The organism is Lysinibacillus sp. OF-1 (assembly GCF_028356935.1).
Classification (GTDB): Bacteria; Bacillota; Bacilli; order Bacillales_A; family Planococcaceae; genus Lysinibacillus; species Lysinibacillus fusiformis_D.
Genome location: NZ_CP102798.1, coordinates 1,729,941 through 2,191,313, shown reverse-complemented (window position 1 = coordinate 2,191,313; position 461,373 = coordinate 1,729,941). Strand labels below are relative to the sequence as shown.

Below are 461,373 nucleotides of genomic sequence, written 5' to 3'. Positions count from 1 at the left end.
ATTAGACACTAACCCTGCATTAACGATGGCATCTCCTATTACTAGCCCCCCAACGATTCCAATTGTTTGCCCTACAGATTGCGGCAAACGTATACTCGATTCTCGAATAAGCTCCATAATGATTTCAAGAATGAGCGCTTCGATTAGTGGTCGATAAGGGATTTCATTCACATCGTTTTTCACTTGATTACTCAGTTCTAGTGGCAGTACCTCAAAATGAAAGCTAACTACTGCAATATAAAAAGCTGGTAAAAAAACCGCGGTTATAAACGACAGTAAGCGGACGATTTTATAAAAGGAGCCAACAACAACCCGACCATTATAATCATCGGGTGTTTGATAGAAAGAGAAAAAGGTCACGGGACCAATTAAGGCAGATGGTGAAATATTTGTCATGACCACGACCTTGCCCTCCACTAAATTGGCTACTACACGATCTGGATGCTCTGTATTTAACAATTGTGGAAAGGGCGATAACACCGAATCCTCTAACGCATCGCTTAATTGACCAATACTATAAAAATAGTCGATCTGAATCGCTGCAATCCGCTTTTCAACCTCCTGTAAGGTCTCAGGCTGTATGACCCCATCCATATACAGATAATAGGCCTTTGTTTTCGTTTGATGGCCAATCGAAAAAGATTTTACGACAAGTGCGGGATTATTCACTCGCTTTCGTATCAAAGCTAAATTGGTGTCTGCACGCTCAATCAAGCCCTCATGCGAACCTCGAAGAATATGTTCGTTGATCGGCTCTTCGAGATTTCGACGCACCTCATTTATGATGCTAAGTGTCAGCATCTCTCCCCTTTCAGGCAATATCACGATCGTTTCCCCTTGACAGACTCTTTCAATCGCTTGCGGTAAGGAAAAATCTTGCAATGTCGTAATTAACGTTTCACTCCAAAAAGGTTTATCTGTATCTAAACGGGCATAAATGGTATCCAGTACTTTTTGTACTTCCTTCGCATCAACTAGAGAAGCGTAAAATCATAAAATAGCCGTATCCCCTTCATGCCAATCTACTTGTCTGACTGTCAAATCCGAGGAATGGTAGAATGCTTTTTGTAGGCTTTTCATCATATACTCCACTTTATCCATAAAACGCCCCCCTCTATTGGAGAGTATAAACATTTTTCGCCATTTTCAAACGCTTGCATAGTGGGATTCATAGCCATAAAAAAGATGCCCGTTAAAACAGAGGGGCATCTTTAAATGGATTATTTTTTAAAATAAGCTTCAATATCTTCATAGATAAAGGGCGTCCCCTCTATTTTTTCATGCTGATTATGCAAAGCTGTCATACGATTGATGATAGGCGCTAATTTCCCCTCATTTTCCTGCGTTAGATTGAAGGCTACTCCGTATGAATAAATTTGATACTTTTCCTCTAATGTCCATCTAAATGTACCTTCTATAGTAAATGACTGGTTCATCAACACAAAGTTAAATTGAAACTTCATCGTTTGATTGATTGGTAGCTTCAGTGTAGAGCGAATCTTCATTCCCCCTAAGCTAATATTTTCAATCACGATTGGCGTATGACCGATAGCAAGCTTTTGCTGGTTCATTTCAATAATGGTCATAGAGCCCTTCACATAGGCTGGGAAATGAAAGCGAAAATACTTGCGACGCTCCACAGCTGGCTTGTGATGGACAATTGCTTTCGGCGGTTCTAAGAAGCCTTTAGCTAGCATTTTTTCAAAAGCCTTCGCAGGAACTGCTTTTGAATAGATGCTTCCTTGTAGATAATGACATTCATGCTGCTTTAAAAAAATATATTGATCATAGCTTTCGACCCCTTTTGCCACTACTTGAATACCTAGCATTTTTGCTAAATAGATCGTTGTTGAGATAAGCCCATTTTCAATAGGATGATCATGGCGAATTTGCCGAATAAACGCCTCATAGATATGAAGCGTTGTTGGCTGAAACGTGCGCAATGATTCTAACGATGAATAGCCTGTTCCAAAATCACCAATAGCAATTTTGACACCAAGTTCTTGCAATTCCTTTAATACCGTCATAACACTTGCGCTATTTTTTAAAATGGTCCTTTCTGTAATTTCTAATTGTAAATAGTGAGCAGGGATTTCATTGAGCTGCAATTGCTCTTGAAGAAATGGGACAAAGCCCCTTTTCATCAAACGAATAGGTGAAATTTTGATGTTAATCGTACGCAGTACATGCCCATCTTGCTTCCATTTCCGCAAGAAAGCACATGCTTTTTTAATGACCCAATCTGTAATAATATGGATCATATGATTTTCTTCCGCTAAAGGGATAAATTCACCAGGTGACACAAGCCCCCATTCTTTATGATGCCAACGAATTAACGCCTCTGCCCCATAAATATTGCCTTTTTGTGGCTCTACCAATGGCTGAAAATATAGCTCAAATTCTTCATTTAACATCGCTTGACGCATATCACGATCTAGCACATATTGCTTATAGGAAGTAATATCTTCTGTAAAGGCATAAATATGAAAGCGATTGCGCCCTTGTTGCTTCGCATAGCACAAAGCAGAGTAAGCATTTTCTAATAAGATATTTCTCTTTCTACCTTCCTCAGGATAAAAAACAATGCCAATGCTAGCAGAGAGATGCAATTGATAGTCTTTAATCGTCAGAGCGGTATCAAAGATTTTCAGTAAACGATTAGCCAATGCGTAAATATGCTGTTTACTCACATATTTTTTCATGACCAAAATAAAATGCTGATGGTCTAGGCGTGCCAAGTAACTAGTATCATCGAGAAGCTTGGCAAAATGCTGGGTCACCACTCGAAGAAGCTCATCACCGATTTGTGAACCTAATGCATTATTTAGCACATGAAAACGATTAATGGAAATATAGAGAAGGGCAAATGGCTCGCCTGCCGAACAGAGCGTGTCCACTTTATCATGCAAGCTCAATTGATTTGGTAAGCCTGTCAATTCATCATAGTACACTAAATAATTGAGCTTCTTTTCTCGTTCAACCTCCTTTGTAATATCCGTTACTAAGCCAAAAATTTGATTTACTTTTCCCTTCTCATCGAGTCTCGGTACAATTTGCTCAAGCAACCATTTTGTTTGGTTTTCACCTGTAAAAATACGATAAATCACTTGGTAGCTCTTGCCGATAGCAAGATAATCGGTGTACGCTAGTACCTCCTCGCGATGTGCAGGGTGAATCATGTTAATCCATACTTCGGCGTCTTCGTAAAGCTTCGCTAGTGGAATGCCTAAAATCCCCTCTAGCCCTTTTGAGGCAAAAAGCATTGTTCCCCGAATGGAATCTCGCATCCAAATCCCCGCATCTAAATGATTAAAAATATAATGATAGTTGGCGAGTGTATCATTTAATGCCTGCTCAAGCAGTTTAAAAGCTGTCTGATCCTTTACAACCCCAACCATCTTAAAGGGCTTATTATCCTTCCAAGTTACTTCTGCCGCTGCTTGTACATAACGTAAATCATGAGTTTCACCATGGTATATTCGAAATTCACTATTCAAGTTGATGCCTTTTCGGGCATTGTTAAATGCATCGTAGGTCTTTTCATGGTCATCTGGATGGATGAATTGGAAAGCTCGATCAATACCGTCGTTTTCTGAACGGCTAAAGCCAAAAATTTGATAAAAATTATCGGAGCAATACAGCTTGTCATGCTGAATAAAGTATTCCCAGCTCCCTACTGCGGCAATATGCTGAGCATAATTTAAATGCTTTTCATGAAGCAATAATTGATGCTTCATCGCAGAATAGGTAGACATATCTTCAATAATTAAATAAAGCCCCTCTGCCTGATCCTCACCATTTTTAATCGGTATAAATGTTAGTACAAGGCTTAGCTGTTGACCTTGATGCTGTAGCCTTTCTATATCAATTTTGACCGATTTCCCCCGCAATGTTTGGTTGAATGCTCTTTTTAGCCGCTTATAATCAGGGACCGTCAAAATTCGCTTAAAATCCTCTGCATGGCTTGGTCGATAGTGTAATAGTTGATAGAGTGCCTCTTGATTTACATAAATAATTTCTCCATCCGCTGCAAAGACAATCATCATATCAGGGTGATACTTCGCAAAGGACATGGCATATGAGAATAAACGATGATCTTGAACTGTAGCCAGCGCTATCGCCTGTGTACTTTCTTCTCTTGCAAAAAATTGCTTTAATAAATTCGGCTTTTTCATCAACCTCACCCTTCCCTACTTTTTACCTACTACTAATTTAGTAATTCCCCAAAAACATAGTTTAAAAACTATCATTTTGATGGTTAGACGATAAAATTTAAAAGTTGGACGATAAAGGTTGATGTATGAGTGATGAAGCCTGTGATTTGCTCAATAATTAAACAGTCCATTAGCATTTAACTTTTGCAAATAAAAAAAGATACCCGATAAGCCATTAGAGACTTATCGGGTATCTTTTGTGTAAGCAGTGATTATTTTTGAATAAATTGTTGTGTCCAGTAGTTACCTGATTTCACGTAACCTACACCGATGTGCGTAAATTTACCATTTAAAATGTTCGCACGGTGACCTGGTGAGTCCATCCACGCTTGTACTACTTCTTGTGGTGAACGTTGACCTTGAGCAATGTTTTCTCCAGCACCTTTATAAGTGATGCCTAAAGCTTTCATACGATCAAATGGTGAACCGAATGTTGGACTTGTATGTGAGAAATACTTGTTTGTTTGCATATCTTGTGATTTTTCACGAGCTGCAGCCATTAATTTCGCATCTGTTTGAAGTGGTGATAAACCAGCTTTTGTACGCTCAGCGTTTGTTAATTTTACTACTTCCTGTTCAAATGCGTTCACATCTGAAGTTGTTGTTGATGGTGTTGAAGTAGCTGGTGGTGTTGCTGGTTTTTCGTTTTGTGATGATTGATTATTATTTGGCGTTGGTTGTGTATTATTATTTGTTGTTGGCACCTCTTTAGATGGTGTAGATGCCTGTGGTAATTTGATATTCCACTTATGATTGTTTGACCATTTATAATAATAAACTTTACAGTTCGTTGATTGCTGTACAGAATCCCCTTCTGTTGTATTAGCAGCAGCTGAAGCTATTTGAATTGGAGCTGCTAAAAGAATTGTTGCACAAATTGCAGTGAGTGTTTTTTTCATGTTTGCAATTCCTCCTTCTCTGCAACTAATCGTAAAGGATGATTTTCATAAAAATCTTACCAACATTTGCTAACGTCTCCAACGAAGAAAGAAATGCGCGAAAAATCGCGTTTTTTTTGCACTATTTTTTACTAGTTTTCGCCAATCTATGAAATACTTACGTTTGAAAGAGGGTTGACACCCCTCTTAAACTCGTTACTATTTTCGAAAATACGCATCTAAAATGAATAAAAAATGATGGTTTTATGCACTAGATTCTCAGCCTATTTTCTTACCTTCAATTATGGAATAGACCTAGAGATAGCTAGTGTCGCGTGTTTATTGCTATTCAATATTACAGTTGTGTTACAAAGGCATTACAATTCATTTACATAAAAATAAAATAACCTGCGTAAAGCTACATATGACGTACATATGCAACATTTCGCAGATTATCAAATTTATTCATTGTCCCCCAATGATAGGTAAAGAACTGACATTTTCTCCAATAATGACAAGTTTTGCTGGCATTTTGATATACTCCGGGAGCCATTGGACCATTCCATAAGCATATTGAAACAGCATCGGATTTTTAATGCCCTCAATCGGCACATAGCCCTTCATACGATAAATCGTTTCTGGTAATGTACGAATCCAATCTTCAAATTGCTCCTGTGTAAATTCGCTATCTGTGAATTCCACTAAGCGTGAGCCAAGCTGCATGGAGGCTATTGGCGCTTTGACAATGTCAGCTTTATCAACCTGTGCCGTTGCCTTTAAGCCTTCAAGTAAGTGAAGTGGGACTCGCCCATTCGTTGTTTGCAAAATAAAGGCATGTGGATTTAAGCCTTGGAGTTCGTAGACCACTTGTCCTTGCTCTGCCTCTGTTAATAAATCTGTTTTATTTGCTAATAATAAGTGCGCATGTCGAATTTGCTCCATAAATAAAGAGCGTACTTGCGGTGTTAACGTATCACGGTGCAGCCAGAGCTTGGAATCAGCCACTGTGATAATGCCTTTGACATTTAACTGATCTGCAAAAAGTGGTGAATACACAGCATCTAATGCTTCCACAGGATGAGCAGCTCCCGTTGTTTCAATAATTAATACATCAAAATCACTATCTAATAGAAGAGATTGAATTTGTGCCTCCGTTTTTTCAGCACCTGAACAGCAAATACAGCCCTCTAGCATCTCCTTGAGCGGGATATCTTTCTCCACTGCCTGTGAGTCAAATGGCAGCTTTCCTAGCTCATTCATAATAACTGCAGGCTTTAGATTCTTTTCTTTTAATTGGCGAATGACATCCGTAAGCATGGATGTTTTGCCACTCCCTAAAAAGCCACTAAATAGGTATACATCTTTCATCATTTTTCCTCCTATAAAAAAAGCTGTCGCAAATGCCGTGAAAGACGACCGTTGCGACAGCTACATTGTTAGTTTGTTGTGTCCTCTGTTTTTTCGGCTGTTCCTGAAAGAAGCTCTTTCGCTTTTAATAACTGAGGATCATCGGCTTTCATTTTTGCACGTAAAGCATCCATTAACGCATACGTTGTATTGCCTGTTAAAATACCTGTTTCTTCAAGGTTATTCGCTGCTTGTAGTTTTTCTACAGCACGTGCAGTATTGTCATCGAAAATACCATCTATTTCACCAGGCTCATACCCTAGCACTTGAAGCATCTCCTCCGCTGCTTTTACAGAGTCCGACTGTAAGCCTGTCTTCATTTCTAAAGAGGCATTCAAGTAAGGTAAAGTAGCATACGATGGATAACCAACTTTGACATCAGGTTCAATGCCTTTTTCGTTAATCCAGTTCCCATTCGGTGTTAACCATTTACCTGTTGTAAATTTCAGATTAGAGCCGTCTTTTAATGGTGTTACATTTTGGACAGTCCCTTTACCGAAGGATGTTTCACCTACAACTTTGGCACCTACAGATTCTTTTAATGCACCTGCTAAAATCTCAGAGGCAGAGGCACTACCACTATCGACAAGTACTGTAATTGGTAGGTTATATTTTTTACCTGCAATGGCATTAGTAATCTGAGGCTCTGCATCTTTTTCTTGTACCTGAACAATCGCTTTTCCTTCTGGTACAAAGAAATTAGAAATATCGACAGCAGCCGTTAAATAGCCACCAGGATTTTGACGTAAATCTAAAACAATGCCTTTCATTCCTTTGCCTTCATACTCAGCAAGGATTTTTTCAAGCTCTTTCGTTGTTTGTTCACTAAATGATGTAATTTGAATATGGGCAATATTGCCATCAAGCATTTCCCCATAAACTGTTTCTACTGGGATTTCATCACGAACAATGGTCATGTGAATAGCCTCTGTGTTTTCGCCGCGTTTCACCGTTAATTTCACTGGTGTTCCTTTCTCACCGCGAATTAAAGCAACCGCTTCTGTTGCACTCAAGCCTTGAATGCTTTTCCCATCAACCGTTAAGATGATATCTTTTGGTAATAAGCCTGCCTTTTCTGCAGGAGAATTTTTGATAGGTGACACAACTGTAATATAACCATTACGCTCTTGGATTTCCGCTCCAATTCCTTGGAAGCTAGAAGATAAACCAGAATTAAATTGATCTGCTTCTTCCTTTACCATGAAGTCAGAATAAGGATCGCCTAATGCATCGAACATACCATTAATAGCACCATCGACTACTTTTTCATCATCAATATCTTGGTAATAGTTATTTTTCAGTAAATCAAATGCTTCATATAATTTTGTAAATTCCTCACGTTCAGTCGGAACTTTCACTTCTACTACTTTCTTATCACCAAACGTTAACGCAAAAATCGTTAACCCTGCCGTAATAAGGATTGTAAAGAACATTAGCATGATAAATTTAAACGGTTTCAGTTGTATAAATTGTCCTGCCGGCTTTACTTCTGCTGGAGTCGGCTCCTGCTGCTGTTCTGTACTTTCATTTTTCTGTTCATCCATCTTGATTGTCACCACTCTCATATACACTAACTTGTTGTCACACTACTACCATCTTAACAGGTTATCCAGAAGACGAAAAGAAAAAGACTGCCAAAACTTCATGACAAACCTTAACCTATCATGCTTCATCCTATCTAGCATCCTAGCACCTATTTACTCATCATACTGTTAAGTTTAGGTATATAATGGTACTGCCTTTTAATTTTACTCATTTCCTAGTTGCAGTCAACCAAAAACTCAAAGAATCATAGAAATGCTATAAGAATATAACGTACAAGTGACGAAAAAAGTTGCAGCTCCTTAGCAACTATTCATTCTTTTTCACCTTTTTTATAGACCATATGAACAGTTAATCGACGGAAGGAAAGCAGTTGCCCTTTATATACGACTGAAAAATTACCATACAGTGTAGGCGCTTTTTCCATTAGCTCATCTCTTGAAGCTCGATCAACTTAGGCTACAATCCTAACTTTCGTGCAGCCATTTGAATGTTTCCGTCGCAACGTCTACATAGGAAGATTGAAAGTTTGCTAATCGCTCCTGCCCATTCTCTCTAGCAACGCACTATCCATTTCAACAAGCTCTACATTTGCCATGCTATTTTCCTCCAATAATTTTGCTGAGCTAACATTACCATTTTAGCGAATCATTCAAATGCCTCGTGAATCGCCTTTTCCATTGTTGTCGCATATGATGCAAGTAATGACAATTGTAAGGAGGCAGGAAAATGGGAAGAAATAATAAACAGAACCAGAACAATGATTCAATGGATATTTATATTGCAAAGTTAGCCTATATCGGCACAGCCATTTCAACTTTAGGGGATGGCATTCAGACCATCGCAGCTGGTCTAGCCCTAGAGGCACTACAAAATGCGAAGAACGATTCTTCTCCAACAAATAATGGTGATCAAACAGCCAAAGTCGATAACATGCAGAAACAAATCGATTATTTAATTGCTGAACTAAAGCAAATCAAAAAAATGTTAAAATAACCTTTACATAAAGAGTAGTGTGGAAGCCAAATACCTACCACACTACTGTTTTTTTATCTTCTGATGAGTCCTTTGTAGTTCCATCAATTCAGAAACCGTCACAAACTGGTAGCCCTGCTTTTCAAGCTCTGGCAAGATTTGCTCCAATGCTTTGACGGTTTGGGCTCGGTTTCCGCCACCATCATGAAACAGCACGATATTGCCAGCCTTTACGCCTTTTAAAACCGTATTAACGATGCGATTGACCCCAGGATTCTTCCAATCGAGCGTATCCAAATGCCAAGACCACATAACGACTTTATAGCCTTTTTTGGCAATCGCCTCTATCATGGCATCGGTATATTGCCCTTCAACGGGGCGAAATAAGGTTGGCTGATAGCCCGTAATTCCTGCAATTACCTCATCTGTTTGTTGAATTTCCTTCATTAAATTAGGTACATTTGTTTTTAAAGGGTGTGTAAAGGTATGATTGGCCAATTCATGCCCTTCTTCATACATTCTTGCTATCAATTCAGGATTTTTTTCTGCATTTTGACCAACAATAAAAAAAGTAGCTTTCGCATTGTATTTCTCTAATACATCAAGAACATCCGCTGTATAGGTACGATGTGGACCATCATCAAACGTTAAGGCAATGATTTTTTCCTCTGTTTGGATTTCCCAAAGAATTTGTCCTGCTTCTTCATAATACTTTCTCCCTTTATTTTCAGAAGAACTTACTTTGACATAAAAAAACGACACCGTGATCAAACAAAGTGGTAGTAAAAACAGTAAAAATTTTTTCACATTTTCACGTCCCCAAATAATTTTCGTACTTTATTATTTGTGGATTTCATAAAAAAATGCTTATGTTTAGCTTTATTTCATTAAAATTTATCATGACGTATGTTTTCCAGGCTCCTATAATTTTTTTGTTGAAGCTTGTCCACAACATTCAATCACACCATGGTGTATTTGTCGCAGACGCTTCACTTTTGCCGATCGTTACATCCTGTGACATGCTTTCACCATTATTACCACGTGGCGCTCACCCGCCAAAAAGTATTCATTGCCCCTATAGAGAAGGGAGTCTTCAGTTGAATCATGAGGATAAGATGGGTATGTAGTACGTCATCAAGCAAAGTCAAGACAAAAACACTATGCATGAAACTATCATTTATAAAAGGACCTCCTTTTACTGGCCAAAAGCAAAAACAAGGTTTGTTTCACAAACGATTTCTCCATTCACTGTGGCAACCCCACTTCCTTTACCGACTGTCCCTTTCACACGGTTGATTACTACCTCAAGCCGTAGCTGATCACCAGGCTTTACTTGTTTTTTAAAGCGACAATGATCAATGCCCGCAAGCAAGCCTAACCGCCCCTCATTCCCTGCCTTTGTCAGCATAATGACTGCACTGACTTGCGCTAACGCTTCCACAATGAGCACACCTGGCATGACAGGATAATGTGGAAAATGTCCCTGAAAGAACTCCTCATGGATTGTCACATTTTTCAATCCGACTGCACGCTTCCCCTCCTCTAATTCCAAAATACGATCTACTAAAAGAAACGGATAGCGATGTGGTAATATTCCTTGCAATTGTTGACTTGTTAACATATTGATTCCTCCACAGCATTTTTATAACCTTATTCTAACACTAAATATTAGTACTTAGTAATAAAAATGAAGTTAGTCAAAAAATGACTGTCCGACAATGACAAATAGAAAAATGGCCGTACCAAAAGAAAGAATACTAATGGTAGATCGTTTGGCTCTTTGCCACTCTCTCATACCAATGAGTAAAAATGTACAACCTAATAACATGAAAGTAACTGGTAAGAACGAAAAATCTTTTGTAATAAGACCATACATACTCGTCACCACAATTGGGATAAATATGAATAGTTGTAGACAATAGGACCATTTCATGCCGATCATCTCCTCACTAAATTATTTTCTGAATTTTTTTTCATTCCTTTTTCAATATTTCTTTATCGACAGCCCTATAGTCGCTGGAATATAATATTCCATGCATTCACCTTAGATTGATTAGTTTATTAGAATAGGAAGGTTTCGCATGTTATCTTTTATCGCAATAGTACTTTTATTATTTTTAATCCCAGGTCCTGCTGTTATTATCACGATTACACAAACATTAAAAAGTGGCAAAAAGAATGGTATTTATACCGCTTTAGGCATCGGTCTTGGAGATTTAGTTCATACGTTAGCGGCTGTTTTAGGTCTTTCTGCTATTTTGATGAAATCAGCCACAGCCTTTGAGGTAGTGAAATATATTGGGGTGGCCTACCTTGTTTATTTAGGTATTCAGATGCTCCTCACAAAACCAAAAAAAATTGAACAACCAACTGTGGAACAAAGCCCTGCTAGTACATCATTCCGCCAAGGCTTTTTAGCAGAAATTTTAAATCCCAAGACAGCTTTATTTTTCCTTGCTTTCTTACCACAATTTGTACAGCACAACGAGCAATCTGTCACAAGCCAATTGCTAACACTAGGCATCACCTTTGTTGTGATGAGTGCTTTGTATACAATACTACTAGCAATTATTACAAGCTTCATTGGTGAAAAAATCTTTACGAAAACAAGTGGTAGCTCACGTTGGCTTGAAAAAACTGTCGGCTTTGTCTATATCGGTCTCGGTGTCCGTTTAGCACTACAGACACAAAGTAGATAATCTGGAGAGGAACACAAAAGAGTGTTCTTCTTTTTTTTGCAGGAAAATGGAGAATTTTAGCCAATACATACTAAAAAGGAGGGGTGAACTTGAATGAACGTCAAGAAAATTTATTTCAGCAGTTAGCACATTACCGTAGCGAGTTACTCCATTTGCTAGAGCATGTGTCAGAAGAAAAGGCAAATATCATTCCAGCTGGTTTTCATAATAATATTCGATGGAATATGGGCCATCTTTATCTCGATCAATATTTATGGCTAGAGGCGTTAACAAAAGAAAAGGATACAGCATTAGTAGCTCTCATGAAATGGTTTAGCTTTGGTACGTCGCCTAAGCATTTTGACGAAAAAACGCCCACATTCGAGGAGTTAAAAAAGTGCTTGGCTCAGCAGCCTTCACAGATAAAGGAACGATACGGTCATCGATTGGCTGAGGAATTCCCACCTATCGACACGGGTATGCAGACCATTGAACAAGTACTCCTACGTACCATCTTTCATGAAGGTATGCATTTACAAGCAATTGTCACCATTCATCGATGCCTAAACGAAGTAACAGACCGAGTTTAATACAGGGTCTGTTGCTTATTTGTTTATTGATAATTTTCGAGATACTTTCCTTTTTCAAAAATTTCTTTCGGACTTAAGGCAGTCCACTCCTCTATCGATACATTGGGATGCAAATCGAGATAAGATTTAACCATTTTATAGCCTTCGCTGTAGCCATAACTAAAGGGAAGACCATTTCCACCTCTAATTATTTCTAGGGCACGAATCAAGTTATGCTTTTCCAAATCCGCTGCAACATCAGACCAATAAACTTTGTTGTAATCCAAATCTATTCGCGTAAAATTTAAATCAGGATAAACTAATTTTTCAAACATCACTGCCCTTCCTTCAAATATGAGATGATCTAGCACTGTCCCTTCACTACGCGGGCGTTTTTCAGTTGCAACACTATGATGATATTCATGGGCAATTACAGCCCTAATAAATTCATTTGTATAATATTTATTATAGAGGGCTGTTATTTTACCTGCACCAATCGTTACCATATTCGCGTTTACATCTGTGGCTGGAAAAACACATACCGTCGTTTCATTTTTAGTGGGAAGGAGTTCAGAAGATTTGAACAGACCTTCCTTAATACTCTTTTCTGTTGCTTCCCTATCAATTTTTTCGCTTAATAATTGATTTTCTTTCAATTGTTTGGTCGTGCTATTCAACACCGTCTCAGCCATGTTTATATATTCACCATTCTCAAAACATGCACTATAAACGGGATCAATGACCTCTTCTCGATAGATGTCCAATGGTGAACGATCTGGATTACTTTCTACCTTTTCCGTATAGTTTTGAAAAAGCTCAAAAGCATGAACTATTTTAAATGGTTGCTTCGTTTCTGGATGTTCGAATGAAACCGTGATACTTTCAATATCTGGTTTTTTATGGGAAGGCTTTTCTGTTTGTGCACAGGCACTAAACACGAAGCATAGCATCATTAATACGACAAAACCCTTTACATAATGCATCTTTTTCATCCGTCCTTTTCATCAATAAATAATTTACCCATGCTAACATTCATGAACAATATGCCTTGACGCTCGACAGTTTGTCTTTGAATGATTTGGTCTCCTTTTCGTTCAAAGAAGGGTCTCGCTGTAAGACTAGCATCTGTGTAGATATGGGTAAGACCAAGCTTTTTTGCGTCCGCTTCTAGTAAATCTACTAAGGCTGCTGCAATCCCCTGTCTTTGAAAATCCTTATGGACATAAAAGTATGTACGGTTTCGTTAAATAATTGCAGAATTTCTTCTAAATCGTCATGATAGTTTGTAAAATCAAGCATCTATACACCCCTTTTCTCCCAATCTATTATACCAATGATATGATATTTATGTAAAATTATAGAAAGCCTATAGATCAAAGTAATCTATAAGCTTCTCTTCGTTTTACTGTTTCGGTGTATTGGCTGTCAGTGGATTCGCATTGGCGACTAATTGTACAGGCGTCGTCGTTTGTTGAGAGCTATCCTTCTGTCCTTGATTTGATTTCCCATAACCTTTCATGGCAGCAAACAGTGCTGCACCAACAATACCCCAGGTCAATAATTTCATTTAAAAACCTCCCTTCACCGTTAGTATTCGAGAACAATTACGGAATATAGCTGTAAAAAATTAGCGACCAATAGCCAATAACTATGGTAAAATATTGAAGATGCTAAAAACTCGAATATAGGAGGTTGACTACCATGAAAAAAGTCTTCACTGGACTATTGTTAACATCTATGTTTTTTGTGGCTTTTCCGGCTGATGCTGCCACTACACAAATTAAAATAGATGACGTAATAGTAAAATCTGATACAGCACCCGAGCAAAGAAGCAATCGAATCATGGTGCCATTGCGTGTGATCAGTGAAAATCTAGGTGCGCAAGTGCATTGGAAGGATTCACAAATTACCCTTGCCATGAATAAAACATTGATTGTATTAAATCTCAACAACAAGACTGTCATGAAAAATGACAAAACAGAGCAATTGGATGTACAGCCATACATGAAAAATAATCGTACCTATGTACCGATTCGCTTTATTGCGGAAACATTTGGCAGTCAGGTCCAATACAATCAAGGTACAGTCAGTATCACTTCTGAACCACTACTACTTGACAATAAAAAAATAAAAGCCCTCCGCTATGAATATCAAATGACAATGGGTGGTGTTATTCAAGACATTAAAGGCAATGCTTATCATAAAGCGCTTTATCAAGTTTTCCAGCAAAAAGGAAACAAAGTAGAGGCACCTAAAGAATATTCATGGCAAATTAATTTAGACATACCTGGTTCCTATTCTAAACGTGGGCAATATCGTTTTATGAGCGATGATACGAACACAGTCAAACAATTTGATATTTATTCATTAAATACTGCATTCCCTGATGAACTATTACAAGGTCATCCCCATCATCTACTGCATGATGTGTTTGAAGATAGCTGGTATATTTTCACAGATCAAGCAGTTCAATCTATAAAACAGCTTATAAACAATGCTGCCACTAATGGCTTTAGTACCATTATTAGTAATACAGTAGCATAATTTTTTGTAAGCGATGTTCAACATATTCTGCATGAAAATGGACAAAATATTCATATCAACATCGAATATATGGAGGTTTGCCTCATGCAGAAGCTACTGTTATTAAGTTGCGTGCTATTTTCCCTCTTAGCTGCCTGTTCTGCGGAAGAAGCTCCGCCTAGCGAAGAAGCGGAAGCTAAAGAACAAACCGTCAATGCGCAGCCACAAGAAAACCTGAATACTTTGGGATATGACCAACTCCCAGCAAAGGATGAATAACGAGAAAAGTAGAGAGCATCCAAACACGCTTCTATAAAATTCTATCGTTGTCTAACCTGAAAAAGTATGCCACAAGTATCGTAGAAAACCTTTAATAGGTCATCCTGAAAACTAAAAAAACAGCAAGTTTGAGCCTAAAACTCACACTTGCTGTTTTCTTCTATAGGTAACACAGTAGAATATTTAATTTCCCTCAAGGATAAGTTCGTTTGAATTCTAGAAACCCCTAGCTTATTTAATTTGCGGATGAATTGATCTAATTCTTTGCGATCTCGAATGACAACCTTTAACAAATAATCATATGCACCTGTTAAACAATGACATTCCATGATTTCGGTCATCGTTTTTAAGCTGTCCTCCAATTCCTCGATTTCCTTCGCTTGGTGAATATTAGTGCTCATAAAGACATAGCACAGTAAATCAAATCCTAGCTTTTCTTGATTTAAAATAGCCACTTGCTGATCGATATATCCTTCTGTTTCAAGGCGTTTGACCCTTGTATGAGTTGCTGGCGGAGACAAGTTTACTCGTCTAGCCAATTCTGCATTACTGAGTTGCACCTCTCTCTGCAAAATCGCTAAAATTTGAAGATCCACACTGTCTAATGCTTTATTTTTAATCTCCTCCATTGTTATCTCTCCTTTTGATTGTTATTCGGCAAGTACATATTAGACTCTATTTCAGAATATTCTTCTGAAATTTATTAAATTTATTTTAATTATTTCAAATTAGTACAATTATACAAAATATTATACAGACAAAATATCAATAATGCTATGATTCTTAATATACATAAAATCATAGGAGGGTTACATACCTTGGTCAAATTTTATATGGGCTTAATGCTCGTCACAAGCTTACTTTGGGGAGGCAATTTTGTTGTGGCCAAGACGCTTGTGGCACATGCCTCTCCGATGACTTTAACGATGGCAAGATGGTTCATTGCGGTGATTGTCCTTATACCATTAGTCTGGTGGAAAGAAAAGAAGCTAGTCCCTGCAAAAGCAGCTCTTGTGCCGTTATTGTTCATGGGTATTACAGGTGTCGCCTTGTTTAATATTTTTCAATTTTTAGCGTTGGAGCGAACAACATCCACGAATGCAGGGCTTATTTCAACGATGAATACGATGTCCATAGCCCTTTTTTCATTTGCTTTTCTCAAAGAAAAAATAAATGGCTTGCAGCTTTTGGCTATGACTCTTTCTTTCATGGGGGTGGTTCTCGTCCTTTCGAAAGGAGATTTGCAGCAGTTACTGGATTTTCAATTGAATACAGGGGATTTATGGATGGTAGCTGCGGTTTGTGTCTGGGGACTTTACTCGGTTTGTAGTAAGTGGGCTATGAAAACAACCTCTCCATTAATGGCCACATTGTATGCGGGAGTGTTCGGTGTTCTTACTCTTGTCCCGTTCACCAGTACGGAATTCACCTTCTCTAATATCAATCCATCTTTCATCCTTTCTCTTCTGTATACAGGGATTATCTCTACTGTCGTTTGTATGGTCTTTTGGAATATAGGCGTACAGCAATTAGGAGCCACAACCTCTGGCATTTTCCTAAACTTCAATCCAATTTTCACTGCCCTGCTCGCGTTCTTCTTTATCGGAGAAAAGCTGAGTTGGCTTCAAGGCATTGGAGGACTGATCGTTATTATGGGCTGTTATTTATTTACGCACTTTAAAACCAAAATGCCACAGAATCAAGTTTGTCATTAACATAAGATGCAAGATGCCTTCCCCCTCTCAGTATTCGCTGAGGGAGAAGGCATCTAATTGATTAGTTGTTTTCTTTGGTAATACAACAAATGAAACAGCAGTTCCTTCATGCAGCTTGCTTGTTATGTGTAAGCCTTGACCGTAATGCTGTTGCAGACGTCTATGGGTATTCGATAAGCCAATACTTCTGGATGGACGTTTGTTCGGCTGTAGTAGCTTCGCCAATTGCTCTTCGTCCATACCAACGCCATCATCTGAGACACTAATTTCGATATGAGTACCACAATTAATGATACGAATGTGAACGGTTCCCCCTTCAACACGCTTTAAAATACCATGCTTTAATGCATTTTCAACTAGCGGTTGAATGGTTAGCGATGGAATCAATACATTCGTCGCTGTATCTAAGTCCCATACGACGCGAATACGTTCACCAAAACGTTCCTGCTGAATATAGAGGTAGGCTTGAATTAACCGAAGTTCATTTTCTAATGGAACAAGCGCTTCTACGTTTTGAAAATTATAGGATTCTCTTAAAAAATCACTTAATGCCTCTACTAATTTAGCTGTCCGCTCACTGTCCAATTCACTTAACGTTAAGATAGCATTTAATGTATTAAAGAGAAAATGGGGCTCGATTTGTGCCTGAAGCCACGCTGCCTCCATACGATGTCGTTCTTGAATAGATCGCTTCACCTTTGTTAATGCCTCAACGCGAGATCGAAGCTCTAAGGCATCAACAGGCTTGACGACATAATCATTGGCCCCCGCTGAAAAGCCATTTTCAATATCATGTGGCTGACTACGTGCAGTTAGTAATAGTACGGGTAAATCCGTCATGAAGAATTGCTTACGGATGATTCGTACTAATTCATAGCCATTCATTTTCGGCATCATTACGTCTGAAATCACTAAATCCCATTCCTGGGACCGTATATATTCAAGTGCCTGCAAACCACTTGTCACCGTGACGACATCATACTGCTCATTCGCCAAGAGGGTTTCCACCACTCTTAAATTGATGGGCTCATCATCCACTACTAAAATTCGTGGTTGATTCCACGCATCTCCTACATCGTTCATTCCATCTTGCTGTACCTCAGGGCTTTCCTGTTTTTGATGAGTCTGCTGTGCAAGCGTTACCTCTTGAGCTTCCGCTTCGTCAGATAGTGGTAATGTGAAGGTAAAGGTGGTGCCTTGTCCCACCACTGATTGTACGTCCAATGTTCCCCTTTGTAGTTCAACCAGTCGCTTACAAATACTAAGCCCTAGCCCAAATCCGCCCTCTACTATCGTCTTACTGACAGTACCTTGCTCATATGGCTCAAATAATCGCTGCATGGTTTCCTCATCTATGCCAATGCCCGTATCTGCCACCACAATCTTCGCCATGCTAGCCTCGGTATAGCCCGAAATCGTAATAGTACCTTCATTAGTAAATTTCACGGCATTATGTACCAAATTAAAAATAATTTGGATTACCCGATTTTCATCTGCCAATACTTTTTGAAAGTCTGCTGGAATTTGCTGAACAAACTGAACTGGCTTTCCTTCAATCATAAAACGTAGCATATCGAAGACGCCAGCCACGATGGTATGAATGGAAACCGTGGTCAGATGCAATTTTTGAGTATTATCCTTTAGGCTCATCACATCAAGTAAATCGTTCAATAAATGCGACATTCGTTGCCCAACAGACAGCACCGTTTCTAAATCATGGACGCTTTTATGACTAAGTGCATGAGACTCACGCTCTAAAACAGCCTTGGACATATTGATAATACTATGAAGCGGATTGCGTAATTCATGGGAGGTGCTTGCCAGAAATTCATCCTTTAGTTTATCTGTCTCTTGCAATTTTTGGGCAAGGTCTTTTGTATCCGCATGCACTTTTGCGTAATCTTTAAACCACAATGTCGCTAAACAAGCAATGGTCATTATCAAATCAAAGGGATATGAAATCACCTTGATTCCTGAAATCAGTAGCAAAATATCCCAAAGAATACTATTAATAAATGCAAGGATTGCTAAAAGTAGAAAAACATGCTGACGGATATCTTTGAGCGCCTTTCCTAGCATCATCATCATGGTGATCACAATGGGAACGCCTAAAATGACAATATAAACACTTTGTATCGACACTACATATCGTGTTGGTAGTACAATAGCCAACACAGCTGCACAGGCACATACAAGGGCAAATCCCTGCTGATAACGGTGAAAATGGCGCGGTAGCCATGGATCGATACATTGTAGCAGGGAATAGCCAATGCCAATCATCGAAAGGTGAACCAATATAAACCCCCAATCATAATTGATTGGAAACCAAAATGAAAGAAGCTTATCGTCACTCCCTAATAGATAATAAAACATGATACTGACGGTTAAGAGTGAAAAGAACAGTAAAGGTCTTTCCTTATTTCCAACTAAATATAGGATGATCGAGTAAAGGGCATGTAAAAGTAAAACGACTGCCACTAATAGCTGCATGGTAATAGACAATTGTGTTTCGCGATAGATAACATCTTCATATCCAAATTTTATAGACCGCACAATTCCCCCATTACGAGGATCTTGAAAGTTAGCCACTTGCACAACAATGTCGATTTCACTTTGGCCCTTTGTGTCAAAAGAAGCTGTAAATGGAACATTTTTGGCCATCGTTTGCGCTCGATTTTCACCTAGCTCACCAGCCTTCGCAACTAAACGATCATTTACATATATTTCTGCTGCACTACGAATGCTAGGCACCCTTATGCTAAATGTTTTTGTTTCTTCTGGATTAACCTGTATTTTCAAATGATAGGAGCCATAGCCATATGGCGTCAGCTTACCTTCTTGAAAAATTTGATCCCAACCATCTGGAACCTGTATGTACGTGCGGGGGAAAGGTGGTTGATTACTATCCATCAACCAGTGAGAAGAATAAAATGCCCATTCACCATCCAGCGTCAAAGCATTCTGTTGAAAATCAAAATCCCGTACATCGATTTGTCCTTTTTCTGCGTAGGGTTGGTCTGGCTGAGTAAATAAATGCAACCACAATATGCGTGTGCTCGTTAACAAAATAAAAAATAAGAGAATAATGATCGCTATTTTTTTCTTTTTCATAAGTGAATCTCGTCAAAGGGCAACATAGTATTTCTCCTTTGCGAACGCCACCTCCTAGGTCTTGATCGAGTAATGATCTTACAACCTTCCAATTCTACCAAGCACATCTCTACAAATTCTGAACAAATTCTTAATATAGTCCTAATCGAACAACGGGCTCTGATTTGGTTGAGCCATTTCGCCAAAACATTTCATATACTTCCACAACCCTTTCTATCCAATGCCTGTAAGTAAAGTCGGGTTTTTGGAACTTTTTGCCATAAAAAAGCAGCTACTCCGATAAGGAATGAACTGCACCCCAATTGTTAGACACAGCATTTAACAATTGGAGGTGTAGTTTTTTTATGACTAAATTTACGAGCGAGATAAAGTTAAAGATTATTCAAGGCTTTAATTCAAAGATTTTTTCTCAACAAGAGTATGCAAAACAGATGGGAGTAACAAGAGCACAATTTCAATATTGGTTAAAGTTATATGAATTACATGGAGATGAAGGGTTTAGGAATACCTATACAAATTATTCTGTACCATTTAAACTAGACGTATTAAATTACATGGTTCAATCTGGTGCGTCATTAATGGATACCGCAGCTCTTTTTAAAATCTCAAGTTATACAATAGTGTATACTTGGCAAAAACAAATGGAGGTTGGCGGTTTAGATGCCCTTGAATCAAGACAAAAGGGGCGTCCATCGATGAAAAAACAATCGACGAAACAATCCTGGCTGAAGGATCTGTCGAGGCACTAGAAGCACGTATTAAACAACTTGAAATGGAAAACGAGTATTTAAAAAAGTTGAATGCCTTATTTCAAAACAAGGAAAAATCATGAAACAAGACAAAGCAAAAGTAGTCTTTGAGTTAAGGCATAAATATTCGATGAAGGCGCTTGTGAAACTCGCTGGTATTCCACGTAGCACGTATTATGATTTAGTAAAGAAAATGAACCGAATAGATCCAGATGCCGATTTAAAAGTAGAAATCAATTCAATTTACGATGAACATGAAGGACGTTATGGCTATCGTCGTATTCGTGATGAGCTAGCTAATCGTGGTAAGAACGTGAATCACAAGAAGATCCAACGCATCATGAAAGAACTTGGATTAAAGTGCCTTGTGCGTATGAAAAAATATAAATCCTATAAAGGAACAGTCGGTAAAATTGCGCCTAATCATTTAGACCGCCAATTTACAGCGGACCCACCGAATGAAAAATGGGTAACCGATATTACGGAGTTTAAATTATTCGGCGAAAAATTATATTTATCACCTGTTTTAGATTTATTTAATGGTGAAATTATTACGTACACAATTGGCTCTAGACCAACTTATTCACTTGTTTCAGAGATGTTAGATAAAGCTTTGGAGCGTCTACCAGAAGGCCATCAGCTTCTCATGTATTCAGATCAAGGCTGGCACTATCAAATGAAGCAATATTGTCATGCGTTTCAATCAAGGGGTATTCTCCAAAGTATGTCTCGTAAAGAAAACTGTTACGACAACTCTGTAATGGAGAATTTCTTCGGGATTATGAAGTCTGAGTTTTTATACTTCAAAAAATTTGAAAGTGTAGACCATTTTAAAACTGAATTAGAAAAGTATATAACGTATTACAATACAAAAAGGATTAAGGCAAAATTAAAAGGCATGAGTCCGATACAATATCGAACCCATGCCCTAACCGCTGCCTAATGAAATAACCGTGTCTAACTTTTAGGGGTCACTTCACTCATAGGCTGCTTATTTTTAAATGATATAAATACGCTACATTTTAGTAGACCACGAAATTTTATTATTTTTTATACTTAAGCTGTGCATCTCTCATAATGGCTAGATCAGAATTATCACTATCTACAGTATTTAAAGAGTTAAGAGAAGAGTTAGATCCAAACATTGGCACTTTACCAGTAGTTACACCTCTAGGGGCATACATACCATCATCTACTGGAACCAAAAATAGTAAATATTCTTTATCAAACTCCATGTTCTCATAATCATTCACAGTATACATAGCATTTGTTTCTTTATCATAAAAAGCCATTTCTGACACAGTAATTTGAGAATTTGTTTTTATATCTTCTTTATTATCGTTATTTTTATAAACTTCTGAAATTAAAAAACTTGATTTAGTATATCCACCAATTACATCGTTATTAATGTCTGATCTAAAAACTTCAGTATCATTTTCTTTTGTTTTTGTACCAAGAACAATTACAGGTGATGCTTCTTCCATCTCTTCTAAATTATCAAAACCTAGAGTTTTACCTTCAAAATTAATAGTCTCTATTTTTTTATTATCTTTAATGCTTATAAAGAATATTAAACAAAAACACACTAAAAAAAAGCTAAACACTTGAAACTTTCTATTTTTCATACTACCTGCCCCTTTGTCGACAATTTTTGTGTGAGTAATAGCCGTATGTAATTAATACAAAGCTTTTATACCATCAATGTCGTCTTGTAACGGCCAGTCTTTATCATTAAAACCCTTTGTCCTCATAACAGATATGGAATTATTCTTTGTTTGAGTGTGATCAAGACCTAAAGCATGCCCTACTTCATGAACTGCAGTTTCCCTTCTACGAGTTTGATCTAATCCCTTCCATGATTTATACATTGTTATGTTTGATAAAGTAGAGGAACCATTACGATGAGTAGCATATGCATCACCATAATTACTATTTACATAATCAACATTAACATTTCCACTAACCGAGACCTCTTTAGTAAACTTAACTTTATTAGTTGAATGCCACGCAGTAAATCCTCTTAGAATATCTTGCTTATAACCCATATCAATTAGCTCTTGACTAATATTGTAATACAAATCTAAATTATCCTTCTTTTTAAATCCTAGTAATTGATAAGCATCAGCTGTAATTGGTAGAGATACAACACAAAGTAATAGCATAATTAAAAAGCCTTTAAATTTCCACTTCATTTTACCAACTCCCCTTTATTTTTACATTCATGGAACTAACACACATAAATTATAAACATAATAAAATACAATATAAAGGGTAATTTGGTATCATTTTACTTTTATACTAAAGATATAAGAAGAACTCCCTTTGTCCCATCTTCCAGAGATAATATATATATACTTGCCTTTTTCGTTCGGTACAGAAATACTATTATCTTCCACTATTACTTTTTCGCTTTCATCGTTATTCATCCATTTCTCAACTTCTACTTTTTCAGGTTGTTTCTTAAAATTGATTTTTATTTTACTTTGAGGGGATACTGAAAAAGGGACAATTTTATTATTATCAAGAATTTCTGGTGGTGAAATTTTATCAACACATTCAGTGCCAGTTATTTTTTTCCAACAATAAGAACCTTGTACTATTGTTATCTTATTATTTCCTGACAATACAATTGGCTTAGGGGGACCAGCATTAAGTAACATGATAATCAACACAAATACGATAATAAATAAAGTAATTATACTTATCTTTATGCCTTTCATATAAACCCTCCAAACTAGTATTCTGAAATTAAGAAAAAGTCTTATATTCCGTTTATCAACTTATTTTACCATATAATTATTTTTTTGTAATTTAAATGCATATGAAGAAGCAAGGAGCCGACTGAACGAGATAAGGTTTGTGATTTGGTAATTTAGTTATTTCTGCTTCATGGATATTCATACTATGGAAAAATGTTGATATGAACGGGCTTATTGATTCTTTTAATGACCTAAAGGAAAATGATGAAAAGATTATTGGTAGATTAAGTACTGCTGCTACAGTTTTAGCTGTTGGGGTAGCAATTCTGAATAATGTTAGAACTAGAATTGTAAACGAAAATTAGAAAAAAAGATTTTAGACGCCACATTCTCGGTATAGAAGAAGATTAAGGGGAATTTTTCTAAGTGTCGTATATCGTGATCAGTACATACGGTCCAAAGCTGGATTACTTAAGAATGACAAGATTTTCAAGAATACGGATTTGGGATTAAATTTATCTTACAGGTGTATCACTTAGGTGATACTGAAAATGCATAATAAAGCTGTTTAATTTCGTTTAAATGCAATAACCACCTCCCTAAATTTCCTCGATAATTCCACAGAAATTTTATCGAACGAACATTCAAAACTAGTTACTATCCAAAAATCGCTTAGAAGCGGCTTTTAAATACTAACTTCAACACATCTGAAAATTTTCAAGCTGCTGAATCACAAATACGTGATACTGATATGGCTAAAGAAATGATGCTCTTCATTAAAAATAATATCATAACAAAAGCATCATAATTGTTATTAACTCAAGCAAATCAAGTTCCAAATAATATTTTATAATTGTTGAGGTAGAATGTAAGGATTTTTTTACATTCAATTGATAATTACACTAAATGTTGAACTACATATTCTAATCTAACCAAGTATTACCTCAGTCAGGAATTTGTAATTTTGAACTCCCCTTTTAACACCTCACATAAAACTATAGTAAAAATGGAATAGAATAAGTTTTTAAGAAAAATTGATGCATAATAAAAATCAGCTACTCCGATAAGGAATAGCCGACTTTTTATTTGAAGCTTTAAAGGTATAAGAGCAGTTAAATCAAACCTACACAAGATATTACATGCTTTGAGGTGGAATGATGCCTGTTACAAGTAAAATAAAGAACACCAAACCAATGAGGAAAAATATGAACGAGGCTTTAAACATGGGACCAAGTTTTACCTGGAATCGTTCTCGCTCATGAATGATTCCTGTTTGTGCACTGACCTGAGATGCATAAAGCCTAGACATGGCTCCACCACTGCTGGAAAAATAGAATGTGCCTAACGTAAAGGCAACACCAGTGAAAAACATCACTTCTATAAATCGAACAGAGAACATTGTGGCAATCCAATAGGTTAACGCTATCTCCACAATCCAGGCAATAACCATCATAATAAAGTGTTTCCAACGCATTTTTAAGAGCTCCCTTCCTTGTTCTTTTACTAGTTTTACGCATGTCTATTGGGAAAAGTTCCATTTTTCTAAATATATTGTCAATAAGAGATTAAGAAATCCCTTTTTTAAGAACATAAACTATAAAACGGTGTTATTTCCAGCACACAAAAAGACCAGAAACTCTCGAAAAACAGAGTCCTGGTCTTTTTGTGAAAAGTGAAACTTACTAGTTTGCTTTAGTTTTTGTATTCTACTATTACAGTAGTCGTGTCAGCTTTGCAAAGGTTACAGGTTTTTGAAGGAATTTTGAAAAAAATTAACCCTTCACGTTTATCATACTTCTGTTATTCTTTGAACCGTTTAAAGTTAAACTCCTTCAAAAATACGATACCGCAAAAAACAAGCAAAGTAGCAATAATCGTTTTCTTGTATAGAGAAGCAACATCCCTACATAAAGTACGAATTTGCTAGCTTAACGCTTCTTGCGTAAACTCGTGAACAATAGATAAATAACGATGAACAGGGCGAGGATTCCTAATGCTTTATAAAGATATAAGGCAATGTTTGCTTTACGTTGATACGTATATTCTCCATCATTCACCGCTTTAAGGTATGCTCCTTTGTCAACTTGTACCGCGATGGCGACCTTTGTATCGGTTCCCTTTATCGCAAAGTACTTGGTTCCTTTTGGATATGCATTTGAAAAATTGCCTCCATGTTGCTCCATATCTGAATACTTCGTTACCTTCCCTATTTCATTCTCAACTGCATGCACTTTCTCCTCCGTTACCTCATATATATAACCATCCCAAACTACGAAAGGATAGACCCAAGTTGTTGCGACAGTGTTCACAGGTATTATTACGAGACATACTATACAAAACAAAAACTTCCGCAGATAGCCCTTCATCACATCACCCTTTCCATCATCTTACATATTAGACTTAGCCTAGCAGAAAAAGTTACACTGCCATTTCGATTGACTTCTGTTTAGGTGAATGCTAAATTTACTAAAGTAGTAATTTACTAAATTACTAAATTCAAATAACAAGGAGTGCTTAACAATGAAAATTCCAACACATTTAAAACATAAACCTGTAATCGTTGCTGAAAACTATGCCAATATCGATGGGCGTACAGCTTATCAAACTGATACACAAGGACTTTCACTTGGGTTGGCACAATGGAATGATCGAGGAAAGGTTGATATTTCTGCGAAGGTTTGGCGACATACAGGTGGCAAATGGTCACGTCAGTCGGAAGAACTACCCCTCCATCGTGTGCTTGACCTCGCTATTCTAGTATGTGAGACACAACTTTATTTTAAGGATGCATACCGCTACGAGCACTTATATGATGAAGCAAACCCTGTTATTAATCGAGTAGGCTTACAAGGTGATGCTATGACTGTGGAAGTATGCACAGAAAATGAACAAATTAAAGAGGATATTCAGCTTTTTCAGCAAGCATTAAATAATGATGGTGAGCTAATCGGTGAACGCCTTCGCTCACTATCACGAATCTTAAAAGAAATGGGTTATTAAAACTCAAGAGGATTTTAACGATGAATGAACAAATGTTACAGGATGATAAAAAACTACGAAAGGCCTTTTTTAATTTCTTAATCCCGGTGATGCTAGCGAATGTACTGCAATCTGTCGGCCAAGTATTTGCGATGTTTATCGTCGGGCGCAATTTAGGTGTCGATGCACTCGCTGCCATTTCCGCATTTTTCCCGTTTTTCTTCTTTTTAATGGCCTTCGCAATTGGCATAGGTTCGGGAAGCTCTATTTTAGTTGGGCAAACGTTTGGGGCTGGTCATCATGAAAAGATGAAAGAGGTAGTTGGGGTAACCCTTGCCTTTACTACGATTTTATCGATTATCGTGGCGCTCTTTGGCGGCTTTTTCATTGAATGGATTTTACGCTTTATGCAAACACCAGCAAATATTTTAGACATGAGTATTAGCTATGCACAAATTTTATTTTTCACATTACCCATTATGTTTTGGTATTTAGTGTATACAACCTTTATGCGCGGCGTCGGTGATTCGAAAACACCCTTTCTCTTTTTAGTAATTAGTGTGGTGTTAAATATTGCCTTCCTCCCACCGCTGGTATTCGGCTGGTTCGGATTACCCGCGTTTGGTTTAAATGGTGCTGCCTATGCTTCTGTGTTATCAAACTTAGTGACCATGATTTTATTATTAGCTTATTTGCATAAAACAAAGCATTTACTACGTTTTGATAAATCCATCTTACAGCATTTTAAATTAAAGAAGGATATTTTAACATCATTATTAAAACTAGCGATTCCATCAAGTATTAGTATGGTTGCCATCTCAGTTGCAGAAATTGCCGTTATTGGTTTTGTCAATGCCTATGGATCTGATGCCACTGCTGCTTATGGCGTTGTCAATCAGGTAGCTAGCTATGCACAAGTGCCTGCGATGAGTATTGCTATTGCTACATCCGTTTTCGTAGCACAGGCTTTAGGAGCGAATTCTACAGAAATGATTAAAAAAATTCGTCAAATGGGTGTGCGTATTAACTATCTTTTAGGTGGCGCAATCATTCTCATCATGTATCTATTTGCAGAGCCAATTTTGGCTTTCTTTATCGATTCACATGATACTGTGCTCATTGCCAAAAATTATTTATATATCGCCTTTTGGAGCTATTTAATATTTGGACATACGCAAACCGTTTCCGCTACGATGCGTGCCACTGGTGTCGTACTATGGCCGACCATCTTCTTAGTCATAACGATTTGGGTCGTGCAAGTGCCATTAGCGTACTTCTTGTCCCACCATACGTCACTCGCATTAAACGGTGTTTGGTTAGCCTATCCAATTACCTTCTGCGTCCATTTCATTATGCAATATGCCTACTTCAAGCTAGGCTGGCAAAAGCGAACATTAAAAGCGATGCTTAGCGAATAAATGACACGGGACATGCAAAAAATGCATGTCCTTTTTGTATCCAACAAAATAACCAGGCACTCAGAAATTGAGCCCTGGTCATTTTGTGAAAAGTGAATGTTACTATTTTGCTTTAGTTTTTTGTATTCTACTAATAGAGTAGTCGTATAGCATTGCGAAAAGTTACAACCAATTTAAAATTTTTTTAGTTCTTTCCTGCAAATAGTGCAAACCATCGTCAGTTGATAAAAATTGACAAACACCAAAAAGGCGTTGGTATTTATGAATAGGATGCAAATAACAATCCTTTTGTAAACTTTCATTCATCTCTCTTATCTAAGCGGCTTTTAAATGCTTAATCTTCCATTCAACACGAGAACGGCTGAACCCGCTATCGCTACTGTTTCGCGTTGGGGTGTTACGTATAAAATACCGCCCCGTTTGGAAAGCTGCTTGCTTACTAGCTGGTTTTTCAATAATTTTTCACACCAGTATGGCCCAAGTGCACCATGACTAGACCCATTAACATGATCTTCGTCAATTCCTTGTGCTGGAGAAAAAAAGCGGGATACTATATCAATGCCCTCTTCCCTCGACTTACTGGTCACACATATCCCCCTAACAGGAAATTGTTCCATCGCAGAAAAATCTGGCTCGAAATGTGCAATAAGGTCTTCATTGCTTAGTTCCACGATATAATCCAATTCGGTACTCCCTACATAGATCGGTTTACTTCCTAACCAGTCTTCCAATGCTGGAGGACACACTATTTCATCAATTGGATACGTTTTGATGGCAATTTCCACTCGCTCCTGTTGCCATCTTGCCTGCAAAGGGCCATTTGTTGATTGAAATGTGATGGTCTGATGCTTAGGCACGATCCCCTGCTGCCAAAGCAAAAAAGCACTAGCAAGGGTGCCATGACCACAAATCGGGATTTCTGTCTCTGGGGTAAACCATCTTATCGAAAAATCAAGCTGTTTGTTTTCAATAAAGACTGTTGTCGGGACAGGTACCTCCTGTGCAATTTTTTGCATCGTCTCCTCAGAAACATCTGCATCTACAAGACATATTGCTGCTGGATTCCCTTTATATAGCTCTGTTGTAAAGGTATTTATTATAGAATAGGAAATAATCGTCATCTTATTCACCTCTTCTCTCATCATAACGCAAACAAGCAAGTGCTGAATATACACACTCAAACAAATAATCATTTTATAAAATAACCACCTTTTGTCTAAGCTAACATTATAAAATACAATGGTAGAGCTTTTGAGTGGAGAAACGATGAAACCATATTTCAAAATTTTAATGATTATTGGATTGACGACCTTACTCGCTGGATGCTGGGATATTACTGAACCACAGAGAATGTACTATATTAATGCAGTAGGTGTAGACTATGAAAACGATGAATATGTTGTCTATTTACAGGTGATTAATTTTGCCGATGTTGCGAAATCGATTCAGCCCAGTGCAGATGTGGCTCCTGCGGAGGTGGGTCGTGCCACTGGCAAAACAGTAGAAGAAGCGATTTACAAATTGTATCGCTCCTCCGATCAGGAAATATTTTGGGGTCATATGAGGTTTCTTCTCTTTTCAGAGCGGGCCATGGAAAATGAACATTTTATTCCAGTCATTGATACATTGATACGTTTTCGCGATACAAGGTACCAGATTTGGGTGTACTGTACAAAAAATCCGGTAGATGAAGTGCTGCTTGTCACACCCATCCTAAGAAATTCTTTGTCCTCATCAAAATTAAGTAACCCGATTAACCCAACTGAACAAGAAACCTTTGTTGAACCCAAAAATATAAGAGATATCGTCATTGGTTTAAATGAACCAAGCCATGAAGTGACCATCCCATATGTGTCCATTAAAGAAGATTGGCAAACAGATGAGGATCGAACAGAAGAAACTTATTTTTCAGGGGTTGGTGTCCTATCAAAAGATGGCTTTAAAGGATTTTTGCAAGACAATGCAGCAAGAGGCAATCAATGGATGCATAACTATACAAATCGCGGTGAGATTACCTTCCAATTAAAAACAAATGGTCAGGAAGAATTAACCGTGAGTATTGAAAAAATTCATGTCGATGTGAAACCACATGTCAAAAAGGAAGATGTTTCATTTGAAGTCGAATTAAAAATCAATGCGACCATTAATGGCTTTAAAGGAAAAACAACGGAAAAAGAGCTGGAAAAACATATAATCACACAGGTGAAAAAGGAAATCCATGAAACCTTCAATGAAGGCTTAAAATTAGATGTTGATATCTATCGATTATCAGAGTCTCTTTATCGGGACAACGTCAAAGCATGGAAAAGGTTAGAAAAGGATGGAAAAATTCCATTAACAGAGGATTCTATCAGTAAAATTCATGTGGAAGTAGCTAAAATCAATCCAGGTCGTAAAACATTCACAGAAACTATAAAAAAAGACCGGAAGCCCTAACTTAGGGAATCTGGTCTTAAAAAATTTTTTATTTTATGAGTGAATACATATATGTATCATGTGGCATATTGTTTTGATACATATATTTTTTTAATAATCCTTCTTGTTCGAAACCTATTTTTTGCAATAGTAGCTGAGAAGCTTCATTTTCTGTAAAAACAATAGCACCAATACGTACTAAATCCATCTCTTCAAAACCATAGGAAATGGCTCTTTTCACAGCTTCCTGAGCATAGCCCTTTCCCCAATAGTCAGGAAATAGTGCGTAGCTGATTTCTGCTCTTCGATGCTCCATTGACCACTCTTGAAAGCCAAGTGTACCAATAATTCCTTCTTGTTCTTTTAATGCAATACCCCATTTAATACCACGTTTTTCGGTAAAATTGTTTGCAAAATTTTTAATGATTTGTTGCACTTGTACTAAGCTCGTTAAGGGTTGTTGCCCATAATGGCGCAAAACTTCAGGATTCGAAAAGCAATCAAGAAGAGCTTGTGCATCAGGACTCCCTAATTCTCTTAACACTAATCGTTCAGTTTGTAATATAGGAAACATAGCATACCTCTTTTATCATAGATTTGTTAAACAATTTTTTTCGACGAACTATTTCAATCTCTATTTCCATTTGATGACACTTAAAAGGACAAAGCTAATTATCATGTTCTTTTGCTTGCCTATTCCTACAAGCGCTCCTCATCTCCTTTTGCATAAAATCTTACTTCATGTCCACAATAAGTTCTAAGTCAGTCTACTTGAGGTGAGAGGTATGGAGCATTTTCCGCTAATACATACAAATTTTTGGGATGCCGTCATTGCAGTCCCTGTCGTGATGATTGTTACGCAACTAATTAAAAAATTGGGTCATATCAAACCTTTTTGGGTTCCGACCATTGCATTAATCGTCGGCTTATTCATTTCCATTTTCATCAGCCATCGCCACAACCTTCTTGCTGGGCTTTTCATGGGCTGGTTTTATGGCTACGCAGCCATTGGTAGTTACGCTTCATTGAAAACATCTTATATTACCTACAAACAAAAGAAATTCCAAAAACAGAAACATAGCGATCCATAAGAATGTAGCGATTGCAGGAATAGAGACAAAATAATATACTAATATTAACAAATTTGGGGCTACTTATTAAAGTAGCTCCTTTTTAATCAGTTTGCACAATAATCCTGTAATTTTTAATAAAGATAAGAAAGGTTGTTCAGCTATGGAAATGTTCTTTTTCTTTAGTAATTTTTATTTAATGCCCCTCTACGCTTTTTTGTTTAGCTATTACCTTATTAAGCTACTCAAAAAATTCAGTAAGGGACAATACACGACAACGACTGAATCGAGGATTGTCATAATAACCTTTATATTAATTGTTTGGAGTATTAGTTATACACTCGCAAGCAGTCAATAGCTTCATAGGTAATGAGAAGAAAAGGCACATACACACAAGGGCGATATTCGACCAATGCTATTAAACATTAGAGCCGTTTCCACATAGGCTCTATTTATTTTATAAGGGTTGAGCTGATAATAATGCTGCTTCTATGCCCTTCATGATGTTCATAGCTCCACTCGATTTATTTGAACAGACAACTACTTTGGTTGAGCAGTCAGGATAATAAGCTGAATGGAAGCACACACCTGGATCATATCCCATCACATGATATTTTAAAATAGATTGGTCACTGTTTTTCTTAATCCATACACCATACCCGTAACTATCACTTTCATTCATCTCAACATGAGGTGTTAGCAGTTGTGTTGTGACAGCTTCACTTAAAAGGTCAAAGTTCATCAGCGCGTGCCACAGCCTTGACATATCCTTCGCCGTTACAAATGCTCCTCCATCCGAACCTCCTTTTACAGGTAGGGAGTAGATATTTGTTTTCCATGTACCATCCGGGTTATCTATGTATCCTATTGCGGTATTAGATGGTAGAGAATCTAACGAGAAATAGCCCGATTCCTTCATATTCGCTGGATCAAATACATTTTTTTGAATGTAGTCAGAAAAGTTCATACCAGAAATATGCTCAATAACTAAGCCTAATAAAATATACCCGGCATTGTTGTAATGAAATCTCTCCCCTACTCTATATTTCATCGGCCGATCCTGAAATAAAGGTAAGAAATCACGTAATGTTCGAAGTTGATACATTGGATTTTCAACCCATAATTCTTCAAAATTCTCCATTTCTTCCTCATCAAAATAATCTGCAATTCCTGAAGTATGCGTTAGCAGATGTTCAATAGTAATCTGCTCATCCAAATGCTTAAAATGATGGTTTAAACAGTCACTTAGTTTACTATCCAAAGAAAGCTTTCCTTTTTCGATAAGCTGACAAATAGCAATTGCAGTAAAAAGTTTACAGCCAGATGCAATACCAAAACGCGTTTTTGTGTTATTTTCAATTTGCTCCGAGCGATTTGCATAGCCAAAGCTTTGATTGACTAAGGCAGCCTTCTCTTGATTTTCCACTAGAATTGTTCCCGAAAAATCAAGATTCTGTTGTATGTCCACTATAATATTTTGCAATTTTGTATGCATAGTCATTCCCCTTATTTATCCAAAGTAACTAAATAATAACTTCTCTTACTAAAACAATACTCTACTACTGTTACCTTGTCGAGAATATTCGCATAATTACGAGGAGAAGGCTGTGCATACTGAGGAATGGTTAAAGGGTCAATTGCTGGTATCCTATCTTTACAAGCACAGAAATTATTACTAGTGATTATTGAATTCATTATGCTTTACATTCTCTTTAATCTATTGCAAATCAAGTCGTCTTTGTTACATGTCGATTGTCTATAAAGACATGAAGCTTGCGCTGAATATACCATTCCATCACGAATAAATTTGGCACCCAACATAACCACGCGATGACGGCATAACTATACTGGAAATTTTCAAAGCCAAATAATACAGTAAATAAGGGGAGGTAGATTCGCAATGTCACTGCCGCAAAGGTTAAAGCATAATTTCTTAGCATCCATTTTTGATGTCCTTGGATGTTTCTTTGTTTAATGTTAGCCAGTGCTTGAAACATCGTGATGAGCCAGCCTATAGATAATAAAGCGAAGCCTAGCTGTGCTACCCATCCCCCAGTTGCGTGAAATGCTAAATAAAGTCCTGCCACACCACCGAACAAAATACTAACCATGTAGATGCTACCTAATCGTTTATGACGTTTCACATTTTTCTCTCTTAAGGTGGAGGACAATGTAAAAGGGCCGATTACGAGGGCTAACACACCAAAAATGATATGAATGTAAAGCATACTATACCAAAAGGAATTCAATGTAGCGCTAAGCATGAGCTTTAATTGAACAAACCCAGCCTGTTGTGCATGGAATACGATATATTGAACGACCGAATAGCCCGCTATCATTATCGCCAAGCCACTTACAATAAACCACCATTTTTTTCTCATTCTGTAGCTCCTTTCTTTTGAAACCTAATATTGCAATTGACTACGCTCTGACATAAAAATAGCCGTTACAGACTATTAGTAGTGCAGTTGTAAAGGCAGGAAAAACGCTCCACACCTGGGTATTTTTCACCTAAGCTTGTAATGTGAAACCCAATATTTTTATAAAAATGAACAGCTTCTTCGTCCGTTTCTGCATAAATCGTAGAAAATGAATAGTGTTCTTTCAAATATCGAATCATCTCACGTCCAATCCCTTCTCCACGATTCGTTGGTGATACGGCAAGATGTTTAATTTCACAGTGATTTCCATCCCTCTTTGCGATTCCGATACACCCCACCATGTCTTGCTCGATGCTATAGCCATATAACTCTCTTTCTGGACTTTCCATATATAATTGGTACTCTCTAGCTACTTTCTTGTCTGAAGTGGCGTAGGATAATAGTACTTTCACTTCGGGTTGGATATTGCTTGATTGAATTTGTTTCATAAAACGCTACCTCTCTATTCCTATCAGTAGTCATTGAATAATGTGTCAATTACTATCATGTTCTACCATTTTAATAGTCATCTATTTTATCTATACGAAACCGTTGTTTATCTAATGAATTCAGCTCCTGACCAACCGTCTCTCTCCATTAAAGCACCTCCATCTAACTACTAAATTCCTGTTACAATGATCGTAAAAATAGAAAGAAGGTGCATGATGGACCTATTGTTTGTCATTCTTATTTTTGCTGGGATGTACCAAGTTACATTCTTATCATCGAAGAGCGCCACTAAATCAAAGGGAAATGTATTTAATTTTTGTATGGCTTCCTTTGATGTGAGGGAGTCGATTGGCAAAGGAGGATAAAATAATTTATTACAATAAATAAAGATTGCACTTACTGCCAAAAGAGTTGCTATTAGTAAGCCTCTTTTCATTGTACCGTAAAGCTTCATTTTTTTTACAAATAAATGTATATTTATTTTTTATCTAACAACAATAAAGACCACTCATCACGAGCGGCCTTTAATGATGTATGTCATTCTCATTGTTTATTAGTTAACATTTTTACTACTTCTTTGATTTGCAGCTCTAATGATATTGGATCATTGCCCCAGAATAAATCTGGGTCCAGCTTGAACACTCGGTCATTTTTCACGGCGTCTAGTGACTTCCAAAGTCCCTCACTCTCACCCCATACTTCTGAGATTAAATCTCCCTGATCGATGAAAATATAATCGCCAGCATATTCAGGAATGACTTCGTACGAAACTTGTCGATAGGACTCTTTCCCAATCATTTCCTTCTGTTGTTTCGCTGGTGACTTTAATTGAAGATGTTTGTAGATGGCTTCACCACCCCTATAGCCTCCGTCACCATAAATATAAAATCCTTTATCTACTACAAAAACGCCCATAAGTGCAAAAGTATCGTCGGGTTTAATAATGTTCGCAAGCTGTGCTCGTGCTTCCTCTGCGGCCTTATCTAAATGCTTAATCCATTGCTCGGCTTCATCTTTTTTGTCCAAAGCATCGCCCAAAAGACGCATTATTTCATAAATATCACCTGAAGAGCTATAAGGGAGCGCAAGCGTAGGTGCGATTTTCTCATACTGCTGAAGAATCTTTTCATCACCCACCCAAGTGATGATTAAATCCGGTTTCAGCTGAACGATTGTCTCCAATGATCTTTCCCCAGTGGTTTCAATGCCATCAATCTGATCTTGAATTACTTTGTTCTCCAAATCCCATTGGGTAGAGCCGATTGGCTTGATACCTAACACAAGTAACTCTGGTAAATAGCCGTCTGTTACAATCCGCTTTGCTTGACGTGGTATTTCAATATCACCACGTTGTGTTTTGATTATTTTTGTAGCTGATTCTGTTGTTTCAGCTGTTTTGGAAATGTCCTTATTAGTATTGGAATCGGCGCTGTCATTGGCATTGCCACAAGCCGTCAGTATAGCGAGTAAAGCAAGAAATACTATTGATTTTAACACCTTATGTAAGTACAAGATTGTACCTCCTTGTTTGATAATGATTATCATTCGCGATGATATATTCATTATAGAGGCAGTCTTATACAAGGACAACGCCTATAAATTGGATGTTGCATAGGGAAAATTGTTGGATTTAACTTTGATTAGTGAACAATTTTACTATTACATCAAGTTGAATCTCCAAAGACAGACCATCATCAAACCAAAATTCATTAAGCTTAAGTAAGTGTAATTGGCAGCCTTGTTCATACACTAACTGTTGCCACACGGAACGCTGCATCAGTTTGGTGCGGAAAGATTCTGTATCATCAGTAGGTACGATCAAAAACATATGATTGGCCGCATACAGGGGCAAATCCTGCTCTTTAACTTTCAGATGTTTACCAGGTTGAAGTACCTCCTGTTGAATGGTCTGAGGAGCTCGTAGTCCTAATAGCTGATATAAAGTGTAGGCGGAGCGCACCGATAGATAAGGGATCAGCCATAAGTTATCGTGACTTAATTCAAAGATACCTGCTGTTGAGCCTGACTGAAGAAATGGTGTGATGACTTTTCTTGCCTCTATGGCGGACTGCTGTAGCTGCGCAATCCAATCTTCAGCCTCTTGTGTTCGCCCAAGGAGTGTCCCAAGCAGTCGCACCTCTTCAAGCTTGTCTAACTGTCCCCATGGAATAGTCAGAACAGGAGCAATTTGTTCGAGTGCTTTCATTACTTCAGGGTAGTTATAAAAATAGGTTGGTGCCACGATTAACTCCGGGGCTAGTTGATGTATCACTTCTATTTGGTCAAAAGATTCTATCTCTACTATGTTCGGCAATCGTCTGTGCAATAGCTGGGATGATTGAAGCAGCTCTCGTGTTGTAGCGAGAGGCTGAATTCCCAATGCGAGTAATGCCCCAAGAAATTGTATACTAACGATACGGTTGCTCTGCTTCCTCTTGCGAAAGCTACTAGGTGAAAGATGAACATACTTGGTGAAAGTTTTTCCCAAATACGAGCCGTCTGCAAATCCTGTTTTCAACGCAATATCCTGCAATTTGTCATTTGTTCCAAGTAGCATAAGCTTCGCTTGGTCAACCCGAATTTGATTCACATACTCAGCAAAGCTCCACCCTGTTTCCTTCTTAAACAGCGAGGAGAAATAGCTTTCGTTAAAGCCTGTCATGTTGGCCATAAAAGAACGTGTTAGCGGTGCTTCAAAATGTTGTTTGATATATGTAACAGCCTGCTGAATAGCTTGATCGTTCGTCACAAAACTGTTATCAATACTCTTTCTTTCAAAAATCGTATCGAGGAACTCGTGCAGAAGCAAATGGAGCTTAGGGGCAGCATTTAGTTTCTGCGTTTGAGAAAACTGCCCTATCAAATTTTTCAGCAGCCCTACCGCATATCGAGGAAATTCCATGACCTGCCCATGCGCAGGCAAATGGGCTGTATCAATCACATATAATAACGCTTCTTTCTCACGTTTAGCCAATCGATAACTATTAAACGAGATGCTGTAAACAGGCATAAATCCTTCGCTAGTGCTCGGGACGATATGGCTGTCCTTCTCCGGGTACAAAAGCAAGACGAATTGCCCTTTTCCTATACGACAAGTACGTTGCCCTGTTCGAATAACTATCGGTTGTGTAGGAATGATAATCATTGGAAATAACCCTGTCAGCGTAGCGGGACTCAGTGTTCCCTCGTCCGCTAGAAGTCTTAAATCCAGAAGCTCATATGTTAGCATTTTCCTAGACCCTCCCCTGTCATATATAGTGTTGAATATTATTTTAAAACAACTAAACTATAATCTACCATAAAAAATCCAAAAGGCTTTTAAAATCAATCAGCTTTGCTTATATATGGTATATTCTCGATATTTGGAATTTTTCAACAAAACCCGTTATTAATAATAAGGTGAAAGCATTGATGGGCATACTGTTAGAAGGAAATACAAGCCCAATATACTGAAAGAAATTCCTTCACCTAATAGGCAAAATGCTGATTTTGGAAGTTTATCTTTATCACTTTCATCAAACCATCCTATACAACCACCATATTTTTCAGAAGTATTTGAATTAGGTGAACGTACAGTAAGCCCAATTCTGTACGTATATAGTATCACTATATGTTAGGAAGGGTGTTCGTGTGGAGAAAAAACATCAATCTTTAAAAAAATTCAAGCTAAAATCAAATCCAAATTGTCATTGTCGTTGTTGCTGTCCTTGTTGTCGTTGTAAATGTAAACCACCATTTTTACCGATACCACCAAGTTGTAACTATCTCGTATATGTGACAGACGCTGGTCAGCTAGTATCGCCTGATAATAGAGTATCTGTGATTGATACGGCGACAAATACGATAGTCGCAAACATACCCGTAGGATCTGCTCCTCTCGAAGTAGCGATTACACCAAACGGAGCATTTGGTTATGTTCCAGCGCTCTTCTCGGATAATGTTACGGTCTTTAGTACTGTCACAAACATACCAATCGCTACCATTCCAGTAGGGGTTAATCCTTTAGGTGTCGCCATTTCACCGAATGGAACACTTGCTTATGTATCCAATCATGGATCTAACACGGTATCTGTCATCAATACAGCCACTAATACTGTAACCGCAACTATCCCAGTAGGGCTCCAGCCTCAAGGCATTGCTTTTACTCCAAATGGCGCGTTTGCTTATATTGCAAACGAAAATTCAAATTCAGTATCTGTTATCAATACAGCTACGAATACGGTGGTCGCTACAATCCCTGTCGGCATTCGCCCAAGGTCCATTGTTTTCACATTGAGTGGACAATTTGCTTACGTGACAAATGAAAATAGCAACACTGTATCCGTCATTAATGCTGTAACCAATACAGTAGTTGCTACAATCCCTGTGGGCACAGGACCTGTAGGAACAGCCATTACACCAGATGGAACACTTATTTACGTTGTCAATAAAGGTAGCAATACGGTTTCGGTTATCAATATAGCTACTAATACGGTGATTGCTACAATTCCTGTAGGACCATCTCCTGACCAAGTGACGATTTTGCCTGATGGAACATTTGCCTATGTCACGAACCAAGTGGACAATACAGTATCTGTTATCGATATAGTGACCAATATGGTCATTGCTACAATCCCTGGATTTAACGGTCCTACTGGTATAAAAACGGGCACCATCTGCAACTAGCTTTTGACACCCTTGGCGAACAAGAAGTAGCAAGTCAAATTAAAGAAAAAGCAACCGACTCTAGACGACCATCTTAATCAAATGGTCGTCTAGAGTTGGTTGCCTATATCATGATGTAATGAGCGAATGCTAAAACGTTGAATGCTCATCTAGTTTTGGAATAGTAGTAAGTCTCATTCGTTTTTACCATTTATATACTATTTTACGTTCCTCTATGTTACCATCTATAATAGACAAAATGTTTATTTAGCAAATAAGCAGAATGACTAAAATCATTTATCAATAAAATTAGAGGGTGTGCAATTAATGGGGTTCTTTGATAGGTTTTTTAAAAAAATAGAGGCTGTTAATAAAGAAGAAGTTGCTGTTGCTGAACTTGAATCCGAGTTTTATTTAGAGTCTGCACTGGATGAAGCCAATCAATTTTGGGTGGAAATAGCACAAAATCTTATCGTGAACGCAGTTAAGGCAACTGTGAAGGGAATGTCTCTCGAGGAAGTAGAATCCATTTTAGGTATAGGTGAATTTGGAGGAGATATGACTACACCCAATGCTACAACAGAGACCTATTGGTATGAAGGAGTTAGTGGCGGTTCTGCTCAATTAATTTTTTATAACGGTACATTAGGCATGAAAGAAGAATTTGGTCTACAATAATGAGTTTTCTATTATTTAAACAGGACTTGCTAATGGCAAGTCCTTTTGTTATGCTCGCACAGGCTCTCTCACATATCAGTCCATAAACCGCTTGCTGTGTCAATCCAATAAAGCCATTAATGCAAGGTTTTAATGTAACAGCAGAGAGCAAATTACGTAACTAATTATCCATCTTAATGTATCTCGATTCGCTCAATGCTGTTCTGTGGCACTTGAAAAAGAAGAATCACACCAGATTATTGATACAACGGTTATTTATGGTAAAATTAGGTGGTATTTAGTTAATAATTTTATTCAAAAGGGGATTTAAAATGAAGAAACCGATTTTATCAATCGCTGTATTTTTACTAAGTTTTTTCTCATTACTTATTTCGCTTAAATTATTTTGGAATTTAGGTATTTATGTTGATGAGTATGGTACAAGTCCTTCTGTTGTTAGTGGTGGAGAATTTTGGCATTCCATGGATTGGTTAAGATTATTTTTACTGTTCCTGCTGTGCGTAGTATCGTTTATCAGTATTTTTAGTACGAATCAAAATAAGAGTAATTAAAGTAATAGCCATTATTAAAAATTAAAGAAGGATGAAGGAATTATATGAAATTGTTTAGAGGAATTTGGGGTATATTATTATGCTTATATGGTGTAGCTTTATCTATCAAATATTTCCAGAATGTCAGTGAAGGATGGAATATAATCCTTCATGCTTTATCTGGGAGTTTATGTATTTTAGGAATTTTACTAATTATTAAAGCGATAAAAATGAAAGTGTAATCAGAAGTGACTTTCAACCTATCCAAAAATTAAAATAGCAGTCGTTACAGACAAGTCCTTATGTAATGCTTCCTCAAATCACTTCGATTTAAAAAGCCCATTAGGCTCTGATTTACTCAGTCACCTAATAGGCCATTCATATAAGTCTTTAAAGGTTAGTCCTTTGAAATTTAGTCCAATTCAATAAACCCTTGGTAAGCTTAGTCTTGAATCGCTGCGTCTAACGCTACCACGATCATGTCATTGAACGTTGTTTGACGTTCTTCAGAAGTTGTTACTTCGCCTGTGATAATATGATCACTTACTGTTAGAACTGCAAGTGCTTTACGGCCGAATTTGGCAGCTAATGTGTAAAGGGCTGCTGATTCCATTTCTACAGCTAGCACACCATATTGTGCTAGTTTTTCGTTTTGGTGCTCGTCTGAGTAGAATAAATCTGCTGTGAAGATATTCCCTACTTGTAAGTTAAGACCAGCCTCTTTACCTGCGTTGTAAGCTTTTAATAATAAGTCAAAGTCAGCGATTGGTGCGAAGTCGATAGCACCACCCCAAATGATTTGGTTCATACGTGTGTCTGATGTTGCGCCTTGCGCTAAAATGACGTCACGCACTTTAACATCCTTTTGAATTGCACCACAAGTACCTACACGAATTAACTTTTGCACATCATATTCTTGCATTAATTCTGTTGCATAGATAGAAATAGATGGCACACCCATACCTGTTCCTTGTACAGAAATACGTTTACCTTTATACGTACCTGTATAACCAAACATATTACGTACTTCATTGTAGCAAATTACATCTTCTAAAAATGTTTCTGCAATGTATTTTGCACGCAATGGATCTCCTGGAAGTAAAATTGTGTCAGCGATTTCACCTTTTTTTGCATTAATATGAATACTCATACTACAATCCCTCTTTTCTGTCAGTTATCACTATAAATAATACTGTGTTTCTGTCATTTACGCAATGCTAGACGTCTAGCAACTAAAAATATTTATCTTGATTCAGCGACGCAGTTCAGAACATGAAGCGCTTAGGATAACTTCTACTCTTTTGCCCGAAAAATCTGGACGCCAATTCGCCGAGGCATCATCGATCTTTTCATACAAGCAAGCTTATTCCTCATAAAGCGCCCATAAAGTATCGAATGTTTCGATTGTTAAGTTTTCCGTAGCGTAGGATTCAATATAGTCGGACAGCTCATGAAAGTCTGTGCTCTGTTTTGGAAAATTATGCTCCTGAAACATTTCCTCTGCAAAGCGGACTTTAGGGTCTGACCAATCACCTCCTCGGAATGTTAATACATACAAATAAAAACTTTTTTTCATGAAACAATTTCCCCTTTTTAAAACATTGGCTTTTCGCTAGTGTATCAAAAAAAATAGCTTTCGTCATAATTCCCACCACTAAGATATTTTACCTATTCATGCTTTTAGAACTATTTTCTCGGACAATACTGACTTTAGTCACGGTGTATTTTATCTGAAAAATTTAAATTTTTAGAAATAATAATAGAAATATCTAGTAAAATAAGATAAAATTGAAATCGATTATTGAAAAAAATAGGAAGGTGATGGCGATGAAAAAAACTCAAAAAACTCGTAATACAGCGAAAAAACGCCCGTCTCTCTTTATGCTTAGCTTTTTGAGGAAAAGGCAAGCTGCTACAAAAGAGGAACCCGGGAACAATCCCCCTCCTATTAAAGTAAAACGACGACGTTTTTACCATTTAATTCGGGGCAAAGTGCTTATTATGTTTGCGCTGCTTATTGTGATTAACGGTATAATGGGTATATTGTCTTATGTCAATATACAAAATTTGCAGCAACAAATGGAAGACTTTACGAAGAAAAACGTCCAAGAGCAGTTAACTGTCAATCAGCTTGCGTATGAAATTGCTCGACTAACAAATTTAGAACAATCCTATTTAATTACAGGTAATGGTATTTATTCTACTTCTTATCATATGAAAATTGATACTATTAACAAAAAGCTGTCTGCCTTAAAAGAACAATTTCAAGAACGACAAGTAGAGCTAAGTCATATGCAGGCCATTGAGCAATATTATAAAAATTACCTAGATTATTCAGACAAAGTCATGACGATGCGCGACGAACTCGGACTTGAACAAGCCCGTAAGCTCATGATGGGTGCCACCGGAGAAACGATGAAAACGCATATCGATAACAATATTGAATCTATTAATGTGGTCATGGACGAGTCGAATAAAACCAAATTAGACAAGCTTAATCAACAGGTCAATCTTTCCATTACTACGTTCTTTATCGTGTCAATTGTTGGCTTTTTAGCAATCATCATTTTTGGTTATATGCTCTTTAAATCACTTAAACGAAATACACAGGCTATTAATGACTCCATCCTTGATATTGCACAGGCAGGAGGCGATTTGACAAGACGTGTAAAAGTACGTAATCGTGATGAATTTTCAATCATTGCGGCCTCGACGAATACATTAATCGAGTCAATTTCTAATTTAATTCGCCGTGTCAGTGAATTAGCGGATCATGTATCAAGCAGTAGCCAGGAGCTGATGTCGTTAGCTGATGAAAATGCACGAACGATTCAGGATATTGCTGATGCCACAGCTGATATTGCCAGTGATAGTGACAATACGATTTCAAGTATGAATAGTGCCCAGCAAAAGATGAGCGACTTAGAGCATGCCGTGCATCAATTAAATGAACAAGCAAGTGCCGTCCATCGTGCCTCTGTCGCTATGCAGCAAGCAGCCGATGAAGGCAGCCGCTCTGTGGAACAATCCTCGCTTGTTATGCAATCCATTGAAGAAACGATGGCTTCCACAACGTCCACGGTCGAAGCATTAGGTCGTAAATCTGCCGACATCACATCGATTATCGGCACCATCACAGCCATTTCTGAGCAAACAAATCTTCTCGCATTAAACGCGGCCATTGAAGCGGCACGCGCTGGCGAACATGGACGAGGCTTCGCAGTTGTAGCAGATGAAGTTCGCAAGCTTGCAGAGCAATCACAAAGCGCAGCGAAAGAAGTAACAACGATTGTGACGTCCATCCAGCAGGAAGTTACGTCAATCATTGCCCAAAATCATGAAGGAGTGACAACTGTTATCCGAGGCGTGGAAGTAACAAATGAAACGAACCAATCCTTAGCCAATATTTTAACGCATACAGAGGAAACAACGACGATTATCGCAGCTATGGTAGATAAAATTGCGACTACACTTGACTCTAGCAATGCAGTAGCAAGTGACTTCGTGCATGTCAATGCCTATGCCGAGCAATCAGCAGCCAACACGGTAACCTCAGCGGCAGCCGCAACCCAGGGCTCCGCATCCATGCAGGAAATCAACGCAGCAGCCACCGAGCTCGCCCAACAAGCAGATAGCTTACGTAACCTAGTGAGCGAATTTAAAGTATAAGTCACTCGAAAGAGGATCCAGCATTTTGCTGGTTCCTCCTTCATTTTGAGAGGCTGTCCTTTCAATTTGAAGATTCGATCATTCAAATAAAGGATTCTCTGTTGAAATGGTGGGCTATCCTTCGTTTTGCTTCTATCCATCAATCTGAGCGTTTTATCCTTCAATCTGCTGAGTCTCCTCTCATTTTGCTGAGCTATCCTCCACTTTATTGCTTCTATCCATCGATCTATGAGTTCTATCCTCCACTTTGCTGGTTCTATCCACCAATCTGAGCGTTTTCTCCTTCACTCTGCTGACTCTCCTCTCATTTTGCTGAGCTATCCTCCACTTTATTGCTTCTATCCATCGATCTATGAGTTTTATCCTCCACTTTGCTGCTTCTATCCACCAATCTGAGCGTTTTATCCTTCAATCTGCAAAGTCTATCCTTCCACTTTGCAAGTTCCTCCTCATCAGTAAATTCATCACCTTAAGGTTACAAAACAAAAAAATCCTAGCAAGAGCTACCTTGCTAGGATTGGATTATTTAAATAACGATTGATACTCGCCATAGCCTTCTTTTTCTAAATCTTCTTTGGGGACGAATCGGAGCGCTGCTGAGTTAATGCAGTAGCGCAAGCCTCCTTGCTCACTTGGACCGTCTGGGAAGACATGTCCTAGATGGGAATCGGCTTCTTTACTGCGCACCTCCACACGACGCATGCCGTGGGATGTATCGAAAAGCTCGGTTACTTGCTCTTTTTCAATCGGCTTGGTGAAAGCTGGCCACCCACAGCCTGAGTTGTATTTATCGAGTGAGCTGAATAATGGTTTCCCAGAAACAATATCTACATAGATGCCTTCTGCAAAATGATCATCGTATTCATTGCGGAATGGGGGCTCAGTGCCATTTTCCTGTGTGACGTAATATTGCATATCTGTTAATTCTTTTAAACGTTGTTCTTTACTCATGTTTATTCCCCCAGTGATGCTCCTGGAACGCTCTGCGACCAGATCCAATCGAATAGCGCTCATAGTGCATTGGATTTTTCTTATAATAATGCTGGTGATAATCCTCAGCCGGATAAAAGGTGCTGGCTGGCAGGATTTTTACCATGATTGGTTTATCAAATTTCCCAGACGCTGCTAAATCTGCCTTCGAGCGTTCTGCTAACTCACGTTGTTCCTCATCATGATAGAAAATGGCCGTTGTGTAAGACTCTCCACGGTCAAAAAATTGACCCCCTGCATCAGTTGGATCAATCAATGTCCAAAAAATCGCTAGTAATTGCTCGTAGCTATATAATTCATCATCAAAAACGATTTGTACAGCTTCTACATGACCTGTCGTTTCAGAGCATACCTGTTCATAGGTAGGATTGACAACATGTCCACCTGTATAGCCTGATAGCACTGAGACAATGCCAGGTGTTTCGTCAAAGGGCTTGACCATGCACCAAAAACAGCCCCCTGCAAAGGTTGCGTATTGCTTTGCCATTGTTTTCACTCCTTATTCACCAGGAACAATAATTTCCAATAGAATTTTATCATTTGGTAAGTCTAATTCTTTGGCACGGACACGTGATCCTGAAGCGATGTTGATGCGGGATAAATCGATATAAATTTCCGCTTCATTCGGATGCACCGTAATCCATGAAGGAAATTCCACCGAATCGCGCATAATTTTCATAGTCGTTTCTGGTGGAATTTTCAGTAGTCCAACATTCATTCTCGTCTGCTTTAAAATAATATTGCCTTTGTCATCTACAATCGGTTCAAAATTCATGGAAATCGGAACTTCCGTATAAAATGCCGTTAGGGTGCTTCTTAATTGAATATCATTGCCAATTGTAAAATCAAGCGGTAAAGGTGAGCCCTTCGCTGCATCCTTTAAATACTTTTTCGATATCGATTCTAATTCCTTTGTTGTTGTTTGCACAACGAGTACGTTCCCTTTGCTTTCACTTTCACCTGCTGAACTCTTCGCAACGTTGACGCCATCCACTGGTCTAGTTGCTAAAAAAACGACGAGGAGGATTGCAAAAAGCACTGTGCCTGCTAAGGCGAAAAACGCGACTTTCCATTTATTCATTTTGTCACTCCTCGAAGCCTATTGCCTTGTTAATCTTTTTTTCCATACCACACTGCTCCATTGCTGCTAATATACGCTCTGTCATTTTTTCATATCCCTTTGCATTCGGATGGAAAAAATCTGTATGATAGACGAGCTCTTCATTTGAATCAAATAAATCTTCTACTGATACATAGCAAGCATTGGAATCCTTGCTTGCTACTTCTTCAATCACATTATTCCATTCTGTGATAATTGTATCAAATTCATTCGCCTCATTGGTTACAATTGAAAATGGATTATAAAAACCAATGAGTAGTATGGGCACTGTCGGATTTTTTGCACGAATGCCTTCTACGATTTTGCTGTAACGTTCTTTATATGCTCGCAGCTCCTTATCAAAAGCGTCCCGCTTCAAGTTAAATAAATCCTGCTTGACGACCTTCATGACATCATTGCCACCCATTGTTAAGGAAATAAGCTGTGCTTCTTGCAACTCTTCATCATAATGCCCTTTTTTCACTAATTTTAGTAGTTGATCACTGCGTCTACCTCGTTTGCCTCGATTATCTACATCTACATCTGAAATCGAGGGCCATGCGAGCAATGAATCTGCTAATCTTCCAACATAACCGTCTTGACTATACTCATCACCGACACCATCTGTTAACGAATCTCCAAGTGCCAAGTAATGTAGTTGCTTTGCTTGTTCTTCATCAATTTGCGATAAATCCTCTGCTGATGGCTCAAAAAAATGTTCAAATATTTGTGTCAACATATTCTTAGAGGGTTTTTCCTCATCCTCTGTTTGTTGCTCATCCTGCGTCATATCTTGCTCCGTCCCTGCTTGCTCACCGTCAGGTTCTGCTTGCGGATTCGGTTCATCGATTGATATTGCACAACCACTTAGTACTAAGACGGTCAAACACGACAACATAAATCGCCAAATGTCCATTTGACCACCTTCCATCCCTTTCTATTACTTCTATTATAGAATAGTTCATGCCGCAATGAAAAGTGACTAACCCTTAGTTCTCCATAATTTTGTGCTCCTGCCAAGTTTCTTCACTGGGTAATGTGGCTTTATAATAGGAATAGCTAGTGTTTGTTCATGATTGGTGGTGAAGTGTTTTTATTTCGAGTAAAGTCGCTCACCTTTGATGGCAGTACTCTCATCTGATTCCAAGACGTTCAGCTTTGAGGCAAATGCGCTCATGCCTCATTCGAAGCCGCTCAGCCTTGAGGCAAATGCGAAGCTACTCTTCTTTAGCGGTAAAGCGCTCTTATTTAGAGTGCAGTCGTACAAAACGCTCATCTCTCGAATGTGTCCAATATGATCTAAGCATGAAAAAAAGCCACTACAATTACTTATGTAGTAGCTCCTCACTATTATTCTGCAAAATAAATAAAACCGATGGCTCCTGGGCCTGTGTGTGTCGAGATGATTGGGGATGTGAATGCAATTTCTACATCGTTAAAACCCGTCTCTTCGATTAAGGCTTTTAATGGATTGCCCATCGTTAATAGGCCATCTGCATGGGAAATGCCCACTGCCTTGACTGTTTTTCCAGCTGTGTCTTCTTGAAATTGTTTAAATAAGTAATTGACTACCTGCTTATGGCTACGTACTTTTGATACAGGGTTGTAAACGCCGCCTTCAAGGTTGGCAATGACTTTGATGTTTAGAAGTGAACCGATAAAGCCCTTTCCTTTACCAATTCGACCACCTTTAATTAGGTTTTCAAGCGTATCTACAATAACATATAGGTAGGTATTGTCACGTACTTTGTCCAGACGTGCCACAATTTCCTCTACGGTTGCGCCCTCATCACGCATGCGGATGGCTTCACGTAGTTGAATAGCGAGACCAATCGCTATAAAGCGTGAGTCGATGACTGTTACATCAGCGTCTGTCATTTGTGCCGCTTGGCGTGCCGATTCCACTGTTCCGCTCATACCACCTGTCATATGGATGGAGATAATTCGATCCCCATCTTTTCCAAGCTCATCATATAATTCTTTAAATTTCCCTGGAGCTGGCTGTGAACTTTTCGGTAAATTTTTCGCATTTTTCATTAAGCCTAAAAAAGACTGTGGCTCTAAATCCACACCATCTGTATATGTTTGACCATCAATTTGAATCGTTAAAGGCACGATATGTATGCCATGTTGTGCTACTTCTTCTTTTGTTAAATCACAAGTTGAGTCCGTTATTATATGAATTCGTCCCACTTCGACACATCCTTTTACTTCATTAAAATTTATTATATAGACTAATGAATCATTATGTAAACATGACATTTGTCATTAGGTAATGCCCTGTCCTAACTTGCATGTAAACGCTACCTTGGATACTATAGCGTTTTCGCCCACCTCTTGTCTATCAATGCCCCTCAAAGAATATGACAGCCTTATGACATTTTTGATATGAAATATATGACAAATGTAAATGTTCAAGAATAAATTATTGGGGTATAGTAAATACATGAACGAAAGGAGTGTTTCAAATGGTGGATTCATTTGACTATAAATCATGGAAAGAAGAGCTATGGAATGCCATTACACACGGTATTGGTTTCGTTGTTAGTATTCCGGCACTGGTTGTCTTATTGTTAGCAGCCGTCCAAACAGGAAATGCACTACATATTACAACCTTTAGCATTTTTGGTGCGTCTGTCATCATTTTGTTTTTAATGTCTACATTGCTACACAGTATGCCAGGAAAATATAAACACTTTTTTGCTATTTTGGACCACTCGTCCATTTATATTTTAATTGCCGGCACCTATACGCCGTTTTTATTAATTGCTGTTGGTGGCACACTAGGCTTGACATTATTATGTATTATTTGGTCACTCGCTGTACTCGGTGTGCTGTTTAAATGTTTCTTTATTAATCGTTTCGAAGTACTTTCCTTGATTTTTTATATTGGTATGGGCTGGTTAATTATTTTCGCCATTAAGCCCGTTTATCTCTACTTAGGTTTTTATGGCTTTGCTTTGCTGCTAGCAGGTGGGCTATTCTATACCATTGGAGCAATGTTTTATGCATGGCGCTCCCTACCCTACAACCATGCGATTTGGCACCTTTTTGTACTGGCGGGCTGTGCTTCTATGTATGCTTGTGTCTATTTCTATTTATAAATTATAAAAAAAGGCTCCCTTCATAAGGAGCGTTTTTTTATGGATTCTCGTAAAAGCGCAATGGCTTCCTTTACCTCTTTGTCATTCTCTTCATCATTCAATTTATGCCTAGCATGCAGTAAAATTGGCCTCAGGGATTCAACAGAACGCCCAAATCCATTCATCCACTCATAGCGAGGCACCATCCAAGTATGGAAGTGGTGTGTCGTATCTTCATTGTAAAAGTAATAAACATATTCTATACCTAATACTTCCCTTTGAGCCTTTCTAATTGTTGTTAAGAGGTTAATATAGTCCATTTTTTCATGTTCTTTTAATTCATCAAAGCCATGAATATGACGTTTTGAAGCTAAAATGACTAATCCCTTTATGGGGTACGCTACATCCTGGTGAGCGTGAAAATAATCCGTTTCAACGACAACACCTCCATTGGGTTCAATTTGTCCACTTGTGATTGCACAGCTCAAACAATCAACATGAGCCATTTCTCCACTCAATAATGTTATTTTTCCCATCGAATCTCCCCTAAACACAGAATAAGCACGGTCTACTAAAACCGCGCTTGTCTCACCACTATTTACGTTCAAAAATTTGATATTGGAATGTATAGCCTTCTGGTGCTGTTTCAGGCTTTTCTGATGATATTTCAATAAAATCCTGCTCATAGCTTGGGAAATAGGTATCTCCTTGGAAGGCATGATTAATTTTTGTAATATATAAACGATCTGCCTTCTCCATTACTAAACGGAAAATTTGCTCACCACCAATAATCATGATTTCAGGTACATCTCCAGCTTGTGCTAATGCTTCCTCTAAGCTTGTCACGATTTCAATACCATCCGCTTGGTAGTTCTCATCGCGCGTAATGACAATGTTGCGACGCCCTGGAAGTGGACGACCAATGGATTCGAATGTTTTACGTCCCATTATCATCGGCTTACCCATTGTTTTCTCTTTAAAATACTGCAAATCTCCTGGTAAATGCCAAGGCATCCCGTTGTTATAACCAATGACATGGTTGTCATCATGTGCCACAATTAAAGAAATCATACTGTCCCTCCAAATACTTTCATCTTTTTTATTATAAACATAATGAGCGTATTTCACCTCATTTATGAATGAATTTTCTTTTTATAAAATTAAATCCTAGTAAAATTATATGAATAGTTTATAATAGAGATATCCAACGTCACGATAAAGGAATGATGAAGATGACTACTTTAAGAAAAGAAGCTGTTCATTATATTGAAGCCCAGCATACGGGCACACCTTATTACCAAGTTACCCCACAGGAAGCAAGAACAATGCGCACAGCTACGCTTTGGCAATCACCACACAGACCAAAGCTAGCATCCATCAAGGATTACAATATTACGGTGCGAGATGGAGCTGCCATTACACTTCGTCTCTATACGCCTGTCCTTGACAAAACATTACCTGTCATTGTTTATTACCATGGTGGTGGCTGGGTTTACGGCAATTTAGAGTCTGTCGATGCAGGCTGTCAGCTATTAGCAGACCAAGCACAGGCGATTGTCGTATCAGTAGACTATCGTTTAGCACCAGAATACCCCTTCCCAACTCCCTTATATGATGCCTACGATAGCTTAGTATGGGTGTCTGAGCATATCAAAGCCTTTGGTGGAGATGTCAATCGCTTAACTGTTGCTGGGGACAGTGCAGGTGGAAATTTAGCTACCGTTGTTGCTTACTTAACTACTACATTGGGTGGTCCAGCGTTACAAGCTCAAGCACTAATCTATCCCGTGACAAATGTCGACTTTACAACGGAATCCTATCAGCTTTTTGGTGAAAACTACGGCTTAGATGCACAGGGCATGCAGTGGTTCTCTCAGCATTATACAGATGAAGCAAACTTTACAAACCCGCTCGTGTCCCCTCTTCAGCTAGAGAATGTTCGTAACATGCCTAAAACAATCATCATAGCTGCTGAGGCCGATGTTCTCTATGATGAAGGACTAAGCTATGCAGAAAAACTAAAAGCTGGTGGCGTTGCAGTAGAACATGTCACAATGCCAGGTTTAATTCATAGTTATTTCAGTAAAATGAATTATTTTGAAGATGCCACAAACGAAACGGTGGCAAAAATTGTGGAATTCTTGAAATAAGTTTGGCTATCCAGCTCAAACAGTGCGATAATAGAGCAAAACGTTTTTTAAAGGATGACATGATGACACAAACAATGACATTACAAATACAACTGCCCTATTCTGAGCAATTAAAAAAAGGCTATCCCCTTATTTCAAAGGATGCGGTCGATGCAAGACGCCTACCTGCTGAGCAAGGTACGCTTCTCAAGCTCATGGATCACCATAATCGTTTTATTGGTACAGGATACTACGGTATTCAAAATAAAGGGATTGGCTGGGTGCTAACAACTGACGTGAACGAAACCATCGATAAGACTTTTTTCATGAAAAAATTCAAAAAAGCCATCGACAATCGTGCAGCATTTTTCAACAATGAAAACACAACAGCCTTTCGTGTATTTAATGGTGAAGGAGATGGCATCGGCGGTCTCACGATTGACTTTTTTAATGGCTACTACATGGTGAGCTGGTATAGTGAGGGCATTTACTCCTTGAAAGATGTCGTGTATGAGGCGCTCGCTGAGACGGTGAACTACCAAGCTATTTATGAGAAAAAACGCTTTGATAGCAAAGGGCAGTATATTGAACAGGATGATTTTGTGATGGGCACGCCTGGTGAATTTCCAATCATGGTGAAGGAAAATGGTATGACATACGCAGTTCATTTAAACGACGGAGCGATGACGGGGATTTTCCTTGATCAACGCGAGGTACGTTTGGCTATTCGTGAGCGTTATGCAAACCATACAAACATGCTTAATACATTCTCCTATACAGGAGCATTTTCAGTGGCAGCTGCTCTAGGAGGCGCCATGAAAACAACAAGTGTGGATGTAGCTAAACGCAGTCTTGCCAAAACCATTGAGCAATTCAGTGTGAATCAAATTGATTATGAAGCACAGGATATTAAAGTAATGGACGTTTTCCATTATTTTAAATATGCGCAGCGTCACGCCTTACAATTTGACCTGGTTGTATTAGACCCACCTAGCTTTGCCCGTACGAAGCAAATGACATTTTCAACAGCAAAGGACTACCCTAAATTACTGAAGGATGCCATTGCTATTACCGCTAAAAATGGCATCATTGTCGCTTCCACAAATAATGCTAGCTTTGGGATGAAAAAGTTTAAAGGCTTTATTGACCAAGCATTTAAAGAAACTCGTACACGCTATAAAATTGTAGAGGAATACGGTTTACCAAAGGATTTCCGTGTTTCACGTGAATACCCTGAATTTAATTATTTGAAGGTCGTCTTTATTCAAAAAATGGACTAACAGGAATTCAAGACAGAATCATTTCTTTATGATTCTGTCTTTTTATATAAAAAAGTGACCTAAGAAATTCATTTCTTAAGTCACCTCTGAATACTGCTTATAGATAGTTCACAAACCAATCGCGAATATATTCAAGTCGATTGATTCTTAAAGTTGGTTTTCCGCTCCTTGACAGTTCATGATTGGACTCAGGGAAGCGCACGAATTTTGTTTCTTTTTTACGATGCTTTAAGGCGATAAATAATTGCTCCGCCTGCTCAATTGGACAGCGATAGTCTTTTTCAGCGTGTAAAATGAGCAATGGTGTTTCGATATTATTGACATATTTCAGCGGTGAATGATGCCAAAGCTTTTCGATATCGTCAAGTCCCGCAAGAATTTGCCAATCTGTAAAGTAATACCCAATATCACTGACACCGTAAAAGCTAATCCAGTTCGAAATAGAGCGCTGCGTCACAGCTGCTTTAAAGCGATTCGTCTGGCCAACAATCCAGTTGGTCATAAAGCCGCCATAGCTCCCACCTGTCACTCCAAGACGGTCTGCATCAATAAAATCATAGTGCTCCAGCACATAGTCCACAGCCGCCATTAGATCCTCATAATCATTGCCACCATAATCACCACGCACTGCATCAACAAACGTTTGACCATAGCCATGACTGCCACGTGGGTTCGTATATAGCACCGCAAATCCTTGTGCAGCTAGAATTTGGAACTCATTAAAATAAGTATTGGCATACATCGCATGTGGCCCGCCATGAATTTCAAGCACTAGAGGATATTTTTTCCCTTCCTCATAACCAACTGGCTTCATGATCCAACCATTTACCTTCCAGCCCTCTGCTCCCTCAAATTCAATGGCTTCTGGAACAGCTAATGCTCTCGTCTTTAAAAATTCTTCATTGATGGACGTCAGCTGTTCTTTTTCACCCGTTTTTAGGTTGACGAAAAATAAATCGCCAGGATTCGTCGTTGTACTAATGGCTACGACTGCTTGATCATGTTGTGCATCAAGTGAAAAACCATAGACATATTGATCATCGTGAATAGCTGGATAGATTTCACCATCTATATTTCCGAAATAAATCGCAGCATTACCGTGATCTGTTACTTGGAAGTAGAAGCTATGATTATCATTCAACCATTGAACACGTGGTGACACCACACCTTGAAGAAAATCGCCGATTGCAAAATCCCCAATAGGGGCGTCAAATTCACTTGTTACACATGTCAGCAGATTTTGTTGCAAATCATAGAGCCATAGCTTTGCTTGTGTAGCATTTTCAAATTCTCTTTCACTACCTATGAAAGAGATGAAGCGACTGTTTGGAGACCATGACGTTTGGTAATACATACCTGTTCCCTCTGTTAACGGACGCGCTTGCTTTGTTTCTACATCTAATAAATAGATATCGCTCTTAAATGAAAAATCTGTATCCTCTGCGACATCAGCTAAGTACGTCATATATTGACCATCAGGTGACCATGTACCAAGATGGACATGATTGTTTCCTTTCGTCACTTGCTCTAACTCGCCCGATTCTAAATGGACGATCGCAATTTGACTAAACTGCTCCATATCCAAAAAACCTGCAGCATCCGATTTATGTTTCATCTTGTCTATTTCTAGAGGCTTTAGTTCTTTTTCTTCTTTCTTTTCATCCGTTACCTTATCCAAAATCGTTTCATCTTTACCTAGCTTGATAGAAAAGGCCATTTTCTTGCCGCATGGTGACCACACAGGTGATGTCACACCATTTTTACAATATGTCACCTGCTTTGCCTCTCCGCCTGCTTTTGAAAGAACATAAATTTGCGACTTGCCTGTTCTAGTGGATAAAAACGCAACTTGACTACCATCAGGTGACCATATAGGAGAACTTATTCTATCCTCCCCAAATGTCCATTGCTGTGGTGTTTTGTTCTTCAGGTTTATGTAAAACAAATTCGAGACATAATCTTTTTTCTTCTCATCAATACGTGTCTCAACATAAACTACCTCAGTCCCGTCAGGTGAGAGCTGTGGATCGGCTACTGATTTCAAGTGGTAAAGATCTTCTGGTTGAATCCCTTGTTTCGATGTCATGTTCTTGCTCCTTTGTATTGTCATTTTCTGTACTCTACTACAATACTTCGACACCCTAAGTAATATTCCTGCTAGTTAATTGATTTTTTTACTAATTCCCAATATTCGGTTGATTTTGTTCTGCGATAAAATTTAAAAAAGGGTTCATTCGGACGAGCATGTTCCTTATAAAGGTTCATCATTTGTAGCAAAAAATCTTCAATGTGCTCGACACCTACCTTTTTCGCAAATAACATGCCCGCCTGCGCCTTTGCCCCCATCGGTACAGCGCCTAAATAAACATCAAAGCTCTCCTGCTGATAAACGAGTCCAATATCATCATAGACTGCATTGTAGCAGGCTGACGCACAGCCATTGATGTTAACACGTACTCTTGCAGGTACCTCGATCCCCTCTAAAGCATGATAAAGCTGTTCGGTTATCGGAGCAGCCTCCATCTTTTCACCATCACAAAAATCACAGGCCTTCATCGCGATGATGGGTCCTGATGGTGCAACATAAAGACCCACTTCTCGTAAGGCTTGCATAGCCTCTGTCACGGCACTCGTTGGAATGGACACTAAAATACTATAGGAGGCCGAATACTTAATCGCCCCCTTTTCGCCAGCAATCTCTGCTATTTTTTGAAATTGTGCAGGCGTATAATGCTTATTAATAATACCTGGGCTGACAGCTAAGCGTGTAAATTCGCCATGACGATTAAGTGTTTCAAATGTTTGATCTGGTACGTTTTTCTGAAATGCATTCATTGATATCGCTCCTTATGAAAAAGGAGCTAGCACAATGCTAGCTCGGAATTTTAAAAGTTATCAGGATAGAAACCCTTCGCTAAAATTTCAATAGCCTCTGCCGCACGAACGCCTTCAGACGCAGCTGACAGTGGCAGGATGACAAAGCGATCATTTTTAACAGCTTCCATCTCCTTTAATGCTGGATCATTTTTTAAGAATTGAATCTTTTGTTCGGCCGTTGTTTCACCGTAATCGATCACGACAACTACCTCGGGATTACGGTCTACCGCATCTTCCTTCGACACGGTTGTCCAGCCTGATTCCACATCACCAAAAATATTTTGACCACCAGCGATTGACACTAGTTCATTCATAAAGTTTTGACCAGCTGTAAAGACATCCTTTTCACCGCTATCAAATACGAGAACACGTAATTTCTCACTATCTTTTGGTAATTTAGCTTGAATTGCCTCCACATCTTGCGTCATTTGCTCAATTAAGGCTTCTCCACGATCCTCAATACGGAAAATTTTTGCGATATTACGAATATCAGTGAAAATATCCTCTAGTGTTGGCTTTGTCATATTGGAAGCCGTATGTAAATACGTATGAATGCCTAACTCCTCAAGCTCTTCCGGTGTTCCAACACCCTTTTCACCAAAGCCACTCTTCCAGCCTGCATATAAGAAATCAGCCTCGGCATCAATTACTTGCTCCTTCGTTGGGTATTGATCAGAAAGCACAGGCACTTTATCGTATGCTTCTTGTAGGGGCTCGTAGATTTTATCATCTAAGTAAGCTGTGCCTACCATGGAATCCTCTAAGCCTAGCGCTAGCATAATCTCTGTCACATGCTGATTTAAACTAATCGCTTTTGTAGGTGCTTCCTTATATGTTTGAGTTGTTTCATTATTGTCAATGGTTACTTCCGTTGCTGCCTCAGATGGCTCAACCTTCTCATCTTGCGCTGCTGATTCAGGTTTGTCCTTTGCATTACAAGCCCCTAAAACAGCGACCAAGGCAATGACCATCACCAGCCATAAACTTTTCCATTTCTTCATGTCCTTTTCTCCTTTGTTGTTCATCTATAGAAAGAAATCAAAGACTTCTTTGCTACCAGGATTCGTGGGAAGGGCATAAAAAAACCCTCTTGTCGCCAAGAGAGTAGCATAGTGAAAAAACGGTACATTACCTTTATCACTATCCCCATCCTCGTGGTTCTTAGTCAAAAAACACATACTGGCAGGTATCCTGGCTTAGGTTCATCATCTATACGCCTTCCCATAGTTAAACTACAGTGGCATGCTGTACAGACTCCCCATTTACAGTTGCGGGACAGCATCGGAATTGCACCGATTTCCCTTTTAAGCAAATGACAAATGCCATTTGCACCAATACGTTCTATAATGATTAATACTATTGATAGACTAGCAGAAGAAAATTTGTAGCTCAATCAGTAGTATGTTGCTAAATATATAATCATCATTATATTAGCACTATTTCGACAAAAATACGAACTATTTTACAAGAAATATATAAGCTAGTATTCTGTTACAATGAAAAGATAGCTATAGATAGAAACGAGGATATGTTATGTACAAAACAATTGGTGTACTTGCGCATGTGGATGCAGGTAAAACAACCTTCTCTGAGCAAGTACTTTTTCATACACAAAGCATTCAAGCTCGTGGTCGAGTGGATCATCAGGATACCTTTCTCGATCATCATGAGCTAGAGCGCAAGCGTGGTATTACCATTTTTGCCGAGCAAGGTCGCATGAACATAGGCGACGATACATACACGTTGATTGATACACCAGGGCATGTCGACTTCTCCCCTGAGATGGAGCGCGCCATTCGTGTGATGGATTATGCCATTGTTATCATTAGTGCGGTCGAGGGCGTACAGGGTCATACGGAAACCGTGTGGCAGCTTTTACGCAAATACCATGTCCCAACATTCTTCTTTATCAATAAAATTGATCGCGAAGGAGCCAATGTGGAGGCCGTTATGACACAGCTCCGCAAGGATTGTTCCCAGCAGGTGCTGTTCGTCGATGAACCGCTTCGTACTGATTATGTTTCAAGCAGCATCATGGAATGGTTGGCTGAGCGTAATGAAGAGCTGCTCGATGCCTTTTTGAATGAGTCATTGGAGCATGAGCAATGTCTTACTCAGCTACAGACCATGATTCAAAAGGAATGTGCCTTCCTCTGCTTTACAGGGTCTGCCCTAAAGGATGAGGGCATCAAGGAATTGCTTGCCCAGCTCCCTCTATTAACAGACACCCATTTTGAAGTGAATGCACCGTTTGAGGGGGAGGTTTTTAAAATTCGTCATGACGGCCACCAGCGTTTAACATTTATGAAGGCTGTCAAGGGAGTTTTACATGTTCGGGATGAATTTTCGTTTGAAGAAGTGACAGAAAAAGTGACTGAAATTCGCCTCTATAATGGCAGTCGCTTTGATACCGTCCAACAGGTTGAAGCGGGAGAGATTTTTGCTGTTAAAGGACTTAGTCAGGCCAATATTGGAGACCGCATCGGCACTACTGTGCTGTCACAGCCCTATGAGCTTGTCCCAACGCTACAGGCAAAGGTTCAATATGAGGGCCATCAGCATATCAAGGAAGTGTTACAAATTTTCCGTTTACTAGAAGCAGAAGAGCCTTCCTTACGTGTGGTTTGGCAGGAAAAGTTCCAGGAAATCCATGTGCACATTATGGGCGTTATTCAGTTGGAGGTACTGACAGAGGTGTTAATGAAGCGTTTTTCATTAACGGTCTCCTTTGGCGAGCCCCAAATTTTATATATGGAAACCATTGTGACGACGGTGACAGGCTATGGTCATTTTGAGCCCCTCAAGCATTATGCAGAAGTTCATTTACTAATGGAGCCCAATCCACGAGGAGTAGGTAATACATTTAGCAATGCCTGCCATGCGGATCATTTATCGGTAGGCAACCAACGCCTTGTTGAAAAGCACCTGTTTGAGCGTGATCACCATGGCTTACTCACAGGCTTCCCTCTGACAGATGTTCATTTTACACTGCTAACAGGTCGCGGACATAATGAACATACATCGGGCGGCGATTTCCGAGAAGCTAGTTTCCGTGCGCTACGTCAAGGACTTGAGCAAGCACAGAACATCCTGCTTGAACCTTATTATCGCTTTAAAATGAAGGCTTCGAACGACTTTATCGGCCGCATGATGAGCGACATACAGCAAGCTGCTGGCACATTCGATGACCCCATCTTATCCGAAACAGATGTTGTGCTAACGGGACGAGCGCCCGTCGCCACCCTAATGAGCTATAGCACAACCTTTGCGGCCTATACCAATGGTAAGGGCGCACTCACACTCCAATTTGATGGCTATGATGTGTGCCATAATGCAGAGGCAGTTATTGCACAGATTGGCTACGATAAAAATGCCGACCCAGAATACAGCTCCTCCAGCATCTTTTGTGCGAAGGGCAAAGGATATTCTGTTCCTTGGCACGAAGCACAAGCAGCCATGCATTGTCTGTAAGTAGGTGATCCTGCCCGCGCGAAGCCGTTTGCTTGCGCGGGTGTTTACTTGCTTTGAGCGAGAATATTTACCCTGTTTGCGCGAGTATTCCTTGCTGGAGCGAGAGTATTTCATCTCCTTCCGCGAGTATTCCTTGCTCGAACGAGAGTATTTCATCTGTTTCCGCGAGTATTCCCCGCTCGAACGAGAGTATTTCATCTCCTTCCGCGAGTATTCGCTGCTCGAACGAGAGTATTTCATCTCCTTCCGCGAGTATTCGCTGCTCGAACGAGAGTATTTCATCTCCTTCCGCGAGTATTCGTTGCTCGAACGAGAGTATTTCATCTGCTTCCGCGAGTATTCGCTGCTCGAACGAGAGTATTTACCCCCTACCCTTCAAATAAATAAAAACAAGCCCTCCGTTTGATGGAGGGCTTGAGTTTATAATGCGCCTACTGCTTTCTTTGTAGGACTGTGCACAAGGTATGCAGGCTCGACAATCACGTAGTCATGCGTGTTTGTGAAATCAACTAGCACTTTACCAGGATAACTTTTTAAAATTTGCAGTTGATCAATTAATTGCAGCAATAGCTCGTGACCGTTGCCGCGTGGATGCCAGTTGAAATGGTAATCATTTAATGCCTGAACCGCTTCAATAAATTGGGCATATTCCTGCTGCACAAAGGCTATTAACTTATCATGTTGAGGCGCTAAATCGTGTAGATATGTTTCATAAAAGCGCATCACAATCGAGCATAATACATCATTGACACGTGCTGCACTTAAAACAGGCTTTGGCTCCAGTGACAGACGGTCAAGGTTGGGCTTGGCACGTGTGGAATCAATGCGTGTAATTAAATGGTATGACTCCCCGTTAACCTCATAGACAATCGGGTTAGTGGGCATATACATCATAAAGCTATTGGTCTTCGTTTTCAGTTGATCGGTTACCGCTGCCTTCGCGAAAAGATGCCCGTCCACATCCCCATTTTGTATCCAAATAATTTCTTTATTATATAAAATTTGCTCAAAGAAGCGATCATTGCGGATCAGCTTCGTTGCTAATAATTGGTCAATCAATGATTCGACCGCCATTCTTGTTTTCGCTTTCTTGGCAACTTCTGTGCGTGGCTGCTTACAAATGTTCATATCTAAAGAAGTCATACATGCATCCCCTTTGCGTACATAATGTCAAAACAAAAAGGATTTCCTACCATTTTTGAGGAAATCCTTCGCTTATCTTCGTTCATCACCCAATGCCAAACAAACCCTAAGTATGTGTAAATGAGCCCGATTGCGAACCCCTTCATTTACTTTGGGCGTTTGACGTACCGTGACGAACAGAGCATTCTGTTTTGTCAACATGCCACCTCCTATTCCTCGTAGGTTACTGGTGTGTACTCGTAACAGGCAGGTATCCTGACTCATGGTCATTGCCACTTTTCTCCTTCCCATCATTTGACAGTGGTTGCTGAAAAGTCGCTCACATTTACAGTTGCGGGACAGTGTCGGATTCGCACCGACTTCCCTTTTAAGCAAATTGCACGCAATTTACACCTATTACTACACGCTATTCAGTTGGTAAGGAAATTTGCGAAAATTCTCTATTCCTTAGCTAATCATTGTAAAGTATTGTATGTCCAAAGTCAATTTATGCTAAAAAATACTAATTATTTCAAAATAATTCCATGTAAAATGGATGCATAGAATACTAGGTTTTCCTCATGTCACACTGAGCATCACTTTAATTGCTTTCTGTAAAATGATAATAAAGTTATTTCTAATCAAAAAATACAAAAATTATATTATAAGAAGGCTCTTTAAAGTTGTTTAAATCTTGTTCAACTAGCCCCGTTAGTTCAACAACTTCTTGAAATCAATTCTTGTGTAGGTTTTATTATAGGTAAGAGATAGGTTCGTAACCGTGTTTGCTAATTAACTTTATCATGTTGGGATTTTCTATCGGGCCAACACTCACAAATATTTCAGAATGTCCTAAACTCTTTGCAATATTTTCTCTATACCTCATTAAGTCTGAACCTATACCATTACCACGATAATCCTCTTTTACATATAGGTCACTTAATTTAGGAAGCAAAGTACCTTTTAATTTAAGAACTCCAAAACCTAATATAAGTGCGTCTTGATATTATTCCTTTTTTGCAAATTGCTTTAAATAATTCGTGAATAGATCTTTATTATTTCTACTATCACATAAACCCGATAAGTCGTTTTCATTCGCTAATCTGATTATGTAGTTCATGGTTACTGCCACTTCCCTATTCTTTAATAAATCACTATTATAAAATTTCTTCTTCAACAATCTGCACCGTTCGTTTAATAAACAAAAGGACGGTCAAGCACCTTTTATTTTAGAATTTTCTCTAGCTATTCTTAATCCCTCTCTACCATTTAGATATTGAAAGTTAAACTATTTAACAAAGTGGGTAAATTTAAGCCCCATTATTTATTCTTCACATATATATGTATTGAACTGACCTCGATGTTATTGAAAAGCGACTGCTCTATTGAACGATTGCCCCCCTGTCAGTCCAATAACAAGTTTTAGGTGTGACGTATAGTAACTTTCCCTTCTTTATTTTCTTCGTGGTTCCATTCAACTTGAATCTCAAATGTTCCATCTTGAAAAAATAAAGGAAATCTTCTCCGTATCGATGGCTGCATAGGAAGTTTATATGCGCTCTCTATATCTACCCAAACCGCTTTCCCCTCTGGAGCATCTTTCAAGAGTTCACCCTCGAAATCCTTTGTTATGTAATTAAATATCATATATCTATCTTTTGCGACTGGATTAACATATTCATAAAGCCCTTTATAAATAAGGTTTCTAACTTCTAACCCCGTTTCTTCTTTTACTTCTCTGATAGCACTTTCTACAATACTTTCAGGAAATTCAACTTTACCACCCGGTGGAATAAAACCTTTGAAATTGTCGTGCTGTCTATCCAGAAGTAAAACCTTCTCTTCACTTTGAATCATACACACCGTCCATATTTTATAATTAATAGAATTACTCATAATCCACTCCATCTTTTTAAATAAATATTACCATATATGTGTCCTTCTTAGTTAAACAACTTTATTATCTCTTAACACCTTCTCTACATTATGTGCCTGTTTCGTAATCGGAACTGGAATCCCTTACACCCTTCACAAGGTAATTTCCTCATCTTTATCATCCTTTCTTTGCACAACAAAAAAGCCTCGCATAAATGCGGGCTTTTAGTACCATACATTACGTCCCCAAAACATACTGCGCTAAAACACTTTGCACTTTGTAAATATTCGTCGCCTTGTTGAAGTTTTTTTGAATCGGTAACGAACTGCCTGACACCCATATTTTGAGCTCTGCATCTAAATCAAATGTCCCGGCTGTTTCTACTGAAAAATGAACGATATTTTTATAGGGGATGGAATGATATTCGGTTTTCTTGCCAGTCACCCCTTGCTTATCGATAAGGATTAATCGTTTATTCGTAAAAATAAACGTGTCTCTTATAATTTTATAGGCATTTTTGATTGTTTCGTTTGGAATCAATAAATCACGGACCTCCTCCTGTAATTTTTCTAAATTCACCTCGCTCGCATTGCCGATTAATCCATCAAATAAGCCCATCTCCTGGCCCCTTTCATTGTCATTTATTTAATGTATTACAAAGAAGATAGCGCTACGACAGGAAATAATGGTTTTATTGAGTCTATAGAGGCGAAGCATTGCACGTAATCATAGGCTCTCTACTAGCTATTGTTTAGGCTGTGATGAAGAGAGGGCAAGCTAGTTAAGGTTAGCATCTCTTTTGGTAAGGTAAATAGCGATTTTTTTAAAGAGGATGGGAATGAAGAATCACTCAAATTATTCCAAGAAGCGATGGCAACAGCTGTCAAAAATGAAGGTGTTGTCAATATGGTGTAAATAGAGGATACGGCTAGAAACAAATATGGCTATCACCTTTGGTAAGGTGAAAAAGGACAAATCAGTAGCTGAATGTAGGTTAAGGTTACGCATACAATCTACGTGATCTCTAGGGATTTCACTAAGAAATTAATTACGTTGGTCCGCCAATAAAAAACACTTCCCATTCTAATGACAGGAAGTGCATTTCAAATTACTTATCTATCGCCTGAAACCACCTTTGTGCATAGCTATCTGTGGAGGCAAAATCATCTTGTTCTTAGATAACTATTCAGGGCTAAAAAACCTTGAAAATATGTTTTTCTTGCTTAAACCTGAAATTGATTTGTTAGCTTTTGTAAATTATCAGCTTGTACGCTTAAATCCTGTGTCACATGATTGACAGCTTGCATTGAGGCTGTTTGCTCATCCATTGAATGTAAAACAGCCTCTGTATAATGCGATAGCTTACCCATACCATTAGCAATCGTTGTCACAGAGGAAGCTACTTCATTGGCACTGCTAGAAAGCTGTTCAGCTGTTGTTGAAATATCCTCAAGCTGGCTCGTCATTTGACTAACATGCTGTGAAATCGTGCCAAAGGATTTTGTTGCCTCATCAATGACATAGACACCCTGCTGAACATTTTTTAAATCCTCCTCCACTGAGGATGCTACCTGTTTCGTGTCAGTTTCAATGCCCACTACTAAGTCCACGATTTGTGCAGCAGAATGCTTGGATTGCTCTGCTAATTGACGCACTTCCTCTGCCACAACTGCGAAGCCTTTCCCATGTTCTCCAGCTCGAGCTGCTTCAATGGCGGCATTCAATGCCAATAAATTCGTTTGGTCCGTAATAGCTGTAATCATCTCAGTCATCGATTTAATATCTGTCATTTTATTGGATAATTGCTGCATGAGTCCGCTCGTTTTTTCGGTTGAAGAAGAAATAAATTTCATTTGTTCCTTCGCCACATGTAAAATATTCGCTCCATTTCCTGCAATCTCATTGGCATCTTTTGCATGATCAAACACATCCTGAGTGGCTTCCGTAATTCGTCCGATTCCATCGACAGTTTCTTGCATAGCATTAGCACTATCATTGGCAGATTGTGCCGCTTGCTTCAAGCCCTCTGACGTTTTCTCCATTTGTTGATCGACTTCTTCCACAGCTACCGTAATTTCATTCGTACTTGCGGATAATTCTTCGATGCTTGCTGATAAATCTGTAGAGCTGTGCGCAATTTTTTGTGTCATTGTGCGTAATTGTTCCTGCATCTCTAAAAAGGATTGCGCTAGCTGAGAAATCTCACTCTTGTCACGAACCTCGATGACAACTGTATCTAATTGGCCTGCCGTAATACCCTGTGCAGCCTCTGTTAATTGTTTGATAGGCTGTATCACTTTGTAATGAACATATACGGTGTAAGCTAATGTAATGGCTATTCCTACGATGGTTAATACAGTCGAAAGCCATTCTAATGTCGTTACATTGGCTAAATCAATAAAGAGAATAATAATCATTAAGACATTTAAAACTGCAAAGCCAAGTAAACTCTTTTTTCGTAAACTCATTCCAAATTCCCCCAACTAAAATATGTCTTCCATACCATTATTATAGTTGAAAAATCCTAAAAATCATAAGGATACGCTCTCTTTTATAAGAACAAAGACACAAGCCTATTGATGACTGCATAAAAAAAGACTATAGACAGCTCGTAAAGCATGTCTACAGTCTTGATGTTGGAATTATTTTAAATTCATGATACTAGAGCCAGCAATACCTGGGTGTGTCATTTCATATGGATCTAATATTAAGTCTAATTGTTCGTTTGTTAAGACACCTTCTTCAATGCAAAGCTCACGAATAGAACGACCTGTTAGAATTGCTTCACGCGCAAGACGTGCTGCTACTTCATAGCCAATATGTGGGTTGACAGCCGTTAGTACCCCTACACTTTTCTCTACATATTCTTTCATGCGTTCTTCATTTGCTTCGATGTCTTTTAAGCAATTTTCCGTAAACGCACGGAAAACATTATTCATAATGCTAATGGACTGAATTAAGTTAAACACTAAAACAGGCTCCATTACGTTTAATTCTAATTGTCCAGCTTCAGATGCTAGTGAAATCGTATGGTCATTACCAATCACTTGGAAGGCAACTTGGTTCAGTACCTCTGGCATAACTGGGTTGACTTTACCTGGCATAATCGAAGATCCTGGTTGACGAGCTGGTAAAAGGATTTCTCCTAAGCCTGCACGAGGACCTGAAGCCATTAAACGTAAGTCATTAGCGATTTTAGACATATTAATCATACAGATTTTTAAAGCGCCTGATACTTCTGTATAAGCATCTGTATTTTGTGTTGCATCCACTAAATGTGTCGCACCTTTTAATGGTAAACCAGAAATTTCAGCAAGATGCTCATCAACGGATTTAATGTAATCTGGGAAGGCATTTAAACCTGTTCCAACAGCCGTTGCACCCATGTTCACGTCATATAAATTTGGACGTGTTTGACGAATGCGTACGATATCACGGTTAATCACGCGGCAATAAGCTTCAAACTCTTGTCCTAAGCGAATTGGCACGGCATCCTGTAAATGCGTACGACCCATTTTAATGACATGTGCAAATTGCTCTGCTTTTTGATGGAAAACCGATTGCATATAATCCATCGTTACTAATAATTCATCTATTAAATTTAAAACAGCGATATGAATAGCTGTTGGGAACGCATCATTTGTTGATTGGGACATATTAACATGACTGTTTGGGCTTACTGTGTGATAGTCACCTTTTTCTTTCCCTAAAATTTCTAGGGCACGGTTGGCGATGACTTCATTAGCATTCATATTGATGGATGTACCTGCTCCACCTTGGATTGGGTCTACAAGAAATTCTGCATCCCATTTGCCATCAATTACTTCTTGTGCTGCTTCGACAATTGCCTCACCAATTTCTTTTGATAATAGGTGTACTTCCATATTACTTAAAGCCGCTGCTTTCTTCACAATCCCCATCGCCTTAATAAGTGAAGAGTGAATTGTGTAGCCTGTAATTGGGAAGTTTTCCGTTGCACGTAATGTTTGAATTCCGTAATAAGCCTCTGCTGGTAATACGCGCTCACCTAAAAAATCTTTTTCTATACGTTGTGTTGACATCATTGTCGTCTCCTTTTATGTAATACTCACACTTGATAGTAGCTAATAAAAGTCGTATTGTAAACAGTCATTTTTCTGTAAACGAAAAAAACCCTTCAAAAAAGCAAAGAAATCGCTAAAAACCGAGCGCATTTCCTACGCTCGGTTGCCTTTATTATTTATTCGATGTCACTGTAAAACGGCTATTTACATGCTGTGGATTTTCTAATTCATCTACGACAGCAACCGCATAATCAGCATAGCTGACATAGCTTTCACCCGCGTCATTGACTAATAAATGGTCAACACCTGCTGTGTAGTGACCTGTACGTGGTCCTTCTGGATCAAAAAATGCTGATGGACTGATAAATGTCCACGTAATAGAGGATTGTTGTAAATCCTCTAGATTTTGTCCTTGATTTTGCGCTGTCGCTAAGTACATTGCTGGGAAATCTGGTGTTTCCATCACACGTACTTTTTTCTCTGGGTCCACAAATAAACTACCTGCACCACCTACAACAACTAATTTTGTAGCAATCCCTTTGAAAATCGAAATCAAATGACGACCCACTTTTACATGTAACTGTTCTTGTCCTGCTGGCGCACCAAATGCATTCACAACGACATCAAAGCCTTTCACATCTTCTGCTGTTACATCCAAGACATCTTTTTCAAGCACTGGAATAGCGGCTGTCACTTTAGCTGCTGAACGAACGATAGCTGTTACGTCATGACCTCGTTGTAACGCTTCCTCTACTATTTTTTGTCCCGCTTTCCCTGTTGCACCAATTATGGCAATTTTCATTATTTATTCCTCCTCGATTTTAGTTGTAACTATTTTGGTTACAGGTTGGATACAAAAAGACCATCTCCGTCTAAGTACGAAGTTGATCCAGCACATCCTGTAGCGTCTGTGCTTGTAATTGCTCCTCCATTGCCTGCCAAACAGATGTATAGACACCTTCCAATGTATGTTGGATTTTCCGCCCTACTGCACACGCTGGGTTTGGCTCATCATGAATCGCAAAAAGCTGCTCTGGCCCATTCATCGCCTGATAAATAGCTAAAAGTGTTAAATCCTTTGGCTCGACTAATAGCTCATAGCCAGCCATGCCCGAATGTGATGACAGTAAGCCAGCCTTTTTTAGAACGCCAATCATACGTCTTACAACAACGGGATTAGTATTCACGCTCCCAGCCATATAGTCGGACGTGAGTAAGCTTTTATCAGATGTTGTAGCAATGAGAGAAAGAATATGGATCGCCACCGAAAATCGACTGTTCACCATATGTATCACCACCTGTTGTAACCATTATAGTTACAGGTGCAAAAAAAAGCAAGCCCTTTTTGTCACCTGTATTTATTTTCTCCGTTTTGTTACATCAAATACGCCGTCTATATTTTCTTCACATATATCACTAATTCCTGACGTATTTGTCCATTGTCATCATAAAAATCTAAGTTATGAAATTCATATTTGAAATGACCGACTGGAAATGTCACACTTTCTCCCTGAGTTGCAGCCAATATACCAGCCACATCATGTGACACCGTATGTAATAACTCTTCTCCAGAAAATGAATCGACAAAAATTACATTCATAAAAAAACACCTCCATAGCCATTATAGCTTAGAAGGCGCTTACATTTATAGTGTTTCTTTATAGCCTTTCAAACGAATTTCTTCGATGATTTGCATCATTTCGTGAATTTGCTGCTGTGATAATTTCTTCGTGTTACAAGAACACACCTGTTGTGTAGCACCCTGTTTTTGCCGTTGATGACTCGGCTGCCGCTCACATTCATCTGCTTGAAGTACTATTGTATTTTTCACAACTTTCACCTCTACACGATAATGGACTGACTCGCTCCAAATAATGCTAGTAATCCCATAATTACTATAATCAACTACTATTCGTCCAGTCATCCAACTGCTTACCTATTTAGTAAAACAAATCGTTAGACCTAGTGCTTCGTTTGAAAAAAACAGCAACCAAGACGGCTGCTGCTAGGATTATACGGCAATCGGTGCTTTAATAGCTGGATGCGGATCATATCCTTCAATGGATAAATCCTCAAGCTCTATATCAAAGATCGATGTTTTAGTTGGATTGATGTGCAATGTCGGTAGGTCCTTTGGCTCCCGTGATAGCTGTTCTTTCACTTGCTCCACATGGTTCGCATAAATATGAGCATCCCCAATGCTGTGAATAAATTCGCCAACCTCTAGTCCACACTCATGTGCAATTAAATGCGTTAATAAAGCGTAAGAAGCAATATTGAACGGACAGCCTAATAATGTATCTAAGCTTCGTTGCATTAATTGACAGCTTAATTTACCATTCGCCACATAGAACTGGAACATCACATGACATGGCGGTAATGCCGCTTTACTGCCCTTTGCCCCCGCATTGATAACATCCTCAGGATTCCACGCATTGACAATCATACGTCGTGAGTCAGGATTATGCTTAATTTGATCAATAACATCCTGTAGCTGGTCAAGGCTCTGGCCATCAGATGTAGTCCAATGACGCCATTGCTTGCCATAGACATTGCCGAGATCGCCGTATTGCTGCGCAAAGTCGTCATCCGTTAAGACACGCTCACAAAATGAAGCCAGCTCTTTTTGATACAAGGCATTAAACGACTCATCCACTAAACAGCGGCGGCCAAAATCGGTCATATCAGGTCCTGTATAGGCATCTGATTCCACCCATTTTTTAAATGCCCATTCATCCCATATATGATTATTATGTTGCAATAAATAACGGATATTCGTATCCCCTTTAATGAACCACAATAATTCACTCGCTACCAGCTTAAAAGGGACACGCTTTGTCGTTAAAAGTGGGAAACCTTTGCTTAAATCAAAGCGCATTTGATAACCAAAGACACTGTATGTACCTGTCCCTGTCCGATCTTCTTTTTTCGTGCCATTTTCTAATATATGTTGTAGTAAATTTAAGTACGCCATTTCTGGATGCATCATTTTTGTTCAACAACTCCTCACTTTTGCTGTTGACCATTATACCATTACATAGCGGATTTTCGTATGTCAAATGTTGAATAAAGCTGTCATCAGCCCGAATGGTAGGAATTGTTATTGAGCTCCCGTGAAATTTCACTCTCGGTTGTGACGAAAAAAGTAGGCAGTAAGATAATATTCAATAAAATCGGTCCAACGATGACTAATAAATCAATGCCAGGGCTAAAGTAAAGCCCGAATGCCGTAATCAAGCCCGATAACACGAGGAATACGATTTGGGCAACTATAATCAAAATCGGTAACAATTGATACAGATAATTAAGTTTACGGAACTGGTGCATATTGTCTGGATTTTCGATGATTTTTCTTTTTAAACGCCTAGACAAAATCATGCAAGCAAGCAGTTGGACTGCCATAAAGCAAAAATAAATGATGCTGTATAATAGCAATTGACTTTTTTGTATCGTGCCATCAAAATGACCAACCCTCTGGTTTAATAAATCATTAACTGCTCCCTCATAAACATATTCACGCTCACTTAAAACAGTAAAAGGCTCCATAAAGCCAAACGCTGTCCAGTCCTTTGTATTGACAGTCCAACTCGATAATTTACTCGCTAAAATACGCAATTGAATGGGATCTTGCTCCCCAAACATGCCTACTAAATTACGATATGGGATTGCTACTTTTAGCTGGCCATCTCGCTTTTCTTGAAATAAATCCTGAATATAAAAGGTATAGGCAACATCCGACTTATTGGCTTCGTAACGGGCCTCTTCAATGTTCCAATGACTAGCTAAGGAAGCTTGAATACCGTTTTTCATGTCTGTATAGGGCATATCCTTATGTAAATGCTTCGGAATCTTATAGACAAAATGATGATCACTACCAATGAGACCGATTTCTACCTCGACTTTATCTTGATTCACCATTTTGGCCTTCGTGGTCAATGGAATGGTAATCATAGCGATGAGGAAAAAAAGAATAAATGTACAAATGCCTTTTTTCACGCAATAGACCCCCTGTTCGTCACAATAATTAAATTCACCGTATCATAGCCATGTCCGAAAACACTATTTCGTTATTCCGAAAAGGCAATAGTGGTTTTCCGAAACACGTTATTTCGGTATTCCAAATTTATCAATAATTAGCGATAATATATAGGAGATTATTATCATACACAAATTTGAGGTTTCCCAATGAAAAAATGGACATATTTTATTTTTCTTACATATTTAATACTTGGCATTTATGTATTAGGCGTTACTATCAAAACACCCTTTATTAGCCTCACTCTCGATACGACAAACGGTCAACCAGTCATTATAGATAGCTACTATCCTCACTGGGCTGCGCAAAAAAATATTGAAAAAGGCGATATCGTTGTGGCCATTGATGGACAACCAGCCATGGAGAATCGCTTTGTTCAGTTATATGCCATCATTCGAAGTGCCAATACCTTAACGATTCAAAAGTCTGATGGGACCATTGAAAGCATTGCTGTGAAGCACAGTGATATGCCAGAAGAATTATATTTGCAAATTCTCTTTCCGATCTTTTATTTTCTTTTAGCTTTCAGCGTTGCACTTTATGTCTGGCGACGCAATCAAGATAACATCCCGACATTTTTATTGGTCTTATTTTTATTAACCTGCTCCATGGGCTATATAAGCACTGGCGCTTCGGCAAGAGGCAATCTGATTGGAATGATTACCATTGGCATTAGTATTGTGCTATGTTTAGTGCTCTTCATCCATTTTTTACAGCATTTTTTCCGTTACTTACAAATCAGATGGACCTATCCTCACAGCAAATGGCTTTATGTTCTACCGTTTATCATTCTTGGCTGTTCTCTTATTGAAAGCTACGTGCCAGCTTTACGTGAAATAATGCCTATCTTGAACTTAAGCTTATTTGCGGTTCTTGTGCTTTATGCTATTTATATTTTATTAACGAGTTATTTACGCACGAAATTGGCGAAAATTCGCTTGATTGCCATTGCTTTTATTGTACCATTTTTACCCTTTTTATTATTTTTCGTCACACCTGAAATTTTAGGGCATAGGCCATTACTACATGCCGAAATTGCTGCGTTATTTCTATTATTTATACCGTTCTCGTTTCTGTTCATTCAGGTAAACGAACGATTATTTGATATTGAATACCAATTATCACGTTTGCGCTATTATTCCACACTGGCCTTTTTCAGCGCTCTGTTATCGACTGCGGGGATTGCCCTGTTATTCTTAGGTCAATTATCCATCGTCCATGTCACAAGTATATTTTTACTAATTTTCATGGTGATCATTGCTAGCTTCTATATTAAAGAACGCATCGATTTTAAGTATAGAAAAATTATCTTTTCTTCTACTGGAAATTATGTACATAATCTATATGCAGCAGTGCAACGTATGGGCAAAGCCAAAAACCAACAAGAGTTATTGGATCGTTTTAAATATGAAATTACCGAGAAGCTAGGCACAACTGCCTTCCATATCTGTACGATAACAGAAGAAACCCCTTCTCCAAAGTTTGGTAGCAACTATACCCAATTGTTGTTGCACGATGCTGGGGATGAAAAAATTTTACTAGAAATACGACATGCCCTTCAAAAGGAAGAGCTTCTTTGGTTAGAATTGCTGGCACTGTATGTATCGATGTTTATTAATAATTTACAGCAAATTGAAGATTTAGTACGCGAAATTCAGCATATGAAAAACACCAGTGATACGCCGCTTCCTTGGCTCGATAAATTGCTATGGAATATTATTGAGAAGGAAAAGAGTATTTTAGCACAAGAATTACACGATACCATTTTGCAGGAGCAACTGCATTTAGCCAGAGAACTCGATGTTCTTGCTAGCTCTCCTACTATTCAAAAGGAGACCGTACTAGCTATTCGGGAACAGCTAATAAATGCAACAAAGGACTTACGGGAATATTGCGAGAACTTAAGTCCCCCACTCCTGGATACCTTTGGCTTACAAATGGCCTTAAAAAAACTGATTCAAAAGGTAAAAATACGTGCTGACTTTTTATTAGACGCTCAAATTGACCGGGTGCACTTCCAGGATGTCACGCTCCACCTTGTGGTTTATCGCCTCGTTCAGGAGCTTTTCAATAATGCAATCAAGCATGCCGAGGCAACCGAGGTTTCACTAAAATTACAGGCGATGCCTCAGGGCTTTATCCTTCAATATGATGATAATGGAATTGGCTGTGACATTGACGATTTAATTCAGTCCTCTGCTTCAATGGGCATTAATGGCATTCGTGAACGTGTCCGTGCTTTTAATGGTGACATCACCATCCAATCGAGCCACAAGGAAGGCATGCATATTTTTATACAAATACAAGAGGACGGTGATTCATATGATGAACATACTTATTATAGATGACCATCCTGTCGTTTTAGATGGTACGAAAACATTGCTACAGGATTTAGCCAATGTTCAAATCAAAACGGAGCAGGATAGTGCCGCCGTTTTACCAAGAATGGAGACGGAAAGTTTTCAATTATTTCTTATCGATATTAACATGAAGCCTATTAATGGCATTCAACTATCAGAAATGATTAGGAAAAAGCAACCTGAGGCACTTATTATTCTTTATACAGGCTACGAGCTTTCTGATTACTATGAGCTGTTAATTGAAAAAAAGATTGATGGTCTATTATCAAAATTGGCGACAAAAGAGCAGGTCATCCAAACGATTCAGGCAGCGCTAAGAGGCGAAATATTACTGGCAGCTGATTTCTTAGACTTTGTCCAGCAACGAGCCAACCTACCTAATGTTCAACAGGAGGTATTACTGAGCGACAAAGAACAGGAAATTTTACAGCTCGTTGCCCAAGGCTGTACAAATAAAGCCATCGCCTCTGCTATCGGTGTCACCCAGCGCACTGTAGAAAATTATTTATCAAAGCTATTTGTGAAACTAAGTGTAGAATCACGCGCAGAGGCTGTGATTGTTGCCAAAGAAAAAGCATGGATAGATTAGTGAGACGCTATCGTTATATTACTAATAGATGACAAATGTAAATTTTTTCTTACTAAAAACGGAATTTACTGGATATACAAACAATTCTGTACTATAATATAGTTAATAATTACATTACTTCATTGCGATGATTAAAAACGCAGATTCAACTGGTATAAGAGCTTTTGAAAACGTTTTTATATGTGATGGAAGCAATTGATTGTTGAATTTTTTTGGGAGGGTGTTTACATGACACAAGGTACAGTAAAATGGTTTAACGCAGAAAAAGGTTTTGGCTTCATCGCAGTTGAAGGTGGCAATGATGTATTCGTACATTTCTCAGCGATTCAAACAGATGGCTTCAAAACTTTAGAAGAGGGCCAAAAAGTTGAATTCGGAGTAGAAGAAGGCAGCCGCGGACCTCAAGCAACGAATGTAGTGAAACTATAATCTTCACTTAACATAGACGTGCGTATAAAAAGAGACATCCATTTTCGGATGTCTCTTTTTTGTTTGTCTTATGATTGCACAGGTACAGACATTTCTCCCTGATGGGCAATTGGAAACTGCCTAGCAAACAGCACCGTATCTACGGCAGTGCCCTAAACAAAACGACAATGCCCAACCATGAAACCACCAGTTTATAAAATAAGCACTGTTCCACCAAAAGTGCCATTCACTGAACAACAAGCAAGAAATTATCCACTATGCCTCTTGAGCAGCCGATCTAATGGAACTGTCAACTCCACGGCAATAAAAAACAGCGGACATGACATATATAACTAACCATATTCAATTTTAGAAAATAGGACACGGTTCCCTCATTAGTCTATACTTTTGGAGCAGTTCTTCTAAGCGCTTTTCATACACTTTGGAGTGGCTTTGAGTACTTGACACACTCTTTAGAGCGATTCCCTCATAACTAGGATCATTTCATTCCCACAACGAGAATCATGTCACCCAAAACCCCTCCATAAAATCACATGAAAGGCTCAGCTCACCCCTGCCTACGCATAAGAATGTAAGCCGGCAATCACTAAATTGACAAACACTTGGTTGAACACAATAATGCCGAAGCCGATAATGGCTAACCAAGCCGTTTTCTCCCCTTCCCAGCCTTTGGATAGGCGGAAATGAAGAAAGGCTGCGTAGAACAAAAATGTAATCAATGCCCAAACCTCTTTAGGGTCCCAGCCCCAATAGCGACTCCAGGCAATTTGGGCCCAGATCATGGCGAATAAAAGACCACCTAATGCAAATAATGGGAAGCCGATGACGACAGCGCGATAGGATATTTCGTCCATTAATTGTGGCTGGACACGGCTTGTCCATGGTTTTAATACGGCACTGATCGATTTTCTTGTAATCAATCGAATCACACCATATAAAATCGTGCCGACGATAAATGCCCAGACAATTGAATTTAATTTCTTGGCATCTATTTTATTCGTTATTTCTACTATGCCTATTCCTTCACCATTTTTTGTGACCGCACCCTTGTTAACAATCAAGGGCATCATGGAGTAGGTGGCTTTTTCTTGCTGTCCTTGTGAATTGTCAAATTGAACTTGCACCTCTTCTGCGGCAACGCTGAAAACCGTTGATACACCAATAAAGCCAATTACGACAACTAAACAATACAAGACAAATTCTAAACTATATGTACTGATGGATTTTTTAGAAACATCCAACGTTCTTAGTAAATAAATCAAACCTGTGGCAAAGGAGACCGATAAAATGGCACTGGAAAAAGCTACCGTCATCACATGAATCGTTAACCAGTGACTTTGTAGGGATGGCACAAGCGGTGATACCTCCTTTGCGAAAACGCTTCCATAACCAAGGATGATTAATGACACAGGAATGGTAAATAAGCCGACGACGAGCTGCTTATATAAAAAATGGATAATCAAATAACTTCCTGTGAGCATAATGCCAAAGAATGTCATAAATTCATACATATTACTCACGGGTGCGTGGTCCACCGCCACCCACCTCACAACAAAGTACACAAGCTGTAAGGCAAAGGCTACAGAAGTGAGAAGCAGACCTAGCCTGCCGAACATTTTCCTCTTGGATTTGACAGCAAGCCCTAATGGCACAATTGCTATAAGCAAGAGAATAAAGGCAATAAATAAAGCATTGCTACTAATGGATAATAAGCTTTCTTGATTCAATCGAATCCCTCCAACGTCTCTATTTCGGAATTTGCTTCCAACTATTAAGAACGTTATAGATTGCAAGAAGTGTCATCTTTTCCCTTTAAATCAATTTATTTTTTTGAATTGTTACATTTTTATGACATTAAGGGAAAACAAATCTATCCATAGAAGGTATGAAATCAGCCTGTCATATGCTGGACTTCACTCCCATTCGCAAATGGACATTGGTAGATACTATAAACAGAAGTAGTGACTCAGTTGCTGCAAAGAATAGTGATAGTGAAGAAAAAAACGATGTAGGAAACTTGGAGAAACTGCTCGACTTAGTTAGGCTGGACATCAATTAATTTTCATTAGTGCTCTCTAAAAAAAATAAACCATCTAATTTGTAAATAGGTGGGAATTAACTATTATCAAAAAATGACATGCCTCTATCTACATCTTACAAAAAATTGTAATAAAAGTCTATATCTTTTTATTGCCACATGAGACAATTGTAATGCGCACACTTGACATAACGTTATGTTTCACAAAATGGAGGTTATTAATGAAACAAAATATCTATGATAATCAGATTTTTTTCAACCAATACAAGGCTTTACGAGAAAAAACGTATAACTATAATGGTCTTTTGGAGCAACCCACAATGAAGTCCTTACTACCACCATTAACGAATTTACAAATACTTGATATTGGCTGTGGTATGGGTGAATTCGCACAATATTGTCTGGACCATCACGCTAAGCATGTGACCGCCTTAGACGTTTCGAGCAATATGTTAGCTATTGCCAAACAGAAGCATGCTCATCCACACATTGACTATCAGCTGCAAGCCATAGAGGATTATGAAGCGCCTTCAAATAGCTTTGATTGTATAACCAGCTCCCTTTCTCTTCATTATGTCCAAGATTTCGATAAGGTAATTAGTCAAATTGCGCAAATGCTTCGGCCAAATGGGGTATTTATTTTCTCTGTGGAGCATCCTATTGCTACGGCTCGTCACACATTGGTGGATAATTGGATTTATGACGAAAGCCATAACCGTTTGCATTACGCAGTGGATCATTACCATGAAGAGGGCTTACGTCAGCAAACATGGTTGGTGGATGGCGTTGTCAAATATCATCGCACGATAGCAACGATGATGAATACCTTAATTACGCACGGGTTATCCATTGACAAAATCGTTGAACCTATCCCAAGCAAAGAGGCCATTCAACAGCTTCCTTCTATTGAAAAGGAGCTACGTAGACCATCCTTTTTATTTATTAAAGTCAAAAAATAAACAAAAGCCTCACCCTATGCTTGTGGTGAGGCTTGTTTCATATAAATAATTTCTGGGTCTCCCTCATCCAAGTTGTCGATAACACCACTTTTGACAAAGCCTAAATTGTGAAAAAGTTGTTGCATCCGCTTATTGGACTGATTTGTAGAGGAGAAAACTTTTGACGTTTTAGCCATTTGCATATAAGCCTTCATTAAGGCAGACGCGACGCCTTTTCTACGCTCTGACGGCTTAACAATGACTAAGGAAATAAAGCTATAGCCAAAAAAGTCATTGGTGAATAGCAGAAACCCCGCAATATTATCGGTGGATTGGTATAGCAGACAGCGTTTCTCTTCGATTGCTTGCTGAATTTCTTCCGTTCTGGATGCATCTCCAATCACTTTTTGATCGATTGTGCAAAGTGCTTGTAAATGCTCCATTCTTGCCTCTTTTATATGGCTCAATTTTGAGTCTCCTTCATATAATAGCTCATTACTTTTAGCTCCTCTCGAATCCCCTTTGCCTGTCTGCCTTCATCCACAAAACCGCACCTCTTATAAAGTTTCTGAGCTGCTATATTTGGCACATTTACACCTAGTACTAGCTCATTGATATGTGGAAAATGCTTGCGAACAAAATCAGGTAATAATTGGAGTGCCCTCTTAGCATAGCCTTTGCCCTGCTCATAATAATCCGTAGAAAAGGAGCGAATTAACAACGCCTGTTCATTGGAGGAATAAGGCTTCACTCCTTCTTTTTCATGTAAGACAAAAAAAGTGACTAGCTTGTTACTGACCAGCGCTAAAATGGCATGTCGACTATTATCCTGCTTCGCAAGTTCAATGCTATCTTTTGGGGAATTTGTATAACGTAGCTGTTCTTCTGTTAGGGTGTATTGTTCTACTAAAGTTTGTGCTTTGTCCTCATGGAACATGAGTAGCATGGTCATTCGAATTCCTCCTCGTAAATAGCAGTGAATTCATAACCTCCCTCTACAAGTTGCTGTAAATAATCATCAAAGGAAGCGGCAATTACCTCAAAACTATCAGGGTCATGCACATAACGGACCACTTGCCCAACTTGTCCACCTTCCTTTGGCGAAAAATCAATATACAGGCTAGAGGTTCCACCATTATTCATGCAATCAGCAAAGCATAAACGTTCATTTATCGGCACATGCATATTAATCTTGTCATTCACTTCGACATAATCTAAAAAATCTTGATAACGTTCATAAATCGTTTCACGCTTGTCATGATAGTCTGCCACGATTTGCTCCACTGACTTTAAATAATACGGATAATCCCCTAAATCAGAGCCAAGCACAAGGGCACAGATTGTTTCTTGGCCATGCCGACAATAATAAGTACCATTGACATCCCGTAATAGCTCCAGCAATGATTGCGGGCAAAGTGGAAATATCTCTAGCAATGATTCAATATGTGCATCAGTTGCACCATTTGCCTGTTGCAATTGTTGTTGTTCTTCTTCAGGTAAGTGCTGTAATAAGTTTTTAAAATAAGTGGTACGCATGGTAATCCCTCTCTCTCGTAATCTATGACATATTTTAGCATAAACATCTACCATTCTCTAAACGCTACCTGCTACTATGTAAGTATTCATGAAGAAGGCATTGTGCCGATGAGTGCAAAACGTAGTAGTGGGGAAGTTACCAACACGAGGTTCTTCCACAAACTCGAACATTATTAGCAATATTTCCTCTGGTGAAAAGGTTTACTCTCCCATCATTTAGAAACGCATCATAGCGCTCCCTATTGTCCAAGGATACATCCGCTACACAGCTATATCTTCTGAATGCCATACACAATGATCGGTTCCTGTGAAGGCTCCTCTCTTTTACATACGGCTAGTAAACTTGAAAAAATACGATATAAACGTGTTTTTCACCATACTCCTCATCACCTCAAGCCTCTCATTTATTATTCCATTAATTTCAAAAATTCTCAACATTTCACCATACAAAATGAAATGTCCACATTTCTAAACAACATCAAAGGGAATTTGCTAAAATGTGACAAGATATGAATAACACGCTGAATTATCGGAAAATTCGATCTCTAACAGCAACTTTTTGCATAGTATAAAAGGTTTAAAGTTTCTCATTTTTTCTCTTAATACTTTCTAAATTACAGCAAGCTAAAAACCCCACCATTTTCCGCCGATAGGGTTTTAAGTCTCATATTCAATTCAATAAAGGGAGGAATTATTAGTATATTTTATCTATTATAGATAAATTTTTTCTTTAAAATCAAATAGGATGAAGGTTCTTATCTATGACTAAATTACGAATTTGAGAAATGATACACAATATGACATTTTTTTTAATATAAGTGATATACAATGAGAAAGTTGAATCGAGGTCATAAAAAATGTATTTCAAGAATATGGATAAAAAAATTAGGAGGAAAATATCTTGGTAAACTTATTACTTAAACAATTCTTGAAGGCGGAAATTGAGATCAAACGTAGAATTATGTATAAAAAAGCAAAGGATCTTGGTTTCACCCACCCTACCGTAGTAGATTACAGTCAAGAATTGGATGTCCTACTTAATAGATATTTAAAACAAGCACAAGCTTCCTAATCATAACGAGGCATATATATAGAAGAAAGAATAGATAGTGATAAAGCCAGACCAACTTTCTTTGGCTGGTTTTATCCAGGATGATACATGCATTCCCTCTAGCCAGCGTTTTTATGTATAGAGTAAGAAAAACTAGGCGATGTTTTTGATAAGAAAACATTTGGAGGTTGAACGATGCACGTATTTTTCTTAACTTTTATGGTTGTTTCCAAAATAATATTGCCACCTCAACATTCAGTAGACCATACAACACCCACACTTTGCACACCAACTGAAATAAACACACTATATCAATATCCAAACAACCAATTTCAATCGTTTCGTGATGAGGACGAATTTTATCAGCAGCTTAATCGTGCAATTTATGAGGAATATACCAATGCTTCATTGAATATTCGTCAAAAGATAGCTTTTAAAGATGTAGCAAATGCGACACAGAGCTTTTATTTACAAACAGATGGTAAACAGGAAACAATAGACCTCTCTCAACATACTTTTATTCATCCCAATCGACAAGTTTATTTTTTAGCATCCTTTCAGCACAATACCGATGAGACCTATCGCAAATTTCTTGTCATCGACGCTGAAACCCAGGAAATTTTACTGGGACATTCGCATTTTCAAGAAAGTACCAAGCACCTTTAATTCATTGTATGCACATCATGTAGATTCTAGTAGTCATTTCAAAAAATAGAAATAAATAATTTTAATAATTGAAAAGCTTGCTTCGAATGTTCTTCATTCAAAGCAAGCTTTCTTTTCTATAGCTGACTATTAAGATAAACTTTTTTGTTGGATGGCTGTCTTTATTTCATCTCGTAACTGCTGTAGTGTTTTGTCAGTGGAATCTTGCTGACCATGTCTACGTACAGCTACACTTTGATTGGCAACCTCTCGATCACCAATAACAATAATATACGGTATTTTTTGCAATTGGGCTTCGCGTATCTTTTTACCGAGCTTTTCTTGACGATCATCTAATTGCACACGAATTTGTTCCTGTTGTAAAGCTTCTACTACTTGCTTAGCATAAGCTTGATGCACGTCTGCTACACCAATCACTAGTACTTGCTGTGGTGCAAGCCAAGTCGGAAATGCTCCGCTGAAATGTTCAATTAAAATACCTAAGAAGCGGTCAATCGAGCCAAACACTGCCCGATGAATAACAACAGGTCTTACTTTTTCATTATTTTCATTAATATACGTTAAATCAAATTTCTCCGGTAGCTGGAAATCGAGCTGAACCGTTGCACACTGATGACTGCGCTGAATGGCATCCTTAATATGGATGTCAATCTTCGGTCCATAGAATGCCCCATCGCCCTCATTAATCGTATAGGCAATACCTAAATTCTTGAGGACATTTTCCAGTGCCCCCTCCGCTTGATCCCACAAAGCCAAATCACCCATATAATCATCTGGTCGTGTCGATAATTCAATCGTATACTCGAAGCCAAAGACGTTGTACACTTCATCAATAATGTTTAATGCCAAGGCAATTTCATCTTCAATTTGCTGTGGTGTTACGAAAATATGGGCATCATCCTGACAAAATGAACGTACACGTAATAGACCATTCAAGGCTCCACTAAATTCATGTCGGTGCACTTGCCCAAATTCCGCCATACGAATGGGTAAATCTCTATAAGAGTGTAAGGAATTTTTAAAAATCAGCATATGACCAGGGCAGTTCATAGGCTTTAAGGCAAAGCTCTGATCATCGACCTGTGTAAAATACATATTATCCTTATAGTGGTCCCAATGTCCCGACTGCTCCCATAGACGTTGGTTCATCATCAGTGGAGTCCGTACTTCTCTATAGTCATACTTCGCTTGTAGATTGCGCAAATACGATTCCAGCTCATTGCGTAAAATTTGACCGTTTGCTAAATAAAAAGGCATGCCAGGTGCTTCCTCTGAAAACATAAATAACGATAGTTCTTTGCCTAGCTTGCGATGATTCCGTTTTTCCGCTTCCTCCAAAAATACAAAATGATTGTGCAATTCTTCTTTTGTGGCAAAAGCTACTCCATAAATACGCTGGAGCATTTGATTGTTGCTATCGCCACGCCAATACGCACCTGACACTTGCATTAATTTAAAGTGCTGCAACTTACCTGTGGCTGGAACATGAGGGCCGCGACATAAATCGTAAAACTCTCCTTGCTCATAAATCGTTACTGTCTCATTCGCAGGTATTGCCTCCAACAGTTCTAGCTTTAACGCATCATGCACAAATAATTGTTTGGCTTCTTGTCGTGACACTTCGCGCCTGTGAATCGGGACATTTTCCTGCACAATTTGTTTCATCTTTTTCTCAATTCGCTGCAAATCACTCGGTGTTAGCGTATCTGCAATCTCTATATCATAATAAAAACCATTTTCAATCACTGGTCCTACCCCAAATTGGGCATGGGGGTAAAGTCGTTTAATCGCCTGAGCTAATAGATGAGCTGTTGAATGGCGAATAACCTCGATCCCTTCCTTCGAGCTTGCATCGTACAATGAAATTTGAGCATCTGCTGTAATCGGGTGCGTCAAATCAACGATGGTTCCATTAACACTTCCTGCTACTGCCTTTTTGCGAAGCTCAGGACGAATAGCTTGCGCAATATCGGTTAGTGTCACGCCTTTTGTAAAAGTTTGCTGTTGACCATCTGGAAATTGAATGTGAATATCTTGATTTGACATGTTCTCTACTCCTTTTTTGTTATAAAATCATTTACGCCTCGGGGTAATTGTGTCCTGATTTTTTTCAAGCAAGCTCGAAAAGCTACTCTTCAAAATCTAGGACATCCGCCAGAGGCTTTTATCTTGATTCCGTTCCCCTTCGGAAAGGGCCTTCTATATCTGCCGCTATGCTTTCGATACAAAAGATATTTGCTGAATCAAAATAAAAAAAACACATAACCGCCCCTAAGAAGGGACGAGTATGTGTTATTACCCGTGGTTCCACCCAAATTCCCACTAGTTTATGTGCTAGTGGCTCATTGACTTTGCTGTAACGTAGCAAAAGACGGTGCAAGTTTCCAAGCACAGCTCCAAGGTAGTAAGATGGGATCACAACATTAGGAAGCTTGCAGCCAGTACTTCCCTCTCTGAAAATGGTTAATCGAATCTCTTATCCTTATCATTGCTTATTTCATTTTTGTATGAAATTGTTAATTACTATAACGAATCATGGATTTTTTGTCAAACATGAAAATAAAAAAATTTAGCGATTGTCTGACAATGGGGAGTCTGGTCGTTGGACGCAGTAGGTGCAATGCGGATCTTCACATGCCTCCTCAAGCCACTCATTACAGCTTGCACAAAAATAACTATCGAACGTGTCATCATAAATAATCTGACTTTGGCATGTGGTGCATTTTTTGTTTTTTTGAATAGATCCACTAATCTCCAATCCATTTATGATGACTACATCCTCGCGTTGTTCAATTCGCATATTTTTATTATCTCCTAATGATTTTTCACTTCTAAAGTCTCGCTATCAGATTGCCATTGCACATGAACCATTGGCTTTGTCTCTCGTTTAAAAATTTTCTCACTTTCTTTCTTTGTGAAGGAATAATAGCCATCTTTATTTAACTGAACATCGCTTAAACTTTGGGATTCTTTTGTCCCCTCAATCGTGATTTCTAAGGGTCCTAGATCATCATGATTCCCTAGATAAAATAAGCGTAAACCCTCATCACCATTACTGTGATAGATCGCTTTCCAATGCTCACTTTTGGCAATATAGTGCACCTCTTGCTCAGGGCTTTGACAGGCCGCTACTAGAATGACTACGATGACCAATGGAAAAAGCCATTTTTTCATTGAACATTCCTCCTAACCATGTATGGTGACAGCCCATCCTGTAGGTTTTTCCTCAAAAACATCTTCGTATTGTGTAAAAACAAAATCAAATCCTTGGATATCTTCTGGCAAGGGTGGTGTCACAATAAATGTACTGCTTTCATGCCCATTCGAGCCTCTTGTACCTCTAATTTGGCATTCATAGGACTCATCAATGAGTTGAATCGTTTGCTCTGGTTCTTGCTGCTCATCCCAATCAACTAATAACTGCACAATACTGGCATTTTCATATTGACGAATAGAAGAAAGCGTATACAATCGCCCTCCCTTTTCTACCGTTTGTAACACAGGGATATAGTGACGGAAGCCTGCTGGTTCTACTTTTGGATTATAGTATTTTTCTCTTCTCATTAAGTGAAAGAACATAGCTAAAAAAGTGTGATCGAAACCATATTGCTGTGCCCATTCCGAAATGATTTCATCTGAGGGAAAATCTGGGGTATGACTGCATACCTCTTTACGTTGCTGTAAAAGTGCATATATTTGCTCATCGATTGCGACTAGCTTTAAGTCATAGCTATTGCTTGAACATTTGGACATCCATATCCTCCTTCACCCTACAAGTCCTTCCTCTTTCTATACGATATTCCCACCATTTGGTTCCATAAACGGCCTAAATTTACTTTTAAGCACCAAAAAAGCTATCCAATAAATTGGATAGCTAATGGACCACCACATCATTGTGCCAGCTGGTTGAGTCTGCTAATTGATAGGTAACCATATTGGCAGTGACAGCTAGTACAACACCTGCTCTGGACATATGAGAAGGATTCGGCTTTTCCAGTACAAGGACAACATAGCCCTCTCCTCGACCTTGTTCATCAATAGCATTCATCGCATTGATTTCAAAGGTAGAATAAGACTGCTCGTTCGTTGCATAGAGAAGTTTTTCCTCACGATAAACACCATGCTCTTTTAAGTTATAGCTGACAGGCATCCACCCTTCAGACCACTCAATACTACCTATGATATCTCGTTTCCTTGTGACAAGACGACCAATGGAATACGTAAAATATATTTTCATAATTGCTTGTTTGTCTTCATTTCTCCCTTCACAGGTGGCTGTCACGTCAAGCATAATATCATTTTTTGAAAACTTTTTCCTAAACACTAAAACCACAGTGATAACACAGATAAATAGTACTATACCACAAATGATAAATGCCATTAGGTCCCTCCTAGTATCACAATTGCTGTTACTATAAGATTACCATGATTTAGGAGGAATAGGTGCTTTTCATCAAACAATCTTAGAAATTGACACAGGCATAAAGGATAAGACAAAATTTGCTCTCCAATTGGTTATTTGTTTGCTTGTAGCTCAGCAGTTAGCGTAAAGGGTATTTTTAAATATTCATATTGAATCGTTATTTTCCTGATATCAGGAGCTTGGACTTGAACCGCATAATGCTGAGGCTCCTTGCCAATGGCTTGTGGATCTATGTATTGCCGAGGTAAAATCGTACGCTGTGATAACTTATGAAAGGATAGATGCTCATTTCCCTCTAGCTTAGTTTCCGCCTCAAATGGTTCTGACTTACTAATGACAAGCTCTGTACTCTCAGGAAGCCGGTCATTGACAAGTAGCTGTGTTAGCTTGATATCACGCAAGCCCTTATTCTCAAGTGCAATGATTTTGACTGCCTCATTCCCCTGTTTACTTGTATAGCTTTCGATGGCGAGCGGTGGATTACTTTTGAGATAAATCATAAAAACAGCTCCGACCACAAGCACACTCAGTACTAAAATAAATAGTATTTTTTTCATGCTTTCCCTCTCTTTCCTCATCCACAGTATAACAAAAAACAACCTGACTTATTGGAAGTCAAGTTGTTTTTGTAAACGTATTTCATCTCGTATCGGAATGCCGTCATCGCCGAGTAATGGGATAGAAGGCTTATAGACCCTCGCTTTTTCAACTGCATTACGCAGTATTTCTATTAAACAATACCCTCGTTTTTGATAGAACTTTAAGGCATGCAAATTATCATTTGTGGTAATTAAAGAAATGATTGCACAGTTTTGTTCCACCGCTGTCTGTTCGACGGCTTTCACAAGAGCTGTCCCAATGCCTTTGCCCTCGACTGTACTATCTAATGAAATGATTTCACAGTCCCTTTCTCGTATAATGTAGGTGATCAAACCAATCATTGCTTGTTGCTCATTTACAAAAACAAAGCCATCTAATTCACTACAGTTATAGATACCACTGGAAATGACCATCTCGGTCGAACCCCAATGCTCCTGAAAAAATTGGTTTACCTCTTGTTTTGGCACTTGATGAATCGCCATAATTGTCATATAAAATTCCCCCTTTTACATTGAAATATGAAAAACACCTGCAATGGCCTTTTGTATGCTTAGGAACACAGCCCATGACAGCACACCGAGACCAATCGCGAGTACAATATGCATCGAGGATTTCATCGCCATATAAATAACAAAAAGCATACACATCGTTGCTGGTAAACCAACGATGACACCCACTGTAAAGCGCTGAATATGCTCACTTGGCTCACTTTGCACCGTTAGCCAAATAATACTTAAAATACTGACCAATGGTAATGCGGCAATAATTCCGCCATAGGTAGGAAACCTTCGTGCCACCTCTGTCACAATACCAATGATGGCTGCTGAGCTCAGGATTTTAAAAAATGTATACATTATTTTGCCACCTCACTTAGACGTCGAAATGCCTGGAGGATGGCTTGCTGTTCTTGTTCAGTTAGCTGATGAAGGGCTTGCTGTAGCTTAGCATCATCTAACTCCGAGTTTTTCTTCAGCACCTGTAGACCTTCTGCTGTTAAATGAAGTATCACTTTACGCTGGTCGTCACGCCCTCGTTCTTTCGTCACCCAGCCATGACGCTCTAGCTTTTTCACATGCTCTGATGCTGTATTATGAGAAATATTTAATAATCCTGCAATATCACGCACCGTGACTTCCTCTTCCTTTTGAATCATCTGTAAAATACGTACGCTTTGATGGGAAATAACATCCTCATGTGTTGTATGTAGATGATAGAATATCGTTGTAAAATAGTCATTTATCTCTTTAATCATCGTGCTAACTCCTTTAATATATATCGATCAATGCGATTATATCGTATAAAGCGATATATTAAAAGATAGCTTATTAAAGTTTATATTTTCAGATATTTCTTTTGAATAGATTGAGTGAGACACGCCTTCTCAGAAATAGTCTCTCTATTTTTTGTCCCCACCTATCTTTCTGCATATTTTGCTAAATAGGATGAAGAGGTAATTGTACACAAGCATTTTCCACAGTATCATTACTTTCTTCTGAATTTAATTGAAAGCATCCTATGTTATACTTTCTCTATTTTTTAGTAGGTGGCACCATTATGGTGTTAGCGCTGCTGCTAAGCCAATCTAAGTATTGATTTTTGTACAGCCTGCCAATACTCACGCTTATAATTAATATAGGCATGCAAATGAAAAATAGGAAGGAAGATACCTTTCATACCGTCTTACAAAACACCGTTTTTGGAGCGGTTGGCATGCTGTTATTTACTATGCTAGCCTTTAGCTGGTTTAAACCAGGCATCTCTGTCATGAGTGCACTCGCTATCTATGCTATCTGGCAAATATATTTTGTCGATGTTTGCTTAACAGGGAAAAGGAGCTATCCATTCGATAGCTCCTTTTATGTGGAGAAGAACTGTCATTTTATCTCGTAATAGCTTTTATCACAAAAACCCCACCACAATGCGATAGCGGATAAAATCTAAGCTGACAAATATCCTGTAACGAGGCTTTTAGCTCCTCATGGACAAAATAAAATTCATCATCATCCCAGTAACCTTTGCTGTCTTGACGGCATTGTTCCAGCTGCGCTCTTGTTTCAAAGGCAACATCGCCAATTAATATTTTACCAGTTGGCGTTAGCTGCCGTAGTAATTGTGTAATATACGTAATCTTCTGCTCATCTGTAAAATGATGAAGCGCATACGTACTAACAATGGCATCGTATGATTGCTGTAATAGCGCTGGTGGCAAGCCTTTCGTTAAGTCCCACTCGATTAAGTTGGCCTGTGGCATTTTTTCCTTCGCAATGGCGATCATATTGGATGAGAAATCGAGGCCATTGATGGCGTGCCCATGTTCATAAAGCTTCGCTGTTAATACACCTGTCCCAAAGCCAATATCTAAAACAGTGGAAGCGGGAACCTCCATTACTTCATTAATAATTTTATTTAAAATCGCTTTATAGCCTGCAAATGGATATTGATTATTTTCTTCACTTAGTTGCACGGTTTGATCATACCCGTCCGCCCACAAATCAAAGCCTTGTTTATTGAGTATCATAATGCCTCCTACAATTGATAAATTCTCCAAGTAAGCGTTGTTTTCCATGCAGTCATCTGTTTCATAAAAAGTCCCCCTCTGTCAACCAATTTAGACCATTATACCAATTTTCTACCTATCAAACAATTCAGAAAATAAGTAGAGCTTTAGCATTTATCAAAATGTCAAAAGATGTTATAATAATCGTAGTTTTCTTTCAAGGAGGAATCGACATGAACGCATTCACTTGTAATGCTTGCTCTAGAACGTCTTCTTTAGGTCAAAGAGGTCTAGATTAAGTTATACAAATAACCTAAAATTGAATGATCTCTTTAGGCCAAAAGTTTATAAAATAGCCTACTAAACAGGAGAGATTTCAAATGGAACAACAAACAATTCAGCCGTTTTTAACGGTCGCTAATTATCATTTACTAGAACAGCAATTAAATAAAATTTTACATGCTCTTACGACAACGAACGATAAAAACGTCATCCTAGCCGTTCGGGGCCTTGTGGATACAGAGGTAACGACAAAATTAGAGTTATCAGCAACGGAAACAAAGCTGATTGAACAACTTTTTGCTATAACAGATCGGGCGCAAGGGGATGCCTTTTTAGAACAATTAAAGCCATATGTCATCCCGTTCAAGCCAGTGACAGCCAGTACGCTTAAAACCTTATTTAAAAAGGAGAAAAAGCTAAAGCTACCAAATCTAGAAGCACTCGATTTCCAGCGAATTTGTTATCTTGCATGGGATGACCCCGGCACACATCGAAAATACGTTGTCCTTGATCAAAATGGACAGCTAGCAGGTATTAAAGGCACATTTCCCAACAGCACTGTGCGCGGCATTTGCGCCATCTGTAATCGCCATGCAGATGTTGGCTTGTTTACTACCTCGATCAAAGGACAGGTCGTTGGCACATTTACCTCCCATAGCAATTACATTTGTGCGGATAGTAAGACGTGCAATGAACATGTTACAGATATGAATAAAACCGTCGAATTTTTTGAGCGCATTACGAAAAAATAGCGATTGATTAAGGGCAGAAGTGTTGTGCCAGCAACATTTCTGCCCTTCCTTATGCCACAAGATAGCTATGAGTCTACACTCACATTCACCTGAAAATCCACCTTCAAGTAAGGATAAAAGCCTTCTCTCCAGTTCCTTAGTTCTTGATAGGAGAGCTGATCACGAAAGAGTTGTCCAAATCCGAAAATCTCCACCCCATTTGCTTGCGCTTGTTCAAACATATCATAAAACCGTTTTTCCATAAGCTTTGTTAGCTCTTTCGTAATTTGGTCATTTGACACATCTTTTTTTCTCTCTAAAATATCGATTTTTAATTTTAAATGACTTGCCACAACGGGTTTATTGTTCTTCAAAGAGGCTTTATTTTTAAGGGAACTGTTGACCACCATAATACTCGCTAAATCAAGGCTTTCGATTTTCCCCTTTGCATTCGCGTTTTGAAATAGCTTACTTAGCTGGCTTTCATCTGAATTAATTCTTGCCATTAATTCACCATTTTTCAACACCATAGAGCCTTCATAGACTAACACTGTATCATTTCCAGCACGAACAACTGGAACTGTAATATCTTTTGTATAAGAAAATAGACTTCGGTATACTTCCCAAATATGAATGCTTGTTATCTCAGGTGCCCACCCTGCCCCTTTGTTAAAGTAATTGTAAATGGAAGTCGCATTCACCCCTAATTTATCGTTAATGTTGGAAAGGACTTTGTCGATTTTATCATCAGTTATGGTTAACAATGCTCTCGAAGGGATTTCTTCCGAATCCATTAAAAATTTTATGAGCTCCCTTAATTCCGCTTGATCGGCCGCCAAGTTGCTTTGAATGACAATTAATTCTATATGGGAGTAATCCACTGCTTCTTCAGAGTTTGTACGAACTTCCCCTAGCACCTTTAAAACCGTATCAGCTTTGCCTGTTACAATTCTTGATACTTCATTTTCCTTTTGTGTAATGGGGATTTGCAGCGTCACATGATAGTCCTCATTCTCCTTAGCAATACCTATAACCAAAGGTAATAATCTTTTATCGATATCTTTCACATCCCAGCATCCGCCAAGAAAAGGTAATAGCAAAAACATACATATAATGAGCATGCTACAAGGATGATTTTCTTTCATCGTTCGTCACCTTTCTCTTTATCACAATGCCATAGATATATACCGTTACAGGGATCATAAGCATAAAATAAACTTGAGCCCCTCTATTTAACAAAATCAATGTATTTGTCCAAACTTGATTCGGAATAAATAATCCTGCAGTATATCCAATAAGTGAAAAGATCATAATCCACCATGCTGATTTTACGTGAAGCCTGCTGAATAATTTCTGCATAATTTGACTAATCATCCAAAGCATCACAGCATTAAAAATTAACATAAAGCCAATTGAAGAAATACCAAAGAACATCGTTTGGCGGTTAAAAGCTAGCCAACGAATATCAACTGAGTCCATCGCTACTACAAAGGGTAAGGACATGGTAACAACTGTTTCTTGTCCAAAAATAAAAAGTGGTATATAAACAAAGGCTAAGTAAACCATGATGACAGAAAACCAGGCTATAAAAATATCTCGAAATACCAATGGTTTTTTAGAAACCATAAATCCTAAAAATAAAAATGCTGAAAATCCAATGAGATAGTAAAAATGGATATCTAGTAAGAACTCAAACGATGAATTTCGTATTGGGAATCCATTATGAAAATCAAAATTTACTATGGAAGAGACAATGATAAACAGTATGAAAGGAGTAATCATAAAAAAAAGGGTCTTCGGATTTTATGGTGGAAAAGGGTCTATAAGTTACCCTTCTCCAATTTCTTAATAAGTGTGGAAAAATCTACACCATAGTTGCCTGTTTTGTCACGGTCTGTTATTTGATACGAATTGAAACTATCGTATAACATAGCTTTGCTGAAAGCACTTGAATTAAATCGAGGCTTCCGTTTCTTATGGAGCTTCTCATTAAAAAGTATTTTGGCTCGTAAGGCTTCAAATGAGTAACCTCTACCCATTCGTTCTACTTGCCTAATGATGCTATTTATAGACTCTGTATAAGCGTTAGTGAGCCTTTTATCGAAGTAGTTGAAGATTTCATCTTGCCAGTTTTCTACGGCTCTTACGAGGTCTTTATAGGCGTTTTTAGAGTTACTGGATAAACAACGTTGTCTCCAATACCTGTAACGTTCTCTGCCTTGGTCAAGGTCATCTGTATCCCATATCCAGTAGAACTCTTCTTTAAGTTCATAGGCTTCTTTTAGTTCAGGTAAATTACTTAACCAAGTATCCAAAAGGAATGAGTCTCGTTCATTCAGGTCATGCTTTCGTTTAAGAAGGATATACCTCTCACGCATAAGGGTACGCCTTTCTTTGGCTGTCATATTGGCTTTAAGAGACTTCCTAACACTGTCTAAGGCTTGATTAGCCATACGGACTACATGAAACTTATCTACAACTACTTTTGCGTGTGGCATAACTGTATTAACTGCGTCTTTGTAGGGCTTCCACATATCCATTGTGACGTATTCGATATAAGTATTGTCTGTAATCTCAGAAAGGCGTTGAATGACCGTATCTTTGTTACGATTGGGTTTTATGTCATATATAGTTCTACGTTCCACATTGGTCAATACAAGACGAGGTTTCTTGATAATGTGTATTTCGTCAATACCGAGCCATTTAGGAGTTTCAAACTGGTATTCAAGTTCTTTTAATGCCACATAGTTTTTAAAGATGTTCCTAACGGTTTTCTCGTCTACACCAACGTTTTCTGCTACTTCCACAAAAGTTTTAGACATGGACTGTTCTTCAATGGACTCCAACAATCTTTTAGTCATACTACGCTTTTCGTCAATGGATATAAGGCGTTCCCAAAATGTGGAACCACACTCACGACATTTATAACGTCTACGGTTTACTTGTAAGCCTACTCGCTTTAAATGAATAGGCAAGTCCATGATTAATTGTTTTCGTGAACTATGCTTGTACAGTTTGTCAAAACCGCATTTAGGACAACGTTCAGGTGGTTTGATTGCTTCCACTTTAAACATCATGTCGGTTTCATTTTCTTGTGGTGGTTCTATTGTTTTAAGGTCTGGTAGGAATAATAGGTCTAACATATTGTTCATCCTTTACTACTCCGTGTTTTTCAAGTATAGATTTGATATCAAAATTAAAATTGTTAAATATTTTTTGTGACCACAAATGCACTTAGAAAATCCCTTAAAGCATATACAATAGGTGATAGGAAAATAGTTTGGAAAATTCCTTTTGTAGAGTTTGCATTAAATAATGCACCCTATCGTTGGATAGCCTATGTACAAAAAAGGTTATCCTATAGTTGCACAGGATAACCTTCATTATTATTCAATTATGCAGTTGCACAGCTACAATCTTTGCACTCGCAAACTTCATCAGTACAATGATCTGCACATTCTTGATTACAATAAACTTTTCCATCAACCTCTACTTTGTTCTCACCAATAAGACAATTACAGTTAGAGCGTGCACATTTTTCCACTTTGAATCTCCTCCTATTTTGGTAAATCTTCTGTTAGGCACCATCCTTCGTGTAAAAGGCTGGTTACACAAGGATCAACAACTCGATACCGAATAAAATTTCCCTCACGAGACGAACGAACAATGCCCTTATCATCTAATCGTTGAAGTTGGTTAGAGATGGCTTGAGGTTTCATTTCGAGTTGTTCAGCCAACTCAGTAACGGATATGTTTGGTGTTCGAATCACTGCGTGTAATATCCGAAGCCTCGTGCCGTTTGAAAGGATTTTAAACGTTTCGCTCAATCCCTCCGCATAATCTATATCCAACAAAGGACGATCCGTTAGCTGAGGTTTAGGTGTACAACAATTTTCTTCCATTATTTCCTCCTCCACTTCACTATTACATTATATAGTGTAATAGTTTGTGTGTCAAATTATATTTTTTTAGATTATTCCGCATCAGCCAATGGAATATTACTTTGATTGTTTTCAACCCTTATTCCTTCTTTTTTCCATTTATGCCTGCGTAGGAACATTCCGTTGATAATAATAAGTAATGCACTACCTTCATTTATAATTAAACCTAATGTAAGAGGCATGACTCCGATCAAGGCAGTCACAACAAGGAACGCAACTATCGCTAACGAAATAGCAATATTTTGGTATATTTTAGAAACTGTCTTTTTACTTAATTTTAGTGTATATACTAGTTGATCTAAATTATCCTGCATTAAAGCAATATCTGCTGTCTCTAGTGCAACGTCTGTTCCTTGAACTCCCATTGCAATACCTACATCAGCCTGAGCCAGTGCTGGTGCATCATTTACACCATCTCCTACCATCGCTACCTGCCCATACTGTTTTTGCAATTCTTTCACTGCGTTAATCTTATCTTCTGGAAGGAGTTCTGCTCTTACTTCATCAACGCCAAGTTCTTTACCAATTGCTTCACCTGTTAGTCTATTATCACCTGTTAGCATAACAACCTTTTTCACACCAGCTTCTTTCAAACTTTGAATAGCTTGTTTTGCATTTTCTTTGGGTCTATCAGCTACTGCAATCATCCCAAGTACTTCATTGGCAGTTCCTAAGAGCATGACAGTTTTCCCTTGTCCTTGCAGCTTTTCAATTTGCATGACGTGGTCTTTATTTATGTTTACTTTTAATTCGTTAAACAAGCGTGGATTTCCAATGTAGTAATTATTTCCGTTAATCTTACCTTTTGCCCCACGACCTGTAAGTGAATCGAATTCTTCTACATCTGGAATTGTAATCTTTTTGTTTAATGTTTCTTCCATAATCGCATCAGCTAAAGGATGTTCGGATTGTTTTTCAAGCGCACCAGCAATATCCAATAATTGCTTATTTGAAAGGTCTGATACCGTTACAAGATCCGTGACCGAAGGCTTTCCAACTGTCAAGGTTCCTGTTTTATCAAATGCCACAACTTGAGTACTACCAGCTGATTCTATATAAATACCGCCTTTAACCATTACTCCACTTCGAGCTGCCGTTCCAATGCCAGTAACGACTGCGACTGGCACAGACAGTACTAATCCACAAGAACAAGAAACGACTAGTACCACTAAAGCTCTATATAACCATTCATCAAAAGGTTGACCAAAGAAAAGGGGAGGTACAATAGCCACAATGATCGCTAATACAAACATGGCTGGCGTGTAAATGGCACCAAATTTCTCACTGAACCGCTGTCCTTTCCCTTTTTTCATTTGTGCGCCCTCTACTAATTTAATAATTTGGGCTAGGGTTGTATCTTGAGCAAGTTTAGTCACTTCTATTTCCAATGCACCACGTCCATTTAATGTTGAAGCAAATACCTCATCTCCTAATTGTTTTGATACAGGTATTGACTCTCCAGTAATGGAAGCTTGATCAACTGTAGTTGAACCTTTAGTGACTACACCATCAACTGGTATTTTTTCTCCGGGACGTACCAGAACGATATCTCTGATTTCCACTTGTTCTGTCAATATACGCATTTGACGACCATTTCGAATGACTGTTGCTTCACTAGGGGCTAATTCAACTAATGCTCTAATTGCATTTCTGGCTTTATCTGATGCGTATGATTCCATTAATTCACCTAAAGAGAAAATAACGACAAGCATCGCAGCTTCTTCCCATAATCCTAGATAAATAGCTCCAATTACTGCCGCAATAAGCAATGTATTAATGGAGAGACTTCCATTTCTTAATTCAACCCATGCACTTCTTGCTGGATAGATCCCTCCAACAACAATTGCAATACTATATAAAATAATCGCCCACATTTCAGGTAGACCGAATCCAATTTCTGCAATCAGTGTAAATGCTGTGACGGTTGCGGCAATAATCAACAGTATTGTCCTTGGGTGTTTATACCACCTTGTATTCATTTCTGTGTTCCCCCTTATTTATGTTCCATTTTTAAAATGTAATCAAAAAAATTGATATGTTTTTATTCATTTGATAGGAAAAGATAAATTAAATACTAAACCCCACTCAAAAGTTATCTAAAGGGATAACATTAAGTGGGAAAACTGGAGTTATTTAACTACAGGGTGACCTACTTTTTTTAATTTATCAGCAATGTCGTCAAGAGTTACTCTGGAATCATCATAAGTTACAGTTAATTTTTCCGCAAAAAAGTTAGCCTCTGTACTTTGAATTCCCTTTAATTTTTTCAAAGCTTTTTCAACTGTTGTTGCACATGAAGGGCAATCCAAACCTTCCACTTTTAGAACATCAGTTTTTGCTGAATTCATTTTAAATTCCTCCCTTTTATTTAAGTAAAACGATAATACTTTTTATTACCAATTTCACAATTACATTGTATAGTGTAATAGTATTGTTGTCAATTCCTATATCTTATATTAATGACTGTCCTTTAATTTATCTGCTACATAGGTACAAATACAATAATTCGAATACCTCGATACAGTATAAGTCATAACAATAAGGTCTGTTTTCCAGTATGTCACACACTTTTTCCATGTATTGTGCCATAAATTTTCTTAGCTCTTGTTCGTTAGACTATTTTAACTTTCTCACGTATCTCTCGTATTTAATTGATACATTTATGACACTTAGTATTCCACCAGATATTCCGATTTGAACACTAATTATTTTTAAACTTTAAAAAGATAATTCCACTATAAAATCCGAAGACCCAAAAAAAATAAATACGGAAGATCGCAATATTGTCCCTAAGCCTTTTGTTGCCGTATAAGCCGATATAAAATAAAGCAATAAGGCTATTGGCCAATGCGGTGTTCGTAATAAAAATAAAGAATTAATTACCTCTGTATAGGTACGGATATTAAGCGCAACAAGTACCGTTAAATTCAGGACAAATGGTAGCAGGATGATGCATGCAACCAACCGTCCCATTTTCAAATAAATATCAATAATATCTTGATTAGGAAAAAAATTCAAACCTTTAATGTAGAGTGAAATTAACATTAATTGCAATACACCCTGACACAAAATGACTAACCAATGCCCCGCATCTGTCAACGAATAGATGAGATCAGGGTAAAGCAGAAAACCAAAGCTTAAATGGATAATAAAAAAAACTATACCAATTTGAAACCTATGGGTCACTTAGTATCTCCTTCTCTTTTCAAGCGAAATGTCGTATACGGAATATTAAATGAAGTTAAACTCGCCAAATAAATGCCAGTAAGTGCTAAACCAGTAAATATACCAAGAATGCCGAAAATAGATGCTAAAATTAAAATAGGATATTTTAATAAACGAATGTATAACGAATTTTGAATACCTGCTACGACCGAGCTTGAAATAACAATGGCTGTAATGACAATTACTAATAAGGTACTGACTAATTTCGCTTCAACCATTGCTTGGCCTAATATAACGCCTCCTACCATTGAAATGGTCGGTCCAATACTTTTCGGCAGTCTTACAATCGCTTCCAATATTAAATCAATTAATACGACCATGATAATCGTTTCAAGCAAAGCAGGAACAGGAATCCCTTCTCTGCTTTTTGCCACAAATAATGCAAGATCAAATTTGAATATCTCAGGATTGACAGATACTAACGCGACATACAATGCAGGCAGAATTAGCGTCAGTATAGCGCCTACGACCCGAAGAACGCGAAGCATAACTGATAGCACATACGGGAAGTTTCGATCATTCACAATACTAAACATGTCTGGCAATAGATGTGGAAAAACTAGGGCGAAAGGGTAATTATCTAAAAAAAGGACAATTCTATTCTTTTTTAATGCATGAATGGCTTGTATCGGCACTTCTGTCGGGAAAAAATGACTAACAGGACTCCCTCTCCGAACACCAAAATGCTTGTTCAAATCATCAATGGATTCAATATCCGTGTCAATTTCTTTTAACTGCTGATTGACTTTTTCAATAAGATCACTTGATGCTCTTCCATTGATATATAACATGGACAAATTACGTTTTTCTAGCTCACCCACTTGAAAGGTACAATGAGAGAGCCTTGCCGTTTTTAGCCTTTTTCGAATAAGTCCAACATTTACATGAATATCTTCAACAAATGCATCCATAGAAGCTTGAATAGGGCTTTCATTTTTCGGTTCTTCAATACTTCTTGTTAAATTGATGGAAATAGGATCAACTATCGCATTTTGGCGTCCTCCTTGAGATAAGACGATCAATTTTCCCTCCAACACAGCATTGACAATTTGTTCAATATCCATATCAAGTTGATCACTAAGGTTTGTAAAAAGCTCCCCTACTGAGGCAGATGAAGCAGCCATTTGCCGAATGTATAGATTGGACTTGGCAAAATCAATCAATGTTTTAAATCCCATAAGATAGATGGTTGTTTGATCTATTAGCTCCTCCTCCACGAAAAAATCATCATGATCTGCAAACTTAGAGCTCAGTTCCATCATCATATTCTCCATTAGAGTACCCCACGATCAATCAAATTTTCTTTTATTTTGAGAGTTAAACGATATTTTTATACAAAAACTTATGTCTACATTCAATATACAGAAAGCGCCTATAACTATTATGTCGGAAACAACAAAAAACCACTCTTCAAGGAGTGGTTGTCATCGCGAGACTAACGGGTAGGATTTCGATCTATAAATATCATCCGCTAATCTGTATACAAAGTTTGTCTGTCAATACACCATTTTGCATTTCGTCATAATGAAATGGATAATAATATCCTTCTATATCTCTTCTGGCAATTCCCGTGTAAAGGCGATGTGGGCTTATTAGTTATGTAAAACAAAATGTAGCAGAATCACATTCACACATATTTTCAATTCTGCCTCTCTATCCATTACTTGTGCTTGTCTAAAATCGTTGAGTTCCTTTTCTTCTACATGAATTATTTTTGCGATACTTGCTGTTGAAAACATGTAATCCTTAACGAGATCATTCAAGAGCAATGTTGCTCTTTCTTTTGCATCAAAACCTTGAAAACCAAAACATAACTTGGCTAATTTATGCTCTATTATTTCCTGCTGGTCAGTCGTAATATTCCCCTTACCATTTAGCAAACTTTCCAGCTCATTTATCGGTAAATCAACTATTTTGGAAAGCTGAAGATGATTGAAATTAAATTTTTCAACTACTTCTTGTAGTTGTTCTTTCAGGTAATCAAATCGGGATATATTCGTGACAAAAGATACTTCTGCCCTCTTCTTAAATTCTGGCATCGTCCTAACTCCTTTACTTTTAGTCATATCCATTATATACCACGTAAAAGTGGGGCAACGCATAAAATCAAGACGCTATTTAATCGAGAGCAACAGCGGAAGTATTAATAGAAAAATAGAGCCAATAACTAAAATGTAAGTTATTTTTCTAGGTAGTTTTTGTTGCTTTGGGCCATCATAAAAACCTGAAAATTGTAGTTTATTACGATAGAGGACAAACAATAAAAAATATATGGCGATTCCTCCTAGCCAGCCTCCGTAAGTACCATCGACATTTATTCGTAAAGTAGTATAAATAAGCCTTACGCCTCCCCACAGCAAGCATCCAAAAATGAGAAAAATCAAAACAATTCTTATTAATTCTAACAATACTTTTATTGTGGTTAACCATAATCCCCTTACTTTCATCACGACCTTTCTACATAAAGCTGTAATGTAAAATGCAAATAATATTTCCTGAATTAGTAATTGCAACGCCCTATTAATTTGGCCATGGATAGACGAAAAAGACCAACTTTATGAGAAAAAGCTGGTCTGGTCATTATGCTTTGTTTGGACTTTTCATATAAAGCCAGCAAAGATTAGCGATTTCTTCCGCTTCATATTTATAAATTGTGTCAGAAAAAGAACTACGAAATGGTTGGATAATGAGTTCTAAAACGCTTATGCGCGGCTTTTCTCTACTCATTTCATCCAAAAGCAACGTCGTTAGTTCCGTTGATTTTTGCTGAAGCTCAACCGTCGATATTTTTTTATAAAACAGTTCTAGTTTCTTTTGAATTTGATCGTTTGTGATCGGCTTGTACGCTGAATCCATTTCAAGCAAATACATATCATTTGGCTCTAATAATATTTCTCCACTCTCAATCATTTCTGGAAGAAAACTTTCTACATACTTTATCGATCTGTAGACTACCTTTTTTATATCAATTGTTGTCTTGGTTGCTAAATTCCAATAAAAGGATATATACTGGAACGTACCAAAAAATATGATTGCACACTCATAATAATAGGGCTTTCCATCCTCCCCATAAATATCATAAAATCTATTTTTTAGCCATGTGATTTCATAAAAACGGTGTTCAGCAAGAATTTTTTGCAACTCTTCATCATGCAAAAAAGAGATTTCTCGAAATAAAGGCATTAAGTTATATTTTTCTTTAATCCTTAAGGAAGCGATTAATTGTTCAACTAAAACTTCTATATCATCTATTTTCTTGCCGACTAGAATTTCCTCTTTTAAAACATTTCTTTCTAGACGATTTTGTTCGAGCACAGCTGAAAGACATTCATTTTTGGATGAAAAATAGTTATAAAATGTCCCCTTTGAAATATTGGCTTTATCTAAAATATCTTGAACCGATGTGTGCTGATACCCTTTTTCAGTAAATAATTGCAATGTTGCTTCGATGACCACTTGCTTACGATCTTTCATACATTTCTCCCATCTCAAAACACAATAACGAATATATTCCAATTATACTAGTAAAACAAAATTTCTCAAAATCTAGCATAAGCTCTAACATGAATGCTACTAGGAGACAATCTGCGAAATCAAGGAACTGACTAACAGTATGAGTTGCATAAGTGGGATCATGGATGCATCTTTTGTACTCTGCAATCGCTTGCTCGTATGCCTTCATTTTATAATTTTGACTACTAAATAAGCTGCTGTAATTAACACTTGATTACTTGCATCCCTCTTGATTTCGTACATGGCTATCTTTCATGAATATAGCTACTATTATCACCCATAAATGATCTGTAGTAGCTACCTGTTATCCTTTTAACACCATTTTGCTCTCCAGTATGTTATAATGCTATATGACTAAACCAACAAAGAGCATTAACCGATTTGAGCTGTAGCGTGTAACAACGCTACAGCTTTTTAATTTTAGACAGATTTTTTACTCATCATTGGCTCACCACCTGTAATACTAAATATTTTTAAATGCACATTCTGTTCAAAGTAGTTCACTCAATCATTTCTTTCAACTTCCTCTCTAAACAAGAATCATCAAGGACAGTGAAGAAGTAATAAACGAATAAAAAATTCATAGTATAGTAATAATGCCAAAATATAACAAGGGGTAAGGCTATGAGTATTGAATTCATCACACTAGCACCAACATTATTGCATGTGTTTAAAGCGGGAGAGTCGAATCCCAAAAAAGAAAGGCGCATTGTTTATGGGCAAGCTACATCAGACGCAAATGGTATAGCTACGTTTTATTTTACAGACAATGCATTAGCTAATGGCAATCCACTATTATCAACGATTAACTATGCCGTGGCAAGTGTATATTCTACAAATTCATCGATCAATGCAAGACCAAGAGTTCAAATGAGAGAAAAGAATAGTACTGGAAAATATGTCTCTGCTAATATTACAAATATTAGTGGTGTCACAGTATTAGGAATTAGTGTATTAGGTTCAGAAAATCCAGTAAGTGGCGTTATTGTAGATTTTATGGTTTTAGGTAGTTTTGAAAGTTAGGAGAATGCGATGAGTTTGTAAGACTTCAAGCTGTAGCCTTTGCAAAAGCTATAGCTTTTTTCACGTTATTATTTACATCTACTACACAATGAGATGATATTATGGAAAATAATAAATTAGTCTGTAGAGCTTGTAGTAGTAACTCTTTTGCAACTGGTCAGCTTGGTCATGAAAATTATCTTGCGATAGAAATGTTAGACCTGTAAGATCTTTAATTGCTTCAGGCTCCCCACTTATTTTGTTGTTTTGCAAAAATTGTGGTGAAGTGTCTTGATTTAAAGTAGCCAAACCTGAAATTCAGCTAGCAAACCTTAAGCATTAGCAATTCCAACAGAGGCAGCTTCAACCGAATTTAAACATTAGGTATGATGCAGCATTTAAAGTAAACCTCCCTCCCCCTCCGTTTACACTAATTCTCAAACCAGATGAAGACTAAGTATACTGTTATTACAAATTAGACGCTCAAAATTCATATAGTAGTTTAATCCATTACTGAACATTTGGAGGACTATCAAGAATTAATTTTCAAAAGATAGAAAAATTAGGCCTTGATAAGATAAAAAGTGTCCAGTAAATTTCATAAGTAATACTTTTTTCTTTTGATCTATTATGCAATACTATCATCAGGTAAATCATGAAAGGAATTATGAAATGAATCAATTAAATCAGTATATCGGCTCAATACCGAGCTTGTAGGGAGTGCTTTAACATCCCTTGACGCTTCTTGCAAGCTCGGGTTTCTCAAGGGAGCTGATGTACATGAAAAACCGTTCCAAATCTTACACTCGCCATCAACGAACGAGAATCATCCAAAAAAAGTTAACGATTTTAAAAACTGTCTTTCAAATGGAAGATGAGTCTCTGCCTGTACGCGGAACATTAAGTAAAGGAAAGGTTCACTGTTCCTGTAGGATATGTCGTTATGAGCAGTATCATGGTATCCCTAAAGCGAAATATAAAATGAACTGGCGGGCCTTGCAGGAGGAAATAGACGATTAAGTCTATTTCCTTTTTCATCTACTATTTATATCACTGCACTCTTATTCTCCTAGTACTACACAATTTCTTTCACTTGTTCATACTCCGTTCATATTGTTGTCACTGTGAGTACATCTTCGTCGTTTAGGCTTTCCTTAGGGCTCTTAAAGGTAGCCAAAACGATAGAATGAAAATACGAGAGGTGAAAAAATGGACTTGAACACAACAACAGGCAAAAAAACAGCTAATAAGATGAAAATAATGCTGATCATTTTACTTAAAATTTTAGCAGCATTAGTTATAATAATTGTCGTTTTTATAGCCATTGTTTTTGTCATTGATAAGATCAGTAGTAAATTAGAAGCTGGAAAAATAAAACCTTATGGTCAGTATGTAACAGTAGATGGGAAAAATATGAATGTTTTGATTCAGGGACAAGGCACAGAAACAGTCGTGCTACTACCAGGTTTGGGGACAGGAACACCAGCACTTGATTTTAAACCGCTAGTAGAAGAGTTATCGCCATTTTACAAAGTTGTAGTGATTGAGCCTTTTGGTTATGGATTAAGTGATATAACCGAAAAAGAGCGGAGTACAGAAAATATTGTAAGTGAAATCCACGAAGCTTTACAGATTCTTAAAATTGACCGCTATATTCTAATGGGTCACTCCATTGCGGGCATTTACGGACTAGATTATGTGAATAAATATGAACAAGAAGTAAGTGCATTTGTCGGGATCGATAGCAGTGTTCCAAGGCAATATGGTGATAAGGTTGTTGAATCTCCAATACCTTCTTCAGTAATTACACTACTCAAAGAATCAGGTTTAGGCAGATTGATAATGAAACTAAGTGCTGACCCATATGCTACACTACCAGTTGATGATGAAACAAAAGAACAAATGAGAATTCTTTCTTACAAAAACTTTAGAAATCCTACCATTGTGAATGAAATAGAAAATAGGTTTCCTAATTTTAAAGCAGTTGAAAATTTAACATTCCCAAAAAACCTTCCTGTTATTTTCTTTTTACAACCGAATAGTACTGCAATTGAAGGATGGTCAACACTACATGAAGAACAAATAAAGGATTCTGTACATGGAAAAGTGATGACATTTCAAGGAACACATTATTTACATCATACCAAATCAAAAGAAATCGCTGAAAACTTCAGAGCATTTATCGAAGAAGTAAAGTAAGGCAGTAGATAATTTTAAAAATGAAAGTTTATTTGTAGCTAGCTGATCTCTCAATTACGTTATCTATACACGGTCTATTAGCCTCCTGTATATTCGAATCACCTACACTACCCGCTGCCTTAGGTAAGTTCCATACTGTGCCGTTTTTGGCCCTGTAACCATTTCTACAGGGTCTGTTTTTTTTGATTTGATGAAACCATTTCCTCAGAGTGTTCATTAGCATTAATCTTTGGAATCATTCATATTAGGAGAGTTGTTGGTTTTCCACTATTGAGATAGCATTTCCAATTATTCCATCTTATTGGATAATTGTAAGTAACCTAATCCCTGAATTTCTTTACTAACCTTAATTTTTAATCTTCTTTTCAACCTTAAAATATTAATTAAAAAATTATTATCCAATAATATCTCTTCACCTTTGATGAGAAAATATTTACAGAATTTATTACAGTAGTCTTAAAGAACTTTGATTATATGAAGGTGAGTTAGCAACTACACTTTCAAGTGCAGAACTAGGGCTTGATTTTTCTTTCAACAACGAGTTAAAACAAACAATTTTCTCTCAATTAACAGAGCTTGAAAAAGAGCGATTAGATTACGATATCCTTTCAGAACTATATACAATTTATGAAATTAGAAAATCACAATATTACATTTTTCATATACAATCACGACGAATCTAGACCAATACCCAATATAGTTAAATCTTCTCTATTTTTAAGTAGCCACACAAAACAGCTGCTTCTTTTCTCTACATTTCCTTAATTTTCGCAACAAAAAAAAGCACACCAAATGCGACGATTATCTTTCAATAATCTGCTCGCTTTGGAGTACTTTTCTCAATTCTTATAATTTTTTGATTGCTATCTAATATTCTTGAACCTTACATATAAAATTTTGCTATGCTATAGCTCTTAAAAAATATGCCCAAGCTACATACTCATCACCTGGTATAGGTGTAACTACTAAAGCTACTACAATTACTGATATAGCTAAAGTTTTTATAAATGGTATACTATCTGACCACTTTTGCGCATCAGGGTTATAAACCTTTACTCGTTCTTGTACTTTTTTATTTGCCATAACACCTTCTTTAACTACAGTTGGTAAGTCATCAAACTTATGAACCTCGTTTTTGTTTTTATCACATTCTTTAAAATTATCTAATCTCATACAGTAGATGTGTACTTTCTTTTTATAAATATGTATATGATATGGTTCTCCTGTTGAAGAATTTTGTGGATCAATTCTGAAACAGTAACTACTTCCTAAATCATATTGACAATTTGCAGGATTAACATTTGAAGCCAAAGGTGTTATCCCTACCGAAGAACTAGTATCTTCTTCATTTTTCTCTTTTTCAACAAGCTCTAAATATAGCTCATATTGTTCTTTTGTTATCTTTTCACCACTCAACATCGATTGAATCTCTTCTGGTAAACTATTCAATACTTCTTGAGGTATATCCATTTTCTCTGTCTCGATTTCTGCTGCTTTTACTTTATTTGGTGATAAAGGTAGCATAGATATTGTAAGCACCAATATCATCAATGTGGCTATTATCTTTTTCAAAATAAACGCTCCTTTTTGTATTAGTCTTGATTTAAATGTAATAATTTTTGTATAGGAATTTCGTCAAAGTCTAAGTTGTATTTCTCTTGTAAAACCGTCTTAAAAACATTTTCAACAATACCTGTATAAAATGTGACTACTACTTGACAATATGCTAATGCAACATGGTCTGTAAGTTGTTTAGAAAATTGATCAATCGGTTCAATATGTTCTTTTTTTACAGGATGTTTAGAATAAACATTAACGGTAATCAAATTTTTCCTTAAATCATCTTCAAAAAAAATATCATTAGGAGATAGGTTTTGATCTTTTATTTCAGAAGCTCGATTTTCATCAATTATAAATAATCGATAAACATCTTTACCAAACTTAACATCCCATACTTCCATGTCTTTAAATCTTAGTATTCTTTCAAAATAATCAATCATATCCACACTCCTAATTTATACAAGATTTACACTACTTCTATAGAATTTAATTACCTCGAGGTATATTTATCCTATCATTATTAAAAATTAATTTTCAATCATGAATTCACGCCACTTTTTTATAAGATGACCGCCATTTTTTGTGATCTCTAGCTTTAACAACGCCAAATCACGCCATTATACCGCCACATTATGGCGTTACAATTATTTCAGTACAGTAAAAAAGCATCAAATACGACTTTAATCATTGACATTCCTTTCAGAAAATGTCCATTTCCTTCGTCAAAATGTTCACAAAATAGATTATTGATTATTCTATATTTTTATGTTAAAAATCAACTTGGCTATATAAGCAGAGCTGGACTTTTTATTTTCATTATGAATAAATACTGTCCCCTTCCGTTCATAAACCTTTACTGCACCGCCCATAAAACCTGATACAATTTTTACAACATCGACTCTTTCTCTTGTTATATCCCGAAATATTTTAATTGTAAAATTATATATTTTAATCTTCCTTCCTACAGAATGGATAAATAAAGCGCTGAGACATGAAAGTTTTTAGAGACAAGGCTTTAATGCTTCAGTTCTCCGTATGCTTGCCGTTTTCATCTAACTCAATTTCTCGATGCCTAAATATGGGCTTGGTCTAAGCGATTGTAAGGAAAGTCTTAAAGGAATATTTTACATGTGGTCACCTTCTTTCTATAAATAATAAAAAGACACGTAAAATTACGCGTCTCTATTTCTGTTATTCAATTGTTTAGATAATTTACATCTTTAACAATCTTTTCCATTTTCCTTAATTGCTCTACACTGAAATCATTTTTATTCTTAATTTTATCTATTAAAAATTTGCGCAATGATTTTTCGTCTTCAGAAACAAAAGGTTCTTTATTAGACGAGTAATTCATGAATTTCTTCTTCGAGTTATTAAAAAATAAAACTGGCGTAACAAAAATATTTTCTCCATGATCTCTAAATAGTTGATTTAAAACAGCTGCAGCACCCTTAACTTGATTTGATGGATCCCCATAAGAAAGTACTTTCAAACTCTCAGTAGACTTATTACCATTTTCTGAATTCGTTTCAAAATTTTCCGTAAAAATAATTGTTGCTTCATCATTCATTTTATTTTTCGGATACAACTTATCAAGGATAAAACTGAACTCCTTTGCTTTACTTTTCGAAACGCCATACATTATATTTCCTTGCCAATATTTTGATTCAATAATAAATACTCCACTACTCATTAATAATAAATGGTCAATTTGCCTGCTTACTAATTTACCATATTTGTCTCTATAAGGCACAAAAACATTTGACAATATAAGCATCTGATCAGGCTTTATTTCACTATTTTTTACCAATTCTCTTTTTAAATCAACCAAAATTTTATGAGTATTAATCTCACCGAAATTTCTTAACTGTCCCTCGATGCCTTTGTAATAACTCTTTAAATCTCTAATTTCATCTTCATATTTTCGTTTAAGTATTTGCATTTGATTACTTTGATTTGAAATAAATTCTTCTTTCTTATCAATAATAATGGTTTTCTTTTCTATTTCATTTTTAAAATCAATCATAGTTGCTGTTGTCTCTTGATTACTAAGGGAATATATCTTATTTATTTTTGAAATTTTCTTATACTGTATAAAAATTATTATTATAAGTATACAAAAAACAAACAAGGCCATTAAATTTGTACTATCCATATTACTCCTCCTAAATAACTATTAAAGCTATATTAATATAATATGGATTTGTTTTCAACATTTTCCAAAAAATAAATAGTTTTATTGTTTAAATATATAACTATTAAATTTTAAAATAATAAAAAAAACACTCGCATTGTAAACGAGTGTTTCACATCTTTTATGACAACCACTTCGGTGGTGTGTTTTTTTCCCAATAGATATCGCCAAGGTTGTGGTGTACCATGAATTCGTCCTCGGCACTGTGATAGTGGAAGTTATAGTAGTAGCCTTCCTGTGGTCTTTTTTCTGTACGCACATGGAAACGGATTACATCTGCTCCGGTTTCATTGTTAATGACATTGAAAATTTTTTCACCATAATGACCACTTGGCTTTTCAGAGATTGTTAATGATGCAGCGCTTTGATCGCCAAGATTAGCCACTGTCATCGCAATTGCTTCCTCCATTTTTGGGAAGATGATGCTGTCGAATTCATTGCTAATTTTCGGACCGACTTTTGTGCCAAATTTTATGTACGATTGCTCTCTTGCTGCATCTAGGAGTAAGGCATTATAATCGATCTCTTCTTCTTGAATTTGTATCTGTTCGTCTTGATAATCATCATGCTCAGCAGCAACAGCAGTGCTTGTCCTCGGTTCAGGGCCGATGGATGCACGGTTCGAAGGATTGTGATCAAATGCTTCCCAAATTTCATGTGTAGGCGTTATTAAACCAAATGTTAAAAACGCAACCATGATAACTATACTTTTTTTAACCCACGTTTTCATTTTTTGTCACCTACTCTTTATGTACAAATTGGTAATTCTCCTATTATTATATACGTTCTCGCCATTAAAAGGTTTCATATTTCTATAATTCATTGTACAATATTTATGAATAATGTGTCGGTTTTTTAAAGGAGGTACAAATCATGAGCATCGTAATGGGTATTGGTCTTTTATTAATGTTAGGTTACTTATCATCTTTATGCTTCACGGACTAATTTTTTTATTTTGTAATATGTACCCTACAAAGCCCTCAAAAGCCTGTTATATGCAGCTTTTGGGGTTTTTCATTTTTCTTTACTAGGTATGGCCCTTAAATAGCACCCATCTGATCATTCATTCTTTCAACCATCCTAAAAAATATCAGTTCCTAATCAATCTTAAATTAAATATAATGATGTTGAAGCGAAGTCACGCTAAAAATGAAGGTATTTTGGACATTCTCATTGACTTCTTTACTTGGACCTTTGAAAAGCATCACAATGTTCTAAGTTAGTATATTCTCCACTAGCAGTTAAATTATATATAATTGCCAATAAACCAATTACTGAACATGCAGAAAACATCATTGGATATGAACCAAATTGTACGATAATACCCATTACCATCCCACCTAAAGAAAAACCTAAGTCATACGATGCTAAAAATAACCCTAATAATACATGTTTATGTGACTCCGGAATTGCAAAAGAAATGTATGTGGTTAATGTAGGATATAACATCGCTGCTGCTATTCCATTAAATAAAACACTAATATAGACAAACGATCCGATAAGAGGAAGTGCCGCTAGCATCGTTGTCCCAATAATAGAGCTACTCAATATAAGGGTTATGAAACCTGGATGCCACTTTCCATCAGATGGAATATATTTTCTAAAAATAAATCTACTCCCTACAACAACTAGAGCCTGCAGAAATAAATAAAGCCCAACATTCCCTGTATTTGTAGTTAAAAAGTACAGAGGTAAAAATGTCGAGATTGCCCCAAATATACTTGCACCTATAAGCATTACCCCCGAAGAAACGATTAACCCTTTATGCGCACGAGCTAATTTCATTCCTTTTCTCATATCCTCCAAGGTGAACGATACATTTTCTTTTTTTACTTTCGGTAATGGTGATCTAATGAAAAACATAAGAGGTGCAAAAGCTAAGCAGGTAATAAAAATTAATAGCCAAGATACATCTCCTTGAACCCAGATAACCATTGCTAATGCTGGTCCATATAACCCTGGCATGACACTTGATAAAGAATACATTGCCATACCTTGTCCTCTATCTTCATCTCGTAAAGTCTCCGTGATACCCATTTGCATCGACATGGAGAAAAATGCCGTCACGATTCCTTGCAAAATGCGCACAACATAAAGACTTTCAACACCAAACGATACATACAAAAGGAGTGCTGCTACATGCCCTAGTAATAAATATTTCATTACTGTATGGACACTGTATTTTGATACCATTTGACCAGCCCATGGACGTAACACCATACAAACAAACATATAAATTCCCATCATCAGACCGATTTCTGCCTCTTTCATTCCGTGATTAGCTGCCTGCAAAGGGAATATGACAGTTAATACAGAATTAGCCGTAAAATAAAAAATTGCCAAGCCGTAGTTTTGTAGCATGCTAAAAGATAATGGACTTACTTTCATAATTCCAACTCCTCTTTTAGGTCCAATTGGTGGTGAATAGAATCGATTTTAAGTTGTGAATCCAATAATACTTTTGTGGCCACATGTTTTGCATTCTCTAACTCATCTATCAGTAGTTGTTCCACAATTCTTCCTTTATGCATAATCGCGATTTCATCTGCCAAAAGTCGAGCTACATGTATGTCATGGGTGATAAAAAAGTAAGTTAGTTTTAACTCGTGCTGTAATCGTTTGAGTAGTTTTAAAATACTAATTTGCACCAAGACATCCAAACTATTTACTGATTCATCTAAAACAATCAATCGAGGTTGTGTGGAAATCGCACGTGCAATTGTAATTCGCTGTAATTGTCCACCACTGAATTGCTGAGGATATTTCATCATATCCTCTTCTGACAGACCAACCATTTTTAGTAACTTTCCTACACGATCCTCTATTTGATTTATATCTAGCTTTTCATATACTAGTATTGGTTCCACAATAATGTCTCTGATTTTGAGCTTAGGATTTACTGCACTATGACAATCTTGAAATACCACTTGTAACGATTGTTGCAATCGTTTTCGTTCATTTATAGTTGTTTTATGTACATTTATCCCATTAAATAAAATCACACCATCATCTGGCTTTTCAATTCCAAGTATCATTTTACCAAGCGTACTTTTTCCAGAACCGCTTTGTCCTAGCAACGTAAAGCAACTGCCTTCTTTTATATTAAGCGACACATTTTCTACTGCCTTTACCATCGAATTTTTCTTCCTAAAAAATCGTGATTGACTATAGCTTTTAGATACTTGCTGTACTTGGATCATCTGTTTGTCCCCTCCATTCTCACCCAGTGGTTCTGATCATATAAGACAAGCTCTCCTGATACTGAACCTTCATACTTATCAGCAAGCACTTCTAACTTACTATGCTCATCCCGTGCTGCAACAAGCGTTTGAGTGTAAGGATGAATCGGATGCAATAAAATATGGGTAGTGGGACCATGCTCAACTACAATCCCCCTTCTCATTACAACAATTTCTTCTGCTAAATTTGCAATAACACCTAAATCGTGCGATACAATCAACATCGACATTGCCGTTTTCTCATGAAGTTTTTTTAATTCCTTTAATATTTCAAGTTGTGTCATAGTATCTAGTGCTGTGGTAGGTTCATCAGCAAGTAATAGCTTTGGCTCAAGGCTTGCTGCAATGGCAATCATGATACGCTGAAGCATTCCTCCGCTTAGTTCATTTGGATATTTGTTTAAGATCTCTACATTACCTAATTGAAAAAGTGCGAGCTGCTCCTTTGCTTTCTCAATTGCTTCCTTTTTAGACATTTTTGTATGTGCTTGAAGCGTTTCAATGAAATGTCCACCAATCGACACAATTGGATTAAACATGGACATTGGATTTTGCATAATGAGCCCAATTTCCTTTCCTCGCACCTCACGCATTTTTCTCTCCTCTATCGAAAGCAAACTCTTTCCATCAAATTCAATACTTCCCTTTGCAGATTGCTCTTTACGGTAAAGATTTAAAATCGTCGAACATAATACAGATTTTCCGCTACCACTCTCCCCAATAATTCCAACAACCTTGCCTTTCGGAACTGATAAGCTCACTTGATTTAGCACCTGTTTATTATGGATAAATACAGTTAAATTTCTAATCTCTAACATATTATTTCACCTCTTCTCACACTGATTTTGGATTAAGTAAATCTCTTAACGAATCACCAAATGCATTAAAAGTTAATACAGTTATTGAAAGCATTACACCTGGAATGATCATTAACTCAGGTTTTATCATTAAGTATGTTTTACTCTCACTAATCATCATGCCCCATTCAGCTGTTGGAGGCGTTATCCCAAGTCCTAAAAAAGACAACTCTGAAATCATTAATATCGTTGAACCTAAACCGATTAGCTTTAGTAGAAGCATTTGCGGAAATACAAACGGTACGATATGACGCCACATAATTTTCAAAGTCGGGACACCGCAAATTTTGGCATAAACCACATAATTCGTTTCTTTTAAACTCACAACCATATTCCGTATAACTCGTGCAAAGCCGACCCAAATTACAATGACAATTGCAATTACTAGATTTCCCATCCCTGCTCCAAGTGCACCAACAATAATAAGCGCAAAAATAAAATTTGGAATTGCGAGCAAAATATCGCATAGACGCATTAAGACTAAATCAATCCAACCTCCAACATAGCCTGCAGTTATACCAACGACCATACTAATTAGTAGCGTGACTAGTAGTACAATGAGTGCAACAAATAACGACACTCTCGCACCTTCGATTAACCTTGATAAAACGCAACGTCCTAAATGATCTGTCCCAAGAGGATATTGTATTGAAAAACCTTGTAGCTTCATGGCCATATTCGGTAAATGAGGATCATTTGGCATAAGCAATGGCCCAAATATCGCAACAAAAAATAGGATGCTTACAAGAAACGTACTACAGTAAAATGCCCATTTTTTTCTCATCACAATTCCTCCTTTAATCGAATTCTCGGATCAATAAACGCACATATTATATCCGCTAAAAAATTAATGATAATGTAGAAGAAACCAATAATCATAATGAAACCTTGCATTACGTTATAATCTCTCGCTGTTATTGCAGTAACAATATAACGGCCCATGCCGGGTATAGAAAAAATAATTTCAACTATTGCAGCCCCACCAATAAGTACCCCTAATGTCATCGCAAGTGAAGTTATAAATGGTGTCAATGTAGCTTTAAAAATATGCTTACGAATAATGACTGACTCACTTATACCTCTAGCACGTGCAAACGTTATAAAAGGCTTATCCATTTGCTCAATCATATTTGTACGAATCATACGAATGTAAAATGGTACATTGGCCAAAGCTAAAGTTAATGCTGGTAAAATGATTGCATCTAAATTTCCCCATCCCATAAGTGGAAGAAGATTAAGCTTAAAAGCTACAACATAAATCAGAACGAAACCTAGCCAAAAACTAGGCATCGAGGCAATGAAAAATATAGTCATTCTTGTTAGATTATCAAAAGCAGAGCCCTTTTTTACTGCACTAAAAATTCCAAGAGGAATAGAAATAACTAATATTAATAGAAAAGCTACGAGCGCCAACTGAGTTGTAACACCAAAATAGGACAATAATTCCTCACTAACTGCGTTTCCATTCATATATGAAGTTCCAAAGTCTAATTTTAATACTCCACCAAGCCATGTTACATATTGTGTGAGCAAGGGCTTATCCAACCCTTGCTCCTCTCTTGCTTGCTCTAGTATTTCATCTGTTACTGGAATATGGTTTGCCATATAATATGACTCTATCGGATCACCAGGCATAATACGCATGAGTGAAAATGCAATTAACGTTAAACCAATCATTGCTATAGTCATACTAAAAAAGCGGTTTAAAAAGTACTTTGCCATTATTATCACTTCATCTCATATAAATTTATTGGTACCTCAAATTGTTGAGGAGAGAATTTGATTTTTTTGAATACATCATTTGCCACAAGATAATTTTGCTTATATGAAATTGGCATAAAGATAGCCTCTTGCTGAATTGTTTGAATTATACTTTCATATAATGAAGCCCGCTCAGTTACATCTGTAGATCTAATAACACGTGTAATTTCCTCTATAAGTTTGTCACTCGAATCTGTTCCCATAATGGAATAGTTACCAATTTGTTGCTCTCCTGTCATAGTACGTATATACATATGAGGATCATAAGGTGCGCCCCAAGTATCATTCATTACTATGTTGTATTCACCTGCTTTTGTTCGCGCATAATACACTTGATTATCCTCGGCTACCAATTTCACATCCGCACCAACTTCTTTCCAAGCTCCTTGTAAATACTCGTATATTGCTTTATGAATTTGGTCGCTTGAATTGTAAGCCATTAGTAATTCAAGCTTTTCACCATTCTTTGAACGAATCCCAGTTTTTCCATCAACTATCCAGCCAGCTTTATCTAGAATTTTTTTAGATTTTTCTACATCAAAATTATATTCTTCGATTTCAATATCACTATATGGGAATCCTGGTGAAAATAAAGAGTGTGCCTCTTGCTCCATACCACTTAAAATATGATCAATAATAGTTTGTCGATCTAGTGCATGTTGAAGCGCCAATCGTACCTCTTTATATTTAGTTACACCAAAAGTGGTATTAAGAGATAATATACGAGTTGATAGAGGGTCTGAAACTTCAGTCAAATACTCGTCATTCTGTCTCAATGTGGTAAACTCAATTGGAGTAAGTTGGGAACTTCCGAAAATTAAATCAATTTCACCATTTTCTAAAGCCATCATACGCATCTGTGAATCAGCAATATATTTCACTTCTACTTTTTCAATCGAGGGTTTTTCTCCCCAATAATTTTCATTTCTCGTAAATACAGCATGATTTTCATCTGCTTCATTTAAAATCCATGGCCCTGTACCAATTGGTTTCTTGATTCCATCTGCTGTATTGCCACTGTCTGGAAATCCAGCGTCACCTAACATACGTAATGGACGAATTAAAGCCAACTCCTGTAAAAACGGATAATATGATTCTTTTAATGAGACCTTTATTGTTAACTCATCAATTACTTCAACTTCATCAATAACTGTTACTACCTCTAACCAACTATGCGCTAAACTATTTCCGATAACTGTCTCAAAATTACGTTTAACGTTATCTGCTGTTAACATAGAACCATCAGAATATACTACTCCTTCTCGCAAATGAAATGTATATTCCTTACCATCCTCAGAAATATCCCAATTCTCAGCTAATCCTGGAGATATTGTCCCATCATTTCCATAAGCAACTAATGGATCATATAGCAGCGCCTGTGCAAACATTTCGTTTGGTGAATATAAATGAGGGTTCGCCTCTCCTATATCTGACGGCCAAGACATTTTCAATGTATTTTTATTAACACTACTTTCTTCACCAGCATTGGGTGCTGTATCATCGCTACAAGCTACTAAAAAAAGTAAAACAAATAATGGGATAAATAAAAAATATTTTCTCTTTAACATGTTTAGTCTCCTTAAATTCATCGTTATTCCATTTAATTGATGCTAAAATCAATCCACACAAAAAGAAGTAATTTCTAATCAGATTTCTTTTTATAAATAATGTTATTTATTCCTCCTTCCTTCAAATTCACAAAAAGTAATGATTACGCTTTGAACAGGTCGCTCCACCATTATAAATAGTAATGATTACTATTATCAATATTTTTTTATTTATTTTCATTCTACTCCAAACACCCAAAGTCTTTATGTTTCTGTATTTCATTTATTAATCTTCCAAAAAACAAACAAATAGGCCCATTAGACATTTCAATTAGTATCTTCTATTCATGATTTGACTGCCTCTTTTCAATAAGTATTACCTTTAGGTCAAATTCCTTCATAACATTTCTCGCAATACTACTGGGAACTTTATTTTATTTCTATTTCATAATCTTTTTATGTACCTCTCTTAGACTGTTATTTCACTATTAAGCTAAATGTAAATATAGAAAAATTACTCTATTTTAAAATGGGTATTTTACAATGGGAAGCAGTTCATAGTCTTAATAACAGAGGATTCTACATGGATCTCACACGATTCCAAAGCTTAATGATATGAGGGGTATAAAAGTAAGATGAATGCTATCTAAAAGTAATCGGCATCAATGTTAATTTCACTCATATCATTTACAATGACTGCCATTTTTAAATCTTTTGTATTCGATAACAAATTATTAAGTATTGTTGTTTTACCAGCCCCTAAATAACCACTTAATGATGTAACTGTGATTTTATCCATGTTAAAACCAATAAATAGTAATCATTACGATTTGAAACATATTTTAGTTAATCATATTTCTAATCATATTGCAAGTATTTTTTTAAATTAAAAACACTTTTAGAAGACTCGAAAATTACTGACGAATCTTTCTAAAAGCGTTTTTACTTTATTATTTAGTTTCTCGGCGAAACGTACACGTTTTAGTCGGGGAGAATACTTTTTTAATTCTAATCGTTCTGGGTTATTTCGTTTATTTTTAGTCGTAATACAATTTTTATCACCTGTTTCTGTACATGCTAAAGTAATATTGACTCTCATCTCTAACACTTCATAATTAGTAATGATTACGCTTTGAATGGCAGTTCATTATAATTACTTCGTCAAGGGATCTAATTTCATATTTCATAAAATTTATCAATTCTTATTGGAATTGATAGATGTTTCTTATTAATTTTAGATCAGTCACTTATTTGAATGATAAGCTAACAATCCATATAGATTTTGATAAATCCCTTAAAATAACCTCATAAATAAAAAGGTTATTTTATTAACTTACGCTTTTCTCATCATAAATACACAAAAATATTAGAATTGTTTACGTTATTTGAGAAAGGAGTTTTCTTATTTCAGAAAAGCGCCCTAGTTGTTTTATCGCCTCCTCTTTCGTTAATGTCTCTGCTTCTGCTTTGTTAAAAATGACTTGTACCTTCTCTTTTGAAATCTCATTAGCGTTAGCTGGTTACTCACTTGATCTACCACAAATTCACTACTTCCAATAATTTGAGTTGGGGACTTTGCTGCAAATGCAGAAAATATAGTATCAAAAGTAGTAGCAACCAATCTCATGTTCTTTTTATAATATTTCATTTCCTTTTAAGGTGTATTTTGTCTTACAAGTTAATCCTATATGTGCAGTTACACTGGAGTTCCCTTTTTGCTTCATTGTCTATCTAGTAAGCATTCATAAATAGCATCAATTCATTTATAGTGAGGGGTTTAGATACGTAATAGCCCTGTATTGAATCATATTCGGCCTCTGATAAGGAATTAAGCTGCTCAACGCTTTCTACTCCTTCTATAATCACTTTTAAATCTAGTGTTTTGATAAATTTTGTAAGCAATGCAACTACCTTTTTATTTGAGTTGCTCTCAATAAACAATCTATCTAATTTCACCCCATCTAGAGGAAACAGCGAAATATATTGAAAATTGGAATAGCCAGAACCAAAATCATCAATTAATAAAATATGACCACGTTCACGAATAACTTTTAAATTTTCTCTCGCCTCGATTCCCATTAGGGTTTCCTCCGTTAATTCAAAAGCAATTCGTTTATTGTTCGTAAAATTAATGTCATCCAAATGCTCCATTAGCCAAGTGATATCATTGATTAATGAAGCGGTTAAATTAATCGAGACATAAACTATCTCATTATATCTTTTCAACAAATCAACAGCTTTATTAATAATATTCTTAGTTAACTTTATCAAACTCTCATTATCTAACATCGGAATAAAAACACCTGGTGATATCGAACCTAGTTCTTCGCATTTCCACCTGCTTAGTGCTTCAAAGGATAATTGCCTATCATTGTGCAATATGGGTTGGAAAACGATTTCAAACTCTTTCGATAGTAAACATTCCTGTGAAATGGGTGCTTTTACAGCATAACTATCCTTATTTTGCGAATAGACTTGTCTAACGTAATTTAACGCTGGAAGTCTTCTATCTTGTACATATAGATAGTGTGTCCTTACATAATCAATATGTGATAAATCATTAATAATGGAAAGAGCCTGCGACTGAACATTACAGACTACTATATATTCCTTATCAAATACTCTGTAACATTCAACCTCTGTTTGATACATTGCTAATTCTCTCTTAACCTCATCTATACAATTAAAAGTATCTACATTATGCCAACTTATGATTGTAATATATACTAATGCGAAAGATTTTTTATTTTCAATACTCGTCAATACAAACTTACGATTTGATTCAAATTTTGTTATCCCAGTCCCCATCCTAATTCCTCCAATTATTATCAAAAAATTACTATACATATAATATATTTTATAAAGTGAATCTGTAGTTGGCGTGTATTGAATGTGAAGTTTATGTGGAGCACTAATAATTGGTTAAAAGTGGATAATTCAGCTCTTTTACTTGCACAAAAAAAGAGCTAACAAATCACCACTTCAAGAAATTTGCTAGCTCACTATATTTAGTTTAAATGGCTGCCTTTACCATCGTTATTTATTCATCTGTTTTAAAGTTCGATACTAAATTTTGAAGCTCCTGCGACATCTCTGCTAAAGAACGGGATGCAAATGTCATCTCAATCATCGTAGCAGATTGTTCCTCCGCTGCCGCTACGACTTGTTGTGTATAGCTTGATGACTGATTGCTAAAATCTTTTACTTTCCATATTTCATTTACAAGAATGTCTGTATTCGCACTAATATCTTGAATTTCTGTAGAGACAGATGCTAGTTTATTGTTAATCAGGTCTACATCAAATGCGATTTCTTCAAATGTTTTCCCCGCATTCGCAACATGATCTATCCCCTTTTCCACTACCATTTTTCCTTCATTGACAGTTTGTACTGTATTTTGTGTATTCATTTGAATATCACCTATTAAAGCAGAGATGTTGTTAGCTGCATTGCCTGATTCCTCTGCTAATTTCCTCACTTCATCTGCAACAACAGCAAATCCTTTCCCTTGTTCTCCTGCTCGTGCTGCTTCAATTGCTGCGTTTAAAGCTAGTAAATTGGTTTGAGCTGCAATGCTAGTAATGACATTAATAATCTCACCAATCTCTTGTGATTTACTTTCAAGCAATTGCATTGCTTCAGTCGTCACGATGTTCTGGCTATTAATTTGATTCATTTGTTCCACTGTCTGTGTAATGACTTCATTACCATAAAGAGAAACCTTAGAAGTTTCAATGGATAGATCGCTTAATTCTTTAATATTTTTCGTAATTTCTGTGATGCTTGATGATATCTGTAAAACTGAATGATTTGCTTCCTCCATACCAGCCAGTTGCTTTTCTTGCCCTGTAGAAATTTCTTGAATAGCCTTAGTAATTTCATCTGAGGCCATGCTTGTTTGTTCACTACTCGCAGTGAGTTGTTCAGATGTAGCTGCCACATGTTCGGCTGAACTTGAAACGGATTCAATCATTCCTCTTAAATTTGTAGTCATCGTATTAATTCCTGTCGCTAAATGACCTAACTCATCTTTATTTTGAACTTTTAGATGCTTAAAGGTTAAATCTTGATTAGCAATCTTTTGAACACTATCAGTGACCATCTGAACTGGAATTGCTAAATGTCTTGAAAATAAAAATATAACGATTAAACCTATAACAACACTACTAGCAAGTGTAACCATAATCGTATGTTGAATTAACTGAACGCCGTGATTAAATGATGCCATGAAGCTACTAGCACTTACCACCCAACCCCAATTCGGATCTAAAGCGCTATAGGCTATTTTGTCTTCTTCTGTATCAGGTTGGTTCGGTAATGCTCTAGCGTAATATGTAAAACCCCCACCCTTTTCTGCTGCTTTTATCATATCTTGTATCATATAAATTCCGTTACTATCAACGCTCTCCCAAGCATTTTTCCCTTCTGCGAAAGGATGGGCTATTCTTTGACCATCTAATCCGTAAATAGCAAAATAGCCGTCCTCACCTAAATCAACATGAGTAGTTATTTTACGGGTACCATCACTATGTAAATCGCCAATTAAATGTTGTTTTACTTTTTCTTGAGCATCCTCTAATGATATTTCTCCCGTTTGAACGGCATAATTCATTGCATCAATTAACTGAAGTGCCATTTCAACATTATTTTTTAGCATTTTTTCTCCCATATCATCCAAGTGCTCTTTAGCAGAATAATAACTGCTTACGCCGATAATTAAGCTTGGAATGAATAAGAGGCTTAATGTAATCACAATTAACTTTGCCCTGATCTTCATTATCTATCTATCTCCTATCTTCAAGTGAATCAAGATTCCTGTTTCATTCGGTTCTAAAATTTGAGCTGCCCTTCGTAACAATTATTTACCTTTCAGGAAATGTCACTAAAAATTGAATACCATTCTCCATATTATCCACTGAATAATTAATAGAGAGTGATTGAAATATTTGTTTGACAATATATAAGCCTAAGCCACTTCCACCAGTGTTCCTATTTCTTGATTTTTCGATTCTATAAAAAGGCTGAAACAATTGTTGTAGTTCGTCTGCTTTTATTTGTACACCTGTATTAATGATTTGGATTTGAATCTGGTTTTGTTTTGAATCCTCCGTCAATGCTAAATATACAGTTTCTCCCTGTGGTGAATACATAATTGCATTATGGATAATATTTTTTAATGCTTTTTCTAATAAATCACTGTCTGTAAATACGTAATTATCTGGTGGGATTTTGTTAATGATTCTAATATTTTTCTGAGATGCAAAAAAAGCGAGGTCCTTCGTAATAGTCTCAATTAAATCTAGGAGATTTATTTCTCTTGCTTGGATTTTAAATGTATCTTGTTCTAGTTTGGACATACTTAAAATTTCACGGACGAGTTGTTCTGTTCTTTCAATAATTTTACGGTTTTTTTCTAAATAGTAGTCACGATTTTGATAAGGTCCGATATTATAAATCATCCCTTCTATATAACCTTTCATGACAGTGAGTGGCGTTTTTAATTCATGTGCAACTGTAGTGAAAAACTCCCTACGTTTTGTTTCGATTTTTCTTTCTCTTTCAATATCATCTTTTAATTGCTCATTTGCTATTTGTAAATCATTCATTGTCTTTTGCAAGTTATTCGACATTTCATTTAAGCTATTAGATAATTCCTCTAACTCATCATTGGAACGAACTACTATATTTTCGGAAAAATCAAGGTTTGCCATCTTTTGCGCACGCTCATTTATATAAAGGAGTGGTTTTGTAATAAATCTTGAATATAGATAGGCACTGCCCAATCCAATACCCACTACTATGATGCTAATATAAGGGAGAAAACGTACTAAGACCTGTGAAGCTTCATCGATAGGTTGAAATGTAGCAAATACATTCACGATTAAATTACCTTCATCTAGAAATTGAATGGGGAAAGATTTATGAAATGCATTTACTGTTTCTTCATTTTGTAATGGTGTTGTTTTTTCAGTAATAATTGGTGGCGGCGAATTTCCCTGAATCATGAACGAAGGCGAGTAGATAATATTTCCGTCCTTTTCTTGTAGGTAAATGATGGCATTATTTTCTTTGGAGTACTCGTCCAAAAGATTTTTTGCATGTTCTAATTTTATTTTTTCTGATTTTTTAATGATGTCGACCATACCTGATTGGAGTTGGTTTGTTTTATATTGTTCGTAAAATGTTGGAAGGAAGAAGTATAATGTTAAATAAATTAATACTGCAAAAGATAGCAATATAAGAGAAGTAATCATAAAAAGTTTATAGGTTATTTTTTTCATCTTCATGATGTCTACAATCCTACTCATCAATTTTATATCCAATACCCTTGACTGTTTTAATATAGGGTATATTTAATTTTTTTCTTAAATTTTTTATATGTGTATCAATCATCCGTGTTTCTCCTGAATAATCATATCCCCAAACTTTTTCTACAATGATTTCTCTAGTAAGTACTTTTTTTTCGTTATGAAGTAATAGTTGTAAAATCTCGAATTCCTTTGTCGTTAAAGATATTTCCTCTTTATTTACATAAGCTTTGTATCCGTCACAATCAACATTAAGTTCATTAAAATGTAAATCGTTACCCCGATTTTTATAATTGCTTCTTCTGAGAATGGCTTGTACACGTCTAATCAACACATGAAATGAGAATGGCTTCGTTATATAATCGTCAATACCAAGATCAAAGCCCTTCATTTGATCTTGTTCTTCTTCTAATGCCGTTAGGAAAATAATCGGTATATTAGATTGACTACGAATCATTTTGGCTACTTCAAATCCATTTAGATTTGGCATCATCACATCAAGAAGAATTAAATCAAAGGGTTGAGTATTTAATTTCTTTATTCCCTCTACTCCATCTGACGCTACCGCTAAAGTATAATTTTGTGTCTTCAAAAACTGCTTAATTAATTCTTGAATTTCTAAATCATCTTCTATTACAAGAATCTTGTAGTTCATTAAGATCTCCCCCTAGTTAGCCATTATAACCACGCAATCTGTAGTTTATGTGAAGATACCTCGTTTTTTCTAAAAAAATATAAATGAACCCTACGATTATAGTCATACTTAGATTTCATAAAAATAAGTTCCATCATAGAATAAAATTCCCCCAAATATCCACAGGCTTAATCTTGAATCTGCTGATTTTTTTGGAGGAATGTATTCTTCATCATGACATGGAATTTTTATAAAATAGAACTCTTTCATCTTCGTATAATCATTAAAGAAAAGGAGATGTTGCCCCCTGCTAGATATGAGTGGATTCTGCTAATACTGAATGCACGTTTGAAAAAATTTATTTTCATATCACCTTGATCGTCCAACTAAATTCGACCTATTTGGCGTCAATATGGAGAACGTGGAATTTGTATCTAGAGATAGAAGGGAGTTTATGTGAGTCAATAGAAACTAAAACATGTCCACTTAGATTAGATGGCATCAAACAAGAGGAGTATCATTAGGAGGTGGTATAACATAAAATGACCAACGTTTTACAACCAATACGATTTGTTATTTTTCTCAGTTAGTTTTTAGCACATTTCGTTTTCATTCCTACCATTTGCACAGTGGTTGAACGTGAAGCATGGATAAGTGACTTGGCCAGTGTAATTCCAATATTCCTTTTCGCATTACTACTATTTTTTCTGACTTAGTAGCCCTCCGACTTCAAGATTTGACTTTCATCCAGCACGCATTTCTCCCTTTTGAAATCAGTTTAATTTCACCACCTACTTGTAAATCAGTTAAAGCTTTACTAATTGTACTTTCGGCTATATCAGGATAAATACTTCGAATGTATTCTTTTGTAAAGGGTTGTTCTTGATTAAGAATAAAATTCTGAATTCGCTCTATCTTAGTATGTCTGCATATAGAATCCCGTATTCTGTTATGTAGATTTTTATAAGCCTCTAAAATAATAGATAAGAATGTTTTTAACCAGAAGCTCATATTATGCCCATTACAATACCAATTTACCGATGATTGATAGACGGCTTCATAGTATTCTGCCTCTCTTTTCTTGATATATTCATCTAAACAAACATATTTAACAAATGTATGTCCGCTTTTTACTAGTAATAATTGCATTAACATAAGCATTAATCTACCATTACCTTGACTAAATGGGATTATACAATAAAGATTGAATATAAAACGAGCTATCAATATAAGTGTAGGTAACTCTTTTTTATGGTTTAATACATTGTACTGGTTGCATAATTGTTCTACAGCCATTGGGATATTTTCAGGAGGAAGAGGACGATAAACAATCGTGTGCATCCCTTTCTCCGGAATTCCCGGGATAGAGAATGGCTTTTGACGCCATTTTGCACCGTCAGAGGTAATAAAATGAACTAATTGAAAATGCAATTCTTGTATAGTATCTGGACTAATAGAGAAAGCACTAGATTTTTCATGTACAAGTGTCAGCGTTTCATAATAACAAAATATCGCATCTTCTGAGATCGATTGGGGTATCATATCTTCTAAAATAAGTTCTTTTAATCGCTTATTAGAAACTTTTATATCCTCATATACCGAAACATAGTTTTTTATATATTGTAGTGGCATCGCTTTTGCAAGCCTAGTGAACATATCAGGTCTTTGCTCTTGATAAGCGGTCAACTTTCCTTTATATTCACTAATTTCACTAACTAAGTTTATTATTTGTTGCTCACCACTATTTATATATTGATCTTCGAAAAAATTTCTCATGTGGTTCCTCCTTTCTTGGAAATCATGTTGCTTTTCCTTTGTTACAATCATACAGATTATTATTTTCAATTGCGAATCTTCATTAAATTAAACAAAAATACTAAAAATAACATCGTTTATTATTCTATATTGGTTCATTCACTGTATAAATGTAGCGCAATTAGAAGATAAATACGCATAATTCTTATCGGTCCATTCGTTTAAATATTAAAATGTCACAAAAAATAATTCATATGCTTTAGGCAAGAATATCGAAGTATTTCTCCCAGGGTAAATTTCACAAAAAATGAAGTCAACCTGAACGATAAGGATTGATTTAGTGTTTTCCAAGAGCGTTTTGTTCACAAAGTTGATTGATAATCTATCGTTTCGATTGCCATTCATTGTAACATACCTATAGCTATAAAAATTTTGATAATGTAAAATGTTATCCAATTTTTAGAGGCAATATAAAAATGCAATACCCTTACTTTTAATACGCTAAGGGTATTGCATGCTCCTATTCTTATTCAATTATTTTAGTAGCCACAGAAAGGGTTTCAAAATTAACAGGAATTTTTTTTGTTTCTATTGTTACGGGCTTTTTCGAATCTGTAATATCTGTTATTTTAGCATATAAACGTGTACCGAATTCTGTGCTAAATCGTCCTTCGCCCGTCGCTCTAATTCCAAATCGATCATTTCCTTCTGCATTATCTCTAATTACGCGTTCAAATCCTTGAGTATCTGAAGCAAAGTTCATGGCAGAATATAAAAGTTGAGGGCTCATCGGTAAATTATTGTAATAATAAGTAGCGTCCCCATATAAATCTGCATTCAGTCTGTTTCTGCCCGATATTGTTATTTTTTCAAATACATACTCAACTTTATATTTTTTCCCTGCTGGAACAGGAAATCCTTGTGGAGGCACAGTGAACTTTCTAACTTGTGATTTCTCTGTAGTGTTTGAAGTGGACATATTATAATCAACACTAAAACTTTGCGAAGCTGAGACCATCATTACAGATAGGGTTGCATTGTAGTTATATCCAAATGTCCAACCTGAAGTATTGGTTGTACTAGTCATTTCCTTAAATTCATGCTCATATCCACTAGTAAATAACGTTACCTCATGCCCTAGATTATTTTCTAAAATATTTTCTCCAATTGTCAAAATTTGAGCGTTTTCAATCATAGACCCTTCTATAATATTACCGTTTAATTCGGTATCTTTTATATGGTGGTATCTATATTCTGTACCATCAAAAGCAGCACTGATCAACATCTTTTTCACTCTTTCATCAATATCTTGATAGGCACTATTTTTATTTTGACTTTGTTCAGCCGCTTTTATGTTGCTTGAAACAACTCCAATATTATTCCCCGTCAGTCCTTGATTTTCAGAAGCACTTGCATTATTAGAAAAGGGACCGCCTGCCAATAAAGTACTTGTTACTACACCATACAGTATTATTTTATTTTTCATTGTGAAACCCTCCTAATATTTTTTTATTAAATATCTAATATTAATAGATTATTTAATATAAATATAATATCGAATGTCACAATTTTTTACAAAAAAAGGTTAAAACTATCTTTTATAAAGACATATGGATTGATTTTACTATTTTTTTAATAGTTTCTATCCCTAAATATATTGTTTATTTTGTATTTATGGCAGAAGGATATAAAAAACAATAAAAATTAGCATAAATTGTCATAATTTATTGATTTGATTTTTCTCTGAAATTAAAAAAATCGCTTATTATTCTGTATAAACGCAGCACAAATAGAAGCTAAATACGCATAATTCTTATCAGTCCATTCGTTTAAATATTAAAATGTCAAAAAAATGAATTCAACTTGAACGATAAGGATTAATTTATTATTTTCCAAGAATAAAAGTAAAAATATGTTGCGGGTTGGTTGGGACGTATATCTTGTATAACAAACGAAGGTATAGTGGTTAGAGGAGGTAAAAAATGAGTGCAGTAGCAGGAAGTAATGTAGCTAAGTGGGAAGTAAGATGCAGGATTCTCAAAAAAGAGATTCATATAGGGAAATTCTCTAATAAAGCTTAATTGTGAAAAATCGAATAAGTTTACGAGGTATATAATAGCGATTCAATCGATAATAGGACGAATACTTGTTGCTATTTTGGAATCAGCAGATTATTATCATACAACAATTATTCAAATTTTAAAGAAACAGTCTATTTTGTTCAACTTAAACGTCTCTTACTAAGCTAAGAAAGGTTAAAACCAATACCTTCGAAAAAGGCGGTGGTGTACCGCCTCTTCAACCGACAGAAGATATTTAAACCTCAGTTTCTTCAAAAAGAAAACGGGTTTCTAAACCAAAAACAAGATGTAATTTGCTGAATTCTTGAGAACATTTCACCCATATTTGTACTTAAAATTATTGGGATTTGTTGTGGATATGATGCTTTTGCTTTAGCTGCATTATGCTTGTCTACATGAGACTTAGCCGCCATTTTATTTGGTTTTAATCTAGAATTTACTAACGTGTTAATAACTATATTTGAAGAAGGTGAGATAAATCCTTCGCTCGTTAAATCAGTACTTTTTAATAGTTGTTTTTGCACTTTGGATAGATAATGATCCTCATCTAATTGAGCTTCGAGTAGATTTAGAAAACCACTCTGAGTATTTAAATTGATCATATTAAATAATGTAGGATTTTTTAAAAACAGTTGGTTTTGTAAATCAGATAAATTTTTTGTATCTGAACTCTTAAGAAGGGCTTCTGTTAATATTTGTTTGAAAGAAGCTTTTTGTTTTTCTGATAAATTTAATGTTTTATTTTCAGGCAATTCTTGAAGGAGTTTTTGTGTGAGAAGTAGATTTTCGATAGAAAGGGAATTTATATTCACGTTTATCTCCTTTCCTTTCTAAGTACTATTTTGATACACAAAGAATGGGATAGAATCGAAAATTTTATGCTTCGTATTTAAGAACCTTATAGCTAAATTAGTAGCTAGTTGTTACATTGATTGATTCATGCATATAGTTACTAGTATTTGTAGAACTCATTTTATATTGTTAAAAACGAATAGACACGCCTTTAAAAGAGGCGTTCCAAACTGTAAAAGCTTTAAAGTATACTAGCTCTGATTGACATCCAACAGAAAACTGTATTTAGTTATCAACGATTACCTAAATTACAATTCGGTCTAAAAAAGTAATTATATATTAGACGATAAAGAGATCTTTCCATTTGTATATTTAGAAATATCTTTAAGCATGTTTATTGCTTTTTCATTGCTCAATAAATGATCGATTTTAGGATCAATTCCAAGAATACTAGCATTAGATGTACCGGTAAAATCAATGTCTATTTGCTCATATTTTTTATGTTTTAGCCTAGTCTTCTCCTTCTGTAATCGATGTTCCTCCATGTAATCTAAAAGTGTAAGTTGCGCCCTTTTTCTAGCTGCTTTTTCTTTTTCGCTTAATGGACACTCAAAACGTTGTCCATTCACAACAACCCAACGTTTTTCACCATCAAAGCCCATTTCACTCCATTGACATTCAGGATTATTGGTAGTGTAGTTTAAAATTTGGTTATAGGTATAGGAATCTACATAAAGTGTCGTTTTGATTGCTGTGCCCTTATCAAGTGTTTCCATCACTGTTTTCCCTGTACTAGAGAGTTCTACTGCATCTTTGAAATGATTAAATTGATTCGAGATACTATTGAACTTAGACTTATTATTTGTACCATGTAATACATTATTGTAATTCATCATTCCTTTTACGTTGTTAATATTCATTTTTCATTTGACCTCCTATACTATAGAACTTCTGATTATACTATCCCATTTATGAACGTTAACCGTATCCATACAACGTGCCATCACCAATGAGTGTGTACACTTTTGATCTTTTGGCTAGGGGGCGTTCATAGATTACCTAATGTACATATCATATTAAATGTCACTAATTTTCACAAAAAAGGGTTTAAACTATCTTTTATAAAGACATATGGATTGTTTTTCATCGTTTTTTAATCGTTTCTTTCCCTAAATATATTGTTTATTTTGTATTTAGGGCAGAAGGATGCAATAAAATAATAAAAGGTAGCATCAATTGTCACAATTTATTAATTTTTACCTATCATCATACGTTAAAATTTGCAAAAAGCAGACGAGGTATCTATACATAGGAAATTGTGACAAGGGAAGGCTCTAGAAAGCAACTTTTAATCGGTTACTTTCTAGAGCCTTGTTAGGAATCTGTAAAGGGATTAAATTCATTTTAAATAATAGAGGAAAAACGAGATGATGAAGAAGACAATATTTTTCAGCTACTTAGCCTAAGTAAGTCAGTTCTTACGCTACAATATCTATTTTGTTTTGGCAGCTTCCAAAATCCAATTAGCTAAATTGTCTATTTGCCCTTCTACAGCAATTGGGTCTCTAAACCATGACTGGCTTTCAGTCCACAAGAATACTTTTCCATCGCGAATCGCAGGCAGGTTACCCCAAATCGGATCAGCCTGTAGTTCCTCCAATGTCGATTCTGTTGTTAAAACCAAATAATCTCCAGTATATTCAGGAAGCAATTCCAGTGAAAATTCATAAAATGATTCAGCTAGCATATGTTCGGGAATCGTAGCAGGTGGATTCGCGCCCAATATTTCATACATGATTCGCCCACCTCGTCCAGACTTCGGCCCGAATAAGAATACCTTTCCATCATACTCCTGCATGATGGAGACAGTCTCTCCCTCATCAAGTACAGCTTGAACTTCATCATGTAACTTACTTGTGCGACTCTCAAAATCGGTAATCCATTGTTCAGCGACATCCTTTTTGTCTAATAAATCACCGAAATATCGCATTTCCTCCTGAATACTTTCAAAGCTATTATAAGGCATAGCCACTGTTGGCGCGATGAGCGAATATTTGTCCACTGTTTCTTCTTTATTAATATTTGTAATGATTAAATCTGGTTTCAAATCAACCAGTGCTTCAAGCGAATCTCCCACATTAGTGACACCGTCAAGCATCCCTTCTAAATACGGACTTTCCATCAATAAAAAATCAGATGCCACTGGTTGGACGTCTAGTGCCAACACGGTACCTAAAAATGCCGATGCTGCTACACGTTGTGGATGCGCAGGCACTTCCACATCTCCGAGAGCGGTCTTAATTGTTCGCATTTCGATATTGGCAGGTGCTTCTGCATTCAATTGATCAGATTTGGCTGCGCCACTAGTTCCCTTTGTCCCTTCTGATGATGTCCCGCATGCCGATGTAACCATTGTTAGACACAATAGTGTCATCGCTAACATATTTTTTTTACTCATTGCCATATCATTTCCTCCATCTAACATTAATTGATAATGAATATCATTACCGTTTAAATGATACATGGCTGGATGTGGAGCAACAATGGACAAATCTGTCCAATTCATAGTATCTTTCGAACCTACAAACTGGTATTGCCTGCGATATTCCCCTGGAGTTATACCTGTTTGTTTCTTAAACATACGGTTAAAATAGACTGTGTCTGGATAACCAACATAAGCAGCTATTTCTTGTAGCGTCGCTTCGGTATCACACAGCAAATTTCGTGCCAAGTCTATGCGTAATCGAATCGTATAATCAAGTGGGCTGCATCCCATCTGCTCTTTAAATTTCCTTGAAACATACTGTGGGGTGTAATTCATTTGATGGGCCAACTGCTCCATGGAAATCATTCCACGATAATTCCTTGCGATATAGCGGACAACTTGTTCAGCCAACGTTGGGGCGTGTGCAAGCTCCATCCGCTCCTGTAACGCTGCATGGACGAAACGGATGAACTCCCCCTTAGCCTTCAATCTTCTTAATTCATGGACATCCTTCATATCTTTCTCTTTGTCTATCTGCCCATTATCTATTTGTTGCCAATCGCTCAACATTGTTTCTAGCCTCTCCAACATAACGAGCGGTTCGGATGGCGACACTGCCCAACTTTTCATAAATGGATTGTCTGTTTGCATCATCATATGAAACTCCCGCAATGCTGAAGCTGGCAAAGAAGCATTGTATAAAATCATGTAGATGTCAAGAAAGTCAGTAGATTGAACCGTTATCCGCTGCCCCTTGCCGATATGTATTAAATGAAACCGTTCGGATAGCCATACTTCATCGTTTACCCACAGCTCAGCCCGTCCATTTGCCACAAACATAAACGTGCTTGCTGGTGTTACATAATTACGAATTTCGTCACCACGCCCAAGTCGTTTTACCCGAATGTCCAGTACACGAATGACGACTTGATTCCACAGTTGAATTTCTTCGCTTATATTCATAATATTGCCACGAAATGAACATTATTGATCCTGTCCATTAGATTGCTCCTTCCCATAGATCATACAGCTTCAATGATTATCATTCTCATTCAGATTTACAACATAACAAATACTATTTGAGGATGTCAAGGCAAGCAAAAATACTTTATCTAACTATACCTCTTGCAAAATTTTCCCCGCCTCAGACATATTTTTTGTCGGCTGCACAGCAATTCGCCTGTTTGAACAATCTCTTGAACACATAAGCTAGCCAGCTTTATCCTATTCTTCACCTAATCCCTTTGTGATTCTAGAAGAGAAAATTCATCAGTCATAATAGATAAATCCGCTCTCCTTTTTTAGTTTATAATGTCTACTTCTTGATGCGTTAGATAATAACTAAAAATGTTTATTCTATTCCCATATAACTACTCATACTATGCAGAAACCCGCGAACAACATAATGTCCGCGGGTTTCTATCGTTATTGCCAAGCCTGATTGTCAAAGTGCCACTGCTGGAAAAATTCATGCTCAGCCAATAGCACTTCATGAATTGGGCTGAAAAATTGTTTTAGTACGCCTGTTAATTCGAGTGTAGTGTTTAGCTCAATTGTAAAATGATGGCGCTCAAATAATGCTTCTATATACGCCTGTAAGATACGTCCTTCTATGTTTTGGGTTTGCAACAGTTGATTAACTTCCAACTTTGCTTTTGATGTTTTCTCTAAGGCTGGATATTGATACATTTCGATAAATTTTTGTGCTATCACGAATTCCGTTGGATATGTATAAAGCACAGCCACCTCGCTGGCTAGTAAGGTTGGAAACATAATGGTTTTCGGTGTCACTGGCACACTTTCTTTATAGGTTATTCTTACTTCTATGTATGTTGTTGTTTGGCCTAGTGTAGCTGGTATTGTGAAATGAATACCGTCTTCTGTTAAAGCACTCTCTATTTTTTCTGCGTTCCACTCAATGCCATCCTCTGGTACTGCAATCGAACATATTTCTTTCAATGCTTGTTTCACTATTTCCTGTTGACGAGCACTCGGCTTCGCTAGCAGTGTGATTTCTTTTGTGGGCTTCACCAATCCCTCTGTTAATGCAAATAATAATAAATCCCCTGCTAAGTAAAATTGATCGTTATATGATGAGACAGATAAACGATAAAGGAGCCTTTCTTGACAATAAAGTGATACTAGCTGTTCCCTATTTTCTTGCCGTGCTGCAGCCATTTCTGTTATTTGTGTAAACACATTCGTGGATTGTGTGCTCATTGTTTCCATAAATATCCCTCACCTTTTTGATTTTTCAGTTTTTTCATGTCGGAATTTAGATTCTTACTAAAATTCATGCTTTTATTATCACTTATTTAAGGTATAGAGTAAACGGTAATGTATACCAAAAAAGCCTGTCGTAGCTAGGGACGACAGGCTGGGAAAATTAGACAAGGGGCAGCCTCGCTATTGCGAAACTACCCCTTTAGTATTTATAGGTAACATTCTCGTAAATTGTAAAAGTCTCAACCCAATCGTCTGGGGAATATTATCTTGAAACCAGATTCGTTTCATCACCGCGGTAAAATTCCACTGTGTGCCTTCTAACTTAAGCAACGCAAACCCTACCATCTTTTGCGTCCTTGCAGCCCCAAAGCATGCGCCAGTGTGAATAAGTATCTACAAAAACAAAAAGCAGAATGCCAGATTACAGAAATATGCTACCTAAAATAGCACGTCTCTTATTATAGCACAGTGAATTAAATAAGTAAAATATTTTATACAAAATACAATTTCACACCCTTTTTTCACTCTTTACTCTTTCTAATTCATATACCTAAAGACTCATAAAAATTCCTCTTTAGAAAGGATCTTATTTTAAATAACCAATGTTTTAGCTTATAATAATACTTTTTTACCACAAGACTAAAGTTGTTGTTTTTTACAATATATAGTGTATTATAAATATTGTATAACACACTAATATTTGGAGGTTAATATATTTTGCTACATATCATACCAAATGATCTTCCTACATTAACTAAGGGCGAGCGCAGTGTGCTCAATAAGATTAAAAATTTATATAAAACACAACAAAGTGATGCCTATCTCTATATTCAACCCAAGATTAAAAATCTTATTCCAGATTTTATTCTAATTGATTGTTTAAGAGGAGTAAGTATTTTAGAAGTGAAGGACTGGAGTATTGACTACCTTGCCACTTGGACTCGTCTAGAAATTAAAAATATCAATGGGGAAAAACTAGATAATCCAGTATTTAAAGCTGGTCAATATTATAAATCTTTGGAAGGCTTATTTTCAATGGATGATAGATTATACAACACGCAAGGTGAACTAGATGTGAAGCTCTCTTCCTTTGCTATTTTGCCTCATTTAAAAAGAGCTGCCTTTGAAGAAAATCACTTAGCAGATGTTTTTAATCAGAAACCAGCGCACTATCTATTATCGGAGGATTTTAACGGTTTAGAAATCTCAGACTTATTTTCAGAAATTAAGCCTTTGAGCCCTATGTATTTAAAGATGCTCAGAGCAATTATCTTCCCAGAGATTCAAATTCTCTCTACAAGTGAAAACCACACGCAGGAACTAATTGCTGCATTAGATGCTGAGCAAGAACGATTTGCTAAAAATATTTCATACGGTCATTATATGGTGACGGGAGTACCTGGCAGTGGAAAAACAGTTATGCTTTTAGCAAGAGCAATTCATTTGATTAGAGAAAACCCCGATTGGAAAATTCGCGTTTTAACATACAATAGAAGTTTAGCTACAAAACTAGAACAAAAAGTAAAAAGCTTAGCAGAAAATTTATCATTTTTAGATATACATATTGAGAATATTGAAATCAGTACCTTCCACAAGTTTGCACTAGATATAGCACATGTCTCTGTCCCAAAACTACCTGGTGATGAACAGCAAAAATGGTGGGACTATGATTTGCCAAGTTTGTCCCTACAAAAAGCTAAACCGAAGTATGATGCAATTTTAATTGATGAATACCAAGATTTTTTAGACGATTGGATTCGTTTAGCCATTCAAAGCTGTAAGACTTTTAAAACTATTGATAGTAAAAAAGAAGAAAAAAACAGCATTAATTTATTTTTAGCTGGCGATCGCTTACAAGGTCTCTACCGTTCAACAGATACACCTTGGACAGAAATTGACCCTATTTTAGACATGCGCGGCAGAAGTAAATTACTAAAAAAAGCCTATCGTTCAGCCAATGAGCATATTGATTTAGCTCTACAATTTTTAAGTGTAGATGAAAAATTAAAAGCCGAGGTAGAAAAATTTTATTGCCCTATGAAGGAAATTGAGTATGAAAATTCGGTTGAAAATGGCATCGGGATGATTGAGGGAGAACTTGAAGAGGTAGCCATAAAAATTGAGGAATTGATTTATAAAGCTGGCTATAATCCAAATGAAATAATGGTACTCTGTAAAGACTGGCAGAGAGCTAACACTTTCATCCAAACACTTCCAAAGGTGTTACAAGCAAAAGCGGAATCATTAAATAAAAAAGCATCCACTGAGCATAAAATTATTGTGACAACTTATCAATCAGCAAAAGGATTAGAAGCTCCGATCGTATTTTTATTGGATACAGATCGATTTATCTCTACTTCTGTAAAAGAAGAAGCATTAAAATATCGAAAAACTATGTATGTAGGTATCACAAGAGCCTCTGAACAATTGTACATTCACGCTGAAAACTTCCATCAAGAATCCTATGCACAGGAAATGAAAGTTCTACTTCAACAAACAGTGCCTGTTCAGTAAATCGAACAATCTCAAATACCTGTGATTTCTGTAAAAAAGCCAGTTTATAAGTAGATAAACATTGGAAATTTATATACAACATACACATCATGATATATGACAAAAAATCAGTATGGTAGGACATGTCACCTAGCATACTGATTTTATTATTGCATACTCCATTTCCACTCTACATTTTAATGACAACCCTTTTGTTAGTTGACGGATCAAGGCTGATGACTGTTAAAATCCCTATGGCTGCAATCACAGCAGGCACATCAAACGATACAATCGCTGAGTTTAATGGCAAACCAAGTACAGCCCTTACTAAAACAGCCTGTACCAAAACAATAACGAAAGCCATGATTATAAAAGCTAGACCAAACAAGCCGCCATAGCGATAAAACCCTGCACCAATCAGCCAGCCGACTAAATAATAGCCAAAAATATTGAGGGCAAAGACGAGAATTGCCAACAGTCAATGATTTTGTAAATCCACGAATGGCGATACCATCACTGTTTGTTTCCAAAAATACCCCCAAATGAACTGCCCATATTATCAAGCCTAATGTCAGTTAGTGAACTAGTATTACGAAATGCTAATTTCTCCCGTTCTTCATTTCGTATATTTTAGTATAATGAAATTTTTTGTGAAATGAACAAAAAGCCCCGAATAGTGGCGTTTTCTTTATAGCTAAGATTTTCATAAAAAGTTTCATTCTTAACCTTAACTTATTTAATAAGTTTGTTCGGTTCATCTACAAATGCACCTAAAATATAACCGCAATCTTGACAATAGTATGAGGTTATTTTAGAGGAATTTCCTAGATGAGAATTAAGTGGTACGTTTTTGTTAAATGATTCTTCTGGAAACATGTGGAGCGGAGCATGAACAGCTCGAATAATACCCTTATGAATGTTCTGACTATTACAATTTGGACATGTCTTCAATTCCATAACAATCCCTCCATAAGCTTTTATAAATTCTATTATAAACTTTTTTAAGTCTTCATAAATAACCATCTCAACAAAAAAACTTAATGGAAAATTTGCGCAAGCTAAAATTGTTGAAAGGCTTGCTCTATCCGAGGATCATGGAGAGCAATATTCAGTAGCACTCACACATTTCAGATATTCTGATGCATTATAATGTCCTCTACTACTTCACTTCCGCAAAAATTAAAATGACAAAAGATGCCCAAGTCAGACATTTCGAACGGTTGGACATCTTTTGTCATATATTCTATATCTCTTGGAGCTCGGTCAGACTTCTAGCACACCATAATGAAACTTCGCGGTTACTCTCGTCAATTGCTGGAAACCGTACTGTGCAAACCACTCTGAACGAAAATGAGCCTTTAATACCACCCGCTTTTTCGCTACACGCTTGGCCTCATAGACCCATTCATCCGTTAATGTAACGTGCTCACCCGCGAGCCGTAACGCCTGAAAATTATTCGCCTCTTCGATGACCTCTTCAAACATCGGGTCCATATAGACCACATCAAAAGCCTTGTCTGGCAAGGTTTTTAAATAAGCAATCGCTTCAGCCTGAACTACCTCGATTCGTCGCATACAGGCGGTTAATGGTAACTCGGACGTATCATAGGTTTGCGTCCCCCGACTGACAATAAACGCTACATTTGGATTTGCTTCCAGCCCTACTACATGGCCTATCTCCCCCACGATATAAGCCGCTAGCATAGCATCTGCCGCAAGACCTAATGTACAATCCAACACCGAATCACCCTGTTGAAGCTGTGCCGCTTCCAAAAAGGGCTCTGCCTCACCACGAGCAACACGCTTTAGTCGAAACGCTGCAGAATTCGGATGAAAGAAAAAGGGCTCCTGTGCCCCATAGGCATAATATTCATAGCGATTCTTCCCCGCCACCATCACATGTGCCTGCAACTCCTGTGAAATCTTACGAACAGAGCGCTTTTTCCGTGGCTCAAATGTAGCACCTAATGTTTGACACGCAAAAGCAGCGAGCGCCATCGATACTTCGTCTGGTCTGCCCGCTGTCGTCACAATCGTTTTTAGTTCTCGCATGTTTGCTCTAACACGCCAGTTAAATGAGAGACAATTTGCTCCACAGGGAATCCCTCAATTTGTTCACGCGGAATAAAGTAAGCCAGTTCCCCGTCCTTTAAAATCGCCATAGACGGTGAGCTCGGTGGCACCTCTTCAAAATAACCGCGCATTGCTGCAGTCGCCTCTGGATCCTGCCCTGCAAACACCGTCACAAGATGGTCAGGCTTCACCGCAGCAATTGCCTCGCGCGCTGCTGGACGAGCAAGTCCTGCCGCACATCCACATACCGAGTTAATAACCACTAACGAAGTCCCCTTCGTCTCTGCCATAAACTCATTCACTGCATCAGCCGTTGTCAGCTCCGTAAATCCAGCCTCCACTAGCTCCTCACGCATCGGCTTCACAACCTGCTTCATATATTCATCATAAGCGTTCATGCTTTTCCCCTCTTTCCTATGTATTCGCAAAGCTTATTATAGCAAGGTTTTGTGTGAATGTACAAAGACATGCTTTTTGTTTGATTTCGGGGGAAATTTGACTTTTTTGTAACAGAGAATGAATTTATTTAAAGTCGTTACTTACCTAAAAAATGAATTTCCACAATCTTCATGGAAATAAAAAAGCCCAAGCTTGTACTCTGAACAGTTCCCCGTCAAGTAGACAGTTTTAAAAAGATTAAGTGGCCATCTGATGTCGATATTCTATCGGTGTCAGGTGGTTGAGTCGTTATTGGGAGCTTTATAGTTATAAACGTAGATATACTGCTCAACAGCTCGGATCATTTCGTCTTTAGATTGATCTTGTGAAAGTTACAAACACTCGCTTTTAAAATGTGAGAAGAAGGATTCCATGCAGGATTATAGTGGCAATTACCTTTATGAATGGCTACCAATCATCACCCATACCTTTACTTGCAAAACCTTATAAATATTGTATTTTTATGCTATCTTTTGCATACCTTTCTTCTCCCGCCAAATAAGCCTGTACTACTTCTCCAACTCATTTGAATGCGTATCTTTTTTTCAAGATAGAAAAAACCCCCTTTAAGGAAAATGTTATCTACAGCGGACTGTAAGTATTGTAACATTGTCTACAAAAAGGGGATCAGCTCAAATTAATGAGTTTTTAATCAAAAAAATCATTCTTTTCATTCTCATTCAATAGATATATTCCTGTATCTGTTTGAATAACAAATTGATTTTTATATTTTAAAAATTCAAATGGTTTAGAATTCAGAGCAATATATGGATCAATTTTCCCACTGTTAGGATTTAAAGTTGCAATGCGTTTATTTTCCATATCACAAATATAAAATCCTTCATTAATATAAGAAATATATTCTGGGTATTGTAAACCTATAAGCTCATTTTCACAATAAATTACATGGAGATCATCATTTATAGCTTCTGGATTTCGTGCAAGTTCTACATCAGTAGTATAACGGTAGATTTTTTCTATTTCAAAACTCGGAAATCTATATTTTACAACAGAATTCATAGTCGGGGATACACTCCAGACTGCTTGTCCATCTGAACAAATATTATGTAATGTATCATAATAGTCAGAGGTTTCCAACAAAATATATTGCACAAGCTGATCATGCTCATTAAAGTGCAATATGATATTATGAGGCCAGAGAAGACAAATCGTTTCATTTCGTATAGCACATGTCATAAAATTAGTAACATCGGAAAAAATATTATTTGGTATTATATCAAAATCGTAGTTATCTCCCCAATCCTCACCATACGTGTTATTATAGTATTCACTAAGACTAATTAACTTTCTTTTTCCTCCTTCACTTATCCAACATTTTGCTATACTTTCAATATATGAATAGTTTGATACTTCCAATTGACTAGATATAATACCCCATCTATTATCAAATTTAATTTTCGCATACGATTCTCTTGATATTTCTTTTATATCTTCACCATTATATTGATAATAGTAAGTTTTATTCTCATCTTCAGAAAAACTTGCGAAAGATAATATATTTTCATTTTGTGTAAGTGAATGTCCGTTCAAATGCAATTTTTTCATGAAATTTTCATCCTCATTTTTTAATCGATAATCAAATTTGCCCCTGGTTTAGGCTGACTTACCGCACGAAAGAACATATCAAAACTCTCTATTTGACCATCTTTATTAACAAAGCATCTTACTTCGGCAGGTTGATTATTAATATTTGTCCAAATTTGATTATGAAAGGTACATGGAGAAATATGCCCCTAATTGATACATATGTCCATATTGATTTTTATCCTGATCCAATGAAAGTTGCTCTAGAATATGAATCCCTAAAGATTTACGCAATGTTTGTGACAAACTTGCCTGAAATATTCAAGAAACATTCATCATCATTTAAAAATTTTAAATATGTACGACTTTGTATCGGTTATCATCCTCAGGTTTCAAGTGAATATAAATTTAATATGGATTTATTTTGTGATTACGTACAAACAACAAGGTATATCGGGGAAGTCGGTTTAGATTTCCAAGACTCTGATGAAGTAAACAAACAAGCACAAATTAATGCATTTGAATATATTACATCAGAAAATTTTAACAAAGGGCGAGTATACTCTATTCACAGTAAAGGTACAGAAGATATTATTTTAAGCATTTTGAAGAAAAATAATGTGAAGCATGCAATATTCCATTGGTATAGTGGTAAATTAACAACCCTAGATGAGATTGCAAAACAAGGTTATTATTTTTCTGTCAATCCTAAAATGCTTTACAGCAAAAACGGTCAAAAAATTTTGAGCAGGATTCCTAAACACTTAATTCTATTTGAAACAGACGGCCCATTTGCACGTTTGAATAGAAAAATTTTATATCCTAAAGATTTAAAAAATATATATTCAGAATTCGAAAACCAAATTCCTGATTTTGAAAACATTGTATTCAAGAATTTCCGACGACTCTTAATTGAAAAAGATATGTTCTAGAGGCTGGGACAAAAGAAAAAATGTTAGACCATTTACAAGTTTGGTCTAACATTTTTTTGCGTTATTAGAACACATATATTTTAATAAATTACAAAAATAACATTCATTTTTTGCTTTTTCTCAATAAAATGAGTTATGTCCCAGCCTCTTTCTTACGATTAGTCAACCTTATTTAAAGAGTAATTTATATTTTTATGGGTGTGAAGTGGTGAGGGATATCCCTCACCACTTCACACTCATTTTTAGATACGCCAAAAAGACCTGACGATTTTTATTTTTTTCGAAAGGTCATTATGATATAGTTCTTTATAGGTGATTACGATTTCTGAGCTGGTAGTGCGGACTCATAATCGTAAAGAATGCCACGCGTCAGTAACTGAAATGTCACTTTCAGAAACTTATTGATGCAGGCGATGATCGCAACCTTATGAGGCTTCCTCTGAGGTTGCTTTTTTAATTTGTAGTAATAGTCCACAAAATGATTCGGTTTTCCTTTAGCCATAAGCATGGCGCACACCATAAAATATAAAATCTTCCGTAAATGTTTGTTTCCTCGTTTATTAATCCTGTCTCGATATTGCGTATTTCCAGACTGGTACCGCATAATATCAATGCCTGTGTAAGCGTTCAGTTGTTTCGCATTTTGAAAGCGGCGGATGTCACCAATCTCTCCAATTAATCGGCACGCCGTTGAATCGCCAATCCCAGGAATCGAACGAAATACTAGATATTCTTTTCGTCCTTCCGACAATTCCACCATCTGTTTCACAAGCGCATCTTTCTTCTCTAATAAATCCGCAATGCGAGCTGCGTAATCTCGTGCTTGATCACAACGAATATCTGTGTGTTTAATCGCTGGGTAACTATTTTCAGCTGCTTCTAATAATGTAATAGCTTTAGCCTCCGCACGCATTAGCGAGAGGTTTTTTCGCGTATTGACCTTTAAACGATTTTTAATCATCGTTTTTGAATGGGCCTGTAAAAGTGCGGGGTGCGGATAGAGTTGTACAATATTTAAAAATAGTGCGGAACTTGGTGTAATCAGCTTTTCTAATTCTGGAAAACTTAGCTGTAAAATGGCATGCATTCTACTTTTGAGTAAAATGATTTCTTCGTCAATTTCATCGTAATAACGAGTCAGTGCACGCATCTGTTCATAATAATCGTCTTGTATGTACGTTGTTTTGCGAGTTCATGGGCATCACTGATATCAGTTTTATTGCGACGCATCGTTGCCATCTGTAAATTCGCTTCAAGTGGATTCATGCGGCAGTATGCATAGCCGTAATCTTTGAAAAATGCTTCGACAGGTTTTGAATAGATGCCTGTTGCTTCAAATACGATAGCTGGCGCTTGTCCATCTTGCTTTGTTATCTCTTCCATTCGTTCGTGTAATCGCTCGAAATCACACCGTGTATGATGTAGCATACCTTCAAACTCACATTGGCGGTGACCATCATAAATCGCAACGGTACTTTTTCCTTTACTGACATCTAACGCAATGACATGTTTCATCTCATTCTTCTCCTTTTGACCAATCATAGAAGCCTTCACAGTACCTTATCGATTCCACTTTCTTATACACGATCTCTTGGACCCAACATACTAAACTGATTCATATAAGGGCATGAAGTTAGCCGGTTTAATATACGGACTCACAAATGGTCCCAGAGGCTGGTCGGCTTTTCTTCACTTCTACTATAAAAAAATAGTAGCACAAACCATGGCCCTGGTTTGTACTACTAATGTTAGTATGTTTATATAAATTGGACATTTTTAAAACACACCAACTTAATTTTTAAAAAATAGCTACACATCGAAGTATTCAATAGTTTTACTGGGCCGATAATAGCCAAGTGCTCTTTTAAATAGATAATGCATGCATACTAGATTATTATTACTACTTAAATGACTCTATTCTAATATTCTATAATTTAAAATAGAATGTTATAGGCAATCAAAATTATTGAAGGAACTACGGTGGCAATGAAGGTCTACATGATGTCGCTAAGCGTATATAAACATTAAGTTGCCTTACTTATGTATGCTTGATTGTGGCAAGAATCATCGTACAGATACTCCTATTAAACCAACATCAGAAACATTACAACAAATACCAATGGCATATAGATATTGTGAAATAAAGCTGATTGAAACGGCAGTTTTGAGATGATCTCTTTATAAACCTGCATTAAAAGTGCCTTTACTTAACAACCCATCATTACAGCAATGTTATAAGTCTCTCCCCAACTTCAATGAGCAAGATATTGAGAAACTAAAAAAACAATTTGTGATGTAATTTCTAAACTTGGTGACAACGAGTGCATTTCTTTCCAAACAAATAAATCAACTTGGCGTTATACTAGTGAGGTTCTCGGTAACCTTTCTTAATTAAACACAAGTTTAAAAGAATACACAATTCCCTAAATTATGTAATTACGAAAAGAACAACAAAAGATAATAGAGCCTTTGCTACTATCCAATGTTGTTCTTCAGTGTACTCTAGAATTCTATCTAAAAGAAATTAGTTTAAATTCTTTTTACTATTATTTAATGTATCACTATTGTTCCAGTTTCGTTTTTTTTTAAGAAACTTTAGATATGCTATTCTCAAGCATTTTATTATTTAATATTTAACTCATTTTTCAATGCTTTTTGAAGTAAAGCAGAAAAATTAATATTATTTGCTTTACCTAATTGCACCAAATAATTTGGCAAAGTTACCATCTTATTTACAGTTTTTTGATCTTCTCTCTTTCTTGCAGCATCCGTATCTGCCTCTATATATTGAATAAAATCTTGTTCATTTATATTATGTCTAAATTCATGGTAAGCTGAAGCTTTTGGTATATCATCTTTGTCATCTTCTAAAACTAACAAATATCCTTCTAAAGCATCTCTTGCCATATTAATGGCTGCAGCCACGTCCTTTCCAAATGTCACGCACCCTGCCAAATCAGGAAAGCTCACGTTGTATACTGACGACTCTTCTTCCCATTCAAAGTATGCGATATACATATATTTAGGCATATTTTCTCTCCTCATTATTTAGATATCTGTATTTTAATTTAAGTCTTTGTTTAAATTAAGTATTTATCAAATTCTGTTTCTTCTTAAAAACACATATTAAGTATTCAAAATTTGTAGGATCAAATTTAATGTTATTTGAAAGTTCTTTAGGAGTTTTATTATTTAAATCGATTTTAATTTTATATTTTAGTATTAGCAATAACTATAATCTCAACATAAAAATAAATATATATACGTATATTTAGACATATTATCTCTCCTCATTATTTAGATCCCAATATTTTAATTTAAATTCTTTTTCTTGGTTAAATTAAATAATTCTCAAACCATATTCCTTCTTTAGCATACATTTAATTTACAAAATTCACAGAATCTTATGTCATAATAATTTATTAATTCCTCAGGATTTTTATTTTTATAAATCGATTTTAATTTAATAATTAGTATATAAATATTAGCAATACATATAATGTTGAACAAAATTTTATTTTTTATCTATCAACTATAATCCCACATAAATATATACGTATATTTAGACATATTATCTCTCCTCGTTATTTGATAAAATTATATTCTTTCTTTAACATACATTTAGTTTACAAAATTTATAGGGTTTCAAGTCACAATTTTAAGTTCTCTAGGATTTTTATTTTTATAATTTGATTTTAATTAAATTTTATTTTTCATCTAGTATTATAAACTCAATAAGAAAATATATATTTTAATCTATCCATATATCACCTTCTTTCTATCTCTCAAATTTCCATCGGACAGGAGGCTTATTTTGATAAGCCTGCCTGTTGCAAAATTCTATTAAGAGTTTTGATTGGTATATCTTTTTGAGGGTGTGGTACTGTAACAAGACCTGATTTCGTAGGGTGCTTAAAGTGATGGTGACTACCATTAATACGTTTTAACACCCAGCCATCGTCCTCAATTTTCTTAATCACCTTTAGAGAACTCATATTATGCTCCTTCCTATATGTATTTTCAAAATTCTGCAAAACAATTAATATATGTTAAACATATACTATATATATATTAACATACGTTTTTACATATGCCAATTAATAGATTAAACTCCTCAAACGTCACCTTCCCTTGATAACTGACTGGTATGTCAACACTAAACTTACCAAAAATCACAAGATCTGTTGCTCGAATTCTACTGGTGATAAATGCCCTATCATTCCGTGAATTCGAATGTTATTGAACCAATAGACATAATCATCAAGTTCAAGAGTAGAGAAATGTCTTCCGCTAGCGAATTCTGCATTAAATAGCTTAGACATCGCTTCAGTCACTGCGTTATCACAAGGGCATCCCTTAAACTATTTACACATTAATCCAGTTTGCAATGTTCGTATATTGCTCATTCCTTTGGATAAAATAAAAAGAGGACAACGAAAGATATCAGCGTATCGCTATTATCTTTCGTTGTCCTTCAGATTGCTAATAGAACTTTCTTTATACGTGTAAATATCCAAAAAAATCATACTATAGGCAATACTTATGGTTAGAATAAACCAAATTAAAGGCATCAATGCCTCCTCGTCAATACTTTTCACAAAAAAAACACCGAGAAAAGTTGGTACCAGTGTTAACCACAATATTATAACAGAAAAAATATCCTTAGTTTTTTGATTTGATTCAACAAATAAATAGAAAAATTTATAACTACTAATTTTACTATTTAAAAATTTACTTAGATATTTTAAAATCAATAAAGAACCAAAAAATGTTAAAAATAAAGTTATTATTATTAAAGTAATATATTCGATATCATTATTAATTGTAATCCCTGAATCACTTAATGCATTTTTTAGTTTAATTCCAATTTTATAAAAAAAATCATATTTATAGTAAAAATACATTATTTTCAAAAATATACGGTTGATAGTAAAAGTTACTCCTACAGTAATCATTAGTGTTCCAGTAACAATAATACATCTTTTGTTTTTCATTCTATAATTTTCAAAATACCTTTTTGCTTCTCTAAGTATATATTCATGAAATAAAGATAAGATTAATAAGAATAATAAAGCACATAGTATATCAATCTCTCCCACTATAAATGATATAGCCAATAGAAAAACTAATATATATGTAATCAAATTAAAACACTTTCCCTTCTTTCTACTTCACCAATCTTATCTTACCTGAACTGGATGCAAATGCATTTATTAAAGAGGTAATAGAAACGGGATATGATTTGGTGGATTCTTGATTTTTACGTTAACATCAAAAACAAATGTTTCTTTTCCTTTATCCCATAGAGTATTAAGTTCATAAATATAATACCCTTCTTTAGATGGCATAGTTATTTTTTCATCTTTAATCTCAACATTTTCAATTGTGCCATCTTCATTCATTTTAGTTGCGTTAATGGAGATAGGATTCTTATCAATTTTAAACTTTAATATATCCCCTTTTTCGACTTCTAATGTTTCAAAGTTATCTGCTATTTCGCTAATATCAGAAGAACCTTTTAGGCTTACTTCATAATCCCCGTTTTTCCATTCATAATTACTTGAAATCATAGTGTAATGCTCATCATCAAAAATAACTTTACCTTCTGGTTGTTTATGAACACTGGTTGGAAATACATTGCATCCGGTCAAAATAATAACTAGTAGTATTGGTAAAACTATTTTATTCATTTGACCACTCTCCTTTTTTACTGAATTTCCCTACATTGAATATATCACAGCATACTTACTGCTAAAATTTTGTAAACATGAGCACAAAAGGTAGTATATATAAGCATATTACAAAAAATTATTGTCTGGTCTTTTATTAGCAATTAGTTGTTTGTTATTTTAACAATGATTTTTTCGCAACAGAATCAATAATTACGTTAAATAAGAAAATATAGTAAGTTTTATATACAAATGCACAAAGACATACTTTATTATTCGATTTCATGAGTTTTACATACATCCAAAAATGGAATTTATACAATCGATATTGCTTTTTCATTAAAACAAAAACGCCCAGGCTCAAATCAATTCAATAAATGTACATATTTGTCTATAAAATATGTACAGACACTAAATTATTCCAGATTTTGTTCGATAACAAAATGGATTCATAAATTATTTAATAGAAAGGAGTAAATTCAATTATGATCTCTTCTCAATTTTCAAACATGCAATATTTAATGGCACGTCGGTCTTCATCTAAGTACTATGGGTTAACAAAACAGACTGGCAATGAAGCTAATAACACCTCTACAAAGGGTCAAGAGAGAATTAACAGTGTGAGTAAAATTATTGAAGAAAGCAAAACCTCCAGACTCTCTGCTAAACAGATTGAAACACTTAAAAGTGCTGCTAAGGATGGTTTGTTAGGCTCTAGTGCTAAAACATTAGGACCATGGGGGAAACACAATCTCCAAAAAATTTTATCAAACACTAAGCACAATTCAACATTAAACGCTTATCGACATTCAATCTAATTTTATTAGCATTCAAACACCCTCCAAATAATTAGAGGGTGTTTTTAAATTTACAAAGTGGAATTTCTAATTTTCAAACCTTCTTTGAATAGCCTACATATGACTCGATTAATTAATTACTCAATCTCAAGTGTGCGGGTTTCAGGAGAAATGAACGGCGAGATGCTTGAATTGGTGTCGTTTCACACCTGTCTTATAGATTAGATCCCCAAAACAGAAATGAACTGGGTTGTTGATCTTTTTTGCATGATCCAAGATTGAAATTCCGTTATCATGGTAATTAGCTGTTGGACATTAGTATCATAGTTTTCTATGAACTCCTGCTCTGAATAGCCGTATAGAAATCCTATACCCTCTTTTAATGAATTAGGATTGGGCTTACTATTTAAAAATTGTTTCATTCTTTCCAATTCCTGATTGATTAAATCCCATATACCCATCTCGATTTCATTGAAAGCAAAATAATCGAATTTCTTGTAATGCTTGTCGATTGCAGGCAAAATGTATCCGAAGTTGTCTTCGGTAAAGTAAATAGAAGAACTATTCCAGCATTCGCCCCTGTATTGATCTGGCAAAATCTCGATATAACATGAACCTTCGAGTAAATTCGTATCATAAATTATTTCAATCATTAAGCCTGCTCCCTCCCATTAGTGAAAGTAAAATTTATTGAGACTCTCTGATTATATCTGGTAATCTGAAACTTTCACTATATTAAAAGAGTCACTTTCTATTCAGTGGTCCTTTCACCAATTATTTAAAATTTTTCTGGTTTTACCACTTTAAAGGAAGCTACTTCCCCACAGTTTTTACAGAAAGTCATCAAAAGTGGTGACCCTACTGCCATTATTGCTCCTATAGGTCTTATATTACCTTGACTCGTCGTACCCCCAACCTGTCCAGTTGTAAAGGTATCTCGACCGCAAACCTTGCAAACTAACTTTTCATTTCCCATTATCTCACCTCTTTATGTAATTAATGTAAATTATAACATAAATCACTCCATCTCGTTACACGCTCTAGCTAACGCTGAGGATCGTGTCAGTCCATTCAAAATTTCAACATTATGTATATAATCAAATGGAAAAGGACCAAAACGTTCTTATTATTCAGTTTGTTATTACTTGTAGGGTGTAATATGAAAACAGAGTAACAATGTTTGCATTTCCTGATGAATGGTGACGGGACAAAGGAGCAAATAGTGAAGGGAATAGACAAGAAATACGACATGCTGTGAACATCGAATTAAAAATGCCTTGCAAAACGCCAACATTTTAATAGAACTTCAAACAGATGAAGAACCATTATATAAACTGGAAGGATTTGATTAAGGAAGGTTTTATTTATACGATATGTATTATTTGAATGAAGAAGTGATTCCTACTTTAATCGAACTAATTGATTCTTGGAACAACCTTACTTCTTCCGTTAAATCAAGACAAAGCTTTGAATGGACACATAAATTGAAAATAAAAATAGCCCGATTAGCAACCACCCATAAACGGTTCTCTGTTTTTGACATTCTTGAATGCCTAAAGTGAACAAGAATAAACCTAAGAACAATATCATGAGGTAATTCAGTTGGAAATCACGGGTGATTAGTCCATAAGCAGCGAGAGAAATACCAATGATTGAGAAAATAATTTTCAAACAATTTAACATTACTTTCCACCCCCTTTTTTAGTTTATCATACAATGTAAGATAACTAGACGTTCGAGAGGCTTCTTATGTAATATTGTTTCCTTATGTTTTCAGCATTAGAGGCTAGGGTGAACCCTCTTTCCCATAGAAAAAGGCATGTGCTCGACCGTATATCGAACACATGCCTTTATTTCTTAAACTCGTAATGAGCCACGGAAGCCCCTTGCTGCGTAGTAGGATTCTGCTCCATTGTGATACATAAAGATCGTGTCATAGCGACGGTCGCAGAAGATAGCACCGCCGAGTTTTCGAATGTTGTCGGGTGTTTGTACCCAGCTCGATGTTTTTAAATCGAATTTGCCAAGCTCTTGTAGATGTCGATATTGCTCTTCTGTTAAAAGCTCAATGCCCATATCCTTGGCTACATCCATCGCCGTATTTTCTGGCTTGTGATTTTTTCTGGCTTCCCATGCTTCACGGTCGTAACATAAACTTCTGCGACCTTTAGGACTTTCCGCAGAACAATCATAAAAAATGAACTCGTCTGTATTTGCATCATAGCCAACTACATCTGGTTCACCGCCCGTTGCTTCCATTTCATGGAGCGACCCTAGTTTTTCCATATTAGTCTCTAGCTTAGCCTGTACATTAGCCCAGTCAAGCCCTTCATGACGAGACGTATTTTTCTCAAAACGAACTTGCAAAGTATGGATTAGTTCCTCGCGTTGCTCTTGTGATAATTCCTTCGTTGTCATCTTTGTCTTCCCCCTCGCTTATTTAAATGACAAGCCTTCTTCTTCCAATGAAGATTTCATAATGGGTAAGGAGGCTGGTCCAATACCATGTATTTTTAATATGTCCTTTTCCGTATACGTAGATAGCTTTTCCAACGTATCAATGCCTTCATGTACTAAAGCGTTTCTTGCAGGTGCACTAAGTTTTGAAAGGAAGCCACTAGTTGGTTTATTTTCTTGATCACATGTAGGGCAACTTGGACAATCCGTGCTTTTGTAAAAGGTATGTCCTTTTTCACAAACTTTTAACTTTTTTTCTGCAGCCAAATTAAGTCCTCCCATCAAATCCCGCATCTAATTCTAACATACTTTACAACTCTAACTCGATTGTCAATACTATGTTTAACATTTTCTAATTGCATACTCAGTTTCGACACCATTTTAAATAAAAATGTAATATCTTTAGTAAAATTGAATAGCATTGGCTTTGAAAACAGAATAGAGGGATTCAAAAAAAGGCACTATTTCGCATAAGAATAGTGCTTTTACTGTATTACTGCCTCTTTTCAACAAACAACAAAATGAGTGTTGCCAATGGACCTAATACAAGAGAAAGTAAAAACCAATTTAACCCCGATCTATTCTTCCCTTGTGCAAGCCCAGCATTTATCAACGCCAATGTGCCCTAACCTGCGAAATATTGGTTATCCATCTTCTGTCCTCCTGTTTCATTTAACTATGCTACATCTCTTCACAAATTTAATCATAACATATCCAAATAACATGCTTCCTGAAAGGTGTCTCAACAAATAAAGGGTTTTTCCTCTATTTATGTTTTATATTGTCATGTGAATCTCTGGCGAATCAAAAGAAAAAAAGCAATCATAGGGTAAATACCATTTCCCCTTTCTGCATCGATACATATTATATGTTGTAGAAAGGGGGGATTTTCAGTGGGATACAGTGGAAACGTAGGTAATATTAACAACAGCTGCTATTATGGCGGCGACTCTGGCGGTGGCGGCTATTACGGATCAACATTCGTATTAATCGTCGTGTTATTCATTTTATTAGTTATCGTTGGCGCTTCTTTCATGTATTAATCATCCCAACTAGCACCTAGAACACCCTTTTACACGCTGCTAAAGCCGTGTGAAGTCATTTTAACCATTTTATAAGGGTCGCTTTACCAGCCTAGTGACCCTTTTATATTTCAGACAGACGTGCGATAATGAAGAAGAATTAGCTTTGTAACAATATCCCACCTAACTGAAATGGCAAATTGAGGTGAACCCTACATGTTGAGAGTAATAAAAGCATTACTAGGAATCGCATTGATTATGGTTGGTCCTATGTTGATTGCCATTACGGTTGACGATACGGTATGGCTCAAAAATATATTATTAAGAATCATTGGTGTCCTGTCCATTTTACAGGGCGTTCATTTATTACATAGACAATTTCATCCGCATGCATACAAAAGAAAACCCAGGAACTCAAAATAAAGAGCACTTGGGTATGCTTGATGATTTAGAAAAAATTATTCCTTCTCAAAATATTTTAGATCTAATTGAATAAGAGTTGTATTCATATCATAAAAATTTCCCGACTTAAATTTTTCCTCATGAGTAAATCCTTTTTGATTTTGAATAAATGCTAACCACTCCTTTTCTAACTCACCGCTATTCTTTCCGTAAACTTCCTCTACTTTTTTTGCTAAATCTTTCTCATTGTAGATCTGTTCAAACTTTTCTAGTCCGTAGGTATCAATTAAATATTTTGTAAATGAAGCCGCATGTGTGTAGCTCAGCTCCATAAGGATTTGATTCTCTTTTATATTTGAAAGTTTTGGGCGAAAATAGGCATCATCTTGATTTGGATCAATTAACTTACTAATAGGAATTAACTTGTCTGAATCCATATAATGCTTCATGTATTTTTCAAAATATAATTTATTTTTTCCATATTGATCCTCCATATAACTCGCAAAACCCTCTTGCGTAAAATAGCCATGGTCAGATCCAAAATTATTGCCATAACCAAGTAAAGAATGTGTCATTTCATGGACAAGTGGATATATATCTTCTTTAACGCCAGTTAACTCGATTTTTGATGCTACGCCCCATGATTGACCGTCAAATAGTTATCTTGTCAGATGGCACATAGGAAGTATGTATGGATTGCTGAATGTTATCATACGCCGTAAGGATTTCATCTTTTAAGATAGCTACTTTTTCTTTTGGAACGTTGATATCATTCTTAATCTCAAAAGTTATTTTACCATCCTTTGTCACCACAATATTTTCATCGTTTTTTTCTTGTATTTGCTCTTTAGGTTGAACGGTTTCCGCTGTACAGGCTGTTAATAGCAAAGTACATAGAAGGATTGTGCCATGTTTACCTCCTAAAAAGTATTTTCCAGTTTATACGAGACTTAAAATCCAAAAGTTTCATTTTAAAAAGAAAAATAAGGAAAATTAGACAAAATTATTTATACTATTATTAGACAAGGCAAAAAGGAGGACTCCATGAGCAAAAGTAAATGTATCCATTACAACCCACGCTATGGCTGGGATTTAAATGATGATGCACATTTGGAAATGTGGTTATTCGCCAAAGCACAACGTAGACAAGTAACTATTCTCAGCTATGGATGTGACTTAGATCATCACACCATTAAAAAAATTGTTCGGCATTACCTCACTACGGAAAAACCTGACGCAGCAGAAGACACACTAGAAATAAGATATGATACATATGATGCTAATTCAAATCTTCATACAGAGAATCAATACTATTTTGAAACCTATTTCATCAGTGAAAACACATTAGCTGCTTTTGTCCAAGCGCTACATCGATTGCCTGGTACACATATTCGCTGTGAATTTAATGTGCGGGGACATTTTGAAGTGAACCTAAATGGTGTAGAATTTTCTACACGTGTATTAAAAGCTCTTGATTTTCCATCTATGTACAAGGAAGATTTAATCGGACGCTATCTTTTATTTATCGATACAGAATCACCTGACAATGAAATGATTCGTCACAAAATACACTTGCTCCCCAAAGAGTTGCAAAGTCTTTCTCTTCCTTTAGATAGCTCACTGCTACAGCGGGAACGTTTAGTAAAAGACTGGATAACAGCCATTCTTCGATACGAAGTGTAAATTTTAGCTTACTCAGGATGATGGTCTATAAAACCAAGTAATCTTATCATATAAATAGTAGTGTTAAGCGAATTCGTTTAACATGGCACCTCCCGATTTGTTACTAAGGGGCACTTCTATCGAGTGTCCCTTCTATTTTTTTGCTATTGCACACTTCAACGACATCCATTACGATAGAATTTATTCGTCATTATGGGATGTGGATTTATGTTAGAATTTATTATCAATTTCTTATCAAATACCTATGTCGGTCAACCAACTTTACATACAAGAAAAATTGATCAAAATATAGCAAGGCTACAGCACTGCGATTGGTTTCACGACATTTACCATCATGATCAATACCGCAGCCTATTTTTTGCGAATCGACATGTCAGAAAATATCTTCAAAGTAATGTTCGGGTCAAGCGAATGATGAAGAATAAGCAAGCGCAAGAAAGGTTTCTCCAATTTTTACATAAGCAATCGAAGGGACGGGAACAAAAGAATTGTAAGCAATGAAAATCCCGAATTATGACAAAACACTCCATACCTTAAGTGTTTTGTCATAATTCGGGTGTTTTTTCTTAGCTAATGAGTGTCAAAATATCCTTTGGCTCCTGTAGCACGTAATCTGCATTCTTAAATCCAGTAGTGGTTTTGGCTCCCCAGAGGGCAAGGGCAAATTTGGATCCGGCTTGCTTTGCACATTGGAAATCATAGATAGAGTCGCCAATATAGATAGCCTCTTCTGGAGCTACCTGCAATGTGTCCAGACATTTTAAAAGGGGCTCTGGATGTGGTTTGTGCTTTTCCGTATCACTAGCACTAACAATATGTTGGAAATAATCACTTAACCCAAACGGATTAAACTCATCCACTACCTCTTGAGCTGTTTTAGAAGTCACAATGCCCATTTGTAGCGATGTTCTTGCTAACTGTTGGATGACCTCCTCTAGATTTTCAAAGACGGCCACCTCGTGTGAAAAATCAAGAACCGCCGCAGACCATTTCTGATGAACAGCCTCTATGTTGTCGACCTTGAGCCTCTGTAGGGCATCTTTCCCTGGGATACCTAAAGCAAATCGTAGTGCCTCAAATGAATACTCTTTTTGCGTTTCTTCCCGTAACGTTCTTTGCAATGACTGTAAAATCGCTTGCTCAGTATCCAAAATCGTCCCGTCTACATCAAAAATAATCGCTCTCAACATGAGTGTTCCTCCTAGTTAAAGCACGTTATTTACATACATGCATAATTGCTGATATAGTTCCTCTGCATAATCCTTCTGACCACGAATATATTTCTCTTTTAAATTATGGGTCTTCGGATTTTATAGTGGAATTATCTTTTTAAAGTTTAAAAATAATTAGTGTTCAAATCGGAATATCTGGTGGAATACTAAGTGTCATAAATGTATCAATTAAATACGAGAGATACGTGAGAAAGTTAAAATAGTCTAACGAACAAGAGCTAAGAAAATTTATGGCACAATACATGGAAAAAGTGTGTGACATACTGGAAAACAGACCTTATTGTTATGACTTATACTGTATCGAGGTATTCGAATTATTGTATTTGTACCTATGTAGCAGATAAATTAAAGGACAGTCATTAATATAAGATATAGGAATTGACAACAATACTATTACACTATACAATGTAATTGTGAAATTGGTAATAAAAAGTATTATCGTTTTACTTAAATAAAAGGGAGGAATTTAAAATGAATTCAGCAAAAACTGATGTTCTAAAAGTGGAAGGTTTGGATTGCCCTTCATGTGCAACAACAGTTGAAAAAGCTTTGAAAAAATTAAAGGGAATTCAAAGTACAGAGGCTAACTTTTTTGCGGAAAAATTAACTGTAACTTATGATGATTCCAGAGTAACTCTTGACGACATTGCTGATAAATTAAAAAAAGTAGGTCACCCTGTAGTTAAATAACTCCAGTTTTCCCACTTAATGTTATCCCTTTAGATAACTTTTGAGTGGGGTTTAGTATTTAATTTATCTTTTCCTATCAAATGAATAAAAACATATCAATTTTTTTGATTACATTTTAAAAATGGAACATAAATAAGGGGGAACACAGAAATGAATACAAGGTGGTATAAACACCCAAGGACAATACTGTTGATTATTGCCGCAACCGTCACAGCATTTACACTGATTGCAGAAATTGGATTCGGTCTACCTGAAATGTGGGCGATTATTTTATATAGTATTGCAATTGTTGTTGGAGGGATCTATCCAGCAAGAAGTGCATGGGTTGAATTAAGAAATGGAAGTCTCTCCATTAATACATTGCTTATTGCGGCAGTAATTGGAGCTATTTATCTAGGATTATGGGAAGAAGCTGCGATGCTTGTCGTTATTTTCTCTTTAGGTGAATTAATGGAATCATACGCATCAGATAAAGCCAGAAATGCAATTAGAGCATTAGTTGAATTAGCCCCTAGTGAAGCAACAGTCATTCGAAATGGTCGTCAAATGCGTATATTGACAGAACAAGTGGAAATCAGAGATATCGTTCTGGTACGTCCCGGAGAAAAAATACCAGTTGATGGTGTAGTCACTAAAGGTTCAACTACAGTTGATCAAGCTTCCATTACTGGAGAGTCAATACCTGTATCAAAACAATTAGGAGATGAGGTATTTGCTTCAACATTAAATGGACGTGGTGCATTGGAAATAGAAGTGACTAAACTTGCTCAAGATACAACCCTAGCCCAAATTATTAAATTAGTAGAGGGCGCACAAATGAAAAAAGGGAAAGGACAGCGGTTCAGTGAGAAATTTGGTGCCATTTACACGCCAGCCATGTTTGTATTAGCGATCATTGTGGCTATTGTACCTCCCCTTTTCTTTGGTCAACCTTTTGATGAATGGTTATATAGAGCTTTAGTGGTACTAGTCGTTTCTTGTTCTTGTGGATTAGTACTGTCTGTGCCAGTCGCAGTCGTTACTGGCATTGGAACGGCAGCTCGAAGTGGAGTAATGGTTAAAGGCGGTATTTATATAGAATCAGCTGGTAGTACTCAAGTTGTGGCATTTGATAAAACAGGAACCTTGACAGTTGGAAAGCCTTCGGTCACGGATCTTGTAACGGTATCAGACCTTTCAAATAAGCAATTATTGGATATTGCTGGTGCGCTTGAAAAACAATCCGAACATCCTTTAGCTGATGCGATTATGGAAGAAACATTAAACAAAAAGATTACAATTCCAGATGTAGAAGAATTCGATTCACTTACAGGTCGTGGGGCAAAAGGTAAGATTAACGGAAATAATTACTACATTGGAAATCCACGCTTGTTTAACGAATTAAAAGTAAACATAAATAAAGACCACGTCATGCAAATTGAAAAGCTGCAAGGACAAGGGAAAACTGTCATGCTCTTAGGAACTGCCAATGAAGTACTTGGGATGATTGCAGTAGCTGATAGACCCAAAGAAAATGCAAAACAAGCTATTCAAAGTTTGAAAGAAGCTGGTGTGAAAAAGGTTGTTATGCTAACAGGTGATAATAGACTAACAGGTGAAGCAATTGGTAAAGAACTTGGCGTTGATGAAGTAAGAGCAGAACTCCTTCCAGAAGATAAGATTAACGCAGTGAAAGAATTGCAAAAACAGTATGGGCAGGTAGCGATGGTAGGAGATGGTGTAAATGATGCACCAGCACTGGCTCAGGCTGATGTAGGTATTGCAATGGGAGTTCAAGGAACAGACGTTGCACTAGAGACAGCAGATATTGCTTTAATGCAGGATAATTTAGATCAACTAGTATATACACTAAAATTAAGTAAAAAGACAGTTTCTAAAATATACCAAAATATTGCTATTTCGTTAGCGATAGTTGCGTTCCTTGTTGTGACTGCCTTGATCGGAGTCATGCCTCTTACATTAGGTTTAATTATAAATGAAGGTAGTGCATTACTTATTATTATCAACGGAATGTTCCTACGCAGGCATAAATGGAAAAAAGAAGGAATAAGGGTTGAAAACAATCAAAGTAATATTCCATTGGCTGATGCGGAATAATCTAAAAAAATATAATTTGACACACAAACTATTACACTATATAATGTAATAGTGAAGTGGAGGAGGAAATAATGGAAGAAAATTGTTGTACACCTAAACCTCAGCTAACGGATCGTCCTTTGTTGGATATAGATTATGCGGAGGGATTGAGCGAAACGTTTAAAATCCTTTCAAACGGCACGAGGCTTCGGATATTACACGCAGTGATTCGAACACCAAACATATCCGTTACTGAGTTGGCTGAACAACTCGAAATGAAACCTCAAGCCATCTCTAACCAACTTCAACGATTAGATGATAAGGGCATTGTTCGTTCGTCTCGTGAGGGAAATTTTATTCGGTATCGAGTTGTTGATCCTTGTGTAACCAGCCTTTTACACGAAGGATGGTGCCTAACAGAAGATTTACCAAAATAGGAGGAGATTCAAAGTGGAAAAATGTGCACGCTCTAACTGTAATTGTCTTATTGGTGAGAACAAAGTAGAGGTTGATGGAAAAGTTTATTGTAATCAAGAATGTGCAGATCATTGTACTGATGAAGTTTGCGAGTGCAAAGATTGTAGCTGTGCAACTGCATAATTGAATAATAATGAAGGTTATCCTGTGCAACTATAGGATAACCTTTTTTGTACATAGGCTATCCAACGATAGGGTGCATTATTTAATGCAAACTCTACAAAAGGAATTTTCCAAACTATTTTCCTATCACCTATTGTATATGCTTTAAGGGATTTTCTAAGTGCATTTGTGGTCACAAAAAATATTTAACAATTTTAATTTTGATATCAAATCTATACTTGAAAAACACGGAGTAGTAAAGGATGAACAATATGTTAGACCTATTATTCCTACCAGACCTTAAAACAATAGAACCACCACAAGAAAATGAAACCGACATGATGTTTAAAGTGGAAGCAATCAAACCACCTGAACGTTGTCCTAAATGCGGTTTTGACAAACTGTACAAGCATAGTTCACGAAAACAATTAATCATGGACTTGCCTATTCATTTAAAGCGAGTAGGCTTACAAGTAAACCGTAGACGTTATAAATGTCGTGAGTGTGGTTCCACATTTTGGGAACGCCTTATATCCATTGACGAAAAGCGTAGTATGACTAAAAGATTGTTGGAGTCCATTGAAGAACAGTCCATGTCTAAAACTTTTGTGGAAGTAGCAGAAAACGTTGGTGTAGACGAGAAAACCGTTAGGAACATCTTTAAAAACTATGTGGCATTAAAAGAACTTGAATACCAGTTTGAAACTCCTAAATGGCTCGGTATTGACGAAATACACATTATCAAGAAACCTCGTCTTGTATTGACCAATGTGGAACGTAGAACTATATATGACATAAAACCCAATCGTAACAAAGATACGGTCATTCAACGCCTTTCTGAGATTACAGACAATACTTATATCGAATACGTCACAATGGATATGTGGAAGCCCTACAAAGACGCAGTTAATACAGTTATGCCACACGCAAAAGTAGTTGTAGATAAGTTTCATGTAGTCCGTATGGCTAATCAAGCCTTAGACAGTGTTAGGAAGTCTCTTAAAGCCAATATGACAGCCAAAGAAAGGCGTACCCTTATGCGTGAGAGGTATATCCTTCTTAAACGAAAGCATGACCTGAATGAACGAGACTCATTCCTTTTGGATACTTGGTTAAGTAATTTACCTGAACTAAAAGAAGCCTATGAACTTAAAGAAGAGTTCTACTGGATATGGGATACAGATGACCTTGACCAAGGCAGAGAACGTTACAGGTATTGGAGACAACGTTGTTTATCCAGTAACTCTAAAAACGCCTATAAAGACCTCGTAAGAGCCGTAGAAAACTGGCAAGATGAAATCTTCAACTACTTCGATAAAAGGCTCACTAACGCTTATACAGAGTCTATAAATAGCATCATTAGGCAAGTAGAACGAATGGGTAGAGGTTACTCATTTGAAGCCTTACGAGCCAAAATACTTTTTAATGAGAAGCTCCATAAGAAACGGAAGCCTCGATTTAATTCAAGTGCTTTCAGCAAAGCTATGTTATACGATAGTTTCAATTCGTATCAAATAACAGACCGTGACAAAACAGGCAACTATGGTGTAGATTTTTCCACACTTATTAAGAAATTGGAGAAGGGTAACTTATAGACCCTTTTCCACCATAAAATCCGAAGACCCTAAATTATAAAAACAAATTTCAAGATATTCCTTATCATGATGCTGTTGAAACGGTTTCCTATCCTTTACTGGTCCCAAGCCATCAAAGTAACGATTCATTTTTTCATATGTTCTAATTTGATAACCGCGCTTCTTCATTTCTTCCATGACTTTTTCGCTATACACATACAGGTCCTCTTTAGGGTATTCGTAGACATAATTAATCAAAATATGCTGGTCTTCTTTAGCAAATATGCTATTTAGCTCTCTCCACTGTGAAAGTAGCTGCCCTTTCGGTAAATACTCAATTAAATCTACATGCCATAACCTCATTTGCCTCTCCTCTTCCCATTAATCAATCCTATCAATATGTTTTTATTATGAATATTACATTAGCTAGGTCAAGGAATTGGATTCAAATGGCGAGTCGAACTATGTGCATTTATTAACTCCCATACCTTCTTCCTTAAAAAGGAAAACTAAATATAGCATGTTCATACTAGATTTGCATAATTCTTATATTAAAAAGTTATTCCCCCCATTCAAAATGTTCTTTTATTTTTCCCCGATTTTTCGTTACCACGCTTAAAATTACCCGTAATTTTAGCTAACAATAACTGGATTTCCTTTGTCTGACCCTCCACTTTATGAATTTTTGCTAGAAGATGCTCAGCCTCGTTCTCCTTCACGATTTTAATTTGTTTACCTTTATAATAAATAACAATTGTCCCTTTTTTTGTGATTTGATAAGTAAATGGTTCTTCGTTCAGCCTATTTCGTTTATCTATCCCGCTCACAACTCCACCCCGATTTCTTTCATTCAACGAAACTCTACGTTGATTTAAATTAAACCTTTAACACAACTCCTTTTGGTTTACTATCAAATAGCAGCAACTGAGCAATCTTTATTAATAGATAAGTTCCTCTCTGCTTGTTTTTGCCAGTAAACTCTTCACCATTTCCCAGTGCCAATATGTTATTATTTACATATATTACACAATTACGAGATTTTAAGGAAACTAAAGTTTATTTCTATTTAGGAACACTTCCAGCAAGCAGTCTCTCCACCATGATGGCTAACCAATACTTCATGAGTGGGATCACTCTTACTATTCATTTTTTCACATCCGTCACACTTGTTTTCTTTATCCATTTATTTAAAATGGATGATTGGTATTGGGATGATGATCATTGTCTTTTTTAAAAGAGCATCCCTACTATCTATGGATAAGATGGACAGGTAATATTTTATTTAGCGTAGACATTGTATGGATTCCATTTACTAAAGAAACGGATAAAAACATGAAAATACTTAGCAGGTCTTATCCCCCTTCAAGTAAACCTTCATCAAGCAGAAGTGAACCTTCTGCTTTTTTGCTACAAATACTCCTACTATTCCATGATTACTATTATAATAATGTGATAAAATCAGATAAAAAAAAGAAGGTCTTTGTATGTTAGAAAAATTAAATAGATTTCTCCAAAAATACATAGCGCTCCTGACACCATTAAGTTTAATTGTAGGTGTGTTCTTAGAAAGTGTTGGACATCATTTATTATTCCTTGTGTCATGGCTATTTGCATTCATGACATTCTCAGGAAGCTTATCCATGAAATTTAAAGATGTAAAGATTTTTACCAAGCATCCTGCACTCATTTTATTCTCCATCATTTTTCTTCATCTCTTGATGCCTTTATGGGCTTATTTTTTATCCACCGTTATTTTCGATGACCATTTGTTGACGGTTGGCTTTGTCTTAGCTGTCGCCCTCCCAACAGGTGTAACCAGTGTGATTTGGATTAATATTTGTAGAGGCAATTTACCGTTAGGCTTATCGATTATTTTAATTGATACGTTACTCGCTCCATTCATTCTTCCCTTCATACTCTATATCGTGTCGGGTGAAAAAATTGAATTGGATGTAGCGTCACTGATTGTGAATTTATTGCTGATGATTGTGTTACCTACGATTTTAGGCATATTGGTGAATGAGCTTTCCAAGGGCGAAATACCTAAAAAGTATGGCAAGAAGCTGGCTCCTTTTTCAAAGCTATGTTTATTTGCGGTCATCATGATTAACAGTAGTGCCATCTCACCCTATTTAAAAAATATAAACTTACAACTATTTTTCGTCATACTTTTAGTGTTCTTGCTTGCTGTGTCAGGCTATGCTTTTGCTTATCTAATTGGTCGGACGCTTTTAAAAGACGCTCCTCAAATGGCGACCTTTGTCTTTACGGGCGGTATGAGAAATATAGCTGTCGGGGTCATTGTTGCCACAACATACTTTCCAGGTAAAGTCGCTATGCCTGTTGTGTTCGGTATGCTCTTTCAACAGGTGCTAGCTTCTGTTTTTAGTAAGTTGGTGACAAAAAGCTCCGTTGTATAGACGGTGTTTTTATTTTAGATTTACATTTATACTAAATAGGAAAATCTTTTTATTTTACATTTGAAGGGTGTGCTGATATGTCATTCCATTTCCAAATTACATCACCAAAAATACCTACTAATCTCAAAAAGACAAATTTTCAGGATATTTTTTATGATGAAGAACCGTATTTAACAAATGGCATGATTGCTGATACGGTCATTGATCACGAAGAAGTTGAACGATTCATTGTATCTAAAGTTATGTTTAAAAATGTCACATTCATCAATTGTACCTTTAAAAAAATTGATCTAACGGATGTCATTTTTGAAAACTGTGATTTGTCTAACTCAAACTTAAGTGAAGGCATCATTCATAGAGTGGCTTTTAAAAACTGTAAATTATTAGGGTTGAATTTTACTGAAGCTAATCTTGGCAATGTTTCATTTGAAAATTGTATTGCAAACTTATGCAATTTCCCTGAAGTGCGTTTCAAACAAGTATTATTTGATAACACCTCCCTACAGGGTGCAAATTATTATGATTGTTTACTAAATAAAGTAGCGTTTCATGAAAGTGATTTAAATGATGTTGATTTTTCTCAAACTTCCTTAAAAGGGATAGACATCAGTACATGTAAATTTAAAAGACTGCAAGTAACTCCTGAAAGTTTAAATGGCTGTGAAGTATCTTCTGAACAAGCGATTGGCTTTGCTTCATTACTAGGATTGAAGGTTAAATACTAGTTTGAGGGCTTAAAAGTTTAAGAAAAAAATAAAGCGCTTATCCTTTTTTATGGATAGCGCTCATTTTTGCAATTTGTAAAGCTTCTATTTTATCGTCTTTTAGCATTCTTTCCTTCCCTTTACAGGCTATCCGCCTAATTTGCGGGGCTATCCCCCACTTTGAGCGTTCTATCCGTTACTTTTTTAGTTTTATCCTGCACTTTTAGAAGTCTTTCCTTCTATTTGAGGGCTATCCTCACTTTGAGCGTTCTATCCGCTACTTTTTTAATTCTATCCTGCACTTTCGGAATTCTATCCTTCTATTTAGGGCTATCCTCCACTTTGAACGTTTTATCCGCTATTTTTTTAGTTCTATCCTGCACTTTTAGAATTCTTTCCTGCTATTTGAGGGCCATCCTCTAAAGTGTTCATTCATTCAATTCACCTGCTATCCTTATTAATTAGGCGACCAATCGGAAAGAAACCGACTGCTAAGCCTTCTGCTGTCGTGGTTACTTCTCCTTCGATTGTCTTTATTTAAAAGCTAAAATCGTAAATTCCCATGGGATATTTTCATTTTTCCAACCACGATGCTCATCAAATTTCTTTAATTTGAAACCCGATGTGATGACAGCATTTATTATCTCACTAAGTGTATAAAATCGTATAGATACATCAGGAAAGTCCTGTTGTTCATGCTCATCAAAGAAATGCTTATACGCTACGTCTCCATTTTGTAATTCTTGGTCAAAATAACCTTGTTGGATTTGATATTGGCATTCAGCGTTAGGCCCTTTAACTATACATCTTCTTAAAGGATGAAAATCACTGAGAATCATTTCCCCACCATCTTTTAGTAAAGAAAACAGAATCAACATAAATTTATCAATATCATTAAAATAGTGCAATATGCCACCTTCCAAATAGATCATATCAAAATGACATCGATACTTTGTTAAGTCAATTTCATCAATATCAGTGACAATATAATGAATAGAGGTATTTGCATGCTCTGCTAATTCCAAGGCATATTTTTGGTTTTCTGTTGAAATATCAAATACGGTTACTTCAGCACCTAATAATGCTAATGGTACTGCTTTTCTGCCATTTGAACCGCAAATATTGGCAATCTTCTTTCCTTCAATATGTTCAAAGTATTGTTTGTGCTTTTTCAGACATGCGCTAGGGTTTTCTAATATATGAATAGCCAAATCCTTTGGAGTGCCGTTACTTTTATGCCAAAATTCATATGCTCGATATTCCCACGCCTTTTTATTTTTTATGCTTTGTTCATTCATCTTCAGTAAGATTCCTCCTAAGTAGAGCGCTGATAAGTTTTTAATATTCGATGATCCTACACCTACATTTATCCATGCTACAGGATGACGTCTGATTATAGAAGAAGCGACAACATTTCCCCTCGAAATGAATGACACAGTTAAAAATATCTAATTTTAGAGGGCGTATAATTTTAATAGCTCATGGATTGATAAACGAGTAGTAGCGTCCACTTTAACAAAATACGGTGATTGCCACTTTTTAGTTGCGATTGCCTGTTTGCTGGTGGGCGTATCCCAACTTGGGTAAACTCTAATAGCCATTTTCCCCTTTGTATTAGCCGTTTTAAGGATGTTTTGTTGTAAAAGAACTTCTTTTGGAAATACAAATTGGCCAAAATCACCATTAGTATGAAAAGTGTTTATTACCAGTAAATCAGTGGCGTTCTCATATGAAAATGCTTGGTTTTTATTAGCAGCATCCTTTTCCCAAAAGGAAACAAACTGTCCTACCTTGGTAGGCGTTATTTTTGCGACTCTAAATCTAACAGATTTCGAATCCAACTGAAAAATCCCAGCCCCGTAATAAGCATTTTGAGTTTCCTCTTGGATGTTTTTTATAGTCAAATGATGAGGTTCATAAAGTAATTCATTTACATATGTTAACGCTTTATTAAATTCATTCATAGTTTTACTCCCTATCTTATACGACGAATACCAGTATATCATCTGCGGACTTGTTACTGTAATAGCTTTAAACCATTAGTCTCTTCATTTTGATTTACTAACCAAAGCTGTATATAAAAGGATATGACATAATTAATTCATTTCTTCTGTTAAAAATCTTTCTCCAAAAGTTGTCATTATGACTTTAGATAGATCGACAGAGTAAACTCTTTCATCGTTATATGTATCATCATCGTCAAACCAATAAATTGTAACATCAGCAATATATGCTCTATCATGCATATACTCAATAAGATCTGCCCACATGTCTATATTAAAATTGTAATCTGTATGAACAGGTATATTGCCATTTTTGAGTTCATTTAAGATTTTAAGTATTATTTCTTTGTTTTCCATTAACAGCATCACCTTCCGAAATCCCCAAAGCCGTGTGGTACGATTATTGCTTTATGATTGTTAATCAGGATAAACGCTCATCGCTTTCTGCTCAAAGAAAAATTAGTTTTTGATTTTCATATCCCCATGTGATAGATATAATAATTGCCCTCAGACAGTTGTTTAGATATTGAACTCATTTTTTCAAATTTGGCTATCGCATAGTCTCTATCGAAACGCAGTAATTCATCCTCAGAGTAATCATGGTAATAAATCATTTTGAGGATTTCTTCTGGACCATTTTTTAATAAATCACACCAAGCAGTGAAAATCGAAATAAGGGAAGTTGCCGAATGTTCATCAAATAGGGTGACACCAATGTTATTAAAGCCTATGTGTTGAGGCATTCCAGGCAAGCTTGGGTTCCTGCATGGAATCCATGTAAGCGAATCAAAAATATAATCAACGATGTTGTCTTCAAGTCCAATGTATGCAACAATTAAATCTTTGTATTGCTCTATGTCTCTCCAAAAATATTCAAAAAACTCTTCATCTTGTGTTTCAGTCTTTTTTATTAAATAAAAATCATGCATAAATACCCTCCATATAAATTAAAATCACTCAATGGAATTAATAACCATTTTATCATATCATGTTCAGTCAATTTGTATTAAATATTTTTCTTCGCTAAAGTAGTTTGCTTCGTTATTTGAATGAAATATAGCCCCCCAAACCATCGTTTGATAGCCTATGTTAAAAATTATGGTCTCCTTGTGAAATCACTATTACTTAAGATTTTTAAAATGTAGTTTGATTGATTTACATTGATTCAAAATGATGCGAATGTGCTACTAAGGGTTGAAGGTTCTTTAGGAAAACTGGACTTTTCGCAAAATCGGCTTACAGGGACAGAGCCTTACTACATTTTATTGAAGTAAGGCTCCTTAAAGTTGTTTAAAAAATTCCTTTTGCACACTTGACTTTCCCCTGCACAGGAAACTGTATACTTACATTAAGTTATTAGATTGGAGATGATATTGTGTTTAAAATCAGTGAATTTTCTAGGCTAAGCAAAGTATCCTTAAAAACATTGCGCTATTATGATCAGATTGGCCTTTTAAAGCCGAGAAAGGTGGACGATGACACTGGCTACCGATACTATTCAGCAGACCAGTTACTTGAGCTCAATCGAATCTTTCTCTATAAGGAATTGGGGTTCACCTTGCCACAGATTATACGTTTGCTCCACGAAGATATTTCGTTGAAGGATATTCAAGGGATGTTTAAGCTGAAAAAAAGTGAAATCCAACTGGTTATCGATACGGAACAAGCCAAGCTCGCACGGATTGAAGAGCGTATGCAGCTTTTAGAACGAGAGGGACAAGTGGAATCAGATCAAGAAATCCGAATCAAGGCAGAAGGTGTTCAGCAGTTCCTTTCATTGAAAGCACGTGGGAGAGAAGAAGATATTCCAGACCTGTTTCGTACATTTAATCAATTATTAAAAAAGGAAATGCGCCATTTGGCTCAAAGTCCCCAGGTCGTTTTATGGAAAGAAATAGAGGAAAAAGAAGATGAGTTTGAATTTGAAGTCGGTTATTTTTTAACCAAGGAGCTTCCATCATTCCCTGATACATTTCAACTACGGACGCTTCCTCCAGAGCCGATGATGGCCACAATGACCTTTCGTTCGGATTCTAACTTTGCCTGTACGGCCTGTGTTGATTTAGCTAACTGGATTGTGAAAAATAACTATCAGATCAAGGAAAACGAACCAGGTAGAGAAATATATTTACCATTATCTACAACACAAAACGTCCAATTAATGGAAATACAAATACCTATTACAAATAGATAGCTGAAAGAAGAGTGAATTGAGTTGAAAAATAATCTAATTATCTATGTTCTATCGCTTGTTGTTTTTCTAATCGGAACCGTTGAGTACATTATTACAGGCGTTATTGAAATGATTGCAGTAGACTTTGGAGTAACAATTTCAGAAGCTGGGTTATTAGTGACATTATTTGCCCTAGCCGCAGCCATTTTCGCTCCAATTCTCATTGCGCTCACCATAAATATGGATCGCAAAAAGTTGCTTATGGCTACCGTTAGTGTGTTTATTGTTAGCAACGGGCTAATGTTTATAAGCTCTACGTTTGAATTCGCACTATGGATACGAATTATTCAAGGAGTTAGCGGAGGAATCGCTACAGTGGTAGCCATGGCAGTAGCTACTCGACTAGTTGAAAAAGAACGAAGAGGCCGTGCTATCGGCATAATTTTGATGGGCCTAAGCAGTTCGCTTGTGCTGGGTGTTCCAATTGGCACATTTTTTTAGCGAAATGTTTGGATGGAGAGTTTTATTTATGTTGATCGGTTTATTAACCATTCTTCCATTGCTTATCCTCTATAAAAAAGTTCCAGTAATCAAGGAAGAAGAAGCCGTTACCCTCCGGTCGCAGCTTTCCATTTTAAAAGATTCAAAAATTCTAACTGCACTGGCTATTACTTTATTTTATGTAGGTGGCTACGCTACCCTATTTACTTATATAACGCCTTTCTTGCAAGCCACATCCACTCTTTCTATAACCGAAATTAGCGGCATTCTATTTCTGGCTGGAATCTGTAGCTTCCTTGGATCAAGAATGGGTGGGCAATTGGCTGATGCAAAGGGTTCGCATTTCACCATTTATTTTGGCTTGCTGCTACAAGCAACAACGCTCCTCTTATTTGCATTAGCTGGTATCAATCTCTTTGTATTGATCTTAGTTTTAATGATTTTTATGGTAGCAACATGGAGTATTTCCCCAGCCCAGCAGCTCCTTCTTGTCACGCTAGTACCTCGAAATCCAGACATAGCCCTAAGCATAAATACCTCCTTTATCCAATTCGGTTTTGCGCTAGGGTCTGCATTAGGTGGATTTGTCATCGGCCATACCTCTGTCCTAAACTTGAATTCGGTAGGTTTTGGCATTGTAAGCATGGCTTTATTCCTTGCTATCTTGCTATTCAAAAAAATGAATAGTAGGACTGAAACTCCTTTTATGACTAAAGTAAAATATTAAATGTTTTTATCCTACCTTTATATTGAAAATCGGCATATTCAATATAAAGGTAGTTTTTCTAATCCATTCACACTTTCAGCTCTTTGCAATGCCTTCCTTTGTATCAACATCCTCATGCCCAACGAATAGGAAGTAAATCACCTATCGTCAAGATCTTATTCTCTCCTATCATTACTTCGCATTGATAGTCATCATCATGAATTTGACAAATAAACTCTCTACATCTTCCGCACGATGGTATGATTGTTCCATCCTTGTAAACTGCAATGATTCCTTTTATTTTACATTCACCATCCGTAATCATCGCTGCTATCGCTTCGTGTTCTGCACAAAATCCCATAGAGCAAGGCATATCGAAACACACCCCTTTATACCTTACCATTTTCGCATAAAATGGCAGCAGCAACAGAACCTGCATAAGATTTTTTGAAATTTGTTTTGGATTTAAAGCACCTTTTGCTATAGTATATAATTCTTCAAATTCCATCATTTCCATCCCCTTATTAAACTAATTTTTTCTGTTTAATTAGATGATCTAGCTTACTGTTAATTTATCTGACTCCATCATATACTTAAGTAACGAAAAGGAGGCTAAAAAATGAAACATCAACCTTTGCACCCATGGCAAAAAGAACATCATAAACGAGTAAAAGATTTCCATAAAAATCATTCGTTAGCAATAGAAAATGGCGAGAATGGCAATGGGTTGTTAGCTAAGTGGGAAAGATTTTTCTACAATAAGGGAAAAACTCTTTTTAAAGCTGCCAAATAATTAGCTGTTCTTTTGGACAGCTCTTTTTTTGATTTTAAATCTCTTTTTTGCATAATCGCCTTAAAGTGTTCAGTAAAGAATTCTTGACCCTAACGATTACGCCTAATTCTTCTAATGCTTCTCTCCTTGCAGTATCTTCAGGTTTTTCATTATTCTCCATTCCACCGCCTGGAAAAACATAATAAACGGTACCATCTCTTTCCCTTCTAATAAGTGCAACCATTTTATTTTCAATTATTACAACCGAACTTCTATCTCTCATGCTTATAACCTTCTTTCAAATTTCCTAACAATTAATTGTCCTATTAATTCCTTTTTATTTACTGTAATCCTCAGATTGTGCAGTAAATGCATCATTCCATATTTTCATATATTACCCAATTATATTGTCCTTATATAGGTAATTACCTATATATCAGGAGTTGTTATGCAATGAAAACAATGTCTACACTTGGATGGATCATATTTATTTTTGGCATTACTTTGCTTATAAGCGGAGTGGGAAGATTATCTGGTTTCTTTGAATATGATTCAGTTATTCCAAATAAATTTGTTGCACTAATATACATTTCTATGGGCTTTTTTGTCATGTTCATTTCTTTCTTTGTGAAACCCAAAAAAGAAAAAGTTTCATAGTTTTACCAATCAATATCTTTCAAGCATGTTCCTTATATTGTGCAGCAATCAAACAGAACCATATTTTTAAATATTCCCTAATAATGTTATCATTTTGTAAGTTATTAACCTAAATATCCGGAGTTGTTATGCAATGAAAACACATTCTAAAATTGGACATATCATATTTGTTTTAGGCATCTTATCGCTTTCAATCGGATCAGCGAGATTAACTGGTGCCCTAGAATACAATAGATTTATTTCAAATAAATCTATTGCAGTACTATTCATTGCCATGGGGGTTTCTGTTATGTTCATTTCATTCTTTGTAAAACCTCAAAAAGATAAATAACTTTACATAACATTATCTTTCCAATATTCAATAATAATGGTTTTACACCCTTAGTCATGTTAACCTTAAAGTGTGATGTGATTTACATAAATTGGAGGTGTACAAATGGTTGTTAATTTACGTTTCTATATACAAGTGGTTTCAACCATTTTCATTATGATCTTTGTCTTCATGAATTTTTTAGGGCATTGGACCGCAGACAGATTCGTTCAAATTATATTTTTCTTTGGTATGGTATTCGCGGCTTTCAGTGTCGGTATGGAAACGGAGAAAAAGCTAAAAAATAGAAGCTGATTAGGCGAGCTAATCGGCTTTTTTATGTTCAATCTTTTTCAGCATAGCTCCTTTCAAAAACTCCATGTCAAATCATATATGGTAAAAATAGATAATTACTGGTATATTATAGGTTGTATTTATTTCATGAAAGGTGGTGCGTTGATGGATAAAACGCTGGAAGATTTACAAAGAGAAATGATCGTTGAAGTTAAAAAAGGATTCCCTATTTTACTTTCTGGTGCCGTTGTTTTTTTACTTTTCACCCTAATGCCCTTAGTTTTGCCAATAGAAGTTGTACGTTTAATTTGGATATTTGGCTTAGGAGCTATTTTTCCCATCGGCTTCTTCATTAGTAAAATTCTTGGTGTTAATTTAAACGCTACTGGTAACCCTTTAGGGACGTTAGGAGGAATCGTTGCCGCTCCTCAAGCTTTTTACATACCTGTATTTATCATTGTGTATATGAACATACCTGAATTCCTTCCCTTCACAATTGGTTTACTTGCAGGCGCTCATTTTCTACCTTACATATGGATTTATAAAAGTAAAGCTTATTTATTTGTGACTTTAGGCGTTTGTTTTTCTGCTCTGATTTTAGGTGGCTTCTTTGTCGATCAAGCTTACACACTTGTACCTTTAGCAATCTCTATCGTGTATGGAATGGGCGTTCTTTTGATTCTAAGAGAACTTAAAGTCAATCCGATTTAATCACCTTTCTCTAGGTGATTTTTTTGGACACTATCTATCGTTTAATTATTCCAGACCTCCTTCAACCTGAGAAATAAAGTATTCATTTTCTACCCCTTGTTTGTCCCTTTACAATAAACGTATTCATAAATGAAAGGATGGATGGATTTGCTGTTTCCATATCGGAATGATCTTAGAAAAACATTAATACCTTACCTAAACACACTTGATGAGGCATTTTGGTTTAAAAAGTCAGATTTTTATCCAAATAATATAGCATGGGTTATTTTGCATTTATCAAGTAGTGAAGACTATTGGGTGAATGAAATTGGACTTAAAAAACCTTGTATGTTAAACCTTCACGATGATTGTTCGCCGAAGGAAATACTAGATAGCTATATTGAAATTAGAAATTATACGGATAATATTCTACATACATTGGACAATTCGCAACTCAATCAATTAGTTGAAGTTCCTAAATTTTCCGATGGTTGGACACCACCCTCCGTACCTACACTTAACTGGTTGTTTCATCATGTATACTCGCATGAAGCTTACCATATTGGGCAAATCTCCGTTATCGCGCACCTTAATGGATTGCCAAAGCCATTATTTTAATAAAGGGAAAGCAAGGAAAAGAACAACTTCTTTAAATGGAGGAACAGTAATTTGAAAAAATTTCGTGGGAAAAAGCGTCCTTTTACTCCAGATATTCTTGAGCAAGTTGCTGATTTTGATAGATGGTCATACCCAGCTTCATATTTTTCAAAGCCCATTTTTACATAAATACGGTTCATTTTCTGTTGTAATGATTAACTGATTACAGGATACCTCTCCTCATTGGACGATCATATCCTCTAGGAGTAAATGAGCCTTGATAAGCTTTATGTACAACCACACTGTAAATGGCGGCATAAAATACTCCATCTGGCCAAGCCCACTGTTTTTCCATCCACCATAGTGAATACTTGATATGTACTTACATTGAAAACTTGTTTGATAATCTGTTCATCATGTTTCTTCCATCCAACAGATTGGTAAACCTCCTTTATTATTGGTAAATCCTTCTCTCCCATCGCGTATTGAAGTAATACCATTATCATCCACCTCCCCTAGGAAAACGATGGATAGTCTATTATACTTAATAAAAATGACTTGGGGATGGTGGGATTATTATGATGTTTGCTCCATTATTTGAACAGGACGTACCAGCAATCCTTCTTCCTTAACGGTAGAAGCGCTTTTTCTCCGTTAAGGGCATAGGTATCTATGAAAACGGAGGAAAAAACATGAGAAATAAAGGTATCGGCGCCATCTTTTTATCGCTTGCTGCAAGTATTTGGGGCGCCATGTATGTAGTAGTTAAAGTAGTGGTGGAGGTTGTGCCACCATTGGAGCTTGTTTGGATTCGTTATTTGATTGCGGTGATTGCACTCGGTATTATCGGCATCGTGATGAAGCAATCTTGGACAATCGCTAAAAAAGATTGGTTGATTATTTTTCTTGTTGGTCTCATCGGAAATACGATTTCGATTGTCACGCAAGAAATGGGGACAATGCTCTCCACTGCTCAAATGGGAGCGATGATTACTGCTACTACCCCTGCTTTTATGGTTGTCTTCGCTCGTTTTATTTTACAGGAAAACATTACGATTAAAAAATGCTTGTCCATCGTCCTCGCGACCATTGGCGTTGGGATCATTGTGGGCAACGCCCAAATCGATATTACACAGCAATTAGGTGGATTCTACTTACTAGTCGCTGCTTTAACGTGGGCATTCATGTCGGCATTAGTAAAAAAAGTGCCTAGCCATTACTCACAAATTGTCGTGACAACCTACTCATCTATAGTAGCTGTGATTTTGTTGACACCTTTTATCCTGCCAAGATTAAAGGATTTGGCGCTAACAACTATTTTGCAGCCAACGATTTCAGGGGGCTTGCTTTACTTAGGCATTGTTTCTACAGCGGGTGGCTTTTTATTGTGGAATAAAGGGCTTCAATTAATGAATGCGTCAAGTGGCGGCTTATTTTTTTCTTCCAGCCCATTGTTGGCACATTTTTAGGCTGGCTCTTATTAGGAGAGACGATAGGACTGTCCTTTTGGCTAGGCTCCCTGTTCATATTGAGTGGTGTTTTTATCGTCATTCGAGATGAATAAATGGACGTGCGTTTCTATTTTATATAGAGAAGCACTTTTTATGTTGACATCTGGACACTATCTTGGCTAGTCATGTTGACAATTGTAGGCTCATATATTGCAAAAGCCTAAAGGAGCTGATACTGTGATTACCTTTTTCGATAACTTAAAGGATCTCGCTTTGTTAGTCATATTAATTGCCAGTATGGTATATCGTCGACAGCTAAAATTAACGAAATGGCAAGGAACACTAACAATTGGTGAATGGACCATGTATATCATGCTTTCAATTGCTTTGCCTCTTTATGCGGTACTTTATATTGCTTTTATTTTGGGCACATAGCAAAATAAAACATGCTATTTTGGAGAGGATTTTATGTTTCAGACAATGGACCATTTTTTACATTCTTGGACATGTGAAGCTGCTGCTACACAAAAATTGCTTGATTAGCTGACGGTTGAATCGCTTCAGCAAACCATAACATCTTTGGTCGCATTGCTTGGAGGAGATTACGGCACATCGAGTCCTATTTTTATAAAACGTTCAAGTGATGATGAAGCAGTAATTGCATAAATTGATTTAGACTTAAACATTTCTATACAGGAAATAAAGAGTTATGCTATAATACATGAGAATACTCAAAGGGTATCAACCAATTCTGAACTGTAGCGATTAACTTCGCTGCAGGTTTTTTTATATGTTGATGAGCTGAAAAAAGAGAGCAATCATTTAAAAGAAAATGAAAGGGCTCTCTTGTTTTATGTTTCTTTATCTTTTTTCCCCCATTGATAGGGCTTATTTGACCAATTCCACATGAGAATCAACAGATAGATGAAGAACATTAGGCTAATCATCGTCATGACATTTTCTCCCCATGTAATCGATTCTTGTTTTCTCCATTGATTGATCGTTCTCACAATGAAATAAGCACAAGGATAGATAAAATAACTTATTTGGTCTCGTCTCAATCTTACACCTCTATTATCCGTCTTACTGGTCAATCATCATCACAAGCTTGTTCATCGTTTTCCAATTGCGCACCGTTGCAGGTATCTCCAGCTTGTGTAGCTGTTGACCCAGCTTGGCATTGCGGATGCTCTCGTAAAATAACAGATAAACGTCTCTGCCCTTGATGAGACAACGCTCTTTTTCACTTTCGTAGGCTAATAACTTCGCACCATTCACTTCAGTGGGTGCAACTGGTAGCATGGCGACATGGAGACTTTCCCCTGTAGCTGTGGTACTTGCCTCAGCCATATCTTGCTCTGAAAACGGACAATTATGGACGATTGATTGCAGTTCTTCGGCTGTTCTGATTATCACGATACTTGTGATATGGAAAACTGTTTGAATGGTTGCTTGTATTTGCTGTTGTAGGTATACCTCAGACTCACTTGATTCAAACAGGATATTGCCGCTTTGAATATATGTCCGAATGTTTTGTAATCCCAGCGGTATAAGCGCTTCTCTTAATTCAGCCATTTTCAATTTATTGTGTCCACCTACATTAATGCCTCTTAAAAATGCTATATATTTCGTCATGCCATTCCACCTTTCCTTTCCTCCTCTAGTATAGCAACCTCTAAGGAATAATAGGAAAAAACTGCACCCTTTTATTCCAGGTGCAGTTCACTGATTAGGCTAATTGGTGAATGTCCTCTATCAAGCGATCTACTTGTTCCTTTTTTGTGGCCCAGCTTGTGCAAAAGCGCACAACGGTATGGTTGTCATCAAAGGTTTCCCAAGTAGAGAAGGAATATTTCTCTGCCAAAGCCGTCAGCATGTCGTTTGGTAAAATCGGAAACTGCTGATTGGTTTTCGAATCATAGCGCAATGCAAAGCCTTTGTCGATAAACGCCTGTCGAATTAGCATCGCCATGTCTACAGCATGATGAGAAATAGCCATATAAAGGTCTTCTTCAAATAGGGTTTCAAACTGAATGCCTAATAAACGCCCCTTAGCAAGCAGCCCTCCTCTTTGCTTCATCATGTAGCGAAAATCCCTTTGATACGCAGGATTCACTATTACGACCGCTTCGCCAAATAATGCGCCCATTTTCGTGCCACCAATATAAAAAACATCACAAAGCTTCGCAATCTCTGCTAAGGATAAATCGCTATCTTGCGCTACAAGCCCGTATCCTAGTCGCGCCCCATCTAAAAATAGCGGTAAGCCACATTCTCGACAAACCTCACTTAAAGCCGTTAATTCCGCCTTGCTATACGTCGTGCCATTTTCTGTAGGATGAGATATGTACACTAAGCCCGGCTGCACCATATGCTCATGCGTGCTATCCTGCCAATGAGCATCATAGCATGCTTTCACCTGTGCCGCCGTTATTTTGCCATCCTCGCTCGGCAATGTCAGCACTTTATGACCAGTGGCTTCAATTGCACCTGTTTCATGCACCGCAATATGTCCCGTATGCGCGGCAATGACTCCCTGATGAGGACGCAAAATAGACGAGATAACAATTGTATTCGTTTGCGTACCGCCGACTAAAAAGTGAATATCTGCTTGTTCTGCTGCAATCGCTTTTTTAATATAAGCTCTAGCTGTTTCCGAATGCTTATCCATACCATAGCCAGGTGTTTGCTCCTCATTTGTCGTCACTAATCGTTGCAAAATCTGTGGATGTGCGCCTTCTGCATAATCATTTTCGAATCGTATCATATTGAGTCCCTCCAAAATTCTCTCTATCTATTACTCTATCTTACGCCATATTGCCCCATCTTCGCCATTTGTTTGTTCTTATGATAGGGTGATGCTTCTCATTGTGATGTCCCTTTGTTCGTCCCAAATGAATCGTCATTTTATCAGCATTCACCGATGATTCTGCACAATTAATAGAGATTGTAGAAACAAATGCTCCGAATATTGACTATTTACTGGCTCCTCTATCATTCATACCGCGTCCTGTGTAAACATCAAGTACTCCTTTAGTACTATCGCTCCGAGTGTCAATTTGGCTAACTAGATGATTGATGCAGAAACAAGACATTTAAGATAACCTTACATATGAATAAAACTGGAGACCAGTCTACTACCGGTTTCCAGCTTTTTCGTGGTGGATGCTTATGCTCCGATTTTGAGATGCTTCCTGACAATTCGGTTATTTTATAACACGCTTTTGGCTGCGTTTTCTTGTGATTTTGCCTTTGAGCGGAATTACAAGGAAATATAGCAAATTACCTAAACCATTCCTTCATTCCCCTGATGAGCCGCATGAGGAATCGCTAGTGGATGCGCTATAATCAGCACAATGATGGCTTTCCTGTGAGGAAATCTGTGCATCATTTGTTAGAAAATCGTTTGTTGGGTGACTATGGTGTGATTGCTCGCTCGATTTATTGTACGGTTGATTGAGCATACTGACTATACCGACGACAACGATGATCCCAATAAACAAGATAAATAAAGTCATTTATATCAACTCCTCTCAACCATTTTATATATTATACCATTTATTGTTATTGTTTACAGTATACTATGGATTGTTTCTGGATTTCTTTTATTGCTAATGTGTTTTGTAGAAAGGTGGCATTGGTCTAGTGGACGTGAAATGAAAGATAAAATAACACCACAATCACGATGATTGTGGTGTCAGTATTATGATTGCGATTTACGTGTTGCAGATTTTTTCGAGCGAGTACCTTCGTTCGAATTTTTCTTTTGCTCTTGTGTTAAAGCATTTTCTTCACGCACATCTAAATCATCTGGACTTAAATCTGTCGCTAATTCTGCCAACTCTGACTGACGTTTATATTGCTTGCCCTTCGACAAAATGATCACCTCCAAGTAGTCTTACATTGCCCTATTTGGTTTGATCTATTCCCAGTACAGTATGAAATGATTATTTCTAGCTAAACTAATTTCACTGTCTGCTGGTTCAAAAGATGGTCATACAGTTGCTCATATAATTTATGGTAGGTCGCAAGGCTATGCTGCTTGGTATAGTCAAAGTCCTTGTCAGAAACGAAATGATGTGCACAATTAAGAATCCATACGGTTTGCTCAAATTGACTATTCCTTTCATGTTCTTCAATGAGCATCGATAGAAGGTGTTCTTGGCGGTACATTTCTTTTATAGAATGTTGTTTTTTCATTGTAAAGATGTCAATTGTACGAGAAAGCGATGCCTAGTAGAATTCTTTTCATTGATAACTTTTAACACGCCAGAAAATCATATACAGTCCCCCTTTCCAATATAATCTATAACATGTCATTGATAAGGAAAGAAGGGCGATGGAATGATGACGATTATCACAAAGCCATCCATTGGCTTAACCCAATTTACAGACTTCACGATGAAGGGAAGTACAGCCAAGACGAAGTTTGTGAAAGATATTAAATATCAGGGAGATTATCATCCAATTAAAGATTATTGGAAGGCATTACGCGATGGTTTAAAAAAATACCATGAACAGGGTTTGCCTGACAATTATTTACTCGATATGATTGATAATGCCCTCCCTGCACGGCAAAAAAATTATCAGGATGTCGTAAAAGCCTATTTAAAATTTTTAAAAAATAAAAATGTTCAATGGTTTGCACCAGGTAAGGCTAATTGGTATAGTGATGCATTAACGGTGCGTTCCAATCCTGAACTTGGTTTAATCATCGACGATATCCCCTACTTGATTAAGCTGTATTTCAAAGGTAAAAATGAGCGCATTGATAAATATAAATGCCAATCTGCCTTAACCCTCCTGAAAAACTCTCACTACGAAATAGAACACCCTGACACTATTAAACATGCCATTTTAAACGTGCAAAAAGGTCGCCTGCTGACTGAAGATCAATCGACGGACGATCATCGAATTGCGCTAGAATCCGATGCAGCTCAATTTATGTTTATATGGAATAGGCTCTAACCTCTTCAACCAAGCTAAATCTCCCAAAAGGCATTCATCTAACATAAAATCATTATTATTAGGCGATTTTATCTGTATCCTCCATGACAAATGAGTGTTTGTTATAGGATAATGGGCTTGTGTCTATTAAAGGTAAAGGAAGTGCTACTGGATGAATGCAGAAATGGTGATGCAGGAGCTAGAGGCTCTAGGCAAGGAACGGACGAAAAAAATGTATCTGTCAAATGGTGCTCAGGAGCCACTATTTGGTGTGGCAACGGGAGCCATGAAGCCTATTGCGAAGAAAATCAAAATCAATCAAGCTCTAGCAGAAGAACTTTATGCTACAGGTAACTATGATGCGATGTATTTTGCAGGCGTTATTGCTGATCCCAAAGCAATGACTGTGGAAGATTTTGATCGTTGGATGGATGCGGCTTATTTTTATATGCTGTCTGATTATGTTGTAGCGGTCACGTTAGCGGAAGCCCCTATTGCACAGGAGGTGGCGGATGCATGGATTGCCAGCGGTGAGGAGCTAAGAATGTCAGCGGGCTGGAGCTGCTATTGCTGGCTTTTAGGAAATCGCAAGGATAGCGAATTTTCTATGAGCAAATTAGCCAACATGCTGGAAGTGGTAAAAAATACAATTCATGATGCACCAGCACGCACGAAATCTGCGATGAATAATTTTCTATACACAGTGGCCATTTCCTATGTACCACTTCATGAGCAAGCCATTGAAACGGCACAGGCAATTGGTCCAGTGGTAATGAAAAGAGACAACAAAAAAAACACTACGCTAAATGCTTATGAAACGATTCAAAAGGAAGTAGAGCGAGGCAGACTTGGTTTTAAACGAAAATATGTAAGATGTTAAACATCGTGTCTAATAAGACATCCCTCCCACAAGGACGGATGTCTTTTTTAGATAGAAAACAATGAATTTTAAAATCAAGGTAACCAATGAGGTGCTTTGAATGAAACAGAAACAAAGGGCAACCATTTCTTAAAAATTGTCATTATTCTGCTAGGTATTCCTGCTTTAGCTTTAGGGCTATTTTGGTTACTTGACATGGCTAATCGAGACGCAGTAGCACATCCCAAATCTGCTTATTTGTCCTATCTTTTTTAATCTATGTGTCTGCTCTATGTGTTCCCTACTACATTACGTTATATCGTCTCTTAATCAACACCGACCAGCATAAAGCGTTCTCGGCATCGTCTGTAAAGGCTTTGAGAACTATCAAATATTGTGCATTCACGATTGTTCTCTTTCTTGCACTGGCATTGCAGCATCTATCATCATGTTTACTGACAAGGAAGACATAACTGGCATTACGATTCGGCATAATCGCTTACGCTGCATCTACATTTTTTCGAGTTGCTCGAAAACCAGTGCCATCCGTCAGAGGCACAGGATATTGGTTTGCCATAAGACATGGGTTTCAACACCCGCTGAAGCAAAATAAATTGGCACTAACAACTTTTAATTGTTAGTGCCAATTTATCGCCTATACATGTCCTACTACTTCCGCTGTTTCGAAAGTTCTTCGTAAAAGGGCTTCATTTTATACGCCACATGCCTATTGCTCTAGTTTCCTCCAACTTTTACAACTATTTTACTATAAAAACATATCAAAATTTACTTTTTAACAGTATAATAATTACATATTTCAATAATAGGAGGGTATTTATGAAGAAATTGGTTTTATTAATGGCGATGTTTACATTATTTCTCGCTACAGCCTCTATTGCGGAAGCGCATCCTGGGCGTTTAGATGGCAATGGTGGGCATAATTGCTCGGACAAGTCCAAAGCGAAAGGGCTTTGTTCAGGCTACCATTATCATAATGGAGGGTCCTCCTCAGGTGGTCAAAGCCAATCTACACCGACACCAAAAGCAACTACAGCCCCAGTGTTGACAAAAGTTGCTGTCTATTTAAATAATGTAAAGCAACATTACACGCCTGGCGCTTATATGAAAAATGGCACAACATTAGTGCCGATGAAGGCCATTTTTGAATCACTTGGAGCAACAGTTGCTTATGAAAGTGCAACGAAAAAAGTAACGGCAACAAAGGGCAGTAAAAAAATTGTGCTTGGTGTGGGGAATAAAATGGCTTATGTTGATGCAAATGGTACTACATCCACTATCGCCCTCAGCCATCCAGCTGAAATTTATCAAGGAACAACGATGGTTCCTCTAAGATTTGTTAGTCAAGCACTTGGTGCAAATGTAACATTTGATGAGGCAGCATTGATTGTTTATATCTCGACCAATTAATGGATAGGCTTTACAGCAGCATTCCTCAGGATGCTGTTTTTTATTGTTGCTTAAAGTCAAAGTCGTACTTCTTATTAATTTTCCCAGCAATGGTTTCTAAAAATGATGCCACTGTCATATTCTCGACTTCATTTGTATACCATGCTAGTTTCGCACCATAGTTCTTTTTATTATAATTCACTTCTAAAGGCCAGAAATTTTCCGTTTTATAAGTATAATCAAACTTCACATATAATTGTTTCCCCTCTGGACATTCCATTATCACCTTGTACAATGTTTTTTTTCTTTCTTGCTCGAATTTCACTTTTTTTATTTTCGTTAACATCAAAACCCCTCCTCTCTTCTACTACATTCGACAAAACTTTGAAAAAACCTTTATTTAATGAAAAAGGATAAAGCTCGCTTTTGCCTGCAAGCTCTATCCTCCCCAGTTAATTCGCTATAAATTTATCGTAATAACGTTTAAGCATTGTCGCCATTTGTTCCCTCGTGAGAGCGCCTGCTGGATTCATGTTCTGACTGCCATCGCCTCGGATAATTCCTTCGTTAACGGCCCATTCCCATGCCTCTTTATGAGATGCTCCTACTTCCCTGCTTGCTTGTAGGCTAGCTTTTTCAGCTAATAAGCTTTTTAACATCGCAATTTCTTGTTTCAGCTCATTATATTGTGACACTGTTAATCCCTCCTCAAGTCCATTTTTAATATCTAGCTGGAACTGTGCTTCTGAAATCCCCATACTTTTTAAATAGGCAAAAGGATCTTTGTGTGTGGTACCTCCTAGATTTTCCGTAATCCATCGATGTGACTTAATGCCGTTACCATTGCCATCTAAAACAGTTGGGACTCCTGCCTCTATGGCAAGCTTACGTAACAGCCAAATATACGCTGCATAATCCTTTTTAAACTGTTCCTTATTAGCTGTCCGTGCCAGCTCCACCTGGGCATAGCTATATGGATTTCCTTTTGGACCACAGCCATATTGCACACGATTCACGGGGGCTACTTGTACGATTCGTCCACCACCGCCTACCCAGTGGGATACAAAAGCATTCGCTTTATTTCTATTCATATAGGCAATCTCGTTTTCCAATGCGTTTGGACCAGTATTGCTGCTATTACCTGATTCATGCGCCACCACATATTTTATAGCCGTGAGCGCTTGATTCGGTAACCCTGACATGATCTGTTTTTCAATAACATAACTCATACTACACCACCCTTTCCTATCATTTTTTCGTGAATGACAGCTATGTTATCCATTTCTACTATTTGTGATGTTCAGGGAAAAACGATAATTAATCAGAGGTATTCCTTACGGGGCTTAACAGGTTCTTTTCTTGCATACGACTATTGCTATCATTTCACCTCTCTTTCTGAGTGTGAATGATACAAAGACATTCACTTATAGTTAATAAATGCTCCCATACCAGTGATTTCTAGTTAATTGTGCTCTTTTACTATTTTTTATATATGATTTTTTTACCCCTTCCTACTATCCAAGACATTGACAAAGATTGCTTCCTATAGTATTTTGTATCTTCTAAAATATTGAAAGTGAGGGGATGACATGTGCGTATAGTAGATATATTTCAGCAATTGCCAAGCTTAGATGGTTTTACGCAAATAACCAAAGTCCTCAAAGGCTATTCTCCTGATACTAAGTATCTCGTAACTGTGGGAGAAACGCGCTTTTTTGTACGATTAGCAGATGTAGCGCATCGTGAAAAACGCAAAAATGAATTTATGTTGCTACAGGAATTAGAAAAACAGGGTGTAAAAACACATAAAGCGATTGACTATAAGGTGCTGCAAGAAGCCCATTTAACCGCAACGGTCGTTCGTTTTTTAGAAGGAATACCCGCGGATGATGTCATCCAGCAATTCACTGACTTTGAGCAATTCCATCTCGGTCTTGCTGCTGGGCAACAATTGAGAAAAATCCATCAAGTGAGTGCTCCGCCAATGCTCAATTGGGAGGCGACACAGCGCAAGAAATTCTCTGCTTATTGGAAGGCATACCAGCAAGGTTCCTATCACATACCACAGGAAGCAAAATGATGAAGCTTTATTGAGGCGCATCTGCCACTGCTAAAACATCGACCTGTGACCCTTCTCATGACTTTTATAATCTTGCCTTATTTAGTAGACGTCACAGCATCCCCTACTGCATCGGGCAAATCAATGGCTATTTTTCGGCTACTCCAGACGATACATTTTGGCAGCTTTATGCCTTATATGTGGCAATGACGGTCTTTTCCACCATTGTTTGGACACGCCAATATGACCCACGTTCTTTTGACGATGCGTTAGCAAGAATTCACTTGATATTACAGGATCATGATGACTTTTCATCAACCAAACCTTTATGGTATTCGGACGATTATACGCTCCCTAATAATGCTAATATTTTTTGACGTTCCGCTGCAAAATCCATTGTTGGCTGTTGATCACATAGTACTTCCTCTTCATGACGCTGATGAAACCACTTCGGAATGATTTCTTGACGTCTGTTAACTTGCTGTCGTGCCATCTGTTGCTTACGTGCTTGAAATCGCTGCTGCTCGATGGCTATATCTTCCATGCTTTTTATTTTTTTGCTATACCAATTTTGCAAAATCTTTTCTACATACCGCCAACGTAATACATTGTGTTCCACTGCTAGCTTCATCGCATGTATAACCATTTCCTCCGTAAAAATAGTGAGCCAATGATGAATTCTCTCACCAATATGGGCAGTTTGTGCACCAAAGCCTTGTTGCTCGTAAAAGTGATAGACAGAGGGTGCAGATTGTTTATCATCATCTATATTTTTTAGTAATTTATTATTTAGTAATTCATTATTTAGTAGTGTGGGCTTTTCCGTTTGTGGTGCTACCGTTGACGCATTTCCCGTTGACGGCATGGCAGCAAGTGCTGGAGCTTCATATACGAGAAACTCCACCTTACGAAACTTACCATCTTTTGTTCTCTCTTGAATTTTTTGAAGATAACCCGTCTGTATCAGTTCGTCTACAATTCGTGCAGTCGCTTCTCGTCCACATTTACTGCGGGTTGCTAAATCGGCAAGACTAAAAGACCAATCATCTGGTAAGGACAGCATATAAGCAAGCAGCCCCTTCGCCTTCCAGCTTAATTGATCATCATTTAAAAATCCCTTGTCCAAGACAACGAAATTCTCCTTTTTGGCTACTCTATAAATCATTATGATCCCCTCTTTCTGTCAAATTCCCTTTCTTATTATATAAAGGGAATTTTTCGAAAAAGGGACATAAAAAAAGAACATGCCACAACAGCATGTCCGAATTTTATTGATAAAGCTCTTGATAAACGATTACTTTTAACGCAGCAAGCTCTTCATCCGACAATTTTCCTTCAACCATTTGCAGTGCTTCCTCTTGTGTCATCGAGCCATCTTGCAATTTCACACGAATGTCGTTCAGCTCCGTGATCCCCACTTTTTGAATTAATACTTTAGTCGCCTCTTCTTTTGTCGTAAACGGCAATGTACTGCTGTCAACCGTTTTTGCTTCCTCCATATAGGCTTTCAACTGAGGGTCATTTTCAATGGTATTTTTGATTTCTTCCTTTTGTCCGCTGCTTTCTAATTCCGTTGACAACGTATCTACGATTTTTTCAGAGGCAAATTTTGTGCCGAAATGTAACACACCATACCCAGCTACGCCAAGGAAAATAATCATCACTACTAGAAATTTAATGAATCTCAAATTCTCACTCCTTTACCCACGTTCATCATACTATATGGAGCAGGTCGTTGAAAAATAATTCTCCCTAGAAATTATGTAAAAAAACCCCATCAGTCGATGAGGTTTACTTCACATATTTCAAATACTTTCGCACAAATTCCACAATGTACAGAACTTCCTCCTCTGTCATCGTCAGAAGCTTACAAACACGTTGAAGCCTAGCAGGTGATGTTATTTGCTGGCGAACTTGATGGATATACATATATTTACATTTGCGTGGATTTACTTTATCTCGTATTTGCTTGTAGCGAAGATAAGCATAACGTGCAAAGGCATTGAGCATCTCCCGCTCCTGCTCATCACGCTCTTTCTTTCTGGCAGCCTCATCAATGATGTCCGTGTCAAATGTCCGTGTACCATCTGTTAATTGCATAGTACCACCTCTCTATTACAAATGTACTCATCCACTATTAAATGCAATAAAACGTGTCACACCTAGGGTAGATGTGACACGTTTTATGAATTTTATATGTACCGATTATTGAGAGCGCTTCCTTCTTTGATCTCGCTTCTTCAACATATAGCGCGTGATCCCAAGTGTGATTACAATTTCATTAATTAACAGGAATTGAAAACCATTTGCATGTGCATTGCGCCAATCATAAATACCCCAAATAATTAGTGTCAAAAGAACAACAGCAAGTGTGTATCTAGAAGCTTCTGGGTAATAATCTTTTTCTTCATCCATAGCACGCGACATCCTTTCTATTAGAGGTGAATAGACTCTTATTTTGATGGATAGAACACTTTTTTCAAGCGATAGAACTACTCTGGTTGGAGCGTTCATCTAGATTGATGGATAGAATTCTAAATGTGGTGGATAAAACGCATATATTAATCGATAGAATACTTATTTTGATTGATAAAACTCTTTTTTCGATTGATAGAACTGCTCTGGTTGGATTGTTCATCTAAAATTGATGGATAGAACTCTAAATGTAGTGGATAAAACGCATAAACTGCTCGATAGAAACCTTTATTTGAGCGATAGAACTACTCTCAGTGGAGCGTTCATCTAGATTGATGGATAGAATTCTAAATGTGGTGGATAAAACGCATAAACTGATCGATAGAAACCTTTATTTGAGCGATAGAACTGCTCTAAGTGGATTGTTCATCCAAATTGATGGATAGAACTCTAAATGTAGTGGATAAAACGCATATATTGAGCGATAGAAACCTTTTTTTGATTGATTAAACTTCTCTGATTGGATTGTTCATCCAAACTGATGGATAGAATTCAAAATGTGGTGGATAGAACTTAAAATGTAGTGGATAAAATGCATAAACTGATCGATAAAACGCTTTTTTTGATTGATAGAACTACTCTAAGTGAATCGAACCACTATTTTGAGCGATAGAACTACTTTGAATGGAGTGTTCGTTCAGATTGATGGATGCTTCAGAGATAATAGGCGAAGATGGCTACAATAATGTTGGGTAAGGCTAATAGTGACGCGTTAGTCATCATGCGATTGCGTTCGTTTCTAGCTTCTTTTGTTTCTGTAGCGAGATTGGCTCGTATTCTATCTCCGCTCGCTATTGCTCCTGACATGACTATCGAGACAAAGATGAACACTCCGCCTAGTATCCCTGAGAGCAAATGCGCTTGCTCGGTACCCCATATGAAGATGGAACATACAACGCCTAGAATCGATAATATCGTGCCAATGCCTACATACTTCATTTTCAGCCCCCCTTATTTTATTATACGGCTAACGTCTCCTATTTGTTTCAATAATTTCAAAAATTACATACATTATGTAAATGAGAGTGGCCATTCTTTTCGTTTTTTTTGCAGGAGGCTTTCTTCCTTTAGTACAAAAATACGCTATTTGATTGATGCTTAGTATAGTATGCTCGCCAAACGTTCATAGTAAGTATGGTGTGAAATTCACATCGAATCATACGACGGAGGGATCAATTTATGAATGGAATTCGTGAAGGTTTAATCCCTACTATCCTAGGGTCGGCTGTTACTGCTGCTGGATATGCCATGAAGCAAAAGCACGGCTCTAACAAAATGGTGGCCAATACCCTCTTTGGTTTTGGACTAGCACACATTGTGTTAGGAGCTATTGACCTGGTAGAGCATCGTCGTTAATGAGAGAAGAGCGCTGCACGTGCTCTTCTTTTTTTGAATATTTTTCTATTCAATGATAGCATTGTCATAAAAGAAGAAGGAGTATGATTATGGCTACCATTGAAGATTTTATAGCACTTGATATACGAATTGGCACGGTTATAGAGGCAGAGGAATTGCCAAAAGCGCGTGTTCCTGCGATTAAAATGACCATTGATTTTGGTGAAGAGCTTGGCATTAAACAGTCTTCTGCACAAATTACCAAGCGTTATACACCGGCGCAAATGATTGGGAAGCAAGTAGTGGCAATTGTTAATTTTCCTCCCCGCCGTGTCGCTGGTTTTAAGTCTGAGGTGTTAGTTATTGGTGGGGTGCCTGTAGAGGGCGATGTGATCCTGTTAACACCTGATCAGCAGGTACCAAATGGCACAAAAATACAGTAAAGAGCCTTTGCATTACGCAAAAGGCTCCTTTTTATAAATGGGGATCCATATTTCACTTGTAAATGTTGGGGAGGAGAAATCGGTGCTTGCATGACGCACGATTTCAGGGCCAGCTACTTGCTCATAGCTAGAGGATGGGAACCATTCGGCATAGATGCGGCCCCACATTTCCTGTAGTGTTTGCGGGAATGGTCCGACCGCTTCAAATACGGCCCACGTACACGCAGGTACATCCAACGCTGTAAAGTGGTGGGTACCTTTTTCTGTTGTGGCCACTCCAATATAATGGTCGAGTTCTCCCTTTTCTTCCATTCTCCCTTCTGAAAAGTTGGTGGAGGCTTGGATTATCCCCTTTGGTTCGATATTGGACAGCTTTTTCAGTTGCTCAATGTCCGCCATTGTCAAAGAGCGAGCCAGCTCTGTTATTGCTTGATTTTCTCCTTGAAAAACAATTGGTACTCTTTTCATGAGTCCGATAATGTGAAATGCTTCTTTTTGCTCGAGTCGGTAATTCATTTCACTACCTCCTTTAATAGTAAGTTGGAAGGTCATCCGGGGGAAGGCTTTTAAGATTTGACCACTTTGCCTCGCCTCGGATGGTGTGATGCCGTGCATTTGCTGAAAGGCTCTTGTAAAAGCATCTGCGGAGCGATAGCCATAACAAATGGCAATATCAAGGATTCTCTTAGAGGAATGCGACAGTTCTAGAGCGGCAAGTGTCAACCGCCTACGACGAATATACTCCGACAACGATACCCCTGCTAGAAAGGAAAACATTCGTTTAAAATGATAGTCCGAGCAATAAGCTATTCTTGTAGCCTCTTTTAAGTCTATTTCTTCTGTTAGATGAGCTTCAATATACGCCACTGCCTCATTTAATCTTGTTAAAGAATCCATATCCATCACCTTCCTTATCACTATCTTAACAGGCATAACAATACGACATCCGACAATTGATGCACCATTTAGTCGCCTTTCAAAAAATAATCTATCGAACAGGCAAATAACTAACTTTCGAAGCTATTTTCTCATATATATAATAGTGTAAAGCTAATTTTTTAGCCTTACACCTCCTGACTTGATACTTAGGGTCACTGCTCGCACGGTGGCCCTATCCATTGTAACCAGCAATAGCTTACATGTGAATATTTGTAAAACACCCTTATAAATAGAAGAATTCATGATGCAATGTAATTTTTAAATTTTCTGTATATGCCATTTACTACTATTATTAAATATAGCCAAGCGACCTTTTTTCAAGCATACTATGCGCTTTATTTAAGGGGGTCTTTGAATATTCAGGGGCTATGTTTGATACGTTATAGCATCGTATGTACTGTAGTAGGATGATTTTCAATCCTAATATGAAATGACCAAGAACCTAGATTCTTGGTCATTTTTTGTTAGCGATAATTATTATGTGTTGGTTTAAATAGTGCTTCATCGGCGTTGCGCACAAGTGAGAAATGATCCACATTGTAATGGCCATGTAAAATGTCGTTATGATGTGCAATAATAGCTTCTGGTGATAAACAGTCGGAGCCGTTAGTGGAATGACCTTCTGCCACTAATGTGACATCAAAGCCATGAACGGTTGCTGTTTTTACTGCTGTATCCACACAATGCTCGGTTTTACAGCCCATCATCACTAAATGTTTAATGTCATGGGTCTGTAAATAGTCCAGTAAGCCTGTTTTGTAAAAAGCATTCGTTGCCAGTTTATCAAAGAAGACAGCTGTCGTTGGAACTTGTATCGCTGGATGTACTTGAAAGCCTTCCCCTTCGCCACCTGCCACATCTTGGTCACGAACAAAAATAATATGTGCCTGGGCTTCGGCGGCCTTCTGGATGACGGCATTGATTGTCTCCAGTAATTCGTTTTTCTGATAGACAGCTTGTTCATCCTGATTACCCTCGATTAGTTCTTGCTGTGCATCAATCACCACTAGTGCTTGCTTCAAAAGCATCTCTCCCTTATTGTTTGCTAACAATATTTTACCATTAATAGTCAGTTCGTTATACTATTTTTTAACCTTGGAAACGGTTATACCATCCCCAATTGGGAGAAGGATGGACTCAAGCTGTGGATGATTAGCGATCGTCACGTTGAATTTTTTCATGATGGCTGTATAACGCTTTGGTGTAGCCTCAGGGTCTACTACACTGCCCCCTGCCAGGACATTGTCTGTCACAATTAATGCACCAGGGTTTGCCAGCTTGATGCACGCCGTTACATAATTTTCATAATTATCCTTATCCGCATCAATAAAGAACAAATCAAAACGTCGTCCATCTGCTACTAGCTTTTCCAGGCTGTTTAATGCAGGGCCCGTCAAATAGGTAACCTGCTTCTCAAAGCCTGCCTTGGCAAGATTTTTAGCAGCAAGCTGTGCATAGCTTTCATCTAACTCTAATGAAGTCAATGAACCTTCTGCATCCAATCCTCTTGCCAAACAGATGCCACTATACCCACCGAGCGCACCGATTTCTAATAAAGCCTTAGCCCCTGTAATCGATACAAGCATCGTCAGCAGTTTCCCTGAAGATGGTGACACGGAAATGGCAGGCATGCCTTTTTCTGCAATGGAGGAAATAACATTCTCTAACAGCGTATCCTGCTGATAAAATAGCGTATCAATATAGTTATTCATTTGTTTCATGCACATTTTCCTCCTGTGGACTGTCAGCTGCTTCCGTTGTTTCACCTTCCTGAATGTCAAATAACTGGCTGAATTCTTGGATGACCATGTCAATCGCTTTTAATTCCCCTATCAAAATTTGCTGAATCGATTGAAACTCAGGCTGCTCTAATTGCTGTTTAATCGTTGCTCGCTTAACATGTAGCATTTCTAAAAATGAAATAGCCTTGCCTCGTCGGAATGTTTTCGCTCCTCGCTGTGCTGCACCATCCATGCCTCTATGACGTCCTCCACGGTGATGTCCTTCTCGCATATGTTCTCTAAATCCAGAACCTCTCATTAATAAAAATCCTCCTCTTGTATACAATTGTATACATTTATTTAAACTAATTGTATACATTTGCATACAAAATGTCAATTAACATATTGCTTTGCTAGTCAAACATATGCTAGAAAATAGGCAGGTGGAAATGGAGGTCAGTTGATTGAAAAGGATTATAAAATATGTTTTGGGAATCGGTACTTTATTGATACTGTCAGGCATATTTTTGATTGGGGCACAATCTCACTATAATCAGCAGGAAATTAAAATTGCTAGTAAGCTATGTCTTGAAAATGGAGGACAGCCAAAAATCGTACGAGATTATTTGGCATTGAATTATTCCTTTTCATGTCGAAAGGACTGAGGTTGTACATAATGCAGGCAGTGGTATGCTAGAAATTCAAGAAATTTTAATCTATTTCTCGGGCAAATGGCTAGCAAACAAAATTACTTTTTCATATGTATAGTAGTGTAAAGCAAATCTAGCCTTTCCAAAGCTCTCCTGTTTTGAGGTCACTTTCCCCTGAAGGTGGCCTTTTTGCCATTAAAAAAAGACGTCATGTAGACGCCTTTAATGTTTGATCGATATCCTCAATCAACCTATCCACTTGTTCCTTTGTGATCTTGATGACATATAATTCTGTCGTTTCGATTCCATCATGGCCTGTTAGGTGTTGAGGATATTGACAGTTATTTGATATTTCTTTGTCCATACAATCACCTCTTCAATGATATATTCGACATAAAGTATAGCAAACCTTCTATAAAAAGGAAAATATCAGTATATTTTTTCACTCATTTGAAATATTGGATTGACTGCTGGTATGAAAAGAAGTTAAAGCAATAAGTTCATTTAGACTATTTGCTTACCAAATTTCGCAATTTTTTTGAGATAGAATGTACCCATAAAAACTAGAATACTGCCATAGATTTTCAGCATCACATTTCTAACAGGCGCCTCTTCAATCGTTGTACTGAGGAATGTAAGTCCCACGACAATGATAACCATACCAATGATGGCATGAATAATTTTCATCTCTCATTCCCCTTTTTAATACGCAATACCTACCCGTGTCTTCAAAAATTCCTCGCTAAAGATTTGTTGATAGGCAAAGTCTGCAGTATCTGCTACTGAAATTTGAGTGCCACCCTCTGGCAAGAAATCACGTTCGATTCGGTAGTTCCCTGTCCAAGCTCCTTTAGGTAGATAAGTAGGACAGACAATCGTCCAGTCCCTATCAGACTGCTGTAATTGTTCGAATACATGTTGGTGCTCCTGTGCGGCAAACGTGGATTTTTGTTTAGATTCAGTCGATTGATAGCGGAGAATCGTCGGTGTAACACGACTTTGTAAAATCCCTGCTGTTCCGATTGTAATGATTCTTTTCACCTGTTGTTGTGTCATCGCCTCAAGTATCAACGGTAAACTCGCCGATAATGTATCGCGACCATCTGTATTTAATGCACTGACCACCACGCCCACATTAACCATTGCCTGCTCAACATCCTGCCTATTTAAAACATTTCCTTGAATAACACGCAGCTGTTGATGATGTTGCTGTATTTTATCAGGATCACGGACCAATATAGTGACCTCGTGCTGATCCTTTAATGCCAGCTCAACTAGATGGCTACCTACACGTCCACTCGCCCCTAATACTAAGATTTTCATTGATCTCACCTCTTTTCTTATTATAGCATGCTTTAATTTCCCTTTATATGTAAAAGGAGACACTATCCCATGTGCCTCCCTCTCAGCTCATTTAGCCTCTATTAGCTGGACATTAACCATAAATAGAGGGATATTGTTTTTTCTGGCCAGCTCGTCGATGATGGATTGAATCTCACTTTCTGTACTTACATCAATTTCTTCGCCATTGTGTAATTGAATCGTGATGACCTGATGTTCTGGCGAGTCTATTAAATAGCCAACAGTACTATCAGGGGCGTAGCCTACCTCTCGTATCTCCTGCAACACCTTTTTCGTAAAATCTGTAGTCTGTAATTTTTGGCCAAGCTCCTCTGCATAGGGAGTTGGACTATTCGTACTGGTCGCTGTGGTTAAAGGCTGCCTTTGTACAATTAGCAATGAGATCACTACTATTAAGCACATGAAAAGAAAGAAGATTTGCAGTATTCTCTTCATACATTCACTCCATTTCTTCATGAAATTAACAGGCGGAAGTCTAGCAATCTTTTCTCCTGAAAACTGTTAGGGTTATCACAATTATCTATGGCTATCTCTCTCTTGATTTTTCAAAAAATAATTTTAAGCTGTCGCAGGGGGCAATTACCAAGAAGTATCGTTCATCATTTCATAGATTATAAGTGTAAAGGTGAGCGCTACCATTACTAAAAAACTAACAAAAAGGGAGATTAAAAGATGCAAGATAGTAGATTTAGCCATTATATGAATTGGAATAAGAAAAAAGAAAAGTGCTGTGAACAGTATGTAAAATGTAATTGTCATTTACAGAAGAAATGTGAGCACAAAGTAGAAGAATGTAAGTGCAAGCATAAGTATGACCAATATAAATGGGAACATAAACAGGATGGATGCAAGTGTTGGCAAAAAAATGAGCCATGTCAGCGGGAACAAAAGCATAAGCACTGCCATTGCAAAAAAGAGGAAAAATACTGTGATGAAGAAGATTATTACTACGAGGCGGAACATGCTAAAGATCACCACTGTAAAGGCTGTATTTGTCATCAATTAAAATGCCTGTCTACTGGTGCTTTCGTAGATGTTATTTTAGCAGGTGGCGGTAGTTTCGCGGGTATTTATTTTATCAGCTTAGATTCTAAAACTTGCTGTGCAACATTCTTTGAGGTAGCCGGTGCAGCCGCGTCGCCACTCATCATCGATTGCCAACAAATTATCGCCATTAGAAGTGCCAATCTAGCGTAAATGTTTGAACGCCCTGTTGGATACCAATTCATATACTATAAATCCTACCACTACTAGCACATTTGATCTTCTGCCAGGTTATTTGACTCAAACCTGGCAGAATACACTTTTTTCTATTATGCATTCACAATCACTTTGACAATGGGCTCTAGTTTTCCTCTATTGACATCGCCAAGATAATCAACATCTACTACGACAGCTCGTGGCTCAAAACGTTGAATACATTCTATGAGGCGAGTTGTGTTCAGCTTCTTTATACGTTGGAAGGGTTTACGAGTTTCACACTTGATCGCATATTCTCGAAGCGGACAAGGGATCGTAAACGTTGATAAAATAAATGCTACATTTTGTAAAATACCTTCCACTCCCGTAGCATTTCCATTAACATTACTTAAAGCCGTTACTTGATGTGTCATACTATCAACCTTTCTTCTACGTTCATACAGTTTAATTGGCCTTGGAAAAAGAGCACTTTGTTATTTATGCGGGCAAATCAAAAATTATGAACATTTGTTTTTATGTACCCTCAGTTATTTTTATTCAAACAACCTCTTCGTTGATAGTTTGACAGACAAGCTTAGCGCGTAATGGCATAGTATACAACATACAACCAGCTAAAACAGCCATGGATGATTGCCCAAATAATCGAATGATGGACACTCCATGAAATCGTTATCGCTAAAACTGAACCAAAGCCAATGCCATTTTTTACGACCGTTTTATGCTCCACTCTTTTCACCTTCTTTGTTCTTTTCACCTCTCCATCTTGCCAGCGCAACATGTTTTCCTCCTATCGTCAATGATGTTTATGCATAAGCGAACAAGGGCATCCTGAAAGAAAGGATGTGATGTTATGACCATTTTCATGCTGGCTACCACCATTGTGATCCCGAGCCTTATGGTTTATCTACAGCTCAAATGGGCGATCTTTCGCCTGCTGTTCAACATAGTAGGAATCATCGCTGCCATACTTTTCAGCACGATTGCTGCTACTTCTATAACGCACATTATTCTTGAGGATGCGGTTTTTATGACAACGATTCATGCGGTTTTCTTAAACCCTCTTTTTCTATTGACAGGAGCGTATCTCGGCTTATACTTGATTAACCGAATCATCGATTGGACCGTTCGTGAAAAAGGCAAGCCCTCTTCCCTTCAGTAGAAATCGCAATAGACGCGCCAAGTCTGCGTTGTTGGATTGTAGAAAAAATAAAAATTGCCATGATCCACAATGTTCAATCGTGCCTTCGCATCCGAGGCAATTTGAAGGACAAATGGTGTATCCTCTCCAAAATCATAGCCACTCTGACAGAAGCTTGGGTAGCCACCGATTTTATGAAGCGGATAAAGGTCTTCTACGATATCCTCAAAATATTCTAGCTCATCTTCACGCTCCAAGGTCAAAATATCTTCTTCTATTTGAAGCGGTATACCTCCCCCATCCCATACTGGATAGTCATTCGTAATAAGCTTTGGTTGGAGAGGAAATGCACGAATGCCATCATGCTGCCATTCACGCTTTACTAAACCTTCCAATGTCGTGTATGTTCTAATATGAAAATAAGGACTAAGATCATCCTCCATTAGATGATCCAAAAGACGTTCATCGACAAACAGTGTGACTAATTGAAAAGGCTTTAGCGCTGCTGGTACATAGGGTAGATCTTTTAAAAAGAAGGTAGCAAGCGGCTGATAGCCAGATGGTGGTTGTTCCTCCTCTGGTAAAGACCAGCCGACATAGCCAATCCAGCTTTCCAATAAATCATGTGTCGGTCGAATACCACCTGTTTGAAAAATCGTGGCCTGCTTTGCTAGTTGCGCACGAATATATTCAATTGTCATGCGCTAGCTCCTTCTGGCGACAGCAGCAGTCCGTTGTATGATCATTCACCATGCCAACTGCCTGCATAAAGGAATAGCAAATCGTGCTACCGATAAATTTAAAGCCGTCCTTCTTTAATTGCTTGCTCATACGATCACTAATTTCTGTCGTCACAGGTACATCTTTTATAGATGCCCATTCATTCATCAATGGCTGGTGATCAACAAATCCCCAAATATAGTCAGAGAATGAACCGTATTTTTCCTTGATTTGTAGATAGGCTTTAGCATTTGTCACCACACTAGCAATTTTTAATTTATTGCGCACGATTCGTGTGTCTTGCTGTAATGCCTGTAGCTTGTCCTCTGTATAATGTATAATTTTTTCCACATCGAATTGATCAAATGCCTCACGGTAGCCTTCACGCTTTTGTAAAATCGTCCACCAGCTTAGCCCTGCCTGTGCTCCCTCTAGACAAAGCATTTCAAATAAATGCTGATCCTCATAGACTGGCACTCCCCACTCCTTGTCATGGTATGCCACATACAAAGGCTCATCTAACTTGACCCAATCACATCTTTTCATTTTATTCCCTCCATTTTATGTATCTCTTACTTAATGGCTGTCATACTGAGCCACCCTTTACTCGATTTTTCCGTAACATAGACTGTTTGAAAACCTGTACGTTCTAATAATTGCTTCATTGCAGCTGGTGTTTGATAAGCTTCCATATGGTAATTCATTTTATATAGCTCTGCTATAATAATAAATTTTCCTCCGTTTTTCAGCACCCGCCATACTTCCTTGACATCTTGTTCTAATGATGGCCAAAAATAATGTGTTTGAAAGGCTGTAATGGCATCAAAAAATTGATCCTCGTATGGGATGCTTGTCACACTCGCCTCTTTAACCACTACTTTGCCACTGGCGACATGTGCTTCATTCAGCTTGATGGATTCCTTCACTGCCTGCTCAGAAATATCTATACCATAGATTATACCATTTGGATTCAAATTGGATAGATTTTGAAGCGTTTTTCCGCCCCCGCATCCAATGTCTAACACACAATCCCCATCATTGATGGCGCCTTGCCGAATGAGCCATGCATACATACCTCGATGGGCAATATTCATTATCCGTAGCATCCATGAGCCAATCCAGCCATTAGGTTTTTTCGCTTGTTCAATTAACGTTTGTAAGAGTGACATTCAGTAGATTCCCCCTTTTTCAGTACTGGTGTTAAAATAGAAAATGTAACATTAGTGGAAGCTCTTACTAGTTTGTACGTGCTAAAAATCGTTTCGTTTCATTTTTTTCCAGGGGGGGATTGTATGATCAAGCAAGCAACACAACCGGATGCTCTAGCAACAGCCACATTAGCCTTACTGCTTTGGCCCAATCATTCACTAGAGGCATTTGCCGAAGAGATGGCTCAGCTCTTAAAGGAAGACAACGCCGCTATTTTTCTAGCCTATGACCAGGCTAAAGCCATTGGATTTGCTCAATGCCAATTGCGAACGGATTATGTAGAAGGTACTAACTCTAGCCCTGTAGGTTATTTAGAAGGTCTTTTCGTCATGGCAGATTATCGACAGCAAGGCTATGCAAGACAGCTTGTAGCGCACTGTGAGCAATGGGCAAAGAACAAAGGCTGTCAAGCGTTTGCTAGTGACTGTGAATGGCATAATGAAGAAAGTTTACGCGTCCATCTACAACTCGGTTTTACAGAAGCCAATCGCATTATCTGCTTCACAAAAAAATTATAAAAATGGCTGACAAAAAAATCACAGGTGCTTTGTGTAGCTCACCTGTGATTTTTCGATACTTTTTAGTTTAGATATGTATTGTTGGAAATATTTCGTTCGCGCTCATCTATGATTAAATGGATCATTAATGCGAGTTGTTGTTCGATTCGCATATTGTTTAAATGTAAGATATCAGCAATCACATTCTTTTGCTTTTCTGCTAACTCAACCCCCTCTAGCAGCAACATAATTTCTTCTTTTGTCAGCCCAAACATACACATATCACCCCAATATCTCTGTCATTTTATTATTGTAAAATCATTACACACATTTCTCAAATAACGTATAATTATCTTATCACATGAACCATTTTTACTAATTATAGGATAAAACATCGTAAATAATCAATCTCTTATCGATTATTACTTAATAATTTTTTTACATTTTATTTATACTTTATTATTTTCATCATAACTTTTACAAGGAATTGTATAGCTTTTCCATTAAAATATTCAAAATATTACAGAAATCGCAGGATGACATCTATTCTATTATAAAAATAATCATGCATTTTGTCGAATTATCGTGTTCTTTTGCACAAACTCAAGGTTTTTCAACTGTGCAAACATATTCCTTTACCCACTTTTCACATGAATAAAACCTATTTTCTCCATTCCATAAAAAAAGTAATTTCAAAATTGAAACTACTTATCTTATTTGTATAATCGGCTTTTATATTATTTTTTTAATATCATGTTTCGGGATTTCTATCTTATGGTCTTTCATCACCTGCATACCCTCAATTGAGGAAACCTTGGACGCTGCATCCTTTTGCCATGTCCCTGTATGAACTTGCCCTTGCACAAATAATTGACTATTTTCCTGGACCACAGCTGGAGCCTTTACTGCATGAATATCCGTATGACGTATCTCCATTAATGATTTATTGGACAATGCTAAAAATGGTCGGGCTGCCTCATCCACCGTACAATGTTCAATACGTCCCATTGATTGATCTGACCAAATCATGGCATAAGGACTTTCTTGACCGTCTTTAAAATAGCTATGGGCTACTTCAAAAATGGCATCAATACAAGTAATGCCATTTCCTTGCATTTGTTCAAAGGTACAATACTGTGTAAACAAACGGGCATTGTTTATATAGATGTGATGGCTTTGCAGCTCTCGAATCATTGTATGTTGCATCATAATCTTGGCATGATCATTGCCATAAATACCACCCGATTGTCCAAATTGAATGGTAGATTGACGAAGCTGAAGTCCACTGGCATCCACAATGATATGGAATTGCTGATGATTTTGAATTTGACATTCCGTCAACGAAACATCTGCTTCGTCGACAATCGCTACACCCACAGCCATGCCATTTCGGATGTGGCATTTACGAAATTCTACCTGGCTATTTTCAATCAGAATCTGTGCCTTCACATGTCGATAAAATTGACAATCATATAACTTCGCTTCCGTTTTTTCACCAAGGTAAAGACCGTGACCTTGCCCATCTGAAAAGATTGAATCGGCGATCATTAGCTCACTGCGGTGGACAACCATATTCGTATCGAGATGCTCTTTTATTTCACAGCCATCCATCCGCAAAGTCGTGCCATCAAATAGCTGAATTCCTACCCCTTGCCCCTGATGAACCAGACAATTCGTCATAGCCATTTCACTCGCTGCTGCAATAATTTGTGCCTTGGCATGCCCATGAATCTCACAGTCCTCCAGCACCAGCTTCACATGACGAATGGCAAAAATACCATGCTTTTTCCCCTCCAGCAGCAGACAATTCGTCAACGTCAGCTCACAATTTTGGGCAATGATTTGGGCCTTCACATGATGCTCAAATGTCGTGTCAACGAGGATCACACTTGAACCATTTGCCACCCGTAGCCCAAAATGATTTAGCGATGTCGCCAGCACAGCACAATTTTTCATCAGCAAACTACCATAGCTCACCATCATCTGTGTCCGAATCAATTGCTCCTCAATAATACAGTTTTCTAACTGTAAATCCCCTTTGATATATAGCCCCTGCCCTTGCCGAAACCGTAAATTTCGCATATCCACATGGGTTTGATAGCGAATAAAAACGCCACCCTTGATGGTCACATTCCCAACCCCATACAACGTCAGCCGCTTGGAAATATCCAAGCTCTCCTCATAAATCCCATCCCGAATCTCAATCATATCGCCAGGCATTGCCTCTTCAATTGCCTGCCCGATACTTTGATACCGATGCATAATACTCCTCTTCACCACAAGTACAGCCATTTGCACACTCCTTAGCCTAAAAAATGATCGTACCCTATTTATATACCGAACATGCTTAGGGTTATTCAATTTTGTGCAAAATTGCTGCAATATGCATGCATTCACATGAAAGGTTTGACATTTTAATGAATGTGTACGGTTTTGGGGAATAAAAAATGAACAGCGATTGTAGGTCAACTGACCCCACCTGTTGCTGTTCACCTTTTTTATTTATCTGTGATGGTTATTTAGTTTTAAAGAATAGCACACTTTTTATGCAGTAAGTGACGGACTCACTTAGGCAGTTACGAGGGGCAGGAGATTTCAATCGACACTCTCCTTACAGAGAGTGACTGCTGCCAGTCAGAAGATATAATAACTGTATTACTTATTTCAATCCTCACTCTCCATACAGAGAGTGACCATTATCGTACAGGTATTTCTACAACAATTTCAATCCACACTCTCTATACAGAGAGTGACTGCGAAAATAAATAAATTCTCAACAAAATATCCTTAATATTAATGTTTATAAATAAAAAATAGGTATTAATAACCAATATAGTTCTGTCCAAGCGGCATTTCCATCAATATTTTTGGTGCGAATCATGCTATGAAATCATGTTAGCTTACTATCCGCACTTTACTTTATTATAGCAATCATTTCCTGTAAAAAAAACCAACAATAACCGAATTTCCTCGATCATTGCTGGTTCTTAAAATTTGCTTTATTTTTTTCGTTTCACAAAAACAAAGGCGAAAATAGCTGCTAGCACGATTAGGATGGCAATCATCCATACTGTATTTGAGTTGGATGTTGTGTCATCTGCTGCGGCTGTTTGTTGTTCTTTTGGTGTGGCATTCGCTGACTGCACTTCTTTGGCGTCCTCTTTTGCTACTTGTGCGGAGCTAATTTGCACATATTGTAGAGTAGCTTCATTCGAGGCTGCTGCTTCGTGTTCATGGCTGTCGCCGTGCCCCTCTGCATGATCCCCGTGACTTTCTTCTTGACCACCGTCATGACCATGATGATGATCTCCTGCTGTTGTGAAAATAGAGCGTTCCAGTTGTTGACCTACCCAGTTTTTGGCATCTGTTGAATCAGCAAAGATGCGCGGGTGTCCTGACAGCATGTATGTTTTACCACCAATGATGAGCCCTGTTTCGTCACCTGTTACGACATCTTCAATAGTACCTGTTGGTCCTTCTGCAAAGCCGCCCATTTGAATAAGCGTATGACCACCCATATCAAATGTTAGGTTCTCTGTTAAGAACGCAATGTACTCCTCTTTTGTCATGGTTGCATCTGGATTCGCTAGTTCTAGTTTATGATGAAAAAGGGCAGTATTAATTTCTTTGTACGTAAGGTCCCCCTCTAAGGAAGAAACGTAATCCTCTTTTTGTGCTGCTTGTGCTAGCTCATCTACAGTCGATCCTGCTAGGCCAAAGAAGCCACCTACCCAGCCTGCAAAATCCTTGCGTGATAAGTTGTCTGTTGGGTTTAAGGCCATATCTTTGCCATTGTACCCAAGAAGCCCAATACTGTGTAATACCATAATGTCCTGAATATTGGAGGCTGTTTCAGGGACATCTGTGAATAGTGTACTTTTATCCATCGTATGGGCATAGGCAACTGGTGCCATGAATAAAGTACTCATTAATAATAAAAGTAAATATTTTCTCAAAATGATTCCACCTTCCAATGCAATAGTATACAGCGTAAATGTGTTGGAAGTTTGAAATCAAGCGCAATTTTCTATAGTTTGAAGCGACGAATGAGGCCATTTAATTGTTCGGCCATTTCTGCTAAATGCTCGGCACTATGTTTCATTTCCTCCATAGAGCTTGCAGCCTGTTCAATGGTCGCCGATGTTTCCTGAATACCTGCCGCTGACTGTTCAGAGACAGCCGCAATATCATCGACAGATTGGTGAATCGTGACAGTATTGTGAACAACCCCGTGCAAATCTGATGACATCCCATCAATGCTTGCTGCAATGGCATCGATCGCATCTGCAATACGATAGAATGTTGTATTGGTCGTGGCAATTTGCGCTGTGCCTTTTTCTACTTCCCCATAGCCTTGCTCTAATGAGGAGGTCACTGTCCTCGAATCATCCTGAATGGTTCCTACAATGGCTGTAATATCATCAACGGAGAAGGCCACCTGCTCGGCTAATGCGCGAACCTCGTCGGCTACCACCGCAAAGCCCTTTCCTTGTTCCCCAGCTCGGGCTGCTTCAATCGCTGCGTTCAGTGCTAATAAATTTGTCTGTGCCGCAATATTTTGAATGACCGCTACAAGCTTAGAAATTTCTTGTGTTTGTTTACTGAAACCAGTTACCTGATCCACCGCGTTCTTTACCATCTGCTGAATCGCTTCCATTTGCTTTGTGGAAGAGGTCATGGCATCTCTACCTTCTTCTGTTAAAGCTTTGACTTCCTGCGAATATTGTTGAACGTCTTTACTGCCGTCATGAACAGTCGTTACTTTGACAGCAAAGTCGTTTATGGAGGAAGCGACATCTGCTGCATGGTTTGCCTGTCGTTCTGTACCGCTGGCGATTTCTGTTACAGTAGTGGCAACTTGTTCTGTACCTGCTTTTACCTCCGTGGTTGACTGCAAAAGCTCCTCACTGTGAGCCGCTACCTCATCCGACACTGTTTGAATATGTTTCAAGAGTCGATTTAAAATATCTGCCATTGTGTTGGTCGCTTCCATCAACTGGCCCACTTCATCCGTTGATTGAATAGGTAAAGGGGGCTCGCTTAAATCCCCCTTCGTCATTCGTTGCATACGCTCTGTTAATGTAATAATGGGTCTTGAAATACCACGGGCACTTAGTAGTTCAATCATCACGGCTAGCAGGACAATGAAAATACCTACGACAATCGCAATTAGCTGTTTATTTTCACCAGCAGCAATCATGTCCGTGCCTACCTCATTAATGGCTTGCTTTCGTTGCGCCGCTAACCCTTCATAGCCCTCACGAATCGCGGTTGCCGTGTCATCCATTTTCGTTAAATTTTGGATAGCAAGCTCGGTTTGACCCTTGTCATATACTGCAAATACTTGTTGTTCAATATAACGATTCCATTCCTTTGCCATTTGCGCATATTTCCCGAATTCACCTGAGGTTGTGAGTGCTGATCGTTTTTCCTCGTTGTCGGCTGCCTTCGCCACATTATCTTGGAAAATCTCTTTATATTTTTCATTACCAGACAGTACATAGCCTCTAACTGCCGCTATTCTTAAATCGATTGTTTGTGCTTGCTCAAAATCTGCAATTAATAATTGTAATTCTTGCTGAACAATTTGTTCTGTCGCATTGTTGCTTTGTGTGATGGCATAATAGTTGTACGCAATGTAGCCTATCATGATGGCGATGACAATACTAAAGGAAAAAACAATGCGTCGACTGATTGTTTTGAACTTCATCTGCAAAAACTCCTTATTTTCCATATCTATTCCATAAATAGTAATCTACCATTTAACAAGAAGGATTGGTGGCTTTAGGAATTTTTACTAGATTTCCAGAAATAACTTGGTCAATATAGTGTTTTTTATAGCATCTTTCGTCTTGAGTATATTGGACTACAATCAATCCCAAGCATTAAACATAACGTCGCCAATCGTTTGGCTATTAAAATAAGCGATGTACTGCCATTCCGTCACTGATAAGCTATGTAAAGCCTGATCCTTTGATAGTAATGTCATAAGAGTAGTCGCTTCTAAGCATTTACGCATGGGGAAATATTTGTGTAGCCGAGGCTTTGATAAAAATGTAAAGGGAAGCTCCTCATTCTGCTTCGCAAACGCAATATAGGGCATATATCGATGATGAAGAATTGTCAGCTTCTCCCCATCTAAGTCCACCATTGCCTGCATGTAGACAAAGGGAGGTTCATCGATAAATTGTCTTACTTTTGCTCGCTGTTCACTTGTCACTAAATGGTACACCATTGACTGAAACGTACGCATATCCTGCTCGATTAAATGCTCGGCATCAAAACCAGTAATTCCTTTTGTTAAACGCAAACCATCACTCCTTTTTAGTTGACTCTATAAGGACCTTCTCGTTTGAACTAGTCATTTCCTGCCAATCTACCTTATTTCTTTCAATATGATAATCAATTTGTAAAAAAGGAATCCCCAATATCGTCATCCGATGCGAAGCGGTCAATGATGCCATTTTCTTTATGATGCTCCCCCTTGCTTTCTCCCCAGCCACTAACCTGTAAACCTGGTATGACCTTCGTTTCATAGGTAAAACGCTGTGACTCCTCAGGTGCTCTTTTCGGTATATATGTAATGGATGTAAAACGTAAATCCCATTGCTCATGCAGCTGTGGTTTTTGTGTATAATCCCATGCTTTTTCTATAGGAGCCTGGATGTCTATCTCAACATAAATAGGTTTTTTGCTCATAAACTCACTCCTTTTTTTCGATTAAACCACTATCATTATAGCAGTAAATTGATAACCTTCTATTAAATGGGTATGCTTATTAAGTTTCTTCCTAAAAATAAAAAACTTGAATCGAAATGACGACTTGCCGAGTCTAATAGTCGAAAAGGAGGCGATTTTCATTACAACCACGCAACAATCTCTTGTAGCCTTAGCCCAACATGGCGATGAGCAAGCGTTTTATCAGCTAATTGAGCTGGAGCAGCATAAGCTTTATCGTATGGCTTATGTCTATGTACAAAATGAAAACGACGCCGTAGAAGTTTTTCAGCAAACGATTATTCGAGCCTTTGAGGGCTTAGCACAATTAAAGGAGCCGCACTATTTTACCACTTGGCTAACCCGCATTATGATCAATTGCTGTAAAACCTATATAGCCAAGAAAAAGAAGGTTCAGCTTGTCGAACCACAAACCTTAGAGGATTTAAAAAGTACATCTCCTACATATATCGAGGAAGAGCTGGATTTATGGCAGGCTCTTTGCCAGCTTGAGGAAAAGTATAAAACGGTGTTATTGCTACGATTTTATCAGGACTACTCCGTCAAGGATATTGCAGCGATTTTACAATGCCCTGAAGGCACCGTCAAAACACATATTCGCCGTGGCTTGCAAGCATTACGACAACAATTAAAGGGGGCATATCTTGATGAGTGGGTTCAATCCGTTGAAAGAAGTCATTAATGCAATACCCATCCCTGAAGGACGTTTAACGGAAGTGTTACGTGTTGAAGGGATGTCCAAAATTTATCAGCAAAAGCATCACACCGTGAACGCCTTAAAAAATATCCATTGCACCATTTATCAAGGAGAGATGGTGGCCATTATGGGGACAAGCGGCTCTGGTAAAAGTACCCTACTGAATATGATTAGTGCGATTGATGAACCAACAGACGGGGCATTATTTTTATTTGGTCAGGAGGCTCAGGATATATATCAAGAGCCCAAAGCATCGCAATTTCGTAAAGAAAATATCGGCTTTATCTTCCAATCCTTTCATCTGTTAAAAGATTTATCCGTGGAAGATAATATTGCACTCCCCCTTATTTTAAATGATGTTTCTAGTAAGGACATTAAAGTGCGCGTGCAGCACATGATGGAAAAACTGAAAATCGGCGCTTGGGCAAAGCATCGACCACATGAGCTATCAGGAGGACAAAAGCAACGGGTTGCTATTGCTCGTGCCATTATCGCAAATCCGCCTATTTTGCTAGCTGATGAGCCAACAGGAGCGCTGGACGTCAATACGACGGATGAGATATTGGAGTTGCTTGTTGAGCTTCAAAAAAAGAGTCAACAAACGATTTTACTTGTCACTCATGACCCTTATGTTGCTACCTATGCCAATCGGGTGTTGTTCTTCCATGACGGTGCGATTGTAGACTCCTATCAAAACCAGCAAAATGAAGAGGATTTGGATTGTATTTTAATGAAATTTAAGCAGGCTACGAGGGGGGAGCGATAATGTTTACAATGCGTGCCGTTGCCCTAAAACTTTTTCGTGCCGCTTGGGCAAATGTCCTAACGAGTATTAGCATTATAACCATCTCCATTTGCCTTGTGATGACGATGAGTGTCTACGCTTTAAACGCCCATAATCAAATGAAGGCTGACATCCAAGCCTTGTACGGAGAAATGGATATAATGGTCGGCTATAATCCAGATCAACATCAGCTGTTAACGACACAACAAATAGAGTTACTTTCCAGCCTAGCAGGTGTCACCCAAGTGTCTAATGTATCTTTAGCTCACACAAAGGTTGAGCAAGAAAAAAGCACAACCTTTTATACCGTTGGCGTAGAAAATGATGACCTTGTGAAAAGCCGCTATCATTTCGAGATGAATCTTGGTCCGAACGATGCCATTATTTCAGAAAATGTGGCACGTATTTTCAAGAAGAACGTCGGAGACACCATTCATATTCAAACGAAGAATTTTATTGTCCGAGAAATTTTACCAACGATGAAAGGTACGGATAGCCCTAATATCATATTGTTGCCAAATACCATTGTGAAAACATGGATGAATAATAGTCAGCCACAAACTGCTGGTATGTTTGCACTTATTAAAACAGAGGATGGGCTTGCTAAGGCAGTTGGCACAGAGATCAAGCAACTTGATGAAACTCTTCGTGTAGATGTCATGAGTGATTATGATTTGTTTAAAAGAAATTTACAAAGCTTAATGATTTTTATGATTGTCCTAGCTGTCTTTATTTTACTCATTGCAAGTGTTTTATTACTGTCCACTTTCCAGCTATTATTTTATAAAATTAAAGAACAGCTGATGATTTTACGTGCTCTCGGTGCATCAGTGCAGCAAGTTAGGCGCATTGTCAAACTACAATTATCACTTATTATTTGCTTTGGGGTTATGCTCGGAACAACGATGAGCTTACTGGTCATAAAAATTTGGCTACCACAATTGATTAGCCTCTTACATTTACCAAATGCTAGAACAGAGCTTCCTCTTCCTTTTGTGATTGTGATCGCGCTTTCGAGCTTCTTGATTCTTCAGGTAATGACACAATGGCAAGTAGCAAAAAGTGCCAGATTATTGCCATTACAAATCGCAACAGACAATGAAAATTTACGTCTTCGTTGGACCAAATGGAAAACGATCATGGTCGGCATTGGAGGAATTATCGCTGTTTTGTTTTTGTTGCAAGCACAACTGACAGGAACAGGAAGCAATCAAGGAGCACTATTGATTTTAATCGGAACGATCTTGATTTGTGGGATTTTACTGTTATTCATCCCCTATCTGTTTACAGCCCTCCTTCAGGTTGCATTAAAACCGATTCGTGCAGTGTTTGGCAAGGAAGCCTATTTAGCGTGCCAGCAAGTCATGCCACAAGTACGCAAAAATAGGCCGATTGTGCTCAGCATTATTGGGTTAATGGTCATTTTAACCTTTGGTAGCTCGTTAATGAAAACGTTACAGCATAATGACCTAGCCTTCACCGAATCACAATACGAAACCGCTGTAAAAATCAATAATGAATTAAATGATCCAACCCTTACACCCGCAGTTATTAAGGAAATGGAGGCCTTGCCAAGCGTGCAGTATGCTTATGCACAAAGTAATAATGCGTACATTGCCCTGCAACTCGGCGATGAATGGCTACCAGAGAACTATACAACCATTGATATCGAGCAATTTGGACAATTAGGGAAGTTGCCAAAAATCGAGGGCCCTTTACAGGATGGACTATTAGTGACAAAAAGCTTGGCGAATCGTCATCATTTATCGGTTGGTGATCGTATTACAATAGGCTCCTATGATGTTGCTGCACAGCAGGATCGGCCAACAGGTGAATTACAAATTATAGGAATTATTGATGCACCTCTTCACTACGCAGAATTAATCGTGGATTGGTCATCCTTCCTCACTTCTCAGGACCACACAATCATTGAAGACATTATGGTCGAAACGACTAACCCTGAGCAAGCATTGTCTGACCTGTCATTCTTAGAAGAGCGCTGGCCAGCCTTGAAATTTACGGATAAAGTGACCATGATGGAGCAATCCCGTGAAATGTTCTTCCAACGTTGGAGCCTATTTGTCGGCGTCTTTGTACTATTAATTGTCGCTACTGTCCTTGGTGTACTGCAAACATTACTGCATACCATTTATAGCAAACGTAGTGACTATGTCATTCAACGATTGATAGGCTTATCACCAAATGGTTTAATAAAACTTATTTTGACGCAAGTCCTATCGTTTGTGCTATATGGCCTCACTGTTGGCACGTTTATTGGACTTATTTTAACAAGAATGCTGGGATTCATTGATGAAAGCTCTCCGATGTCCTATGACTACTTAACATTAGGCATAACAAGCAGCGCCTTCTTAATAGCAACACTTATTGTCTTTACGCTCCAAGGCTATTGGATTAGCCGACAAAAATTAGCGAATGAAATCGTGGAAATCTAAATAACAACAGCCCTTCTATATCAGAAGGGCTGTTGTTATTGTTGTTGAAAAAAGGTGATGTCAATAGCAGAAAAAGAACCTTTGGCAAGGTGAGCGGGTGATTTCCGCTCCGCCAGCGTCCTTTCCAGGGGGCGTCCGATGAGCCGCTTTGAACTGCACCCAAAATATTGGACTTAAAAATCTACTATAGGGGGTGCAGGTAGTGATTTCTGATGAACAAAAATTAGCCGCAGTTCTAGCTTACTTTGAAGAAAAGGAAAGTCCGTATCAGATTGCCAATCGATTACAGATGGATCGACAGTACATTCGATTATGGATTGAATTATATCGATATCATGGCATCGAAGGAATTATTCGTCCTCAAGGGTTCACGAATTATGAAGATTCTTTTAAAATAAAAGTAATTCAACACCTGATAGAGACAGGCGATTCGCTTTTACAGACCGCAGCGAAGTTTAACATTCCTTCTCGTGAAACCATTCGAAGATGGAAAGAACAGTGGATGTCAACAGCTGGTGAGGTGCTCTATCAAGTAGAAAAGGAGCGCCAATCAATGCCAAAAAAACAACCAGCTTCGTCCGATTTAAATGAAAAAACAACGGAAGAGTTAAAAGCGGAAATTGAGTATTTACGGATGGAAAATGCCTATTTAAAAAAGTTGAAAGCCTTAGTTCAAGAAAAGGATGCCTTCAAATCCAAGAAAAAGTAAGAGCTATTGATGAGCTAAGGTTGGATTTCCCTCTTCAAGCTCTATTAAAAGTGGCAAACATCAAGAAAAGCACGTATTATTATCACCTTCACAAAAGGACAACACCCGATAAATATGAGCAGATCAAAGAACGAATTCAGACGCTTTTTTATTACCATAAGGGGCGTTATGGCTATCGTCGTATTTGTTTAGCCCTCCGAAATGAAGGGTTTTTCATCAACCATAAAACGGTCCAACGATTGATGCAAGAAATGGGCTTAAAAGGGACGATACGCCCTAAAAAATACCGTTCGTATAAAGGGACAGTCGGCTGTGTCGCAGAGAATATCATCCAACGTGATTTTGAAGCCACTGCACCCAATCAGAAATGGGTAACCGATGTAACGGAGTTTAAAATAAACGGTCAAAAAATCTATGTATCGGCTATATTAGATTTATTCAATCGAGAAATCGTTGGATATGAGGTATCAAAATCACCTAATTTTGAGTTAGTCCAACAGTCTTTGAAAATGGCGTTTACGTATACACAGCTATCAGAAAAGAGTGGCTTAATCATCCATTCTGATCAAGGATGGTTATATCAAATACCACGTTTTAAAGCGTTATTGGCCACTTATGAAATCAAGCAAAGTATGTCACGGAAAGGGAATTGTTTAGATAATGCCGTGATAGAAAGCTTTTTTGGCATTATGAAATCAGAATTTCTATACGCAACAACGTTTAAGAACTACGAAGCATTCAAAAAAGCGTTAGTAGACTATATCCACTACTACAATCATGAACGGATAAAAATAAAACTCAACGGAAAAAGTCCAGTTGAGTTTCGAAGAGTTTCTTAAAAGTTCAAATTTTTGGGGTCAGTTCATAAATCCCCTAGGAGTGACGCTGGCTCCACTCCAATCACCATGTGGCAAAAGTGTCTTGTCCTTATCTTTCATACGAGCCGTAGTAAACAAAATAGCCCATTATTTGTATGATGAGAGAAAGGATAGGCTCTTATTTTCCATGTGGAGAAGTGATGAGTGACAACACCCTTCCATAAAGAGTAATGAATACTTTCACTTTAGTTGAAAACCTTTGCTAAAAAGGTACCATTTTTGTGGGTTGAAGTGGAAGGCTACTTGACTCCCGTGGGATAGTGAGACAGGCGATCCCCTGCACGAAGCGGCTCGGCGCTCGCCCACAAGAAAAAGCAAGTAGCCTGCAACGGAAATCCTTTTTCACCTCTCACCTTTCACAAAAATGCTATTGATGGTTTTGATTTTCAACACTATGACAACAGCCCTTCTATTCAGAAAGGCTGTTGTCTTTACTGTTCAAAATTCAGATTTTGAAGGGCTCTCACATTCGTTTCGTCATTTTTTCGACGAGTTGCCCATTCCATTGAAGGTTATGGTTTTTGGCAAGCAAAATTATAACCACCGATTTTTCTAGCCTCCGTCGCATTGGTTTGTCCATTTAAACCAGCATCATCTCTTGAGTCAATGATGGGGTTGCCACCCTGTGCAAAGCATTTATTCATGTAATTCATTTTTTCTTTATGTGTCAAGTATCGGTCCCAGAAGAAATAGCCTATGAAAGAAACCAAACCAATTCCGGCAAGCCATGCGATAACAGCATATGGTGTTACTTCTCCATCTTCATTCTCTTTATAAAGGATTGTACCATCGTAATTTTCCATGTCTAGCCCAAAGGTTAAAAGTTTATGGTGAACCTCATTAGGAGATAGTGATTCGAGAGATTCGTAATAATTTAATTCTTCATCTGAGAAATGATATAATTCCTGGGCAGCTTCTTCATCAAACTCTAATGTTTGTGTAGCCAAATTATAGTAGATGGATTCGGCTAAAGCACTTTCTTTACGTCCAAATTCATTAGCATTCGCAAAATTCGGAAAAATTGTAGCAACAATCAACGTAACAATCAAACCACAAATAAAAAATTGAAGCTTCTTCATCACAGCAAACCTCCTTGTTTTATTTATTTATGTTAAAATATTACATTAATGGATAATGTAATATTAACTTCATTATACATAATATCCAGATAAATGTATAATATATAAAGAAAGTGAGGTGTTTTTTTGTATTTCTCAAATATACAATTATTAATGCTTGTATTTGCCTTTATTATTGCGATTTTCAGTGTGATTAAGGTGTATCAAATAAAAAAAGAGTATTTGATTAAACACAGAGAATTAGAGGTGGAATACGAAAGAATCCAACTGGAGAAACAAAAACAAAAGATCCTTTAATTTAGAAAGAAACATGCACCTCAGTCATTAGATTTTCCCTAACGATTGGGTGCATCTATTGGTTTTATCCTAACACCTCTTGGTCTCCAGAATGCTTGTCCTGCAACATTCCTCCATTAGCATTTATTCCAAAAAATCTATTATCTCCTGTATGATTTCATCTTGGTCCCGGCCTAATGTCATCAAATGTTTAGCGTTTTTAAAGCCCCTCTTCTGCTTAGTGGAAGAGTGAACATGTTGATAAATCGTTTCAGCGCTTTGTGCATACGATGCATCGTCGCGTTCACCGTAGTAGATAGCGATAGGAACGGTAATTCTATCAAGCTGCTGCATCGTTGCTTGGATAAACTGTTGAAATGCGCTCATAGCATCTAACGCCATGTGGTGAAATGGCTCCATTTCCTGTGAAATTTGAGACGCTGATTTGCCCTCTATCGTTTTATAATTGTAAGCATAATCAATTATTCTTTGTTTTAATTGCGCTGGCTCCTTATCAATTGGTACTGATAAGACAATGATTTGTGATAGCTTTTCGAATTGGGCAAGCTTTAAAGTAAAAATGCCACCGATGGATAAGCCAATGACCGAAATTTTCTGATAGCCTTCATTCAATAAAAATTGGTGGGCATTGACTACATCCTGCCACCAGTCGTCTATCTGATAGTGTAATAACTGTTCTGGGGTATGACCGTGTCCTCGGTATAATGGTGCATAGCAAGTGTAGCCTTGTGCATGTAATGAAGTGGCTACTTTCTTCATATCTCTTGTATGACTTGTAAAAGAATGTAAAAGTAATACGGCATGCTCGTTTCCCTGTAAATAAATTTCTTTCGCTGGTAGTATCTTTAGCACATAATCAAGCCCTTTCTCGAATTCGTTTATGCTCCCACAAACAATACTGCCTGTCCTATCGCAATAAAAAAGGCTTCCTCCTGAATGGGACTACTGTCTTCAATTTCTAGCGTAATATCAAAATGCGTCTCACAGAAAGTAGCTTGCCAACGTGCGATAGGCTGCTCATTCACTGTAAATACAGACCAGCCCTCCATTTCTTTGTTGAGCTTGATTTGCTGTTCACCATTTGTAATCAGTAAATCAGGAATCATGATTTGCCAGCCATCATAGGCAATCATATAGTCTTTGCCTGACACCAAATCCTTGCCTCTGAAATGTACGCGCCCACGACGGGATACTTTTTTACACGTAAAAAGTGGTCGACCGTTGCGATCATTGACATCAAAGCGAACAAAATAACGATAGTCCATCGTGCGGTCAAATGCTTTTTTTAGAGCATTGGAATAAACACGTTGAACAGTGGACGATACCTCCCCTGCTTCATTGATAATTTGGATGGCCTCTGTTGACTCGATAGCTGCTGGTTGCTTGTATGTATAAATTTTCACGACTTTCGCTCCTTCAAAACAATAACTTTCTTAAAGCTACCATAAAATAAGCGCCAAATACAAAGGATGTATTTGACGCTCCTATTATTGTTTGGGTACTTCTACTGTAAATGGTTGGAACTTCACTTCTTTATAGGCTGATGGATTGAATGGGATATGTGTTTCTTTGCCATCAGCGTCTATTTGAACGCTCCCACCTCCTGATGGAATGGAAACATAAGGCGTAATGATTAATTTTTCAACGTGTTGTGCTATTGGATCAAAGGCTTTGTTCCATACTTGTTTCCCCTCCTTCCATACTTAGAGTCTTTTATCCAAGCAAAAGGTTTCACTTTTATTTATTTTTTTGGCCATACAAAAAGTAGACTACTGTATTTTAAGTAGCCTACTACATTTTCCTTTATTGATCTAATTTAAAGGTAATATCTCCGACACCCAATTCCGAATGAACCTCTAGCACAACATCTGCCTTATCATAGGCTTCGTTGACATAGACACCCTGGCCTTTGGATACAAGACCCTCTATATTTGAAGATCCGATGCCCTTCTCTGTCGTTAATTTGACACCAACCTTTGATGGTAAAATAACGGTTGTTTGACCGACGCCTGTTTCAATCGATGTCTTAAAGCTCTTTTTCCAATCGCCACCTAAATTAACCGTTACATCACCGACACCTGCATCAATATCAAGCTTTTCCAGCTGGAGCCCCTGTAAATCTAGGTTTGCAAGGGATGCGCCTGTTTCAACTGTCAAATCCATCGGGATACTGTCATTCAGTTGGATTGCCCAAGTGTTTTTAATATTTGAGATTCCTAGCTTTGTAGAGCCTTTATGCTGAATATCCACTTCTCCCGTATCGCCGTGGACATCATAGTCTACCTGTGGGGCTAGCTTTTTAATATTATAGTCGGCCTTGCCCTCTACCCATTCCTTCGCACCGCTCGATACTGTCAGTTCACCAACACCTAGATCAATGTCTACCTCTAATGCTTTCACTTTATCCTTTTCTACCAAGATGGCTTCCTCTCGCATCTTGTTGTTTGGAATAAAGGAGAAACACCCCGATAAGACCAATACAGATGTACCCATTATGACACCTAAACCAACTAATTTTTTCAACATGATTTCCTCCCACCATATAATCTACCAATAATTTCATTATATAGGAGTCAACCTTTTAAAATACGACCCTGCGCTCGAAATTTATCTAAGACCTAAGACGTAGGGTTCGCTACTGATAAGGGATATCTCCCCCTTCCAGCAATGCCTTTAAATTAGCCAGCGAAGCCTCATAGCCTGGTGAGTTAAAGCTTACAGTTGTCCCCTCGTGCTGTTGTACTAGCGTAATGGCAATCAACGTTTCCGGCACCTCTAAGTAAAAGGAAAACTCCTCATGTTTTTTTACGTGCTGAATCGTGAGCTGCATAGGTAGCTTTTCAGATAGCTGATTATGCGCATTAGGCATTAACGTAAACGTTATCTTTTCACCATCTGCGAGTTTAGGGATATCCCAGGTGGAGCCTGGTGCATACCATTGCAAGAGGAGTTGTTCCTCTGTAATCGCTTGCCACACGCTATCTATTTTCGCATCAATCCAAATCGAACTGGTCATTCACCATTACCACCTTTTTCTGTTTTCCATTATTTTACCGAATTTTCAAACGATAGACTACTTTGGGATGTTCGGTATAAATGAAATGCCCCAATGATGATGAACATGGCCATGAAATCCAAGGCTATTTGATGACTTGAGAAAACAGCAACTAAAAAACCATACAACGTTGGTGCTAAGACAATAAAAAATTGATTAATCGTTAAAGCTGCACTCACGGTAAGTCCCACAGCTTGAGGATCAGAATGCTCGGTGACACAGGTAATATATAAGGAATACCAGCCGAGTGCTAAAAAACCAAACACACCACAAAAAATAATCATCAAGCTCTTCCCATGTATGACAAAGGGCAAACAGCCAATCATCATAAATGTGGCAACCATGACAAGTACTAACAATGACGCACGTTTATGAGCGAAATATCGGTCACCCAGCCAAGCAAGCACAATTCTCCCTAGCATGCCTCCCAGCAAAATCAAACTTAAATAGCTCCCTGCCTCTGTTAATGTATAGCCGCCCTCTTGATGTAAATAGCTCATAAAATGAGCAATGATGACCATTTGTAAGGACATCATGACAATGCCGACAAAAAATAGAGGATAGAGCGCTCGATTATGTTGAATAGCCATCATCTTTTCTTTAAAGGAAATAGGATTTGCGGCAACGGTTACGTGCTGTTTTGGTTCATGATACAGCAGTAAAAATAAAAGTCCCCCACCTATCGCCACTAACCCCTGTACCAAATGCACAGTGGACAGATGGTGCTGTTGATATAAATACGTTAGTACAATAGAAGAAAGTGCCCCACCAATGGGGATACCTGTCTGGCGAATACCAATAGCAAGCCCACGATGCTTATCTGGAAACCACTTCACAATAGCGGTACTGCCGCCAGTTTGTGCACTGCCATACCAGATACCAACAACTATTAATACGAGCAGCAATGTCGTATAATGGTTCACAGGTATTAACAGGAAGGCTGACAGGCCCAGTATAATGGAGCCCCATCCAATAATCTGCTTTTCTCCTTTTTTATCCATAAGGTAGCCAAATAACAGCATGGAGAAAATCGGCCCTATATTGACGGCTGAAACAATCAGTCCAGTTTGAAAGGACGTTAAGTGCCATTCCATTTGATAAAAAGAGGCAACTGGCCCCATCCCATAGGTGACAAAGGTTGAAGCTGTCTGTGACAGTGTAGCCACTAGTAAAATAACCCATTGATAATATGTATGCATGTTAACCCTCCATCAGGTTGATACCGCTTTATTTATGCAGTATACCTTGTCGCTACCTAGAGTTTACGTTGACTGATAGCATACGTAAAATTGAGGAAAATGATAGCAGCTATCAAAAAATTTAATAGGTGTGTGACGAACAATATGAACATTGAAGACATTGCCTTAAAAATAGAGCTTTTAGAAAGGCAAAACTTAAGTAAATCAGCTGAAATCACTAATTATACACAATCTGCCTTAACTTCGAAGGTAAAAAAAATAGAAAGTGAAATTGGACAGGAGATCTTTAAACGAACACCACAAGGTTTAAAGCTGACGGAGGTAGGTAGCCATTATTTACAATTTTTAAAACAGGTTGCCCAAAACTATGAAGAATTTTTACAAATGATCGGACCTGCTCAAACGAGCCTCCATTTTGGAACTTCTCATACAACCATTAAAATTTATGGTGCATCCATTATGAACGAACTCCAAACGAGTCATAGTCCAATTGATGTCGATTTCACTGTCGAATCAAGTACATCTTTAAATCACAAAGTACATAATGCTGAGCTGGATTGTGCACTGACTAGTAATCCAACTAAACAGTATGCCGATTTAAACTATGATCTAATTGCGTCAGAAACATTTGAGGTCATTTCAAGCCCTTCTCATGTCATCGATTTTGAGCAACGAACGCCAGTAACACTACTCGTCTTAAGTAAAGGCTGTATGTATACACATGCATTGGCACAATGGCTAACAATGAAGCAAGTTCCTTTCACAATGAAAGAAATTAAATCCGTTAGTAGTATTCTTGATTTTTTAGAAATTGAGCATACGATTGCAGTCTTAAATACGAAATTATTGGCACTTTATCATTGCCCTGACCTGCACTTTTATGACATGGATGATCTCAATAAAGTAATTGAAACGGTCTTTATTTATCATGAAAACGACAGCAAGCATTCCTCTATTATGCAATTAAAGCAGGTAATAGAGTCCTTGCTTGAAACGGAATAGTATCGAATACAGCAAGGCTTCGCTAGTCCTTGCTTATTCTATATTAATGAAGGTGTTAGAACGAATAATACGTGGATGCTGTCATTGCTTTTATTGAGGAAACGATGTCGAACATTCGGCGGAATCCGCACAACATCCCCTTCCAATAGCTCATACTCTTCTCCTTCTAGCTCTACATAGCCTTGCCCCCTCATCATCACTGCTATCTCTTCTTTATCATTGTGACAATAATGACTTTCCGTGGTCACTGCGTGTGGATTTAATTCCATCATGAGCATGTCAATTCGAGCTTTCATAAAGTCAGGTGTTAATACATCATAGACAATATGATCCTTGTTTTCTCGATATATTTTTTTGCGGTTGTGCTTGCGTGAAATAAGTGTACTTGTATCGATATCATGAATAAAAAGTGTAAACAATGGTACATGTAAAGCCTTTGCAATTAACTCCAGCACACTTAACGATGGATTCGCTTGTCCACGTTCGATTTGACTAATTAAAGAAGTACTAATGCCTGCGTAATCTGCAAACTCTCTAATGGTCATACCATTTTTCTTCCGATAACTTAGTACGGTTTGTCCTAATTGATGATACTGCATGGCACGACTCCTTTTTATCATAATGTGTATTTTTCTAGTTTTGTGCTGATATTCTAAAAACCCTATTTTATTGAGGAAGACTACACTATAATAGGTTAGGCAATATTATTAATCTTGTTTATTATTATAAACAAATACATAGGAGTTCATCATGTTTTATTACATCTCTTTATTTTTTGCTGTCTTTGCATTATCGACTTCAGCTATTTTTGTCAAGCTTGCCGATGCGCCACCAGCCATTACGGCCTTTTATCGATTATTTTTTGCGCTACTAGTGCTACTCCCCTTTTTATTAGCGCAAAAGGGATTGCGACAGGAAATGACGAGCCTCTCCAAAAAACAGTGGGGACTGGGCATTTTATCAGGATTATTTTTAGCCTGTCACTATGTCTTATGGTTTGAATCATTAAACTACACATCGGTGGCTAGTTCAACAGTCATTGTAACACTACAACCTTTATTCTCTTTAGTGGGAAGCTATTTTTTATTTAAAGAACGTTTTTCTAAAGGAGCAATTGTTGGCTGTTGCGTAGCCATTATCGGTTGTTTCATCATCGGCTGGCAGGATTTCCAGATTAGTGGACAAGCTCTTTATGGCGATATCCTTGCCTTTATAGCGGCAGGTATTATTACGGCCTACTTTTTTATCGGACAATCTGTTCGCAAGGATTTATCACTTGTTCCTTATTCGATCATTGGCTATGGAAGCAGCTCCATCTTCTTAGCGGTATACGCCCTCTTTATGCAGGAATCGTTCTTCGACTATTCAGCATCCACTTGGTGGTCTCTTGTAGGATTAGCCGTTATTGCAACGATTTTTGGGCAAACCATTTTTAATTGGCTATTGAAATGGTTAAGTACAACCGTTATCTCGATGAGCATTTTAGGCGAAACGATCGGTACATGTATATTAGCTTATTTTATTTTAGATGAGATGATTTCTATTCAACAAGGGATCGGCATTATCGTCATTTTACTAGGACTTGCGCTCTTTTTACTGCAACAACGAAAATCTCATTAAGACAAAACAACGGCAAAGGCTGCCGTTGTTTTGTTATTGCAGGGACTTTTGGGCAAAGCCAAAGGAAGTCCCCGTGTCGTTTGATTGTAATGAAACGTCGATGTTCAATGTTTTGGCAATGTCCTGTATAATTTTGAGCCCAAGTCCTGCATAATCGGCATCAGGCTCGAAGCCGACTCCATCATCACACATGAACACTTGACCATTCTTTATCGAAACCTCTAGCTTAGTTGCTTGGGCATGCTTTAATGTATTTTGGAAGACATTATCAAATAAACGTTGTAGCCATAATTCATTGCTAATCCAAATAGCATGTGGGTCGTCATGGTGAAAATGCAGGGCTATGTTTTGCATGCGATATAAATAACGCCACTTCTTCATCATCGTTTCTAGTAGCTGTGCAAGCTGGATTTCCTCCTGGACAACAAAGGAATTTTCACTTGTATCAAAGGCTTGTAACTGAAATGCATTTGTTAAATTCGTTATATAGTGGATTTGTGCATTTAAGGATTCCACCAATTTCGGCTGCCCTTGTAATTGATCTTCTAGAAAAAATAACTGTAAACGTATGGCCGTCAAGGGCGTATGGATGTCATGTCGTAACTTTTGCAGCAGCTCTTTTTGGAGCTCCTGCTGCTGCGCTAACTCTAATTCTCGGTAAGTCGTCCGCTCAATTAAGAGATTGACAGACTGCATAAGCTGTCCTATTTCATCCTCACTACTAATTGTTAACGTATTTGGTATCCGTTCATTACTAGCTAATTCCCGTATCGTTTTATTGAGCATCGTGATTTTTGACAATAAAGAATGGATAGTTGTTGAGAATAATAATGCTAACAGTCCTAATGACAGCACAAACGCTACGAGCATAATAGGATAGGCAAAGGATTCATGAAACGGAATGCCTTCATTTTTCAATTTAAAGACCTTGTCATAAACAAGAGCTATAGCCACACTAATGCTTAATAACACAATTGGTACACTAGCAATCGCCAAAAATAATAAAGTACGGTATTTCGTTTTTAAGGTCATTTTTTGATGTAGGTATTCAAACGATACCCTTCTCCATAAATATTTTGCACAATGCCGCCTGCTGGATCATGTAACTTTGCTCGAATCTTTTTAATATGGACATTGAGAATATTATGATTGCGTTCATCCAGTGGCCAAAGATAGTCGAAAAATTGATCCTTTGTTAACACTCTGTCTCGATTGTCAAATAAATAAAAGAACATTTTCCGCTCTGTCGCTGTCAATGCAATTTCATCATGAAGATTTTGATTAAACACTTTACGCCGCTCCCCATCAATAAATAAATGCTGGATTTGCGTCAATGTACCATATTGCTGGCTCAACATTTTTTGCATCCTAAGCAAAAGCTCACGCGGGTCAAATGGCTTTGTCAAATAATCCTCCCCGACCGTTAAGCCCTCTAGCTTACTATCAATATCATTTCGTGCCGATAGAAAAATAATGGGGATATTTAAGCCTAATCGTTTAATATTTTTGCTTAATTGATAGCCATCCTCTCCTGGCAGCATAATATCCATAATGACTAAATCCACTTGCTGAATGAGTGACATAATGTCTCGACCATCTGTTTTCCAAATCGCTTCATAGCCTTCTCGCTGTAGTATTTTTTGTAGCAAATCCCCAATCATTTGATCGTCTTCTACAATTAAAATGGTAAATCCTTTCATATTATCGACCTTTCTTATCAGCATTCGTTTTCATAAATATCATGGCTAGTTGATAGATTTCATCGGGTTGATAAAGATAAATACTATGTGTGCCACTGACCTCTTCCACCTGTGCATAGGTGAATTGCTGTGCAAAGTCTGCATAATCCTGCCTTTTCTGCTTCGTATATTGCGAATCTTTATTGTCTTCTGCAATGGCATCAATCAGCAAGATTGGCGTGTTTTGCGGCTTTGGAAGCTGTTCTGATTGTAAACTATTTTCATAGACCTGTAACAGCTCATTTTTCATATCCTCATTAAAAAACTGTCTAAAGGACAATGCCTGATACATTTTCTTTTCCTCTGCTGTTAAAAAGGACATTTTCAATACTTGCGGATTATAGACCTGTGATGGCAGAAGTCGGTGTAAACCCATTCTAGTTGCTAGACTCATCCCCTTCACCATCCATCTATCGACGGTTCCCATTGGATGCTTTACATATTGACTAGGTAAACCAATGTCCAGCGCGATGATTCCCTTTACTTCTTCGGGGTATTTTTGTGCCCAGTAAATGGCTTCTAGCCCTGAAATGGAATGTGGTACGAGTATATAAGGAGGCTGAAGACCACTTTGTAGCAGAGCCTCTCGTGTTTGCGCTAGGATTGTCTCAATGTCTCTTGCATCATGGGCTACATCACTATAACCATAGCCAGCTCGATCCACTACGGCTATTTGATGGTGCTGTGAAAACTTACGGTACAGCCCCTTTAACTCATACACTGGGGCTGCAATACCTGAGCCTGCCATAAATACATACGTGTCCTCGCCAACTCCCTCCTGATAGACATTAATTTGATGACCGTCGACGTCTACTAGTGTGCCATTATTTTGTAAAATAGCAGATTCCTTCTGTACTAAATAATAATGGTAGATCCAAACAACCACCATTCCAAGCATGATTAATGCTCCTATGTATACCAATAATTTCTTTAATTTCTTCATACGTAGCTCCTCTCTGTTCATACTTGCAAGGATACACATTAAAAATAAATTTCTAATTAATTTTTGGAGAAAAATTATAGTTGCACACTTCCTAAAATGACTCAGCCATCTGACCCCGATTGAATATCGGCACCAGATGGCTGAATAGCTTTGAACGATTCATTTTATTCCAATAGTAAAATCATTAGTAGTATAATAGGACACTGTTAAAGCATTTGGACTAGCTATCTCTAAATATCATCTGTTTACTTTTTTTAACTTCTCTGTAATATCTAGTATCACTGCTCTTACCACTTCCTTTTATTTAAATACAATGAAAGCCGCAATAATGTTACACCCTCTTTTTTGTTAGTATTTTTAGACGTATCCTGTATATATACGTTGCAAATGATTTAGCCAAGGCATTAAATTGAGACCATTTGCAATATACGTTGCAGTGATTCCATAAAAAAACTGCCTACATTGAGATAGGCAGCTTTCTTAGTATTAAGCATCTGGATAGTTTTTTTGTACAAAGTCGATGGTTTGTTGTATAAGGGCTTTTAGGATGTCTTCATCCACATCCGCAAGCTTATTAATATACACGCAGGCTTTCCCCGTTGTGTGCTTGCCAAAGTGCTGTAATAGCTGCTCTCGCTCATCACCTGGGGCGAAATACAGGCTAATTTTTGCTTTGCGTGGGGAATAGCCAACACGGGGTGCATCCCCTTCATGCCCTGTTTTGTATTTGTAATGATAGCTACCAAAGCCGATAATACTCGGTCCCCACATTTTGGCTTCATAGCCTGTGACCTCTGTAAAAATGTCCAATAATCGAAAGGCGTCTTCTCGTTTTTGTGGATGGTCCACATTTTCAATAAATTCAATGACACTTGCATCTGTTTCTTTCATTTTTAATTCATACATGTCTATCCCTCACTTTCTGGAAGATGTACCTTTATTATTCCCTATTCTACCTGCTCTAACAATAATTTTTGCTGGAGATGACGATAAATACCCTGCTGCTGCATTAACGTTTGGTGATTACCTTGCTCGACAATTTCCCCCTGTTGAATGACGAGAATTTGATCGGCATTCTCGATTGTTTTTAAACGATGGGCTATGACAAAGCTTGTGCGTCCCTGCATTAAATGCTGTAAGCCTTTTTGAATATCGACCTCTGTTTGCGTATCCACACTCGATGTCGCTTCGTCCAAAATTAAAATATCAGCATTCTCTAAAATAGCACGAGCAATGGCGATGAGTTGGCGTTGTCCCTGACTTAAATTAGCGCCACCTGCCTGCACAGGTGTATCGTATTGGGCTGGTAAATATTTAATAAAGTGATGGGCATTCGCAATTTTCGCCGCTTCCACGACCTCTTCATCTGTGGCATCTAGCTTCCCAAAGCGAATGTTTTCACGAATGGTGCCAGAGAACAAATACGTGTCCTGTAAAACTACGCCTACTCTTTGGCGAATGGTCGCCATTTGATAGTGTTCGATATTGTGCCCATCAATCAAAATTTCCCCTTGATCCACGTCATAGAAACGCGTCAGTAAATTAATAATCGTCGTTTTCCCTGAGCCTGTCGGACCAACAAGAGCGATGGTCTCTCCTGCCTTGGCATGGAAGTGAATATTTTTTAACACAGGCTTATTTGGCTCATAGCTAAAAGATACTTGCTGGAAAATAACATCCCCTTTGAGCGATGCTGCCTCGATGGCATGAGGCTGATCTGCTACCTCGGATGGTTCATCTAGAATCTCAAACACACGCTCTGCACCAGCAATGGCCGACTGAAAGGTATTTAACAGATTCGATAACTGATTAAGCGGACGGAAAAATTGCCGTGTATACGTCACGAAGGCGGCAATGATCCCAACTGTAATGATGCTCTTCACGGCTAAAAAGGCACCCGTTCCGATAACGACAGCTAAGCCCAAGTTATTCATAAAGTTATTAATCGGTCCTAATAAGCCAGAGGTAATTTCTGCACGTTGGGCGGAGTTTCGCAGATTTTCGTTTTGCTGATGAAACGTATCAATCGTTTGCTGCTCCTTCCCAAAAAGCGTGAGAACCTCCGCACCCGTAATCATTTCCTCAATATAGCCGTTCAGCCTGCCAAGATCCCGTTGCCTTGCTGCATAGTTTTTACCACTGCGCTTAATAATTTGCTTGGTTGTGAACACAATAAGCGGAATAATAATCAATGTCACAATGGCTAACTGCCAGCTCAATGTGAACATCGCGATACTGACACCAATGACAGTTAAAATAGATGACACGATTTGCGTCACACTTTGCGCAAGGGCCGTATTTAAATTATCAATATCATTTGTGACACGGCTCATTAAATCACCAAGTGCACGCTGATCAAAAAATCGTAATGTGAGCGTTTGAAGCTTATGAAACAGTTCCAGCCGCAATGTCCGAATTGTTTTCATCGCCACATGAATCATGACATAGGTTTGCAGCCATGTCAGAATAGATGCTACCGTAAAAATAACAGCTAAGACGATACCTAAACGGATCGTGCCGTCGATATCCTTTTTCATAATATAATCATCAATAATATGCCCAATCAAATAGGGCCCTGCTAGACTTAAAAAGGTAGAAGCAACGACAAAAAAGATGGCTAAAAACATCCCTACTTTTTGCTGTTTGACATAATGCCATATTCGGAACAGTGTTGCTCTTTGATTTTTCGCCTTCTCAGATGGCCCTCCGATACGTGGGCCACGTCCAAAATTCATTTGCTTTGGTTGATTTTGACTCATTTTTGTTCACCAGCCTTTTGCTGCGACGCATAAATGGCTTGATAATGCGTATTGGCTTGTAGTAACTGCTGATGGGTTCCTTGCCCAACAATGTCGCCATCCTCTAAGACCAAAATCATATCAGCCTGCTGTATCGAGGCAATTTTCGACGCTACGATCAATGTCGTTGTGTCTTGATACTGTGTGGCAATAGCCTGCTGCACATGCTGCTCCGACGCACTATCGAGCGCGGAGGTAGTATCATCTAGCACTAGAATGGCAGGCTTACGAATAAATGCACGGCCTAAAGCAAGGCGCTGCTTTTGCCCGCCCGATAAATTTGTAGCTCCCTGTGACAATTCATGGGCTAAGCCTTTATCAAGTCGCTCCACAAATTCACTCGCACAGGCTGCCTCTATTGCCTGTTGTATTTCCTCGGCTGTCGCTTCATCCTTGCCGAGTCGAATATTTTCTTCAATTGTTCCAGAGAACAATAACGCTTTTTGGGAGGTAAAGCCGATATGCGCACGTAATGTAGCGAGGGCATACGATTTGAGTGGTCTGCCATCTAGGCGAATTTCACCATCTGTTGGATCAAATAAGCGAGGAAGCAGCTTTACTAGCGTTGATTTACCACTACCTGTTTTTCCAATGATGCCTACCGTTTGCCCAGGCTTTACAGAAAAAGAAATTTTTTTGAGGACATCCTCTGCTGTATCATAGTATCGATAGCTCACCTGATCGAAGTCAATCGCACCTTGTATGGATGCAGAAATCGCCTGTTCCGATTCCTTCACCGCTATGTCTTTATTTAAAATATCCACAATCCGTTCGCCTGAAGGCAATGCTCGTGCAATTTGCATTAGCACCGTACTAGAAGACATTAAGCCATTTAAAATAATCGTTAAATAGTTGATAAACGCCAGAATGACCCCAACTTTCAAAGTACCCGCCTCTACCTTAATGGCCCCAAGCCAAAGTGCAGCTACAATGCCCAGATTGACAATAAACATCGTAAAGGGCACAAGTACCCCTACGATTTGCTCTGCAGTGATGAAACGCTTTGTCAGCGCCTCATTTAATTCTCCAAATTGTGCCACCTGCTGTGTCTCACGACGAAACGCTTTGACCACACGAATACCCGCCAAATTTTCCTGTAACTTCGTATTGACCCCATCAATCGCCTCCTGAACACGACGATACAGCACACCTGAATACTTTGTAAAAAAATACATGGCGATCATCAACAACGGCACGATAATGAGAAGGATGGAAAAAAGCTCACGCGCTGTCACAAACACGATAATCACTGCTCCGATAAAAAGCAAAGGCCCACGCACAAAAATACGTAGCGTCATCATAAACGCGCGCTGAATACTTTCCACATCACTTGTTAAAATCGTAATCAGCTTCCCTGTCGTAAACGCATCCCGCTCCTTGGCTGAATACGTCATCATCTTCTCATAAAGAGCCTGTCGAACATCCGATGCAAAATGAATCGCTGCCTTCGAGCTGTAGTACGAGCAACCGACTCCACCAATAAGCCCCAGCACTGCGCTGCCAAGCATCCAGACAAACATAGTCAATACATAACGATTATCCCCGTTGGCAATCCCTGTATCAATCATATGCTGCATGATGGTTGGCTGAATTAAATCCATCGTCACCTCTAGCACCATCAATAACGGCGCAATCAAAGTGAAAAATTTATAAGGCCCCAAATACTGCCCTAACTGTTTAACTACCTGCATACATTCGTCTCCGTTCTATTTAAATCCCATTCGTTCCTCATTATAACTGAAAATCATTCCCATTTGGCAATAATTTTTCGGGTCTCGTAATATTTACAACCCTATCAATCATTTAAGTTAGGTGCTATCTAGCATATTTTTAGCCAGTTAATATTCAGTTCATTGATGTCATGTATGATCTGTTTGTAGATATAAGGGGAAATTCCATGGGAGCATCACTAGCAACGAATGTCGAGTGGGCAATTGAAGCCAATCGTTTGGTTAAGCTTTTTGGAAATAATCGTGCTGTTGATGGTGTCGATCTGAACGTTCGTGCTGGAAGCATTTACGGTGTGTAGTGATGGTGGCAATCTTGGCCCCTCTCACAATACGTGCTTATATGCGCAGGACATAAACCTTGAAAATAAAAGCTTTGTAATAAACAAGGGAACGCCCGGATGTGGACGTTCCCATTGTTATGCCAATAAAGCTGCGTTTTCCTGGCCATGCTCCTTGCATTTACTTAGGATGACCATTGCTCGAAGCAAGCCCTGTTACAGTGTAATGATGCGTAGTTTTTCGAAGTTTCGCAGGAAAAGCTTTTGTGCCTGTTGCTCTTTATTAGGATCAATGCCTAGCAAAGTGACCGTGCAGGGCCCTGCGGATTTTGTACAATCAACAGAACTTTCAACACGCTGCCCGCTAAATAGACGGGCGAATTCTCCTTGCAGCCCCTTTGATCCAACAGGCCATACTTGCTGAACCATTTCCGCTCGCCATGCCTGAAAAATTGGCTGCAACTGTGCAACATCTTCAGGCTGAGCCAACACTTCCTCGCCCACAAGTGGCAAGCCATAGGTGTACCAGCTAAGCTGTTCATGGTCAAATGCACAGCGCTGTTGGCTCTCCCCTAGCATCGTAATAGCTAAACCTGATTGCAATGTGGGCATATTGGATTCTGTACTACCTGCAATGGCTGGACATGTAAGACCCGCCTCTTCAAACACTTGCTGAATGCCTTTCTCATAGGGTGACCATGCGGCATCACCAGAAAAATTAGCAAGTAGTATTTGGATGGGCAATGCCTGCGCGGCAAGCTGCTCTAAAAACGATACACGTGCCGTCATATAGGCTGTCAATTGATCGGATGCAGACACAATATCCTGAGGTTTTTCTCCAATGGCTGCCGCATTATCCATTGTCGCAACCAACGAGCCTACTTTCATCGCATTTCTCACTGTACACGACCTTCCTTACGCACAAAAACCTTTGACAAAACGGGCATAACTACAGCGACAATCACTAAATTGATTACCGTTGCCATCAGAATACTCCCTAACGCTCCCCAGAAAAATGCTGGGCTAATAATAAAATAAAACGGAAGTGGCGCCACAATGCCGTTTAATACTAGGGCAACGGGCCATTTCCAAAAATGCATGCCTTTTTTATGCATCACACCAAAGACCCAGACAACCATCAACATTTCTACGGCAATTAGTAGATGTAGAGGACCTAGTGGAAATCCAGCCGTGAGCGCTGTAATAAAATGACCGATCAGCCCAGCGACACCTGCTAGTAGCGGTGATAAAAAGACAACCCCTAAAAAGGCTGGAGCCGAGTCTAGAGCCGCCGTTGAAATAAATGTTGGCACTTTAATCATTGCCCCTACAGCACAAATGGCCGCTACCATTGCCGTCAATATCCATTTCCTTAATCTTTGTCGTTCCATGCCTTCTCCTCTTTTCTATCTGAGTGTTTACCTTATTTCAGCTGTTCAGCCAATCCATACCAAATTCGTACAACTTGCTCTGCTTCCTTGAACAAAGCTTGGTATAAACGACCACATGAATCTCTTAGTAGACGTGCTTGCTTTTCCATCGGCACAACACCACGCCCCATATCCGTGACAATGAGCACTAATCTACATTGTTGTTCTAATGTCTGTACTGTTGCTAGCACCGTTTGAACCACTTGTTCATCTTCCTCCAAATTTTGTGTCACGAGCCATTTTTCTAAATTTTTTATGACGAGGACATCACAGGCTGGTGCCACCTCTGGTAATTCGCCATCAAGCATTACCATCTGATGCTGTTCATACAAACCCTTCACATAGTCGGTTTTGCCGTTATAGGCGCCTCCGATAAAGACATGCATCTTGCTCCCTCCTCCCAAGCCTTTCTTGAAAACGTTAAAACAAATTGTTTGTCATGTGGCACTTGATAGGACCAAAAAGGCTGCTCTGTTGGGGCAAAAGCAACGAGTAACGCACGAATGACCCCGCCATGAACAACTAAATAATAATGATCCTCATCCTTTGGTAAATGGTTGAAGCCGTCTATAACACGCGTTACAAAATCATCAAACGCTTCGCCTTGTGGTGGGGGCGTGTGAATCGGATCGTCAAGCCATGCACAATAATGGGCATTCATTTTTAATTCCTCATAAGTTTGCCCTTCAAACGCACCAAAGTTTGTCTCACGAAAGCGTGGCTCTGTCTGGTAGCTTGCATTCGGAAAATAATGAGCCGCTGTTTCTCGGCAGCGTAGTAAATCACTGCCATAAACCTTATCGACATTCGCATCTACAACAGCAAGCTCGGTTGTCGCTGCTAATGGTGCGTCCGTCCAACCAAGATAGCGCTTTTCTAAATTTTCTTTCGTTGGTGCATGCCTCATTAAGCACACAGTAACAATGTCACCCATAGCACAACCTCCATCCCTTCAATCGATGCACCTAGTAAATCACCTGATACGCCACCAAAATTACGCAACGTAAATTGGCGAAAAATAAAAAGCGCAATGGCTAAAACGATCACTAATATAATGGGTAGCAGAGAGAACTCAGTAAAGACAAATACAGCCGTTATAGCTAAGAGAAGCGATAACAGCAACCATATTTGCAATAGCTTGGCATTAATATGAGACTTAAAAAAATAGGCAAGGCCTTTTTCCTTGGAGCAGTGGAGTGACATAAAATAAAAGCTCATACCCACCCTCGTTAGAAATGGCACATATAACACCATCCATAAAGCGAATTGCTGCTGTACAAATAGCTCATGTAGAATGACAAATTTACCCATTAATAAAAACACGACAGACAATACCCCGAATGCCCCTACACGAGGATCATCTAAAATCTCCAATCGTTTCTCTCGATCTCGATAAGAAAAATAGGCATCGCCCATATCGATAAAGCCATCTAAATGTAAACCACCTGTCCATAAAGCAAATAGCCCTATGACAATAAAAGCTAGCATCACTTCACTGCTTGCGGTCCACTGCGTGAGACTATACAGCACGGCTGCCACCGTCGTCCCCATCAAAGCCCCTATCCACGGTAAGCAAGCGAACATGCCTGTGATGGTGAACCTCGTTAATGGTAACTCTTTATGTACTGGCAAAACCGTAAAAAATTGAAATGCCAATAGCAGGCTATGCCAAAAATTTTTCATCGTCTTGCCCTCTTTCTCGATTTATTTCCACCTCTTCACAATACCGTCATTCATCTCATAGGCCTCCTGTGCCATTGCAACGAACCATTGATGGAATTGTCCGAGTGTTCGTCGGTATAATTCTACTTCATCACTATTATAAGGTGGCTCATCAAACAGTTCATTGGAGACAACAAAAAAAGCCATGTTCTTCTTTAGTAGTGACTGAATAGCCTGTTTAACAATCTGTAGCTTATTTTCTAAACACCCAGGCCGTTGTACACACGGTGTCCCACTGTCATAGCCTTCATAAAAAGCATTGGTCAGCCAAGTTGTGACGCAATCCCACAGCACCACATCCCCATCTTGAAGTGTCTCAAACACCTCTGCTATCGCATATGGGGCCTCCACCGTCAGCCATTGGATAGGCTGTGCCTGTCGATCTGCCTGATGACGATGAATCCGCTTCTCCATTTCACGATCTACAGCAAGACCAGAAGCCAAATATATCAAACGTTTTGCAGTACTAAACTGCGTTTGATATTGCTGCATCGCTGCTTGCTCAGCAAAATGAGATTTACCACTACGCACACCACCTGTAATAAAAATGAGTGGCATTTTCAGGCACCTCCTATTGTAAATGATGCAAATTACCGATATCTTGGACAAGCCATTGTTGAGCTTGTCGTTCAATCACTGTCACACTCGTCCCATGAATATATGGCGCTGCCCACAGCTCACTAATGCTACGCTGTAAAATAGCGTTGATAATACATTTAATGGTGACGGCATGAGAGACAATGAGGATTGATTCATCCCGATATTGGGCTGCTATTTTTTTGAGTGTAAACATCGCTCTTTCTGTCACAGCGCCAAAGCTTTCGGTATGAGTAGCAATAAACTGTGCTGGATAGTTTGTATATAGCTCATAATCCAGCTTATTCGTCGCCATTATCTCCTCAATGGTATGACCTTGCCATTCCCCTAAATAGATTTCTCGTAAATCATCTTCATAGGCAATAGGCAGCTGGCGATTAGCTGTGAGAATAGCCATCGTCTCTCTCGCACGACCACTTGAGCTACAATAAGCAGCAGCAAAAGGGATTTGTTGCAGTTGCTTGTGTAGCCGTTCAGCCGCTGCTCTACCGTTTTCTGTTAATGATGAATCCAGCCACCCCTGTAGTCGTTGCTCTTGATTCCATTGTGTTTCCCCATGTCTTACTAGATAAAAAGTTGTCACTTTTCTCTCCCCTTATTTGCGCTAAACCAAGCTTGCAGACAATTATGTAAAGAAGTCATGGCCGCAATATCTTTTATTCCAATACGGAACCATTCACCCTGTAAACCTTGAAAATTTTTCGTATGACGCAGAACAATACCTTGTGCTAGACAATAGGTGAAAAAGGTATCTGCCTGCTGTGTTTTTGGTAGTGAGAAGCACACATAATTGGTAACGCTATTGGTTACTTGACAGCCATTTTCTTGTAAATAACGATGCAGCCATTCTCTTTGCGCTGTCGCATAGCTAATGGCTTGCTGACAATAATGCTGTTCATCTAAACAGCTCGCACCAATAACAAGCGCAAAGGCATTTAAATTCCAATGAGGCAGCATGTCCTTTAAAGTGCTCACAATGGAAGCATGTGCAACTAAATAACCTAGACGTAAACCTGGAATCGCATACATTTTAGTCATCGAACGTACGACAATGACATGCGGTTGTTGTGTACTATTATGAATTAGCGAATACGCCTCATCTACCCAATCCATAAAGGCTTCATCAATGACAAGCTCACAGTTAACGGCAGCTCCATGCTCTATTAAGGCAAGTAAATCTTCTTTTTTCGGCAGGACGCCCGTCGGATTATTAGGTGTACAAATATAAACTGCGTCTGCCTCCATCATTTCATGCTGTAGCTGCTCCATAGGTAATGTGTACTCGATGAAGTCTGTCACCAAAACGGGCACAATATCAGCACCCACTGCACGCAATGTTCGCTCATATTCAGAAAAAGTCGGATGCACAATGATGACACGCTTTTTCGTATAGCGTCTTGCTAGCACACTAAAAAGCTCTGATGCCCCGTTACCTAATAGAATCGTATCCTTTGCCACTTGATGAAAAGCTGCAACCTTCGTTAAAAAGGGCTCTCCATCAGGATCTGGATAACGTTGAATTAGCGGATAAAATGTACGCCACCGTGCCTCCACAAAGGATGGCGGTCCCGCGGCATTCACATTTTCACTAAAATCATACACTACTTCAGGCATAGTTAAGCCTAATTGCTGATACACATTATGCGGATTTGCTCCGTGATTAGGTAATGGCATAAATGAACACCTCCACTGCTAGCATGACAAGCGTAAAGAGAACTGTGGCAATACGCATATGAAGAATAGATGTAGCAATATGCTCCTTTGTTAAAGGAACTAATTTTTCTCCCATAATTGCTCGATGAGAGACAACACCCTTATACGTATTTTTTCCACCGAGCTGTACACCGAGCTGCACAGCCGTCGCTGCCTCTAAATAGCCACTGTTTGGACTTGGATGCTTTTTCGCATCCTGTGCCCATCGCTTTAAACGCTTGCCAAGCGAATAATTTGTTTCATTTTTTGTGCCAAGCACAATTAGCAAGCCTGTAATACGACTTGGAATAAAATTCAGCACATCATCAAGCTTGGCAGAGAACATGCCAAAGTCTTTGTATTTTTCATTTTTATAGCCGACCATCGAATCTAATGTATTGACAGCCTTATAGCCCCATAACCCAATTGCCCCAAATAAAAAGGCATAAAAGAGCGGTGCTGTCACGCCATCGCTTGTATTCTCAGAAACCGTTTCTACCACACCACGCACAATTTCATCTTCATCCAGCTTCTCGGTATCACGTCCAACAATCCACGACAGCTTGACACGCGCTTCCGCAAAATCACCTTTGACAAGCGGCTCATAGACAGCCATTGCCGCCTCCTTCAAGCTACGCTGTGCCAGTCCAATCCCAATGAGAAGCCCTTCTACTAGAATGCCAAAAATGATACTTACCTGATAACTAAGGAGCAGAATCAATGTCACTATAAACATGGTCGTCCCAACAACAGCAAGTGCCATCACCATCCCACGCAGCTTTCGCCATTTGCCCTTATTCCATAGAGCTGTTTGCGATTGAATCAAATGTCCAATCCAGCGTACAGGATGGGAAAGCTTTGGAGGGTCTCCTACTAATAAATCGAAAACAAGCCCTATGATACAGGCAATTACGATAGCAATCATCAAGCTCTCTCCTCTTTATCTTTTTTGTATTTCCTTACAGCCTCACGCATCGTTTCATAGACGCCATAGCCAATGACCTTGCCGAGCATCGTAATGGGGCCTGCATACTGATGGTAGTCCCCCTCTTCTGTGGAGGCAATTAGCAAGCTATCGGTAGAAGTACCTGTAGCTTGCGTACCTGTTGTTGGGTCTGTAATAGCTTCATCCACTAACGCCTTCACCTTGGCTTCTGTTGTTGAAATCATTGCCTGAAATAGTGCTTCATCCGATAGCTTTCCGTTGATGAGCACCCATGTATTAATCGTCCCTGCATGGTACTGCTCCTCCCGATGAAAAGCACGTGTAATATCGACCGCATTACCTAGCCCCGCAGTAATCATAATGACAAGTTGGATGCCTTCAAATGTAAAGTCGCGAATGGTCGCAAATTGGGCCTGAACGGCCGTCATCATGGCTACAGTGTTGTGGGGCGGAAAGCCCTGTGCCTGCAAAAATTGCTGTAATTCCTGATGGGGTTGCCGTTCATCATAAGTAATGGGTACTGTTCGATTCATGAGATGCGTATAATGTCCAAAGCCTGGATTATGCATGGCGGAGGATACGACCTTCATAGGTGAAGCTGTTTGAAGAGCAACATAATGATCAAATAGTTGAATATGGTCTTTCGTCAGTATAGGCATTTCATCGCCTCCTCGCACGAGATAGTTACGGAACATAAAAAAACAAATTCTTACAAAGAAGAATTTGTACTGTCGATTCTTTATTCAAATTTGAACCTTCTGAACGTATGTACAGAATAACAACTTCATAATACTCAAATTATTTATTTTCTTTGAAATTGTATCATAACTTTGGCTATTGTCACAATTCCAATTTCAAGGCGTTATTGTTGCTTTTGTTTGAGATTTTTAAAGCGAATCACAGAGCCTATAATAATAAAGACCCAGCCAATGCCAATGTAAACAATTTTCATTGTTTTGGTCGATGACGGTAAAATATCCATAATCGTTAAACAGACAAAAAGTATCCCAAGGATGGAGAAAAGCATCCCAATTGTTAAATTCTTCACGAAAAACCCTCCCAACTTATGTACGCCCTCGATTTTACCGTATTCTAAGCAAAAAGAAAACACTAATCCAAGCAAGAAACACTTGGATTAGTGATGATTGTGTCATTTTGCTTTCGCATGAGCAAAAAACTCTTCATATAACGCTTGTAAAATACGGTTTTCATATTCCTGAAGGACCCCAAATACGAGGCTGACTTCAGAAGAACCTTGATTGATCATTTCAATATTTGCGCCAGTTTCTGAAATCGCTGTGGCAGCACGGGCAGCTAAACCTGTATTATGACGCATCCCTTCGCCAACAATCACGATCATCGAAAAACCGTGACGCATTTCTACATACTCAGCATGTAGCTCTTCTTTCACACGACTAATAATACGTGCTTCATTTTCTGGAGTTAGTTGATTTGAACGCATGATAACAGAAATATCGTCTAAGCCAGACGGTGTGTGTTCATAAGAAATATTCTCATCTTCTAAAATTTGGAGCAGCTTTCGTCCAAAGCCTACTTCACGATTCATCAAATATTTAGAAACATATAAAGTTGAAAAGCCACTGTCTGCCGAGATTCCTGTAACGGGACGACCTGTTGCAGGACGGCTTGGTACGATACGAGTACCTGGGGCTAATGGATTATTTGTATTTTTTATGTTAACGGGCACCCCAATCTTGTAGACAGGCATTAACGCTTCATCATGGAACACTGAAAAGCCTGCATATGATAATTCGCGCATTTCGCGATACGTAATTTCTTTAATTTCCACTGGATCATTGACAACTTTCGGATTCGCAGAGAACACACAATCCACATCCGTAAAGTTTTCGTACAGCTCCGCTTCAACGGCTGCTGCTAAAATGGAACCTGTAATATCAGAGCCACCGCGGTCAAATGTTCGCAATACGCCCGCTTTAGTGTAACCGAAGAACCCTGGGAACACAATAATTTCTTTTGTATCTTTTAAAGGGGCTAAATTAGCATACGCTTCGGGTAAAGCAAATGTGCGTTCAGGCAAATCATTGACCACTAAACCTTCTTTTGGACTAATGTAGCGTGCGGGCATACCAATGGCATTAAAGTAAGCTGCTATCAGCTTGGCATTATTATCTTCACCTGCTGCTTTAATACTATCGATGAATAATTCCACGTTCGTTTTGTCACCTTGTACACGTTCACGTAAATCTTCCGCAATTACGTCACAAATGGCATGGTCTAATCCCAAACCATCTGCAATCGCTCGAAAACGATTCACAACAGTTTGCAATTTTTCTTCCGTATTCTCATGTTGTAACGCTGCATTTGCTAATTGTATTAATAGGTCTGTTACTTTTATATCGTCATCAGAACGTTTCCCTGGTGCTGAAACGGCAACAATCTTACGTGCCGGATTAGATTTCACAATGTTTGCCACTTTTTGAATTTGTTCTGCACTTGCTACAGATGTTCCACCAAATTTACACACGATCATATCTATCAAATCCTAACTTTTCAAATTAATTGTATTCCTCCAAAAAACAATTGAATGTACACAGTGTACAAATTATCGTTTCCTACGTCAATACAATTTAAAAAATTCACGCAATTTATCGAGAAATATGGACAATTTTCGTACTGTTTGATTTATTATACGGATTTCGCATGAAATAGTTAAGGTTTTTATGAATTTTTTTTCGTGACATTCACATATTCGTGAAATTTTCCATTTTGACTTTCTTCTATATAATGAAGAAAACGCTTACTCCAACTATGATATGCACAAACAGCCACTATGTTTGTGCTATTTTGTATGTAAAAAAGGCGACTTGAGCAGAGTTCTAACGCTTGATTTCAAGGGCGTTATCGCTCATTCACAGAGTTTCCTGCCCTTCCACGAGTATTCCTCCTCCTTCCGCGAGTATTCATCTTCCCTCCGCGAGTATCCCTCTTCCTTCCGCGAGTATTTCTCTTCCTTCCGCGAGTATTCTATTAATCATAGAAGTTCTCGCTCAATTGCTTGGATGCAACACTCTTTCGTGAGCAGCCGCCTTCCTCTACATAAAAAAACTAGGCTCACGTTATGTGATGCCTAGTTTTACTTGTGCTATTGGATTACATGGCTGTCCAGCCACCATCGATCACTAGCTCTGCGCCTGTCATGAAACGAGATTCGTCAGATGCTAGGAAGACTACACCATAGGCTACATCTTCCGGTTCACCGAAATATGGTAGTTGTGTGTAAGTTTGATAGAATGGTAGTGCGCCTCCCTCTACCATTGTCGGTGCTGTCATCGGTGTGACGATAATGCCTGGGTGCACAGAATTCACGCGAATTTTGTCTTTGCCGTATTCGATAGCAGCCGATTTAGAAAGTACACGCAGCGCACCTTTTGCTGCTGTATAGGGGCTTGTACCAGCCATCCCAACGATTCCGCCAATGGAAGAAATATTAATGATTGAACCGCCGCCCGCTTTTTGCATTTCAGGAATCACGTATTTCATACCAATAACACAGCCATTCAGGTTGATATCCATAATTTTATTCCATTCAGCCATTTCCATGTCAGCCATCGTTTTTGGTGATGAAACGCCTGCATTGTTGACAAGAATATCGACTTTGCCGTAAGCCTTTACAGCCTCCGCAATTACTGCTTTCCACTCGTCTTCTGAAGTGACATTATGTGAAAGCCCCATAATCTCTCCACCATTTTCTTTAATTTCTTTAACTAAGTTATGCAATGGCTCGATTTGCACATCTGTTGCAATTACCTTTGCGCCTTCTTGTGCGAATAATTTTGCTTCGGATGCACCCATCCCCATCGCTGCTCCTGTAATAATTGCTACTTTTCCATTTAAACGACCCATAATAAAAACTTCCTTCCTTCTATATAAATGAACAATTCATGAACACGTTAACAACTAGTTGTATTATCGACACCGTGTCGTTAATATAATTATAACTCGCTATTTAAAAAGGGCAAACAACACAAAAACCTGTTATGATGCTTACACAACATTCACAATAAATCTGTTGTTTAAATAGAAAATTTGATACAAGGAGCATAAAAATGTCGAAAAAAATGGACCCCCGCGTCATCCGAACACGCCAATTATTAAGAGATGCGCTGGTGGAATTAATTGATGAACAAGGCTATGAGAAGATTACAGTTCAAGATATTACACAACGAGCCACATTAAATCGTGCCACTTTTTATTTACATTACCGTGATAAGCTGGACCTTCTCTATCAAAGCTCAGAAGAAACTTTGCATGAGCTTGTCAGTAGTATTCGTCCAAACTTTGAGGAGAAGAAGGATTTTGATTTATTACCAAATTATGATCAGCCTCACGAGACATTTATGCATTTATTTGAACAAATAGCGCTGAATAGTAAGCTTTATAAGGTTTATCTCACGGAAAAGAATATCCCTTATTTCTCTGATGGTTTGAAAAACATTATTATCAATTTCGTCTCAAGTGGCATTCAAATTATGGAGCCTAACGATCAAAAGCTAACAGTGCCCCGTGAGATGGCTGTACGGTTTTATGCCGCTGCCTTTCTTGAAGTGATTGTTTGGTGGTTGGAACATGATATGCCGTATACACCAAAATTTATGGCGACCCAGCTCATGCGTATTACCATTAAAGGGCCTTATATTGACAATCCCTTTGAAAAGTAAAGAAGATTTGGGTATAGGTTAAGCCCATACCCAAAGGACTTACCTATGCGCCATTTAGTAATCTTTCATCAAACATTAATTGTATTTGAATGCCGAACGGGTCTTCGATAATGCCATAAGCTTTACTAAAAACATTACTGGATAACGGAACAATGATTCTTACTCTTTCATCTGACGTTAAGCTCTTGTAAAAATGATCCATTTCTTCTAGGTCTGCGCTCTGTATACATAATGAGGAATGGTTTCCTACTACATAGTGTTCCGTAACATCCATTGTAGCTTCTGCTAGCATTAGCTTTGTTTTGCCAATTAATAAAACAGCATGTGCTATATGCTGTTTATTTTCTTCTGTAAGACGCATTGTCTTGTCACGTTTTGCCATATCCTCATATGTCACAAGCAACAGTTCCTCCGCATTCAAATGTTCTTTGTAAAATTGGACAGCTTCTTTTGCCTTTCCGTTCATGGATAAAAAAATAGCGACTTCAAGTGTGGCACTCATCGTATCAATCTCCCTTAATAAAATAGTTAGATAATAACTCCATTGATATTACCTAACTCTTATTTTAGAATATAAAGGTATCAAAACATGACACCTTTTAAGGAGATGACCATGAAAAAATCAGAACGACTTAATGATATGATCAGATACTTAAATGGTCGGGAATTTTTTAATTTAACAGATTTAATGACTACCTACAGCATTTCTAAAAGTACAGCGCTACGTGATGTTCATTCTTTAGAGCAATTAGGCATGCCGATTTTTGCCGAGCATGGAAGACATGGACGGTATGGCATCTTAAAAAACAGGCTATTGTCCCCTATTATTTTTACATTGGATGAGGTGTATGCTTTGTACTTTGCTATGCTCACATTAGAATCTTACCAATCAACACCTTTTCATCTAAGTGTTAATCAATTAAATGAAAAATTTGAAAGCTGTCTGTCTAAACATCAAGTAGAACAGATGCATCAAATGAAAAAAGTCCTGCAATTTGAAGCTAACCAGCATCATCATATTAGTCTTTTTTTAGATAAGATTTTAATGAGTATTCTTCATGAATATAGCTGTCAATTTCAATATCAAAAAAATAATGAGCCAAAAGATTACCATGTTCAATTTTTCAAAATATCTGCTAAATTTGGGCAATGGTATGTAACTGGCATAGAAGTGGATACGAAGAAAGTGAAGGTTTTCAGATGTGATAAAATAACGTCCATTGAAGTAATAGATAGTAGCATGCACTTTTCTCTAGACGCACTAATCAATCGGTCATTAGAAATGGATCAACCAAAGAAACGTATTGCATTTGAGGTAGAAATTTCAGCACAGGCAAAGGATATTTTTTATAAAGAACATTACCCTTCTATGACACTAGAAATGGATGATAAAACTGTAATTAAGGGCTTTTACAACCCAGGAGAAGAAACATTTATCGGCAATTATTTTATGAGGTATGGTCAGCATATTATCTCCGTGAAGCCCAAAGCATTACAACAAATAATCCAAGACCAAGTAGAGAATCTCCTTCATCACTATCAAAAATTAACCTCACATTAGCCCATAAAAAATCCCGAACTATATGATTTGACTAGCTCGGGTTTTCTGTCTATATTGCTCGATCCACATAAGACCGTTAGCAAAAGCTATAAAATGAATTCAATTGATCAGTTTTTTTGCACCATAGATCATAAAGCTCCCCCGCTTTACTTTTCATTAAACTCAAATTCAATTTTCCCTTCTACCAAACGGAGTGACGCATTAAATTGTTTGCCACTCTTTGATTTAAACCCTTTCATCACAGCTGTTTTACCAATCTTACATAAATCATGAATATTCTTCTCCGTTAGTTTTTTTCCTAATAGCCTTCCTGGAAACGTTTGCTTACAACCATTTTTATAATTCGAACAACCGTAAAAACTTTTACGCAAACCTATTTTTCCTACTTTACATGTCGGACACATCACAATATCTTTCACAACAGCTGGTTTAAACTGCTCCGCTTCAATTGTAAGTGACTCTAACTGTTTAGGCACTTCCGCTATTAATTGATTAATAAACTTGCCTATGCTTTCAATGAAATGTTTGGCTGACCCTTCTCCATGACCAATTTTATGTAAATAAATTTCCCATTTTGCCGTCATCGATGGACTTGACAGTAATGTTCCTTCAATTGATCGACATAAAAGCGCACCCTTAGGCGTAATACTCACGATATTTTTTCGTACTTCAATAAATCCATGCTTTTTAATCGTCTCGATAATGCCACTACGAGTTGCTTCCGTCCCAATACCTTCAATCGACTTCAGCACCTCGATTTCCTCTTCATCCTCAACCGATTTACCACATGTTTTCATCATCGTAATGAGTTGACCTTCTGTATAAGGCTTAGGAGCCGTTGTCGTGCCTTCTAAAATAGAAACCTTACTTTGTACCATCTCATCTTGGAAAACAACAGGTAACGACTCTTCACGCTCCTGCAACTCTTTCTCATTTGAAAACAATTCTTTCCAACCTTTTACAAGCTCTGTTTTCCCTACCGTTTTAAACGCAACGTTTTTGACATTCGTTATGATCGTTTTTTCGTCGTATTGATAATCTTGGTGAAACATAGCGAGTGTCGTATTGACGATTTCAAAATAAATATTTCGTTCATCCGCATTCATGGATTGTAACGCTTTTTCTGTCGGCACTTTTTTCGTTGGGATAATAGCATAGTGCTCCCCAACGTTGGCACTATCGACGTAGCGTTTGTTATTCCCACGGTTGATTGCATGAAATGACTTTCCCACGAGCTGCTGATAGTTGGCCAATGAGTCATTTAAATAGGCAAACTCATGATGTGTAATGAGCTGAGAATCAGTACGTGGATAAGAAACGAGCTTTTTCTCATAAAGTGATTGCGTAAGTTTCAACACATGCGATGGACTGTATTTCCAACGCTTATTGGCAGCAGCTTGTAATGTTGATAACGCATGTAGTTTAGGTGGTGCGATCCGCTTCTTTTTATTCGTTATACTTGTAATTAGACCCGTATCCAGCGGTTCAATCCCATGCTGTTGCAATAATTGCACAGCCTCTGCACGCTCTTTCGTTTTTAAATTTGCCTTCCCTTTATATATACCATTTTGTGCTTTGAAAACCCCTTCAATTTCATAAAATTTTTCAGGCTTGAAATGTTCGATTTCCTGCTGTCTTTTATAAATTAAATAGACGGTTGGTGATTGCACACGTCCGATGGAGATACTGCCCCTAAAGCCCTTTTTTTGTAAAAGTAGCGTATAGAGGCGACTACAGTTCATCCCTACTAACCAATCGCTAATTTGACGTGTTTTTGCTTCTTGGTACATGAGCAAATCACGCTCATTACTTTGCATATGATTAAAACCTTTTCGAATTTCCTCAACCTCTAATGAATTGATCCATAATCGTTTAACAGGCTTGTTGACTTTCGTCATTTTTAAAAGGGAGTAGAAGATATTTGAACCCTCACGTTCACTATCGCAGCCATTATAAATCATGGTTACTTGCGGATCATTAAAGATTTTTTTGACTGCATGAAATTGTGTATACATTTTAGAAACAACTTTGTCTTCAAATTTTTGTGGAATGATCGGTAATGATCCCAGTGACCATTTCTCCCATTCCTTCTGATATTCTTTTGGTTCCTTTAATTCAACAAGATGACCCACTGCCCAGGTAATGACTGCACCATTAGGAAAAGTTGAACAAGGTTCCAGTTCAATAAATGTTTTCTCTTTTTTCTTTATTTTAAATGCATCTGCATAAGCCCTTGCTTGAGATGGCTTCTCTGCTAAAATGGCGATTTTCCCCATTGATCATCACATCTTCTTTAAAATAGTTTCGTAGCTTTTCTATAAAAACATAAAACTCAACTAATCAGATTAGTTGAGTTGATGGTGAATACCTTACTACTATTTTACTTTAAACAATTAAAAATATCACTTATTAAAATCTATGAACTAAAAGGACCCTTCAAATGGTTGATGCAAGCCAATCGATTTCGTTTAGCTTCTTGAATATTTGACGGAATTAGGCGGCTGTGATTTAACCAACTCAGCAGCCATATACCCCATCATCATTGCTGGGTATAAACAGCCTTACACTATATTTGCACCAACTGCAACGCCTTCTTAACCTCTTGACTATCTTTTGCTAATACGCTCATCACATTCGATCCAAACCATTCCAATGATGCATCTACCTCCATCGTTGAAACTGCTTCTGCTAGGAATTCACCATAATCAATAGCACCTTCAAACAAAGGAACCATTCCTTCCCTAGACCCTGCTGCCGCATACACATTGTTTGGTGAAAAAACATCTAGTTGAGCACGTGAGGCAATATTTTTAAAGTGAAAATGTGAGATATAAGGACGTAGTTGCTTCATGGCGACAATCGGGTTCATTCCTGATTCCCATATATGTAAAACGTCAAAGTTCACTCGTAGGCTGGAGTGATTCGTTTCTTCAAGTAACTGCATGGTTGAAGGTAGGTTATCTGTTAATGTATTTGGATGAGTTTCTACCAGCAAATTTTGTCCTTGTGACTCAAGATAATCACAGAGCATTGTAAGTCTGACAATAAGTTCTGCCCTTTCTTTCTTACTCGTGTCTGAGCTGCCTTGCCTTCCTACAAATGTACGAATTTTATTTGTTCCCCAGCGCTTGGCAAGTGCAGATAATCTTTCTGTTTCAGCCATCATCTCCGAAACGGGTGCATCTAATGGCAAATAATCACTAAGCATGCTTGTTTCCAAACCGTAGGAGCTTAGCCAATCTGCTCCATAATGAGGTTCATCTGCCAAGTTCTTTGCATGAATGCCCCAGAGCTCGATTCCTTGAAAACCTTGTGTTTTAGCAAATTGAGCTAATTGCTCCATCGAGTGGAGATGGTGCCGAAATGAGATTGTACAAATTGATAGTTTCATAACATGACCTCTTTCTTGTGCTGTAATGTTAACCATGCTTGAAAACATTCTTGTAATCCTTGCTTGATTTTGAACTCAAGCTGATTTTGTTCTTCTAACTTCACAAAAATATTTTCCACCAATAACAAATCTTGCGTCATCGCCAGCTTCATCGCTCGATACTGAATCGTTGTATAGCCAGTCACTAGACGCTCAATTTCATCACACCATGTGTCAAAGCCTTCCTCTTCTCGCCCAAGTGCTTCCCAAAAAAATGCAAATGCATGCTCATATGCATACTTTCTAATCGCGATAACTGGCAATTGCTTTAAGGCCGTCGGTAGTTTTGACAGACGTTCTTTTCCTGCGATAGACTTTTTCATAATTTCGGTAACGGCATCTGTCAACGGATTACAATCAAGCTTGATGCATGTATTAAAATAGGCTTCAACCGTCTCTGTAGTAGGAGCAATAATCGTCTCAGAATCAAAGTAATAGCCACCTTTGACAGTTGGCTCTTGGATTGCAGCTAAAATTCGCTCCTTCGGTAAAATTCCTTCCCAGCGAAAATCAGGGTCATACATAAACCACTCTTCTTCATTTTCGGTCGATTCTAGCATCACATAATGAGGGAATGGACGTTGATGAAATTTATTCTCTCGCTCTGGCAGCATCGATAAATCCAGCATCACCATCACATGTTGATGTGGCGATTTATTCTCTACTAGCCCTAGCAATTTGTTTATATTTTCTTGTTTAGACTGCTTTTCGTCATACCATTTGTAAAGCTTGATGCCATAGAGCATTTCATACCATGTTTGAAAGAAATCATGATCGATTTGATCCGAATGGTATGTTAGCACACCATTATCAAGCACATCAAAATCAGCGTCCCATACCCCAAAATAGTAGGGCCTATGATCGACACCTTTCGTTTTCTTAATAACCTCACAAACACAGCTTACAAAACAATGAACTTTTATCATTTTTGGCCTCCGATTATTCTACCTTTTGCTGTTTTTCTAAAAAGCTTGCTAATGTTCCTACTGTTTTGAAATCTTTAGGAACGAGAACCTCATCGGGGATGGCAATGCCAAGATCCAGCTCTATATGAAGAATCAGTTGAAGGACCATAATGGAATCCATATACAAATCCTCATTTAATCGGGCATCTTCATTGAAAGAAGACAGTGTCGGCAACTCTAATGAATTTTCCATAATATCATAGATGCTCTGAATCAATTGTTGTCGCGTCATACTGGTATGCCTCCAAGTTTTTTTCTACTTATTTTTCCATTAGGCAGCTTTTCAATTTCTTGAACAGGCAAAAACTCTATTGGAACTTGATGTGGAGCTAGAAATTTTCGGCACCATTCTCGAAGCTCCATATTATCGATTGGTTCAGTAGACACATATAGTGCACATACCCGCTCTCCTGATAGGCTATCTTGTTTCTTATATACAACTGCTTCGACTATTCTTGGGTCATCCATTAACACGGTTTCCACTTCTTGCGGATACACATTCAAGCCTGCTACATTAATCGTGTCATCTATTCTTGCTAGAAAAGACAAAACATTATCTTCTATATAGCCAAGATCTTTCGTATAAATCGTTTGTGTAGACAATTCAATAATGATTTCGCTCGGTGTTTGTTTATCACCGGCTGTTACCTTTACATGAGGAAGTGGGTAACCCATTTCTTTCGGATCTTCCACATTAGGGTGAATCGCAACACAGCCTGCTTCAGAGCAGCCATACTGCTGGAGTACTTGGCGAGATTTCTCCCTTAATGTTGTCAGCCAGCTATGCGGCATCAAAGTTCCTGACGTCATGACACGATCAAATTGTTCACCCATCGGTAATAATCGACTTAATGTATAAAGTAACGCTGGGGCCCCATAAAGTATGTGTTGAGGATATTCTTTTAGCTTTTTCAAAATATATTTAGGATTATTATTCGTAATAATAACTGGCTTTGCTCCCCTTCTTATGCAAGCCAAGACACCACAAATGAAGCCATAGGAATGAGTTACTGGACAAGCAACAACCGAATTTGTCAAGGAATCGACAGGTAACATCGTCACATAACTTTCAATCTCTTTTTCCACAGAGCCCCACGTTCGTTCAATACATTTCGGAGCGCCTGTTGTGCCTGAGCTCATTTGAACTAATACGCCCTCTTGGTTATTGCAATGATTTGATAGTTCAATGAAAGTATCAATCGATTGGAACAACAGCAGATGACTACCTGCTGAAGAAGCAAGTCGCACAGCTCCCTCTTTCGGCGTTGCTGAATGGATGGGGACAACTGATCCCCCTTTTTCGCGAATGTATAAACAAAGAGCTATATATTGGAAAGTATCATCCGTACAAATAGCTAGTCTGCGATTGTTACATTCCCTTAGATGAGGTAAGCTTTCATATATTTCAAATTGCTTCTCAATATCTTCTACTGCATAAAATTGATCATTGACATAAAACATCATCATTTCTCCTTTTTATCCGCTTGCGCCAACGTATTATTGACGATATGTCGAAAATTACCTTCCTCTTGATTTTGAACTTTCTTAGTTAGCAAAGATTCAACATAAATATGTGTGCTAGTATGCTGAAGCTGTTCATGTCTTGCACATAACGATGGAAAGCGTTCCAAGTGCTTCTGTAAGCTGTCCTTAACTTGACACCAAAAATGTGTTTCTGCAAAGTCATACTGCTCCTCTAGCAAATACGATAGTTCACTTAAATGAAATACGAATAGTGTATCCATAATTAACTCTCGTAAAGCCTCTAGAGAAGACATCCAATAATACTGATCGACAGGTGCATCTTTAAAACGTTCGTGTATCGTTGCAAAGTCTGGAACGAGGCTTCTGTCTGCAATGAATTCTTCCATATATTCGATACTGTCATGGAAATCCCTCAGTACAACCCGAGTGGGCCACCCATTTTGATGCAATAAAATCATGTTTTGTGCATGTGCCTCCAGCGCAATACCATGAGCGACCAGCAAGTGCCACACAGGAATAACACTCACTTCGATCAAGCGTTTTACCCACTCCTCTGCTCCATATCGGGAAAGCCAATCATCAATAAATGGACGCCCATCTCTCTCCATCATCATTAGTACTGTAAAAGGAACCGCTTCCTCTTCATCCTTCATATACAAGCGCACACTTTCTCGCCATATGGTACCAAGCTGACCTTCTAGTTTGCTACTATGCTTTTGGGCATTCGGTTCAAAAATAATACCTGCATATTCCTCCAGTACAATAAGCGATGCTTCCTTTTGTAAATAGGCATCTAATTGAATCACCTGTTTAAGCCATGATGAAATAGGAGGAGCGGCACAAACAGCATGAGAATGTAACTTTCGCAAGGAAGAAGTATTCACCATATTCATTGCGCATTTTAATTGCGCCTTTTCAGGATGTGAAACATTCCATAATGTTCGTACTGATTGGGTTGCCCTATAGTAATCTCCTTTCACATTTAGAGGGATTAAATTTTTTTGCTCAATTAATTCAGCTAGTTCCATTTTCAGGTTATGCCATTGCCAAGGATGAACGGGTAGGAACGTATAGTCGTCAAATGTTCCACCGAAAATCGCAAGCTTTGCTAGAAGGTCTTCCCATAGCAAATGTCCTAGCTCTCTTTTCCAAAAGCTCTCTTCCTCAAGAACGGTGATTCGTACGTAGCTTCTTCTCACCGCAACCCATTGAAGGGTAAATGATTGCTTTGCCTCAGGGCCATAGTTTTTATGGTCGTCAATTGTAAAACCAGTTCTAGATTTGAAACAAGGATGATAGGGATGCCCTTCCATGATTTCTGATTCTAATTCTTCATAGCTCGAATTTCTTCTCGACATGGGCATTTGGAGATGACGCTCATTCCATTGACAAAGCTTACTCGTTAAATGAAGTTCTTCCAGTAAACGAACTTTGTCTTTACGAGTAGATAGTAATTCATCTACTAGATCCTCAAGCGTAGCTTCTAGTAACGTCTCATCTTTTCCTACTAGAAAAATACTATCGCCCTTTATTCGGATACGATCAAAGGCCATTCTTCGCCCTTCACAACGATAGGTACATTTCTGTCCAACAAGAGTAAAAATGGAAGACCATTTATCTAGAGGCGTTTCTTCATATTTGATTAGTCTTTCAAACATCATTGCTTCTACAAGCTGCCGCCTTACACGTAGCTCTTCTTGTTTAGTAACTAAAGGCTGTAGCTGCTTCATATTCTGCCTCCTCATACTGAACAACGAACGGATTTGGCACTTTCGTATATACCGCTTGTTCAAGCTCGGCTTCTAGTTCATCTACATCATGAAATCTTGTTAATAAATTTGCTTTGAACGCAAGCTCCTCTTGCTTTAGAATGTTACGAATAAATGCCTTCCCGAAACCTGTAAATTCTTTTTCTAATAAGTGCAGTTGATCGATAGACCACTTCAAAAGAATTTTTTCATCGATTAGCTGATCGGCTCCAAATCGAGAAATAACGGGAAACAATTGATTCATAAATAAATAATATGTAAATCTATCATGAATAAGGGCATCTTCGTAAAATAGCTCTTCTGTTTCATGTAAAGAAGGCTCTATTGAAAGAAGTACTTCTTTATATGTTTTTGACAAGTAATAACCTTGGTTATCACGATAATAATAAGTAGTTGGATAACTGGAAGAAATGTTTAACAAACTATTTTGCTGGTGTGCTTCGAGAGCTATTCCATTCTCATCGTATAATCTTAATAACGATTCAATCGAACATTTCCAATAAGCCTTAAACCAATCTAAGCTTACGCTCTCTATTGATCGGAATTCTGATTGAGCGATTTTCATGATGAGCTGACATAATTTTGATTTTTCTTTTGGTAGGGGCTCTTGCAAAAGCGTAGCGATCATGCAGATTCCTTCATCATGTCCTTCAGGAAATACATTTGAGCGAAAAATAACCTCAAACCCTGATTCCGTCTGATTTGGGAACTCTACAGTCATATAGGCTGGATCATCAATCATCCGGAAAGATGGATGGTTCTGTAAGAAATCAATCTTATTCATTAACCGAGCCATAACAATCCCAGCTTTTAATTCATGCGTTCTAGTCACCCGCAATGAATTCGTTATTTTGACTGGAATTGAAAACTTATACATCATTTCTTCATTTGTGCTATATACCGTTCTTATCGAGGAGGTTGCTGTATAAAGTGCCCCAAGTGCACCTTCGTATTTTATCCATCCTTCAGCAAGCGCTTTTTTTACATGCGGTTGCTGCAAAAGCCATTGTGCTTGAAGCGGATGCATCGGAATGAGGCAATCCTTCTCTGACATCACAAAATCAGGTTGTGATGTTGTTAAAGACTGAGAAATGAGTTCACTTGCACTTTTTTCTAATACAGAGGACTCTTTCACATTTTTACGGTCGACACGAAAATAGTGAAGCTGGAAAGAACCTTGTAACTCTGGAGCAAAACTCGTTTGCTGCCAATCTGACATCCCTTGTCTGCTTTTAGGTGTCGGATGGAGCCAATGTCCAAGTAAGAGAGATTGCTCAGCTTCAATAAACGTACCGTTAGCTCCATTTTGTTTCTTATTTTCCAGACGCTTTTCAATATAATTTGTCATCGTTTGATAGCTCTCAATTATGCGAAGAATGAGTTCATCAAAATGGGAGGAAAGTTCATGACATCCGTCCTTCTTAGCCATAAAATGGAGTTCCTGAATAAATGTGATGAGTATCGTTAATTTATCTTCGACAAGCCATTGTTTTTGTTTCGTACAATACTTCAACGAGTCACCAAATTTATGTCTTCCAACAAGAGATTTGTATTCCATGCCAAATGCAAAACGTGTGTTTTGTAATGGCAACTCGATTTCTAATATATATTCCTCTGTCATCAGGATAGATAGTCGCTGTTCTTTTATCCATTCCTCCTTTCTGACCCAGTGTCCGCTACTCACCTCTCGTATATAACAATTCATAAACGCTTGAAACGTTGCATTTTCTGCAATCTGTTTAGCCATCTGTTGCATTCATTAACCATCCTTTCACAGAGCCTTCTCCCTATCAAATGATAATTATTATCATTCACTGTTAAAAAAATGAGTCTTCCAAATTAAAAAGACTGATGAGATGATAAGAAGTAAATGGAAACAATTGAATTGTTGACAAACGTTGATAATGATTATCATTTTCAACAATAATTACATATTATAAGAAAGACAGAAATGACTCAACTGTCTAAAGACCTATATGGCAATTTAAACCATCGAAATAGGTAAAAGTGTAGAAGCTGTTGCCTTTTCTTGGAGGATATTAAGAGGTTATTAATATATGGTACTTTGAGAGGGAGAAATATTACAAGGAGATAAAAAGAATTTTGCCATATGTGAAAGGTCTATATGTTATGAATGTTCCTAGCCTTTTACATAATATGCAAAGAGGCTGGGACAGAACTCATTTTATTGAGAAAAAGCAAAAAATGAATGTTATTTTTGTGATTTATTAAAGTATATGTGTTCTAATAACGCAAAAAAATGTTAGACCAAACTTGTAAATGGTCTAACATTTTTTCTTTTGTCCCAGCCTCAAAAATTATATTTATTTATAGAGATCTACCCTCCCTTTTTCCAAGTAACTGAGCAATTTTAGGTGATAGGAAATGGTGTAGATACTCTTAAGTCATTCAAATCTTATGAGCCTATTTAAAATACAATGCCGATAATGATAGCTGATAGAACACTTACAAGTGAAGCACCATATAGCAATTTTAATCCAAAGCGCGCAACCACATTCCCTTGCTTTTCATTTAACCCTTTCACCGCACCCACGATGGTACCAATGGACCCAAAGTTCGCGAAGGATATAAGGAAAACAGATACGATGGCTGTTGTGCGCTCACTGAAACTATCTTGTATTTTAACAAAATCCAGCATGGCAACGAATTCATTTGCCACAAGCTTTGTCGCCATGATACTTCCGGCATTGACAGCTTCATGCCAAGGTACACCCATGACAAAGGCAATTGGAGCAAAGATATAGCCTAAGATGTCTTGGAACGAGATGCCGAATATACCGCTAAATACACCATTAATCAAGGCAATCAACCCAACAAAACCTACTAACATGACCCCAACGATGATGGCTACCTTAAACCCATCCATAATATATTCGCCTAGCATTTCAAAGAAGGTTTGCTTTTCACCTTCTTGTACTTCAATTATATCCTCTTCGGCTTTTACGTCATACGGGTTAATGATGGAGGCTATGATAAAGCCGCCAAATAAGTTTAATATTAATGCTGCCACTACATACTTAGGCTCTAACATCGTCATATAGGAGCCGACAATCGACATAGATACCGTTGACATCGCAGAAGCACATAATGTATACAGACGATGTTTCGGTAAAAATCCAATTTGATTTTTCACGGAAATAAATACTTCATTTTGTCCTACTATAGCTGCTGCAACTGCATTATATGATTCTAGTTTACCCATCCCATTTATTTTACTTAATACTAAACCAATATACTTAATAATAAATGGGAGGATTTTATAATGTTGCAATATTCCAATTATTGCTGACATAAATACAATTGGCATTAATACATAAAGGAAAAATGTATGTGCACCTTCATTGGCCATCCCACCGAATACAAAATTAGTACCTTCATTGGCGTATTCAAGTAATTTTGCAAAACTATCAGCAAAACCTTTAATTAGAAATTCCCCGATACCCGTTTTAAGTAAAAGAAAGCCTAAAATAAGTTGGATAGCAATCATCACCATGATGGGGCGATATTTAATCTTTTTCTTATTATTACTTGCAACCCATGCTAATAATAGAACTAGCATGAGTCCTACTATAGAAATTAAATAATGCATCTTGTCCCCTCCGTGTTTTACTCTGTTTAAGATATAGACTTACTCGAATGTTTTTCCTTCCAGATTAATCCTTGTTCTAAAATAATCGCTAAAAAACTTCCACAAATTAACCCATTGTTTAAAATAGCAATCACGATAGGAGATAATTGGCTTGTCGCAGATGAAGGAATAAACATTAAACCAACACCAACTAAAAGAGACACGCCACTCACGATATACGTTCGTTCCTCGTGCGTAACCGTTTTCAATTCTTTCAAGGAGATTCCGACCATCTTGACAAAAATAACGAATGTTACAGCATAGCCTATTGGTGCTGGAATACCCGCTAATATATTCATAAAGGGTGGCAGTAAGGAGATACAGATAACGCAGCAACACCCAATTAAAAACGACCTGCGTTCCTTCATACCTGTTTGTTCAACATATCCTGCTGCCCCCGAAATTGGCACTGAGCCGATCGCACCCAGGCCTCCACAAATTAGTTGTGTAATCCCTGACATAAATCCAGCACGCAAATAACGGCGATCATCCCTTGATTGTTTTTGTTTCATGACTGTCTCCATCAAACGGATTGATGCAATCGCATTAACTATTAATAGCAATGCTAACAAGAATGCTGTAGTGATGGTTCCACTGTCAAATCTCGGCCTTCCAAATGGGAATAATTCAGGGAGCTTAACTAGTGTATTTACCTGTGAAATCCCAGATGTCTGACCAAAAATCACAAATAATAACCAACCTATCAATATACTAATGATGATTGAAAATTGTCGCAGAATAGTATAGCGATTGTTGCCTAACCAAAAGGTGATACAAATGACCATCGTACTAAGTAGAAATACTTTAATATTTACTGTTGCGTGGCTTGATGAAATACCCATCATTCCTTTCATAAAGGAGCCACTTAATTGAAAGATTAATAAAAGCAAATAGATAAAAGTGATGGTCGGTGTAAATAAACAAGCAATTTTATCCATTAGCTTAAGTGCTGAAAGTAGGATAAATAAAATACCACTTATAATCATTCCTCCACATAAAGCTTGTAAGGCAGCCATGTGAGAAGAATATAATACCCCTACCAAACTCGCATAAATGGTAAAAATGCTCCACCATAAACCAGCTGGCCCTTCATGGATTGGTAATTTATGACCAATCAGCCCTTGTAAAAAACCAGCTATCCCTAAAGTAATAATCGTACTTTGGATTAGCCCAGACGTCTCAATAGATGTTAGATTATATACATCTGCGATAGCAATCGGCGCTGCGATAGCACCAGCGAGCATAAATACCATCCACTGTAATCCAGACAATATTGCCTTCATTACGGTCTTCCCCTTTTCTTACGATTACTATTGCATTACTCATCGATGATTGTCTGAAGTGCAATGTCCACCATTTCATAAAAGGACTTTTCACTTTCCTCGTGAGATAAGCTTTCATTTGTTAATAATTGACTACCTACCGTCAAAATAGATAATGCTTTTACCCCGTATTTAGCAGCTAAAGTATAGAGGGATGTACTTTCCATTTCTACACCTAACACACCGAATTCCATAAACTTATGAAGCGTGTCTAGTGTTTCACGATAGAATTCATCAGAATTATAAATATTGCCAACAAAGACATTTACTTTTTTGTCTTGTGCTTGTTGATACGCCTTTATTAATAAAGAAAAATCTGCTGTTGGTGCATAATTATTACCGTAGAATATTTTCTCCGTCAAATTGCTATCTGAGGACACTGCTTGGGCTAATATAATATCACGGATATTAATATCCTTTTGCATCGCACCACATGTTCCGATACGAACCAGTTTCTTAACGCCATAATCGTTGACCAATTCCGTACCATATATACTCATCGATGGATTGCCCATCCCAGTACCTTGAACTGAAATCGGCACACCTTTGTACATTCCTGTGTAACCATACATCCCTCTTACTTCGTTATAGCAATAAGCCTTCTCTAGAAAATGCTCTGCTACAAATCTTGCACGCAGAGGATCTCCAGGAAGCAGCACACGCTCTGCTATTTCTCCCTTTTTTGCACCTAAATGCCTACTCATCTTTATCCCTCCAACTATTTATCTCAAATTCCATAAGGTAAACGTTTTCATTTGCCATCAAAAAAACCCATAGCTGTTTCCAAACCAATTTCTCTTAAAAGAAATCGGTTCAGAAACTACTATGAGTATAAGATTTTTTTATCATAACAAACTAGACCAGATTGTTACGTAGTGTACAGGAAATAATTGACCAAATTACTGAAGCAATTCTTGGCGAATATTATCTAAATCCCTTTTTGAAGGAATCGTTGAAATAATAACAACGGGCACTGTCGTTAAGGCAACAGGAAAATTACTTATGACAAAATCAATGTGATGCTGCTCCACCATTTCGTCGGTTAGCCCCTTCATAATGGAAGTATTAATAATGAGCTGGTCTCCAATTTCGTTTTTTATCAAATTAGCTATATAATGACGGATAGAAAACTCCTCACCAATGACCAAGAAGGCTCGTTTACTTTTATAGCGTAGTCCTGAACGAACAAGTAAGGTGAGTTTGGTTAAATGAAAGTCATTATACAGGACAGAAGGGTATGTTTTTTGCCACTTTTGCATGCAGTTCTGCATATCTTGATAAATTTGCTGACACTCGATTTGAACATAGTTTGTTAAATTACTTTTTGCAATCGTCAACCATTCAGGAATGGCGTTATCGATTAAAAGCTTGTCAAGAAACTCATATACTTCCAAGATAAAACGCTCTTGCCTATCTAGATTGGGGTAAGCCCTAGCCAATATTGTTAATAACTGCTGCGCCATTTGATCGACTTCTTTATTCTTGTACAATTCAATTTCTTTCTTCGGCGTCATGTCAGACCCTTCATAATAATGATATTGGCTTAGGCTAAATAGGGATTGCATGAAAAACAATTCATTTTTTGGTAATTCTATAGAGAATCTTTCTTCCAGTGCCAGCGCAAATTCTTTTACTGGCAAATAGAAAATCCCACTTTCCCAAAGATAATCACCCTCAGCAATTTTGACATAGTTCCCTTTTCTCACTCTTTCAAGTACAATCGCTATTAAAAACGATAATTTCCGTTTGGAATTGATAAAATAAACAATGTTCTTCTCATTCTCTATATTCGTAATGGATTGATTGATAAAATCACAGTCACTATTCGTAAATGGCCATCCTGTAAACTCATAAGCATCACCATATAACTTCCAGTAAAAATAACGGATATTCAATTCATTTCCCTTTACGGCTGGCGTCGAGTATGTAATTCGTAGCTTATATGGCTTCAAATCGTGATTATTTAATTGCATAATCAATTTCTTCAAAGATGAGGTACTCATAAACATAGCTTCTGCAAGCTCCTCCATGGTGAATTGATGCCCATTTGTAAACAATAAATGCATTAGTCGATAGAAGATTGTTTGTCTAAGCATGCTTGAAACCACTTCACTAACTGTTGTACTTCGCCCATCGCGTTGTAGAAAGATTCCCTTTCCTCTAGACACTTCAATAGTCATCGCTGCTGGCAATTGCCTATTGATTTCTTCTACTAGCTTACGGATGGTTTTATCTGAAACATGTAAACTTTTTTCAACCTCCGCTAAAGTAAACCATCTTTGTTCAGCATCTAACAGCGTTAATAATCGACTAGCTAATTTGAATTCCTTATCCACGTTCTCACCCTTATCCATCATTCACAAAAAGGAACATACATTACTTGCTGTATGTCCCTCTCCATCTTTATTTATACATATTGAATACGTTTTCGATGTCTGTATTGAGCTTGTTGATATCAACTGCTGTCACGGGTTGATTGACAAGCTGATACTTTTGTTTTAGCTGCATGATTCGACGGACACTCTCATTAATGCGCTCCTCTGTTATGTCTCCATCATGGACGGCTGCCTTCACAGCTTTTATGGCTGATGCGACATTCGTGTACTCATGGGCGATTAATATAATATCACTGCCAGCCTTGATTGAATCTACAGCCGCTTGACCGATAGCAAAATGATTCGTGATAGCTTTCATCGTCATATCGTCTGTCATGACAACCCCATCGAAGCCTAGCTGCTCCCTTAACATACCTGTGATAATTTCCTTCGACATCGATGAAGGGTATTGTGGGTCAATCTTTGGTAATAAAATATGAGCAACCATGACCACATCGGCACCGTTATCAATGGCATCTTTAAAGGGGACAAGCTCCAGTTGCTTTAAATCGGCCAAACTTTTCGTCACCTTTGGCAATTCTAAATGGGAATCCACGGAAGTATCACCGTGCCCAGGGAAATGCTTGATTACTGGAATTACTTGCTTGGACTCTAGCCCTTTCATTGTCTGAATGCCTAATTTGCTGACAATATCGGGATGATTCGAAAACGAGCGATCTCCTATAATCGGATTATTCGGATTGCTATTGACGTCTAGTACAGGGGCAAAATCAAGGTTAAAGCCAAATGCCTTTAATTGTTCCCCTAGCAATTGACCTACTTTAAATGACAATTGGGATTGATTGATATCCCCAATGCTTTTATTCGTTGGGAAGTTTTTTAAAGGCCCTGGTAATCTAACCACCTTCCCACCTTCTTGGTCGGTTCCTATGAAAAGGGGCACCTGATTATTGGTATTGGCAGCCATTAAGTCATTCATCAATGTGACTGTTTGCTGAGGGGTTTCAAGATTATTACCATAAAGAATCAAACCACCCACTTTGTCATCTTGAATGAGGCTTGTTGTGTCCTGCTGAAGCGTCGTACCTGACACACCTGCAAACATCATTTGACCAATTTTTTCGTCCAATGTCATCTGCTTGACCGTATCAGCTGCTTGTTGCTTTAATTCAGTATAGACCGAAATATGATGAACGACAGGATTAGGATCACTGTCAGTCGGTTTTGGTAAAATCCATTTTAATTGATAGTCGGCATTCACTTGGTAGACAAGAATGATTTGATTGGTCGTTGTATCCTGATAATAACGAACCTCATCGGGTTCACCTAACTTATTTTTAATATCGGCTAAATGAATTTTCTTGATATCCTCTTTAAATGAACGAATATCAAAAGCATGTGAACCTTGAAAGCCAATCGTCACATCCTGATAAGCTTCATATCGTCCATTCACTGACTCCGTTACTTGCTGAGGCTCCCCCCATTGCTGATGAACCACTTGTTGATCCGCCTCACCTGCTGCAAACGGCACATAAGGGACTCTTCCTTCTAGTGCTAAACTGGCTATGTCCTGTAGGATGACCTCCACATTTTCTGACACCCCCTCTTGTTCAGATACTTCCTCTTGGACTGGGGATGGCTCAGAATTTCTTGTCGTTTGTGTGGCCGGCCGCATTTTTGTGCCGAGAAAAAAGAACAAACCCAGTAATATCAGCACGAGAACTAGGAGCAAACCACGTCTTCTTTTATGCATGCAAAAACCTCCTTCACCAAACAAAATGGCGACTTCGAAACAAATCTATCAACTAACGTTATCATAACTGCCACTTGAATTCAAAGCTCACGTTATGAACAGAATCACGGCCTTCTATAGAAAATATTATCGTAAGCTAGCAAAAATGCAAAAGAAGATGTTAAAATATTCACATAAAGGGGGAAGCAAAGCATGGGGAAATTAAGTAAAAGGAATATATTGTGGATTGTGCCTATCGGTATTTTAGGGGTATTTTGGTACTTTTATGGCCCACAAAAGGATATTACAAACAATGAATATATTACATATGTACAAAACTATACGTATGAAAATAGTACAAAAACTTTAGAAAGTGCCTTTGCCGCTGCCTGTGAAAATCCATATTGGGTTTATTTTGAAACACAAAAGGGACAGGACGTCGTAGAGTTCAAGGGGGATTGCCCCGTTGACAATGAAATAGCCAAGGTCAATGTGCAATTTCTTGTAGACAATGCCATCACAAATGTCCAATCTGGTGCAATGCTTATTGATAGTAAAATGCAAGAGGAAGCAGAACGCGATCAATTTTTACTGACGCTTGTTCAATAATACAATGTAGCAGGAAGGGAACGGATAAAATACGCGAATTGGTGGATAAAACGGACAGAGTAACGGATAACGTGTTAAAAGTAGCGGATATATCGAGTAACTAGAAGGATAGCTCTATGAAAGCAGTGCAATATTTTGATGCTGAAGTCTCAACTATACAACAATAAGATCTTCTATTCATCGATGCATGTTGCAATGTTTTCTCCCCTCTACAGATAAAAACCCATGCATGTACACGCATGGGTTGAGCTGCTATTAACGATTTCTTGAGGACTTTAAAATAGTCCGTTCAATCAGTCTTATTTCATTATTTAGCTTGGCAATTGCCGCTTCGATTTGTTGATAGCGCTCCATTTGGTTGACTTTCTCTGTTGATATTGAATCCTTTAAAGCGGCATGCCCTGCGTATAAGCTTGCTAGTAAATCTAGCTTTTGAAAATAAGCTGTGCTATATTGCTCCATAACACCCAGCCCCTCGTCACATACTTTTTACACGAACAAATGAATTGGTGTTCATATTAGTACTATAGCCGAAAAAAGCAGCATCGAAACTCAGCCTAAATCATTATTTATCATCCTTTTTTCACTAAATATTATTCTTTTAAAATAAAAAAGTGGAATTATTCTTCCTTTTTTAATAAAGAATAAATGAATGTATCATAGGCTTGCCCATTTTGATACATATAGTCTCTTAGGATGCCTTCTTGTTGGAACCCTAGCTTCATCAATAGTTGACTGGAAGCTTCATTTTCTAAAAAGACAACAGCTCCAATGCGATTCAGGTTCATGTCCTGAAAGCCATAGGCTATCACTTTTTGCACGGCTTCTTTTATATAACCTTGTCGCCAGTAATCGGGATGAATTTCATAGCCAATTTCTGCTCGATGATGCGCAGCCGACCATAAATGGAAGCCAATCGTACCAATGACTTCATTCGAATCTTTGCGTTCAATGCCCCAACGAATCCCTCTTTTTTGTTCAAAGTTTTTAGCAAACTGCTTAATAGCCTGTTCAGCCTGCTGTGTATCGACAAAGGGTTCCTGCCCATAATAGCGTGTTACAGCCTCATTCGAAAAGCAGCGGAAAATGGCTGGTACATCCTCTAAAGTTAGCTCTCTTAACCTAAGTCTTGCCGTTTCTAAAACTGGAAACATTCCCTTCTTGTGACGTAAAGCATAAAATTTCCGTTTAGAAACTTTACGCTTTATTTTATTCTAGGAAATTTTATGGTTGAATATTTACATCATAGGATTAATTCGATAAAATAGAGTAATTTTTATGAACAATGTAGTAGTTTAAAGCAAGGTATGAATTAATTTTCATACCTTCTTTTTATTTTTCTAGATATAATTTAGCGTTGTTATATTCTGATTGTAAGATATTTATTATATTGGAAAATTATTTGATTATATTATTTATATTGGTAAGTTTATTTATCTTTACAATAATAGCTTTAGAAACCAACCCAAAAATCAGTTTTAGCTTAAATAATTTAGCTGACAAGGAGGTATGGGGATTAAATATTTTAGGTGTAATCTTATTAATGTTGGACACTTTTTATAGAGGATAAGGAGCAATTACTAAGCCTTTCAACGAATCAAGCCCATAGAGGCTCCATGTCAAGCAACTTGTGCGCCCCTTATGCTTTAAGAGAGCCATCTAGCCACCTTAATAAAGTTGTCCAAAACTGTTGCCATTCTAATAGTTTATTTTCCGTGTGGGCATGGGGGTATTTTTGTGCGACTGTTGGAACGGTTACCGAAGAAATCATAAGAAACTATATAGCCAATCAATTCGAAGAAAAGAACGGTATCTTCAATATTCAGTGTGCTTAAGCACACGAACTTTTATAAGGGCTTCCCCCTTAAATAAAAACGACTTTAGTCGTGGACATTCATTTCAAAATCCACCTGCTTTAGCAGGTGGTCGTTTAAGGAGTTTTTTCTGTTAAATTTTAAACCAACCTTTTATTACTTAGGAAATAAATTGGTAGCCATTGATTTTTCTATTGAACAAACCTCGCATTGACTATTATTGACCCAAGGATTTTCAAATGTTGTCTCTGAAGTCAAGAAATTAACTATTACCTTTTTCCCTAACGAAATCGGTTCAGCTATTTGAAGATGTATTCGTAAGAAATCGGTTGTCATCATTGATGCTACCAAACTAATATTAGGTAGTATAGCTGCATTATAATCATTGTTGGAATTATCATAAGCGTCTAGTACTTGTCCAAACTGATCTTTAATAAAGGTATAGTAACATTCTAAGCAAGGTGATATTGTTGGCTTAACTGAGTAGAAGCTTCCACAAGTTAAACCTACTCCTCCAGAAATAAAGGGAACATTATTTTTAACGCAAAGTTCATTTACCCAAGAGTTTATCAACATTGGTGGGTTATCAGCTGCACAAAATACAAAATCTAAGTCCTTTGTAATGATATTCTCTAAATCCTCAGCTGAACTTATTCTTTTATCAATCATCTCATAATTAATGGTTGTATTAAAATCACTTAATCTTTCAAAGCCTACTTTAGTTTTTGGCTGTCCTATATATCTTTCCGAATATAGGACTTGACGGTTCAAATTTTTTAATTCTACCTCATCGCAATCGAGAAACTTAATATGTCCAATCCCTAACCCGGATAATTGCATTAAAAGATTGCTACCTAATCCACCCATTCCCAGAACCAAAACCTTTGTCTCTAAAAGCTTTTTTTGATAAGATGATTTAGTTTTATTTGTATTGCTAAATACATTGAAATAATTAAGGTTATTATTGTATCTTACACGTTGCCAGTCATTTAAATCTTTAAGATTATCAATAGAACTGTCTTCGATTAGACCAATTTCATCTAGTGTTTTAATAATATTTTCTAGCTCCAAAAAACTAAAAGTTCGTTCTTCAATTAAGTTGAAAATTTGTTTTGTATCCAACTTACCATTCAATAAAGGTATGATTTTGATTAATATTCCATCTGGGTCAGTAATTTCATAGGCATTATTCGGTTCATCTCCGATTTGAATAGTTTGTGAATCAATTGAAATAACTGGATAAAAATCTTTGAATTTCGGTTTCAAATTAGTTCACTCCTTTATGTATAGGCTTTCATCATTTTAATTAATTTATCTTTCACAATTTCAGCCACATATTTTTGATTAGCTTCTTGCTCTAAACGAAAGTAAAGACTTCCTAAAAAATTTTTAACATTAGATATAATTTTGTACTCCTCATGCCAAATTTCAGTTTTTTCCCAATCCGTAAAACTATTAACCCAACTCTCAAGCAACTCTATATTAAAAGTATTTTTTTTCAAAATTGTAATCACAGCTGTTATCAGTCTTTCATCTTCTAAATTAGTGTAATTTATTGTTTTTGTACTTATCACACTTTTAATGACATCCAAAATCTGTTGTTTTTCAGCAATTGGTAAATCATATTTAGCTAACTCATTTAATGCATCAGCAGCATGTGCTAATGCATGTGCCCAACCTTTCTCGGGAACATAGCCTCTTAAATCTTTTTCACATTGAAGGTAACGTATAATTTTTTCCTTAATTTCTAAAATATCCTTGTCATGTAGAAAATTTTTTTTTTGATCCGCCATAAGAATAAGCGGTATAAGTAGCATTGAAAATGATCGTGTAAAAACTGAATCTGAATTTGATTGCCCTATACCATAAAAAAGATGCTGCTCATCCAATATGGTATCTAATAATCTTTGAAGAACGTTTACTGATAAGTAATCATTTAGTATCCAGTTTGAAAATGTCGTATAAATAAGATCGTCTCTTAATTCGCCATCAACAGACCCAATCTTATCTAACATCTGTTCGATAAGATTTTCAACATTAGAACTCTTGGGTATGCTATATTCATTGTTTTTTAAAAAAATAAGCTCTTTTTTCAATTTCATGTTATTCACTTCCTATTATTGATTAAGGATGGTTCTAAGAGAGACACTGGCTGCTACTAATACGAAAGAAATTAAAAGTAAAGTAGAAAACACAAAAATAAATCCTTTTTTCAACTCCATGATAATACCTCCAATTGTTGCATCAATACAAATTCTATCAATTTAACTGAAAATTTTATTAGATACTGTTTCTCAAAATAGGACCTAATTCTTTTCTTTTCTTTTCTTTTATTTTTTTTCTTAAATCTAATGCTAAATATATTGTTAAGATAACTAATGGACAAAGTGTAAAAGTTCCCATTGCAATTCCATCCCAATAAGACATAGAGAACAAAGGATCTTTTAAAGTTTTTTCAAGAGTTTGTTTGACAGTATAATAAGCAATAGGTAGATCAATTACCAAAAATAAATAGAGAGCAACAAAAATCCCAATAAAACTTAAAGAGCTGTAAATTTTAGTTATTTTCCTCTCTTTATTTGACATGCTGTTTAATATACTACTTATTTTATTGAATTTTAGGGTGAATATATTTTTAAAAATAAGCTTCATTGATTCATTAAGATCATCTATTTCTAAGAAATTAGTAAGTACATAGTATAAATCTGTACGTAAAAATAGTAATGTTTGAAATACAGTAGTTTGTAGTTGCATCAAAACCGTAAATTTAAGTATCTTAAGTATTATTTCATTCGAAAAATAAAATTGCATTACTAAACATAATAATATCAACATACTTGTCCAAGCTAATCCTGCTAAATAAACACCATATCTTTTCTTTCTGGATACGGACCAGATATCAGTTACTTCCGTTTCAAGTACAAGGAAAACTAGTCTATATCCCCATTTAACTTTAGCTCCAATTCCTACGCTTTTAGCAGCACATATATGTCCGTATTCATGAAAAAAGATAACTATCCATGTACCTAAAATTATTATACATATAGATGCAATTCCGGAGGTACTAACAAAAAGATCCGAACCCTTAGGGCGTAAGTTATCGGAAAAATAAAATAAAAATATATTAGCGAACACGGAAAATAGATAAAATGCCCAGGCAGTCTTACTAAATAATATCTTCAAGATTTTACTAGGCTCAGCATTTAAAGGGTGGTTATCTATTAAACTTTCCGATATAAGAACTCCATCAATACTTTTTACATATCCCGCATTTAATAACACCTCAACAAATTCTATAATGTCATTTATCTCGTAATCATTTGCACTATGCATCAATGCGACTTCACCTATTGACTTGTCTGAGGAAAAGCTTCGATAAATATTAAGAGCGATTTCATCTAATAACAAGTAGTCTGAAGTGCCAATACGTCGAATAGTAATGGAATCATTTTCACGCTGATATGTTTCAATGGTATGTACTTCAACCATAGTATCCTTACTAATCTCCTTTTGGTACATTACATTATTTCACCCTTTCTATTTTTCATAAATCCTCTTCTTTTAAAGAAAAAACCCACCCTTAGGAGTGGATCTTTTCTTTAAAAAATCATGTGTTAGCACGGTTAGCAGGAAGACCTACTTTTGGTAATACTTTAACTTTAATTTTTTTCATCTTTTTCACCTCCAATATGTAATATCCATCTTCAAATCATGTATTTGCACGGTTAGCAGGAAGACCTACTTTTGGTAATACTTTAACTTTAATTTTTTTCATCTTTTTCACCTCCAATATGTAATATCCATCTTCAAATCATGTATTTGCACGGTTAGCAGGAAGGCCTACTTTTGGTAATACTTTAACTTTAATTTTTTTCATCTTTTTCACCTCCAATATATAATGTCAACCCATAAATCATGTAGTAGTGTAACTAGATTGAGAATTAAATAGGAAATAATGTTCATATGTTCCTAACCAACCAATCAACTACTTGTTTTCCATAATAATACACATATCGGAGATTGTAAATGATTTAATTGAATTTTTTAAATAATATAAATACCAAATTAGTCATAGTGGCCTAACCCAGTTGGCAAAAGAAAAGCAATTAACATTAAGAACGGTAAGAAAATGGGCACCAGAATTATGTAAAAAGGTTAGTAGGAGATATAAAGAGTACTTAACAAAATTAAAAAAGGAAAGAATCAAAAGTATTTTGAGTGATGTTCAAAATGCTGCAATAGCATTACATAATAATGGGGTTTTTCCGAGTAAAGGGAGAATATATAAGAAATTAGGGAGTAGCGTTTTTTTTAGAAGATGAGATTAGGGACCAGTGGGAAGATATAATAATAAACTTAGGTTATAAGCTTGATTAAAAATCTTGTTTATTATAAATAATAAAATTGATATATCGTTTAATATCTATGATAGTATACTAAATTAAATTGACTTAACCCTTGTGGGTGTAAGGTTGGAAAGATTATGCTTTATTATGAAGAAAATATATGGTTTATGTCACACCTCTCCTCCTCTACCACCCATTACCATTTCTCTAATCCACCTTCAAAATCCTTTTTGACACTAGCTCTATCTCTTAAAAATTGATAAGATTAGCAATTATTACTATAAAGGTATTATAAAATAGCTTATAATAGTAATCAGACTATGCACTCCTACTACATGCATGTCCATTACAGCTCAGCTTCCGTATTTTTCGGTATACCATTTTTGCTGAGTATAGATAAAGGTGATTTTCAACATGACATCCTATGAACGTATACTTATAATGGTCCCGCCGTTTCCCTAGCTACGCTATCTACTTGTAACGAACAAAGTAGATTTTGCTTGTAGGAGGGCAATATGTTGAAAAAACAGGCAGTACCATCTTTATTATTAATGATTGTTCTTGTGGCATTTCCACAAATTAGTGAAACGATATACACACCATCTCTACCGGATATTGCCGCTGCACTTGGTGTATCCAATAGTTCTGTCCAATTAACTTTAAGCATCTATTTTATTGGCTTCGCATTAGGTGTTTTTTGCTGGGGATGGATTTCTGATTTCATTGGCCGTCGACCTGCCATGTTAGCCGGTCTCCTTTTTTACGGTATAGGGAGCTTGCTCTGTGTTTACGCAGAGTCGATTCCCTTTCTAATTGCAAGTCGATTTATTCAAGCGTTTGGGGCTGCCACTGGCTCCATTATTACACAGACCATTTTGCGTGAAAGCGTAGCAGGTAGCCAGCGACATGCTATGTTCGCACAAATTTCAGCTGTCATTGCCTTTACCCCTGCGGTAGGGCCGTTGATTGGTGGCTGGGTCGATCAAGCACTTGGCTTTCGAGCCGTGTTTTTTGTCCTTGTGGTGATGAGTATCTTGTTGTTCATGTATGCTTATTACAGACTTCCTGAAACAACAGATCCAGCCGCAAGACAACGAATAGCGATTTGGCCTGTCGTCAAACGCATTGTTGCTTCGCCAACCGTTCTTGTCTATGGACTACTGATTGGGGGCATCAATGGTGTACTATTTAGCTACTATGCCGAAGCACCCTTTATCTTCATTGGTCATTTTGAAATGTCACCAGGCCTATACGGTTTTCTTGGTATCATTGTGGCATTGGCTTCTATCATAGGGGCCATGATTTCAAAACGACTGGTCATCAACCATCCACCGCAAAAAATCATTCACCTCGGCTGTCTGGTGATGCTTTTGGGTGCTGTGCTGTTGACTATCGTTTGTTTGATGCCACTGCATGCAATACTCGTAGAAATCGGCATCTTGCTGACCGTTTTCGTCCTACTGCTCGGCTCTGGCATGGCACTTCCTAATTGCCTAAGTCTTGCACTAGTAGACTTTCAGGATGTTATTGGGACAGCAGGCGCGATTTTTAGTCTCGGCTATTACCTATTAGTCAGTGCCATCACAACGGGTATGAGTTTGCTACACAACGGTTCTTTATTAACAATGCCACTCTATTTCTTAGGTCTATCCCTGACGATGTGGCTTTGTGGGAGAAAATTTATACGATAATCGATGAAAGCGGGCATCTTATCGTCAGCATAAAAATGAGCCACCTTAAATAATTAAGGTGGCTTCTCCTATTGACGACATTATTGAAAATAATAATCCAATACTTCCTGTGCCGAATGAAAAATCTTATTGCTTTGCGTTTTATAAAGAAATGTTGGATTCGTACAGGCTTTTTCTAAACTTTTGGCTTGCTTTAGCTTATCGGTCATTTGCTCGATAATATCCGTGTAGCCATCGAGTTGATTAGATATTTTCGGTAGCATCGTGGGTGAGATGTTCAAAACAATGGATACTTGATCCTCAGCATAGCTATTTAAATTGATAAAAAAGCATTCTTCCAAATGCTTGGAATGTTTATCTACATTAATGACGGCTTCTTGATAATTGGCAATTACACCTGTGGATGTATTCGTAACCTTAAAGCCCTGCTTTGTTAAATGTTGTTCGACCATCTTTAAAAACTGCTCTACCTTTTCATCTAATTGCGGTGTAACAGTCTTCTCAATTAAATCATCACAACGCTGATAAATCGTATCGATTTCAGCCTGTTTTTCGACAAGTAGTTTAAAATTGGACATTGAATACACGCTTGATCTCCCCTTTTTACTAAGGTAGACATTCATGAAGCATTTTAGTCATGACCACGAAAAATAACTATCCAAAGGAGATACCTATGATTAGAAATTCTGTAAAAGCCATCATTATCGTTGATGGCAATATATTGCTAATAAAAAATCAAGATGACGAGGGCTATTTTTATCTTTGCCCGGGTGGTGGACAAGAGCATGGTGAGACATTCCCTAAAACACTGCAAAGAGAATGCCTCGAAGAAATCGGCTCCTCTGTTCAGATTGGAGAGCTTCTTTTTATCCGAGAATATATTGGAAAAAATCATGAGCATGCCGCCTTTGACGCAAATGTCCACCAGGTAGAATATTATTTTCAATGTCAATTCAATGGGCAAGTTTGTCAGCCAACCAATCCAGATCAACATCAAATCGGCACACAGTGGATACCTATAGAAGAGCTACACACTTATAGATTTTATCCTAAAGCATTCATCCGCCCTCTACAGCACTTTATCCAAGGACAACAAACAGCGATTTATTTAGGAGATGTCAATTAAAGCCGGCTTCTATCGCCATTGACCGCTCTTACACTAGATTTTTCACCATCGTATAATAACTACTACCTGGTGGATAATCTTTAATTTCTCCTACCACTTGATAGCCTTGTGCCTCATAAAATGTGCGAGCTTGAAACTCGTAGGTTGTCAGCAGAGCTTTTGTAGCACCCATTTCCTTTGCTACTAACTCTGCCTTGGCTAGGAGCTTTGTGCCAATTCCTTTTCCACGATACTCTTCACTAAACCAAAACTTATGTATTTCCACCCATCCCCAGTAGACTTCAGCCGTTATACCACCTACCCATTGCTGCTGTAAATCTGTGACTATCAATTGCAATGGTTGGATTGCCCCCTGCTGTCTACTTGCACGATGATAAGAGGAATGTTCATTATTATAGGCGCGAATTTTTTCACTTAAAAAATTCGTAAACGCTTCATGCTGTTTATGTAAAACCTCAACTTGATATTCCATCGAGTTCCTCCTAGTCCTGATAGCGTTTTACTAGCTTGTCTTGATGAGCCGCAAATATTTCTTCTAATGGAATATCATATTGATTGGCAATGACAATAAGATTGCCTAGTACATCCCCTAGCTCTTCAATAAGCTCTTGTTTATGTTCCTCATAGGATTGTGTTTTTTCATCTGGTCGATCTCTACCAATCTCGATCGCTCGAATGGCTCTCGCTACCTCACCAGTTTCTTCTGCCAAGAAGCCAATACGTGTAAAAATATTGAGCTCTGACCAGCCTCGTGCTTCATAATAATCCTTTACCCAACGTTGAAATTCATTTAGTTCCAATTCCTTTTCCTCCATTTCCTTCCTCTTCAAAATAAATTATACTATTATTTGTGCCTTAGCCAAAGCCCTTGTTAAAATCTATGCTACCCATGGGAGGCTTTGGGAACAGCATGAGACTGTCATTACTAAAGGCGTGGCGTTTTTACGCTATTCCCTAAGTTCAACGGGCGTTTACACTGCTTTCGGTACAAGAAGAATTTAATCAGTTATGGAGGAAATCTACTATGAACAGTGTTGCTGTATTTTGCGGATCAAGTCTTGGCGCTTCTGATGCTTATCGTGAAGGTGCGATTCTACTAGGAAAAGAATTAGCTAAAAGACAAATTACCCTTATTTATGGTGGTGCTTCAGTTGGCATCATGGCTACAGTAGCGAATACCGTGCTACAAGAAGGTGGCAAGGTTATAGGGGTCATTCCTACATTATTAGAAGAACGTGAAATTGCGCATCAGCACTTAACCGAGCTGATTGTTGTGAACACGATGCATGAACGGAAAAGTAAAATGATGGAGCTAGCTGATGGCTTTATTGCCCTTCCTGGTGGTCCTGGTACTTTAGAGGAATTTTTCGAAGTGTTTACTTGGAATCAAATAGGGCTGCTTCAAAAGCCTTGTGCGATTTTCAATATGGAAGGCTATTTTGATTTATTAATCTCATTTTTTGACCATATGCAAAATGAACAATTTTTAAAAGCTCAAAATCGTGAAGCATTAATTGTCGCTGAAGACACTGCAACGCTTTTAGATAAATGTGAAAGCTTTGTTGCTCCGGCTGTGAAAACCTATGAATTAAGCAAATAGTGAAGTGGTAAGGTTGGCCCTAGGCGGGCTGATCTTACCACTTTGAAGTTTTTGACAACATCATTCCCCCACTTCCAAAATTAATTTATATTGGCGCAAGAACTGGGAGGCGACCGCGATTCTTAAAAGAAGATGGACTTGGTTATTTTCCGATTACTATTTACTATCATTTTATCGTAGACCACTAGTATGATGCTATATCTGAAGTCAATACTGTATTAATTTCAGATACGAGGGAAAAATCGTATTATACTGATCCAGCGGAAACAGCGTAACTGATCTCGATATTAGATAAGCTCGTAATGAAAAAGAAGTTCATTCCCTCATACAGATGCTTCTATCATTTTTTCTTTAGCGAATCCAGAGGAACGGTGTGCAATAATTTTTGACTATGAAATCAAGCTACTTCAACGAATAAGGTGATCTTCGAATTTGTTCGATTTTCTCCTTGTTTTATTGATCCACCCTTTTTTCCCGCCTTTTAACAGCGATTACCGCAATAAGGACCGTCATAAGCTTTATTACTACCACAATGACATACAAACTGAATGAGAGTATGGCTGGTAATAAAACGACCCACCACGACCAAGCAATCACATCTGTTAGCTTTAAAACGACAAAGACAATGGTCAACACTTCTGCAATGCCCATCTTTTCACCACCCTACAACCTTTCTTGACTATGTAGTAACTATATCCCTTACGATATGGAACAACGCAGGAAAAAATTTCACTATTTTCTCTAAATGATATAACAGGAGGTCGTACTATGACGAATATTTTTGTAAAGAGTGAGTTTGCTCCGTTAAAATGAGTTGTTATGGCTCAATCAGAGTTTGCTTTTCCCGCTACAGGCAATCCAACAGATGACGAATTTTTAACAGAAGAAACGCTAGCCATTTATGCAGGCGTTGATACGCTCGGTAAAAACTTCAAAGAGGTCTTTCCAGAAAGACAGCAGCAATGGGAATTAGAACGAGCAAATTTTAAAAGGGTACTTGAAAAATATGGTGTGGAAGTACAGGTGCCACGACTTTTAACAGATTATGAAAAAGAGCTAGGACAAGAGGATGGCTATAGCAATTTCTTTGTTCGTGATCCCTTTTTCACTATCGGTCATTTTTTAATTGAAGGCTCCCTTCGATTTCCTCATAGACGGAACGAAATCTTGCCAGTGCGTAATCTTTTAGCTCAGGAAGCAAACGATAACCAATGTTTCTATGTGTCCATTCCAAAGCCTGATATCGCAGACGGGCTGGATTCTGAGGCTGGCCCATTTTTAGAGGGTGGCGATGTGTTAGTGCTAGATAAAACGATTTTCGTAGGAAATTCAGGGCTAGCCTCCAATAAAAATGGCGTGCAGTGGCTGCGTAATTTAGCCAGTCATTTTGATTTTACAGTGGTCGAGGTTCCACTTCATCCAACGATTCTCCATCTAGACTGTGCACTTAGTTTGGTAAGGGATGGTCTGATGATTGTCTGCGAGGATGCTTTCTTAGAGGGAATCCCCGAACAGCTGAAGGATTGGGATAAAATTCATGTTTCCCTAGAAGATGCCTCACGACTTGCAACAAACGGTCTCCCTATCAATGAAGAGGTTTACATTACAGATAAAGAATTTACATGGATTGGCGAGCAATTAGTACAAAGAGGTGTCACTGTAGAATACGTTGATTTTAACATCTCCCGAAGCTTTGGTGGTTCTTTTAGATGTAGTACACAACCACTATTACGGACAAATGCATAGACATCATCCATCTTCTCTAAAAAATAATATGAATAATGAACAAGCTGAAATGGCACATTATTTATAGGAGGTGGACAAAAAAATGTCTAGAATTATTGGTGTGGAACAATCATTATCTAATATCGAGGATGCTTTAAAAGCAAAAGGCTATGAGGTCATCCAGCTTCGCAATGAAGAGGATGCCAAAAAATGTGATGCTTGTATCATTACAGGTCAGGACAGAGACGTGATGGGCATTAGTGATCCTGTCATGGCAGGCCCTGTCATTGATGCAGATGGCTTGTCAGCAAATGACGTCATTCAACGTGTCGAAAAATATTTCCACTAAAACAACAAGTGCTGTCACCATGTCACATTGACTGGGGATAGCACTTTCTTTTGTCATTCCTACATAATCTGTACTTATAATACCATGTGTTCTTGTCCAAACTACTATACATGAACTAGAAAAAGTAGGGAGACATATGAGTCAAAAAAATATTGCGATTGTTATTTTAATGCTTACGACTACACTACTCATGTCAGGCTGCTGGGATGTTACAGAGCCTCAACGAATGTATTATGTGCAAGGTGTTGGGGTTGATTATAAGGATAATGAATATACTGTGTACTTACAAATTATCAACTTTGCCAACGTAGCGAAAACAGAACAATCTAACCCTCAAGCCTCACCTACAGAAATTGGTCAAGCGAAGGGAAAAACAATAGAAGAAGCGATTTACAAATTATATCGTTCCATGGACCAAGAAGTATTTTGGGGGCATATGACCTATCTTCTTTTCTCAGAGAATGCGATGAAGGATGAGCATGCCATTGCTGTAATCGATACTTTTTTACGCTTTCGTGAAACTAGATATCATATTTGGGTCTACTGTACACAAGACCCAATCGAGGATGTTTTATTAGTTTCCCCTTTATTAGAGAAGTCACCGACTGCCGCGAAATTAAGTAATCCTAAAAATACGGCTAAGCAGGAGTCCTTTGTAGAGCCTGTTAATTTGCGACAGCTAGTGATTGGCTTAAATGAGCCAAACCATGAAATGAAAATCCCTTACGTAACTGTCAATGAAAACTGGGAAACCATAGATGGTACCAAAACAGAAACCGTTTTTGCAGGTGTCGGTATCCTCTCAAAGGATAGTTTTAAAGGCTATATTAAAGGTAAAGCCGCTCGCGGTATTGAATGGATGAACGATGAAACAAAGCAAGGGGAAATCACTGTTAAATTGGAAAATAACGAGAAAAGTGATTTCTTAACTGTCGATATTCAAAAGTTAGATGTCGATGTCAAACCTATCGTCCAAAACAATCAAGTCCAATTTGAGGTGTATTTAAAATTCAACACAATTTTAAATGGCTTTAAAGGGAAGCTGACACCCGATCAAGTAAGAAAAAAAGTAGAAAAAGCAGTCAAAGATGAAATTATGGCTACCTTCGAGGAAGGCTTGAAAATGGATGCGGATGTCTTTCGCTTATCAGAATACCTCTACCGCGATAATGTAAAGGCATGGAAGAAACTAGAAAAGGATGGCAAAATTCCGATAACGAAGGATTCCATCCGTAAAATCGATATTCATATTAATAAAGTAAGCCCTGGCCGTAAAACATTTGAAGAGACCATCGCCGAATAATGGAAGAGACCACCCTTCTTGGCGTGGTCTTTTTATCATGACAATATTTTTTTCATTTGTTCAAGGACTGCTCCCCTACTGATGCCTCCGTGATAACAAATCACTGCTTCAAGGTCGATATCTAGGCATTTCTGTAAAGACTGACGAGCTTCTTCTACGTCCAATGCAGTTGGTTCATGAACGCCCTCAATATGACCGTCTACACTATACATCGCGTCACCCGCCACCAATGTTTTACTCTGTGTTAAATACAGGCTAATATGACCTGGTGTATGCCCTGGTGTATGAATAACACGAATCCCGCCACAAAATGGTAGTTCTTCACCATCACTCAGCACCACATCCACCTTACCCTTCGGAGGGTTCTCTAAATGTCCATCTTTTACTAGCGGCAGCTCTCCTTGAATATAGGGCTTGTCGAGAGCATGTGCATATACTTGAACATGTGGCCCACACACTTGTAATAAATCAGGTAGACAGCCGATATGATCCACATCCTGATGCGTTAAGATAATCGCTTTGAGCTGATTTAACGACACACCCACCTGTACTATCGCCTCATGCAGCTCTTCCATTTGCCCAGGAAAACCGGTGTCAATCAACACCGCCATGTCCTGGTCCCACACCAATGTAGGATGAATCACAAAGCCCTGATAATGGAGTTCCAGCATTGCTATCCCGTTCGCCATTTGCATAACATGCGCCTCCTTCACCGTTTCTTATAAATTATGGCATTTAGCTAGTTTCTGTTTTTTAATCAGAATTCCCTGCTTTCTTCCTTTATTTTTATCATTAGGAAATGAATCATAGTAAAGGGACCAGACATTTGAGACTGGTCCCTATTATTATATTACTGGTTCATTTTCTTATTGGTAATGTAATCGCAGTATACTAACAGGACAACAATAAGAAAGCTTAAGCTAACAAGACGGAAAATCATTGCTATACTCATCCATTCTGCTAAAATCCCTAAGAAAAATGCACTAACGCCAACACCAACATCAAAGCTTGAAAGAAAAGTAGCATTGGCTGCACCGCTTTTGGCTTCACTTACTTTTTGAACAGTCCATGTTTGTAAACATGGCATAACGGTCCCATAACCTGCACCGAATAAAATGGCTGCCAAAATAAGAGTGTGATTATTTGTTGTATAGGACAACACAATTAGTGATAAGAAACCAAGTGTTGCTGACACAATGATAATAGACCATGGTCCATTTTTATCAAACCATTTTCCTGTAAATGGACGTAATAAAGTGGAAACAATTGCGTTGATAAAAAAGAATAGAAAAATATGATCTAATCCCTTTTGCTCTCCGAAAAGGACTAAGAATGTAATGACGGCTCCAAAACCAAGCGTCGTCACTACAGTCAATAAAGACTGAAACCATACATCTTTTTCAAAAATCGCTTCCATAAATCGAAATGGCTGCTTGTCAAATTGTTTAGGTGTAGCTGAATGAATAAATGGAAGCATTATAACCGCAAATAAACAGAGTAATGCAGATGACCAAATCAGTGTATGAAAGGAAAAGGAATTATACATAAGGATACCTAAACTTGGTGCAACAATAGCTCCGACTGTTGTTGAAACCGAGAAATAACCCATTCCTTCTCCTAATCTAGCTTTAGGAATGATATCTACAGCCATTGTACTATTGGCTGTAGTAGAAATCCCCCACGCTGTTCCATGGAAAAACCGTAACAATAGGAAAATCCAAATCGTGCTAAGAAAAGGATATAACATTGTAATCATCAGCAACATGATGCCTGCCCCAATAGCTAGATATTTTCGCTTATGATCGATTAAATAATAACCTATAAAAGGTCTTATTATAATGGCGCCTAGTGTAAATACCGTCGTTACCAAACCTACTTGCATAGGAGTGGCGTTTATACTTAATAAATAGGCTGGTAAGATAGGCAGTAACATTTCAAATCCTATAAAAATGAAAAAATTACTTATAAATAGAAAAAGAAATGATGTAGTAAAAATGGGTTGTTTTTTCATAGTTAAAATTCCTCGCTTCTAATTGTTTTGCTAAATTAGAAGCGCTTGGAACACTGAAACATCCCTTAATTGCCTTAATTTTTTCAGCAATTAGCTCACCCTCTCTAAGTTTAATCACAACAAAAAAGACGCCATAAAACCGGCGTCTAGGCATTACTTTGTATCGTTTTTAAAATACGTTTTTCACGAATGACATACAAAGGCAAAAAGCTTCCGGTTACTGAGTTCTATATGGTGTTTTTCTAAAAAATCACAGACTGGTCCCTTTGAACAGTAATCATCTAATTGTAAAAATGTCTTTACTTCAACGGCAGTTCTTCTGAAAACAGTTTCCATCACATTTTGCCTCCTCTCTAAAAATCTATGAATAGCTTATTATAATTTAATACAAGTAACTCATAAAAGCAAATACAGCGTTTTTATTTATTGTTACATGGCATGTTTTATCGCTGCACAATATAGCCCACCTTACGAGGTACGACTACATTTTTCTTTTCCACACTTTTGATAGCTTCATCTACGGTCTTTGGTGTTCCCAAAAGCTCAAACATAGACATTTGTTTACTCATCTACATCCTCCTCTATTATGTCAAAAGGAATACGTTCTCTACTATTTGTATATGTTGAACGAATCAATTTTATACTAGAAAATTGTGTTCCCACACAGAGTGCTAGAGTAGTGATGATAACGAGTAAACTGTAATGTAGAAGCATTAATATCCACAATCCACCCTATCTGGTTCAGCTAAGGTTGCAACTGTTTGGAGTGGCTAACTGTTTAACCTTTATGCTTTAGAAATGCTAATAGATAAGCGATCCAAATGACTGTAAAATGTAGCGCAAGGAAGGTCCATCCAGTAAAAAAGATAGAATTGGAATAAGTGTTCAACAATGGAATTTCAGCTATTTCCGTAACTAACTGATTATGTTCAAACACGAACACTCTTAGCTCTTGTGCTTTTTTCAAAGTCAATGAATAGACAATACTTGGAAACAGAAAGGATAGCACTATCATGCTGTAAAATGGCATCGTCTTCATCGTTTTTAGAGCCAGTCTATTGGCAAGTTTATATGTACCCATAATGGAAACAATGAAGAACGGTGTGAAAAATACTAAGGGAAAGAGTCCTGGATTACCATTACTTATACCATTGGAGCTTCCTATCACAATTGGTTCAGTGAAAACATGTATAAGACTAAAAATGATAGCCGTTATGATTAGGCTGGTAGCATAGTAAAACCATGATAATTTACTCATACTTTTCCCCCTCCTTGACTATTTATAAAGTTCTTTCATTGTTTCCATCCAATAATTTAACCTGCACATTGGACGAACCTCCACCATAAATAGGATGGGGAACTTTTGATAAATCGAGTAATTTCTTCAGATGAATCAATTTTTCACGATTGGCCTCGATTGTCACATGATATGGACCTGCTATATTCATAAGTGATGATATACGCACATCTTCTTTCGAGAAATGGCTATCTAAAAATACTAAATCAAATGACACAGCTTCATTGCTTCGATTATGTAAGATAAGGGTACAATCCCCATTCATTAAATCTTTGCTCACCATCTCAAAATCACAGTTGCCATCCCCTTTGTATGAAATGGCCATAATACCAGTAGCTAAGGTTTCTTGATACGCCATTATGAGAAAATGGGGTAAAAATGAATAGAGTAACACTACGAAAACAATTATTGTAAGGTGATATTTGTTTATGCTCCTAGCTAGTAAAATCATCACAAATATAAATAAAATCGAGCCAATGATGCCGAGCAACACATAGCCATCTTGTGTTTGTATAGGAAACGACATAAAGGAAGATTGGGCATGCATCACTTCATTAGAAGGATATGGGAAAAAAAGACACATACATATACCTAAAATTACGATTGAACGAATAAGCATCCTTTTATTATTAATCATTTTCTCCCCCCTCTCCAGAAAGTGTTTTGAAATTGTTTGGGCATTGCGAAGTCTCCTCACTTGTTACCAGTGCTATACCCATTAAGTGATGGTTAGATGATTTCTTATGTAACATACTCTCTCCCCCTTTTATACCTAAATATTTACATATACCAAATTTACCATATATACCCTAAATAAGGAATAAAGCCTTTTTAGCTCTAGACAAATGGCAAAATTGTTTTACCTTCTACACACCAACCGAAGAGTAATAAGTCAATCCGTCTCAAGGCGGAGAGGTAACACCGTCTAAAGTGTGTTTCCAAAAACAAACAAAAACAATATAATAAAACCATAAAAGGAAATTATAAATAGGAAGAGGATGTTCATTTTGTTTACGAAAATTATATGGTGGGCTATAAATATTGTATGGTTATTGATTTTTTCTGCCCTCGCAGTATTTATTGGGGTAAGAAATGTTGATGCTGCTGGGATGGTGCAAACTCCTGCCATTAAAATGGTGTCATTCATTATTTTGGGCATCGTGTTTCTAGTTGTTATGCTCATTCAGCTCATTTTTCTCTATTTTATTAGGAAAACCACTACAAAGGTCTCTTGAAGAAGTACTGGATTGTCATCCCTAAATGACATAATAAAGAAGCGAGTGGCTATTTTAGCACTCGCTTCTTTTACTTTCTCACCTTGTCCCACACAACTCTCTAAAATTACAACCTCGACAATGCCATTTTTCTTGTGTTTGTTCGAAATCTTCCAAGTCCACAGGCTCGTTAGAAAAAATATCGGCTTGGTATTTTTTCATTGCTAAGACACTGCGTTGAAATGTATGCAAAATATTATCCATATCGTAGGCAGTAAACCTATATTTCTTCCGTTTTCCCGTTAATAAATATTCGTTATAGACCTCGATTTGCTCCAAGGATACACGGTATTTTTGCTGAACATAGTAGGCGTAGAGCGCTAATTGCTGGCGGTCATCATCAGACTCCCCGCCCGTTTTCCAGTCAACAATAATCCATTTATCTGCTCGTTCATCATAATAATGAAAGTCCATGACGACGAATACTTGGATGCCGTCTATTTTCATCGAGCGGAATTGCTCTGGTTCCCCAATACGGAGAGCGCCCTTTTGTGCCGTGATTTGCTGGAATGTTTCGCTCATCAAAAAATGGTCAAACACAAGCTGTAAACGTTCTTTATAGTCCTGCACAAGCTCAGAAGAAAGTGTGCCGTAATAATAAATTTCCTGCATCATATAGTATTTATTCGGCTTTTGCCTCCAAAACTCCACATGGCGTGTAGAATCAATAAAGGCTGCATTAAGCTGTCCACGTGCCCCTTGCATCAGCTCCTCCAGTGTAGAAGCTTTCCCTGTCTGTAGATAATCATTAATGGCCTGTTCAATATATCGGTGGACAATTTGCCCAAATAAAATAGGCATCGATTGTAGCTTTTTTAAGCGATACACCTGTTGATGGTAAGGCTCTACATTATAGCTGAGCCAGCCGTTATGTGAAAAATAATATTCATAGCCATATTTGCGAGCGCAGCTTGTCAATGTTTTATGACGCGAGAGTGACCACGAAAAGGTTGGGTATGGTGTTATTTCAAACAGGACAATCGCCTCCTAAAGCTGATGGATAAAATCATAAAGAAGCTGTACAATCAGCACAATCGTTACGATCCGCAATAATAGCTTCACTTGGTTCGCTTTCACTTTTCTCGCAAGCACGAGCCCAATTTGTGCACCAATCGTTGAGCCAATCATCAAAATAAGTGTTAATGGCCATTCAATTTTTCCCGTCGCAATATACGTAATCGCCGCTCCTGAGCACATGGCAAATACCCCCACCCGTGAGAGCCCTACTGCTTTGATATAGGAAATCTTCTCATGTGCATATGTATAGAGAGCTAATGTGCTACTGCCAGGGCCAAACATACCATCATAAAAACCAACCCCAAGAAGGATTGGACCGTTTTTTCGATTCATTGTAAAGCATTCATTGTCACCAAAATCAGCTCCACCCATAAAGGACATGATGAGTGCAAAGCCTAGTAACATAATGGCAATGAACGTCAATGTTTGACTGCTCATGAACGAAGCGAAAAGTCCACCAAGTGTGCCTCCAATCAAGGATACAAGTAGGACAGCACGCATTTCTGTCCAGGCTAATTCTTTTCGTTTATAAATCGTATAAAAACTGGAAAAGGCACTCACCATATTGGACACTTTATTCGCGCCAATAGCCGAATGGACGGGCACGCCCATAAGCATCATGGTAGGCAAGGTAATTAAGCCGCCACCACCCACTAATGTGCCCACGACATTCCCAATGATGCCAATTAGTAAAAACAACAAGTATTCCATAGTATCCTTCTTTCTCTAACACAAAAAGCAATCATTCTATGTTACAGTATAACAGATTAACATTTTGAATGATGAGAAATGAGGGGCAAGGATGCATACACAACAAAAAACACCCACACCGCGCTTTTGTCACCAGCTGACTGTTATAGCGGCCACTATTTTTGGAGCTGGCATCACCGCCACTCTAATCCAATATTCAAAGCTCCCTGCAATGATTCCTGTCTTACAAAGCTTTACGAATGAGCAAGCCCAGTTTGGACCGAAAATTGCGATCTTTTATTTACCCTTTATCGCACTTATGCTATTTTTACTTTTACATTATTTAGAAATGAAAGCTGCCTACCCTGTCATGCGCAAAAATAAAGCACCCCTGTCCCATAGACAGCGACAAAATGGCATTATGACGTTTTGTCTCATAAAAAATAGTATATTATTATATTTTACTTATTCCCTTTTCAATGACCTGACAGTGGCACTAGGTCACGAGCGTATTTTACAGCAGTGGCATGCCTACCTATTTCTTTTCGTGTTAGGCATCCTCTTTATTGGTGGCATCGTACGAGGCATTTTGTTGGAAAAGAAAATGCGATAGTGTACCTCTTTATATAAGAATAAATTTAGGAGCATGTTGTTACACATGCTCCACTGAGACCTTAATTATTCAATAGAAGACATTAATTCAAAATAGTATTTTTTTTCATGCGTTTGATAAAGATTCAACCACGCCTGTAATGTTTCTAGTCTAAACACGTCAAGTAGCCTCAAAACATGAACAGCAAATTCCAGTGGGGCTGTACCTGATGCCGTAACTAAATTTCCATCCGTTGTAGCAGGGCCTTCCTCAAAATGTTTATCCCCTATATAATGTGGACAAAACATTTTCAAGTATTCTAAATCGTTGCTTGTATGTTTTCTTGAATCTAGCAAACCAATCTTTGCGAGACCCATAGTTGCGCCACATATTGCAGCTATGATAATTTCTTCGTTCAACGCTATGGATACTTTCTTCAATAGAGGATCATGTATAGACTCAAGCCATGTATTGCCTCCTGGAAGAATTAAGACATCCGTACTATTCAATTGACATTCATCAATGGAAATAGTAGGAAGTATTGTAATTCCTCCCATCGTAGTAACAGGGCTTCTATCAATACCTACCGTAATTACCTCAAAAGCCGCTAATCCTTTTTTAAAATACCTTCCTGAATTCAGTTCAGCAATTAAATAGCCTATTTCCCAGTCTGACATCGTATTAAATACATAAAGATACACTCTTCTTGTATGCATAATAACCACTCCTTTTAAATGAATTACGCTTATTATAAAAAAACTTCACTGACATTCTCCGTCAGTAAAGTTTTCAACTTGATAAAAATTAATTAGCTCATAAAGTACGTCAATCATTTTTTGCTTTAAGCTTATTGGTTCTACTATTTGTATTGATTTTCCATATGGTAATAGCAAATAGGGAACATATTTATGTAACGCTTCTTCCTCTACTAGAAATATCGCTTTCTTTGAGGTCCGTTCTTTGAGGTGATCCCTTAAAAACCAATGCTGACTTATGTCATCTACCGCATCCGTCTTACCACAAATGATGAAAGGCGTAAGCTCCCGTTTATCTTCTACTTGTGGTAGAATGCTTTTCATAAAAAAATCACTTGCCGAGAAAGGTTGTGGTCGCTGGAAGGTAATGGCTGTTTGGTTCATATTGATAATGCGGCTTACTTTAAAATTACGGATCTCCTTCCTTAAATGACAATAGGCAATGACATACCAGCTATTATTCCAATAAACTAAGCCATACGGGTTAATCAACCTATGTTTAGGTTGTTCTTCATTATTTGTACGGTACTCCATTTCAACAGATGTTTCGTTTACTATACTTTCCTCTATTTTTTTCAATATCGGCTCCATAGATGATTGAGCATTAGGACTTACAATTTCGAATCCTTCTAAATGTTGCTTAATCATTTTATCTTGCTCTTGATTTGAAAATTTTGTTAGCTTTGATGTTGCACTATTTAATGCCTCATCTAAAAAATAACCAGCTTCTTTTGCAAAAATAGCAGCATGAAGTAATGCCGCTTTCTCATCAATCTCAAATAGAAGAGGACTTTTAATAAAATTATTCAACAGGGTATACCCTCCGTTATGACCTGCTTCTGCTATAATCGGTACACCACTGGCAGAAAGTGCGTCAATATATCGGTATACTGTCCTTATATTCATCTCTAATTTTTCAGCTATTTCTTTCGCAGTAATTTTCCTGCCTGAATGTAGCATCCATAGAATCTGCATCATATGATCAATTTTAGACAATCATTGTCACCTCATAGAATCATTTTTTCATTTATTGTAAGCTACACGAAAACAGGCTACTTGATACCGTATGTACTGGTTACCAAGTAGCCCAACTATTATTGAATGACCAAATCTTCTTCTAGTTGCTTGAAATTATGTATAAGACCATATTTCTGTATGCCACGAGCGTGTTCGATGCTCGCATCTGCAAATTGGCGAAACTTTGCTTGATCCTTTACTGTATAGGCATAGACTGCTTCGATTGCGGGTTGCATCCACGGCTGTGTTAGCTTATCACTTGTCATGTCAGCTGTTCTGCCTTCGAGTGCAGCGATATAACAATGTGCATAGCTAGCTAAAGGTTCTTTGCCAATTTTTGTTGCCGCTACTTTCGCGTCACCCAAATTCTCTTCCATGATTGCTTTAATAAATTGATAATTATACTTTACGGCAGGTTGCTTGTAATAGTCGATGATAGCATCAACTGCACGAATCTGTTCTTCCTTCGTCTCATAAGCATTGGCATAAAGTGCAGCAAAGATGGGTTCTTTTCTATGTTTTTTCACCCATTTATCCACCTGCTCCATATTGTTGGTGCGATATAAAATATGTATATGACGATAAATTACCCCTATTGCGAATAACGCAAATATCCCGAGTGAGATGGATAGTCGAACACCTGCTAATGACAGCGTAATCGCTAAGATAATAACCGCTCCATAAAAGAATGTTAGATTTACAATTTTCATATTGCCTCCTACTGTAATTTTCTACGCATTTTACGAGAAAAAATATAGCCTGCCCCTATAAAAAAGATCAAGGCCATCACTTTCATGATTGGAATAATAAACAGCTTGCTAATAAGGAATACAACGATAATATAGTAGACAACCATAGCTAGTAAAAACAATGTTAGCTTATTCACGAGGCTCACTACCTTCCTTTAGAGCCGCTTCAATCGCCGCTAACGCTTTTGGTCCCATCCCATGTAAATGAGCTAGTGTCGTAAGGTCCACTTTTTCCAGCTGCTTCAATTCTGTATAACCCGCTGCCTGTAATGCACGAATTGCTGGTTTTGCTACTCCCTTAGGCCATTCTGTCATGCTTGCACGTCCCTTCACGAAAAAATATTCTCTGCCCTATTATGCAAGCGTCCGCCAAGAAATGCAAATAAGTCAAAATGTCATCATGATAGCATTGAAAACATAGAAAAACCTGCTGCTACCAAAATCGCGATACTATGAAGCCTCCTGTCATCCGTTCATTCATCTATCATATGACATAGCCCGCAAATGCCGTCATAAGCACGGCTAACAAGGTCACATGAACGGAAAGTGTCCCCACAACATAGCTCAGCCAAACACGATGCCCTGCATGAAATTGCTCATTTGAAAACCAAAAGGCTTCGCCAATCTCTTTTATAAAAAGCGATTTCTTTGTCCTTTCAATCATTTTCATTTATACTCAATTACAGATAATAAGGGTCTGTAATATATATAATAAAGCAATGGAGGCTATATCGATGGATAAACTATCAACACATTTATTAGAAAAGGCACGTACATATGAGCAAAGTACTCGTATTTCGGTGCCTGCCTATGACACATTATTTGCCGTGGCTCAAGCCTATTTCCGTTCTCATTTAGGTGAACAAGAGGCATCCCTGCTAGTTGTGGGGGCTGGCGGTGGCAATGAACTTTCCGCATGGGGACCAACGAACCCTCTGTGGACATTCACAGGCATTGACCCAGCTGAGGAAATGCTCCAAATCGCTCAACACAAGGCCGTACAACTCGAATTAGAAAGCCGAGTTCGACTGCTACAAGGAACTATTGAGAGCTTGCCACAAACCACGCCAAAATTCGATGCGGCCAGCTGTATCCTCGTCCTTCATTTCATTGTAGATCGTCAGGAAAAACTACATCTACTACAAAACATTCACGATCAATTAAAGCCCGGAAAACCATTCGTCCTTGCTTGTGCCTATGGAGACCGAGAAAGTGACGAACTACAAGATCGTATCAAAATCTGGCAAAGTGGCTTTTTAGACGCTGGCTACACAAAAGAGAAAGTAGAAAATATGGGTAAAGTCATCATGAATATCTCTTTCATTTCCGATCAAGAAATCCAACAATTATTAAGTGAAGCTGGATTCAAAAACATTACCCGCTTTTTCTCCTCTGGTCTTTTCGCAGGCTGGATGAGTCATGCCTAACACAAGGCCCCGCTATGTCTAATTAGACATGGCGAGGTCTAGCACTTTCGTCCTTTTATGAGCAATCCCATCACCAACCAATCGAGCTCCACGCTTAAGCAACCATACAGCTTAATTACCAATAAATACTATAATAATAGACATTGTTATCAATCGTCATGCCCATCTTTTCATAGAGCTTCTGTGCATTGATGTTATCCGTTGCAGTTTCAAGCATCATGTAACGAGCGTTTTCCTGCTTACAGTAGACGTAGCATTGTTCCATTAAAGCCTGTGCCACCCCTTGTTGTCTGGCTTGTTTGGCAACAAATAAATCGTTTAAGATAAACGCTTTTTTCATGGCTACGGATGAAAAGAGAGGAAATAATTGAGCGAACCCTACTGCCTCATCCTCCTGATACGCAAGAAAAATAATGGACTCTGCCCGTTCTATTCGCTCACGTATAAATTGCTCCGCTTTCTGTATATTAGACAGTTGCCCATAAAATTCCCGATAGGCATTAAATAAAGGCACAACATCCTCAATGGTTGCCTGTGTCACTGTATAAATTTTCATGTTTCGATTCCCCATTTCTTTTTCATTGTCCTTCTTATATGATGGTAGTAAATAATCTGACATTCCAAAAGAAACAATTTCAAATATTTCAACATGTCAAGGTGGTATCATATGGATGACTTTATCTTTCTATTAACAGAAAAAGAGGCTAAATATAAACAAGTGTATCAGCAAATGAAAATACTCATTACACAAGGAACACTTCAAACAAACGATTCTCTGCCCTCCATTCGAAAATTAGCAGAAACGTTACAGGTTAGCCGTAATACAACGTTAACTGCTTACGAACAGCTTGTAGCTGAGGGATATATACGTGGAGAAGGACGCAAAGGCTATTTCGTCAATGCATTAGAGCCAGTTTTCTTGCAGGAACAGGAACAGGAACAGCCAGTTCTATCACAGCCAACCAGCAACACAACATCATTGCTTGTAGATTTTCGTGCTGGGGCTGTTGACCAGACATATTTTCCTATGAAAACATGGCGTCAATTAGCCAATCAAGTGCTACAGGAACCATCATGCTATCAATATGGAGAGCTATTTGGAGATCCCTTGCTCAAGGAGCAGCTTGTACCGTATTTACTACAAGCAAGAGGCGTATCGACAACGAGCGAAAATATCATGATCGGCAGTAGCACACAGCAAATGCTACTGTATGTGGGCTTTTTATTAAAAGACCATTTCCCAAGTGTTCTTTTAGAAGACCCTGGCTATAATGGGGCGCGTGAGGCCTTTCAGTTACATCGTTTTGTCATAGAGACATTGCCAGTAATGGAGACAGGGGCACAACTTGATATACTTAAACATTGTCAATCACGCTTATTGTATGTCACCCCTTCACATCATTTCCCATACGGTGTGTCCATGACCATTCAGCAGCGACAAACCTTAATTCAATGGGCGCAGCAAGTCAATGGCTATATTCTTGAGGATGATTATGATGGCGAATTTCGCTATACACAACAACCATTTCCTGCCCTTGCCTCGATCGACCCTTCAAAGGTAATCTATCTCGGCACCTTCTCAAAATCGTTTTTACCTGGTGTACGATTAAGCTATATGGTCTTGCCGAATACGCTAGTACAGCCATTTAAAGAGCGCTTTGCTCATTTTGAACAAAATGCCTCGTCCCTTCATCAACGGACAATGGCCCAATTCATGGCACAAGGGGAATGGACACGTCATATTAAACGAATGCGCTTGACGTATAAACAAAAAATGCAGCACCTTGTTCAGGAGCTGCAACGACAATTTGGTCCACAAATAGCTGTATTGGGCGAGCAATCGGGGCTTTATATAGTAGTGAAGGTCAAGTCTCCGCTTTCAGAACAACAGCTCATCCAGCGAGCCGAGACTTATGGTGTGAAGGTTTATCCAACAAGCCCGTTTTTTATTAATCAAACAAGTGAGGACCCATTGCTACAATTAGGATTTAGTAAGTTAACAATGGAAGAAATCAAACTGGGTGTCGAACGGCTAAAAGAGGCATGGCAGCCATAACTGGCAACGTTACGGCTCTCCCCCTCGCGCACTAAAAGGCTTAAAAATAATCAATAAATGTTGGGATACCCACTGGCAGGACAGCTTCAAGCAACGCAATTTCCTCAGCACGACCCTGTAGCCGTTCAATTTTTTCTAAATAATTTGGGCGTTTATAGCCTAACAGCATCGTAGCCAATGTTTGCACAGTTAAATGAACAGCATTATCGTTTAACGTCTCACTTACCTTTTGCACAGACAGGTTTCCATCTTTCATTTTGATGATGAATGTACCATTATTCCACGCCACAACGCGATCACTGACAGCAAGCTGAAGCTCGAAATCCTGACTGACAAAGGGATAGCGTAGTAAAAACTCTTTGACATCGACAATTCTCGCCATGAAATAAGGAGAGACCTTTTGAATAATCTCGCTATCCTCTAATAAGAAGGCCACAGCTTCATTTCCCGTTGTTTTCCCGTAAACATTATAAACCATCGAGCTATGTGCCGAGACAAAGTTCCATAAGCCTTTACGAGCCTCTTCCTGTAAATAAACGATTTCATCAATATAATAATTTTCCTCCATTATACGGTAGAACATATAGCCCTGCGCTATATCGTCTTCATCATAATAGACCGCTGCCTGTAGTTGGACATCGCTATCAATGAATTTCTCCTCCCAGAAATCCTCCTGAAATTTTTCATTCCACGCAATGCTATTGCGCACCATTACTCCGTGCGTTTTCTGTGCGTAACGTGCGTAAATATCTACAACATCCTCATGTTTGGGATCAACACGACGAATTTTCCCATTGAGTCCCGCATAATGCGGAAGCTGTGTATCCTTCACCTGAAACTCTACAATATCGCTCATAATTTCCCATCCCTTTTTGCGATAATAAGGGATAGAATATGGAAATAAATAGGAAATGCATTGTCCTTCATTTCGCATACTTTGCAGGCTTTCAATAATCAAGCTCTCCATTAAGCCATGCCCAGAATACTCAGGGTATGTGCCAACTGCTGTGATGCCGCCCATTTCATAAATTTTGCCATGTACATTAACCTCAAAAGGTAGACTTAAAATTTGGGATACAAGCTGTTTGCCATCAAACCAACCAATGGCATGCCCTTCATTAAACTGCCTGCTCTTGGCATTTACAAAACGGCGATCCTTGTGAATGGACATAGACATCTGAAATACATAATTCAGTAAATCAATGGACTGTGCCATTTCGTCTAATCGAATTTCTCGCATGACTAAGCCTTTTCGTTGATTCATAATTCCCTCTCCTCATCAAATAACTCACGTAAAATGAATTGCGGTGCATCTAAAAAACGTTTAGTGACGATGTAATGAATGGTATCCTCATAGCGAATCGATTCAATCTCTCCTTCATCAAAACTATATATTGTAGCATTGGGATAGCCCAGTAAAATGGGCGAGTGTGTGGCAATAATAAATTGGGCTTCATGCTCTAGATCCTTGATAATTTTCAGCAGGCTTAGCTGCCTCGTTGGAGACAATGCTGCCTCAGGCTCATCCAATAAATAGATAGCTTTGCCATTAAAACGATTCATAAATAATGCAAGAAAAGATTCACCATGAGATTGGTGGTGCAACGACTTCCCACCAAAAGCGTTATATTTCCTTGGATCTTCTAACAAATCAATATGACTGGCAAATTGATAAAATGTTTCTGATCGTAGAAAAAAGCCATTCGAGATTTTCGGCATCCACGACAAGCGGATATATTCACCCAGTGAAGACTCTGCCTTATGTACGTCATATAAATTCTGGCGACCACCACCCGCTGTATTAAAATCGCAGCGATCTGCAATTGCTTCAAGTAATGTTGATTTCCCCGACCCATTTTCTCCAACAAAGAACGTTACATTTGTCGGAAACTCCAGCTCATATAAATCCTGCAAGCTTGGGATATTAAAAGGATACATTTGTTTATTCGGAATCGTGTCCTGTAATACCTTACATGATTTTAAATACATCTCGTTTCCTCCTTTCTCTTATTATAACGAACATCGCCCTAGCTGAAACATAATACACCTATCTCACGAGTCAAAAGAAAAATAAGAATAGTCAATCAAATCATAAACACATTATATTTCTCTAAAAGAACCCATCTGAATCCCTAATCAAATCATTGTCTGAAATAGCTTAGGAAATCCTTACTATTCCCTCATAACCCTATGAGATATTTCCCGAGAAATAAATAAAGGATATGTCGAAAGTTGCAATTCTCATACGTAGAATTATGTCATATTTTTGATTTTCAAATAAAATAAAACCTTTTGTTGGTGAAGTATTTCAGAATGAACCACGCTTTCTCCGCAACAATTATTGGTTTTCCTAGCAATTGGCTCATTTCAATGATTTTATTGCGCAGACATTTTGGGAGATTACTTATGGGGAATGCTTTATGAGCAATTTGGAAATCTCGGTGAGCGAGTCCCTTCAATTGATGAACGCTTAAAGAAGCTCCAATCTAATCAACCACTTCACCAAAAGTTCTATCTACTATGCCCCACTCATAAATTGAGTAACATCAAATGTTAGAAGGAGAAGAGCGATGTTTGTGACTCATTTTTATGAAAACAAGACGTCTGTTTTAAGCCAATTGCTCGTTAAACTGCCTACAGTGGAAGAGGATATTCGAATTAAAGGGCGCAAAGCCAAGGTGATAGAGGTACTTCAAATCGATGACCATAATTTTCAGGTAAAGGTTTTATTTGAAAAAATCCCTAAAAAACAATCGTTGAAAGAAATCGGAAAGAAAAAGAGATAACGCCTCACAGCGCCGTTTATTTCTTAGAAATTCGGGAAAACCAAAGATAACGATTGCGAATTATTCTCATCATTAATTTCTTCAAGAAAAACCGTTGACTTTTTAATTGATAACAATTATCATTATCAGTAGATTATTTCTTTTCTCCAAATTGCTTAATTCAGAATCCCCCTCTTTTTTGAATAAGCATGTATCAAACGGATATTCTTACATCAGACTAAGAGTATCCGTTTTTATCTGTATATTAGGAGAGTTTTACATAATAAAGGAGCTGTTTGAACATGGATTATCGTATTGAAAAAGACACAATGGGTGAAATTAAAGTACCTGCTGATAAAATTTGGGGTGCGCAAACACAGCGCAGTAAAGAGAATTTCCAAATTGGTACAGAGCAAATGCCGATTGAGCTTGTGCAAGCCATGGCTATTTTAAAGAAAAGTGCTGCGATTGCGAACAACAAACTAGGCAAACTTTCTGATATTAAAACGAATGCCATCGTACAGGCTGCAGATGAAATTTTAAATGGTCAATGGGACGATCAATTCCCACTTGTTGTTTGGCAAACAGGTAGCGGTACACAATCCAACATGAACGTGAATGAGGTCATTGCACACCGTGCGAACCAATTATTAAAGGACGCTGGCGAAGCTGATATTGTTCATCCAAATGATGATGTCAATAAATCACAAAGCTCAAATGATACATTCCCAACAGCATTGCATATTGCAGCTGTGTTAAAAGTGGAAGATTACTTATTACCACGACTTCGTCTATTAAAATCAACGTTAGAAGACAAAGCAGCCCAATTTAAAGATATTATTAAAATTGGCCGTACGCATTTACAGGACGCGACACCTCTTACATTAGGTCAGGAAATTAGCGGCTGGGCAGCCATGCTAGCAAAATCCGAGCATATGATACTCCAAAATATTGACTACATGAAGGAGCTTGCGATTGGTGGCACAGCTGTTGGTACTGGTATCAACGCTCATCCTGAATTTGGTGATCGTGTAGCAGCAGAAATTAGTGAACTAACAAGCAAACAGTTCACATCGGCTGCGAATAAATTCCATGCCTTAACAAGCCATGATGAAGCTGTTGTTGCTCATGGTGCATTAAAAGCATTAGCAGCTGATTTAATGAAAATTGCTAATGACGTTCGCTGGCTTGCGAGTGGCCCTCGTTCTGGTATTGGCGAAATCACAATCCCTGAAAACGAGCCAGGCTCATCGATTATGCCAGGTAAAGTAAACCCTACCCAAAGTGAGGCTATGACAATGGTTGTCACACAAGTAGTCGGCAATGACGCGACAATTGCCTTCGCCGCTTCTCAAGGGAACTTTGAACTAAACGTCTTTAAACCCGTTATTATTTACAACTTCTTACAATCGACTCGCCTATTAGCCGATACAATGAAATCATTTAACGACCATTGTGCTGTAGGCATTGAGCCTAACACAGAAGTACTAGATCATAATTTACAAAATTCATTAATGCTTGTAACGGCATTAAATCCATACATTGGTTATGAAAACGCAGCAAAAATCGCGAAAAAAGCGCACAAAGAAGGCACTACTTTAAAAGCAGCAGCTATCGCAAGTGGTTTACTAACAGAAGAGCAATTCGATGAATATGTCGACCCAGCAACGATGATTTATCCAAACGTCAAATAAAATAAATGCAAGTTGATATATCAATGTTTTAGATCATGTCCCCTATTTTGAGCCTCGGCTAGAAAATACGGTATGATTGCACAAGAAAAAAGATTGGAGCTAAAAAGCTTCAATCTTTTTCTTTTTGAAGCCCATCATTACTCTTTAATGATTTGCCGTTTTCTATAAAAAATCAGAGCTAAACTCGCAACAATTAAAACAAACATACTAGCAATCAAAAAGAATAAAGATAACATTCTCTTTTCTCCCCAGTTGTTAAATGCTTGTGAGAAGCCAATAAAAGCCATCAAAAAAGATAGTACCAATTGTAGCTTTGAAACTTCTTTAAACAATAGCATACCCACCTTCTTATTCACCTGATAATGTGAGGTATTAAATGCACATGGAGAATAATAAAACCGTTGGAATGTGAGTGGATGCCCTACCAACAGATGTAACTTAACTGTAAAAACTGATTTAACCTGTTAAGCTTTTGGTATTGGCCCTACTTAGTCAATTTCTTTTTAAGTAATTTATTATTAGATATAGCAACTTCTATAATATAAATCATACATATTGCTAAAAATAATAGAGACCAATTGATTTTTCCATCCAGTAAAAGCGTATAGATAACTGAAATCACACAGTATAATAATATAATACTAGCAATAACTATGCCTTTTTTGTTCTTCATTTTCTCAACCACTTTCTCTTTTCTACAAGCTACTAATATCAAAATATCCTAACTTCATTATACAATATTTAACCATTTTTGTATTATTAAACATGTTATTTTTGAGCATTGATAATGAAAAAAACACCTGCCGAAGCAAGTGCATTTTAAAACATCAATCCAAAATTGGGCACATTAATAAAAGCATTGTTCTCCAGAGTACACGCTTAAATGTTCAATGGCTAATGCTATTGCACCTTCCTCCGTTTCAACCAAAGTCAAATCTTTTTTTATTGGACGCCAATACTCATATTCATACTCTTCTTGCCACATAAATACTTCTATAGTATAGAGACAATCCTTACGTTTAATAATTTGAACTTTATATTGGCTACTCTGAGACATTATTTCCTTTATCAATTGTTCCATCCATTCACCAACTTACTAGTATTTCTCATACAACTTCTCTACACTGTCATCCTTTAGCTCGCTCGCCTACATTGTATAGCGCTTTCTTTTTCAGAAATCCCCTTTTGTATTGTCACTTTATTTATTTTCACTCCATTTTCTGGCGTATCAGTCAACATTATATGGATTCTATCAAAGGGAACATCACCATGATGTGCACTATAATTTAACGCATTTGCCTGAACAATATGTCTCCTTGTATTGCCATCTATTGTTTCAACTTTATCGATTTTTGGACACATGATAAAATCTGCGTAAGTTTCATCGAGATAGGAAAAATACCTGCTATATAAAGTTTCTTAAAGCAACTCATCTTTTGGTGCCCCAACACTTTCATATTTTCAGCCAACTAAGAGCCAATCATAAAGTTCTACTGATTTCAATCGAAGCTTTTTATTATTACTTGTATAGATAACCTCACCATCTGCAATCGTGCATGTTTTTACTTGGTTTTGGGATACACAATTATAAGCTGGTTCAATAACTGCAACGTCTCCGTTTTTTAGTTTTATTTTCATTATCGAGATGATGGAAGTTTGATTTAACTCTAACTCATTTGCTTCTTCGGAAGGGCTTGATGTATTTATCCAGTTAACAATCTTATCGATAATCACTTCCTCATATCCATCATTTTCCTTAAACAAACGAGTTTCCCCGTTTAAACGATTTACTTGAATAAATGAAACATCTACTTTTTCCAATTTTGGTTGAATACTCGCCTTTACTAATAGCAATTGTATCGGGAAAAATAATCCAAAAATCACCATGACTAGTATGACTAACCTTCTCAAGAATTATCGCCACCTCTAATGTAAATTTTGTAAGTATTTTTCCCTTATATTATAAATAAATACTTAAGCAAATCCATCAGATCCGGATACAAAACAGAACGTCATTCAATAGCCTTTCTTGTTCTTCTAACCTGCACTGAGCCTAAGCAACTCAATGCTCTTTAGTTAACGTCCCTGTTAGTATATTTTCACTCCTATATACTCTTTTCGGAAAATTTGATAAATTAATAGTAAGTCATGTTTAGAAGGTTACAAAAGAGGAGGCTATCTCAATGAGTAAAAAGGAACTCTTGCAAAATGGAGTCAATCAAGTTTTTTTCGAAGAAGAATGGTATCCACCACTATCAGAAGCATTAAAGAATCTCACTGCTGCACAAGCATGTTGGCAACCAGAAGGAAAGGCCGCTAATACGATTTGGGAAAATACTAACCATTTACTAGCCTTTAAAGAGCGCTTACTTTCTCGCTTACATAAAGATAACTCATTTGTTGCTCCACAAAATAATGATGAAACGTTTGTCCAAGGTGGAGCGAATGATGAGGATGCTTGGCAAGAAACTGTGAAGCGAACACTTCACGTACATGATGCCTTACAATCTTCATTAGCATCCCTTCAAGAAGCAGAATTGGATCAACCTAGTCCTTCTCTTCCAGTTTGGCAACAATATCTAAATATCCTTTTGCACGATGCTTATCATACAGGACAAATTGTACAACTTCGTAAACTACAAGGTTCATGGCCAGCTAAACGCTCCTATTTATAAACGATGCTTAAAATTGCTTGACTATTGCATACAACAAAGCGATTTAAAAGCAAATCTGACTGTTATATCAAATAAAATCCCAATTTCCTAGTGTTCAAATTGAGAAATTGGGATTTTTTTCAACTCACAAATAGCGCTTTTTTCTGGAATAATTATAGCTAATGAGTTACTAATATTCATCACACTTTATATTTGTATGCAACTTGAACGATTAACTGAAATTTATTTTCCCCTCGCCTTAAACTACTATCCGTTTAGCAATCTGTCCCTTCCCCCAAAGAAAAGGCACAATTCTTTTAGCAGAATCGTGGCTGGTTGTTAAATTTTATTTTTAAGGGAGAGCTGTTGATTGCTTTGGCTAAAGCGTTTCTATTATTCACCAAAAGATGTAACAGCAATGCTCCATACAATTAATGCAAAAGAGATTGTTAACCAAACTGTGTTAGCAGTAGTTGGTTGTTCTTTTTTTACTTTCTTTATTATTTCTACAAGGTTTAGACAAAATATAATTGCTAAAATCGGCATTAAATAAATACTAATGAACACAAATACTATCATATATGAAACGTTCACCTCCAAAATAATTATACCAAATTCTAACAATTGTACGATTATTAAACCAAACTGCCCTGGCAGTTTAATAATATCTATACTCGTTTTATTTTAGGCTGGTTTCGTAAAGATTATTGCCTTTTTATAGATCAATAAATGTGCAGTATAATAGAAACAGGTAGATTGAAATATCATATTTGATAATATATTAAAGATTAAGAAAGGAAGGATGATCATGACGAAATTATCTTATAGTGGTTTAAAATATGGAGAAAGTGATGTGGAAATAAAATTATTGGTGGATGTACAAAATGATTGGTGCGAGATAACGCATACCAAGAAAGTGTCACAAGTAATGAATAAATCAACTGGGGAATATATCACAGTAAATCGAAACACCTTGAAATGTGAGATTGTTTCATAATACGAAACAAATAAACTTTTTGCAACTAACTATACCGATATACTAACACAATGTAGACAAGCCATCTGAGAAACGAGTTTCACGAATGTCTTTGAGTATCTTTGCAATATCCTGGCATTCTTCGGGGAAGAGTTTATTCCGATCGACTTCCAATAAACAATTCTAATAAAGGGTGAGGCTTTTCGCTTCAATCTTTATTAGAATTGATTTTTGATTGTAATCAAGTATTTTTCATTCATTTCGAGCTGGTCGATTGAGAGTTGGTCTAACAGGAGCTCGAATTTCTTTTCGCTATCCTCCCCTTCTTCCCCCTTCCAGCAAATGTAGATTTCGCAATAATCACCTTTTGGCAGAAGTTTTTTCAGGAAGTTACAAACAAGAAGTAATGTGCTTTTGGATTTTTCGTAGTTATGTGGCGAATGCACTTTATTGTCGTTATGCATTTGCCAAATGGGACTCCCTTTTGCTTCAAGCTCATATAGGTATGGCGTTGTAAAATGTTGATGCTGAAGCATTTGACGCTCTTCGCTACTAAGGAACAAATCTGTTATTTCAACTTCATCTTCCATATCGTCGTCATTTATTGCAGCCTGGAAATTTAATCCTATGTAGGTTACCATGCTCATTTCATTCATTCTCCTTATCAAAAACACCCTGTAAATGTACAGGGTGTCAGCAACGTAGCTGTTGGTATCGTAAAAAGACGTGCATTTTTGTACGATGTTCTAAATTCCTTACCTGTGTCACCATGCCATAGGTCACTCTCTGAAGCAATGGCTTGAAGGACATAGGCTTCAAGCGACGGGTTGTCCGCTTCTTTTTGTGAGGCTTGCTACCGTACCATGTTAACTGTAATGGCTGATGCTTTGATGGTTTGATATTGCGGTGGTGTTTTTTGTTCAATATACAATGTTGTGTAATATGCATCCGCAATAACAATCAAATAAATAATGAATAATAATCGTTTTGTTCAATGGTTCAAAAAATATTTCTCCCTTTTTTCAAATCTGCTATTAAAACTTGTCTACTTAATCATACGAGCAACACGAAAAAAGGTTTCAATATTTTATAAGGGAGACAAATTTTCGTCCCCCTTACGTCTGCAAACTTCTGCCACCATCATTTTCCCAACGGTCAATGTCCCAATGATCCTCTTCTTTTTCTCTGCTACTTGCCATTGTACTCGATTGAACGAATGACATTTTGTCCCTCACCCTTTTCAAGCGTTCTTCTCTATTTTATGAAGGGGAGGAGGTTTTCGTTCCTCGTAAAAAAGGCTTAAATTGAAAGCCTAAGGCAATCGCTGCTCCTATACAGCTAGAGAGGCAGCCTATGATTAAATACAGATTAAGTGTAGATTCCCCTATGACAACAGAAGCAATCCCGCCAATCACAGGGAACAACGCAACCATGTAGCCACTCTTCGCCCCGCCAATTTTTTCTACTAGCTTTAAATAAAATAGCCAGGCAAGAAATGATGCGATAATCGTTAAATACAGTAGGGCTGATAAATAGGTAATGGATGTAGGCAAGACGATTTTGTGTCCTTGTATCCAGACAATACCACACATGACTACACTGCCGACTGTAAAACCAATGGCATTGGCATAAATGGGGTCAATCTGGCGCTTTGCATTTCTTGCAGAGCTTGCATCCCCAATTGCTGTTAGAACAGTACCGAGTAAAGCAATTAGGACCCCTTTTAAATCAGCCAAACCTGAAAAACTATGTAAAGTGGGATAGATTAATACCCCAACACCGATTACCCCTAAAATACCACCGATTAAAACGCGACGATGTAATGGTTCTTTAAGAAATATTCGAATAGCAATGGGCGTTAAAATTACTTTTAATGAAAAAATTAAAGTGACAATCGCAGCGGAGCTCAACATCGTCGCATAGTATAAAGCTAAATAACTGAAGGCAAAATTACAAATACCAAAGACGATAATAAATGGAAAATCATGCTGCTGCGGCTTACCCTGTGGTTTCATCAACCAAGCAAGTAGGCCAAATAAAAAAGCAGTTATAACTAAACGATAGGTTAAAGATAATTCTAGACTGACTGGGGTTCCTTGAATCTTTACTGCAATAAAATTAAGTCCCCAGACAATTAAACAAAAAATATACATAAAATTGGTCATATCTGTTCCTTCTTAACTAGGGTTGCCATCTACCCATTATGATTGTGTGATAGTACTTACCATCTGCAAGGCATTTATCATTTTTCAAAATACCTTCTACTGTAAAGCCCCATTTTTCATAGAGCTGTATAGCTTTTTCATTCGTTTCTAGCACTTCTAATGCCATTTTCCGTACACCATTGGCATCTGCCCAATCAATAGATACTTGTAGTAGAGCTTTTCCAATGCCATAGCCCCAAAAAGCCTTCCTAACACCGATGCCAAATGTTACTTTATGGGCAAGTCTCTTTAATGGAGATCCCTCACATCTGGAGTACCCAACGATTTGATCACCTACAACCGCTACTAAACACAGATTTTTCGGACTTGCTGTATCCTGCTGAATAAGCTGCTCGAAGCCCGCTTGATCGATGAATGCCTCCCCCTGCTCTCGGTCGAAGTTTTCTGTTTCACCGTCCAATTGTAGGCGCAAATCCGATAAAGCTTGAGCATCCTCAAGTTGTGCACAGCGAATAATATAGTCTAGCTCTTTTATATGAAACGCTTTTTGGTCAATGAGCATTTGGGAACTCCTCAACTGGCTGAATTTTTACAAAGCGATTACGCCATTCGGATTCGTGATGCTGAATGATCTGAGGTGCTGCGAGTACTTGACTATTTAAGGTGCTATGTGCATCTTCGATTAAAATATTATGATGGTAGCCATGACTAAAAGCGCTGCGAATCGTCGTATCAAGACAAAACTCTGTTTGAGCACCTGCGAAAATCAACTGATCAATGTGCTGTTCGTTCAAATATTGTGCAAGATCCGTTTGATAAAAAGCATCCCAAGTTGTTTTTTGAATCACTTTATCTTGTGCCTGTCTAAGCAGTCCATGATACAGCTCCCACCCTGGCTGACCCTTTGCAAAATCAACATCATTGGCCTCTGTATGTTGAATAAAAATAATTGGGACTTCGTTATGACGTGCCCATGTGATTACCGTATTGATATTTTTAATAATCGTTTCATCATTCCATAGATTTTGTTGGCTATCCAAAAAGAAAGCCTCTTGGATATCAATAATAATGAGTGCTTGCTTCATAACGTTCTCCTTTATGCTTCGACTTTTCTTTTTCATTGTACTGAATTTTCCATTAGAAGGAAATAAAAAAAGAAGTACCTAGCGAATTGCCAGATACTTCAATGTCATTATTTCATTAGTTCTTCTGCTAATTCAACAGGTATATATGTTTTGCCAGCTTCTAATAAAGCGGGCGCTACTTTAAATTGGCGAAGCGCTTTATTGTAGCCATATTCCTTTTGACCGCGAGTAATCGTATAAGAAACGGCACCTTTCGAAATAATAGCACCTTTTGGCGTAACTTCTACTTTAAAGCCAAGTTCTTCTGCGATTAATCGTAGTGGCACCATTTTCGTCCCTTCTACTTCATAAAAGTCTTTCTTGATGATTTCTTGAACAGCTGGATTCGATGGTGCTGGTTCAGGAGTTGGCTCTGGATCTACTTCAATTGGTTCTTCCTTCTCGATCGTGTCCAACACGATGACTTTTGAAGGTGGTGTTTGAGCAGGAATACTCATCGTAGCAATTGTGTAGAACACGGCTAAATGCTGCTCTTTTAAATCATCCAATTTTACATCTTTACCAGAAGCACTTACTAATTTAGTATCTTCTCCAACATTTAATTTTAAGTTGTTGTCTGTATCGATTAAATTTTTATCGAAGAAATCAACTTCCACGCTACCCATTGCTTCTGTTTCAACAATAATTACTTCTGGGTTATACTGCGGTGGATAAATTGCAAGCATAGGTTTTTTGGCATAAGAGTAAGCCGACACCTTATCCCCTTTTTGAAGCTTGACTTCTTTTCCTGTATTATCGAAAATGAATGACTCTTTATTAGCGATGACAATGTTCGTATTGTCACCGTCCATTACTGTATAGGACGTTCCGTTTTCACGAACATCTACATTTTCCACTGTACCCGTTACTTTAATAAAAGTCGGCTGCACTTGTTGCTCCGTAGTTTCTGCGTTCGTCACCACAGCCTCACCTTCGTTAGCTGATGCAGTTGGAGCTCCAATCGCGCCCCCTAATAATAATGCTGACATAGCAAATGGTACGACTTTCGTCATTTTCATAAAAAAGCATCTCCTTCATATCTCGAATTCATAGAAGTAGTCGCCTCTGCATGAAAAAGGTTACAATCTGACCGATTTTTTTATTTTCAGCGAAGTCAAACTGCTATCGAACGGTTGCGTATGATGAAGCGCTTATGTTGTTCGCTTTGATTTGAGGGCATCTGGGTGTTCGCTTTACTTTCGCGGGTTGTCGCTTGCCTTCCGCGAGTATTCGCTTGCCTTCCGCGAGTATTCACTCTCCTTCCGCGAGTATTCGCTTGCCTTCCGCGAGTATTCACTCTCCTTCCGCGAGTATTCACTCTCCTTCCGCGAGTATTCACTCTCCTTCCGCGAGTATTCACCTTCCTTCCGCGAGTATTCACCTTCCTTCCGCGAGTATTCACCTTCCTTCCGCGAGTATTCACTTCGCTCGCGGGCGTTCAGTTCGCTTCCCTCAAAAGATAAATTGCAGTCGATTGAGGATGCGCTGTAAGAAGTATTGATGTTCGCTTTGTTGTGCTCTTAGCTCGCGGGCGACGTCGGGGTGGTCGGTGATGACGCCGCTGACGTTTTTTTCAATAAAGGTTTGCAAGGAACGGTCGTCATTGAGTGTCCAAACAAATAGGTCAGTTGGGTGCTGCTTTAATTCCTCAATCAGCTGCTCGGTTACCCAGGATTCTTCTAATGCGATAAAATCAACATTTTCCTCCATTGGTCCGATGTTGAGTGCATAGACAATGCCCACTCGCAAATTGGGCACCAATTTTTTTAATTGCGCCATTTTCTGTACATCAGCGGATTGCACATAGTAGGAATCCAGCACCTTGTATTGACGTAGCTTCTCGACTAATTTAGGTAAAACATCTTCCGTTTCTTGGCCGTGCACCTTTAATTCGATTAATAACGCCACATCTAACGCTTTGGCAATTTCGATACAATCCTCTAAAGATGCAATTTTATCGCTGTAGCCATTTTGGTGAATGGTTAATGACTTTAGTTCACTTAGGGTCATATTCGCAATGACACCGTTTTTACCGGCTAGCCGTCTTAATGTTCGATCATGAAAGACAACAAATTCACCATCTACGGTTTGCTGAATATCGATTTCAATTAAATCTGCCCCCGCATTCGCTGCATTTACTAACCCGCTAATCGTATTTTCTACATTACCTGCAACATAGCCTCGATGGGCAATAATTTTAGTATCTGGGGCATAAACACTTTTCTCTAAAGAATTGATGTTCATCATACTTAATACGATAAAAACGATGAAACTGATCAATAGTAATGGCTTATAGCGTCGCTGTCTCTTGGTAGCCACTCTGACTTTGCCTAGCACTGGCGTGTTATACGTAATGGCAACCATGACTTGTGAAAACATAGCCTGTAATAAACTAAATAGCACTACAAAGACCATTTCCAACAAGGCAAGTGTAAGCCCCGCTGTGACCAATGCTGCGCTCGGCATTATGCGCTCTATTAAATAGAGCGGAAACGTACTGATGACCGTTATTCCTAGCATCATTAGCAAATGACCTGTTAAAAGCATCGCTAATAATACTAACAGTTCAAATAAACCTCGTTTAGAAAAATGCCAGCTTTGCTTAAAGGAACGTAGAATCGAGATGTTGGGCTGGATTGTAAAAATTGGTAACGTTAAAATACTACGAATGCCGATCATCACCACGATACTTGCCACCGCAGCATATGCTAGCCTACCAGCTCGACTGCTCATTATTTCGTCTGTTAAAAAATGTGGCAGAGAAACGGATTGCGTTAAGGTAAGTGGTAGCATAAAGGAAGCTAATGGCATTAATAGGGCAAGATAGACAATTAAAAATAAGACTTGGACACTAAAAAAATAAATAACTTTTCGATTCAATTGCTGCCATAAAGGAAGAAAGCGATAGCGCATCCCCCTTTGCTGATGAAAGGCCATAAGAAAGAGAAAGCCCATTTCATAATAAACAAATAATAAAAACAGCAAAATTAATAGACAAATCATCATGATGACAAAGGGATGCGCCACAAAGCTTTGCCAATTTTGCTCAGTAATATGTGTATACCCTGTTACTCGGAGCATGAGCTTCAAGACGATCGAGGTTACAGGGATTATCAATAAAAACTGAAAAATTCTAATCAATGCGAAAACTTGTACATAATCTAACCGATACGCATAAATATTGTGGACAGCCTGTCGCATTACTTGTCCTGCCTTGTGCACGTACTCACCCCTGTCATGCTGTTAAAATAGCTCTCTTCTAACGTATGTTCAAATAGCTATAGCACAGTACTGAAAGCCGCTAAAATAGCAATTTGTTCAAGTATCCTATGCATCAAAGTAAGAGAAGATTTGTGTATTTATCGTGACTTTCTCCATTTTTTTGAAACTTTTCATGTTGCTATCCAGTATATAACTAGATACCCACTAGAGAAAGGAGCGCAAACATGAAATTCACTCTTGGCGATATCATTAGTACAACTGTTCTTTTATGTATGTTTCTAGCTATCTTTTTCGTGATGATTCATATGATTAAAAAAATGAAGTCAACCGTCCCTGTGCCTCCTCCACCAACCATGCAACAGCAAGTAGAGGACTTAACAAAACGTGTATCGAGCTTAGAGCAGCAAGTAAAAAATTTGGCTGACAAACAATAGACCGAGAAAAAATCGCTGCAAAGGTTATCCTTCACAGCGATTTTCATATACCATCTTCCCATCCACCACCGTACAAGCTACTTGTATATGTGGTAGTTGTTCAATATCTACAGTAAAAAGATCCTCCTGTAAAACCGTAAAATCGGCTGCATAGCCTGCTGCAATTTTGCCACGCTTATGTGACTGACCGATTATTTCGGCTGCTCCTACGGTATACAGATGGACGGCCTCAAACCGTGAAATTTTCTCCTGCGGATTATAGCCCTCATGGCTTTCGCCAATATTTCTTCTTGTGACAGCAGCGTAAATGCCTTGTAGCGGATTGGGAACCTCAATCGGGGCGTCACTGCCCCCTGCCACAATCAGCCCTCGGTCAAGAAGCGACTTTAAAGGATGTAAGCCTTGAACGCGCTCCTCTCCAAGTCTCGATAACTCTGCTTGATATTCTCCCTGTACAAATTGCGGCTGCATATCTACCGCAACAGGTAAAGTAGCTAGCTTGGCTAATAGTTCATCATCGACTAAACTACAGTGAATCACGCGATCAAACTGACCATCCTGCGGCGGATAGGCCGCAAAAACGTCTAAAATCGTTGCTATTGCTAAATCTCCAATCGTATGCACGGCCACAGTTTGTCCGTACTGACGAGCAAGCTGAACATAGGTCGTTAATTGCTCTGTTGTATGAATGAGCATCCCAGCATTGTTAGAGTCATCACTATACGGTTGACGTAGTGCCGCCGTGCGACCGCCAAAGGCTCCGTCAATAAAAATTTTCATAGCGCCAAACTCTAAAAATGGTGATGAGGCTAAATCCATTTTTGCGACCGCTTCAAAGACCGTATGATGCTGTAATAAATGAACTTTAAAGGATTGCTGTGCCTCCACGATTTTACGATAAGCCAGAATCGGTTGGCTTGGTGGTCCGTAATAGCTTAAGTCCTCAGAATGCCCTCCTACTAAACCATAGGATTGGAGCGAGGCCACCGCTTTTGCCAAAGCATCCTCGATATACGCAGGTGTAATATGCGGCATATGGTTGACAATTAAATACAATGCTGCGTCCTTTAGTACACCTGTGAGCTGACCGTCGACTTTGTCAATGACACCGCCCTCTGGTGAAGGTGTATCATGTGTAATTCCTGCAAAAGTGAGTGCCTTAGTATTGGCTAAGATCAAATGATGACAGCTCCGTTTAATGATTAAATGGGCCTCTCCAAGGGCATCTAGCTCCGCTAAAGTTGGGAAAATGGGCTCCTCAAATTGGTTTTCATTTAGCCCAATCGCAATGACCCATTCATGTGCTGATGCCTCGGACATTCGCTCCTGAAGCTTCTCAAGTAATGCCTCTTTACTGGTAACTGCTGAGACATCAAGATGCTTAAGTTTTTCTCCGTAGCCAATAATATGTAAATGACTGTCTACAAAACCAGGATACATGGTCTTGCCCTCTAAATGTTGGATAGAAGCAGCTAGTGGCGACAAGCTCTCCACTGAGCCTGTCGCCACAATTTTTCCATCTTCTACAAGGACTGCTTCCACTGTTTCACCAATCTGAGCCATCGTGTAAATCTTGCCACCTGTCCATAATGTTGCCAAAACAATTCCTCCCATGTCCTATGCTGTTGCTTCAATTAAATGTGCGCTCTCTAAGCGACGACGGACAATGACACCAATCCACGCTGCAAGTACCGCTTTGACGATCCCCACTACGATAAATGGTGCAACACCACCCATAAAGGCAGCTGTCCATGTGTATTCTGCTACAATTTTTAACCACACTGTTCCGAACGCTAATGTGATGATCATGCCAATAATATTCGCAATAATAGCGTGAACAAATGTAATACCAAATTGATCTAAGTATAAGCCCATAATAATCGCTGTGACAAGGAAACCGACAATATATCCGCCTGTTGGACCAACTAAAATTCCGAGTCCGCCTGACATCCCGCTAAATACAGGTAAACCTACTGCGCCTAATAGTATATAGAGCAGGACAGATATCGTCCCTAATCTTGTCCCTAAAATGGTTACGACAATTCCAACCGCTAAAGTTTGTCCTGTAATCGGAATAAGTGGTAGTGGAATCGTTACTTGTGCTAGAACGGCGATAATCGCTGCCCCAAATGCTGCTAACACGTATTGATATGTACTTCCTTTTTTCAATGTAAAAAGCCTCCCCTTGTACGTTAACCAATAATTAAAATAAGTTAACACAAAGATAAAGCAAATAAAAACCGTTGTCAATCTATTTTCGAATAAAAAAAGAAATTGCTAGATTACAATAGCAATTTCCTTTCAAAATGATTACCATAAAGGTTCATTCATTGGATCTTTTTCTTGCAGCTTAAACACATATGGCGCAATTTGATGATGATAAAAGAACATGCCCACTAAAAAGAAAATAAGTCCGATAACAAAATGTTGGAAAACATGCTGCAGCATAATCAATAACGGCACTGGCATCGTCATCACACCACTGATTTGAATGGATTTTTTTGTGCGATATTGTTTTTGTCCACAATGAGGGCACACAATTTCACCATTTTTGCGATACAACTTACGTGCATCTTTCTCAGACCAGCTCTCCCCACATTCAATACAAACAGGTAGGCCATATCCTTTTTTCACTAACAAACGCTTGACAATAAAAGTTGCTCCGATAAATATACCAAGCAATAACATGCCTCTTACATAATCGGAGTCAAAAAGGGACCACCAGTGCCATGTATCTGATGATGTACTAGCTGCTTGCTGTCCTGTGGTACGTTGTTCCTTTTGCTGTGTCAAAATATAGCTAAAACCAATGACGAAAACAGTAAAGGTTGCCAGCACGAGACGATATGTCCATTCCCCTCCTGTTTTACGTTGCCCTTGTCGTCGCGCTTTGTCAGCGATTAATTGCTTGCGCTGTTGTGAGAGCTTGACATCCTGTAGCTCCTTAAGCAAATCCTCTTTAAATTGATTCATGACGTAGCCCCTCCCAATCAAAGTCACCCATTGCTGCTGCCAGCTGTTTACGGGCTCGCTGTAGTCTTGTACGAATTGTTGCTTCTGGACAATGCACGAGCTGGGCAATTTCCACAGTCGTCATCTCCTCAAAATAATACAAAATCAAGACCTCTCGATAGGCGACTGATAACGTAAACAATGCCTCCATTAGCTCTTTTTTGACGGATTTCTCTAGCATCTCCTTTTCAGGTGTAACCGTTGTCGTGCGCCCTGTAATCTTTTCAAACAGTGTCAGCCGTTTGCTTTTCCAACTCCGTAAATAATCATGACTTCGATTAACCGTCATTTTCACTAAATATGTACGCAATGATGCTTCCTGGCGAAACTGTTCCTGCTTTTGATAAAAGGCGATGAACACATCCTGCACAATGTCTTCTGCTGTCGTCTTATTTTTCACATATAGATAGGCGACCTTTAGCAAGTAATCACCATGCTCCTCGATTATCTGTTCAATATCCATCATTGCTCTCACCTTCTTTCTACACTACTGACGGACGCCACTGCTATTACGATTCAATTTTCACAAAAAAAATCCGTAATTTTTTAATCATTACGGATTCTCATCTATTTAAATACCTATTTCTCGCATAGTAGCCACTACTTTGGCCATTCTATCGTCTAAATCTATGCCTGTAAAGGTGGGCAATCGTAGCTCATTTACGATGGCTCCATCACACATAAAGAGAATACGCTCCGTTCTGGCAGCAATTTTTGGGTCATGTGTCACGAGCATGATTGTTGTGCCCTCGCTATTGATGACCGTGAATAAATCCATGATTTCCTGTGCAGACGTTGAATTTAGAGCACCTGTTGGTTCATCTCCAAAAATCATTAGAGGATCGCTAATCAATGCACGACAGATGCCTGCTCGTTGCAATTGTCCGCCAGAAACTTGTGTCAAATCTCGCTTTGCTAAATCCGCAATCCCCATTTTTTCCATGATGGACAGCGCTTTGTCTGTTAAGATGCTCACATTTTTTCGTTGATCACGCATCGCAGGTAACAAAATATTATCAAGGATATTTAAGTTTTTTAGAAAGGTCGGCTGCTGAAACACAAAGCCCATTCTTGTTCTGCGCAAATCCGCAAGCTCATTGTCACGAAGTGAGGCTAAATCCATGCCATCAAAGATCACTTGCCCATGATCGATAGTGTCCATCCCACTAAGTGCATACAAGAGTGTCGATTTCCCACAGCCAGAGGGCCCCATAATGGCAACGAACTCCCCTTTATTTATTGTAACGGATATATTCATTAACACATTATACTGTTCATCGCCGACCTGAAATGACTTTGCTATTTGCTTACCACTCACTAGTTTCATAAGGTTCTACTCCTTTATATGGTCCATCATTTTGACATGCCCCGCCCTGGACGTACCTATGAGTGTAGCTAGCAGAACAACGCTTGTGAGCGCTAATGGGCAAAAAACATAGGCCGCTAGAGGTTGAATCGTAAACTTAAATGAAGCCGCACCAAATGATGCGATAACCGTACTTGTCACAAGCTCACCTAGCGTGTTGGCGAGGAACGTCCCCATTGTTATAGCCAATAGTAAAACAAACACGGCTCGAGCCGCATATTGTGTAGCGATATCTCTGTTGGTAAAGCCTAATGCCTTCATAATAGCGATAGATGTTTGATCCTTCGCCATTAGCATGTTCATAAATAACAGCGTGACGAGCAAACATAGCAAGAGGGCTATGGCAAGTGCTGCACGAGATGCTTTTTCAATGGCATGGATGGTCGTGCTAAAGGTTTGGTTGATATAATCATCAATGCCTGAGACCTTTGCAAAAGAAAATGTTTCTGCATATTCCTTTCGCTTCTCCTCGACCTGCGATGGCTTAGACATCGTTCCATAGATGACACTCCACATACTTTCTGTAGAATGGTCAAAGAAAGCTGCCTTTGCTGTCTTGCCACCATTCGTAATATCAGAATAAATGCCGCTAACAATCAAATCCTTCACTTCACCATGAATGATCAATGACATAGCATCGCCAACCTTTTTGTGAAGCTCTTCAGCATTTAGCACAGAAAGCGCGATTTCATTGTGGGCAATTGGTGCCCTGCCATGTGCATATTCTACTGGGAAAATGGTATGGTCGCCCAGCTCTGTTTTTAAGCTTGCTTCCGAGCCATCATCAGCCATTGTCGTGAATTTTTTTGTCGTCAACACACTATAATGCTCGATTGCTTTGTCTTGTTCTAATGTCTTAATGACAGCTGCCACCTGCTGGGCAGTTTGCTTGCTTTGTGGGACATCTATTCGAATATCACTATTGCCAATGCCCATATACGTCATAAAGCTTTTGGCGGCAATTGTATTGTGTAAATTATGAGGTACAATGATGATAAATGTTGCCAGGAGTAAGACGACCAGCATAGTGGCATACAGCCTTTTCCGTGACAGGACATCCTTCACCCCAAGAAAGAGATTAATGGGAAGTCTTTTATTTGAGCTGAGGTTCAACCATTTTGTATGCTGTGTTTTTCCTTGTGTTGTACCAAAACGCAACGCCTGAGTGGCTGATAGCTTGCGAAATTGTTTCAGAACAGATTGTACATAGCCCATTATCACGATAAATACGAGCAATAGCCCGATGAAGGTGAACAGCCAAATCAGTGAGGTATTGCCCGTTTCCCCCATGAACAAACGGATATTTTCAAGTAGCCTATCTCGAAGCAAGAAAGAGCTAGCAAACCCTAGCATACAGCCTATTACCGTGATCACAGCATATTTGGCAAAATACATCTTTTGAATATCCGCAACACGAATGCCAATCGCTTTCATGACACCAATTTCGCGATAATCCTCTTCCATCTTCGTGAGTAATGTAAAACGAATACACATAAAAGCAATGAATACTACAAGAAGGCTAATTAATAAAATGACAGCAATCATTAGCCCATCCGATAGTGCATTTAGCATTTTGAATAGCGGCAACGTAATGGATGGTCCATTCGCTTCTAACCCTGCACGTGTGTAGGCTTCTTCAAAATCTTTTAATTCAGCCAAATCGTTTAACCGAAATTCAATCAAATATTCAACCGTGCCCGCTCCCTGGATGGCTGCATAGTCCTGGTCACTGACAAGAAAGCGTTTTGAAGAGGCCAGCATAGCATTCATTTGTGAATCTCGTAAAAATCCTGCAATCGTCAAGTGCTTATCTTGAACAATCACGGTGTCACCCAGTTTGGCTGTCCCATCCTTCCAATAGCCTATTGGCACATAAATATCGCCATTCGCCACTTCAATTACATGACCATCCAGGTCCAGTAAATAATCGAATTTCTCACTTTGCGTACTAAAGCCATTGTCCTGTACACTATGCGCTAGTGTGGTGCCAGCAATATGGATCTTGGCCCCATCTACATTGAGAAATTCATTGACCTGAAATTCGTCTACACGTTCATCACGTTCCGCAAACTCAGTGAGTCGTGCTTGATCAATTTTGCCTGCATGCATCTGTAGAAAATGAGACGTTTCTGCTTGCTCCATCATCGTTTCCATCGCACTTGTTAAATGGACAATGAGCATTGCCGAGAGCGTGACAAGCATAGCAGCAGCTGCCACAAACAGTATCGTGATACCTGCTATAAGCTTGCTCTTTGCCACATCATTTCGCACAAATTTCCAATACATAGGTCACCTCTTTGGAAGTTTTTAACTACCGTCAAACCCAATAAGACCCTCATTCGTATTTATGTCGTACTACCTTCGCCATCCTTGCCAAACATTTGCATCATATAGAGCAAACTACCATTTTCCACTCCAAGCATTCGTTCGACATTAAAGATAAATGCTGGAATGCGTGCCGCTCGTTCTTCATCTGTCATCAGCACTAAATCATCATCGAATACAGCATTGGTATAGGCGATAATCATTTCCATACACTCATATGGATAGGGAGTATGATAAACGCCCTGTTCAATACCATCACGAATAATGGCCGTAAGGATTGGTGGCACTTGATTCATCACCACCTGCTGTATTTTTCGATGCATTAATGCATTTTGCGGCTTATGCACATGCTCCATAATCTCCTGACCACCATTTTCATGCTGTATGTTTAATGCCATCACAACACGTAGAATGCGCTCATTCACAGCAATGCTTTTGTCTTCTGCAATCGCTCTTGCCTTTGCAAGCATCGTACTTGTATAACGCTCAATGAGGGCATCCATAATATCTTCCTTAGACTTAAAGTGATAATAAAGCGTGCCCCGTGCAATGCCCACTTTTTCAAGAATATTGCTGGTGCTAGTACCGTCAAACCCCTTCTGTGTAAATAATTCGTCTGCTGCATCTAATATTTCATTGCGACGCTCTTCCGCCTTCTTCATTTCCCTCATAATCACAACCCCTTGCATTTGACCGACTGCCTGTCGATATATCTTTTCTTTATCGTATCATAGGACGACTATTACTGGCAATAATTCCTACAAAAAAAGAATCTGCATGAAGCAGACTCTTATTTTTGCGTGTCCTCGTTCTTTCGATATTCCAAAATATCGCCAGGCTGACAATTCAATGCCTCACAAATGGCCTCTAACGTTGAAAAACGAATGGCTTTGGCCTTGCCGTTTTTTAAAATAGAAAGGTTTGCCATCGTGATGCCCACTTTTTCTGAAAGCTCTGTTACGCTCATTTTTCGTTTTGCCAGCATTACATCAATATTGATGATCATTGCCATAGTATTCACCTCAAACCGTTAAATCGTTTTCTGATTTGATATCGATGGCATTTTTTAGAAGCTTTTGCAGCACAGCAGCAAAGACTGCCACGACAAAGGAAGCAAAAATAATAACCATTCCGATAATAATAAGACCAGGGGCATCATCTACTTCTGCCACATAGTATATCAGTGGCATCCCTACCACATATACACCACTAATGATAATTGCACAATATTTAATATTGATTAAAGCTTTCACGGATCGTTCTGAAAACGCAATATTTTGATCGATATAGCTTAGTAGTTTAATCGTCGTATACAGAGCAACAAAATAGGCGATGGCCGTTGCATAAACACCTAGTAAAGCAAAAATGGTTGTTTTCGGAAAATGCTGTGCTGCCCCTATCGCTACACGAGGAACTACCAATAGACATAAGGCAAGAACCGGTATTCCCATTAGAAAAACAGCTATCTTTAAAAAGAGCGTTTCTCGTTTCATCTGACGCACCTCTTTTATTTATTCTCCTGTACAATTTATCATAATTTTTATCGTTTTTCAATAAATATTTATTCTGATTCAAGATGTATTTTTAACTGTTATTTGGTTTATTTTCCCTTTTATTGTGCTATAATCGATTCATCTTCTCAAGCTTTAAAAAATAGCACTGAAGACAAAGGAGGAATTCGATGATTTACCGAGCAGCAGAAAAAACAATGGAGACTGAGCGTTTATTACTCCGCCCTTTTACAGAAGCAGATGCACCTGAGGTAAGTGTTTTATGTAACAATTATGCCATTTACAAAAGCACACTGAACGTACCTTATCCCTATACAATAGATTGTGCATTGTCATGGATAGCCACTCATCAACAAAACTTTGAGGAGAATCGCCTCTATGAATGGGCTATAACAGACAAACACAGTGGGCAATTATACGGGGCGATAGGGTTGTCCAATCAGCAGCCACATCAAAGGGGTGAAATCGCCTATTGGATTGGGGAGCCCTATTGGGGAAATGGCTATGGGACAGAAGCAGCCCAAGCAATCATCGCCTTTGCGTTTCAAGAGAAAAAGTATCATCGTGTCTATGCTCAGTATTTTCAATCCAATCCTGCATCCGGCAAAATCATGGAGAAATGCGGGATGCATTATGAGGGAACCCTAAAACAGCATGTGTATAAAAATGGTGCTTTCGAAGATATTGTTTATTATGGCTTAATCAATCCAAACCATTAGTTGACAACTTACACAAAAGAGGCACTTCCTATGCAGATATGCCTCTCCCTCGTTTATATACCATTTCCCACATCGGAATAATGATTATAGTGCGTAATTTGGTTGCGACCATTGCGCTTGGACTTATAGAGCGCTTCATCTGCATGTTGGATTAGTTCTTCCACTTTTACAATGCTGCCTTGCTGATTGGTACTTACTCCAATGCTAAATTCCAAATGAACCTTTTCATTATTCACTACCAGAGACAATGCCGTTAATGCGTGATAAAGATTATCAGCCAATATTTGCACCGATTCCCCTTCCTTAACCTGACTTAGCACAATAAATTCATCCCCACCAAAACGAGCAACAATGGACTCAAACGGTTCAAAATAGTCCTTTAATGCTTTGGCTGTACTCGTCAACGCATCATCGCCAATTAAATGTCCATTCATATCATTGATTTCTTTAAAATGGTCTAAATCCACCATCATTAAAGCTAGTTGCTGATTACTTTCGGCCGCTTTTTCAACCATCTTTTTCGCCTGTTCATCAAAATAGCGTCGATTGTAGATATTTGTCAGCGGATCCATATAGGCATTTTTTTCAAATTGCTTCTTATGATCGTTGTATTCCATTTCAAACAATACATGTGAATAGTTTTCACGTTGAATTTCTAATAAAATATTTATAAATTCTTTTTGTATAGCACATAACACAATTTTATTGCCCTGTGCCTCAATTAATTTCACTAAAGAATTATAAATGATTTGCAGCAAGGACAGGTCATTGTTTTGCAGGGCATAATGTTTCGTCTTTTGATATAAGTCAATGGCTTCACTGATACGCCCTTGTTTTTCACATAGGAAGGCGTACGCATTGAATACCTCTAGTTGTACTTTCGAATAAGGCGGATCTTGAATCGTTGCCAGCAATTCTAGTAAGAGTTCGTTCGCTTCATCAAATTCTTCCAGCCAGATAAGTGCAACAGCTAGGTTCGTTTTAGGATACATAACCCCTGTATAGGGCTCTTTATGCTTCACTTCAAATGCATTCGAATAGTAAAGACTTTTTAGGGCAAATTCCTTGGCTGTGCGATAGTTGCCCATCGAAATTTCTAAATCACTTAGGTTATTGTAAATTTTCCCCATACTCTCCACATGATGAATCGTTTCAGCTATTTTTAAGCCCTTCAGCATTAACTCTTCTGATTTCTTTAAATGACCAAATGTTCCCCAATAAATAGCGGCTAAATTGTAGTATTGAATTAAATCGATATCATTGCCATGTTGAAAGGTTAGCTCACGATATTGTTCAAGGACACTGATGGAAAGCTGTAGATCACCCGTTTGAAAATAACTAGCACAACTATAGCGCAATAGCAGGATAGCCTTATCATACATTCCAAGCTCAATGGCACTCTCGATTGCGGCACTACTTATTTCTATATATTCTAAAAAGCGATCAGCATTATATAATTCATTGAGCGTAATCCATAATTCTTCAAATTCTTGTGTGTTCATACCGCTCCCCCTTATTTTCACCCTTACTTCTTTAATACTACCTTTGCACACAAAATATTACAATTCTTTGGACTCATTTAATTTCCCATCATTAAGCAATTATTCCTAACAACAAATATCTCTATGTATTTTATCCTAGATGTAATGAAAAGTTATTTTAACATGGTACTTTCACTATAATTTTCTCCTCAACAAAAAACAAGCCTCTTTCAAAGAGACTTGCTAAGATTCCTGTAAACCTATTAGCGCTTTTAACTGCATTGCTCTTTTAGCATTCAGCTGGATTTCTCCACTCCCTACCTTTTGAAGATAAAGAGATCCACCATAGCCCTTCCACATTTCGATACGCACGCCATCAACCTGAAAAGAATACTCGGGAGGTCTTGCTATCTTATTGGCTGGCTGCCACGGGACATCCTGCAAAAACTGAGCGACTTCTTGTTCATTTTCCAGCTCAAGCACCTTTGTAATGGTTGGCTCTAGTTTTTCCAATTTAGTTAATAAACCATATTTTCTTACGACTCCGTTTTCCTCAATGCTCCCTGTTCCCATTGAAGTGAAAGTAATATAATCCCCCTGCTTGACAGGAAATTCATCCAGCACAGGATACCAATCGGCTTGTTCATATTTTTCCGCAAGCTGTCCCTCCGTCATATGATTTAGATCCTCAGGAATCACTCCTTCTATAAATAAGAAAACATTCGATTCGACCTTCGCAACTGTGCCGACCATTGAAGAGCCATGTGCACTGGTACGTATTTCGATGTTATGCTCCTTTTGAAAGGTTCTTGCCTGCTCAGCAAAATGCGCTTGGAAATACCGTTTGGCATCAATATTGGCTACCTCTTGATAAGCATAAAAGGTTGGATATTTTTCTTGATATATCGTATACAGCTTCGTCCTAGCTGTATACATTGGCAGGAGGGGTTCAAGGTATGTTTTCGCATATTGTTTCGGCTCTAGTCCGAGAAAAAGAGCTTCAGATTCAGGCGATTGCTGTAGCATTTCCAATTGCTCAACCTGTTTCTTTCTTTCTGCCTCTAACTCTTTCTTAGAATAGGTAACCCCTAATGATTTCGCAAAATAGTAGGAGGCAACAAGTTTTTCATATGAAAAATACGCCTCCTCTTTATAATATGCCTGCTCTTGCCCTGACCGTATCATATGGCTAATACGCTCAAAGTGCTCCAGTTGCCTTTCATGGAATAGGGCGGTCGTCTGCTTTGTTTCATTCGTTAAAAGCTGCATCATTATAAAACCCACAACACAAAGAGTGAGCACAACCGTTAATAGCGTGAATCGTACAGATTTTTTTCTGTTAGTCGGCTGTTGTAACACATGTTTTTTGACGCTTTCTTTGCTCACTGTCACATCCCCTGCTACATTGACTAATTCCTTCTGTATATCATTCATGCCCTAGCACCTCCCATTCCTCCTGCTTTAGATGGGGCTTTAATGCTTCTCTTGCCCGTTTCAGCCTTGTTTTCACCGTATTTTCTGCAATTCCTAGTAGCTGCGCAATATCACGAATCTTCATTTCTTCAAAATAATAAAGAATGACGGGCTCACGATAGGCTAAGGACAATTTTAAAATGGCTGCCCCAATCTGAGATCGTTCCTCTGCTGCAACGAGCTCATCCCGCTGTTTATGCCCCTGTAGCGGAAATAGTTTTTCTTGGAATAGTAATTTTCTATAATGCCAGCTTTTTAAATAATCTTTGCTTTGATTAATCGTTAACGTGGATAAGTATGCACGTAGCTGCCCTCGCTCCTCATAGCCACGCTGAGAAAATTTAATAAAGACCTCTTGCACAATATCCTCGGCTGTTTGCCGGTTTTTCACGTAAAAATAGGCGAGACGTAATAAATGTTCTGCATGTTCATCGATTATTTCTTCAAGTATGCCGTCCACCTCCCCTTCTTACACTATAAACGACTGCCACTAAATAACCGTTTCATTTTTTAACTATTATTCAAAAAGAACCTTGACCTTGGAGCATACTCCAATGTTAGGATTAATTTAGGAGGTGCTCGTATGAAAATTAAACAATTCGCCGAAAAATTTCACTTCACAACTGATACAGTCCGTTACTACGAAAAAGAGGGTCTTTTACATCCCCGAAAACAGGACAATGGCTATCGTGTGTATGATGCCGCATGTGAGCAGACAATGAAATTCATCATCGTCTTACGTCAACTCGGCTTTACCTTACAAGAAATTAAACATTTACTGACATTGGAACAAAAACCTATCTCCACAGCTTGTAATGAAGAAACCGTACAGCTATTTTCAGTCAAAATAGCACAAATCGAGCAACAACTACGTTTTTATCAGCACGCACTGCAATCATTACAATTGACTAAAACATTAATGGCTGACGGACAATATGAAAAAAATCAAGAAAAAATTGCCTCTCTCATAGAGGGGATGTATCAAAATTTATTGGAAGGTCGTGGCTTATGATGAAATTACGTAAAATCATCTCTTTAGAATATGTGATTGCCTTGATTATCACCGTCTTTTTCTATGGGCACTTGGATTTTTCATGGCTGTATTTTATGGTGTTTTTATTACTCCCTGACATCACTATGATCGGCTATCTCCTCAATCCGAAAATAGGCGCTGTTTTCTATAATATTGGGCATAGCTTTGTATTGCCTGCCCTCCTTCTAGTAATAGACTTTATGATGTCTAGCTCTATATTTCTGATGGTTGCTTTAATTTGGCTCGCACATATTTTCTTAGATCGCGCACTTGGCTACGGTTTAAAATATGAGGAAGCCTTTCAGAAAACACATTTACAGCAAATTACGTAAGTATTACAAAAAAACAACCACTCTACATGGTTCGGTGACCGTATAGAGTGGTTGTTTTTAAACTAATAGATCATCTATTTATAAATCATAAACCTGCTACATTTACTATGTACGGATCATTTTATCCCCTCATGATGAAGATAAGAAAGTTGTAAATAAACGGTAATATCAAAGCAAGCGCTAAGCACAGCACCGCTGCCCATTTTGTGTTCTTGATGCCCCTATCATCACCTATCTTTAGATGATGAAAATAAGTTAATGTAAAATAAAAGCATACAACCATCAACAGGGGTGAGGTCAATTGTTGGAGTGCACCAACTATAAATGTAGACATCGTCAAAAACCTCCTTTTTTAAATTAAACCATAAAAAGGCAGGATCATCCATCTGTGATCCTACCACTGTTCTATTTAGATAAAACGTTTTAAGATGGATTCATAAAGCCCTACCATAAATAGGCCAATCACGATGGGAATCAGGGATGTAAAACTAAAATAAAAACCTGCATCATCATACTGACCTAAAAAGTGAAATTGTAGCCAAGATACTCCATAGGTTTCCCCTACTCCATATAAGAAAATAGTGGTAAATAAAAACAATGCAAGACATTTCAGCCCTTCTGCTCTTTTCATAGCATCACCTCATTGAACAAATGTCATTTGTTGCACATAGCTTAAAAGATCCTCAAGCGTTAACGCTGGATTTTCCCCAACGATATTGTATTGATAGCCATTTTCCTGCCAAGAAATGGAACGGAAATTTTCATCATCCATAACAGTTCCTTTTTGCCCTCGAATAACCATCTCTTTTTCATTTAATATTGGCTCAATTTCTGCTAAACTCGGATCTGCCTTGAAAATAGTAACAAAAAATGCTGGCTGCCCATCTAATCCATAGTCAAACGAATATTCAGGTCGATCTTCTAATCCTTTAGCCATGGAAATCTTGTCTAGCGTTAGATCATTTTCTTGTGGGACTACTAAAAAAGCTCCTAGTTTTTCTTTGGCACTTTCTAACGAAACAGATTCTGAAGTATCCTCCCCACTAATTTCTTCAATCGTTACATCCTTAGGTAGATCTAGTGTAAATTGTTGGTCATCTATTTTTTTACCCTCCTCCATCTTTGTAAATTCCGTGATCATTTGATTTCCTGCATTATCTGTCTTCGTTTTTAATGTCAGCCATGTTTTCTTGTCAATCCATACTTCGATATCCCCAAATAACGATTCGCTTTTTTTCGTTTTGGCTACAATTTTATACGTGTCTCTACCAGCTACCTTTTCCTCACCTGCGATCTTAATCTCATGTGTATCCTTGATTAACTTAAAAATAAGCTGTACTTGATCTCTAGGTGATTGAAGCCCATCTAGTCCGCCTTGTGGAAAGGCCATTTTATAGGCTGTATTTTCAGCAACATCATAGCTTATCACTTGTGAATCAGTCATGACTGAGATGACGTGTTCACCATTGTCACCTGTCATCTCCATACGTCTATTGCCATCCTTGACCCACTCTTTCACTTGGGCTTTGCCACCAAGCTCCCCCATATCTAATGTGTATTCGCCATAATAAGTTAGTGGTTCTTTGGATTCTTGTAGTGCTTGCTCAATAATTTCCTGTGGTGAATACGATGCCTCCGTATTACAGCCCACTAAGCTAAATGTCATCACAGCAATTAAGCCCGCTGTTCGGCATGTTTTTTTCCATTTCATTTTTAATTGCTCCTTTAAAAGGTGGTAGCCAGCATACTACAGCTGTTCCGATATTCTCCTGCGAAAACAGCTCTACTGTACCACCATGTTTTTCGATAATTTGTTTTGTAATATTTAAACCTAGACCTGTCCCTCGTTCTCCAGCCTTCGTTCTTGCACGATCTGCTTGATACATGGGCTCAAATAATTTTGTGATGTCCTCCTGCAAAATACCTTGACCACTATTTTGTACAATGATATATACACCTTCTTGCTTGTTCAAAGTTGACTTCAGGAAATCAAAACTCCATACTGGATAACTCCCAGCATTGACGGCCGCTAAGCCAATAGATGTACCGATTTCACCATAGCGCCAAGCATTGCTCATTAAATTATCAATCACACGCTGTAATTGTTTCGGGTGAACCGCATATAGCCCATCTACATCGCAGAAAACGTTTAAAGTAAATCCTTGTTCCTCACATAATGGTTCATAGTCAGACAATGCCATCTCAAAAAATTCTGCAGCATCAACAGCAACCAGCTCTAATTCATAATTCGTTGATTGGAGCAATGTATACATGAGTAAATCCTCTAGCATATGCTTCATCCGATCAGCCTTCGTTACGATGACCTGCTGATATTCATCTTGTTGCTGTTCTGTAAGCCCCCTACTTTGTAAAGATTCTGCATAGGCTTGAATGGCAGTCAGGGGCGTTTTTAAATCATGAGAAATACTTGCAATCATCAACTCTTTTTGTAGCTGCTCCTCTTTTAAGGAAGCTCTTGTCTTCTCAATTTCATTCTGCATGGCCACAAATGATTGAGCTAATTCTCCAATTTCATCTTTCCTTGCGCTAAGATTTGTTTCCACATGACCACCTTTTGCAAAAATGCGCATTTGCTGCATCAGCTCTTTTAATGGTCGATTTAGTCTACGATTAAGCACGAACAGGACAGCTAAATAGATGGCAAGGAATAGTAGAATGGAACCTGTTATAACAAGCCATGAACGATTTTCAACACCCTTTACCCAATCTACCCTAACTAATTGAATTTCATAGACACCCAATAAATCGCCCTGTTGATAGACAGGCTCCTTATAGGTAAAGGCGTTGTATGTTTGTTGTAAATCAAATAATCCTTTAAACATGCGCTCTTTTCCAACATAGCCTGATAACAAAGGATTGGAGGAATATAAAATAAAGCCAGATTTTGTATAAAGGGTAATTCCTAGCTGCTCATTTGTCAGCTCTTCTAACTCTTGTAAATCCGCGTTTTTTTGATAGAGCGCTGGATTGTCAATGGTTGCTTTTATTTGATTCAGCTCAGTCCACTTATCAAAGTATTCCGCAACATTTTTATCTTGATAATAAGCATTTATCCATACATAAAGGCTGTATGCCCCTGCAATCGGTAACACCATGACAAGAAAAAAAGTAAGGAGTAACCATGTTTTAATTTTCATAATGGTTCACCTATAAAACGGTATCCCTTGCCCCATACAGTTTGAATAAAATGAGGGCTTTTCACAGAATCATTGAGCTTTTCACGCAATGCCTTGATATGTACTGTGACCGTATGTGTGTCCTCTATACTCGGCTGCTGCCAAATATGCTGATACAGTTCCTCCTTTGTGAAGGTTTGACTCGGATTTTTAGCAAGTAGCCTGAAAAGAGCAAATTCTTTTTGGGTTAACGCTAGCTCTTGCTGATTAACACTCACTATCGCTCGTTGCCAATCAATCATTAATCCAAAGGCATAGGCAGTCCGATCTTCTACTTCCTCTAGCTTGTTATAACGTTTCCAGCGCCTAAGATGGGAAGCCACACGTGCCTTCAACTCCTCTAAACTAAACGGCTTTGCAATATAATCATCTGCCCCCTGCAAGCCCTCCACCTTATCCGCTTCCTCCTTACGAGCACTCATCATGATGATCGGCACATCACTTTCCCAGCGTATATTCTGACAAACCGCAAGCCCATCCATCTCTGGCAGCATCCAATCCACCAACACTAAATCGAAGGAATCCGCCTGAAAATCTGCTAACCCTTCAAGGCCCGTAGTCGCCCACGCCACACCGTACCCCTCCTGCTCTAGCGTCTCTTTGACAATCCGACCAATAGCGACATCATCCTCAATCAGTAGTAACTTTTCCTTCATTCGTTCTCCTCCTGTTTCCACCTTACTATGGAAAAAGTGATTTTCTCCGAAGTTTATACTTTCTTTATAATTAACCTTAGAGAGAATCCGCTCCTCGCACAAGTAGGAGTGTTCCCAACATTCTACTAGGTGTAACCTTTACTTTGCGCGTTGTATCCACCGCTATGTTCAGGCTATCCCCTACTTTGAGCGTTCTTTCCTCCACTTTGCTCTTCCTATCCACTTCCTCTCCGCTATCCTCCACTTTAAGCGTTGTATCCACTACTTTTCTCGTTCTATCCTCCACTTTGAGCGTTCTATCCTCCGCTTTTCTCGTTCTATCCTCCACTTTGCTCTTCCTATCCTCTTCCTCTCCTTTATCCTGTTTCTTGCTCTCGCTATCCTTCACTTATCTACGCAAATCAGAACCACCAGTATAACTGGTGGTTTGCTCTGCGCGTGAAACGCTGGGGTACTGGCCCATGTCTAAAGACATTCTGAATGGTCTGCCAACCGCACTCCGTTTTCACACAAACCGCTAAAGCGGCTTACTTATTTTTTCTTTCTCTTGATCTCTTCTCCTGTGAATGGGTCAATGAATTCTTTCATCGTCATTTGATCTTGCAGGATATCTTCTTGTAATTGATTTTTTATATACTCTTGTATCTTTTTCTTATTTCGGCCGACTGTGTCCACATAGTATCCTCGACACCAGAATTGACGATTACCGTATTTATACTTTAAATTTGCATGTCGGTCGAAAATCATTAGACTACTCTTCCCTTTTAAATAACCCATGAACGCAGATACACTCAATTTCGGAGGAATACTTACCAACATATGAATATGGTCAGGACAGGCTGTTGCCTCTATGATTTCTACATCTTTTCTTTCACATAATTGGCGCAATATTCTTCCAACATCTGCTTTAATTTGACCATAAATAATCTGCCTTCTATACTTTGGCGCAAAGACGATATGATACTTACAATTCCACGTTGTATGTGCTAAACTTTTATTATCCATTTATGGTGGCTCCTTTCGTACGAAGTCGGTTGACTAGACCTGACTTTATTGTACGTTTGGAGTTTTTTTATTGTCCATAGCTAAAAGCTTTCCGGAACCCCCTGCATAGCAGGGGGTTTTCAAAGCACACAATAAAAAAAGAATGCACAATTGCTGTGCATTCCTCTTATCGTACTAGAAAAATAAACTTAAAAAATAGTAAATCAAGGCTGCCATAACGGCTGAGATTGGCATTGTGATGACCCAAGTTGTGACGATTTTGCGTGCCATGCCCCATTTAACGCCTTTGACGCGGTGCGCTGTTCCTACACCCATGATGGATGAAGAAATAACATGTGTTGTAGATACTGGTAAGTGGATCAACGTCGCACCAAAGATGATGGAAGCAGAAGCTAAATCTGCCGCTACTCCATTTACTGGGCGAATTTTCATAATCTTACCACCAACTGTTTTGATGATTTTATAGCCACCTACAGATGTACCAAGACCCATCGCTGTTGCTGCTGCAAAACGTACCCAGAATGGGATATCGTCCCCATGGTGTAGGCCGCCCGCGATTAGAGCTAGTGTAATAATCCCCATCGCTTTTTGAGCATCATTTGTTCCGTGTGTAAAAGACTGTAAGGCAGCTGTCCCAATTTGCATGGTACGGAAGCCTTTATTTGTGCGATATAAATTCATATCTTTGAAGATAATCTTCAATATTGTCATCATTAGGAAACCAGCTGCGAATGCTAGCAATGGTGAAAAAATAAGTGCTTGAAGAATTTTAATAAACCCAGCATAGTTCAAAATATCAAATCCTGCAGCGGCAATGGCTGCGCCTGCAACAGAACCAATTAATGTATGAGAAGAACTGGATGGAATCCCAAAGTACCATGTTAACAAGTTCCATGTGATGGCAGATAATAAAGCTGCTAAAATCACTACAGAACCTGTAATATCGCCGTCATAGGCATTTAAAGTAAACGGGTCCACAATATCCTTTGTTAATGCTTTCGCTACCCCAACGAAGGTAATGGCTCCGACGAAGTTCATTACCGCTGCCATGTAAACCGCAGTACGTGGCTTTAAGGCACGGGTTGATACAGAAGTGGCAATGGCATTTGCTGTATCATGGAAGCCGTTAATAAAATCGAACACAAGTGCGAAAATAACGACTAGTATGGTGATTAATAATATCGTATCCATTTCGTACACTCCATCTTACGCATTACGCATAATTATTGTTTCAATTGTATTAGCTACTGTTTGACAGCTATCGGCAATATCTTCAAATTGCTCATAAATATCCTTGAAAACAATCAGACGCATTGGATCTTTTTCCTGGATAAATAACTGCTTCATGGAAGAACGGAAAATTTCATCACATTCACGTTCATTATCTTTAATTTGAATAGCATGTTTACGCATTTCTACAAGCTTTTTACTATTTAACAGTTCCATGGCTTGTACCATTTCATCTGTGCTTTTTGCAATATATGTGAGGAATTGGCGCATTGGCTCAGTCACTTCCGTTAAGTTGTACATATTGAAGTGAGCAATACAGCCCTCCATTCCGTCAATCACATCATCTAGCTTATTCGCTAATGCTAAAATATCCTCACGCTCGATAGGCGTCATAAAAGATTTATTTAGCATCACAATAAGTTCATGAATTAGTTTATCGCCACTTGTTTCATATTGCTTCATTGTATCGGCAATTTCTTTTAACGCATCTATATCTTGAATGCGAGCATTATGTGCATAATAAATACCTTCATTCACGTTTTTTGCGATTTTTAATAATGACTGAAAAAATGGATCTTGCTTATTTGAGTTGAACATCCTGTTCCTCCTGTGAAATAAATATTGTCGATTTCTGAATCATCATAACAAAACATTTACACAATTCAACAAAATTTTAAACATGCAGATGTTGATTTTACAAAAATGTAATATAAATTTTGCCACATTTATTTTTAAGCTGTTTTTCAAGTTGCAAACGTTGGAAATCAAATATTAAAAATCACCGTTTTTTCTTTAAATATAACCGTTTTTTCTGTTATTTTTATAAAAATACTTGAAATAAACTTTTTTTCGCTTATTTGTTTATGATGTGAAATGTTAAGGAATTGTAAACGAAATTTACATGAAAATGCTGGAATTTCATTGTTATTTTTTGTATTTTATCGTACGCGCAAACGTATTCCTTCTTGTTATGCTCGTCCTTAGAGTTGCTTATACAATAAATGCATGAAAACATGTGGGCCTTCTGTTTTCAGTCAATTGACAAAAAATATTAGCGTGCTATAATACTTTTTGGCTTCACCGCATTGAAGCGCAGAAGTATTTATTCGTATTAGGAGGATTCACATGTTTCGAATAGAAGCAAAGAGTAACCCTCGATTTATAGAGGCATTCTTTATTATACTGTTAATTATTATCACAATGGCTTATAGTATTGGCTATTTAAAAGCAGCACCCCACATCCCGATTTTTTTAGTGATTGCCATTTTGCTGGCTTATGGGTTATGGAAGAAAGTATCCTTTCGTGACCTGGAAGGCGGTATGATTGCTGGTGCTAGTGCTGGACTTGGTGCCGTTTTTATTTTCTTCTTCATTGGTATTTTAATTTCGAGCTGGATTATGGGTGGAACGATCCCAACGCTCATCTACTATGGTTTTTTAACCGTTTCACCGAACTTTTTCTTTGCGATTGTTTTCCTTATATGTAGCGTCGTCGGCATCTCTGTTGGGAGCTCGTTAACAACGGTGGCAACAGTTGGTGTGGCATTTATGGGCATTGCTGGTGCGATGGACATTTCATTAACGATCACGGCTGGAGCGATTGTTTCTGGTGCCTTCTTTGGTGATAAAATGTCTCCTTTATCGGATACAACCAATCTTGCTTCAGGTACGGTTGGGGTAGATCTTTTTGAGCATATTAAAAATATGGGCTGGACCACTATTCCTGCTTTCATCATTTCCTTTGTGCTGTACGCTATTTTATCGCCATCTGGTGCTTCAACATCGTTTGAGACCGTGGAGCTATTTAAAGAAGGACTACTGTCGACAGGATTGATTCATTGGTATACATTATTGCCAATTGTTGTCCTTGTAATCATGACCTTTTATAAAGCACCTGCTGTCATTACTTTGGCAGTCGTATCCATTATCGGTGTAGGTCTTTCCTATATGCTTGACCCGTTACCAGCTGCAGATGTTTTCAAAATTCTCTTTGATGGCTATGTCTCTCAAACTGGTAATGAGGAAGTAGATGCCTTGCTAACGCGTGGTGGCATGAATAGTATGCTCTTTACAATCGCGCTTGTCTTACTTGCTTTAACAATGGGTGGATTATTATTTACACTCGGCATTATTCAAAGTATTTTAGGGAAAGTTGAAAGCTTATTTAAAAGTGCTGGCTCCGTTATAACAGGTGCTGCGATTACGGGCATTGGTGTCAATACATTAATCGGTGAGCAGTATTTATCCATTCTGTTAACTGGTGAAGCCTTTAAAGCGCAATTTGCCAAGGTAGGTCTTGCGCCGAAAAACCTTTCTCGTGTCATGGAGGATGCTGGTACGGTCGTCAATCCGCTAGTCCCTTGGAGTGTTTGTGGTATTTTCATCACAAGTGTCCTCGGTATCTCCACACTGGATTATCTACCCTTCACCTTCTTCTGCTTACTAGGTCCCATTCTAACAATTATTTTTGGTTGGAGCGGCAAAACGTTAACAAAGCTTGATCAATAACAAAAGGTAGCTGATCAACACATCAGCTACCTTTTTTAACTTATCTAGCATTACTTGAAATGTTGGGCTTGTGGAATCTGTACATGGGGACATCGCTTTGTTAGCTCACTAAGAAATGCCCATTTATCCTGTGGCAACATCTTTACACTCCCTTGAGCTGGCGTTTGATAGAAAAGTTCTAATCCCTTATCAGCTGTAGAAATCTGATAACCCGTAAATTCGGCAGTTGTAGGAGCAATCTTTGTGATGCCTTGGTACGGGATTTTACTTTTAAATGGACCACTTCTAATAGATATTCTTCATCAAAAACAAACTGAATAGATGTGGCGTACCACCAGACGACGCTTGCTGAAAGAATAAAACACACAGACATAATCATGACCATTAAAGATGTTGCGAAGAGCCACAGTGCCATAGCCGCCATGAGCCAGACCATTAAGAAGCTCAATATAACCGGAACCTTGTTTACTTTTGCAGGATATACCATAACCATTCATCTCCCTTTCACTCAACCATCTTATTAGTAATTACCATGAAGAGACTAATCGGTATATTGCCAGCATCTGCATACGCAAAGATGATGACGTGATATGGTGAAAAACTAAATTTCGTTGCCAAATTGGGTATATGTTTAATCGAAAATCTAGCTCTGCAAAAATCGAGTATATTTAAGATGTCACTTTGGCACAGACGATTTACCTTATTGTTTCCAAGCAAAAACACTCGGCTATGTTCTCTTTATCCTTATAATCCCCAATATGTAATCGTGTCTATCATGCCGACTAATAGTAATAATAAACCAGCAATCATTTGCATACTTCTCCCCATCTTCATGCTTGTCCTTACAATAAGACGTTTGGCATTAAAAACATATAGCAAGAGGAGCATGATTATAAGCGGTACAGCCGTTGCCACGCCAAAAATACTTGGTAGGATGAAGCCATAGGAAGTGCTTGCTACAACGGGCATGAGCCACACAAAGAACAAGACAAACATGGTCGGACAAAAGGCAATCGAAAAACTAGCACCCATCAAAAAGGCACCCAATTTCCCTTCTTTTACTATAGGTGGTAATTTCGATGACAAGCGTTGCAGAAAGGTGAATTTTACTAAACCGATTAGCACGAATCCTGTTAATAGCAGCATTGGTCCGATTGCCTGACGAAAGATTGGAAAATATAGCGTCATCTTCGTTTCAAACGATTGACCCAACAGCCAAGCTAGCAGTCCAAGCCCACTAAAAACAACCACTTTGCCCATCATAAAAAACATAATCTCCTGCAAAATACTGCTCCTATGAAGCGTTCGACTGCCATAAAACGTAATGGCACTCATATTCCCTGTTATTTGACATGGAGCAAGTGCACCTATCAAGTCAAGCAGAACGGCCATCATCCATGCAGAATGCTCATAGCCATGTAATAATTGCGTAATTGGCTCACTAATAAACTGACTAATGGTGGACATCACACTATACATTTCAACACCCTCTATCTTTCATCATTAGGAAGACCTACATTCATTTAGTATAAAAGCTAAATATGAATAATCGGTGCAGAAACCATTACTTACCTTAGTATTCTTACAAAAACAACACGCATTTAAAAATTTCATTTTCCAACTAGTATAGCGAAAAATTTGCCAGTCTTGAAACCTTTTTTCAACACGAGCGTATGTATAGCTAACCATGTCAGTAGGAGGAATGAAAGATGTCTTTTTTTCATAAAGCATTAGCAAGTTTTGGAATAGGTGCAGCAACAGTGGATACAAGATTGGCAAAGGATACTTATCGCGCTGGAGAGGTTATGCAGGGGGAAATCATCGTGCGTGGCGGTCAAATTGACCAACAAGTTGATGCTATTTATCTGTCAGTTAATACGACCTATATTCGCGAGTCCAATGATCATAAACATACAGAGGTTGCTGCTCTACAAAAAGTCAAAGTAACAGAGCCTTTCACACTGGCGGCTGGTGAAGAAAAGGCCTTTCCTATTTCGATAACACTGCCATTTGAAACACCGATTAGTGCTGGTAAAACACAGGTTTGGATTCAAACGGGCCTTGATATTAAAAATGCTGTCGATCCAAGTGATAAGGATTATATTCGTGTGGAGCCAACAACGCTTGCAAGCCATATACTGGATACAATTCAAGGCCTAGGTTTCCGTTTACGGGAAGCTGAATGCGAACAAGCCCCTTCCCGCTTCCGTGGCTACTATCCATTTGTACAGGAATTTGAATTTGTACCAACTGGACAATATAGAGGGCATTTAGATGAGCTGGAAATCGTTTTCCTCTCCCAGTCTAATCATTCAGCGGAAATTTTAATGCAAATTGATCGCAAGGTAAGAGGCATTGGTAGCTTTTTTGCAGAGGCATTAGATATGGATGAACGCTATGTCAGAACAACGATTACGATGCATGACCTACCGACACTGCAAGCTAAGCTTCAGCAAATCATTTCAAAACATGCATAATTCACTAAAAAAGTAGTTGAAGCTTATCTTCAGCTACTTTTTATTTAAATTCTATTTAGAATAGAACTATTATGAAAGGTAAAAATCTACTTATTTTATTGATGTTATGTCTAATCCTTTCTCGATTATTTTGGTAGCATGGTTGATTAGAGTGCAATATAACTTCTACGTGCTCACTGGAAAGGACCCTGGTGGAACGGAAATCGACCCCTAGCCTTGCTATAATGGTTTTTAATGTTATTTTTTAACAATATAAACCCATCTACCATAATTGTGTATAGGTAGATGGGTTTTGGTCTATCTTATTTCACAGCCTGCTTTACTTTTTCCAACACTTCCTCGGCTGTTGCTAATTGGAGGGCTTGTGCTGCTAAAGCTTGCATTTCTGTGGCAGATAATTGCTTTAGCAAGGAGCGTGTTTTTAAAATAGATGCAGCACTCATGGAGAATTCATCTAAGCCTAATCCTAGCAATAGTGGAACAGCAAACTCATCGCCTGCCATTTCACCACACATCCCTACCCATTTTTGTTCTTTATGGGCAGCTTCGATAACCATTTGAATTAAGCGTAAAATGGCTGGGTTATACGGTTGATATAAATAAGAAACCTTTTCATTCATACGATCCGCAGCCATTGTATATTGAATTAAATCATTGGTACCAATGGAGAAGAAATCCACTTCTTTCGCAAAGATGTCTGCCATTACTGCTGTGGCTGGAATTTCAACCATCATTCCGATTTCCATGTCTGAGCTTACAGCAATACATGCCGCTACAAGCTTTTCTTTTTCTTCCAGCAAAATGGCTTTTGCTTCCCGAAATTCTTGGATGGTCGCAATCATTGGGAACATAATTTTTAAGTTACCATATACCGAAGCCCGTAATAAAGCGCGTAATTGTGTACGGAATAGCTCTTGTTGCTCTAAGCATAGACGAATGGCACGATGACCGAGAAATGGGTTCATTTCTTCTTGCAATGGCAAATATGGTAAGTGTTTGTCACCACCGATATCCAGTGTTCGAATAACTACTGGCTTACCCTTCATTCCTTCAATGACTGTTTTGTATGCGGTGAATTGTTCGTCCTCTGATGGCAAGTTTTCTCGACCCATATATAAAAACTCTGTACGATACAGGCCAATTCCTTCAGCACCATGACGCAGCACACCGTCCAAATCACTTGGTGATCCAATATTCGCAGCTAGTTCAACATGTACGCCATCCTTGGACACAGTTTGTTCGTTTACTAATGTAGACCACTCCGCCTGCTGTGTACGATAATGTTGTGCCTTTTCTTGATAATTAGCAATGACATCTGCTGTTGGATTTACAAGCACTTTACCAGATAAACCATCGACGATTAACCAATCGCCATCTTGAATCGTTGTCGTTGCCGTCCCTGCCCCTACGACTGCTGGAATTTCTAACGAGCGTGCCATGATGGCTGAATGGGATGTACGACCACCGATATCCGTAATAAAACCAAGGACATAATTACGGTCTAATTGGGCTGTCTCTGAAGGGGTCAAATCATTCGCAACAATAATCACCTGTTCGTTAATACTGCTTGGATTTGGAATATGTACATCGAGCAAATGTGCTAATATGCGGTTTGTCACATCTTTAATATCGGATGCACGCTCACTCATGTATTCGTTGTCCATACCTTCAAATAATGCCACAAACATAGACGATACTTCATGTAAGGCATACTCTGCGTTAACCGCCTCATCTGCAATTTTTTGATTGATCGGCCCAATTAATTCTGGATCATTCACCACTAATAAATGCGCCTCAAAAATCGCAGCCTCTTCAGCACTAAATTTTTTCAATGTTTGCTGTTGAATGACCACCAGCTCTTGCTCTGCTTTGGCAAGAGCGGCTGCTAAACGTTGTTGCTCAGCCTCGATATCTTGAACCGTTGTTTTCGTGAATGTTAAATCTGGTTGGACAAAACGATATGCTTTGGCAATGGCAATGCCGTCTGAAGCGGCAATACCAGTGAGTTGTGTCATTGTGCAAGCCCCATTTCTGTTATGAGTGTCGTTAAAGCTGTTAATGCTTGCTCTTCATCTTCCCCATCTACAACAAGTGTAAATTGTGAGCCTTGCTTCAAGGCTAATCCCATCACACCTAAAATGGATTTTAAATTAGCTGCTTTTTCTTCTGTACGCACTTCAATTGATGAAGTAAATGGTGTTGCTTTTGCCACAAGTTGGCTTGCTGGACGTGCATGAATTCCTAAAGGATCGACTACTGTAAATTGTTGTGTTTTCATTATATATTCTCCTCTTCTTGTAAGTCTGTCAAAATGATAACGTTTGGGTGTTTGGACAACACACTTGCTGGAACATCTTCTGTATAATCAGATGCCAGCATGCGCTCTAAAACCTCACGCTTAGTTTCTCCCACTGCGATTAACAAAATGCACTTTGCACGCATAATTGATTGAATCCCCATCGTGAATGCCTGTGTCGGCACCTCATCAATGGATGAAAAGAAACGAGCATTGGCTTGACGAGTAGATTCTTCCAATGTGACAAGATGCGTCAAGGAAGCAAATGACGTGCCTGGTTCATTAAAGCCGATATGACCATTTTGACCAATCCCAAGCAATTGGAAGTCTAAGGGATACTGTTGCAGTAAGGCTTCATAGCGAGCTACCTCCACTAAAGGATCTGCTGCTAGACCATTTGGCAAATAGGATGCTCGAAATGGTTTTTGCTGAAATAAATGTTTGTTCATATAATAGGCATAGCTTTGCTCGTGAGTTGCCTCAAGCCCCACATATTCATCTAAATTAAAGCTAATGCAATGTGAAAAATCGAGATCTGTTTTGCAGATTTTAGCATATAACGGTTCCATTGTTCCACCAGTAGCCAATCCAAAAGTTGTCGCCCCATTATTTTTAGCTTCAACGATTGTTGTCACGGCTTGTGCATATAAATCATCAATTGAGGAAAATCTTTTTAATCTCACCGTTCATCCTCCTTCATTCGTGCCTTAAAAATGAATACGCTGACCATATTGATCAATGAGCGCATCGTTATTATTTTTACCTAGATTATTGCTACCAAACACTGGTATATTTGCACCCTGTTCATGCATTAGCTCAATAATTTGTGCGAATAAAGCATTTAATAATGTCGCACCTAAGACGGTGGACACAGGTGCATATTGCAACTGATTAACAGTTAACACACCATCCCCTAATGGAACATGCGTATTCAATACTTCATCGACCACATGCTCTAAACGCTTGCCTGATGGATGTCGTGATGGCTGTTGCTGATACTCCAGTGATTGCAGGGATATGGTTAAAGCACCCGCTTCCTTAGCGTAGATAGCCATATCAATTGGTGCTGGATTATTGGCAGATGTCGAAATGATGATACAAACATCGTGGTCATCAAACTGTAGCTGATCCTTATATGAGGCTAAAAATGCCTGTTTTTTTTCATTTTGCGAGGATTGCCGTGCACCCTGATGCAGCATTAACGATTCAATGTGTATCGGTTTAACAGGCACTAAGCCACCCGCTCTGTAATAACATTCCTGTGCTAATAACATGGAATGACCAGAGCCGAACAGCTGGATAATGCCTCCCTTTGTGAGACGTTCAACACTTTGCTGGGCAACATGTCTAATTTGTTCACTTTCCTGCTGTGCCACCATTGTTAAATATCGATTGACTTGTTGAAAATAGGTATTCATGTTCTATCACCTTTTCATTTCGATCGTTCCATGCTAGATGTTTGCATGCCTTCTGACGTTAACGGTCATCGCCTATTGCATGGCATCATATAAGACCTTGCCTGCCTTAATTGTTTGATAAAGCTTTAAATGTTCATCCATAATCACAGCATCTGCATCATAGCCTTGCACAAGCTGCCCTTTATTGGTTAATTTCAATTGCTGAGCAGCATTGAAGCTTGACATTTTCACAAGCTCCTCCATTGTACATTTCGTAATATGACGCATATTTCGTAGAGCTTGATCCATTTTTAAAATACTACCCGCTAAAGCACCGTTTGATAAATGAGCGCCCGCTTCAGTCACATGAACCATTTGGCCGCCTAAATCATACGCTCCATATGGCATACCCTTTGCGCGCATCGCATCAGTAATTAATATAAGACCGTCTGCTCCCTTTAACCGATAGGCCATTTCCACTGCCCCTTCATGCATATGAATAAAATCAACAATGAGCTCAGCCTTGATGGCATCTAGCAACAAGACGCCACCAACGACACCTGGGTCACGATGATGGAATGGACGCATTTGATTGTATAAATGTGTCCCCTGTGAAGCACCTAATTGAACCGCTTCTTGCATTTGCTCAAATGTTGCATCTGAATGACCAATCGATACGATGACACCGCTTGCAGAAATGCTTTGCACTGCTGCCATGCCATTCGTTTCCTCTGGTGCTAGCGTAATTTGCTTAATTTTATGGCCACTTAATTCCTGCCATTTTGTCCATATAGCCATATCAAGCGGGACAATATAGTCAAGAGGTTGTGCTCCCGCCCGCTCTTTTGAAACAAATGGTCCTTCAATATGAAGCCCCAATATTTCCGCCTCATCTGACTGTGGCTGGAACTGTGCCACATTGGCAATGGCCCGCTCAATTTTGTCATAGCTTTGTGTCATAGTTGTTGCTAAAAAGCTTGTCGTACCTTCTTTTAGTAACGATTGTGCCATTATATGAAGTCCCTCATCTGAGGCATCCATTGTATCCATTTGAGCGGACCCATGAATATGCATATCAATAAATCCAGGCAATAAAAATTTCCCTGAACCATCTAGCTGTTCCACATGATTGACATTGAGCTGTGTAGCAATTTGTGCAATTTTGCCATCCTTCATCCACACATCCACTTGCTCATCTCGACCATTTGCGTTGACCACTGTGATGTTCCGAATTATTAAACTCAAGAAAAACATCTCCTCTTCTTGAACAAGGGCTGTTGAAAAGGTGTCCATTTGCCATTTCCTATTGCCTATGTGTAGCTTTTGCAAACAGCCCTATTTGTTGTTACTTTTTCATTGCAATAATATTGGTAGAGCCCGCTCGTTGATAGCCAGATTTTCCGAGTGTAATCTCTTGACCCATTAAACTTGTGAAAACAACTGGTGTGATCACAGAAGGTACTTGGTCTTTAATCTGATTGATATCAGCCTTTAAAAGCATATCTCCACGCTGAATTTTTTGACCATCCGTGACGAACAGGTCAAAGCCTTTACCATCAAGTTTAACTGTATCTAAACCAACATGAATTAATACTTCCAGACCTGCATCTGATTTCAAGCCAATCGCATGCTTCGTTGGAAAAATCATCACCACTTCCCCATCAAACGGTGCATAAACTGTGCCATCCATTGGACGAATACCAAACCCTGGACCCATCAACCCTGCCGAAAATGCCTCATCTGGCACTTCTGATAATGGCAATAAATCACCTGTCATGGGCATTTCAAAATCATGGAAGTTCGTTGTTTCATTTTTGACTGCTTCTTGCACTACAGACTGTGCTGTTGGCACTTGTGTATTTGTAGGTGCTGGATTGCCTTTTTTCAAACGATCTTTGATAGCCTCTGCTAAAAACTCAACAGATGTACCAATAATCACTTGAACATTCGTTTTACTAATGCGCATTACCCCTCGTGCACCTGTTTGCTTCAATGTTTTTTCATCTACAACATCGGCATCCTGTACAGACAGTCGTAAGCGAGTTGTACAGTAATCCACTTGCTGAATATTCTCTTTTCCACCTAATGCTTCAATTGTATAGTAGGCACGTAAATCAACATCGTCAGAAATGGCAGCATTTGCTTCTCCATCCTCTTCCTCGTCGTCTTCACGTCCAGGTGTTTTTAAGTCTAATTTTTTGATTAAGAAATAGAATACAACAAAGTAAATCGCACCAAAGCCTAAGCCTAAAGGCAGTAAGAGCAATGGTTTATCTGCTAGACCTAAGTTTAACAAATAGTCAATTAAACCTGCCGAGAATCCAAAGCCATCACGGAATCCAACGATATAGGCCACAGCGAGTGCTATACCTGTTAGTACAGCATGAATACCATATAGAACTGGTGATAAGAACATAAATGAAAACTCAATCGGTTCTGTAACACCTGTTAAAAAAGCTGTCAAAGCGATGGAAAAGAACATCCCACCAACGACAGGACGTTTTTCTTTTTTCGCTGCAAAGTACATCGCCAAACATGCTGCTGGTAAACCAAACATCATGATTGGGAAGAAACCAGCTTGGAAATGTCCAGCTGATGGGTCTCCCGCTAAGAAACGGTGGATGTCCCCTTTCACCACTTCGCCCGCAGCATTCGTAAATTCACCAAAATCAAACCAAATGACCGTGTTAATGACATGGTGTAAACCAACTGGAATTAATAGACGGTTGAAGAAACCATACATTCCAACACCAAGTGATCCTGCGCCAATCATCCAATTGCCGACAGAATCAATACCACCTTGAATTGGTCCCCACACAATCGCTAAAATACTAGCTAAAATCGCCATGGTAATGGACGTAATAATCGGTACAAAGCGCCGTCCGCCAAAGAATGATAACCATTCTGGAAATTTCACATTATAATATTTGTTATATAATAAGCCTGCCGTAATACCGGCAATAATACCACCAAACACACCCATATTTAATTCTTCATTAACAGTTCCTAAAACGGCCACTAATACAAGATGAGCAATTGCACCTGCAAGTGCTGCGCCCCCACTGCTATCATGTGCAAATCCCATCGCAATCCCAATCGCAAAAATGATTGGTAAATTGCCAAGTATAGCATTGCCCGAAGCGGCCATAATACTAGCAATGTACTGGATTGCTTCATTCGGTACGGCTCCAAGCATATCCCCTGAACCTAAACGCAATAGTAATGCTGCTGCTGGTAATGTAGCGATTGGAAACATGAGAGACTTACCGATTTTTTGTAAGAAAGCAAACATTATTTATCCCCCTTTGGTATAGTTGTCTAGACCACTTTAGTAAAAAAAAAAGCGTTTTCACTAAGTTGCTATTATTATAGGCGCAATTCAAAAAAAAATAAATACTTTTTTAATATTTCGTGTTGCCCAATAAAAAAACCGCACCCTAATTCAATTAGGGCACAGTTCTTATTTTAGATTATGCAGTTATATCACGTTTCATAAAGGTTGTATAACTAATCACAAGGAACAAGAATGCATAAACAGCAAGCACAGTTAAAGAGAAAGGCATCGTAACATCCGCAATCATGGAGCCACCACCATGTTCATACTGTGTTAAATCTGAATGCGTGAGCCAAATGTATTTGACAATGTCGTATCTACTCAAGAACATAACAATCATGCCACCTGTAAAGGAGAGGAACATCGTTAAACCAATCGCTAATGAGCTTGAACGGAACACCGAACCTACTAAAAAGGCAAATAATGTAGACATAACAAAATCACCACTAGAAAGTAGATAATGATACGCTAAATCCCCCCATACAGCCTTTTCAACTACTTGACCATTGACGATTTCTAATTCGACACCTGTTCCCATACCAAACAAGACCAAGCCCACAAGAGCACTTACCACCACATTCACAGCATATAAGAATAAACCAAATAGGAAGGTTGACAGTAGTTTGGACGTTAACACTTTCGCACGAGACATCGGACGTGTTAACAGCATTTTAATCGTACCCGTTGAAAATTCGCTCGACACAATACTAGCCGCTGTAATGACCGTAAATAAAGTAACAAGTGTGAGCATACCACTTGTAAAGGACATAAAGCTCGCAAGACTATTATCCTTTTGACTAGGCGCATCATTAGCTAAACGATATTCAGAAATAGCGATTTGCTCTTCATAACGGGCCTTATCTTCCTCCATTAAATCATCACTTGCAAGCATCTCCTTGTTCGCTTGGATTGCTTGCTGCTCGATCTCCTGCCAGGAGCCTTCATCTGTTGATTTTACTTCATAATATTTCATGATAGCACCAGGAACAAGAATAACAAGAATGAGCATCGCCACCATTGCCCAGGTTCCTTTTTTATGCCATAATTTCATCCACTCATTTTGAATTAGCTTCAGCAATTTGTCCGCCTCCAGTCATTTCTAAGAATTGATCCTCTAATGTTTTTTGATGTGGCTGTACAGCAAATAGTTGCATACCCGCTTGCACTAATTGAGTCGTCAATGCTGGAACATCCTCTTTCTTCATTTCCACTACATAGCCATCATTTTCAGCAACGAAATGGTAATCATGCTGTTCAAAATGAGCAGACAGCTGTTCTTTTGGCTGTGCCTCCACATAATAAAAGGATGAGCTTTCATTGTGAATATCACGGAGGTCAATGAGTTGCCCATTTTGAATCACTGCCACGCGATCACACATTAACTCAATTTCAGATAATAAATGACTCGATACAAAAACGGATACGCCATCTTCCGAAGCAATCTTGCGCAGGTACATACGGAACTCACGAATACCAGCAGGGTCTAAGCCATTTGTTGGTTCATCTAAAATTAAAAACTTTGGTCGATGTAGCAGCGCCTGCGCTAATCCTAGTCGTTGGCGCATCCCTAGTGAATACGTAGAAACCTTTTCATGTATACGGTTTTCAAGACCCACCTGTTGAACGACCTCTTGAATTCGTTCTTTCGTCACATTTTTATGCATACGTGCAAAATGGAGTAAATTTTTATAGCCTGACATAAATTTATACATCTCTGGATTTTCGACAATTACGCCAACCTTACTAATGGCTTCCTCATAATGCTCTTGTAGGGAAAGCCCATCAATAATGACATTGCCCTCTGTTGGATGCATCAGCCCGGTCATCATTCGTATGGTTGTTGTTTTCCCCGCTCCATTCGGTCCTAAAAATCCTGTAATCTGCCCTGGATATAAATCAATGTTTAACTGTTGAATTAATTGCTTGCCTCGAATTGTTTTCGATAAATTTTGCAATTGTACAATTGGTTCTGTCATATTTTTTCACCCTTTCTTATCCATTTCGCCTTGGCATAATGGTGTCCAGATTTTGATGGTACTTCTTCCACGATCAAAATCTATGACATCTGCCAGCGACTATATCCTCAATCAGTGGATGCTATTGAAGCAACACTGCTAAAAATGCTTACTGACGATAAAATCCCTTCATCCACTCGACTGCGTCCTTATTCGCCACATCGCGTAAGGTTTCAACTTCTTCATAAGCCGTGATGGACCCCGCCTGCAATAAAATAATTTGATCTAAAATAGGTTCTACCTCATATAATTCATGTGTTGATAGCAAAATCGTTTGATTTTCGATATCTGTAAATTGAATTAAGCCCTTAATCAGCTGTTCTCTCACAATGGGATCAAGCCCAGCAAATGGCTCATCCATGACATAAAAAGGAACCTCTCGACCAAGCGTAGCAGCCATTTTCATCCGACCACGATTACCCTTTGATAATTGACGTAGCTTCGTATTTTTATCCACCTGTAAAAATTGTGCGACGATACAGGCCTTATCATAGGAAAAATCTTCAAATTGAGAGGCATAATACTGGAATAGCTGTTCGCCCGTATAATACTCAAAAAACAAATCCGTATCGGGTAAATAAGCAATTTGGTCCGCACTTCTACGTGTGACAGGCTTGCCATTCAGTGTGACTTTACCGGCAGAAGGTCGTAATAAACCCGCTAATACTTTCATTAGCGTAGATTTACCACTTCCATTTTCCCCTACAAGCCCAATGATTTGTCCTATCGGGAAGGAAAAGGATATATCCTGTAAAATCGGCTGTTTCTTATATTGAAAAGACACATTTGATAGCTCTAACATACCCTTCACCTCACGCTTTATTTTTCAAAACATCAAGCATTTCTTCCTTTGAAAAGCCTAGTGCCTCAATCGATGTTAAAAAGTTTTCAGCTAGCTGATTTTTCATTTCTTCTCGTAATAATTCAATGCGTTCCTCATTGCTTGTAATAAATGTACCCTGACCTCGTTTGGTTTCCGTTATCTTCATCGCCTCTAACTCCTTATAGACACGTTGCACCGTATTGACATTCACACCTGTTTCAACTGCATATTCTCGAACGGACGGCAGTCGATCTCCCAGCCGTAACTTTCCCTTCAAAATGTCCCCACAAATTCGATCGACAAGCTGGCTATAAATCGGTTTATCACGTGAAAAATCCATTGTCATCGTAATACCACCTTTTCAAGCCATTTAGATGCTGCTAAAAAGAGCAGTAGCATGAATAATGTCATTGCCACTTCTTCGACAACATAAAACGAGCCTAGCATCCATTCCATTGTCATCTCTTTCCCTTTTGGTAAGTACTGTTCGATATGGCGAAGCGAAACTTCTCCACGGAGGAAGATCGTTTGGTACAGCTCACTTTCCATCATTCGCACCCAACCAGCTGTCGTTAAATAAAATGCAGCCATTGTCAGCACAATCGAAAAACGTCCTATTACGCGCTTCAACTGCAAATAAAAAGCTAAAAAGAATAAAAGAAGGATAAATAGCATTAATTGGAAAATCATTAACACAATAACAACTAATACCAAAGTCAATAAAATTTGTCCAGTACTTACAATCAGTTCATCTTTAATATTGTAGATGGCTATACTCGTAAAAAGTGTATTGAAGAGGACATAGCCTATTAACGAGCAAACCAACTTTGCACCGATAAGCTTCGTGATAGAGCTTGTTGAATGTAACCAGCTCTCCTTTGCTTTAATATCCAAACGCAACGTCGCTAAAAATTGTAAGACAGAATAAAATCCGCCTAGAGCAAGGACGAGCATCGTAAAGGCAAATGCTAGTTGATTCTCATGCGCAAAGAGATCAACATATTGATGTAATACATAGGGAACGATCCAAGATAACATGAGACCAATAAATATCCCCACTAGAAACCATGATCGGTAAAGTACCCATTCTTTTTTTAAAAGCCCTGCAAAACTTTTCAACCTCAACACCTCATGTCATAGTGTACTAGTCAAATAGTACACTATGACTTTTTAATTTTCAAGTGGCAAATACAAGAAAAAGGAAAAAACTTTTTCTTTAGGTCTGTCCTTTTAAAAAGCCTTCCATTCCTTTATTCTTTTGCAATATGAATGAATATTTGATTGAATGAACGGGGCTCATTTGTGCATGCAGAAACACTTCTTTTCAAAACGCTGCTTCTCGAAAGAAGGTATTCGCATGTGAAAAACAGAATATATTGATAGCATTCTAAGAGATAAGGTGGTATATGAATGGAGAAAAGAGTTGTCTTTGACTTTGAAATTGAGTTTACAAATGGAGGTGGCATACAAGGGCAGGAATTCCGTCTTGATCTTAATGGAGATGATATATCGGACGAAGAGCTAGCAAAGTATATTGTGGAAGATATGCGCTTGCTTATGGTACATAAGGTGCAAATCCTCAATAAGAAAATTATTACTGAAAAGCATAAGCGAAGCACTCTTAATGAGTAATAAGAAAGGATATGGAGCTAGTATTGCTTTTGATTTAAAAATTCCCTTCATCCTTTATTTATCAGCAAATGCAAAAACTCCATTTTGAAAAAAATGATCAAAATGGAGTTAATCTTTCTAACTAAGTATGGAATTTTTATAAGAATATTTAATCAATTAAATGAGCTTCTAATGCTTCTTCAATTTATTAAAATACCATAGTCTGTAAAAATCTTCATCATGTTTTGGACACTTATAATCAATTGCTATTTGAGAAAGATCCTCTATTCACTTATAGCTTTTAGAAGTTGATCCTTCTAATTATAGCTTCTGAGTTAAATTGTTAATAATATTACTTTTATAACTTCTCTAACTTAAATTTATTTATTCTATAAACTTCATCACAAAGAAGATCGATATCCTCTTGATTATGACTGGTCATAATAATTGTTTTCCCTTCCTTTTTATAATTAAGTAAGAGGCTACGTAAGTTTTCTACACTTTCAAAATCTAAAGCATTAAATGGTTCATCTAATATTAATACTTCTTGATTTTCCATAAATGCTTGTGCTAAAGCTAGCTTTTGCTTCATGCCTAGTGAATACTTCCGTACTTTCTGTTCAGCTGTGGGCTGAAGTCCAACTAATTCCATTGTTTTAATGATTTGCTCATCATCAATTTTATTCTGTATCATAGCCAGAGATTTTAGATTTTCAAAACCCGTTTTATTTCCTAAATATCCTGGCCTATCAATTATGACTCCAAAGTTCTTAGGAAAAGTTATATCCTTATGTAAATATTCTCCCCTGATTACTATTTCACCATGATCGGGTCTAACAAATCCACAAATCAACTTAAATAATACAGATTTCCCAGAACCGTTAGGACCTACAATTCCATATATTTTCCCCTTTTCAATAGTTAAATCTATATCTTGAAATATAGTTAAGCCCTTATAGGACTTTTTGACATTTCTTACTTCAATAAGGCTCATATATAGTCATACTCCCTCAAATATATATTTTTTGTTAAGTAAATAAAATATACATACCCCTTCAACTAATACTATAAGGATCAAATACAATGATACGATCATTGGTGATGTGCCATATATCAAATGGCTGTACCCATTTAAACCCACTGGAATGTATTTATAACCAGGGAATAATAATGCGATAAAGATGCCTATAGTAACCAAATTGGTTGAACTGCTCTTTGAAACTATTTGTAATGTAATCGACAGCAGAATGTAAATGCTTATTTGTAGAAAGCCATTGATAAAAAAGTGATATAGCAAAGAAGTAAATTTCATATCTTCCACTACTGTCACTCGAAAGGAAAATTCAATGCCCTTAAAATATGCCACTGTTAAAGTCAATATAAATATAAAAAACAAATACAATATTGCCATTAATAAAATATTACGCAACCATTCGCCCATCCATTTAAACATAGAGTTGTAGCGAATAATTTTGTAGTAGCTCAACTCAGAAAACTCACTTGCTAAATAGATTTGTGCCAAATATAAAAAGCCGAAGAAAATTACTATGTAATACAAATACGACAAAAAAGTATAACCCTCAGATGATGTACCGAAAAAATTAAGGAGAAATAGATCAATTACAGTATTACTTCGGGTATCTGCCATAAAGTAAGTTCCTAATACTAATACAAAAAGGTATACTACTATGCCCGTCTGAAAAGAAGTAAAGCTGACTATTTGTTTTCCATCTTTAAATTGCACGGCTAAATAGATTAATCCAAGAGAAACAATTGCTATTAAAGGGATAGTTAATGTGTTATTCCAAAGATTTAATGTTTGGAACATAACAACATAGTTTGATAAAGACAATTTCGCTAAATACTCAGGGAAAAGTTTCCAGGATACAAAAGAAAATATATATAGAACCGTAACAACAAAGCTTATCCATCTCCATGACTGAAGAAAGACATATATAGTAGTAACCGACATTAAAATAATAAATGTAGTAATAACGAACATAACTATTTGATATAAAAGAGCAAGAAGAGGGAGATCAAAATACTGTCTCATAATGGCAGTAGGTTCAAATAATTTACTTCCAGAACTCCATTCACTTGCAAAGGGAAGCCCTATACTCATGATGAATGCCACTAATAGCCAAACTATAATCGTCAAAGCTAAATACAATAAAATTTTCTTAGAAGCCATGAGTACCCACTTTTTATATGAGCCTAATCTGATCAATATATGATATTCAAAACCTTTTACTAAAAAAGTTACATAGAAATATAAGAGGAATGGTAAAACGAAATAAATAATTAAGTTAACATCACTTAATAATATTATTAGTAGATCCCAAGCATTAACAGGTGCATAACTTTCAATAATTGTTCTTCTTATTCCAAAACAATAAATAAAAATAACGAAACCCAACACATTCCACCTTAACTGCAGCAACTCATTGATAAGACTTCTCAAAATAACCATTCTGTCGAATTCCTTCTCTTAAGATATACATAACTCACAATCACAATTATTAATAAAAACATAAATGGTACAAATACAGTCCATAAGTCTTGTTGCATTATAGAGTACGGAAAAACTGTATATAATGGTGCAAACTTCGAAATACCTAACACAGCAGAAACAAAGCTCATTGCTTGATACCATACAAATGGTATCGATAAAGCAACAAAGGAATTATCTAAGATCAAGCATAAGATTAAAGGTAAAGTAGCATATAAAACTCCATTGATACCTACCCAGAGGGAGTATATAAATCCATACATAAAAGGTCCGTAAACTAAGAGTTGATCGAATGTTACCGTACCAGGCATATTCCCACTATCTCCAATATTAGTGATGAATGCAAATTGGGGGTTTATATATTGAGCAAAGAGGAATGGTAAAAACGCATACAAAAATGAAACCCCAAATGAAAGAAGTGCATTTACTATGATTTTAGCGTTCAAATAGATATTAAAATCTATTCTTATTTTGGTATATGTTAAATAATTATTATTTCTCTCATGAATGATTGTATCTGCAAAAACGAATAATACTAAAATTGGAAAAATCATTGCTCCAATACCATTGAGCAAACGCCCATAGAGATCAATATTGTCAGTGAAGGAATAGCCTTCATGGATTATTAAATATTGTATCCATACGGGTAAAATAATAATAAGAAACCAAGTTAGAACTCTATTAAACGTAAGTATTTGCTTAAATTCAACCCCTATTTGTTGTTTTAACATCTCTCTCTCCTATTCTTCGACTTAAAATAACAAACATCTAAAATAACGGTAACTTTACAAAATTCTAGTTTCCCTAATTAATAGTATCAACTCTAAAAAAGATAGATTAAATAGTAATTAATGAAAGGAGTAAAATAAAAAATAAAGTTTACTTATTAACAAAGACCATGTGGATTTAAAATCCTCATGGTCTTTAAATCTGTTTAAACAGGTTGACAAAATCCGTGAATTAGTTACCTTGGAATGTTCCAGTAACGGTGATAGGTAAAAATGATGTTACATCAGAACTGAATCTTGCTTGTATATATTTATCTTTTTTAATTGAATTTTCTAATAGATAGCCCTTATTAACATGAGATAAACGTACCCAAGGACCCGTATTTGTAAGTTTTGCCGTCTCTGCTCTTGCATCTAGTTTACTCTCGTTAGAGATAGAATCAATAAATAAATATCCATCCTTATCTGAGATAGATTTCTGTTGATATCCATCAGCTGATGATTGATTTAAACCAGGAACAGACGCATTGATGTTACGGGGCTCTGTTAGAGCTTGTACGTTTAACACGCCAGTTGTTAAAAGACCCAAGGAAAGTACTCCCGCTATTACTTTGCTATTTTTTTTCATCTTAACTTCTCCCTCCAACTAGTAGTTTTTCCACTTAATTCAACTATAACTCGGTAAATTTTCAATCTCTAGAATGAGTAAAGGATAAAACTTTTGAGAAAATAGTAAATTAAATATCTTAATGTAATGGAATTTTCCTCATTATAAAGGAAATATATTCACCTCTTATCTGCATAAAAAACCCATTACTATTTGAATATACCATTATTCCATATTTTTTACAATATTATATTTTGGAGGTTACAACTTGAGACATTTATTTACTGCCTAACAATATCTTGAAAATTTTAGAGGGAAAGTTTAAAAACTTTTGTGTAACCTTATTCAGCAAATCTGCTTTGGTTCGTTTCAATATCTTTCTTCACAATCTTTATAGCAACTTCAAAAAACTATTTCACTTTCAGAAATCTACGAAGCTGAAATGATTTTTAATAAATTTTTACAAATTCACAGCTAGTTGAAAGCGATGCTATTTGATTTAGACGATACATTACTGAATCGAAGACTTTTGGAATCGACAGTTTCCTTGTTGTTTTTCTATCAATCAAAATACGTTGAATATTATCCATTCTATCAAAAAGCATGTACAAGTTGGCATTATCACAAACGGGTCGGCTCAGAGACAAAAAGCAAAAATCATGCACACTCATTTAACTAGCTGTTTCAATCTCCTCATTATTTCTGAGGAAGTGGGCTACAGCAAGCCTGACAAGCGCATTTTTGAACTTGCCTTAAACAAGCTTCAAGTGCAACCAGAAGATGCATTATTCGTTGGAGATGACTTAGAAAAGGATATCGGCGGCTGTCAGCATGCAAAGATCAAGGGTATATGGTTCAATCCATATAGGCACAAAAATGATACTGACATCAGACCCTATGCAGAGATTCATTCGTTTGATCCATTAGCAAAAGGAAGAGCCCTGTTTGATTAGGACTCTTCCTTTATGTGTTAGACCATTTTCCCTACTACTTTTACCTTTAATCTTGTTGCATTTTCTGGATGATAGGCTAGTGGTGTTTCTTCTACTTCTACCAGCTCAATCGTCTCTTTAATGGCTCCTGCTAATACTGCTTGTTTCACCGCTTTACTTTGGGCATCCTTTAATGATTCCTCGCGAGGTTCCTTGGCATAAATATAAATTTGCTCATATTGACCACTAATTTGCGCAATAGAGGCACCGATGGCATTCGCCACACCACCATATTCATTTTTCACAATAATGGAAACGCCTCGAATCTGCTCTGGCACGATAATCCCCCCACCGCCTACTAAGACCAGTGACACATCTTCTGAGGAGGTTTTCATCTTATCAATGGCCTGCTCCAGTAAGGAAGAAATTTCTTCTTGAACGGCTTTGGCAAATGCTTCATCTAGATGTGCGACTAAAGTGGGGTCGCCTACTTCTGCTAAGCCTAGACGGACAGCGATATCCGTTGTTGTTAAAGTCGAGCCACCAAAGACAAGTGCCTCCTCACTAATTTGATAGCCTACACTATCTGGTCCAACGGTAATTTTGTCACCGTTCACACGAACAATACTACCACCACCAAGACCAACTGAAATAATATCTGGCATCCTAAAGTTTGTCCGAATGTCTCCTACTTCCACAGCAACTGAAGATTCTCGTGGGAATCCATCCTGTAATACGCCTATATCTGAAGTCGTTCCCCCAACGTCCAGCACCATTGTATTTTGAATTTGGGATAAATACGACGCTCCACGAATACTGTTTGTTGGCCCACAGGCAATCGTTAAAATTGGGAATTGTTTTGCATAATCGATGGACATTAACGTACCGTCATTCTGACATAAATAAACGTCTACATTAAAAATACCTTCCGTTTGAAGCGCCTGGACAAAGCCCTGTGTTGTTGTCTCAATGACCTTACATAATGCCGCATTTAGGATCGTTGCATTTTCACGTTCAATTAGCCCGACAGAACCAATTAATGAGGAGCAGGAAATAGGAAATTCCTCGCCATAGACCTCTTGAATCCATTCACGAACCTGTAATTCTTGATCATTTTTAATAGAAGAAAAGACACCAACAATTGCAATCGATTCTACTTGGTCGTGCCATTCCTCTAATAGTTTTTTAATTTCTTCTTGATTAAGAGCACTTAATAATTGACCATCGTATTCATAGCCACCATGTGCAATCGCATAATGACCCGACAATTGATCGATCATATCCGCTGGCCAAGCTGTATAAGGAAGTACTGATGCCGTTGCTGGATAGCCTAACCGAATAACACCGACTTTTGCTAGCTTTTTACGTTCAACAATGGCATTTGTACATTGGGTTGTCCCTAACATTGCATGTGTTATTTTTGTTTTATCAATATTTGCACCCTTGAGTAATTGTTGCAAGGACTTTTCAATACCCGTTTTAATATCTAAGCTTGTTGGTGATTTCACACTGTAAATAAGTTGACTATTATGGTCTAAAAGGATGGCATCCGTATTTGTTCCGCCCACATCAATTCCAATTTTATACATGTTTTGCTACCTCCTTTTTCACCATTTCCTCAATTGGCATGTAATCATAATCATAGCCAAAGTATCTTGGTCCTGCTGTTTCAATGCCTTTTGCTGTACGCCACTTTTCATGTGCTGGTAAGCCAATCACACGCACACGTTTACCATATTTTAAGCTTTCTGTTGTAACAGGCAATAATGTTTCATAATCCACCAAACAAATTAAGTCTGGTGTCATCGCAACAACCTGCTCGTTTTTCTCTGCTAATAAGTTTTCATTTTGGAAATGAACCTTCATTTGATCGTTTTTATAGGAATCAATCCCTTCAAGATTCATTTTACCTAGATTAAAGCCACCTTTTGTTTCACGAATAACATCTACTATTTTTCCTTGGAATAGCTCATAGCCCTCTACAAGCGTTAAAAGATTTTCTAGCTTATCGTTCACCTCTTGATCTTTAGAGGCAATAATTTCACCGATTTTTTCAGAAAGCGTCACAATATGATGCACACCACTTTTCTTAATTTGTGCACCGGTCGTAGGATACAGGCTCACTAGAGAACTAGCGCCCATCTCTACCGTTGCAGTTCGGGCGAGACGCTCCGTCCATTTATTATCAATCGTTTCAAAAATACCAATATTCCCTTTTTCATCTGTGATGGCCATTGGGGTTGCCGAAATTCCATCTAGGTTAAAGGTCACCATTTGTAATTCCGGGAATGCACGACCCATCCCGTCGCAATCAATCAGCGGTAATCCAAGCTGTGCAGCTACTACAATCGGAATCATCGAATTGACGCCGCCCGCTTCCATTGGATAAGTGCCTGCAATTTTTTCTTTTCCTAAATATTGAGCAAGCTTTTGGAATACCTTGACAAATTCATCCCCACGTGGAAATTTTTCTACTAACACGGAAGGTGCACCCATCATCGCTGCTGGAATGAAAAAGTCATCATCCCCAATTTCATCCACCGAATACAACTTCACAGGCCCATTTTTTTCGATGGCAGAAAGCGCCATAAGTTTCCCAATGTATGGATCTCCGCCTCCACCTGTTCCTAGAAATGCTGCACCAATGGCAATATGTTCAATAGCTGCTTGATCTAAATATCTCATCTATGTTCCTCCAGTATGACCGTTTTTTGTATGGATAGACGATACCCAATATAATAAATAACGAATGAAATAATAATGCCAATCATCGGTTGATTTGGCAGTGATGGCAACTCAGGGAATAAAGAGAATACCACTGGCATACAGGCAATCATAGCCCCTACTAACCAAGAAAATACGCCTAATCGATTGACCCCTTCCACCTCATGCCAGCTATCTGCTTTGCCTTTATGAATCACCCAATAGGAGGCAATCATCACCCCTGCAACAGGTGGAATCATGGCCGATAAGATCGACATAATAGGTGTAAAATAATTTAATATCCCAACTACCGCTAAAATTGTGCCAATTGTTCCTGCAACCCCAATCGCTAAGCGCTCTTTGTTTTTGGCAACATCGAACACATTAATTAAAGCGATACCGCCAGAAATGGCATTGACCAAATTCGTTTTCCATGTCGCTAAAATCAAGCCAACCCCACCAATAAACGGTGTTGCGATATGCAGAAAGACAGCTGTAATATCACTTGTCTGATAGGCAATCGTTAAGATGGCTCCTACCACAATCATTAGTACACCAGCTGGAATAATGCCCAATGCAGCGGCCTTGACTACATCTGAACGCTTTTTGGAAAATTGCGAATAATCTCCCGCTATGACAGCCCCTAAAGCAAAAGATCCAATCGTTACAGCTAAACCATCCATAAAGTTCATATTCCCCTGTGGCTGATAGTCTCGAATAAGCTGTAGCTGATCGCCCGTTAATGTTTGCCCTAAACCGTAAAGGCAAATGATGACAAGTAATGGTACGGCGATATAGCTTAATACACGTAACACTTTCATTCCATAAAGAGCGGATACGACCATCACCATACCACTTATCAATGAAGCAAGCGGAATAGGTATATTCAAATGATAGATTGCTAGTAAATTCGCTAAGGCAACGCCACAAACATTGGCCTGAATACCAAACCAGCCTAAGCAAGCAATGGCTAAAATAATGGACAAAATAGTACGAGAGCCTTTTTTACCAAACACTTGCCCTGCCACATGAACAGTTGGTTTTCCTAAATCACTGCTTTGCATTCCTTGTAAAATCATAATGAATACGACAATCGCGTAGCCTACAAAAGCGACAGCAAGTGCCTTTGATAGACTCATATTTGTTATGAGTGCGTTACCTACTAATAAACTGGGAATACAAATCATGGCACCCGCCCAAATAATGCCTAAGCTATACCATGATTGACCTTTGTTTTCGTTTTGCATATGACTCCCTCCTTGTTATTGCTTGATTGGTTAATGTTCTTCATTATAAAAGAAAGGGTGGTTTCACGTCTTTTGCGTAAATGAAAAAAATAATCTGAAATTTTGTTCAAAATGACAAAATTTCAGATTATTCTAATCAATCATTAATCAATCGATACAGCATACAAGCCATATACACATCGTAAAATTCTGCGTATACTGTGACATCTGTGCCAATCAACTCACTAATTTTTTTAATGCGATATTTCACTGTATTTTTATGAATATAAAGTAGCTCTGCACAGCGCTCCACACTAGCATTTGCGTCTAATAAAAAGGTAATTAAGGTCTGTAAGGAATCATGATCGCGCAAGATAGGTTCAATGACAGACAAATACTCTTCAATCATTTCTTCTCCCTGTATACTGACATCCATCGCCCTTTTCATGGAGCGTACTTCCGCTGCCGTAAACAGCTTTTGCATTGGATAAATGGTATGGGCCTTGTCCCCCACCTGATTGACCAATTGATACATTTGACGAACAGACTTTGTATTTCTCATTTTGGGCGCATAAACAATTTCCGCTATTTGAGCAGTATAGCTTGTAGTATCGTTAAATTCAGTGGCAATTTCAAATTCATGATGTTTATACAAACAATTCCCTAGTAACACAATTATACAATGATCAATGCATTGTATCACTCTTGTTTGGTAATACTTGGACAGCTGCTCTTCTAATTCATCGCGAATTCTTTTTTCGTCCGCTAAATCATGCATGTAGACGAGCCACATCATTTGAATGGCGGAAACATCTATATGAAGGAGATTCGCTAATCTTCTCATTTTTTCACTTTCATCATTAATAATGGCTTTCACTAAGGCATACTCACTTACCTCATCATGCTTGTCCCCCCATAAATTAATGGCTACTTGCACAACCTCACTTACTTTTTCAATCGTTTTGGCAGGCAGTTTTGTATTTTCTTTAATTAAGAATAAAAAGAGGGGCTCGCCATTTTTCTGATGCACTCTTTTATAGTCAACGACACAGGAGACATCACTTCTTTCTAGCTCTAGCTTTCCTGTTTCGTGCTGGAAGTTGGCCTGCGAGCATTCTTCAATAACGTTCGCTACATCTAATGATGAATTTCGTGGCCACATCACTTGATTCACAATATCAAAATGATTATTTGTGAGCACAATATTGGCTTTCAAACGATCTGAGAGCATTTTCAGCGTAATTTCAACACTTCTTAAATGCTCTGGCAGTAAGGATACCTTTTCCAACGTTTCTTTCACAAAATGATCATTCACACCTTGATTGCTAACAATTGCCTCCATTACCTCATAAATTACCTCGTTATAACGCAGTGAATAATCATTTCTTGGCATACAAATGATAATAAATCCTTGCGCCTCCGCTAAGTCAAGCACTTCCTTTGGAATATCGGGCAAGACAATACCGACATAATATAAAATAAGACCAAGCTCTCCTAAATCATGTAAATGCTGAATCGTTTCGCATTGCTGCTCCACACTATCTCGTATGGAGTAAAAAGAGCTAATGACAATCTCTTCTGCATACCATTCCTCTTGCACACGATTAATAATTTTAGAATAAAAATCAACATTGGATACCTCTAATACAGATAAGGAAGATACCGTACGATGTAAATTATTTCGACCTGTTAGCACCTCTGCCCCCCGAAAGGATGGCAATTGTAATAATTCATTGACCGTTACCCCATGCTTCACCACCACTTTTCTCCACAACTCTTTTGAAGAAGAATACCATATCCCCTACGATCTTTCAAAATACAGTTTTATCCTTATTTTAACTGCTAGTCTGTCGTTAATAATAAACTATTAACTATATGAATGAGGTAAGAGAGGACAATGAGGATGTCACATCAGACAAAAAGAGCTACCTCTGTTGGCAAAAAATCCGTGAAAGCTTACAGGCGGATTGCCAAAGCTATTTCGGCTTATGCTGTACCGCTTTAAATATCGTTGCTTCCAGTGACTTTGCCATCAATAAACCAGCTGGCTCCCCATGCCCTAATTTACAGGATGACTATAGCTGTCATATCCATAGCAAGCTACAAGACACAGGCTTTAAAGGCTGTACGGTTTTTGATTGCTTGGGTGCTGGGCAGCAAGTGTCACAGGTCACGTTTCATGGACAAGATTGGCGACAATCCCGTGAGCATGCTGACAAGTTGTTTCGGGTTTTCCCAATCATGGAACAGCTTTACGAAATGCTTGCTTATGTAGCTGAGGCCTTATCCTATCAGGTGAACAGCCGCTTGATGAGCAGCTTCTAACGCAATTGGAGCAGCTACAACAAGCAAAATCACTTGATGCCGATGCCTTATTAGCACTCGATATGATGGCTATTCGTATGCCTGTCAATGCGCTATTACTACAAACAAGCGAACAAATTCGTCAACAGAGGCTGAAAGGCAAAATCACGCGACATTTGAATCAGCGTGGAGCGGATTGGATGGGCAAAAATTTAAAAGGCAAGGATTTACGAGCGACTGATCTAAGGGGTAGCTATTTAATCGCGGCCAATCTTCAAGATGCTAATTTACAAGCAGTAGATTTCATCGGAGCTGATTTACGTGATGCCAATTTACGTGGGGCTGACCTTTCGACAAGTCTGTTTTTAACACAAATGCAAATGAACGCCGCACAAGGTGACCGCTCTACTAAATTGCCTTCCTATCTGAAACGACCTGCCCATTGGCAATCAAAAAGGTAGATGGCGGTTTACGTACGCTCATCTACCCTTTATCGTTAGGCTCGTTTCTTTTTATAGATTATAGTAGCTGCCACTAACACAAGTAAGATTGCCTGCCCAATGATGGTTTCCGCTGTTGGATAGAAGCCAATCAGGCTAATGACAGGTAAGCCATCAACAATCGTCGTGGACAGATTATCCGTGAGCTGCAATGTATGCAGACTGACACCAATAATTTTAAAGGCTAATACATAAATAAGCACCGTTGCGACAGCAAAAAATTTATGGATGGAGATTTTGCCACTTGCTTTAAATAATACAATAGCCAGTACAGTAAGTATAAGCAGTGCTATAACAATCCCAAGAATAAATTGCGAAGTCTCCATTTTCGGTGCAATACCCGCGTAAAAGACTAGTGTTTCGGCTCCTTCACGGAAGACCGATAAGAAACTAATGGCAGCCATCGCAAAAATAGAACCACTAGAAATGGCATTGCCCATTTGTTTCGAAATATAGCGATTCCAACTGACTACACTTGATTTACTATGCAGCCAAATACCAACACCGATCATCATCGCTGCTGCAACTAGCCCAACATAACCTTCCATTAATTCTCGATTCGTATCAATTGTTGCTGAATTCAAAATCGTGGACATGAGGATGGCAGCAATGGCTGATAATAGAACGCCGACAAACGCTCCAACATAAATCCATTTGCGCATCTTATTCTGTCCTGATTTATTGAGGAATGATACTAAGGCTAAAATAATCAGTAGCGCCTCTAGTCCCTCACGCAGCAAAATTAATGCAGCATCCCAAATTGTATAATCTGAATCCCCTTGAATCAGTTCGATTTCAGTACGGAAAGTATCTAATTTTTTTGTGATTGCTTGCTGATCGACGTTGGATTTTAATAAATCACTTGCGATAATCGGCATATCACTTTCGATTTTCGTATAAAGACTGCCATTACGTGTGGAAATTTCAATCTCTACACTTGGCCAAATGGTAATAAACTCACGTATTTTATCAGCAGCCGCCTGATAATCACCAGCATCAACAAAGTCCTTTGCCTCATCGATATAAGCAATCAATGTCGCTAACGAATAGTCCCCTTCAACCACTTCAGCTGTTTCGTTACCAGCCACAAAATCCTCAATCGTTTGCTGCAAATCCTCAAATTGAGATTGCATAAGGGCTATATCTGGCTCCTCTGCCGAAATGGCGATACGTAGAAACGCCATTTGTGTTTCGATTTGCCCATACATCGCAATGCTTTGCTCACGCACAGGGCGCTCATTTTTATTCCATTTGCTATTAAAATCTTTGTAGGCTTCATCAATAGACTGAATGTCCCCACTGGCTAAAGCTTTTTCGAAGTCTGCCATGATCGGCTTAAACTTTTGCCCAAACTCTGCTCGCTGTGCCGCTTCGTCCACTGGATTTTCAAGTTTTTCTAGGGCACGTAATGCATTCGACAGTGCCGACAACGCCTCTAAACGCTCGTCTTTGGATGTTGCTTCAGTAGCCTGCGCAAGCATTTCATCGACCTTTGCTTTGGCATCTTTCTGCTCTGAAGAAACTTTAGCCCAGTCCGCAGCAAATTGTTCGAGCGCCTGCTTGGCCTCCGTCTCTTTATCCTGCTTCGTATTCATCAGTGCATCACTAATCGCAATATATAAATGGCTATAAGATTGCGCTGCCTGCACAGGTAGAGCTAAAGTTAGGATTAAGGCAATGATAATACTACAGCGCGTTAAAAAGTGCTTCACCTAAATAACTCCCCTTTTGTACACCAGGGAAGCAAGCAAACACGGCACTGCCTCGATGGGTAATATACTCATTCATTTTATCCATACGCCCTAAGCTATTTTGGATTGTTGTAAATTGGGCTGGGTCTTTTTGAAAAGAAATAAAGATTAGCCCTGCATCATGGGTTCCTGTATTCGACATGACACCCGATGCATACGAGTAAGAACGTCGTAAAACACGTGCACCCGATTTACGTGCTAAATGAACATGTGACGTATCAGGCATAATATAATTGCCCTTGTCATCCTTTGCCTCTACATCAAAATCATCAAATTCCTTTGTTTTGCCAAATGGTGCACCACTGTCACGATAACGACCAAATGTAGCCTCTTGATCTTTCAATGATGTGCGATCCCATGTTTCAAGATGCATTTGAACTTTTCGTGCGATTAAATAAGAGCCGCCCTTTAGCCAGCCTTTATCCACCCACACAATCTTATTTAAGTCTTTTTCATCCGTAATGGCTGGATTCACCGTACCATCCTTGAAGGCAAAGAGATTTCGAGGTGTCCCTCCACCAGCTGGAAACGAGTTAAAGCCAGCCTGTGACCATTTAATCTCTACTTTACCAGAAGCAGCTCGTACTAAATTGCGCACTGCATGGAATGCCACCTGTGGATCATCTGCACAGGCTTGAATACACAGATCACCACCTGTATATTCCTTCTGTAGCTGATCTTTAGGGAAATGTGGTAAATTCTTTAGCTCCGCTGGTTTTACATGCTGCATTCCCAGTTTATCGAATAGCGAAGGACCTACACCGATAGTAATCGATAAATTGGCTGCATCTAAGCCCTCTGCCTCTCCTGTATCACCTGTTGGTACTCTCGTATTCGTCGAAACATCGACCATTAATTCACCATTCATTAAACGCACAACAAGAGGTGTCCATTGCTGGAACAACTCTTGTAGTTCCTTCTTCGATGTCACTAACACATCTAAAGAAGCAAAATAAATATTCGTTTGAACAGGTGTCACGATACCCGACTGGTGCTCGCCATAGAAATTGATCTTATTGCTAGCCGTCGTGCTATCTGCTGCTGTCTCAAAAACATCATAGCCCATCGCTTTCATGACACCACCCAAACCGGAGGCACCGATGGCAACACCTGCCACACCGATGCTTGTCAGCTTCAACATATCACGTCTAGAAATTTTTTTATTAATCAATTTTTCTTCATTGGACGTTGTCATTTTTTTCACTCCAAAATGATCCCCATTTGACTTAATGGTTCACCAAGCTGATTCACCGCTGCCGCAAGTGCTTTCGTATTGTCTTCCGTTAATTCCTCATAGGATACATAACCACCATCAGCCGTTGCATGCTGCGCTAATAAATCGTCCACCGCTTTAAATTTTTCATCAAGTGTTGACACTAGTGTTGAATCTTTCGCTTCTAATTTTGAACGTAAAATTTCAAAGATTTTTTCTGCGCCTTCAATATTCGCTTTAAAATCATACAGGTCTGTATGTGAGTAAATTTCTTCCTCACCAGTAATTTTAGATGTTGAAACTTCATTTAATAAATCTACCGCACCAGTAATCATTAAATCAGGTGTCACTTCCACCGTTTGCACTAGTGCATGTAATTCCTTCGCATCCGCAAGCAGTTGATCTGCTACAGCCTCATAACCTTTAGTTGTATTTTCTTCCCATAGTGCATACTCAAGCTTATGATAGCCTGACCATTCTTCCTCGCCTTTTCCTTCTTCTTGAATATCCGCTAAACGTCCATCGATGCGAGGGTCAAGATCACCAAAGCTTTCTGCGATTGGCTCTGAGCGCTCAAAATACATACGTGCTGGCGCATACGCTGCTTTAGCGCCTTCAATATCGCCCGCCTTGAATAAATTTACGAATTTTTCTGTGTCCAGTAAAAATTGATCCATTTGCTCTAAAGCAAATTGCTGATAGGCTGATAGTTCAGCAGATAAATCCACCTCTTGTGTCGCTTGCTCTGCCTGTTCTGTTGCCGGCTTGTCCTCTTTTTTAGCTTCTTCTGTATTGCCACAGCCAGCCATTAAAATGCCCCCTGCTACTAATACCGACAAAAATGATCTGTTTTTCATACTTAGTACCTACTTCCGAATTAGTTTTATATTTGTGATGATAATGATTATCATCATCTATTGCAACAACTATTTTTTGAAATAGAAAAAAACGTCATTTTTCAGTTGATCTGTATACACAACTAGAAAAATAACGTTTTTTCTACAATATAATGATTCTAATCTACAAGATTTTTGCTTGTTTCAAATTTTCATGTTTTCCATGTAAGAAATAATAAAGCACAATCGATACAAAAATGACAAAGACCATAGCAAAGAAGATCGCACTGTAGCCCATAGAAGGAACAAATAGCCCTAAGAAATAAGGCCCAATACCTAAACCTAAATCATAAAATATAAAATACGTGGATGTCGCAAGTCCTAAACGCTCATTCGGTGTCACTTTAATAGCAATCGCCTGCGCAACGGAGTTGAAGTTTCCATAGCCAACCCCGATACAGGCAGCAGCGATTAAAAAGGCGATCGTTGTTGTCGCTGAACTAAAGGCATACATGCCAATTGCAAAAAGCACTAAGCAAGGATAGATAATAATATTAGCCCCTCGCGTATCTAATAATTTCCCTGTAAATGGGCGGGTAGCCAAAATGACAATGGCATAAATAATAAAGAAATAGCTTCCTGCTGATACTAAATGTAGCTCTTTTGCATAAAACGTCATAAAGGACATGACACCTGAGTAGGCAAAGCCAATAACAAGTGCCACAAAGGCAATCGGCACCGCACGCATTTCAATAAAGTTTGTCACCTTAAAGCCTGCCTTCACAGCTGTATCCGTCGCTTTTTTCGGTGCATCTGGTACGGTCACTATGAAGTACATAAAAAAGCAAATAATAGCTAAAACCGAATCGACTGCAAAGATCATGCGATAATCCTCAAATAATTGTGTTAATAAAATGCCAATGAATGGACCAATAGCTGTCGCTAAAATCGCACTTAAGCTATAATAACCAATCCCTTCGCCACGTCGTTCCGGCGGTAGAATTTGTGCAATAATGGTTCCCGTTGCTGTACTAGCTATCCCAAGAGCAATCCCTTGTATTAAACGATTAACCATAAGCAGCGGTAAATTGCCTGCTACAAAATAAGACATCGTGGATAACATAAATAACAGCAAGCCACAAAACAATGTTTTTTTGCTACCCCAATCACCAATAATACGCCCTGTACCAAGCCGCCCTAACAATGTTCCAATAATAAAAATACTCGATACCAGCCCCGCTGTACTTGTAGAAGCATTAAAATGCTCCACAGCATAAGCCGCGATGGTCACCATTAATAAATAAAAGATTAACGTAATGGTAAAATTAATAAGTGAGACAATTAAAAAATCCTTTGTCCATAGTTTCTTTCTAGTTGCTTCCACGTTACTCTCTCCTACTAATTGATATTCATACAAATTCTTGCTAAAACCTGTGTCGCAATGTCAATATCTTGCTTCGGCACACCTGCCAATGCCTGCACAAAAAACGGATTTAGATGCGACTTTATTTCCAGCACAAGCTCTTCCCCATGCTTTGATAGATGTACCAGTTTTTCACGCTTATCCTTGCCCGTCATCGTTTCCACATAGCCTAGCTCCACCAATTTATGTACAAGCTTCGTGACACTTGGCTTCTCTATAGACATGAAGTTAGCGATATCTACAAAAGAATGTGGACCCTTATCCTTCAAGAAACGAAGCACTGCCCACTGCGAGCTATATAACTGATAAGGTTCAAGCTGCACATTCAGCTGATTAATAAATGGCCTATACATTAAGCGGTACTGATTAAAAAATTCCTGTTCAATTGTCACACTATCACTTCCTTTTAAATTAGTTAGCCTAGCTAACTATATACTTAAAAAATCCATTTGTCTAGTAGGAAATAAGCGAACCCTTGCTCAGCAAGACAGGTTATAGCGCTCTTTTTGTGAGTTCTATCCTGTCCAATTGAAGCAAGCGTATACGCTTCTTTGTTCTATGCAAAAACTTCACGCATATCCTCCTCTTTCTCCACTCTATCCATCACTTCGTGCGTTCTATCCGCTACTTTCTCTAATTTATCCAACACTTTTCTTTTCCTATCCACCATCCTCATGCGTATCCTCTACTTTCTCCGCTCTATCCATCACTCTGCGCGTTCTATCCGCTACTTTCTCTGTTCTATCCAACACTTTTCTTTTCCTATCCACCATCCTCATACGTATCCTCCTCTTTCTCCACTCTATCCACCACTCTGCGCGTTCTATCCGTTACTTTCTCTAATTTATCCAACACTTTTCTTTTCCTATCCACCAATTTCACGCGTATCCTCTACTTTCTCCACTCTATCCATCACTCTGCGCGTTCTATCCGCTACTTTCTCTGTTCTATCCAACACTTTTCTTTTCCTATCCACCAACCTCATGCGTATCCTCTACTTTCTCCGCTCTATCCATCACTTCGCGCGTTCTATCCACCAAGCAACACATTCAGACCGCTTGAATGGTTGCTGGGCTTTTAAATCCTTAATCTATAATCCAGTACTTCCTATGCTTTTTTTCACCCTCTGCTTTCAAAGGTAGTTGCTGCAACAATTTGTACGCTAGGTTTGGGGATTCAATGGCGAAGAATTCACGAAAGCTTCGATTGGTCAGCTGTGGTCCGACTAGTAATCGGTAGTCCTCCAATGTTCGATTTAATGCATTGTGATCCACCAATCCACAGCGAGGGCAAGTCCATTTTCTATAGTGATACTGTAATCGCTGTCCATTCCCACAATGAGGACATACTACGCCTTTCATCATTTCCTTAAAAGGCACAGTCATCTCTTTTTTTAACCTTGTGTGCATCGACAATAAACGTGTCGCAAAGGGTAAGAGGGTTTCTGCCTTTACGGGTTGATACATCTCTGTCCATCTTTGGATACAAGAACGCAGCCCCGTCACATGAAATATAGGCTGCCCCTCAAACCCCTTTGTTAAAATTCCATTTCTCGTTGCCAGTACAACTGCATGCACAATTGGTAAATGAAAACGTTCACGCTGTAATAATTTTTTCATCCAGGCCACATGCCGCTCCAGTTGAAGAAATGGATCAACCATCCCTTCGACCGTACCCTCTATGGTCGTGCGTGTTAGTTGAGCGTATGAAGCATCATATGAGAGAATGCCTGTTATATTTTTGATTTCTAGGATCAGTAAAAAATGGGGACAGAGAAAGATGGTGTCCATTTGATGTGTTGAACCGAAGTCATTCATTGTTTGAAAATCATGGAGAAAATAATGGGGGGTTGGTAAGTCCAGCTCAAGCCATTCTGCATCGACACGCTGTTCACCAGCGAGCCCTGCTTTGACACGTCCTAAACGCTCTCGTACATACGCGTATTCCTTGTGTGTCTGAGGCAATCTTTGTAGCATCGCCTCCAGTATTTTCTGCGAATCTGATGGTTGCCGTGCTAATAGAATCATGTATTCACCTCCTGCCCTGATTATATAAAAAAAGAACCACAACAAATGAGGTTCTCAAAAACTTGAAAGGTCGATGTTGTAAAATTAATTTTTCACAGTTTTTATTAGATCAAAAGTCTGTTCTTTCGAGCAGCAACTAACATTTGCTAATACTTTTCTAGTCATTCAATAAATACAAGAAGTGTGCCGACATAACCATTTCAGCAAGCTCGCTCCACTGAAAAGTGGCAATATGAACCAACAAGGCTACACCATCTGTTATAGAGACAGCAGCAGTCACTAGCGCATCCTGCAAATCGGAGCCTCTCTTTCTTTTTACATCTTTCCATGCTATGCTATTCACAGCTTAAAATGATAATCATTATCACTAGATTCAGTCTAGTTTCTGATAAGAATTTGTCAATTACTTTTTACTATTTTTTAAGGATGTGGCAATAAAAATGCAACATGTATATGATGTGACAATTATTGGTGGCGGCCCTGCTGGCTTATATAGTGCCTTCTACAGCGGTCTGCGTGGATTAAAAACAAAATTGATTGAGAGTCAATCACAGCTTGGCGGAAAAGTATTACTTTATCCTGAAAAGCTGATTTGGGATATTGGCGGACATCCTCCTGTTTTAGGCGAGCAATTTGTCAAACAATTAATCGAGCAAGCCAAAACATTCGATCCTACCATTTTGACAGATACAAAAGTAGATTTGATTGAACGCCAGAATGATGTTTTTATTATCCATACAGCAGCTGGTGAAAAGCATTATTCTAAAACGGTGCTGCTAGCTGTAGGTGGTGGTATTATTAACCCTCAAAAACTGACGCTTGAGGGCGCTGAAAAATATGAAATGTCAAATTTACATTATACCGTTCAATCCTATAAACGTTTTGTCGACAAAGATATTATGATTTCTGGTGGTGGTAATGCAGCCATCGATTGGGCTGTTGAGTTAAGCCCAATTGCTAAAAGCGTGACCCTAGTTTACCGTAAAGAGCATTTATCAGCGCATGAAGCAACGGTACAGGAAGCACTTGATGCGGGAGTAAATATAGAGTGCAATACGACGATTACAAAGCTGTCAGCGAATGCTGATAAAACGGCTATTCAATTAGTAACATGTGAAAATACGAAAACGCAGCAAAGTTATACCCGTCAAATCGATGAGGTGATCGTTAGTCATGGCTATAACCGTGAGGCATCTCTCGCATTTGATGAAGCCATTGCTATTCCCAAAAAGGATGATTATTATTTTGAAGGGAAAGCAACAGGTGAAACGGCACAGCCAGGTATTTTTGCGGCTGGTGATATTTTATCATTTGAAGGAAAAATCCACTTGCTACTAGGAACATTCCAAGATGCAGCCAATGCGGTCAACTCCATTAAAACGTATTTGGAGCCAACAGCCTATCGTCATGGCATGGTATCGTCTCATAATGAGCTATTTAAAGAAAAGAATCGCTCGATTATTGAAAAACAACTTGTCCAAGCCGATTAAGCACGAACATGAACCCTCTTAAGATATTTTCTTAAGAGGGTTTCTAGCTTTATCTAAATAAACTTAGTAACGATCCCATCTGCCTCAACATATTGACTCCATTTGTAATCGTCCCAGCATGCCCCATAATCGTATTTAAATGATCTGGCAAACTGCCTAATCTGGATCCTTGTTGTTGTTGATAGGGAGAATAGTAAGGTTGCACCATTCTACCTCGAAAAGGTGGGCCAAAATATTGTCTATTGCTTGGCGGATAGGGACCTCTTCTAGCATTCGGCTGAAAATATGGCATTTATACACCTCCTGTCTGAAAGCTTCTAACTAGTATATGTGGGAATTTTAGTAGTGAAATAGACTTTTGAAGAAGGCTGTAAAAATATTCTCTTGCCCACTCAAGATGTTTGAGGGAACAAGACTAGTTTCCCTGTCATACTATAAGAAAAAAGAAGGTGATACGCATTCAAGGCTCACATTATCTTACCTTTTTAGCTCAATTCGGCATTGGAGGAGCGCATCCAGGAGGAATTAATCTATCAAAGGCTCTCTTTTCAACAGAGAATATTACGCCAGGCGCCGATATTTTAGATGTAGGATGTGGTACAGGACAAACGGCTGCTTATTTGGCGACTGCCTATCAAGCTAGTGTCACAGGCATCGATATTCACCCCGTCATGATCAAAAAGGCGCAGAAACGAATGCAAAAAGCGCGTTTACCCGTCCGTCTATTGCAAGGCTCAATTGAAAAAACTTCGTTACCAAATGAATCATTTGACTTGATTCTAGCTGAATCAGTACTAGCCTTTGTAAATCAGCAACAGGCTTTGCAAGAAATTTATCGTTTATTAAAGAAAAGTGGACGCTTCATTGCTATTGAATTCACCAAACCTATAACTCTTCCCCCTGACCTAGCAGACGACATCCAACAATTTTACGGATTCAAGTCCCTCCTGATGAAAAAGGATTGGGTAAAGCTACTGCAACAGGCTGGTTTTCACGATATTCGCATACAAAAAAATCAATCCATCTCCTCCAAGCCTGAATTTGATGTTTCCGCAGCGATTGAATCCGAGTTTTATGAGGTCATGGATCAGCATCTTGCCATGAACGAAAAATATCAGCCATTTTTAGACTATCGCATCTATACTTGTACGAAATAAACGAACCAGCACCCAAAGCGTTGCTGGTTTTTTATGTGGTCCCAATCACTTTATGACACCTGTCATAAAATTCCTTTGACTGGTGTGAATAGGTTTTTTCTTCGTATTTTCTTATCCTGAAGGTAAGAAAATACAGAAAGAGTGATTGAACATATGCAAATGCAACAAAGACTTCCCTTTATCGATATGTTAAGAGGCTTCGCCGTTTTAGGAACGCTTGGCACCAATATTTGGATTTTTGCTTATTTAGGTGATTTATCGTATATCACAACAAGCAACTACTCTGGTTGGTGGTCCTTCCAGGATTTTTTACGAATGGTAGTCTTATTTTTCGTCAACGGTAAGCTACTAGGCTTGTTAACGATTATGTTTGGGGTAGGTTTACAATTAAAATATCAGCAAGCCTTACGCAGAGGCAATGCTTGGCCTGGGGTCTATCTTTGGACAATCGTCTTTTTAGGGCTAGAGGGACTGCTTCATTATACCCTTGTCATGGAATATGATATTTTAATGAGCTATGCTGCTACAGCCTTCATCGTTGCCTTTCTCATCCGATTAGGTAACAAAGCCATGACATGGGCTTTCTATCTTTTTGGCAGCTTTCATGTCCTACTGATCCTCCTTATTTTTATCAGTACATTACAAGGTGTTGGTGTTTCCTTCAATGGGATGGAGAGCGTTGCCACATTGTATGAAAACGGCTCATGGCTAGCACAAGTACAGCATCGTCTGACAAATTTTTTATTCTATCGATCAGAGGCTATTTTCATTATCCCTATGAATATCTTTTTATTTTTACTTGGTGTGAAGCTTATGCGCAACGATGTATTTTCACAAACAGACAGAGGACGGCAAATACGCCAAAAGCTGTTTACGATTGGTATATACATTGGCATTCCCCTCAATTTACTTATCTTTATACCAGGAGGGCTTTTTGATTTTCCTGTTCGCTATTTATGTGCCCCTATTCTTTCGATTGGCTATATTGGAATTTTAGGGAAACTGGTAGAATATAAGAGGTTCAATTGGCTTTGGCAACGTTTTGCACAAGTCGGTAAAATGTCTTTAAGCTGTTATGTCCTTCAAAACATACTTGCATCATTTATTTTTTATGGTTGGGGCCTTGGCTTAGGAGGGCATGTCAATAGCGTGATCGCCATTTGCATTTGGCTAACTTTGTCATTCCTACAACTGGTCATGGCGTCTATTTGGTTACAGCATTTTCAATTGGGTCCGATGGAATGGATTCGTCAAAAATCCATTCGAGCAATGACGCAACAATTTGCAACAAAGGAAGGTGTAGGCAATAAAAATATATCCTAGAGAACAAATAAAGCATTATTTAATCATCGATGTAGCTTCTGTGATTTTTCTCATCGCAATAGTACTATGGTCTGGATCACTTCCTTTAGCTATGAAAATAACATTGCTCCTTTTATACTTAGGAGCTTTCTATAATGCTTTATGGCATAAAAATGGGAGACTCCTTGTCGCATCATTAGTAGGCTTCATCGTTATCACTATACTAAGTATTTATATAGAGCCCTTTATGCTTATTTTTGGCTTTACCTTTGCCGATTTACTTGGACGGGCGAAATCAAAATGGCATATCGGCTGTGGAATATTAGCCATCGCGATCATGTTTTTGACGGTCATGTATCTGGCGACAGACTCCTTTTTACAGAAGGAATCACAGGTGTTAGTACCTATCATGATGTTTCAGCTAGTATTGCCAATTCTTATTTACTTTGTGGAAAAGTCGAAAAATCTGCAAGCTGAATTGGCAGACGTCAATATGCAGCTTGTTCAGCAGGAGGAGCGACAGCGTATTGCAAGAGACCTTCACGATACAATTGGTCATACACTCACAATGATTAAAATTAGAACGGAACTAACGACAAAACTAATTGACCGAGATCCTTCAAAGGTGAAGCAAGAATTGGATGATATATTAGCCACTACACGTACAGCCTTAAAACAAGTGCGTGAGCTAGTATCTGATATGAATTTCATTTCGTTACAGACGGAGCTAGTGCATTGCAAACAGCTTTTACAAAGTGCAAATATCACAACAAGCCTTCACAATCAATGCCCTCAAATTGTTCTTTCTAGTGTGGAGGAAACGATGCTCGCATTATGTGTAAGAGAGGCTACGACCAATATACTCAAGCACAGTCAGGCAAAAAAATGCCACATCATCATTCAATATCACACGGGACAATACACGCTAATCATGAAAGATGATGGCATAGGCTTACAGCAAAAAGGATTTGGCAATGGCATCCACTCGATGAAGGAAAGAATGCATATCCTGCAAGGTTATGCCACGATTAACAGCCATACACCTACAGGCACGAGCGTAACTCTTACGCTACCAATTCAAGACGGAAAGGAGCCCACATCATGATACGTGTATTACTAGCGGAGGACCAACAAATGCTACGCGGTGCCTTAACATCGCTCTTATCGTTTGAACCAGATATTGAAGTCATAGCCGAGGTGGCAGATGGGCTAAAAGCATGGGACTACATCCAACAGGAGCTACCAGATGTTTGCCTCGTAGATATTGAAATGCCCCATCTGTCTGGGCTAGAGCTAGCTGAAAAAATTAAACAGGCTAACCTACCGTGTAAAGTGATGATTGTCACAACTTTTGCTCGGCCTGGCTATTTACAAAAGGCTATGGATTGCGAGGTACACGGCTATCTATTGAAAGATGAACCGATCGATTATTTAATCGCTACCATTCGAAAAATCATGCAGGGAGAAAAGGTGGTTAGTAAGGATCTAGCCGCTACCTTGTTTATGAAGGAGCAAAACCCTTTAAACGAACGAGAAATTGCAGTACTACAGCTTGTCAAAGAGGGTTTGACCACAAATGAAATCAGCAAGCAATTGTTTTTAACAAAGGGTACCATTCGCAATTATTTATCTACCTCTATTCAAAAGCTGCAAGTGGAATCAAGACAGCAGGCTGCTCAGATAGCAAGTGACAAAGGCTGGCTATAACAAAAAATCTCGCCACAGCCGTGACGAGATTTTCACCATTTTAAAATAAGATACTTCGCTTGATTATTAATAGTTTACCCACTTCACGCAATTGTTGGTTTGAAGTGGGGCTATTTTTAGCCACACAATCAATGGATAATTATAAATGATGTCAGACCTTCTTTAATTAGTATACACTCCTAAAAAACCATCATCATTTCCGTTGTTAATCAATTTTATTTCCTCAAGTGGATGCTTGTTTTTACTTTCTATAAGGAATAGCGTTTTTTTATTTGTAACACTTCCTTCTGTAGTTGTATAGAAAAGTGTTAGAATTTTATTTTCCTTATCTAATTTAAACGAATAATCAGCATAATTCCTAGTATTGGTATTTATCAAGATATAGGTTTTATGCTTATTCTCGTCATAAGCATAAACGCCATCTTTTAAGTCTCCTCTAAATACGTTAAGTACCTTTTGATTATCTTCGTCATTAGTGTCCAGTTCTAGTACTCTTACATTTTCTAATTGCGCGGTTTCCGAAATTACAAATTCCTCTTCATAATCAACTCTTACACCGTTGCTACAAGCCGTTTGCGTAAACAATAGTCCAAGTAAAGCACAAAAAATCCGCCTGTTATTCGCCACTCTTATGCCACCTTTTTTAAAATCATCGTTATCGCTGTATCCTAATAAATATAGCCGTGTTGGTGTAAAAAAAGACGTACTGAAACTGCAACTCCAATTGGTAATACGTATACTGAATTAATGTTTCCAAGCCCACTACAAAATTTGTAATGGGCTTTCATAAAAATCCCTACAGTTTGCATTACTTCGCTCCCGCTGCAATCAGGATTTGTTCAATCTCGTTAAATCCTCGCTGTCTCGCATGTTGTAATGGTGTCACATTATTTTGATCCGGAATATTCACATCAGCACCATGCTCAATCAATAACTGAATTACCGTTTGCTGTGTTGGATTGCCGTTATTTAACACAATCGCCTCCATCAGCGCTGTCCATCCTAAATGATTCACATGATTGACGTCGATGTCGCTGTTACGCAACAACTCCTCGATGACCTCCACATAACCATGCTCTGCTGCTGGGATTAATGCGGTTCCTCCATATCGGTTCAAAATAGTAGGATCAGCACCAGCTTGAATCGTCATCTTTAATATATCCAGATAGCCTTCTGCTCCAGCATAAAGAAAGGGCGTATTTTGCCTATTGTCCTGTATATTGACATCGGCCCCAGCATTTATTAATAATTGTGCTGCCTCGACATTCTGATTATAGGTTGCAATCATCAAAGCTGTTCTGCTATTTGAATCTTGGACATTGATATCAACTTTTTGATCCAAAGCACGTTGTAACGCTTCCATATCTCCCATTTCGGCTGCTTTAAACAGTTCACTCTTCCAATTTGATTTCACCACTTCACTCTCCCCTTTATCAAGCTGTATTGCCTCTGATTCGTTGGAGGCACATCCTTGAAGCAAAAATGATAATGCGATCATAACCGTTTGTATTTTTTTCACCCCTTGCACCACACTCTCTTATTTATTGCTGTCTTCCTTATTTTAGTGTAAGTGGTAATGCTAAATATTCCATTAACCATTTCTTAAAAAAGTCTAAAAATTGGCCAAAAAAATACCTCGCCACATGGACGAGATATTTTGCTCTTAAACATTGAAACGATAGCCTGCTCCCCATACCGTTTCCAAAAACTTTGGCTGTGCGGGATCACGTTCAATTTTTTCACGTAGCTTGCGAATATGAACGGTAACGGTCGAAACATCTGCAGCTGATTCATAGCCCCAGTTTCGCTCATATAACTGCTCTTTACTTAATACTTGATTTGGGTGTTTAACAAAAAAAACGAGTAAATCAAATTCCTTTGTTGTAAAGGCAATTTCATCTCCATTGACAAAAACCTTTCTAGCAGATGTATCGATCGTAATGCCATGAATGGACATCGTATGGTTTGCTTGCTGATTCGTAGCGAGGCGCTCATACCTGGCTAAATGTGCCTTGACTCTTGCTACTAGCTCACTTGGACTAAAGGGCTTCGTAATATAATCATCTGCCCCTAGACCAAGGCCACGAATTTTATCAATATCCTCTTTTTTGGCTGAAACAAATAAAATGGGCATATTGTGCACTGCTCGAACTTGTTTACAAATATCAAAGCCATTCATCCCAGGCAGCATAATATCCAAAATGATTAAAGCATAATCACCTTTTAGTGCCTGCTTCAGGCCATCGTCTCCGTTATGCTGGATATCTACTGAAAAATCATTAATCTCTAAATAATCTCGTTGGAGCTCTGCTATGCTCACTTCATCTTCAATTAACAGAATTTTTTTCATGATGACTCCCCTTCTCCTCAGCCTTTTTCAATGAAATGAATATGCTCGTTCCCTTCGTTAATTCACTCTTCGCCCAAATGTCGCCGCCCATTTCAAGGACGATTTGTTTCGCAATCGCTAACCCTAAGCCACTACCTCCTGTTTGCGAATTACGGGAAGGCTCTGCACGGTAAAAACGATCAAAAATATGAGGTAACGCAGCAGGATCAATGCCCGTACCATTATCTGTTACCTGAATAATCGCATCCTCAGTTCGCTCGTGCAACGAAATAATAATTTGCTTATAGGATTTATCCATATATTTCTCACTATTGCTTAGTAAATTTGACAGGACACGTCTTAATTTATCACGATCAGCCATGGCCAAAAGAGGAGAACCTGCTGATATATATTGTAAATGAATGTCTCGTGCAATAAAATCAAAGCTCGCATCCTCTACATAATCATGCATATATTGCTGGAGATTGACGCTTTCCATTTGGAATGGAACCTTTTTTAAATCCAATTTAGAAAATAAGAACAGCTCATCAATTAATACATCCATATCCTTTGCTTTTGTATAGATGGTTGTTAAATATTTATCCATCTTCTCCTCTGTATTCGCCACGCCATCTTTAATGCCCTCTACATAGCCGATAATGGAAGTCATAGGCGTTTTTAAATCATGGGAAATATTCGATAATAGCTCTTTCCGATTTTCCTCATATTGAAGCTGAAGCTGGATTGATTCTTTTAGCTTAACTCTCATTTCCTCAAACGATCGATTCAACTGACCAATTTCATCATTGGAATGAGACGTAATTTCAAAATCTAAGTCGCCCGATTTAATGCGTTCAGCCCCATCCTTTAAAGCTGAGATTGGATTAATAATACTTCTTGAAACTAAATAATTTAATAAGCCAATAATCATCATAAATAGTACAAATAAGATTCCTAAAAGAATGGGCAACAGTTCACGCGTTACTTCCGCATGAGAACTAACCTCTCTTAAAACGAAAATACTTCCCTCGGTTTTATCTGGAAAATAAAAATCAAATTTTACATACGTATAAAAGGCTTGATTAATCATGATGGTATCACGTGAATTAATATTGGTCGCTTCAAAGCCAGGTAAGCTTTGAAGTAATAATTGTTCATGCTCTTTCTGCGTTGAATAAACAATTTGATGATCTTTTCGTACCACAATCTCAATCGAAGGTGCATTGATTTTTTCTAGCTGTTCGAGATCTAAAAGCTGCTGGGGATTATTTTTAGCTAGTAATTTTAAATCTAGAAAAGCGTTTTCTTCTACCGTCGTCAAAGGCTTTTGTACATAGGATTTTTTATAAAAATGCTCTATTGCTTTGATATCACCCGTAATCGCAAAGGAAAAAAGAAAAACGGCTGCAAGTAAAAGCGTGATAGCAATGATAATAACACCCACATAAGATAGCAAAAACCTCGTTTTAATTGACATCTACACTCCCCCAATAAGCTGAAACTACTAGCAATGTACCATACAAATCTTAAAACTTTATAAAATTGGGCTGAAAAATCTATAAACATTTTTGCAGCTTCAGTATAGTATTGCGTTCATATAAACGAAATAAACAAAAAAGATACGGCACAATCCTGTTGTACCGTATCCATTCGCATTATTTAGTTTCTTCTGCTCTTAACTTCTTCTTTGTTTGCCAGCCTATAATGATGAGCTCCATCAATACGACAGCGATCAAGGAGGCGCCAAATAACGGCATTATAATGCCTAAAATAACAAGGAAAATGATAAACGGCATGGACATTTTATGAGAAATTTGCGGTGGTGCAGAAAGCTCCCCTTTTTTTCTACGTAAAATCCATGTGCGAATGCCCCACATAATGACGGCTAAAAAGGCTAGACAAACCACTAAGTTTAGAATCTTATTAGGCCAGCCAAATAAGTGACCTTCATGTAAAGGAATGCCCCATGTAAAGAATTTAGCCAACATGCCATAATCAGCATAATTTACTTGATCGATAAACTTCCCACTATATTGATCGAAATACATCGTTGCTTCTGCTGAAGGCTTCACATCCAGACCTGTTACACCTGAATTACTCGCCTTCGCCACTGTATATACGCCCTCCTCATTTGACGGGTAAATAATCGAATAAGGTTTTGTGATATTCATGACATTGATTTCTTTTTCAAGATCAGCAATCGAAATTTGGCTGTCATTTGTATAACGGACAGCTCCGCCTCCATGATGCTGCGCATGTTCACCTTCTGATATAGGCGCCTCTAATTGTCGAGTGGCCCAAGGAATTTCAGAGACATCCGATGTTGGTGGCTTTTGCTGTAATAATGGGTAACCAAAAGTTGGACTTTCTGAAGCTATATTCACAAGAATCGACCCTTGAAAAGCAGACCATAATAGCCCTGTAGAAATAAACAGCACCATTGGAATTGTAATGATTGTCCCAACGAGTGCATGCAATCTCTTACTTTTTTGTCGTTTATTCTCTGCCTTTGGCTTCTTCAAAAGATTTCCTTTAAATGTCATATAAAGTCCTGACAATAATAAAAAGATTGTCCAGCATGCCGCTAGTTCCACTAAATAATTGACAAAAGTACCGCCAATAAATAGGGAGCTGTGTGTATTTCTCATAATATTAGAAAATGTATAATTCGCATCCTGACTACCAACCATTTGATTGTGATCATCTAAAAATACGTACTTCTGTTCTTTGCCATTTGATAAAGTTAAACGCGTATTATAAGGCTCTTCCAGCATAATAACTTTCGTAGTGGAGTAGCCTGCAAATGCCGCTTCCGCTTTTTCCACGGCTTCATCAATCGTTAAAACCTCTTCTTTATGGCTTTCGCCAAAGAAGTAATCATCATATAATCGATTTTCTACATCTGTGAAAAATAAATAGCCAATCCCGCTTAATGTGAGAGATAGCAGTAATGGTGTAATAAAAAGTGCTGCGAAAAAATGCAATCGCCAAAACCTTGAATAAAGCAGATTTTTCATATTTGATCTCCATTCTATTTATAAATAGCAAATTTATTATATAAAGTAAAAGTGAAATATGAATGAAGTCCTAAAGACAGTTTTATGACAAATAAATGTAATCCAATTGGTATTATGCTATTTAATAGACCAAAAATAATGGTAGCCAAACCTGTTTTAACGCAAGTTTGGCTACGATTTTCAGTAAGATTTATAGATTCATATTGACAAGAATTTTACATTGACTACGGTCTTTCGTTAATGCTTCAAAACCTTTTTCCACAATATCCTCTAAAGCGATTTGGCTTGTAATAACAGCTTGACCATCAATGACCCCACGAGCGAGTAGACGAATTACTTCGGGGAAAATATTAACATAAGCAAATGAGCCACTAATTTTCACTTCTGGAGAAACGACCGCATTTGGATTAAATTCTACTGGTCTTTCCCAGACGCTAACGATTTTAAATTCGCCGCCTGGATGTACCGCACTGACACCACTTGTAAACGTTGCCTGCACACCTGCTGCATCATACGCAACATCCACCCCACCATTTGTTTTTTCACGAATAAACGCGACAGCATCTGTGTCAATTGGATTGATGACATAGGTTGCGCCTAATTCAAGTGCTTTTTGGCGTCGTTCATCAGAAACCTCCACGACAAAAATTTCACTTGCCCCCGCTGCCTTCACAGCCTGTAAGACTAATAAACCAATAGGACCTGCGCCAAAAATAGCTGCTGTATCGCCCAGCTTTAATTGACTTTGACGCACTGCATGAACGGCTACTGCTGTAGGTTCAACAAGTGCGCCTAGCTCTAGGCTCATGTCATCCGGAAGGTGGTGAATATTTTCTTCCTGCACAATAGCATATTCAGCAAATCCACCTGAAATCGTATAACCGTAGGATTGTCCACGTTTACATAAGTTAGTATACCCACGTCGACAATTATTACATTTTCCACAAGGAATCGGTGGCTCCACTGCTACACGATCCCCTATTTTTATTTGAGTAACACCTGCTGCGACCTCTACAACAACACCTGCAAATTCATGACCTAATACAGGTTGTGTACGAAATGCATAGGCACCCCCTACATATTCATGTAAATCACTACCACAAATTCCTGCAAATGCGACTTTTACTTTTACCATGCCTGGTTCTAGTGCTGGCAATTGTGCTTCCTCTACTCGAATATCTTGAATACCGTAAAATTTTGCTGCTTTCATTAGAATTACCTTCTTTTTATGATTTAGTTTGAAGACCGTATAACACAAAGTTGACTGCATGTTCTGCAATTTGTTCAGGTGTTGATTGTAAGGAAGAACGATTTAAAAATGGATTGTTCAAGGAGTACATTAACGTCCCCATAATAAAGTTCAGCGCAACATCAAGCGACTCAAAGCGAATGGTCTGCTGCTCCTGACAAGCTAATAAAATCGTCCGAAGTTGCTCCCAGGAAGGTAAAAAAACATCTTTAAGCATCTCTAACCTAGGACTATTCATAACAATCTCTTGCTGTAAAATATCAATTAATTCATGCTCATGAATGCGATAAAGCACAAAGTTTCGGCAAAAGCTACGAAGTGCACCAAGTGAATCATGGATATCATAATGGGCATTCATAAAGGTGTGGCGTAGCGGTTCAAACAATGCATTAAATACATTTTCTTTGCCACCAAAATGATAGGAAACAAGCGCAAGTGACACATTTGCCTCATCACAAATTTGTCTCACCGTCGTCCCATCATAGCCTCTGGACGAAAACAACGACTTCGCGGCCTGTAAAATTTGATCCTTTACCTCTTTATTTTTTTCTTTTGATACGTTCTCTTTCTGATCGACTGTACTCACCTCTTTTTTGAACAAACGTTCAAAACAATTGTTCAACGAAATTTTACGCCTCCTCGTACTAATTGTCAAAGCATGCGCTTATTAAAAATGGCTACTTCGAAAAACGAAGTAGCCAAAACCATTCTATCCAAGTAATTCTTTTAAAACATTGGTATACGCTGCTAAAATGGATTGCTCATGTGCAGCATCATGCCCAACATATTGTTCAACAAGCTCCTTTAGAGGCTTTGCAGCATAAGGCTCTTGCATAATTTCAATTTTTAATAGGCTCTCATAATACTCAACAACTTGTGGATTCATGTGGACCGCTCCTTTAATGTTTTACATAAAAAAGACATCTTTCTCTTATTAGAAAGATGTCTACTATGACAAATACATGACATAATACGGTGATTGCCAGCTGGAAATAAGCTTTCTATTCAACATAGAAGCTACCTTTTTAGCAGTCATCGTACTATGAGCATGCAGGAGAATTTCTCTAGTCACACTCAACACCCCCTATCCGCGTAGGTTTTTTGGCTGTACTAGATAAAGGCAGGTCTCCTGGCTTATGTTCATCACACCTTTCACCTTCCCATTACGACACGTAACAGTGGCCTTTTGAAAAGTGCTCCCATTTACAGTTGCGGGACAGCGTCGGAATTACACCGATCTTCCCTTTTAAACAAATCCTAAAATCTGATTTGTACCTCTATCCTATTATTCCGTTTTTATTATTATACCATAAAGATTTGTGTGCACAGACCCGATCTTCATAAAATACTGTGATAGATGTAATGACTTGATCGGCACTTCCATTTACACTTAACTTTCTTCTATTTTATTACTATGTTACCATATAAAGAAACATAGATTTCAGGAGGAATACATATGAAACGCAATAAAACCGCAATACTACTATTGAAAAGTTTACTCTTTATCTTACTTTTATCTGGCTGTAGTAAAGAAAATGAGACAGGCTTCGATGATCAATTTATCGCTGATTTAAAAGACTATATTCAAGTAGAAGCGAAATATAAAAACATAGAAGAAAATAATATAAATAACTTGAATAATTTATATGAATCACAAACATATTCAATGGCCCATTCCAGCGATGGAATAAAAAAAGCACTCTCACAACAGCAAGCATATTATGAAGATGCAATAGACTATTCACATAATAAAATAGATTTCAAACCTAAAACAAGCTCCCCAGAAGAAAAAGAACTCTATAATGCGATAATTGATTTTAAAGAAAAAAAAAGCTCTCATGATTTTCCAACTATTAGATTAGTCGATGCAACATACCAAATTGATAGAGTAAATGCTAAAGAAGAGTATGAGCAATCTTTACAGGAACTAAATAAATCATGGAATACTATCATATCCCTTTCAGAAAAGTATAATTTGAATCTTTTTGGAGCTGAAGAATAAGCGAATATGTAGGTGTTGTATGAGTGACTATCCTTTGCTTTTTGGGGGCTCTATCCCCCTTTTTTGAGTTCTATCCATACTTTGAGGGTTATCCTTCTCTTCAGGGGTTCTATCCTCCTCTTTTGATGGGTTATCCCTCTCTTTGCAGGTTTTATCCACTTCTTTTGATAGGTTATCCTTCTCTTCGAAGGTGCTATCCACCTCTTTTGAGATTTTATCCTTCACTTAGAAGGTGCTATCCTCCTGTTTGAGGGTTATCCCTCTCTTTCCAGGTTTTATCTACTACTTTTGATAGGTTATCCTGCACTTAGAAGATTCTATCCACCAGTTTGAAGGTTATCCTTCTCTTTGCAGGTTTTATCCACCTCTTTTGATAGGTTATCCTGCACTTAGAAGATTCTATCCTCCTGTTTGAAGGTTATCCTTCTCTTTGCAGGTTTTATCCACTTCTTTTGATGGATTATCCTGCACTTAGAAGGTTCTATCCTCCTCTTTTGATGGGCTATCCTCCTCTTTTGATGGGCTATCCCTCTCTTTGCAGGTTTTATCCACCTCTTTTGATGGGTTATCCTGCACTTAGAAGGTTCTATCCACCTCTTTTGAGATTTTATCCATCACTTTTAATGGGCTTTCCTTCTGTTTGAAGGTTATCCTTCTCTTCGAAGATTCTATCCTCCTCTTTTGAAAAGCTATCCATCACTTTCCCATTGCTATCCGCTAACATTTTAAATATTCAAAAATTAAACTATACTTAAAGAAAAAGGGGGCATTATGAGATGATTATCGGTTTACATCATGTGCAAATTACCATTCCACAAGGATTAGAGGAGCAGGGGAAAGCTTTTTATTGTCAGGTTTTAGGTTTGCAGGAATTGGAGAAGCCTGGGTCGCTGAAGGGACGAGGCGGATTCTGGTTACAGCTTGGTCAGCAGGAGGTTCATGTGGGCACGGAAGATGGCTTTGATCGCTTGACAACAAAGGCGCATATTGCGTATCAAGTAGAAGATATTGAGTACTGGAAGAGGAAACTAGCAGAACATCAAATAGACATACTGGATTCTGTGCCAATCCCTCATTATGAGCGATTTGAATTTCGAGATCCGTTTGGTAATCGCGTCGAAATGATTCAAAAATTAAGATAAACTGCCCTGCTATTAGGGCAGTTTTTTCATGGAACTGTTCCATATTACATCTTGCTGAAACATTTGTAATAAAACTGTAAATTCCCTTGATAAAGCCTTTTATAGCAAGTGTTGAAGCCCTCCCTCTAGTTACCCTGGTAACATTTACCTCCCGGAAGCCCTCTATTTTCATGCTACGATTATTTCCATGGCAAAGCTATACAGGAGAAATTCTACTAGATGCTTCAGGAGGTTATAACAACATGAATAAACGATTTTTATCTACAACACTTGCCTTAACAATTGGCTTCAGTTCATTCGGAATGGTGCACACAGCCATCCAGCCGATACAGGTCGAGGCTGCTACAACAAATGCTCAAAACAACGCACAGGCTGTTGCAGCGAAAGCAGATCAACTCATTCAGACAGGGAAAAGCTTGATGGGTCAAGCGACATATAGCAATTCGGTTTACAAGTCTACATATCCATATAAATTTTCTTGTGCTTCATTTTTAATGTACATCTTTGAGAAAAATGGTGTAGACCTTGGGACATATAATGAAAATTATATGATTCAGCAAGGGACATATGTAGCAAGGAACCAATTACAAAAAGGCGATTTAGTGTTCTTTAAAAGTAAAAAAACAGGGACTGACCCCGATCATGTCGGCATGTATATCGGTGACAATAAAATCATCCACATGGCTGATTCCAAACAAAATATTGTCATTTCTGATTTAAACAGTAAGCCGTATTATACAGAAAACTATGTATCTGCACGTAGAGTATTGCCTACCCTACTATCAGCCAATCCTGCAACAAAAGGCGATAAAATTGTAGAGAATGCCCTGACGTATAAAAACAAAGTAACGATTGGCACTTCAACAAGCGAGTCAAGCCTACGCTTCACAGCTCCAGCATTTGTTGATTTCATCTATCGTAAAAGTGGCGTGACACTCGGCGCTACTACGTTAAGCAATTTAATGAACCAAGGATCAACAGTGGCTCGTGCTAATTTGAGAAAGGGCGATTTAGTCTTCTTTAATAGTGTTAAAGGCTCTAAGACACCTTCGCTTGTAGGGATTTATGCGGGCGATCATCGAATCATCATTCCTAATTCAGACGGTGTGATGACAAGAGTGTTATTTGTAGATTATTATACTGAACATTATATTACAGCGAAGCGCGTTTTCTCTGATTCCAACTCATCTCCCAGTGTAAGTGCACCTTCAGCTAGTACTTCAGCCAATCAAATTATTGCAACAGCTACCGGGTTAACAAGCAAAGCAAAATTCGGCTATACGTACAACGAAAGTGCACTGACTTTTACAAGTGCTGGTTTTACGTACTATGTCTTTAAAAAGCATGGTATTGATTTAAAGGATAAGCTAGCAAGTAAGCAAGCTCTAGTAGGGACACGTATCCAAAAATCACAGCTTCAAAAAGGTGATTTACTGTTCTTCTCAACGAATAATGGTGGACAAGATATCACGCAAACTGGTATTTATTTAGGAAATAATCAATATATTAGTATGACTACTAATGGTATTGTGAAACAAAACATTTCTTCCACTTGGGCACAAAAGAATTTTGTAACAGCTCGACGTGTTTTAAAATAAGAATGGTTGGGTGTCTCAATGAGGTTGAGACACCCTTTTTTGCTAGGATGAGTTTTTAAGCGTATTGGCAAATTCAATCATTGATCTACTCGACATCGGTCCTTTTATTAGGACAATTGTGTCTGCATCGAGCTTTGGTTTCAATAATTCTAAAACGCCTGTTACCTCTTTAAACGTATGAACCTCTGCGCTGGTTCCATCTTTTTGAGCTTGATCGGCAATCTTTTCCGCCCTTTTGCCGATAGTAATTAATGTATCAATCTTTCTTTCTGCTACCATGGAGCCAATTTCGCGATGGTATTTTTCTTCAAAATTACCTAATCGTTTAATATCCCCTAGAACGAGAATGACTTTCTTCTCTTTTCCTACCGTATCTAGCACTTTTAGAGCTGCCTCTACAGATGTCGGGTTATTTGTCCACGTATCATCAATAATCGTACTGTCACCAAGCCCTGTCGTAAATTCTAAATGTCTTGCCATCTGTTTAAACGTTCGTAACCCAGCTATAGCCTGACGAATTGTCAGCCCCATTTCACGACAAGCTGCAATCGCGGCTAATGCATTATAGACTTGATGCTCTCCGTAGCCAGGGACAAATACATTGTACGTGATAGCATCTACTTCTAAAGTAAACTTCATGCCCGTATTGGCAAACTCTACATTCGTCGCTTTAAAGTCTGCCGTCTCATGTAAACCAAACTTAATAATTTTCCCCTTAAACTTTTTCAGCGAAATTTTTTTGATGTTGGTATCATCGGCATTAATAATTAACGTACCATCTTCCTTAATGCCTTCCACAATTTCTGCCTTGGCCTTTATATAGCCTTCTAGGTTGAGACAGCCATCTAAATGATGCACACCAATATTTGTAATAATACCAATAGTCGGTTGATAGATCATACACTGATGTTTAATATTCCCTGTGTTGCCTAAACCTAATTCAAAGATAGCGGCTTGTGTTTTTTCTTCAATACCCGTTAAATAAGGCAATGATTGCCTTGGCTCGTTTTTACTGCTAACGGATGCCTGCACTTGCCAATGCTTACTAGCGATATGTTTTAGCATCTCTTTTGTCGTTGTTTTACCACAAGTTCCTGTTAAAGCCACAACAGGAATTTGAAAAAGACCACGATAATACTCGATAAATGTCCAGTAGGCCTGTGCAACACTTTTCACTTGTAAAACGGTTGTATTAGCTAAAGCGCTTTTCAATTCTGTAGACGGTTTATCGGAGATGATTAAAGACGGTCCCTTCCGATCAACCTCTTGCCAGTTGATTTTATCGTTTCGACTAACAAACATGAGGGAATGACTTTTTGTTAGGTCATGCCGATTATAGTAAATGGCCTGCTGCACAGACCATTGTTCTGATCCATGAATGAGCTTTCCTTGTAGAACGGTTCTAAGTTTTTGCACACTAATGGGTTGCAAGTGTACTGCGCCTCCTCTCTTTATCAATCTTGTATATGACTTACTCCTTCTCTTGATTCAGCGTGTTATATTCTGATCAATTACTATACCTTATTAGAATGTTCTTCTATGTGGCACAGTCAATATCCTATATAGAAAGAAGCTGACTAATCAGCAGGTGGGGTAGGTTTCAGCTTTAGCTCCGCTGCTAGTTTAGAAATCTGTTTGCTATACATATCTCCCTTTATGAGCACAATCGTATTGTCATCGACAATCTTCTGCAATAACGGATAGACGAGTGTACTATTTTTAAATGTATAGACAGACTCGCTAAATCCTAACTTGACTGCATGATCAGCCATAATCCTTGCATGCTCCCCTATGGTAATCAAGACATCCACGCCAATGCGTTTTATTAATTCCCCCGCTTGCTCGTGAATAATATAACCCCATGAACCTAAGTCGGTAATCGTACCAATGACAGCAATCTTTTTCTTGCCATCTCCTAGCTCATTCAACACTTTTAAGGCTGCCTCCAAGGAAGTGGTTGTAATACTCCAGGTATCATCCAATAGCATGGAATGATTGATGCCCTCAAAAAGTTGTAATTGTTTTTTCAATTGACGGAATGATTGGAGTAGTTTGGCTGCGACTGGAATGGGCATTCCCATGTCATAGACGGCTGCGATGGCAGCAAGCGCATTATAGACCTGGTGTTCTCCAAATCCTGGCACAAGAATGTCATAGTTTTTTTTATTGTGCTGAAGAACGAATTTCATCCCTTTTTGATAGTAGTGGATATGACTTGCTCGAAAATCACAGGACTCATGCTTCCCTACTTTAAGCAAACGACCACGGAATCTAGAAATATCTAGCTTCTGCGTATTGCTATCTTCCGCATTAATAATTAATGTACCTTTGGGGTGAATGATATCTAGCATTTCTCCCTTTGCTTGTATATAGCCTTCTAATGTTTTGCAATAGTTTAAGTGGTGAGCTCCGATATTAGTAATAATCCCTATGGTCGGTTTAAAATATTTTCCCGCATTCGTGACATCTCCTGGCGAGCCAACTGCTGTTTCAAAGACGGCTGCCTCTGTTTCTTCCTCAATGCCCAATAAATATTGCAATGAAGCGGTTCTAGAATTACTGCTTAATGTCGTTGCTGTCACTTTCCGATCAGCAGAAAGAAGATGTTTAATCATCTCTTTTGTCGTTGTTTTACCTGAAGTACCTGTAATCGCTACAATCGGAATATGAAACTGATTGCGATAAAAATGAACAAATTTCCAATAGGCCTCTTCTGCATTCGCTACCTGTATCATAATGACTTGGTTTGGAATGTCATTTGGCCGATAAGCTCTATCGGTCACTAGCACTAGAGGAGAAAGCGGCTCAAGACTTTTCCAATTCACAATACGTTTACTTGTAAATAGTGCCGTATTGGACTTTTTCACTTGTTTTAATCGATAAGCCCCATGCTGAATCAGTACATCCTCTGACCCTTGCACTAGATAGCCTGCCGTAATCATTGCTAAATTTTTCACCGAAAGAGGCTTCATATCTTTTCTCCCTCCTTTCTTTTCTAGTATATGTAACCTCTTAAAAGTTGCTTGGATGTAGACAAGATACATAACTAGAAGAAAACTATTTCACTGCATATATATAAAGGTGATTAAGTATCTAAGTACCAATAGAAGGAGTGATATACCTGAAAGCCATTGTATTTATCGGTACAAACAAATCCGGGTCTAGTCGTGAAGCAACGAGAGCAGCAGAAAAACTAGGCTACTTCACAGTACTTTTCACAAATAATGAAAAACAACTTCAGCAGCGACGTGCCTACCCCGACATCCACAAAATGATACTCATTGATACTTTGAATATAGAGAGAATGAAAGAGGAAATTGATAAACTAGGGAAAACCGGATTAGAGATTAAAAGTATCGTTAGTTTTGTTGATCCATTTGTCCATGTTGCTTCTATGCTATGTGATGAATTTTGTCATAACTATGCATCCTCCACTGCTATTGAAATGATGGAGGATAAAGAGAAAACAAGAAATTTTTTAAAAGACCAACCATACTCACCAAAGTTTTCACTTCTGAAGCCCCAGGAACCTATTGCTAAAAATTTGACCTTCCCATTAATCGTAAAATCACCAAAATCAACAGGTTCAAAAGATGTATTATTAGCAACAGATGCAGAGCAACTTAATCATCACCTCAAAGCATTACGCAGTAAAAATCCCTACGAATCCATCATGATTGAAGAATATTTGGATGGTCCACAATATTTAGTAGAAGCGGTTGTGTACCAACAACAACCACATGTCATTGGCATTATTGAACAGGAAATTACGCAAGGAAAACGATTTATTATTACAGGCTACGGTGTTTTAGTTAAAGCTCCGCAAGACATCCAATCAGGAATCGAAGAGGTACTCCATTCCATTGTGAAGGCCTTTGATATCGAAAATGGAGCACTCCATTTAGAGCTTCGATTAACGCAAAATGGATGGAAGCTTATCGAAATCAATCCACGGATTTCTGGTGGTGCCATGAACAATATGCTACAGGCAGCACTAGGATTTAGTTTAGTGGAAGAAACATTGAAACTATTACTTGGTGAACAGCCTAATCTCGAGCCAAGACATAAAAAATTTGTTTATACAAAATATGTTATTGTGGAAAGTAAAGGCATTTTAGAGAAGGTGATTGGCAAGGCAAGAGCGACAAGATCAACAGGTGTCGTAGAAGTGTATGTCAAACCGAGAAAAGGGACACTGCTAATGCCACCTTTATCGATGGGACATCGTTATGCTTATGTAATTGCAGAAGGGTCAACATTGAGGGAAGCTAGAAATCATGCAACAAATGCAGCAAAAGAAATTAAATTTATTTTGAGAGTTTGAAAAAAATATCCCGAATAATTGCCGCTTGCCAGTGGACAGTTACTCGGGCTTTTTTATCTTGATTTGACAGATATCATGAAAGAGAGACCTGCACGATGCAGGTCTGTTCATTATTCAATATGAAGTTGGACGCATTATTGTATCTGCACGGAAGCGAAGCGTCAGCCGCAATTACATCAGAGTATACTTCATTCTTCCTTAAACGTTTCGTCTAAAAATTTCACAGTTTCAAACATATTCGTTTTACTAGCACCTTTTACAAGAATGGTATCATGAGGCTCTACCAATGTTTCTAGTAGGACATGCAATTCGTCTTTATTGATAAAATGATGTACCTTGGATGGGTCCATGCCCTTCGCAATGGCGGCATTGCTCATTTCTTCCGTCCTAAAGCCATAGGTAATGAATTCATCAATGCCTACCTCGTAAATGTACTCCCCAACCTTTTTATATTCTTCCTCCCTCAAGACGCCGAGCTCTCGCATTTGTCCAATAATCGCTACTTTCCGTTCCTTCGCGATATTCGTTAGTACATCAATCGCAGCTCGAACCCCTTGTGGATGAGAGTGAACCGTATCATCAATGACCGTAATATCATCACGCAAGTTATAGATCGTTAAACGTCTTGGTGGTTTTTTAAAGTTGAGCCCCGCCTGAATTTCAAAGGGCGTGAACCCTAAAAGATCTGCCACTGCCACTGCATTGAGCGCATTGTAAACATGATGTTCCCCTAAAATTGGAATATACATTTCGATTTCTTCCCCATGTAGCTTCATTTTAAAGGACATGCCAATATCCTTATACTGCAAATCATAGGCACGATAATCGGCTTCTTTTTTAATACCCACCGTCAAGATTTTCCCTTTAAATTGCTCTGTCTCTAAGTATCTGGAATTGTCATCATCTTGATTGACAATGAGTAAGCCCTGCTGATCCATACCATGAATCAATTCGGACTTCGCCTTAGCAACGCCTCTTACATCCCCATCAAAGTTCCCCACATGCGCTAAGCCAATATTCGTTACAATACTAATATTCGGCTGAATTATACTACAGTGGTTGGTAATAATACCTGGGTAGGCCATACCATACTCTAATACGACAGCCTGATGTGTATCATTGATTTCTTCCTTATGCTTTTTCGTATGCTCAGTCGTATTCCAATAATCCTTCGACTCAAAAACATTCCACTTTTTCGATAAAATCGAGCCCACAAATGCCTTTGTTGTTGTTTTGCCTGCACTTCCCGTAATGGCAATAATCGGCAAGTTTTTCTTGTCAGCCTGTTGCTTACTTTTTTGTTGGACAATTTTCTTTTTTAGAGGTTTTTGATTTTTCGCAAGATACATCGCATAGCGGATGGAATGAATGACCACATCTAGCTCCAAGTAAAAGGCAGGAGGACAGCCTGGTCGCCAATTGACCTCATACATCCAAATTTTTTGCTGCTGATCTAGGCCAACATCAATCCCAATTTCATCAATCACTTCCCCAAACTTCACCATTTGAATTTCATCCAGGTGATGAGCTAGCGCTAAGGAGAAATGCTCCAGCATTCGCCGAATATTATAAGCCTCTTCCTTAAATTCCTGTTCTAAAAATGGATCTAAATAATTCGTATAGCCCCCATTATTAATATTCGGTATGATGGAACCATTTGGTGCAATTCGTGGGTACACTGTCGTCACTACCCATTTCCCTTCACCATTTTTCTGAACATGCAAACGGAAATCATAAACCTGACCCGACTTTGTGACCGATTGAATATAGGGCTGCATAATAAACGTACCAGACGCAAGCTGCTCCTTTATCAATGCATCTAATTGAGGCTTTGAATAAACCGTATTGGTGCTATCCTTTCGAACCTCGAAATGCTTAGTTCCCGCCTTCGTAATAAAATAAATGCCCTTCCCCTTACGTCCATCAATCGGCTTGAAGACAACCCGTTTATAATAATTAATGAACTTGTGAAATAAATCGACATCCTTTACAATTTCCGATGGAATCAAATACTGTTCAAATTCCTTTGCTTCCTTCAATCGCTTCATGACATTCCATTTATTCCCTATCGAATAGGTCGTAAATGGAATCTCTTCTTTTAAACGATCGATAATATCTTTAGAAACAGATAATTTCTCTGGGCTCCCCGCATTATAGATCACATCAGGAAAGGGCATCGTTTTTTCCTGCCACTCGCCATTCTCATAGATCTTTGCTTGAATGGAGCGTTTGGCAAAGTCAACACTTTTAGGGGTGAAGTAAAAAAACTGTGCCCCTTCTGCTTTCGCAACTGCTGCATAGGCATATGACTTGAGAACTGTAGTTGGATCAAGTCGATGATGCAGCATACCAATAATCGTCATAGTTAAACTTCCTTTCATTAGATTCTCTCTCTATTACATTCACTTTGTATCCCTCACATATAGACAGATGCTCTAGCTTTAGTAGTTTAATATGGCGCTACCATTTAGGCTCAATGATAAATTTCCCCTTCAACATGTCTGGCTTTAAGAGCTGAATCGCCGATATCCCACTAAGTTCAATCGATTTGTGCGTACTTGTTTTTTCTAACCTCACTACGTCAGCAATCGAATTGGTATCATTTCCTTCATAATCAAAAGCGCGCAACAACGACACTGTGCCACGGCAACGCTCTTTATCAATCGCCTCGATACGGAAATACTCCGTTTCAAATTGTTTCACTGTATCCATTAACCTTAAATGAGCGCCACTATGTGTAATTAAAAAAAATGGAATCGTATCACTACCGACTATTTTGACAAGTAGCTGACCGAAATATTTAGAATGAAAATTCATCATAATATCCTGAAGATCCTTCAAATCACTTAAAGCTTCGCATAAAAAGTGATTTCTTTTCTTCTCACTGTTCAAATTGTAGCCCCCTCTCTAGTTTGAATATGTCTGTTGGTCCATGTAAGTTGCCCTCTCGTTATAATATGTAGCGACAAAAAATATGACGACTTTTTCACACAGAAACTAAAAAAACCTCTACCATAGAATGGAGAGGCTTTCTTCATGAGATCATTGAGAGAAACATGTCAGCAGTTCTTGCACATTATTCGGTTCTAATGTACCCATTGTATGATGCCCTGTGCCGAATGGTAATTGCTTCGTAATAGCATTTGGGATAACCACTGTATAAAGGCCCGCCGCCACAGCTGCTTGTGCGCCATTCGGTGAATCCTCAATCGCTATCGCTTCCTTGCCCTTTACACCTAATTGTTTAAGCGCCTGCAAGTATAGCTCTGGATCAGGCTTAACATTTGTCACGGTGTCCGCGGTACAATAGCAATCAAAAAAATCTTGAATGCCAAGCTTATCAACATACTGATCAATCCATTGACGACTCGAGCTACTAGCAAGACCAATTTGTAAACTCGCTTCCTTTGCTTGCTGCAGCAGTGTTAATATACCCGGTCTGAGCGTTTCCTTTTCCATTAATTGTGCATGACTTTGTTGAATAGATGCTCGAAATGCCTCCACATCTAATTTGATGTGATGATGTGTAACAAGATATGTATAAGGATTAAAGGCTTGAAGATTTGTACCAAGGCATTTTGCATACATTTCCAACGATAACGCAACACCATAATGAGCATAGGCCTCCTTGAAAACGGTATACCACGCCGTTTCTGTATCAATAATCGTACCATCAAAATCAAAAATAATCGCTTTCAACATCCTACTTTCCCCCTTTGAACTAATCCAACGCTATCGTACTTCTATACAGCATGTTATCCTCTGCTTTTACTGTTCTATCCGTTGCTTTTGTTGTTCTATCCGTTGCTTTTGCATTTCTATCCACCGCTTTCGCTGTTCTATCCTTCTTTTCCTTCAATCTGGTACTTTTATAACTCTATCCACCTCTTTTGCTGTTCTATCCATTACTTTTGCATTTCTATCCACCGCTTTCACTGTTCTATCCACCTTTTTTGCAACTCTATCCTTCTTTTCCTGCTATCCAGTACTTTTACAACTCTATCCACCTACTCCTGCAAACTATCCATCACCTTGTCACGTTTATCCCCTTGATTTAACAAAATCACGCCGCCAATGATGAGGGCTATGCCAAGTGCAGAGTAAAGGTTAAACATGTCGTGCCAAATAATCATACCTACGAGAACGGTTAAAGCTGTCCCAACACCTGACCAAATAGCGTAGGCTAGGCTTAATGGCAATGTTTTTAGGCATAAGGATAAGCTATAAAATGAAATACCATAGCCAAGTGCCACCGCTAAAGAGGGACCCAGCACGGTGAAGCCTTCAGAAAGCTTGAGCATAGTTGTCGCAAAAACCTCACTTATAATCGATAATGTTAAAAATAAATAGCCCTTCATGCTGTTCGCCTCCTAATGTCCACCTGCAAGATTGAGTACTACGACACCCAAAATAATACATAGTATCCCTATGACCTTCTTGCGATTAAATTGTTCCTTATAAAGGACAACCCCGACAATAGCCGTTAACGCTGTCCCTAAACCTGCCCATATGGCATAGGCTGTGCCGATAGGGATAACCTGTAATGTCAAGGCTAAACAATAAAATGCCGCTACGTAGCCAACCACCACACCAACAGAGGGCCAAATGCGCGTGAAACCTTCTGTGCGCTTTAGCATGGAGCTTGCAAAAACCTCTGCTACAATGGCGATCAATAAAAAACTAAAAACCATCATTCTTGAAAATCCTTTCTAGTTCACTTCTATCTGTCATCTTCTTCCTCAACATACTCCAATAGATTGCGCTTTACTAATCGTATTACCTTACCCGTTTTTAAATTAGAGAGATTGACCATCACTTAGCTGCATTTTACGATCCGCTAGCATACGATCTAAGCGAATCATTATGGTCATGTTCTCACTTCCTAAGCTGTTGCATCATCAGATAGGGGATATAGGTATGGAATGCATTAGCTTCAAGCTCAACACGATCACACAGTATCTAATTCTTGCTATTTTTTCACTATTAGCTAACGAAAATAGGATACCTTTTGTAAATTAGACAACAATCAATAAGACAATAGCTATGTATATTGTAGCAGTAAATAAAAGGGTCATGACATCTTTTTTGCATAATGCATATCCTTGCCTACCTAATCGGACAACAGCATTTCCAACCCTTTAAAATGAATAGAAGCCGCCATACTCCCCTTGGCTACTAATTGTTCTGATACCTTCATTGTTCCTACCAAAAGAATCACAAGCATCGTCAAGCCAAAAATCAGCATCCCCTTTCCTTCCTTTTTTATCCCTATCAATAATTATCGATAAAAATAAAACCCTCTAATGCTAGAGGGCCTGGCTTTTATTTTAATAATCCTGTCTCTACTAAAAATGCTTTTGCTACGTCTGCTGCGAGCTTTCCTTCCACATTTACTTGATAATTCATTTCTCGCATTTCATCGTCTGTAATATGGTTTGCTAGTTGATTTAATGCCTTTTCAATCTCTGGATAGTTTGTTAGCGTTTCTTTTCTTAGCAATGGTGCTCCTTGATAGGGTGGAAACAATGCTTGATCGTCCTCCAATACATGTAGCTTGTATTGACGAATTTCACTATCCGTTGAATAGGCATCTAGTAAATTAATATCGCCCGATTGTATCGCCTGATAGCGAAGCTTTGGCTCCATCGTTGCAAGTGTTGGAAACACAATCCCATAACGTTTTTGAATGCCAACATAGCCATCTTCACGGTCATTAAATTCTAATGTAAAGCCTGCCTTCACCTTCTGCTCTATCGCTTGCAGATCAGAAATTTTTTGCAATTGATACGTCTCCGCCAAATCCTGTGATACGGCCAATGCATACGTATTGTTATAGTTCATGGGGCTTAGCATGACCATATCAAATTGCGCCAGCATGCCATCTTTTGCCTGATGGTAGACATCGGCTTGGTTATGATTGATCGCTTCCTCTTTTAAAAATTCCGTAATAGCTGTGCCCGTAAATTCAGGGTAAATATCAATACTCCCCGATTTTAACGCATTGAATACAAACGAGGTTTTACCAAGCCCTGGCTTTAGCTGCACAGTTAAGTCCGTTTCCTGTTCAATCAATAATTTATACATATTGATGAGTATCTCAGGTTCAGAGCCTAGCTTTCCTGCTATCACGATTTCATCTTGTGGTTTATTACTAAATAGCGGGAAGAAAATAATGATGAATGCCGTCAAACTAACGAGACTCAATGTAGTCAATGTTTTTTTAAAGGACAGGGATTCTAATTTTTTGAGCAACACATCAAAAATCAATGCTAACATGGCTGCCGGTATAGCTCCTATTAAAATGAGGGCTGTATTATTACGGTCAATTCCAAGTAAAATGATGTCTCCTAATCCTCCAGCTCCAATTAAAGCAGCTAATGTGGCGGTCCCCACAATTAACACCATCGCTGTTCGAATACCTGCCATCATGACAGGCATGGCCAGTGGTAATTCTACTTTCAATAAACGCTTCGTTCTATTCATCCCCATGGCTAATGCCGCTTCCTTTAATGATGGATCGACTTCATTAATGCCCGTATAGGTGTTTCGCAAAATAGGCAATAGCGCATAGACGACTAACGCAATAATGGCGGGAACTTTCCCAATGCCAAATAGAGGTATTAATAAGCCCAGTAAAGCTAATGAAGGGATCGTTTGCAAAACGGCACTGATGCCAATGATACTTTCAGCTATTTTCTTTTTATTGGTTAAATAGATACCTAGAGGAATGGCAATGAGAACAGCAAAAAATAAAGCGATGAAGGATAGTTGGATATGTTCTAGCAATGCCGCTAGCAGTTGTGCCTTCCGTTCTTGAAACATCTCCATCACATTAGTCATGCGCAAGACCTCTTTCCTTTGAATCCTTTGCTAAATAGTGCAGCATAGAGGCTCTTGTCACCATACCGATGAGCTTGCCATCCTCCTCGACACCTAATAAGTCATGCTGGGCTAGCTTGTCAAAAATTGTCGCAAGTGAAGCATCCACAAGTATCGTATCCTGGAACTCGCTTGTTGTCATGATTGGTTGCATGATGGCATGGATAGTAAACGCATGCTCTACCTGATGCCTGCTACCAATAAACTGTTGTACAAAGTCATTGGCAGGGTTTTGTATCAATTCTTGTGGCGTACCTATTTGGACAATTTCGCCATCTTTCATAATACAGAGGCGATCCCCTAACTTCAGTGCCTCCTGCATATCATGTGAGACAAATACAATGGTTTTCCTTATCGTACGTTGCATCTCCAGTAAATCATCCTGGAGTTTTGTACGACTGATGGGGTCTAAGGCACTGAACGGCTCATCCATTAAGATAATCGATGGGTCAGCCGCTAAGGCACGAATAACGCCCACTCTTTGTTGTTCGCCACCTGATAACTCCTGTGGCTTACGCTGGCGATATTTTTCTGGTTCAAGCCCAACCATCTCCAGCAGTTCCTCCACACGCTTTTGAATTTTTGTTTTATGCCAATGTTTCAATTCTGGCACAATCGCAATATTTTCTTCAATCGTCATATGTGGAAACAGGGCGATCTGCTGTAATACATAACCGATACTCCAACGTAACTCATGGATATTATAGTCACTGATTCTTTTACCATTGATCCAAATCGTTCCTTCTGTTAATGGAATTAATCGATTAATCATCTTCAATAAAGTAGTTTTGCCACATCCACTAGGGCCGATAATGACAAAAAATTCACCCTTTTTAATTTCGACATTTAGAGCTTTGACAGCTGTATGGTCGTTATCATATTTTTTTGAGACATTGTCAAATGTAATCATCTGTCATCTCCTTTTAAATTTGCGAATGAAATGAGAATAAGTTCACTTCTATATTTCACCAACAACAGTTCTTTCAAACATGTGCAGGTAGGTTTGGCTATTTCATTCTAAATACTTCGCCTTTTGGCACAAACGGTAGCTTGGCCCCTTGTGGCAATACGAAGGCGTGCTCTCTTTTTATGGTTAAACGATCACATTGACCATCCGTAATAATAAGGATAGGACCATCCTTTGGAAAATCCTGCGCTTCTTCTAGTAAACGGACACCAGGCTGTAGCACCGTGCCTCCTCTGCCTCTTACTTTCACTTTAGACAATAGCTCTTCAGGTGCTAGATAGCCTGCATCATAGGCAACGGCATCACAAAATATCACTCGTACAAGGGGAACATCTCTGGCAATACTATAGCTCGCGATTGTGCCGAGTGCTTTTCCTAGTAAGAGACGATCCATAGAGCCTGAGGTATCAATAAGGACTGCGAAAGTACGCCCATCTTCCTCTCCGCTTTGATGAACCCATCTTGGTCTAGCTATATCAGGTGTCGATGCTTGCCTTCTACTTGGTCGTGCATACGTTCTGACCTTTTCTATTGGCTGAAACATGCGATCAAACCATTTGGCTAAGGCCACATCCCAAGCAATAGGTGGCTGTGCTAGACTACGAATTTCCTCAATGAGTCCTTGTGGTAAGTATCCTCTCTCCTGTGCCATATGATAGCTTAATCCTTGACTCAATGCTCTTCTATAAAAAGCATCCAAATCCACACCTGCCTTACCTTCCCAAAAGTCTGGTGGATTCGTTTCAATCATATCTACTGTGCCTTGCCCTCGAAAGGTTCTTAATTTGCGATACATCCTGATATCCGTAACAATGCGATCATAAATAGATTCTGCCGAGAGCCCTTTTAAGGCTGGATCATATAGCCCACCAAATGCTGGCATCTCGCCAATTTTCATATCGATGAGCCAGCCATTGATGACATAATCACAAGCAACATTCCATAGATAGGGATCACGTCCTTGTCTGCGCGTAGCATGGCTTAATCCCGCATGCAGCAGTTCGTGTGCCATTAAAAAGCGCATTTCCTCATCGGTCATCCCTACAGCCGTATTCAAATAAATCTCCTTCGTTTCCACTGCGATGGCGGCAACAGAGATATCCATTCTTGTACAAACAAGTGGGTCTTCAATTATCGTAAAATCCGCAGCTAAAGCACCAAATAAGGGATATGAGCTCATAAACCAAGCCTTTGCGCGTTGTGCTTGTGTTACCCTCGTTGTTCCTCCAAATGTGGTCTCTACCCCACCTGCTACAAGAATGGCGCTTTGCACTGCTTTCGATAAACCTTCTGCAAATAACGCAGCGTAATTGCTAGCGCCTCTATAAAGAACATTCGTTTTATTTTGTGAAATAATAAAATCCACTTGTCCTGGCATTGTACTATAGCCTTTCAAATCGTCTGGCACACCTTCGCGTAAAAATCTGTCATACAATTTTTCCTCTGAGCTAAAAGCTTCAAAAAGCGGATTACTCATGTCTTTAGGTGCTTGACCAAATTTTAGCTCTGCTAAAAACTTTGTAATATAGCAGTCACAGGCGATATTCCACAGTTCCTGCTGCTCTTTTGGTTGATGATGATGTAAGCCAAGGTGTAGCAAACAATGCGCTATGACATAGGCCCATTCGTTGGGCTGTCCTTTTTTATCTTGATTAACACAGATGACACCCGCGCTTGTGACGTAAGCCCAATCCTTTTGTGGCATACTTTCATATTGCATGTACACAGCATGACATAACGCCTCGAACAAGGGATGTGTACAAACAATCTCATGCCCACGCGCGATCGCTTTCTCATTTTTCTGCTCCTGCTGTGATGCTTTCTTTTTTTTGGCCATATGTTAACCGTCCTTTTTGGCTACTAAACGTGGTAAATCCCGAATAACCTCCAGCATAAACCAAGCGGGTAAAGCTTCACCCTTTTGCTCTGACACAACCATCTGTGCAATTTCTAAGCTAATGGACGCTAAGTCCTTGATCAAATCTTTGGCACGAAAGGCTAATTGTCGTTGATTCCCCTTCAATGTCGTATGCTCGTTTGGAAGCTCCTTCAGTAACTGCGCACGGAAGGATTGCGCCATGAAATAAAGCAAATCTCTTTCTTCCGGTCGATCTGGCCAACGCAATTCACCATTGATAATTTTGGCTAGATCATATTTACTTTGCACTTGTTTGATAAAGGCTTTAAATTGACTGGCAATATGTGCAGATAGGCAGCTGCTTGCTAATAGATCGATTGTTTGTTCTGGCAAGCTATTGCCGTATGCATACAAGCAATCACTTAGCATATGCCATGAACGTGGTGTAGAGAATGGTTCCTCTGTTTTCGGCGGTTCGCTCCATAAATGGTCGGGACGCATTTGAATATACTCAATCACATAGGGATGTATTTCATGTGCATAGGCCCATTCAAGCCAATCTTTGTGCGATGCCCTTAGCTGAACATGGACCATACGATTGATTAATGCTGAGGACATCGGTTTAACAATCGCATTATCCTGAGCACGATTGCCTGCGCCAATGACAATCGTGCCCTCTGGCAACGTAAACTCTCCAATTCTGCGTTCATGAATGAGACTATAAAAAGCTTTTTGTACTTCCTGTGAGCAAGCATTTAATTCATCTAAAAAAAGGCAATAAGGCTCATTTCGCGCAATCATTTTGGGTGGACAAAAAACACTGTAGCCATCCTTAATTTGCGGAACGCCAATGATATCCTCGGGTGCTAGCTGACTGCCCAATAACGAAACACAGGGCAAGCCTAATTCGCTAGCAAAATTTTCAACAATCGCTGATTTCCCTATGCCAGGCGCTCCCCAAATAAAGACAGGTCGTATCGTCGCTACATTCAGTAGAAAATCGTATAGTTGTTTTTGTGTAACACTAAAAATCGTATTCAATCAAAACTTCCTTTCAACTAATCATTTTAAAGGTTCATAATACCATTTTCTATTAAATTGTGCTTGTCTCTACCAATCTATGAAATTGACTGCCAATTACTCGCTGTGAGAAGATAAAAAAAATAGCAATAGAGAGGTCGTGACGTATGCACAATGTCTATCAATTCATGGCGATTTCCCAACTAGCTGAAAGATTTCCAGCAGACTCTTGGTGGGCAAAGTTTTACAAGGATTTTAGTGAGGATGATCTAGTAGCGTACTATGAGGGCGATTTGACACTTCCCTCTCTTGATTTGGATTGGGGTATGCCTTTTCCACAGCAAGATAAGACCATTCTTATTTTCATCAATGGCCATTTAACCGTTGACAACCTATACAATTTAGAAACAGATGGTGCAATTGGGCTGATGGTGATGGGCAATTTAATGGCTAAAAATATAGCGGTCGGTGGTCAGGAAATCTATGTACATGGAAATCTGACGGTCGAGAATATTTTATGTGGCTCATACAATCATGGAGAAGCTATTGTTAACGGCAATCTTCAAGCAGCAACATTAGTTCAGGATGACGAGTATCGCATCAATGTAAATGGCCAGAGGTCGCTTCAGTGTATCGTAAATATTTGGCACGGAGACGGTATTTTTCAAGAACTCCCCATTCGTATTCAGGACATATTAATCGATGAAGTATTTTTAGACGAGGATGAAGATGAGGATGAGGATGAGGTCGGCTTTTCATTCGCTTCACTGGTGCAAATTTTTAAAGAAGGACGTTCCGCACTCACTCATTTTACAAGCGTTCCTCAAAGGACGATAGCATCTTCTGTTTATTTCACGCACCATTCGATTAATGCGGAAAACATACTGAAACTGACTACATGTATTTTGATGACACCAGACAAGCCTTCTTTTGATTTGACGGAACAGGATGTTTATTTCATGATCCAGCGCGCACATACCAATGCTGATGGAGACAAACGCAATGATAGTGTTTATATGAAGACTTCTCAGTATCACTATTTTATTTGGCTTAATGAGGATCAATCCGTCTCCCTCTTGAGAAAAACACTAGAGGAAGAAGCTGAATGGTGGGATATTACAGAATCATCGCAGGCGCATTTAGTGGATATTCACGATCACTGGCTCATGCTTTTAACGTGCATCAATGTAGCAGAGCTTTACTTGCATACTATCGAGATACAATATGTACGACAAATTTTCCAGCAGTCAGCAATCCAAGAATTAGAAGAAGACCATGATGGTTTCTGGGATGGTTCCAAATGCTATAGTTTCCGTCAAGCCTATCTGGATGAGGATGGTGATAGGATACATGCTCGCATTGAAATTCAGACGCCTGACGAAGCGTATTATTTTTATACACTTGAAAATCAATCCTATGTTTCCCGTTATTATCAGCCTCCTCATTATTATGGTCTTCAAGAGCTATCTTATTTGAACACTAGACAATGGGAAGCCTCCGAGCAATATTTTGAGAGATTCAAACAATTTATGTCCCAAAATTTTAAAGTATAAGTGAGCAATAACGAGGAACTAATTAGCACTGGTAGCGTTCTATTAATGATGAAATCTATTTATTTAGACTGCTCTTTATTTCTTTTAAACTCTCTGTAATAATGAGAGATAGCTAAACTTTTAATAGAAGGGAGGGAGATGTGGTCACGACCAACATCCAGCTACAATGAAATACGTGCTAAACTTTTTTAAAGGACTTATGATTACCATTGTTGTTATTTGTATTTCGTTTTATATGGTAACACAGTTATTGAATACGACTGACAGAGAAGAGCCTGTCGTCATTGATAATGGCCCAAGTGTGGAGGAGTTTATTGGTGAAATCGCCGAAACTGCTCGGGACCTTGGTGCTGATAATGACCTATACGCATCCGTCATGATTGCCCAAGCGATTCTAGAAAGTGAGCATGGTCAAAGTGGACTAGGTTCTGCACCCAATTATAATTTATTTGGCATGAAAGGCAGCTACCAAAATGATTCCGTAACACTCGAAACATCAGAGGATGATGGTTCTGGTAATCTTTCCACAATCATGGCTGCCTTCCGCAAATACCCTTCCTATGAGGCATCCATGCAAGATTATGTAAAGTTAATGCGTAATGGCGTTTCATGGAACAAGGATTTTTACGCGGGCGTTTTCAAAAGCAACACAAAGGTCTATACAGATGCGACGGCGTTTTTAACAGGCTCCTATGCTACTGATTCATCATACAGTGAAAAATTAAATGCACTAATTGCAAAATATGATCTACAACAATATGACACCCCTGTGAAAGATAAGAAAACGATTACGGTGGCTGATGGGGATTCACTTATGAAGATTGCAGAGGTCTATAATGTAAAGGTGACATCAATTAAACAATGGAATCAGCTGCGATCAGATCGCCTTGAAGCAGGCCAACAACTTAATATCTATCATTATTAATCCAAAACCCTCCGTACTCAGCCAACAAACAAGCGTATGGAGGGTTTCTTATAGTGGACGAAACCCTTTCTTTTGTCAAAACGTCTTTATGTAAAAATACGGAAAGGGTAGACATATCATGACGCGCATACAACTGCTCAGTGTTATCACCGTCAACTTAATCCTTTTGCCAGTCATTCAGCTAAGCTATAACCTATTTTTCATTACGACCATAGCTGAAAGTATGTTTCAACTGTTGCTGTTTCCGCTACTTATCCTTTTGCTAAATTTAGCGCTTTGGTGTTGTCGACTCAAAATAGCATCCTCTATCCATTGGATCTTTATCTATGTCGGTCAAGGAACAGCTTTAGCCTGTTATTTTGTGTTGCATTATTGGCAATTAGAGCCCTATCCAGACATGCCCCCAGGTGAAGCAGCCTTTGATTTATGTATGATTACTTTTTTTATCGGTGTGTGGCAGCTAATAGCGTTACTGCTTGTGAATGTTAGTACATTAGTTATCACCAAAATTGGGATGTCCTTAAAAAAACTGGATCGACTTAAATCTCATTGTTGATTGGACAGACATGCCATCGATTTTTCTCTTATAAAAACTCAAAGAGAAGCCTAAATATTTGGCTTCTCCTGAAAAAAAGTACCTACTGCTACTATCGTCGTAGCTAAATCCTGTCGAAAGAGCGGATGTTTTTCATCTAGACTATTAATGGTCACTTCATTGCCTCCTAGTGATGAGTGGATATAAAGCTGATCGCCCATATATAAAGCAATATGACCAGGGAAATAGATTAAATCACCCTTTTGCATCTGGTCTTGGTCTATTTTGACAATCGGAAAGCCCTCTACTATTTTGGCATCTCGAAAAATATAAACGCCATTGAACAGATAGGCCATTGAACATAAGCCAGAGCAATCAATCCCTAAAGGCGATTTACCACCCCATCGATAGGGTGCTGTTAAATAGCTAAGTGCCGTTTCCACAACGTTTTCTCGAAACTGTGCCTCCGATAATGCCTGAACTGAAATTTTCGGCTGCAGCCATTTTGTCCGAACATATCCTGTTTGTCCCGATACGAGTTGAATGGCCGACCATTCTTCTGGTACATCCTTTAAAGACATGACTTTGACGAACGAGCCCTTTACAAGCGTGAGTCGTTTGGTACTTTGGATACGTGGTTGCTGCAAAACATCTGCAAAGCTTTGACGAATGACATGCTGTGCTTCCCGTTGCCACGTGGAGGCGATTGCTGCATCTAACAGTAAATCTGTCTTCTGACAATAGCCTTCATAGCGATAGGCTGTTTGGACATATACCCAAGCTTCATTCACCTCTTTGACAATATCTACTGTCATCCCATAAAGTACCTCATCGACTAATTCAGAAGCTGCATCTGGCTTGGCCTGTAAATTGGCAACCATTGCTGTCACGATAGCCTTCAACTGTGTCCCTCCTTTCCCTCCACCAACTGCGCATAAACAACCTTTGATAGACGACCGATTAGTTGGCGAGCCTGCTCATTATCCATCACGTTTGTCATAAAAACACCGATACTATAATCGATTGTGCTACTATAAACAATCCCGACATCATGATCGACCGTATCAAGCCCGCCTGTTTTATGTGCCAGCTTCACATCCTCCACAAGATAACGCTTTAAGGAGTCGTGCACACGCTGACGGCTTAAGATATCAATGACCAGTTGACTGTAAGGGGCTGTTAGTAGCTCTTGCCGATAGATACGCGTAAAAAGATGCGCCATATCCCGTGCTGACGTGCGATTGTCTATGCCCTGAGCTAGCCGTTCTACATCCATCATTTTTCGCTGTAACACCGTGTCCTGTAACCCAATATGCCGAAAATAGTCATTCAAAAAGCTCATCCCTACTTCATCAATTAAGACATTCGTAGCTGTATTATCACTCGTAATAATCATCCATACAAGAAGGTCATATAAAGTGCTTTGGGTAAGCCGTTGCTCACTTATCACGCTAAAACCCACCCAATCGTCTGGTGAAATCGGCAGCGTAGTATCAAGTGATAATTTGTTATGCTCTATATATGAGAGCAAGGCTATTAGAATTGGAACTTTTATGACACTGGCACTAGAAAATGCAGTCTCTAGCTGATGACTCGTAAGCAATTGATTGGTTGTGAGATTATGAACAAATAGATGTACGTTGTAAGGGGATTCCTGAACCATTTTTTCAATAATCTGCTCCATATAATACCTACTCAATCACATGGATTCGCTGGTTGTCCGCATCCATTGAGATCGTTCTTCCTAAAGGCAGCGACATCGTTGGTAAGCAATGACCACATGCCATTTCGGCTATAATTGGCTTACCTAGAGGCACTAGTATTTCTTGGAAAATCATGTGTAGTGATAAGCTATGCTCTGGCCTTTGCAGATTTTCAGGCCCACAATTAGTCCATGCTCCTAACAAAATACCTGCCGCGTCATCCAACTTCCCCGCCAGTTTTAATTGTGTAAACATACGATCGACCCGTTGTTGCGTTTCATCGACATCTTCTAAAAACAGAATTTTACCTCTTGTATCAATTTCATAGGGTGTGCCAAGTGACGCTGTAATCAATGTTAAATTACCACCAATTAGCTGACCTGTAGCATTCCCGCTGACAAGTGTTGACATGGGCTGGTTAGAGGGATTTTCTAAGTAGAACGACGTTTTGTCATTGTCCATAATCTGCTGCCTGAAGGATTGCCATGTGTAGTCGTCCATTTCCTGTCTAATAAATTCTGTGGATGGCATCGGGGTATGATACGTAACAAAGCCACATAGCTGTTGAAAGGCTATATGTAAGGCAGTCACATCACTATAGCCTGCAAATACTTTAGGATTTGCTCGAATCAGCTCAAAATCTAATTGTGCTAAAATCTTCGTCGCCCCATAGCCTCCACGTATACAAAAAATGCCGTCAATGGTCGGATCACCAAACATGCGATGGACATCTGCCGCCCGCACATCATCAGCACCTGCTAAATAACCATGCCTTGCGTGACAGGTCTCCCCAACGACCACCTTGAGCCCTAGCTTCTCAATACTCGCAATAGCAGGCTGCAGCTTTTCTGGTGGTGTTGCCCCAGAAGCACTAATAAGACCAATAGTGTCACCTTTTTTCAATGCCTTTGGACGAATCATGTTTTTCCCTCCATTTTCAGTGAAGTACGATAATGCGTTAGTTCCTCTTCATTGGCCAAAATAAAATGACCTTTCTCTACTTCAACAAATGAAGGAGGATTTTCCTCATAACGATGCTGTGACGGATCATACACTTCAACGATTTTCCCTCGTTCCTTATAGGGATTCGGCTCTGGTACTGCAGATAACAGTGCCTTTGTATAAGGATGCAGCGGATGAGTAAATAGCTTTTCTGTGTCTGCCAGCTCAACCATTTTCCCTTTATAAATGACCGCTGTCCGATCGGTAATAAAACGGACAATTGATAAATCATGGGCAATAAATAAATACGTTAAATGATTACGCTGTTGCAGACTAGCTAATAAATTCAATACTTGTGCTCGGATGGACACATCTAGGGCAGAGATAGGCTCATCTGCAATAATAAACTCGGGGTCCATCACTAAAGCACGAGCAATGCCAATACGCTGCCGTTGTCCTCCTGAAAACTCATGAGGAAAGCGGCTAGAGAACTCTGGCAGCAAGCCTACATTTAATAAAGCATTGCGAACCTTTTGCTGACGGTCAGCCTCATCCTTATATTTCTTTGAAGAGTATAATCCTTCGGAAATAATATAATCTACTTTTGCTCGCTCATTGAGGGAGGCCATCGGGTCCTGAAAAATCATTTGGATTTTCTGCGTAATTTCTCTATCCCACTCTTTCGAAATTTTGCCCTGTATACTTTTGCCATGATACAAAATTTGTCCTTCTGTCACCTCATTAATGCGCATAATAGCCCGACCAATCGTTGTTTTCCCAGATCCTGATTCACCTACAATGCCAAATGTTTCACCTTTAAAAATATGAAAGCTGACATCATCAATCGCTGTAAATTTATGTTTCCCTTTACCAAATACGACGGATACATTTTGCACTTCTACTAGCACTTCTTTATCGGTCATTAGCATACTGCCTCCCTTCTACAAAAAATGCTTGTAAAGCGGCTGGCGGCTCTACTTTTGGTGCAAGTGGATCTAATAACCATGTGCGCGCATAGTGGGTGTCACTGACCTGAAAAAAAGGTGGACGCTCTACAAAGTCAATTTTTAATGCATATGGATTGCGTGGTGCAAAGGCATCACCCTTTATTTCCTGAAAAAGATTCGGTGGCGTGCCCTTAATTGAATATAATTGTTCCCCCTTTGAGCCAAGCTGAGGTAAGGAGGAAATGAGTGCCCACGTATAAGGATGCTTACTATTAAAGAAAATTTCATGCGTTTCCCCGACCTCAATGACATCACCCGCATACATCACGGCAATACGATCAGCCACCTTTGCGACAACGCCTAAATCATGCGTAATATAGACAATGGATAAGCCATATTTCTGCTGAAGATTCTTTAATAGTTGTAATATCTGAGCTTGAATGGTCACATCTAAAGCGGTTGTTGGTTCATCACAAATTAAAATATTCGGTTTACAGGCAATCGCAATAGCGATGACAATACGTTGGCGCATGCCTCCCGAAAATTCATGTGGGTATTGCTTATAGCGTTTTTTCACATCTGTAATACCTACATCTGTTAGCAACTTTAATGTTTCTTCATAGGCTTCCTTGCCTCTTAAGCCTTGATGCATGACGACACATTCCTCAATTTGCTTCCCAATGGTTTTGAGCGGATTCAACGATGTCATTGGGTCCTGCGTTACCATCGCAATTTCCTTACCTCGAATACGCAACCATTCTTGCTCTGTCGTAAACTGAGTTACATCCTGTGCATTGTAAATGATTCGTCCTTGCTGAATGCTGCCATTTTTATCTAGCAAGCCCATAATGGATTTCATCAGCACCGATTTTCCCGAACCTGATTCACCAACAATGGCTAAGCTTTCTCCCTTGTAAAGGTCGAGTGAAATATCGCGGATAGCTGTTAAGACACGACCCCGTAGCGTAAACTGAATGATTAAATTTTGTATGACTAATATGCGCGATTTTTTCAATGTCACTTATTTCCTCTCCTTACACATGGTTTTTCGGATCTGCTGCATCTGCAAAAGAATTACCAATAATATAGAATGCTATCGTGATGACACTTAACACAATACTTGGAAAAATCAGCTGATAACGTAAATCTGGTGACATCATGAGTACGCGTCCTTCATTAATTAAATTTCCTAAGGACGGCTCGCTGATTGGTAGCCCTAAACCGATATATGTTAGAAATACTTCGGCTCCTATCGCAAAGGGAATAGCGAGGCTCATACGCAACATAATCACTGAAGTTAAATAAGGTAATAAATTTTTTAAGATAATACGGTAATCAGGAGTGCCTAAACATTTTGAGGCTAGGTTGTATTCACGGTCACGTAAAATAACAATTTGATTGCGAATAAATCTCGCCATTTCCACCCATCCCGTTATACACATAGCTATAATGATCGTCGAAATACTTGGGCGTAAAATATAAGACATTAAAATGAGCACAATGGTTGTGGGGATATTATCGACAACATTATATAGCTGCGTTATCGATGCTTCTAATTTTCGTGAAAAGCCCCACAGTGTACCGATTGTAATACCGACTACTGCCTCTACCAAGGCTACGACACAGCCAATAAAGAGAGATGTTCTTGTGCCCGCCCAAATACGAGACCATAAATCCTGACCAATGGAATTCGTGCCAAACCAAAACTCTGCATTGGGGGTAATATTGCGTGCCTGCATCCCTGTTTGTTCATCCAAGTAAATTTCAGTTGGTGATTTTTGCGCTGGTAAATAAGGCTGGAGAATGGTGAAGCTGACAATAATAATCACTCCCACTAATAAAAAAACAGCTAGTCTATTTTTTAAAAAGGATTGCCATGTAGACCGCCAATAAGAGTAATTGGAATAGCCAGTTTCCTCTGCCTGTCTTGCGTCAACTTCAGCAAATTCAAACAATGTTTGACGGGACTTATTCGAAATATTATTGATTTCATCTGTATACATACCCATTAGCGCACACCCCCTCCCTTGCCTAATTTAATGCGTGGATCGACAAGTGCCATGGCAATGTCCCCTAAAATAAGTCCGATGATGCCAAGAGAAGAGAACACTAGCACTAAACCTTGCACAATCGTATTATCCTGACGCTGAATGGCATCCACGAGCAAGCCCCCCATCCCTGGAATGGAATAGAGCGATTCGATATAAATAGAGCCTGTAATCGTAAATAGAATGGTGGCAGGTAAGTATTGTGCCATTGGAATAAAGGCATTTCGCAGTACATGCTGGAACATCAATGTCCGCTCCTTCACACCCTTCGCCCTTGCTAGCTTAATATAGTCCTTGTTCAGTTCATCTACCATATATCGTCGCATCCACATCGCATAGGAGGCTGTCGGCGCCAACGCCATGGAGGTAAGTGGCAAAATCCAAGTAATCGGCCTGTACGCATCAAACAGCATCGGTAATTGAAAGAGTTCCGTAATATACATTTGAATGACTAAGTAGTAGACTGCTGCAGGGACAGCAACGACAAAGACGATATAGCCTGTCCCTAGCCGATCTAGCCAACGCCCCTTACGATAGGCCATCAAAATCCCTAACGGCACACCAATGAGTAGCGATAAAGCTACTGCCCCCAAACCAAAGAGCAGAGAATACATAATTTTATCCGCAATAATCGTCACAACCGGTACATCCGTACGATAAGTGACCGATTTGCCTAAATCCCCTTGCAACAAATTTTTATAAAAATTTCCTAACTGAACAAGCAATGGATCACGCAAGCCAAGATTTGTTAAATAAACTTCTTGCTGAGCCGGTGACATTTTATCGGCTGCCGCTCCTAAATATCCTTCCTCCGGCATTAATCGTAATAATGAAAAGACGATCGTGATGATAATTAAAAGGGTGAACACGGATTGTAAGAGACGTTTTCCTATATACTGCAACATGGCGCTATCCTCCTTTATCCAAAAGACTAAAGGAGATGCCGACTATTCTTTCGGTATCTCCTTTTCCTCTACGAAGCCATACTACTTTTCAGCATTCGCTAACGCTTCCGCACGTTCTTGCTCCCACTGCGCGAGCGCCTTTTTAAATTCTTCATTACTCATTGGCTTCTCCAGCACTTGCTGTCCTTTAAATTTCTCTGCCGTTACACCGAATGGCGAATATTGCGCCTCAAATGGATTTAATTTAGACGCCACATAGCCACTCCCCCCTACTGAATAAGGGATCACAAAGGCTTCATCAATTAAAAAGGCCTCTGCCTTTGCAAATAGCTCATAGCGTTTTGCAGCATCAATCGTTTCTTTCGCTTGATCCACAAGGTTTTGGTACGTCGTTTTGCCATTTGCCTCTTTATAGCCTTCTGCTAATTCTGGTTTATTGTAAGTACCGTCCACTGTGAATGGATCTGTATACGTAGAGGGATCTGCAAAGTCAGGACCCCAGTTCGCTTCTAAAAGCGCAAACTTGCCAGGACGACGCACCTCTGATAAGAAGCCTGTCGATGGACCAGCCTCTACAATAATGTCGACATAATCTGTCCCTAGTAATTTTTCAATCTGCTGTTCCACTACTTGAGAACGATTGGCCCAATCTGGACTGCCTGCATTATAGGGCATTAATACTTTTACAGGGAACGTGGCTTTACCTGCTAATGCTGTTTTCGCTTTTTCTTTGTACTCTAGAGCGAGCTCTTTATTGAAGGAATCTTCATTGGAAATGGTCGTAAGTGGCGCTAATTGGGTATAATCCACCCCTTCCACATCGACAAAGTTTTTCGGTGTAATAGTATTGCTCAGCAAATCTGCTGGATTATAAGGCTCAACCGTCAGCATTGCGGACACCCGATCCAGTGCATGGAATAAGGATTTACGGAAATCTTTATTATTGACTGCAACCTTCCAGTTATCTGGCTCATATTGGGCGTCAAATTGTGGATTAAAGTTAAGTGCATAGAAGTAGGTATAGAAGTTATTTTGTGTTTGACGAACCTGGGATTTTTTCTTCTCGTCTTTAAACCATTCATCAATAATAGAGGTTGGAATACTAGCAGAATCAATTTCTCCACGTAAAAACAGCTCTGGTGCCACTGTTGCCGCTTCTTTATTGTATTTATAGCGAATGCGATCAATCAGCACCTTGTCTTTATCCCAATACGACTCATTTTTCACAAGAACACGCTCATTTTGCGGTTCAAATTTATCTAAAAGATAAGCGCCATTATAAAGGAAATTTTCACGCGTCGTACCAAAATCCTTCCCTTTCTCGGCAATGAACTTGCCATTCACCGGGAAGAAACAAACATAGTTCAACATAGAAAGGAAATAGGGTGTCGGGGCTTCTAAAGTATATTCTACTGTATGTTCATCTAGCGCCTTTATGCCAACCTCCTTGAAATCAGCCAACTCGCCGTTATAGAAGGCCTCCCCATTTTTTACGACCGTCGCAATCCAAGACGTCGATGATTCATTTTTAGCATCAAGCACATAATGTAAGCCATCCACAAAGTCTTGTGCCACAACATCTGCATAGTCCTTCCCCTCATGTGTGACCCATTTAGCATCATCACGTAGCTTGAACGTCCAAACAGTAGCATCCTCATTAGCAGACCATTCCTTCGCCAATCCTGGCTGAACGACTCCATATTGATCGTATTCTATGAGTCCATCCACCATATTTGCGGCCACCGCAAATTCATTTGTTTCAGACGTCTTTAAATAATTTAACGTTTTAATTTCTCCCGAATACACAACACGATATTCCGATGCCTTTTCACTCAATGATTCATCATTGCAGGCTACACAAAACAATACGACCAGACATATGAACAGCAACCAAGACTTTCTCACAAGCATCCCCCTAATCATCTTTTTATAATGAAAATCCTATTGCAAGGACGGATGCACCTTCAATAGGATCTTTCAAACATAAGCTAGGTCCTTCTAAATCGACCCACTATCGATGAAATGCACAACGATTCCATGCTCGTTGTCACGGTAATGAGATAAATTTGTAGGTTCTATCAAATCAAACATATTGGACAGCGTGTCCCACTGCTTTTTGACTACATCTTTGAGTGGTGGCTTCGCTGGAATGAGCGATTTTGCCTTGTTGTGATCGGGGCAAGCGCTTTACTGAGCAAATTCTTCACTCGGGTGAGCGCCTCTCCTCTTTCTGAGCGAGGTCATCGCTTCGATGAGCGCTTTTCACCTTTCCATGAGTAAGGCTTTTCCTGAATGAGCACTCTATTCCTATTTTGGAACGAAGCTATCACTATTGATCATTCATTGATAAAGCAAGCTCAGTAGCATCATGTTAAAAATTGTAAAATACGAAGCACCTCATAAAAATCATCGGTGATAAACTCTACGGTATTATGTGGTTTGAATGTGGCATTTGGATAGAAAGAATTGCGATAAGCTCGTGTATGGTCTCGATAAATAATCTCCACCACAAAGCGTTCTGGTAACGCTACCTGCAAATCAGCACGTGGCACTTTCATTGCAGACTCTACCAGACGTTTGGTTTCCATAATGGTTAGCTGTGGGCTGACACTAATCGTTGCATTTCCGATGCCTTCCTTTGTGGCAAATGTAATCATATGTTCATTCAAGGCCTGTATTTCCTCTGTTAGCCCCACATCCCCACTAACGAAGGATACAGGAACATCATGTAAAGCCGCCGCATACGTATTGATTAAAAATTCGCTTGCATAATGACCATTAATTTTGACGTCGGCATATGTGCAAAGTGTATGGGCAAGTGGGTTGCGCTCACTTCCTCCTTTACTGTGATAGCCAATAAAAATGGCACGGTCAAAGCTTTGATCAAGACCTGCCACCATACACATTGGATCATATGTCCAGCCACGGATGACTTTACAATTGATGGGTAAATTGGAAATATCGAGATTGCGAGCAGAATCATGGGCATCCTTTAATAAAATTTCTGTGGCGCCTCCTGCTATCGCTCCTTCAATGGCTGCTTCTACTTCTCGTGTCATTTGTCTTTGGAAAAACAGATAGTCCGGTGCGTTTAACTCGGTCTCACTCCATGATGTTGTACCTGTAATCCCTTCAATATCTGCGCTAATATAAACCTTCATAGAAATCGCAACTCCTTTACATTATGATTTTGTATTGTTGCGTGTACTGCTCCATAATGGGCTACCTGTGCTTGCACACGTCTTGCCCATGCCACATTGTGATAATCGTAATGCCACCATTCCTCTGCATAATTCGTGAATCCAGCAAGTGACAAGCAGTTGTACAGCAGACGCCGATGCTGACAGGCCAGCGGATTTTCCTTCAAGTGCTGTTCAAAATAACGTGTCGCAGATTTTTCATGCATTTCGTCAAAAGCTGTACCAAGATCCAACGCTTTACCATGGACATCAGCCAGCGTGACATCAATTGCACCACCTGTTAAATGTGGGGCGAATTCTTCACTTGGCAAAGCTACATATTTTTTCGTAGCCTGCACAAGCTCCTGTGATGTTGCCTGTGGCATTTGTTGTGCTAATTGCTTTGAAAAATGGGTAAACAAATATTGCTGTACTTGAAACGGACGATACCCATCATAAAGTAAGAGACTATATTCCTGTGGTAATAACGTTAACGCCTGCTGCAAACGCTTATAGACCCCTTCTCGCACATAAATAACTTGCAAACTATCAGGAATCTGTTGCTGATAGTAGATAGGCTCCATGAATAGTCTCGGATGTGTAGCTGTGACCCGGATAAGCGGCTCACCGTTTTCACGAACAAACGGAGATAGAGGTGGATTCCTATTTACAGCTGCCGCTATTGGTTGAAATAGGTTGATGATATTGGCACACCTCCTTAATTTTTAGATAATTCAGTTTTTTTAAAATGAATGTTATCATATCTCTCTAGCATTGACTAGATAAAAAAGGAATAATTACAATATAATAGTTTTTCTCCTATAATGATTCATATTCCAGCAAAACACTGTCGAAAAATCACTTTTGTCCTCTAGTTAAGGATTTTATTCATCACATTGCTCGCTCATGCTAACGAAGTACAAAAAAAGCTATCGAAACATGGATGATGTCTCAATAGCTTTAATCGTTATGCCTTATGAAAAGCGTAAGCTTCCACTGTATGGCCATTGCGTCCCGTTGTAGTCTGGGCCTGAGATAATGAATTGAGTATCGCTTCCTCTGTCGCTTCAGCTGCGGCGACAAACAACTGATTCATGACGGGATGATCCTCACGTAGCTGTGTTCTTGTTTCCATCAGCTGATCTGTCGTATGAGGAATACTGTGTGCCGTTGTAAAACCAATGACTACGTCTCCACTACCATGTGAAAAGTGACTACCTGTCCGACCGAGACCGATACCACAGCGTTTAATGACACGCAGCAATTGGCGGCTACTCAACGGGGCATCCGTTGCAAGAATAATAAGTATTGAACCATCTGTAGGAGATAATGTTGATTGGCTTTGCCTATTGGAAGCGTTGTAACGCTCGGCTAAAAAATCAGTGCTTTGACCAAAATTACTGAGAACTAGACAACCTACTGTATAGCTAATTTCCTGTTGTTCAACTTTAACAAGGCGAGAAGACGAACCAATCCCCCCTTTATAGCCAAAACACATCATACCTTTCCCTGCTCCAACGGCTCCTTCCTGTACTATATCCGTAGAGGCTTGACGAATGGCTGCTATTGCATGTTCTGGTGTCACGGGACACGCTCGAATCGAATTTAAATAACTATCATTACATTCGCCTACAACAAGATTAATCGTTCCTGTTATGAGCCCAATATCTTCATTCAAGTCCAACATATAGCTTAGTGTTCCTTGTGTAACGGCTGGCACGCCAAAGGTATTCGTTAACATAATAGGTGATTCGATCACACCAAGCTCATTGACTTGCACAAGTCCCGTTGTTTTTCCGAAACCATTTAACACATAGCTTGCCGCCGTTACCTTTTGCTGAAATAAATTACCACCATGCGGTAAAATGGCTGTGACTCCTGTACACGCATAAGCACCGTCCTGATCTAATGGCTCATCCAATGTGACATGTCCCACCTGAACTCCCGCTACATCGGTCATACAGTTTTTTGGTCCAACTGGTAACTTGCCAATCTTGATGCCCATTTGTCGTACCTTGCCTGGCATATTACAACTCCTCCTGAATCGCCATGGACACCGCAGTTTGTGCATGAATGGCTGCTGTATCAAACACTGGCACACTAATATCCTCCTGCTGAATCAATAAACCAATCTCCGTACAGCCTAAAATCACTCCTTGTGCCCCCGCTTGCACAAGCTCCTCAACAACTTGGATATAGTACGATTTGGCGTCTTGCTTAATGATACCTAAACACAGTTCTTCATAAATAATCCGATTTACTTCCATTCGTTCGTGGCTGTCTGGCACAATAACCTCAATACCAAAGCCCTCTACTCTTGCTTTATAAAACGCCTGCTCCATCGTATACTTCGTGCCAAGAAGGGCTATTTTCTGTAGACCTGCCTCTTTAATTTGTCTAGCCGTTGCATCCGCAATATGTAAAATCGGGATGGTAATCGCTGCCTCTATAATATCAATGACCTTATGCATCGTATTCGTACAAATAATAACGAAATCTGCACCTGCACGCTCAAGTGATTGCGCTGCTTGTGCCAGAACATTCCCCGCTTTGTCCCACTCTCCTTTCGCTTGAAAATGCTCAATTTGTTGGAAATCCACACTATATAAAATACATTTGGCAGAATGTAAGCCTCCTAGTCGCTGTTTGACCTGCTCATTCATGAGCCTGTAATAGGCAGCGGAGGATTCCCAGCTCATCCCACCAATTAAGCCGATTGTTTTCATCAACATCACACTCCTTTTCTATTATTATACGCATAACTCGCAATGAAATAAGAGAATTTTCCAAATTTAATGCTTTATCTCCCTATCGAATATGACAGAAAAATAGTATTTAAAGCAACTCTATCCATTTAAATATTTTAAAATCACAAAATATTATGATTATTTTCATTATTTTAGAAATGTTGATTTTTTATAAAAAAACAGTGTAGACTAAAGCGTATTGTAAAAGGAGGACAACTTATGGAATGGATTTCAAGTATTGTAAATAGTGGAAATAATGTTTTATGGACATATATCCTAATTATCTTATTAATCGTAGCAGGACTATATTTTTCATTTGGTACGAAGTTTGTACAAATTCGTCTGTTTCCTGAAATGTTTCGTTTAATTGTAGAAAAAAGAGAGGGCGAATCAGGTGTATCACCGTTCCAGGCTTTTACTATTAGTGCTGCTTCACGTGTCGGCACAGGAAATATTACAGGTGTTGCCTTAGCCATTGGTGTAGGAGGACCAGGTGCTGTTTTTTGGATGTGGATCATCGCTATTTTAGGGATGGCTACTGCCTTCATTGAAAGTACCTTAGCACAGGTTTATAAAGTGAAGGATGGTAATACATTCCGGGGTGGACCTGCCTACTACATGGAAAAAGCGTTAGGTCAACGAAAGCTAGGAATTATTTTTAGTATTTTATTAACATTTAGCTTTGGGTTTATTTTTAATGCTGTACAGTCCAATACAATTGCCACGTCAGTTGGAGAAGCATTTGATATCAAACCAGCGATCATTGGGATAATACTTGTCGCCTTAACAGCCTTAATTATTTTTGGCGGTGTTCATAGAATTGTGAAGGTGACGCAAATTCTTGTACCTGTCATGGCGATTTTCTATTTACTTGTAGCCCTTTTTGTTGTAGTGACAAATTTCTCGGAAATCCCGCATGTTTTTAACTTAATTTTCACACATGCATTTGGCCTACAGGAAGCTGCTGGTGGTGCAATTGGGGCGGCTATTATGCAAGGTGTCCGTCGTGGTTTATTTTCCAACGAGGCTGGTATGGGGAGTGTACCTAATGCGGCGGCAACTGCCAATACCTCACACCCTGCCAAACAAGGGCTAGTACAAAGCTTAGGTGTCTTTTTTGATACGATCATGATTTGTACAGCGACTGCCTTTATCATTATTTTAGCTGGCTTATATGATAAAGGCGAAAGTGACGGCATTATCTTGACGCAAAATTCTTTAGCTGTCCAAGTTGGGGACTGGGCTCCTTACTTTATTGCTATCGCCATCATCTTCTTTGCCTTCAGTTCGATCATTGGAAACTATTATTATGGTGAATCCAATATTGAGTTTATGGATGCGCATAAAGGTTGGATGTTTAGCTATCGTATATTAGTGTTAGCTATGGTCATGTTTGGCTCTGTAGCTCAGGTACAGCTTGTATGGAATTTAGCTGACCTATTTATGGGTCTAATGGCGCTCATCAATATAGCCATTATTATTATTCTCGGTAAAATTGCCTTCCTTGTATTAGACGACTTTACACAGCAACGTAAAGCTGGTAAAAATCCTGTCTTTTATGCAAAATCAATTCCAACCTTAAAAAATACAGACTGTTGGGAAGAAAATCGATAAACAGCTAACGCCACTCCTTTTGATAGGAGTGGCGTTTCATGTTGTTGAAAAAAGGTAATGTCAACGGCATAATAAGCAATTTTGTAAGGCGAGGGGTTGATTTCCGTTCCGCCAGCGTCCTTTCCAGGGGGCGTCCGATGAGCCGCTTCACTCACTGCGTTCGCTCCAGGGTCTCCTCTGTGACGCTAAATCCCCTAGGAGTGACACTGGCTCCACTCCAATCAACCATTCTGCCAAAGTGTCTTTTCCTGAACAAAATAGCCCATTATTTATAGTATAAGAGAGGATAGCTTCTTACTTTCAATGTGGAGAAGTGATGTGTGACAACACCCCTCCATAAAAGAGTAGTGAGTATGTTCACTTTTTTGCTAAAAAGTGAACATTTTTATTTTATGGATTGGAGTGGAAGGCTACTTGACTCCCGTGGGAATAGCGAGACAGGCGAGCCCCTGCACGGAGCGGTAGCGGAGGAAGCGGCTCGGCGCTCGCCCACAGGAAAGCAAGTAGCCTGCAACGGAAATCCTTTTTCACCTTTCACATAAATTCTATGGATGGTTTTGTTTTTCAACACTATGAAAAGCCACTCCTTTTGATAGGAATGGCGTTTGTGCTTTAATATTTAAATTGACTAATCAGTTGCTTTAATTCATCCGCCATATGTGCGAGTGCTTGTGCCGAGGCATTGATTTCTTCCATTGAGGCTAATTGTTCCTCTGTTGATGCCGCTACATCCTCGGATGCAGAAGCATTGCCTTTTGCAGAGAATGCCAAATCTTCTGTTACGGCTGCCACCTCTTGGACGCCTGCTGACATTTGCTCAGAGGCTGAAGAGACTTCCTCCATTTTAGGTGTAATTTCATTCATGCTTGCCATAATGACTTGGAATTTTGCAATGGCTTCATCCGAAATATGCAGACCACTTTGCACATCCTCCGTTACCTTCGCCATAATACTGACAGATTGCTCCGTCTCTTGCTGAATACCTCGAATAAGCTCAAATATTTGTTTGGCCGATTCTTGTGATTGTTCTGCTAGCTTGCGAACCTCATCTGCCACAACGGCAAACCCTTTCCCATGCTCACCTGCTCTTGCCGCCTCAATAGCTGCATTTAATGCAAGTAAGTTCGTTTGATCGGCAATGCTCGTAATGACATCTAAGATGGACGTAATTTGCTGAGATCGTTCATGCAAGGTTTGAATTTTCGCATTGGAATCTGCTACAGATAAATGAATGGATTGCATTTGATCCTTCGTATTCTGCACAGCTTGTCCACCCTCATCTGCTTGTGATGTTGCATGCTGCGAAAGGTCTGTCACAGCAGAGGATATTTCGGCAATATGCAAAATAGCTGTTGAAAGCTCATGCAGTGATTCTGCATTTTTATTGGCACTGATCGTTTGCGAATCAGCACTTGAGGCAACATCCTGAATAGAAATCGCCACTTTTTCCGTTGCAATGCTTGTTTGATTCGCGTTGGCTGTTAGCTCCTCTGCTGACGAAGCCACTTCCTCTGCATTTTGCTCAATTTTTTGAATAAGTGTCCGTAAGCTTTCTTGCATATCATTAAAGGCTTGTCCTAATTGACCAATCTCATCCTTCGACGTAACCGTCACCGTTTCTGTCAAATCGCCTTTACTGATCGTCACAGCACTATCCTTTAAAGCTTTAATTGGCTTTAACACAGCCCTCATAACAAAATAAAAGACAATCGTACTAATAACAATAGCCGCAATCAGCACTAAAATCGTATGGTATAAAATTTTAGATGCCGATTCATCAATTTCTTTGGCAAAAATGGTCCCTGTGATTTTCCAATCAGTCAGTTCATTTGTTGTATAGAACAGGATTCGGTTATCACCGTCAAAGACATATTTATAGGTACCAGAAGGATTTTCGTACATTTGATCGAGGAAGCTTTCTTTTAGTTTTCCTCCAGCTTCAAGCGTAGGGTGTGAGATAACCATATTTTCTTCACCAAAAATAGAAGGATAACCATTTTTCCCGATTCGAATGGAATCTGCAATTTTTTGAAGGTCTGTCAGTTTAATATCAATAGCCACAACCCCAGCATGATCCTTAATCTGTTTGGCAACCGTCACAACCATATCGCCAGTTCCTGCATCTTTATAAGGATTTGTGATTAACGTTTCTCCTTTGAGGGCTGTTGCCTCTTTATACCAATCTCGATCTAGTGGATTATAGTCTGCATCATTTAATTTTGGCTCTTGTGTAAAGGAGCCATCGTTCATGCCAATATAAATACTTAGCACATCTGGATTTAGCTCTACATACTGATGCAAATTCGTCTCAATAGAGGCTTGGGATTGCTGATATTTTCCTGCATCTAATTCACTGCTAAATACATTGATATCATCCATTTTTTCGCTAATGGTTTTATCAATAAGCTTATTTAAAATGCCCACACTTTCATTGGCACTAAATAATATTTCTTCTTCTATTGAGTCTTTTGCAGATAAATAAGATAAACTCCCAACAGAAATGACAGGAATTAGTAATACTAGCGCAAATAAAGTATAAAGCTTGCCCTTAAAACTGCTAAATAGTTTCTTCATATATCAATCTCCTTTTGATTCTTGTCGTGAAAAAATAGCAAGCTATTTTCCACAGTATTTCCCTCTCTTTATCTGCTTCACATTTCTCCCAAAGCTTTTATCGGATGAAATATTATTTTTCAAACATATTTTTGAATTTCTTATTATTCAGGCTTTGCAGACAACTAGAAAACCCCTGTAAATATACAGAGGTAGTGTTTCGTTAATATTTAAATGACTGTATAGACTCTTGCAAATCTATCGCCATTTTCGCTAGATGTGTAGAGGAAGCTGCTACCTCCTCCATTGCTGCATTTTGTTCTTCTGAAGAGGCTGCAACACTTTGTACATGGCGACTCGATTTCATTGAGACTTCACTAATATAATCAATTTCTTTGACTAACTTTTCTACATCCTGATGAATAGTCCGAATGGCTGTTGTCACTATCTCAGTTTGTGCTTGTACATCATTAATGGCATCATCAATCTGTATAAAATTATCTCTTGCCACATTGACCTTTTCACGTCCTACATGGACCGAATCATTGCTATTGACCATATCCTCTTCAATGACTCTCGTGCTATCGGTAATTTGTGCCACTACTTTTTCAATGTCCCCCGCTGCAAGATTGGACTCATCTGCTAGCTTGCGTACTTCCTCTGCAACAACCGCAAAGCCTTTGCCATGTTCACCGCTTCTTGCCGCTTCAATCGAGGCATTGATTGCCAGTAAATTAGTTTGTGTCGCAATACTTTTAATGACATTCACGGCTTTTACAATCGCCGCTGTATTGTCATCTAAATCTTGCACACGGGTATTTAACTCGCTTGTATTGGCAGAAATTTCATTCATTTGTTCCGTCACATCATGCACAGAAGAACGCCCTATACTCGCCATATTTTTCGTTTCGACGGTTGCATGATTCACGTTATGGATACTTGTAGAAATATCATTCATTTTCTTTAAAATATGAGCTGATAAATTCCGTACATCGCTTGTTAAAGTGTCCTGCTGGTCAATTCCTTGTGCAATATCGTGAATAGATTCCGTCACCACTTCTGTCGCCTGTGTAACCTCCATGCTACTAGCCGTCAGTTGTTCTGATGTGGCTGCAACTTGTTCGGAGGAGTTGCCTACTTGTTTCATCATCAGTCGAAGCTTTTGTGACATACTATTAAAGGACTCGGCCAAATGGGCGAATTCATCCTTGGTTTTAAATTGTAAATGCGTGTGCAAATTCCCTTCAGAGAATTTATCCATTTCTATTACTGTTTGCTGAATGTTTTTAGCGATTCGTCTCCCAAATACTGTGGCAATGATGATACTAACAATCAAAGAAATAACGGCTAGTATTGTAATTTCTACCCCGCTTCTTTCTCCTTCTTGCTTGGTTGCTTCAATATGAGCTTGCATCTCTTCCTGTTGAGCCGTTGCCATCGTCTTACCAAAGACAACTAACTTCAGAGAACCTTCACCTAAAATTGGCAATGCTTGCTGTTGGGCTTGTTGATGATCTCCTCGTTGATAAAGTGGCACTATCTGCCCATCTATCGCCTTTTCCCAATCGGCTAGTTGCTGTAAAAACTGCTCAAACTCTTCATTGCTATCGCCTTTTTCTTGGAGACGATTAATCGACGTATGTAAGGTCTCGCGGATTTCATGGTGGTTGTTAAGCATTTCTTCCTTGCCATATAATATATACCCACGAATAGCTGCATTTGCTCGAACTGTTTGGAACGAGATATCTTGATATAAATGAATAAATTCTGTCTTGTCTTCAATTTCTGCTAGAGTCTGATTATTATGATTCAAGTAGTATAATGCAATACCTGAAATAAGCAGTAGGAAGACGAGTACAATGCCAAAAGCAATTTGTAGTTTTCGTTCCACAGTTAGTCTCATATGATTCCCTCAATTCTACTATAATCATATTGAGTATAGCCTACCTAAACCTATTAACCTATATAATATGTATCTATCCTCATAAATTATCGCTAAAATTTAACAAAAATAAGAACTCCACGCTCAATCTATTGACAATAATATCCACTATATCGCTAGTTTAAATAGGTAGAAAGCATTTGGAAACCGTAGAGGTAAACCCAAAAGAGAGGGAGCAACAGAACCATTTTAAGAAAAAGCCCTCTTTTTTCAACATATTCTCGAATGCCTGAAGTAAGCATAATAGCACTTAGTAACAATAAGCTATGCTGAGCCCCATAGATCTGCAAAGAAAATGTAATAACGAATGGCAAGGCGGCTGGAAAAATAAAATCTGCTAACGGTCTCTTGCTCTTCGCTTTGTTTAAATATATGGGAGGAGCCGTTTCTTTTTCTATCGATTTAGCCCCTGTAAGTTTCTTTGCTAGCATAAAGGCTAGACTGAAAAATATAATTGTATACACAATAAATAATAGAAACGGCATTCTACTTTCTTCATTCAACAAATGAAAATAATCCACCATATCTTGTGCCTTTAGTTCATAATACTGCATCGTTTTCTGATCCATTAGGAATAATCGTTCATCCTTGCTAATCACCTTCACGGCCATTTCCTTGCCATTATAAAGACGTATATATAAGTCGCTTACCGTAGTAGCATTAGCTGGTCGACTAACCGGATTTTTTGGGGACTGTAATGCTTGTTGGAGATGTTCCTTGTCTTTCACCTCATAACGGTTGATGTAGAACACTTGCTTTAATGGATACAAATATTGCTCCTTGCTATCACTTCCAGACAAATACCAAGCCTCTTGAATTGTTTGAAATTCACTATGATGCAGGGATACTAGCTCCTCTCGCTGCCTTTCATTGTAACTGAAAAGTAGAAGTGTACTTATACTAAGAATAATGCCTAGTAACAGTGTATAAATATGGCCTCCCTTGTGCATCCCTACGCCTCCTTTACAGACTTTTATATATAGTAATTATTGTAATATACGGTTTACACTCCCAATAAGTTTCATCTATACTAATAATAGAGGTGAAGCAAATATGAGTAAACCAGCATTATACGTACATTTAGTCATTGGACCTGATTGTGATTTCGAATCCATGGCCATCAGAGCGGCACTAGAATCCTTTGATGCATGGGTGACAATTCATTTAATCGGAAGACCAAATGATTTGATTGATGTCTTGTCTGGAGAGGATCTGCCAAGCAAAATGGACTATCTTATTTTAAACTTCCACGGTAATGAGGGACGCTTTTGTTTACCCGAGTTAGGCGAAGATGTATATGAAGACAATGAACCTAAAAGTATCTACTTTGAACGACAGGATGTCCTATCCTATTGTCAGCTACAGGATGTCAAGGTGATAGCAGCTGGCTGTACATTAGGCTGGCAACAGCTAGCGACAGCCTTTTTAGAAAGTGGCTGTCACTCCTATTTAGCACCCGATGATTATATAGAAGGTAACGCAAATCTCATGTTTCTTATTCGCTTTTTCTATGAGATCATCACGAATCAAAGAAATCAGCAGGAAGCATTCGAACTCGCCCAAGCTATTGATGCAGAAACGACCATGTACAAGCTATATTTAACATAAAAAGATCGTAGCACATGTTATTGGCTACGATCTTTCTTTAGTTAACGTTGCTGTTTATCTAGCATGGATTCTGTAAAAGCCTGTGACTGTCCTTTTGGAATACTAAGCGTTTGCCAAGCAGAGCCCTTAACTTGTTTCGCAATATAAATAATTTGACCGACATGCTGTGCATAATGCGCCATCTGTCTTTCAATGGCATCAATGACTGCTAGCTGCTCTCCTCTAATTGTGACATATCGCTGCAAATCAGATTCTGTTAAACTCGCTAAGGCGTCTAAAAACACTTGCCAACCCTTTTCCCAAGCTACGAGCATGGCCTCTTTCGTGTGAAGACTATCCATAAACTCATCATCTCGATTACGTGTAGACTTCTCACCATCCGTCGTTAAAAAATCTGTCCAGCGTGAAATCATATTGCCACTAACATGCTTCACAATAACTGCGATACTATTGGATTCCTCATTATACGCCCAATGTAACTGTGCCTCTTCTAATTGGGCAAGCGCCTTATCCCCCTGCTCTTTCACATTGTTAAATCTTTTTTGAACAACTTGTAAATAAGTGTGTGCGATTGTCATGATTGTACCCATCCCCTCTTTTCTATCATTCTATAATAGTTCAAAGGGATTGTCTCATCTGCGCTTTACTAATCGCCAAGAATAAACGTCCTTACGATGGTCGCCATTTTTTCTTGGACTTCTTGTGGGTCGCCATCTAATTGATAACCAATATGATAGACATAGCCGTTATAGTACGTATAAAATTCATTGGCATTTGTAGTCATTTGAAAGATGCGCTTATCTGTTTCATCGTAATTATAGTAAATGTAAACAAAACCTCGATCTGGTGTCATCTCCCGATAATATAAAGGATTCATAAAATTTAAACCTACATTTGAAACTTTAATCCCTAAAGTTTCCTCAATATCTTTCGATTTAATATATGTTGATAAGGGATTACGATTTACATTTGTCACTGAGAAATTAATGTATTGTAGATCCCTGCCAGTGGAGGATTTTTCTTTATAGCTAAATTGAAATTGCGTTTGTTGACTGCCATCATCCATTTTGGATGATACCGCATAGACCTCCTGAATATTTGGTTGAAATGGCAACTCTTCCGGTGTAGTAAGATGAACGACATTGCCCAGTGAGGTTGCTACTGATTGCATAGCCACGAAACCCTGAAGTGGTGCATAATATTTGATATTTTTTGCCTGACTTAAAAAATTGGCTAGCGGGAAAAACTGACTGTATGTTGTATCTGTTCCTTCCACTTCTGTTTGAAACAAATCCGTAAAAGGAGGTTTTTCTTCTTCATTCATTACCTGTGTCGTCAGTTGATTAGACGGTTTGGCTGCTTGCCAGGCAATGAAAAATAAAATAGAGCATGTCATCATGATGGTAACTGCACGATACGTCCACTTTGGTTTGGACGGATAAGGCTCTTGCTGAATTTGTTGGCGAACCTTATGTATGATTGCTTCTTTATGTGCTGAAACATCTTGTAACGCCTGCATTGTATGCTTATCCATGGAAAAGTACCTCCCATTCAATATGTTGCAAATCTATTTTTAATAGCTCCTTCCCCTTCTTTAAACGAGATTTCACAGTACCTTCAGGAATTGTAAGTAATTCCGCAATCTCTTTAATCGTCATCTCCTCTAAATAAAAATAAACGATTGCTTCGCGTTGCTTGATTGGTAAGCGTAAAATCGCTTCATCTAGTAAGGCTTGCTCATCTTGACGAATCAGTGTGTCCTGTAAGACCATTTTTTGCTTTGTAAAAAATCTATGCTGCAATGTAATTTTTCTGTATGCCCAGCTTTTTAAGTAATCCTTACATTTATTGATTGTCATGCGGGCAAGATATGCTTTCATCTCCCCTCTCTCTTCATAATCCTTTTGATGATAAAATTTAATAAATACGTCCTGCACAATATCTTCGGCTATTTGTAAATCCTTCGTATAGTAATAAGCAATTCGAAACATTTGCTCCGTATGTATAGCCATTAGCTGCTCTAATTTTTCGTTATCTGACATGTGATTTCCCTCCTTCCACACTATAAACGATTCCCAACCAGAAAAAGATTATTTTTCCAGCTGATAATGACATAAAAAAACCGCCTCTAAAATTCGAGACGGTTTATTGCTTCTTTATAAATTTTCATCAATATATGTTTCGATATCAGAAGCTATCGTATCAATTGGTACATCTTCAATATTTTCAGCAAAGCCATTATACATTTTGACCATTACACCATCTTTGTCCACTAAGAAAAATTGATTGCCATGAATGACTTGGTCACTGTTAGGGTCGTTTTTCACTAATATCTTTGTATTTTTCACTGCAAACTGTTCAATATATTTTTGTGAATAGCCTGTCAGAAGATTCCACTTAGATTCATCTGGCACATTGTATTTACTGATATAATTAGCTAACACTTCTGGTTTATCAACGTCTGGATCTACTGAAAAGGCAACGATGTGATAATCCTCTACTCCTTTTTTCTGGAGCTTTTCCTGCACTTGTGCCATGTTCAATGACATCGGCGGGCAAATCGATATACAGTTCGTGAAAATATACATGCCGATCCAAGGCTTACCTTTTAAACTTTCGAGCGAAACGGTTTCACCACGTTGATTAATATGTTCAAAATCGGGTATTTCGAGGCTGTAGTCTGCTTTAAATTTTGAATTTCCACATGCGCCAAGCACAGATGCACAGGCTAAAAGTAGAACTAGCCCTATTAACTTACGTTTCATGTCAACACTCTCCCTAACCTACACTACCCTCATCCTACCGTAGGTTGTAAACGTTGACAAGAACTTCTACGTGACAGCTTTCGTACATCTTTGTGAAATAAATTTCATTTTAACGAAACGAGCGCCGCATGAATCGCATCAAGCTTTACTTCGACACGGTGCAATAAATAAAATGACACTAAAATCGGAAAACCGATATCGGATATCATGTTCAGCCACGGTTCCATTTGTCTCCCCCTCTCTCCTACAGTAAAACAGGTCTTTGCGGTTTCATTGCAAAGACCTGTTTTGAATTATTCTGTTGCTACATCAAATTCTGTTACTTGACGATCTACCATGCGTGCACCCTTGATGGAAGATAAAGCACCAGTCTGTCCAGCAAAGACATTTTTACCTATGATCGATGTCATAGCCTGCTGTATTTCAGCCGCTGTGATATGCGGCTTTGGTGCATCAATTGTAAGTGTTGTCGTTTTCCCATCAGTCGTTGCAAAGAGTAACTCTAAAACTTGTGTCATGTTTGATTCCTCCTTAAGATAACTCGTTTGTTTCTTGCTTGACAATACTAGCCAATGTCTGTGATGAAAGACTAGCAATGACATGTGCAACCGCTACTAAGTCGCCCTCATTATGCGAGGGGCTAATATTTCGATATGATTTTGTGATGAATATTGGTTCATTTTGTTCATCATAGCCCGTCACATACTTAAGACGCAGTGTTGCATTTAAAAAGTGAACGTCTACCATCGAGTCTCACCTCCCTTCTGCACACTATATAATGGCGAATTGCTAAAAAAGGGACATTATAGGATGAATTTTTTTTCGGAAGCTCTTATAATAGAATGAGAGAAGGCAAAGAGGTGAACGATTTGTTACAAGGTTGGTTTTTATGGTTTATTTTATTTTGGGTTGTCGTCCTCATTTCATTGATGGCTATTGGCGGATTCTTCATGTTCCGAAAATTTTTAAAGGCACTCCCTAAACAAGATGGAAAATCAGATTTAGATTGGCAAGAATATTATTTAGATAGAACGATTCACTTATGGGGACAAGCTGAAAAAGACTTACTCTATGAGCTAGTAAGCCCTGTACCTGAGCTCTTTAGACAAGTAGCAAAGGAAAAAATTGCAGGAAAAATTGGCGAGCTCGCATTAGAAGAGAAGGCTGCTGCCATCAATAATGACCTTATTATTCGTGGATATATCCAGGCCACACCAAAACGCGATCACAAATTTTTACGCAAAAAATTAGAACAAATGCACATTGACATCGCCCCCTACGAACATTTATTTGATTAAAAAAACGCTGCACGAAGCTATGTGCAGCGTTTTTTCTTATTTATAATGTGGGTGTTCGTGGCTATCCGCTGCTTTTGAAAGGCTATCCTTCGCTTTTGAGCTTCTATCCACGCTTCAAAACTCTATCCTCTTCTTTCGCAAAGCTATCCTTCGTTTTCCTCATCCTATCCGCTACTTTTGCTATTTTATCCACCACTTCTGAGCTTCTATCCACGCTCTAGGTTCTATCCTCTTCTTTCGCAAAGCTATCCTTCGCTTTCCTCATTCTATCCGCTACTTTTGCTATTTTATCCACCACTTCTGAGCTTCTATCCACGCTCTAGGTTCTATCCTCTTCTTTCGCAAAGCTATCCTTCACTTTCCTCATTCTATCCGCTACTTTTGCTGTTTTATCCACCACTTCTGAGCTTCTATCCACGCTTCAAAATTCTATCCTCTACTTTTAAGCTTCTATCCACACTTTTGCTGTTCAAGCACAAAAAAACTACACTAGCTTCTGCACTAGTGTAGTTTTGGGATTGTTTTTTTGACTCTTTTAAACTGGATCAGCATAGCGATTCGCCAAGGTAATAGCATGGCGAAGGCTAGTATCCAGAACATACCTGCTAATTCACCGACATCGATGGAACTACTTAAAATCATTTTCGCTACGACTCGGAATATTAACAGACCGAATAAAATAAAAACGAAGGCTTTGGAACGTTTTAAATAGATGTCTCGTCCCTTTACTTCAAATTTCGAAGTAGCAATTAAGATTGTCGAGAACAACATGCCCACCGCGGCTGCTTCTAAAATTTGCATGGCTGGCACGCGGAATTGCTCAAATAAAAACATGAGTGCACCAGAAGACATGGCAATTGGTGGGATAATAATTTTCTTCTCATTTGTCGGCTTTTTGGAAGCTCTCATTCGTATGATCATCACAAAGCCGCCCATAAGAATGGCCATGATAGTTGACCCTATAACATAATAGTGAGAAGGGATACTGCTCAACATAAAAATCCTCCTCTAATGTCTAATTAGCAATTTTGTCCAAGTAATTGATCGGCGACAGCCTTTAATCTTTCTGGCTCGAAAGGTTTTGTGATAAAATCCTTGGCGCCGCTTTCAATCGCTTCTACGATTAATTTTTGCTGACCTAATGCTGTCACCATAATAATTTTTGCATTTGGAAATTCTGGGACGATTTTTTTTACTGCCGCAATACCGGTCATAACGGGCATCGTTACATCCATTGTGACTAAATCTGGTTGTAAATCACGATACATCGCCACAGCTTCTTTGCCATTTGCTGCTTTACCGACTACCTCATAACCCCATTCTGAAAACATATTACTGATTGCAACACGCATGAATAGCGTATCATCCACTACTAAAACTGTAGGCACATGTTCATCTCCCTCCGCGTTAAAGTTCGGTATGCCTTTTAGTTTAACAAATTAAAAGCCTGTAAATCCACCGAAAATAGGCTGTAAAACGCGGGTAATATACGTTAAGCCGTCAAAGAATAATAAAATCCCCACGGCAATCATGACATAACCACCGATTTTCACAATTTTTTGGCTGTGTGTACGAATCCATGTCATACGTGAAATAAAGAAAGATAGCACGAAGAATGGAATCGCAAATCCTAAATAATACGCAAGCATATAGCTAAAGCCCGCACCAGGATTTGTACTAGCTAACATAATAATAGACGCAAGGATTGGTCCCGTACATGGTGTCCAACCTGCCGCAAAGGCAATACCAATTAAGACAGATCCAAAATAGCCAGACGGTCTATTTTTAAATTGGAACTTTCGATCCTTCATTAAGAAGTCTACTTGCAATAATCCGACAATCATTAAACCGAATACTACAATTAAAATAGCGCCAACCTGTCGTAATAAAGTTTGATAATTTAGGAAAAACTCTGCCGCAAATGAAGCGCTTAGTCCAATAATGATAAAGATAATTGAAAATCCTAGTAAAAAGAATAATGTGTGGAAAATGGCACGTTTTTGAAGCATGCCTTTTTCTGATTTTAGCTCATCTAGTGTCATACCCGTTATGTACGATAAAAATGCTGGATATAGTGGAAGAGTACATGGTGAAATAAAACTTAAAAACCCTGCACCAAAAGCTAAAAATACGTTAATATCAGATCCCATATTTTTTAATCGCTCCTTACAGTTACTGCATTCATCGTACCAAAAAAAAGGCTAAAAAGCGTCCTTTCTGTTTGTGAACGTTTCATGGCAAAATAATGAGGTTTTTAAGAAGTTCCATCAAGCTCCTTCTGCATTATGCCCTCCTCTTGATTTTCTGTCAACATAATCCGCCATTCTTCTACCCTATTATAGAGGTTATCGCTCACTCCTTTCCTCTAGCCTTGACATTGTCGATTGCTTGCCGTTATTGTTGAAAGAGGCTTTAGTAGTGAAACCCTCATAATTATTGTAAGAAACTATTCAGACGAACAGATTCATCATAACACCAAGTCATCAGATGACCATATTATAAGGTAACATTAACAATATTATTATCTTACATTTCGACAAGTATCCCCTACTCCACAAAGTGTTCATGTTAACCATGAGTATATGACTACTTTTCATGTATAATATTGATAACCGATGTGCAATGGATCGAAAAAAAGAGGTGTAGCCCTTGAAATTAAGAAAAATTAAACCAAAAAAGATTTATGAAGAAGTATCCGAAATCCTGCATGAAAAAATCAGGGCTGGTGTCCTAAAACCAGGCGATCGACTGGACTCTGTAGAACAGCTTGCCGAACAATTACAAGTGAGTCGATCCGCCGTTCGAGAAGCGCTTTCTGCATTAAAAGCTATGGGGTTAATTGAAATCAAGCAAGGCTCTGGAACTTTTGTCAAAAGTGTACCAGCCAAGCAACTTGATTTTCCTTTATCCACTGCCATGTTAACAAATAAACAGGATATTGCGCATTTATTAGAGGTGCGTAAAATAATTGAAGTAGGAGCAGCAGCAAGTGCAGCAATCCATCGTTCAGAACAGGATGTACAAGCGATGTTACAAATTTTAGAGAACATGAAGCAAGCACATGGGGATGGTGAACTCGGTGAAAAAGTAGATTATCAATTCCATGCAGCTATTTCCACTGCCTCACAAAACCCTCTACTCGCTACAATCTTAGATCAAATTTCTGGCCTAATGATAGACACGATGAAAGAAACGCGACGAATATGGTTGTACTCCCAGAAAACAACGAGTGAACAATTATATGACGAACATATGCAAATCTTCCTCGCAATTAAACAACAAAATGAGGAGCTAGCCAAACATGCCATGGCGTCTCATTTAAGCAATGTTGAAAAAGTGCTCTTACAATATTTTGAAACAACTGAGTCTCAATCATAGTAAACTGCCTAGCACTCACTAGGTAGTTTTTTTATTTTCCGAAAATTCATGAAAAATAGTTTTATTCTCTGTAAAATTTGTTGTATGATAAAATCATTGATAAGTCATCAGATGACCAGTTGTTTTTTTTAAAAGGAGCGATAAAGATGAAAGTCACACTATTTGCCACTTGCCTAGTGGATTTGTTTCAAGGGGATGTAGGGAAAGCCGTTGTTGAGGTGTTAGAGAGACTTGGCTGTGAGATTGATTTTCCAGAGGATCAAATTTGCTGTGGTCAGCCTGCCTACAATAGCGGCTATGTGAAGGAATCGAAAAATGCGATGAAAAAAATGATTACAGCCTTTGAGCATGCTGAATACGTCGTCTCCCCCTCAGGTTCTTGTGCTTATATGTTAAAAGAATATCCTGAGGTTTTTAAAGAAGACCCGATCTGGGCAACAAAGGCACAAGCATTAGCAGATAAAACCTATGAATTTACAGAGTTTATTGTCAACGTTTTAAAGATAAACGATGTAGGAGCTCATTTAGAAGGCAAAGCTACTTATCACACATCCTGTCATATGACACGATTGCTTGGTGTAACAGATGCACCTTTTCAATTATTAAAAAATGTCAAGGGCTTACACTATGTGGACCTCCCTGGCAAAGATCGATGCTGTGGGTTTGGTGGTACATTCTCAGTCAAAATGGGCAATATTTCTGGAGAAATGGTCAATGAAAAAGTACACAATGTGGAAGAAACAGGGGCAAATATTTTAATTGGGGCAGATGCTGGCTGTTTAATGAATATTGGTGGCCGCATTCACCGTCAAGGCAAGCCGATTAAAGTGATGCATATTGCAGAAGTCTTAAACTGCCGTTAAGAGGGGGAAATTAGAATGGCTATGAAAACAAGTGATGATCGCTTTCATCAACGTGTAACGAAAGAGCTGGAAAATCAATTTATGCGTCATGCTGTTTCGAGTGCCCAAGAACGTTTCCAAACACGCCGCCTTCAACAAACAAGAGAATTGGGACATTGGGAAGAATGGCGCTCGCATGGTGAGGAAATTCGCAAGCATGTTTTAGCTAATTTAGATTATTACCTCTATCAATTAAGTGAAAATGTTGCTAAAAGAGGTGGACATGTTTTCTTTGCCCAAACCGCACAAGAAGCAACAGCGTACATTCAAAGTATTGCGAAACAAAAGAATGCGACAAAAATTGTGAAGTCAAAATCCATGGTGACAGAAGAAATTAACTTAAACACGGCTTTAGAGGCGCTTGGTTGTGAAGTGATTGAGACAGACTTAGGCGAATATATTTTGCAGGTCGCAGATCACGAGCCGCCATCCCATATTGTGGCGCCAGCCTTGCATAAAAATAAGGAACAAATTCGCGATGTTTTTAAAGAAAAACAAGGCTATCGTCAAACCGAGAAGCCTGAGGAGCTTGCTCTCTATGTGCGGGAAAAATTAAGACAGGAATATTTAACCGCAGATATCGGTATTACAGGCTGCAACTTTGCTATCGCAGAAAGTGGTTCGATTACACTCGTCACAAATGAGGGCAACGCGGATTTAGTAACAGCGCTGCCGAAAACGCAAATCACAGTCATGGGGATGGAAAGAATTGTTCCTACATTTGAAGATATGGAGGTCCTTGTTAGCTTACTAACTAGAAGTGCGGTTGGTCAAAAGCTAACAAGCTATATTACCACACTAACAGGGATTAAAGGCGAGGGCGAAACGGATGGACCTGAGGAATTCCATTTAGTCATAGTTGATAATGGGCGCTCTGCGATTTTAGGTGGCGAATTTCAACCTATTTTACAATGCATTCGCTGTGCTGCCTGTGTCAATGCTTGTCCAGTCTATCGACATGTTGGCGGGCATACGTATGGCTCTATCTATTCTGGTCCTGTTGGGGTTGTCCTGTCTCCGTTATTAGGAGGCTATGATGATTTTAAAGAACTGCCATACGCTTCTACATTGTGTGGTGCTTGCACGGATGCATGCCCTGTTAAAATTCCTTTACATCAGCTCATTCATCGACATCGTCAAGTTATTGTAGAGAATGAAGGCAAAGCACCCGTGTCTGAAAAGCTTTTAATGAAGGCTTTCGGTTTAGGGGCTTCCTCCCCTACTCTCTATAAAATGGCAACAAAAATAGCTGCTCCAGCTATGTCCCCTTTTACGAAGGACCATACCATTTCAAAGGGGCCAGGCCCATTAAAGGCTTGGACTGAAGCAAGGGATTTCCCAGCACCAAATAAAGATAGTTTCCGAGATTGGATGAAGCAGCGTACAAAAGGAGGTAAGCACGAATGACAAGTATGATTCAACACCGAGAGAGCTTTTTAGCTAACATTGCTAAACAGCTTGGACGTTCTCCTAAAACAGAACTTCCACGCCCAACTTGGCAGTATCAGCCACAAGATCGTGTGCTCAAGGAGGCGACACAGGATGAATTAGTAGAGGTTTTAATCAAGCAATGTGCTAACATTCATACGGATATTAAAATATCTAGTACGTCCACACTTCCCCAGGATTTACAAGCTATTGTTGACCATTATGGTGGTCAGTCCGTCATTACATGGAAGGACGAAAGATTGAAAGATTATGGACTATCTCCACTAATGACCGAACAATGGCCACAAGCCAATATCGAACTCTATGAATGGAATGCACAGCAACCTGAGGAAAATATTAGGCAAGCAGAAAAAGCAAATATTGGCATTACGATAAGTGAAATGACTTTGGCGGAATCAGGAACTGCTGTGCTTTTTAGTAGTAAGAAGCGAGGGAGAAGCGTTAGCTTTTTACCAGAAAAATCGATTATTTTAATCCCAAAAAGTACGATTGTCCCTCGTATGACACAAGCGGCACGTTGGATTAGCGAAAAAATCCGTCGTGGTGACAACATTCCTTCCTGCATTAACTTTATAACAGGTCCCAGCAACTCAGCAGATATTGAAATGATTCTCATCGTTGGTGTACATGGCCCTATTCAAGCTACTTATTTGGTTATTGAGGATCGTTGAAATGGCTTCATCAAAAAACCCAAACGATCTACAAAACGCTGAAGTGTTTTTGATCGTTTGGGTTTTCAATTCCTCGAGCTATGTTGTTGTATTTGGAACGTTTTCACTTGAGTTTTCTTTTTCATAATACTCTGGATGTGCTTCCTTCAAGATAGATGGACGTAGCAGTGCTAGCGAAAGGATAATAATAATGATGCTTGTTACTGGTAAAATAATAGTTGCTGGTAATGTATCATATAACATTCCATAGACCACCATACCAATTGGCATCATGGACATCGCCATTGTCTCCATTAAGCCAAAGACACGCCCACGATACTCCTCTGCAATAATTTTTTGCATATACACCCCAATCGGCATATTAATGCCCATTTCGAAAATTGCGAAAATAAAGTAGATGATTAAATAAAAGATGATGATGGCTATATAGGAAAAGCTTGTGAGTAATGGGATAATTGCTAAGGCAACACTTCCAGCCAATAGCAATAAGCTCATTTTCGAAAAGCGTAACGGCACCTTCACTTCTGGTCTTGTTGCGAAATAAAGGGATGCCACAAGCATACCCGCTGCTCCTGAAGCCTCAATAAAACCAAAATGCATGGATTTTACTTTTAGCAATTCAATAATAATGTATGTTCCCCCTACAGCGATAGCAGAAAAGAACAAATTAATCCATAATGCCACCCACATAATGGTTTTAATAACTGTACGTTGCTTGATGTAATGAAACCCATTTTTCAGTCCATCCCACATCTTTTCTTTTATCACATCTGCCCCTCTTGTACTATAAAGATTAAAATCCATCGTAGCCTCTAAACAAAAGGCAATCGTATAGGCCACCATATTGACCATTAAAAATACATCCATGTTAAAAAATCCATACATCATACCACCGATGACTGGTCCCCCAATCGCAGCCACAGACATCGACAATTGATTAAAGGACATCGCACGCTGTAAACGCTCTGGATTGACTAGCGTTGCAATGGCAGATGAGAACGTTACACCAGAAAATGCTGAGCAAATCGTATTAAAAACAGTAGCTATGTAAATGGCATAAACAGACATTCCTACTGTTTCTGTATAGAGCAGCAAACCCCCTACGGTCAAAATAGTCCCTGCCTGTGCGATTAAAATCGTTCGTTTTTTCGAAAAGTTATCCGCAACATAGCCTGCTAAAGGGGCTACAAGTGCACGTGGTAATACAGAACAAATCATATTCGTTGCAAAGCTCATCGCCGATCCTGTCATCGCTAAAATATACAAGCTGAAGCCAAACGCCATGACATTCGCTCCTAGCATGGCAATCATTTTGCTTGCCGTGAATGTCCATAAATGGTAGGTCGCCTTCTTTAATTTATCCGCTTCATTCATCCATAAATCCCTCCGTTTTTTAACTAAATTAAAAAGTTTAATTATATTAAACAAAATATACCACAGCTTCCCCTTTTCACGCAATAAAAAGTTTAATATAATTAAACAAAAGGAGGCGAGGCAATGGACTCTTTAGGCACACGCATTCGCAAATTAAGGAAAGAACAAAAATTAACATTAGAAGCACTTGCTGGTGATCGTCTAACAAAAGGAATGCTAAGTCAAATAGAAAATGATAAGGCCAAGCCTTCAATGGAAAGCCTTGACTATATTGCTGAGCGTTTAGGTGTAAAGGCTAGTGAGTTACTGGAAGAAGTAACCTCATCCTCCATTCGCCAGCTTTTAGAGCAGGTTGAAATTTTATTTACAGAAGTAAAACGTGGTGATGCAGACCATCATCAAAAAATTGTAGATTTGATTAGGCCGTCTATAGAGGGGCTTCCGCTTAGTTATGAAGCAGGCCGTTTATTGTATATTTACACTGATGCACAGTATGAAGCGGGATTAACGACATGGGAATCCCCACTTCAACAAGCACGTATCATCTTTAAAGAAATTAATTTACTGAGCCATTGGTTTAAAACCTTCGTTCTACAAATGACCATTTTCGCTGAAAAACGGCAATATAAATTGGCTTATAGCTGTATTTTACAGGCAAAAGAAATCATTGAACAAGAGGACTATCAGCTTGATTCACGGGATGCCCTGTTAATGACTTATTATTCAAGCGTTTTACAGCTTGCCATTGGGGAGCATGAGGAAGGGAAAAAGTTAATAAACGAGACAATTGCCAACGCACATAAAAACCAACTGTTCTATAAAATTGATGATATGTATCGTATTGGTGCGTATTGTGCCATGATTGACCATGACTTTGAACAAGCGGAGCATATGTTTATGAAGTTGGAACAGTATCGGGCATTTGCCGAACGTGTTCAAGTAGATGCTTTAATTTTTATTTTACGAGCACATTATTATAATAATTACAAACTTAATTATGAGCAGGCTCTGATAGAAATAGAGCGTTTTAATGAGCTCATACATGAAGATTTTGAAATTTTGGATGCAAACTATTATTATGCTGAAAAAGGAAAGTCCTGCTATTTACTTGGTCATTATGAGGAAGCGAAGGCCGCATTTGAACACTTTACAAAAAAACCGATCTTTATTAGCCATCCGTATGACATCCTAGCTTTAAATGAGTGCTTTTCCTATAAAGCCCTTTGCTATGCCCATTTTGGGGAGCTGACAACAGCCTATGACATTGCGAAAATGGCCTACACGGATTCACTGGAATTAGTTGATTTACCCTATAAACACAAAATTGAGGAAGTCTATCGGACGATTAAGGCACAAATTGATTCCATATCCTAAAATAAAGGGATTGCACAGCCTCGTGCAATCCCTTATTTTTACTACTGACGATCGTTCTTCATTTGTTTATGGATTTTACGCAACGCCTTTTTGGAGCCTCGTTGGATATCATGCTGAAGCTTGCGTTCATGATAGTCTACAAATAATGTCTCGAGATCATACCCCTCAGGATATAGCTCCTCTGCTGGTAATTCCAAGGTAAGTCGTTTGACATGCACCTCTAGCATTTGCCTCTTATAGAATACGCTGACATTATTGTATGGATTCATTTCTTCGTAGACAATGCCTACATCATCATAATCCAATAATTTTACACGGTCGCCTTTGGCAAAGGCATACGTCGCCCCCATGCTCGTTTTCTCTGCTTGTGGCTTACGAATTTTGCTGTCTTGAACAAGCGTTAGCTGATAATCCTTATTATTCAAATAATCCTTTGCCCTTTGTAAAACCGTTTCACGGACATTCATTTTTTTAGAAATCCATAGGGCATTACTCTCTCCAGACGTGCCAATTAGTAATTGATACAAAGGCTCTAGTGTTTCACTATTAAAGCGCATTGCCGCATTCATAAAATCAGGATGCATCTCTGAAAATCGTTTAATTTCGCCATAATGTGTTGTCGCTACGGTGATACAGCCCATCTGGTAAAATTCCTCTAGCATTGCAATTGCCAGTGCAGCTCCTTCATTTGGTTCTGTTCCACTGCCTATTTCATCGAACAGTAAAAGTGTATGATTATTTGCTGCGCTCATAATGTCGGACAGATTTTTCATATGGGACGAAAACGTACTTAAGGCATTTTCTATACTTTGATTGTCGCCAATATCAACAAAGATATGATCAAATATCGCCATTTCAGTTCCTTTATCCGCCACGATATGAAAGCCTGACATCGTAGCTAATGTTAAGAGACCAATTGTTTTCAACACGACCGTTTTCCCTCCAGCATTTGGTCCTGTGATAATTAAGCTACGGTAGTCCCTCGCGATAGAAAACTGTAGAGGTACTGCATTTCCTGGTAGTAAAGGATGCTTGCCATTGATTAATTGGATAAAGCCATAATCATTAATACGTGGCTCCATACCACCAATTTGTCTACTGAACTTTGCCTTGGCAAAGACCATATCATACTGGCTAATTAACTCCATGTTAATATGGATGGCTTGTAGATGTTCCATTAAAAGCCCAGATAAAGTTGCTAAAATTTGATACTCCTCTATCGCTTCCTCGGCTTTTAAGGTCGCCAATTCCACATTTAATTTAGCCACTACACTCGGCTCCATAAAAACGGTTGCCCCTTTTGAGGAAATTTCCACTACTGTCCCCTGTACATGGTTTTTATAAGAAGCCTTTATCGGAATCGTATAACGATCATCTTTTTGACTAATAAAAAACTCCTGAATGTATGTTTTATTGGCACTGTTATTCAAAAATTTCGTTAAGCGTTCTTTCATTTTTTCCTCTGTCGTCTCCATATGATGGCGAATACGCTTTAATTCGCGACTAGCAGCCGAATCCACACGATTGGCTTTGATTGCAAAATTAATTTCTTCTTCAACGCTTTTAAATTCAGCCATGGAATGGGCATAAGATGAAAGAACTGGTGCAAAAAATTCCTTATCCAGCATGAATTTTTTGATGTTACGACAGCCTCGTAAAAAGTCTGACATACTGACTAGCTCACTTGGATCTAAAATCATGCCCTTTTCAAGCTTCGTCATCAAATGCTCTATATTCGATACCCCTAAAAAGGGTACATGACCCTCTGCATCTAAAATCGCACGAGCCTCTGTTGTTTCATTCAAGCGCGTTTTGACTACCTTTAAGCTTGAGCTGGGCATTAATTTATCTAAAAGTTGTTTTCCTAATCCGCTAACACAGTAGGATTTAACGATATCTTTTAATTCATCATATTGTAATTTATCAAGAGTCGTACTATTCATTTGTTTATGCTCCTCATTGTAATGTTTTATCATACATGAAGATACCTACCCAATATTAGATAGCAATGATGGTTTTTTAAACATAGCAATTGCGTCTCTAAGTAATGGACGCTTCACTTTCGGCACAAAAGCATATGGGTACAGCAACATAAAAAAGCTGTGAGGATTCCCCACAGCTTCATCTTTAAAAGGCGAGTTTTTTAGCATCACAAATAAAACCTCATCTAATTGAAGTTCCAAGCATGTGTGCCACGCTTCATAAAGTATTGTAGGTATCTACATAGGTTTTTGAAATAAATCCATGACAAATTAAGGGGTGTGTTCATGACATATATCCCCTGTCGTCATAGCCTTTATTTCATTCAATTTTTACCTAGTTAGAACCTACCGCACTCACAAACATGCACCTCGCATTAAATTATCATTGTTATCTAATTATTGACATTTTACTATATGCTAGCATGGAAGTAAAGGTTGAAAAGGAAAAGTTCCTCCAATTTAAAACACCTCTTTTTCTACTTCTCCATTATTGTTATCGTGGACGTCATAATTCCATCACAAAAAAGACCTGTAGAAACTCTACAAGTCTTTTACGAAACGGATTTATGATGGGCCTTCCTTGTTTCTATGATTTTAGACCCTGAGAATAGCAGTAAAGCCGCCCAAATAATGCTGAATGCGAGGAACTCTACTTGACTAAACGGCTCTTTGTATAGCACGATGCCTAAAATCAAGACAATGGTTGGCGCCACATATTGAATAAAGCCTAGTAAATATAAAGGAATATTTTGTGCGCCCTTCGCAAATAAAATAAGCGGCACAGCTGTGACTAACCCACTGAAGATCATCAAAATGTCTGTTTTGACATCGACATGTAAAAATGAGGATTGATGGGTTGTAAACAGATAAATGTAATAGCCTAATGCAAACGGTAAAATCAATAATGTTTCAATCGCTAATCCCCTTGTAGGGTCCAGTGTAATTTTCTTTTTCAGTACACCGTAAATAGCGAAAGATAGCGCGATCAACAATGCTACCCATGGCACAGAGCCATAATTAATCGTTAAAATAATTACCGCAATAAAAGCAATTCCCGTCGCTACCCATTGTGCACGACTTAGCGATTCTTTAAAGAAAATCACCCCAAAAATAACAGACAAGAGCGGATTAATATAATAGCCTAAGCTCGTTTCAATTAAATGGTTATGTGTGACTGCCCAAATATACAAATACCAGTTCATTGAAATAACAAAGGATGCACCCGCAAGCTGCCAAAAATGCTTTTGATGAGACCATAAATATTTTAAATCTGCAACAAGATCCTTCCGCATTCGAAAGACGATGACAGCCAGTACCGTAAAGACAAAAGACCAAATGACACGGGATAATAAAATTTCCATACTTGGTACATGTTCAAGTAGTTTCCAATATAAAGGGAATGCTCCCCAAAAGGCATAGGCTAAAATAGCAGCCAAAACCCCTTTTTTCTCATTTGACATGGCCAATAACGCTCCTACTCTTATTGAAATCGATGAACGACTTCACATACTCTTAAACTAGTTAAAGAATAGACCCATTATAGGACTTTGTGCGGCAACTGTAAATGCCAAATTTCAAGTGCCTGACAATAGCTGTTAGCCTTTTGGCTCAGATTCTAGCTCGGAAATGTATCTTCGCACGGTGCTATAGCTAATATCTGGATTGATCTGGCGTTTGATGCGAATATGGATTTCTTTAATTCCAACCCCTTGTTCACGCATATCTCGAATCATCGACTTCAAAGGACCCGTCAGTGACTCTCTAGACATAGCTGTATATTTACTTAATTCAATCAGTAGCTCCGTATTTTGTTGGCGGAGCACCTTCATCTCCTCTATCACACAATTGTATTCGGTTACCTTTTTCTGTAGCACCATATTTTGCTGCTTGACCTTTTGCAAATCCTCTGTAAGCTGAGCATTTTGTTTTTTTAGCATTTTTCGTTCTCGTTCTAAACTTGTTTGCTTGTTATCTAAATCTGTATGCATAGTATTGTACAGTTCTTCCATATGCAACAATTCTAAATAGCGGCTTTGCGGAACGATCATTAAGCTATCTGTCGTATAGAGAGCAATCGTGCCATCTTTAAAAGGCTCATACGACAATGTAGAGGGCTTTAGTTTATTTGGCATTCGTTTTTCACTCCTCCACGAATCAATTCATGTAATCCTATTGCTTGAAGTAACATTTATCCGCTTCCTTTTTCATTTGATAATCATTCTCATTTAATTTTATCATAATCAGTATTTTGCTTTTTGTCAAAAAACAATTTTCACTTGGCGTAATACTTCCATTTGAGACAGAGTCACGTCATACATGGCATAGAAAAAGCTTCCTGCCAAATGATTGCAGGAAGCTTTAGACTTACATTTTTTTCAGTTTTTCATATTCCAATTGCAAACGTTCAATTCGTTTACGACCTTCTTCACGGTTTCTAGCTGTTTCTGCTTGTATTTGCTTCGTTTCTTGAATACCAGCCATAATCGTTTGCCATGTTGTTTCAATCGTTTCGATTTTAATGCTCGGGCTACCAGCTTGACGTGCAATATTCACACTGTTTTTACTAATATTTTCAGCATTGCGAACAAGCATTTCGTTTGTACGACGGTCCAGTTCAACCATCGAATCGGAAATTAGCTTTTGGCGTTTCAATGTGACTGCATGAATTAACCCTTGTTTAAAAATGGGAATCGTCGTTACAAAGGCAGAGTTAATCTTACCAATTAAATGGTTATTCCCCTGCTGCATTAAGCGAATTTGAGGTGCTGATTGGAATGATACTTGCTGTGCCATTTCTAAATCATAGCGACGTTGCTCTAATAATTCTACAGCGCGTAGCATTGTTTCATATTCCATTGCTGCCAGTTGATCACCTGTTTGTGCCTTTTGCTCAAGTGCAGGTAATGATGCGCGAACCTCTTCTGTTTTTACTTCAATCGCTGCAACAAATTTACTTAATGACTGGAAGTAGTTTAAATTTTGGTCATACAGATTTTCAAGGTCGATGGTATTACGCTTCATTTCACCTTCATACTTTTGAATTTCACGATAAATAACATCTACTTCTTTGTTCATGCTGTCATATTTAGATAAGAACCTTTCCAATTGCTCTTTCCCTTTATTAAAGAGCTTGGAGATGAAACCGCCCTTTTTCTCTTCCGCAAAATCTTGTGGATCGAACTTATCCATAATTTTATTAAGATTATTTAATAGCACACTCGACTCTTCCAGCTTACTGGCTTTCATCGTTGCGAGCATTTTATCTGAAAAGGTAGAAATGCCACTTGCTGTTTCTTTACCAAGCTCAAGCATAGCAATTTGATCTTTCACATCAATTTTTTGTGCCAGTGCATGAACCTCAGGATCTTGCTTTAACACCAGCTGATTTTGTGCAATTTGCGATAACTCCTGCTCTGACACAAGTACCGGCTTTTGCTCAGATGCCTGTTGAACTAGTGGATTTGGCTGTAATAAAGGATTTTCTGAAGCGAATGGGTCCTTGGATTTTAAAAGATCATTGTTGAATTCAGACATACGTTTTACCCCCTGCAATTTATCTCTACTAAATTACTTACGATTACCATGTAAAAAAGTTTCATTTCCTACAGTATGAAAAAATACGAGTTTGTTACATTATAGTCATTTTGGTGAAGCCTATATTGTAAGCTATATTGGTTAGGGTGAGCATTATGAATAAAAACCTCTATCTGGGCACGATGAAGGAGAATGTCTTCCATTTCTTTATTGATGGGACATCGCTGTTGAAGTTTTTGAAAGAACTGAGCTTTTTCCTCAGGTGTTGTTAAACGACACTTTGGCTTTAGGGCAAGAAGCGCGTCCACCTCTGATTTAGTTAACATAGTCTCACCCCTTTTTTAAATTATAGCTTCTTTCTATACAAAATTCGACTGATTCCGTAAATTCCTTTGCATTGTTTGCTAGCAATGACATCTAATGACCAAAAAAACAGCTACATCATCCATGTAGCTGTTTTTGGTCTTGTGTTATGTTGTTACCTTTAATACCGTTTTAATTTTTTGAATGACACCGCCAGAGCTATATGTCAATACACTGCGTTTATAGAACGATAAACTAAATAGGTACACGACAACAATCGTTGCGATTAAAATACCTAAGGATAATAGTGGAACAATACCTCCGATATCTGTAGCACCAATTCGCATTGGCATGATCATACCAGAAGTTAACGGGATATAAGAGAAAATTTTAATGATTAATGTATCCGGATTCCCCATGCCTGTAAGCATGACATAGAAGCCAATGATCGTAATAATCATCGCTGGCATTAAAACTTGACCCGCTTCTTCTACCTTTGATACCAATGAACCAAATAATGCACCAATGATTAAATACAGAATGACCGTTAACAACAGGAATACGATAGCATAGATCACATAGCCAATAGATAACTCCTTGATGATGCTAGCAGCCGCATCCCATACCATGCCACCTTTAATAAATTTCGCATAGATGAGGAAAACTGCTGCAATAATACCCATCTGTGTTAAAGCCAGCAATAATACACCAGCAATTTTCGCTTTAAAATGTGTCGCTGGTTTGACACTTACTAGGAGCATTTCCATTGCTCGTGAGCCTTTTTCAGAGGCAATTTCAGTCGTAATCATCGATAGGAATGTAGAAATGAAGAAATAGATTAAAATGCCGACAGCATAGGAAACAACTAACCCTGATTGCTTTTCTTCCTCACTTTTCCCACCTGCTGATTCCTCATTTAAGTTTTTCGTTGAAATCGTTGTTTGAGCCGCCATAATTTGTGCTGCTTGCTCAGGTGATAACGATAATTGCTGTACGGCATAATGCTGACCAGCATACTGCAATAAGGATGACAATGTGGATTGATCGTTCAATTTCAATGGTGTGAATGTCGCGATTTCTGCTTGTAGCTGACCATCTTGATCGTTAATCGTCACAATCGCATCAAGCTTGCCATCCTTTACTTTTTTTTCAAGTTTTGAAACATCCTGTTCATCCTGAATAAAGGCCATATCCCCATTGGAGACAAAGATTCCACTTAAATCTGCAGAAGTTTCATTAATAATGGCGATTTGCTGTGCTTCATCATCACCCGTAAATAGCTCTTTAATTTCTGACCAGAATACAGCTACAGACATGACAAGGACATATAAACAGGTCATTAAGATAAACGATTTGGACTTGATTTTAGATTTATATAATTGCTTCATTAGTAAACTAAACTTCGACAACATGGCCACCTACCTTGTCTTTAAAGATTTCATCTAACGATAAATAATCCAAGCTGAATTTTTCAATATATTTCCCATTGGACAGCTGCTCAAAAATACTTTGGGCAAAGCTTTCGTCTGCTAATGTAAGAACCGTTTGCTCCTTCTCTACACGCACATCCTTGACGCCTTCTAGTGCCAATAGCTGTGTCGTCGACCAATCCGTACGAACTGCAAGCTTTGTTTTGCCATATTGTTTCTTTAAATCTAGTAAGCTTCCAGAAAATAAAGAGACACCTCGTTTTAATAAGCACAAATGATCACAAAGCTCCTCGACATTATCCATTTGGTGACTGGAGAATAAAATGGTCGTACCCTGCTCTTTTAATAGTAAAATCGCATCCTTCAGTAAATCTTTATTAACGGGATCTAGTCCACTAAATGGTTCATCTAAAATTAAAAACGCTGGTTTATGGATAAAGCTTGCAATGAGCTGAACCTTTTGCTGGTTCCCCTTTGATAATGTTTCTGCCTTATCTTTACGTTTTTCTTCCAGTTCAAAGCGTTGAATCCAAAAATCTATTTCTTTTTTTAGCGCTGCTTTTTTCATACCACGTAGCTCACCAAGTAATTGTACCCGCCGTCGTTTCCTGTAAATCTAAAATCATTCGGAATGTCGTTGTCTTCCCTGCACCGTTTTGTCCAATCAGACCAAAAATTTCACCTTTTTCAATGGTAAAATTCAAATCATCCACAGCTGTAAAATCCTTGTACTTCTTTGTAACACGCTGTAACTGTAATGTCATGTTGTCATCCTCCTTATCCTTCAAATATATGTAAGTCTTGTTTTAAGCCCTTTTTGCGGTTTTCATTTTTCACAATAGGAATGACCAGCAGTAAGGCTACGATCAAGCTCATGCATCCTACACTAGTATTCACTAGTCCTGCAGCAGATTCCCATAAACCTAGCGCTATATTATAAATACCAGTCATTAAATTTAACAGTAACACGAGTATAAAAAAGCGATTCATTGATTTTATATAGTTAAATTTGGAAGTGATATCTGTAAATATTTCAAAGGGTCCCTCTGATTTTAGTTTTCGATAATAGGCCCATCCACCAAATTTGGACACACACTCAATATTCATCGCGTCTAGAAACTCAAAATAATCCTTTGATTTTCTATTCACAAATTCATTTCGATAAATATATAGTTCTGGTGTGCCTTTTTCAAATACAAAGTAACCTGCCACTGTTTTTTTTAGATTCCACCCCCGATCCGCCATATCATTGACCCATCGTTCTTCCTTTTCGTAATCCATAAAAAAACGATACATCCTTTTTTTCATCTAATATCACCTCTACTATGAAGTCATGCTTAAATTTTCATTATTTTCTGATTTCCCGGAAAATAATGCTCGCTTGTTAATCTGAAAATACATTTAATTCTTTCTTTAATCGATTACGTACACGCATAAGCTTATAGAGTGGGAGAGAGAATAATACGACAACAACTAGATTCAACGTATTCAATGTGAAACCAACCCAGTCAGTCGTTTGCTCCGAAAAATCGCCCATTAAACCGATGATACCAATGAACAAATTTAGTAGAATAAGGGAAAATAACAGTGTCATCTTTTTTGACAAGTTGCCAATTTTGGTTTTTTTATCTGTATAGAGCTCAAATGGACCTTCCTGTGCTACTTTTCTAAAAAACACAAAATTGCCAGAGCGATCAACCTGTTCAATGCCAGAGGATTGAAGAAATTCCAGGTAGTCCTCTTCATAGTGACTGCCAAATCGCTCCAATTCATCGTGGCGATAAATATAGCGACCTGGTTCTCCTCGTTCAAACGTAAACCGAATCCATGTGAATTTTTTTAAATGCCAGCCCTGACAAGCCATGTCATTAACCCACTTCTCTATTGCATAGGGATTAATCATCAAGCGATATTTATGCATATTATTCAACTCCTTTCGTTATACGGATACCATTGTCAAAAAGTTCCCTTAATCTCAAAATTTCATATTCAATGACCGTTTTTCCAGTAGCGGTAATGATATATTCTTTCTTTCGCCCATCTTCATCAAGCGCCTCTATCCAGCCTCGTTCTAGCAATGTTTTAATCGCACCATAAATGGTACCTGCGCCTAAACGCACTCGCCCATTGCTCATTTCCTCCACTAATTGCATAATGCCATAGCCATGCCTAACCTCGTATAATGCTAATAAAATATAATAAACGCCCTCTGTTAATGGCGGATGTTCCTGTGTCATCTAAATCCCCCCTTATATCGCCCATCAATATATCGTCAGTCGATACAATTAAAATATATCAGCAGTCGATATAGTTGTCAATGCTCTTCCATTATGTTGCAATAAAAATATACTTCGTTAGCATGTAAGTAATTACTTGCACGAAAGGAACTGCACAACGAATTATCGAAGCTGCTCTACAATTGATAAGTGAAAAGGGCTATACAGCTCATCATCCTTGTGACAATCGTTGTCGCTCTGAAACCTGCTCCAATTCCATAATTCAAATAAGCGATGGGCTACGTTGCTAGTAGCCCATCGCTTTATCACTTTGAAAGAGATAAGCAAATCCTTCGTTTTGAGCGGAGTATCCTCTGCTTTTCCGGTTTCATCCTACACTTCTCTCTCTATCCTTCATTATTTAGCATTCTATCCACCGCTTTTCCTTTCCTATCCTCCACTTTTAACAGGCTATCCTTCGCTTTTAGCGTTCTATCCACCGCTTTTCGGGTTCTATCCTACGCTTGTCTCTCTACCCTTCACTCCGGACATTTTTTAAAATCGAAGCTAGTTGCTGGTTTAGAACTGTTACACTGTCGCTAAAATCTCCGCGATACCATTGGATGATGAGTCCGATGATGGCGTTTGCTTGATAGGCACTATAATAGTCGATCGAAATATGGTCCGCTATTTGATGCTCATGGTGTGTAGTAATGTCTCGCTTTAACAGTGAATAAATCCCGTCAAATAGCATGTAATAGTAGGTCAACGGGACATTTTTAGAAAATACGATACGATAAAACATTTTAAAGCGTTCAATATGATGAAAAATCCGAATGGTTGTTGGATCGAGTTGATGGGTGTCCAAGGTTGGGACGGCACGGTAGGGTTCTTCATAGGATTGATATAAATCCTCCATAATTTCCTGAAAGTATTCTTCAAAGAGCCCCTCTTTTTGCTCGTAATGTAAATAGAATGTTCCTCGATTAATCTTCGCCTCTCTACAAATTTCTGCAATCGATATTTGCTCCAATGGCTTTTGGCTGAGCAAGGTCAATAAGGCGTTGTGCAGGGCTTGTTTCGTTTTAATAATCCGTAAATCGGTTGTACGCAATTTTTTCAGCTCCTTATTCAACAGTTTTTCCAAAAGTGTTGAATACTCAACACATCATGATAATTTGCATATTGAAATCGCTTTCATATTTATTATATGATTTTAATGAACAGATGTTCAATAACTATCGACATACATGAGGAGGTCTTTGAGATGAGATTAGAAGGTAAAGTAGCCATTGTGACAGGTGCAGCTTCAGGCATGGGGAAAGCCATTGCTGAAGGATATGCAAAAGAGGGCGCTAAGGTTGTCGTTTCAGACTTAAATTTAGAGGGTGCCCAAGCAGTTGTGGACGGTATTCAAGCAGCTGGGGGTACAGCATTTGCCATTCAAACAAATGTCGCATCAACAGAAGACTTACAACGTTTATTTGACGAAACGAACACGAACTACGGTCAATTAGATATTTTAGTGAACAATGCGGGCATTATGGATGGGATGGAGCCAGTTGGTGAAATTTCTGATGAACGTTGGGATCGAGTATTCGCCGTGAATACTACAGCCGTTATGCGCTCTATGCGTATGGCTACAGAAATTTTCCTTGCGCAAGGGCATGGTGTCTTTGTGAATAATATTTCTGCTGGTGGCTTATACGGGGCACGCGCAGGGGCAGCCTATACAGCTTCGAAGCATGCCGTTGTCGGTTTAACAAAAAATACAGCGTTTATGTATGCTGATAAAAATATTCGTTGTAATGGGATTGCACCAGGAGCAGTTATGACTAATATCGCCTCTTCTATGACTAGTATGAGTGAAACGGGTGCTGCACGCCAATCACTTGGACTATCGATTAATCCTCGTGCTGGTCAACCAGAAGAAATCGCACAATTAGCTATTTTCCTTGGTTCAGACGAAGCAAGCTTTGTGAATGGACAAGTGATTGCGGTGGATGGTGGCTGGACAGCTTATTAAGCCATAAAAAACCACGCACAGTGAATCATGTCTGTGCGTGGTTATTCATTTATATGACTTTTCTAGACGGGAACAAGCTCCCAATCACTGCTCCTACAAGAGCTGGTAGTATCCAACCTAATCCGATGTCATAAAAAGGAAGGATCGTTGAATACAGCTTCTCCACTGCGTCCAAAACGCCTAAGTTCGCTCCTGGCACACTTTCCACCAAGGCTTTATAGCCATCAATTAAACTGATGAAAAATGTAAAAATCATCGCAATGGCATAAACTGTTTGCTTATTCTTAAAGAAGGATGAGCAAAGAGCAAGCAAAATTAATACAATGGCTAGTGGATATAAGAACATTAAAACAGGGATCGCAAATTGGATGATATTGTTTAAGCCGAAGTTTGCAATCGTAAAGGACACAAGACAAAGTAAAAACACAAACCATTTATAGCTGATTTTTGGAAACACTTCGTGGAAAAATTCACTACAGGACGTAATTAACCCTATACTTGTCTTTAAACAAGCAAGGACAATAATAAGCGCCAATAAAATGGCCCCAAAAGAGCCAAAATAGTGATCTGCTACTGCGGCAAAAATTAAACCACCATTGTCAAAAGTACCAACAGCATCAATACTAGAAGCTCCCATATACGTAATTAAGCCGTAAATAAGTGTCATTAAAGCCATCGCAAAAATACCCGATGTCCATGTAGCCTTGGCTATTTCCTTGCGATCTGTAATTCCTGCACTTTTAATAGCATTGATGACAACAATCCCGAATGCCAGCGATGCTAGGGCATCCATCGTATTATAACCCTCTTTAAAGCCCGTCATAAAAGCAGCATCCAAATAATCACCGACTGGCTGCTGGAAATCACCCATTGGTTTGATGATGCTTGTGATAATTATAATAAATAAGACGACTAAAAAAGCAGGCGTTAAATATTTACCGATGTAATCCATAATTTTTGCTGGATTTAAAGAGAAATAATAGACAACGGCAAAAAATACAAAGCTAAATACTGCTAGTAGCAGCGTTGCATGTTGTGGTTGAATGTATGGCTCAAAGCCTACAACAAATGGTACGGTTGCTGTACGTGGAATGGCAAAAAACGGACCGATTGTTAAATACAGTGCCAATGAAAAAACAATGCCAAATATAGGATGAACACGGTTCGCTAAATCACGTAAACCATTACTACCTGATAAACCAATCGCTAAAATTCCGAGGAATGGTAGCCCGATGGCAGTAACTAAAAATCCGATTAACCCAAACCAAAAATTAGTTCCAGCAAATTGGCCCATTTGAATAGGAAAAATGAGGTTCCCTGCTCCAAAATACAGTCCAAATAACATTGTTCCGATGACTGCATAGGTTGAAAAAGGTATTTTTTGTTGCATAATTGATGTGCTCCTTAGAAGTTTTAGACCATAGCAAATTATTTTAATCGAATGATTTTTCACTATAATTTCATCATGTTATCAAGCATTTATTATAATTACAATAGTTTTTTCGTTTATCTAGATGAATGCTACAAAGTTCAGTTGATTGAACAAAAAAAGAGCTGCCTGCTGACAGCCCCTCCTTAGTTTGCAACTGACCATTCAATATGATCTAAAAATTTATAAACATCTTCATACACTTTATCACGTTCTTTATCTAATGTAATAATGTGACCAGAATTTTCATACCAAATGATTTCTTTGTCATCTGTTTCTACTGTATTTAAAATGAAAGGTGCGCTTTCTTGGTATAGGTCATCATCTAGTGAACCTTGTAACACAAGTGTAGGTGCTTTGATCGTTGATAATTCCTCACGAGTTTCAGTTGTTAAACGTGTTACGCCATCCAAAGAATCCTTTGGTGTAATGCGTAATTCATGTAATTCTGAAATGATTTGATCTTTTGATTTATTTTCAAAGTGTTTATATAAACGAGCATAATGGTACAAACGTGTAAATAAGCCTTTTGAATTATCACGTGTAATTGGTGCACACATCGCTACACACGCTTTCACTGGAAACGTCTCTGCTACTTTTAATGAGAAGACGCCACCAAGTGAAATCCCAACAACAGCGATTTCTTCATAGCCATTCTCTTGGAGGAAGTTATAACCTTCCACTACATCGTTCCACCAGTCCTCTGGTTTTGTTTCTAATAATGCTTCTGGTTCTACACCATGCCCACTATAAATTGGTGCATGAACGGTATAACCTCGTTGAGATAAAAATTCTCCTAGTTTTTTCACATCTTTTGTGCTACCTGTGAATCCATGCAGTAATAGTACGGCTTTTTTGCCTCCCTCAATAGTTAGAGGTTGTGGCTTAGTTAACTTCATTTTATGATATCCCCTTCACGGAAATTTATAATTGTGTATTTTATGTGTCTATCTTACCACCCTTTATTCATAATGTATAATTTATAGTTTTTATCAAATCAATGTGTACCATGCATGAATGATGTCAACTTAACCGCTGTGCTATCACACTTTTGCTACTTAACTTTTCCATTCTGCTAATAAAATGCAACGTCCTTTTAAAAATAATTTGCAACCTATACTTCCACTCTGTTTCCCGTTATAATGCAGATAACTTAAAAATAACGAGAAAAGAGGTGAAAAAATGGAGTGGCAACAATTAGAATATTTTGTAACCGTGGCAAAGTTAGAGCATATGACACGAGCTGCTGAAACATTAGCGATTTCACAACCAGCACTTAGTCGTTCTATTTCAAAGCTGGAAGAAGAATTAGGTGTACCGCTTTTCGACAGACAAGGGCGCTCAATTATGCTTAACCGATATGGTGAACTGTTTTTATATCGTGTACTGCGAATGCGCAAAGAATATGAAAAGGCTGTTTTAGAATTACAAGAGCTTAATAATCCAGAGCTCGGCGATGTATCACTCGGTTTTTTACATACGCTTGGAACGAGTATCGTACCAGACTTGATTCGTGCTTTTCGTCAGAAACACCCCCATATTCGTTTTCATTTCACGCAAAACTACTCTCACTCACAATTAAAACAATTATTGGCTGGTGAATTAGATCTTTGCTTATTGGCAGCCATTGATACAGAGCCGCCAGTATGTTGGAAGGAATTATGGCGAGATGAGCTTTTTATTATGGTACCGATTGATCATCCGCTTGCACATCGTAAAAGCATTAAAATGAAAGAGCTGGAGCATGAAAACTTTGTGCTCATGAAAAAGGGCTATGCACTGCGCCGCTCTGCTGATCGATTGTTAAATGCTGCTGGCATAAAGCCTAAAATTTCTTATGAAGGGGACGAAGTATCGACCATTGCTGGTTTTGTAGGTGCGGGGCTGGGCGTTTCCTTACTTCCAGATGATGAGGATTTAAATCCGAAGAAAATCGTTAAAATCCATGTTGAGGATATGGTATGTGAACGAATTATCGGCATGGCTTGGATTGACAATCGCTATCTTCCCCCCTCTGCACGCCAATTTAAACAGTTTGTCTTCGATTTTTATGAAAAAAAATAGAAAAAGAGCGAGTAACAACATCACCTCGGTGTCAATGTTACTCGCTTTATTTTGATTTTTGGTTTGAACATAAAGATTTTTAACGATAACTGTAGAAAAACATGTTAAATTTCTAATTACAACTATACAATCTATTAACCTGTTCATCATACTAAGGAGGTAATAATTTGCATTTATACCTTAACACGATTGGCTTCTTTGTATTTTTATTTACATTGCTATTATTTTTCATTTTTGTTAGCAAATTAATCATTTTCTTTTTTAAGCGGAATCATTTCCCTAAAAAAACATTAACAGCATTTGTGGCGGGTTTAGTCCTGTTTTTTGGCCTATTTATATCTATCCAATACTTTTTTACATTTAGAACTATAGATAAAAAACTGATGCAAAAAGGACCCGAATCTGTATCATCCCCTTCTGGAAAATACACAGCGAACGCTTATTATGAACCCTATGGTGGTGCAGGTCCAAGTAGTGGTGTCAATGTATGGGTAGAAATTTCAAATAACGAGAATCATACAATCAAAACCATCTATTATGCAGCTGCAAAAAGTCAATTTTCAATGGAATGGCTAGACGAGGTTAAATTATCTATTGTTAATCATGAGTCTAAGTATACAAATTCAAATAGAAGTATAGAATTAAATGTGGATAAAGAGATTTATCACGAAAATGGTTTGGCTTGTCAAAGCTTGTTAATGAAAGATGAATATGTAACATGCTATCAACATGAAAGCACTTCGTATAACAAGATAGAGACTTAAATATCCTGTTATGCATAGAACAACTGCTTCATGAATTTGGAGCAATAGAAAAGATCAGGCTTTGCGCTCCTGATCTTTTTTATTGCTCGTTCATTTAGTTGTGTTGTTATTTTCCATATCCTAACGTACTTTAACCTGATATGAAAAGATGTCCGTTATATCACCTTGAATCTCAAATAATCCTTGCTCGACGAGGGTCCTTAAGCGATACTCTACAAATTCATCCCCGACATAATGATCAATTGCCCCAAATGTTTGAGCCAAAATATGTGTAGGCATCAGCCATTCTTCCTTGTACTGGATCTGCAACTCTTTTGCACTAGCCATAATGAGTGCATCCAGCGCATCTTCCTCTACATGCACTAGCTCATTTTTCCACAATCGCAACGTACTTGGCTGTTTTTTGATATCTTCCCATTCCTTCGCGAGTTGTTGGCATGCTTGGACAGAAAATCGTTTGGCCTCAGGACGAAGCTTCATGAGCATATTGGAGGAAAGTTCCCCTGTATGACGAATACTCATATTAGGCTGCAATCGTTTCAAACCCTCAGTTGTATCAATTCCATAAACCATACTACATTTATGAATCAACTCACTCATCACACAGCGCAGGCCAATTTGTTCGTGTGTGTTTTGACTATACCAAATCCATACATCCAAATCACAAGGTAAACTTGCGATTTTTTTCATCCAGTTCTCATACATATCATCATACAATTGCTGATCTTCATTATCCTTAAAAATATGAGTGTTTAACCAAGTTTTACGTTCTTCTAAATGTTGAAGTGGTCCAATTGAGAAATCATCATGGACACTTAAAACCGTTTCATTACGCTGCAAATGATGCTGACGAATTGCAAACTTCAGGGAGCCCTGCGTTGCTAAGCTAAAGGTAATATGTAAAATAGCCATGACCATTCCTCCTACTGTTTGCTGATGGCAATTTGTATCCCGATAAATGTGAAGAGGATACCTTGAATCATATTTAATCGCTTGGCAATTGCAGGTTGACCAATAATGAGTTTTCTGACTTTCCCTGCAAATATACTAAATAACGAAAATAATACGAGTGCTTGCACTAAAAATACTATACCCAAAATAAGCATTTGAAACGCAACATGTCCCTGTGCGGGATTCACAAACTGTGGTAATAACGCTAAGAAAAATAATGATACTTTTGGATTTAAAATATTCATTAAAATTCCTTTTTTATATAATGTAATATAAGTTTGTGTATTTTGCTGCTGTAAGGTAAATGGATCTCCCTTGGCTCGAAATGATTGCCAAGCTAAATATAATAGATAGGCTGCTCCTGCAAATTTGACAATTGAAAAAATGATTGTGGATTGATAAATAATCGCAGATATACCAAGTACTGCTGCACTAATATGGACAAGGAGCCCTGTACATAGACCAAGGGATGTAGCAATACCAGCCTTTTTATCTTGTGTAATGCTTTGGGCAAGTACAAATAAATTATCTGGCCCTGGCATAATGGTTAAAATAATAGCAGCCCCTAAAAACGCGAATAACGTTGAAATTTCCAAAACTTTCCCTTCTTTCAACTTCTTTTAAAAAACTATTTACATTATACTACATGACGTTGTACTCATTAGCTGTAAGTTTATGACTTTATCAAAAACTTTTCACAAATTTTCATTTCACAAATTCTGCTCGTTCATGCGATACTTTTCTCACCTAATCCATTATAATAGTAGAAACTCATGAAAAAATAGATAACTTCCATAAGAGGTGATTGTTAATGGCAGTAAGTGATATTGTTACACAGTATGAGGATGAGCATGGACAGATTTACTATAAAATGAAATCACATGACATTGACGTCAAGGCCGCACAAAACGCAGGTCTTGCTCCAGTGATCACCTATTGGATGGGCGATCAAGAGATTACGGACTCCATTCGAAATTTACGCTTTAGTCCACGTCCCCCCTCCAGCTATATTCAAGATTACGAAGAATTTCAAGCAATGCTTTATTCGAAAGAGCAACGTGCCATTAACCAGCTTTATGAACAAATGAGTATTAAACCAAGAAATATGTCAACAGGTAAACAAGTTATTTGGAGTTTTTTTGTCATTGTTTTGGCTATGCTTCCCCTGTTCATTGCCATTTGGTGGTTTAAATAATCGAATAGGTTGCCTCTTTAGCATTTTTGAATCTCTCCTTCTTAATTTATCAAAACTTTCAAGTAATTTCACTATTCAGCTTGACAGACTTTAGGAAGTAGTGCATTCTTTAGTCAATAGTTACCAACTCCATGATGAGAAAACGAACGGAGACTAGTAGTTAGCCACTGCTTGAAAAGAGAGCAATGCCCATCGGCTGTAAGGCATTGTACAAGGAAGACTGATGAACCTACTTCGTAAAACGTCCTGGCCAAACTAGGCGCAGTCTCTAGCGTTATGAGAAAAGTGGAATGTCGCATGATGTTCAATGTAGGTGGTACCACGGAAGGCAAGTCTTTTCGTCCTAATTTTTAGGATGAAAAGGCTTTTTTTATCTTGATTCAGCAAAATTTTGGTGTCAAAGATGAAACGTCATTGCTCTATTTAACAAAGCAATGACGAACATAAGACAACTGGAGGTAGTGTGATGGAGAGAAAAAGGATTGTTGTGAAGATTGGCAGTAGCTCTTTAACAAATGTAAAAGGCGAAATCGATAAAGTTCGTTTAATGGATCATGTGCAGGCAATCGCCGAATTAAAGAAGCAGGGTCATGAAGTTTTGCTTGTATCATCGGGTGCAGTAGCCGCTGGTTTTAAACAACTTGGCTACCCTGCTCGTCCTGTAACGGTAAAAGGAAAACAGGCCGCGGCAGCTGTTGGACAGAGCTTACTGATCCAAACATACAGTGCCTTATTTAGCATTTACGATATAACGCCTGCTCAAATTTTACTGACACGCACAGATTTTTCTAAAAAAGAATGCTATAAAAATGCCTATGCTACTTTCGAGGAATTATTAGAACGTTCCATGCTACCAATTATTAATGAAAACGATACAGTATCTATTAGTGAATTGACATTTGGGGATAATGATATGCTGTCCGCACTTGTAAGTGGTCTTGTCCATGCAGATCAGCTCATCATTTTAACAGACATCAATGGCTTATATAATGCCAATCCTGCTAAAAATCCGCAGGCGGAACGTATTGATCGGTTAACAGCTATTACCGATGATATGTTAAGCTTTGCTGATGGTACAGCTTCAAAGGTTGGCACGGGTGGCATGGCATCTAAGCTATTAGCAGCCCGAACAGCGCTACGTGCAGGTGTGAAAGTATTTATCGGAACAGGTCAAGGTGCACATAAACTACTTGCTATTTTAGCAGGCCATGGGGATGGCACTTATGTCGAGCATGATGAACTTGCGATTTTAACAAATCATAAACAGTGGATTGCACTTACGGAAGTTTCTGGTAAAATTTTTATAGATAGTGGTGCTGAAAAGGCGTTAATGGACAATGGCAAAAGCTTATTACCCGCTGGCGTATATCGTGTAGAAGGTGATTTTGACAATGGGGATGTTGTAGAAGTTTATAGTGAACAAGGTTTATTAGGACGTGGCGAAGTACTGTACTCTTCCCTAGAGCTAACTGTAGCAATGGGAAAACGGACGGATACATTGTCGAAATGCCCTATTGAGGTGATACACAGAGATAAATGGCTGAAAATTCAAACGAATGAGGGAGGAATGACGAATGACAAGTGAAATTCAAGGAAAAGGACAACGGGCAAAGGCTGCCAGCTACATATTAAATATTAAAACGACCTGTGAAAAGAATGAGGCGCTAACAAAAATTGCAGAACAGTTAATCATTGACCAGCATACTATTATGGCTGAAAATGCCAAAGATTTAGCACTGGGTGAGAAACAGAGCTTGCCTGCTTCTACACTAGATCGAATGATGCTCAATGAAGAACGTATAATGGCAATGGCCGATGCCATTCATTTACTTGTCTCCCTACAAGATCCAGTAGGCACAGTTATTGAGCAGATTGATAAAGAGAATGGCTTACACATCGAAAAGCGGATTGTACCACTTGGGGTCATTGGTATGATTTATGAGGCACGCCCAAATGTCACAGTAGATGCAGCGACTCTCTCTCTGAAAACGGGCAATGCCGTCATTTTACGTGGCAGCTCCTCAGCTAAATTTTCAAATACCGCCCTAGTGGCAAGTATCCACCGTGCACTTGCTAAAACATCTATTCCTATAGAGGCTGTGCAATTAATTGAGGATACAAGTCGTGAAACGGTGAAAGAATTATTTCATTTAAAAGAGTACTTAGATGTATTAATTCCTCGTGGCGGCAAAGCGCTTATTGATTTAGTTGTGAAGGAAGCAACTGTCCCTGTACTTGAAACAGGTGCGGGCAACTGTCACATTTACGTAGATCAAATGGCGGATTACATAAAAGCAGAAAAAATTTGCCTGAATGCTAAAACGCAGCGCCCTTCTGTTTGCAATGCAGCAGAAAGCTTACTCATTCATCCTATTTGGTTTAAGTCTCATGGTATGCAACTGTTAACAGCACTACATGACGCAGGTGTGACCATCATCGGTGATGAACAAGTATGTCAGCTATTTGAGGCTGCTCTTCCAGCTACGGAGGAAGACTATGCGATGGAATATCTTGATTTAACAATAAGTGTTAAATTGGTGGAAAATGTCTATGAAGCAATTGAGCATATTCATCGCTTTGGCACACATCATTCTGAAGCGATCATTACAGAAGATCAATTGGTCGCAGAAACATTTTTAAATAATGTCGATGCAGCGGCTGTTTATCATAATGCCTCTACCCGCTTCACGGATGGCTTTGAATTTGGCTATGGTGCAGAAATTGGCATTAGTACGCAAAAACTACATGCTCGTGGGCCAATGGGCTTGCCCGCGTTAACCTCAACTAAATATTTCATATATGGCAACGGCCAAATTCGTGAATAAAAGGAAGCCGCCCGTTACTTATTTGCTTTAATAATTTTACAAAAAATAGAAAGAAGGTGTCGTATGAACATCTCCGCAATGATTAAACTAACCGTCTCCATGGCACTGTTTGGTTCCATAGGCTTTTTTACGGTTCATACTGGTGTTCCTGCTACAGAGCTTGTCTTTGTTCGATGCATTTGTGCCACCCTCTTTCTAGGAGGAATGTGGCTTATTACAGGGGGGCATAAATCAGAGGTTTGGGATAAGAAGGAAATTCTCCAAACAATTATTTGTGGCGTCTTTATCGTTTTAAACTGGGTATTTTTATTTAAAGCCTTTGAAGAAATGTCGATTTCGATTGCCATTTCCATCTATAATTTAGCTCCTATTTTTGTCTTAATTTTAGGCGCTATCTTTTTAAAGGAAAAAATGACCATTCAAGCACTTGTAGCAACCATCACTTGCTTTATTGGTAGTATTTTCATCATTGGTCTCCATAATTTTGTGTCTTTCTCAGAGTTTATGCAATCTGGTTTTGTGTGGGCATTACTGTCAGCGGTCTTTTATGCCCTCACCATGCTAACAAGCAAAACCATTACGAAGCTTAGCTCCTATGCGTTAACCTATATTCAAACAACGGTTGGTATCGTCATACTACTGCCTTTCATCGACTTCTCCTTGTTTGAGGGATTAACCACTTCCAATTGGTTTTATATTTTGGGCACAGGCTTTATTCATACAGGATTTGTTTACTATTTATTTTTTGATAGTATTCGCAATCTTACGACCATTCTTGTATCCGTATTAGTGTTCGTTGACCCTGTTGTCGCGATTTTACTGGATATGCTGTTGCTTGATTTTATGCCAAGCATTATGCAAACGTTAGGTATCCTGCTTATTTTCGGAGGTATTTTCTATACAGTTTACATTCCGAAGAAAAAGCGGCTGCCACAGGAGGCATCCTCATGAGCAAGCTCTTTACTATAGGGGAATTACTAATTGATTTTACGCCAACAGAGCAGCATGGCTCCCTTGCCGATATCGAGCACTTTACTAAACATGCGGGTGGTGCACCTGCAAATGTAGCAGCGGTCTGTGCAAAGCTAGGTCAGCAGGCAGCTCTTCTAACACAGGTCGGTCAGGATGCCTTTGGCGATTTCCTAATAAAAACGTTACAGCAAACAGGTGTAGACACGCAGTACATTCGCCAAACAGCTGATGGAGAAACAAGTCTTGCTTTTGTCTCATTAAATGGTCACGGTGAGCGTGATTTTCAATTTTATCGCCGACATGCTGCGGACTTATTGTACAAGCAAGACTATCTCCCCTTACAATTACTCACTGCACAAGATATCGTTCATTTTTGCTCTGTTAATCTTGTGGAAAGCCCTATGAAGCAAGCACATCTTGCTTTTATTGAACAGGCACATCAAGCAGGTAGTCTTGTTTCCTTTGATCCGAATGTGCGCTTACCTTTATGGCAGGATGAGACTGCGTGTCGGGCAACCATCCTCGCCTTTCTACCTAAAGCACATATTGTGAAGCTTTCAGAGGAGGAGCTATTGTTTTTAACAGCAGTAGAGGAGGAACAGGCGGCTGTCCAAGCATTATTTCAGGGGCATGTAGCCGTCATCATCATTACACATGGCGCTGCTGGGGCTACTTTATATACGAAAAAGCTTCATGTAAAGGCTCCTGCTAAGGAGGTACAAACTGTCGATACAACAGGGGCTGGAGATGCATTTATTGGGGCAGTTTTAAGTAAATTCCTTCAACATCAACTAGCAGTAGCTGATGTTGAAACCTATTGCGAACAGCATGCGATGTCCCTGCTCACTTTTGCAAACCGTTATGCAGGGATTTCGACAACGAAGCATGGGGCCATTCCCTCTTATCCCGTATTGCCATTGGAAATAAATCAAGATTAACGCGAAACTTCTTGTCCTTATTTTTCGTATGTACTAGTGACAGAGTAATAAAGGAGGACATACATGGAGCCGATCACAAAAAGACGAACAGCAGCATTTTTAATCGATACAGCGATATCAACCGCAGTCACGTTGGGTGTTGAATATTTCCTACGAAAAAAAGTGAAAAACGAAGTCGTTCATGCGCTCGTTACGCCAACAGCCGTGCTATGGGCACTAGAATATGCACAGCTCCGTCAAAATGGACAAACCATTGGCTACAAAGCAATGAAACTGGCACTCGAAAATGAAGATGGCCATCCACTATCAGACGGTCAAATAATTAAACGAATGGCTTATCGAGACACCCTCAGTACGTTTGATTATCTAAAAAATCGCCAGACCTTTGAGCAACAGCATGGACAACGTCTACCTCATGACAATTTCGCAGGTACGATTGTCAAAGAAAAATAATTGAAAGCTGCCCAACTTTCTTTATGAAGGTAGTTTTTAATTGAAACTAGAATCCGTCGTGCAAAAAAATGGCTCCCCTTAGCTAAGGAGGAGCCTTTTCTAATGGCAGCTAAACATAAGTAGTGCCATTGAATTGTATACTTTATCGAAAACAGATCTTCCGCCTTCTCTCTGCAAACGAATACTAAGTGACAAAATCTAGCACTAATGAGAAGGTTATTGAAAAGACGATTTCGTCCACTACCAATATTTTTTCATTAAAATATGTGGGATGCCACAATCCATGAATTCTTCGCCTTCACGCTGGTAGCCTAATTTTTCATAAAAACCTTCTGCATAGGACTGGGCATTCAGCTTTACTTTTGTTAAACCTTTGTCTCGTGCGATTTGCTCTAAGCCCATAATGATTTCTTTCCCCAGGCCAAATTTACGGTATTGTTCCAATATACAAATACGTTCTAGTTTGCCATAGCCCTCCACAATGCGAAGCCTGCCTGTTCCAACAGGTTGCTCCTTGTAATACACAAGAATATGATCACATGGTGCATCGAGCGAATCAAATTCATCGTACTCTTCTACCTCAGGTACTTGTTGTTCTTCAATAAAAACATGTCGACGAAAATCGAACGCTGTTTGTAATTCTTCTTCAGTTGTCACTTTTTTTATGCTCATGAATATTCCTCCTAGTTTCTCCTATTGACCATCTTCACTAGGTGCAATTTCACTTCGAAGATGATACTATTAGTATAGAATAATTTTTATTGCAAATACAATAAAAATTTCAGGAGGATCGACCATGAAAGAAATTTTACGTGAAATAGGTGCTATTGCACGGGCATTAGACTCAATTAGTAATATTGAATTTAAGGAGTTGGATTTAACAAAGGGACAATATTTATATGTCATCCGAATTTGTGAAAATCCTGGTATCATTCAAGAAAAAGTTGCAGAGCTATTAAAGGTGGATCGTACGACTGCTTCGCGGGCTATTCAAAAATTAGAGACCAAGGGCTTTATTGAAAAGCGTATTGAACAAGGAAATAAAAAAAATAAATTGCTCTTCCCAACAGCAAAAAGCTTAGAGATTTATCCTTTCTTGAAACGAGAGGGCGAATATTCCAATGCTCGTGCACTTGCAGGTTTTTCCACTGGAGAGATTGACAGCATCCACAATCTACTAACGCGTGTTTTGCATAACATCGAGATTGACTGGGAGGATGTAAAAAAGGGGCATAAACGACACTATTAAAGGCGATTCCTTGTATTTCCACATGTTTGGAATCGCCACGTACTAAACATTGGCTGCCAATACTCTTTTTAACACGGCTACCATAAAATCAAGATCTTCATCAGTACAGCAAAGTGGCGGACTTAATATAATGATATGATGATAGCCCTCTACTGTTTCGCCATTTCTCCCAACAATTAACCCGTTTGCTTGACAATCAGCTATAATTTTCGCTATTCGCTCTGGCTTTGCGGGTGCTTGTGATGGTTTATCTTCGACAAGCTCGATGCCTATGAGCAACCCAAGCCCTCGTATATCTCCAACAAAGGGTAGCTCCAATAAGTCTTGCAAATCATGTAGCAATTGTATACCCAAATCTCTTGCGCGCTGTACGAGCCCTTCTTCTTCTATGATTTTTATATTTTCTAAAGCCACTGCACAGGCTGCTGGATTACCACCAAACGTATTAATATGCCGAAAATGACTATAGCCGTCCATCTCTTTAAATTTTTCATAAATGTCTTTGCGTACAGCCGTGATGGATAACGGTAGGTAGGCACTTGTTAACCCCTTTCCCATAGTAATGACATCTGGTCGAATGTCAAAATGCTGATGACCAAATAGCATCCCTGTTCGTCCAAAGCCACATATGACTTCATCAATGATAAGTAATACCCCATGTCGTCTACAAATGCGCTCGACTTCCTTAACATAAGTAGGGTGTGGAATAAGAACGCCACCACCAGTAATCAGTGGCTCCATAATAACGGCCGCTATTGTTTCTTTTTGCTCCCAAATGATCTTTTCCTCGATTTCACGAGCACATGCTAAACTATACGCCTCCACGGGCTGCCCTTTTGGTCGACGATAATGATCAGGTGGGGCAACATGCAAAAAGCCTGGTGTTAAGGGTTCATATTTATATTTACGTAAGGCCTGTCCTGTGGCTGCCAATGCCCCCAGTGAACTGCCATGATAACCTCGATAACGAGCAATGATTTTATAACGAGTTCCTTCCCCATTTTGTTGATGGTATTGACGTATTAGCTTAAAGGCTACTTCATTCGCGTCCGAACTGCTATTGGAATAAAACATCATATAGTCATCTTCTAGTAAGCTGTTCATTTTTTCAGCGAGTCTGATGGCCGGTTCATGACTTTGGGTTAAAGGGGCATAGCATAGCTTTTTCAGTTGCTCATACGCAACTTTAGCAAGACGCTCACGGCCATAGCCTACGTTCACTGCCCATAAGCCTGACATGCCATCTAAAAAGCGGTTGCCTAAACTATCGGTAATCCATGCTCCTTCTCCCTGTTCAATAATAGGGGGCGCATTGTCATTGTACATAGACATATGATGCCAAACATTTTCATGGTCTTTTTGCTGTAAATCATGTGTGAATTGATCGTTCTGCTCCATATCATGACCTCCAATCGTGATCATCGATGTCTTTTTATCTATCACCATTTTCCCTATTAAACTAGTTAATATTGAAATTTTCTGATTTCTCTAACATAATGAAATAGACATTGTACATTCGAAGGGCAGGTGCTAATTGATGGCGAAACATCCTCTACTCGTACGTGATGTCCTCAAGCGCAAGCATTTTGAATCAGCGAAGCTTATCGCTGGGCAGCATGGTCTTGATCGCCAAGTTTTATGGACACATATATTAGAAATCAAAGATTTTGATACATTAATTAATGGTGGTGAATTGATTTTAACTACTGGTGTTGGTTTACAGCTCGAACGTGAAACACAAATCGCCTACTTACAAAACCTTATTCGCAATGAAGCTGCTGGTCTTTGTATAGAAATTGGAGACTATTTCGATCATGTCCCTGTAGAATTGATTGCTATGGCGAACGCCCATCATTTCCCAATTATTATTTTTGAAGACATTGTACGATTTATCGATATTACGCAAGATTTACACACGTACATAATTAATCAACACCAGCAGGCACTAACACAGCTAGATACACTCTCCAAAACATTTATGGAATTATCGTTAATGCCAAATGGAATTTTAAAAATATTACAAGTTCTCCACCAAGATACGGATGCGCCCTTTTTATTTGTCTCAGAAGATACAAAAAGCTTTTATTATCCTGTGGAGGCTAAAAAATACTTGCGTGTTATGGAGGAGCATTGTCAGCAGTTAGAAATACAAGAGCCTCTGCACCTTTTATCCATTGATAAGGATCATTTTGTCATCATCCCTGTGAATGGACTTGGACAAGTTTGGGGCTATTTATGTATGCATTCTGGACTGCCAAAGCCGAGTGATTACACCTTGTTGAATCTAGAACGGGCTACGATGTCAATAGCCCATATTTTAATGCGTAATCGCATGCTGCAGGAGCGACAGCAAAGCCGTGAGGATGAATTTATCCTTGCCTTAATTCAAGGACAGCCCGTTGATATACCATACTATCAAAGCTATTTGCCAATCGAGAGTCGTAATTTATTTTACCGAGTCGTCGTATTCAATCTTCATGATAAAGCTAATACAGTGTCTGAAGAAGAGTGGCAGGAAATACAGCTCCAAAATGCCATGTATATTCGCTCAATTTTAAAAAAGCTCGGATTTTTCCCTACTGTTTCGGTACGACAGCATGAGATTATTATTTTAGCCTTTTTTATTGCCGCAGATTATATGAAAGACAATCGTGATTCCTTCGATCAAGCCATTTCACAGATTATAGGGAGAAAAGCAGCACAGTTTTTTGAACAGCTTATCCTTAGCTGTGGCATTAGCAATGTCTATCAGTCGATTGAAAGTGTTCATCTTGGCTATAAAGAGGCGAAATCGGCCATTCAAATGCAACATCAGCAATTGGCTAGCTCCATCTACTATAAGGATCTAGGTGTCTATCGATTATTATTACAGCAGGATCAGACAGCTCTCCTACAATTTGTGAAAGATTATTTACAAGAGATATTGTTATTAGATCAAAAAAGTAGCCTTGATTTATTTCAAACATTAGCTGTTTATTTGGCCTGTAACGGGGCTAAAAATGATACGGCAGAACAGCTGTTTATCGTCCGTCAAACACTCTATAAACGAATTGAACGGCTAGAAAGTATATTAGGTGCTGATTTTTTACAAGCTCCCCATCGCCTCAATATTGAAATGGCTGTTAAGGCATATGAACTCTTACAAAAAACAGCACCTGATTTGTTACGATTTTGAACGTGGGTCCATAAAATCTCGTAAAGCATTACTGAGCATATATAAACCAAGAACAAGAATGGTAATGGCTCCTCCTGGCGCATACGTATACCAAGGGGCACCGATTAAATAGGCTTGTGAATCTTTTAACATTCTGCCCCAGCTAGGGTTTGGTGGTTGTACTCCAAGCCCTAAATAGCTTAGTGCTGCCTCGGCTAACATCGCCGTCGCAAATGTCACGGTTGCAGCCACAATAATTTGCGACGAAATGTTCGGTAAAATATGGCGGAACATAATGCTATAAGGCTTGACCCCGATTAATTTCGCTGCCAGTACATATTCCGAGTCACGTTGCTGCACAAAGCCACTACGTGCAATCCTTGCAATAGCTGGAATAGCGATAATGCCAAGCGCTATAGCGGTATTTGTAATCCCTGGACCGAATACTGCTACAAGCATTAAGGCTAAAATAATGCCTGGAAAAGCCATTAAAGCGTCCATCGTCCGCATAAAGATTTCATCGATCCAGCCACCAATATAGCCCGCAATACCACCGATAAGAATGCCAAACACCGTTCCAATTGCCACGGTTAATAGACCCACAGCAAAGGCTGTTTGTGTCCCCTTCATAATGCGGCTAAAAATATCACGCCCGAATTCATCTGTTCCAAACATATAGGCACCACCAGGTCCACGCAATTTTTCAGGTATATTCATCGCATTGACATCATGTGGTGTATAAAAGAAACTAACAAGCATGACGAGCAAAAAGCCGACAATAACGAGGAGACCAATGACTAAATTGATTTTTTTAGTATAGCGCTGTAGTTGTTTCATGGTAGCCACCTCTTAACGTAATCGAATTCTAGGGTCCAACACAGAATATAAAACATCAACGATAAAATTAATCATGACGACAGCTACTGTAATATACATGACAATCCCCTGCACAAGTGGAAAATCACGATTACTAATAGCCGTAATTAGTAGCTGACCGATACCTGGCAAGGAAAACACCTGCTCCACAATAATCGTTCCTGCTACTACCTCTGCCATGATCAAACCAAAAACCGTTAAAATCGGGATCATCGAATTTTTTAATACATGCTTATACATTACATTTTGTTCAGACATCCCTTTACTGCGAATTGTACGGACATAATCGAGTTGGACTTGTTCTAGAATAGCTGTACGGACATAACGGAAATTCACCGCAATTTGTGGAATGGCAATCGTTAAAGCTGGAAGAATAAGCGTGCTAAGTGCTCCTGCTATACTTTGGGTCCAAGGAATATAGCCACTAATTTTAAAGAAGCTAAACTGTAAGCCAATGTAAAGAATAAGCATCATCCCTAGCCAAAAGGATGGTACTGCCATCCCAATTTGCGTCATAGTGGATAATGACACATCACTTAATTTATTTTGTCTTCTTGCAGCAAACATCCCTAAAGGTAAGGAAATGATTAAGACCATAATAAGGGTAAGCCCTGCTAATGACATGGTGACAGGAAGTCGATCAAATAATAATTCTTTTACTGGCATGGAAAATCGAATGGAATTCCCTAATTGCCCTGTCAATAAGCCCTTCATCCAATCTACATATTGTTCATAAAGAGGACGATCCAAGCCGAGCTCAGATCGTAAATTTTCAATTTGTGTGGGATCCGCCTCCGTCCCTAACATCGTGCGAACCGGATCACCAGGTAATATTTGAAAAACGCCAAATGTAATGATGGATACTAGAAGGATGGTGATTATTAACAGGATGATTCGACGTAGGATATACATCATAAGCATTCATCCCTTTCTAGTTTGAAAACTTAACCTCAGACATATCATGGAACCAGAATGGATAACTTTTAAGCCCCGTCACTTGTTTGTCAGTACCCCACACGATTTGATAATCAGCAATGTAAACCGCAGTGGCTTGCTCTGCTAAAATTTCCTGTGCACGATGGTAGTAGTCGATTTGTTTAGCTTGATCAGTTTCCTTCAAGACATCAGCCATAATTTTGTCGTATTCTTCGTTTTTAAACAGGAAGAAGTTTTCACTATCATTTGTGGAGATATAGTCATTCAAAATTTCAAAGGCAGATGCACGACCTGTTAAATCAATCGTTGTCATCTCATAGTCGCGACCAAAGTACACACGATCTAGCCAGATACCCCATTCAACTACTTCAATTTCTACATCAATGCCAATTTCCTGCAAATTAGCCACTACAATTTGGGCAATATTTGAGTAAATATCATTATGTGAAGACACCGTTATTTTTGTTTTAAAGCCATCAGGATAACCCGCTTCCGCTAATAAGGCTTTCGCTTTTTCCACATCTCGCTCATACATGCTTTCTAAGCCCTTCTTTTGGAAGTCTCCCATTGCTGGACTCATATTAGATCCAAGAGGAACAGCATAGCCCGCAAATACAGAATCAATAATATCGGATTTACTAATGGCGTAATTGATCGCTTGACGAACCTTCACATTATCAAAAGGTGCCTTTGTTTCGTTAAAAGTAACGATTAATGATGAGTTATTATTTTGATGGGATAAATTATAGCTACCCTCTACCTCACCAACACGATGCCAAGGAACACTCGTTAAATCTACCTCATTCGCCATCAAGCTCATAATGGCTGCCTGATCATCTGATTGGAAGGCAAAGGTTACTTTATTCAAATAAGGCAATCCTTCCTGCCAATACTGCTCATTTTTCTTGAGCTCTAAATTGGTGCCAGGTGCGTATTTTACAAAGGCAAATGGTCCTGTCCCAATTGGGTTTTCATTATGCTTACCATCATTACTTTTAGGAATAATAGCTGATTGTCTTGCTGTTAATGAATACAAGAAATTAGAGTTCGGCTCTTTTAACTTGATAATAAATGTAGTCGCATCAGGTGCCTCCGTAGATGCCACATTATCAAAGTTATTAGACATTTTCTCCCCACCATTTTTCCCCATTAAACGGTCAAAGGAATATTGGATATCCTCCATCGTTAAATCATCACCATTATGAAACTTCACACCTTGGCGTATTTTAAACGTATACGTTAAACCATCCTCTGAGATGTCGTAGCTCTCTGCAAGCCCCTCTTTCAAGGAACCATCCGTTTCAGGTGCCATAAGCCCTTCAAACAGATTAAGAATCATTTGATAGGAAATAGACGCTGTAGCCTTATGTGGATCTAAAAAATCTGGATCGTCATTGACACGTACAACGATTTCCTGTGGAACATCGGCTACCGTTTGACCATCTATAGAACTTGAACCTGTCGTATTTTTCTTTCCATCACCTGAACATGCTGTCATGATAATTGCTAATAACAATGTCACGAGCATCAGTCCTCTTTTTTTCCATTGCATAGTCGTTCCCCCTTTTCCCATATGCCTATCTTTGAATGCTTGTATAGCTTTCAACATCTGCCAATTTATCAGCGCCTTTAATGCCAGCGAGAATGGCTTCCTCCATTACCTTTGTTGCTAAATGTCCTAGATAATCAAGTGCATAAGGTTGATCGCCTGTCCCTAGCACAAAAATCGTATCGCCATCCAGCATGGTATGAACGGGATAAATCGTTCGTGCTAAAGCATTTTGCGTAAGCTGTGCAATTTTTTTAGCCTCTGCCTTCGTTAACTTGGCATTCACTGCTACCACACCGATCGTTGTATTAGTGCCAGCTAATGCCTCTGATTGTGCATGCTGCTCTAAATAGGCACAGCAATCCACCCACTGACCAGAATGCGCATCTCTGGCTCCTGCTAAAATTTTCCGTGTAGCAGGGTCCTTGACATCTCCCACGGCATTCACTGCCACGATGGCTCCTGCTACGAGACCATCTTTCCCCGCATAGGAAGCACTACCAAGCCCACCCTTCATCGCAAAATTAGGTCCTGCTAGTTTGCCAATAGTTGCGCCATAGCCAGCACCTATATTGCCATTGGTAAATGGGCCAACTTGTGCTGCTTGTGCCGCTTCATAGCCCATTTGCGCAGTAGGTCGAGCATGAGGATCACCGATAAATAAGTCAAAGAGAACAGCACTCGGCACAATCGGTATTTTTGCCACACCTGCATCGACGCCAATTCCTTGCTCGGCTAAAAATTGCATGACACCTGTGGCAGCATCTAATCCGAAGGCGCTGCCCCCAGCTAAACAGATGGCGTGGACTCGATCAATTTCATTAATAGGGTCTAATGCATCTGTTTCACGAGTGCCTGGTGCAGAGCCTCGAACATCCACTCCACACACCGCCCCACTTTCTACTAATAGCACCGTGCAGCCTGTAATCCCTTCCTTATTTTCACGATGTCCGACTTTGACACCTGGCACATCCGTTATATTGCCAAACATCTGCAATACCTCCACTCCAAAATAAATTTAATTTTCTGATTATTTATCATATAAAAAGCAAGCCACTCGTTGATGGTCATTTTCATGTTGAAGCATCGGTCTTTCCTGATCACATCTTTCCATCACAAATGGACAACGGGTATGAAAGACACAGCCAACAGGTGGATTCATTGGACTTGGTAATTCACCTTGTAAAAGTATTTCTTGTTTCGGCTCATCAAAATTAACGACTGGTATAGCAGATAGCAATGCTTGTGTGTAGGGATGTAATGGATTGGCGTAGAGCTCCTTCTTTGTCCCAATCTCCACAACTCTTCCTAAATACAGCACTGCCACACGGTCACTAATATGCTTCACAACACTTAAGTCATGTGAAATAAATAAATAAGTTAATTGAAATTCATCTTGTAAATCCATCATGAGATTAAGAACTTGCGATTGCACCGACACATCCAGAGCAGATACCGGCTCATCAGCAATAATGAATTCTGGGTGTATCGCTAATGCTCGGGCAATACCAATTCGTTGTCGCTGCCCACCAGAAAATTCATGCGGAAACTTATGCATGGCATCCTCAGGTAGCCCTACCTTTTGTAAGAGCTCCTTCACACGCTCTTTTCGTTGTTCCTTCGTCAATGTTAATTGCAGTTTCATCGGTTCCTCGATAATAGAGCCTACCCGCATCCGAGGATTAAGGGAGGAAAAGGGATCTTGAAAAATCATTTGCATTTGATTGCGATAACTTTGTAGCTTACTGCCCTTTAAATGCTGGATTGGCTGCCCTTTATACAATACTTCCCCTGCTGTTGGTTCAACGAGCTTTAAAATCGTTCGCCCAAAGGTTGATTTGCCTGAGCCTGATTCTCCTACAATGCCCAATGTTTCTCCTCTAAAAATCTCTATTGAAATATCGTCAACCGCCTTGATGACCTTTTTTTCTTCCTTCATCGATTTGCGTTTCACAGGAAAGTAGGCTTTTAAATGATTAATTTCCAGCAAAACTTCTTTCTCCATCATGAGCCAGCTCCCCTTTCTCTGTGAATAAATGACAGCGTACTTTATGTGCCTCTTGAATGTAATGGATAGCCGGTTGCTCCACATGACAATGTGCCATCGCATGTGGACAGCGTGGGGCAAAGCGACAGCCATCAGGCAATGCATACGCTGGTGGTACGGTGCCAGGGATCGACGGCAGCCTTTTGACATCTGAATCAAGGCTAGGCATCGTTTTTAAGAGAGCAGTTGTATAAGGATGCTGCGGATTTAAAAAGAGCTCTCTCACTGGAGCTTCCTCGACAATTTGCCCTGCATACATCACCATGACACGATCGGCTGTTTCTGCAACAACACTCATATCATGTGTAATAAATAAGATGGCCGACTGATGGTCTTTCTTCATTTTCAGCATCAGCTTTAAAATTTGTGCCTGTACCGTCACATCCAGTGCTGTGGTTGGTTCATCTGCAATCAATAGCTGCGGATTATTAGACATCGCAATAGCAATCATGACACGTTGCCGCATTCCCCCTGATAGTTGATGAGGATATTCAGCAATCACCTTTTCTGCATTGGCAATCCCTACCTCCTGTAAAAGTAGTAATGCTTTCTTCCATGCCTCTTTTCTCGATACCTTTTGATGTCTGCGAATGCCCTCAATCATTTGATTGCCAATCGTAAAGACGGGATCTAAAGAGGTCATAGGCTCTTGAAAAATCATACTAATTTCATTACCACGAATACGGCTCATCTCTTTCTGTTTATAGGCGAGTAGATTTTTACCGTTTAAGGCAATGGAACCTGCTGTAATTTCACCTGGTGGTATGGGCAGTAAACGCATAATCGCTAAGGATGTGATACTTTTGCCGCTTCCTGATTCACCTACCAGTGCAACGGTTTCTCCTTTATGAATAGTAAAGTTTACATCTTCAACAACCTTCGCCTCTTTGCCATTTTTTAACTGAAATTGGATGGATAATTGATTGACCTCTAAAAGCACTTCTTTTTCTTTTGGCTGTTCCATATGCGTCCCTCCATCTCACTGTTGATTAGGTGGTGCATAGCGTATAGCGATGTTTTTCATTTGCGTATAGTTTCGCAGTGCAACAAAGCCCTTCTCTCGACCAATTCCGCTTTTTTTATAGCCGCCAAACGGCATTTGAATGCCACCTGCAGCCCCATAATTATTGACAAATACTTGGCCAGCCTGCACACGACTTGCCACATAATGAGCCGTATCAATATGCTGTGACCAAACACCAGCAACTAAGCCGTAGTCAGTGCTATTGGCTAATGCAATAGCCTCGTCTGCGCTGGAAAATGGCAGGACGGTTAAGACAGGGCCGAAAATTTCTTCCTGCGCTAATGGATCATTTGGATCAACGCCATCCAGTATAGTTGGCTGTACATAAAAGCCCTTTTCATAGCCTTTTATCGTCACTGGTTCGCCACCCGTAATCACATAGCCATCTGTCTTTGCTTGTTGTAATAATGCCGTGATTTTCGTATATTGGCGTTCATTTAATAGCGGTCCCATATCCATATCCGCTTCCCCAGGTCCAACTTGTATCGCTTGGAATTTTTGCGCTAGTTGTGCAATGAATGTATCTTTAATACTTTCTTCAATGAGTAAACGTGCCCCTGCAGAGCAAGTTTGACCGGCATTTTGAATAATGGCACGTACAACCCCCTCTAATGCTTGCTCCATATCGGCATCTGCAAACACAATATTAGGCGATTTTCCTCCAAGCTCTAATGTCACAGGCACAACATTTTCTGCTGCTGCCTTCATCACCGCTATCCCTGTCGGCACAGAACCCGTAAACGTAATATGATTAATATCGGGATGTGACGTTAAATAGAGCCCAACCTCTCGCCCCAATCCTGTAATATGCTGGAAAATCCCTTTCGGCACTTTATTGGCAAACCATTCAGCGATGGCATGTGTTGTCAGGGGTGTATCCTCTGCACTTTTCACAATCACAGCATTACCAGTTGCTATAGCCGCTGCGACACTTCTTGCCGTAATTTGAATCGGATAATTCCATGGCACAATATGTACCGTAATGCCAACTGGCTCTAGCACTACCGCATTTAATAGTCCATCCTCAATCGGAATGGTATCCCCCATCACCTTATCCGCTGCACCACCATAAAATTCAAAATAGCGAGCCGCTGCTTCAATATCTGCTCTTGCCTGTGATAAGGGCTTTCCTACGTCTCGACATTCTAGTAAACTCCATTCCTCTGCATGCTGTCGAATATAATGGGCAAATTCAATTAATAACTGCCCCCGTTCATAGGCCTTCCATTGACGCCAGTCTTGTCCTTCAAACGCTAGACGGGCTGAATGTACTGCTTGTTCCACATGCGCTTTACTTGCATTGCTAATTTGTGCAATCACTTCCCCAGTCGAGGGATTTTTAACTGCTAAGTATGTCTCTTCTTCACCATGAACCCACTCCCTATTAATTAACATAGGAATTTTTCTCATCGTACCCCTCCTATAATCCACGACCACCATCTACATGCAATGTCGTTCCAGTGACCATACTTGCCGCATCAGACAATAAATAGCTGACTGCCCCTGCTATATCCGCTGGCTGTACTAAGCGCCCAAGTGGGACAGACTGCACAAACACATTTTGCTTCGTTTGCTCTATATCAGCATCCTGTGCAGCAAATTGACCAAGCATTTGTGTGTCAGCTGGGCCTGGATGAATCGTATTAACGCGAATTTGGCTTGATGCAAGTTCAATTGCAAGCCCTCTTGTAAAGCTTTCTGCCGCCCCCTTTGAGGCAATATAAGCCTGTAAGCCTGGTCTAGGACGCACGGCAGAAATAGAGGCTATTGTAATAATGGAGCCCCCTTGCTGTTTTTTCATAAAAGGAACAACTGCTTTTGTCGTGATAAACAAGCTTTTTACATTGACATCCATTAAACGGTTCCACTCATCCATCGTGACCTGCTCAATCGGTGTCGCTGACTGGGCAATTCCTAGTGCATTGACAAGGCCATCTATTCTGCCATACTTGTCAAAAACCTGTTGGCAAATGCTTTGAACACGTTCCTCCTGCAATACATTGACTTCAACACATTGTAATGAATCATGGGCGATATCTGATAGTGCATCTATTGATAAATCAAGCCCTACAACCTGATTACCCTGCTTTAGCTGCTCTTGAATAATCGCTTTTCCCATACCGCCTCCTGCACCTGTAACTACGACCACCTTTTGCTCGATTGCCATCCTAAACACCTCCTGCTGTTAAAGTCCTATTAATGATTTCCTGACAAATTGCATCGCCCATTTGTGCCGTTGTCGCTTGTCCACCAATATCTGCTGTCTTTACGATACCTTCCTGTAGCACTGTTGTAATCGCCTTAACAATGAGCTGTTCTAAATCGCTTCTACCTTGATGTCCAAGAAGTAAGGCAAGCGACCAAATTTGTGCAATGGGGTTAGCAATGCCCTTACCTGCAATATCTGGTGCAGACCCATGAACAGGCTCAAACATCGATGGAAAATCCTTTTCTGGATTCAGGTTTGCCGATGGAGACAGACCAAGTCCCCCGACAATAGCTGAGCCTAAATCGGATAAAATATCGCCGAATAAATTGGACGCCACAACCACCTCGAAATCCTGTGGACGTTCGACAAAATAGGCTACCAAAGCATCAATATAAATGGATTTCAACTGTAGGTCTGATGAGCTTTGTGCCACCGTTTTTTTTGTCTGTTCATCCCAAAATTTCATCGAATGAATAATGGCATTCGATTTTGTCGCACTGGTGATATTGGTTTTACCATGTTGCTTGGCATAATTACAGGCAGCTCGGACAATTTTTTCAATGCCAATCCGCGTCATAATGGTATTTTGAATGGTCATTTCCTGTGGCTGCTGCTGATACAGTCGACCACCACTATCCGAATATTCGCCCTCCGCATTTTCACGGAAGATGACAAAGTCAATGTCTTTACCATTCGTTAAAGGAGATGCTATCCCTGGCAACGATTTAATAGGACGGAAATTCACATACTGCTGGAAATGTTTCCGAATAGGCATAATTAATTGCCAAACCGTGACATCATCTGGCACACGAGCATCGCCAATTGCACCAAATAAAATCGCATCATATGTTTGAAGTGTTTCCAATGCATTCTCGGGCATCATACAGCCGTGCTGCACATAATAATCAGAGCTCCAAGGAAAAATGGTCGTTTCAATGTGTAAGGAACTGTCCTGTTCCTGCAAACATGTCAGCACCTTTAATGCTTCCTGCATTACCTCTTTTCCTATGCCATCCCCTGGTATGACGGCCATTTTTATTGACGTCATTGTTCATCACCCGCCAAAAATTTTAATGCTGCTAAACGGTAAATAGCCGTTGTTTCTGCTAATTCTTCAAGCTCTACATATTCATTGATTTGATGAGGGATTTCGCGATCTCCAGCACCGACCGTCACAATCGGGATGCCATGAACATGAAGAAACGTACCATCTGTCGCACCCGGAACACCATTATATTTCGGTTCTTTCTCCGTCACCTCTGCCACTGCCTCATAAATAGCCTGTACCACAGGATCTTCCTTAGCCGTTGCAGTAGCTGGCCGATTATCAAGCACCGTTAGTTCGACTTTAAAATCAGGGTCATCTGCTTGTAATCGTTTAATAATGGCCTCGATTTTGCCTACTAGCTCATCATGATCCTGAGCAGGCACCGTGCGGATGTCGAGCGTCGTCATACAATGATCTGGAATGACATTGATTTGTGCATCACCTTTAACCGGCGCACGTAAAATCGTTGGTGTGATAGATGGCCAATTCAGCATCGGATCACGCCCTAATCGTGCTTGCTCCTCTTTTTCCAATTTTTCAAGTTCTACGATAAAACGCGCCATACGCCAGTTTGGATTTATACCGCTCCACGAAATAGCACCATGCGCCATTTTACCGAAAATATCTACTTGTAAACGTATGGCCCCACGCTGTGCAATACATACATTATTTTCCTGTGGCTCACAGATAATCGCACCATCCACTCCATCAGCCCAGCCATTTTTAATAAAATGCTTAATGCCAAGCATTAGCCCCTCTTCATCACAAGGAATACATAAAATAATCTTGCCAGTAAACTCCTCTCGATCTAGCAGCAATGACTGGCAAGCCGTAATCATACAAGCCAGATTCCCCTTTGTATCATTCGTTCCCCTACCATACATACGCCCATCCACAATCTCTGCTCCAAATGGATCATAAGCCCAAGCCTCTCGATTGCCCTCTGTCACGACATCTGTATGTCCTTCGAAAAGTAATGTTTTCCCAGGCTTGCCCGAATCAATAATGCCAATTACATTCGGTCGCCCTGGCACAACTTCCTCTACATGCGTTTCGATGCCAATATCTCGTAAATAAGAGGCTACAAAAGTTGCCACCTCTTGCTCATTACCCTTCGGATCGTTCTCACGGTAAACGCTTTCAATTCGCACAAGCTTCTGTGTTAATGCAATGACCGCCTCCCGATCACGCACATACGATTTCGTTGCTTTCAAACTAGTTACTGTCATGCAAAGGCCCTCCTATTTTTATAGAATATTCTGAATTTATATCATTTTATCATTGTCCTTTCTCTATGAAACTAGACAATATGTTAATGATTCCTAGAATGACCTTAACTTTTTGTTTAGCAATAAAACGCTAGAAAATGACAAATTATTCTGTTTTACATGAATTTTTGATAGATTTTTTGAATAAAGAAGAGTTTATGGTTCGATTTTGGGGTGCTTGATTTTATAGTGAGTGAGTCGGTGCATCCTACTTTTGAAAGACTTGTTCTCCTTTTAGAGCTGAGCCTCACGCTACTTATGAGCGACCTTTTCTTTTATTTGAGAGCGAACCACCCTATCCCCTCCTAAAACGAAAAAAACCAGCAGCTGCTGGTTTTTTCCTGTTTATTGTTGACGGGATTCGGTCATTTGCTTCCAGACCGAGCCTTTTGCTTCCTCACCTTGTTCGATACGAGCAATAGCCATTTTCACTTGTAATTTCACTTCGAATTCTTTATCATCCTCAGCCGCTTTTAGTGCTGGTAAAGATTGCTCCGTGCCGACCTCATATAAATACATCGCTGCACGCCAGCGAACCAATTTGTTTTTATCCTGTAAGGCTTGCTGCATGGCTTCTTCAAATTCTACAAGGCCAAGATCACTCATACAGTCGCCTGCTGTTCGACGTACCGCTGCACTTTTATCCTGTAAGGCTCTTTCTAAATAAGGCACAACAGCCACATCTTCAATCATGCCTAAGTAGACAGTCGCTAGTCGACGAATGGACATTTGTTCATCCTGTAAGGCCAAATCAAGTAATGGTAAATCATCTAGCTCTGGATCAGCCATTTGATCGAGCAACTGGAAGCGTTTCTCCCATTCTGGTTGATTGAACTGCTCCACTGTCACTTTTATTTTAGCTGTTTTAATAGCTGCTTTTTCATCATCATTATTAATAGCTGTGACAATTTCTGCTAAACGCTCCGCAGAATACGTGACATCGATCTCCTGCTTGACTGTTTCTGCTATATCCTCAAGCTCGCCATAGCGTACACCATAATCAATCCATTTGCGTTGGAAAATATAGTTTTCATCTACTGCCGACTCAATAATTTGATTAAAGGCATCAACAAAGCGGTCACCACAGCTAACACGATGTTCGCGCTGATTATCAAAAACTTTTACTTGTAGTGGCACTTGCTTGTAAAACTGTACATGCACATAAACCTCACCATAAAATTCATTGGCTACAACGGTTTCATCTTGTGTTTGTACATCTTCCCCTAACACTTGACGAATGCTTGCGAGAATACCTTCCCATGCATATTTGGCATTACGCTCAACAGCAAAGAAATCGGCTACGTGGTAAACGCCCTTTACCCCTTCAATAGCTAAAATGGCTGCAGCCTCGTCAGTTGCCTCGTCTTTATTATCCTTTGTAAAATTATAGCTTTTCCCGAACGGTAGCTCTGTATCAACGACAATCTTCATCGAATTGGGACTTGGCGTCGGTTCAATTGTAATAATCTTCATGTCTATCGCTCCTTATCCGTTGACAATTTCATCTAAATAAGACCATCTTTCAATCAGATGCTCATAGTGAGCATTTAGCTCATCCAACTTGGCTGTTAATTCCTGTAATTTTGTAAAATCTGAGCCCGCATTCGCGATTCCGTCTTCAGTCTCCATAATGGCTGTTTCCGTCTTTTCAATGTCATCTGCAATCGTTTCCCATTCCTTTTGCTCTTTAAACGATAGCTTTTTCTTGTCTGATTTTGGCTTTTCGGTCTTCGCCTTTTCGACTTTTGGCGCCTCTGCTTTGACAGTAGCTGCCTGCTCGCGCTTCTCTAAATACTCACTGTATAGATCCAGCGTTTCCTCTACCTGTCCTTGTCCATCCAATATCCATAGCTTTTTCGCAATTCGGTCTAGGAAGAAACGGTCATGGGAAATCGTGATGACAACGCCAGGGAAATGCTCAATGAAATCCTCTAACACACCCAATGTCTCAATATCCAGGTCATTGGTTGGCTCATCAAGTAATAAAACATTTGGTTGCTCCATTAATAAACGTAATAAATGAAGACGTTTGCGCTCACCACCAGATAATTTTCCAATGGGTGTACCATGTGCGTGCAGCGGGAATAAAAAGCGCTCTAACATTTGAGCTGCTGAATAGCGAACGCCCTCTGCATCGGTAATATCATTAGAAGCCTCACGTATATATTCAATCATACGCTCATTTTCATTCATTTTCGGCAATGTTTGCTTGAAATGTGCCAGCTTCACTGTTGACCCTACAAGAATTTCACCTTGATCGGGTGTTAGCTCACCTGCCAGCATGTTCAATAAAGTTGATTTTCCTACACCATTCGCACCAATAATGCCGATACGGTCCCCCTGCTGTAGTAAAAATGAAAAGTGTTCAAGAATTTTTTGCTGTCCGAAGGCTTTCGAAATATTTTCAGCCTCTAGCACTTTTCGACCAAGGCGTGTAGTTGCAAGGCCCAATTCCAATGAAACATCCTCTGATTTGCGCTCTAGGTTATCCTCCAGCTTTTCAAAGCGTTGAATACGCGCTTTTTGCTTAGTTGAACGTGCCTTCGCACCACGACGAATCCATTTCAACTCTGAACGATAACGGTTGCGATCCTTTTGCGCAGAGGCAGCCTTCATTTCCTCACGAATAGCACGTGACTCTAAATAATCACCATAATTTCCTGTATGACGATACAACGTTTGATCTGCAAGCTCATAAATATGTGTCGATAATTCATCGAGGAAATAACGATCATGGGTGATGAAAATGACTGCACCCTTTAGACGTAGCACCATTTCTTGGAGCCACTCCGTTGACTCCACATCTAAATGGTTGGTAGGTTCATCCAATAAATAAAGATCTGCAGGTTCAATTAACACTTTGGCTAAGGCAACTCGTTTTTGCTGACCACCTGATAGCGTTAACACCTCTTTATCGAATGTTTCGATGCCTAGCTTCGTTAATGCCGTTTTCGCAAGGGCATTAACATCCCATGCCTGCTCTTCATCCATGCGCTGTTGCAGACTAAACAATGTCTTTTGTAAACTTTCGGATGTTGGGTTGACAGCTAGTGCAGCTACTGTATCTTCATATTGGCGATTGAGTTGTAAAATCGGTGAATCGCCTGCAAAGACAGCCTGTAAAACCGTTTCTCCAGCATTAAATGTCGGCTCCTGTGGCAAATAGGCAACACGGTATTTATTCGGACGATCGACTGTTATCATGTCTGCTTCTATATCTCCAGCTAAAATGGATAACAGGGTTGATTTGCCCGTTCCATTAATACCGATTAAGCCTGCTCGCTCTCCTTCATAAATGGTAAATTCAATATTTTGAAAAAGCGTTTTATCGCCCACCGTTTTGGTTAGATTTTGTACGATTAAATGACTCATTCCACTATTCCATCTCTTTCATGTTAGGTATTGTTCATGCCCACACGATTTTTATGTAGACGATTATTGATATCCATTATTCATCATAACATCATTTGACAGGTAAACAAAGAACAACAACCCGTACTTACGATGGGTGAATGTCCTGTAAATTCGTGTGCATAAGCTGACAAAGCTTGATGATTCCTTGTTCTATGTCCTGTGGTTTAGATACGAATGTAATACAAGCAATGGTTTGCCGTTTCTACCGATGATGAATTACTATTTATTTCTGATAAAAATATTTGGGCAAATCTTTATTCCCTTACTGCGTTAGACATTGCGTATTTTGAGGAACAAGACTTGGATCGTTTTTTTGAATTACTAAAGTTAGTCAAACAGAGTGGGGCAAACATTGACCATGTAAACGTAACAGATAGGAAAGAAGTTAGCCAAAGTACTGCTATTGGCTTTGATATGATGCTTGCTGAGAGCATAGACATAAAGGAAGAATTATTAGTTTCAATCAAGAAATCAAATTGGGAAGTTGCTAGTTTTTATGAAAATAAAAAATGAGTTGCAGAAAAAGAAAAAGTGCAAAATCGCCGTTTTACGTTTGATTCAAAATACAATGATTATTGGTTCAAATGTAGAGCAACAAATGACAAGGGCAAATGCACGAATATATTTGTCCAAATCTATTTCAAGGACCATAGCTTAACACAGGCAAATAGCCACCTAGAAGAAGAGTTCAACACGATATTTATGCTATTTGAAAAACGATACAGCTTTATAGAAGAGAGTTCAGATAATTCGATACATTTTACGGGTGCTGAAATTGCTCAATATGCAAGTACGGCCGATTTTATTAAAAAAATTTCAACTAATTTATTACAATAACAGGGTTATGTCAACAACTATCCTATTTTTTAATGGGGATTTTTTATGGAGTTAGCAGTCGTCAAAAATTTAGTTTTAACTATTGCTAACTTTGTGTTCATTTTAGAAAAAAACATCAATAATCGTCATGCATTAAGGGGTAAAATTACTGCGTAGTCTTTTTAAAACAGTCTACTTGACAGGGGTAAGTCCAAAAAATTTTTATTCGAGTTCACTTTTTAAAAAAGCGTTGATTTATTTTAATGCGACGCTAGTGCTCATATTTATGTTTCAAAAAAGTTAAGTTTAGTCAAACAATGATAAAAGAATCCCACGGAAAAGCAAACCTGTCTGCTTTCCCATGGGATTTTGTGTTTTGTGGTGATTAATCTTATTTTTTATAAACGGTTTTTTTAATGAAAGTACCATCTGGTTTATAAGCATGTCCGAAATTACATGTAGAACCAGTATCTACAGCATACTGAACTTTGTGGTGAGTTGTGAAAAGTTCGAAATAGATGCTTTCATCTGCTTTGATTGGTGTATTACTTGTGAACTCAACAGTGAAATCCTGCTCCAACTTAAATCCGATTTTAGCTTCGAGACCAGCTTTAGAGGCACCAAAAGTTCCGTCAAAAGTTGATTTAAAACTTTTCTTTTCTGATATTTTAAAGGTATCTGGACCATCTATAAAGAAGGTTTTATATGGGTAATTTTCGTTATACCAGCCAGACCCTAAGTCTTTTACATAACATATTTCGCCCTTCGCATACGGAGTAACTTCTTGGTCTGGTTTACTAAAGTCTGTTTCTGAAGGTGTATATTCATATTCAATTCTAACAGGAACTTCTTCTAAACCTTGTTCTACTGCAATTTCTTCCAATACTGACTTATCTGTAATAATTACAGATGATACACCTTCAGAGGACTGTAATTGCGTTTGCATCTCTAGGCTAATGGGTATTTTTGAAGTCATAGTATCTTCGCTTTCAATCTTCATACCATCTACCTTACAATCGGATGAAGAGGTACTCGCAAAAGATGTTGGAACTATTGAAAAACAAAAAATTGACGCTAAAAATAATGAACCAAAAGCTTTTTCAAACATTTTATTACCTCCTTTTTGTAATTCACTCATATTATAATGCATATATATATACTTTTAAAGTAAAATATGTAAATAATGCATTTATTAGAAAGGATTTGGTATTGTTGAAAAAATTTTTACTCTCTGTATATTTCGTAATAATTTCCTGCATTGGCATATTATTTGTACCAGTATCATTAAAGTGGGGGCATCAACTTGAATTTTATGATAAAAGGTATGTTCCTTTATGGCAATTACAATCTAAGGAACTCCAAGTTGATGATTATTATCCAATTTATGAGCTTGATATTGTGAGAATAGTATATGAAATTGGCATAGTAACTTTATTACTGTTTATAATATATTTAATACTAAAGGAAGTCTAAGAACTTAAAAAAGATGGATTTATAGAATTGTGGTAACTCCATTTCCTACCAATAGGGTGTGGTCTAACAGTAGCGCTTTGCCTCCTGATTCAAATGTGATAATATAAATTTTATTATCAATATCTGTAAGTAAAGTGGTTATAAATAACTAAATATAAAATAGGAATAATGAACTGATAAAAATTTTAGGAATGGCAAATAAAAGTGATACTATGTTGAAAACCATAATGGCTAATTTCAATAATTTCTAAGGTGATATTATCCCCTTTAGGTAGACAATGTTAAAAAAACTACAGTACGCTGTAGATAACAGTTTACTTTAAGGGGGTTTTTCTATGTCGAGAAAAAATAATACGTATTCAAATGAGTTGAAATTAGAAGTAGCACAGGCTTATTTGGCGGGAGAAGAAAGTATGCAAAAGGTTGTGGAAAAATACGAGATTCGTAATGTTTCACAAGTAAAGGTATGGTTGAGAAAATTTAAAGAAGTAGAATCGATTGAAGCGTTTAACCGTCTTCCATCTTCAGGGTCAGGGGCAAAAGACGTAAAAAATCCGTTCAAAGGCAAACGGATTCACTTCAAGGATATAGAAGAAGAACGTGACTACTACAAGGCACAGATAGAATACTTAAAAAAGCAGTACCCAAATCTGTAAATGGAGGAATGCCCACTTATCCAGATCGTTATCAAATAATTGAAGAAATGAAAGACCGTTATCCGATTACGTGGCTTGCAGAAATGGCGAAAATCCAACGTTCCGGCTATTATAAGTGGTTGAAAAATAGCAAGGTATCGTTGCGGAAACAGGATGATATCCTCTGAAAAGAACACATTTTAACCATTCATCAAACAAATAAAATGTATGGTTATCCACGCATAAAAATCGCTTTACGTGATAAAGGATTTAAGGTGAATCACAAAAAGTGTATCGATTAATGAGCGAATTAGGCATCCAATCCATCATCCGTAAGAAACGTCGCGTGTGGAAAAATCAAGTATCACGTACATTTGACAATGTGTTAGAACGCCAATTTAAAGACCGTGCAAAGAATGAAGTATTCGTCACAGACATTACGTATTTACCGACAGAAACAGGCTTTCTATATCTGTCTGCCATTCAAGATTTAAACAACAACGAAATTGTGGCTTGGCAAGTAGGCAAATGGAATGATTTACAGCTGATGATGGACACATTAAGCGGGTTAACAACAAAAAGAAATGTGTTATCGAAGCATCATCCACTCAGATCAAGGCTTTCAATACACATCCCTTAAATATCATCAAACAATTGAACAACTTGGCATGATTGGCAGCCATTCCCGCAAAGGTAATTGCCACGATAACACCTGCATTGAATCATTCTTCTCACACTTTAAAAGAGAATGTTTGTATCTTTTACAAGATCATTCTGAAGAGGAAATGATCCGAGCTGTTGAACAGTATAACTATAAACGCTTCCAAAAACTACTCAACCATCTGACACCGATAGAATATCGACATCAGATAGCTGCTTAGTCTTTTTAAAACAGTCTACTTGACAGGGGTAAATTCAAAGGCGGTTCTTTGTGCTATTGACCGATTTCGTGCTGTAATTGCTTTAAAAAGCTTTCCATAAATTGATGACGCTCTAAGGCCATTTGCTTGCCCTTTTCTGTCACCATTAAATCTTTTAGTAGTAGTAATTTCTCATAAAAATGCGTAACAGATGCAGTATTTTTTTGACGATATTCTGACTCAGACATATTTGTACGTGCGTCTTCGTCCTTATCATATAGCTTGCGACCTTTTGCTCCACCGTAAGCAAATGTTCTAGCGATGCCAATAGCCCCAATCGCATCTAAACGATCAGCATCTCGAACAATCTTTGCTTCCAATGAGGTTGCTTCTAGCTCATTTCCACCATTAAACGACACTTGTGCGATACAGTCTCGAATATGCCGCTTTTTTTCCTCGCTAACAGGTAACTCTGCAATAAGCTGTTCTTCCTGTTCCTTGCTATCAGTATACTTTTTGTCACTAACATCATGCAAAAGCACCGCTATTTTGACCACCTCAACATCTGCTGTAGGCTCGGTATGTAAGATAGCTAATGCGTTTTGATAAACGCGTTCAATATGTTGAAAATCATGACTAGCATCAAATTGTGCATATACTTCACGTACTTTATTCATTAAATGATCCATCATGTACTCTCATTCCTTTCCTATAAGATTATACTGTACTTTTTCGAGTAAAAGGTAATGTAGTAAAATAAAAAAACAACACCATTTCAATTGACAAATTTTTCTGAATATTATATGATAAACGTACAGAACAATCTATTTGTTCTGTATCTCATATTTTTTTAGTCGTGTACAACAGCTATGTGTTTGACAAATGGAACATCAACTTCAGCGGGCTTACAATTGAATAACCTGTTTTAAAGATGACGTGCGTATTGAAAACCAATCATCTAAACAAATAAAAGTGAACACTTTCCCTTAGAAATTCTTTGTTTAACCCGCATAGCCATATGTACATGCAAAAAAATATGAACAACAAGTTAGTTTGATGCATGACCAAAAGGATTTCACTAGATGTAGCAAAAGTGAATTGTTTTTTATTAATGGTTGTTACCTTCTTCTAGTCAATTATTTGAGTATGTATGAACGTAGCTCCTCCCATTAATGAAAATCGTGCACGATCCTTGTTTACAGCTTGTGAACACCATGTTCAATGAGTTGTGCTCATTAGAATGAAAAACATGTAAGCCATAAATGTATGAAGCGATAAAGGAAGTAGGAACAATTTTGATAAAAAGTATGACCCTCCCGCTGAAGGACAAATAAAAGCTGCCCATCTTACAATCAAGTAGATGATGGCAGCTTTTACTGTTTTGTCTTTTTTCTTTACAGTACGTCTTGAATGATTGCATCAATTTCCTGTAAAAGGGCTTCATTTTGCATCGTTGAACTTAATTTCAAATTAGCTTGGTCTACGTGGATAACTGCTACATGCATCCCCTCTTGAATACTTGCGCTTGGCACAGGAATCATTTTTTCGATATCGAATGTCATAATGAGATCTGGAAATTTCGATTGCACCTGTCCTTCCTTCGATAACGTCATATATTCATTCCAGAAAGTTAGGTGATAATCACCAACTGCTAATTTCCCAACATCAAAGCCATTTTCCTTCGTTAATGAATATTTCTTTACTGCACCTGAAACGATGTGTACCCCATTCAATTGCTGTAAAACATGAGCTAATTTTTCTTCAAAAGTTTGTCCCTTTAAAAAGCCATAGCCAAGCTCAATGGCCATTGTGATGGCATTTGGTGCACCATGCTTCTGTAGATAGTCAATCGTCACTGGATTTCTTGTTACGCCTACAAGCCCACCTGCTAAAATAGAGGCTTGGCGTGCTGTTTTTGCCGTATT

General features: G+C 38.4%; 484 protein-coding genes, 16 pseudogenes and 3 riboswitches (2 of these 503 running past the window's edge). Of the genes and pseudogenes, 143 read left to right on the top strand and 357 right to left on the bottom strand.

Features of this window, described 5'->3' with window-relative positions:
- From NV349_RS10650 to NV349_RS10630, 5 genes are all read right to left on the bottom strand, one after another.
- Positions 1-882 carry the 5' portion of a spore germination protein gene (locus NV349_RS10650; protein WP_271913347.1) on the bottom strand. It extends 333 nt beyond the left edge of the window, so only the first 882 of its 1,215 coding nucleotides appear in the window; its start codon is at positions 880-882; its stop codon lies beyond the left edge, outside the window.
- 338 nt (positions 883-1,220) lie between these two features.
- A complete protein-coding gene (locus tag NV349_RS10645; protein WP_271913345.1) occupies positions 1,221-4,175 on the bottom strand; it encodes an EAL domain-containing protein in 2,955 nt (984 codons plus the stop codon).
- Between the two features lie 251 nt (positions 4,176-4,426).
- On the bottom strand, positions 4,427-5,113 hold the full coding sequence (locus NV349_RS10640) for a CAP domain-containing protein (RefSeq protein WP_036126066.1): 687 nt from the start codon (positions 5,111-5,113) through the stop codon (positions 4,427-4,429).
- Positions 5,114-5,557: 444 nt separating this feature from the next.
- On the bottom strand, positions 5,558-6,460 hold the full coding sequence (locus NV349_RS10635) for a CobW family GTP-binding protein (protein WP_058844442.1): 903 nt from the start codon (positions 6,458-6,460) through the stop codon (positions 5,558-5,560).
- A gap of 68 nt (positions 6,461-6,528) precedes the next feature.
- Positions 6,529-8,043, bottom strand: a complete 1,515-nt coding sequence (locus tag NV349_RS10630) for a lmo1851 family serine protease (protein WP_036126069.1) — start codon at positions 8,041-8,043, stop codon at positions 6,529-6,531.
- 727 nt (positions 8,044-8,770) lie between these two features.
- Here NV349_RS10630 and NV349_RS10625 point away from each other — a divergent pair.
- On the top strand, positions 8,771-9,037 hold the full coding sequence (locus tag NV349_RS10625; RefSeq protein ID WP_036126072.1) for a hypothetical protein: 267 nt from the start codon (positions 8,771-8,773) through the stop codon (positions 9,035-9,037).
- Between the two features lie 42 nt (positions 9,038-9,079).
- Here the strand turns inward: NV349_RS10625 and NV349_RS10620 are convergent, their stop codons facing one another.
- The 3 genes from NV349_RS10620 to NV349_RS10610 form a co-directional block, all read right to left on the bottom strand.
- Positions 9,080-9,823, bottom strand: coding sequence for a polysaccharide deacetylase family protein (locus NV349_RS10620; RefSeq protein ID WP_036126074.1), 744 nt, complete (start codon positions 9,821-9,823; stop codon positions 9,080-9,082).
- Between the two features lie 388 nt (positions 9,824-10,211).
- Positions 10,212-10,637 (bottom strand): 3-hydroxyacyl-ACP dehydratase FabZ, encoded by a 426-nt coding sequence (fabZ, locus tag NV349_RS10615; RefSeq protein ID WP_249645693.1) that lies wholly within the window; start codon positions 10,635-10,637, stop codon positions 10,212-10,214.
- Between the two features lie 72 nt (positions 10,638-10,709).
- Positions 10,710-10,949, bottom strand: a complete 240-nt coding sequence (locus tag NV349_RS10610; protein WP_170829865.1) for a DUF3953 domain-containing protein — start codon at positions 10,947-10,949, stop codon at positions 10,710-10,712.
- A gap of 148 nt (positions 10,950-11,097) precedes the next feature.
- Here NV349_RS10610 and NV349_RS10605 point away from each other — a divergent pair, with 148 nt between their 5' ends.
- Both NV349_RS10605 and NV349_RS10600 read left to right on the top strand, forming a co-directional pair.
- Positions 11,098-11,715 carry a LysE family translocator gene (locus tag NV349_RS10605; RefSeq protein ID WP_036126079.1) on the top strand — a complete coding sequence of 206 codons (618 nt, stop codon included), beginning with the start codon at positions 11,098-11,100 and terminating at the stop codon, positions 11,713-11,715.
- An 89-nt stretch (positions 11,716-11,804) separates the two neighbouring features.
- The gene (locus tag NV349_RS10600) at positions 11,805-12,284 is read left to right on the top strand and encodes a DinB family protein (RefSeq protein ID WP_058844446.1); all 480 of its coding nucleotides are present in this window, start codon (positions 11,805-11,807) and stop codon (positions 12,282-12,284) included.
- 23 nt (positions 12,285-12,307) lie between these two features.
- On the opposite strand, the gene NV349_RS10595 is transcribed toward NV349_RS10600, so the two are convergent.
- The 3 genes and pseudogenes from NV349_RS10595 to NV349_RS10585 form a co-directional block, all read right to left on the bottom strand.
- The gene (locus NV349_RS10595; RefSeq protein WP_089933634.1) at positions 12,308-13,246 is read right to left on the bottom strand and encodes a DUF2268 domain-containing putative Zn-dependent protease; all 939 of its coding nucleotides are present in this window, start codon (positions 13,244-13,246) and stop codon (positions 12,308-12,310) included.
- 5 nt (positions 13,247-13,251) lie between these two features.
- A pseudogene (locus tag NV349_RS10590) lies at positions 13,252-13,482 on the bottom strand (GNAT family N-acetyltransferase); the annotation flags it as partial.
- Between the two features lie 183 nt (positions 13,483-13,665).
- Entirely contained in the window at positions 13,666-13,830 is a 165-nt protein-coding gene (locus NV349_RS10585; protein WP_170829866.1) for a hypothetical protein, read from the bottom strand.
- Positions 13,831-13,964: 134 nt separating this feature from the next.
- Between NV349_RS10585 and NV349_RS10580 the strand changes: the two genes are divergently transcribed.
- Together NV349_RS10580 and NV349_RS10575 are read left to right on the top strand one after the other, a co-directional pair.
- Positions 13,965-14,807 carry a copper amine oxidase N-terminal domain-containing protein gene (locus NV349_RS10580; protein ID WP_058844448.1) on the top strand — a complete coding sequence of 281 codons (843 nt, stop codon included), beginning with the start codon at positions 13,965-13,967 and terminating at the stop codon, positions 14,805-14,807.
- Between the two features lie 84 nt (positions 14,808-14,891).
- Complete coding sequence (locus NV349_RS10575; RefSeq protein ID WP_170829867.1) at positions 14,892-15,065, top strand: hypothetical protein; 174 nt, start codon at positions 14,892-14,894, stop codon at positions 15,063-15,065.
- Positions 15,066-15,199: 134 nt separating this feature from the next.
- Here NV349_RS10575 and NV349_RS10570 read toward each other — a convergent pair whose 3' ends face one another.
- The gene (locus NV349_RS10570; protein ID WP_036126093.1) at positions 15,200-15,694 is read right to left on the bottom strand and encodes an Lrp/AsnC family transcriptional regulator; all 495 of its coding nucleotides are present in this window, start codon (positions 15,692-15,694) and stop codon (positions 15,200-15,202) included.
- 204 nt (positions 15,695-15,898) lie between these two features.
- On the opposite strand from NV349_RS10570, the gene NV349_RS10565 reads away from it, so the two are divergent.
- Positions 15,899-16,780 (top strand): DMT family transporter, encoded by an 882-nt coding sequence (locus NV349_RS10565; protein WP_419185192.1) that lies wholly within the window; start codon positions 15,899-15,901, stop codon positions 16,778-16,780.
- Positions 16,781-16,807: 27 nt separating this feature from the next.
- On the opposite strand, the gene NV349_RS10560 is transcribed toward NV349_RS10565, so the two are convergent.
- Positions 16,808-19,891 carry a hybrid sensor histidine kinase/response regulator gene (locus NV349_RS10560; protein WP_036126097.1) on the bottom strand — a complete coding sequence of 1,028 codons (3,084 nt, stop codon included), beginning with the start codon at positions 19,889-19,891 and terminating at the stop codon, positions 16,808-16,810.
- 344 nt (positions 19,892-20,235) lie between these two features.
- Between NV349_RS10560 and NV349_RS10555 the strand changes: the two are divergent.
- Positions 20,236-21,583: pseudogene (locus tag NV349_RS10555) on the top strand (IS3 family transposase).
- A gap of 100 nt (positions 21,584-21,683) precedes the next feature.
- Here the strand turns inward: NV349_RS10555 and NV349_RS10550 are convergent.
- The 3 genes from NV349_RS10550 to NV349_RS10540 form a co-directional block, all read right to left on the bottom strand.
- Positions 21,684-22,265: a hypothetical protein gene (locus NV349_RS10550; RefSeq protein ID WP_271913336.1), complete on the bottom strand. Its 582-nt coding sequence runs from the start codon at positions 22,263-22,265 to the stop codon at positions 21,684-21,686.
- Positions 22,266-22,316: 51 nt separating this feature from the next.
- Positions 22,317-22,832 carry a matrixin family metalloprotease gene (locus tag NV349_RS10545; protein ID WP_271913334.1) on the bottom strand — a complete coding sequence of 172 codons (516 nt, stop codon included), beginning with the start codon at positions 22,830-22,832 and terminating at the stop codon, positions 22,317-22,319.
- 90 nt (positions 22,833-22,922) lie between these two features.
- Positions 22,923-23,360: a hypothetical protein gene (locus NV349_RS10540; protein ID WP_036126107.1), complete on the bottom strand. Its 438-nt coding sequence runs from the start codon at positions 23,358-23,360 to the stop codon at positions 22,923-22,925.
- Positions 23,361-24,051: 691 nt separating this feature from the next.
- Here NV349_RS10540 and NV349_RS10535 point away from each other — a divergent pair.
- Positions 24,052-24,147 (top strand): annotated as a pseudogene (locus tag NV349_RS10535) (flagellin); the annotation flags it as partial.
- A 327-nt stretch (positions 24,148-24,474) separates the two neighbouring features.
- Here the strand turns inward: NV349_RS10535 and NV349_RS10530 are convergent.
- A complete protein-coding gene (locus NV349_RS10530; RefSeq protein ID WP_036126110.1) occupies positions 24,475-24,813 on the bottom strand; it encodes a hypothetical protein in 339 nt (112 codons plus the stop codon).
- Positions 24,814-25,267: 454 nt separating this feature from the next.
- The gene (locus NV349_RS10525) at positions 25,268-25,570 is read right to left on the bottom strand and encodes a hypothetical protein (RefSeq protein WP_139149525.1); all 303 of its coding nucleotides are present in this window, start codon (positions 25,568-25,570) and stop codon (positions 25,268-25,270) included.
- Positions 25,571-25,859: 289 nt separating this feature from the next.
- On the opposite strand from NV349_RS10525, the gene NV349_RS10520 reads away from it, so the two are divergent.
- A complete protein-coding gene (locus NV349_RS10520; protein ID WP_036126112.1) occupies positions 25,860-26,339 on the top strand; it encodes a DUF6530 family protein in 480 nt (159 codons plus the stop codon).
- Positions 26,340-26,359: 20 nt separating this feature from the next.
- Complete coding sequence (locus NV349_RS10515; protein ID WP_058844454.1) at positions 26,360-27,736, top strand: MATE family efflux transporter; 1,377 nt, start codon at positions 26,360-26,362, stop codon at positions 27,734-27,736.
- A gap of 326 nt (positions 27,737-28,062) precedes the next feature.
- Here NV349_RS10515 and NV349_RS10510 read toward each other — a convergent pair whose 3' ends face one another.
- Entirely contained in the window at positions 28,063-28,857 is a 795-nt protein-coding gene (locus tag NV349_RS10510) for a PhzF family phenazine biosynthesis protein (RefSeq protein WP_089933641.1), read from the bottom strand.
- A gap of 145 nt (positions 28,858-29,002) precedes the next feature.
- Between NV349_RS10510 and NV349_RS10505 the strand changes: the two genes are divergently transcribed.
- Entirely contained in the window at positions 29,003-30,172 is a 1,170-nt protein-coding gene (locus tag NV349_RS10505; protein WP_058844456.1) for a Ger(x)C family spore germination protein, read from the top strand.
- A gap of 28 nt (positions 30,173-30,200) precedes the next feature.
- Here the strand turns inward: NV349_RS10505 and NV349_RS10500 are convergent, their stop codons facing one another.
- Positions 30,201-30,725 (bottom strand): GNAT family N-acetyltransferase, encoded by a 525-nt coding sequence (locus NV349_RS10500; RefSeq protein ID WP_271913329.1) that lies wholly within the window; start codon positions 30,723-30,725, stop codon positions 30,201-30,203.
- A 211-nt stretch (positions 30,726-30,936) separates the two neighbouring features.
- On the opposite strand from NV349_RS10500, the gene NV349_RS10495 reads away from it, so the two are divergent.
- The gene (locus tag NV349_RS10495) at positions 30,937-31,242 is read left to right on the top strand and encodes a hypothetical protein (protein ID WP_089933644.1); all 306 of its coding nucleotides are present in this window, start codon (positions 30,937-30,939) and stop codon (positions 31,240-31,242) included.
- A gap of 436 nt (positions 31,243-31,678) precedes the next feature.
- On the opposite strand, the gene NV349_RS10490 is transcribed toward NV349_RS10495, so the two are convergent.
- The 5 genes from NV349_RS10490 to NV349_RS10470 all read right to left on the bottom strand — a co-directional run bounded on the left by NV349_RS10490 (position 31,679) and on the right by NV349_RS10470 (position 37,320).
- Complete coding sequence (locus NV349_RS10490) at positions 31,679-32,716, bottom strand: serine hydrolase domain-containing protein (protein ID WP_271913328.1); 1,038 nt, start codon at positions 32,714-32,716, stop codon at positions 31,679-31,681.
- 232 nt (positions 32,717-32,948) lie between these two features.
- Complete coding sequence (locus tag NV349_RS10485) at positions 32,949-33,602, bottom strand: DUF2306 domain-containing protein (RefSeq protein WP_058844460.1); 654 nt, start codon at positions 33,600-33,602, stop codon at positions 32,949-32,951.
- A gap of 65 nt (positions 33,603-33,667) precedes the next feature.
- The gene (locus tag NV349_RS10480) at positions 33,668-34,090 is read right to left on the bottom strand and encodes a GNAT family N-acetyltransferase (RefSeq protein WP_089933655.1); all 423 of its coding nucleotides are present in this window, start codon (positions 34,088-34,090) and stop codon (positions 33,668-33,670) included.
- A 544-nt stretch (positions 34,091-34,634) separates the two neighbouring features.
- Positions 34,635-35,603: an ABC transporter substrate-binding protein gene (locus NV349_RS10475; protein ID WP_271913326.1), complete on the bottom strand. Its 969-nt coding sequence runs from the start codon at positions 35,601-35,603 to the stop codon at positions 34,635-34,637.
- 118 nt (positions 35,604-35,721) lie between these two features.
- The gene (locus tag NV349_RS10470; protein WP_036126134.1) at positions 35,722-37,320 is read right to left on the bottom strand and encodes an AraC family transcriptional regulator; all 1,599 of its coding nucleotides are present in this window, start codon (positions 37,318-37,320) and stop codon (positions 35,722-35,724) included.
- A 401-nt stretch (positions 37,321-37,721) separates the two neighbouring features.
- On the opposite strand from NV349_RS10470, the gene NV349_RS10465 reads away from it, so the two are divergent.
- The 3 genes from NV349_RS10465 (at position 37,722) to NV349_RS10455 (ending at position 39,964) form a co-directional block, all read left to right on the top strand.
- Positions 37,722-38,756 (top strand): beta-propeller fold lactonase family protein, encoded by a 1,035-nt coding sequence (locus NV349_RS10465; protein WP_442916440.1) that lies wholly within the window; start codon positions 37,722-37,724, stop codon positions 38,754-38,756.
- 306 nt (positions 38,757-39,062) lie between these two features.
- Positions 39,063-39,413 (top strand): hypothetical protein, encoded by a 351-nt coding sequence (locus tag NV349_RS10460; RefSeq protein ID WP_271913324.1) that lies wholly within the window; start codon positions 39,063-39,065, stop codon positions 39,411-39,413.
- A gap of 311 nt (positions 39,414-39,724) precedes the next feature.
- Positions 39,725-39,964, top strand: a complete 240-nt coding sequence (locus NV349_RS10455) for a hypothetical protein (protein ID WP_089935053.1) — start codon at positions 39,725-39,727, stop codon at positions 39,962-39,964.
- Between the two features lie 421 nt (positions 39,965-40,385).
- On the opposite strand, the gene deoD (NV349_RS10450) is transcribed toward NV349_RS10455, so the two are convergent.
- Both deoD (NV349_RS10450) and NV349_RS10445 read right to left on the bottom strand, forming a co-directional pair.
- Positions 40,386-41,093 carry a purine-nucleoside phosphorylase gene (gene deoD, locus NV349_RS10450; protein ID WP_036126140.1) on the bottom strand — a complete coding sequence of 236 codons (708 nt, stop codon included), beginning with the start codon at positions 41,091-41,093 and terminating at the stop codon, positions 40,386-40,388.
- A gap of 213 nt (positions 41,094-41,306) precedes the next feature.
- Positions 41,307-41,519 (bottom strand): YozE family protein, encoded by a 213-nt coding sequence (locus NV349_RS10445; protein ID WP_036126142.1) that lies wholly within the window; start codon positions 41,517-41,519, stop codon positions 41,307-41,309.
- Between the two features lie 251 nt (positions 41,520-41,770).
- Here NV349_RS10445 and NV349_RS10440 point away from each other — a divergent pair, with 251 nt between their 5' ends.
- Positions 41,771-43,612: a methyl-accepting chemotaxis protein gene (locus tag NV349_RS10440; RefSeq protein WP_271913323.1), complete on the top strand. Its 1,842-nt coding sequence runs from the start codon at positions 41,771-41,773 to the stop codon at positions 43,610-43,612.
- Positions 43,613-44,134: 522 nt separating this feature from the next.
- On the opposite strand, the gene msrB is transcribed toward NV349_RS10440, so the two are convergent.
- The 5 genes from msrB to NV349_RS10415 all read right to left on the bottom strand — a co-directional run bounded on the left by msrB (position 44,135) and on the right by NV349_RS10415 (position 47,894).
- The gene (gene msrB, locus NV349_RS10435; protein WP_036126147.1) at positions 44,135-44,563 is read right to left on the bottom strand and encodes a peptide-methionine (R)-S-oxide reductase MsrB; all 429 of its coding nucleotides are present in this window, start codon (positions 44,561-44,563) and stop codon (positions 44,135-44,137) included.
- A complete protein-coding gene (gene msrA, locus NV349_RS10430; protein ID WP_058843200.1) occupies positions 44,556-45,089 on the bottom strand; it encodes a peptide-methionine (S)-S-oxide reductase MsrA in 534 nt (177 codons plus the stop codon). The genes msrB and msrA overlap by 8 nt, the downstream gene beginning before the upstream one ends.
- Positions 45,090-45,101: 12 nt before the next feature.
- Positions 45,102-45,683 (bottom strand): YpmS family protein, encoded by a 582-nt coding sequence (locus NV349_RS10425; RefSeq protein ID WP_036126152.1) that lies wholly within the window; start codon positions 45,681-45,683, stop codon positions 45,102-45,104.
- 4 nt (positions 45,684-45,687) lie between these two features.
- The gene (locus tag NV349_RS10420) at positions 45,688-46,617 is read right to left on the bottom strand and encodes a GDSL-type esterase/lipase family protein (RefSeq protein WP_230593921.1); all 930 of its coding nucleotides are present in this window, start codon (positions 46,615-46,617) and stop codon (positions 45,688-45,690) included.
- A 434-nt stretch (positions 46,618-47,051) separates the two neighbouring features.
- Positions 47,052-47,894: a DegV family protein gene (locus tag NV349_RS10415; protein ID WP_036126157.1), complete on the bottom strand. Its 843-nt coding sequence runs from the start codon at positions 47,892-47,894 to the stop codon at positions 47,052-47,054.
- 275 nt (positions 47,895-48,169) lie between these two features.
- Between NV349_RS10415 and trhA the strand changes: the two genes are divergently transcribed.
- Positions 48,170-48,805 carry a PAQR family membrane homeostasis protein TrhA gene (trhA, locus tag NV349_RS10410; protein ID WP_036126159.1) on the top strand — a complete coding sequence of 212 codons (636 nt, stop codon included), beginning with the start codon at positions 48,170-48,172 and terminating at the stop codon, positions 48,803-48,805.
- 20 nt (positions 48,806-48,825) lie between these two features.
- Here the strand turns inward: trhA and NV349_RS10405 are convergent, their stop codons facing one another.
- Together NV349_RS10405 and NV349_RS10400 are read right to left on the bottom strand one after the other, a co-directional pair.
- Complete coding sequence (locus NV349_RS10405) at positions 48,826-49,320, bottom strand: HIT family protein (protein WP_058843199.1); 495 nt, start codon at positions 49,318-49,320, stop codon at positions 48,826-48,828.
- Between the two features lie 58 nt (positions 49,321-49,378).
- Positions 49,379-49,855: a dihydrofolate reductase gene (locus NV349_RS10400; protein WP_036126163.1), complete on the bottom strand. Its 477-nt coding sequence runs from the start codon at positions 49,853-49,855 to the stop codon at positions 49,379-49,381.
- Between the two features lie 161 nt (positions 49,856-50,016).
- Here NV349_RS10400 and NV349_RS10395 point away from each other — a divergent pair, with 161 nt between their 5' ends.
- Both NV349_RS10395 and NV349_RS10390 read left to right on the top strand, forming a co-directional pair.
- Positions 50,017-50,934: an alpha/beta hydrolase gene (locus NV349_RS10395; protein WP_036126166.1), complete on the top strand. Its 918-nt coding sequence runs from the start codon at positions 50,017-50,019 to the stop codon at positions 50,932-50,934.
- Between the two features lie 62 nt (positions 50,935-50,996).
- Complete coding sequence (locus NV349_RS10390) at positions 50,997-52,193, top strand: class I SAM-dependent rRNA methyltransferase (protein WP_058843197.1); 1,197 nt, start codon at positions 50,997-50,999, stop codon at positions 52,191-52,193.
- Positions 52,194-52,290: 97 nt separating this feature from the next.
- Here the strand turns inward: NV349_RS10390 and NV349_RS10385 are convergent, their stop codons facing one another.
- The 3 genes from NV349_RS10385 to NV349_RS10375 form a co-directional block, all read right to left on the bottom strand.
- Positions 52,291-54,279, bottom strand: a complete 1,989-nt coding sequence (locus tag NV349_RS10385) for a S9 family peptidase (protein ID WP_089932181.1) — start codon at positions 54,277-54,279, stop codon at positions 52,291-52,293.
- 71 nt (positions 54,280-54,350) lie between these two features.
- Complete coding sequence (locus NV349_RS10380; RefSeq protein WP_271913317.1) at positions 54,351-55,028, bottom strand: precorrin-3B methylase; 678 nt, start codon at positions 55,026-55,028, stop codon at positions 54,351-54,353.
- 50 nt (positions 55,029-55,078) lie between these two features.
- Positions 55,079-56,071: an ABC transporter substrate-binding protein gene (locus NV349_RS10375; RefSeq protein WP_036122387.1), complete on the bottom strand. Its 993-nt coding sequence runs from the start codon at positions 56,069-56,071 to the stop codon at positions 55,079-55,081.
- A 163-nt stretch (positions 56,072-56,234) separates the two neighbouring features.
- Positions 56,235-56,421: riboswitch (cobalamin riboswitch) on the bottom strand.
- A 182-nt stretch (positions 56,422-56,603) separates the two neighbouring features.
- Here NV349_RS10375 and NV349_RS10370 point away from each other — a divergent pair.
- Both NV349_RS10370 and NV349_RS10365 read left to right on the top strand, forming a co-directional pair.
- Entirely contained in the window at positions 56,604-58,541 is a 1,938-nt protein-coding gene (locus NV349_RS10370) for an elongation factor G (protein WP_271913313.1), read from the top strand.
- 91 nt (positions 58,542-58,632) lie between these two features.
- Entirely contained in the window at positions 58,633-58,947 is a 315-nt protein-coding gene (locus tag NV349_RS10365) for a hypothetical protein (protein ID WP_271913311.1), read from the top strand.
- 14 nt (positions 58,948-58,961) lie between these two features.
- Here NV349_RS10365 and NV349_RS10360 read toward each other — a convergent pair whose 3' ends face one another.
- The 12 genes from NV349_RS10360 to NV349_RS10305 form a co-directional block, all read right to left on the bottom strand.
- Positions 58,962-59,684: a hypothetical protein gene (locus NV349_RS10360; protein WP_271913309.1), complete on the bottom strand. Its 723-nt coding sequence runs from the start codon at positions 59,682-59,684 to the stop codon at positions 58,962-58,964.
- Between the two features lie 228 nt (positions 59,685-59,912).
- A riboswitch (cobalamin riboswitch) is annotated at positions 59,913-60,096 on the bottom strand.
- Positions 60,097-60,417: 321 nt separating this feature from the next.
- Positions 60,418-60,618, bottom strand: coding sequence for a GNAT family N-acetyltransferase (locus NV349_RS10355; protein WP_271913307.1), 201 nt, complete (start codon positions 60,616-60,618; stop codon positions 60,418-60,420).
- Between the two features lie 467 nt (positions 60,619-61,085).
- Complete coding sequence (locus tag NV349_RS10350) at positions 61,086-61,559, bottom strand: 8-oxo-dGTP diphosphatase (protein ID WP_271913305.1); 474 nt, start codon at positions 61,557-61,559, stop codon at positions 61,086-61,088.
- A 217-nt stretch (positions 61,560-61,776) separates the two neighbouring features.
- The gene (locus NV349_RS10345; RefSeq protein ID WP_036122398.1) at positions 61,777-62,157 is read right to left on the bottom strand and encodes a PH domain-containing protein; all 381 of its coding nucleotides are present in this window, start codon (positions 62,155-62,157) and stop codon (positions 61,777-61,779) included.
- Between the two features lie 605 nt (positions 62,158-62,762).
- Positions 62,763-64,007, bottom strand: coding sequence for a methyl-accepting chemotaxis protein (locus NV349_RS10340; RefSeq protein WP_036122401.1), 1,245 nt, complete (start codon positions 64,005-64,007; stop codon positions 62,763-62,765).
- A 174-nt stretch (positions 64,008-64,181) separates the two neighbouring features.
- Positions 64,182-65,603 carry an aspartate ammonia-lyase gene (aspA, locus tag NV349_RS10335; protein WP_369802710.1) on the bottom strand — a complete coding sequence of 474 codons (1,422 nt, stop codon included), beginning with the start codon at positions 65,601-65,603 and terminating at the stop codon, positions 64,182-64,184.
- A 151-nt stretch (positions 65,604-65,754) separates the two neighbouring features.
- A complete protein-coding gene (locus NV349_RS10330; RefSeq protein WP_271913303.1) occupies positions 65,755-66,384 on the bottom strand; it encodes an NAD(P)-dependent oxidoreductase in 630 nt (209 codons plus the stop codon).
- A 70-nt stretch (positions 66,385-66,454) separates the two neighbouring features.
- Positions 66,455-66,868, bottom strand: coding sequence for an Rrf2 family transcriptional regulator (locus tag NV349_RS10325; protein ID WP_271913300.1), 414 nt, complete (start codon positions 66,866-66,868; stop codon positions 66,455-66,457).
- A gap of 107 nt (positions 66,869-66,975) precedes the next feature.
- Positions 66,976-67,182, bottom strand: coding sequence for a hypothetical protein (locus NV349_RS10320; protein ID WP_036122432.1), 207 nt, complete (start codon positions 67,180-67,182; stop codon positions 66,976-66,978).
- A 45-nt stretch (positions 67,183-67,227) separates the two neighbouring features.
- Entirely contained in the window at positions 67,228-67,506 is a 279-nt protein-coding gene (locus tag NV349_RS10315; protein ID WP_231744951.1) for a hypothetical protein, read from the bottom strand.
- 87 nt (positions 67,507-67,593) lie between these two features.
- Positions 67,594-68,571, bottom strand: coding sequence for a thymidylate synthase (locus NV349_RS10310; protein ID WP_036122437.1), 978 nt, complete (start codon positions 68,569-68,571; stop codon positions 67,594-67,596).
- Positions 68,572-68,660: 89 nt separating this feature from the next.
- A complete protein-coding gene (locus NV349_RS10305) occupies positions 68,661-69,578 on the bottom strand; it encodes a hypothetical protein (RefSeq protein ID WP_101966626.1) in 918 nt (305 codons plus the stop codon).
- 189 nt (positions 69,579-69,767) lie between these two features.
- Between NV349_RS10305 and NV349_RS10300 the strand changes: the two genes are divergently transcribed.
- From NV349_RS10300 to NV349_RS10290, 3 genes are all read left to right on the top strand, one after another.
- A complete protein-coding gene (locus tag NV349_RS10300; RefSeq protein ID WP_271913294.1) occupies positions 69,768-71,966 on the top strand; it encodes an ATP-binding protein in 2,199 nt (732 codons plus the stop codon).
- Positions 71,941-72,567, top strand: a complete 627-nt coding sequence (locus tag NV349_RS10295; protein ID WP_036122449.1) for a response regulator transcription factor — start codon at positions 71,941-71,943, stop codon at positions 72,565-72,567. Before NV349_RS10300 ends, NV349_RS10295 begins: the two co-directional genes overlap by 26 nt.
- 228 nt (positions 72,568-72,795) lie before the next feature.
- Complete coding sequence (locus NV349_RS10290; RefSeq protein ID WP_036122451.1) at positions 72,796-72,996, top strand: cold-shock protein; 201 nt, start codon at positions 72,796-72,798, stop codon at positions 72,994-72,996.
- A 557-nt stretch (positions 72,997-73,553) separates the two neighbouring features.
- On the opposite strand, the gene ccsB is transcribed toward NV349_RS10290, so the two are convergent.
- A complete protein-coding gene (gene ccsB, locus NV349_RS10285) occupies positions 73,554-74,723 on the bottom strand; it encodes a c-type cytochrome biogenesis protein CcsB (protein ID WP_058843189.1) in 1,170 nt (389 codons plus the stop codon).
- 532 nt (positions 74,724-75,255) lie between these two features.
- Here ccsB and NV349_RS10280 point away from each other — a divergent pair.
- Complete coding sequence (locus tag NV349_RS10280) at positions 75,256-75,993, top strand: class I SAM-dependent DNA methyltransferase (RefSeq protein WP_058843188.1); 738 nt, start codon at positions 75,256-75,258, stop codon at positions 75,991-75,993.
- Between the two features lie 14 nt (positions 75,994-76,007).
- On the opposite strand, the gene NV349_RS10275 is transcribed toward NV349_RS10280, so the two are convergent.
- The 3 genes from NV349_RS10275 to NV349_RS10265 are packed head-to-tail and all read right to left on the bottom strand — an operon-like array spanning position 76,008 to position 77,508.
- A complete protein-coding gene (locus NV349_RS10275) occupies positions 76,008-76,439 on the bottom strand; it encodes a GNAT family N-acetyltransferase (protein WP_271913291.1) in 432 nt (143 codons plus the stop codon).
- Complete coding sequence (locus tag NV349_RS10270) at positions 76,436-76,924, bottom strand: GNAT family N-acetyltransferase (RefSeq protein ID WP_051891650.1); 489 nt, start codon at positions 76,922-76,924, stop codon at positions 76,436-76,438. Before NV349_RS10270 ends, NV349_RS10275 begins: the two co-directional genes overlap by 4 nt.
- A complete protein-coding gene (locus NV349_RS10265) occupies positions 76,921-77,508 on the bottom strand; it encodes an SMI1/KNR4 family protein (RefSeq protein ID WP_058843185.1) in 588 nt (195 codons plus the stop codon). The genes NV349_RS10270 and NV349_RS10265 overlap by 4 nt, the downstream gene beginning before the upstream one ends.
- Positions 77,509-78,409: 901 nt before the next feature.
- Between NV349_RS10265 and NV349_RS10260 the strand changes: the two genes are divergently transcribed.
- Together NV349_RS10260 and NV349_RS10255 are read left to right on the top strand one after the other, a co-directional pair.
- Positions 78,410-78,580 (top strand): aspartyl-phosphate phosphatase Spo0E family protein, encoded by a 171-nt coding sequence (locus NV349_RS10260; RefSeq protein ID WP_036122469.1) that lies wholly within the window; start codon positions 78,410-78,412, stop codon positions 78,578-78,580.
- Between the two features lie 174 nt (positions 78,581-78,754).
- Entirely contained in the window at positions 78,755-79,225 is a 471-nt protein-coding gene (locus NV349_RS10255; RefSeq protein ID WP_036122471.1) for a hypothetical protein, read from the top strand.
- A gap of 129 nt (positions 79,226-79,354) precedes the next feature.
- On the opposite strand, the gene thrS is transcribed toward NV349_RS10255, so the two are convergent.
- The 8 genes from thrS to NV349_RS10215 form a co-directional block, all read right to left on the bottom strand.
- Positions 79,355-81,271 (bottom strand): threonine--tRNA ligase, encoded by a 1,917-nt coding sequence (gene thrS, locus NV349_RS10250; protein ID WP_271913286.1) that lies wholly within the window; start codon positions 81,269-81,271, stop codon positions 79,355-79,357.
- A gap of 768 nt (positions 81,272-82,039) precedes the next feature.
- Positions 82,040-82,399 (bottom strand): hypothetical protein, encoded by a 360-nt coding sequence (locus NV349_RS10245; protein WP_058843181.1) that lies wholly within the window; start codon positions 82,397-82,399, stop codon positions 82,040-82,042.
- Positions 82,400-82,411: 12 nt separating this feature from the next.
- The gene (locus NV349_RS10240; protein ID WP_271913284.1) at positions 82,412-82,978 is read right to left on the bottom strand and encodes a hypothetical protein; all 567 of its coding nucleotides are present in this window, start codon (positions 82,976-82,978) and stop codon (positions 82,412-82,414) included.
- Positions 82,979-83,099: 121 nt separating this feature from the next.
- The gene (locus NV349_RS10235) at positions 83,100-83,606 is read right to left on the bottom strand and encodes a hypothetical protein (protein WP_271913282.1); all 507 of its coding nucleotides are present in this window, start codon (positions 83,604-83,606) and stop codon (positions 83,100-83,102) included.
- A gap of 134 nt (positions 83,607-83,740) precedes the next feature.
- Positions 83,741-84,205: a hypothetical protein gene (locus tag NV349_RS10230; RefSeq protein WP_058843179.1), complete on the bottom strand. Its 465-nt coding sequence runs from the start codon at positions 84,203-84,205 to the stop codon at positions 83,741-83,743.
- A 48-nt stretch (positions 84,206-84,253) separates the two neighbouring features.
- Complete coding sequence (locus NV349_RS10225) at positions 84,254-84,739, bottom strand: GNAT family N-acetyltransferase (protein WP_089932211.1); 486 nt, start codon at positions 84,737-84,739, stop codon at positions 84,254-84,256.
- 15 nt (positions 84,740-84,754) lie between these two features.
- On the bottom strand, positions 84,755-85,102 hold the full coding sequence (locus NV349_RS10220; RefSeq protein WP_036122492.1) for a DUF3147 family protein: 348 nt from the start codon (positions 85,100-85,102) through the stop codon (positions 84,755-84,757).
- Positions 85,102-85,500, bottom strand: a complete 399-nt coding sequence (locus tag NV349_RS10215; RefSeq protein WP_271913280.1) for a MarR family winged helix-turn-helix transcriptional regulator — start codon at positions 85,498-85,500, stop codon at positions 85,102-85,104. Before NV349_RS10215 ends, NV349_RS10220 begins: the two co-directional genes overlap by 1 nt.
- Before the next feature lie 392 nt (positions 85,501-85,892).
- On the opposite strand from NV349_RS10215, the gene NV349_RS10210 reads away from it, so the two are divergent.
- Positions 85,893-86,138: a hypothetical protein gene (locus NV349_RS10210; protein ID WP_271913277.1), complete on the top strand. Its 246-nt coding sequence runs from the start codon at positions 85,893-85,895 to the stop codon at positions 86,136-86,138.
- Here the strand turns inward: NV349_RS10210 and NV349_RS10205 are convergent.
- Positions 86,128-86,766, bottom strand: coding sequence for a class I SAM-dependent methyltransferase (locus tag NV349_RS10205; protein ID WP_271913275.1), 639 nt, complete (start codon positions 86,764-86,766; stop codon positions 86,128-86,130). The two genes, NV349_RS10210 and NV349_RS10205, sit on opposite strands and share 11 nt — an antisense overlap.
- Before the next feature lie 359 nt (positions 86,767-87,125).
- Between NV349_RS10205 and NV349_RS10200 the strand changes: the two genes are divergently transcribed.
- Positions 87,126-87,779: a FusB/FusC family EF-G-binding protein gene (locus tag NV349_RS10200; protein ID WP_271913273.1), complete on the top strand. Its 654-nt coding sequence runs from the start codon at positions 87,126-87,128 to the stop codon at positions 87,777-87,779.
- Positions 87,780-87,844: 65 nt separating this feature from the next.
- On the opposite strand, the gene NV349_RS10195 is transcribed toward NV349_RS10200, so the two are convergent.
- The 11 genes from NV349_RS10195 to NV349_RS10140 form a co-directional block, all read right to left on the bottom strand.
- A complete protein-coding gene (locus NV349_RS10195; protein WP_271913272.1) occupies positions 87,845-88,903 on the bottom strand; it encodes a Ger(x)C family spore germination protein in 1,059 nt (352 codons plus the stop codon).
- A complete protein-coding gene (locus NV349_RS10190; RefSeq protein WP_271913271.1) occupies positions 88,881-89,384 on the bottom strand; it encodes a hypothetical protein in 504 nt (167 codons plus the stop codon). The genes NV349_RS10195 and NV349_RS10190 overlap by 23 nt, the downstream gene beginning before the upstream one ends.
- Before the next feature lie 194 nt (positions 89,385-89,578).
- Entirely contained in the window at positions 89,579-90,901 is a 1,323-nt protein-coding gene (locus NV349_RS10185; protein ID WP_086709176.1) for an ISL3 family transposase, read from the bottom strand.
- A 414-nt stretch (positions 90,902-91,315) separates the two neighbouring features.
- A complete protein-coding gene (locus NV349_RS10175; protein ID WP_086709174.1) occupies positions 91,316-91,660 on the bottom strand; it encodes an ArsR/SmtB family transcription factor in 345 nt (114 codons plus the stop codon).
- A gap of 71 nt (positions 91,661-91,731) precedes the next feature.
- On the bottom strand, positions 91,732-93,678 hold the full coding sequence (locus NV349_RS10170; protein ID WP_271910972.1) for a heavy metal translocating P-type ATPase: 1,947 nt from the start codon (positions 93,676-93,678) through the stop codon (positions 91,732-91,734).
- Positions 93,679-93,828: 150 nt separating this feature from the next.
- A complete protein-coding gene (locus tag NV349_RS10165) occupies positions 93,829-94,047 on the bottom strand; it encodes a heavy-metal-associated domain-containing protein (RefSeq protein WP_010731340.1) in 219 nt (72 codons plus the stop codon).
- Between the two features lie 370 nt (positions 94,048-94,417).
- The gene (locus NV349_RS10160; RefSeq protein ID WP_271913270.1) at positions 94,418-94,885 is read right to left on the bottom strand and encodes a GerAB/ArcD/ProY family transporter; all 468 of its coding nucleotides are present in this window, start codon (positions 94,883-94,885) and stop codon (positions 94,418-94,420) included.
- On the bottom strand, positions 94,882-96,198 hold the full coding sequence (locus tag NV349_RS10155) for a spore germination protein (protein ID WP_271913269.1): 1,317 nt from the start codon (positions 96,196-96,198) through the stop codon (positions 94,882-94,884). Before NV349_RS10155 ends, NV349_RS10160 begins: the two co-directional genes overlap by 4 nt.
- 318 nt (positions 96,199-96,516) lie before the next feature.
- Entirely contained in the window at positions 96,517-96,963 is a 447-nt protein-coding gene (locus NV349_RS10150; RefSeq protein ID WP_089932217.1) for an HTH domain-containing protein, read from the bottom strand.
- Between the two features lie 75 nt (positions 96,964-97,038).
- Positions 97,039-97,371, bottom strand: coding sequence for a hypothetical protein (locus NV349_RS10145; RefSeq protein WP_271913268.1), 333 nt, complete (start codon positions 97,369-97,371; stop codon positions 97,039-97,041).
- Positions 97,372-97,504: 133 nt separating this feature from the next.
- Positions 97,505-98,398, bottom strand: a complete 894-nt coding sequence (locus NV349_RS10140; RefSeq protein WP_089932218.1) for a TetR/AcrR family transcriptional regulator — start codon at positions 98,396-98,398, stop codon at positions 97,505-97,507.
- A gap of 663 nt (positions 98,399-99,061) precedes the next feature.
- On the opposite strand from NV349_RS10140, the gene NV349_RS10135 reads away from it, so the two are divergent.
- From NV349_RS10135 to NV349_RS10125, 3 genes are all read left to right on the top strand, one after another.
- The gene (locus NV349_RS10135; protein ID WP_089932219.1) at positions 99,062-99,460 is read left to right on the top strand and encodes a hypothetical protein; all 399 of its coding nucleotides are present in this window, start codon (positions 99,062-99,064) and stop codon (positions 99,458-99,460) included.
- A gap of 759 nt (positions 99,461-100,219) precedes the next feature.
- A complete protein-coding gene (locus NV349_RS10130; RefSeq protein ID WP_271913267.1) occupies positions 100,220-100,459 on the top strand; it encodes a hypothetical protein in 240 nt (79 codons plus the stop codon).
- Positions 100,460-100,648: 189 nt separating this feature from the next.
- Positions 100,649-101,638 (top strand): alpha/beta fold hydrolase, encoded by a 990-nt coding sequence (locus NV349_RS10125; protein WP_271913266.1) that lies wholly within the window; start codon positions 100,649-100,651, stop codon positions 101,636-101,638.
- 900 nt (positions 101,639-102,538) lie between these two features.
- On the opposite strand, the gene NV349_RS10120 is transcribed toward NV349_RS10125, so the two are convergent.
- The 22 genes and pseudogenes from NV349_RS10120 to NV349_RS10015 all read right to left on the bottom strand — a co-directional run bounded on the left by NV349_RS10120 (position 102,539) and on the right by NV349_RS10015 (position 129,080).
- Positions 102,539-103,210: a hypothetical protein gene (locus NV349_RS10120; protein WP_058843113.1), complete on the bottom strand. Its 672-nt coding sequence runs from the start codon at positions 103,208-103,210 to the stop codon at positions 102,539-102,541.
- Positions 103,211-103,230: 20 nt separating this feature from the next.
- Positions 103,231-103,638 carry a hypothetical protein gene (locus NV349_RS10115; RefSeq protein ID WP_058843112.1) on the bottom strand — a complete coding sequence of 136 codons (408 nt, stop codon included), beginning with the start codon at positions 103,636-103,638 and terminating at the stop codon, positions 103,231-103,233.
- Positions 103,639-104,393: 755 nt separating this feature from the next.
- Positions 104,394-105,353 (bottom strand): nuclease-related domain-containing protein, encoded by a 960-nt coding sequence (locus NV349_RS10110; protein WP_058843111.1) that lies wholly within the window; start codon positions 105,351-105,353, stop codon positions 104,394-104,396.
- A gap of 160 nt (positions 105,354-105,513) precedes the next feature.
- Positions 105,514-106,122: a YpjP family protein gene (locus NV349_RS10105; RefSeq protein WP_036122522.1), complete on the bottom strand. Its 609-nt coding sequence runs from the start codon at positions 106,120-106,122 to the stop codon at positions 105,514-105,516.
- A gap of 452 nt (positions 106,123-106,574) precedes the next feature.
- Positions 106,575-107,780 carry a staphylopine family metallophore export MFS transporter CntE gene (gene cntE / locus NV349_RS10100; protein ID WP_271913264.1) on the bottom strand — a complete coding sequence of 402 codons (1,206 nt, stop codon included), beginning with the start codon at positions 107,778-107,780 and terminating at the stop codon, positions 106,575-106,577.
- On the bottom strand, positions 107,777-108,592 hold the full coding sequence (locus tag NV349_RS10095) for an ABC transporter ATP-binding protein (protein ID WP_051891653.1): 816 nt from the start codon (positions 108,590-108,592) through the stop codon (positions 107,777-107,779). The genes cntE and NV349_RS10095 overlap by 4 nt, the downstream gene beginning before the upstream one ends.
- Positions 108,589-109,449 (bottom strand): ABC transporter ATP-binding protein, encoded by an 861-nt coding sequence (locus tag NV349_RS10090; RefSeq protein ID WP_271913262.1) that lies wholly within the window; start codon positions 109,447-109,449, stop codon positions 108,589-108,591. The genes NV349_RS10095 and NV349_RS10090 overlap by 4 nt, the downstream gene beginning before the upstream one ends.
- A gap of 16 nt (positions 109,450-109,465) precedes the next feature.
- The gene (locus NV349_RS10085; RefSeq protein WP_036122528.1) at positions 109,466-110,272 is read right to left on the bottom strand and encodes an ABC transporter permease; all 807 of its coding nucleotides are present in this window, start codon (positions 110,270-110,272) and stop codon (positions 109,466-109,468) included.
- Entirely contained in the window at positions 110,272-111,210 is a 939-nt protein-coding gene (gene nikB / locus NV349_RS10080) for a nickel ABC transporter permease (protein WP_089932227.1), read from the bottom strand. The genes NV349_RS10085 and nikB overlap by 1 nt, the downstream gene beginning before the upstream one ends.
- Before the next feature lie 5 nt (positions 111,211-111,215).
- Positions 111,216-112,817: a nickel ABC transporter substrate-binding protein gene (nikA, locus tag NV349_RS10075; RefSeq protein ID WP_036122534.1), complete on the bottom strand. Its 1,602-nt coding sequence runs from the start codon at positions 112,815-112,817 to the stop codon at positions 111,216-111,218.
- Positions 112,818-113,451: 634 nt separating this feature from the next.
- Positions 113,452-113,595, bottom strand: a pseudogene (locus NV349_RS10070) (GTP-binding protein); the annotation flags it as partial.
- Between the two features lie 151 nt (positions 113,596-113,746).
- Positions 113,747-113,895, bottom strand: a pseudogene (gene rpmG / locus NV349_RS10065) (50S ribosomal protein L33).
- 632 nt (positions 113,896-114,527) lie between these two features.
- Entirely contained in the window at positions 114,528-115,604 is a 1,077-nt protein-coding gene (locus tag NV349_RS10060; protein ID WP_271913259.1) for an EAL domain-containing protein, read from the bottom strand.
- A gap of 232 nt (positions 115,605-115,836) precedes the next feature.
- Complete coding sequence (locus NV349_RS10055; RefSeq protein WP_271913257.1) at positions 115,837-117,573, bottom strand: methyl-accepting chemotaxis protein; 1,737 nt, start codon at positions 117,571-117,573, stop codon at positions 115,837-115,839.
- Positions 117,574-117,658: 85 nt separating this feature from the next.
- Positions 117,659-119,104, bottom strand: coding sequence for a sensor histidine kinase (locus NV349_RS10050; RefSeq protein WP_271913256.1), 1,446 nt, complete (start codon positions 119,102-119,104; stop codon positions 117,659-117,661).
- On the bottom strand, positions 119,097-119,759 hold the full coding sequence (locus NV349_RS10045) for a response regulator transcription factor (RefSeq protein ID WP_058843104.1): 663 nt from the start codon (positions 119,757-119,759) through the stop codon (positions 119,097-119,099). The genes NV349_RS10050 and NV349_RS10045 overlap by 8 nt, the downstream gene beginning before the upstream one ends.
- A gap of 708 nt (positions 119,760-120,467) precedes the next feature.
- Entirely contained in the window at positions 120,468-121,514 is a 1,047-nt protein-coding gene (locus tag NV349_RS10040) for a Fic family protein (RefSeq protein WP_058843103.1), read from the bottom strand.
- A 505-nt stretch (positions 121,515-122,019) separates the two neighbouring features.
- The gene (locus NV349_RS10035) at positions 122,020-122,979 is read right to left on the bottom strand and encodes an ETX/MTX2 family pore-forming toxin (RefSeq protein ID WP_082673669.1); all 960 of its coding nucleotides are present in this window, start codon (positions 122,977-122,979) and stop codon (positions 122,020-122,022) included.
- 846 nt (positions 122,980-123,825) lie between these two features.
- Positions 123,826-124,386, bottom strand: a complete 561-nt coding sequence (locus tag NV349_RS10030) for a hypothetical protein (protein WP_271913251.1) — start codon at positions 124,384-124,386, stop codon at positions 123,826-123,828.
- 312 nt (positions 124,387-124,698) lie between these two features.
- On the bottom strand, positions 124,699-125,286 hold the full coding sequence (locus NV349_RS10025) for a hypothetical protein (protein ID WP_271913249.1): 588 nt from the start codon (positions 125,284-125,286) through the stop codon (positions 124,699-124,701).
- A 572-nt stretch (positions 125,287-125,858) separates the two neighbouring features.
- A complete protein-coding gene (locus NV349_RS10020) occupies positions 125,859-127,814 on the bottom strand; it encodes an AraC family transcriptional regulator (RefSeq protein ID WP_271913246.1) in 1,956 nt (651 codons plus the stop codon).
- 462 nt (positions 127,815-128,276) lie between these two features.
- The gene (locus NV349_RS10015; protein ID WP_271913245.1) at positions 128,277-129,080 is read right to left on the bottom strand and encodes a nucleotidyl transferase AbiEii/AbiGii toxin family protein; all 804 of its coding nucleotides are present in this window, start codon (positions 129,078-129,080) and stop codon (positions 128,277-128,279) included.
- A gap of 714 nt (positions 129,081-129,794) precedes the next feature.
- Between NV349_RS10015 and NV349_RS10010 the strand changes: the two genes are divergently transcribed.
- Positions 129,795-131,591 carry a UvrD-helicase domain-containing protein gene (locus tag NV349_RS10010; RefSeq protein WP_271913244.1) on the top strand — a complete coding sequence of 599 codons (1,797 nt, stop codon included), beginning with the start codon at positions 129,795-129,797 and terminating at the stop codon, positions 131,589-131,591.
- Positions 131,592-131,760: 169 nt separating this feature from the next.
- Here the strand turns inward: NV349_RS10010 and NV349_RS10005 are convergent, their stop codons facing one another.
- The 4 genes from NV349_RS10005 to NV349_RS09990 form a co-directional block, all read right to left on the bottom strand.
- Positions 131,761-132,045, bottom strand: coding sequence for a hypothetical protein (locus tag NV349_RS10005; RefSeq protein ID WP_271913243.1), 285 nt, complete (start codon positions 132,043-132,045; stop codon positions 131,761-131,763).
- A 788-nt stretch (positions 132,046-132,833) separates the two neighbouring features.
- Complete coding sequence (locus tag NV349_RS10000) at positions 132,834-133,622, bottom strand: class I SAM-dependent methyltransferase (RefSeq protein ID WP_036122608.1); 789 nt, start codon at positions 133,620-133,622, stop codon at positions 132,834-132,836.
- Positions 133,610-134,041: a BrxA/BrxB family bacilliredoxin gene (locus NV349_RS09995; protein ID WP_036122610.1), complete on the bottom strand. Its 432-nt coding sequence runs from the start codon at positions 134,039-134,041 to the stop codon at positions 133,610-133,612. The genes NV349_RS10000 and NV349_RS09995 overlap by 13 nt, the downstream gene beginning before the upstream one ends.
- A 688-nt stretch (positions 134,042-134,729) precedes the next feature.
- Positions 134,730-135,647 (bottom strand): hypothetical protein, encoded by a 918-nt coding sequence (locus NV349_RS09990; RefSeq protein WP_271913240.1) that lies wholly within the window; start codon positions 135,645-135,647, stop codon positions 134,730-134,732.
- A 182-nt stretch (positions 135,648-135,829) separates the two neighbouring features.
- Between NV349_RS09990 and NV349_RS09985 the strand changes: the two genes are divergently transcribed.
- Complete coding sequence (locus NV349_RS09985) at positions 135,830-136,558, top strand: TatD family hydrolase (protein ID WP_271913239.1); 729 nt, start codon at positions 135,830-135,832, stop codon at positions 136,556-136,558.
- A 316-nt stretch (positions 136,559-136,874) separates the two neighbouring features.
- Here NV349_RS09985 and NV349_RS09980 read toward each other — a convergent pair.
- The 6 genes and pseudogenes from NV349_RS09980 to NV349_RS09960 form a co-directional block, all read right to left on the bottom strand.
- Positions 136,875-138,073: pseudogene (locus tag NV349_RS09980) on the bottom strand (IS110 family transposase).
- 1,107 nt (positions 138,074-139,180) lie between these two features.
- The gene (locus NV349_RS09975; RefSeq protein WP_271913237.1) at positions 139,181-139,588 is read right to left on the bottom strand and encodes a type II toxin-antitoxin system HicB family antitoxin; all 408 of its coding nucleotides are present in this window, start codon (positions 139,586-139,588) and stop codon (positions 139,181-139,183) included.
- Positions 139,589-140,367: 779 nt separating this feature from the next.
- On the bottom strand, positions 140,368-140,553 hold the full coding sequence (locus tag NV349_RS09970; RefSeq protein ID WP_271913235.1) for a type II toxin-antitoxin system HicA family toxin: 186 nt from the start codon (positions 140,551-140,553) through the stop codon (positions 140,368-140,370).
- Between the two features lie 177 nt (positions 140,554-140,730).
- The gene (locus NV349_RS23220) at positions 140,731-140,880 is read right to left on the bottom strand and encodes an IS3 family transposase (RefSeq protein ID WP_340811014.1); all 150 of its coding nucleotides are present in this window, start codon (positions 140,878-140,880) and stop codon (positions 140,731-140,733) included.
- Positions 140,881-141,015: 135 nt separating this feature from the next.
- Positions 141,016-141,675 carry a hypothetical protein gene (locus NV349_RS09965; protein WP_271913232.1) on the bottom strand — a complete coding sequence of 220 codons (660 nt, stop codon included), beginning with the start codon at positions 141,673-141,675 and terminating at the stop codon, positions 141,016-141,018.
- Between the two features lie 96 nt (positions 141,676-141,771).
- Complete coding sequence (locus NV349_RS09960) at positions 141,772-142,248, bottom strand: membrane lipoprotein lipid attachment site-containing protein (RefSeq protein WP_271913230.1); 477 nt, start codon at positions 142,246-142,248, stop codon at positions 141,772-141,774.
- Positions 142,249-142,712: 464 nt separating this feature from the next.
- On the opposite strand from NV349_RS09960, the gene NV349_RS09955 reads away from it, so the two are divergent.
- A complete protein-coding gene (locus tag NV349_RS09955; protein WP_271913228.1) occupies positions 142,713-143,045 on the top strand; it encodes a hypothetical protein in 333 nt (110 codons plus the stop codon).
- Positions 143,046-143,245: 200 nt separating this feature from the next.
- Here the strand turns inward: NV349_RS09955 and NV349_RS09950 are convergent, their stop codons facing one another.
- The 5 genes from NV349_RS09950 to NV349_RS09930 all read right to left on the bottom strand — a co-directional run bounded on the left by NV349_RS09950 (position 143,246) and on the right by NV349_RS09930 (position 145,748).
- A complete protein-coding gene (locus NV349_RS09950) occupies positions 143,246-143,677 on the bottom strand; it encodes a hypothetical protein (protein ID WP_271913226.1) in 432 nt (143 codons plus the stop codon).
- A 125-nt stretch (positions 143,678-143,802) separates the two neighbouring features.
- Positions 143,803-144,000, bottom strand: coding sequence for a hypothetical protein (locus tag NV349_RS09945; protein WP_036122627.1), 198 nt, complete (start codon positions 143,998-144,000; stop codon positions 143,803-143,805).
- A 473-nt stretch (positions 144,001-144,473) separates the two neighbouring features.
- Entirely contained in the window at positions 144,474-144,707 is a 234-nt protein-coding gene (locus tag NV349_RS09940; RefSeq protein ID WP_036122630.1) for a DUF3953 domain-containing protein, read from the bottom strand.
- A 174-nt stretch (positions 144,708-144,881) separates the two neighbouring features.
- Entirely contained in the window at positions 144,882-145,442 is a 561-nt protein-coding gene (locus tag NV349_RS09935) for a DUF4256 domain-containing protein (RefSeq protein ID WP_058843091.1), read from the bottom strand.
- Between the two features lie 18 nt (positions 145,443-145,460).
- Complete coding sequence (locus NV349_RS09930; RefSeq protein ID WP_058843090.1) at positions 145,461-145,748, bottom strand: RNA polymerase alpha subunit C-terminal domain-containing protein; 288 nt, start codon at positions 145,746-145,748, stop codon at positions 145,461-145,463.
- Positions 145,749-146,374: 626 nt separating this feature from the next.
- Between NV349_RS09930 and NV349_RS09925 the strand changes: the two genes are divergently transcribed.
- Together NV349_RS09925 and NV349_RS09920 are read left to right on the top strand one after the other, a co-directional pair.
- On the top strand, positions 146,375-146,524 hold the full coding sequence (locus NV349_RS09925; protein WP_082673667.1) for a YjcZ family sporulation protein: 150 nt from the start codon (positions 146,375-146,377) through the stop codon (positions 146,522-146,524).
- 195 nt (positions 146,525-146,719) lie between these two features.
- Complete coding sequence (locus tag NV349_RS09920; RefSeq protein ID WP_271913223.1) at positions 146,720-146,926, top strand: hypothetical protein; 207 nt, start codon at positions 146,720-146,722, stop codon at positions 146,924-146,926.
- A 35-nt stretch (positions 146,927-146,961) separates the two neighbouring features.
- Here the strand turns inward: NV349_RS09920 and NV349_RS09915 are convergent, their stop codons facing one another.
- Positions 146,962-147,480 (bottom strand): gluzincin family metallopeptidase, encoded by a 519-nt coding sequence (locus NV349_RS09915; protein WP_271913221.1) that lies wholly within the window; start codon positions 147,478-147,480, stop codon positions 146,962-146,964.
- A 469-nt stretch (positions 147,481-147,949) separates the two neighbouring features.
- On the opposite strand from NV349_RS09915, the gene NV349_RS09910 reads away from it, so the two are divergent.
- The gene (locus tag NV349_RS09910) at positions 147,950-148,588 is read left to right on the top strand and encodes a hypothetical protein (protein WP_058843088.1); all 639 of its coding nucleotides are present in this window, start codon (positions 147,950-147,952) and stop codon (positions 148,586-148,588) included.
- Positions 148,589-149,154: 566 nt separating this feature from the next.
- Here the strand turns inward: NV349_RS09910 and NV349_RS09905 are convergent.
- Positions 149,155-149,778, bottom strand: coding sequence for an HAD family hydrolase (locus tag NV349_RS09905; protein ID WP_271913218.1), 624 nt, complete (start codon positions 149,776-149,778; stop codon positions 149,155-149,157).
- Positions 149,779-150,291: 513 nt separating this feature from the next.
- Here NV349_RS09905 and NV349_RS09900 point away from each other — a divergent pair.
- The 4 genes from NV349_RS09900 to NV349_RS09880 all read left to right on the top strand — a co-directional run bounded on the left by NV349_RS09900 (position 150,292) and on the right by NV349_RS09880 (position 154,760).
- Positions 150,292-150,510 carry a heavy-metal-associated domain-containing protein gene (locus NV349_RS09900; protein WP_010731340.1) on the top strand — a complete coding sequence of 73 codons (219 nt, stop codon included), beginning with the start codon at positions 150,292-150,294 and terminating at the stop codon, positions 150,508-150,510.
- A 150-nt stretch (positions 150,511-150,660) separates the two neighbouring features.
- Positions 150,661-152,607, top strand: coding sequence for a heavy metal translocating P-type ATPase (locus NV349_RS09895; RefSeq protein ID WP_271910972.1), 1,947 nt, complete (start codon positions 150,661-150,663; stop codon positions 152,605-152,607).
- Between the two features lie 71 nt (positions 152,608-152,678).
- Positions 152,679-153,023, top strand: a complete 345-nt coding sequence (locus tag NV349_RS09890; RefSeq protein ID WP_086709174.1) for an ArsR/SmtB family transcription factor — start codon at positions 152,679-152,681, stop codon at positions 153,021-153,023.
- Between the two features lie 414 nt (positions 153,024-153,437).
- Positions 153,438-154,760, top strand: a complete 1,323-nt coding sequence (locus NV349_RS09880; protein ID WP_086709176.1) for an ISL3 family transposase — start codon at positions 153,438-153,440, stop codon at positions 154,758-154,760.
- On the opposite strand, the gene NV349_RS09875 is transcribed toward NV349_RS09880, so the two are convergent.
- Positions 154,755-155,102, bottom strand: a complete 348-nt coding sequence (locus NV349_RS09875; protein WP_271913216.1) for a pyrimidine dimer DNA glycosylase/endonuclease V — start codon at positions 155,100-155,102, stop codon at positions 154,755-154,757. The genes NV349_RS09880 and NV349_RS09875 overlap by 6 nt on opposite strands.
- A gap of 209 nt (positions 155,103-155,311) precedes the next feature.
- The gene (locus NV349_RS09870; RefSeq protein ID WP_271913215.1) at positions 155,312-155,566 is read right to left on the bottom strand and encodes a hypothetical protein; all 255 of its coding nucleotides are present in this window, start codon (positions 155,564-155,566) and stop codon (positions 155,312-155,314) included.
- A 657-nt stretch (positions 155,567-156,223) separates the two neighbouring features.
- Between NV349_RS09870 and NV349_RS09865 the strand changes: the two genes are divergently transcribed.
- Positions 156,224-157,159, top strand: coding sequence for a bile acid:sodium symporter family protein (locus tag NV349_RS09865; protein WP_036122672.1), 936 nt, complete (start codon positions 156,224-156,226; stop codon positions 157,157-157,159).
- 77 nt (positions 157,160-157,236) lie between these two features.
- Complete coding sequence (locus NV349_RS09860; protein WP_271913213.1) at positions 157,237-157,884, top strand: pentapeptide repeat-containing protein; 648 nt, start codon at positions 157,237-157,239, stop codon at positions 157,882-157,884.
- Between the two features lie 512 nt (positions 157,885-158,396).
- Here NV349_RS09860 and NV349_RS09855 read toward each other — a convergent pair.
- From NV349_RS09855 to NV349_RS09840, 4 genes are all read right to left on the bottom strand, one after another.
- Positions 158,397-159,161, bottom strand: coding sequence for a class I SAM-dependent methyltransferase (locus NV349_RS09855; protein WP_271913211.1), 765 nt, complete (start codon positions 159,159-159,161; stop codon positions 158,397-158,399).
- A gap of 156 nt (positions 159,162-159,317) precedes the next feature.
- On the bottom strand, positions 159,318-159,827 hold the full coding sequence (locus tag NV349_RS09850; protein WP_271913210.1) for a MepB family protein: 510 nt from the start codon (positions 159,825-159,827) through the stop codon (positions 159,318-159,320).
- Between the two features lie 132 nt (positions 159,828-159,959).
- A complete protein-coding gene (locus NV349_RS09845) occupies positions 159,960-160,223 on the bottom strand; it encodes a hypothetical protein (RefSeq protein ID WP_271913208.1) in 264 nt (87 codons plus the stop codon).
- Positions 160,224-160,339: 116 nt separating this feature from the next.
- Positions 160,340-160,795: a hypothetical protein gene (locus tag NV349_RS09840; RefSeq protein WP_271913207.1), complete on the bottom strand. Its 456-nt coding sequence runs from the start codon at positions 160,793-160,795 to the stop codon at positions 160,340-160,342.
- 446 nt (positions 160,796-161,241) lie between these two features.
- Between NV349_RS09840 and NV349_RS09835 the strand changes: the two genes are divergently transcribed.
- Positions 161,242-162,060 (top strand): MerR family transcriptional regulator, encoded by an 819-nt coding sequence (locus NV349_RS09835; protein ID WP_271913206.1) that lies wholly within the window; start codon positions 161,242-161,244, stop codon positions 162,058-162,060.
- A gap of 21 nt (positions 162,061-162,081) precedes the next feature.
- Positions 162,082-163,267: pseudogene (locus NV349_RS09830) on the top strand (MFS transporter).
- A gap of 112 nt (positions 163,268-163,379) precedes the next feature.
- Here NV349_RS09830 and NV349_RS09825 read toward each other — a convergent pair.
- Entirely contained in the window at positions 163,380-163,757 is a 378-nt protein-coding gene (locus NV349_RS09825; RefSeq protein ID WP_271913205.1) for a cytidine deaminase, read from the bottom strand.
- Positions 163,758-163,865: 108 nt separating this feature from the next.
- Here NV349_RS09825 and NV349_RS09820 point away from each other — a divergent pair, with 108 nt between their 5' ends.
- Positions 163,866-164,039 (top strand): hypothetical protein, encoded by a 174-nt coding sequence (locus tag NV349_RS09820; protein ID WP_271913203.1) that lies wholly within the window; start codon positions 163,866-163,868, stop codon positions 164,037-164,039.
- Positions 164,040-164,073: 34 nt separating this feature from the next.
- On the opposite strand, the gene NV349_RS09815 is transcribed toward NV349_RS09820, so the two are convergent.
- Positions 164,074-164,301, bottom strand: a complete 228-nt coding sequence (locus NV349_RS09815) for an NUDIX domain-containing protein (RefSeq protein WP_271913201.1) — start codon at positions 164,299-164,301, stop codon at positions 164,074-164,076.
- A gap of 170 nt (positions 164,302-164,471) precedes the next feature.
- On the opposite strand from NV349_RS09815, the gene NV349_RS09810 reads away from it, so the two are divergent.
- The 5 genes from NV349_RS09810 to NV349_RS09790 all read left to right on the top strand — a co-directional run bounded on the left by NV349_RS09810 (position 164,472) and on the right by NV349_RS09790 (position 166,587).
- Positions 164,472-164,675 (top strand): hypothetical protein, encoded by a 204-nt coding sequence (locus NV349_RS09810; RefSeq protein ID WP_271913199.1) that lies wholly within the window; start codon positions 164,472-164,474, stop codon positions 164,673-164,675.
- 133 nt (positions 164,676-164,808) lie between these two features.
- Entirely contained in the window at positions 164,809-165,006 is a 198-nt protein-coding gene (locus tag NV349_RS09805; RefSeq protein WP_271913198.1) for a hypothetical protein, read from the top strand.
- Positions 165,007-165,111: 105 nt separating this feature from the next.
- Positions 165,112-165,300, top strand: coding sequence for a hypothetical protein (locus tag NV349_RS09800; RefSeq protein ID WP_271913197.1), 189 nt, complete (start codon positions 165,112-165,114; stop codon positions 165,298-165,300).
- Positions 165,301-165,444: 144 nt separating this feature from the next.
- On the top strand, positions 165,445-165,990 hold the full coding sequence (locus tag NV349_RS09795; protein ID WP_271913195.1) for a DUF7010 family protein: 546 nt from the start codon (positions 165,445-165,447) through the stop codon (positions 165,988-165,990).
- A gap of 141 nt (positions 165,991-166,131) precedes the next feature.
- The gene (locus tag NV349_RS09790) at positions 166,132-166,587 is read left to right on the top strand and encodes a DinB family protein (RefSeq protein ID WP_271913193.1); all 456 of its coding nucleotides are present in this window, start codon (positions 166,132-166,134) and stop codon (positions 166,585-166,587) included.
- A 266-nt stretch (positions 166,588-166,853) separates the two neighbouring features.
- Here NV349_RS09790 and NV349_RS09785 read toward each other — a convergent pair whose 3' ends face one another.
- A complete protein-coding gene (locus NV349_RS09785; RefSeq protein ID WP_271913191.1) occupies positions 166,854-167,066 on the bottom strand; it encodes a hypothetical protein in 213 nt (70 codons plus the stop codon).
- A 192-nt stretch (positions 167,067-167,258) separates the two neighbouring features.
- Between NV349_RS09785 and NV349_RS23215 the strand changes: the two are divergent.
- The 4 genes and pseudogenes from NV349_RS23215 to NV349_RS09770 all read left to right on the top strand — a co-directional run.
- A pseudogene (locus NV349_RS23215) lies at positions 167,259-167,615 on the top strand (EamA family transporter); the annotation flags it as partial.
- Positions 167,616-167,750: 135 nt separating this feature from the next.
- Positions 167,751-168,130, top strand: a pseudogene (locus tag NV349_RS23210) (EamA family transporter).
- 97 nt (positions 168,131-168,227) lie between these two features.
- A complete protein-coding gene (locus NV349_RS09775; protein ID WP_101966608.1) occupies positions 168,228-168,452 on the top strand; it encodes a hypothetical protein in 225 nt (74 codons plus the stop codon).
- Between the two features lie 33 nt (positions 168,453-168,485).
- Positions 168,486-168,557: pseudogene (locus tag NV349_RS09770) on the top strand (DinB family protein); the annotation flags it as partial.
- Positions 168,558-168,868: 311 nt separating this feature from the next.
- Here NV349_RS09770 and NV349_RS09765 read toward each other — a convergent pair.
- The 5 genes from NV349_RS09765 to NV349_RS09745 form a co-directional block, all read right to left on the bottom strand.
- Positions 168,869-169,078 (bottom strand): hypothetical protein, encoded by a 210-nt coding sequence (locus NV349_RS09765; RefSeq protein ID WP_058843080.1) that lies wholly within the window; start codon positions 169,076-169,078, stop codon positions 168,869-168,871.
- Between the two features lie 22 nt (positions 169,079-169,100).
- The gene (locus tag NV349_RS09760) at positions 169,101-169,652 is read right to left on the bottom strand and encodes a DUF1697 domain-containing protein (RefSeq protein ID WP_271913189.1); all 552 of its coding nucleotides are present in this window, start codon (positions 169,650-169,652) and stop codon (positions 169,101-169,103) included.
- 94 nt (positions 169,653-169,746) lie between these two features.
- Positions 169,747-170,784 carry a threonine aldolase family protein gene (locus NV349_RS09755; RefSeq protein WP_271913188.1) on the bottom strand — a complete coding sequence of 346 codons (1,038 nt, stop codon included), beginning with the start codon at positions 170,782-170,784 and terminating at the stop codon, positions 169,747-169,749.
- Positions 170,785-171,316: 532 nt separating this feature from the next.
- The gene (locus NV349_RS09750) at positions 171,317-171,535 is read right to left on the bottom strand and encodes a hypothetical protein (protein ID WP_080717073.1); all 219 of its coding nucleotides are present in this window, start codon (positions 171,533-171,535) and stop codon (positions 171,317-171,319) included.
- Positions 171,536-171,720: 185 nt separating this feature from the next.
- Entirely contained in the window at positions 171,721-171,903 is a 183-nt protein-coding gene (locus NV349_RS09745) for a hypothetical protein (protein WP_230593830.1), read from the bottom strand.
- Between the two features lie 461 nt (positions 171,904-172,364).
- Here NV349_RS09745 and NV349_RS09740 point away from each other — a divergent pair, with 461 nt between their 5' ends.
- The 5 genes from NV349_RS09740 to NV349_RS09720 all read left to right on the top strand — a co-directional run bounded on the left by NV349_RS09740 (position 172,365) and on the right by NV349_RS09720 (position 175,251).
- On the top strand, positions 172,365-172,985 hold the full coding sequence (locus NV349_RS09740) for a hypothetical protein (RefSeq protein ID WP_271913563.1): 621 nt from the start codon (positions 172,365-172,367) through the stop codon (positions 172,983-172,985).
- 151 nt (positions 172,986-173,136) lie between these two features.
- Positions 173,137-173,844, top strand: coding sequence for a DNA alkylation repair protein (locus NV349_RS09735; RefSeq protein WP_271913186.1), 708 nt, complete (start codon positions 173,137-173,139; stop codon positions 173,842-173,844).
- 96 nt (positions 173,845-173,940) lie between these two features.
- Entirely contained in the window at positions 173,941-174,099 is a 159-nt protein-coding gene (locus tag NV349_RS09730) for a hypothetical protein (RefSeq protein ID WP_231744943.1), read from the top strand.
- A 5-nt stretch (positions 174,100-174,104) separates the two neighbouring features.
- A complete protein-coding gene (locus NV349_RS09725; RefSeq protein ID WP_271913183.1) occupies positions 174,105-174,296 on the top strand; it encodes a DUF2975 domain-containing protein in 192 nt (63 codons plus the stop codon).
- Positions 174,297-174,660: 364 nt separating this feature from the next.
- Positions 174,661-175,251, top strand: coding sequence for a copper amine oxidase N-terminal domain-containing protein (locus NV349_RS09720; RefSeq protein WP_058843076.1), 591 nt, complete (start codon positions 174,661-174,663; stop codon positions 175,249-175,251).
- 40 nt (positions 175,252-175,291) lie between these two features.
- On the opposite strand, the gene NV349_RS09715 is transcribed toward NV349_RS09720, so the two are convergent.
- Both NV349_RS09715 and NV349_RS09710 read right to left on the bottom strand, forming a co-directional pair.
- Positions 175,292-175,576 (bottom strand): hypothetical protein, encoded by a 285-nt coding sequence (locus NV349_RS09715; protein ID WP_271913179.1) that lies wholly within the window; start codon positions 175,574-175,576, stop codon positions 175,292-175,294.
- 106 nt (positions 175,577-175,682) lie between these two features.
- Positions 175,683-176,459, bottom strand: a complete 777-nt coding sequence (locus NV349_RS09710) for an N-acetylmuramoyl-L-alanine amidase (RefSeq protein ID WP_036122718.1) — start codon at positions 176,457-176,459, stop codon at positions 175,683-175,685.
- 362 nt (positions 176,460-176,821) lie between these two features.
- On the opposite strand from NV349_RS09710, the gene NV349_RS09705 reads away from it, so the two are divergent.
- The gene (locus tag NV349_RS09705; RefSeq protein ID WP_257982890.1) at positions 176,822-177,310 is read left to right on the top strand and encodes an aminoglycoside phosphotransferase family protein; all 489 of its coding nucleotides are present in this window, start codon (positions 176,822-176,824) and stop codon (positions 177,308-177,310) included.
- 322 nt (positions 177,311-177,632) lie between these two features.
- Here NV349_RS09705 and NV349_RS09700 read toward each other — a convergent pair whose 3' ends face one another.
- From NV349_RS09700 to NV349_RS09680, 5 genes are all read right to left on the bottom strand, one after another.
- Positions 177,633-178,454 (bottom strand): DnaD domain protein, encoded by an 822-nt coding sequence (locus NV349_RS09700; RefSeq protein WP_271913177.1) that lies wholly within the window; start codon positions 178,452-178,454, stop codon positions 177,633-177,635.
- A 103-nt stretch (positions 178,455-178,557) separates the two neighbouring features.
- On the bottom strand, positions 178,558-178,977 hold the full coding sequence (locus NV349_RS09695) for a hypothetical protein (protein WP_051891658.1): 420 nt from the start codon (positions 178,975-178,977) through the stop codon (positions 178,558-178,560).
- Between the two features lie 103 nt (positions 178,978-179,080).
- The gene (locus NV349_RS09690) at positions 179,081-179,389 is read right to left on the bottom strand and encodes a hypothetical protein (protein ID WP_036122729.1); all 309 of its coding nucleotides are present in this window, start codon (positions 179,387-179,389) and stop codon (positions 179,081-179,083) included.
- Positions 179,390-179,494: 105 nt separating this feature from the next.
- Positions 179,495-179,704 (bottom strand): hypothetical protein, encoded by a 210-nt coding sequence (locus tag NV349_RS09685; protein WP_230593831.1) that lies wholly within the window; start codon positions 179,702-179,704, stop codon positions 179,495-179,497.
- A gap of 714 nt (positions 179,705-180,418) precedes the next feature.
- On the bottom strand, positions 180,419-180,703 hold the full coding sequence (locus NV349_RS09680) for a DUF5316 domain-containing protein (RefSeq protein WP_271913176.1): 285 nt from the start codon (positions 180,701-180,703) through the stop codon (positions 180,419-180,421).
- A gap of 240 nt (positions 180,704-180,943) precedes the next feature.
- Between NV349_RS09680 and NV349_RS09675 the strand changes: the two genes are divergently transcribed.
- Positions 180,944-181,120, top strand: a complete 177-nt coding sequence (locus tag NV349_RS09675; protein ID WP_036128914.1) for a hypothetical protein — start codon at positions 180,944-180,946, stop codon at positions 181,118-181,120.
- A gap of 89 nt (positions 181,121-181,209) precedes the next feature.
- The gene (csaA, locus tag NV349_RS09670; protein ID WP_271913174.1) at positions 181,210-181,542 is read left to right on the top strand and encodes a chaperone CsaA; all 333 of its coding nucleotides are present in this window, start codon (positions 181,210-181,212) and stop codon (positions 181,540-181,542) included.
- A gap of 12 nt (positions 181,543-181,554) precedes the next feature.
- On the opposite strand, the gene NV349_RS09665 is transcribed toward csaA, so the two are convergent.
- The 4 genes from NV349_RS09665 to NV349_RS09650 form a co-directional block, all read right to left on the bottom strand.
- Positions 181,555-182,439 carry an AraC family transcriptional regulator gene (locus tag NV349_RS09665; protein WP_271913172.1) on the bottom strand — a complete coding sequence of 295 codons (885 nt, stop codon included), beginning with the start codon at positions 182,437-182,439 and terminating at the stop codon, positions 181,555-181,557.
- A gap of 506 nt (positions 182,440-182,945) precedes the next feature.
- Positions 182,946-183,503: an isochorismatase family protein gene (locus tag NV349_RS09660; RefSeq protein WP_271913169.1), complete on the bottom strand. Its 558-nt coding sequence runs from the start codon at positions 183,501-183,503 to the stop codon at positions 182,946-182,948.
- A 60-nt stretch (positions 183,504-183,563) separates the two neighbouring features.
- Positions 183,564-184,202, bottom strand: a complete 639-nt coding sequence (locus tag NV349_RS09655; RefSeq protein ID WP_271913167.1) for an O-methyltransferase — start codon at positions 184,200-184,202, stop codon at positions 183,564-183,566.
- Positions 184,186-184,521: a hypothetical protein gene (locus NV349_RS09650; RefSeq protein WP_271913164.1), complete on the bottom strand. Its 336-nt coding sequence runs from the start codon at positions 184,519-184,521 to the stop codon at positions 184,186-184,188. The genes NV349_RS09655 and NV349_RS09650 overlap by 17 nt, the downstream gene beginning before the upstream one ends.
- Before the next feature lie 145 nt (positions 184,522-184,666).
- Between NV349_RS09650 and NV349_RS09645 the strand changes: the two genes are divergently transcribed.
- Complete coding sequence (locus tag NV349_RS09645) at positions 184,667-184,867, top strand: hypothetical protein (protein ID WP_036128927.1); 201 nt, start codon at positions 184,667-184,669, stop codon at positions 184,865-184,867.
- A 193-nt stretch (positions 184,868-185,060) separates the two neighbouring features.
- On the opposite strand, the gene NV349_RS09640 is transcribed toward NV349_RS09645, so the two are convergent.
- The 4 genes from NV349_RS09640 to NV349_RS09625 all read right to left on the bottom strand — a co-directional run bounded on the left by NV349_RS09640 (position 185,061) and on the right by NV349_RS09625 (position 186,649).
- Positions 185,061-185,216: a hypothetical protein gene (locus NV349_RS09640; RefSeq protein WP_170829804.1), complete on the bottom strand. Its 156-nt coding sequence runs from the start codon at positions 185,214-185,216 to the stop codon at positions 185,061-185,063.
- 140 nt (positions 185,217-185,356) lie between these two features.
- Entirely contained in the window at positions 185,357-185,539 is a 183-nt protein-coding gene (locus tag NV349_RS09635) for a hypothetical protein (RefSeq protein ID WP_271913163.1), read from the bottom strand.
- A gap of 15 nt (positions 185,540-185,554) precedes the next feature.
- On the bottom strand, positions 185,555-186,175 hold the full coding sequence (locus tag NV349_RS09630) for an NAD(P)-dependent oxidoreductase (RefSeq protein WP_101966603.1): 621 nt from the start codon (positions 186,173-186,175) through the stop codon (positions 185,555-185,557).
- A gap of 87 nt (positions 186,176-186,262) precedes the next feature.
- The gene (locus NV349_RS09625) at positions 186,263-186,649 is read right to left on the bottom strand and encodes a hypothetical protein (protein WP_101966776.1); all 387 of its coding nucleotides are present in this window, start codon (positions 186,647-186,649) and stop codon (positions 186,263-186,265) included.
- 237 nt (positions 186,650-186,886) lie between these two features.
- Here NV349_RS09625 and NV349_RS09620 point away from each other — a divergent pair, with 237 nt between their 5' ends.
- Complete coding sequence (locus NV349_RS09620) at positions 186,887-187,411, top strand: hypothetical protein (protein ID WP_271913161.1); 525 nt, start codon at positions 186,887-186,889, stop codon at positions 187,409-187,411.
- 116 nt (positions 187,412-187,527) lie between these two features.
- Here the strand turns inward: NV349_RS09620 and NV349_RS09615 are convergent, their stop codons facing one another.
- Together NV349_RS09615 and NV349_RS09610 are read right to left on the bottom strand one after the other, a co-directional pair.
- Complete coding sequence (locus tag NV349_RS09615) at positions 187,528-187,827, bottom strand: hypothetical protein (RefSeq protein ID WP_036128937.1); 300 nt, start codon at positions 187,825-187,827, stop codon at positions 187,528-187,530.
- Between the two features lie 161 nt (positions 187,828-187,988).
- Positions 187,989-188,192, bottom strand: a complete 204-nt coding sequence (locus tag NV349_RS09610) for a hypothetical protein (RefSeq protein ID WP_170829805.1) — start codon at positions 188,190-188,192, stop codon at positions 187,989-187,991.
- Between the two features lie 72 nt (positions 188,193-188,264).
- Here NV349_RS09610 and NV349_RS09605 point away from each other — a divergent pair, with 72 nt between their 5' ends.
- On the top strand, positions 188,265-188,573 hold the full coding sequence (locus tag NV349_RS09605; protein ID WP_036128940.1) for a hypothetical protein: 309 nt from the start codon (positions 188,265-188,267) through the stop codon (positions 188,571-188,573).
- On the opposite strand, the gene NV349_RS09600 is transcribed toward NV349_RS09605, so the two are convergent.
- From NV349_RS09600 to NV349_RS09590, 3 genes are read right to left on the bottom strand one after another with little or no spacing between them, the layout of a single operon-like run.
- Positions 188,567-189,253: a DUF1963 domain-containing protein gene (locus tag NV349_RS09600; protein ID WP_271913159.1), complete on the bottom strand. Its 687-nt coding sequence runs from the start codon at positions 189,251-189,253 to the stop codon at positions 188,567-188,569. The genes NV349_RS09605 and NV349_RS09600 overlap by 7 nt on opposite strands.
- Positions 189,243-189,818, bottom strand: a complete 576-nt coding sequence (locus NV349_RS09595; RefSeq protein ID WP_271913157.1) for a DNA-3-methyladenine glycosylase I — start codon at positions 189,816-189,818, stop codon at positions 189,243-189,245. Before NV349_RS09595 ends, NV349_RS09600 begins: the two co-directional genes overlap by 11 nt.
- A gap of 26 nt (positions 189,819-189,844) precedes the next feature.
- Positions 189,845-190,441 carry a class I SAM-dependent methyltransferase gene (locus tag NV349_RS09590; protein WP_271913155.1) on the bottom strand — a complete coding sequence of 199 codons (597 nt, stop codon included), beginning with the start codon at positions 190,439-190,441 and terminating at the stop codon, positions 189,845-189,847.
- Between the two features lie 123 nt (positions 190,442-190,564).
- Between NV349_RS09590 and aac(6') the strand changes: the two genes are divergently transcribed.
- Positions 190,565-190,999, top strand: a complete 435-nt coding sequence (aac(6'), locus tag NV349_RS09585) for an aminoglycoside 6'-N-acetyltransferase (protein ID WP_271913154.1) — start codon at positions 190,565-190,567, stop codon at positions 190,997-190,999.
- 62 nt (positions 191,000-191,061) lie between these two features.
- On the opposite strand, the gene NV349_RS09580 is transcribed toward aac(6'), so the two are convergent.
- From NV349_RS09580 to NV349_RS09555, 6 genes and pseudogenes are all read right to left on the bottom strand, one after another.
- The gene (locus tag NV349_RS09580; protein WP_271913153.1) at positions 191,062-191,253 is read right to left on the bottom strand and encodes a hypothetical protein; all 192 of its coding nucleotides are present in this window, start codon (positions 191,251-191,253) and stop codon (positions 191,062-191,064) included.
- A 457-nt stretch (positions 191,254-191,710) separates the two neighbouring features.
- Positions 191,711-193,240: a right-handed parallel beta-helix repeat-containing protein gene (locus NV349_RS09575; protein ID WP_271913150.1), complete on the bottom strand. Its 1,530-nt coding sequence runs from the start codon at positions 193,238-193,240 to the stop codon at positions 191,711-191,713.
- A 737-nt stretch (positions 193,241-193,977) separates the two neighbouring features.
- The gene (locus NV349_RS09570; RefSeq protein ID WP_271913149.1) at positions 193,978-194,934 is read right to left on the bottom strand and encodes a hypothetical protein; all 957 of its coding nucleotides are present in this window, start codon (positions 194,932-194,934) and stop codon (positions 193,978-193,980) included.
- 71 nt (positions 194,935-195,005) lie between these two features.
- The gene (locus NV349_RS09565; RefSeq protein WP_271913148.1) at positions 195,006-196,688 is read right to left on the bottom strand and encodes a methyl-accepting chemotaxis protein; all 1,683 of its coding nucleotides are present in this window, start codon (positions 196,686-196,688) and stop codon (positions 195,006-195,008) included.
- Positions 196,689-196,850: 162 nt separating this feature from the next.
- On the bottom strand, positions 196,851-197,288 hold the full coding sequence (locus tag NV349_RS09560; protein WP_058843070.1) for a hypothetical protein: 438 nt from the start codon (positions 197,286-197,288) through the stop codon (positions 196,851-196,853).
- Between the two features lie 149 nt (positions 197,289-197,437).
- Positions 197,438-197,677 (bottom strand): annotated as a pseudogene (locus tag NV349_RS09555) (DoxX-like family protein); the annotation flags it as partial.
- 106 nt (positions 197,678-197,783) lie between these two features.
- Between NV349_RS09555 and NV349_RS09550 the strand changes: the two are divergent.
- From NV349_RS09550 to NV349_RS09530, 5 genes are all read left to right on the top strand, one after another.
- A complete protein-coding gene (locus tag NV349_RS09550; protein ID WP_283778132.1) occupies positions 197,784-198,398 on the top strand; it encodes a sigma-70 family RNA polymerase sigma factor in 615 nt (204 codons plus the stop codon).
- A 52-nt stretch (positions 198,399-198,450) separates the two neighbouring features.
- Positions 198,451-199,179: an ABC transporter ATP-binding protein gene (locus NV349_RS09545; RefSeq protein WP_442916449.1), complete on the top strand. Its 729-nt coding sequence runs from the start codon at positions 198,451-198,453 to the stop codon at positions 199,177-199,179.
- The gene (locus NV349_RS09540; RefSeq protein ID WP_271913145.1) at positions 199,179-201,650 is read left to right on the top strand and encodes an ABC transporter permease; all 2,472 of its coding nucleotides are present in this window, start codon (positions 199,179-199,181) and stop codon (positions 201,648-201,650) included. The genes NV349_RS09545 and NV349_RS09540 overlap by 1 nt, the downstream gene beginning before the upstream one ends.
- Positions 201,651-201,852: 202 nt before the next feature.
- Positions 201,853-202,359, top strand: coding sequence for a helix-turn-helix domain-containing protein (locus tag NV349_RS09535; protein WP_271913144.1), 507 nt, complete (start codon positions 201,853-201,855; stop codon positions 202,357-202,359).
- Entirely contained in the window at positions 202,344-203,198 is an 855-nt protein-coding gene (locus NV349_RS09530) for an IS3 family transposase (RefSeq protein ID WP_271913561.1), read from the top strand. Before NV349_RS09535 ends, NV349_RS09530 begins: the two co-directional genes overlap by 16 nt.
- Positions 203,199-203,749: 551 nt before the next feature.
- On the opposite strand, the gene NV349_RS09525 is transcribed toward NV349_RS09530, so the two are convergent.
- From NV349_RS09525 to NV349_RS09500, 6 genes are all read right to left on the bottom strand, one after another.
- The gene (locus NV349_RS09525; protein WP_036128987.1) at positions 203,750-204,316 is read right to left on the bottom strand and encodes a hypothetical protein; all 567 of its coding nucleotides are present in this window, start codon (positions 204,314-204,316) and stop codon (positions 203,750-203,752) included.
- A 420-nt stretch (positions 204,317-204,736) separates the two neighbouring features.
- Positions 204,737-205,465 (bottom strand): alpha/beta hydrolase, encoded by a 729-nt coding sequence (locus tag NV349_RS09520; RefSeq protein ID WP_271913143.1) that lies wholly within the window; start codon positions 205,463-205,465, stop codon positions 204,737-204,739.
- Positions 205,466-205,491: 26 nt separating this feature from the next.
- Positions 205,492-206,016 carry a tubby C-terminal domain-like protein gene (locus NV349_RS09515; protein WP_036128993.1) on the bottom strand — a complete coding sequence of 175 codons (525 nt, stop codon included), beginning with the start codon at positions 206,014-206,016 and terminating at the stop codon, positions 205,492-205,494.
- A 400-nt stretch (positions 206,017-206,416) separates the two neighbouring features.
- Positions 206,417-207,139: a toast rack family protein gene (locus NV349_RS09510; protein ID WP_230594005.1), complete on the bottom strand. Its 723-nt coding sequence runs from the start codon at positions 207,137-207,139 to the stop codon at positions 206,417-206,419.
- A gap of 109 nt (positions 207,140-207,248) precedes the next feature.
- The gene (locus NV349_RS09505) at positions 207,249-207,629 is read right to left on the bottom strand and encodes an SRPBCC family protein (protein ID WP_271913138.1); all 381 of its coding nucleotides are present in this window, start codon (positions 207,627-207,629) and stop codon (positions 207,249-207,251) included.
- Between the two features lie 29 nt (positions 207,630-207,658).
- Positions 207,659-208,867 (bottom strand): MFS transporter, encoded by a 1,209-nt coding sequence (locus NV349_RS09500; protein WP_271913135.1) that lies wholly within the window; start codon positions 208,865-208,867, stop codon positions 207,659-207,661.
- A 144-nt stretch (positions 208,868-209,011) separates the two neighbouring features.
- On the opposite strand from NV349_RS09500, the gene NV349_RS09495 reads away from it, so the two are divergent.
- Positions 209,012-209,869, top strand: coding sequence for a LysR family transcriptional regulator (locus NV349_RS09495; RefSeq protein WP_101966775.1), 858 nt, complete (start codon positions 209,012-209,014; stop codon positions 209,867-209,869).
- A gap of 38 nt (positions 209,870-209,907) precedes the next feature.
- Here NV349_RS09495 and NV349_RS09490 read toward each other — a convergent pair whose 3' ends face one another.
- Positions 209,908-210,468 carry an XRE family transcriptional regulator gene (locus NV349_RS09490; RefSeq protein WP_036128998.1) on the bottom strand — a complete coding sequence of 187 codons (561 nt, stop codon included), beginning with the start codon at positions 210,466-210,468 and terminating at the stop codon, positions 209,908-209,910.
- 151 nt (positions 210,469-210,619) lie between these two features.
- On the opposite strand from NV349_RS09490, the gene NV349_RS09485 reads away from it, so the two are divergent.
- The gene (locus tag NV349_RS09485; protein WP_101966597.1) at positions 210,620-211,489 is read left to right on the top strand and encodes a DMT family transporter; all 870 of its coding nucleotides are present in this window, start codon (positions 210,620-210,622) and stop codon (positions 211,487-211,489) included.
- Positions 211,490-211,522: 33 nt separating this feature from the next.
- On the opposite strand, the gene NV349_RS09480 is transcribed toward NV349_RS09485, so the two are convergent.
- The 6 genes from NV349_RS09480 to NV349_RS09455 form a co-directional block, all read right to left on the bottom strand.
- Positions 211,523-212,521: a sensor histidine kinase gene (locus NV349_RS09480; RefSeq protein WP_101966596.1), complete on the bottom strand. Its 999-nt coding sequence runs from the start codon at positions 212,519-212,521 to the stop codon at positions 211,523-211,525.
- Positions 212,518-213,189, bottom strand: a complete 672-nt coding sequence (locus tag NV349_RS09475; protein WP_101966595.1) for a response regulator transcription factor — start codon at positions 213,187-213,189, stop codon at positions 212,518-212,520. The genes NV349_RS09480 and NV349_RS09475 overlap by 4 nt, the downstream gene beginning before the upstream one ends.
- A gap of 1 nt (position 213,190) precedes the next feature.
- Entirely contained in the window at positions 213,191-214,171 is a 981-nt protein-coding gene (locus NV349_RS09470) for an alpha/beta hydrolase (RefSeq protein ID WP_089932299.1), read from the bottom strand.
- A gap of 486 nt (positions 214,172-214,657) precedes the next feature.
- Entirely contained in the window at positions 214,658-215,077 is a 420-nt protein-coding gene (locus NV349_RS09465) for a DUF1801 domain-containing protein (protein ID WP_036129019.1), read from the bottom strand.
- Between the two features lie 41 nt (positions 215,078-215,118).
- Complete coding sequence (locus NV349_RS09460; RefSeq protein ID WP_271913129.1) at positions 215,119-216,930, bottom strand: ABC transporter ATP-binding protein; 1,812 nt, start codon at positions 216,928-216,930, stop codon at positions 215,119-215,121.
- Positions 216,927-218,660: an ABC transporter ATP-binding protein gene (locus NV349_RS09455; protein ID WP_271913127.1), complete on the bottom strand. Its 1,734-nt coding sequence runs from the start codon at positions 218,658-218,660 to the stop codon at positions 216,927-216,929. Before NV349_RS09455 ends, NV349_RS09460 begins: the two co-directional genes overlap by 4 nt.
- Before the next feature lie 206 nt (positions 218,661-218,866).
- Here NV349_RS09455 and NV349_RS09450 point away from each other — a divergent pair.
- Positions 218,867-218,995, top strand: a pseudogene (locus NV349_RS09450) (daunorubicin/doxorubicin resistance ABC transporter ATP-binding protein DrrA); the annotation flags it as partial.
- Positions 218,996-219,193: 198 nt separating this feature from the next.
- Here NV349_RS09450 and NV349_RS09445 read toward each other — a convergent pair.
- The 13 genes from NV349_RS09445 to NV349_RS09385 form a co-directional block, all read right to left on the bottom strand.
- Positions 219,194-219,877 carry a hypothetical protein gene (locus tag NV349_RS09445; protein WP_271913126.1) on the bottom strand — a complete coding sequence of 228 codons (684 nt, stop codon included), beginning with the start codon at positions 219,875-219,877 and terminating at the stop codon, positions 219,194-219,196.
- Positions 219,874-220,368, bottom strand: a complete 495-nt coding sequence (locus NV349_RS09440; RefSeq protein WP_271913125.1) for an ECF transporter S component — start codon at positions 220,366-220,368, stop codon at positions 219,874-219,876. The genes NV349_RS09445 and NV349_RS09440 overlap by 4 nt, the downstream gene beginning before the upstream one ends.
- Before the next feature lie 32 nt (positions 220,369-220,400).
- Positions 220,401-220,793: a bifunctional adenosylcobinamide kinase/adenosylcobinamide-phosphate guanylyltransferase gene (locus NV349_RS09435; protein WP_036129029.1), complete on the bottom strand. Its 393-nt coding sequence runs from the start codon at positions 220,791-220,793 to the stop codon at positions 220,401-220,403.
- On the bottom strand, positions 220,745-221,341 hold the full coding sequence (locus tag NV349_RS09430; protein ID WP_249645782.1) for a histidine phosphatase family protein: 597 nt from the start codon (positions 221,339-221,341) through the stop codon (positions 220,745-220,747). The genes NV349_RS09435 and NV349_RS09430 overlap by 49 nt, the downstream gene beginning before the upstream one ends.
- Positions 221,314-222,090: an adenosylcobinamide-GDP ribazoletransferase gene (gene cobS, locus NV349_RS09425; RefSeq protein ID WP_271913123.1), complete on the bottom strand. Its 777-nt coding sequence runs from the start codon at positions 222,088-222,090 to the stop codon at positions 221,314-221,316. The genes NV349_RS09430 and cobS overlap by 28 nt, the downstream gene beginning before the upstream one ends.
- 21 nt (positions 222,091-222,111) lie before the next feature.
- Positions 222,112-222,687 carry a bifunctional adenosylcobinamide kinase/adenosylcobinamide-phosphate guanylyltransferase gene (locus NV349_RS09420; protein WP_271913121.1) on the bottom strand — a complete coding sequence of 192 codons (576 nt, stop codon included), beginning with the start codon at positions 222,685-222,687 and terminating at the stop codon, positions 222,112-222,114.
- A 13-nt stretch (positions 222,688-222,700) separates the two neighbouring features.
- On the bottom strand, positions 222,701-223,309 hold the full coding sequence (locus tag NV349_RS09415; protein ID WP_249645785.1) for a histidine phosphatase family protein: 609 nt from the start codon (positions 223,307-223,309) through the stop codon (positions 222,701-222,703).
- Positions 223,306-224,400, bottom strand: coding sequence for a threonine-phosphate decarboxylase CobD (gene cobD, locus NV349_RS09410; RefSeq protein WP_271913119.1), 1,095 nt, complete (start codon positions 224,398-224,400; stop codon positions 223,306-223,308). Before cobD ends, NV349_RS09415 begins: the two co-directional genes overlap by 4 nt.
- Positions 224,387-225,343 carry an adenosylcobinamide-phosphate synthase CbiB gene (cbiB, locus tag NV349_RS09405; RefSeq protein WP_036117330.1) on the bottom strand — a complete coding sequence of 319 codons (957 nt, stop codon included), beginning with the start codon at positions 225,341-225,343 and terminating at the stop codon, positions 224,387-224,389. The genes cobD and cbiB overlap by 14 nt, the downstream gene beginning before the upstream one ends.
- The gene (locus NV349_RS09400; protein WP_036117329.1) at positions 225,343-226,023 is read right to left on the bottom strand and encodes an adenosylcobinamide amidohydrolase; all 681 of its coding nucleotides are present in this window, start codon (positions 226,021-226,023) and stop codon (positions 225,343-225,345) included. Before NV349_RS09400 ends, cbiB begins: the two co-directional genes overlap by 1 nt.
- Positions 226,024-226,226: 203 nt before the next feature.
- On the bottom strand, positions 226,227-226,412 hold the full coding sequence (locus NV349_RS09395) for a hypothetical protein (protein ID WP_036117327.1): 186 nt from the start codon (positions 226,410-226,412) through the stop codon (positions 226,227-226,229).
- 102 nt (positions 226,413-226,514) lie between these two features.
- Positions 226,515-227,876 carry an aspartate kinase gene (locus tag NV349_RS09390; RefSeq protein WP_036117325.1) on the bottom strand — a complete coding sequence of 454 codons (1,362 nt, stop codon included), beginning with the start codon at positions 227,874-227,876 and terminating at the stop codon, positions 226,515-226,517.
- Between the two features lie 620 nt (positions 227,877-228,496).
- Positions 228,497-229,249 carry a glucose 1-dehydrogenase gene (locus NV349_RS09385; protein WP_036117323.1) on the bottom strand — a complete coding sequence of 251 codons (753 nt, stop codon included), beginning with the start codon at positions 229,247-229,249 and terminating at the stop codon, positions 228,497-228,499.
- Positions 229,250-229,452: 203 nt separating this feature from the next.
- Between NV349_RS09385 and NV349_RS09380 the strand changes: the two genes are divergently transcribed.
- Complete coding sequence (locus tag NV349_RS09380) at positions 229,453-230,064, top strand: TetR/AcrR family transcriptional regulator (protein ID WP_036117321.1); 612 nt, start codon at positions 229,453-229,455, stop codon at positions 230,062-230,064.
- Between the two features lie 43 nt (positions 230,065-230,107).
- Here NV349_RS09380 and NV349_RS09375 read toward each other — a convergent pair whose 3' ends face one another.
- Positions 230,108-230,566 (bottom strand): VOC family protein, encoded by a 459-nt coding sequence (locus NV349_RS09375; protein ID WP_271913116.1) that lies wholly within the window; start codon positions 230,564-230,566, stop codon positions 230,108-230,110.
- 111 nt (positions 230,567-230,677) lie between these two features.
- Between NV349_RS09375 and NV349_RS09370 the strand changes: the two genes are divergently transcribed.
- Positions 230,678-231,625: a helix-turn-helix transcriptional regulator gene (locus tag NV349_RS09370; RefSeq protein ID WP_271913114.1), complete on the top strand. Its 948-nt coding sequence runs from the start codon at positions 230,678-230,680 to the stop codon at positions 231,623-231,625.
- A gap of 146 nt (positions 231,626-231,771) precedes the next feature.
- On the opposite strand, the gene topB is transcribed toward NV349_RS09370, so the two are convergent.
- The 12 genes from topB to nagZ form a co-directional block, all read right to left on the bottom strand.
- A complete protein-coding gene (gene topB, locus NV349_RS09365) occupies positions 231,772-233,901 on the bottom strand; it encodes a type IA DNA topoisomerase (RefSeq protein ID WP_271913113.1) in 2,130 nt (709 codons plus the stop codon).
- Between the two features lie 290 nt (positions 233,902-234,191).
- Positions 234,192-235,016 (bottom strand): sugar phosphate isomerase/epimerase family protein, encoded by an 825-nt coding sequence (locus NV349_RS09360; RefSeq protein WP_271913111.1) that lies wholly within the window; start codon positions 235,014-235,016, stop codon positions 234,192-234,194.
- Positions 235,013-235,981 (bottom strand): DUF6005 family protein, encoded by a 969-nt coding sequence (locus tag NV349_RS09355; RefSeq protein WP_089932327.1) that lies wholly within the window; start codon positions 235,979-235,981, stop codon positions 235,013-235,015. Before NV349_RS09355 ends, NV349_RS09360 begins: the two co-directional genes overlap by 4 nt.
- Before the next feature lie 13 nt (positions 235,982-235,994).
- Entirely contained in the window at positions 235,995-236,252 is a 258-nt protein-coding gene (asbD, locus tag NV349_RS09350) for a petrobactin biosynthesis protein AsbD (RefSeq protein WP_036127419.1), read from the bottom strand.
- Positions 236,249-237,487, bottom strand: coding sequence for an AMP-binding protein (locus tag NV349_RS09345; RefSeq protein ID WP_271913108.1), 1,239 nt, complete (start codon positions 237,485-237,487; stop codon positions 236,249-236,251). Before NV349_RS09345 ends, asbD begins: the two co-directional genes overlap by 4 nt.
- Entirely contained in the window at positions 237,484-239,235 is a 1,752-nt protein-coding gene (locus tag NV349_RS09340; RefSeq protein WP_271913106.1) for an IucA/IucC family protein, read from the bottom strand. Before NV349_RS09340 ends, NV349_RS09345 begins: the two co-directional genes overlap by 4 nt.
- A complete protein-coding gene (locus NV349_RS09335; protein ID WP_271913104.1) occupies positions 239,207-241,030 on the bottom strand; it encodes an IucA/IucC family protein in 1,824 nt (607 codons plus the stop codon). Before NV349_RS09335 ends, NV349_RS09340 begins: the two co-directional genes overlap by 29 nt.
- Before the next feature lie 672 nt (positions 241,031-241,702).
- Positions 241,703-242,884, bottom strand: coding sequence for a NupC/NupG family nucleoside CNT transporter (locus NV349_RS09330; RefSeq protein WP_036127430.1), 1,182 nt, complete (start codon positions 242,882-242,884; stop codon positions 241,703-241,705).
- 26 nt (positions 242,885-242,910) lie between these two features.
- A complete protein-coding gene (locus tag NV349_RS09325; protein ID WP_089932336.1) occupies positions 242,911-244,206 on the bottom strand; it encodes a purine/pyrimidine permease in 1,296 nt (431 codons plus the stop codon).
- 35 nt (positions 244,207-244,241) lie between these two features.
- Entirely contained in the window at positions 244,242-244,949 is a 708-nt protein-coding gene (gene deoD, locus NV349_RS09320; protein ID WP_271913102.1) for a purine-nucleoside phosphorylase, read from the bottom strand.
- A 195-nt stretch (positions 244,950-245,144) separates the two neighbouring features.
- On the bottom strand, positions 245,145-246,581 hold the full coding sequence (locus NV349_RS09315; RefSeq protein WP_271913100.1) for an AcpB/EbpR/MafR family transcriptional regulator: 1,437 nt from the start codon (positions 246,579-246,581) through the stop codon (positions 245,145-245,147).
- Positions 246,582-246,648: 67 nt separating this feature from the next.
- Positions 246,649-248,334: a beta-N-acetylhexosaminidase gene (nagZ, locus tag NV349_RS09310; RefSeq protein WP_036127443.1), complete on the bottom strand. Its 1,686-nt coding sequence runs from the start codon at positions 248,332-248,334 to the stop codon at positions 246,649-246,651.
- A gap of 192 nt (positions 248,335-248,526) precedes the next feature.
- On the opposite strand from nagZ, the gene NV349_RS09305 reads away from it, so the two are divergent.
- Entirely contained in the window at positions 248,527-248,922 is a 396-nt protein-coding gene (locus NV349_RS09305) for a glucosamine 6-phosphate synthetase (RefSeq protein WP_271913098.1), read from the top strand.
- Positions 248,923-249,177: 255 nt separating this feature from the next.
- Here the strand turns inward: NV349_RS09305 and NV349_RS09300 are convergent, their stop codons facing one another.
- Both NV349_RS09300 and NV349_RS09295 read right to left on the bottom strand, forming a co-directional pair.
- Positions 249,178-249,384 carry a hypothetical protein gene (locus NV349_RS09300; RefSeq protein ID WP_271913097.1) on the bottom strand — a complete coding sequence of 69 codons (207 nt, stop codon included), beginning with the start codon at positions 249,382-249,384 and terminating at the stop codon, positions 249,178-249,180.
- A 158-nt stretch (positions 249,385-249,542) separates the two neighbouring features.
- Positions 249,543-250,076: a GNAT family N-acetyltransferase gene (locus NV349_RS09295; protein WP_089932347.1), complete on the bottom strand. Its 534-nt coding sequence runs from the start codon at positions 250,074-250,076 to the stop codon at positions 249,543-249,545.
- Between the two features lie 462 nt (positions 250,077-250,538).
- Here NV349_RS09295 and NV349_RS23205 point away from each other — a divergent pair, with 462 nt between their 5' ends.
- Positions 250,539-250,757 (top strand): transposase, encoded by a 219-nt coding sequence (locus tag NV349_RS23205; RefSeq protein ID WP_211663866.1) that lies wholly within the window; start codon positions 250,539-250,541, stop codon positions 250,755-250,757.
- A gap of 135 nt (positions 250,758-250,892) precedes the next feature.
- Here the strand turns inward: NV349_RS23205 and NV349_RS09290 are convergent, their stop codons facing one another.
- From NV349_RS09290 to NV349_RS09280, 3 genes are all read right to left on the bottom strand, one after another.
- Entirely contained in the window at positions 250,893-252,002 is a 1,110-nt protein-coding gene (locus NV349_RS09290) for a HesA/MoeB/ThiF family protein (RefSeq protein ID WP_089932348.1), read from the bottom strand.
- A gap of 14 nt (positions 252,003-252,016) precedes the next feature.
- The gene (locus tag NV349_RS09285) at positions 252,017-252,838 is read right to left on the bottom strand and encodes a DUF2785 domain-containing protein (RefSeq protein WP_089932349.1); all 822 of its coding nucleotides are present in this window, start codon (positions 252,836-252,838) and stop codon (positions 252,017-252,019) included.
- 178 nt (positions 252,839-253,016) lie between these two features.
- Positions 253,017-254,225, bottom strand: a complete 1,209-nt coding sequence (locus tag NV349_RS09280; RefSeq protein WP_271913094.1) for a hypothetical protein — start codon at positions 254,223-254,225, stop codon at positions 253,017-253,019.
- Positions 254,226-254,824: 599 nt separating this feature from the next.
- Between NV349_RS09280 and NV349_RS09275 the strand changes: the two genes are divergently transcribed.
- On the top strand, positions 254,825-255,058 hold the full coding sequence (locus NV349_RS09275; RefSeq protein WP_089932353.1) for a hypothetical protein: 234 nt from the start codon (positions 254,825-254,827) through the stop codon (positions 255,056-255,058).
- 542 nt (positions 255,059-255,600) lie between these two features.
- Entirely contained in the window at positions 255,601-256,773 is a 1,173-nt protein-coding gene (locus NV349_RS09270) for a multidrug effflux MFS transporter (protein WP_058844992.1), read from the top strand.
- Between the two features lie 80 nt (positions 256,774-256,853).
- On the opposite strand, the gene NV349_RS09265 is transcribed toward NV349_RS09270, so the two are convergent.
- On the bottom strand, positions 256,854-257,351 hold the full coding sequence (locus NV349_RS09265; protein WP_271913560.1) for a hypothetical protein: 498 nt from the start codon (positions 257,349-257,351) through the stop codon (positions 256,854-256,856).
- Between the two features lie 95 nt (positions 257,352-257,446).
- Here NV349_RS09265 and NV349_RS09260 point away from each other — a divergent pair, with 95 nt between their 5' ends.
- Complete coding sequence (locus NV349_RS09260) at positions 257,447-257,899, top strand: NUDIX domain-containing protein (protein ID WP_036127498.1); 453 nt, start codon at positions 257,447-257,449, stop codon at positions 257,897-257,899.
- A gap of 28 nt (positions 257,900-257,927) precedes the next feature.
- Here NV349_RS09260 and NV349_RS09255 read toward each other — a convergent pair whose 3' ends face one another.
- Together NV349_RS09255 and NV349_RS09250 are read right to left on the bottom strand one after the other, a co-directional pair.
- Positions 257,928-258,371, bottom strand: coding sequence for a GNAT family N-acetyltransferase (locus tag NV349_RS09255; protein WP_082673767.1), 444 nt, complete (start codon positions 258,369-258,371; stop codon positions 257,928-257,930).
- 10 nt (positions 258,372-258,381) lie between these two features.
- The gene (locus tag NV349_RS09250; protein ID WP_036127510.1) at positions 258,382-258,699 is read right to left on the bottom strand and encodes a MazG nucleotide pyrophosphohydrolase domain-containing protein; all 318 of its coding nucleotides are present in this window, start codon (positions 258,697-258,699) and stop codon (positions 258,382-258,384) included.
- A gap of 224 nt (positions 258,700-258,923) precedes the next feature.
- On the opposite strand from NV349_RS09250, the gene NV349_RS09245 reads away from it, so the two are divergent.
- Entirely contained in the window at positions 258,924-259,499 is a 576-nt protein-coding gene (locus tag NV349_RS09245) for an LOG family protein (RefSeq protein ID WP_271913091.1), read from the top strand.
- 453 nt (positions 259,500-259,952) lie between these two features.
- Here NV349_RS09245 and NV349_RS09240 read toward each other — a convergent pair whose 3' ends face one another.
- Positions 259,953-260,150 carry a Fragile-X-F protein gene (locus NV349_RS09240; RefSeq protein ID WP_036127503.1) on the bottom strand — a complete coding sequence of 66 codons (198 nt, stop codon included), beginning with the start codon at positions 260,148-260,150 and terminating at the stop codon, positions 259,953-259,955.
- 168 nt (positions 260,151-260,318) lie between these two features.
- Here NV349_RS09240 and NV349_RS09235 point away from each other — a divergent pair, with 168 nt between their 5' ends.
- The 3 genes from NV349_RS09235 (at position 260,319) to NV349_RS09225 (ending at position 262,876) form a co-directional block, all read left to right on the top strand.
- Complete coding sequence (locus NV349_RS09235) at positions 260,319-261,245, top strand: dimethylarginine dimethylaminohydrolase family protein (protein WP_271913088.1); 927 nt, start codon at positions 260,319-260,321, stop codon at positions 261,243-261,245.
- 82 nt (positions 261,246-261,327) lie between these two features.
- The gene (locus NV349_RS09230) at positions 261,328-261,573 is read left to right on the top strand and encodes a YkuS family protein (RefSeq protein WP_036127519.1); all 246 of its coding nucleotides are present in this window, start codon (positions 261,328-261,330) and stop codon (positions 261,571-261,573) included.
- Between the two features lie 136 nt (positions 261,574-261,709).
- Complete coding sequence (locus tag NV349_RS09225; protein WP_271913085.1) at positions 261,710-262,876, top strand: Ger(x)C family spore germination protein; 1,167 nt, start codon at positions 261,710-261,712, stop codon at positions 262,874-262,876.
- Between the two features lie 35 nt (positions 262,877-262,911).
- Here NV349_RS09225 and NV349_RS09220 read toward each other — a convergent pair whose 3' ends face one another.
- The 5 genes from NV349_RS09220 to NV349_RS09200 form a co-directional block, all read right to left on the bottom strand.
- Positions 262,912-263,571 (bottom strand): MBL fold metallo-hydrolase, encoded by a 660-nt coding sequence (locus NV349_RS09220; protein WP_036127524.1) that lies wholly within the window; start codon positions 263,569-263,571, stop codon positions 262,912-262,914.
- Between the two features lie 155 nt (positions 263,572-263,726).
- On the bottom strand, positions 263,727-264,887 hold the full coding sequence (locus tag NV349_RS09215; RefSeq protein WP_271913082.1) for an MFS transporter: 1,161 nt from the start codon (positions 264,885-264,887) through the stop codon (positions 263,727-263,729).
- A 443-nt stretch (positions 264,888-265,330) separates the two neighbouring features.
- Positions 265,331-265,456: a hypothetical protein gene (locus NV349_RS09210; protein WP_255358833.1), complete on the bottom strand. Its 126-nt coding sequence runs from the start codon at positions 265,454-265,456 to the stop codon at positions 265,331-265,333.
- Positions 265,457-265,665: 209 nt separating this feature from the next.
- Positions 265,666-266,145, bottom strand: a complete 480-nt coding sequence (locus NV349_RS09205) for a hypothetical protein (RefSeq protein ID WP_271913081.1) — start codon at positions 266,143-266,145, stop codon at positions 265,666-265,668.
- 22 nt (positions 266,146-266,167) lie between these two features.
- Positions 266,168-266,821 carry a hypothetical protein gene (locus tag NV349_RS09200; protein ID WP_271913080.1) on the bottom strand — a complete coding sequence of 218 codons (654 nt, stop codon included), beginning with the start codon at positions 266,819-266,821 and terminating at the stop codon, positions 266,168-266,170.
- Between the two features lie 370 nt (positions 266,822-267,191).
- Here NV349_RS09200 and NV349_RS09195 point away from each other — a divergent pair, with 370 nt between their 5' ends.
- Positions 267,192-267,419, top strand: coding sequence for a DUF3923 family protein (locus NV349_RS09195; RefSeq protein WP_089932368.1), 228 nt, complete (start codon positions 267,192-267,194; stop codon positions 267,417-267,419).
- Positions 267,420-267,497: 78 nt separating this feature from the next.
- Here the strand turns inward: NV349_RS09195 and NV349_RS09190 are convergent, their stop codons facing one another.
- A complete protein-coding gene (locus NV349_RS09190) occupies positions 267,498-268,424 on the bottom strand; it encodes a PD-(D/E)XK nuclease family protein (RefSeq protein WP_255358837.1) in 927 nt (308 codons plus the stop codon).
- 21 nt (positions 268,425-268,445) lie between these two features.
- Positions 268,446-269,186, bottom strand: coding sequence for a sulfite exporter TauE/SafE family protein (locus NV349_RS09185; RefSeq protein ID WP_058844977.1), 741 nt, complete (start codon positions 269,184-269,186; stop codon positions 268,446-268,448).
- Between the two features lie 91 nt (positions 269,187-269,277).
- On the opposite strand from NV349_RS09185, the gene NV349_RS09180 reads away from it, so the two are divergent.
- Positions 269,278-269,778, top strand: coding sequence for a DUF1648 domain-containing protein (locus tag NV349_RS09180; RefSeq protein WP_271913078.1), 501 nt, complete (start codon positions 269,278-269,280; stop codon positions 269,776-269,778).
- Positions 269,779-269,843: 65 nt separating this feature from the next.
- Here NV349_RS09180 and NV349_RS09175 read toward each other — a convergent pair whose 3' ends face one another.
- From NV349_RS09175 to NV349_RS09150, 6 genes are all read right to left on the bottom strand, one after another.
- Positions 269,844-270,473 (bottom strand): type 1 glutamine amidotransferase family protein, encoded by a 630-nt coding sequence (locus NV349_RS09175; protein WP_271913077.1) that lies wholly within the window; start codon positions 270,471-270,473, stop codon positions 269,844-269,846.
- A gap of 45 nt (positions 270,474-270,518) precedes the next feature.
- Positions 270,519-271,508 (bottom strand): helix-turn-helix transcriptional regulator, encoded by a 990-nt coding sequence (locus NV349_RS09170; RefSeq protein WP_271913076.1) that lies wholly within the window; start codon positions 271,506-271,508, stop codon positions 270,519-270,521.
- A gap of 98 nt (positions 271,509-271,606) precedes the next feature.
- Positions 271,607-272,239, bottom strand: coding sequence for a hypothetical protein (locus NV349_RS09165; protein ID WP_058844974.1), 633 nt, complete (start codon positions 272,237-272,239; stop codon positions 271,607-271,609).
- Positions 272,240-272,247: 8 nt separating this feature from the next.
- Positions 272,248-272,415 (bottom strand): hypothetical protein, encoded by a 168-nt coding sequence (locus NV349_RS09160; protein ID WP_170829807.1) that lies wholly within the window; start codon positions 272,413-272,415, stop codon positions 272,248-272,250.
- Positions 272,408-272,593, bottom strand: a complete 186-nt coding sequence (locus NV349_RS09155) for a helix-hairpin-helix domain-containing protein (protein ID WP_036127572.1) — start codon at positions 272,591-272,593, stop codon at positions 272,408-272,410. The genes NV349_RS09160 and NV349_RS09155 overlap by 8 nt, the downstream gene beginning before the upstream one ends.
- Before the next feature lie 169 nt (positions 272,594-272,762).
- A complete protein-coding gene (locus tag NV349_RS09150; RefSeq protein WP_271913075.1) occupies positions 272,763-272,942 on the bottom strand; it encodes a hypothetical protein in 180 nt (59 codons plus the stop codon).
- Between the two features lie 70 nt (positions 272,943-273,012).
- On the opposite strand from NV349_RS09150, the gene NV349_RS09145 reads away from it, so the two are divergent.
- A complete protein-coding gene (locus tag NV349_RS09145) occupies positions 273,013-273,705 on the top strand; it encodes a class I SAM-dependent methyltransferase (RefSeq protein ID WP_271913074.1) in 693 nt (230 codons plus the stop codon).
- Between the two features lie 115 nt (positions 273,706-273,820).
- Here the strand turns inward: NV349_RS09145 and NV349_RS09140 are convergent, their stop codons facing one another.
- Positions 273,821-274,261 (bottom strand): GNAT family N-acetyltransferase, encoded by a 441-nt coding sequence (locus tag NV349_RS09140; RefSeq protein ID WP_271913073.1) that lies wholly within the window; start codon positions 274,259-274,261, stop codon positions 273,821-273,823.
- 111 nt (positions 274,262-274,372) lie between these two features.
- On the opposite strand from NV349_RS09140, the gene pdxR reads away from it, so the two are divergent.
- Positions 274,373-275,761, top strand: coding sequence for a MocR-like pyridoxine biosynthesis transcription factor PdxR (gene pdxR, locus NV349_RS09135; protein WP_089932380.1), 1,389 nt, complete (start codon positions 274,373-274,375; stop codon positions 275,759-275,761).
- A 40-nt stretch (positions 275,762-275,801) separates the two neighbouring features.
- Here pdxR and NV349_RS09130 read toward each other — a convergent pair whose 3' ends face one another.
- Both NV349_RS09130 and NV349_RS09125 read right to left on the bottom strand, forming a co-directional pair.
- Positions 275,802-277,025 carry a GNAT family N-acetyltransferase gene (locus tag NV349_RS09130; RefSeq protein ID WP_036127579.1) on the bottom strand — a complete coding sequence of 408 codons (1,224 nt, stop codon included), beginning with the start codon at positions 277,023-277,025 and terminating at the stop codon, positions 275,802-275,804.
- A complete protein-coding gene (locus NV349_RS09125; RefSeq protein ID WP_271913071.1) occupies positions 277,022-277,750 on the bottom strand; it encodes an AAA family ATPase in 729 nt (242 codons plus the stop codon). The genes NV349_RS09130 and NV349_RS09125 overlap by 4 nt, the downstream gene beginning before the upstream one ends.
- Positions 277,751-278,331: 581 nt before the next feature.
- Here NV349_RS09125 and NV349_RS09120 point away from each other — a divergent pair.
- Positions 278,332-278,547, top strand: a complete 216-nt coding sequence (locus tag NV349_RS09120; protein WP_036127587.1) for a hypothetical protein — start codon at positions 278,332-278,334, stop codon at positions 278,545-278,547.
- A gap of 281 nt (positions 278,548-278,828) precedes the next feature.
- A complete protein-coding gene (gene fumC, locus NV349_RS09115) occupies positions 278,829-280,220 on the top strand; it encodes a class II fumarate hydratase (RefSeq protein ID WP_058844968.1) in 1,392 nt (463 codons plus the stop codon).
- A gap of 137 nt (positions 280,221-280,357) precedes the next feature.
- On the opposite strand, the gene NV349_RS09110 is transcribed toward fumC, so the two are convergent.
- From NV349_RS09110 to NV349_RS09100, 3 genes are all read right to left on the bottom strand, one after another.
- Complete coding sequence (locus tag NV349_RS09110) at positions 280,358-280,552, bottom strand: hypothetical protein (protein WP_036127597.1); 195 nt, start codon at positions 280,550-280,552, stop codon at positions 280,358-280,360.
- Positions 280,553-281,067: 515 nt separating this feature from the next.
- Entirely contained in the window at positions 281,068-281,301 is a 234-nt protein-coding gene (locus NV349_RS09105) for a hypothetical protein (protein ID WP_036127602.1), read from the bottom strand.
- 380 nt (positions 281,302-281,681) lie between these two features.
- Positions 281,682-282,131, bottom strand: coding sequence for a hypothetical protein (locus NV349_RS09100; protein ID WP_271913069.1), 450 nt, complete (start codon positions 282,129-282,131; stop codon positions 281,682-281,684).
- 272 nt (positions 282,132-282,403) lie between these two features.
- Here NV349_RS09100 and NV349_RS09095 point away from each other — a divergent pair, with 272 nt between their 5' ends.
- The 3 genes from NV349_RS09095 to NV349_RS09085 all read left to right on the top strand — a co-directional run bounded on the left by NV349_RS09095 (position 282,404) and on the right by NV349_RS09085 (position 283,871).
- On the top strand, positions 282,404-282,895 hold the full coding sequence (locus NV349_RS09095) for a DinB family protein (protein WP_036127607.1): 492 nt from the start codon (positions 282,404-282,406) through the stop codon (positions 282,893-282,895).
- 349 nt (positions 282,896-283,244) lie between these two features.
- Positions 283,245-283,427 carry a hypothetical protein gene (locus NV349_RS09090; protein ID WP_058844964.1) on the top strand — a complete coding sequence of 61 codons (183 nt, stop codon included), beginning with the start codon at positions 283,245-283,247 and terminating at the stop codon, positions 283,425-283,427.
- A gap of 255 nt (positions 283,428-283,682) precedes the next feature.
- Positions 283,683-283,871 (top strand): hypothetical protein, encoded by a 189-nt coding sequence (locus tag NV349_RS09085; RefSeq protein WP_058844963.1) that lies wholly within the window; start codon positions 283,683-283,685, stop codon positions 283,869-283,871.
- Between the two features lie 32 nt (positions 283,872-283,903).
- On the opposite strand, the pseudogene NV349_RS23200 reads toward NV349_RS09085, so the two are convergent.
- The 7 genes and pseudogenes from NV349_RS23200 to NV349_RS09055 form a co-directional block, all read right to left on the bottom strand.
- A pseudogene (locus NV349_RS23200) lies at positions 283,904-284,006 on the bottom strand (IS1595 family transposase); the annotation flags it as partial.
- Between the two features lie 62 nt (positions 284,007-284,068).
- On the bottom strand, positions 284,069-284,497 hold the full coding sequence (locus tag NV349_RS09080) for a hypothetical protein (RefSeq protein WP_271913066.1): 429 nt from the start codon (positions 284,495-284,497) through the stop codon (positions 284,069-284,071).
- Positions 284,498-285,109: 612 nt separating this feature from the next.
- Positions 285,110-286,015: a DMT family transporter gene (locus NV349_RS09075; RefSeq protein WP_271913065.1), complete on the bottom strand. Its 906-nt coding sequence runs from the start codon at positions 286,013-286,015 to the stop codon at positions 285,110-285,112.
- Between the two features lie 16 nt (positions 286,016-286,031).
- Positions 286,032-286,577: a GNAT family N-acetyltransferase gene (locus NV349_RS09070; RefSeq protein ID WP_271913064.1), complete on the bottom strand. Its 546-nt coding sequence runs from the start codon at positions 286,575-286,577 to the stop codon at positions 286,032-286,034.
- Positions 286,567-287,100, bottom strand: a complete 534-nt coding sequence (locus NV349_RS09065) for a cysteine hydrolase family protein (RefSeq protein ID WP_271913062.1) — start codon at positions 287,098-287,100, stop codon at positions 286,567-286,569. Before NV349_RS09065 ends, NV349_RS09070 begins: the two co-directional genes overlap by 11 nt.
- A gap of 107 nt (positions 287,101-287,207) precedes the next feature.
- Positions 287,208-288,158, bottom strand: a complete 951-nt coding sequence (locus tag NV349_RS09060) for a stalk domain-containing protein (RefSeq protein WP_058844959.1) — start codon at positions 288,156-288,158, stop codon at positions 287,208-287,210.
- 433 nt (positions 288,159-288,591) lie between these two features.
- On the bottom strand, positions 288,592-290,361 hold the full coding sequence (locus NV349_RS09055; protein WP_271913059.1) for a glycerophosphodiester phosphodiesterase: 1,770 nt from the start codon (positions 290,359-290,361) through the stop codon (positions 288,592-288,594).
- Positions 290,362-290,585: 224 nt separating this feature from the next.
- On the opposite strand from NV349_RS09055, the gene NV349_RS09050 reads away from it, so the two are divergent.
- Positions 290,586-290,795 carry a hypothetical protein gene (locus NV349_RS09050; protein WP_036117306.1) on the top strand — a complete coding sequence of 70 codons (210 nt, stop codon included), beginning with the start codon at positions 290,586-290,588 and terminating at the stop codon, positions 290,793-290,795.
- A gap of 24 nt (positions 290,796-290,819) precedes the next feature.
- Here the strand turns inward: NV349_RS09050 and NV349_RS09045 are convergent, their stop codons facing one another.
- The 9 genes from NV349_RS09045 to NV349_RS09005 all read right to left on the bottom strand — a co-directional run bounded on the left by NV349_RS09045 (position 290,820) and on the right by NV349_RS09005 (position 298,991).
- Positions 290,820-292,394, bottom strand: coding sequence for an amidohydrolase (locus NV349_RS09045; protein ID WP_271913057.1), 1,575 nt, complete (start codon positions 292,392-292,394; stop codon positions 290,820-290,822).
- Between the two features lie 18 nt (positions 292,395-292,412).
- Positions 292,413-292,964 (bottom strand): biotin transporter BioY, encoded by a 552-nt coding sequence (locus NV349_RS09040; RefSeq protein WP_036117296.1) that lies wholly within the window; start codon positions 292,962-292,964, stop codon positions 292,413-292,415.
- Between the two features lie 141 nt (positions 292,965-293,105).
- Positions 293,106-293,768 carry a TIGR04104 family putative zinc finger protein gene (locus tag NV349_RS09035; RefSeq protein ID WP_036117294.1) on the bottom strand — a complete coding sequence of 221 codons (663 nt, stop codon included), beginning with the start codon at positions 293,766-293,768 and terminating at the stop codon, positions 293,106-293,108.
- Positions 293,755-294,273 (bottom strand): sigma-70 family RNA polymerase sigma factor, encoded by a 519-nt coding sequence (locus NV349_RS09030; protein WP_089932412.1) that lies wholly within the window; start codon positions 294,271-294,273, stop codon positions 293,755-293,757. The genes NV349_RS09035 and NV349_RS09030 overlap by 14 nt, the downstream gene beginning before the upstream one ends.
- Before the next feature lie 105 nt (positions 294,274-294,378).
- Positions 294,379-295,134 carry an ABC transporter ATP-binding protein gene (locus NV349_RS09025; RefSeq protein WP_089932414.1) on the bottom strand — a complete coding sequence of 252 codons (756 nt, stop codon included), beginning with the start codon at positions 295,132-295,134 and terminating at the stop codon, positions 294,379-294,381.
- 6 nt (positions 295,135-295,140) lie between these two features.
- Positions 295,141-297,459: an ABC transporter permease gene (locus NV349_RS09020; protein ID WP_271913052.1), complete on the bottom strand. Its 2,319-nt coding sequence runs from the start codon at positions 297,457-297,459 to the stop codon at positions 295,141-295,143.
- A 59-nt stretch (positions 297,460-297,518) separates the two neighbouring features.
- Positions 297,519-298,169, bottom strand: coding sequence for a TetR/AcrR family transcriptional regulator (locus tag NV349_RS09015; RefSeq protein ID WP_058843719.1), 651 nt, complete (start codon positions 298,167-298,169; stop codon positions 297,519-297,521).
- Positions 298,170-298,288: 119 nt separating this feature from the next.
- Positions 298,289-298,510: a helix-turn-helix domain-containing protein gene (locus tag NV349_RS09010; protein ID WP_036117277.1), complete on the bottom strand. Its 222-nt coding sequence runs from the start codon at positions 298,508-298,510 to the stop codon at positions 298,289-298,291.
- A 10-nt stretch (positions 298,511-298,520) separates the two neighbouring features.
- Entirely contained in the window at positions 298,521-298,991 is a 471-nt protein-coding gene (locus NV349_RS09005; RefSeq protein WP_036117275.1) for a DUF2975 domain-containing protein, read from the bottom strand.
- Between the two features lie 188 nt (positions 298,992-299,179).
- Here NV349_RS09005 and NV349_RS09000 point away from each other — a divergent pair, with 188 nt between their 5' ends.
- Positions 299,180-299,728, top strand: a complete 549-nt coding sequence (locus NV349_RS09000) for a GNAT family N-acetyltransferase (protein WP_271913050.1) — start codon at positions 299,180-299,182, stop codon at positions 299,726-299,728.
- A 53-nt stretch (positions 299,729-299,781) separates the two neighbouring features.
- On the opposite strand, the gene NV349_RS08995 is transcribed toward NV349_RS09000, so the two are convergent.
- The 3 genes from NV349_RS08995 to NV349_RS08985 form a co-directional block, all read right to left on the bottom strand.
- A complete protein-coding gene (locus NV349_RS08995) occupies positions 299,782-301,230 on the bottom strand; it encodes a tetratricopeptide repeat-containing diguanylate cyclase (protein ID WP_058843721.1) in 1,449 nt (482 codons plus the stop codon).
- A 222-nt stretch (positions 301,231-301,452) separates the two neighbouring features.
- Entirely contained in the window at positions 301,453-302,643 is a 1,191-nt protein-coding gene (locus NV349_RS08990; protein WP_271913048.1) for a hypothetical protein, read from the bottom strand.
- Positions 302,636-303,142: a sigma-70 family RNA polymerase sigma factor gene (locus NV349_RS08985; protein WP_101966791.1), complete on the bottom strand. Its 507-nt coding sequence runs from the start codon at positions 303,140-303,142 to the stop codon at positions 302,636-302,638. Before NV349_RS08985 ends, NV349_RS08990 begins: the two co-directional genes overlap by 8 nt.
- Before the next feature lie 123 nt (positions 303,143-303,265).
- Here NV349_RS08985 and NV349_RS08980 point away from each other — a divergent pair, with 123 nt between their 5' ends.
- Positions 303,266-303,694, top strand: a complete 429-nt coding sequence (locus NV349_RS08980) for a MerR family transcriptional regulator (protein ID WP_089932420.1) — start codon at positions 303,266-303,268, stop codon at positions 303,692-303,694.
- Positions 303,691-304,047, top strand: coding sequence for a DUF4260 domain-containing protein (locus NV349_RS08975; protein WP_231745004.1), 357 nt, complete (start codon positions 303,691-303,693; stop codon positions 304,045-304,047). The genes NV349_RS08980 and NV349_RS08975 overlap by 4 nt, the downstream gene beginning before the upstream one ends.
- A gap of 121 nt (positions 304,048-304,168) precedes the next feature.
- On the opposite strand, the gene NV349_RS08970 is transcribed toward NV349_RS08975, so the two are convergent.
- The 9 genes from NV349_RS08970 to NV349_RS08930 all read right to left on the bottom strand — a co-directional run bounded on the left by NV349_RS08970 (position 304,169) and on the right by NV349_RS08930 (position 310,732).
- Entirely contained in the window at positions 304,169-304,381 is a 213-nt protein-coding gene (locus NV349_RS08970; RefSeq protein WP_271913042.1) for a hypothetical protein, read from the bottom strand.
- 75 nt (positions 304,382-304,456) lie between these two features.
- On the bottom strand, positions 304,457-304,678 hold the full coding sequence (locus tag NV349_RS08965) for a hypothetical protein (protein WP_036117260.1): 222 nt from the start codon (positions 304,676-304,678) through the stop codon (positions 304,457-304,459).
- Positions 304,679-304,687: 9 nt separating this feature from the next.
- Positions 304,688-305,758 (bottom strand): LolA family protein, encoded by a 1,071-nt coding sequence (locus tag NV349_RS08960; RefSeq protein WP_036117258.1) that lies wholly within the window; start codon positions 305,756-305,758, stop codon positions 304,688-304,690.
- Entirely contained in the window at positions 305,703-307,205 is a 1,503-nt protein-coding gene (locus NV349_RS08955) for a HAMP domain-containing sensor histidine kinase (protein WP_271913039.1), read from the bottom strand. The genes NV349_RS08960 and NV349_RS08955 overlap by 56 nt, the downstream gene beginning before the upstream one ends.
- Entirely contained in the window at positions 307,202-307,900 is a 699-nt protein-coding gene (locus tag NV349_RS08950) for a response regulator transcription factor (protein WP_249645801.1), read from the bottom strand. The genes NV349_RS08955 and NV349_RS08950 overlap by 4 nt, the downstream gene beginning before the upstream one ends.
- Before the next feature lie 76 nt (positions 307,901-307,976).
- Positions 307,977-308,228, bottom strand: coding sequence for a hypothetical protein (locus NV349_RS08945; protein WP_271913038.1), 252 nt, complete (start codon positions 308,226-308,228; stop codon positions 307,977-307,979).
- Positions 308,229-308,431: 203 nt separating this feature from the next.
- On the bottom strand, positions 308,432-308,905 hold the full coding sequence (gene tnpA / locus NV349_RS08940; RefSeq protein WP_036129052.1) for an IS200/IS605 family transposase: 474 nt from the start codon (positions 308,903-308,905) through the stop codon (positions 308,432-308,434).
- 174 nt (positions 308,906-309,079) lie between these two features.
- Entirely contained in the window at positions 309,080-310,096 is a 1,017-nt protein-coding gene (locus NV349_RS08935) for an inorganic phosphate transporter (RefSeq protein WP_058843727.1), read from the bottom strand.
- Between the two features lie 15 nt (positions 310,097-310,111).
- The gene (locus tag NV349_RS08930; protein WP_004229078.1) at positions 310,112-310,732 is read right to left on the bottom strand and encodes a DUF47 domain-containing protein; all 621 of its coding nucleotides are present in this window, start codon (positions 310,730-310,732) and stop codon (positions 310,112-310,114) included.
- Positions 310,733-311,260: 528 nt separating this feature from the next.
- On the opposite strand from NV349_RS08930, the gene nhaC reads away from it, so the two are divergent.
- The gene (gene nhaC, locus NV349_RS08925) at positions 311,261-312,643 is read left to right on the top strand and encodes a Na+/H+ antiporter NhaC (protein ID WP_058843728.1); all 1,383 of its coding nucleotides are present in this window, start codon (positions 311,261-311,263) and stop codon (positions 312,641-312,643) included.
- Between the two features lie 50 nt (positions 312,644-312,693).
- Here the strand turns inward: nhaC and NV349_RS23195 are convergent, their stop codons facing one another.
- The 3 genes from NV349_RS23195 to NV349_RS08915 all read right to left on the bottom strand — a co-directional run bounded on the left by NV349_RS23195 (position 312,694) and on the right by NV349_RS08915 (position 314,122).
- A complete protein-coding gene (locus NV349_RS23195) occupies positions 312,694-312,882 on the bottom strand; it encodes a PH domain-containing protein (RefSeq protein ID WP_442916448.1) in 189 nt (62 codons plus the stop codon).
- A complete protein-coding gene (locus tag NV349_RS08920; protein ID WP_271913035.1) occupies positions 312,822-313,130 on the bottom strand; it encodes a hypothetical protein in 309 nt (102 codons plus the stop codon). Before NV349_RS08920 ends, NV349_RS23195 begins: the two co-directional genes overlap by 61 nt.
- A gap of 257 nt (positions 313,131-313,387) precedes the next feature.
- Positions 313,388-314,122 carry an urease accessory protein UreH domain-containing protein gene (locus NV349_RS08915; protein ID WP_271913032.1) on the bottom strand — a complete coding sequence of 245 codons (735 nt, stop codon included), beginning with the start codon at positions 314,120-314,122 and terminating at the stop codon, positions 313,388-313,390.
- 230 nt (positions 314,123-314,352) lie between these two features.
- Between NV349_RS08915 and NV349_RS08910 the strand changes: the two genes are divergently transcribed.
- Positions 314,353-315,120: a sporulation protein gene (locus NV349_RS08910; protein WP_271913031.1), complete on the top strand. Its 768-nt coding sequence runs from the start codon at positions 314,353-314,355 to the stop codon at positions 315,118-315,120.
- 302 nt (positions 315,121-315,422) lie between these two features.
- Here the strand turns inward: NV349_RS08910 and ptsP are convergent, their stop codons facing one another.
- The 11 genes from ptsP to NV349_RS08855 form a co-directional block, all read right to left on the bottom strand.
- Positions 315,423-317,135: a phosphoenolpyruvate--protein phosphotransferase gene (gene ptsP / locus NV349_RS08905; RefSeq protein ID WP_271913030.1), complete on the bottom strand. Its 1,713-nt coding sequence runs from the start codon at positions 317,133-317,135 to the stop codon at positions 315,423-315,425.
- Positions 317,132-317,398: an HPr family phosphocarrier protein gene (locus tag NV349_RS08900; protein WP_036117208.1), complete on the bottom strand. Its 267-nt coding sequence runs from the start codon at positions 317,396-317,398 to the stop codon at positions 317,132-317,134. Before NV349_RS08900 ends, ptsP begins: the two co-directional genes overlap by 4 nt.
- The gene (locus NV349_RS08895; RefSeq protein ID WP_089932438.1) at positions 317,398-318,099 is read right to left on the bottom strand and encodes a glucosamine-6-phosphate deaminase; all 702 of its coding nucleotides are present in this window, start codon (positions 318,097-318,099) and stop codon (positions 317,398-317,400) included. Before NV349_RS08895 ends, NV349_RS08900 begins: the two co-directional genes overlap by 1 nt.
- Before the next feature lie 24 nt (positions 318,100-318,123).
- The gene (locus NV349_RS08890) at positions 318,124-318,834 is read right to left on the bottom strand and encodes an SIS domain-containing protein (protein ID WP_271913029.1); all 711 of its coding nucleotides are present in this window, start codon (positions 318,832-318,834) and stop codon (positions 318,124-318,126) included.
- 72 nt (positions 318,835-318,906) lie between these two features.
- A complete protein-coding gene (nagA, locus tag NV349_RS08885) occupies positions 318,907-320,058 on the bottom strand; it encodes an N-acetylglucosamine-6-phosphate deacetylase (protein WP_271913028.1) in 1,152 nt (383 codons plus the stop codon).
- A gap of 100 nt (positions 320,059-320,158) precedes the next feature.
- Entirely contained in the window at positions 320,159-322,105 is a 1,947-nt protein-coding gene (nagE, locus tag NV349_RS08880) for an N-acetylglucosamine-specific PTS transporter subunit IIBC (protein WP_271913026.1), read from the bottom strand.
- Between the two features lie 178 nt (positions 322,106-322,283).
- Positions 322,284-323,225, bottom strand: a complete 942-nt coding sequence (locus tag NV349_RS08875; RefSeq protein ID WP_271913024.1) for an ABC transporter permease — start codon at positions 323,223-323,225, stop codon at positions 322,284-322,286.
- On the bottom strand, positions 323,203-324,123 hold the full coding sequence (locus tag NV349_RS08870; RefSeq protein ID WP_036117199.1) for an ABC transporter ATP-binding protein: 921 nt from the start codon (positions 324,121-324,123) through the stop codon (positions 323,203-323,205). Before NV349_RS08870 ends, NV349_RS08875 begins: the two co-directional genes overlap by 23 nt.
- A gap of 148 nt (positions 324,124-324,271) precedes the next feature.
- A complete protein-coding gene (locus NV349_RS08865) occupies positions 324,272-324,964 on the bottom strand; it encodes an ABC transporter ATP-binding protein (protein WP_271913022.1) in 693 nt (230 codons plus the stop codon).
- A gap of 10 nt (positions 324,965-324,974) precedes the next feature.
- Entirely contained in the window at positions 324,975-325,331 is a 357-nt protein-coding gene (locus tag NV349_RS08860) for a GntR family transcriptional regulator (RefSeq protein WP_036117195.1), read from the bottom strand.
- Positions 325,328-326,113 carry a hypothetical protein gene (locus NV349_RS08855; protein ID WP_271913020.1) on the bottom strand — a complete coding sequence of 262 codons (786 nt, stop codon included), beginning with the start codon at positions 326,111-326,113 and terminating at the stop codon, positions 325,328-325,330. The genes NV349_RS08860 and NV349_RS08855 overlap by 4 nt, the downstream gene beginning before the upstream one ends.
- Before the next feature lie 282 nt (positions 326,114-326,395).
- On the opposite strand from NV349_RS08855, the gene NV349_RS08850 reads away from it, so the two are divergent.
- The gene (locus NV349_RS08850; RefSeq protein ID WP_271913019.1) at positions 326,396-326,617 is read left to right on the top strand and encodes a cyclase; all 222 of its coding nucleotides are present in this window, start codon (positions 326,396-326,398) and stop codon (positions 326,615-326,617) included.
- A 337-nt stretch (positions 326,618-326,954) separates the two neighbouring features.
- Here NV349_RS08850 and NV349_RS08845 read toward each other — a convergent pair whose 3' ends face one another.
- From NV349_RS08845 to NV349_RS08830, 4 genes are all read right to left on the bottom strand, one after another.
- Positions 326,955-327,590, bottom strand: a complete 636-nt coding sequence (locus NV349_RS08845; RefSeq protein WP_089932440.1) for an ABC transporter ATP-binding protein — start codon at positions 327,588-327,590, stop codon at positions 326,955-326,957.
- A gap of 6 nt (positions 327,591-327,596) precedes the next feature.
- Complete coding sequence (locus tag NV349_RS08840; protein ID WP_155273167.1) at positions 327,597-329,012, bottom strand: hypothetical protein; 1,416 nt, start codon at positions 329,010-329,012, stop codon at positions 327,597-327,599.
- A gap of 41 nt (positions 329,013-329,053) precedes the next feature.
- Complete coding sequence (locus tag NV349_RS08835; protein ID WP_036117185.1) at positions 329,054-329,836, bottom strand: hypothetical protein; 783 nt, start codon at positions 329,834-329,836, stop codon at positions 329,054-329,056.
- Positions 329,837-330,065: 229 nt separating this feature from the next.
- Positions 330,066-330,461 carry a hypothetical protein gene (locus NV349_RS08830; RefSeq protein WP_051891561.1) on the bottom strand — a complete coding sequence of 132 codons (396 nt, stop codon included), beginning with the start codon at positions 330,459-330,461 and terminating at the stop codon, positions 330,066-330,068.
- A gap of 497 nt (positions 330,462-330,958) precedes the next feature.
- Between NV349_RS08830 and NV349_RS08825 the strand changes: the two are divergent.
- Positions 330,959-331,393, top strand: a pseudogene (locus NV349_RS08825) (HAD family hydrolase); the annotation flags it as partial.
- A 17-nt stretch (positions 331,394-331,410) separates the two neighbouring features.
- On the opposite strand, the gene NV349_RS08820 reads toward NV349_RS08825, so the two are convergent.
- The 4 genes from NV349_RS08820 to NV349_RS08805 form a co-directional block, all read right to left on the bottom strand.
- Entirely contained in the window at positions 331,411-332,961 is a 1,551-nt protein-coding gene (locus NV349_RS08820; RefSeq protein WP_058843738.1) for a hydantoinase/oxoprolinase N-terminal domain-containing protein, read from the bottom strand.
- Positions 332,954-334,057: an S-methyl thiohydantoin desulfurase family protein gene (locus NV349_RS08815; RefSeq protein ID WP_058843739.1), complete on the bottom strand. Its 1,104-nt coding sequence runs from the start codon at positions 334,055-334,057 to the stop codon at positions 332,954-332,956. The genes NV349_RS08820 and NV349_RS08815 overlap by 8 nt, the downstream gene beginning before the upstream one ends.
- The gene (locus NV349_RS08810) at positions 334,054-335,322 is read right to left on the bottom strand and encodes a cytosine permease (RefSeq protein WP_271913017.1); all 1,269 of its coding nucleotides are present in this window, start codon (positions 335,320-335,322) and stop codon (positions 334,054-334,056) included. The genes NV349_RS08815 and NV349_RS08810 overlap by 4 nt, the downstream gene beginning before the upstream one ends.
- Positions 335,323-335,458: 136 nt before the next feature.
- Complete coding sequence (locus NV349_RS08805) at positions 335,459-337,060, bottom strand: PucR family transcriptional regulator (RefSeq protein WP_249645804.1); 1,602 nt, start codon at positions 337,058-337,060, stop codon at positions 335,459-335,461.
- A 144-nt stretch (positions 337,061-337,204) separates the two neighbouring features.
- Here NV349_RS08805 and NV349_RS08800 point away from each other — a divergent pair.
- A pseudogene (locus NV349_RS08800) lies at positions 337,205-338,066 on the top strand (pentapeptide repeat-containing protein).
- Between the two features lie 35 nt (positions 338,067-338,101).
- Here the strand turns inward: NV349_RS08800 and NV349_RS08795 are convergent.
- From NV349_RS08795 to NV349_RS08765, 7 genes are all read right to left on the bottom strand, one after another.
- On the bottom strand, positions 338,102-339,817 hold the full coding sequence (locus NV349_RS08795) for an FTR1 family iron permease (RefSeq protein ID WP_271913016.1): 1,716 nt from the start codon (positions 339,815-339,817) through the stop codon (positions 338,102-338,104).
- Positions 339,792-341,051 (bottom strand): iron uptake transporter deferrochelatase/peroxidase subunit, encoded by a 1,260-nt coding sequence (gene efeB / locus NV349_RS08790; RefSeq protein ID WP_271913014.1) that lies wholly within the window; start codon positions 341,049-341,051, stop codon positions 339,792-339,794. The genes NV349_RS08795 and efeB overlap by 26 nt, the downstream gene beginning before the upstream one ends.
- A 5-nt stretch (positions 341,052-341,056) precedes the next feature.
- The gene (gene efeO, locus NV349_RS08785) at positions 341,057-341,926 is read right to left on the bottom strand and encodes an iron uptake system protein EfeO (RefSeq protein ID WP_036117171.1); all 870 of its coding nucleotides are present in this window, start codon (positions 341,924-341,926) and stop codon (positions 341,057-341,059) included.
- Between the two features lie 163 nt (positions 341,927-342,089).
- The gene (locus NV349_RS08780; protein WP_271913012.1) at positions 342,090-343,289 is read right to left on the bottom strand and encodes an MFS transporter; all 1,200 of its coding nucleotides are present in this window, start codon (positions 343,287-343,289) and stop codon (positions 342,090-342,092) included.
- Between the two features lie 14 nt (positions 343,290-343,303).
- On the bottom strand, positions 343,304-343,720 hold the full coding sequence (locus NV349_RS08775; protein ID WP_036117167.1) for a MarR family winged helix-turn-helix transcriptional regulator: 417 nt from the start codon (positions 343,718-343,720) through the stop codon (positions 343,304-343,306).
- A 693-nt stretch (positions 343,721-344,413) separates the two neighbouring features.
- A complete protein-coding gene (locus NV349_RS08770; RefSeq protein WP_089932453.1) occupies positions 344,414-345,355 on the bottom strand; it encodes an NERD domain-containing protein in 942 nt (313 codons plus the stop codon).
- A 157-nt stretch (positions 345,356-345,512) separates the two neighbouring features.
- On the bottom strand, positions 345,513-345,650 hold the full coding sequence (locus NV349_RS08765; RefSeq protein ID WP_157492985.1) for a hypothetical protein: 138 nt from the start codon (positions 345,648-345,650) through the stop codon (positions 345,513-345,515).
- Between the two features lie 145 nt (positions 345,651-345,795).
- Between NV349_RS08765 and NV349_RS08760 the strand changes: the two genes are divergently transcribed.
- Complete coding sequence (locus NV349_RS08760) at positions 345,796-346,845, top strand: NAD(P)/FAD-dependent oxidoreductase (RefSeq protein WP_036117163.1); 1,050 nt, start codon at positions 345,796-345,798, stop codon at positions 346,843-346,845.
- Positions 346,846-346,894: 49 nt separating this feature from the next.
- On the opposite strand, the gene NV349_RS08755 is transcribed toward NV349_RS08760, so the two are convergent.
- Positions 346,895-347,137, bottom strand: coding sequence for a hypothetical protein (locus NV349_RS08755; protein ID WP_036117161.1), 243 nt, complete (start codon positions 347,135-347,137; stop codon positions 346,895-346,897).
- Positions 347,138-347,294: 157 nt separating this feature from the next.
- Here NV349_RS08755 and NV349_RS08750 point away from each other — a divergent pair, with 157 nt between their 5' ends.
- The 4 genes from NV349_RS08750 (at position 347,295) to NV349_RS08735 (ending at position 351,011) form a co-directional block, all read left to right on the top strand.
- A complete protein-coding gene (locus tag NV349_RS08750) occupies positions 347,295-348,002 on the top strand; it encodes a class I SAM-dependent methyltransferase (protein ID WP_080717014.1) in 708 nt (235 codons plus the stop codon).
- Positions 348,003-348,155: 153 nt separating this feature from the next.
- On the top strand, positions 348,156-349,325 hold the full coding sequence (locus NV349_RS08745; RefSeq protein WP_271913008.1) for a DUF418 domain-containing protein: 1,170 nt from the start codon (positions 348,156-348,158) through the stop codon (positions 349,323-349,325).
- A 91-nt stretch (positions 349,326-349,416) separates the two neighbouring features.
- Positions 349,417-350,409, top strand: a complete 993-nt coding sequence (locus NV349_RS08740) for a sensor histidine kinase (protein ID WP_271913006.1) — start codon at positions 349,417-349,419, stop codon at positions 350,407-350,409.
- The gene (locus NV349_RS08735; protein WP_058845269.1) at positions 350,406-351,011 is read left to right on the top strand and encodes a response regulator transcription factor; all 606 of its coding nucleotides are present in this window, start codon (positions 350,406-350,408) and stop codon (positions 351,009-351,011) included. Before NV349_RS08740 ends, NV349_RS08735 begins: the two co-directional genes overlap by 4 nt.
- A gap of 162 nt (positions 351,012-351,173) precedes the next feature.
- On the opposite strand, the gene NV349_RS08730 is transcribed toward NV349_RS08735, so the two are convergent.
- The 9 genes from NV349_RS08730 to NV349_RS08690 all read right to left on the bottom strand — a co-directional run bounded on the left by NV349_RS08730 (position 351,174) and on the right by NV349_RS08690 (position 358,678).
- Positions 351,174-351,638 carry a hypothetical protein gene (locus NV349_RS08730; protein WP_271913001.1) on the bottom strand — a complete coding sequence of 155 codons (465 nt, stop codon included), beginning with the start codon at positions 351,636-351,638 and terminating at the stop codon, positions 351,174-351,176.
- Between the two features lie 181 nt (positions 351,639-351,819).
- A complete protein-coding gene (locus NV349_RS08725) occupies positions 351,820-352,530 on the bottom strand; it encodes an ankyrin repeat domain-containing protein (protein ID WP_082673785.1) in 711 nt (236 codons plus the stop codon).
- Between the two features lie 144 nt (positions 352,531-352,674).
- Positions 352,675-353,361, bottom strand: a complete 687-nt coding sequence (locus tag NV349_RS08720; protein WP_036117802.1) for a response regulator transcription factor — start codon at positions 353,359-353,361, stop codon at positions 352,675-352,677.
- Positions 353,339-354,817 (bottom strand): sensor histidine kinase, encoded by a 1,479-nt coding sequence (locus NV349_RS08715; RefSeq protein ID WP_036117805.1) that lies wholly within the window; start codon positions 354,815-354,817, stop codon positions 353,339-353,341. Before NV349_RS08715 ends, NV349_RS08720 begins: the two co-directional genes overlap by 23 nt.
- 178 nt (positions 354,818-354,995) lie before the next feature.
- Positions 354,996-356,357 carry a PepSY-associated TM helix domain-containing protein gene (locus NV349_RS08710; RefSeq protein WP_058845271.1) on the bottom strand — a complete coding sequence of 454 codons (1,362 nt, stop codon included), beginning with the start codon at positions 356,355-356,357 and terminating at the stop codon, positions 354,996-354,998.
- Positions 356,358-356,547: 190 nt separating this feature from the next.
- Positions 356,548-357,567: a 2,3-butanediol dehydrogenase gene (locus NV349_RS08705; RefSeq protein ID WP_058845272.1), complete on the bottom strand. Its 1,020-nt coding sequence runs from the start codon at positions 357,565-357,567 to the stop codon at positions 356,548-356,550.
- A 16-nt stretch (positions 357,568-357,583) separates the two neighbouring features.
- Positions 357,584-358,228 (bottom strand): TetR/AcrR family transcriptional regulator, encoded by a 645-nt coding sequence (locus NV349_RS08700; protein WP_231745154.1) that lies wholly within the window; start codon positions 358,226-358,228, stop codon positions 357,584-357,586.
- An 87-nt stretch (positions 358,229-358,315) separates the two neighbouring features.
- Positions 358,316-358,492, bottom strand: coding sequence for a hypothetical protein (locus NV349_RS08695; RefSeq protein WP_170829809.1), 177 nt, complete (start codon positions 358,490-358,492; stop codon positions 358,316-358,318).
- A gap of 63 nt (positions 358,493-358,555) precedes the next feature.
- Complete coding sequence (locus NV349_RS08690; RefSeq protein WP_255358843.1) at positions 358,556-358,678, bottom strand: hypothetical protein; 123 nt, start codon at positions 358,676-358,678, stop codon at positions 358,556-358,558.
- Between the two features lie 30 nt (positions 358,679-358,708).
- Positions 358,709-358,900, bottom strand: a riboswitch (cobalamin riboswitch).
- 162 nt (positions 358,901-359,062) lie between these two features.
- Between NV349_RS08690 and NV349_RS08685 the strand changes: the two genes are divergently transcribed.
- Complete coding sequence (locus tag NV349_RS08685) at positions 359,063-359,608, top strand: hypothetical protein (protein ID WP_036117815.1); 546 nt, start codon at positions 359,063-359,065, stop codon at positions 359,606-359,608.
- A gap of 27 nt (positions 359,609-359,635) precedes the next feature.
- Here NV349_RS08685 and NV349_RS08680 read toward each other — a convergent pair whose 3' ends face one another.
- A complete protein-coding gene (locus NV349_RS08680; RefSeq protein WP_271912997.1) occupies positions 359,636-359,833 on the bottom strand; it encodes a hypothetical protein in 198 nt (65 codons plus the stop codon).
- Positions 359,834-360,384: 551 nt separating this feature from the next.
- Here NV349_RS08680 and NV349_RS08675 point away from each other — a divergent pair.
- Together NV349_RS08675 and NV349_RS08670 are read left to right on the top strand one after the other, a co-directional pair.
- On the top strand, positions 360,385-360,750 hold the full coding sequence (locus NV349_RS08675; protein ID WP_271912996.1) for a VOC family protein: 366 nt from the start codon (positions 360,385-360,387) through the stop codon (positions 360,748-360,750).
- Positions 360,751-360,992: 242 nt separating this feature from the next.
- The gene (locus NV349_RS08670; RefSeq protein ID WP_058844939.1) at positions 360,993-362,348 is read left to right on the top strand and encodes a C40 family peptidase; all 1,356 of its coding nucleotides are present in this window, start codon (positions 360,993-360,995) and stop codon (positions 362,346-362,348) included.
- Positions 362,349-362,390: 42 nt separating this feature from the next.
- Here NV349_RS08670 and NV349_RS08665 read toward each other — a convergent pair whose 3' ends face one another.
- On the bottom strand, positions 362,391-363,779 hold the full coding sequence (locus NV349_RS08665) for a Mur ligase family protein (RefSeq protein ID WP_271912994.1): 1,389 nt from the start codon (positions 363,777-363,779) through the stop codon (positions 362,391-362,393).
- Positions 363,780-363,925: 146 nt separating this feature from the next.
- Complete coding sequence (locus tag NV349_RS08660; protein WP_036116883.1) at positions 363,926-365,320, bottom strand: Mur ligase family protein; 1,395 nt, start codon at positions 365,318-365,320, stop codon at positions 363,926-363,928.
- A gap of 140 nt (positions 365,321-365,460) precedes the next feature.
- On the opposite strand from NV349_RS08660, the gene NV349_RS08655 reads away from it, so the two are divergent.
- Positions 365,461-366,672 carry an ATP-grasp domain-containing protein gene (locus tag NV349_RS08655; protein WP_036116881.1) on the top strand — a complete coding sequence of 404 codons (1,212 nt, stop codon included), beginning with the start codon at positions 365,461-365,463 and terminating at the stop codon, positions 366,670-366,672.
- A gap of 188 nt (positions 366,673-366,860) precedes the next feature.
- On the opposite strand, the gene NV349_RS08650 is transcribed toward NV349_RS08655, so the two are convergent.
- From NV349_RS08650 to NV349_RS08600, 11 genes are all read right to left on the bottom strand, one after another.
- A complete protein-coding gene (locus NV349_RS08650) occupies positions 366,861-369,035 on the bottom strand; it encodes a YheC/YheD family protein (RefSeq protein ID WP_271912992.1) in 2,175 nt (724 codons plus the stop codon).
- Positions 369,036-369,132: 97 nt separating this feature from the next.
- Positions 369,133-369,564: a hypothetical protein gene (locus tag NV349_RS08645; protein ID WP_036116879.1), complete on the bottom strand. Its 432-nt coding sequence runs from the start codon at positions 369,562-369,564 to the stop codon at positions 369,133-369,135.
- A gap of 150 nt (positions 369,565-369,714) precedes the next feature.
- Positions 369,715-370,374 (bottom strand): HAD family hydrolase, encoded by a 660-nt coding sequence (locus NV349_RS08640; protein WP_271912991.1) that lies wholly within the window; start codon positions 370,372-370,374, stop codon positions 369,715-369,717.
- 19 nt (positions 370,375-370,393) lie between these two features.
- Positions 370,394-370,531, bottom strand: a complete 138-nt coding sequence (locus NV349_RS08635; protein ID WP_271912989.1) for a hypothetical protein — start codon at positions 370,529-370,531, stop codon at positions 370,394-370,396.
- Positions 370,532-370,679: 148 nt separating this feature from the next.
- Positions 370,680-371,030 carry a DMT family transporter gene (locus tag NV349_RS08630; protein ID WP_036116874.1) on the bottom strand — a complete coding sequence of 117 codons (351 nt, stop codon included), beginning with the start codon at positions 371,028-371,030 and terminating at the stop codon, positions 370,680-370,682.
- Between the two features lie 12 nt (positions 371,031-371,042).
- Positions 371,043-371,366, bottom strand: coding sequence for a DMT family transporter (locus NV349_RS08625; protein WP_271912988.1), 324 nt, complete (start codon positions 371,364-371,366; stop codon positions 371,043-371,045).
- Positions 371,367-371,782: 416 nt separating this feature from the next.
- Positions 371,783-371,917 (bottom strand): hypothetical protein, encoded by a 135-nt coding sequence (locus tag NV349_RS08620; RefSeq protein ID WP_256375522.1) that lies wholly within the window; start codon positions 371,915-371,917, stop codon positions 371,783-371,785.
- Between the two features lie 77 nt (positions 371,918-371,994).
- The gene (gene opuFB, locus NV349_RS08615) at positions 371,995-373,512 is read right to left on the bottom strand and encodes an osmoprotectant update ABC transporter permease/substrate-binding subunit OpuFB (RefSeq protein ID WP_271912987.1); all 1,518 of its coding nucleotides are present in this window, start codon (positions 373,510-373,512) and stop codon (positions 371,995-371,997) included.
- Complete coding sequence (locus NV349_RS08610) at positions 373,505-374,461, bottom strand: ABC transporter ATP-binding protein (protein ID WP_271912986.1); 957 nt, start codon at positions 374,459-374,461, stop codon at positions 373,505-373,507. Before NV349_RS08610 ends, opuFB begins: the two co-directional genes overlap by 8 nt.
- 97 nt (positions 374,462-374,558) lie before the next feature.
- Positions 374,559-376,355: a vWA domain-containing protein gene (locus NV349_RS08605; RefSeq protein ID WP_058844944.1), complete on the bottom strand. Its 1,797-nt coding sequence runs from the start codon at positions 376,353-376,355 to the stop codon at positions 374,559-374,561.
- A gap of 3 nt (positions 376,356-376,358) precedes the next feature.
- The gene (locus NV349_RS08600) at positions 376,359-377,417 is read right to left on the bottom strand and encodes an AAA family ATPase (protein ID WP_036116864.1); all 1,059 of its coding nucleotides are present in this window, start codon (positions 377,415-377,417) and stop codon (positions 376,359-376,361) included.
- A 146-nt stretch (positions 377,418-377,563) separates the two neighbouring features.
- On the opposite strand from NV349_RS08600, the gene NV349_RS08595 reads away from it, so the two are divergent.
- From NV349_RS08595 to NV349_RS08585, 3 genes are all read left to right on the top strand, one after another.
- A complete protein-coding gene (locus NV349_RS08595; protein WP_271912985.1) occupies positions 377,564-378,949 on the top strand; it encodes a hypothetical protein in 1,386 nt (461 codons plus the stop codon).
- A 199-nt stretch (positions 378,950-379,148) separates the two neighbouring features.
- Positions 379,149-379,874: a glucosaminidase domain-containing protein gene (locus NV349_RS08590; protein ID WP_230593731.1), complete on the top strand. Its 726-nt coding sequence runs from the start codon at positions 379,149-379,151 to the stop codon at positions 379,872-379,874.
- A gap of 118 nt (positions 379,875-379,992) precedes the next feature.
- Complete coding sequence (locus NV349_RS08585; RefSeq protein ID WP_058844946.1) at positions 379,993-380,430, top strand: hypothetical protein; 438 nt, start codon at positions 379,993-379,995, stop codon at positions 380,428-380,430.
- Positions 380,431-380,480: 50 nt separating this feature from the next.
- Here NV349_RS08585 and NV349_RS08580 read toward each other — a convergent pair whose 3' ends face one another.
- The 12 genes from NV349_RS08580 to NV349_RS08525 form a co-directional block, all read right to left on the bottom strand.
- The gene (locus tag NV349_RS08580) at positions 380,481-381,311 is read right to left on the bottom strand and encodes a C40 family peptidase (RefSeq protein WP_058844947.1); all 831 of its coding nucleotides are present in this window, start codon (positions 381,309-381,311) and stop codon (positions 380,481-380,483) included.
- Positions 381,308-382,093, bottom strand: coding sequence for a serine hydrolase (locus NV349_RS08575; protein WP_036116855.1), 786 nt, complete (start codon positions 382,091-382,093; stop codon positions 381,308-381,310). Before NV349_RS08575 ends, NV349_RS08580 begins: the two co-directional genes overlap by 4 nt.
- Positions 382,094-382,100: 7 nt before the next feature.
- Entirely contained in the window at positions 382,101-383,033 is a 933-nt protein-coding gene (locus NV349_RS08570; protein WP_058844948.1) for a S66 peptidase family protein, read from the bottom strand.
- The gene (locus tag NV349_RS08565; protein ID WP_082673763.1) at positions 383,030-383,977 is read right to left on the bottom strand and encodes an ATP-binding cassette domain-containing protein; all 948 of its coding nucleotides are present in this window, start codon (positions 383,975-383,977) and stop codon (positions 383,030-383,032) included. The genes NV349_RS08570 and NV349_RS08565 overlap by 4 nt, the downstream gene beginning before the upstream one ends.
- Complete coding sequence (locus NV349_RS08560; RefSeq protein ID WP_082673764.1) at positions 383,967-385,022, bottom strand: ABC transporter ATP-binding protein; 1,056 nt, start codon at positions 385,020-385,022, stop codon at positions 383,967-383,969. The genes NV349_RS08565 and NV349_RS08560 overlap by 11 nt, the downstream gene beginning before the upstream one ends.
- A gap of 13 nt (positions 385,023-385,035) precedes the next feature.
- On the bottom strand, positions 385,036-386,010 hold the full coding sequence (locus NV349_RS08555; RefSeq protein WP_271912982.1) for an ABC transporter permease: 975 nt from the start codon (positions 386,008-386,010) through the stop codon (positions 385,036-385,038).
- A complete protein-coding gene (locus NV349_RS08550) occupies positions 386,010-386,954 on the bottom strand; it encodes an ABC transporter permease (protein ID WP_058844951.1) in 945 nt (314 codons plus the stop codon). Before NV349_RS08550 ends, NV349_RS08555 begins: the two co-directional genes overlap by 1 nt.
- Before the next feature lie 81 nt (positions 386,955-387,035).
- A complete protein-coding gene (locus NV349_RS08545; protein WP_058844952.1) occupies positions 387,036-388,859 on the bottom strand; it encodes a peptide ABC transporter substrate-binding protein in 1,824 nt (607 codons plus the stop codon).
- A gap of 461 nt (positions 388,860-389,320) precedes the next feature.
- Positions 389,321-390,115, bottom strand: a complete 795-nt coding sequence (locus NV349_RS08540) for a M55 family metallopeptidase (protein WP_058844953.1) — start codon at positions 390,113-390,115, stop codon at positions 389,321-389,323.
- On the bottom strand, positions 390,112-390,717 hold the full coding sequence (locus NV349_RS08535; RefSeq protein WP_082673765.1) for a M15 family metallopeptidase: 606 nt from the start codon (positions 390,715-390,717) through the stop codon (positions 390,112-390,114). Before NV349_RS08535 ends, NV349_RS08540 begins: the two co-directional genes overlap by 4 nt.
- 383 nt (positions 390,718-391,100) lie before the next feature.
- On the bottom strand, positions 391,101-392,159 hold the full coding sequence (locus NV349_RS08530; RefSeq protein ID WP_058844954.1) for a DmpA family aminopeptidase: 1,059 nt from the start codon (positions 392,157-392,159) through the stop codon (positions 391,101-391,103).
- A gap of 1 nt (position 392,160) precedes the next feature.
- Positions 392,161-392,859, bottom strand: a complete 699-nt coding sequence (locus NV349_RS08525; protein ID WP_058844955.1) for an aspartate/glutamate racemase family protein — start codon at positions 392,857-392,859, stop codon at positions 392,161-392,163.
- 240 nt (positions 392,860-393,099) lie between these two features.
- Between NV349_RS08525 and NV349_RS08520 the strand changes: the two genes are divergently transcribed.
- Positions 393,100-394,494, top strand: coding sequence for an alanine/glycine:cation symporter family protein (locus tag NV349_RS08520; RefSeq protein ID WP_271912976.1), 1,395 nt, complete (start codon positions 393,100-393,102; stop codon positions 394,492-394,494).
- A 612-nt stretch (positions 394,495-395,106) separates the two neighbouring features.
- Here NV349_RS08520 and NV349_RS08515 read toward each other — a convergent pair.
- The 3 genes from NV349_RS08515 to NV349_RS08505 form a co-directional block, all read right to left on the bottom strand.
- Entirely contained in the window at positions 395,107-397,068 is a 1,962-nt protein-coding gene (locus tag NV349_RS08515; protein WP_036129282.1) for a methyl-accepting chemotaxis protein, read from the bottom strand.
- Positions 397,069-397,270: 202 nt separating this feature from the next.
- Positions 397,271-398,950 carry a methyl-accepting chemotaxis protein gene (locus NV349_RS08510; protein ID WP_271912975.1) on the bottom strand — a complete coding sequence of 560 codons (1,680 nt, stop codon included), beginning with the start codon at positions 398,948-398,950 and terminating at the stop codon, positions 397,271-397,273.
- 155 nt (positions 398,951-399,105) lie between these two features.
- The gene (locus NV349_RS08505) at positions 399,106-399,939 is read right to left on the bottom strand and encodes a hypothetical protein (protein ID WP_058844045.1); all 834 of its coding nucleotides are present in this window, start codon (positions 399,937-399,939) and stop codon (positions 399,106-399,108) included.
- A 103-nt stretch (positions 399,940-400,042) separates the two neighbouring features.
- Between NV349_RS08505 and NV349_RS08500 the strand changes: the two genes are divergently transcribed.
- On the top strand, positions 400,043-400,597 hold the full coding sequence (locus tag NV349_RS08500; protein WP_271912973.1) for a delta-aminolevulinic acid dehydratase: 555 nt from the start codon (positions 400,043-400,045) through the stop codon (positions 400,595-400,597).
- A 41-nt stretch (positions 400,598-400,638) separates the two neighbouring features.
- On the opposite strand, the gene NV349_RS08495 is transcribed toward NV349_RS08500, so the two are convergent.
- From NV349_RS08495 to NV349_RS08465, 7 genes are all read right to left on the bottom strand, one after another.
- Positions 400,639-401,175, bottom strand: a complete 537-nt coding sequence (locus tag NV349_RS08495; protein ID WP_036129271.1) for a DUF1572 family protein — start codon at positions 401,173-401,175, stop codon at positions 400,639-400,641.
- A 68-nt stretch (positions 401,176-401,243) separates the two neighbouring features.
- The gene (locus NV349_RS08490; RefSeq protein WP_271912971.1) at positions 401,244-402,131 is read right to left on the bottom strand and encodes a hypothetical protein; all 888 of its coding nucleotides are present in this window, start codon (positions 402,129-402,131) and stop codon (positions 401,244-401,246) included.
- Entirely contained in the window at positions 402,124-402,639 is a 516-nt protein-coding gene (locus NV349_RS08485) for an RNA polymerase sigma factor (RefSeq protein WP_101966819.1), read from the bottom strand. The genes NV349_RS08490 and NV349_RS08485 overlap by 8 nt, the downstream gene beginning before the upstream one ends.
- Before the next feature lie 114 nt (positions 402,640-402,753).
- On the bottom strand, positions 402,754-403,362 hold the full coding sequence (locus NV349_RS08480; RefSeq protein WP_036129262.1) for an SCO family protein: 609 nt from the start codon (positions 403,360-403,362) through the stop codon (positions 402,754-402,756).
- A 104-nt stretch (positions 403,363-403,466) separates the two neighbouring features.
- Positions 403,467-403,589 carry a YvrJ family protein gene (locus NV349_RS08475; RefSeq protein ID WP_080717186.1) on the bottom strand — a complete coding sequence of 41 codons (123 nt, stop codon included), beginning with the start codon at positions 403,587-403,589 and terminating at the stop codon, positions 403,467-403,469.
- 66 nt (positions 403,590-403,655) lie between these two features.
- Positions 403,656-403,880, bottom strand: coding sequence for a DUF2922 domain-containing protein (locus tag NV349_RS08470; RefSeq protein WP_141903056.1), 225 nt, complete (start codon positions 403,878-403,880; stop codon positions 403,656-403,658).
- Between the two features lie 13 nt (positions 403,881-403,893).
- Positions 403,894-404,109 carry a DUF1659 domain-containing protein gene (locus NV349_RS08465; protein WP_058844042.1) on the bottom strand — a complete coding sequence of 72 codons (216 nt, stop codon included), beginning with the start codon at positions 404,107-404,109 and terminating at the stop codon, positions 403,894-403,896.
- Positions 404,110-404,231: 122 nt separating this feature from the next.
- Here NV349_RS08465 and NV349_RS08460 point away from each other — a divergent pair, with 122 nt between their 5' ends.
- A complete protein-coding gene (locus NV349_RS08460) occupies positions 404,232-404,660 on the top strand; it encodes a DUF2621 domain-containing protein (RefSeq protein WP_141903346.1) in 429 nt (142 codons plus the stop codon).
- Between the two features lie 501 nt (positions 404,661-405,161).
- Here the strand turns inward: NV349_RS08460 and NV349_RS08455 are convergent.
- The 3 genes from NV349_RS08455 to NV349_RS08445 are packed head-to-tail and all read right to left on the bottom strand — an operon-like array spanning position 405,162 to position 406,810.
- The gene (locus NV349_RS08455; protein ID WP_036129247.1) at positions 405,162-405,656 is read right to left on the bottom strand and encodes a CcdC family protein; all 495 of its coding nucleotides are present in this window, start codon (positions 405,654-405,656) and stop codon (positions 405,162-405,164) included.
- Positions 405,657-405,679: 23 nt separating this feature from the next.
- Positions 405,680-406,048 carry a response regulator gene (locus tag NV349_RS08450; protein WP_036129242.1) on the bottom strand — a complete coding sequence of 123 codons (369 nt, stop codon included), beginning with the start codon at positions 406,046-406,048 and terminating at the stop codon, positions 405,680-405,682.
- 51 nt (positions 406,049-406,099) lie between these two features.
- A complete protein-coding gene (locus NV349_RS08445; protein ID WP_058844721.1) occupies positions 406,100-406,810 on the bottom strand; it encodes a cytochrome c biogenesis CcdA family protein in 711 nt (236 codons plus the stop codon).
- Positions 406,811-407,309: 499 nt separating this feature from the next.
- Here NV349_RS08445 and NV349_RS08440 point away from each other — a divergent pair, with 499 nt between their 5' ends.
- The 4 genes from NV349_RS08440 to NV349_RS08425 all read left to right on the top strand — a co-directional run bounded on the left by NV349_RS08440 (position 407,310) and on the right by NV349_RS08425 (position 411,060).
- The gene (locus NV349_RS08440) at positions 407,310-408,038 is read left to right on the top strand and encodes a FadR/GntR family transcriptional regulator (protein WP_036129236.1); all 729 of its coding nucleotides are present in this window, start codon (positions 407,310-407,312) and stop codon (positions 408,036-408,038) included.
- Positions 408,039-408,184: 146 nt separating this feature from the next.
- A complete protein-coding gene (locus NV349_RS08435) occupies positions 408,185-408,901 on the top strand; it encodes a (Fe-S)-binding protein (protein WP_058844720.1) in 717 nt (238 codons plus the stop codon).
- Between the two features lie 15 nt (positions 408,902-408,916).
- Complete coding sequence (locus NV349_RS08430; RefSeq protein WP_036129209.1) at positions 408,917-410,347, top strand: LutB/LldF family L-lactate oxidation iron-sulfur protein; 1,431 nt, start codon at positions 408,917-408,919, stop codon at positions 410,345-410,347.
- A complete protein-coding gene (locus NV349_RS08425) occupies positions 410,344-411,060 on the top strand; it encodes a LutC/YkgG family protein (protein ID WP_271912963.1) in 717 nt (238 codons plus the stop codon). Before NV349_RS08430 ends, NV349_RS08425 begins: the two co-directional genes overlap by 4 nt.
- Positions 411,061-411,138: 78 nt before the next feature.
- Here NV349_RS08425 and NV349_RS08420 read toward each other — a convergent pair whose 3' ends face one another.
- Positions 411,139-412,434 carry an MFS transporter gene (locus NV349_RS08420; RefSeq protein WP_036129204.1) on the bottom strand — a complete coding sequence of 432 codons (1,296 nt, stop codon included), beginning with the start codon at positions 412,432-412,434 and terminating at the stop codon, positions 411,139-411,141.
- Positions 412,435-412,557: 123 nt separating this feature from the next.
- Here NV349_RS08420 and NV349_RS08415 point away from each other — a divergent pair, with 123 nt between their 5' ends.
- Positions 412,558-413,808: a helix-turn-helix domain-containing protein gene (locus NV349_RS08415; RefSeq protein ID WP_271912961.1), complete on the top strand. Its 1,251-nt coding sequence runs from the start codon at positions 412,558-412,560 to the stop codon at positions 413,806-413,808.
- 41 nt (positions 413,809-413,849) lie between these two features.
- On the opposite strand, the gene NV349_RS08410 is transcribed toward NV349_RS08415, so the two are convergent.
- From NV349_RS08410 to NV349_RS08365, 10 genes and pseudogenes are all read right to left on the bottom strand, one after another.
- Positions 413,850-415,751: an endonuclease MutS2 gene (locus NV349_RS08410; RefSeq protein WP_271912960.1), complete on the bottom strand. Its 1,902-nt coding sequence runs from the start codon at positions 415,749-415,751 to the stop codon at positions 413,850-413,852.
- A 590-nt stretch (positions 415,752-416,341) separates the two neighbouring features.
- A complete protein-coding gene (gene rarD / locus NV349_RS08405) occupies positions 416,342-417,250 on the bottom strand; it encodes an EamA family transporter RarD (protein ID WP_036129191.1) in 909 nt (302 codons plus the stop codon).
- Positions 417,251-417,385: 135 nt separating this feature from the next.
- Positions 417,386-417,922 carry a hypothetical protein gene (locus NV349_RS08400; protein WP_036129188.1) on the bottom strand — a complete coding sequence of 179 codons (537 nt, stop codon included), beginning with the start codon at positions 417,920-417,922 and terminating at the stop codon, positions 417,386-417,388.
- A 232-nt stretch (positions 417,923-418,154) separates the two neighbouring features.
- Positions 418,155-419,324, bottom strand: coding sequence for a toxic anion resistance protein (locus NV349_RS08395; RefSeq protein WP_058844715.1), 1,170 nt, complete (start codon positions 419,322-419,324; stop codon positions 418,155-418,157).
- A 470-nt stretch (positions 419,325-419,794) separates the two neighbouring features.
- Entirely contained in the window at positions 419,795-421,039 is a 1,245-nt protein-coding gene (locus NV349_RS08390) for an ABC transporter permease (RefSeq protein ID WP_080717166.1), read from the bottom strand.
- Positions 421,023-421,821 (bottom strand): annotated as a pseudogene (locus tag NV349_RS08385) (ABC transporter ATP-binding protein). Before NV349_RS08385 ends, NV349_RS08390 begins: the two are co-directional and overlap by 17 nt.
- A 13-nt stretch (positions 421,822-421,834) precedes the next feature.
- The gene (locus NV349_RS08380) at positions 421,835-422,365 is read right to left on the bottom strand and encodes a DUF2812 domain-containing protein (RefSeq protein WP_271912953.1); all 531 of its coding nucleotides are present in this window, start codon (positions 422,363-422,365) and stop codon (positions 421,835-421,837) included.
- A gap of 76 nt (positions 422,366-422,441) precedes the next feature.
- Positions 422,442-422,978: a DUF2812 domain-containing protein gene (locus NV349_RS08375; protein ID WP_271912951.1), complete on the bottom strand. Its 537-nt coding sequence runs from the start codon at positions 422,976-422,978 to the stop codon at positions 422,442-422,444.
- 1 nt (position 422,979) lies between these two features.
- Positions 422,980-423,294: a PadR family transcriptional regulator gene (locus tag NV349_RS08370; RefSeq protein ID WP_089932492.1), complete on the bottom strand. Its 315-nt coding sequence runs from the start codon at positions 423,292-423,294 to the stop codon at positions 422,980-422,982.
- Between the two features lie 511 nt (positions 423,295-423,805).
- Positions 423,806-424,387 carry a TetR/AcrR family transcriptional regulator gene (locus NV349_RS08365; protein ID WP_036129161.1) on the bottom strand — a complete coding sequence of 194 codons (582 nt, stop codon included), beginning with the start codon at positions 424,385-424,387 and terminating at the stop codon, positions 423,806-423,808.
- A 153-nt stretch (positions 424,388-424,540) separates the two neighbouring features.
- On the opposite strand from NV349_RS08365, the gene NV349_RS08360 reads away from it, so the two are divergent.
- Positions 424,541-425,299, top strand: a complete 759-nt coding sequence (locus NV349_RS08360; protein WP_089932493.1) for an SDR family oxidoreductase — start codon at positions 424,541-424,543, stop codon at positions 425,297-425,299.
- Between the two features lie 49 nt (positions 425,300-425,348).
- Here the strand turns inward: NV349_RS08360 and brnQ are convergent, their stop codons facing one another.
- Positions 425,349-426,689: a branched-chain amino acid transport system II carrier protein gene (brnQ, locus tag NV349_RS08355; RefSeq protein WP_058844710.1), complete on the bottom strand. Its 1,341-nt coding sequence runs from the start codon at positions 426,687-426,689 to the stop codon at positions 425,349-425,351.
- 185 nt (positions 426,690-426,874) lie between these two features.
- Positions 426,875-427,627, bottom strand: coding sequence for an alpha/beta hydrolase (locus NV349_RS08350; RefSeq protein ID WP_036129148.1), 753 nt, complete (start codon positions 427,625-427,627; stop codon positions 426,875-426,877).
- A 283-nt stretch (positions 427,628-427,910) separates the two neighbouring features.
- Between NV349_RS08350 and NV349_RS08345 the strand changes: the two genes are divergently transcribed.
- Positions 427,911-428,792 carry a LysR family transcriptional regulator gene (locus NV349_RS08345; protein ID WP_058844709.1) on the top strand — a complete coding sequence of 294 codons (882 nt, stop codon included), beginning with the start codon at positions 427,911-427,913 and terminating at the stop codon, positions 428,790-428,792.
- Between the two features lie 167 nt (positions 428,793-428,959).
- Positions 428,960-429,556, top strand: coding sequence for a DUF5412 family protein (locus tag NV349_RS08340; RefSeq protein WP_271912946.1), 597 nt, complete (start codon positions 428,960-428,962; stop codon positions 429,554-429,556).
- A 120-nt stretch (positions 429,557-429,676) separates the two neighbouring features.
- Here NV349_RS08340 and NV349_RS08335 read toward each other — a convergent pair whose 3' ends face one another.
- Complete coding sequence (locus tag NV349_RS08335) at positions 429,677-430,468, bottom strand: DUF1835 domain-containing protein (protein WP_058844708.1); 792 nt, start codon at positions 430,466-430,468, stop codon at positions 429,677-429,679.
- 11 nt (positions 430,469-430,479) lie between these two features.
- The gene (locus NV349_RS08330; RefSeq protein WP_271912942.1) at positions 430,480-431,103 is read right to left on the bottom strand and encodes a LysE family translocator; all 624 of its coding nucleotides are present in this window, start codon (positions 431,101-431,103) and stop codon (positions 430,480-430,482) included.
- Between the two features lie 215 nt (positions 431,104-431,318).
- On the opposite strand from NV349_RS08330, the gene NV349_RS08325 reads away from it, so the two are divergent.
- The 6 genes from NV349_RS08325 (at position 431,319) to NV349_RS08300 (ending at position 436,890) form a co-directional block, all read left to right on the top strand.
- The gene (locus NV349_RS08325; RefSeq protein WP_036126554.1) at positions 431,319-431,702 is read left to right on the top strand and encodes a hypothetical protein; all 384 of its coding nucleotides are present in this window, start codon (positions 431,319-431,321) and stop codon (positions 431,700-431,702) included.
- Positions 431,703-432,168: 466 nt separating this feature from the next.
- The gene (gene proB, locus NV349_RS08320) at positions 432,169-433,287 is read left to right on the top strand and encodes a glutamate 5-kinase (RefSeq protein WP_089932499.1); all 1,119 of its coding nucleotides are present in this window, start codon (positions 432,169-432,171) and stop codon (positions 433,285-433,287) included.
- Entirely contained in the window at positions 433,277-434,527 is a 1,251-nt protein-coding gene (locus NV349_RS08315; protein WP_101966826.1) for a glutamate-5-semialdehyde dehydrogenase, read from the top strand. The genes proB and NV349_RS08315 overlap by 11 nt, the downstream gene beginning before the upstream one ends.
- 63 nt (positions 434,528-434,590) lie before the next feature.
- A complete protein-coding gene (locus tag NV349_RS08310) occupies positions 434,591-435,478 on the top strand; it encodes a DMT family transporter (RefSeq protein WP_058844704.1) in 888 nt (295 codons plus the stop codon).
- Positions 435,475-436,437 (top strand): carbohydrate kinase family protein, encoded by a 963-nt coding sequence (locus tag NV349_RS08305; protein ID WP_036126588.1) that lies wholly within the window; start codon positions 435,475-435,477, stop codon positions 436,435-436,437. Before NV349_RS08310 ends, NV349_RS08305 begins: the two co-directional genes overlap by 4 nt.
- 63 nt (positions 436,438-436,500) lie before the next feature.
- Entirely contained in the window at positions 436,501-436,890 is a 390-nt protein-coding gene (locus NV349_RS08300; RefSeq protein WP_089932503.1) for an RDD family protein, read from the top strand.
- Between the two features lie 240 nt (positions 436,891-437,130).
- Here NV349_RS08300 and NV349_RS08295 read toward each other — a convergent pair whose 3' ends face one another.
- Positions 437,131-437,562, bottom strand: a complete 432-nt coding sequence (locus tag NV349_RS08295) for a GNAT family N-acetyltransferase (protein ID WP_058844702.1) — start codon at positions 437,560-437,562, stop codon at positions 437,131-437,133.
- 124 nt (positions 437,563-437,686) lie between these two features.
- Between NV349_RS08295 and NV349_RS08290 the strand changes: the two genes are divergently transcribed.
- Positions 437,687-438,139, top strand: a complete 453-nt coding sequence (locus NV349_RS08290; RefSeq protein WP_271912938.1) for a MarR family winged helix-turn-helix transcriptional regulator — start codon at positions 437,687-437,689, stop codon at positions 438,137-438,139.
- Positions 438,140-438,181: 42 nt separating this feature from the next.
- Here NV349_RS08290 and NV349_RS08285 read toward each other — a convergent pair whose 3' ends face one another.
- Positions 438,182-439,537 (bottom strand): aspartate aminotransferase family protein, encoded by a 1,356-nt coding sequence (locus tag NV349_RS08285; RefSeq protein WP_249646016.1) that lies wholly within the window; start codon positions 439,535-439,537, stop codon positions 438,182-438,184.
- A 139-nt stretch (positions 439,538-439,676) separates the two neighbouring features.
- On the opposite strand from NV349_RS08285, the gene NV349_RS08280 reads away from it, so the two are divergent.
- Positions 439,677-441,314 (top strand): PucR family transcriptional regulator, encoded by a 1,638-nt coding sequence (locus tag NV349_RS08280; protein ID WP_271912936.1) that lies wholly within the window; start codon positions 439,677-439,679, stop codon positions 441,312-441,314.
- Here the strand turns inward: NV349_RS08280 and NV349_RS08275 are convergent.
- The 12 genes from NV349_RS08275 to NV349_RS08220 all read right to left on the bottom strand — a co-directional run bounded on the left by NV349_RS08275 (position 441,303) and on the right by NV349_RS08220 (position 455,622).
- Positions 441,303-442,130 (bottom strand): ABC transporter permease, encoded by an 828-nt coding sequence (locus tag NV349_RS08275; protein ID WP_249646014.1) that lies wholly within the window; start codon positions 442,128-442,130, stop codon positions 441,303-441,305. The two genes, NV349_RS08280 and NV349_RS08275, sit on opposite strands and share 12 nt — an antisense overlap.
- A gap of 12 nt (positions 442,131-442,142) precedes the next feature.
- Positions 442,143-443,084: an ABC transporter permease gene (locus NV349_RS08270; RefSeq protein ID WP_036123050.1), complete on the bottom strand. Its 942-nt coding sequence runs from the start codon at positions 443,082-443,084 to the stop codon at positions 442,143-442,145.
- 16 nt (positions 443,085-443,100) lie between these two features.
- Positions 443,101-444,657 carry an ABC transporter substrate-binding protein gene (locus tag NV349_RS08265; RefSeq protein WP_249646013.1) on the bottom strand — a complete coding sequence of 519 codons (1,557 nt, stop codon included), beginning with the start codon at positions 444,655-444,657 and terminating at the stop codon, positions 443,101-443,103.
- Positions 444,658-444,682: 25 nt separating this feature from the next.
- Positions 444,683-445,645 (bottom strand): P1 family peptidase, encoded by a 963-nt coding sequence (locus NV349_RS08260; protein WP_271912934.1) that lies wholly within the window; start codon positions 445,643-445,645, stop codon positions 444,683-444,685.
- A 39-nt stretch (positions 445,646-445,684) separates the two neighbouring features.
- Complete coding sequence (locus NV349_RS08255; RefSeq protein ID WP_271912933.1) at positions 445,685-446,662, bottom strand: ABC transporter ATP-binding protein; 978 nt, start codon at positions 446,660-446,662, stop codon at positions 445,685-445,687.
- Positions 446,631-447,665: an ABC transporter ATP-binding protein gene (locus tag NV349_RS08250; RefSeq protein ID WP_271912931.1), complete on the bottom strand. Its 1,035-nt coding sequence runs from the start codon at positions 447,663-447,665 to the stop codon at positions 446,631-446,633. The genes NV349_RS08255 and NV349_RS08250 overlap by 32 nt, the downstream gene beginning before the upstream one ends.
- 15 nt (positions 447,666-447,680) lie before the next feature.
- Positions 447,681-449,135 (bottom strand): aldehyde dehydrogenase family protein, encoded by a 1,455-nt coding sequence (locus tag NV349_RS08245; protein WP_271912930.1) that lies wholly within the window; start codon positions 449,133-449,135, stop codon positions 447,681-447,683.
- A gap of 10 nt (positions 449,136-449,145) precedes the next feature.
- The gene (locus tag NV349_RS08240) at positions 449,146-449,892 is read right to left on the bottom strand and encodes an SDR family NAD(P)-dependent oxidoreductase (RefSeq protein WP_036127354.1); all 747 of its coding nucleotides are present in this window, start codon (positions 449,890-449,892) and stop codon (positions 449,146-449,148) included.
- Between the two features lies 1 nt (position 449,893).
- On the bottom strand, positions 449,894-450,982 hold the full coding sequence (locus tag NV349_RS08235; RefSeq protein ID WP_058844696.1) for a tartrate dehydrogenase: 1,089 nt from the start codon (positions 450,980-450,982) through the stop codon (positions 449,894-449,896).
- The gene (locus NV349_RS08230; protein ID WP_271912928.1) at positions 450,979-452,211 is read right to left on the bottom strand and encodes a M20 family metallopeptidase; all 1,233 of its coding nucleotides are present in this window, start codon (positions 452,209-452,211) and stop codon (positions 450,979-450,981) included. Before NV349_RS08230 ends, NV349_RS08235 begins: the two co-directional genes overlap by 4 nt.
- Positions 452,212-452,595: 384 nt before the next feature.
- Positions 452,596-453,723, bottom strand: a complete 1,128-nt coding sequence (locus NV349_RS08225; protein WP_271912927.1) for a conserved virulence factor C family protein — start codon at positions 453,721-453,723, stop codon at positions 452,596-452,598.
- A gap of 12 nt (positions 453,724-453,735) precedes the next feature.
- Positions 453,736-455,622 (bottom strand): ABC-F family ATP-binding cassette domain-containing protein, encoded by a 1,887-nt coding sequence (locus NV349_RS08220; protein WP_036121545.1) that lies wholly within the window; start codon positions 455,620-455,622, stop codon positions 453,736-453,738.
- Between the two features lie 342 nt (positions 455,623-455,964).
- On the opposite strand from NV349_RS08220, the gene NV349_RS08215 reads away from it, so the two are divergent.
- Positions 455,965-456,177: a hypothetical protein gene (locus NV349_RS08215; protein WP_036121542.1), complete on the top strand. Its 213-nt coding sequence runs from the start codon at positions 455,965-455,967 to the stop codon at positions 456,175-456,177.
- Positions 456,178-456,195: 18 nt separating this feature from the next.
- Complete coding sequence (locus NV349_RS08210; protein WP_145991324.1) at positions 456,196-456,501, top strand: hypothetical protein; 306 nt, start codon at positions 456,196-456,198, stop codon at positions 456,499-456,501.
- 370 nt (positions 456,502-456,871) lie between these two features.
- Here NV349_RS08210 and NV349_RS08205 read toward each other — a convergent pair whose 3' ends face one another.
- Positions 456,872-457,588 carry a hypothetical protein gene (locus tag NV349_RS08205; protein WP_036121539.1) on the bottom strand — a complete coding sequence of 239 codons (717 nt, stop codon included), beginning with the start codon at positions 457,586-457,588 and terminating at the stop codon, positions 456,872-456,874.
- A gap of 700 nt (positions 457,589-458,288) precedes the next feature.
- Between NV349_RS08205 and NV349_RS08200 the strand changes: the two genes are divergently transcribed.
- From NV349_RS08200 to NV349_RS23185, 5 genes are read left to right on the top strand one after another with little or no spacing between them, the layout of a single operon-like run.
- Positions 458,289-458,609 (top strand): transposase, encoded by a 321-nt coding sequence (locus NV349_RS08200; protein WP_271912921.1) that lies wholly within the window; start codon positions 458,289-458,291, stop codon positions 458,607-458,609.
- Between the two features lie 8 nt (positions 458,610-458,617).
- Positions 458,618-458,776, top strand: a complete 159-nt coding sequence (locus NV349_RS08195) for a hypothetical protein (protein WP_155273184.1) — start codon at positions 458,618-458,620, stop codon at positions 458,774-458,776.
- A 9-nt stretch (positions 458,777-458,785) separates the two neighbouring features.
- Positions 458,786-458,890, top strand: coding sequence for an IS3 family transposase (locus tag NV349_RS23190; RefSeq protein ID WP_442916447.1), 105 nt, complete (start codon positions 458,786-458,788; stop codon positions 458,888-458,890).
- The gene (locus NV349_RS08190) at positions 458,878-459,228 is read left to right on the top strand and encodes a hypothetical protein (RefSeq protein WP_155273183.1); all 351 of its coding nucleotides are present in this window, start codon (positions 458,878-458,880) and stop codon (positions 459,226-459,228) included. The genes NV349_RS23190 and NV349_RS08190 overlap by 13 nt, the downstream gene beginning before the upstream one ends.
- Complete coding sequence (locus NV349_RS23185; RefSeq protein ID WP_340808770.1) at positions 459,173-459,469, top strand: integrase core domain-containing protein; 297 nt, start codon at positions 459,173-459,175, stop codon at positions 459,467-459,469. Before NV349_RS08190 ends, NV349_RS23185 begins: the two co-directional genes overlap by 56 nt.
- A gap of 53 nt (positions 459,470-459,522) precedes the next feature.
- Here the strand turns inward: NV349_RS23185 and NV349_RS08185 are convergent, their stop codons facing one another.
- Both NV349_RS08185 and NV349_RS08180 read right to left on the bottom strand, forming a co-directional pair.
- Positions 459,523-460,137, bottom strand: coding sequence for an HD domain-containing protein (locus NV349_RS08185; RefSeq protein ID WP_036121558.1), 615 nt, complete (start codon positions 460,135-460,137; stop codon positions 459,523-459,525).
- Between the two features lie 705 nt (positions 460,138-460,842).
- A protein-coding gene (locus NV349_RS08180; RefSeq protein ID WP_058844692.1) for an S-methyl thiohydantoin desulfurase domain-containing protein crosses the window boundary here: on the bottom strand, positions 460,843-461,373 show its 3' portion. It continues 513 nt past the right edge of the window; only the last 531 of its 1,044 coding nucleotides appear in the window; its start codon lies beyond the right edge, outside the window — the gene reads right to left on this strand; it ends in the stop codon at positions 460,843-460,845.

Bases quoted from the DNA above. Each gene is read 5' to 3' on its own strand.
- NV349_RS10645 (WP_271913345.1), bottom strand. From the start codon at position 4,175: ATGAAAAAGCCGAATTTATTAAAGCAATTTTTTGCAAGAGAAGAAAGT.
- NV349_RS10640 (WP_036126066.1), bottom strand. From the start codon at position 5,113: ATGAAAAAAACACTCACTGCAATTTGTGCAACAATTCTTTTAGCAGCT.
- NV349_RS10635 (WP_058844442.1), bottom strand. From the start codon at position 6,460: ATGAAAGATGTATACCTATTTAGTGGCTTTTTAGGGAGTGGCAAAACA.
- NV349_RS10630 (WP_036126069.1), bottom strand. From the start codon at position 8,043: ATGGATGAACAGAAAAATGAAAGTACAGAACAGCAGCAGGAGCCGACT.
- NV349_RS10625 (WP_036126072.1), top strand. From the start codon at position 8,771: ATGGGAAGAAATAATAAACAGAACCAGAACAATGATTCAATGGATATT.
- fabZ (WP_249645693.1), bottom strand. From the start codon at position 10,637: ATGTTAACAAGTCAACAATTGCAAGGAATATTACCACATCGCTATCCG.
- NV349_RS10610 (WP_170829865.1), bottom strand. From the start codon at position 10,949: ATGAAATGGTCCTATTGTCTACAACTATTCATATTTATCCCAATTGTG.
- NV349_RS10605 (WP_036126079.1), top strand. From the start codon at position 11,098: ATGTTATCTTTTATCGCAATAGTACTTTTATTATTTTTAATCCCAGGT.
- NV349_RS10595 (WP_089933634.1), bottom strand. From the start codon at position 13,246: ATGCATTATGTAAAGGGTTTTGTCGTATTAATGATGCTATGCTTCGTG.
- NV349_RS10585 (WP_170829866.1), bottom strand. From the start codon at position 13,830: ATGAAATTATTGACCTGGGGTATTGTTGGTGCAGCACTGTTTGCTGCC.
- NV349_RS10580 (WP_058844448.1), top strand. From the start codon at position 13,965: ATGAAAAAAGTCTTCACTGGACTATTGTTAACATCTATGTTTTTTGTG.
- NV349_RS10575 (WP_170829867.1), top strand. From the start codon at position 14,892: ATGCAGAAGCTACTGTTATTAAGTTGCGTGCTATTTTCCCTCTTAGCT.
- NV349_RS10570 (WP_036126093.1), bottom strand. From the start codon at position 15,694: ATGGAGGAGATTAAAAATAAAGCATTAGACAGTGTGGATCTTCAAATT.
- NV349_RS10565 (WP_419185192.1), top strand. From the start codon at position 15,899: ATGGGCTTAATGCTCGTCACAAGCTTACTTTGGGGAGGCAATTTTGTT.
- NV349_RS10560 (WP_036126097.1), bottom strand. From the start codon at position 19,891: ATGAAAAAGAAAAAAATAGCGATCATTATTCTCTTATTTTTTATTTTG.
- NV349_RS10550 (WP_271913336.1), bottom strand. From the start codon at position 22,265: ATGAAAAATAGAAAGTTTCAAGTGTTTAGCTTTTTTTTAGTGTGTTTT.
- NV349_RS10545 (WP_271913334.1), bottom strand. From the start codon at position 22,832: ATGAAGTGGAAATTTAAAGGCTTTTTAATTATGCTATTACTTTGTGTT.
- NV349_RS10540 (WP_036126107.1), bottom strand. From the start codon at position 23,360: ATGAAAGGCATAAAGATAAGTATAATTACTTTATTTATTATCGTATTT.
- NV349_RS10530 (WP_036126110.1), bottom strand. From the start codon at position 24,813: ATGCGTTGGAAACACTTTATTATGATGGTTATTGCCTGGATTGTGGAG.
- NV349_RS10520 (WP_036126112.1), top strand. From the start codon at position 25,860: ATGAAAATTCCAACACATTTAAAACATAAACCTGTAATCGTTGCTGAA.
- NV349_RS10515 (WP_058844454.1), top strand. From the start codon at position 26,360: ATGAATGAACAAATGTTACAGGATGATAAAAAACTACGAAAGGCCTTT.
- NV349_RS10510 (WP_089933641.1), bottom strand. From the start codon at position 28,857: ATGACGATTATTTCCTATTCTATAATAAATACCTTTACAACAGAGCTA.
- NV349_RS10505 (WP_058844456.1), top strand. From the start codon at position 29,003: ATGAAACCATATTTCAAAATTTTAATGATTATTGGATTGACGACCTTA.
- NV349_RS10500 (WP_271913329.1), bottom strand. From the start codon at position 30,725: ATGTTTCCTATATTACAAACTGAACGATTAGTGTTAAGAGAATTAGGG.
- NV349_RS10495 (WP_089933644.1), top strand. From the start codon at position 30,937: ATGGAGCATTTTCCGCTAATACATACAAATTTTTGGGATGCCGTCATT.
- NV349_RS10490 (WP_271913328.1), bottom strand. From the start codon at position 32,716: ATGCATACAAAATTGCAAAATATTATAGTGGACATACAACAGAATCTT.
- NV349_RS10485 (WP_058844460.1), bottom strand. From the start codon at position 33,602: ATGAGAAAAAAATGGTGGTTTATTGTAAGTGGCTTGGCGATAATGATA.
- NV349_RS10480 (WP_089933655.1), bottom strand. From the start codon at position 34,090: ATGAAACAAATTCAATCAAGCAATATCCAACCCGAAGTGAAAGTACTA.
- NV349_RS10470 (WP_036126134.1), bottom strand. From the start codon at position 37,320: ATGCTAACATATGAGCTTCTGGATTTAAGACTTCTAGCGGACGAGGGA.
- NV349_RS10460 (WP_271913324.1), top strand. From the start codon at position 39,063: ATGGGGTTCTTTGATAGGTTTTTTAAAAAAATAGAGGCTGTTAATAAA.
- NV349_RS10455 (WP_089935053.1), top strand. From the start codon at position 39,725: ATGAAGAAACCGATTTTATCAATCGCTGTATTTTTACTAAGTTTTTTC.
- deoD (WP_036126140.1), bottom strand. From the start codon at position 41,093: ATGAGTATTCATATTAATGCAAAAAAAGGTGAAATCGCTGACACAATT.
- NV349_RS10445 (WP_036126142.1), bottom strand. From the start codon at position 41,519: ATGAAAAAAAGTTTTTATTTGTATGTATTAACATTCCGAGGAGGTGAT.
- NV349_RS10440 (WP_271913323.1), top strand. From the start codon at position 41,771: ATGAAAAAAACTCAAAAAACTCGTAATACAGCGAAAAAACGCCCGTCT.
- msrB (WP_036126147.1), bottom strand. From the start codon at position 44,563: ATGAGTAAAGAACAACGTTTAAAAGAATTAACAGATATGCAATATTAC.
- msrA (WP_058843200.1), bottom strand. From the start codon at position 45,089: ATGGCAAAGCAATACGCAACCTTTGCAGGGGGCTGTTTTTGGTGCATG.
- NV349_RS10425 (WP_036126152.1), bottom strand. From the start codon at position 45,683: ATGAATAAATGGAAAGTCGCGTTTTTCGCCTTAGCAGGCACAGTGCTT.
- NV349_RS10420 (WP_230593921.1), bottom strand. From the start codon at position 46,617: ATGGACATTTGGCGATTTATGTTGTCGTGTTTGACCGTCTTAGTACTA.
- trhA (WP_036126159.1), top strand. From the start codon at position 48,170: ATGGTGGATTCATTTGACTATAAATCATGGAAAGAAGAGCTATGGAAT.
- NV349_RS10405 (WP_058843199.1), bottom strand. From the start codon at position 49,320: ATGGGAAAAATAACATTATTGAGTGGAGAAATGGCTCATGTTGATTGT.
- NV349_RS10400 (WP_036126163.1), bottom strand. From the start codon at position 49,855: ATGATTTCTTTAATTGTGGCACATGATGACAACCATGTCATTGGTTAT.
- NV349_RS10395 (WP_036126166.1), top strand. From the start codon at position 50,017: ATGACTACTTTAAGAAAAGAAGCTGTTCATTATATTGAAGCCCAGCAT.
- NV349_RS10390 (WP_058843197.1), top strand. From the start codon at position 50,997: ATGACACAAACAATGACATTACAAATACAACTGCCCTATTCTGAGCAA.
- NV349_RS10385 (WP_089932181.1), bottom strand. From the start codon at position 54,279: ATGACATCGAAACAAGGGATTCAACCAGAAGATCTTTACCACTTGAAA.
- NV349_RS10380 (WP_271913317.1), bottom strand. From the start codon at position 55,028: ATGAATGCATTTCAGAAAAACGTACCAGATCAAACATTTGAAACACTT.
- NV349_RS10375 (WP_036122387.1), bottom strand. From the start codon at position 56,071: ATGAAGAAATGGAAAAGTTTATGGCTGGTGATGGTCATTGCCTTGGTC.
- NV349_RS10370 (WP_271913313.1), top strand. From the start codon at position 56,604: ATGTACAAAACAATTGGTGTACTTGCGCATGTGGATGCAGGTAAAACA.
- NV349_RS10360 (WP_271913309.1), bottom strand. From the start codon at position 59,684: ATGACTTCTTTAGATATGAACATTTGTAAGCAGCCACGCACAGAAGTT.
- NV349_RS10350 (WP_271913305.1), bottom strand. From the start codon at position 61,559: ATGAGTAATTCTATTAATTATAAAATATGGACGGTGTGTATGATTCAA.
- NV349_RS10345 (WP_036122398.1), bottom strand. From the start codon at position 62,157: ATGGGCTTATTTGATGGATTAATCGGCAATGCGAGCGAGGTGAATTTA.
- NV349_RS10340 (WP_036122401.1), bottom strand. From the start codon at position 64,007: ATGAGTTTACGAAAAAAGAGTTTACTTGGCTTTGCAGTTTTAAATGTC.
- aspA (WP_369802710.1), bottom strand. From the start codon at position 65,603: ATGATGTCAACACAACGTATAGAAAAAGATTTTTTAGGTGAGCGCGTA.
- NV349_RS10330 (WP_271913303.1), bottom strand. From the start codon at position 66,384: ATGAAAATTGCCATAATTGGTGCAACAGGGAAAGCGGGACAAAAAATA.
- NV349_RS10325 (WP_271913300.1), bottom strand. From the start codon at position 66,868: ATGGTGAACAGTCGATTTTCGGTGGCGATCCATATTCTTTCTCTCATT.
- NV349_RS10320 (WP_036122432.1), bottom strand. From the start codon at position 67,182: ATGAATGTAATTTTTGTCGATTCATTTTCTGGAGAAGAGTTATTACAT.
- NV349_RS10315 (WP_231744951.1), bottom strand. From the start codon at position 67,506: ATGACTGGACGAATAGTAGTTGATTATAGTAATTATGGGATTACTAGC.
- NV349_RS10310 (WP_036122437.1), bottom strand. From the start codon at position 68,571: ATGATGCATCCAGAAATGGCGTACTTAAATTTACTACAACATATATTA.
- NV349_RS10300 (WP_271913294.1), top strand. From the start codon at position 69,768: ATGAAAAAATGGACATATTTTATTTTTCTTACATATTTAATACTTGGC.
- NV349_RS10295 (WP_036122449.1), top strand. From the start codon at position 71,941: ATGATGAACATACTTATTATAGATGACCATCCTGTCGTTTTAGATGGT.
- NV349_RS10290 (WP_036122451.1), top strand. From the start codon at position 72,796: ATGACACAAGGTACAGTAAAATGGTTTAACGCAGAAAAAGGTTTTGGC.
- NV349_RS10280 (WP_058843188.1), top strand. From the start codon at position 75,256: ATGAAACAAAATATCTATGATAATCAGATTTTTTTCAACCAATACAAG.
- NV349_RS10270 (WP_051891650.1), bottom strand. From the start codon at position 76,924: ATGACCATGCTACTCATGTTCCATGAGGACAAAGCACAAACTTTAGTA.
- NV349_RS10265 (WP_058843185.1), bottom strand. From the start codon at position 77,508: ATGCGTACCACTTATTTTAAAAACTTATTACAGCACTTACCTGAAGAA.
- NV349_RS10255 (WP_036122471.1), top strand. From the start codon at position 78,755: ATGCACGTATTTTTCTTAACTTTTATGGTTGTTTCCAAAATAATATTG.
- thrS (WP_271913286.1), bottom strand. From the start codon at position 81,271: ATGTCAAATCAAGATATTCACATTCAATTTCCAGATGGTCAACAGCAA.
- NV349_RS10245 (WP_058843181.1), bottom strand. From the start codon at position 82,399: ATGAAAAAATGGCTTTTTCCATTGGTCATCGTAGTCATTCTAGTAGCG.
- NV349_RS10240 (WP_271913284.1), bottom strand. From the start codon at position 82,978: ATGTCCAAATGTTCAAGCAATAGCTATGACTTAAAGCTAGTCGCAATC.
- NV349_RS10235 (WP_271913282.1), bottom strand. From the start codon at position 83,606: ATGGCATTTATCATTTGTGGTATAGTACTATTTATCTGTGTTATCACT.
- NV349_RS10230 (WP_058843179.1), bottom strand. From the start codon at position 84,205: ATGAAAAAAATACTATTTATTTTAGTACTGAGTGTGCTTGTGGTCGGA.
- NV349_RS10225 (WP_089932211.1), bottom strand. From the start codon at position 84,739: ATGACAATTATGGCGATTCATCAAGTGCCAAAACAAGAGGTAAACCAA.
- NV349_RS10220 (WP_036122492.1), bottom strand. From the start codon at position 85,102: ATGTATACATTTTTTAAAATCCTGAGCTCAGCAGCCATCATTGGTATT.
- NV349_RS10215 (WP_271913280.1), bottom strand. From the start codon at position 85,500: ATGATTAAAGAGATAAATGACTATTTTACAACGATATTCTATCATCTA.
- NV349_RS10210 (WP_271913277.1), top strand. From the start codon at position 85,893: ATGAAAAATAGGAAGGAAGATACCTTTCATACCGTCTTACAAAACACC.
- NV349_RS10205 (WP_271913275.1), bottom strand. From the start codon at position 86,766: ATGATACTCAATAAACAAGGCTTTGATTTGTGGGCGGACGGGTATGAT.
- NV349_RS10200 (WP_271913273.1), top strand. From the start codon at position 87,126: ATGGAACAACAAACAATTCAGCCGTTTTTAACGGTCGCTAATTATCAT.
- NV349_RS10195 (WP_271913272.1), bottom strand. From the start codon at position 88,903: ATGAAAGAAAATCATCCTTGTAGCATGCTCATTATATGTATGTTTTTG.
- NV349_RS10190 (WP_271913271.1), bottom strand. From the start codon at position 89,384: ATGGTTTCTAAAAAACCATTGGTATTTCGAGATATTTTTATAGCCTGG.
- NV349_RS10185 (WP_086709176.1), bottom strand. From the start codon at position 90,901: ATGTTAGACCTATTATTCCTACCAGACCTTAAAACAATAGAACCACCA.
- NV349_RS10175 (WP_086709174.1), bottom strand. From the start codon at position 91,660: ATGGAAGAAAATTGTTGTACACCTAAACCTCAGCTAACGGATCGTCCT.
- NV349_RS10170 (WP_271910972.1), bottom strand. From the start codon at position 93,678: ATGAATACAAGGTGGTATAAACACCCAAGGACAATACTGTTGATTATT.
- NV349_RS10165 (WP_010731340.1), bottom strand. From the start codon at position 94,047: ATGAATTCAGCAAAAACTGATGTTCTAAAAGTGGAAGGTTTGGATTGC.
- NV349_RS10155 (WP_271913269.1), bottom strand. From the start codon at position 96,198: ATGGAGAATATGATGATGGAACTGAGCTCTAAGTTTGCAGATCATGAT.
- NV349_RS10150 (WP_089932217.1), bottom strand. From the start codon at position 96,963: ATGCCAGAATTTAAGAAGAGGGCAGAAGTATCTTTTGTCACGAATATA.
- NV349_RS10145 (WP_271913268.1), bottom strand. From the start codon at position 97,371: ATGAAAGTAAGGGGATTATGGTTAACCACAATAAAAGTATTGTTAGAA.
- NV349_RS10140 (WP_089932218.1), bottom strand. From the start codon at position 98,398: ATGAAAGATCGTAAGCAAGTGGTCATCGAAGCAACATTGCAATTATTT.
- NV349_RS10135 (WP_089932219.1), top strand. From the start codon at position 99,062: ATGAGTATTGAATTCATCACACTAGCACCAACATTATTGCATGTGTTT.
- NV349_RS10130 (WP_271913267.1), top strand. From the start codon at position 100,220: ATGAAAAACCGTTCCAAATCTTACACTCGCCATCAACGAACGAGAATC.
- NV349_RS10125 (WP_271913266.1), top strand. From the start codon at position 100,649: ATGGACTTGAACACAACAACAGGCAAAAAAACAGCTAATAAGATGAAA.
- NV349_RS10115 (WP_058843112.1), bottom strand. From the start codon at position 103,638: ATGATTGATTATTTTGAAAGAATACTAAGATTTAAAGACATGGAAGTA.
- NV349_RS10110 (WP_058843111.1), bottom strand. From the start codon at position 105,353: ATGGATAGTACAAATTTAATGGCCTTGTTTGTTTTTTGTATACTTATA.
- NV349_RS10105 (WP_036122522.1), bottom strand. From the start codon at position 106,122: ATGAAAACGTGGGTTAAAAAAAGTATAGTTATCATGGTTGCGTTTTTA.
- cntE (WP_271913264.1), bottom strand. From the start codon at position 107,780: ATGAAAGTAAGTCCATTATCTTTTAGCATGCTACAAAACTACGGCTTG.
- NV349_RS10095 (WP_051891653.1), bottom strand. From the start codon at position 108,592: ATGATCCAAGTACAGCAAGTATCTAAAAGCTATAGTCAATCACGATTT.
- NV349_RS10090 (WP_271913262.1), bottom strand. From the start codon at position 109,449: ATGTTAGAGATTAGAAATTTAACTGTATTTATCCATAATAAACAGGTG.
- NV349_RS10085 (WP_036122528.1), bottom strand. From the start codon at position 110,272: ATGAGAAAAAAATGGGCATTTTACTGTAGTACGTTTCTTGTAAGCATC.
- nikB (WP_089932227.1), bottom strand. From the start codon at position 111,210: ATGGCAAAGTACTTTTTAAACCGCTTTTTTAGTATGACTATAGCAATG.
- nikA (WP_036122534.1), bottom strand. From the start codon at position 112,817: ATGTTAAAGAGAAAATATTTTTTATTTATCCCATTATTTGTTTTACTT.
- NV349_RS10060 (WP_271913259.1), bottom strand. From the start codon at position 115,604: ATGGGGACTGGGATAACAAAATTTGAATCAAATCGTAAGTTTGTATTG.
- NV349_RS10055 (WP_271913257.1), bottom strand. From the start codon at position 117,573: ATGAAGATCAGGGCAAAGTTAATTGTGATTACATTAAGCCTCTTATTC.
- NV349_RS10050 (WP_271913256.1), bottom strand. From the start codon at position 119,104: ATGAGTAGGATTGTAGACATCATGAAGATGAAAAAAATAACCTATAAA.
- NV349_RS10045 (WP_058843104.1), bottom strand. From the start codon at position 119,759: ATGAACTACAAGATTCTTGTAATAGAAGATGATTTAGAAATTCAAGAA.
- NV349_RS10040 (WP_058843103.1), bottom strand. From the start codon at position 121,514: ATGAGAAATTTTTTCGAAGATCAATATATAAATAGTGGTGAGCAACAA.
- NV349_RS10035 (WP_082673669.1), bottom strand. From the start codon at position 122,979: ATGAAAAATAAAATAATACTGTATGGTGTAGTAACAAGTACTTTATTG.
- NV349_RS10025 (WP_271913249.1), bottom strand. From the start codon at position 125,286: ATGAATATTAACAACGTAAAAGGAATGATGAATTACAATAATGTATTA.
- NV349_RS10020 (WP_271913246.1), bottom strand. From the start codon at position 127,814: ATGAATATAAGCGAAGAAATTCAACTGTGGAATCAAGTCGTCATTCGT.
- NV349_RS10015 (WP_271913245.1), bottom strand. From the start codon at position 129,080: ATGGAAACAATGAGCACACAATCCACGAATGTGTTTACACAAATAACA.
- NV349_RS10000 (WP_036122608.1), bottom strand. From the start codon at position 133,622: ATGCGAGAACTAAAAACGATTGTGACGACAGCGGGCAGACCAGACGAA.
- NV349_RS09995 (WP_036122610.1), bottom strand. From the start codon at position 134,041: ATGAACGCTTATGATGAATATATGAAGCAGGTTGTGAAGCCGATGCGT.
- NV349_RS09990 (WP_271913240.1), bottom strand. From the start codon at position 135,647: ATGAAAAAATTGCATTTGAACGGACATTCACTTACACAAAATGAAAAT.
- NV349_RS09985 (WP_271913239.1), top strand. From the start codon at position 135,830: ATGCCCCTAATTGATACATATGTCCATATTGATTTTTATCCTGATCCA.
- NV349_RS09975 (WP_271913237.1), bottom strand. From the start codon at position 139,588: ATGCCTAAATATATGTATATCGCATACTTTGAATGGGAAGAAGAGTCG.
- NV349_RS09970 (WP_271913235.1), bottom strand. From the start codon at position 140,553: ATGAGTTCTCTAAAGGTGATTAAGAAAATTGAGGACGATGGCTGGGTG.
- NV349_RS23220 (WP_340811014.1), bottom strand. From the start codon at position 140,880: ATGTCTAAGCTATTTAATGCAGAATTCGCTAGCGGAAGACATTTCTCT.
- NV349_RS09960 (WP_271913230.1), bottom strand. From the start codon at position 142,248: ATGAATAAAATAGTTTTACCAATACTACTAGTTATTATTTTGACCGGA.
- NV349_RS09955 (WP_271913228.1), top strand. From the start codon at position 142,713: ATGATCTCTTCTCAATTTTCAAACATGCAATATTTAATGGCACGTCGG.
- NV349_RS09950 (WP_271913226.1), bottom strand. From the start codon at position 143,677: ATGATTGAAATAATTTATGATACGAATTTACTCGAAGGTTCATGTTAT.
- NV349_RS09945 (WP_036122627.1), bottom strand. From the start codon at position 144,000: ATGGGAAATGAAAAGTTAGTTTGCAAGGTTTGCGGTCGAGATACCTTT.
- NV349_RS09940 (WP_036122630.1), bottom strand. From the start codon at position 144,707: ATGTTAAATTGTTTGAAAATTATTTTCTCAATCATTGGTATTTCTCTC.
- NV349_RS09935 (WP_058843091.1), bottom strand. From the start codon at position 145,442: ATGACAACGAAGGAATTATCACAAGAGCAACGCGAGGAACTAATCCAT.
- NV349_RS09920 (WP_271913223.1), top strand. From the start codon at position 146,720: ATGTTGAGAGTAATAAAAGCATTACTAGGAATCGCATTGATTATGGTT.
- NV349_RS09915 (WP_271913221.1), bottom strand. From the start codon at position 147,480: ATGACACATTCTTTACTTGGTTATGGCAATAATTTTGGATCTGACCAT.
- NV349_RS09910 (WP_058843088.1), top strand. From the start codon at position 147,950: ATGAGCAAAAGTAAATGTATCCATTACAACCCACGCTATGGCTGGGAT.
- NV349_RS09905 (WP_271913218.1), bottom strand. From the start codon at position 149,778: ATGTTGAGAGCGATTATTTTTGATGTAGACGGGACGATTTTGGATACT.
- NV349_RS09900 (WP_010731340.1), top strand. From the start codon at position 150,292: ATGAATTCAGCAAAAACTGATGTTCTAAAAGTGGAAGGTTTGGATTGC.
- NV349_RS09895 (WP_271910972.1), top strand. From the start codon at position 150,661: ATGAATACAAGGTGGTATAAACACCCAAGGACAATACTGTTGATTATT.
- NV349_RS09890 (WP_086709174.1), top strand. From the start codon at position 152,679: ATGGAAGAAAATTGTTGTACACCTAAACCTCAGCTAACGGATCGTCCT.
- NV349_RS09880 (WP_086709176.1), top strand. From the start codon at position 153,438: ATGTTAGACCTATTATTCCTACCAGACCTTAAAACAATAGAACCACCA.
- NV349_RS09875 (WP_271913216.1), bottom strand. From the start codon at position 155,102: ATGAGGTTATGGCATGTAGATTTAATTGAGTATTTACCGAAAGGGCAG.
- NV349_RS09865 (WP_036122672.1), top strand. From the start codon at position 156,224: ATGTTAGAAAAATTAAATAGATTTCTCCAAAAATACATAGCGCTCCTG.
- NV349_RS09860 (WP_271913213.1), top strand. From the start codon at position 157,237: ATGTCATTCCATTTCCAAATTACATCACCAAAAATACCTACTAATCTC.
- NV349_RS09855 (WP_271913211.1), bottom strand. From the start codon at position 159,161: ATGAATGAACAAAGCATAAAAAATAAAAAGGCGTGGGAATATCGAGCA.
- NV349_RS09850 (WP_271913210.1), bottom strand. From the start codon at position 159,827: ATGAATGAATTTAATAAAGCGTTAACATATGTAAATGAATTACTTTAT.
- NV349_RS09845 (WP_271913208.1), bottom strand. From the start codon at position 160,223: ATGGAAAACAAAGAAATAATACTTAAAATCTTAAATGAACTCAAAAAT.
- NV349_RS09840 (WP_271913207.1), bottom strand. From the start codon at position 160,795: ATGCATGATTTTTATTTAATAAAAAAGACTGAAACACAAGATGAAGAG.
- NV349_RS09825 (WP_271913205.1), bottom strand. From the start codon at position 163,757: ATGATGGAATTTGAAGAATTATATACTATAGCAAAAGGTGCTTTAAAT.
- NV349_RS09820 (WP_271913203.1), top strand. From the start codon at position 163,866: ATGAAACATCAACCTTTGCACCCATGGCAAAAAGAACATCATAAACGA.
- NV349_RS09815 (WP_271913201.1), bottom strand. From the start codon at position 164,301: ATGAGAGATAGAAGTTCGGTTGTAATAATTGAAAATAAAATGGTTGCA.
- NV349_RS09810 (WP_271913199.1), top strand. From the start codon at position 164,472: ATGAAAACAATGTCTACACTTGGATGGATCATATTTATTTTTGGCATT.
- NV349_RS09805 (WP_271913198.1), top strand. From the start codon at position 164,809: ATGAAAACACATTCTAAAATTGGACATATCATATTTGTTTTAGGCATC.
- NV349_RS09800 (WP_271913197.1), top strand. From the start codon at position 165,112: ATGGTTGTTAATTTACGTTTCTATATACAAGTGGTTTCAACCATTTTC.
- NV349_RS09795 (WP_271913195.1), top strand. From the start codon at position 165,445: ATGGATAAAACGCTGGAAGATTTACAAAGAGAAATGATCGTTGAAGTT.
- NV349_RS09790 (WP_271913193.1), top strand. From the start codon at position 166,132: ATGGATTTGCTGTTTCCATATCGGAATGATCTTAGAAAAACATTAATA.
- NV349_RS09785 (WP_271913191.1), bottom strand. From the start codon at position 167,066: ATGGTATTACTTCAATACGCGATGGGAGAGAAGGATTTACCAATAATA.
- NV349_RS09760 (WP_271913189.1), bottom strand. From the start codon at position 169,652: ATGACGAAATATATAGCATTTTTAAGAGGCATTAATGTAGGTGGACAC.
- NV349_RS09755 (WP_271913188.1), bottom strand. From the start codon at position 170,784: ATGATACGATTCGAAAATGATTATGCAGAAGGCGCACATCCACAGATT.
- NV349_RS09750 (WP_080717073.1), bottom strand. From the start codon at position 171,535: ATGACTTTATTTATCTTGTTTATTGGGATCATCGTTGTCGTCGGTATA.
- NV349_RS09740 (WP_271913563.1), top strand. From the start codon at position 172,365: ATGACGATTATCACAAAGCCATCCATTGGCTTAACCCAATTTACAGAC.
- NV349_RS09735 (WP_271913186.1), top strand. From the start codon at position 173,137: ATGAATGCAGAAATGGTGATGCAGGAGCTAGAGGCTCTAGGCAAGGAA.
- NV349_RS09720 (WP_058843076.1), top strand. From the start codon at position 174,661: ATGAAGAAATTGGTTTTATTAATGGCGATGTTTACATTATTTCTCGCT.
- NV349_RS09715 (WP_271913179.1), bottom strand. From the start codon at position 175,576: ATGTTAACGAAAATAAAAAAAGTGAAATTCGAGCAAGAAAGAAAAAAA.
- NV349_RS09710 (WP_036122718.1), bottom strand. From the start codon at position 176,459: ATGAGTTATGTTATTGAAAAACAGATCATGTCAGGGTTACCGAATCAA.
- NV349_RS09700 (WP_271913177.1), bottom strand. From the start codon at position 178,454: ATGATTTATAGAGTAGCCAAAAAGGAGAATTTCGTTGTCTTGGACAAG.
- NV349_RS09690 (WP_036122729.1), bottom strand. From the start codon at position 179,389: ATGCAATTAACAGATGGTACACGGACATTTGACACGGACATCATTGAT.
- NV349_RS09685 (WP_230593831.1), bottom strand. From the start codon at position 179,704: ATGGATGAAGAAAAAGATTATTACCCAGAAGCTTCTAGATACACACTT.
- NV349_RS09680 (WP_271913176.1), bottom strand. From the start codon at position 180,703: ATGAAGTATGTAGGCATTGGCACGATATTATCGATTCTAGGCGTTGTA.
- NV349_RS09675 (WP_036128914.1), top strand. From the start codon at position 180,944: ATGAATGGAATTCGTGAAGGTTTAATCCCTACTATCCTAGGGTCGGCT.
- csaA (WP_271913174.1), top strand. From the start codon at position 181,210: ATGGCTACCATTGAAGATTTTATAGCACTTGATATACGAATTGGCACG.
- NV349_RS09665 (WP_271913172.1), bottom strand. From the start codon at position 182,439: ATGGATTCTTTAACAAGATTAAATGAGGCAGTGGCGTATATTGAAGCT.
- NV349_RS09655 (WP_271913167.1), bottom strand. From the start codon at position 184,202: ATGAAACAAATGAATAACTATATTGATACGCTATTTTATCAGCAGGAT.
- NV349_RS09650 (WP_271913164.1), bottom strand. From the start codon at position 184,521: ATGAGAGGTTCTGGATTTAGAGAACATATGCGAGAAGGACATCACCGT.
- NV349_RS09640 (WP_170829804.1), bottom strand. From the start codon at position 185,216: ATGGACAAAGAAATATCAAATAACTGTCAATATCCTCAACACCTAACA.
- NV349_RS09635 (WP_271913163.1), bottom strand. From the start codon at position 185,539: ATGAAAATTATTCATGCCATCATTGGTATGGTTATCATTGTCGTGGGA.
- NV349_RS09630 (WP_101966603.1), bottom strand. From the start codon at position 186,175: ATGAAAATCTTAGTATTAGGGGCGAGTGGACGTGTAGGTAGCCATCTA.
- NV349_RS09625 (WP_101966776.1), bottom strand. From the start codon at position 186,649: ATGAAGAGAATACTGCAAATCTTCTTTCTTTTCATGTGCTTAATAGTA.
- NV349_RS09620 (WP_271913161.1), top strand. From the start codon at position 186,887: ATGCAAGATAGTAGATTTAGCCATTATATGAATTGGAATAAGAAAAAA.
- NV349_RS09615 (WP_036128937.1), bottom strand. From the start codon at position 187,827: ATGACACATCAAGTAACGGCTTTAAGTAATGTTAATGGAAATGCTACG.
- NV349_RS09610 (WP_170829805.1), bottom strand. From the start codon at position 188,192: ATGTTGCGCTGGCAAGATGGAGAGGTGAAAAGAACAAAGAAGGTGAAA.
- NV349_RS09605 (WP_036128940.1), top strand. From the start codon at position 188,265: ATGACCATTTTCATGCTGGCTACCACCATTGTGATCCCGAGCCTTATG.
- NV349_RS09600 (WP_271913159.1), bottom strand. From the start codon at position 189,253: ATGACAATTGAATATATTCGTGCGCAACTAGCAAAGCAGGCCACGATT.
- NV349_RS09595 (WP_271913157.1), bottom strand. From the start codon at position 189,818: ATGAAAAGATGTGATTGGGTCAAGTTAGATGAGCCTTTGTATGTGGCA.
- NV349_RS09590 (WP_271913155.1), bottom strand. From the start codon at position 190,441: ATGTCACTCTTACAAACGTTAATTGAACAAGCGAAAAAACCTAATGGC.
- NV349_RS09580 (WP_271913153.1), bottom strand. From the start codon at position 191,253: ATGTTTGGGCTGACAAAAGAAGAAATTATGTTGCTGCTAGAGGGGGTT.
- NV349_RS09575 (WP_271913150.1), bottom strand. From the start codon at position 193,240: ATGCATCGGTATCAAAGTATCGGGCAGGCAATTGAAGAGGCAATGCCT.
- NV349_RS09565 (WP_271913148.1), bottom strand. From the start codon at position 196,688: ATGAAGTTCAAAACAATCAGTCGACGCATTGTTTTTTCCTTTAGTATT.
- NV349_RS09545 (WP_442916449.1), top strand. From the start codon at position 198,451: ATGTCCAAAATTTATCAGCAAAAGCATCACACCGTGAACGCCTTAAAA.
- NV349_RS09540 (WP_271913145.1), top strand. From the start codon at position 199,179: ATGTTTACAATGCGTGCCGTTGCCCTAAAACTTTTTCGTGCCGCTTGG.
- NV349_RS09525 (WP_036128987.1), bottom strand. From the start codon at position 204,316: ATGAAGAAGCTTCAATTTTTTATTTGTGGTTTGATTGTTACGTTGATT.
- NV349_RS09510 (WP_230594005.1), bottom strand. From the start codon at position 207,139: ATGTTGAAAAAATTAGTTGGTTTAGGTGTCATAATGGGTACATCTGTA.
- NV349_RS09505 (WP_271913138.1), bottom strand. From the start codon at position 207,629: ATGACCAGTTCGATTTGGATTGATGCGAAAATAGATAGCGTGTGGCAA.
- NV349_RS09500 (WP_271913135.1), bottom strand. From the start codon at position 208,867: ATGCATACATATTATCAATGGGTTATTTTACTAGTGGCTACACTGTCA.
- NV349_RS09495 (WP_101966775.1), top strand. From the start codon at position 209,012: ATGAACATTGAAGACATTGCCTTAAAAATAGAGCTTTTAGAAAGGCAA.
- NV349_RS09490 (WP_036128998.1), bottom strand. From the start codon at position 210,468: ATGCAGTATCATCAATTAGGACAAACCGTACTAAGTTATCGGAAGAAA.
- NV349_RS09485 (WP_101966597.1), top strand. From the start codon at position 210,620: ATGTTTTATTACATCTCTTTATTTTTTGCTGTCTTTGCATTATCGACT.
- NV349_RS09480 (WP_101966596.1), bottom strand. From the start codon at position 212,521: ATGACCTTAAAAACGAAATACCGTACTTTATTATTTTTGGCGATTGCT.
- NV349_RS09475 (WP_101966595.1), bottom strand. From the start codon at position 213,189: ATGAAAGGATTTACCATTTTAATTGTAGAAGACGATCAAATGATTGGG.
- NV349_RS09470 (WP_089932299.1), bottom strand. From the start codon at position 214,171: ATGAAGAAATTAAAGAAATTATTGGTATACATAGGAGCATTAATCATG.
- NV349_RS09465 (WP_036129019.1), bottom strand. From the start codon at position 215,077: ATGTATGAATTAAAAATGAAAGAAACAGATGCAAGTGTCATTGAATTT.
- NV349_RS09460 (WP_271913129.1), bottom strand. From the start codon at position 216,930: ATGAGTCAAAATCAACCAAAGCAAATGAATTTTGGACGTGGCCCACGT.
- NV349_RS09455 (WP_271913127.1), bottom strand. From the start codon at position 218,660: ATGCAGGTAGTTAAACAGTTAGGGCAGTATTTGGGGCCTTATAAATTT.
- NV349_RS09440 (WP_271913125.1), bottom strand. From the start codon at position 220,368: ATGGAACGACAAAGATTAAGGAAATGGATATTGACGGCAATGGTAGCG.
- NV349_RS09435 (WP_036129029.1), bottom strand. From the start codon at position 220,793: ATGCATGTCTTTATCGGAGGCGCCTATAACGGCAAAACCGACTATGTG.
- NV349_RS09430 (WP_249645782.1), bottom strand. From the start codon at position 221,341: ATGGGTGACATTGTTACTGTGTGCTTAATGAGGCATGCACCAACGAAA.
- cobS (WP_271913123.1), bottom strand. From the start codon at position 222,090: ATGAAAAATTTTTGGCATAGCCTGCTATTGGCATTTCAATTTTTTACG.
- NV349_RS09420 (WP_271913121.1), bottom strand. From the start codon at position 222,687: ATGCCACTCATTTTTATTACAGGTGGTGTGCGTAGTGGTAAATCTCAT.
- cobD (WP_271913119.1), bottom strand. From the start codon at position 224,400: ATGCCATTACCTAATCACGGAGCAAATCCGCATAATGTGTATCAGCAA.
- cbiB (WP_036117330.1), bottom strand. From the start codon at position 225,343: ATGATTGCTATCGTAATTGCCTGTATCATAGGGCTTGTTTTCGATTTA.
- NV349_RS09400 (WP_036117329.1), bottom strand. From the start codon at position 226,023: ATGCCTATACTGACGAAAGACCATATTCAACTATTTGATCATTATGTT.
- NV349_RS09390 (WP_036117325.1), bottom strand. From the start codon at position 227,876: ATGATCGTGTGTAAATTTGGTGGAACATCTGTAGCAAGTGCAGAACAA.
- NV349_RS09385 (WP_036117323.1), bottom strand. From the start codon at position 229,249: ATGGGTCGTTTAAATGGAAAAGTAGCAATTATTACAGGAGCAGCGATG.
- NV349_RS09380 (WP_036117321.1), top strand. From the start codon at position 229,453: ATGTCGAAAAAAATGGACCCCCGCGTCATCCGAACACGCCAATTATTA.
- NV349_RS09375 (WP_271913116.1), bottom strand. From the start codon at position 230,566: ATGAGTGCCACACTTGAAGTCGCTATTTTTTTATCCATGAACGGAAAG.
- NV349_RS09370 (WP_271913114.1), top strand. From the start codon at position 230,678: ATGAAAAAATCAGAACGACTTAATGATATGATCAGATACTTAAATGGT.
- topB (WP_271913113.1), bottom strand. From the start codon at position 233,901: ATGGGGAAAATCGCCATTTTAGCAGAGAAGCCATCTCAAGCAAGGGCT.
- NV349_RS09360 (WP_271913111.1), bottom strand. From the start codon at position 235,016: ATGAAACTATCAATTTGTACAATCTCATTTCGGCACCATCTCCACTCG.
- NV349_RS09355 (WP_089932327.1), bottom strand. From the start codon at position 235,981: ATGATAAAAGTTCATTGTTTTGTAAGCTGTGTTTGTGAGGTTATTAAG.
- asbD (WP_036127419.1), bottom strand. From the start codon at position 236,252: ATGACGCGACAACAATTGATTCAGAGCATCTATGATATTATGGAAAAT.
- NV349_RS09345 (WP_271913108.1), bottom strand. From the start codon at position 237,487: ATGATGATGTTTTATGTCAATGATCAATTTTATGCAGTAGAAGATATT.
- NV349_RS09340 (WP_271913106.1), bottom strand. From the start codon at position 239,235: ATGAAGCAGCTACAGCCTTTAGTTACTAAACAAGAAGAGCTACGTGTA.
- NV349_RS09335 (WP_271913104.1), bottom strand. From the start codon at position 241,030: ATGCAACAGATGGCTAAACAGATTGCAGAAAATGCAACGTTTCAAGCG.
- NV349_RS09330 (WP_036127430.1), bottom strand. From the start codon at position 242,884: ATGCATTATTTAATTTCTATAGTAGGACTCATGCTAGTTCTATTATTA.
- NV349_RS09325 (WP_089932336.1), bottom strand. From the start codon at position 244,206: ATGAAGGCAATATTGTCTGGATTACAGTGGATGGTATTTATGCTCGCT.
- deoD (WP_271913102.1), bottom strand. From the start codon at position 244,949: ATGAGTAGGCATTTAGGTGCAAAAAAGGGAGAAATAGCAGAGCGTGTG.
- nagZ (WP_036127443.1), bottom strand. From the start codon at position 248,334: ATGCATAAAAGAAGACGTGGTTTGCTCCTAGTTCTCGTGCTGATATTA.
- NV349_RS09305 (WP_271913098.1), top strand. From the start codon at position 248,527: ATGGGGAAATTAAGTAAAAGGAATATATTGTGGATTGTGCCTATCGGT.
- NV349_RS09300 (WP_271913097.1), bottom strand. From the start codon at position 249,384: ATGGAGCAATATAGCACAGCTTATTTTCAAAAGCTAGATTTACTAGCA.
- NV349_RS09295 (WP_089932347.1), bottom strand. From the start codon at position 250,076: ATGTTTCCAGTTTTAGAAACGGCAAGACTTAGGTTAAGAGAGCTAACT.
- NV349_RS23205 (WP_211663866.1), top strand. From the start codon at position 250,539: ATGTCAAGCAACTTGTGCGCCCCTTATGCTTTAAGAGAGCCATCTAGC.
- NV349_RS09285 (WP_089932349.1), bottom strand. From the start codon at position 252,838: ATGAAATTGAAAAAAGAGCTTATTTTTTTAAAAAACAATGAATATAGC.
- NV349_RS09280 (WP_271913094.1), bottom strand. From the start codon at position 254,225: ATGGTTGAAGTACATACCATTGAAACATATCAGCGTGAAAATGATTCC.
- NV349_RS09265 (WP_271913560.1), bottom strand. From the start codon at position 257,351: ATGTCCAATTTTAAACTACTTGTCGAAAAACAGGCTGAAATCGATACG.
- NV349_RS09260 (WP_036127498.1), top strand. From the start codon at position 257,447: ATGATTAGAAATTCTGTAAAAGCCATCATTATCGTTGATGGCAATATA.
- NV349_RS09255 (WP_082673767.1), bottom strand. From the start codon at position 258,371: ATGGAATATCAAGTTGAGGTTTTACATAAACAGCATGAAGCGTTTACG.
- NV349_RS09245 (WP_271913091.1), top strand. From the start codon at position 258,924: ATGAACAGTGTTGCTGTATTTTGCGGATCAAGTCTTGGCGCTTCTGAT.
- NV349_RS09240 (WP_036127503.1), bottom strand. From the start codon at position 260,150: ATGGGCATTGCAGAAGTGTTGACCATTGTCTTTGTCGTTTTAAAGCTA.
- NV349_RS09235 (WP_271913088.1), top strand. From the start codon at position 260,319: ATGGCTCAATCAGAGTTTGCTTTTCCCGCTACAGGCAATCCAACAGAT.
- NV349_RS09230 (WP_036127519.1), top strand. From the start codon at position 261,328: ATGTCTAGAATTATTGGTGTGGAACAATCATTATCTAATATCGAGGAT.
- NV349_RS09225 (WP_271913085.1), top strand. From the start codon at position 261,710: ATGAGTCAAAAAAATATTGCGATTGTTATTTTAATGCTTACGACTACA.
- NV349_RS09220 (WP_036127524.1), bottom strand. From the start codon at position 263,571: ATGCAAATGGCGAACGGGATAGCAATGCTGGAACTCCATTATCAGGGC.
- NV349_RS09215 (WP_271913082.1), bottom strand. From the start codon at position 264,887: ATGAAAAAACAACCCATTTTTACTACATCATTTCTTTTTCTATTTATA.
- NV349_RS09210 (WP_255358833.1), bottom strand. From the start codon at position 265,456: ATGAGTAAACAAATGTCTATGTTTGAGCTTTTGGGAACACCAAAGACC.
- NV349_RS09205 (WP_271913081.1), bottom strand. From the start codon at position 266,145: ATGAGTAAATTATCATGGTTTTACTATGCTACCAGCCTAATCATAACG.
- NV349_RS09200 (WP_271913080.1), bottom strand. From the start codon at position 266,821: ATGATTAATAATAAAAGGATGCTTATTCGTTCAATCGTAATTTTAGGT.
- NV349_RS09185 (WP_058844977.1), bottom strand. From the start codon at position 269,186: ATGGAATACTTGTTGTTTTTACTAATTGGCATCATTGGGAATGTCGTG.
- NV349_RS09180 (WP_271913078.1), top strand. From the start codon at position 269,278: ATGCATACACAACAAAAAACACCCACACCGCGCTTTTGTCACCAGCTG.
- NV349_RS09175 (WP_271913077.1), bottom strand. From the start codon at position 270,473: ATGCATACAAGAAGAGTGTATCTTTATGTATTTAATACGATGTCAGAC.
- NV349_RS09165 (WP_058844974.1), bottom strand. From the start codon at position 272,239: ATGAAAATTGTAAATCTAACATTCTTTTATGGAGCGGTTATTATCTTA.
- NV349_RS09155 (WP_036127572.1), bottom strand. From the start codon at position 272,593: ATGACAGAATGGCCTAAGGGAGTAGCAAAACCAGCAATTCGTGCATTA.
- NV349_RS09150 (WP_271913075.1), bottom strand. From the start codon at position 272,942: ATGATTGAAAGGACAAAGAAATCGCTTTTTATAAAAGAGATTGGCGAA.
- NV349_RS09145 (WP_271913074.1), top strand. From the start codon at position 273,013: ATGGATAAACTATCAACACATTTATTAGAAAAGGCACGTACATATGAG.
- NV349_RS09140 (WP_271913073.1), bottom strand. From the start codon at position 274,261: ATGAAAATTTATACAGTGACACAGGCAACCATTGAGGATGTTGTGCCT.
- pdxR (WP_089932380.1), top strand. From the start codon at position 274,373: ATGGATGACTTTATCTTTCTATTAACAGAAAAAGAGGCTAAATATAAA.
- NV349_RS09130 (WP_036127579.1), bottom strand. From the start codon at position 277,025: ATGAATCAACGAAAAGGCTTAGTCATGCGAGAAATTCGATTAGACGAA.
- NV349_RS09125 (WP_271913071.1), bottom strand. From the start codon at position 277,750: ATGTATTTAAAATCATGTAAGGTATTACAGGACACGATTCCGAATAAA.
- NV349_RS09120 (WP_036127587.1), top strand. From the start codon at position 278,332: ATGTTTGTGACTCATTTTTATGAAAACAAGACGTCTGTTTTAAGCCAA.
- fumC (WP_058844968.1), top strand. From the start codon at position 278,829: ATGGATTATCGTATTGAAAAAGACACAATGGGTGAAATTAAAGTACCT.
- NV349_RS09105 (WP_036127602.1), bottom strand. From the start codon at position 281,301: ATGGAACAATTGATAAAGGAAATAATGTCTCAGAGTAGCCAATATAAA.
- NV349_RS09095 (WP_036127607.1), top strand. From the start codon at position 282,404: ATGAGTAAAAAGGAACTCTTGCAAAATGGAGTCAATCAAGTTTTTTTC.
- NV349_RS09085 (WP_058844963.1), top strand. From the start codon at position 283,683: ATGACGAAATTATCTTATAGTGGTTTAAAATATGGAGAAAGTGATGTG.
- NV349_RS09080 (WP_271913066.1), bottom strand. From the start codon at position 284,497: ATGAGCATGGTAACCTACATAGGATTAAATTTCCAGGCTGCAATAAAT.
- NV349_RS09075 (WP_271913065.1), bottom strand. From the start codon at position 286,015: ATGACCAATTTTATGTATATTTTTTGTTTAATTGTCTGGGGACTTAAT.
- NV349_RS09070 (WP_271913064.1), bottom strand. From the start codon at position 286,577: ATGCTCATTGACCAAAAAGCGTTTCATATAAAAGAGCTAGACTATATT.
- NV349_RS09065 (WP_271913062.1), bottom strand. From the start codon at position 287,100: ATGAAGCAAGCACTCATTATTATTGATATCCAAGAGGCTTTCTTTTTG.
- NV349_RS09060 (WP_058844959.1), bottom strand. From the start codon at position 288,158: ATGAAAATGACGAAAGTCGTACCATTTGCTATGTCAGCATTATTATTA.
- NV349_RS09050 (WP_036117306.1), top strand. From the start codon at position 290,586: ATGAAATTCACTCTTGGCGATATCATTAGTACAACTGTTCTTTTATGT.
- NV349_RS09035 (WP_036117294.1), bottom strand. From the start codon at position 293,768: ATGAATCAATTTAAAGAGGATTTGCTTAAGGAGCTACAGGATGTCAAG.
- NV349_RS09030 (WP_089932412.1), bottom strand. From the start codon at position 294,273: ATGATGGATATTGAACAGATAATCGAGGAGCATGGTGATTACTTGCTA.
- NV349_RS09025 (WP_089932414.1), bottom strand. From the start codon at position 295,134: ATGAAACTAGTGAGTGGTAAGCAAATAGCAAAGTCATTTCAGGTCGGC.
- NV349_RS09020 (WP_271913052.1), bottom strand. From the start codon at position 297,459: ATGTATTGGAAATTTGTGCGAAATGATGTGGCAAAGAGCAAGCTTATA.
- NV349_RS09015 (WP_058843719.1), bottom strand. From the start codon at position 298,169: ATGAGGGAAATGAAGAAGGCGGAAGAGCGTCGCAATGAAATATTAGAT.
- NV349_RS09010 (WP_036117277.1), bottom strand. From the start codon at position 298,510: ATGGCAATGATCATCAATATTGATGTAATGCTGGCAAAACGAAAAATG.
- NV349_RS09005 (WP_036117275.1), bottom strand. From the start codon at position 298,991: ATGAAACGAGAAACGCTCTTTTTAAAGATAGCTGTTTTTCTAATGGGA.
- NV349_RS09000 (WP_271913050.1), top strand. From the start codon at position 299,180: ATGATTTACCGAGCAGCAGAAAAAACAATGGAGACTGAGCGTTTATTA.
- NV349_RS08995 (WP_058843721.1), bottom strand. From the start codon at position 301,230: ATGAACACACAAGAATTTGAAGAATTATGGATTACGCTCAATGAATTA.
- NV349_RS08990 (WP_271913048.1), bottom strand. From the start codon at position 302,643: ATGAATGATATACAGAAGGAATTAGTCAATGTAGCAGGGGATGTGACA.
- NV349_RS08980 (WP_089932420.1), top strand. From the start codon at position 303,266: ATGAAAATTAAACAATTCGCCGAAAAATTTCACTTCACAACTGATACA.
- NV349_RS08975 (WP_231745004.1), top strand. From the start codon at position 303,691: ATGATGAAATTACGTAAAATCATCTCTTTAGAATATGTGATTGCCTTG.
- NV349_RS08970 (WP_271913042.1), bottom strand. From the start codon at position 304,381: ATGTCTACATTTATAGTTGGTGCACTCCAACAATTGACCTCACCCCTG.
- NV349_RS08965 (WP_036117260.1), bottom strand. From the start codon at position 304,678: ATGAAAAGAGCAGAAGGGCTGAAATGTCTTGCATTGTTTTTATTTACC.
- NV349_RS08960 (WP_036117258.1), bottom strand. From the start codon at position 305,758: ATGAAATGGAAAAAAACATGCCGAACAGCGGGCTTAATTGCTGTGATG.
- NV349_RS08955 (WP_271913039.1), bottom strand. From the start codon at position 307,205: ATGAAAATTAAAACATGGTTACTCCTTACTTTTTTTCTTGTCATGGTG.
- NV349_RS08950 (WP_249645801.1), bottom strand. From the start codon at position 307,900: ATGAAGGAAAAGTTACTACTGATTGAGGATGATGTCGCTATTGGTCGG.
- tnpA (WP_036129052.1), bottom strand. From the start codon at position 308,905: ATGGATAATAAAAGTTTAGCACATACAACGTGGAATTGTAAGTATCAT.
- NV349_RS08935 (WP_058843727.1), bottom strand. From the start codon at position 310,096: ATGGATACGATATTATTAATCACCATACTAGTCGTTATTTTCGCACTT.
- NV349_RS08930 (WP_004229078.1), bottom strand. From the start codon at position 310,732: ATGTTCAACTCAAATAAGCAAGATCCATTTTTTCAGTCATTATTAAAA.
- nhaC (WP_058843728.1), top strand. From the start codon at position 311,261: ATGTTTCGAATAGAAGCAAAGAGTAACCCTCGATTTATAGAGGCATTC.
- NV349_RS08920 (WP_271913035.1), bottom strand. From the start codon at position 313,130: ATGGTATATCCTGCAAAAGTAAACAAGGTTCCGGTTATATTGAGCTTC.
- NV349_RS08915 (WP_271913032.1), bottom strand. From the start codon at position 314,122: ATGTATAGTGTGATGTCCACCATTAGTCAGTTTATTAGTGAGCCAATT.
- NV349_RS08910 (WP_271913031.1), top strand. From the start codon at position 314,353: ATGTCTTTTTTTCATAAAGCATTAGCAAGTTTTGGAATAGGTGCAGCA.
- ptsP (WP_271913030.1), bottom strand. From the start codon at position 317,135: ATGACACAACTCACTGGTATTGCCGCTTCAGACGGCATTGCCATTGCC.
- NV349_RS08900 (WP_036117208.1), bottom strand. From the start codon at position 317,398: ATGAAAACACAACAATTTACAGTAGTCGATCCTTTAGGAATTCATGCA.
- NV349_RS08890 (WP_271913029.1), bottom strand. From the start codon at position 318,834: ATGAATACCTATTTTCAACAAGTCAATCGATATTTAACAATGGTGGCA.
- nagE (WP_271913026.1), bottom strand. From the start codon at position 322,105: ATGTTTGCTTTCTTACAAAAAATCGGTAAGTCTCTCATGTTTCCAATC.
- NV349_RS08870 (WP_036117199.1), bottom strand. From the start codon at position 324,123: ATGACAGAACCAATTGTACAATTGCAAAATTTATCGAAAACAATTCGA.
- NV349_RS08865 (WP_271913022.1), bottom strand. From the start codon at position 324,964: ATGTTAGAGCTATCAAATGTGTCTTTTCAATATAAGAAACAGCCGATT.
- NV349_RS08860 (WP_036117195.1), bottom strand. From the start codon at position 325,331: ATGACAATGGATTTTTCACGTGATAAACCGATTTATAGCCAGCTTGTC.
- NV349_RS08850 (WP_271913019.1), top strand. From the start codon at position 326,396: ATGGAGAAAAGAGTTGTCTTTGACTTTGAAATTGAGTTTACAAATGGA.
- NV349_RS08845 (WP_089932440.1), bottom strand. From the start codon at position 327,590: ATGAGCCTTATTGAAGTAAGAAATGTCAAAAAGTCCTATAAGGGCTTA.
- NV349_RS08835 (WP_036117185.1), bottom strand. From the start codon at position 329,836: ATGTTAAAACAACAAATAGGGGTTGAATTTAAGCAAATACTTACGTTT.
- NV349_RS08830 (WP_051891561.1), bottom strand. From the start codon at position 330,461: ATGAAAAAAAATAGCAAAGTAATAGCGGGAGTACTTTCCTTGGGTCTT.
- NV349_RS08820 (WP_058843738.1), bottom strand. From the start codon at position 332,961: ATGTATAAAATTGGAATTGATGTGGGCGGAACAAATACGGATGCCATC.
- NV349_RS08815 (WP_058843739.1), bottom strand. From the start codon at position 334,057: ATGAGATATTTAGATCAAGCAGCTATTGAACATATTGCCATTGGTGCA.
- NV349_RS08810 (WP_271913017.1), bottom strand. From the start codon at position 335,322: ATGCAAAACGAAAACAAAGGTCAATCATGGTATAGCTTAGGCATTATT.
- efeB (WP_271913014.1), bottom strand. From the start codon at position 341,051: ATGACAACGTCCAATGAAGAAAAATTGATTAATAAAAAAATTTCTAGA.
- efeO (WP_036117171.1), bottom strand. From the start codon at position 341,926: ATGAAAAACAGATCATTTTTGTCGGTATTAGTAGCAGGGGGCATTTTA.
- NV349_RS08770 (WP_089932453.1), bottom strand. From the start codon at position 345,355: ATGATTCTATTAGCACGGCAACCATCAGATTCGCAGAAAATACTGGAG.
- NV349_RS08760 (WP_036117163.1), top strand. From the start codon at position 345,796: ATGCAACATGTATATGATGTGACAATTATTGGTGGCGGCCCTGCTGGC.
- NV349_RS08755 (WP_036117161.1), bottom strand. From the start codon at position 347,137: ATGCCATATTTTCAGCCGAATGCTAGAAGAGGTCCCTATCCGCCAAGC.
- NV349_RS08745 (WP_271913008.1), top strand. From the start codon at position 348,156: ATGCAAATGCAACAAAGACTTCCCTTTATCGATATGTTAAGAGGCTTC.
- NV349_RS08740 (WP_271913006.1), top strand. From the start codon at position 349,417: ATGAAAATAACATTGCTCCTTTTATACTTAGGAGCTTTCTATAATGCT.
- NV349_RS08735 (WP_058845269.1), top strand. From the start codon at position 350,406: ATGATACGTGTATTACTAGCGGAGGACCAACAAATGCTACGCGGTGCC.
- NV349_RS08720 (WP_036117802.1), bottom strand. From the start codon at position 353,361: ATGAAAAAAATTCTGTTAATTGAAGATGAAGTGAGCATAGCAGAGCTC.
- NV349_RS08715 (WP_036117805.1), bottom strand. From the start codon at position 354,817: ATGTCAATTAAAACGAGGTTTTTGCTATCTTATGTGGGTGTTATTATC.
- NV349_RS08710 (WP_058845271.1), bottom strand. From the start codon at position 356,357: ATGAAAAATCTGCTTTATTCAAGGTTTTGGCGATTGCATTTTTTCGCA.
- NV349_RS08705 (WP_058845272.1), bottom strand. From the start codon at position 357,567: ATGAAAGCAGCAAAATTTTACGGTATTCAAGATATTCGAGTAGAGGAA.
- NV349_RS08695 (WP_170829809.1), bottom strand. From the start codon at position 358,492: ATGAATCCACAAGTTGTTGAGTATTATGAGAGCCTATTAAAAATTGAA.
- NV349_RS08685 (WP_036117815.1), top strand. From the start codon at position 359,063: ATGAAACGCAATAAAACCGCAATACTACTATTGAAAAGTTTACTCTTT.
- NV349_RS08675 (WP_271912996.1), top strand. From the start codon at position 360,385: ATGATTATCGGTTTACATCATGTGCAAATTACCATTCCACAAGGATTA.
- NV349_RS08670 (WP_058844939.1), top strand. From the start codon at position 360,993: ATGAATAAACGATTTTTATCTACAACACTTGCCTTAACAATTGGCTTC.
- NV349_RS08660 (WP_036116883.1), bottom strand. From the start codon at position 365,320: ATGAAGCCTCTTTCGGTGAAAAATTTAGCAATGATTACGGCAGGCTAT.
- NV349_RS08650 (WP_271912992.1), bottom strand. From the start codon at position 369,035: ATGACGATTATTGGTATGCTGCATCATCGACTTGATCCAACTACAGTT.
- NV349_RS08640 (WP_271912991.1), bottom strand. From the start codon at position 370,374: ATGTTGAAAGCGATTATTTTTGATTTTGATGGTACGATTATTGATACA.
- NV349_RS08630 (WP_036116874.1), bottom strand. From the start codon at position 371,030: ATGAAGGGCTATTTATTTTTAACATTATCGATTATAAGTGAGGTTTTT.
- NV349_RS08625 (WP_271912988.1), bottom strand. From the start codon at position 371,366: ATGATGGTTTTTAGTTTTTTATTGATCGCCATTGTAGCAGAGGTTTTT.
- NV349_RS08620 (WP_256375522.1), bottom strand. From the start codon at position 371,917: ATGCTGATTTTTGGCTTGACGATGCTTGTGATTCTTTTGGTAGGAACA.
- opuFB (WP_271912987.1), bottom strand. From the start codon at position 373,512: ATGACTAATGTGATGGAGATGTTTCAAGAACGGAAGGCACAACTGCTA.
- NV349_RS08610 (WP_271912986.1), bottom strand. From the start codon at position 374,461: ATGATTACATTTGACAATGTCTCAAAAAAATATGATAACGACCATACA.
- NV349_RS08605 (WP_058844944.1), bottom strand. From the start codon at position 376,355: ATGGCCAAAAAAAAGAAAGCATCACAGCAGGAGCAGAAAAATGAGAAA.
- NV349_RS08595 (WP_271912985.1), top strand. From the start codon at position 377,564: ATGCACAATGTCTATCAATTCATGGCGATTTCCCAACTAGCTGAAAGA.
- NV349_RS08590 (WP_230593731.1), top strand. From the start codon at position 379,149: ATGATTACCATTGTTGTTATTTGTATTTCGTTTTATATGGTAACACAG.
- NV349_RS08585 (WP_058844946.1), top strand. From the start codon at position 379,993: ATGACGCGCATACAACTGCTCAGTGTTATCACCGTCAACTTAATCCTT.
- NV349_RS08575 (WP_036116855.1), bottom strand. From the start codon at position 382,093: ATGGAGCAGATTATTGAAAAAATGGTTCAGGAATCCCCTTACAACGTA.
- NV349_RS08570 (WP_058844948.1), bottom strand. From the start codon at position 383,033: ATGATTCGTCCAAAGGCATTGAAAAAAGGTGACACTATTGGTCTTATT.
- NV349_RS08565 (WP_082673763.1), bottom strand. From the start codon at position 383,977: ATGACCGATAAAGAAGTGCTAGTAGAAGTGCAAAATGTATCCGTCGTA.
- NV349_RS08555 (WP_271912982.1), bottom strand. From the start codon at position 386,010: ATGGGTATGTATACAGATGAAATCAATAATATTTCGAATAAGTCCCGT.
- NV349_RS08550 (WP_058844951.1), bottom strand. From the start codon at position 386,954: ATGTTGCAGTATATAGGAAAACGTCTCTTACAATCCGTGTTCACCCTT.
- NV349_RS08540 (WP_058844953.1), bottom strand. From the start codon at position 390,115: ATGAAGGTTTATATTAGCGCAGATATTGAAGGGATTACAGGTACAACA.
- NV349_RS08535 (WP_082673765.1), bottom strand. From the start codon at position 390,717: ATGGAGCCTATCTACTATCAGCAACAGATTCCTGATAGTTTGCAAGTT.
- NV349_RS08530 (WP_058844954.1), bottom strand. From the start codon at position 392,159: ATGCCAGGCAAGGTACGACAAATGGGCATCAAGATTGGCAAGTTACCA.
- NV349_RS08525 (WP_058844955.1), bottom strand. From the start codon at position 392,859: ATGAAAACAATCGGCTTAATTGGTGGGATGAGCTGGGAATCCTCCGCT.
- NV349_RS08520 (WP_271912976.1), top strand. From the start codon at position 393,100: ATGGAATGGATTTCAAGTATTGTAAATAGTGGAAATAATGTTTTATGG.
- NV349_RS08515 (WP_036129282.1), bottom strand. From the start codon at position 397,068: ATGAAGAAACTATTTAGCAGTTTTAAGGGCAAGCTTTATACTTTATTT.
- NV349_RS08510 (WP_271912975.1), bottom strand. From the start codon at position 398,950: ATGAGACTAACTGTGGAACGAAAACTACAAATTGCTTTTGGCATTGTA.
- NV349_RS08505 (WP_058844045.1), bottom strand. From the start codon at position 399,939: ATGCACAAGGGAGGCCATATTTATACACTGTTACTAGGCATTATTCTT.
- NV349_RS08500 (WP_271912973.1), top strand. From the start codon at position 400,043: ATGAGTAAACCAGCATTATACGTACATTTAGTCATTGGACCTGATTGT.
- NV349_RS08495 (WP_036129271.1), bottom strand. From the start codon at position 401,175: ATGACAATCGCACACACTTATTTACAAGTTGTTCAAAAAAGATTTAAC.
- NV349_RS08490 (WP_271912971.1), bottom strand. From the start codon at position 402,131: ATGGATAAGCATACAATGCAGGCGTTACAAGATGTTTCAGCACATAAA.
- NV349_RS08485 (WP_101966819.1), bottom strand. From the start codon at position 402,639: ATGTCAGATAACGAAAAATTAGAGCAGCTAATGGCTATACATACGGAG.
- NV349_RS08480 (WP_036129262.1), bottom strand. From the start codon at position 403,362: ATGAAACGTAAGTTAATAGGGCTAGTTCTACTTTTAGCCTGTGCATCT.
- NV349_RS08475 (WP_080717186.1), bottom strand. From the start codon at position 403,589: ATGGAACCGTGGCTGAACATGATATCCGATATCGGTTTTCCGATTTTA.
- NV349_RS08470 (WP_141903056.1), bottom strand. From the start codon at position 403,880: ATGACACAAGTTTTAGAGTTACTCTTTGCAACGACTGATGGGAAAACG.
- NV349_RS08465 (WP_058844042.1), bottom strand. From the start codon at position 404,109: ATGGTAGACGTTCACTTTTTAAATGCAACACTGCGTCTTAAGTATGTG.
- NV349_RS08455 (WP_036129247.1), bottom strand. From the start codon at position 405,656: ATGTTGAGCAGTATCCCTTCTCACTATTATGTTATAGGGTCAACTATC.
- NV349_RS08445 (WP_058844721.1), bottom strand. From the start codon at position 406,810: ATGGGATCTGATATTAACGTATTTTTAGCTTTTGGTGCAGGGTTTTTA.
- NV349_RS08435 (WP_058844720.1), top strand. From the start codon at position 408,185: ATGAAAGTCACACTATTTGCCACTTGCCTAGTGGATTTGTTTCAAGGG.
- NV349_RS08430 (WP_036129209.1), top strand. From the start codon at position 408,917: ATGGCTATGAAAACAAGTGATGATCGCTTTCATCAACGTGTAACGAAA.
- NV349_RS08425 (WP_271912963.1), top strand. From the start codon at position 410,344: ATGACAAGTATGATTCAACACCGAGAGAGCTTTTTAGCTAACATTGCT.
- NV349_RS08420 (WP_036129204.1), bottom strand. From the start codon at position 412,434: ATGAATGAAGCGGATAAATTAAAGAAGGCGACCTACCATTTATGGACA.
- NV349_RS08415 (WP_271912961.1), top strand. From the start codon at position 412,558: ATGGACTCTTTAGGCACACGCATTCGCAAATTAAGGAAAGAACAAAAA.
- NV349_RS08410 (WP_271912960.1), bottom strand. From the start codon at position 415,751: ATGAATAGTACGACTCTTGATAAATTACAATATGATGAATTAAAAGAT.
- rarD (WP_036129191.1), bottom strand. From the start codon at position 417,250: ATGTCAAATGAGAAAAAAGGGGTTTTGGCTGCTATTTTAGCCTATGCC.
- NV349_RS08400 (WP_036129188.1), bottom strand. From the start codon at position 417,922: ATGCCAAATAAACTAAAGCCCTCTACATTGTCGTATGAGCCTTTTAAA.
- NV349_RS08395 (WP_058844715.1), bottom strand. From the start codon at position 419,324: ATGTCTGAATTCAACAATGATCTTTTAAAATCCAAGGACCCATTCGCT.
- NV349_RS08390 (WP_080717166.1), bottom strand. From the start codon at position 421,039: ATGTTGTCGAAGTTTAGTTTACTAATGAAGCAATTATATAAATCTAAA.
- NV349_RS08380 (WP_271912953.1), bottom strand. From the start codon at position 422,365: ATGAAAAAAAGGATGTATCGTTTTTTTATGGATTACGAAAAGGAAGAA.
- NV349_RS08375 (WP_271912951.1), bottom strand. From the start codon at position 422,978: ATGCATAAATATCGCTTGATGATTAATCCCTATGCAATAGAGAAGTGG.
- NV349_RS08370 (WP_089932492.1), bottom strand. From the start codon at position 423,294: ATGACACAGGAACATCCGCCATTAACAGAGGGCGTTTATTATATTTTA.
- NV349_RS08360 (WP_089932493.1), top strand. From the start codon at position 424,541: ATGAGATTAGAAGGTAAAGTAGCCATTGTGACAGGTGCAGCTTCAGGC.
- brnQ (WP_058844710.1), bottom strand. From the start codon at position 426,689: ATGCAACAAAAAATACCTTTTTCAACCTATGCAGTCATCGGAACAATG.
- NV349_RS08350 (WP_036129148.1), bottom strand. From the start codon at position 427,627: ATGAAGTTAACTAAGCCACAACCTCTAACTATTGAGGGAGGCAAAAAA.
- NV349_RS08345 (WP_058844709.1), top strand. From the start codon at position 427,911: ATGGAGTGGCAACAATTAGAATATTTTGTAACCGTGGCAAAGTTAGAG.
- NV349_RS08335 (WP_058844708.1), bottom strand. From the start codon at position 430,468: ATGGCTATTTTACATATTACCTTTAGCTTAGCAACGCAGGGCTCCCTG.
- NV349_RS08325 (WP_036126554.1), top strand. From the start codon at position 431,319: ATGGCAGTAAGTGATATTGTTACACAGTATGAGGATGAGCATGGACAG.
- proB (WP_089932499.1), top strand. From the start codon at position 432,169: ATGGAGAGAAAAAGGATTGTTGTGAAGATTGGCAGTAGCTCTTTAACA.
- NV349_RS08315 (WP_101966826.1), top strand. From the start codon at position 433,277: ATGACAAGTGAAATTCAAGGAAAAGGACAACGGGCAAAGGCTGCCAGC.
- NV349_RS08310 (WP_058844704.1), top strand. From the start codon at position 434,591: ATGAACATCTCCGCAATGATTAAACTAACCGTCTCCATGGCACTGTTT.
- NV349_RS08305 (WP_036126588.1), top strand. From the start codon at position 435,475: ATGAGCAAGCTCTTTACTATAGGGGAATTACTAATTGATTTTACGCCA.
- NV349_RS08300 (WP_089932503.1), top strand. From the start codon at position 436,501: ATGGAGCCGATCACAAAAAGACGAACAGCAGCATTTTTAATCGATACA.
- NV349_RS08295 (WP_058844702.1), bottom strand. From the start codon at position 437,562: ATGAGCATAAAAAAAGTGACAACTGAAGAAGAATTACAAACAGCGTTC.
- NV349_RS08290 (WP_271912938.1), top strand. From the start codon at position 437,687: ATGAAAGAAATTTTACGTGAAATAGGTGCTATTGCACGGGCATTAGAC.
- NV349_RS08285 (WP_249646016.1), bottom strand. From the start codon at position 439,537: ATGGAGCAGAACGATCAATTCACACATGATTTACAGCAAAAAGACCAT.
- NV349_RS08280 (WP_271912936.1), top strand. From the start codon at position 439,677: ATGGCGAAACATCCTCTACTCGTACGTGATGTCCTCAAGCGCAAGCAT.
- NV349_RS08275 (WP_249646014.1), bottom strand. From the start codon at position 442,130: ATGAAACAACTACAGCGCTATACTAAAAAAATCAATTTAGTCATTGGT.
- NV349_RS08270 (WP_036123050.1), bottom strand. From the start codon at position 443,084: ATGATGTATATCCTACGTCGAATCATCCTGTTAATAATCACCATCCTT.
- NV349_RS08265 (WP_249646013.1), bottom strand. From the start codon at position 444,657: ATGCAATGGAAAAAAAGAGGACTGATGCTCGTGACATTGTTATTAGCA.
- NV349_RS08260 (WP_271912934.1), bottom strand. From the start codon at position 445,645: ATGTTTGGCAATATAACGGATGTGCCAGGTGTCAAAGTCGGACATCGT.
- NV349_RS08255 (WP_271912933.1), bottom strand. From the start codon at position 446,662: ATGATGGAGAAAGAAGTTTTGCTGGAAATTAATCATTTAAAAGCCTAC.
- NV349_RS08250 (WP_271912931.1), bottom strand. From the start codon at position 447,665: ATGGAACAGCCAAAAGAAAAAGAAGTGCTTTTAGAGGTCAATCAATTA.
- NV349_RS08245 (WP_271912930.1), bottom strand. From the start codon at position 449,135: ATGAGAAAAATTCCTATGTTAATTAATAGGGAGTGGGTTCATGGTGAA.
- NV349_RS08240 (WP_036127354.1), bottom strand. From the start codon at position 449,892: ATGGCAATCGAGCAAAAGGTGGTCGTAGTTACAGGTGCAGGAGGCGGT.
- NV349_RS08235 (WP_058844696.1), bottom strand. From the start codon at position 450,982: ATGACGTCAATAAAAATGGCCGTCATACCAGGGGATGGCATAGGAAAA.
- NV349_RS08230 (WP_271912928.1), bottom strand. From the start codon at position 452,211: ATGACAGTAACTAGTTTGAAAGCAACGAAATCGTATGTGCGTGATCGG.
- NV349_RS08225 (WP_271912927.1), bottom strand. From the start codon at position 453,723: ATGAAGATTATTACAATTGAACCGACGCCAAGTCCCAATTCGATGAAG.
- NV349_RS08220 (WP_036121545.1), bottom strand. From the start codon at position 455,622: ATGAGTCATTTAATCGTACAAAATCTAACCAAAACGGTGGGCGATAAA.
- NV349_RS08205 (WP_036121539.1), bottom strand. From the start codon at position 457,588: ATGTTTGAAAAAGCTTTTGGTTCATTATTTTTAGCGTCAATTTTTTGT.
- NV349_RS08200 (WP_271912921.1), top strand. From the start codon at position 458,289: ATGTCGAGAAAAAATAATACGTATTCAAATGAGTTGAAATTAGAAGTA.
- NV349_RS08195 (WP_155273184.1), top strand. From the start codon at position 458,618: ATGCCCACTTATCCAGATCGTTATCAAATAATTGAAGAAATGAAAGAC.
- NV349_RS23185 (WP_340808770.1), top strand. From the start codon at position 459,173: ATGTGTTATCGAAGCATCATCCACTCAGATCAAGGCTTTCAATACACA.
- NV349_RS08185 (WP_036121558.1), bottom strand. From the start codon at position 460,137: ATGGATCATTTAATGAATAAAGTACGTGAAGTATATGCACAATTTGAT.